This is a genomic window from Synechococcus sp. LTW-R (assembly GCF_014217875.1).
In the GTDB taxonomy this organism is placed as follows: Bacteria; Cyanobacteriota; Cyanobacteriia; order PCC-6307; family Cyanobiaceae; genus Vulcanococcus.
Map to the genome: position 1 here is coordinate 592,019 of NZ_CP059060.1, position 439,802 is coordinate 1,031,820.

General features: G+C 64.1%; 491 protein-coding genes, 7 tRNA genes, 3 rRNA genes, 1 other RNA gene and 3 pseudogenes (2 of these 505 running past the window's edge). 255 read left to right on the forward strand and 250 right to left on the reverse strand.

Annotated features, from left to right (window positions below):
• Both H0O22_RS03385 and rpaB read left to right on the forward strand, forming a co-directional pair.
• Positions 1-199, forward strand: partial view of a hypothetical protein gene (locus tag H0O22_RS03385; protein ID WP_185188470.1) — the 3' portion only. 116 nt of this gene lie to the left of the window's left edge; 199 of the gene's 315 nt are visible here — the last part of the coding sequence; its start codon lies beyond the left edge, outside the window; it ends in the stop codon at positions 197-199.
• 104 nt (positions 200-303) lie between these two features.
• Positions 304-1,068 carry a response regulator transcription factor RpaB gene (rpaB, locus tag H0O22_RS03390; RefSeq protein WP_185187618.1) on the forward strand — a complete coding sequence of 255 codons (765 nt, stop codon included), beginning with the start codon at positions 304-306 and terminating at the stop codon, positions 1,066-1,068.
• Here rpaB and H0O22_RS03395 read toward each other — a convergent pair.
• The 11 genes from H0O22_RS03395 to H0O22_RS03445 form a co-directional block, all read right to left on the reverse strand.
• Positions 1,058-1,237 (reverse strand): hypothetical protein, encoded by a 180-nt coding sequence (locus tag H0O22_RS03395; protein ID WP_185187619.1) that lies wholly within the window; start codon positions 1,235-1,237, stop codon positions 1,058-1,060. The two genes, rpaB and H0O22_RS03395, sit on opposite strands and share 11 nt — an antisense overlap.
• A 64-nt stretch (positions 1,238-1,301) precedes the next feature.
• Positions 1,302-1,952 (reverse strand): alpha/beta family hydrolase, encoded by a 651-nt coding sequence (locus tag H0O22_RS03400; protein ID WP_185187620.1) that lies wholly within the window; start codon positions 1,950-1,952, stop codon positions 1,302-1,304.
• Positions 1,949-2,494, reverse strand: coding sequence for a hypothetical protein (locus H0O22_RS03405; protein ID WP_185187621.1), 546 nt, complete (start codon positions 2,492-2,494; stop codon positions 1,949-1,951). Before H0O22_RS03405 ends, H0O22_RS03400 begins: the two co-directional genes overlap by 4 nt.
• A gap of 47 nt (positions 2,495-2,541) precedes the next feature.
• Positions 2,542-3,030 carry a DUF3828 domain-containing protein gene (locus H0O22_RS03410; RefSeq protein WP_185187622.1) on the reverse strand — a complete coding sequence of 163 codons (489 nt, stop codon included), beginning with the start codon at positions 3,028-3,030 and terminating at the stop codon, positions 2,542-2,544.
• A gap of 83 nt (positions 3,031-3,113) precedes the next feature.
• Positions 3,114-3,187 (reverse strand) — tRNA-Met (locus tag H0O22_RS03415).
• A gap of 54 nt (positions 3,188-3,241) precedes the next feature.
• Positions 3,242-4,288: a M23 family metallopeptidase gene (locus tag H0O22_RS03420; protein WP_185187623.1), complete on the reverse strand. Its 1,047-nt coding sequence runs from the start codon at positions 4,286-4,288 to the stop codon at positions 3,242-3,244.
• 155 nt (positions 4,289-4,443) lie between these two features.
• On the reverse strand, positions 4,444-4,917 hold the full coding sequence (locus tag H0O22_RS03425; protein WP_185187624.1) for a tRNA (cytidine(34)-2'-O)-methyltransferase: 474 nt from the start codon (positions 4,915-4,917) through the stop codon (positions 4,444-4,446).
• A 5-nt stretch (positions 4,918-4,922) separates the two neighbouring features.
• On the reverse strand, positions 4,923-5,501 hold the full coding sequence (gene cobU / locus H0O22_RS03430; protein WP_185187625.1) for a bifunctional adenosylcobinamide kinase/adenosylcobinamide-phosphate guanylyltransferase: 579 nt from the start codon (positions 5,499-5,501) through the stop codon (positions 4,923-4,925).
• Positions 5,491-6,636, reverse strand: a complete 1,146-nt coding sequence (pxcA, locus tag H0O22_RS03435; protein WP_185187626.1) for a proton extrusion protein PcxA — start codon at positions 6,634-6,636, stop codon at positions 5,491-5,493. Before pxcA ends, cobU begins: the two co-directional genes overlap by 11 nt.
• Before the next feature lie 7 nt (positions 6,637-6,643).
• Positions 6,644-7,288: a photosystem II repair protein Psb32 gene (psb32, locus tag H0O22_RS03440; RefSeq protein WP_185188273.1), complete on the reverse strand. Its 645-nt coding sequence runs from the start codon at positions 7,286-7,288 to the stop codon at positions 6,644-6,646.
• A gap of 72 nt (positions 7,289-7,360) precedes the next feature.
• The gene (locus H0O22_RS03445; protein WP_185187627.1) at positions 7,361-7,786 is read right to left on the reverse strand and encodes a tellurite resistance TerB family protein; all 426 of its coding nucleotides are present in this window, start codon (positions 7,784-7,786) and stop codon (positions 7,361-7,363) included.
• Positions 7,787-7,883: 97 nt separating this feature from the next.
• Here H0O22_RS03445 and H0O22_RS03450 point away from each other — a divergent pair, with 97 nt between their 5' ends.
• The gene (locus H0O22_RS03450; RefSeq protein ID WP_185187628.1) at positions 7,884-8,546 is read left to right on the forward strand and encodes a cofactor assembly of complex C subunit B; all 663 of its coding nucleotides are present in this window, start codon (positions 7,884-7,886) and stop codon (positions 8,544-8,546) included.
• Here the strand turns inward: H0O22_RS03450 and lptC are convergent.
• Together lptC and metG are read right to left on the reverse strand one after the other, a co-directional pair.
• On the reverse strand, positions 8,479-9,690 hold the full coding sequence (gene lptC, locus H0O22_RS03455) for an LPS export ABC transporter periplasmic protein LptC (RefSeq protein ID WP_185187629.1): 1,212 nt from the start codon (positions 9,688-9,690) through the stop codon (positions 8,479-8,481). The two genes, H0O22_RS03450 and lptC, sit on opposite strands and share 68 nt — an antisense overlap.
• Complete coding sequence (gene metG, locus H0O22_RS03460; RefSeq protein WP_185187630.1) at positions 9,690-11,258, reverse strand: methionine--tRNA ligase; 1,569 nt, start codon at positions 11,256-11,258, stop codon at positions 9,690-9,692. The genes lptC and metG overlap by 1 nt, the downstream gene beginning before the upstream one ends.
• Before the next feature lie 72 nt (positions 11,259-11,330).
• Here metG and H0O22_RS03465 point away from each other — a divergent pair, with 72 nt between their 5' ends.
• Positions 11,331-13,166: an FAD-dependent oxidoreductase gene (locus tag H0O22_RS03465; RefSeq protein WP_185187631.1), complete on the forward strand. Its 1,836-nt coding sequence runs from the start codon at positions 11,331-11,333 to the stop codon at positions 13,164-13,166.
• Here the strand turns inward: H0O22_RS03465 and H0O22_RS03470 are convergent.
• The 3 genes from H0O22_RS03470 to rpmG form a co-directional block, all read right to left on the reverse strand.
• The gene (locus H0O22_RS03470) at positions 13,155-15,113 is read right to left on the reverse strand and encodes a ribonuclease catalytic domain-containing protein (protein ID WP_185188274.1); all 1,959 of its coding nucleotides are present in this window, start codon (positions 15,111-15,113) and stop codon (positions 13,155-13,157) included. The genes H0O22_RS03465 and H0O22_RS03470 overlap by 12 nt on opposite strands.
• A 72-nt stretch (positions 15,114-15,185) precedes the next feature.
• Entirely contained in the window at positions 15,186-15,407 is a 222-nt protein-coding gene (gene rpsR / locus H0O22_RS03475; RefSeq protein WP_185187632.1) for a 30S ribosomal protein S18, read from the reverse strand.
• Between the two features lie 47 nt (positions 15,408-15,454).
• Complete coding sequence (gene rpmG, locus H0O22_RS03480; RefSeq protein WP_010316985.1) at positions 15,455-15,649, reverse strand: 50S ribosomal protein L33; 195 nt, start codon at positions 15,647-15,649, stop codon at positions 15,455-15,457.
• A gap of 116 nt (positions 15,650-15,765) precedes the next feature.
• Here rpmG and pheT point away from each other — a divergent pair, with 116 nt between their 5' ends.
• Positions 15,766-18,225 carry a phenylalanine--tRNA ligase subunit beta gene (gene pheT / locus H0O22_RS03485; RefSeq protein WP_185187633.1) on the forward strand — a complete coding sequence of 820 codons (2,460 nt, stop codon included), beginning with the start codon at positions 15,766-15,768 and terminating at the stop codon, positions 18,223-18,225.
• On the opposite strand, the gene rlmD is transcribed toward pheT, so the two are convergent.
• Positions 18,214-19,590 carry a 23S rRNA (uracil(1939)-C(5))-methyltransferase RlmD gene (rlmD, locus tag H0O22_RS03490; protein ID WP_185187634.1) on the reverse strand — a complete coding sequence of 459 codons (1,377 nt, stop codon included), beginning with the start codon at positions 19,588-19,590 and terminating at the stop codon, positions 18,214-18,216. The two genes, pheT and rlmD, sit on opposite strands and share 12 nt — an antisense overlap.
• A 108-nt stretch (positions 19,591-19,698) precedes the next feature.
• Between rlmD and H0O22_RS03495 the strand changes: the two genes are divergently transcribed.
• Positions 19,699-20,193, forward strand: a complete 495-nt coding sequence (locus H0O22_RS03495) for an allophycocyanin subunit alpha-B (RefSeq protein ID WP_185187635.1) — start codon at positions 19,699-19,701, stop codon at positions 20,191-20,193.
• A 666-nt stretch (positions 20,194-20,859) separates the two neighbouring features.
• Here H0O22_RS03495 and H0O22_RS03500 read toward each other — a convergent pair.
• Positions 20,860-21,921 (reverse strand): J domain-containing protein, encoded by a 1,062-nt coding sequence (locus tag H0O22_RS03500; protein WP_185187636.1) that lies wholly within the window; start codon positions 21,919-21,921, stop codon positions 20,860-20,862.
• 25 nt (positions 21,922-21,946) lie between these two features.
• Positions 21,947-23,515, reverse strand: a complete 1,569-nt coding sequence (locus H0O22_RS03505; protein WP_185187637.1) for a DUF3370 domain-containing protein — start codon at positions 23,513-23,515, stop codon at positions 21,947-21,949.
• A 175-nt stretch (positions 23,516-23,690) separates the two neighbouring features.
• Here H0O22_RS03505 and H0O22_RS03510 point away from each other — a divergent pair, with 175 nt between their 5' ends.
• On the forward strand, positions 23,691-23,873 hold the full coding sequence (locus H0O22_RS03510; protein ID WP_185187638.1) for a sigma factor SigF: 183 nt from the start codon (positions 23,691-23,693) through the stop codon (positions 23,871-23,873).
• On the opposite strand, the gene H0O22_RS03515 is transcribed toward H0O22_RS03510, so the two are convergent.
• From H0O22_RS03515 to H0O22_RS03535, 5 genes are all read right to left on the reverse strand, one after another.
• Entirely contained in the window at positions 23,830-24,441 is a 612-nt protein-coding gene (locus H0O22_RS03515; protein ID WP_255439445.1) for a sigma-70 family RNA polymerase sigma factor, read from the reverse strand. The two genes, H0O22_RS03510 and H0O22_RS03515, sit on opposite strands and share 44 nt — an antisense overlap.
• A 135-nt stretch (positions 24,442-24,576) precedes the next feature.
• Entirely contained in the window at positions 24,577-25,452 is an 876-nt protein-coding gene (locus H0O22_RS03520; protein WP_370521473.1) for an ATP adenylyltransferase, read from the reverse strand.
• Entirely contained in the window at positions 25,449-26,360 is a 912-nt protein-coding gene (locus tag H0O22_RS03525) for a PhzF family phenazine biosynthesis protein (protein WP_185187639.1), read from the reverse strand. The genes H0O22_RS03520 and H0O22_RS03525 overlap by 4 nt, the downstream gene beginning before the upstream one ends.
• A gap of 6 nt (positions 26,361-26,366) precedes the next feature.
• A complete protein-coding gene (locus H0O22_RS03530; protein ID WP_185187640.1) occupies positions 26,367-27,284 on the reverse strand; it encodes an NAD(P)H-dependent glycerol-3-phosphate dehydrogenase in 918 nt (305 codons plus the stop codon).
• Positions 27,284-27,664: a DUF2237 family protein gene (locus tag H0O22_RS03535; RefSeq protein WP_185187641.1), complete on the reverse strand. Its 381-nt coding sequence runs from the start codon at positions 27,662-27,664 to the stop codon at positions 27,284-27,286. The genes H0O22_RS03530 and H0O22_RS03535 overlap by 1 nt, the downstream gene beginning before the upstream one ends.
• Before the next feature lie 128 nt (positions 27,665-27,792).
• On the opposite strand from H0O22_RS03535, the gene H0O22_RS03540 reads away from it, so the two are divergent.
• Positions 27,793-28,020 (forward strand): hypothetical protein, encoded by a 228-nt coding sequence (locus tag H0O22_RS03540; RefSeq protein ID WP_185187642.1) that lies wholly within the window; start codon positions 27,793-27,795, stop codon positions 28,018-28,020.
• Position 28,021: 1 nt separating this feature from the next.
• Here H0O22_RS03540 and H0O22_RS03545 read toward each other — a convergent pair whose 3' ends face one another.
• From H0O22_RS03545 to H0O22_RS03555, 3 genes are read right to left on the reverse strand one after another with little or no spacing between them, the layout of a single operon-like run.
• Positions 28,022-28,297, reverse strand: a complete 276-nt coding sequence (locus H0O22_RS03545) for a DUF4090 family protein (RefSeq protein WP_185187643.1) — start codon at positions 28,295-28,297, stop codon at positions 28,022-28,024.
• A gap of 26 nt (positions 28,298-28,323) precedes the next feature.
• The gene (metH, locus tag H0O22_RS03550; RefSeq protein WP_185187644.1) at positions 28,324-31,929 is read right to left on the reverse strand and encodes a methionine synthase; all 3,606 of its coding nucleotides are present in this window, start codon (positions 31,927-31,929) and stop codon (positions 28,324-28,326) included.
• A gap of 7 nt (positions 31,930-31,936) precedes the next feature.
• A complete protein-coding gene (locus H0O22_RS03555; protein ID WP_185188277.1) occupies positions 31,937-32,854 on the reverse strand; it encodes a branched-chain amino acid transaminase in 918 nt (305 codons plus the stop codon).
• A gap of 86 nt (positions 32,855-32,940) precedes the next feature.
• Between H0O22_RS03555 and cobN the strand changes: the two genes are divergently transcribed.
• Positions 32,941-36,630: a cobaltochelatase subunit CobN gene (cobN, locus tag H0O22_RS03560; RefSeq protein ID WP_185187645.1), complete on the forward strand. Its 3,690-nt coding sequence runs from the start codon at positions 32,941-32,943 to the stop codon at positions 36,628-36,630.
• Here cobN and H0O22_RS03565 read toward each other — a convergent pair.
• From H0O22_RS03565 to H0O22_RS03595, 7 genes are read right to left on the reverse strand one after another with little or no spacing between them, the layout of a single operon-like run.
• Positions 36,627-37,157: a hypothetical protein gene (locus H0O22_RS03565; protein ID WP_185187646.1), complete on the reverse strand. Its 531-nt coding sequence runs from the start codon at positions 37,155-37,157 to the stop codon at positions 36,627-36,629. The two genes, cobN and H0O22_RS03565, sit on opposite strands and share 4 nt — an antisense overlap.
• Positions 37,158-37,184: 27 nt before the next feature.
• A complete protein-coding gene (locus H0O22_RS03570) occupies positions 37,185-37,841 on the reverse strand; it encodes a PHP domain-containing protein (RefSeq protein WP_185187647.1) in 657 nt (218 codons plus the stop codon).
• A gap of 8 nt (positions 37,842-37,849) precedes the next feature.
• Entirely contained in the window at positions 37,850-38,434 is a 585-nt protein-coding gene (gene hemJ / locus H0O22_RS03575; RefSeq protein WP_370521503.1) for a protoporphyrinogen oxidase HemJ, read from the reverse strand.
• Positions 38,435-38,463: 29 nt separating this feature from the next.
• Positions 38,464-39,987, reverse strand: coding sequence for a cryptochrome/photolyase family protein (locus H0O22_RS03580; RefSeq protein ID WP_185187649.1), 1,524 nt, complete (start codon positions 39,985-39,987; stop codon positions 38,464-38,466).
• Positions 39,984-40,280, reverse strand: a complete 297-nt coding sequence (locus H0O22_RS03585) for a hypothetical protein (protein ID WP_370521474.1) — start codon at positions 40,278-40,280, stop codon at positions 39,984-39,986. The genes H0O22_RS03580 and H0O22_RS03585 overlap by 4 nt, the downstream gene beginning before the upstream one ends.
• Positions 40,277-42,313 (reverse strand): excinuclease ABC subunit UvrC, encoded by a 2,037-nt coding sequence (gene uvrC / locus H0O22_RS03590; protein WP_185187650.1) that lies wholly within the window; start codon positions 42,311-42,313, stop codon positions 40,277-40,279. Before uvrC ends, H0O22_RS03585 begins: the two co-directional genes overlap by 4 nt.
• Positions 42,310-42,792 carry a flavin reductase family protein gene (locus H0O22_RS03595; protein WP_185187651.1) on the reverse strand — a complete coding sequence of 161 codons (483 nt, stop codon included), beginning with the start codon at positions 42,790-42,792 and terminating at the stop codon, positions 42,310-42,312. Before H0O22_RS03595 ends, uvrC begins: the two co-directional genes overlap by 4 nt.
• Before the next feature lie 84 nt (positions 42,793-42,876).
• On the opposite strand from H0O22_RS03595, the gene coaD reads away from it, so the two are divergent.
• Entirely contained in the window at positions 42,877-43,353 is a 477-nt protein-coding gene (coaD, locus tag H0O22_RS03600; protein ID WP_185187652.1) for a pantetheine-phosphate adenylyltransferase, read from the forward strand.
• 20 nt (positions 43,354-43,373) lie between these two features.
• Positions 43,374-44,312 (forward strand): hypothetical protein, encoded by a 939-nt coding sequence (locus H0O22_RS03605; protein WP_185187653.1) that lies wholly within the window; start codon positions 43,374-43,376, stop codon positions 44,310-44,312.
• Here the strand turns inward: H0O22_RS03605 and H0O22_RS03610 are convergent.
• The 5 genes from H0O22_RS03610 to dapF form a co-directional block, all read right to left on the reverse strand.
• Positions 44,309-45,568, reverse strand: coding sequence for a D-alanyl-D-alanine carboxypeptidase/D-alanyl-D-alanine-endopeptidase (locus tag H0O22_RS03610; protein WP_185187654.1), 1,260 nt, complete (start codon positions 45,566-45,568; stop codon positions 44,309-44,311). The genes H0O22_RS03605 and H0O22_RS03610 overlap by 4 nt on opposite strands.
• A gap of 2 nt (positions 45,569-45,570) precedes the next feature.
• A complete protein-coding gene (locus tag H0O22_RS03615) occupies positions 45,571-46,086 on the reverse strand; it encodes a DUF4330 domain-containing protein (RefSeq protein ID WP_185187655.1) in 516 nt (171 codons plus the stop codon).
• A 62-nt stretch (positions 46,087-46,148) separates the two neighbouring features.
• Positions 46,149-46,838 (reverse strand): DUF1995 family protein, encoded by a 690-nt coding sequence (locus H0O22_RS03620; protein ID WP_185187656.1) that lies wholly within the window; start codon positions 46,836-46,838, stop codon positions 46,149-46,151.
• Between the two features lie 24 nt (positions 46,839-46,862).
• A complete protein-coding gene (locus tag H0O22_RS03625) occupies positions 46,863-48,050 on the reverse strand; it encodes a cysteine desulfurase family protein (protein WP_185187657.1) in 1,188 nt (395 codons plus the stop codon).
• Positions 48,047-49,156 (reverse strand): diaminopimelate epimerase, encoded by a 1,110-nt coding sequence (gene dapF / locus H0O22_RS03630; protein ID WP_185187658.1) that lies wholly within the window; start codon positions 49,154-49,156, stop codon positions 48,047-48,049. Before dapF ends, H0O22_RS03625 begins: the two co-directional genes overlap by 4 nt.
• Positions 49,157-49,200: 44 nt before the next feature.
• Here dapF and H0O22_RS03635 point away from each other — a divergent pair, with 44 nt between their 5' ends.
• Positions 49,201-49,440 carry a hypothetical protein gene (locus H0O22_RS03635; RefSeq protein ID WP_185187659.1) on the forward strand — a complete coding sequence of 80 codons (240 nt, stop codon included), beginning with the start codon at positions 49,201-49,203 and terminating at the stop codon, positions 49,438-49,440.
• Positions 49,441-49,482: 42 nt separating this feature from the next.
• Positions 49,483-52,131 (forward strand): leucine--tRNA ligase, encoded by a 2,649-nt coding sequence (gene leuS / locus H0O22_RS03640; protein ID WP_185187660.1) that lies wholly within the window; start codon positions 49,483-49,485, stop codon positions 52,129-52,131.
• Between the two features lie 9 nt (positions 52,132-52,140).
• On the opposite strand, the gene H0O22_RS03645 is transcribed toward leuS, so the two are convergent.
• Positions 52,141-53,742, reverse strand: coding sequence for a glucose-6-phosphate isomerase (locus tag H0O22_RS03645; protein WP_185187661.1), 1,602 nt, complete (start codon positions 53,740-53,742; stop codon positions 52,141-52,143).
• A gap of 335 nt (positions 53,743-54,077) precedes the next feature.
• Here H0O22_RS03645 and H0O22_RS03650 point away from each other — a divergent pair, with 335 nt between their 5' ends.
• Complete coding sequence (locus H0O22_RS03650; RefSeq protein ID WP_370521475.1) at positions 54,078-54,755, forward strand: helicase DnaB; 678 nt, start codon at positions 54,078-54,080, stop codon at positions 54,753-54,755.
• 9 nt (positions 54,756-54,764) lie between these two features.
• Here H0O22_RS03650 and H0O22_RS03655 read toward each other — a convergent pair whose 3' ends face one another.
• From H0O22_RS03655 to H0O22_RS03665, 3 genes are read right to left on the reverse strand one after another with little or no spacing between them, the layout of a single operon-like run.
• A complete protein-coding gene (locus H0O22_RS03655) occupies positions 54,765-55,607 on the reverse strand; it encodes an N-acetylmuramoyl-L-alanine amidase (RefSeq protein ID WP_185187662.1) in 843 nt (280 codons plus the stop codon).
• A 2-nt stretch (positions 55,608-55,609) separates the two neighbouring features.
• On the reverse strand, positions 55,610-57,340 hold the full coding sequence (locus H0O22_RS03660) for a M61 family metallopeptidase (protein ID WP_185187663.1): 1,731 nt from the start codon (positions 57,338-57,340) through the stop codon (positions 55,610-55,612).
• Between the two features lie 11 nt (positions 57,341-57,351).
• Entirely contained in the window at positions 57,352-57,696 is a 345-nt protein-coding gene (locus tag H0O22_RS03665; protein WP_185187664.1) for a DUF1257 domain-containing protein, read from the reverse strand.
• Positions 57,697-57,753: 57 nt separating this feature from the next.
• Between H0O22_RS03665 and purN the strand changes: the two genes are divergently transcribed.
• A complete protein-coding gene (gene purN, locus H0O22_RS03670; RefSeq protein WP_185187665.1) occupies positions 57,754-58,374 on the forward strand; it encodes a phosphoribosylglycinamide formyltransferase in 621 nt (206 codons plus the stop codon).
• On the opposite strand, the gene argC is transcribed toward purN, so the two are convergent.
• Positions 58,365-59,429 carry an N-acetyl-gamma-glutamyl-phosphate reductase gene (gene argC / locus H0O22_RS03675; protein ID WP_185187666.1) on the reverse strand — a complete coding sequence of 355 codons (1,065 nt, stop codon included), beginning with the start codon at positions 59,427-59,429 and terminating at the stop codon, positions 58,365-58,367. The two genes, purN and argC, sit on opposite strands and share 10 nt — an antisense overlap.
• Before the next feature lie 119 nt (positions 59,430-59,548).
• Between argC and ribBA the strand changes: the two genes are divergently transcribed.
• Positions 59,549-61,138, forward strand: a complete 1,590-nt coding sequence (ribBA, locus tag H0O22_RS03680; RefSeq protein ID WP_255439548.1) for a bifunctional 3,4-dihydroxy-2-butanone-4-phosphate synthase/GTP cyclohydrolase II — start codon at positions 59,549-59,551, stop codon at positions 61,136-61,138.
• Positions 61,139-61,194: 56 nt separating this feature from the next.
• Here ribBA and H0O22_RS03685 read toward each other — a convergent pair whose 3' ends face one another.
• Entirely contained in the window at positions 61,195-61,635 is a 441-nt protein-coding gene (locus tag H0O22_RS03685) for a peptidylprolyl isomerase (RefSeq protein WP_010317065.1), read from the reverse strand.
• Between the two features lie 69 nt (positions 61,636-61,704).
• Here H0O22_RS03685 and H0O22_RS03690 point away from each other — a divergent pair, with 69 nt between their 5' ends.
• Positions 61,705-62,616, forward strand: coding sequence for an S-methyl-5'-thioadenosine phosphorylase (locus H0O22_RS03690; RefSeq protein WP_185187667.1), 912 nt, complete (start codon positions 61,705-61,707; stop codon positions 62,614-62,616).
• Here the strand turns inward: H0O22_RS03690 and murQ are convergent.
• Genes murQ through dnaK form a run of 4 tightly spaced genes read right to left on the reverse strand, consistent with a single transcriptional unit; the run spans position 62,613 to position 67,319 of the window.
• Positions 62,613-63,530, reverse strand: coding sequence for an N-acetylmuramic acid 6-phosphate etherase (murQ, locus tag H0O22_RS03695; RefSeq protein WP_185187668.1), 918 nt, complete (start codon positions 63,528-63,530; stop codon positions 62,613-62,615). The genes H0O22_RS03690 and murQ overlap by 4 nt on opposite strands.
• A complete protein-coding gene (locus H0O22_RS03700; protein WP_185187669.1) occupies positions 63,527-63,967 on the reverse strand; it encodes a DUF3110 domain-containing protein in 441 nt (146 codons plus the stop codon). The genes murQ and H0O22_RS03700 overlap by 4 nt, the downstream gene beginning before the upstream one ends.
• Before the next feature lie 29 nt (positions 63,968-63,996).
• Positions 63,997-64,932, reverse strand: a complete 936-nt coding sequence (locus H0O22_RS03705; RefSeq protein ID WP_185187670.1) for a DnaJ domain-containing protein — start codon at positions 64,930-64,932, stop codon at positions 63,997-63,999.
• 17 nt (positions 64,933-64,949) lie between these two features.
• Positions 64,950-67,319: a molecular chaperone DnaK gene (dnaK, locus tag H0O22_RS03710; RefSeq protein ID WP_185187671.1), complete on the reverse strand. Its 2,370-nt coding sequence runs from the start codon at positions 67,317-67,319 to the stop codon at positions 64,950-64,952.
• Positions 67,320-67,411: 92 nt separating this feature from the next.
• Here dnaK and pstC (H0O22_RS03715) point away from each other — a divergent pair, with 92 nt between their 5' ends.
• From pstC (H0O22_RS03715) to pstB (H0O22_RS03725), 3 genes are read left to right on the forward strand one after another with little or no spacing between them, the layout of a single operon-like run.
• A complete protein-coding gene (pstC, locus tag H0O22_RS03715) occupies positions 67,412-68,365 on the forward strand; it encodes a phosphate ABC transporter permease subunit PstC (protein ID WP_185187672.1) in 954 nt (317 codons plus the stop codon).
• A 3-nt stretch (positions 68,366-68,368) separates the two neighbouring features.
• Entirely contained in the window at positions 68,369-69,250 is an 882-nt protein-coding gene (gene pstA / locus H0O22_RS03720; protein WP_185187673.1) for a phosphate ABC transporter permease PstA, read from the forward strand.
• A gap of 23 nt (positions 69,251-69,273) precedes the next feature.
• Positions 69,274-70,089, forward strand: a complete 816-nt coding sequence (gene pstB, locus H0O22_RS03725) for a phosphate ABC transporter ATP-binding protein PstB (protein WP_185187674.1) — start codon at positions 69,274-69,276, stop codon at positions 70,087-70,089.
• Positions 70,090-70,143: 54 nt separating this feature from the next.
• Here pstB (H0O22_RS03725) and H0O22_RS03730 read toward each other — a convergent pair.
• Positions 70,144-70,230, reverse strand: a tRNA-Ser gene (locus H0O22_RS03730).
• 117 nt (positions 70,231-70,347) lie between these two features.
• Here H0O22_RS03730 and H0O22_RS03735 point away from each other — a divergent pair.
• The 6 genes from H0O22_RS03735 to H0O22_RS03760 all read left to right on the forward strand — a co-directional run bounded on the left by H0O22_RS03735 (position 70,348) and on the right by H0O22_RS03760 (position 73,689).
• Positions 70,348-70,713 carry a 2Fe-2S iron-sulfur cluster-binding protein gene (locus H0O22_RS03735; protein ID WP_185187675.1) on the forward strand — a complete coding sequence of 122 codons (366 nt, stop codon included), beginning with the start codon at positions 70,348-70,350 and terminating at the stop codon, positions 70,711-70,713.
• Positions 70,714-70,721: 8 nt separating this feature from the next.
• Positions 70,722-71,612, forward strand: coding sequence for an inositol monophosphatase family protein (locus tag H0O22_RS03740; protein ID WP_185187676.1), 891 nt, complete (start codon positions 70,722-70,724; stop codon positions 71,610-71,612).
• 28 nt (positions 71,613-71,640) lie between these two features.
• Positions 71,641-72,816, forward strand: coding sequence for an ATP phosphoribosyltransferase regulatory subunit (locus tag H0O22_RS03745; RefSeq protein ID WP_185187677.1), 1,176 nt, complete (start codon positions 71,641-71,643; stop codon positions 72,814-72,816).
• A 54-nt stretch (positions 72,817-72,870) separates the two neighbouring features.
• The gene (locus H0O22_RS03750) at positions 72,871-73,095 is read left to right on the forward strand and encodes a ferredoxin family protein (protein WP_185187678.1); all 225 of its coding nucleotides are present in this window, start codon (positions 72,871-72,873) and stop codon (positions 73,093-73,095) included.
• An 81-nt stretch (positions 73,096-73,176) separates the two neighbouring features.
• Positions 73,177-73,359, forward strand: a complete 183-nt coding sequence (locus H0O22_RS03755; protein WP_185187679.1) for a hypothetical protein — start codon at positions 73,177-73,179, stop codon at positions 73,357-73,359.
• 69 nt (positions 73,360-73,428) lie between these two features.
• Entirely contained in the window at positions 73,429-73,689 is a 261-nt protein-coding gene (locus tag H0O22_RS03760; RefSeq protein ID WP_185187680.1) for a hypothetical protein, read from the forward strand.
• Positions 73,690-73,695: 6 nt separating this feature from the next.
• Here the strand turns inward: H0O22_RS03760 and H0O22_RS13280 are convergent, their stop codons facing one another.
• A complete protein-coding gene (locus H0O22_RS13280) occupies positions 73,696-73,818 on the reverse strand; it encodes a hypothetical protein (protein WP_255439449.1) in 123 nt (40 codons plus the stop codon).
• 52 nt (positions 73,819-73,870) lie between these two features.
• Here H0O22_RS13280 and H0O22_RS03765 point away from each other — a divergent pair, with 52 nt between their 5' ends.
• Positions 73,871-74,182: a hypothetical protein gene (locus H0O22_RS03765; RefSeq protein WP_185187681.1), complete on the forward strand. Its 312-nt coding sequence runs from the start codon at positions 73,871-73,873 to the stop codon at positions 74,180-74,182.
• Here the strand turns inward: H0O22_RS03765 and H0O22_RS03770 are convergent.
• Positions 74,119-74,955, reverse strand: coding sequence for a DUF3598 family protein (locus H0O22_RS03770; RefSeq protein WP_185187682.1), 837 nt, complete (start codon positions 74,953-74,955; stop codon positions 74,119-74,121). The genes H0O22_RS03765 and H0O22_RS03770 overlap by 64 nt on opposite strands.
• Before the next feature lie 143 nt (positions 74,956-75,098).
• On the opposite strand from H0O22_RS03770, the gene htpG reads away from it, so the two are divergent.
• The 6 genes from htpG to H0O22_RS03800 all read left to right on the forward strand — a co-directional run bounded on the left by htpG (position 75,099) and on the right by H0O22_RS03800 (position 82,653).
• The gene (gene htpG / locus H0O22_RS03775; protein ID WP_370521504.1) at positions 75,099-77,000 is read left to right on the forward strand and encodes a molecular chaperone HtpG; all 1,902 of its coding nucleotides are present in this window, start codon (positions 75,099-75,101) and stop codon (positions 76,998-77,000) included.
• 162 nt (positions 77,001-77,162) lie between these two features.
• Positions 77,163-78,632: a glucosylglycerol-phosphate synthase gene (ggpS, locus tag H0O22_RS03780; RefSeq protein ID WP_185187683.1), complete on the forward strand. Its 1,470-nt coding sequence runs from the start codon at positions 77,163-77,165 to the stop codon at positions 78,630-78,632.
• Positions 78,632-79,888 carry an ABC transporter substrate-binding protein gene (locus tag H0O22_RS03785; protein ID WP_185188282.1) on the forward strand — a complete coding sequence of 419 codons (1,257 nt, stop codon included), beginning with the start codon at positions 78,632-78,634 and terminating at the stop codon, positions 79,886-79,888. Before ggpS ends, H0O22_RS03785 begins: the two co-directional genes overlap by 1 nt.
• On the forward strand, positions 79,889-80,779 hold the full coding sequence (locus H0O22_RS03790; protein WP_185187684.1) for a carbohydrate ABC transporter permease: 891 nt from the start codon (positions 79,889-79,891) through the stop codon (positions 80,777-80,779). It abuts the gene before it with no gap.
• Complete coding sequence (locus H0O22_RS03795; RefSeq protein WP_185187685.1) at positions 80,779-81,570, forward strand: carbohydrate ABC transporter permease; 792 nt, start codon at positions 80,779-80,781, stop codon at positions 81,568-81,570. Before H0O22_RS03790 ends, H0O22_RS03795 begins: the two co-directional genes overlap by 1 nt.
• 39 nt (positions 81,571-81,609) lie before the next feature.
• Positions 81,610-82,653, forward strand: a complete 1,044-nt coding sequence (locus tag H0O22_RS03800) for an ABC transporter ATP-binding protein (RefSeq protein ID WP_185187686.1) — start codon at positions 81,610-81,612, stop codon at positions 82,651-82,653.
• A gap of 7 nt (positions 82,654-82,660) precedes the next feature.
• Here H0O22_RS03800 and H0O22_RS03805 read toward each other — a convergent pair whose 3' ends face one another.
• Entirely contained in the window at positions 82,661-84,214 is a 1,554-nt protein-coding gene (locus H0O22_RS03805) for a hypothetical protein (protein ID WP_185187687.1), read from the reverse strand.
• A 33-nt stretch (positions 84,215-84,247) separates the two neighbouring features.
• Here H0O22_RS03805 and stpA point away from each other — a divergent pair, with 33 nt between their 5' ends.
• Both stpA and H0O22_RS03815 read left to right on the forward strand, forming a co-directional pair.
• Positions 84,248-85,453 carry a glucosylglycerol 3-phosphatase gene (gene stpA, locus H0O22_RS03810; protein WP_185187688.1) on the forward strand — a complete coding sequence of 402 codons (1,206 nt, stop codon included), beginning with the start codon at positions 84,248-84,250 and terminating at the stop codon, positions 85,451-85,453.
• A gap of 61 nt (positions 85,454-85,514) precedes the next feature.
• Positions 85,515-87,263, forward strand: a complete 1,749-nt coding sequence (locus H0O22_RS03815; RefSeq protein ID WP_185187689.1) for an alpha-amylase family glycosyl hydrolase — start codon at positions 85,515-85,517, stop codon at positions 87,261-87,263.
• Here H0O22_RS03815 and H0O22_RS03820 read toward each other — a convergent pair.
• Both H0O22_RS03820 and H0O22_RS03825 read right to left on the reverse strand, forming a co-directional pair.
• Positions 87,173-88,756 (reverse strand): FAD-dependent oxidoreductase, encoded by a 1,584-nt coding sequence (locus H0O22_RS03820; protein ID WP_370521476.1) that lies wholly within the window; start codon positions 88,754-88,756, stop codon positions 87,173-87,175. The genes H0O22_RS03815 and H0O22_RS03820 overlap by 91 nt on opposite strands.
• Positions 88,716-90,230: a glycerol kinase GlpK gene (locus tag H0O22_RS03825; protein WP_185187690.1), complete on the reverse strand. Its 1,515-nt coding sequence runs from the start codon at positions 90,228-90,230 to the stop codon at positions 88,716-88,718. The genes H0O22_RS03820 and H0O22_RS03825 overlap by 41 nt, the downstream gene beginning before the upstream one ends.
• Before the next feature lie 110 nt (positions 90,231-90,340).
• On the opposite strand from H0O22_RS03825, the gene H0O22_RS03830 reads away from it, so the two are divergent.
• From H0O22_RS03830 to H0O22_RS03840, 3 genes are all read left to right on the forward strand, one after another.
• Positions 90,341-91,363: a mechanosensitive ion channel family protein gene (locus H0O22_RS03830; RefSeq protein ID WP_185187691.1), complete on the forward strand. Its 1,023-nt coding sequence runs from the start codon at positions 90,341-90,343 to the stop codon at positions 91,361-91,363.
• A 62-nt stretch (positions 91,364-91,425) separates the two neighbouring features.
• Positions 91,426-91,662, forward strand: a complete 237-nt coding sequence (gene rpmB, locus H0O22_RS03835) for a 50S ribosomal protein L28 (protein WP_010317109.1) — start codon at positions 91,426-91,428, stop codon at positions 91,660-91,662.
• A gap of 32 nt (positions 91,663-91,694) precedes the next feature.
• Positions 91,695-92,255, forward strand: a complete 561-nt coding sequence (locus H0O22_RS03840; protein ID WP_255439450.1) for a peroxiredoxin — start codon at positions 91,695-91,697, stop codon at positions 92,253-92,255.
• A 10-nt stretch (positions 92,256-92,265) separates the two neighbouring features.
• On the opposite strand, the gene H0O22_RS03845 is transcribed toward H0O22_RS03840, so the two are convergent.
• The gene (locus H0O22_RS03845; RefSeq protein WP_185187692.1) at positions 92,266-92,445 is read right to left on the reverse strand and encodes a hypothetical protein; all 180 of its coding nucleotides are present in this window, start codon (positions 92,443-92,445) and stop codon (positions 92,266-92,268) included.
• Positions 92,446-92,643: 198 nt separating this feature from the next.
• Here H0O22_RS03845 and H0O22_RS03850 point away from each other — a divergent pair, with 198 nt between their 5' ends.
• The 3 genes from H0O22_RS03850 to H0O22_RS03860 are packed head-to-tail and all read left to right on the forward strand — an operon-like array spanning position 92,644 to position 95,971.
• Positions 92,644-94,083 (forward strand): circularly permuted type 2 ATP-grasp protein, encoded by a 1,440-nt coding sequence (locus tag H0O22_RS03850; protein WP_185187693.1) that lies wholly within the window; start codon positions 92,644-92,646, stop codon positions 94,081-94,083.
• A complete protein-coding gene (locus tag H0O22_RS03855) occupies positions 94,077-95,114 on the forward strand; it encodes an alpha-E domain-containing protein (RefSeq protein ID WP_185187694.1) in 1,038 nt (345 codons plus the stop codon). Before H0O22_RS03850 ends, H0O22_RS03855 begins: the two co-directional genes overlap by 7 nt.
• On the forward strand, positions 95,099-95,971 hold the full coding sequence (locus H0O22_RS03860) for a transglutaminase family protein (protein WP_185187695.1): 873 nt from the start codon (positions 95,099-95,101) through the stop codon (positions 95,969-95,971). The genes H0O22_RS03855 and H0O22_RS03860 overlap by 16 nt, the downstream gene beginning before the upstream one ends.
• A 5-nt stretch (positions 95,972-95,976) precedes the next feature.
• On the opposite strand, the gene H0O22_RS03865 is transcribed toward H0O22_RS03860, so the two are convergent.
• The 7 genes from H0O22_RS03865 to H0O22_RS03895 all read right to left on the reverse strand — a co-directional run bounded on the left by H0O22_RS03865 (position 95,977) and on the right by H0O22_RS03895 (position 100,701).
• Positions 95,977-96,453, reverse strand: a complete 477-nt coding sequence (locus H0O22_RS03865; protein WP_185187696.1) for a redox protein — start codon at positions 96,451-96,453, stop codon at positions 95,977-95,979.
• Between the two features lie 106 nt (positions 96,454-96,559).
• Complete coding sequence (locus H0O22_RS03870) at positions 96,560-97,762, reverse strand: glycosyltransferase family 2 protein (RefSeq protein ID WP_185187697.1); 1,203 nt, start codon at positions 97,760-97,762, stop codon at positions 96,560-96,562.
• On the reverse strand, positions 97,753-98,796 hold the full coding sequence (csaB, locus tag H0O22_RS03875; protein ID WP_185187698.1) for a polysaccharide pyruvyl transferase CsaB: 1,044 nt from the start codon (positions 98,794-98,796) through the stop codon (positions 97,753-97,755). The genes H0O22_RS03870 and csaB overlap by 10 nt, the downstream gene beginning before the upstream one ends.
• 43 nt (positions 98,797-98,839) lie before the next feature.
• Positions 98,840-99,040, reverse strand: a complete 201-nt coding sequence (locus H0O22_RS03880; protein WP_185187699.1) for a hypothetical protein — start codon at positions 99,038-99,040, stop codon at positions 98,840-98,842.
• Between the two features lie 73 nt (positions 99,041-99,113).
• Positions 99,114-99,425 (reverse strand): thioredoxin family protein, encoded by a 312-nt coding sequence (locus tag H0O22_RS03885; protein WP_185187700.1) that lies wholly within the window; start codon positions 99,423-99,425, stop codon positions 99,114-99,116.
• A 24-nt stretch (positions 99,426-99,449) separates the two neighbouring features.
• The gene (locus H0O22_RS03890) at positions 99,450-99,632 is read right to left on the reverse strand and encodes a hypothetical protein (protein ID WP_185187701.1); all 183 of its coding nucleotides are present in this window, start codon (positions 99,630-99,632) and stop codon (positions 99,450-99,452) included.
• Positions 99,633-99,876: 244 nt separating this feature from the next.
• Positions 99,877-100,701, reverse strand: coding sequence for a PAS domain-containing protein (locus H0O22_RS03895; RefSeq protein WP_185187702.1), 825 nt, complete (start codon positions 100,699-100,701; stop codon positions 99,877-99,879).
• A gap of 41 nt (positions 100,702-100,742) precedes the next feature.
• Here H0O22_RS03895 and H0O22_RS03900 point away from each other — a divergent pair, with 41 nt between their 5' ends.
• On the forward strand, positions 100,743-101,540 hold the full coding sequence (locus tag H0O22_RS03900) for an ABC transporter ATP-binding protein (protein WP_185187703.1): 798 nt from the start codon (positions 100,743-100,745) through the stop codon (positions 101,538-101,540).
• A gap of 86 nt (positions 101,541-101,626) precedes the next feature.
• Here H0O22_RS03900 and H0O22_RS03905 read toward each other — a convergent pair whose 3' ends face one another.
• Entirely contained in the window at positions 101,627-103,153 is a 1,527-nt protein-coding gene (locus tag H0O22_RS03905; protein ID WP_255439452.1) for an alpha/beta fold hydrolase, read from the reverse strand.
• A gap of 36 nt (positions 103,154-103,189) precedes the next feature.
• Here H0O22_RS03905 and H0O22_RS03910 point away from each other — a divergent pair, with 36 nt between their 5' ends.
• Positions 103,190-103,654 carry an NUDIX hydrolase gene (locus H0O22_RS03910; protein ID WP_185187704.1) on the forward strand — a complete coding sequence of 155 codons (465 nt, stop codon included), beginning with the start codon at positions 103,190-103,192 and terminating at the stop codon, positions 103,652-103,654.
• Here the strand turns inward: H0O22_RS03910 and H0O22_RS03915 are convergent.
• The 5 genes from H0O22_RS03915 to H0O22_RS03935 form a co-directional block, all read right to left on the reverse strand.
• On the reverse strand, positions 103,627-104,262 hold the full coding sequence (locus H0O22_RS03915; protein WP_185188471.1) for a hypothetical protein: 636 nt from the start codon (positions 104,260-104,262) through the stop codon (positions 103,627-103,629). The two genes, H0O22_RS03910 and H0O22_RS03915, sit on opposite strands and share 28 nt — an antisense overlap.
• Positions 104,255-104,746: a WbuC family cupin fold metalloprotein gene (locus H0O22_RS03920; RefSeq protein WP_185187705.1), complete on the reverse strand. Its 492-nt coding sequence runs from the start codon at positions 104,744-104,746 to the stop codon at positions 104,255-104,257. Before H0O22_RS03920 ends, H0O22_RS03915 begins: the two co-directional genes overlap by 8 nt.
• 170 nt (positions 104,747-104,916) lie before the next feature.
• The gene (locus tag H0O22_RS03925) at positions 104,917-105,672 is read right to left on the reverse strand and encodes a sulfite exporter TauE/SafE family protein (protein WP_185188286.1); all 756 of its coding nucleotides are present in this window, start codon (positions 105,670-105,672) and stop codon (positions 104,917-104,919) included.
• Positions 105,673-105,689: 17 nt separating this feature from the next.
• A complete protein-coding gene (locus H0O22_RS03930) occupies positions 105,690-106,724 on the reverse strand; it encodes an SDR family oxidoreductase (protein ID WP_255439453.1) in 1,035 nt (344 codons plus the stop codon).
• Positions 106,725-106,921: 197 nt separating this feature from the next.
• Positions 106,922-107,110: a hypothetical protein gene (locus H0O22_RS03935; RefSeq protein WP_185187706.1), complete on the reverse strand. Its 189-nt coding sequence runs from the start codon at positions 107,108-107,110 to the stop codon at positions 106,922-106,924.
• 115 nt (positions 107,111-107,225) lie between these two features.
• Here H0O22_RS03935 and H0O22_RS03940 point away from each other — a divergent pair, with 115 nt between their 5' ends.
• The 5 genes from H0O22_RS03940 to H0O22_RS03960 are packed head-to-tail and all read left to right on the forward strand — an operon-like array spanning position 107,226 to position 110,175.
• Positions 107,226-107,384 carry a hypothetical protein gene (locus H0O22_RS03940; protein ID WP_185187707.1) on the forward strand — a complete coding sequence of 53 codons (159 nt, stop codon included), beginning with the start codon at positions 107,226-107,228 and terminating at the stop codon, positions 107,382-107,384.
• Between the two features lie 17 nt (positions 107,385-107,401).
• Positions 107,402-107,977, forward strand: a complete 576-nt coding sequence (locus H0O22_RS03945; RefSeq protein ID WP_185187708.1) for a PCC domain-containing protein — start codon at positions 107,402-107,404, stop codon at positions 107,975-107,977.
• Complete coding sequence (locus tag H0O22_RS03950) at positions 107,952-108,542, forward strand: hypothetical protein (protein ID WP_255439454.1); 591 nt, start codon at positions 107,952-107,954, stop codon at positions 108,540-108,542. The genes H0O22_RS03945 and H0O22_RS03950 overlap by 26 nt, the downstream gene beginning before the upstream one ends.
• Positions 108,533-109,084: a rhomboid family intramembrane serine protease gene (locus tag H0O22_RS03955; RefSeq protein WP_185187709.1), complete on the forward strand. Its 552-nt coding sequence runs from the start codon at positions 108,533-108,535 to the stop codon at positions 109,082-109,084. The genes H0O22_RS03950 and H0O22_RS03955 overlap by 10 nt, the downstream gene beginning before the upstream one ends.
• Complete coding sequence (locus H0O22_RS03960) at positions 109,081-110,175, forward strand: neutral zinc metallopeptidase (protein ID WP_255439456.1); 1,095 nt, start codon at positions 109,081-109,083, stop codon at positions 110,173-110,175. Before H0O22_RS03955 ends, H0O22_RS03960 begins: the two co-directional genes overlap by 4 nt.
• 3 nt (positions 110,176-110,178) lie before the next feature.
• Here H0O22_RS03960 and H0O22_RS03965 read toward each other — a convergent pair whose 3' ends face one another.
• Entirely contained in the window at positions 110,179-110,337 is a 159-nt protein-coding gene (locus tag H0O22_RS03965) for a hypothetical protein (RefSeq protein ID WP_185187710.1), read from the reverse strand.
• Between the two features lie 80 nt (positions 110,338-110,417).
• Positions 110,418-110,618, reverse strand: a complete 201-nt coding sequence (locus H0O22_RS03970) for a Nif11 family protein (RefSeq protein ID WP_185187711.1) — start codon at positions 110,616-110,618, stop codon at positions 110,418-110,420.
• A gap of 244 nt (positions 110,619-110,862) precedes the next feature.
• On the opposite strand from H0O22_RS03970, the gene H0O22_RS03975 reads away from it, so the two are divergent.
• From H0O22_RS03975 to H0O22_RS04005, 7 genes are all read left to right on the forward strand, one after another.
• On the forward strand, positions 110,863-112,338 hold the full coding sequence (locus tag H0O22_RS03975; protein WP_185187712.1) for a bifunctional orotidine-5'-phosphate decarboxylase/orotate phosphoribosyltransferase: 1,476 nt from the start codon (positions 110,863-110,865) through the stop codon (positions 112,336-112,338).
• Between the two features lie 8 nt (positions 112,339-112,346).
• The gene (locus H0O22_RS03980) at positions 112,347-112,679 is read left to right on the forward strand and encodes a hypothetical protein (protein WP_185187713.1); all 333 of its coding nucleotides are present in this window, start codon (positions 112,347-112,349) and stop codon (positions 112,677-112,679) included.
• Positions 112,676-113,680: an ATP-binding cassette domain-containing protein gene (locus H0O22_RS03985; protein ID WP_370521477.1), complete on the forward strand. Its 1,005-nt coding sequence runs from the start codon at positions 112,676-112,678 to the stop codon at positions 113,678-113,680. Before H0O22_RS03980 ends, H0O22_RS03985 begins: the two co-directional genes overlap by 4 nt.
• A 59-nt stretch (positions 113,681-113,739) precedes the next feature.
• Complete coding sequence (locus H0O22_RS03990) at positions 113,740-114,474, forward strand: ABC-2 family transporter protein (RefSeq protein WP_185188291.1); 735 nt, start codon at positions 113,740-113,742, stop codon at positions 114,472-114,474.
• Complete coding sequence (locus H0O22_RS03995; RefSeq protein WP_185187714.1) at positions 114,471-115,265, forward strand: ABC transporter permease; 795 nt, start codon at positions 114,471-114,473, stop codon at positions 115,263-115,265. The genes H0O22_RS03990 and H0O22_RS03995 overlap by 4 nt, the downstream gene beginning before the upstream one ends.
• A gap of 64 nt (positions 115,266-115,329) precedes the next feature.
• A complete protein-coding gene (locus tag H0O22_RS04000; RefSeq protein ID WP_185187715.1) occupies positions 115,330-115,578 on the forward strand; it encodes a hypothetical protein in 249 nt (82 codons plus the stop codon).
• A gap of 23 nt (positions 115,579-115,601) precedes the next feature.
• On the forward strand, positions 115,602-116,009 hold the full coding sequence (locus H0O22_RS04005) for a hypothetical protein (RefSeq protein ID WP_185187716.1): 408 nt from the start codon (positions 115,602-115,604) through the stop codon (positions 116,007-116,009).
• Here H0O22_RS04005 and H0O22_RS04010 read toward each other — a convergent pair.
• On the reverse strand, positions 116,006-116,458 hold the full coding sequence (locus H0O22_RS04010) for a nuclear transport factor 2 family protein (protein WP_255439457.1): 453 nt from the start codon (positions 116,456-116,458) through the stop codon (positions 116,006-116,008). The two genes, H0O22_RS04005 and H0O22_RS04010, sit on opposite strands and share 4 nt — an antisense overlap.
• Positions 116,459-116,478: 20 nt before the next feature.
• The gene (locus H0O22_RS04015) at positions 116,479-117,393 is read right to left on the reverse strand and encodes a transglycosylase SLT domain-containing protein (RefSeq protein WP_185187718.1); all 915 of its coding nucleotides are present in this window, start codon (positions 117,391-117,393) and stop codon (positions 116,479-116,481) included.
• A 75-nt stretch (positions 117,394-117,468) separates the two neighbouring features.
• On the opposite strand from H0O22_RS04015, the gene H0O22_RS04020 reads away from it, so the two are divergent.
• Positions 117,469-118,119 carry a class I SAM-dependent methyltransferase gene (locus tag H0O22_RS04020; protein ID WP_185187719.1) on the forward strand — a complete coding sequence of 217 codons (651 nt, stop codon included), beginning with the start codon at positions 117,469-117,471 and terminating at the stop codon, positions 118,117-118,119.
• On the opposite strand, the gene H0O22_RS04025 is transcribed toward H0O22_RS04020, so the two are convergent.
• Entirely contained in the window at positions 118,116-118,313 is a 198-nt protein-coding gene (locus tag H0O22_RS04025; RefSeq protein ID WP_185187720.1) for a hypothetical protein, read from the reverse strand. The genes H0O22_RS04020 and H0O22_RS04025 overlap by 4 nt on opposite strands.
• A 148-nt stretch (positions 118,314-118,461) precedes the next feature.
• On the opposite strand from H0O22_RS04025, the gene H0O22_RS04030 reads away from it, so the two are divergent.
• The 7 genes from H0O22_RS04030 (at position 118,462) to psaK (ending at position 121,694) form a co-directional block, all read left to right on the forward strand.
• Positions 118,462-118,698, forward strand: coding sequence for a DUF3136 domain-containing protein (locus H0O22_RS04030; protein ID WP_185187721.1), 237 nt, complete (start codon positions 118,462-118,464; stop codon positions 118,696-118,698).
• A gap of 86 nt (positions 118,699-118,784) precedes the next feature.
• Positions 118,785-119,891 carry a phosphotransferase enzyme family protein gene (locus H0O22_RS04035; RefSeq protein ID WP_185187722.1) on the forward strand — a complete coding sequence of 369 codons (1,107 nt, stop codon included), beginning with the start codon at positions 118,785-118,787 and terminating at the stop codon, positions 119,889-119,891.
• A gap of 2 nt (positions 119,892-119,893) precedes the next feature.
• On the forward strand, positions 119,894-120,454 hold the full coding sequence (locus H0O22_RS04040) for a DOMON-like domain-containing protein (RefSeq protein ID WP_185187723.1): 561 nt from the start codon (positions 119,894-119,896) through the stop codon (positions 120,452-120,454).
• Between the two features lie 84 nt (positions 120,455-120,538).
• A complete protein-coding gene (locus tag H0O22_RS04045) occupies positions 120,539-120,724 on the forward strand; it encodes a hypothetical protein (protein WP_185187724.1) in 186 nt (61 codons plus the stop codon).
• Between the two features lie 22 nt (positions 120,725-120,746).
• Entirely contained in the window at positions 120,747-121,049 is a 303-nt protein-coding gene (locus tag H0O22_RS04050) for a DUF2499 domain-containing protein (protein ID WP_185187725.1), read from the forward strand.
• Positions 121,046-121,378 carry a DUF3593 domain-containing protein gene (locus tag H0O22_RS04055; RefSeq protein WP_185187726.1) on the forward strand — a complete coding sequence of 111 codons (333 nt, stop codon included), beginning with the start codon at positions 121,046-121,048 and terminating at the stop codon, positions 121,376-121,378. Before H0O22_RS04050 ends, H0O22_RS04055 begins: the two co-directional genes overlap by 4 nt.
• Positions 121,379-121,436: 58 nt before the next feature.
• A complete protein-coding gene (gene psaK / locus H0O22_RS04060) occupies positions 121,437-121,694 on the forward strand; it encodes a photosystem I reaction center subunit PsaK (RefSeq protein ID WP_010317232.1) in 258 nt (85 codons plus the stop codon).
• A gap of 70 nt (positions 121,695-121,764) precedes the next feature.
• Here psaK and H0O22_RS04065 read toward each other — a convergent pair whose 3' ends face one another.
• Together H0O22_RS04065 and dxs are read right to left on the reverse strand one after the other, a co-directional pair.
• Positions 121,765-122,976: an NAD(P)/FAD-dependent oxidoreductase gene (locus tag H0O22_RS04065; RefSeq protein WP_185187727.1), complete on the reverse strand. Its 1,212-nt coding sequence runs from the start codon at positions 122,974-122,976 to the stop codon at positions 121,765-121,767.
• Positions 122,969-124,876, reverse strand: coding sequence for a 1-deoxy-D-xylulose-5-phosphate synthase (gene dxs, locus H0O22_RS04070; RefSeq protein WP_185187728.1), 1,908 nt, complete (start codon positions 124,874-124,876; stop codon positions 122,969-122,971). Before dxs ends, H0O22_RS04065 begins: the two co-directional genes overlap by 8 nt.
• Before the next feature lie 118 nt (positions 124,877-124,994).
• On the opposite strand from dxs, the gene ilvA reads away from it, so the two are divergent.
• Genes ilvA through H0O22_RS04085 form a run of 3 tightly spaced genes read left to right on the forward strand, consistent with a single transcriptional unit; the run spans position 124,995 to position 127,584 of the window.
• The gene (gene ilvA / locus H0O22_RS04075) at positions 124,995-126,587 is read left to right on the forward strand and encodes a threonine ammonia-lyase, biosynthetic (RefSeq protein WP_185187729.1); all 1,593 of its coding nucleotides are present in this window, start codon (positions 124,995-124,997) and stop codon (positions 126,585-126,587) included.
• Between the two features lie 31 nt (positions 126,588-126,618).
• The gene (gene scpB, locus H0O22_RS04080) at positions 126,619-127,254 is read left to right on the forward strand and encodes an SMC-Scp complex subunit ScpB (protein WP_185187730.1); all 636 of its coding nucleotides are present in this window, start codon (positions 126,619-126,621) and stop codon (positions 127,252-127,254) included.
• Between the two features lie 42 nt (positions 127,255-127,296).
• The gene (locus H0O22_RS04085) at positions 127,297-127,584 is read left to right on the forward strand and encodes a YggT family protein (protein ID WP_185187731.1); all 288 of its coding nucleotides are present in this window, start codon (positions 127,297-127,299) and stop codon (positions 127,582-127,584) included.
• On the opposite strand, the gene H0O22_RS04090 is transcribed toward H0O22_RS04085, so the two are convergent.
• Both H0O22_RS04090 and H0O22_RS04095 read right to left on the reverse strand, forming a co-directional pair.
• Positions 127,581-128,090 (reverse strand): hypothetical protein, encoded by a 510-nt coding sequence (locus tag H0O22_RS04090; protein ID WP_370521478.1) that lies wholly within the window; start codon positions 128,088-128,090, stop codon positions 127,581-127,583. The genes H0O22_RS04085 and H0O22_RS04090 overlap by 4 nt on opposite strands.
• Positions 128,091-128,109: 19 nt before the next feature.
• Positions 128,110-128,439, reverse strand: a complete 330-nt coding sequence (locus tag H0O22_RS04095) for a nucleoside triphosphate pyrophosphohydrolase family protein (RefSeq protein ID WP_185187732.1) — start codon at positions 128,437-128,439, stop codon at positions 128,110-128,112.
• A 61-nt stretch (positions 128,440-128,500) separates the two neighbouring features.
• Between H0O22_RS04095 and pyk the strand changes: the two genes are divergently transcribed.
• The 4 genes from pyk to ftsH (H0O22_RS04115) all read left to right on the forward strand — a co-directional run bounded on the left by pyk (position 128,501) and on the right by ftsH (H0O22_RS04115) (position 133,636).
• Entirely contained in the window at positions 128,501-129,958 is a 1,458-nt protein-coding gene (pyk, locus tag H0O22_RS04100) for a pyruvate kinase (RefSeq protein WP_185187733.1), read from the forward strand.
• A 27-nt stretch (positions 129,959-129,985) separates the two neighbouring features.
• Positions 129,986-131,215 (forward strand): ABC transporter permease, encoded by a 1,230-nt coding sequence (locus H0O22_RS04105; RefSeq protein ID WP_185187734.1) that lies wholly within the window; start codon positions 129,986-129,988, stop codon positions 131,213-131,215.
• 168 nt (positions 131,216-131,383) lie between these two features.
• Positions 131,384-131,587, forward strand: coding sequence for a DUF1830 domain-containing protein (locus H0O22_RS04110; protein ID WP_255439458.1), 204 nt, complete (start codon positions 131,384-131,386; stop codon positions 131,585-131,587).
• A gap of 111 nt (positions 131,588-131,698) precedes the next feature.
• Positions 131,699-133,636, forward strand: a complete 1,938-nt coding sequence (gene ftsH / locus H0O22_RS04115; RefSeq protein WP_185187736.1) for an ATP-dependent zinc metalloprotease FtsH — start codon at positions 131,699-131,701, stop codon at positions 133,634-133,636.
• Positions 133,637-133,663: 27 nt separating this feature from the next.
• Here ftsH (H0O22_RS04115) and H0O22_RS04120 read toward each other — a convergent pair whose 3' ends face one another.
• Both H0O22_RS04120 and clpP read right to left on the reverse strand, forming a co-directional pair.
• Positions 133,664-133,864, reverse strand: a complete 201-nt coding sequence (locus H0O22_RS04120; protein ID WP_185187737.1) for a DUF2256 domain-containing protein — start codon at positions 133,862-133,864, stop codon at positions 133,664-133,666.
• A gap of 15 nt (positions 133,865-133,879) precedes the next feature.
• Positions 133,880-134,470, reverse strand: coding sequence for an ATP-dependent Clp endopeptidase proteolytic subunit ClpP (clpP, locus tag H0O22_RS04125; protein WP_185188293.1), 591 nt, complete (start codon positions 134,468-134,470; stop codon positions 133,880-133,882).
• Positions 134,471-134,572: 102 nt separating this feature from the next.
• Between clpP and psb29 the strand changes: the two genes are divergently transcribed.
• Complete coding sequence (gene psb29 / locus H0O22_RS04130; protein WP_185187738.1) at positions 134,573-135,256, forward strand: photosystem II biogenesis protein Psp29; 684 nt, start codon at positions 134,573-134,575, stop codon at positions 135,254-135,256.
• Here the strand turns inward: psb29 and H0O22_RS04135 are convergent.
• The 4 genes from H0O22_RS04135 to petN form a co-directional block, all read right to left on the reverse strand.
• Positions 135,253-136,485, reverse strand: coding sequence for a hypothetical protein (locus H0O22_RS04135; RefSeq protein WP_185187739.1), 1,233 nt, complete (start codon positions 136,483-136,485; stop codon positions 135,253-135,255). The two genes, psb29 and H0O22_RS04135, sit on opposite strands and share 4 nt — an antisense overlap.
• On the reverse strand, positions 136,485-137,591 hold the full coding sequence (locus H0O22_RS04140; protein WP_370521505.1) for a CofH family radical SAM protein: 1,107 nt from the start codon (positions 137,589-137,591) through the stop codon (positions 136,485-136,487). The genes H0O22_RS04135 and H0O22_RS04140 overlap by 1 nt, the downstream gene beginning before the upstream one ends.
• Positions 137,592-137,713: 122 nt before the next feature.
• Entirely contained in the window at positions 137,714-137,872 is a 159-nt protein-coding gene (locus tag H0O22_RS04145; RefSeq protein ID WP_185188472.1) for a hypothetical protein, read from the reverse strand.
• 24 nt (positions 137,873-137,896) lie between these two features.
• Positions 137,897-137,998 carry a cytochrome b6-f complex subunit PetN gene (gene petN / locus H0O22_RS04150; protein ID WP_185187741.1) on the reverse strand — a complete coding sequence of 34 codons (102 nt, stop codon included), beginning with the start codon at positions 137,996-137,998 and terminating at the stop codon, positions 137,897-137,899.
• Positions 137,999-138,076: 78 nt separating this feature from the next.
• On the opposite strand from petN, the gene clpS reads away from it, so the two are divergent.
• A complete protein-coding gene (gene clpS, locus H0O22_RS04155) occupies positions 138,077-138,388 on the forward strand; it encodes an ATP-dependent Clp protease adapter ClpS (protein ID WP_185187742.1) in 312 nt (103 codons plus the stop codon).
• A gap of 9 nt (positions 138,389-138,397) precedes the next feature.
• Here clpS and H0O22_RS04160 read toward each other — a convergent pair whose 3' ends face one another.
• Positions 138,398-138,622, reverse strand: coding sequence for a hypothetical protein (locus H0O22_RS04160; protein ID WP_185187743.1), 225 nt, complete (start codon positions 138,620-138,622; stop codon positions 138,398-138,400).
• 78 nt (positions 138,623-138,700) lie between these two features.
• Between H0O22_RS04160 and H0O22_RS04165 the strand changes: the two genes are divergently transcribed.
• Positions 138,701-138,979 carry a DUF2103 domain-containing protein gene (locus tag H0O22_RS04165; protein ID WP_185188294.1) on the forward strand — a complete coding sequence of 93 codons (279 nt, stop codon included), beginning with the start codon at positions 138,701-138,703 and terminating at the stop codon, positions 138,977-138,979.
• 1 nt (position 138,980) lies between these two features.
• Here H0O22_RS04165 and H0O22_RS04170 read toward each other — a convergent pair whose 3' ends face one another.
• The 3 genes from H0O22_RS04170 to H0O22_RS04180 all read right to left on the reverse strand — a co-directional run bounded on the left by H0O22_RS04170 (position 138,981) and on the right by H0O22_RS04180 (position 139,763).
• Positions 138,981-139,229, reverse strand: a complete 249-nt coding sequence (locus tag H0O22_RS04170) for a DUF1651 domain-containing protein (RefSeq protein ID WP_185187744.1) — start codon at positions 139,227-139,229, stop codon at positions 138,981-138,983.
• A 126-nt stretch (positions 139,230-139,355) separates the two neighbouring features.
• Positions 139,356-139,526, reverse strand: a complete 171-nt coding sequence (locus H0O22_RS04175) for a hypothetical protein (protein WP_185187745.1) — start codon at positions 139,524-139,526, stop codon at positions 139,356-139,358.
• A gap of 21 nt (positions 139,527-139,547) precedes the next feature.
• Positions 139,548-139,763, reverse strand: a complete 216-nt coding sequence (locus H0O22_RS04180) for a hypothetical protein (protein ID WP_185187746.1) — start codon at positions 139,761-139,763, stop codon at positions 139,548-139,550.
• Between the two features lie 355 nt (positions 139,764-140,118).
• Between H0O22_RS04180 and H0O22_RS04185 the strand changes: the two genes are divergently transcribed.
• On the forward strand, positions 140,119-140,286 hold the full coding sequence (locus tag H0O22_RS04185; protein WP_185187747.1) for a hypothetical protein: 168 nt from the start codon (positions 140,119-140,121) through the stop codon (positions 140,284-140,286).
• Here H0O22_RS04185 and H0O22_RS04190 read toward each other — a convergent pair.
• Both H0O22_RS04190 and H0O22_RS04195 read right to left on the reverse strand, forming a co-directional pair.
• Positions 140,259-140,927 carry a helix-hairpin-helix domain-containing protein gene (locus H0O22_RS04190; RefSeq protein WP_185187748.1) on the reverse strand — a complete coding sequence of 223 codons (669 nt, stop codon included), beginning with the start codon at positions 140,925-140,927 and terminating at the stop codon, positions 140,259-140,261. The two genes, H0O22_RS04185 and H0O22_RS04190, sit on opposite strands and share 28 nt — an antisense overlap.
• A 341-nt stretch (positions 140,928-141,268) precedes the next feature.
• Positions 141,269-141,685, reverse strand: a complete 417-nt coding sequence (locus H0O22_RS04195; RefSeq protein ID WP_185187749.1) for a glycine zipper 2TM domain-containing protein — start codon at positions 141,683-141,685, stop codon at positions 141,269-141,271.
• A gap of 417 nt (positions 141,686-142,102) precedes the next feature.
• Between H0O22_RS04195 and H0O22_RS04200 the strand changes: the two genes are divergently transcribed.
• The 4 genes from H0O22_RS04200 to H0O22_RS04215 all read left to right on the forward strand — a co-directional run bounded on the left by H0O22_RS04200 (position 142,103) and on the right by H0O22_RS04215 (position 145,008).
• Complete coding sequence (locus H0O22_RS04200; protein WP_185187750.1) at positions 142,103-142,243, forward strand: hypothetical protein; 141 nt, start codon at positions 142,103-142,105, stop codon at positions 142,241-142,243.
• A 998-nt stretch (positions 142,244-143,241) separates the two neighbouring features.
• Positions 143,242-143,415: a tetratricopeptide repeat protein gene (locus H0O22_RS13410; RefSeq protein WP_185187751.1), complete on the forward strand. Its 174-nt coding sequence runs from the start codon at positions 143,242-143,244 to the stop codon at positions 143,413-143,415.
• 43 nt (positions 143,416-143,458) lie between these two features.
• Positions 143,459-143,926: a tetratricopeptide repeat protein gene (locus H0O22_RS13415; RefSeq protein ID WP_370521506.1), complete on the forward strand. Its 468-nt coding sequence runs from the start codon at positions 143,459-143,461 to the stop codon at positions 143,924-143,926.
• Between the two features lie 20 nt (positions 143,927-143,946).
• Positions 143,947-145,008, forward strand: a complete 1,062-nt coding sequence (locus H0O22_RS04215; RefSeq protein ID WP_185187752.1) for a bifunctional 2-polyprenyl-6-hydroxyphenol methylase/3-demethylubiquinol 3-O-methyltransferase UbiG — start codon at positions 143,947-143,949, stop codon at positions 145,006-145,008.
• Between the two features lie 493 nt (positions 145,009-145,501).
• On the opposite strand, the gene H0O22_RS04220 is transcribed toward H0O22_RS04215, so the two are convergent.
• Positions 145,502-145,696: a hypothetical protein gene (locus tag H0O22_RS04220; protein ID WP_185187753.1), complete on the reverse strand. Its 195-nt coding sequence runs from the start codon at positions 145,694-145,696 to the stop codon at positions 145,502-145,504.
• A 1,293-nt stretch (positions 145,697-146,989) separates the two neighbouring features.
• Positions 146,990-147,406 (reverse strand): glyoxalase, encoded by a 417-nt coding sequence (locus H0O22_RS04225; protein ID WP_255439459.1) that lies wholly within the window; start codon positions 147,404-147,406, stop codon positions 146,990-146,992.
• Positions 147,407-147,654: 248 nt separating this feature from the next.
• Between H0O22_RS04225 and H0O22_RS04230 the strand changes: the two genes are divergently transcribed.
• A complete protein-coding gene (locus H0O22_RS04230) occupies positions 147,655-147,870 on the forward strand; it encodes a hypothetical protein (protein ID WP_185187754.1) in 216 nt (71 codons plus the stop codon).
• Between the two features lie 433 nt (positions 147,871-148,303).
• Here H0O22_RS04230 and ssrS read toward each other — a convergent pair.
• The 6 genes from ssrS to H0O22_RS04255 form a co-directional block, all read right to left on the reverse strand.
• Positions 148,304-148,486, reverse strand: a non-coding RNA gene (gene ssrS / locus H0O22_RS04235) — 6S RNA.
• Positions 148,487-148,501: 15 nt separating this feature from the next.
• On the reverse strand, positions 148,502-149,716 hold the full coding sequence (locus H0O22_RS04240; protein ID WP_185187755.1) for a 5-(carboxyamino)imidazole ribonucleotide synthase: 1,215 nt from the start codon (positions 149,714-149,716) through the stop codon (positions 148,502-148,504).
• A 39-nt stretch (positions 149,717-149,755) separates the two neighbouring features.
• A complete protein-coding gene (locus H0O22_RS04245; protein WP_185187756.1) occupies positions 149,756-151,000 on the reverse strand; it encodes an MFS transporter in 1,245 nt (414 codons plus the stop codon).
• The gene (locus tag H0O22_RS04250) at positions 151,000-151,992 is read right to left on the reverse strand and encodes a glutamine synthetase (RefSeq protein WP_255439460.1); all 993 of its coding nucleotides are present in this window, start codon (positions 151,990-151,992) and stop codon (positions 151,000-151,002) included. The genes H0O22_RS04245 and H0O22_RS04250 overlap by 1 nt, the downstream gene beginning before the upstream one ends.
• A gap of 69 nt (positions 151,993-152,061) precedes the next feature.
• Positions 152,062-152,352: a hypothetical protein gene (locus H0O22_RS13285; RefSeq protein ID WP_255439461.1), complete on the reverse strand. Its 291-nt coding sequence runs from the start codon at positions 152,350-152,352 to the stop codon at positions 152,062-152,064.
• 59 nt (positions 152,353-152,411) lie between these two features.
• Positions 152,412-153,308, reverse strand: a complete 897-nt coding sequence (locus tag H0O22_RS04255; protein WP_185187757.1) for a carbohydrate ABC transporter permease — start codon at positions 153,306-153,308, stop codon at positions 152,412-152,414.
• A gap of 44 nt (positions 153,309-153,352) precedes the next feature.
• On the opposite strand from H0O22_RS04255, the gene recQ reads away from it, so the two are divergent.
• A complete protein-coding gene (recQ, locus tag H0O22_RS04260; protein ID WP_185187758.1) occupies positions 153,353-155,179 on the forward strand; it encodes a DNA helicase RecQ in 1,827 nt (608 codons plus the stop codon).
• A 25-nt stretch (positions 155,180-155,204) separates the two neighbouring features.
• Positions 155,205-156,323: a 3-dehydroquinate synthase gene (gene aroB, locus H0O22_RS04265; protein WP_185187759.1), complete on the forward strand. Its 1,119-nt coding sequence runs from the start codon at positions 155,205-155,207 to the stop codon at positions 156,321-156,323.
• Here aroB and H0O22_RS04270 read toward each other — a convergent pair.
• Positions 156,320-157,441 carry a class I SAM-dependent methyltransferase gene (locus H0O22_RS04270; RefSeq protein WP_185188296.1) on the reverse strand — a complete coding sequence of 374 codons (1,122 nt, stop codon included), beginning with the start codon at positions 157,439-157,441 and terminating at the stop codon, positions 156,320-156,322. The two genes, aroB and H0O22_RS04270, sit on opposite strands and share 4 nt — an antisense overlap.
• A gap of 93 nt (positions 157,442-157,534) precedes the next feature.
• On the opposite strand from H0O22_RS04270, the gene H0O22_RS04275 reads away from it, so the two are divergent.
• Complete coding sequence (locus H0O22_RS04275) at positions 157,535-158,371, forward strand: TPM domain-containing protein (RefSeq protein WP_255439462.1); 837 nt, start codon at positions 157,535-157,537, stop codon at positions 158,369-158,371.
• 11 nt (positions 158,372-158,382) lie between these two features.
• On the opposite strand, the gene H0O22_RS04280 is transcribed toward H0O22_RS04275, so the two are convergent.
• The 3 genes from H0O22_RS04280 to H0O22_RS04290 all read right to left on the reverse strand — a co-directional run bounded on the left by H0O22_RS04280 (position 158,383) and on the right by H0O22_RS04290 (position 161,472).
• Positions 158,383-159,222, reverse strand: a complete 840-nt coding sequence (locus H0O22_RS04280) for a glycoside hydrolase family 104 protein (protein ID WP_255439463.1) — start codon at positions 159,220-159,222, stop codon at positions 158,383-158,385.
• A gap of 328 nt (positions 159,223-159,550) precedes the next feature.
• The gene (locus H0O22_RS04285; RefSeq protein ID WP_185187760.1) at positions 159,551-160,618 is read right to left on the reverse strand and encodes a hypothetical protein; all 1,068 of its coding nucleotides are present in this window, start codon (positions 160,616-160,618) and stop codon (positions 159,551-159,553) included.
• 2 nt (positions 160,619-160,620) lie between these two features.
• Positions 160,621-161,472, reverse strand: coding sequence for a TIGR04168 family protein (locus H0O22_RS04290; RefSeq protein WP_255439464.1), 852 nt, complete (start codon positions 161,470-161,472; stop codon positions 160,621-160,623).
• Positions 161,473-161,518: 46 nt separating this feature from the next.
• Here H0O22_RS04290 and nadA point away from each other — a divergent pair, with 46 nt between their 5' ends.
• The gene (gene nadA, locus H0O22_RS04295; RefSeq protein WP_185187762.1) at positions 161,519-162,487 is read left to right on the forward strand and encodes a quinolinate synthase NadA; all 969 of its coding nucleotides are present in this window, start codon (positions 161,519-161,521) and stop codon (positions 162,485-162,487) included.
• A gap of 8 nt (positions 162,488-162,495) precedes the next feature.
• On the opposite strand, the gene H0O22_RS04300 is transcribed toward nadA, so the two are convergent.
• Positions 162,496-163,578, reverse strand: coding sequence for a class I fructose-bisphosphate aldolase (locus H0O22_RS04300; RefSeq protein ID WP_185187763.1), 1,083 nt, complete (start codon positions 163,576-163,578; stop codon positions 162,496-162,498).
• A 96-nt stretch (positions 163,579-163,674) separates the two neighbouring features.
• Between H0O22_RS04300 and H0O22_RS04305 the strand changes: the two genes are divergently transcribed.
• From H0O22_RS04305 to H0O22_RS04315, 3 genes are read left to right on the forward strand one after another with little or no spacing between them, the layout of a single operon-like run.
• Positions 163,675-164,700 (forward strand): ligase-associated DNA damage response exonuclease, encoded by a 1,026-nt coding sequence (locus H0O22_RS04305; protein WP_185187764.1) that lies wholly within the window; start codon positions 163,675-163,677, stop codon positions 164,698-164,700.
• Entirely contained in the window at positions 164,697-166,331 is a 1,635-nt protein-coding gene (locus tag H0O22_RS04310) for an ATP-dependent DNA ligase (RefSeq protein WP_185187765.1), read from the forward strand. Before H0O22_RS04305 ends, H0O22_RS04310 begins: the two co-directional genes overlap by 4 nt.
• Complete coding sequence (locus H0O22_RS04315; protein WP_185187766.1) at positions 166,328-168,817, forward strand: ligase-associated DNA damage response DEXH box helicase; 2,490 nt, start codon at positions 166,328-166,330, stop codon at positions 168,815-168,817. Before H0O22_RS04310 ends, H0O22_RS04315 begins: the two co-directional genes overlap by 4 nt.
• An 8-nt stretch (positions 168,818-168,825) precedes the next feature.
• Here the strand turns inward: H0O22_RS04315 and H0O22_RS04320 are convergent, their stop codons facing one another.
• Positions 168,826-169,002, reverse strand: coding sequence for a hypothetical protein (locus H0O22_RS04320; protein ID WP_185187767.1), 177 nt, complete (start codon positions 169,000-169,002; stop codon positions 168,826-168,828).
• Between the two features lie 395 nt (positions 169,003-169,397).
• Here H0O22_RS04320 and H0O22_RS04325 point away from each other — a divergent pair, with 395 nt between their 5' ends.
• The gene (locus H0O22_RS04325) at positions 169,398-169,616 is read left to right on the forward strand and encodes a hypothetical protein (protein ID WP_185187768.1); all 219 of its coding nucleotides are present in this window, start codon (positions 169,398-169,400) and stop codon (positions 169,614-169,616) included.
• On the opposite strand, the gene H0O22_RS04330 is transcribed toward H0O22_RS04325, so the two are convergent.
• Complete coding sequence (locus H0O22_RS04330) at positions 169,617-169,883, reverse strand: DUF1651 domain-containing protein (RefSeq protein ID WP_185187769.1); 267 nt, start codon at positions 169,881-169,883, stop codon at positions 169,617-169,619. It lies immediately after the preceding gene.
• A gap of 80 nt (positions 169,884-169,963) precedes the next feature.
• Complete coding sequence (locus tag H0O22_RS04335) at positions 169,964-170,521, reverse strand: hypothetical protein (protein WP_185187770.1); 558 nt, start codon at positions 170,519-170,521, stop codon at positions 169,964-169,966.
• A gap of 206 nt (positions 170,522-170,727) precedes the next feature.
• Here H0O22_RS04335 and H0O22_RS04340 point away from each other — a divergent pair, with 206 nt between their 5' ends.
• Positions 170,728-171,120, forward strand: a complete 393-nt coding sequence (locus tag H0O22_RS04340) for a phosphoribosyltransferase (protein ID WP_185187771.1) — start codon at positions 170,728-170,730, stop codon at positions 171,118-171,120.
• Positions 171,113-171,595: a nucleoside 2-deoxyribosyltransferase gene (locus tag H0O22_RS04345; protein WP_185187772.1), complete on the forward strand. Its 483-nt coding sequence runs from the start codon at positions 171,113-171,115 to the stop codon at positions 171,593-171,595. The genes H0O22_RS04340 and H0O22_RS04345 overlap by 8 nt, the downstream gene beginning before the upstream one ends.
• Here the strand turns inward: H0O22_RS04345 and H0O22_RS04350 are convergent.
• The gene (locus H0O22_RS04350; RefSeq protein ID WP_185187773.1) at positions 171,581-171,784 is read right to left on the reverse strand and encodes a hypothetical protein; all 204 of its coding nucleotides are present in this window, start codon (positions 171,782-171,784) and stop codon (positions 171,581-171,583) included. The genes H0O22_RS04345 and H0O22_RS04350 overlap by 15 nt on opposite strands.
• A 107-nt stretch (positions 171,785-171,891) precedes the next feature.
• Here H0O22_RS04350 and H0O22_RS13290 point away from each other — a divergent pair, with 107 nt between their 5' ends.
• The 3 genes from H0O22_RS13290 (at position 171,892) to H0O22_RS04360 (ending at position 172,785) form a co-directional block, all read left to right on the forward strand.
• Positions 171,892-172,020, forward strand: coding sequence for a hypothetical protein (locus H0O22_RS13290; protein ID WP_255439465.1), 129 nt, complete (start codon positions 171,892-171,894; stop codon positions 172,018-172,020).
• Positions 172,021-172,087: 67 nt separating this feature from the next.
• Positions 172,088-172,258: a hypothetical protein gene (locus H0O22_RS04355; RefSeq protein WP_185187774.1), complete on the forward strand. Its 171-nt coding sequence runs from the start codon at positions 172,088-172,090 to the stop codon at positions 172,256-172,258.
• Between the two features lie 134 nt (positions 172,259-172,392).
• A complete protein-coding gene (locus H0O22_RS04360) occupies positions 172,393-172,785 on the forward strand; it encodes a gamma-glutamylcyclotransferase (RefSeq protein ID WP_185187775.1) in 393 nt (130 codons plus the stop codon).
• On the opposite strand, the pseudogene H0O22_RS04365 reads toward H0O22_RS04360, so the two are convergent.
• A pseudogene (locus H0O22_RS04365) lies at positions 172,732-174,807 on the reverse strand (4Fe-4S binding protein). The gene H0O22_RS04360 and the pseudogene H0O22_RS04365 sit on opposite strands and share 54 nt — an antisense overlap.
• A gap of 365 nt (positions 174,808-175,172) precedes the next feature.
• Between H0O22_RS04365 and H0O22_RS04370 the strand changes: the two are divergent.
• The 4 genes from H0O22_RS04370 to H0O22_RS04385 all read left to right on the forward strand — a co-directional run bounded on the left by H0O22_RS04370 (position 175,173) and on the right by H0O22_RS04385 (position 178,757).
• Positions 175,173-175,946 carry an alpha/beta hydrolase gene (locus H0O22_RS04370; protein WP_185187776.1) on the forward strand — a complete coding sequence of 258 codons (774 nt, stop codon included), beginning with the start codon at positions 175,173-175,175 and terminating at the stop codon, positions 175,944-175,946.
• A gap of 112 nt (positions 175,947-176,058) precedes the next feature.
• Positions 176,059-176,637 (forward strand): glutathione S-transferase family protein, encoded by a 579-nt coding sequence (locus H0O22_RS04375; protein WP_185187777.1) that lies wholly within the window; start codon positions 176,059-176,061, stop codon positions 176,635-176,637.
• Positions 176,634-177,278, forward strand: coding sequence for a ligase-associated DNA damage response endonuclease PdeM (pdeM, locus tag H0O22_RS04380; RefSeq protein ID WP_185187778.1), 645 nt, complete (start codon positions 176,634-176,636; stop codon positions 177,276-177,278). The genes H0O22_RS04375 and pdeM overlap by 4 nt, the downstream gene beginning before the upstream one ends.
• 18 nt (positions 177,279-177,296) lie before the next feature.
• Positions 177,297-178,757: a hypothetical protein gene (locus tag H0O22_RS04385; protein ID WP_370521479.1), complete on the forward strand. Its 1,461-nt coding sequence runs from the start codon at positions 177,297-177,299 to the stop codon at positions 178,755-178,757.
• Here H0O22_RS04385 and H0O22_RS04390 read toward each other — a convergent pair.
• The gene (locus tag H0O22_RS04390) at positions 178,754-179,218 is read right to left on the reverse strand and encodes a CBS domain-containing protein (RefSeq protein ID WP_185187779.1); all 465 of its coding nucleotides are present in this window, start codon (positions 179,216-179,218) and stop codon (positions 178,754-178,756) included. The two genes, H0O22_RS04385 and H0O22_RS04390, sit on opposite strands and share 4 nt — an antisense overlap.
• 76 nt (positions 179,219-179,294) lie before the next feature.
• Between H0O22_RS04390 and H0O22_RS04395 the strand changes: the two genes are divergently transcribed.
• Positions 179,295-179,831, forward strand: a complete 537-nt coding sequence (locus tag H0O22_RS04395; RefSeq protein ID WP_185187780.1) for a CDP-alcohol phosphatidyltransferase family protein — start codon at positions 179,295-179,297, stop codon at positions 179,829-179,831.
• Here the strand turns inward: H0O22_RS04395 and H0O22_RS04400 are convergent.
• On the reverse strand, positions 179,800-180,720 hold the full coding sequence (locus H0O22_RS04400) for an NAD-dependent epimerase/dehydratase family protein (protein WP_185187781.1): 921 nt from the start codon (positions 180,718-180,720) through the stop codon (positions 179,800-179,802). The genes H0O22_RS04395 and H0O22_RS04400 overlap by 32 nt on opposite strands.
• Before the next feature lie 87 nt (positions 180,721-180,807).
• Here H0O22_RS04400 and H0O22_RS04405 point away from each other — a divergent pair, with 87 nt between their 5' ends.
• From H0O22_RS04405 to fumC, 7 genes and pseudogenes are all read left to right on the forward strand, one after another.
• Positions 180,808-181,503, forward strand: coding sequence for a Coq4 family protein (locus H0O22_RS04405; RefSeq protein ID WP_185187782.1), 696 nt, complete (start codon positions 180,808-180,810; stop codon positions 181,501-181,503).
• Positions 181,500-181,640, forward strand: a pseudogene (locus H0O22_RS13295) (1-(5-phosphoribosyl)-5-((5-phosphoribosylamino)methylideneamino)imidazole-4-carboxamide isomerase); the annotation flags it as partial. The gene H0O22_RS04405 and the pseudogene H0O22_RS13295, both read left to right, overlap by 4 nt.
• Before the next feature lie 81 nt (positions 181,641-181,721).
• The gene (gene hisA, locus H0O22_RS04410) at positions 181,722-182,495 is read left to right on the forward strand and encodes a 1-(5-phosphoribosyl)-5-[(5-phosphoribosylamino)methylideneamino]imidazole-4-carboxamide isomerase (RefSeq protein ID WP_255439551.1); all 774 of its coding nucleotides are present in this window, start codon (positions 181,722-181,724) and stop codon (positions 182,493-182,495) included.
• A gap of 103 nt (positions 182,496-182,598) precedes the next feature.
• Entirely contained in the window at positions 182,599-182,964 is a 366-nt protein-coding gene (locus tag H0O22_RS04415) for a transcriptional repressor (protein WP_255439552.1), read from the forward strand.
• Between the two features lie 63 nt (positions 182,965-183,027).
• Positions 183,028-184,638, forward strand: a complete 1,611-nt coding sequence (locus tag H0O22_RS04420) for a DUF3685 domain-containing protein (RefSeq protein ID WP_185187784.1) — start codon at positions 183,028-183,030, stop codon at positions 184,636-184,638.
• Between the two features lie 32 nt (positions 184,639-184,670).
• On the forward strand, positions 184,671-185,237 hold the full coding sequence (locus H0O22_RS04425) for a thylakoid membrane photosystem I accumulation factor (RefSeq protein ID WP_185187785.1): 567 nt from the start codon (positions 184,671-184,673) through the stop codon (positions 185,235-185,237).
• Positions 185,234-186,610, forward strand: a complete 1,377-nt coding sequence (gene fumC, locus H0O22_RS04430; protein ID WP_185187786.1) for a class II fumarate hydratase — start codon at positions 185,234-185,236, stop codon at positions 186,608-186,610. The genes H0O22_RS04425 and fumC overlap by 4 nt, the downstream gene beginning before the upstream one ends.
• 4 nt (positions 186,611-186,614) lie before the next feature.
• Here fumC and H0O22_RS04435 read toward each other — a convergent pair whose 3' ends face one another.
• Positions 186,615-188,027: a PhoH family protein gene (locus H0O22_RS04435; protein WP_185187787.1), complete on the reverse strand. Its 1,413-nt coding sequence runs from the start codon at positions 188,025-188,027 to the stop codon at positions 186,615-186,617.
• A gap of 85 nt (positions 188,028-188,112) precedes the next feature.
• Between H0O22_RS04435 and H0O22_RS04440 the strand changes: the two genes are divergently transcribed.
• The 15 genes from H0O22_RS04440 (at position 188,113) to fba (ending at position 201,040) form a co-directional block, all read left to right on the forward strand.
• Positions 188,113-189,294: a F420-0:Gamma-glutamyl ligase gene (locus tag H0O22_RS04440; RefSeq protein WP_185187788.1), complete on the forward strand. Its 1,182-nt coding sequence runs from the start codon at positions 188,113-188,115 to the stop codon at positions 189,292-189,294.
• 41 nt (positions 189,295-189,335) lie between these two features.
• Positions 189,336-190,367: a hypothetical protein gene (locus H0O22_RS04445; protein ID WP_255439466.1), complete on the forward strand. Its 1,032-nt coding sequence runs from the start codon at positions 189,336-189,338 to the stop codon at positions 190,365-190,367.
• The gene (gene ruvX, locus H0O22_RS04450; RefSeq protein ID WP_185187789.1) at positions 190,367-190,846 is read left to right on the forward strand and encodes a Holliday junction resolvase RuvX; all 480 of its coding nucleotides are present in this window, start codon (positions 190,367-190,369) and stop codon (positions 190,844-190,846) included. Before H0O22_RS04445 ends, ruvX begins: the two co-directional genes overlap by 1 nt.
• Before the next feature lie 20 nt (positions 190,847-190,866).
• The gene (locus H0O22_RS04455) at positions 190,867-191,436 is read left to right on the forward strand and encodes a DUF3727 domain-containing protein (protein ID WP_185187790.1); all 570 of its coding nucleotides are present in this window, start codon (positions 190,867-190,869) and stop codon (positions 191,434-191,436) included.
• Positions 191,426-191,962 (forward strand): YqeG family HAD IIIA-type phosphatase, encoded by a 537-nt coding sequence (locus H0O22_RS04460; RefSeq protein WP_370521480.1) that lies wholly within the window; start codon positions 191,426-191,428, stop codon positions 191,960-191,962. The genes H0O22_RS04455 and H0O22_RS04460 overlap by 11 nt, the downstream gene beginning before the upstream one ends.
• Positions 191,963-191,964: 2 nt before the next feature.
• Entirely contained in the window at positions 191,965-193,038 is a 1,074-nt protein-coding gene (gene proB / locus H0O22_RS04465; protein WP_185187791.1) for a glutamate 5-kinase, read from the forward strand.
• A 47-nt stretch (positions 193,039-193,085) separates the two neighbouring features.
• Entirely contained in the window at positions 193,086-194,153 is a 1,068-nt protein-coding gene (gene lpxD / locus H0O22_RS04470) for a UDP-3-O-(3-hydroxymyristoyl)glucosamine N-acyltransferase (protein ID WP_185187792.1), read from the forward strand.
• Positions 194,154-194,180: 27 nt separating this feature from the next.
• Positions 194,181-195,263, forward strand: coding sequence for a 3-isopropylmalate dehydrogenase (gene leuB, locus H0O22_RS04475; RefSeq protein WP_185187793.1), 1,083 nt, complete (start codon positions 194,181-194,183; stop codon positions 195,261-195,263).
• A 70-nt stretch (positions 195,264-195,333) separates the two neighbouring features.
• Positions 195,334-196,236, forward strand: coding sequence for a phosphoribulokinase (locus tag H0O22_RS04480; RefSeq protein WP_185187794.1), 903 nt, complete (start codon positions 195,334-195,336; stop codon positions 196,234-196,236).
• 76 nt (positions 196,237-196,312) lie between these two features.
• The gene (locus H0O22_RS04485; protein WP_255439467.1) at positions 196,313-196,639 is read left to right on the forward strand and encodes a hypothetical protein; all 327 of its coding nucleotides are present in this window, start codon (positions 196,313-196,315) and stop codon (positions 196,637-196,639) included.
• Positions 196,639-197,472, forward strand: a complete 834-nt coding sequence (locus tag H0O22_RS04490) for an A24 family peptidase (protein ID WP_185187795.1) — start codon at positions 196,639-196,641, stop codon at positions 197,470-197,472. Before H0O22_RS04485 ends, H0O22_RS04490 begins: the two co-directional genes overlap by 1 nt.
• Positions 197,473-197,506: 34 nt before the next feature.
• A complete protein-coding gene (accD, locus tag H0O22_RS04495) occupies positions 197,507-198,382 on the forward strand; it encodes an acetyl-CoA carboxylase, carboxyltransferase subunit beta (RefSeq protein WP_185187796.1) in 876 nt (291 codons plus the stop codon).
• Positions 198,379-198,789, forward strand: a complete 411-nt coding sequence (locus H0O22_RS04500) for a hypothetical protein (RefSeq protein ID WP_370521481.1) — start codon at positions 198,379-198,381, stop codon at positions 198,787-198,789. Before accD ends, H0O22_RS04500 begins: the two co-directional genes overlap by 4 nt.
• An 18-nt stretch (positions 198,790-198,807) precedes the next feature.
• The gene (locus H0O22_RS04505; protein WP_185187797.1) at positions 198,808-199,917 is read left to right on the forward strand and encodes a Gfo/Idh/MocA family protein; all 1,110 of its coding nucleotides are present in this window, start codon (positions 198,808-198,810) and stop codon (positions 199,915-199,917) included.
• Between the two features lie 49 nt (positions 199,918-199,966).
• Positions 199,967-201,040 carry a class II fructose-bisphosphate aldolase gene (gene fba, locus H0O22_RS04510; RefSeq protein WP_010317460.1) on the forward strand — a complete coding sequence of 358 codons (1,074 nt, stop codon included), beginning with the start codon at positions 199,967-199,969 and terminating at the stop codon, positions 201,038-201,040.
• Positions 201,041-201,089: 49 nt separating this feature from the next.
• On the opposite strand, the gene H0O22_RS04515 is transcribed toward fba, so the two are convergent.
• The gene (locus H0O22_RS04515) at positions 201,090-203,942 is read right to left on the reverse strand and encodes a UPF0182 family protein (protein WP_255439469.1); all 2,853 of its coding nucleotides are present in this window, start codon (positions 203,940-203,942) and stop codon (positions 201,090-201,092) included.
• 164 nt (positions 203,943-204,106) lie between these two features.
• Here H0O22_RS04515 and thrC point away from each other — a divergent pair, with 164 nt between their 5' ends.
• The 3 genes from thrC to H0O22_RS04530 all read left to right on the forward strand — a co-directional run bounded on the left by thrC (position 204,107) and on the right by H0O22_RS04530 (position 206,790).
• Positions 204,107-205,387, forward strand: a complete 1,281-nt coding sequence (gene thrC / locus H0O22_RS04520) for a threonine synthase (RefSeq protein WP_185187798.1) — start codon at positions 204,107-204,109, stop codon at positions 205,385-205,387.
• Between the two features lie 37 nt (positions 205,388-205,424).
• On the forward strand, positions 205,425-205,700 hold the full coding sequence (locus H0O22_RS04525) for a MoaD/ThiS family protein (protein ID WP_185187799.1): 276 nt from the start codon (positions 205,425-205,427) through the stop codon (positions 205,698-205,700).
• A 106-nt stretch (positions 205,701-205,806) separates the two neighbouring features.
• Entirely contained in the window at positions 205,807-206,790 is a 984-nt protein-coding gene (locus tag H0O22_RS04530) for a cupin domain-containing protein (RefSeq protein ID WP_185187800.1), read from the forward strand.
• Here the strand turns inward: H0O22_RS04530 and ftsH (H0O22_RS04535) are convergent.
• On the reverse strand, positions 206,749-208,629 hold the full coding sequence (gene ftsH, locus H0O22_RS04535) for an ATP-dependent zinc metalloprotease FtsH (RefSeq protein ID WP_370521482.1): 1,881 nt from the start codon (positions 208,627-208,629) through the stop codon (positions 206,749-206,751). The two genes, H0O22_RS04530 and ftsH (H0O22_RS04535), sit on opposite strands and share 42 nt — an antisense overlap.
• 88 nt (positions 208,630-208,717) lie before the next feature.
• Here ftsH (H0O22_RS04535) and rpmF point away from each other — a divergent pair, with 88 nt between their 5' ends.
• Positions 208,718-208,894 (forward strand): 50S ribosomal protein L32, encoded by a 177-nt coding sequence (rpmF, locus tag H0O22_RS04540; protein WP_185187802.1) that lies wholly within the window; start codon positions 208,718-208,720, stop codon positions 208,892-208,894.
• A gap of 93 nt (positions 208,895-208,987) precedes the next feature.
• Here the strand turns inward: rpmF and H0O22_RS04545 are convergent, their stop codons facing one another.
• Complete coding sequence (locus H0O22_RS04545; RefSeq protein ID WP_370521483.1) at positions 208,988-209,323, reverse strand: DUF565 domain-containing protein; 336 nt, start codon at positions 209,321-209,323, stop codon at positions 208,988-208,990.
• A gap of 5 nt (positions 209,324-209,328) precedes the next feature.
• Entirely contained in the window at positions 209,329-210,093 is a 765-nt protein-coding gene (locus H0O22_RS04550; protein ID WP_185187804.1) for an HAD-IA family hydrolase, read from the reverse strand.
• 98 nt (positions 210,094-210,191) lie between these two features.
• Between H0O22_RS04550 and recJ the strand changes: the two genes are divergently transcribed.
• Positions 210,192-212,132: a single-stranded-DNA-specific exonuclease RecJ gene (recJ, locus tag H0O22_RS04555; protein ID WP_255439471.1), complete on the forward strand. Its 1,941-nt coding sequence runs from the start codon at positions 210,192-210,194 to the stop codon at positions 212,130-212,132.
• 65 nt (positions 212,133-212,197) lie between these two features.
• On the opposite strand, the gene psb30 is transcribed toward recJ, so the two are convergent.
• Positions 212,198-212,305 (reverse strand): photosystem II reaction center protein Ycf12/Psb30, encoded by a 108-nt coding sequence (gene psb30, locus H0O22_RS04560; RefSeq protein ID WP_010317475.1) that lies wholly within the window; start codon positions 212,303-212,305, stop codon positions 212,198-212,200.
• Positions 212,306-212,421: 116 nt separating this feature from the next.
• Here psb30 and H0O22_RS04565 point away from each other — a divergent pair, with 116 nt between their 5' ends.
• The 11 genes from H0O22_RS04565 (at position 212,422) to fmt (ending at position 222,712) form a co-directional block, all read left to right on the forward strand.
• The gene (locus H0O22_RS04565) at positions 212,422-212,802 is read left to right on the forward strand and encodes a YkgJ family cysteine cluster protein (protein ID WP_185187805.1); all 381 of its coding nucleotides are present in this window, start codon (positions 212,422-212,424) and stop codon (positions 212,800-212,802) included.
• Positions 212,802-213,155 carry a TMEM165/GDT1 family protein gene (locus H0O22_RS04570; protein WP_185187806.1) on the forward strand — a complete coding sequence of 118 codons (354 nt, stop codon included), beginning with the start codon at positions 212,802-212,804 and terminating at the stop codon, positions 213,153-213,155. The genes H0O22_RS04565 and H0O22_RS04570 overlap by 1 nt, the downstream gene beginning before the upstream one ends.
• 5 nt (positions 213,156-213,160) lie before the next feature.
• Positions 213,161-213,475: a TMEM165/GDT1 family protein gene (locus H0O22_RS04575; RefSeq protein WP_185187807.1), complete on the forward strand. Its 315-nt coding sequence runs from the start codon at positions 213,161-213,163 to the stop codon at positions 213,473-213,475.
• Positions 213,476-213,609: 134 nt separating this feature from the next.
• A complete protein-coding gene (locus H0O22_RS04580) occupies positions 213,610-215,898 on the forward strand; it encodes an RNB domain-containing ribonuclease (protein WP_185187808.1) in 2,289 nt (762 codons plus the stop codon).
• A gap of 30 nt (positions 215,899-215,928) precedes the next feature.
• Positions 215,929-216,540, forward strand: coding sequence for a flavin prenyltransferase UbiX (locus tag H0O22_RS04585; RefSeq protein WP_185188307.1), 612 nt, complete (start codon positions 215,929-215,931; stop codon positions 216,538-216,540).
• 20 nt (positions 216,541-216,560) lie between these two features.
• Positions 216,561-217,091, forward strand: a complete 531-nt coding sequence (locus H0O22_RS04590; RefSeq protein ID WP_185187809.1) for a hypothetical protein — start codon at positions 216,561-216,563, stop codon at positions 217,089-217,091.
• Positions 217,092-217,135: 44 nt separating this feature from the next.
• Positions 217,136-217,564, forward strand: coding sequence for a DUF2996 domain-containing protein (locus tag H0O22_RS04595; protein WP_185187810.1), 429 nt, complete (start codon positions 217,136-217,138; stop codon positions 217,562-217,564).
• A 78-nt stretch (positions 217,565-217,642) separates the two neighbouring features.
• On the forward strand, positions 217,643-218,740 hold the full coding sequence (acsF, locus tag H0O22_RS04600; protein ID WP_185187811.1) for a magnesium-protoporphyrin IX monomethyl ester (oxidative) cyclase: 1,098 nt from the start codon (positions 217,643-217,645) through the stop codon (positions 218,738-218,740).
• Between the two features lie 116 nt (positions 218,741-218,856).
• Positions 218,857-220,296: a TldD/PmbA family protein gene (locus tag H0O22_RS04605; RefSeq protein WP_255439474.1), complete on the forward strand. Its 1,440-nt coding sequence runs from the start codon at positions 218,857-218,859 to the stop codon at positions 220,294-220,296.
• Between the two features lies 1 nt (position 220,297).
• Positions 220,298-221,671, forward strand: a complete 1,374-nt coding sequence (locus H0O22_RS04610; RefSeq protein ID WP_185187812.1) for a TldD/PmbA family protein — start codon at positions 220,298-220,300, stop codon at positions 221,669-221,671.
• A 9-nt stretch (positions 221,672-221,680) separates the two neighbouring features.
• Entirely contained in the window at positions 221,681-222,712 is a 1,032-nt protein-coding gene (gene fmt / locus H0O22_RS04615; RefSeq protein ID WP_185187813.1) for a methionyl-tRNA formyltransferase, read from the forward strand.
• Here the strand turns inward: fmt and H0O22_RS04620 are convergent.
• From H0O22_RS04620 to H0O22_RS04640, 5 genes are all read right to left on the reverse strand, one after another.
• Entirely contained in the window at positions 222,709-223,497 is a 789-nt protein-coding gene (locus H0O22_RS04620) for a J domain-containing protein (RefSeq protein ID WP_185187814.1), read from the reverse strand. The two genes, fmt and H0O22_RS04620, sit on opposite strands and share 4 nt — an antisense overlap.
• A 6-nt stretch (positions 223,498-223,503) precedes the next feature.
• A complete protein-coding gene (locus H0O22_RS04625) occupies positions 223,504-224,769 on the reverse strand; it encodes a DEAD/DEAH box helicase (RefSeq protein ID WP_255439554.1) in 1,266 nt (421 codons plus the stop codon).
• Between the two features lie 184 nt (positions 224,770-224,953).
• The gene (locus H0O22_RS04630) at positions 224,954-225,604 is read right to left on the reverse strand and encodes a hypothetical protein (protein WP_185187815.1); all 651 of its coding nucleotides are present in this window, start codon (positions 225,602-225,604) and stop codon (positions 224,954-224,956) included.
• Positions 225,601-225,951 (reverse strand): DUF6464 family protein, encoded by a 351-nt coding sequence (locus H0O22_RS04635; RefSeq protein WP_185187816.1) that lies wholly within the window; start codon positions 225,949-225,951, stop codon positions 225,601-225,603. The genes H0O22_RS04630 and H0O22_RS04635 overlap by 4 nt, the downstream gene beginning before the upstream one ends.
• 5 nt (positions 225,952-225,956) lie before the next feature.
• The gene (locus tag H0O22_RS04640) at positions 225,957-226,682 is read right to left on the reverse strand and encodes a DUF475 domain-containing protein (protein WP_185187817.1); all 726 of its coding nucleotides are present in this window, start codon (positions 226,680-226,682) and stop codon (positions 225,957-225,959) included.
• A 62-nt stretch (positions 226,683-226,744) separates the two neighbouring features.
• Here H0O22_RS04640 and H0O22_RS04645 point away from each other — a divergent pair, with 62 nt between their 5' ends.
• Positions 226,745-227,557, forward strand: a complete 813-nt coding sequence (locus H0O22_RS04645; protein ID WP_185187818.1) for a hypothetical protein — start codon at positions 226,745-226,747, stop codon at positions 227,555-227,557.
• On the opposite strand, the gene H0O22_RS04650 is transcribed toward H0O22_RS04645, so the two are convergent.
• Positions 227,511-227,900 (reverse strand): hypothetical protein, encoded by a 390-nt coding sequence (locus H0O22_RS04650; protein WP_185187819.1) that lies wholly within the window; start codon positions 227,898-227,900, stop codon positions 227,511-227,513. The genes H0O22_RS04645 and H0O22_RS04650 overlap by 47 nt on opposite strands.
• Complete coding sequence (locus H0O22_RS04655) at positions 227,864-228,253, reverse strand: hypothetical protein (RefSeq protein WP_185187820.1); 390 nt, start codon at positions 228,251-228,253, stop codon at positions 227,864-227,866. Before H0O22_RS04655 ends, H0O22_RS04650 begins: the two co-directional genes overlap by 37 nt.
• Positions 228,254-228,318: 65 nt before the next feature.
• Between H0O22_RS04655 and mfd the strand changes: the two genes are divergently transcribed.
• A complete protein-coding gene (gene mfd / locus H0O22_RS04660; RefSeq protein ID WP_185187821.1) occupies positions 228,319-231,870 on the forward strand; it encodes a transcription-repair coupling factor in 3,552 nt (1,183 codons plus the stop codon).
• 76 nt (positions 231,871-231,946) lie between these two features.
• The gene (locus H0O22_RS04665; RefSeq protein WP_185187822.1) at positions 231,947-232,135 is read left to right on the forward strand and encodes a hypothetical protein; all 189 of its coding nucleotides are present in this window, start codon (positions 231,947-231,949) and stop codon (positions 232,133-232,135) included.
• 63 nt (positions 232,136-232,198) lie between these two features.
• Here H0O22_RS04665 and H0O22_RS04670 read toward each other — a convergent pair whose 3' ends face one another.
• From H0O22_RS04670 to H0O22_RS04685, 4 genes are all read right to left on the reverse strand, one after another.
• Positions 232,199-233,551, reverse strand: coding sequence for a S41 family peptidase (locus H0O22_RS04670; RefSeq protein ID WP_185187823.1), 1,353 nt, complete (start codon positions 233,549-233,551; stop codon positions 232,199-232,201).
• 101 nt (positions 233,552-233,652) lie between these two features.
• Positions 233,653-234,876, reverse strand: coding sequence for a (E)-4-hydroxy-3-methylbut-2-enyl-diphosphate synthase (gene ispG / locus H0O22_RS04675; protein WP_185187824.1), 1,224 nt, complete (start codon positions 234,874-234,876; stop codon positions 233,653-233,655).
• Positions 234,877-234,913: 37 nt separating this feature from the next.
• Complete coding sequence (locus H0O22_RS04680; RefSeq protein WP_185187825.1) at positions 234,914-235,513, reverse strand: uracil-DNA glycosylase family protein; 600 nt, start codon at positions 235,511-235,513, stop codon at positions 234,914-234,916.
• 10 nt (positions 235,514-235,523) lie between these two features.
• Complete coding sequence (locus H0O22_RS04685) at positions 235,524-235,913, reverse strand: VOC family protein (RefSeq protein ID WP_255439475.1); 390 nt, start codon at positions 235,911-235,913, stop codon at positions 235,524-235,526.
• Positions 235,914-235,994: 81 nt separating this feature from the next.
• Here H0O22_RS04685 and H0O22_RS04690 point away from each other — a divergent pair, with 81 nt between their 5' ends.
• The 7 genes from H0O22_RS04690 (at position 235,995) to H0O22_RS04720 (ending at position 242,320) form a co-directional block, all read left to right on the forward strand.
• On the forward strand, positions 235,995-237,176 hold the full coding sequence (locus tag H0O22_RS04690; RefSeq protein ID WP_185187827.1) for a pyridoxal phosphate-dependent aminotransferase: 1,182 nt from the start codon (positions 235,995-235,997) through the stop codon (positions 237,174-237,176).
• Between the two features lie 30 nt (positions 237,177-237,206).
• Entirely contained in the window at positions 237,207-238,157 is a 951-nt protein-coding gene (locus H0O22_RS04695; protein WP_185187828.1) for a putative selenate ABC transporter substrate-binding protein, read from the forward strand.
• A gap of 39 nt (positions 238,158-238,196) precedes the next feature.
• Entirely contained in the window at positions 238,197-238,433 is a 237-nt protein-coding gene (locus H0O22_RS04700; protein ID WP_010317515.1) for a hypothetical protein, read from the forward strand.
• Positions 238,434-238,523: 90 nt separating this feature from the next.
• Entirely contained in the window at positions 238,524-239,273 is a 750-nt protein-coding gene (locus tag H0O22_RS04705) for an ATP-binding cassette domain-containing protein (protein WP_185187829.1), read from the forward strand.
• Positions 239,270-240,805 (forward strand): phosphonate ABC transporter, encoded by a 1,536-nt coding sequence (locus H0O22_RS04710; RefSeq protein WP_185187830.1) that lies wholly within the window; start codon positions 239,270-239,272, stop codon positions 240,803-240,805. The genes H0O22_RS04705 and H0O22_RS04710 overlap by 4 nt, the downstream gene beginning before the upstream one ends.
• 6 nt (positions 240,806-240,811) lie before the next feature.
• A complete protein-coding gene (locus tag H0O22_RS04715) occupies positions 240,812-241,489 on the forward strand; it encodes a GDSL-type esterase/lipase family protein (RefSeq protein WP_185187831.1) in 678 nt (225 codons plus the stop codon).
• A 78-nt stretch (positions 241,490-241,567) separates the two neighbouring features.
• Complete coding sequence (locus tag H0O22_RS04720) at positions 241,568-242,320, forward strand: sigma-70 family RNA polymerase sigma factor (protein ID WP_185187832.1); 753 nt, start codon at positions 241,568-241,570, stop codon at positions 242,318-242,320.
• A gap of 60 nt (positions 242,321-242,380) precedes the next feature.
• Here the strand turns inward: H0O22_RS04720 and H0O22_RS13300 are convergent, their stop codons facing one another.
• From H0O22_RS13300 to H0O22_RS04730, 3 genes and pseudogenes are all read right to left on the reverse strand, one after another.
• The gene (locus tag H0O22_RS13300) at positions 242,381-242,596 is read right to left on the reverse strand and encodes a PfkB family carbohydrate kinase (RefSeq protein ID WP_370521507.1); all 216 of its coding nucleotides are present in this window, start codon (positions 242,594-242,596) and stop codon (positions 242,381-242,383) included.
• A gap of 95 nt (positions 242,597-242,691) precedes the next feature.
• Positions 242,692-243,339 (reverse strand): annotated as a pseudogene (locus H0O22_RS04725) (carbohydrate kinase family protein); the annotation flags it as partial.
• A gap of 102 nt (positions 243,340-243,441) precedes the next feature.
• Positions 243,442-244,206, reverse strand: coding sequence for a DUF92 domain-containing protein (locus H0O22_RS04730; RefSeq protein ID WP_185187833.1), 765 nt, complete (start codon positions 244,204-244,206; stop codon positions 243,442-243,444).
• A 127-nt stretch (positions 244,207-244,333) separates the two neighbouring features.
• Here H0O22_RS04730 and H0O22_RS04735 point away from each other — a divergent pair, with 127 nt between their 5' ends.
• A complete protein-coding gene (locus tag H0O22_RS04735; protein ID WP_185187834.1) occupies positions 244,334-244,732 on the forward strand; it encodes a hypothetical protein in 399 nt (132 codons plus the stop codon).
• Between the two features lie 11 nt (positions 244,733-244,743).
• Here H0O22_RS04735 and H0O22_RS04740 read toward each other — a convergent pair whose 3' ends face one another.
• Together H0O22_RS04740 and H0O22_RS04745 are read right to left on the reverse strand one after the other, a co-directional pair.
• Positions 244,744-245,490, reverse strand: a complete 747-nt coding sequence (locus H0O22_RS04740; RefSeq protein ID WP_185187835.1) for a 16S rRNA (uracil(1498)-N(3))-methyltransferase — start codon at positions 245,488-245,490, stop codon at positions 244,744-244,746.
• 5 nt (positions 245,491-245,495) lie between these two features.
• Positions 245,496-245,954, reverse strand: coding sequence for a DUF3531 family protein (locus tag H0O22_RS04745; protein WP_185188310.1), 459 nt, complete (start codon positions 245,952-245,954; stop codon positions 245,496-245,498).
• 68 nt (positions 245,955-246,022) lie between these two features.
• On the opposite strand from H0O22_RS04745, the gene H0O22_RS04750 reads away from it, so the two are divergent.
• The 3 genes from H0O22_RS04750 to H0O22_RS04760 all read left to right on the forward strand — a co-directional run bounded on the left by H0O22_RS04750 (position 246,023) and on the right by H0O22_RS04760 (position 247,860).
• Positions 246,023-246,667 carry an ABC transporter ATP-binding protein gene (locus H0O22_RS04750; protein ID WP_185187836.1) on the forward strand — a complete coding sequence of 215 codons (645 nt, stop codon included), beginning with the start codon at positions 246,023-246,025 and terminating at the stop codon, positions 246,665-246,667.
• Positions 246,668-246,704: 37 nt separating this feature from the next.
• Positions 246,705-247,622 carry an Hsp33 family molecular chaperone HslO gene (gene hslO, locus H0O22_RS04755; protein WP_185187837.1) on the forward strand — a complete coding sequence of 306 codons (918 nt, stop codon included), beginning with the start codon at positions 246,705-246,707 and terminating at the stop codon, positions 247,620-247,622.
• 79 nt (positions 247,623-247,701) lie between these two features.
• Positions 247,702-247,860, forward strand: coding sequence for a hypothetical protein (locus tag H0O22_RS04760; RefSeq protein ID WP_185187838.1), 159 nt, complete (start codon positions 247,702-247,704; stop codon positions 247,858-247,860).
• On the opposite strand, the gene H0O22_RS04765 is transcribed toward H0O22_RS04760, so the two are convergent.
• The 4 genes from H0O22_RS04765 to H0O22_RS04780 form a co-directional block, all read right to left on the reverse strand.
• Positions 247,857-248,549, reverse strand: coding sequence for a CPP1-like family protein (locus H0O22_RS04765; RefSeq protein WP_185187839.1), 693 nt, complete (start codon positions 248,547-248,549; stop codon positions 247,857-247,859). The genes H0O22_RS04760 and H0O22_RS04765 overlap by 4 nt on opposite strands.
• Before the next feature lie 37 nt (positions 248,550-248,586).
• A complete protein-coding gene (locus H0O22_RS04770; protein ID WP_185187840.1) occupies positions 248,587-248,811 on the reverse strand; it encodes a hypothetical protein in 225 nt (74 codons plus the stop codon).
• Between the two features lie 78 nt (positions 248,812-248,889).
• Positions 248,890-250,527 (reverse strand): peptide chain release factor 3, encoded by a 1,638-nt coding sequence (locus H0O22_RS04775; protein ID WP_185187841.1) that lies wholly within the window; start codon positions 250,525-250,527, stop codon positions 248,890-248,892.
• Between the two features lie 22 nt (positions 250,528-250,549).
• On the reverse strand, positions 250,550-251,212 hold the full coding sequence (locus tag H0O22_RS04780) for a class I SAM-dependent methyltransferase (protein WP_185187842.1): 663 nt from the start codon (positions 251,210-251,212) through the stop codon (positions 250,550-250,552).
• 180 nt (positions 251,213-251,392) lie between these two features.
• Between H0O22_RS04780 and nrdJ the strand changes: the two genes are divergently transcribed.
• Together nrdJ and H0O22_RS04790 are read left to right on the forward strand one after the other, a co-directional pair.
• A complete protein-coding gene (gene nrdJ / locus H0O22_RS04785) occupies positions 251,393-253,729 on the forward strand; it encodes a ribonucleoside-triphosphate reductase, adenosylcobalamin-dependent (protein WP_255439556.1) in 2,337 nt (778 codons plus the stop codon).
• Between the two features lie 113 nt (positions 253,730-253,842).
• Positions 253,843-254,040 (forward strand): hypothetical protein, encoded by a 198-nt coding sequence (locus tag H0O22_RS04790; protein ID WP_185187844.1) that lies wholly within the window; start codon positions 253,843-253,845, stop codon positions 254,038-254,040.
• A 4-nt stretch (positions 254,041-254,044) separates the two neighbouring features.
• Here the strand turns inward: H0O22_RS04790 and H0O22_RS04795 are convergent, their stop codons facing one another.
• Positions 254,045-254,215, reverse strand: coding sequence for a hypothetical protein (locus H0O22_RS04795; RefSeq protein ID WP_185187845.1), 171 nt, complete (start codon positions 254,213-254,215; stop codon positions 254,045-254,047).
• Positions 254,216-254,342: 127 nt separating this feature from the next.
• On the opposite strand from H0O22_RS04795, the gene H0O22_RS04800 reads away from it, so the two are divergent.
• From H0O22_RS04800 to H0O22_RS04810, 3 genes are all read left to right on the forward strand, one after another.
• Positions 254,343-254,427: transfer RNA gene (locus H0O22_RS04800), tRNA-Ser, on the forward strand.
• Positions 254,428-254,652: 225 nt separating this feature from the next.
• On the forward strand, positions 254,653-254,844 hold the full coding sequence (locus H0O22_RS04805; protein ID WP_185187846.1) for a hypothetical protein: 192 nt from the start codon (positions 254,653-254,655) through the stop codon (positions 254,842-254,844).
• A 42-nt stretch (positions 254,845-254,886) separates the two neighbouring features.
• On the forward strand, positions 254,887-255,234 hold the full coding sequence (locus H0O22_RS04810; protein ID WP_185187847.1) for a hypothetical protein: 348 nt from the start codon (positions 254,887-254,889) through the stop codon (positions 255,232-255,234).
• Positions 255,235-255,373: 139 nt separating this feature from the next.
• Here H0O22_RS04810 and H0O22_RS04815 read toward each other — a convergent pair whose 3' ends face one another.
• Genes H0O22_RS04815 through H0O22_RS04835 form a run of 5 tightly spaced genes read right to left on the reverse strand, consistent with a single transcriptional unit; the run spans position 255,374 to position 258,261 of the window.
• Positions 255,374-256,396, reverse strand: coding sequence for a linear amide C-N hydrolase (locus H0O22_RS04815; protein WP_185187848.1), 1,023 nt, complete (start codon positions 256,394-256,396; stop codon positions 255,374-255,376).
• Between the two features lie 46 nt (positions 256,397-256,442).
• Positions 256,443-256,838, reverse strand: a complete 396-nt coding sequence (locus H0O22_RS04820; protein ID WP_185187849.1) for a hypothetical protein — start codon at positions 256,836-256,838, stop codon at positions 256,443-256,445.
• Positions 256,835-257,083 (reverse strand): hypothetical protein, encoded by a 249-nt coding sequence (locus H0O22_RS04825; protein WP_185187850.1) that lies wholly within the window; start codon positions 257,081-257,083, stop codon positions 256,835-256,837. Before H0O22_RS04825 ends, H0O22_RS04820 begins: the two co-directional genes overlap by 4 nt.
• Positions 257,084-257,119: 36 nt before the next feature.
• Complete coding sequence (locus tag H0O22_RS04830) at positions 257,120-257,716, reverse strand: DUF4335 domain-containing protein (protein WP_185187851.1); 597 nt, start codon at positions 257,714-257,716, stop codon at positions 257,120-257,122.
• 8 nt (positions 257,717-257,724) lie between these two features.
• Positions 257,725-258,261, reverse strand: a complete 537-nt coding sequence (locus tag H0O22_RS04835) for a DUF3038 domain-containing protein (RefSeq protein ID WP_185187852.1) — start codon at positions 258,259-258,261, stop codon at positions 257,725-257,727.
• Between the two features lie 39 nt (positions 258,262-258,300).
• Between H0O22_RS04835 and H0O22_RS04840 the strand changes: the two genes are divergently transcribed.
• Entirely contained in the window at positions 258,301-258,825 is a 525-nt protein-coding gene (locus H0O22_RS04840) for an adenine phosphoribosyltransferase (protein ID WP_185187853.1), read from the forward strand.
• Between the two features lie 4 nt (positions 258,826-258,829).
• Here H0O22_RS04840 and H0O22_RS04845 read toward each other — a convergent pair whose 3' ends face one another.
• The 5 genes from H0O22_RS04845 to dapB all read right to left on the reverse strand — a co-directional run bounded on the left by H0O22_RS04845 (position 258,830) and on the right by dapB (position 262,129).
• The gene (locus tag H0O22_RS04845) at positions 258,830-259,042 is read right to left on the reverse strand and encodes a DUF2949 domain-containing protein (RefSeq protein ID WP_185187854.1); all 213 of its coding nucleotides are present in this window, start codon (positions 259,040-259,042) and stop codon (positions 258,830-258,832) included.
• A 13-nt stretch (positions 259,043-259,055) separates the two neighbouring features.
• Positions 259,056-260,216, reverse strand: a complete 1,161-nt coding sequence (locus H0O22_RS04850) for an FAD-dependent monooxygenase (protein WP_255439479.1) — start codon at positions 260,214-260,216, stop codon at positions 259,056-259,058.
• Positions 260,217-260,285: 69 nt separating this feature from the next.
• Positions 260,286-260,540: a high light inducible protein gene (locus H0O22_RS04855; protein ID WP_185187856.1), complete on the reverse strand. Its 255-nt coding sequence runs from the start codon at positions 260,538-260,540 to the stop codon at positions 260,286-260,288.
• A gap of 60 nt (positions 260,541-260,600) precedes the next feature.
• Positions 260,601-261,248: a hypothetical protein gene (locus H0O22_RS04860; RefSeq protein ID WP_185187857.1), complete on the reverse strand. Its 648-nt coding sequence runs from the start codon at positions 261,246-261,248 to the stop codon at positions 260,601-260,603.
• Between the two features lie 26 nt (positions 261,249-261,274).
• Positions 261,275-262,129 (reverse strand): 4-hydroxy-tetrahydrodipicolinate reductase, encoded by an 855-nt coding sequence (dapB, locus tag H0O22_RS04865; RefSeq protein WP_185187858.1) that lies wholly within the window; start codon positions 262,127-262,129, stop codon positions 261,275-261,277.
• Between the two features lie 156 nt (positions 262,130-262,285).
• On the opposite strand from dapB, the gene H0O22_RS04870 reads away from it, so the two are divergent.
• Positions 262,286-266,290, forward strand: coding sequence for a magnesium chelatase subunit H (locus H0O22_RS04870; protein WP_185187859.1), 4,005 nt, complete (start codon positions 262,286-262,288; stop codon positions 266,288-266,290).
• 50 nt (positions 266,291-266,340) lie between these two features.
• Here the strand turns inward: H0O22_RS04870 and folP are convergent, their stop codons facing one another.
• The 3 genes from folP to H0O22_RS04885 all read right to left on the reverse strand — a co-directional run bounded on the left by folP (position 266,341) and on the right by H0O22_RS04885 (position 268,145).
• Positions 266,341-267,174 carry a dihydropteroate synthase gene (gene folP, locus H0O22_RS04875; RefSeq protein ID WP_185187860.1) on the reverse strand — a complete coding sequence of 278 codons (834 nt, stop codon included), beginning with the start codon at positions 267,172-267,174 and terminating at the stop codon, positions 266,341-266,343.
• Entirely contained in the window at positions 267,174-267,866 is a 693-nt protein-coding gene (gene tpiA / locus H0O22_RS04880; protein ID WP_255439557.1) for a triose-phosphate isomerase, read from the reverse strand. The genes folP and tpiA overlap by 1 nt, the downstream gene beginning before the upstream one ends.
• Positions 267,867-267,950: 84 nt before the next feature.
• Complete coding sequence (locus H0O22_RS04885) at positions 267,951-268,145, reverse strand: RNA-binding S4 domain-containing protein (protein ID WP_185188312.1); 195 nt, start codon at positions 268,143-268,145, stop codon at positions 267,951-267,953.
• 54 nt (positions 268,146-268,199) lie between these two features.
• On the opposite strand from H0O22_RS04885, the gene H0O22_RS04890 reads away from it, so the two are divergent.
• Genes H0O22_RS04890 through H0O22_RS04900 form a run of 3 tightly spaced genes read left to right on the forward strand, consistent with a single transcriptional unit; the run spans position 268,200 to position 270,586 of the window.
• Positions 268,200-269,936, forward strand: coding sequence for an ABC transporter ATP-binding protein (locus H0O22_RS04890; protein ID WP_185187861.1), 1,737 nt, complete (start codon positions 268,200-268,202; stop codon positions 269,934-269,936).
• A 9-nt stretch (positions 269,937-269,945) separates the two neighbouring features.
• Entirely contained in the window at positions 269,946-270,332 is a 387-nt protein-coding gene (locus H0O22_RS04895; RefSeq protein ID WP_185187862.1) for a hypothetical protein, read from the forward strand.
• Positions 270,333-270,358: 26 nt separating this feature from the next.
• Positions 270,359-270,586, forward strand: a complete 228-nt coding sequence (locus H0O22_RS04900) for a DUF6447 family protein (RefSeq protein WP_185187863.1) — start codon at positions 270,359-270,361, stop codon at positions 270,584-270,586.
• Here the strand turns inward: H0O22_RS04900 and cysK are convergent, their stop codons facing one another.
• Entirely contained in the window at positions 270,587-271,567 is a 981-nt protein-coding gene (gene cysK, locus H0O22_RS04905) for a cysteine synthase A (protein WP_185187864.1), read from the reverse strand.
• A gap of 100 nt (positions 271,568-271,667) precedes the next feature.
• On the opposite strand from cysK, the gene H0O22_RS04910 reads away from it, so the two are divergent.
• From H0O22_RS04910 to H0O22_RS04920, 3 genes are all read left to right on the forward strand, one after another.
• Positions 271,668-272,159 carry an HdeD family acid-resistance protein gene (locus H0O22_RS04910; protein WP_185187865.1) on the forward strand — a complete coding sequence of 164 codons (492 nt, stop codon included), beginning with the start codon at positions 271,668-271,670 and terminating at the stop codon, positions 272,157-272,159.
• Entirely contained in the window at positions 272,156-273,382 is a 1,227-nt protein-coding gene (locus H0O22_RS04915; protein WP_185187866.1) for an FAD-dependent oxidoreductase, read from the forward strand. The genes H0O22_RS04910 and H0O22_RS04915 overlap by 4 nt, the downstream gene beginning before the upstream one ends.
• 81 nt (positions 273,383-273,463) lie before the next feature.
• A complete protein-coding gene (locus H0O22_RS04920; protein WP_185187867.1) occupies positions 273,464-273,670 on the forward strand; it encodes a hypothetical protein in 207 nt (68 codons plus the stop codon).
• Positions 273,671-273,878: 208 nt separating this feature from the next.
• Here H0O22_RS04920 and H0O22_RS04925 read toward each other — a convergent pair whose 3' ends face one another.
• From H0O22_RS04925 to H0O22_RS04945, 5 genes are all read right to left on the reverse strand, one after another.
• Positions 273,879-276,047, reverse strand: coding sequence for a glutamine synthetase III (locus H0O22_RS04925; protein WP_185187868.1), 2,169 nt, complete (start codon positions 276,045-276,047; stop codon positions 273,879-273,881).
• A gap of 48 nt (positions 276,048-276,095) precedes the next feature.
• Positions 276,096-276,338 (reverse strand): hypothetical protein, encoded by a 243-nt coding sequence (locus tag H0O22_RS04930; protein ID WP_255439481.1) that lies wholly within the window; start codon positions 276,336-276,338, stop codon positions 276,096-276,098.
• Positions 276,339-276,403: 65 nt separating this feature from the next.
• The gene (locus H0O22_RS04935) at positions 276,404-277,096 is read right to left on the reverse strand and encodes a pirin-like bicupin family protein (RefSeq protein WP_185187869.1); all 693 of its coding nucleotides are present in this window, start codon (positions 277,094-277,096) and stop codon (positions 276,404-276,406) included.
• Entirely contained in the window at positions 277,096-277,605 is a 510-nt protein-coding gene (locus H0O22_RS04940) for an NADPH-dependent FMN reductase (RefSeq protein WP_185187870.1), read from the reverse strand. The genes H0O22_RS04935 and H0O22_RS04940 overlap by 1 nt, the downstream gene beginning before the upstream one ends.
• Positions 277,605-278,831 carry an FAD/NAD(P)-binding oxidoreductase gene (locus tag H0O22_RS04945; RefSeq protein WP_185187871.1) on the reverse strand — a complete coding sequence of 409 codons (1,227 nt, stop codon included), beginning with the start codon at positions 278,829-278,831 and terminating at the stop codon, positions 277,605-277,607. The genes H0O22_RS04940 and H0O22_RS04945 overlap by 1 nt, the downstream gene beginning before the upstream one ends.
• A gap of 204 nt (positions 278,832-279,035) precedes the next feature.
• Here H0O22_RS04945 and H0O22_RS13385 point away from each other — a divergent pair, with 204 nt between their 5' ends.
• Positions 279,036-279,722 (forward strand): rubrerythrin family protein, encoded by a 687-nt coding sequence (locus H0O22_RS13385; protein WP_185187872.1) that lies wholly within the window; start codon positions 279,036-279,038, stop codon positions 279,720-279,722.
• Positions 279,723-279,725: 3 nt separating this feature from the next.
• Here H0O22_RS13385 and H0O22_RS04955 read toward each other — a convergent pair whose 3' ends face one another.
• Positions 279,726-279,965 (reverse strand): hypothetical protein, encoded by a 240-nt coding sequence (locus H0O22_RS04955; RefSeq protein ID WP_185187873.1) that lies wholly within the window; start codon positions 279,963-279,965, stop codon positions 279,726-279,728.
• A 618-nt stretch (positions 279,966-280,583) separates the two neighbouring features.
• On the opposite strand from H0O22_RS04955, the gene H0O22_RS13315 reads away from it, so the two are divergent.
• Both H0O22_RS13315 and H0O22_RS04960 read left to right on the forward strand, forming a co-directional pair.
• The gene (locus tag H0O22_RS13315; protein WP_255439482.1) at positions 280,584-280,718 is read left to right on the forward strand and encodes a hypothetical protein; all 135 of its coding nucleotides are present in this window, start codon (positions 280,584-280,586) and stop codon (positions 280,716-280,718) included.
• A gap of 24 nt (positions 280,719-280,742) precedes the next feature.
• Positions 280,743-282,230 (forward strand): glycosyltransferase family 39 protein, encoded by a 1,488-nt coding sequence (locus tag H0O22_RS04960; protein WP_185187874.1) that lies wholly within the window; start codon positions 280,743-280,745, stop codon positions 282,228-282,230.
• 15 nt (positions 282,231-282,245) lie between these two features.
• On the opposite strand, the gene H0O22_RS04965 is transcribed toward H0O22_RS04960, so the two are convergent.
• Positions 282,246-282,827 (reverse strand): DUF2808 domain-containing protein, encoded by a 582-nt coding sequence (locus H0O22_RS04965; protein ID WP_255439483.1) that lies wholly within the window; start codon positions 282,825-282,827, stop codon positions 282,246-282,248.
• A gap of 308 nt (positions 282,828-283,135) precedes the next feature.
• Here H0O22_RS04965 and H0O22_RS04970 point away from each other — a divergent pair, with 308 nt between their 5' ends.
• The 4 genes from H0O22_RS04970 to H0O22_RS04985 all read left to right on the forward strand — a co-directional run bounded on the left by H0O22_RS04970 (position 283,136) and on the right by H0O22_RS04985 (position 287,046).
• On the forward strand, positions 283,136-284,824 hold the full coding sequence (locus H0O22_RS04970; RefSeq protein ID WP_185187875.1) for an iron uptake porin: 1,689 nt from the start codon (positions 283,136-283,138) through the stop codon (positions 284,822-284,824).
• A gap of 139 nt (positions 284,825-284,963) precedes the next feature.
• Entirely contained in the window at positions 284,964-285,146 is a 183-nt protein-coding gene (locus H0O22_RS04975) for a hypothetical protein (RefSeq protein ID WP_185188473.1), read from the forward strand.
• Positions 285,147-285,198: 52 nt separating this feature from the next.
• Positions 285,199-285,903 (forward strand): response regulator transcription factor, encoded by a 705-nt coding sequence (locus H0O22_RS04980; RefSeq protein WP_185187876.1) that lies wholly within the window; start codon positions 285,199-285,201, stop codon positions 285,901-285,903.
• A 3-nt stretch (positions 285,904-285,906) separates the two neighbouring features.
• Complete coding sequence (locus H0O22_RS04985) at positions 285,907-287,046, forward strand: cell wall metabolism sensor histidine kinase WalK (protein WP_185187877.1); 1,140 nt, start codon at positions 285,907-285,909, stop codon at positions 287,044-287,046.
• Positions 287,047-287,049: 3 nt separating this feature from the next.
• On the opposite strand, the gene H0O22_RS04990 is transcribed toward H0O22_RS04985, so the two are convergent.
• Together H0O22_RS04990 and H0O22_RS04995 are read right to left on the reverse strand one after the other, a co-directional pair.
• Complete coding sequence (locus H0O22_RS04990) at positions 287,050-287,679, reverse strand: Crp/Fnr family transcriptional regulator (RefSeq protein ID WP_185187878.1); 630 nt, start codon at positions 287,677-287,679, stop codon at positions 287,050-287,052.
• Positions 287,680-287,756: 77 nt separating this feature from the next.
• On the reverse strand, positions 287,757-288,671 hold the full coding sequence (locus tag H0O22_RS04995) for a CHAD domain-containing protein (RefSeq protein ID WP_185187879.1): 915 nt from the start codon (positions 288,669-288,671) through the stop codon (positions 287,757-287,759).
• A gap of 618 nt (positions 288,672-289,289) precedes the next feature.
• Between H0O22_RS04995 and ppk1 the strand changes: the two genes are divergently transcribed.
• Positions 289,290-291,398 (forward strand): polyphosphate kinase 1, encoded by a 2,109-nt coding sequence (gene ppk1, locus H0O22_RS05000; protein ID WP_185187880.1) that lies wholly within the window; start codon positions 289,290-289,292, stop codon positions 291,396-291,398.
• Entirely contained in the window at positions 291,395-292,537 is a 1,143-nt protein-coding gene (chrA, locus tag H0O22_RS05005; RefSeq protein WP_185187881.1) for a chromate efflux transporter, read from the forward strand. The genes ppk1 and chrA overlap by 4 nt, the downstream gene beginning before the upstream one ends.
• Before the next feature lie 3 nt (positions 292,538-292,540).
• Here the strand turns inward: chrA and H0O22_RS05010 are convergent, their stop codons facing one another.
• The 6 genes from H0O22_RS05010 to H0O22_RS05035 all read right to left on the reverse strand — a co-directional run bounded on the left by H0O22_RS05010 (position 292,541) and on the right by H0O22_RS05035 (position 297,357).
• Positions 292,541-292,801, reverse strand: coding sequence for a hypothetical protein (locus H0O22_RS05010; protein ID WP_185187882.1), 261 nt, complete (start codon positions 292,799-292,801; stop codon positions 292,541-292,543).
• A gap of 15 nt (positions 292,802-292,816) precedes the next feature.
• Entirely contained in the window at positions 292,817-293,614 is a 798-nt protein-coding gene (gene pstB, locus H0O22_RS05015; RefSeq protein WP_185187883.1) for a phosphate ABC transporter ATP-binding protein PstB, read from the reverse strand.
• 42 nt (positions 293,615-293,656) lie between these two features.
• Positions 293,657-294,541 (reverse strand): phosphate ABC transporter permease PstA, encoded by an 885-nt coding sequence (gene pstA, locus H0O22_RS05020; RefSeq protein WP_185188315.1) that lies wholly within the window; start codon positions 294,539-294,541, stop codon positions 293,657-293,659.
• Positions 294,542-294,552: 11 nt separating this feature from the next.
• The gene (gene pstC, locus H0O22_RS05025) at positions 294,553-295,518 is read right to left on the reverse strand and encodes a phosphate ABC transporter permease subunit PstC (protein WP_185187884.1); all 966 of its coding nucleotides are present in this window, start codon (positions 295,516-295,518) and stop codon (positions 294,553-294,555) included.
• A gap of 454 nt (positions 295,519-295,972) precedes the next feature.
• Positions 295,973-296,953 (reverse strand): phosphate ABC transporter substrate-binding protein PstS, encoded by a 981-nt coding sequence (pstS, locus tag H0O22_RS05030; RefSeq protein ID WP_185187885.1) that lies wholly within the window; start codon positions 296,951-296,953, stop codon positions 295,973-295,975.
• 92 nt (positions 296,954-297,045) lie between these two features.
• Positions 297,046-297,357, reverse strand: coding sequence for a helix-turn-helix transcriptional regulator (locus H0O22_RS05035; RefSeq protein WP_185187886.1), 312 nt, complete (start codon positions 297,355-297,357; stop codon positions 297,046-297,048).
• Between the two features lie 82 nt (positions 297,358-297,439).
• On the opposite strand from H0O22_RS05035, the gene H0O22_RS05040 reads away from it, so the two are divergent.
• Positions 297,440-298,444, forward strand: coding sequence for an ArsJ-associated glyceraldehyde-3-phosphate dehydrogenase (locus H0O22_RS05040; protein ID WP_185187887.1), 1,005 nt, complete (start codon positions 297,440-297,442; stop codon positions 298,442-298,444).
• Positions 298,441-299,670 (forward strand): organoarsenical effux MFS transporter ArsJ, encoded by a 1,230-nt coding sequence (gene arsJ, locus H0O22_RS05045; RefSeq protein WP_185187888.1) that lies wholly within the window; start codon positions 298,441-298,443, stop codon positions 299,668-299,670. Before H0O22_RS05040 ends, arsJ begins: the two co-directional genes overlap by 4 nt.
• On the opposite strand, the gene H0O22_RS05050 is transcribed toward arsJ, so the two are convergent.
• Together H0O22_RS05050 and H0O22_RS05055 are read right to left on the reverse strand one after the other, a co-directional pair.
• Positions 299,661-299,993, reverse strand: coding sequence for a hypothetical protein (locus tag H0O22_RS05050; protein WP_185187889.1), 333 nt, complete (start codon positions 299,991-299,993; stop codon positions 299,661-299,663). The two genes, arsJ and H0O22_RS05050, sit on opposite strands and share 10 nt — an antisense overlap.
• Positions 299,993-300,541: a hypothetical protein gene (locus tag H0O22_RS05055; protein ID WP_185187890.1), complete on the reverse strand. Its 549-nt coding sequence runs from the start codon at positions 300,539-300,541 to the stop codon at positions 299,993-299,995. Before H0O22_RS05055 ends, H0O22_RS05050 begins: the two co-directional genes overlap by 1 nt.
• Before the next feature lie 91 nt (positions 300,542-300,632).
• Here H0O22_RS05055 and H0O22_RS05060 point away from each other — a divergent pair, with 91 nt between their 5' ends.
• The 5 genes from H0O22_RS05060 (at position 300,633) to H0O22_RS05080 (ending at position 303,113) form a co-directional block, all read left to right on the forward strand.
• The gene (locus tag H0O22_RS05060; protein ID WP_185187891.1) at positions 300,633-300,851 is read left to right on the forward strand and encodes a CP12 domain-containing protein; all 219 of its coding nucleotides are present in this window, start codon (positions 300,633-300,635) and stop codon (positions 300,849-300,851) included.
• A 4-nt stretch (positions 300,852-300,855) separates the two neighbouring features.
• Positions 300,856-301,089 (forward strand): DUF3136 domain-containing protein, encoded by a 234-nt coding sequence (locus H0O22_RS05065; protein WP_185187892.1) that lies wholly within the window; start codon positions 300,856-300,858, stop codon positions 301,087-301,089.
• Between the two features lie 196 nt (positions 301,090-301,285).
• Positions 301,286-301,972 (forward strand): response regulator transcription factor, encoded by a 687-nt coding sequence (locus H0O22_RS05070; protein ID WP_185187893.1) that lies wholly within the window; start codon positions 301,286-301,288, stop codon positions 301,970-301,972.
• Positions 301,973-302,014: 42 nt separating this feature from the next.
• Positions 302,015-302,299 (forward strand): 2Fe-2S iron-sulfur cluster-binding protein, encoded by a 285-nt coding sequence (locus H0O22_RS05075; protein WP_185187894.1) that lies wholly within the window; start codon positions 302,015-302,017, stop codon positions 302,297-302,299.
• A 7-nt stretch (positions 302,300-302,306) separates the two neighbouring features.
• Positions 302,307-303,113: a hypothetical protein gene (locus H0O22_RS05080; protein ID WP_255439485.1), complete on the forward strand. Its 807-nt coding sequence runs from the start codon at positions 302,307-302,309 to the stop codon at positions 303,111-303,113.
• Here H0O22_RS05080 and selD read toward each other — a convergent pair.
• The 7 genes from selD to H0O22_RS05115 are packed head-to-tail and all read right to left on the reverse strand — an operon-like array spanning position 303,110 to position 310,891.
• Positions 303,110-305,164: a selenide, water dikinase SelD gene (gene selD / locus H0O22_RS05085; protein ID WP_185187895.1), complete on the reverse strand. Its 2,055-nt coding sequence runs from the start codon at positions 305,162-305,164 to the stop codon at positions 303,110-303,112. The two genes, H0O22_RS05080 and selD, sit on opposite strands and share 4 nt — an antisense overlap.
• Positions 305,161-306,594, reverse strand: coding sequence for an MFS transporter (locus H0O22_RS05090; RefSeq protein ID WP_185187896.1), 1,434 nt, complete (start codon positions 306,592-306,594; stop codon positions 305,161-305,163). The genes selD and H0O22_RS05090 overlap by 4 nt, the downstream gene beginning before the upstream one ends.
• The gene (locus H0O22_RS05095) at positions 306,595-307,338 is read right to left on the reverse strand and encodes an amino acid ABC transporter ATP-binding protein (protein WP_304623029.1); all 744 of its coding nucleotides are present in this window, start codon (positions 307,336-307,338) and stop codon (positions 306,595-306,597) included.
• 8 nt (positions 307,339-307,346) lie between these two features.
• Positions 307,347-308,558: an amino acid ABC transporter permease gene (locus tag H0O22_RS05100; protein WP_185187897.1), complete on the reverse strand. Its 1,212-nt coding sequence runs from the start codon at positions 308,556-308,558 to the stop codon at positions 307,347-307,349.
• The gene (locus H0O22_RS05105) at positions 308,558-309,514 is read right to left on the reverse strand and encodes an ABC transporter permease subunit (protein WP_185187898.1); all 957 of its coding nucleotides are present in this window, start codon (positions 309,512-309,514) and stop codon (positions 308,558-308,560) included. Before H0O22_RS05105 ends, H0O22_RS05100 begins: the two co-directional genes overlap by 1 nt.
• A complete protein-coding gene (locus H0O22_RS05110; protein WP_185187899.1) occupies positions 309,514-310,587 on the reverse strand; it encodes an amino acid ABC transporter substrate-binding protein in 1,074 nt (357 codons plus the stop codon). Before H0O22_RS05110 ends, H0O22_RS05105 begins: the two co-directional genes overlap by 1 nt.
• 37 nt (positions 310,588-310,624) lie before the next feature.
• Positions 310,625-310,891 carry a DUF167 domain-containing protein gene (locus tag H0O22_RS05115; protein ID WP_255439487.1) on the reverse strand — a complete coding sequence of 89 codons (267 nt, stop codon included), beginning with the start codon at positions 310,889-310,891 and terminating at the stop codon, positions 310,625-310,627.
• A gap of 72 nt (positions 310,892-310,963) precedes the next feature.
• On the opposite strand from H0O22_RS05115, the gene H0O22_RS05120 reads away from it, so the two are divergent.
• From H0O22_RS05120 to H0O22_RS05130, 3 genes are all read left to right on the forward strand, one after another.
• On the forward strand, positions 310,964-311,533 hold the full coding sequence (locus H0O22_RS05120) for a YqhA family protein (protein WP_010317753.1): 570 nt from the start codon (positions 310,964-310,966) through the stop codon (positions 311,531-311,533).
• A gap of 27 nt (positions 311,534-311,560) precedes the next feature.
• Complete coding sequence (pyrC, locus tag H0O22_RS05125) at positions 311,561-312,649, forward strand: dihydroorotase (RefSeq protein ID WP_185187900.1); 1,089 nt, start codon at positions 311,561-311,563, stop codon at positions 312,647-312,649.
• A gap of 62 nt (positions 312,650-312,711) precedes the next feature.
• A complete protein-coding gene (locus H0O22_RS05130) occupies positions 312,712-313,953 on the forward strand; it encodes a carbohydrate porin (RefSeq protein ID WP_185187901.1) in 1,242 nt (413 codons plus the stop codon).
• Here the strand turns inward: H0O22_RS05130 and H0O22_RS05135 are convergent.
• Entirely contained in the window at positions 313,937-315,292 is a 1,356-nt protein-coding gene (locus H0O22_RS05135) for a DUF2252 domain-containing protein (RefSeq protein WP_185187902.1), read from the reverse strand. The two genes, H0O22_RS05130 and H0O22_RS05135, sit on opposite strands and share 17 nt — an antisense overlap.
• A 90-nt stretch (positions 315,293-315,382) precedes the next feature.
• On the opposite strand from H0O22_RS05135, the gene H0O22_RS05140 reads away from it, so the two are divergent.
• A complete protein-coding gene (locus H0O22_RS05140; protein ID WP_185187903.1) occupies positions 315,383-316,882 on the forward strand; it encodes a peptide ligase PGM1-related protein in 1,500 nt (499 codons plus the stop codon).
• Here the strand turns inward: H0O22_RS05140 and H0O22_RS05145 are convergent.
• Together H0O22_RS05145 and H0O22_RS05150 are read right to left on the reverse strand one after the other, a co-directional pair.
• Complete coding sequence (locus tag H0O22_RS05145) at positions 316,879-317,349, reverse strand: universal stress protein (RefSeq protein ID WP_185187904.1); 471 nt, start codon at positions 317,347-317,349, stop codon at positions 316,879-316,881. The two genes, H0O22_RS05140 and H0O22_RS05145, sit on opposite strands and share 4 nt — an antisense overlap.
• 33 nt (positions 317,350-317,382) lie before the next feature.
• Positions 317,383-318,042, reverse strand: coding sequence for a ParB-like protein (locus H0O22_RS05150; protein WP_185187905.1), 660 nt, complete (start codon positions 318,040-318,042; stop codon positions 317,383-317,385).
• Positions 318,043-318,105: 63 nt separating this feature from the next.
• On the opposite strand from H0O22_RS05150, the gene H0O22_RS05155 reads away from it, so the two are divergent.
• Positions 318,106-318,501 carry an SgcJ/EcaC family oxidoreductase gene (locus tag H0O22_RS05155; protein ID WP_255439489.1) on the forward strand — a complete coding sequence of 132 codons (396 nt, stop codon included), beginning with the start codon at positions 318,106-318,108 and terminating at the stop codon, positions 318,499-318,501.
• On the opposite strand, the gene H0O22_RS05160 is transcribed toward H0O22_RS05155, so the two are convergent.
• The 3 genes from H0O22_RS05160 to H0O22_RS05170 all read right to left on the reverse strand — a co-directional run bounded on the left by H0O22_RS05160 (position 318,498) and on the right by H0O22_RS05170 (position 319,569).
• A complete protein-coding gene (locus H0O22_RS05160; RefSeq protein ID WP_255439490.1) occupies positions 318,498-318,944 on the reverse strand; it encodes a helix-turn-helix domain-containing protein in 447 nt (148 codons plus the stop codon). The genes H0O22_RS05155 and H0O22_RS05160 overlap by 4 nt on opposite strands.
• 102 nt (positions 318,945-319,046) lie before the next feature.
• Positions 319,047-319,217, reverse strand: a complete 171-nt coding sequence (locus tag H0O22_RS05165) for a hypothetical protein (RefSeq protein WP_185187907.1) — start codon at positions 319,215-319,217, stop codon at positions 319,047-319,049.
• 73 nt (positions 319,218-319,290) lie between these two features.
• On the reverse strand, positions 319,291-319,569 hold the full coding sequence (locus tag H0O22_RS05170; protein ID WP_185187908.1) for a DUF427 domain-containing protein: 279 nt from the start codon (positions 319,567-319,569) through the stop codon (positions 319,291-319,293).
• 24 nt (positions 319,570-319,593) lie between these two features.
• On the opposite strand from H0O22_RS05170, the gene H0O22_RS05175 reads away from it, so the two are divergent.
• A complete protein-coding gene (locus H0O22_RS05175; RefSeq protein WP_185187909.1) occupies positions 319,594-321,195 on the forward strand; it encodes an NCS2 family permease in 1,602 nt (533 codons plus the stop codon).
• On the opposite strand, the gene H0O22_RS05180 is transcribed toward H0O22_RS05175, so the two are convergent.
• On the reverse strand, positions 321,176-321,742 hold the full coding sequence (locus tag H0O22_RS05180; RefSeq protein WP_185187910.1) for a DUF2808 domain-containing protein: 567 nt from the start codon (positions 321,740-321,742) through the stop codon (positions 321,176-321,178). The genes H0O22_RS05175 and H0O22_RS05180 overlap by 20 nt on opposite strands.
• A gap of 55 nt (positions 321,743-321,797) precedes the next feature.
• On the opposite strand from H0O22_RS05180, the gene H0O22_RS05185 reads away from it, so the two are divergent.
• The gene (locus H0O22_RS05185; RefSeq protein ID WP_185188474.1) at positions 321,798-321,998 is read left to right on the forward strand and encodes a hypothetical protein; all 201 of its coding nucleotides are present in this window, start codon (positions 321,798-321,800) and stop codon (positions 321,996-321,998) included.
• Here H0O22_RS05185 and H0O22_RS05190 read toward each other — a convergent pair.
• Complete coding sequence (locus tag H0O22_RS05190; RefSeq protein ID WP_255439491.1) at positions 321,995-323,251, reverse strand: glutathione S-transferase family protein; 1,257 nt, start codon at positions 323,249-323,251, stop codon at positions 321,995-321,997. The two genes, H0O22_RS05185 and H0O22_RS05190, sit on opposite strands and share 4 nt — an antisense overlap.
• 93 nt (positions 323,252-323,344) lie before the next feature.
• Between H0O22_RS05190 and gorA the strand changes: the two genes are divergently transcribed.
• Together gorA and H0O22_RS05200 are read left to right on the forward strand one after the other, a co-directional pair.
• Positions 323,345-324,706, forward strand: a complete 1,362-nt coding sequence (gene gorA, locus H0O22_RS05195; protein WP_185187911.1) for a glutathione-disulfide reductase — start codon at positions 323,345-323,347, stop codon at positions 324,704-324,706.
• A 4-nt stretch (positions 324,707-324,710) separates the two neighbouring features.
• Entirely contained in the window at positions 324,711-325,418 is a 708-nt protein-coding gene (locus H0O22_RS05200) for an SDR family NAD(P)-dependent oxidoreductase (protein WP_185187912.1), read from the forward strand.
• Here H0O22_RS05200 and H0O22_RS05205 read toward each other — a convergent pair.
• On the reverse strand, positions 325,415-326,746 hold the full coding sequence (locus H0O22_RS05205; protein ID WP_185187913.1) for a sodium:alanine symporter family protein: 1,332 nt from the start codon (positions 326,744-326,746) through the stop codon (positions 325,415-325,417). The genes H0O22_RS05200 and H0O22_RS05205 overlap by 4 nt on opposite strands.
• Before the next feature lie 49 nt (positions 326,747-326,795).
• Complete coding sequence (locus H0O22_RS05210) at positions 326,796-327,473, reverse strand: DUF3386 domain-containing protein (protein WP_185187914.1); 678 nt, start codon at positions 327,471-327,473, stop codon at positions 326,796-326,798.
• Between the two features lie 142 nt (positions 327,474-327,615).
• Here H0O22_RS05210 and H0O22_RS05215 point away from each other — a divergent pair, with 142 nt between their 5' ends.
• Complete coding sequence (locus H0O22_RS05215) at positions 327,616-327,894, forward strand: type II toxin-antitoxin system RelE/ParE family toxin (RefSeq protein ID WP_185187915.1); 279 nt, start codon at positions 327,616-327,618, stop codon at positions 327,892-327,894.
• Positions 327,894-328,196 (forward strand): HigA family addiction module antitoxin, encoded by a 303-nt coding sequence (locus H0O22_RS05220; protein ID WP_185187916.1) that lies wholly within the window; start codon positions 327,894-327,896, stop codon positions 328,194-328,196. The genes H0O22_RS05215 and H0O22_RS05220 overlap by 1 nt, the downstream gene beginning before the upstream one ends.
• A 4-nt stretch (positions 328,197-328,200) precedes the next feature.
• Here H0O22_RS05220 and carB read toward each other — a convergent pair whose 3' ends face one another.
• Positions 328,201-331,494 (reverse strand): carbamoyl-phosphate synthase large subunit, encoded by a 3,294-nt coding sequence (gene carB / locus H0O22_RS05225; protein ID WP_185187917.1) that lies wholly within the window; start codon positions 331,492-331,494, stop codon positions 328,201-328,203.
• Positions 331,495-331,621: 127 nt separating this feature from the next.
• On the opposite strand from carB, the gene H0O22_RS05230 reads away from it, so the two are divergent.
• From H0O22_RS05230 to H0O22_RS05245, 4 genes are read left to right on the forward strand one after another with little or no spacing between them, the layout of a single operon-like run.
• Positions 331,622-332,257 (forward strand): DUF3318 domain-containing protein, encoded by a 636-nt coding sequence (locus tag H0O22_RS05230; RefSeq protein WP_185187918.1) that lies wholly within the window; start codon positions 331,622-331,624, stop codon positions 332,255-332,257.
• On the forward strand, positions 332,250-332,663 hold the full coding sequence (rsfS, locus tag H0O22_RS05235) for a ribosome silencing factor (protein ID WP_185187919.1): 414 nt from the start codon (positions 332,250-332,252) through the stop codon (positions 332,661-332,663). The genes H0O22_RS05230 and rsfS overlap by 8 nt, the downstream gene beginning before the upstream one ends.
• A gap of 12 nt (positions 332,664-332,675) precedes the next feature.
• Entirely contained in the window at positions 332,676-333,188 is a 513-nt protein-coding gene (locus H0O22_RS05240; protein WP_185187920.1) for a CGLD27 family protein, read from the forward strand.
• 1 nt (position 333,189) lies between these two features.
• Entirely contained in the window at positions 333,190-334,164 is a 975-nt protein-coding gene (locus H0O22_RS05245; RefSeq protein WP_185187921.1) for an asparaginase, read from the forward strand.
• Here the strand turns inward: H0O22_RS05245 and H0O22_RS05250 are convergent.
• The gene (locus H0O22_RS05250; RefSeq protein WP_255439493.1) at positions 334,161-334,826 is read right to left on the reverse strand and encodes a transaldolase family protein; all 666 of its coding nucleotides are present in this window, start codon (positions 334,824-334,826) and stop codon (positions 334,161-334,163) included. The genes H0O22_RS05245 and H0O22_RS05250 overlap by 4 nt on opposite strands.
• Positions 334,827-334,881: 55 nt before the next feature.
• Between H0O22_RS05250 and H0O22_RS05255 the strand changes: the two genes are divergently transcribed.
• Together H0O22_RS05255 and H0O22_RS05260 are read left to right on the forward strand one after the other, a co-directional pair.
• Positions 334,882-334,958, forward strand: a tRNA-Met gene (locus H0O22_RS05255).
• A gap of 59 nt (positions 334,959-335,017) precedes the next feature.
• Positions 335,018-336,637, forward strand: coding sequence for a GMC oxidoreductase (locus H0O22_RS05260; RefSeq protein ID WP_255439494.1), 1,620 nt, complete (start codon positions 335,018-335,020; stop codon positions 336,635-336,637).
• A gap of 8 nt (positions 336,638-336,645) precedes the next feature.
• Here H0O22_RS05260 and H0O22_RS13420 read toward each other — a convergent pair whose 3' ends face one another.
• Together H0O22_RS13420 and H0O22_RS05270 are read right to left on the reverse strand one after the other, a co-directional pair.
• On the reverse strand, positions 336,646-337,041 hold the full coding sequence (locus tag H0O22_RS13420; RefSeq protein WP_370521485.1) for a DUF2811 domain-containing protein: 396 nt from the start codon (positions 337,039-337,041) through the stop codon (positions 336,646-336,648).
• A 368-nt stretch (positions 337,042-337,409) separates the two neighbouring features.
• Positions 337,410-338,552, reverse strand: coding sequence for a sirohydrochlorin chelatase (locus tag H0O22_RS05270; RefSeq protein WP_185187924.1), 1,143 nt, complete (start codon positions 338,550-338,552; stop codon positions 337,410-337,412).
• A 61-nt stretch (positions 338,553-338,613) separates the two neighbouring features.
• Here H0O22_RS05270 and H0O22_RS05275 point away from each other — a divergent pair, with 61 nt between their 5' ends.
• Positions 338,614-339,288, forward strand: coding sequence for a hypothetical protein (locus H0O22_RS05275; RefSeq protein WP_185187925.1), 675 nt, complete (start codon positions 338,614-338,616; stop codon positions 339,286-339,288).
• A gap of 80 nt (positions 339,289-339,368) precedes the next feature.
• Here H0O22_RS05275 and H0O22_RS05280 read toward each other — a convergent pair whose 3' ends face one another.
• The 5 genes from H0O22_RS05280 to H0O22_RS05300 all read right to left on the reverse strand — a co-directional run bounded on the left by H0O22_RS05280 (position 339,369) and on the right by H0O22_RS05300 (position 343,033).
• A complete protein-coding gene (locus H0O22_RS05280; RefSeq protein WP_185187926.1) occupies positions 339,369-339,512 on the reverse strand; it encodes a chlorophyll a/b-binding protein in 144 nt (47 codons plus the stop codon).
• A 99-nt stretch (positions 339,513-339,611) separates the two neighbouring features.
• The gene (locus tag H0O22_RS05285; RefSeq protein ID WP_255439495.1) at positions 339,612-341,822 is read right to left on the reverse strand and encodes a cation:dicarboxylate symporter family transporter; all 2,211 of its coding nucleotides are present in this window, start codon (positions 341,820-341,822) and stop codon (positions 339,612-339,614) included.
• 64 nt (positions 341,823-341,886) lie between these two features.
• A complete protein-coding gene (locus H0O22_RS05290) occupies positions 341,887-342,120 on the reverse strand; it encodes a hypothetical protein (RefSeq protein ID WP_185187927.1) in 234 nt (77 codons plus the stop codon).
• Between the two features lie 438 nt (positions 342,121-342,558).
• Positions 342,559-342,804 (reverse strand): DUF1651 domain-containing protein, encoded by a 246-nt coding sequence (locus H0O22_RS05295; RefSeq protein ID WP_185187928.1) that lies wholly within the window; start codon positions 342,802-342,804, stop codon positions 342,559-342,561.
• 34 nt (positions 342,805-342,838) lie between these two features.
• On the reverse strand, positions 342,839-343,033 hold the full coding sequence (locus H0O22_RS05300) for a hypothetical protein (RefSeq protein ID WP_185187929.1): 195 nt from the start codon (positions 343,031-343,033) through the stop codon (positions 342,839-342,841).
• A 90-nt stretch (positions 343,034-343,123) separates the two neighbouring features.
• Between H0O22_RS05300 and H0O22_RS05305 the strand changes: the two genes are divergently transcribed.
• Genes H0O22_RS05305 through H0O22_RS05315 form a run of 3 tightly spaced genes read left to right on the forward strand, consistent with a single transcriptional unit; the run spans position 343,124 to position 344,626 of the window.
• Positions 343,124-344,116: a lysozyme gene (locus H0O22_RS05305; RefSeq protein WP_185187930.1), complete on the forward strand. Its 993-nt coding sequence runs from the start codon at positions 343,124-343,126 to the stop codon at positions 344,114-344,116.
• The gene (locus tag H0O22_RS05310) at positions 344,113-344,298 is read left to right on the forward strand and encodes a hypothetical protein (protein ID WP_185187931.1); all 186 of its coding nucleotides are present in this window, start codon (positions 344,113-344,115) and stop codon (positions 344,296-344,298) included. The genes H0O22_RS05305 and H0O22_RS05310 overlap by 4 nt, the downstream gene beginning before the upstream one ends.
• Positions 344,299-344,353: 55 nt before the next feature.
• Positions 344,354-344,626, forward strand: coding sequence for a hypothetical protein (locus H0O22_RS05315; protein ID WP_185187932.1), 273 nt, complete (start codon positions 344,354-344,356; stop codon positions 344,624-344,626).
• Here H0O22_RS05315 and H0O22_RS05320 read toward each other — a convergent pair whose 3' ends face one another.
• Complete coding sequence (locus H0O22_RS05320; RefSeq protein ID WP_255439498.1) at positions 344,627-344,830, reverse strand: hypothetical protein; 204 nt, start codon at positions 344,828-344,830, stop codon at positions 344,627-344,629.
• Positions 344,831-344,861: 31 nt separating this feature from the next.
• A complete protein-coding gene (locus tag H0O22_RS05325) occupies positions 344,862-345,125 on the reverse strand; it encodes a hypothetical protein (RefSeq protein WP_185187933.1) in 264 nt (87 codons plus the stop codon).
• A gap of 586 nt (positions 345,126-345,711) precedes the next feature.
• Here H0O22_RS05325 and H0O22_RS05330 point away from each other — a divergent pair.
• Both H0O22_RS05330 and H0O22_RS05335 read left to right on the forward strand, forming a co-directional pair.
• Positions 345,712-345,945, forward strand: coding sequence for a hypothetical protein (locus H0O22_RS05330; RefSeq protein ID WP_185187934.1), 234 nt, complete (start codon positions 345,712-345,714; stop codon positions 345,943-345,945).
• A 36-nt stretch (positions 345,946-345,981) separates the two neighbouring features.
• On the forward strand, positions 345,982-346,242 hold the full coding sequence (locus tag H0O22_RS05335) for a hypothetical protein (protein WP_370521486.1): 261 nt from the start codon (positions 345,982-345,984) through the stop codon (positions 346,240-346,242).
• An 8-nt stretch (positions 346,243-346,250) separates the two neighbouring features.
• Here the strand turns inward: H0O22_RS05335 and H0O22_RS05340 are convergent, their stop codons facing one another.
• Positions 346,251-346,769, reverse strand: a complete 519-nt coding sequence (locus H0O22_RS05340) for a hypothetical protein (protein ID WP_185187935.1) — start codon at positions 346,767-346,769, stop codon at positions 346,251-346,253.
• A 45-nt stretch (positions 346,770-346,814) separates the two neighbouring features.
• Here H0O22_RS05340 and H0O22_RS05345 point away from each other — a divergent pair, with 45 nt between their 5' ends.
• Both H0O22_RS05345 and H0O22_RS05350 read left to right on the forward strand, forming a co-directional pair.
• Positions 346,815-347,246 (forward strand): secondary thiamine-phosphate synthase enzyme YjbQ, encoded by a 432-nt coding sequence (locus tag H0O22_RS05345; RefSeq protein ID WP_185187936.1) that lies wholly within the window; start codon positions 346,815-346,817, stop codon positions 347,244-347,246.
• Positions 347,247-347,272: 26 nt separating this feature from the next.
• Entirely contained in the window at positions 347,273-347,569 is a 297-nt protein-coding gene (locus tag H0O22_RS05350; protein ID WP_185187937.1) for a hypothetical protein, read from the forward strand.
• A 33-nt stretch (positions 347,570-347,602) separates the two neighbouring features.
• Here H0O22_RS05350 and H0O22_RS05355 read toward each other — a convergent pair whose 3' ends face one another.
• From H0O22_RS05355 to H0O22_RS05365, 3 genes are all read right to left on the reverse strand, one after another.
• Positions 347,603-347,941, reverse strand: coding sequence for a phenylpyruvate tautomerase MIF-related protein (locus H0O22_RS05355; RefSeq protein ID WP_185187938.1), 339 nt, complete (start codon positions 347,939-347,941; stop codon positions 347,603-347,605).
• Between the two features lie 20 nt (positions 347,942-347,961).
• A complete protein-coding gene (locus H0O22_RS05360) occupies positions 347,962-348,309 on the reverse strand; it encodes a hypothetical protein (protein ID WP_255439500.1) in 348 nt (115 codons plus the stop codon).
• Between the two features lie 88 nt (positions 348,310-348,397).
• Positions 348,398-349,057, reverse strand: coding sequence for a L,D-transpeptidase (locus tag H0O22_RS05365; protein ID WP_185187940.1), 660 nt, complete (start codon positions 349,055-349,057; stop codon positions 348,398-348,400).
• Positions 349,058-349,169: 112 nt separating this feature from the next.
• Between H0O22_RS05365 and H0O22_RS05370 the strand changes: the two genes are divergently transcribed.
• From H0O22_RS05370 to H0O22_RS05380, 3 genes are read left to right on the forward strand one after another with little or no spacing between them, the layout of a single operon-like run.
• Positions 349,170-349,469 (forward strand): hypothetical protein, encoded by a 300-nt coding sequence (locus H0O22_RS05370; RefSeq protein ID WP_185187941.1) that lies wholly within the window; start codon positions 349,170-349,172, stop codon positions 349,467-349,469.
• A 5-nt stretch (positions 349,470-349,474) separates the two neighbouring features.
• Positions 349,475-349,621 carry a hypothetical protein gene (locus tag H0O22_RS05375; RefSeq protein ID WP_185187942.1) on the forward strand — a complete coding sequence of 49 codons (147 nt, stop codon included), beginning with the start codon at positions 349,475-349,477 and terminating at the stop codon, positions 349,619-349,621.
• A 32-nt stretch (positions 349,622-349,653) separates the two neighbouring features.
• Positions 349,654-350,097 (forward strand): hypothetical protein, encoded by a 444-nt coding sequence (locus tag H0O22_RS05380; protein ID WP_185187943.1) that lies wholly within the window; start codon positions 349,654-349,656, stop codon positions 350,095-350,097.
• A 158-nt stretch (positions 350,098-350,255) separates the two neighbouring features.
• Here H0O22_RS05380 and H0O22_RS05385 read toward each other — a convergent pair whose 3' ends face one another.
• Positions 350,256-350,444 carry a hypothetical protein gene (locus H0O22_RS05385; protein ID WP_185187944.1) on the reverse strand — a complete coding sequence of 63 codons (189 nt, stop codon included), beginning with the start codon at positions 350,442-350,444 and terminating at the stop codon, positions 350,256-350,258.
• A gap of 338 nt (positions 350,445-350,782) precedes the next feature.
• Here H0O22_RS05385 and H0O22_RS05390 point away from each other — a divergent pair, with 338 nt between their 5' ends.
• The gene (locus H0O22_RS05390; protein WP_185187945.1) at positions 350,783-350,989 is read left to right on the forward strand and encodes a hypothetical protein; all 207 of its coding nucleotides are present in this window, start codon (positions 350,783-350,785) and stop codon (positions 350,987-350,989) included.
• 813 nt (positions 350,990-351,802) lie between these two features.
• Here H0O22_RS05390 and H0O22_RS05395 read toward each other — a convergent pair.
• The 3 genes from H0O22_RS05395 to H0O22_RS05405 all read right to left on the reverse strand — a co-directional run bounded on the left by H0O22_RS05395 (position 351,803) and on the right by H0O22_RS05405 (position 352,531).
• The gene (locus tag H0O22_RS05395) at positions 351,803-351,979 is read right to left on the reverse strand and encodes a hypothetical protein (protein ID WP_185187946.1); all 177 of its coding nucleotides are present in this window, start codon (positions 351,977-351,979) and stop codon (positions 351,803-351,805) included.
• A gap of 59 nt (positions 351,980-352,038) precedes the next feature.
• Complete coding sequence (locus H0O22_RS05400) at positions 352,039-352,314, reverse strand: hypothetical protein (RefSeq protein ID WP_185187947.1); 276 nt, start codon at positions 352,312-352,314, stop codon at positions 352,039-352,041.
• A 61-nt stretch (positions 352,315-352,375) separates the two neighbouring features.
• Positions 352,376-352,531 (reverse strand): hypothetical protein, encoded by a 156-nt coding sequence (locus tag H0O22_RS05405; RefSeq protein ID WP_185187948.1) that lies wholly within the window; start codon positions 352,529-352,531, stop codon positions 352,376-352,378.
• A gap of 442 nt (positions 352,532-352,973) precedes the next feature.
• On the opposite strand from H0O22_RS05405, the gene H0O22_RS05410 reads away from it, so the two are divergent.
• Complete coding sequence (locus H0O22_RS05410; protein ID WP_185187949.1) at positions 352,974-353,480, forward strand: MliC family protein; 507 nt, start codon at positions 352,974-352,976, stop codon at positions 353,478-353,480.
• Complete coding sequence (locus tag H0O22_RS05415) at positions 353,471-354,859, forward strand: glycosyl hydrolase family 57 (protein ID WP_185187950.1); 1,389 nt, start codon at positions 353,471-353,473, stop codon at positions 354,857-354,859. Before H0O22_RS05410 ends, H0O22_RS05415 begins: the two co-directional genes overlap by 10 nt.
• Here the strand turns inward: H0O22_RS05415 and H0O22_RS05420 are convergent.
• Positions 354,856-355,011, reverse strand: a complete 156-nt coding sequence (locus H0O22_RS05420) for a hypothetical protein (protein ID WP_185187951.1) — start codon at positions 355,009-355,011, stop codon at positions 354,856-354,858. The two genes, H0O22_RS05415 and H0O22_RS05420, sit on opposite strands and share 4 nt — an antisense overlap.
• Before the next feature lie 60 nt (positions 355,012-355,071).
• Here H0O22_RS05420 and H0O22_RS05425 point away from each other — a divergent pair, with 60 nt between their 5' ends.
• Both H0O22_RS05425 and H0O22_RS05430 read left to right on the forward strand, forming a co-directional pair.
• Positions 355,072-355,680: a sigma factor gene (locus H0O22_RS05425; RefSeq protein ID WP_185187952.1), complete on the forward strand. Its 609-nt coding sequence runs from the start codon at positions 355,072-355,074 to the stop codon at positions 355,678-355,680.
• 67 nt (positions 355,681-355,747) lie between these two features.
• A complete protein-coding gene (locus H0O22_RS05430) occupies positions 355,748-356,443 on the forward strand; it encodes a response regulator transcription factor (RefSeq protein WP_185187953.1) in 696 nt (231 codons plus the stop codon).
• Here the strand turns inward: H0O22_RS05430 and H0O22_RS05435 are convergent.
• On the reverse strand, positions 356,328-356,978 hold the full coding sequence (locus tag H0O22_RS05435) for a hypothetical protein (RefSeq protein ID WP_185187954.1): 651 nt from the start codon (positions 356,976-356,978) through the stop codon (positions 356,328-356,330). The genes H0O22_RS05430 and H0O22_RS05435 overlap by 116 nt on opposite strands.
• On the opposite strand from H0O22_RS05435, the gene H0O22_RS05440 reads away from it, so the two are divergent.
• On the forward strand, positions 356,977-357,393 hold the full coding sequence (locus tag H0O22_RS05440; RefSeq protein ID WP_185187955.1) for a sigma factor: 417 nt from the start codon (positions 356,977-356,979) through the stop codon (positions 357,391-357,393). The two genes, H0O22_RS05435 and H0O22_RS05440, sit on opposite strands and share 2 nt — an antisense overlap.
• A 10-nt stretch (positions 357,394-357,403) precedes the next feature.
• On the forward strand, positions 357,404-357,715 hold the full coding sequence (locus H0O22_RS05445; RefSeq protein ID WP_185187956.1) for a hypothetical protein: 312 nt from the start codon (positions 357,404-357,406) through the stop codon (positions 357,713-357,715).
• Here H0O22_RS05445 and H0O22_RS05450 read toward each other — a convergent pair.
• Both H0O22_RS05450 and H0O22_RS05455 read right to left on the reverse strand, forming a co-directional pair.
• The gene (locus H0O22_RS05450) at positions 357,712-357,969 is read right to left on the reverse strand and encodes a hypothetical protein (protein WP_185187957.1); all 258 of its coding nucleotides are present in this window, start codon (positions 357,967-357,969) and stop codon (positions 357,712-357,714) included. The genes H0O22_RS05445 and H0O22_RS05450 overlap by 4 nt on opposite strands.
• Positions 357,970-357,972: 3 nt before the next feature.
• Positions 357,973-359,112 (reverse strand): fatty acid desaturase, encoded by a 1,140-nt coding sequence (locus H0O22_RS05455; protein WP_255439501.1) that lies wholly within the window; start codon positions 359,110-359,112, stop codon positions 357,973-357,975.
• Positions 359,113-359,196: 84 nt separating this feature from the next.
• Here H0O22_RS05455 and H0O22_RS05460 point away from each other — a divergent pair, with 84 nt between their 5' ends.
• Complete coding sequence (locus tag H0O22_RS05460; RefSeq protein ID WP_185187959.1) at positions 359,197-359,862, forward strand: hypothetical protein; 666 nt, start codon at positions 359,197-359,199, stop codon at positions 359,860-359,862.
• The gene (locus tag H0O22_RS05465; protein ID WP_185187960.1) at positions 359,862-360,434 is read left to right on the forward strand and encodes a PAP/fibrillin family protein; all 573 of its coding nucleotides are present in this window, start codon (positions 359,862-359,864) and stop codon (positions 360,432-360,434) included. Before H0O22_RS05460 ends, H0O22_RS05465 begins: the two co-directional genes overlap by 1 nt.
• Positions 360,435-360,729: 295 nt before the next feature.
• Here the strand turns inward: H0O22_RS05465 and H0O22_RS05470 are convergent.
• Positions 360,730-360,801 (reverse strand) — tRNA-Lys (locus H0O22_RS05470).
• Positions 360,802-360,930: 129 nt separating this feature from the next.
• Here H0O22_RS05470 and H0O22_RS05475 point away from each other — a divergent pair.
• From H0O22_RS05475 to crtH, 4 genes are all read left to right on the forward strand, one after another.
• Complete coding sequence (locus tag H0O22_RS05475) at positions 360,931-361,449, forward strand: gamma carbonic anhydrase family protein (RefSeq protein WP_185187961.1); 519 nt, start codon at positions 360,931-360,933, stop codon at positions 361,447-361,449.
• 97 nt (positions 361,450-361,546) lie between these two features.
• Complete coding sequence (locus tag H0O22_RS05480; RefSeq protein ID WP_185187962.1) at positions 361,547-361,669, forward strand: photosystem II protein Y; 123 nt, start codon at positions 361,547-361,549, stop codon at positions 361,667-361,669.
• Between the two features lie 58 nt (positions 361,670-361,727).
• On the forward strand, positions 361,728-363,098 hold the full coding sequence (gene trmFO, locus H0O22_RS05485) for an FADH(2)-oxidizing methylenetetrahydrofolate--tRNA-(uracil(54)-C(5))-methyltransferase TrmFO (RefSeq protein ID WP_185187963.1): 1,371 nt from the start codon (positions 361,728-361,730) through the stop codon (positions 363,096-363,098).
• A gap of 28 nt (positions 363,099-363,126) precedes the next feature.
• Positions 363,127-364,668, forward strand: coding sequence for a carotenoid isomerase (crtH, locus tag H0O22_RS05490; RefSeq protein WP_185187964.1), 1,542 nt, complete (start codon positions 363,127-363,129; stop codon positions 364,666-364,668).
• On the opposite strand, the gene H0O22_RS05495 is transcribed toward crtH, so the two are convergent.
• Complete coding sequence (locus H0O22_RS05495) at positions 364,665-366,050, reverse strand: glycoside hydrolase family 13 protein (protein ID WP_185187965.1); 1,386 nt, start codon at positions 366,048-366,050, stop codon at positions 364,665-364,667. The two genes, crtH and H0O22_RS05495, sit on opposite strands and share 4 nt — an antisense overlap.
• Before the next feature lie 31 nt (positions 366,051-366,081).
• On the opposite strand from H0O22_RS05495, the gene H0O22_RS05500 reads away from it, so the two are divergent.
• A complete protein-coding gene (locus tag H0O22_RS05500) occupies positions 366,082-366,351 on the forward strand; it encodes a hypothetical protein (RefSeq protein ID WP_185187966.1) in 270 nt (89 codons plus the stop codon).
• Entirely contained in the window at positions 366,348-366,899 is a 552-nt protein-coding gene (locus H0O22_RS05505) for a hypothetical protein (RefSeq protein ID WP_185187967.1), read from the forward strand. The genes H0O22_RS05500 and H0O22_RS05505 overlap by 4 nt, the downstream gene beginning before the upstream one ends.
• Here H0O22_RS05505 and H0O22_RS05510 read toward each other — a convergent pair.
• Positions 366,859-367,611: a response regulator transcription factor gene (locus tag H0O22_RS05510; protein WP_185187968.1), complete on the reverse strand. Its 753-nt coding sequence runs from the start codon at positions 367,609-367,611 to the stop codon at positions 366,859-366,861. The two genes, H0O22_RS05505 and H0O22_RS05510, sit on opposite strands and share 41 nt — an antisense overlap.
• 106 nt (positions 367,612-367,717) lie before the next feature.
• Here H0O22_RS05510 and H0O22_RS05515 point away from each other — a divergent pair, with 106 nt between their 5' ends.
• Complete coding sequence (locus H0O22_RS05515; protein ID WP_185187969.1) at positions 367,718-367,984, forward strand: DUF6761 family protein; 267 nt, start codon at positions 367,718-367,720, stop codon at positions 367,982-367,984.
• A 727-nt stretch (positions 367,985-368,711) separates the two neighbouring features.
• On the opposite strand, the gene H0O22_RS05520 is transcribed toward H0O22_RS05515, so the two are convergent.
• From H0O22_RS05520 to H0O22_RS05540, 5 genes are all read right to left on the reverse strand, one after another.
• Positions 368,712-368,936 carry a hypothetical protein gene (locus tag H0O22_RS05520; RefSeq protein ID WP_185187970.1) on the reverse strand — a complete coding sequence of 75 codons (225 nt, stop codon included), beginning with the start codon at positions 368,934-368,936 and terminating at the stop codon, positions 368,712-368,714.
• Positions 368,937-369,365: 429 nt separating this feature from the next.
• On the reverse strand, positions 369,366-369,689 hold the full coding sequence (gene grxD / locus H0O22_RS05525; protein WP_185187971.1) for a Grx4 family monothiol glutaredoxin: 324 nt from the start codon (positions 369,687-369,689) through the stop codon (positions 369,366-369,368).
• 16 nt (positions 369,690-369,705) lie between these two features.
• A complete protein-coding gene (locus H0O22_RS05530) occupies positions 369,706-369,939 on the reverse strand; it encodes a BolA family protein (protein WP_010317824.1) in 234 nt (77 codons plus the stop codon).
• A gap of 46 nt (positions 369,940-369,985) precedes the next feature.
• Positions 369,986-370,513, reverse strand: a complete 528-nt coding sequence (locus H0O22_RS05535) for a hypothetical protein (protein WP_185187972.1) — start codon at positions 370,511-370,513, stop codon at positions 369,986-369,988.
• A 26-nt stretch (positions 370,514-370,539) separates the two neighbouring features.
• Positions 370,540-371,259, reverse strand: coding sequence for a 1-acyl-sn-glycerol-3-phosphate acyltransferase (locus H0O22_RS05540; protein ID WP_185187973.1), 720 nt, complete (start codon positions 371,257-371,259; stop codon positions 370,540-370,542).
• Positions 371,260-371,393: 134 nt separating this feature from the next.
• Between H0O22_RS05540 and H0O22_RS05545 the strand changes: the two genes are divergently transcribed.
• Both H0O22_RS05545 and H0O22_RS05550 read left to right on the forward strand, forming a co-directional pair.
• On the forward strand, positions 371,394-372,143 hold the full coding sequence (locus tag H0O22_RS05545) for a pyridoxine 5'-phosphate synthase (protein WP_185187974.1): 750 nt from the start codon (positions 371,394-371,396) through the stop codon (positions 372,141-372,143).
• Positions 372,140-372,460, forward strand: a complete 321-nt coding sequence (locus tag H0O22_RS05550) for an MgPME-cyclase complex family protein (RefSeq protein ID WP_185187975.1) — start codon at positions 372,140-372,142, stop codon at positions 372,458-372,460. The genes H0O22_RS05545 and H0O22_RS05550 overlap by 4 nt, the downstream gene beginning before the upstream one ends.
• A 2-nt stretch (positions 372,461-372,462) precedes the next feature.
• Here H0O22_RS05550 and H0O22_RS05555 read toward each other — a convergent pair whose 3' ends face one another.
• Positions 372,463-372,822 carry a hypothetical protein gene (locus H0O22_RS05555; RefSeq protein ID WP_185187976.1) on the reverse strand — a complete coding sequence of 120 codons (360 nt, stop codon included), beginning with the start codon at positions 372,820-372,822 and terminating at the stop codon, positions 372,463-372,465.
• Positions 372,823-372,926: 104 nt separating this feature from the next.
• On the opposite strand from H0O22_RS05555, the gene H0O22_RS05560 reads away from it, so the two are divergent.
• From H0O22_RS05560 to H0O22_RS05585, 6 genes are all read left to right on the forward strand, one after another.
• Positions 372,927-373,565: a metallophosphoesterase gene (locus H0O22_RS05560; RefSeq protein ID WP_185187977.1), complete on the forward strand. Its 639-nt coding sequence runs from the start codon at positions 372,927-372,929 to the stop codon at positions 373,563-373,565.
• 3 nt (positions 373,566-373,568) lie between these two features.
• Positions 373,569-376,808, forward strand: a complete 3,240-nt coding sequence (locus H0O22_RS05565) for an exodeoxyribonuclease V subunit gamma (RefSeq protein ID WP_185187978.1) — start codon at positions 373,569-373,571, stop codon at positions 376,806-376,808.
• Positions 376,805-380,404: a UvrD-helicase domain-containing protein gene (locus H0O22_RS13390; RefSeq protein ID WP_185187979.1), complete on the forward strand. Its 3,600-nt coding sequence runs from the start codon at positions 376,805-376,807 to the stop codon at positions 380,402-380,404. Before H0O22_RS05565 ends, H0O22_RS13390 begins: the two co-directional genes overlap by 4 nt.
• Positions 380,401-382,032, forward strand: coding sequence for an ATP-dependent RecD-like DNA helicase (locus H0O22_RS05575; RefSeq protein WP_185187980.1), 1,632 nt, complete (start codon positions 380,401-380,403; stop codon positions 382,030-382,032). Before H0O22_RS13390 ends, H0O22_RS05575 begins: the two co-directional genes overlap by 4 nt.
• 9 nt (positions 382,033-382,041) lie before the next feature.
• On the forward strand, positions 382,042-382,395 hold the full coding sequence (locus tag H0O22_RS05580) for a phosphomannose isomerase type II C-terminal cupin domain (RefSeq protein WP_185187981.1): 354 nt from the start codon (positions 382,042-382,044) through the stop codon (positions 382,393-382,395).
• 92 nt (positions 382,396-382,487) lie between these two features.
• A complete protein-coding gene (locus tag H0O22_RS05585; protein ID WP_185187982.1) occupies positions 382,488-384,305 on the forward strand; it encodes a DEAD/DEAH box helicase in 1,818 nt (605 codons plus the stop codon).
• 26 nt (positions 384,306-384,331) lie between these two features.
• On the opposite strand, the gene H0O22_RS05590 is transcribed toward H0O22_RS05585, so the two are convergent.
• Complete coding sequence (locus H0O22_RS05590) at positions 384,332-384,559, reverse strand: hypothetical protein (protein WP_185187983.1); 228 nt, start codon at positions 384,557-384,559, stop codon at positions 384,332-384,334.
• A 271-nt stretch (positions 384,560-384,830) separates the two neighbouring features.
• Here H0O22_RS05590 and H0O22_RS05595 point away from each other — a divergent pair, with 271 nt between their 5' ends.
• Positions 384,831-385,259, forward strand: a complete 429-nt coding sequence (locus H0O22_RS05595) for an RNA-binding protein (protein ID WP_185187984.1) — start codon at positions 384,831-384,833, stop codon at positions 385,257-385,259.
• Between the two features lie 127 nt (positions 385,260-385,386).
• Here the strand turns inward: H0O22_RS05595 and H0O22_RS13335 are convergent, their stop codons facing one another.
• Entirely contained in the window at positions 385,387-385,512 is a 126-nt protein-coding gene (locus tag H0O22_RS13335) for a hypothetical protein (protein ID WP_255439502.1), read from the reverse strand.
• A gap of 184 nt (positions 385,513-385,696) precedes the next feature.
• On the opposite strand from H0O22_RS13335, the gene H0O22_RS05600 reads away from it, so the two are divergent.
• Both H0O22_RS05600 and H0O22_RS05605 read left to right on the forward strand, forming a co-directional pair.
• Entirely contained in the window at positions 385,697-387,487 is a 1,791-nt protein-coding gene (locus H0O22_RS05600) for an ABC transporter ATP-binding protein (protein WP_185187985.1), read from the forward strand.
• A 111-nt stretch (positions 387,488-387,598) separates the two neighbouring features.
• Positions 387,599-388,495, forward strand: a complete 897-nt coding sequence (locus tag H0O22_RS05605) for an LCP family protein (RefSeq protein ID WP_185188325.1) — start codon at positions 387,599-387,601, stop codon at positions 388,493-388,495.
• On the opposite strand, the gene H0O22_RS05610 is transcribed toward H0O22_RS05605, so the two are convergent.
• Positions 388,492-388,710, reverse strand: coding sequence for a DUF6737 family protein (locus H0O22_RS05610; RefSeq protein ID WP_185187986.1), 219 nt, complete (start codon positions 388,708-388,710; stop codon positions 388,492-388,494). The genes H0O22_RS05605 and H0O22_RS05610 overlap by 4 nt on opposite strands.
• Before the next feature lie 67 nt (positions 388,711-388,777).
• Here H0O22_RS05610 and H0O22_RS05615 point away from each other — a divergent pair, with 67 nt between their 5' ends.
• Together H0O22_RS05615 and H0O22_RS05620 are read left to right on the forward strand one after the other, a co-directional pair.
• Positions 388,778-389,731, forward strand: coding sequence for an FUSC family protein (locus H0O22_RS05615; protein ID WP_185187987.1), 954 nt, complete (start codon positions 388,778-388,780; stop codon positions 389,729-389,731).
• Positions 389,725-390,771: an FUSC family protein gene (locus H0O22_RS05620; RefSeq protein ID WP_185187988.1), complete on the forward strand. Its 1,047-nt coding sequence runs from the start codon at positions 389,725-389,727 to the stop codon at positions 390,769-390,771. Before H0O22_RS05615 ends, H0O22_RS05620 begins: the two co-directional genes overlap by 7 nt.
• Here H0O22_RS05620 and H0O22_RS05625 read toward each other — a convergent pair.
• Positions 390,768-390,947, reverse strand: coding sequence for a hypothetical protein (locus H0O22_RS05625; RefSeq protein WP_185188326.1), 180 nt, complete (start codon positions 390,945-390,947; stop codon positions 390,768-390,770). The two genes, H0O22_RS05620 and H0O22_RS05625, sit on opposite strands and share 4 nt — an antisense overlap.
• A 17-nt stretch (positions 390,948-390,964) precedes the next feature.
• Positions 390,965-392,272: an NHLP bacteriocin system secretion protein gene (locus H0O22_RS05630; RefSeq protein ID WP_185187989.1), complete on the reverse strand. Its 1,308-nt coding sequence runs from the start codon at positions 392,270-392,272 to the stop codon at positions 390,965-390,967.
• 70 nt (positions 392,273-392,342) lie between these two features.
• Here H0O22_RS05630 and H0O22_RS05635 point away from each other — a divergent pair, with 70 nt between their 5' ends.
• Both H0O22_RS05635 and H0O22_RS05640 read left to right on the forward strand, forming a co-directional pair.
• Complete coding sequence (locus tag H0O22_RS05635; protein ID WP_185187990.1) at positions 392,343-394,103, forward strand: TolC family protein; 1,761 nt, start codon at positions 392,343-392,345, stop codon at positions 394,101-394,103.
• Between the two features lie 141 nt (positions 394,104-394,244).
• A complete protein-coding gene (locus tag H0O22_RS05640) occupies positions 394,245-395,657 on the forward strand; it encodes a nucleotide sugar dehydrogenase (protein ID WP_185187991.1) in 1,413 nt (470 codons plus the stop codon).
• A 24-nt stretch (positions 395,658-395,681) separates the two neighbouring features.
• Here the strand turns inward: H0O22_RS05640 and H0O22_RS05645 are convergent, their stop codons facing one another.
• From H0O22_RS05645 to psbP, 3 genes are all read right to left on the reverse strand, one after another.
• Complete coding sequence (locus tag H0O22_RS05645; protein ID WP_185187992.1) at positions 395,682-396,704, reverse strand: NAD-dependent epimerase; 1,023 nt, start codon at positions 396,702-396,704, stop codon at positions 395,682-395,684.
• A gap of 63 nt (positions 396,705-396,767) precedes the next feature.
• Entirely contained in the window at positions 396,768-397,781 is a 1,014-nt protein-coding gene (locus H0O22_RS05650; protein WP_255439563.1) for an FAD-binding protein, read from the reverse strand.
• A gap of 20 nt (positions 397,782-397,801) precedes the next feature.
• A complete protein-coding gene (psbP, locus tag H0O22_RS05655; RefSeq protein ID WP_185187994.1) occupies positions 397,802-398,365 on the reverse strand; it encodes a photosystem II reaction center PsbP in 564 nt (187 codons plus the stop codon).
• 116 nt (positions 398,366-398,481) lie between these two features.
• Between psbP and recR the strand changes: the two genes are divergently transcribed.
• The gene (gene recR, locus H0O22_RS05660; protein WP_247911944.1) at positions 398,482-399,051 is read left to right on the forward strand and encodes a recombination mediator RecR; all 570 of its coding nucleotides are present in this window, start codon (positions 398,482-398,484) and stop codon (positions 399,049-399,051) included.
• A 4-nt stretch (positions 399,052-399,055) separates the two neighbouring features.
• Positions 399,056-399,961 carry a lipoyl synthase gene (gene lipA / locus H0O22_RS05665; RefSeq protein WP_185187995.1) on the forward strand — a complete coding sequence of 302 codons (906 nt, stop codon included), beginning with the start codon at positions 399,056-399,058 and terminating at the stop codon, positions 399,959-399,961.
• Here lipA and H0O22_RS05670 read toward each other — a convergent pair.
• The 9 genes from H0O22_RS05670 to lysA all read right to left on the reverse strand — a co-directional run bounded on the left by H0O22_RS05670 (position 399,958) and on the right by lysA (position 407,363).
• Positions 399,958-400,329: a DUF1622 domain-containing protein gene (locus H0O22_RS05670; protein ID WP_185187996.1), complete on the reverse strand. Its 372-nt coding sequence runs from the start codon at positions 400,327-400,329 to the stop codon at positions 399,958-399,960. The genes lipA and H0O22_RS05670 overlap by 4 nt on opposite strands.
• 11 nt (positions 400,330-400,340) lie before the next feature.
• Positions 400,341-400,985: a DUF429 domain-containing protein gene (locus H0O22_RS05675; protein ID WP_185187997.1), complete on the reverse strand. Its 645-nt coding sequence runs from the start codon at positions 400,983-400,985 to the stop codon at positions 400,341-400,343.
• Positions 400,982-401,479, reverse strand: coding sequence for a hypothetical protein (locus H0O22_RS05680; protein ID WP_185187998.1), 498 nt, complete (start codon positions 401,477-401,479; stop codon positions 400,982-400,984). Before H0O22_RS05680 ends, H0O22_RS05675 begins: the two co-directional genes overlap by 4 nt.
• Before the next feature lie 2 nt (positions 401,480-401,481).
• Entirely contained in the window at positions 401,482-402,423 is a 942-nt protein-coding gene (locus H0O22_RS05685; RefSeq protein ID WP_185187999.1) for a DUF952 domain-containing protein, read from the reverse strand.
• A gap of 5 nt (positions 402,424-402,428) precedes the next feature.
• Positions 402,429-403,343, reverse strand: a complete 915-nt coding sequence (locus tag H0O22_RS05690) for a rhodanese-related sulfurtransferase (protein WP_255439503.1) — start codon at positions 403,341-403,343, stop codon at positions 402,429-402,431.
• Positions 403,340-404,242 (reverse strand): biotin synthase BioB, encoded by a 903-nt coding sequence (bioB, locus tag H0O22_RS05695; protein WP_255439564.1) that lies wholly within the window; start codon positions 404,240-404,242, stop codon positions 403,340-403,342. The genes H0O22_RS05690 and bioB overlap by 4 nt, the downstream gene beginning before the upstream one ends.
• A gap of 80 nt (positions 404,243-404,322) precedes the next feature.
• A complete protein-coding gene (locus H0O22_RS05700) occupies positions 404,323-405,117 on the reverse strand; it encodes an isoprenyl transferase (RefSeq protein ID WP_185188001.1) in 795 nt (264 codons plus the stop codon).
• Positions 405,114-405,881, reverse strand: coding sequence for a diadenylate cyclase (locus H0O22_RS05705; RefSeq protein WP_370521508.1), 768 nt, complete (start codon positions 405,879-405,881; stop codon positions 405,114-405,116). Before H0O22_RS05705 ends, H0O22_RS05700 begins: the two co-directional genes overlap by 4 nt.
• 90 nt (positions 405,882-405,971) lie before the next feature.
• Positions 405,972-407,363 (reverse strand): diaminopimelate decarboxylase, encoded by a 1,392-nt coding sequence (gene lysA / locus H0O22_RS05710; RefSeq protein WP_255439505.1) that lies wholly within the window; start codon positions 407,361-407,363, stop codon positions 405,972-405,974.
• 34 nt (positions 407,364-407,397) lie between these two features.
• Between lysA and H0O22_RS05715 the strand changes: the two genes are divergently transcribed.
• The 3 genes from H0O22_RS05715 to H0O22_RS05725 all read left to right on the forward strand — a co-directional run bounded on the left by H0O22_RS05715 (position 407,398) and on the right by H0O22_RS05725 (position 410,993).
• A complete protein-coding gene (locus H0O22_RS05715; RefSeq protein ID WP_185188002.1) occupies positions 407,398-407,862 on the forward strand; it encodes a GNAT family N-acetyltransferase in 465 nt (154 codons plus the stop codon).
• Positions 407,863-408,044: 182 nt separating this feature from the next.
• On the forward strand, positions 408,045-410,612 hold the full coding sequence (locus H0O22_RS05720) for an ATP-dependent Clp protease ATP-binding subunit (protein WP_185188003.1): 2,568 nt from the start codon (positions 408,045-408,047) through the stop codon (positions 410,610-410,612).
• A 285-nt stretch (positions 410,613-410,897) separates the two neighbouring features.
• The gene (locus H0O22_RS05725; protein ID WP_255439506.1) at positions 410,898-410,993 is read left to right on the forward strand and encodes a hypothetical protein; all 96 of its coding nucleotides are present in this window, start codon (positions 410,898-410,900) and stop codon (positions 410,991-410,993) included.
• Between the two features lie 306 nt (positions 410,994-411,299).
• Here H0O22_RS05725 and rrf read toward each other — a convergent pair.
• The 6 genes from rrf to H0O22_RS05755 all read right to left on the reverse strand — a co-directional run bounded on the left by rrf (position 411,300) and on the right by H0O22_RS05755 (position 417,585).
• Positions 411,300-411,416: ribosomal RNA gene (gene rrf, locus H0O22_RS05730) — 5S ribosomal RNA — on the reverse strand.
• Between the two features lie 147 nt (positions 411,417-411,563).
• Positions 411,564-414,439, reverse strand: a 23S ribosomal RNA gene (locus H0O22_RS05735).
• A gap of 437 nt (positions 414,440-414,876) precedes the next feature.
• Positions 414,877-414,949: transfer RNA gene (locus tag H0O22_RS05740), tRNA-Ala, on the reverse strand.
• Positions 414,950-414,975: 26 nt separating this feature from the next.
• A tRNA-Ile gene (locus H0O22_RS05745) sits at positions 414,976-415,049 on the reverse strand.
• Positions 415,050-415,223: 174 nt separating this feature from the next.
• Positions 415,224-416,708: ribosomal RNA gene (locus H0O22_RS05750) — 16S ribosomal RNA — on the reverse strand.
• The 16S, 23S and 5S rRNA genes sit together here with 2 tRNA genes alongside, the layout of an rRNA operon.
• A 568-nt stretch (positions 416,709-417,276) precedes the next feature.
• The gene (locus H0O22_RS05755; RefSeq protein ID WP_185188004.1) at positions 417,277-417,585 is read right to left on the reverse strand and encodes a hypothetical protein; all 309 of its coding nucleotides are present in this window, start codon (positions 417,583-417,585) and stop codon (positions 417,277-417,279) included.
• Between the two features lie 71 nt (positions 417,586-417,656).
• Between H0O22_RS05755 and H0O22_RS05760 the strand changes: the two genes are divergently transcribed.
• Positions 417,657-418,556, forward strand: a complete 900-nt coding sequence (locus tag H0O22_RS05760) for an AEC family transporter (RefSeq protein WP_185188005.1) — start codon at positions 417,657-417,659, stop codon at positions 418,554-418,556.
• On the opposite strand, the gene gap is transcribed toward H0O22_RS05760, so the two are convergent.
• The 3 genes from gap to H0O22_RS05775 all read right to left on the reverse strand — a co-directional run bounded on the left by gap (position 418,535) and on the right by H0O22_RS05775 (position 421,089).
• Positions 418,535-419,536 (reverse strand): type I glyceraldehyde-3-phosphate dehydrogenase, encoded by a 1,002-nt coding sequence (gene gap, locus H0O22_RS05765; RefSeq protein ID WP_185188006.1) that lies wholly within the window; start codon positions 419,534-419,536, stop codon positions 418,535-418,537. The two genes, H0O22_RS05760 and gap, sit on opposite strands and share 22 nt — an antisense overlap.
• 83 nt (positions 419,537-419,619) lie before the next feature.
• The gene (locus tag H0O22_RS05770) at positions 419,620-420,162 is read right to left on the reverse strand and encodes a hypothetical protein (RefSeq protein WP_185188007.1); all 543 of its coding nucleotides are present in this window, start codon (positions 420,160-420,162) and stop codon (positions 419,620-419,622) included.
• Between the two features lie 72 nt (positions 420,163-420,234).
• A complete protein-coding gene (locus H0O22_RS05775) occupies positions 420,235-421,089 on the reverse strand; it encodes a cation diffusion facilitator family transporter (RefSeq protein ID WP_185188008.1) in 855 nt (284 codons plus the stop codon).
• 37 nt (positions 421,090-421,126) lie between these two features.
• Between H0O22_RS05775 and H0O22_RS05780 the strand changes: the two genes are divergently transcribed.
• Genes H0O22_RS05780 through H0O22_RS05790 form a run of 3 tightly spaced genes read left to right on the forward strand, consistent with a single transcriptional unit; the run spans position 421,127 to position 423,708 of the window.
• The gene (locus H0O22_RS05780; protein WP_185188009.1) at positions 421,127-422,239 is read left to right on the forward strand and encodes an iron-containing alcohol dehydrogenase family protein; all 1,113 of its coding nucleotides are present in this window, start codon (positions 421,127-421,129) and stop codon (positions 422,237-422,239) included.
• Positions 422,232-423,116: an alpha/beta fold hydrolase gene (locus tag H0O22_RS05785; RefSeq protein ID WP_185188010.1), complete on the forward strand. Its 885-nt coding sequence runs from the start codon at positions 422,232-422,234 to the stop codon at positions 423,114-423,116. Before H0O22_RS05780 ends, H0O22_RS05785 begins: the two co-directional genes overlap by 8 nt.
• Positions 423,109-423,708, forward strand: coding sequence for a DUF2993 domain-containing protein (locus H0O22_RS05790; protein ID WP_185188011.1), 600 nt, complete (start codon positions 423,109-423,111; stop codon positions 423,706-423,708). The genes H0O22_RS05785 and H0O22_RS05790 overlap by 8 nt, the downstream gene beginning before the upstream one ends.
• Here the strand turns inward: H0O22_RS05790 and H0O22_RS05795 are convergent.
• Genes H0O22_RS05795 through H0O22_RS05805 form a run of 3 tightly spaced genes read right to left on the reverse strand, consistent with a single transcriptional unit; the run spans position 423,705 to position 426,609 of the window.
• The gene (locus H0O22_RS05795; RefSeq protein ID WP_185188012.1) at positions 423,705-424,592 is read right to left on the reverse strand and encodes a phosphatidate cytidylyltransferase; all 888 of its coding nucleotides are present in this window, start codon (positions 424,590-424,592) and stop codon (positions 423,705-423,707) included. The genes H0O22_RS05790 and H0O22_RS05795 overlap by 4 nt on opposite strands.
• On the reverse strand, positions 424,589-425,203 hold the full coding sequence (cbiT, locus tag H0O22_RS05800; protein ID WP_185188013.1) for a precorrin-6Y C5,15-methyltransferase subunit CbiT: 615 nt from the start codon (positions 425,201-425,203) through the stop codon (positions 424,589-424,591). Before cbiT ends, H0O22_RS05795 begins: the two co-directional genes overlap by 4 nt.
• A gap of 8 nt (positions 425,204-425,211) precedes the next feature.
• Positions 425,212-426,609, reverse strand: a complete 1,398-nt coding sequence (locus H0O22_RS05805; RefSeq protein ID WP_185188014.1) for an aminotransferase class I/II-fold pyridoxal phosphate-dependent enzyme — start codon at positions 426,607-426,609, stop codon at positions 425,212-425,214.
• Positions 426,610-426,648: 39 nt separating this feature from the next.
• On the opposite strand from H0O22_RS05805, the gene H0O22_RS05810 reads away from it, so the two are divergent.
• Positions 426,649-428,301, forward strand: a complete 1,653-nt coding sequence (locus H0O22_RS05810) for an AarF/ABC1/UbiB kinase family protein (RefSeq protein ID WP_185188015.1) — start codon at positions 426,649-426,651, stop codon at positions 428,299-428,301.
• A 25-nt stretch (positions 428,302-428,326) separates the two neighbouring features.
• Positions 428,327-428,794: a hypothetical protein gene (locus H0O22_RS05815; RefSeq protein ID WP_185188016.1), complete on the forward strand. Its 468-nt coding sequence runs from the start codon at positions 428,327-428,329 to the stop codon at positions 428,792-428,794.
• Here H0O22_RS05815 and H0O22_RS05820 read toward each other — a convergent pair.
• Entirely contained in the window at positions 428,791-429,783 is a 993-nt protein-coding gene (locus H0O22_RS05820) for an RpoD/SigA family RNA polymerase sigma factor (RefSeq protein WP_185188017.1), read from the reverse strand. The two genes, H0O22_RS05815 and H0O22_RS05820, sit on opposite strands and share 4 nt — an antisense overlap.
• 99 nt (positions 429,784-429,882) lie before the next feature.
• On the opposite strand from H0O22_RS05820, the gene H0O22_RS05825 reads away from it, so the two are divergent.
• Positions 429,883-430,590, forward strand: a complete 708-nt coding sequence (locus tag H0O22_RS05825) for a pseudouridine synthase (protein WP_185188018.1) — start codon at positions 429,883-429,885, stop codon at positions 430,588-430,590.
• Positions 430,591-430,607: 17 nt separating this feature from the next.
• Positions 430,608-431,510 (forward strand): RodZ family helix-turn-helix domain-containing protein, encoded by a 903-nt coding sequence (locus H0O22_RS05830; protein ID WP_185188019.1) that lies wholly within the window; start codon positions 430,608-430,610, stop codon positions 431,508-431,510.
• Here H0O22_RS05830 and malQ read toward each other — a convergent pair.
• Complete coding sequence (malQ, locus tag H0O22_RS05835) at positions 431,498-432,982, reverse strand: 4-alpha-glucanotransferase (protein ID WP_185188020.1); 1,485 nt, start codon at positions 432,980-432,982, stop codon at positions 431,498-431,500. The genes H0O22_RS05830 and malQ overlap by 13 nt on opposite strands.
• The gene (locus tag H0O22_RS05840; RefSeq protein WP_185188021.1) at positions 432,979-434,196 is read right to left on the reverse strand and encodes a Coenzyme F420 hydrogenase/dehydrogenase, beta subunit C-terminal domain; all 1,218 of its coding nucleotides are present in this window, start codon (positions 434,194-434,196) and stop codon (positions 432,979-432,981) included. The genes malQ and H0O22_RS05840 overlap by 4 nt, the downstream gene beginning before the upstream one ends.
• A gap of 105 nt (positions 434,197-434,301) precedes the next feature.
• On the opposite strand from H0O22_RS05840, the gene H0O22_RS05845 reads away from it, so the two are divergent.
• Positions 434,302-435,234, forward strand: a complete 933-nt coding sequence (locus H0O22_RS05845) for an LCP family protein (RefSeq protein WP_185188022.1) — start codon at positions 434,302-434,304, stop codon at positions 435,232-435,234.
• On the opposite strand, the gene H0O22_RS05850 is transcribed toward H0O22_RS05845, so the two are convergent.
• Complete coding sequence (locus H0O22_RS05850) at positions 435,170-435,706, reverse strand: hypothetical protein (protein WP_185188023.1); 537 nt, start codon at positions 435,704-435,706, stop codon at positions 435,170-435,172. The two genes, H0O22_RS05845 and H0O22_RS05850, sit on opposite strands and share 65 nt — an antisense overlap.
• Positions 435,707-435,783: 77 nt before the next feature.
• Here H0O22_RS05850 and H0O22_RS05855 point away from each other — a divergent pair, with 77 nt between their 5' ends.
• The 4 genes from H0O22_RS05855 to H0O22_RS05870 all read left to right on the forward strand — a co-directional run.
• A complete protein-coding gene (locus H0O22_RS05855; protein ID WP_185188024.1) occupies positions 435,784-436,779 on the forward strand; it encodes a ribose-phosphate pyrophosphokinase in 996 nt (331 codons plus the stop codon).
• A gap of 48 nt (positions 436,780-436,827) precedes the next feature.
• The gene (locus H0O22_RS05860) at positions 436,828-437,997 is read left to right on the forward strand and encodes a site-specific integrase (RefSeq protein WP_185188025.1); all 1,170 of its coding nucleotides are present in this window, start codon (positions 436,828-436,830) and stop codon (positions 437,995-437,997) included.
• A gap of 131 nt (positions 437,998-438,128) precedes the next feature.
• Positions 438,129-438,692 carry a hypothetical protein gene (locus H0O22_RS05865; protein ID WP_185188026.1) on the forward strand — a complete coding sequence of 188 codons (564 nt, stop codon included), beginning with the start codon at positions 438,129-438,131 and terminating at the stop codon, positions 438,690-438,692.
• 411 nt (positions 438,693-439,103) lie between these two features.
• Positions 439,104-439,802 carry the 5' portion of a serine protease gene (locus H0O22_RS05870; protein ID WP_185188027.1) on the forward strand. It continues 1,281 nt past the right edge of the window, so only the first 699 of its 1,980 coding nucleotides appear in the window; it begins with the start codon at positions 439,104-439,106; the stop codon falls past the right edge of the window.

Consider the following 439,802-nt stretch of genomic DNA (forward strand, 5'->3'; position numbering starts at 1 on the left):
TCGTCCTGAGCCCAGCCGGCGCAACCCGGTTCGTCGTCGCAGCGAGGCCGATCAACCGGGTGCGGCGCCCGTGCGATCCACCCCCAATCGGGTCCGTCGCCAACCGGAGCCCCAGCCTCAGCAACCCGCCATCACGAGCTTCGACCCGATCGTGACGGTCCCCGTTCTGCTGGACGCGTTTCAAGAACCAGTCAACTAAGCAGCGGGCCCGGTTCATCCGAAGCGATCGTTACAAAGCCTGTTGTTCCTTCATAAAAGGCCCCTCGCTCAATTAATCGTTAATGCAGAGCATCATCGATCCCCTTGACTGAAGCGACAACCGCGAACGCTCCCCTCAAGATCCTGGTTGCTGACGACGAAGACAACATTCGCCGCATCCTGGAAACCCGCCTCGTGATGCTGGGCCACGAGGTCACCCTGGCGGAGAACGGAGCCCAGGCCCTCGAGCACTTCCGCGCCTCGGAGCCCGACGTGGTGGTGTTGGACGTGATGATGCCCGAGCTCGACGGCTTCGCCGTGACCGAGCGGATCCGTGCCCAATCGGAGGTGCCGATCATTCTCCTGACGGCCCTTGGGGATGTGGCTGATCGGATTACGGGTCTTCAGCTGGGCGCTGACGACTACATGGTCAAGCCCTTCAGTCCCAAGGAGCTCGAGGCGCGGATCCGCTGTGTCATGCGTCGCGTCAGCTCGGTTCAAGCCAACGGTGTTGCCGGACCGGGTCGCACGGCCCATGTGGTCGTGGTCGGTGACCTGAGCATCGATTTCAACAAGCGCCAAGCCCACCGCGGTGAGGAGCGGATCCGCTTGACCGGCATGGAGTTCAACCTGCTGGAGCTGCTGATCAGCCGTTCCGGCGAACCGATCAGCCGTCTCGACATGCTCGAAAAAGTTTGGGGCTACAAGCCGGAGCGCTCCTCCGACAGTCGGGTCGTCGATGTTCACGTCTCCCGTCTGCGAGCCAAGCTCGAGGATGACCCGGAGAATCCCGAGTTGATCCTGACGGCCCGGGGTCTCGGCTACATGTTCCAGCGCATTCCCCAGGCCATGGAGGCCCTCAGCGCTTAAAGCGCACCTTGTAGGCCCCATGGCTGGGGCCGAAGTGCTCGATGAGGGCGTCCCTCGCGGCGTGATGGAGCTCTTCAAGGTTGCTGGAGCGAATCGTCAGGCTCGGTGATTCGCTTTTGGCCTGAAGGGTTGTTGGCGAGCTGGCAACGCGAAAGACGATCTCGCGCATCGGTCAATGACCGCAGTGGCCCGACCATTGTTCCCCGGCTGCTCCGTTGCGGTGGTCGCGTGGGCTACCCCTGCTGGTGACGTGTGATGAAGCGCTGACAGTGGTCGATGGCGGCGTTCAGGTTGTCGGCCTCGCTCAGCCCGGACGTTTTGGTCGGCATGAAGCTGTGGTCCCCGCTCGGCAACCAGATCAGCTCCAAGGACGGGGCAAGGGAATAGCGCTCCACCTCCTCGCGGCGACCAAAACTGTCCCGTTCCCCCTGGAGGATCAGACATGGGGACTGCATGCTTTCGAGGTGCTCGGTGCGAAGCGACTCGGGTTTGCCGGGGGGGTGAAAGGGATAGCCAAGGCAGAGGCACCCTTGGACATCGTCCAGTGACTCGATCAGGAGGCTGGCAACGCGTCCGCCGAGGGACTTCCCGCCGATGAACACGTTGGCAACGCCATGGCGGCGTTGTTCGCGCATCACCTCCTCGCGGTAGGCATCCAGAAGCTTGGGGAGGCGATCCGGTCCACAACGTCGACCCAGTTCGCGGCTTCGCTGCATGTAGGGGAACTCAAAGCGCACCACCCGGACGCCGCAGGCTCCCAACCCGCCTGCTACCGACTCCATCCAGTTGCTGTCCATGGGCGCGCCCGCACCGTGGGCCAGCAGCAGCGTGCTCGTTGCGGTCTCAGGCCCATTGATCAGCCTAGCTCCATCGTTTTGGCTCATAGGGCGACGAGTGAGCGGGCGTGCTGCGTCAGTGTCGCAAGACCTGACGGGCTGTTTTGGATCACGAGGTCAGCCTTCTGCCTTAAGGGACGAATGAAGTCACGTTCGCCGGGCAAGGTCTCCAACACGGTCTGGCGGATCACGTAGACGAGGGAATGACCGCGCTCCCGTCGATCACGCCGTTGCCGGCGCCAGAGCCGAAGCGGCATTGCAAGCTCCAGATACACCATCGATCGCAGCAGGGGCTCGCCCAGCAAGGCCTGGGGACCGAAGGCCCCCTCGAGAACAATCAGGTCATAGTTCTGCTTGAAGGGCTCCCGCCAGACCGAGTGGCTCACCATGTCGTAGCGACGCAGACTGTTCGCGTTGTTGCTGCAGAGGAGCTCCAGCTCTGCGAGCAAAGCCTCGGCGTCAATACCAGCAGGGGTGTCGTAGCCGTAGAGCGCATCCGGCGTCCAATTGGGCCAGTAGTAGTCGTCACAGGAGAGGGGCAACACCCTGATCCCATCCAGCTCGAGCGAGGTTTGCAGCGCTCGCGCCATGCTTGTTTTCCCCGCGGCTGAGGGGCCGCAGAGACAAAGCAGAGGAATCACTGCTGCAACAACCCAGAGAGCACGCTGCTCAGTTGTCCCCCCCAGGGGTAGGTGATGTCATCCACGACCCAAGTCCCGGAAGGTCCTTGCTGCATCTGGAGGGAAAGCCGTTGGGGAGCCTCAGATAGCCGTCCCCTCAAACCGGTAAACACCGCGACATCAGCACTCTCACCCGTGCAGCTCACCACCAGCACGTTGTGGGAATAGACCTGCCTTCCGCTGAAGGGATCGAAATCCAGATAGCCACGGCCATCCCCTGGGTTGAGCTGATAGGCCGCGGTCAGGTGTTGGTACAGCGTTGGGCTCAGGAGAGGCTGAATGCTCTTGAGCTGAGGACGCCCTGGTGTGTCCTGCCGTCCGATTTGCCAGCGATAGAGCTCGGTGATGGGCGCCTCCATGGCCGGCGGGCACGAGCAGGCCAGGGCGCTGGAGGGAGTCAGGGACACGCTCGCCCACAGCGCCAATGCTGGTCGGAACGCGCGCATCAGCCCCGGTGCAACTGGCCAGACCCTAGGCATGGAGTGCGCTCAGACAGCAAAAAGCCCCGCTTTCGCGGGGCTCAGCGCAATGGCTCGGGGGAGACTTGAACTCCCGACCTTGGGGTTATGAATCCCACGCTCTAACCAGCTGAGCTACCGAGCCGCGGTGGAATGATTGTAGAGGATCACCGGGCCGAAACCCTGTTCGCAGCAGCGATCAGGCCCTCGGCGGCAGCATGCCAAGCGGATTTACCGCGCCACGCCCGGCGGGGATGATCTCGAAGTGCAGGTGCGGTCCGGTACTGCGGCCCGTGCTGCCCATCAGGGAGATGACCTTGCCCTGGGGCACGAACTGGCCTGAACGCACAAGGATGCGACTGTTGTGGCCGTAACGGGTCAGGGTTCCGTCGGCGTGGCGGATCTCGACGAGGTAGCCATAGCCGCCACCGTGCCAGCCAGCGGAGAGGACTTGGCCTGATTTCGCGGCAACGATCGGGGTGCCGATGTTGTTGGCGATGTCGATGCCCCGATGCATCCGACCCCAACGCCAGCCGTAGCCGGAGGTAAAGATGCCCTTGGTGGGCCAGACCCAAGCGCGGTCATTCAGGTTTTCACCGTCGCCAAAGTCGGGCTGGTCGGGCCAGCTGAGACCACCGGATCCGACGGGTTTGAGACCCAGGACCATGCGGCTACGGCCGGCATTGGCCTGGGCCACTCGGATCGGAGTGCCGACGACGAGTTGGGCGCCGCGCAGGCCGGGATTGAGTTTGAGCAGTTTCTGAATGCTCAGGTTGTAGCGCTCAGCCACCTTGGCCAGTGTGTTGTCTCCACGCTTGATGCGGGCGGTGTCGCTGGGCTCTGGCGGGGCTTCCAACGGGGGAGTCCGGCGAAGCTCAGAGGTGTCGACAGCCGAGACCAGCTTGACCTGCTTGATGCTGCCGCTGGGCAGAACCATCCACTCGCTGCGGCCAAACACGTGATCCGCTTTGACGTCGTTGAGTTCTGAGAGGCGTGTCTCGTCTTGCTCGATTTGGCGCGCCAGGTGCTTGAGAGTGATGGCTTGGCGAGCCTTGACCCAGATCTTTTCACCACTGGGTTTGGGTGCTGCGGCTGCGATCAGGTCAGCGGTGATCGCGGGTGGTGCCGAGAGTTGGGGGAGTGAGGTTGACTTCGAATCAGCCAGAGATGGGGCGACCACAGAGCAGGCAGCCCCAAGGGCCGCGGTACTGGCTGCTGTTGTCAGTAAGAAATGAACAGGCTTCATCCAGTTTGGCCAAAGGTCAAAGCCCGGTGGAGAAGCCGACATCCTCCGGACGGCGCGAGATTAACGACTGGCGGGACCCTGCGCAAGTCGAAAGGGTCAACTTCTGAGTCGAACACATCGCAATCCCAGCTTGAGATCGACTGTGCTGCAGTTGCTTAGCCCACTTCCAGCTGTCGAATCGCTTCGAACAGAACCACGCCCACGGCTGTCGCGAGATTCAGACTTCTCACCACACCGCCGTGGTCGACCGACCCGGTCATCGGGATCAGCAGGCGTTGGTCGACCTCGCTGAGGAGCTCCGGTGGTAGGCCGCTGCTCTCCCGTCCAAACAGCAACCAGTCGTCGGGGCGGTAAGCAATGCGGTGATAGGGCTCACTGGCATGGCGGCTCAACGCGAGCAGCCGACCGCCCTGCTGATGGCGAAAGGCCTGAAACGCGTCCCAGTTGGCATGGCGCACCAATTGAACCCAGGGCCAGTAGTCGAGCCCGGCACGTTTCAAGGTCCGGTCATCGATCTGAAACCCCAGCGGTTCAATCAGATGGAGCTCCGTACAGGTCGCCACGCAGCTCCGCGCCACGTTGCCTGTATTGGGGGGGATCTCCGGCTGAAAGAGCACCACCTTGGGCATGACGATCAACCAGGGACAGGAACTCCTAGCTGATGGAGGTTGAGCGCTCGACCGTTCACCACCAGCCAGGACTCACGGCTGATGGCGTTCAACCGTTGTTGCAGCGTACCCATCCTGTCGCGGAAGAGCCCGCCAATGGCCGTTGGCGGCACCACCCCCCAGCCCACTTCCTCCATCACCAACACGACGGGTTCCCTTTGGCGGGCCAGTTGATCGAGCAGCGCTGCCGAACGGGTCTGCCACTGCTCTGGACCGTCCTCGAGGTGCTGAGCGAGCCAGGTTCCGAGGGCATCGACCAGCAGGAGGCGGGACCGCCCAGGCTCCATGGACTGGTTCAGACCGGCCAGGGCCTCGGTCAATGACGCGCCCACTTCCAGGGTCTGCCATTCCTCCGGTCGACGCGCCCGATGGTCCGCCACCCGTTGGGCCCAGCTGTTGTCCTCGCTGGGGGGTTGGCCCGTCGCGAGGTAGAGGACAGGCCCTGGGTGTTGCTCCGCCAGATATTCCGCCCAACGGCTTTTGCCGCTGCGGCTGGGCCCTGTGACCAGGATCAGGCCGGCAGCAGGGCTGGCTTCAGCCGCCACCGTTCATGTTCTTGAGAGTGGCCACCGCCGATGGAGACACGCGGTTGAGATAGCGGAAGATCCAGTACTTGAAGATCGTGGCCAAGACCACCGGGAACGTGGCAATGAACAACAGGATAAAGTTCTCCTCCGCCGGCAAGCCCAGGTGATGGGCGATCCCGTCCAAGAGCACCGTCCAACCTTCAGGGCTGTGGAAGCCGACAAAGATGTCCGTGAAGAGGATGATCGCGAAGGCCTTGGCGCTGTCGCTTAGGCCGTAGACGGCCTCATCGAGGAAGCCGCGAAGCACCTGCAGGTCGCGCCGACAAAAGAGGCAAACCAGAACAAAGCCAACCAGCGCCGCCAGGTCGGCCTGAACGTTCTTCGAGGCCTCCATGCTCTCGGCATCGGCTTCGTCCTTGAGGGCATTCGCCCGCCTGGCCAGCGCCGATTGAATCTCTTCGGGTGAAGGCGGCTGCTTCCCTTCAAGGAGCGCTTCGAACTCCAATTCCTGCTGGTAGAGCCGCAACTTGGCGACGGCTTTTTCCTGCAGGTGTGGTTTCGTGTAATTCAGAAAAGGGATCTCTGGTGCATAGCGATCCATCAAGGGGGAGATCAACAGACTCCGGCTGGTCTGCTGTATGACCAGTGGCACGAGGATCAGCAGCAGCAGCACCCGCAGGGACACCAGGGTGGAATCGCGGCGCCGGCGGAACCCTGCCACCACCGAGGCTTCCGCTTCAGGGTCCAGTTGACGGCGCACCCCGTCGAACATGCCCAGCAGGCTGCGGGGCAGCATCTCGGGCGAGCGCGACATCGAGGGTGCGCTGGATCGAGCTCGGCCGTAGCGGGAGACGACGCTCTCCACCAGTTGCAGTTGCCTCAGCTCCTGGCTGTCGAGCTCAGCCCGTTTGGGGGCCACATCCGCAAGGTTCTCCTGAGCCACCTGCAGAGCGGCCCGGAAACGCCGAAGCATCAGGGCCTTCGCGGATTTGGGAATGCTCAGCTCGAGCTCCGGTCTGACCGGACGGTCGTTGTAGTACTCGAGCTCGAGGCTCTGGATCAGCAGGGCGGCTTCATAGGCCTGCTCCAGGTTGTTGCTCAGATCGTGGGTACTGGCCCGATCAAAGCTTCCAATCCAATCGGTCAACCCCATGGATGCTTCAGCGGGAGAAGACCCACCAGGTGATCATTGGTACCAGGGTGCCAACGACAAGCAAAACGACAACCCAAAGGAAGGCGTTGCTGGAGGCGGTTTCTTCCTTGGTGGGAACGTTGGTCTCCACGGGCATCCGCTCCACCAGCTGCGGCGGACCGGGGTCCTCGCCGCCCTGAAGGACGACCTCGAGGCGACCCAAGGCATCGAGGCTGGCCTGGCGGTAACGGGAGCCCTCGCGCAGGGGCAAGCCCATCGTGCTGATCGCCGTGCTGGAGAGCAGGCTGGCCGGCAGTTGGTCCAGCAGATCGGCACTGGCCACGATCGCGGCACTGTTGTTTTGAGCCTCAATCAGCAGGAGGAGCATGCCCTCGCGGCTGCTCTCCTCATGCCACTGCTGCAGCAAGTCCTCGCCGAGGGTGTCCAAGCTGAGGCCGTAATCCAGTCGCCGAAGGGTCACCAGGCGGGCATCCACACCCAAGTCGGAGAACTGCTCGAGCCGCTGGCTCACATCGCCGCTTGCGGCCCGGCTGAGTAATTCAGCGCTATCGAGGACATGGCCGCTGGGGCTCTGGGCGGGGAAATCCGCCACCCCAGTGGCCAGGGCAGCGGAGGGTGCGATGAGCCCTGCGATCGCCAAAGCGGCAACCATGACCAGAGACCAGAGCTTGCTGCGAAGGGAATGACGCACCAGCGAACGCTTCAACCTGGGCACAGTCTGCCGTTAGCTGGCCAGGCTGTCGCGGTGCAGCAGGGAGATCACCTCCAGGATTGATGCACTCCGAATCGCATCCAGTCCAAAGACCTCCTGCAACTGAGCCAAAAAACTCAGCTCCGATTGGGTCTCGATGTGGTCGGCGTGGATCAAATGGGCTGCCACGGCCAGAGCCGTCTCGCGTTGTTCGGCAGAAAGGAGTGGGGTGGCCTGCTTCACCAGGGCCTCGCAGCTGCTGCCGCGCAATTGGGCGAGGACCCGATCCAGCAGCTCCCCCATCTGCTGGTCGCTGAAGCGACGGAAGGGTTGGCGGAACTCCAGCTGTTGGCGCAGTGCTCTGGCCTCCACCGCGCTGAGCTCACCATCGGCGGCGATCGCGGCGAGGGCAATGGCGGCAAAGGCGTCGGCGGCTGACGTGAGTTGGCTCTGGCCCATGGACGCTGCAGATCTCCGGCCCATTTGAGCGGCGGATGGACCGATGTCGAAGCCGTTGTGTGCCTGTGACAACGTGAGCAGAGCTCCTCGCGGCCCCTTGCCACTCCCAGCTCGTGTCTGCCTGGCTTTGGGTGTCCTTGGCCTCTTGCTTTGTGTGGGCAATCAACTCTCTGCCCCTGAGCTGAGTCCCGCCCTTGAGCGCGCTGGTGTCTTGGCCAGCTTCCTGTCCGTTGGCCTGATGCTCGTCTCGATCCTTTGGACTCGGGCGGTTCCCGTGGCTCCTGAACGGGTGGCCCTGGAGGGTGAACAAGGCCTGGAGCTCGCGCCCGTTCTGTCTGAACCACTGCGTCAGGAGTTGGGCTGGGGAAGCCAGATGCTTCTGACCGCCACCCCAGCAGGCTCCGTCTTACTCCTCTGGCGCGGACGGGTCCTGCTGCGACGCGGCGTGTTGGCGGACGTTGCCTTCCAACCGGGCCCCATCAGCGAGCGGGCCTGGAGCAGTCAAAAGGCGATCAACTTGGTCAACCTCGCCCTCTATCCCGGCCGCCAGGAATTCAGGGGACTGCCCGAGAACACGCCCGCCGTGATCGTTCAACCGATTGGCGAAGCGGGGTTACTGCTCGTGGCGGGTTGGTCACCCCGTTGTTTCACGCGGAGCGATGAAACCTGGATCGAAGGCTGGAGCCAGAAGCTCAGAACGCTATTGGAGCTGGAGAGCGCTTCGTTCCCGCTCCCCCCTGGCCCTTCGGCGGAAGCGTGAAGCGTGAGTTCACCCGGTCGCCGGGGGAGCTGAAGACCGCGGTGCCGTCATCGCCGATCTTGCCCTCAAGACGCTTGGCGCGAGTCACCTGTTTGTAGGTGTCGCGCTTCAGCACCACCTGATCCACCGCTTCAAAGCGACCGCTCGGCCAATTCCAGATGCAGCGGGTCGCCGTGAGCCGCTCACCGGGCTGCTCGAGCTCGCAGCCGCGGGAGACCTTCACATCACTCTTCTCCAGGTCAATCGCAAAGCGATCCCCCTTGGCCTGCAGGGCATTGAACTGCCCATTGAAGGGTTTGTCGCTGCTGAGTTGTTGGTCATTGATGGCCCAGCGCGTCTGCTGGGCATCCAGCCATCCCTTGCCATCGGTTCGGCGCAGCTTCACGGGCGCCACGAGGTCGACATAGCCCTCGCGAAGATTCCCCTTGAGCCCCTGGGCGGTCAGCACCAGGCTGGGGCTAGGTGTCTTGCTGTCTGTTGTCTTGGCCGGTTCTGTCGGCTCAAAGCGTTCCCCCCGGACAACCGCAGGGGCTTTGAGATCACCCTGTTCGGGCTTCCAATCAACCCACTGCGCTTTCACCTTGAGGGGGAGCGGTGCAGGCCCCTTGGTGTTGGCTTTGGCTTGGCGGCCGTCCTGCCAATGCTCCAGCACGGGCGCCCCCCGCAGTTCGACGAGATCGCGCTTGATGAAGTACTGCGCCGTCTCGGCGCTGATGCGCGAGCGACGGTCGAGCGCCACGGGCCGCTGGTCGATCACCATCAGCTCCTCGCGGGGCAACCAGCGGGCCGTATCGCCGGTGATTTCAACCGGATCCTTCCCCAACAGTGTGATGCGCACAGCACCCTCAAGCTGAATGGCTTGGCCATCGCCAATCACGGTGCCCCGTTGGGCCGCAATCAAGATGCTGGGTTCTCCGCGCCGAAAGACGGTCCCGCGGGGTTTGAGGGCCTGGGCGAGTTTGCGCTGGATGTCATAACGCGCCTCGGGACTCTTCAGTTCCCAGGCGGGTGCTCCCTTGGGATCTTGCTGGCGCAGGTCCAGGGCCCGGAAGGCAAATGGTTGGGCTGTTTGGCGTCCAGCGGTCGAGCAACCGGCCAGGAGTAGGCCAGCCGCCAACCAGAGTGATCGAAGCGTGCGTGCCATCAGAGCGGCGCCTCGAGCTCGAGGCGCGCCATCACCGGGGAGGGTTCAGGCAGCGGGGCACCGCAGGTGAGACCGCCCCAGTTCAGCTGCTCCATCCAGCTGGCACTGAAGGCGGCATCGGCGCCTGAGTCAGCCAGGGGTTGCCCGAGTTGCGCCAGCATTCGAGCGGAGAGATCGGGAAGCAGCGGCGCCATCAGCAAGGCCACCAGACGCGCAGCCTCGAGCACCGCATAGAGGTCCTCGGCCACTTGATCGCGAGTGCCTTCTTTTTTCATCAGGCTCCAGGGGGCCTGGTCATTGAGATAGCCGTTGGCGGCGATCGCCAGTTGAAGGGCTGCTTCTGCCGCGGTCCGGAACTCCAAGTTCTCCAGTGCGGTCAGGCTGCTGGCTTTGGCCTCTGCGGCGGCTTGGGCCAGGGGGTGGTCGCTGGCCTTCGCTTGGCTGGCGGGAGGCACGGTTTCATCGAACCAGCGGCGGGCCATCGAGCTGGTGCGATTCAGCAGGTTGCCGATGGTGTTGGCCAGGTCGTTGTTGACCAGATCGCTGAACCGCTGCTGCTGAAAGTCGCCGTCTTCGCCGAAGGGGATGTCCCGCAGCAAGTACCAACGGACCGCGTCACGGCCGCAGCGCTCGAGCAGCTCGGCGGGGTCCAGGACGTTGCCCAGGGACTTGCCCATCTTTTGGCCTTCCCGGGTCAGAAAGCCGTGGCCAAAGACCTTGGCGGGAAGGGGCAGGCCCGCTGAGAGCAGCATGGCGGGCCAGTAGACGGCATGGAAACGGAGGATGTCCTTGCCGATCACATGGACCGACGCCGGCCAGCCCCGGCTCAGGGCTGTGTCGAGGTCGGGTGCGTCACCCTCTTCGAGCAGCGCCGTGATGTAGCCGAGCAGCGCATCAAACCAGACATAAAAGGTGTGACCGTCGTGGCCGGGCACGGGGATGCCCCAGGGCAGGTTGATCCGTGAGATGGAGAAGTCCCTCAGGCCCTGCTTGACGAAGTTCTCCACCTCGCGCTTCCGGCTGGCCGGTTGGATGAAACCGGGTTGGGCGATCAGCGTTGCGATCTGCTCCTGATAACGGGAGAGGCGGAAGAAGAGGTTGACTTCATCGCGCCACTCCAGGCCCTTGCGGTGAATCGGACATTCCGGATCCTGGGCTTCATGGGGGTCGTCCTTGAACTCTTCACAGGCGACGCAATACCAACCCTGTTGGCGTCCCTCGACGATGTCGCCGTTGGCCTCAACCCGGGCAAAAAATTGCTGAACGATCTGCTCATGCCGCGGATCGGTCGTGCGGATCAGGCGGTTATTGCTGATCTGCCAGCGATCCCAGAGTTCGCGGTATTGGGCACTGACACCATCACAGTGGGCCTGGGGGCTGAGGCCAGCGGCCTCGGCCGTGCGCTGAATCTTTTGGCCGTGCTCGTCACAGCCGGTGATGAACAGGACCTCCTCACCCTTTAGCCTCTGAAACCGGGCCAGGGCGTCACAGGCCAGGGTCGTGTACGCACTCCCCAAGTGGGGCTTGTCGTTGACGTAATAGAGGGGGGTGGTGAGGGTGTAAGTCATCGGCGGGATCCTACGCAGCCCTTCCCGTTCGCGCCTTCAGTTGCGACCCTGGGCTGATTGCTCAACAACTCCATGCCGGCCCACAGCGATTCCGCCTCGGTGGTGGTCTGGGGCGGCGGAACCGGTGGTGTCGCTGCGGCGATCCAAGCGGCCCGCTCAGGGGCGAATACCGTCCTGTTGACCCCAGGACCTTGGCTGGGCGGCATGGTCAGCGCCGCGGGGGTGTGCTGCCCGGATGGCAATGAGCTCAGTCCCTGGCAGACGGGGCTTTGGGGTGCCTTTCTGAGAGGGCTGGCTGAGGCGGAGCCGGCTGGCCTTGATCAGAACTGGGTGAGCTGTTTTGGTTTTCGACCAGCGCAGGCCGAAGCACTGCTCCAGGAGTGGGTCGCATCCCTCCCCAATTTGCTCTGGCTGAGCAGCTGTCGTGCGCTGGCGGTGGAGCGCTCGGAGCGTCTGGTGCACTCCCTCACGGTTGAGCGGAACGGCCAGAGCCAGAGGTTTGCCTGCGGCGTGCTGATCGACGGCAGCGACCGAGGTGATCTGCTGCCGCTGTTGGATCTCCCCTTTCGCTGGGGTTGGGAAGCGCAGGAGGTCTGGAATGAACCCAGCGCCCCCAGTGGAGCGCGGATGGGCTCCGACTCCTTCTTTCAGGACCAACCGGTTCAGTCCCCGACCTGGGTGGTGATGGGCCAGTTGACGGCCGACGCCCCCCCGCGTCCGCTCTCCGACAAGCCTTTGCTCGCCTCGCCGTTTGAGCAGGCCTGCCGGAGCTTTAGCCTGAGCCACACCATCACCTATGGCCGTCTGCCGGGTGGCCTGGTGATGCTCAATTGGCCGCTCCACGGCAACGACTGGCATCACGGGCTCGATCGGGCGTTCACCGCTGAGGGATCAGCGGAGTCAGGGCTCTTTCTCGAGATGCGGGAGCACAGCCGCCGCTTTGCAGAGGCACTTATTGAGGTCTCCAACGGTTGGCTGTCCCTTGGCGAAGCCTTTCCAAGGGAGTCCGGCAGTCCGGGCCCGGCCTTCGCCGCCATGCCCTACTGGCGGGAGGGGCGGCGCTTGATTGGTCGCCAGACCGTCATCGAACAGGACCTGTTGCCGATTCAGTCGGGCCGCACGATGGCCCCGCTTCCTTTTGATGAAGCAGGCCGTCTGACCTCGATTGCCGTTGGCAATTACGCCAACGATCATCACTACCCAGGCGGTGACTGGCCGTTGGCGCCGAAGAGCTGTCGCTGGGGGGGGCGCTGGTCGGGGACACCGTTCTGCATCCCCTATGGCGCTCTCATCAGCGCCGATCTCGACAACGTGTTGGCTGCCGACAAGGCCTTCAGCACCTCCCACATGGCCAATGGGGCGACCCGACTGCAGCCACTGATCTTCAACGTCGGGCAGGCCGCAGGAGCTGCAGCGGCACTCTCGCTGGAGTTGGGTCAACCGCCCGCTGATCTCCCCGTTGCGCTGTTGCAGGAGCACCTGATTGCTGATCCGGTTGCTCCGGCCGGAGTGGTGCCGCTGTGGGATACAGCGTGGAATCATCCCAATTGGGCGAGCCGTCAACGAGCCGTTCTCCTGGATCCGACGCTCCTGTCTGACAGCGGTTGTTGGCTGGGAGGCTCCGCGGAGCCATTGCTGCTGACTCGCCGCTCCAGCTCACCCCTGGATCGGGCACAGCAATGCCTTCATGGGGAGCTCATTCCGCTGGAGAACGGCGACTATGCATTCGATCTTGAGCAGCCCCAGTTCGGTCAGCGGCGCTGGCCGGTCATCACCTTGGAGCCCGCTGTCGATCTGTGGCTGCAGCGCTTGGATCAGTCCAAGAGCGTGGAGCTCCTTGGTTGCTTCAACCCCTGGGGCCCCTGGCTGCGTGTCTCGTCCGTCTTGGCCTGGGTCTCAGGAGCTTGATGCGCTGAGTCTCAGTTGATCCCGCAGAGAGTCGACCGCTTGCACGCGAAGCAGGAGCGCATCGCCAGGCTCTGAGCCGCTGGGGCATTCCGCCGCCAGATCCATCGCCAGCTCATCAATGCGAACGAGGCCCAGGTTGTCCTGGGGCCGGAGCCAGCGCAGGAATTGCGCGCGCCATTGCTGACCCTTCTGGGCTTCAAACCAAACCTGCTGCCAATGACGCTGATCTTCCCTTGCAATGCCGATCCCCTCGCGGATCGCGCCGTCTATCTCATTGACGAGCTCTTGCAGTTGCTCTTCAGAGAGGGGTAACTCTGCAGCTAACTGGCGTTGCACCAACAAGTCGCCATACCGACGAATGGGGGACGTGGCTTGGACGTAGGCCGGCAGGCCCAGGCTGAAGTGGGCGGCGGGTTTTGTCCCCATCAACCCCCGGCTCAGACAGCGTTTGATCGCCCCAAAGCGGACCGCTCCATCGGGTAGGGCCTCCAGCTCGGCCTTGGGCGGAAGTTCCGCTGGCAATTGGCTGCGGAAGGGCAGGGGAAGCTCGCGTTTCTTGGCCAGCTCCGCGGTTACCGCTCCGGCCAAGATCATCGCTTCAGCCACCATCTGGCGTGAGCTGCTCGGCTCCGTCACCTCCAACTGCGCTTGACCATCACGGCAGCGGATCCGTCCCTCCGGTAGGTCCATCTGCAAGGCCCCCTGGGCCACGCGCCAGCTCCGCCGCCGACCCAAGAGTGCTTCAAGGTCGGCCAGGTCGCGGTCCTGCGGGGGGGCCAGCTCAATCAGCTCGTCGGCGTCCTCGTAGCTCAGGCGATAGATCGGTTTGACCCAACTGCGCTGCACACCAAAGGCGGCCAACGACCCGTCGTCGTTCAGCTCCGCCCAGGTGCTCCAGGCCGCCGTGCGCTGGCCGGCACGCAGGCTGAAGACGCCAGTGGAGAGGTTGTCCGGGAACATCGGCACGTTCCCTTTGGCCAAATACAGGCTGCTGCCGCGCTTGCGGGCTTCGAGGTCCAGGGGCGAACCGGCTTCAATCAGCCGCCCTGGGTCAGCGATGTGGATCCAGATGCGTGTTGTCCCTGCCGCGGTTGTCTCAATCGCGAGACCGTCATCAATGTCACGGGTGTCCGCGTCGTCGATGGTCACGCAGCGCTGACTCGTGAGATCCACGCGGCCGGCATCGCTGGGCTGATCTTGGTTGGCCTCTTGCTCGAGCCGTTCGGCTTCTTGGAGCAGGTCCTCGGAGAAGCCACTGCTCCAGACCGTTCCCTCGAGCGAGACCAGTTGGTGGGGGTCCCATTGGCCCAGATCCACCAGGAGGTGACGCAATTGACTGCGCTCCTGGCTCAGGTGCAGCTGGCTCAAGCTCTGGCGCATCCCCTCCGGGAGCTGCTCCAGCTCCAGCCGTCCGCTGGCGACCTGCTTCAGCAACTCCAACCGTTCCAGCTGTAGAGCGCTGCAGGAGCTGGTCTCGATGGGCTGACGTTGTTTGAGCAACAGGTGCCATTGGCGTTCTGCGGCTTCAGCAATCGCCTGGCGCCGGCGTTCACGCCGCAGTGGTTTCAGTTCCTCAAGGCGGCGGGCCTGAACACAGCCCTGCTTCCAACGGAACCACTGTTGCTCGCCCACCAAGGCCAGCCAGCAGGCGCTGAGCTGGATGGGTTCTGTCGACCCGTAAACGAGATCGCAGAACTCCTGCAAATCCAAGCTGTCGCCCGTTTCTTGGAGCAGAAGCCAAGCTGAGCCCCAAGCGGATGGCCTGGGTTTGGCTGCACTGAGGACTTCACGGTTCAGTGCCCACGGAAATGCCCCCAGCCGCTGCGGTGGCGAGGTACCAGCGGGCAGGGGGCAAATGAGCTCAAGTTGTCGTTGAGGGACGACTTGCTGCTTGGCATCAAAACCAACCCGGAGCCGCACTTTGCTGCCCTGGATGGATTCGACGATGGCGAATTGAGGGGTGCGGGAGTCCTGCAGACCGACGAGGTCGCCGCTGTGGAAGACCGCACCGCCCAGGGATCAGCCCTCGGGGTTCACGAAGGGAAGAAGAGCCACGATGCGAGCACGCTTCACGGCATTGGTCAGATCACGCTGCTGCTTGGCGGTGAGGCCAGTCAGACGGCGGGGCAGGATTTTGCCGCGCTCGGTGATGAACTTCTTGAGCAGATCGACATCTTTGTAGTCGATCGGTTCACCGGGCTTGATCGGTGAAAGGCGTTTCTTGAAAAAGGAAGTAGGCATGACTGAACGGGGAAGAAATGCAGAACGCGGAGATCACGCCGCCGAGATCACTTGATCTCTTTGTGGACCGTCGACTTGTTGCAATGCGGGCAGAACTTTTTGAGTTCAATCCGTTCAGTGGTGTTGCGGCGGTTCTTCTGGCTGGTGTAACGAGACACGCCAGGAGACCGCTTCGCGGGGTTGGACCGGCATTCCGTGCACTCGAGAGTGATCACGATCCGGACGCCCTTGTTCTTAGCCATAAAGGACGTTGCGCCGCTGGAGCGATGCGATTGGACAGTGGACAACCATACCTTGTCGCCTGACCAGGCCTGGCGTCTTACCTCTTTAAAGTCGACGCTCTGTTTGCACGTGTCCGATGCAGGTCTCGCTCCAATGGCTCCGGGAGCTGGTGGCCTGTGATATGGCAGCCGATGTCCTGGCTGAGAAGCTCTCGATTGCGGGCTTCGAAGTGGAAGAGATCGTCGATTTGGCCGCCCGGGCAGCCGGCGTGGTGGTCGGATATGTGGAGCAGCGGGAGCCCCATCCCGATGCCAACAAGCTGAGCGTTTGCACCGTTGCCATTTGCGCAGATGAGCCGCTGCAGATCGTCTGCGGCGCCAAGAACGTCCGCGCCGGGATCCACGTGGCGGTCGCCACCGTGGGTGCCTACCTGCCGGCTGTCGATCTGAAGATCAAACCGGCGGAGCTGCGCGGAGTTGCCAGCAGCGGCATGATCTGCTCCCTCTCTGAACTGGGACTCGCCGACAGCTCGGACGGCATCGTCATCCTCGACGACGCTCTGGACACCTTGCCCCCGGTGGGCAGTCCCGTTGGGCCCCTGTTTGGTCTCGACGATCAAGTTCTGGAATTGGCGATCACGGCGAACCGCCCCGATGGCCTTTCGATGCTCGGCATCGCCCGTGAGGTGGCCGCCCTGACCGGTGCCTCTTTGAGCCTGCCTGCAGCAGCAGCCCCTGTCGCCGCATCCCCCCTGCCCGTTGGCATTGACGTCCAAGACAGGATCGAGGATGGCGGGCTGTTCAGCCTGACGGCCCTCTCTGGCGTGCAGGTCGGCCCTTCACCCCGGTGGCTCCAGAGCCGCCTCGAGCGCGCGGGTCTTCGGCCGATCAACAACGTGGTCGACATCACCAATCTGGTGATGCTCGAACAGGGTCAGCCCCTACATGCCTTTGACGCCGACCGTCTCGCCCGACTGAGTGAAAACCAGTTGGATCCCGCTGCGATTGACCTGCGGGCTGCACGCCCTGCAGAAGCCTTCACCACCCTGGACGGCACGGAGCACAGCCTGAGCGAGGACGCCTGGGTGGTCAGCTACGCGGACCACGCAATCGCCCTGGCCGGCGTGATGGGCGGCCAAACCACTGCCGTCGATGGCGACACGACCTCGATTTGGCTGGAGGCCGCGATGTTTGCGCCTCAGACCGTGCGGAAGAGCGCCCGCAGCCTCGGACTTCGCACGGATGCCAGTAGCCGTTTTGAGAAGGGTCTTCCGGTCGAAGTCACCCTGGGCGCCGCTGATCGTGCGGTCGCGCTTTTGCAAGAGCTCTGCGGCGCGACCGTCCAATCCCGTTGGCTGCATCAACGCAGCGAAGTGTCCAAGGAACCGCTGGAGCTGCGCCGCGATGCGCTGCACAACCTGCTCGGCCCCGTTACCACAGAGGGCGCAGAGGAGGACCTGGCCGATGCGGAGATTGAACGCATCCTGCAGGCCCTCGGATGCAGCCTCGAGCAGGCGGAGGAGGGCTGGCTGGTGCACGTGCCCCCCGCCCGTGCCATGGACCTGCAGCGGGAGGTGGATCTGATTGAAGAGGTGGCTCGATTGGTGGGCTATGACCGCTTCGCGAGCCATCTGCCCGATCCCATTGCCCCCGGTGGTCTGACTCCGGTGCAGGAGGCCGAGCGTCGCCTGCGTCGCCTGCTAGCTGCTGCAGGCCTACAAGAGGTCTGCAGCCTGTCCCTGGGCCCCGCAGAGGCCGAACGCACTGGTGCGGATCCGAGTCGGCGGGTGCCTCTGGCGAACCCGTTGCTGGCGGACTACAGCCATCTGCGGGACAGCCTCGTCGATGAGTTGTTGTTTGCCGCCCAGCGGAACCTGAAGGCCGGTCGCAGTGGCTTCTGGGCCTTCGAGATCGGCAATGTCTTCGATACCACGGCCAAGGGTTCCCCCCAAAGCCAGCACCTGGCCGGTTTGATCTGCGGTTCCCGTCAGGCTGAGCTCTGGAGTCAGAGCGGCAAGCCCCAGGCCCTGGATTACTTCAGTGCTCGCGGTCTCCTTCAATCGGCCCTGGCCGGACTGAAGCTGCCCGTCGAGGACCGTCGCCTCAGTGAGCATCCGCTGCTGCACCCGGGTCGCGCCGCGCAGATCGTTGTGGAGGGACGTCCGGCCGGCTTCTTTGGCCAAGTGCACCCCGAGCTGGCCGAGCAGTACGACCTACCGCCCGCGACCTATCTGTTCCAGTTGGAGGTCACTCCGTTGCTCAGCGCAGCAACGCGCCGCAACCGCTGGCAGCCCAGCTTCGCCACCTTTGCCACGGTGCCAGCCTCTGAACGGGATCTGGCACTGGTCGTAAACGCGGAGACCGCGAGCGCCCAGCTCCTCAATGCCATCCGCAAAGCCGGTAAGCCCCTACTGGAGCAAGCCGAACTCGTGGATCGCTACGAGGGAGAACAGCTGGCGGCTGGCTCCTGCAGCCAGGCCTTCCGGCTGCGCTACCGAGATCCCAAGCGGACTTTGAAGGACAGCGAGGTGGATGAGGCCCACGCCAAGATTCGTGCAGCCCTCGAAAAGCAGTTCGGAGCCCAGCTACGCGCCTGAGCCGGACTGGGTCAGCAGCGCCAGGGTTTCCACGTGGCTGGTCTGGGGGAAGAAGTCAACGGGCTGAACCCGTTCGAGCTGGTAGCCGCCGTCTTCACCGCACAATTGCTGCAGATCCCTGGCCAGGGTTGAGGGGTTGCAGCTGATGTAGGCCAGTCGCTCGGGCTTCCCGTCCAGAATGGCGGCCAGGGCTTCAGCACTCAGCCCTTTGCGGGGCGGGTCGACGAGCAGGGATCCCGTCATTTTTAAGCGTTCGGCCAGAACCATGGCCACGTCGGCCTGCTCGAAGAAAGCCGTCCCAATTCCATTGCGTTCCGCATTGGCCGTGGCTTGGCTGACGGAGGCAGGATGGACCTCCAGACCCAACACCTTGAGGCCCGAACGCGCCAAGGGCAGGCTGTAGGTCCCGATGCCGCTGTAGGCATCAATCACCGTGGCGCTCTGACCTGTCGCAAAGAAAGCCCGCAGCGGCTCAACGAGCCGCTCGGCCTGCAGCGTATTGACCTGGAAAAAGGTGTCGGCTGCGATGCGCAGTTCGATGCCATCAAAGACCTCCAGCAACCAGAACCGTCCCGCGATCAGGTCCGTCTCTGGTCCCATGACCACATTGGAGGCCTTGGGTTGCAAGTTCAGACCAACGCCGACGACCTCCGGCCAGCGCTCCATCCAACGCTGCGCCAACGTCTCCAGCCCTTTGAGCTGGCGGTGACTGCTAACCAAGGTGATCAGGATTTCCCCAGTGGCCGAGCCCACCCGCAGGGCAAGGTGGCGCAAGCCGCCTTTGCCACTGAGATTGACGTCGACGGGCCAGCCGGTTTTCTCAAGATCGCGCTTGATGGGCTCAATCAGGCCATCGATACGGGGATCGAGAACGGGACAGTGGTTGAGGTTGACGATTTTGTGGCTGCCGCGGCGGTAGTAACCGGCCCGGAGGCGCCCGTCTTCGGCCCGTTCCAGGGGGATTAGGGCTCGATTGCGATAACCCAGGCTGTGCTTGCAGCCCCAAACCGGTTCGACCGCCACTTCCAACTTGGCCAAGCGACTCAAGCTTTGTTGGACGAGATCCCGCTTCAGATCCAGTTGCAGCGCCGCCGAGGCGTGTTGCAGGCTGCAGCCACCGCAGCGCTCAGCGAGGATGCACGGGGGCTTCTGACGCTCTGGGTGGGCTTGGGTGACCTCGATCAGGTCAGCCTCCAGATGCCGCTTGGCGCAGCGCCGCACCCGGGCCTGAACCGTTTCACCAGGCAGCGTTCCTGCGATGAAGACGGCGGTCTCATTCCAACGGCCCACCCCTTGGCCCTCATGGCCAAAGCCCGTGATCTCCACCGTGATGGATGTACCCAATTGCACCTTGTTGACACCCATCACCCACTTGCCGTCCTTCTTTGACCCTATCGGTGCGTAAACACCGGCCCAGAGCGGGGCTTTTCAGTGCTTGTCCTCGATACAGTGTCGGGGTCAATGGTGGTTTCGATGAGCGTCGTACGCGATCTGATCCTTCAGGCAGACGATGAGCTCCGCTATCCCACCGGCGGTGAGCTGCGCTCCATGGTGGATTTCCTCTCCACCGGCGCCAATCGCCTGTCTGTTGTCCGTGTTCTGACCGACAACGAGAAGAAGATTGTTGACGAGGCCTCCAAGCAGCTCTTCAGCCGTAAGCCCGAATACGTCGCCCCCGGCGGTAACGCCTATGGCGCCAAGCAGCGTGCCCAGTGCCTGCGTGACTTTGGCTGGTATCTCAGGCTCGTCACCTACGGCCTCCTGGCTGGCAGCACCGAACTGATTCAGAAAATCGGCCTCGAAGGTGCCCGTGAGATGTACAACAGCCTCGGCGTTCCTATGCCAGGCATGGTCGAGTCCATGCGCTGCATGAAGGAGGCCGCTCTGGTCCTGCTCAATGCTGATGATGCGGCCGTCGCAGCCCCCTACTTCGATTTCCTGATCCAGGGCATGCAGACCCCCTGCTGATTGGTCACTCGGATTCAACAGTTCAAAGCCGGCGAAAGCCGGCTTTTTTCATGCCTGCGTCAAGCGTTAATTCTGATCACCTAAGACACAGCCTGGGTCCCAGGTCGGGGGTGGTTTAAGACCTGCAAACCAAGTGGAAATCTTTGCGCTCATCGTTGACTCACATGTGTCGCATCCTGATGGCCAACTGAGACCGGATATTGGTCTCAGTCGCGATGACTTGGTCAGATCATTTATGGCGAGCCGTGGTCGAGTCATGTGTCGAGCGAATCGGCTCCTACAGATCTCATCCATTTGTCTCGCCTGCTGACCGGTTCTAGACCGGGACCTGGACTTGAGTGAGACGGGGTGTTCAAGTCTTTTTCTGCTGCGCAAGCCCTGAACAGAGCCACTTGAAGCTGCGTACCTGTGTCTACTGCAGGTACGCAGCTAAAAAAACAAAGCTCCAACTGCGTTCTAAAGAAGTGTCCATCTCCGTGGACAGGGCGACCACAGCCCCCAGGACAACGGAACATTGATCTTTGAAGGCAGTACAGGTATTTGAGCGTGCACGCAGCCGAAATCGAGGGCAAATCACTATGTATAAATATCTCGCCACGTACTGCTTTAATGTCTTGAGCTCATCTCGGGCCGGGACGCGTAGCGGGTCTCGCCTAAGACAGTTGCTCAGGTCGCTTCGCGGTAGCGCTCCTTGAGGAATTGGTACGCCTCATTGAGGCGGCGCATCGCATCCGCTGAACCACCGGCATCGGGGTGGTGGCTCACGGCCTGAGTGCGGTAGGCCTCGCGAATTTCCCGGAGGGTGTAAGGACGATCAGCCACGGTGGCGAGCTGCAGCATCTTCAGTGCGCTGTGCACGTTCATGCTGTTGTCGATCGCATCGAAGGACGTGCTGCGCTTGTTGCGACTCCGATGGCACTGAACAAAGCGGGTGATCAAGCTGGCGACGCGAGCGGGCAAGCTCGAACCGCCAAAGGGATCCTCAAGGATTCCGGCAGCGACGATGACCCTCTCCAGGCTGGGTTGGCCCTCGGTCCAATCGGGGGCATAGGAGTACATGACCTGCTGCACCAGGTTCCAGCCAAACGGTCTGCCGTCGCTGTCCCCGGACTGCGGCCAGATGTCGCGGGCGAGCCAGACCATCGCCGCTTCGAGGGCGGCATCCGTTGGCGCCTGGCCATAGACCTCACTCCAATGGTGGAGAGCCTGGTGGAGGGCAATGTCGAGGTCCGCCCCCCGGATGAGGGCCAAGGTCGCGTCGGGTTGACTTGAGCGTGCTGGAGCCTCCAGGGTCTGCTTGACCCGTTTGGCCTGTTTGCGCACAAAGCCGGGGAGCTGAATGCCGCTTCCGCCGGCACTCGGCGCCAACGGCTCATCGACAATCTCGGTCGCATTGCTTGAGACGTCATCCGAGTCCCGCTGTGCGACAAGTCCGGAATGGACGAGAACGATGGAAACGTCTTCGTTGAGGGGCGCCTGAGATTCTTCGGCTTCAGCCTCGTTTAATTCCTCGCCGGCGGTTGAGGAGACTCGAACCTCCAGCTGCTCTTCTGCGGACTCGCTCTCTGTGTAGGTGTCTTGACCGCCCCGGACCTCCTGGAGGAGGCGTTCGACCAGGTCGCCACGGCTTCGCAGCCCCAGTTGTCCCTTGAGGCTGTCGATCCAGGTCAACAGTTCCTCGCTGAGTTCCAGCGAGATCCGGCGTTTGTCGGTCTCTCGCTGGCTCACGCAGGCTGGGGAACTGTCCTTGAGGTTATCGACCCAAGAGGGTGTTCATCATCTTTTGTTGGGCCTCCACGGCCTGTTGATAGCGCAGCATCAGGCTCTCGCTCATCCGAATGGGGCTGATCACAGCGGCTGAGACCCCATTCAGGTTGGGCAGTGCCGGTGGCGGTTGGACCCACTGTGGAGGTGGCACGAGCGCCGGTGCGGTCGGTCGAATCGTCACGGGTTCAAAAGCCGGTGGAGCGGTGACCACGGCGACGGGTGCCGCAGCTGGGGCAACTTTCGCGGCGACCTCTGAGGCCTCCACCAGGGCTTCACGTTCTTTGAGCTGCGCCAACTGCTGATCGGGAACAACGCTCAGCAAATGGCCCGGAGTTGCATCCGCTGGATAGACCAGGCTGACTTTGACCGAATTGACTTGTCCTGGCTTGAGGTAGAGATCGGCAATGGGCAGGCTCTGACCCGATTTCATGCCGACATGCACCTCCTGGTAGCCATCGGCCGTCTCAATGCGAATTGAACCGCGGAAGGCCGTGAAGCGCCCACGACCATTGACGGTCGGATGGCTCAAGACCAATTGGTGGGGGCCTGAGCCCGTCAGGTTCATGGAGACGTCAAAGCGCACCCCATAGGTCCCCACGTTGTTCAGGGAGGAGTCGACCATTCGGGTCGCCAGAGGATTGATTTGGACCTCTCCGGTGCCGAAGTGGTGGCGGTTCGTGCTCGTCAGGGGAATGTGCAGGGCCCCTTGCTGCAGATCGTGGGAGAGGCTGGCTGTGTACTCATCGCCGATTGCAACGCCGGCCACGCGTGAAAACACGGTTCCATTCTCAATTTGCCGGATCCGGCTGAGGTAAACCCGGCCTGGAGCCAAGCGTCGTTGATCCAGTACGGCCATCAGATCGTCGTCGCTCTGCGGGTCTTCCGCGGCGACGACCGCCATCTGGAAGGGCCCGTCACTGCGACCTTTTAGGAGGCCGTTGGCGATGCCTTTCGCCGGGAGTTGGGTGCTGAACAACACCACCCTGCTGTGGGCCGGAATCGTGATCTCCTCGGCCAGTTTTCTATCGAGCTTGCCTCGTAGCATCTGCACCGCGGTCGCGTCTCCTGGGCCCGTATTCCAAGGGCGGTGCCCCAAGGGTTTGACCCCCATCAAGTTGTTCGCTTGATAGGGAGCCTCAAAGCTGTTGCGAACGGCTCCCTTCTCGAAGCGAATGTGAACCGGTTGGCTCGATGGGTTGATCAGCAGGGTGGCCAGTGTCAGTTCGCCGCGGCGGCCGCCGCCGCTGCCCATCCGACTTTTGTCGTGGGGGTAGTACTTGTGATGAACGTGAATGCCGAACTCACCGTTGAAGGTGTAGGTCGCATTGGCGAGGGGCGCCCCGGTCTCCGCTGCGATGCTCTGACCAGGCGTCGTCGTGACCAAAATCCCAGGACCGTGCACCTCCTCAGGTTGGTTCGAGTGCAGGACTGGGACGGTATTGAATCGGCCCTGCAGTGGCTTGGCTTGCTGGCCAGCCATCAAGGCCACGTCCGCGAGGGCGGGGCACGGAGCGACCATGACGCCGCCGAGGAGAGCAATCGCGAGGGGTCTCATCAGACCTATGGGACCAACTGCTCTCAACGTGCGAATGGTTGGCGGATGGGTGCGTCGCTGTCCGGAATTCTTTTATCTCCTGCTGATCGAAATCAACACAGTCCGGGGTTGGCCTGACCCCTCGTCGCGGCAAACCGCAGCTGCTGGCTAGAACGGCATCACAGCAGCATTCTCCATGATTTCGCCCTTCTTTGCCTGCGCTGACTCCGGTTCTCCTGCCCAGATGCGGCGGCGGCACCAGGAGCGCAAGCACCAGATGCTCACCTTCTGGCGCGACGGCCTCGAGCGTCAGCTGGCGGCGATCAATGCCGCCCTCAGCACCCTGGAGCGTCAGATGCAGGATTCAGCTGAGTCCTGAGTTCCGCCAGCCCCAGCTGAAGCCTGCGCCGGACCGTGGCCGCACTGATGCCGAGAGCGTGACCCGCGCGGCGCAGGCTCAATCCCTCCAACACCACCAGCTCGACGACTTGGCGGTGCCGTTGGGGGATCGATGCCAACCATTGGGAGGCCATGACCCCATCCGGGAGCGGGCGCTCTCTCTCAAGACTGCTCGGTTCGCCACAGTCTTCGTTCTCGAGCGGTCGCAGCCGCATCAACAGCTCCGCCTGTTCTAGGGCATTCAGGCTGGCGGTACTCCAGCCCGTCACCCGGCGAAGTGCATCTGGCGTCAGCCCCTTTGGTGTCCTGGCTTGCTGTTTCAGGCATCTGAGTTCCTGAAGCCGCTCCTGCGTTGAGCGTGGCAAGCGCACCAGCTTGCCCTTGTCCCTGAGGTAGCGAAGAATCGCGCCGCGGATGAAGGTTTTGGCGTAGGCCCCGAGGGGTCTCTCGCGGAGGCGTTCACTTCCCTGGTACGCCCGCAAGAAGCCGATCCAGCCCTCCTGGGTGAGGTCGTCGAGTGGTTCGTGGCAGCGTTTGGCGTAGTGCAAGGCCGTGGCTTGAACGAGGCCGCGATGGCGCTTCAGTTCGGCCTCCAGCTCGCTTCGGGATCTGTCGTCCTGTATGACAAGCGGTCTGACTGGCTCCAGCGAACTGCGTCCTGCCTAGCCCCGTCATCCGTGAATTCACGGAGCCATGGCGACCGACCGCAGTAGGGCCAAGGCGCCGTTGGAGCGCAACCAGGTTGCATCAGAACCGCCTGTCAGCAGCAGGTACCCCGCAAACCCCAGGGCGTTGACACTGAATCCAGCTGCGTGTTCCTTGACCCGAGCCACGGTCATGAACCACTCCGGACTGATCAAGACGTTGTATGGGGCCTTCGGCCGCTCAGCAGTGTTGGCATCCCCCAAGCCCAGACGGGCGGCGTGCTCCTGGTAGAGCTCCTCCAGCTCCTCCGAGGCGGCTGGGCCGTCGTACTGCGTGCGCCGGCTGAGCTGATACCGCCAGGGCCAGGGTTCCTCATCGCCCGCGAGTTGTGCTGCGATCGAGGCCTGCAGCGGACAGATCTCCTCGTTCGGTAGCCGCGGCAGCAACTGCAGGTGACGGTGCGGTTGGCTGGCCCCGGCTTCGGGGCAGCTATTGAAAAACCACAGGCCTGGGGTCTCGGCATCGACCCGCGCCAACTGCTGCCAATCGCTTGGCTCAAGCCATCCCGACTGGGGGCGCCACTGCTGCGTGATTAACAGCAGATGACAGCGCTGAACTGGAAACTTATTGAGCAACAAGAGATGCGAACTCCCAAGGCGCTCCACCTCCAGCCGCTGATCCCAAGGCAAGAAGGGATTTGGTTTGGGGCCTTCACGCCGTAGATGCTTGGGGGTGGCCGAGACCAACCGACGCAGGACGAAGGGCGCGCAGCTCTCGATTGGCTCGAGGGCCGTTTGCAGGGGGACAAGGGCGCCATTGGCCTCGGCGACGTCGCTGCAGTGCAGCGCTGCCGTCCCGTAGCGACCAAGACCGCCCATCTCGTCCCCTCCGCGCAGCTCTGATGGGAGCGTCACGCTGCGCTCACCCTGCAGACGTCCCAGCCGCCCGGATCATGGCCGGGGGCACCGGCTTCAATCTGTCCCTCCCAAAGGACATGACCCGTGCCGCTCAGTTGCACCTGCAAGCCTTGAAGGACCTCACAGCGCATGCCACCACTGCGCCGGGACGGCTGCCAACCGTGCAGCGTCGTCTTGCCAAGCTGTTGCGCCCACCAGGGCGCCACCAGGGCATGGGCTGAGCCCGTCACCGGGTCCTCATCGATTCCGAGGCCAGGGGCAAAGAAACGCAGTTTGTAATCGCAGGGCTGGCCAAGGAGCCGCTGCGGCCGGTCAGCGGGCAGGGCCTGCATGACGACCAGACCCTGACGGTCCGGGCCTTGGAGTCGTTCGCTCACCCCCGCCAGTGTCTCCAGGGATTGGTCTTCTCCAATCAGGACCACCCGGTAGCCCAATGTCGACGTCCAGTAGCCCTGGGCCTCGGCGTTCAGGATCGCAGCCAGGTAGCTCGGGCAGGGTTCGGCCACGAGGGGCTCACTGGGAAGAGTTAGCGACGCCGCTCCAGCGGTTGAGGGGTCGACACAGACCCTGAGGCCGCCACTGCGACTGGCCAGGACCAGCTCCTGCCCGGGCTTCATCAGTCCCCATCGTTGTAAGGCCAAGGTGGACGCCAAGGTGGCGTGACCGCAGAGCGGCACTTCACAGGTGGGCGTAAACCAGCGCAGGCACCACTGACCGTCAGAGTTCCGCCAGAGAAAGGCGGTTTCGGATTGCTGCAGGCTGCCGGCAAGGGCCTGCATCCACTCCGAACGGGCCGCTTGGCTGAGTTCCACGACCGCGGCTCCATTCCCCTGCATGGGTCCGGCTGCAAACGCCTCGATCAGGACCGCCCGCTGGGCCTGATCCCCTGGAGTCAGCTCGCCCATCCAGCCCTATCCCTGCTCGCCGCGAAGACTCCGTTGCATTAAGGCATGGACGGCCTCCCTTGGACCACAGCGTCCCTCCAACAGATCCACCACCTGTTGGCAGATCGGGAGAGCCAAGCCGTAACGCTCTCCGACAGCCACGACAGCCTCGGCTGTTTTTTTGCCCTCCACCGTGGCACCCACCTGAACAAGGGCTTCATCGCCGCCCTTTCCTTCGGCCAGGGCCAGGCCAAAGCGGTAATTCCGGCTCAGGGGGCTGTTGGCCGTGGCCAAGAGATCCCCCAGACCCGCCAAGCCATAAAGGCTCGCCGGGTCCCCACCGAGACGCTCCAGAACGAGCGCCATCTCGGCCATGCCCCGACAGAGGAGCGAGGCCTTCGCGTTCGCCCCGAGTTGAAGCCCATCGCAGATGCCCCCGGCGATGGCCATCACGTTTTTCAGGGCTCCAGCCAGCTCGACCCCAAGGGGATCGGCACTCGCATACAGGCGCAACTGCTGGGAACTCAGCGTCTGCTGCAGCTCCTGGACGAGGACTGAATCACGGCCCGCCAAGACACTGGCCGCTGGGCAGCCCTTGGCCAATTCATCGGCCAGGTTCGGACCGCTTAAGACCACGACCTGAAGGCTTGGCTGACTGCCCAGCCAGAGCTGACTGGCCGTGCTCTGGGTCTCCAAATCCAGGCCCTTGCTGCAGCTCACCAGTGGGACCTGCTGCGGCCAGTGCGGGCCGAGTTCCGGTGCCAGGTGCTTCACGCCCTGGAGCGCCACAGCAACTAGGACCAGATCGGCCCCCTGGATGACCTCCAACGGCGATCCGCCAGTGCGGCGACTCCAGCTGCACACCTGATGGCCTTGGCGCTCGACCAGATCCGCCAAGGTTTGTCCCCAGGCCCCAAGACCCAGGACACCGATGGCAAGTCCCATCAGCGGGTGGTGGCGTGGGCCTGGAGCAGGTCCAGGGGAATCACGGCCAGGGTTGAATCCTCACAGGCCTCAAGCCGCACCGGCGGGGCCATCCCGTCCTGGTAGGCCTCCAGCCAACGGGCCGCGCAGACGCACCAATGATCCCCCGGTTTGAGGCCAGGGAAGTTGTAGGCGGGCACTGGCGTCGTCAGATCGTTGCCCTGGGCCTTGGAGTAGCTCAGAAATTGCTCATTGACGACGCAACACACGCTGTGGCGTCCCAGGTCCGCCGCATCGGTGTGGCAGTAACTGTCACGAAACCAACCGGTCATCGGGTCACATCCGCACTCCTGCAAGGGCTCTCCAAGCACATTCAGGGCCTTGGTTTCGGCGATGCTCATGGGTGGGTTCGGACTGTTCACAGCGGAATTCGCAGCTCAATTCTGACGAAGGAGTGGCACAAAACCGCCTGGGAGGTTGACGGGATTGGGGGGGTAGGCGTTAAAGGTCATTCAGCCAACCCCCCTACATGAGCTGGGACTTCACCGAAGACGGAGCCTTCCTGGCCCTCTGCGATGCCTTCAAGGAGAGCGGCGAGAGCTCTGCCATTGAGTTCTTGGCCAACGGAGAAGGAGCATTCCACTTCCAGGAATTGGCTCAGAATGCGGCTGGTGAAGGTGTCGATCTGTCGGACTCCTCTGATCTGGAATCGTTCCAGCAAGAGGTGATCGACACCATGGAAAACCTTTGCGGCTGATTCAGCTGCCGTAGAAGAACGCCACTTCCTTGTCCTTCAGACCCTCCCAACCGGCTGCCTTGAGGCGAGCATCGAGGGTCTCCTGGTCGAAATGCTTGGACCCGGTCTTCACGACACGGTTCCTCATTGATTTTTTGACACCGCTGCGGGCCCTCTGGCTCTCCAGGTCCATCACCTCGGTGTAGAGGCTGAGCATCTCCTGGGGGATCGGGCTGCCATCGAGATCGATGCCTGAGGCGATCGCAGCATCAACGCCGCCAGGTCCAGCAATGGCCATGGGTCAGGGGGGGGAGGCCCTTGACCCTAAGCGGAGAAATAACGGGCCTGGCTGTGGAGGGCCACCAGCGCTGTGGTGCTCTGCTCGGGCTCCAATTGGTCGCTCTCGTCCATGCTCAGACCAATCCGCTCACTACCAAGCCAGCGCAGCTGCTGCCGAGAATCGGGAACGTTCGGACAGGCCGGATAGCCAAAGGAGTAGCGGCTGCCGCGGTAGCGCTGGGCCAGGACATCCCGTAGGGGCATGTCTGCTGGATCGGGATAGCCCAATTCGCGGCGGATCCGGGAGTGGACCCACTCCGCCAGGGCCTCGGCCATTTGAACGCCCAGGCCATGGAAGTAGAGGTAATCGCTGTATTGATCGCCCTTGAACAGGTCTTGGGCGAAGGCAGTCGCCTGCTCACCCATGGTTACCGCCTGCATGGGCAGCACATCCGATGCACCACTGACGGCATCGCGGTAGAAGTCAGCAATGCAGTAGCGGTTGCCCGAGCGTTGCCGCGGCAGATCAAACCGCCCCAGCTCGCTCTGCGGTTGCTCCGGGTCAAACACGACCAGCGCATTGCCCTCGCGCCCGCACGGGTAGTAGCCGTAGGCCACTCGAGGGGTGAGCAGGCCTTCATCGATGCAGCGTTGCTTCCAATGGGCGAGGACGGGCTCCGCCTTCTCGGCCAGCATCGCTTCGTAGTCCTCGCGGGACTGCCCTTGGGCCTTGCGCAACTGCCACTGGCCGGCGAAGAGGGCATTGCGATCGAGGAATCCGAAGACCTCCTCAATGTCGATCGCGTCTTCGAGCAGCACCTGACTACCCCAGAAGGGGGGAGTGATTGCAGCCTCCTCCGGCACGCTCTCGGAGCGGTCCGTCGAGACAGCGACGGCTGCTGGCTGTGCGTCGGCGGGCGCTGCGGTCTCGTCCGTGTCAGCACGCTCGTCCGTGTTAACCGCCTCGAGTCCGAGCCCGTCGGGGATCGCTCCGAGGAACCCCTTAGCGTTATCCCACTGCTCTTCAGCCTTGGCCGTCACCAGGGCATCCATGAAGCGCAGGTCAACGAAGGCGTCGCGCCCGTAAATGACCTGGCCGTTGTAGACCTCGCGGCAGTCCTTGTTCACGAACCGGGGGGTGAGGGCAGCCCCGCCCAGGATCACGGGGACATTGATCCCGGCCTCGTTGAAGGCGGCGAGGTTGTCCTTCATGAAGGCTGTTGATTTCACCAACAGTCCGCTCATGGCAATGCAATCGGCCTGGTGTTCTTGCTGCGCCTCGATGATGGCTTCAACGGGTTGTTTGATCCCCAGGTTGATCACCTCATAGCCGTTGTTCGTGAGGATGATGTCGACCAGGTTCTTGCCGATGTCATGCACATCGCCTTTGACCGTGGCAATCAGGAACTTGGCCTTGGCGGAGCTCTCACCCTCCACCTTGTCCATCAGGGGCTCGAGGAAAGCCACGGCGGATTTCATCGTCTCGGCGCTTTGCAGGACGAAGGGCAGCTGCATTTGCCCTGAGCCAAAGAGCTCACCGACCACCTTCATCCCATCCAGCAGGAAGGTGTTGATGATCTGGAGCGGTTTGTAGCTCTCAAGGGCAATCTTGAGCGCGTCTTCCAAGCCAATGCGCTCACCATCAATGATGTGTTGCTTCAGGCGTTCCTCAATAGGGAGATCAGCCAAGGACGGTCCGGAAGCCCGTGCCTCCTTCGTGGAGACGCCTTCGAACAACGTGGTGAGTTCGGTAAGGGGGTCATAGACACAGACCCCGTTGTCAAAACGCCGGCGATCGTGAATGAGGTCGCGGCAAACCTGCTGGTGCTCCTCGCTGATCTTGATCAGCGGCAGGATCTTGGCGGGGCTGACGATCGCCGCATCCATGCCTGCCTCACAGCAGTCATGGAGAAAAACGGAGTTGAGCACGATCCGCGCCGCTGGGGATAGGCCAAAGCTCACGTTGCTGACGCCCAGCACCACATGAACACCCGGAAGGTTCTCGCGGATCATGCGAATCGCATTCAGCGTCGCCAGTCCGTTTTCCCGGTCTTCTTCGATGCCCGTTGAGATGGGGAGTGCCAGGGGGTCGTAGAAGATCTCGTGGGCCGGGATGCCGAATTCCAGGGCATCGCGGTAGGCCCGTTGCGCGATCGCGAATTTGCGTTCCGCGGTGCGGGCCATACCCTCCTCATCAATGGTCCCGACGACGACACCAGCGCCGTAATCGCGCGCCAGTTCGAGCACCTTGAAGAAGCGCTCGTCGCCGTCCTCGTAGTTGGTGGAGTTGAGGATGCATTTGCCGCCAGCCACCTTGAGGCCGGCCTCCATCTTTTGCCACTCCGTGGAGTCCAGCATCAGGGGGAGGTTGACGTTGGTCACCAGACGGCTGACCAACGCGTGCATATCCGCCTCGCCATCGCGGCCGACGTAGTCGACGTTGACGTCAAGAACATGAGCGTTCTCCTTCACCTGGCCGCGGGCTACGGAGACCAGACCGTCCCAGTCTTCTTCCGCGAGCAACTCACGAACTTTCTTCGAGCCACTGGCGTTCAGGCGTTCGCCAATGATCAAGAAGGAGTTGTCCTGCAGGTAGGGGGTGACTCCGTAGATCGAGCTGGCTGAGGGCTCGTACTGCAGGGCCGGGCGTGGGGCTTCAGGGTCTGGCTCCATACCACCGCGCACCGTGCGCTGGGCTGGCTTGAGTTCCGAGGAAAGCTCAGCCAGGGAGGCGATGTGTGCTGGCGTGGTTCCGCAGCAGCCGCCAATCACCTGCACCCCCAGATCTTCCACGAAGTGCATCAGCTGCATCTTCATTTCGGTCGGGGTCAGCCGGTAGTGGGCGACGCCGCCGATGTTTTCCGGTAGACCCGCGTTCGGGATGCAGCTCACCACGAAAGGGCTGTGGGCTGAGAGGTAGCGGACGTGCTCCTTCATCTGCTCGGGGCCCGTCGCGCAGTTCAGGCCGAGCACATCGATCGGGAATGGCTCCAGAATCGAGACCACCGCCGCGATGTCTGAACCCACCAACATCGTGCCGGTGGTTTCCATGGTCACGCTGACCATCAAGGGCCTGCGCTGACCGGTTGCCGTGAAGGCCTGCTCAATTCCCTGCAACGCCGCCTTGATTTGCAGGACGTCCTGGCAGGTTTCGACGATGAAGAGGTCCACGTCTCCGGCGATCAGGCCCTCGGCCTGTTCGGCGAAGGAATCGCGCATTTCGTCGAAGCTGATGTGCCCCAACGTGGGCAGCTTCGTCGTCGGGCCCATGGATCCCGCCACGAACCGGGGCTTCTCCGGCGTCGAGTAGGCGGCGGCCATTTCGCGTGCCAGCTCCGCTGCCCGCTTGTTCAGCTCAAAGGTCTTGTCCTGGATGTCGTACTCGGCCAGGACCGTGGAGGTCGCGCCAAAGGTGTCGGTCTCAATGACATCGCATCCGGCTTCAAGAAACTGACGATGCACGGCCTGCACGGCATCCGGCCGGGTGAAGACCAGGTTCTCGTTGCACCCTTCGAGGGCCAAGCCGCCGAAATCGTCGGCGGTCAGATCCATCTGCTGCAACGAAGTTCCCGTTGCACCGTCGAACACCAACACAGGCCGCTCCGGGCTGTGCAAACGCTCCAGGAAGCCAATGCGTTGGGTGGCGAGCATCAGTCGATCAACCGTCAAGGCGCACGCGGCTGACCCAGTGCTCATAGGCGGGGTCACGCCCTTCGGTAATCGTCGTGAGGCGCTCACGGATGGCATTCATCACGGGGCGCTCGGCACTGAGTTCTGTGGTTTCCACGCGACGGATGGGCGTGACCTTGGCTGCGGTGCCGCTCAGGAAGACTTCGTCGGCGATGAACAACTCGCTCTTGTCGACGGGCCGCTCCAAGGTGGGGATGCCCATGGCCTTGGCCAGCTCCAGCACGCTCGAGCGGGTGATGCCCTCAAGGATGTCCTGGTCAACACCAGGGGTGATCAGGACACCGTCACGGACCAGGAACAGGTTCATGCCACTGGCCTCGCTCACCTTGCCGCGGCTGTTCAGGAGCAGGGCTTCATCAAAGCCACTCTTGACGGCCTCAGTCTTGGCCAGGGAGCTCGTGATGTAGGCGCCGCTGATCTTGCCGCGCAGGGGCAACGAGCGATCCTCCTGACGGGTCCAGGAGCTGATCCGGCAGCTCACACCCTCCGGGGAGAGGTAGTCACCGAGCTCAAGCCCGTAGATCAGAAAATCGGTCTCGATGTTGTGCAGACGGGGGGCAATCCCCAGATCACTCGTATAAACAAACGGACGGAGATAGACCGGACAGGTCGGCTTATTGGTACGCAGGAAGGCGTGGATCGCTGAGTGAATGGTCTCTTCGCTGAGCTCCGTCAGCAGCAGACGGGCGCTCTGGCTGAGACGGCGGGCGTGGCGGTCAGCCCGGAACAGCAGGATCTCGTTCGCATCCGCAGGATTGGGGATCGCCCGCATCCCGCCAAACGCACCGGTGCCGTAGTGCAGCGCATGGGTCGCGACCGAGAGGGTGGCCTCCGCGAAAGGCACACACTTGCCACCGAACCAGGCGTAGGGCAGGAACTGATGCATGGGGTCGGTGGGGGCGGCCACAGCTGCAGACGATCTTCTCACTGCCCGGTGCCCTAGCGCGAGTGCTGACCCAGCAAGATGGTTCGATGCACCGTCTTGCGGCTGTCCCCGGTAGCCACAGCCCTGAGGACGGGGTCGTCTATGTCGAACAGCCAGGTGCCGACCTGGTGGTTCTCTCAAGCGCGGACACCGACCTCGCGGCGTTGGCCGCAACGCTGGACCGGGAGAGCTTCCCGGCTGGTCAGGGCCGTCAGCTCCAGGGCCTGAACCTGGCGAGCCTCCAACACCCCGCGGTGCTGGATCACTACATCAGCACCAGCTTGAGCGGCACACGATTGGTGTTGATCCGTCTGCTCGGCGGCCGAGGCCATTGGAGTTACGGACTGGAGCAGTTCCGGCTCTGGGCCGAAACCGCATCGGACCGCCACCTGGTGGTGATGGCCGGTACCGCCGATGAAGACGAGGCGTTGGCCTCCCTCAGCACCGTCCCGGCACCCGTGGCTGTCGCCTGCAGCCAATGCCTGAGAGAAGGGGGCACCGACAACTGGCTGAGGGTGCTCAAGAGCCTCGGCTCATTCCTCGACAACGGCGAGGTTGTTCTTCCTGCAGCCCAGGCCGTTGAAGACCCCAAGGCCCATGACTGGCAAGGGGATTCCGGCCCACGGGTGGGCGTGATCCTGTATCGCGCGCTTCTGCAATCGGGCGACCTGGCGCTGGCGGAGGCCCTGCTCTCCGCGCTCAGGGCCCGGGGCTTAGCCCCGCGGGCGTTGTGGGTCAGCAGCCTGCGGGACCCGGTGGTGCAGCGGGGTGTGCTGGATCTCCTCCAACGGGAAGCGGTGGACGCCGTGGTCTGCACCACCTCGTTTGCTTCGGTCCAATCCGCGGAGGCTGGATTGGGGGCGCCCCTCTGGGAAGAGCTCGGTGTACCGGTCTTTCAGGTCCTGTGCAGCACCCAGTCCGCTGCGGCCTGGCAGGCCAGTCCGGTGGGGTTGGCCTCCCTCGATCTGACTCTGCAAATCGCGATGCCGGAGCTGGACGGCCGCATCACGACGCGGGTTGGGGCCTTCAAAGAGCTCGAGCAGGCCGACGCGCGTCTCGCCACCGGACTGCATCGCTATGTGCCAGCACCGGAGCGTCTCGCCTGGGTCGCCGAACTGGTTCGGCGTTGGTGTGACCTGCGGGTGACTCCCCCACAGAACCGGCGTCTGGCGCTCGTGCTGGCGAATTACCCCACCCGCAACGCCCGTCTTGCCAATGGCGTCGGACTCGACACCCCAGCCAGTGCCGCGGCGATGCTCGGGTGGTTACAGGACGCTGGCTACAGCCTCGGGGCTGAGATCCCCGGCGATGGCGACGCGCTGATTGCAGCCTTGCTCGCCGGCCGAACCAATGATCCAGAAAGCAGCCACCTCAAGGCCGCGGACCATCTGCCCCTGCAGGCCTATTTGGATTGGTATGGCGCGCTACCCAGTGCCGCCCGCCAGAGCCTCGAGGCCCAGTGGGGGGAACCGCAGCAGGACCCGTCCCTCGAGCCCCATGGATTTCCAATCCATGGACTGCGTTTCGGCAACGCGGTCGTGATGATCCAGCCGTCACGCGGCTACGAGAGGGATCCCAGCCTGAGCTACCACTCTCCAGATCTGGCTCCGACGCACCAGTACCTCGCGCATTACCTCTGGCTTGCCCAAGCCGCTCGGGTGCAGGTGGTGTGCCACGTGGGGAAGCACGGCAACCTCGAATGGCTGCCCGGGAAGGGGCTTGGACTCTCCGGCAGCTGCTTCCCAGAGTTGGCCCTGGGGCCCATGCCCCACCTCTATCCCTTCATCGTGAACGACCCAGGTGAAGGCTCCCAGGCCAAGCGGCGTGCCCAAGCGGTGATCCTCGATCACCTCACCCCACCTCTCGGTCGAGCGGGACTGCATGGGGACCTTCGAGAGCTGGAGGCGCTGATCGATGAGTACTGGGAAGCGGTGCAACTCGGGAGTGCCCGCAGTGAGGGGCTCCGGGCAGAGATCCTTCAACAGCTCAGTGCTTCGGAACTCGAGGGGGTCCTGGCGACCGGCGAGGGGGATGACCCGTTGGATGCGGCCGATGGCTATCTCTGTGAGCTCAAGGAAGCGCAGATCCGCACGGGATTGCATCGCTTTGGCTCCTTGCCTGCCCTCGATGCCCGTGCGGAATTACTGGCCTGCCTGGCGCGCCCTCCCCAGCAGAACGGCCTCGGCCTGACCCAGGCCTTGGCGCGCGATACGCAACTGGGCTTGGACCCCTGGGCTGATCCGGAAGAACAGCCGCTTGAGCCAACTGATCGAGACCGCCTGATCACCCTGGGGCTGGAGCAACCCCGCCGCTGCGGCGATGCCGTCGAGTGGCTGGAGCAACAGGTGCTTGATCTCTGCCAGGCCCTGTTGTCGGGGGCCACTGCATTCCCGGCGACGGGCCCGCAAACCTACGCGGTGCTCCACCGTCTTCAGCGGGAGTTGGTGCCGAACCTGCTGCGCTGCGGAGAGGCCGAACAGACCTCTTTCCTGCGGGGCATGGCCGGGCAGCGCATCGCCGCCGGTCCCTCGGGCGCCCCAACGCGAGGGCGCCCGGACCTTCTGCCAACGGGCCGCAATTTCTACAGCGTGGATTTGCGCGGTCTGCCAACGGAAGCCGCCTGGGACCTCGGCCGCCGCAGTGCGGAGTTGCTGGTGGAGCACCACCTCATGGAGGAGGGTGAACCCCTACGCCACCTCGCGCTTTCGGTCTGGGGCACCAGCACGATGCGCAATGGCGGGGAAGACATCGCCCAGTGCCTCGCGCTGATGGGTGTCAGACCGATCTGGGATGGGCCCAGCCGCCGACTCGTGGACATCGAATTGATTCCACTGGCTGCCTTGGGCCGCCCCAGGGTGGATGTGACCCTTCGAATCTCCGGCTTGTTCCGTGACGCCTTCCCCCAACTGGTGGGTTGGGTCAACCAGGCGACCGCCCTCGTTGCTGCAGCCGAGGAAGACGCCGATGGCAATCCCCTCGCTGAGGCCGCCAGACGTGATGGCCATGCCTGGCGCGTGTATGGCTCAGCACCGGGTGCCTATGGAGCGGGTCTTCAAGGGTTGATCGATAGCGGCGACTGGGAGAACCGGGATGACCTGGCTGAGGCCTACTTGAACTGGGGCAGCTGGCGTTACGAAGGGGATGGCGCTGGGCCCCTGCGCATCGCGGCCGATCGGGGCGGGTTTGAGCGGCGGCTGGGTTCGGTCCAGGTGGTGCTCCAGAACCAGGACAACCGCGAGCACGATCTGCTGGATTCCGACGATTACTACCAATTCCAGGGCGGGCTGAGTGCCGCGGTGGAGTCCGTGCGCGGAACCGCTCCGGCGGTCTGGTTCGCGGACCATTCCCGCCACCAACGTCCGCGGGTTCACCGACTCGAGAAGGAATTCGACAAGGTGCTGCGCTCTCGCGTGCTCAACCCCCGCTGGATCGAGGGGATGCAACAGCACGGCTACAAGGGTGGCTTTGAAATGGCCGCCAGCCTCGACTACCTGTTTGCCTACGACGCCAGTACGGGGCGGGTGCCGGATTGGAGTTACGGCTCAATCGCTGAGCAGTGGCTGGAGTCCAAAGAGGTTCTGGACTTCCTCAAGACGCACAATCCCTGGGCGCTGCGGGACATGGCGGAGCGGCTGCTGGAGGCGCACAACCGCGGTCTTTGGAGTGGGGCACAAAAAAACCAGCTCGCGCACCTGCGTGAGCTGGTCCTGGACGCTGAAGCGTTGATCGAGGGTTAGAGGTCCTTGACCCAGCCCTTGAAGGCGCCAATGTCACCGGGCTTCGACTGCGCGGTATCGGCGGGCTTGGGCTGCTGAGCAGCGGCCTCGGCTTGTTGCTCCTGCTCAGCCTTAATGGCAGCAGGGCCGCCGGGAACATTCACGCCGAAGGATGAACCGCGCTTGCGTTCATCCAACTCGGCCATGGTCATCGGCTCACAGAACGTCTTCTTGACGGTCTTGGGGATGCCACCGGTGAGGTCGGTCTGCACTTCAGCAGGCTTGGGATCGCCGAGACCCTCGGACTTGACGACGCGACGGGCCTCCATCGAAGCGACCTCATCGATGATTTCCTTGCTGCCGGGGCTGTCCACAGTCCCGGGGAAGGTGCGCCGGATCGTGTTCGATTGGCGCATGAAATCAACGTTCCCCATGCTGCTGGAGGCGTCAGCATCAAGGAAGAACGCCTCTTCTTTTTTCGCAGCTTCCCGCTTGGTCACAGGAGACTGCGGCTTGTCACTGCCCAGCAGACGATCAAACAGGCCCATCGCAAGGGATCACGATCTCCAGAAACCCTAGCGGCCACAAAGCTCTAAGCCGTGGGTATCGGTGCCGCAACTTCGCAGAAGTGCGTGTTTTTCAAGCAAGCCCACGATCGAATCGCAAACCAGGGGCGTCGGGCGCCACTGCACTTGCATCTCGTAGTCATAGAACGCTTCCGCCCCATCGAACCCCAAGTCCGCGGCCGCAGGGATCAGCCGTTGAAAGGGGAGGCGATAGCGCGCTGGATGCGCCAGCAGCGCCAACCCGCCTGCGGCATGGATTCTGCGGCGGGCCTCAGCGGCAGCGAGGACTTCCCCGACTGCCGCTTGCCCTTGGCGGTAGGGATCCAGGGCGGTGTGGTCCAGCTCAAAGCCGAGGGCCAGCACATGCACCAGGCAGCCCTCCAGCAGGCAGCTGATCTCCATCCCAGTCCAGAGCCGCGGAGGCGAAGACCCCGCCTCGGCTTGCTGCTCAAACCAGCGTTGGATCGGCAGGAAAGCCGCCGTGCTGTGGTGATCGGTCACCGCCAAATGCTCCAGGCCGATCGCGAGGGCCTGTTCAGCCAACGCTTCCGGTCGAAGACTCCCATCACTGCTGGTGGTGTGGCAGTGAAAGTTGATCCGCCCCGGACAACAGGTGGGGGTGACGGTTTCCAGAACCGCGACCAGGGGATGGTGTCTGTCCGTCATGGCCGGACCTACGCCGCTGCGGCTTCCTTCTCGGCCCGTAGCCGCCTCCAGCGGGCATAAAACTGAATCGACGCAGCCATAAAGACCACCAACGCCACGATGAACCAGGTGGCAGCTCCCGTCGGGAACTGGTTCTTGAAGACCACCAGCATCACGACGATCACCAGCAGCAGCGTTGGCAGCTCATTGAGTGCCCGCAGTTGTTTTGGACTCCAGCCGCAGGTCCCCTGCTGCAGCTGACCCATCAGGCGGTAACAGAAAAAGTGATAAGCCAGCAGGGCCAGGACGAAGGCCAACTTGGCGTGCATCCAGCCCTGCTGAAGCCAGGCGGGATTGGCGATCAAGAGACCAACGGCCATGGAGACCGCCACGACCATTCCCGGCGTCGTGATGATGTTGGCGAGGCGCTTCTCCATCAAGCCGTACTGGGCTTGGAAGGCATCCTTGAGGGTCGGCTCGAGCTCTTCGGCTTCCCGGTGATAGATGAACAGCCGCACCAGATAAAACAGGCCAGCGAACCAAACCACCACCCCGACGATGTGCAGGGTCTTGAACCAGAGGTAGGCCTCAGGGGGAAGAGCCGCCAGGGTGATCACAGGCCGAAGCCGAACTGGGCAACAAGTTAGTTGGACCCAGCAGCCGCCAACGCCCGATGGTTCGCCGCGGAGCTGCGAATCGCGGCCAGCTCCTCCTCAGGCAGCTTGCTGAGCTGCTTCATCACCAGGCCCATGCGGTGATTGCGCTTGAGCTCGGGTTCGTGGCGGGCCAGAAAGTCCCAATAGAGGCTGTTGAAGGGGCAAGCCTTCGGGCCGGTGCGTTGCTTGACGTCATAGGAGCACCCCTTGCAGTAGTTGCTCATCCGTTTGATGTAGTTGCCGCTGGCGGCGTAGGGCTTGCTGGCGAGGCGCCCCCCATCCGCGAAGACGCCCATCCCCAGGACGTTGGTGAGCATCACCCAGTCGTAGCCATCGATGAACATCCGGTGGAACCAGGCCGTCAGGGCCTGGGGATCCAGCCCCGCCAACAGGCCGTAGTTCGCCAGCACCATCAAGCGTTGAATGTGGTGGGCGTAGCCAGTGGCCTTGATTTCGCCAAAGACCGTGTCCAAGCAGCGCAGGCCACTGCCTCCCAACGCCTCAAACCAACTCGGCAACGGTGCGTTGGCCTCGAAATGGTTGACCGAGGCGTAGTCCTCACCGAACCAGTGATACAAGCCGTGGGTGTATTCCCGCCAACCGAGGATTTGGCGAATCACACCCTCGAGGCCGGCCAAGGGCACCTGTTGGGCCAGCCCCTCCGTTTCGAGGCGCTGGATGACCTCCAGAGGATGGAGCAAACCCAGATTCAGGTACGGAGACAGCAGGGCATGCCAAAGGGTGGGTTCGCCGCTCACCATCGCGTCCTGGAACGGTCCAAATCCAGGCAGACGCGTTGCGATGAAGTGATCCAAGACCGCTAGGGCCTGCTCCCGAGTCACTGCCCAGCGAAACGGCTCCGGGCTACCGGGCAAACCATGGCGCTCCTGAAGGGCGCTCACCTTCTCGATCACGGCCGCCGTTGTCGCATCGGGCTCAAACCACAGCGGCTCCGGCCCCGAGAGTCCCTTGGTGGGGGGCTTGCGGTTCTCCTGGTCGTAATTCCACTGACCGCCGAGGGGCTCACCGTCCTCATCCAGGAGCACACCAAAGCGTTTGCGCCCCTCCCGATAGAAGAGCTCCATGCGCAGCTGCTTGTACGGCGTCGCCCAGGCGGCAAACGCTTCACGGCTCCAGAGGAACGCATTGTTCGCGATCCAGTGAACGGGCAGTGGCAATGGCAGCCGCTCGATCGCAGCGCGGAAGCCGCGATCCACAGGCTCCATAACGTGCAGTTCCTGGATGCCGTGTTGTTCGACCCACTCCCCTAAGGCGCTGCTGAAGCGCTCGGTTTGCAGGTAATCCACCGTCCAGCCCTGGGCCCGGAGATCAGCGGCGAAGTGCCGCATCGCACTCCACACCAGCACAAGCTTTTGCGCGTGATAGGCGCGTCGTTCGATAACGGAGCTGCTCTCCAGGAGCAGGACGCGAGCTGTGGTGGGGTCGGCGCCGGCCAACGCCGCCTGCTGGAGATTCAGTTGATCTCCGAGAACCCAGATGCCGATGGTCATGCCGGCTCACCGGCCAGACGGCAGGCCTTGCTCGCCACGGCTCGGGCATAACCGCGTTCGACCAACCCAGCGGCCGGGGACAACTGGCCATTGCGGCAATCGATCACGACGCGTTCGCGATGGCCCCGTTGGTCACTGATCCGCATCCGCAGCTGGAAGTGATGCTTGGCACTCCGGCTGATTTCATCGGCGCAAATCGGCCCAATGCATAGGCCCGGAGCCGCCAAAGCCCCCGCGGGAAGGGCGAGCAGCAGGACGCTGATCGAAGCCAAGATCCAGCACAGCGGCTTCAACCAGCCAGCTCCAAAGGCCTCTCATTCTCGGACTCCAGCGCCTCCGCCTGCGGACCAGGGGCCGCATCAGGATGGAAATGATCCCAAATCACCTTCGCCAAGCCGGGCCCCATCCCCGGCGCGGCTGCGAGGGCCTCCGGGCTCGCCAGCTGGATCGCGTCAATCGAGCGAAAATGAGCCAAGAGTTCCTTGATCCGCTTGGGACCGAGGCCTGGAATGTCGGACAAGCGTGAACGTTTCATCCGCTCACCGCGCTGCTGACGGTGGAAGCTCACCGCAAACCGGTGGGCCTCGTCGCGCAGACGGCGCAAGAGCTGAACCCCAAGCTGCTCGGGTTCACTGTCCAGGGGCTCCTTCACGCCGGGGATAAAGACCTCCTCGCGCTGCTTCGCCAGGGAACACACGACGAGCTCCTCATCGAGATTGAGTTCGCGCAGGGCCTCCATCACGGCCGACAGCTGTCCCTTGCCACCGTCGATCATCACGACATCGGGCCAATCGTTCAGCCCGCCAGTGTGCAGAGCTGATCCGGCGGATCGGCGCAGCTCCTTCAGGTCCGCACCAGCCGCTTTGGCCTGGGCCCAACGCCGGAAGCGTCGGCGCATGATTTCCGCCATCGCCATGAAGTCATCGGAGTGGCCCGCGCGGATCGAGCTGCTCTGGATCTTGTATTTGCGGTAGTGCTGCTTGGCGGGCAGGCCATCGATAAACACCACCTGAGAGGCGACCGCGTCGCTGCCCTGGATGTGACTGATGTCGTAGCCCTCGATTCGCCTCGGGAGGGTCGTCAACTCGAGCAGTTGGGCCAGGTCCTCCGTGGCCAACAGGTTCTGTTCGCTGGCCCGGCGGGCCCGTTCCAGTTCGTAGTTGGCATTGCGCTCGACCAACTCGATCAAGTCCGCCTTTTGAGCCCGCTGGGGAACAGCGAGGCGCACCTTGCGACCGCGCAATTCGGAGAGCCAGTCCTCGATGAGCTGCTGCTGTGGCAAGGGCTCCTGGAGCAACAGCTCGGGGGGAATCTCGACACCCTCCACCTGGCTGTAGTGCTCTTCGATCACCGTTTGCAGGATCCGCCCCGTCGCAGCCCGACGGTCTGCTGATGGGGGCAGGTCTCCGCCAGCGCCTTCCTCGGCTGGAGGCATGCCAATGGCATCCGCCGTGAAACCAAGGCGGCCGACCAGTTTTCCGGCACGCATCTGGAAGAGCTGAACGGCCGCCACCCGGTCATCCGCCGCCAACGCCAAGACATCCCGGGACACCGAGCTGTCCCCGAGGCTCATTTTTTGGTCGGCCGTGAGGGTGTCGATGCCCTGGAGCTGGTCACGAACGCGGGCCGCGCTCTCGAAGTCGAGGCGCTCGGCGTAGCGCTCCATCTGCTCGTGCAGGAGCGCGAGCAGTTCCTCGTTGCGCCCCTGGAAGACCATGGCCACCTGCCGAAGGGTTTGGTGGTAGTCCTCGGAACTGATCTTTTCTTGGCAGACGCCCGGACAGCGGCCGATGTCGTAGTTCAGGCAGGTGCGGTCGCGATGGAGCGGTTGGGGGCGCTGCCGCAAGGGGAAGACGCGTTTTACGAGGCCCAGAGTTCGGCGCAGGAGCCCCACATCGACATAGGGACCGTAGAAGCGATCGAGTGGGGAGCGAAATCGCCGCCGCCGGGTGATGAAGATCCGCGGGTAGGCCTCACTCCAGGTGATGCACAAATAGGGATATTTCTTGTCGTCCTTTAGCAGCACATTGAAGTGCGGCTGATGGTTCTTGATCAGGTTGGCCTCCAGGGCCAACGCCTCCGCCTCGCTGTCGGTGACGATGAACTCGATCTCGCAGACCTGGCGCACCATCAGGGCGATGCGTGGGGAATGGCCATGGCCACTCCCGCTCTGGAAGTAGCTGCGGACCCGGTTGCGCAGCACCTTGGCTTTACCGATGTAGAGGATTCGGTCCTCCGCATCGCGCATCAAGTAGCAGCCCGGCTCAGTGGGGACCTCCTTGAGGCGGGCCTTGAGCCGAGGCGGGTCCTGCAGCAGTGCCTTCAACCGCCGTACTGCCAGCCAGTGGTGCTGAGTTCGAGCGCAGCAGCATCGCGATGGAGAACGGCGCTCTTCACCTCGCCGACAAAGACGGTGTGATCACCGTGGGCCACCTGACCGACAAGTTCACACTCGACACCGCCCAGGGAGTCATTGAGGATCGGCAGTCCAAGTTCGCCCAGGCTGAAGGGTGCGGCATCAAAGCGGCCACCAACGCCTTTTTGCGGCTTGAAAAAGACGGCGGCCAGATCCTTCTGATCCGCCGCCAGGACGTTCAATGAGAAGCGCTTCGTGCGCTGAATCATCCCGTTGCTGGTGCTGTCGGCACGGACCGCCATGACCACGAGGGGCGGCTCGAAGGAGCCCTGGGTAACCCAGCTGGCGGTGAAGCCGTTGACCTCGTCCCCTTCGGCCACGCCGCAGATGAACACCCCATGGGGAATCTTGCGCAGCAAGGTCTTCTTGGCGTCTGCGTTCAGTGCCATGGTTCGGGCCTTCAGAGCCCAAACTCTAGGAAGGGCAGTCCCTTTGCGGGTCGATGCCGAGGAGTGCGTTTCTAGGATCAAGGCATGAAAGCTCTGTATCCCGGCAGCTTTGATCCCCTCACCCTGGGGCATCTGGATGTGATCGAGCGGGGTGCCCATCTGTTTGACGGTCTCGTCGTGGCCGTCCTGCGCAATCCGAGCAAGAACCCCTGCTTCAGCGTGGAGCAGCGGATCGCGCAAATCCGGGGCGCGACCGCCCATCTCAAACAAATCGAGGTCGCGGCGTTCGATGGCTTGACCGTGGAATTCGCCGAGCGCTGCGGCGCCGGCGTGATCCTGCGGGGTCTCCGGGCACTGAGCGATTTCGAGTACGAATTGCAAATCGCCCACACCAACAAAAGCCTGGCCCCGGAACTGGAGACGCTGTTCCTTGCGACGGCAACGGCCCACAGCTTTCTCAGCAGTTCCGTCGTGAAGGAAGTGGCCCGTTTCGGCGGACCGGTTGGTCACATGGTCCCCACAGGAGTGGCGGAAGATCTACTGAGGCTTTTTAATCAGTAGTCTCTCCACGCACCCCGCTGATGTCCGAGACGCAGCTGACCTCCGTGCTCGACCAGCTGGATCAACTGGAGGAAGTCGTCCTGGACGGCACCCGCGTCCCCTTCAGCGGTGGACGTCTGGTGAACGAACAGGACGCCATCGAATTGATGGATGCCGTTCGGGATGCCCTCCCGACTCAGTTGGTGAAGGCCGACGAGCTCGTGGCAAAGAAGGACGAGTTCATCACCCAGGCTCGTCAAAAGGCTGACGACATCGTTGCTCAGGCCAAGCAACAGCGCGATCAACTGATCAATAGCCAGTCCATCCGCAGTGAGGCGGAACGGCAAGTCGCTGAATTGCGGGAACAGGCCCGCCAGCAGTGCGAGCAGATGATTGCCCAGGCACGCCAGCAGGTCGCCAAGACCGAACAGGAGCACCAATCGCGGCTGGCTCAACTGGAGCAGCAGTTCAGCCAGCGCCGCCAGCAGCTGGAGCAGGAGGGCCTGCAGCGCCGTCAACAACTGGACCAGGAGGCCATCGAACTCAAGCGTCAGCTCAGTGAGCAGCACGAACAGGCCCGCAAGCAGAGCTTGACGGAGCTGGAGAAAGTGCGCGTTGAGGCCCTACGCCTCCAACAGAGCAGCCAAGCGGAAGCCGAGCGCGTTCAGGGCGATGCCCTGCAGTTCCGTCAGCAGACTCAGCAGCAATGCGAGGCGCTGATCGCCCGCAGCCGTCAGGAAGCCAGCTCCATTCAGGAGGGGGCGAACCGTTACGCCGAGCAGGTCCTGGGTGAGCTGGAGGATCGTCTCCGGGAGATGGGCCAGGTGGTCGTGGCCGGCAAGCGTGAGCTGGTCAAGCTGCAAGGGGTGAACCCTGCCTCCCTGGTGCCAACCCCCGCTGCGGGCCAGCAGCAAGCAGTCCCCATTAACCGAGCTCGCCGCGCCGCCGATCGCATCCGCCGCGCCGCCGGAAACCGCTAGGGGCAAACCCCCTGGCGGGTTTGACGCAGCAATTGGCCCATCACGCTGTTCGGGGCCGCTGAGCCGTTGGAAATCATGCTGATGTAGCGGGGACCTTCGCTCGTGTTCAGCAGTCCGCTGACCGAGCGCACCCCTCGGATCGTGCCCGTCTTGCCAAAAAACTGGCCCTGAAGTTCGGTGTCATACCAATAGTTCCGCAGGGTCCCCCGCTCCCCCGCGATCGCCATCGAGGCGAAGTAGTGATCCGCCATCGGATGGTGCGCCATTCGCAGCATCAAGGCGACCAAGAGACGACTTGTCAGTCGGTTGCCGCGATCGAGACCACTACCGTCGACGACCTTGACGCCCGTCATCGGCAGGCCCTGGGCCGCGAGCCAGAGTTGTGTTCGCAGCTGACTGGTGCCCTGGTCCCAACTGCCGGTGGCCTGACGCAGGAGCACCTCAGCGGTGAAATTGTGGCTCTCGGTGTTGGCCAGGCTGAGCAGGCCATGCATGCCAATCGAGCGCTCTTCGTGGAGAAGCACCCCATTTGCCGCTGGCGGCCCCATGCCCACGGTGGTGATGACCGCCTGCCCACCCTGCCGCTTGATCTCGGCGGCCAGGAGTTGTTGGAGCCGGCTGGGGGGATCGCTCACGGCCATGGCCTTGGCGTTGCTGGTCACCGCCAAGCGGGTGATAGGTGCGCCATAGGCCTCGACCCGGTCTTCACCGGGCCACCCGCTGGGCCACCACCGTTGGGGCAGCTCCTCTTGGAGCTGGATCCGGACCAAGGCCGGGGCGGGAAAGCTGCTGCCGCCCTGGCCCATCGCCAACTTGGCGAAGCGCTGAAGTTGAGCCGTGTTGAAGTCCGGGTCTCCCTCTCCCGTCAGCAAGAGGCTTCCATCCGGCTTGCGCCAGAGCCGCGTGGTCAGGCTGTAGTCCGGGCCCAGTTGATCGAGGGCAATCGCCGTCGCCACCAGCTTCTGGTTGGACGCGGGAATTCGGGGTGTGAGGCCGTTGAGATCCGCCAAGAGACGGCCGGAGCCATCGGCCACGCTCACGCTCCAGACGTTGGACTCCGCCCCGAGGACTCGGCGCAGCCGGGACTGCAAAGCCGGACAACTGACCTGGCTTTGCAGCTGCGGGAGTCCGAGCGGCGGCGGGGCCGGCGGGAGGGCAATGGCTCTGGCGGTGGTCGGCGGTGCGGCCTGGAGAGCGGCGCAGGGAACCAGCGCCAGACCGAGCCCAAGGCTGATGCCGACGCGGAGCCCTGCCATCGTCAGGAATGACCGAGTTGCAGGCCAGAGACGGAGCCGTTGATACGGAACTCACGGCCCTCCAGCTCAATCGGCGCGCCAATCTTCAAGGTCTGATTGCCGAAGACGACACCACCGGCTCCCTTCCGCCCCTCACCCTTCAAGACAAAACGGGCATCCAGGTTGCCGAGCTGCTTCTGGTTGGGGTCGGGGGCGGTGACGACCTTGCCGTCGGCAAAGACAGCGGCCAGTTGCCGTTGGAGCGGAATCACGTCATCTACCGCGACGGACCCATGGGGTTGATTGCGGATGACGATGGCGACCTTGCCCTGTTCTTTAGCGCCGGCAATCAACGCGGCGGGATCGGCCACCGGCACATTGCGGACGTCCACGAAGACCGTGACGGGTTGAAGGCCACCGGTCGCTCGGGCGACGGCACCACTGAGTTTGGGACTCCAAACGACCCCACCGATCGCCAGCACTACGGCCGCCGCAGCTCCCGCGTCCACCAGCGAGAAACGACGCGACAACACAGGCATGGCAGAAAGGCAGCGTTCGAACTGTACGGAGACTGCGCCGCCGAAACAAGCGGTCAATTCGCCTAGTTCTGCAGTCCCTCAATCAGGCGATCGACGGCCTTCAAGCCGCGGGCGACACCACCGCCTTCGCCATCCAGGGCATCGGCCATCTGCTCGGCATCCGGTTTGGCCTCAAAGTCCTGAACGAAGCGGTAGCCATCAGGATCGCGGCGATAGAGCTGCCAGTCCTGGGGGAAAGCGCGCCTCAAGGCCCCATCACCCGTTGGAATGAGGGCGTAGGCCGACTGCCAACTGGAAAGGAACCCTTTGCGTCGCTCACGAGCCACGGTGCCGATCCCCACGGCGGCGTCTTCCAACTTGCCGTTCAGCAGAACCACGCTGCCGCGGTGCAAGGCGCAGACCGCCTCGACATCTTCATAGTCCGCAGGGGTTGGCGCCACGAGCACGAGCAAGCCATCGCTGCCGCCGTCGGCCTGCTGCAGACGTTTAATCCCGCTGAGTTCGGTGATGCCGCTGGCCTGCTCCGCGGCATCACGCTTCGCCAAGGCGGCGGCACCCGCATCGGGGAAGACCAGGCGGGCGTCGGCGTGGGTCGGCGTCAACGCAGCCAACAGCCGCAGGGCCACCGGCAGTATGCGCAGGCCCTCGAAACGAAATTCAGCGGTCCAGAAGCCCTTGGCCTGACTGGCCAAGGCCGCCGCTATCGCGTCCACGGCTTCGGCTTCAGCACGTCGCAGATCAGCGGGGAGCATCCAGGCCATGTCGTTCGGCCGACCTTAAGCAGCCGTCACCGCCGTGATGGCCCTACGCAACGCTTCTGGAACGTCCTGAAGATCAGCGTCGCTGTGCCAGTCGCCCAGGGTGAGGCGAATCCCACTGGCGCAGTCCTTCAAACCAAACCCCATCGCCTTCAGCACGAGACTCCCCGCAGAGCGACTGCTGCTGCACGCCGAACCACTGCTGATGGCAAAGCCCGAGCGGGCCATGGCCCGAACAATGGCGCGACCAGGTAACGGGCGGCCATCCGCGGCTCGGACGATCAGGCTGATGTGATTCGCCAGGCGCTGCTCAGGATCCAGCCGGGGGTCCGGCCCAGTCAACTGAAGACCCGGCTCTTGAAGCAGGGCCGACAGCAAGCGGTCGCGCAACTCCGTCATGGGATCCGCCTCGCCCCTGAAGCGAAGCGCATGCAATCGCTCCAGCGCTGCCGCGAAGCCAGCGATCAAAGCCACCGGCTCCGTGCCGGAACGCAGACCACGCTCCTGGCCGCCACCAGCCTGGATGGCCTGGAGTTGAACACCGTCTCGCACCAACAGGGCAGCGATGCCACGGGGACCGCTCAGCTTGTGGCTGGCGACACTCATCAGGTCGATCGGAAGTGCGTCGAAGGCAATGGGCCGCTGGGCCGCGACCTGAACGGCGTCCACGTGCAGCAGGACGCCGGCAGAACGGCACAGCGCTCCGATCTCCTGGATGGGCTGCAGCGCCCCCACTTCGCTTTGCCCCCAGATCAACGACACCAGCTGGGTTGGCCGTGTCAGGAGCGAACCCAGGGCCCCGAGATCGATCAGCCCCCCGCAATCAACAGGAATTCTCTCCACCGTCCAGCCCAGGCGTTGCAACTGCAACGCAGCCGCTTCGCTGGCGGGATGTTCCACGGCGGAGAGCAACAGCCGTGGCGGGGTGCCCTGCTGGTCAGCGATCGCGCCGATGCTTCCGAGAAGCGCGAGGTGGATGGATTCGGACCCCCCCGACGTGAACACCACCTGCCCGCTGCAACCCAGCAAGCTGGCGATCTGATCACGGCTGCGCTCCAGTTGTTCGGCCGCCGCCAGACCAAAGCCATGCAGGCTCGAGGGGTTGGCCCAAGCCTCTCGCTCGACCCGTTGGATCTCCGCCTGCACCTCTGGCGCCACCGGCGTGGTGGCTGCGCAATCGAGGTATCGGCGTAGATCCAAGCTCATGTCTCCCGCTCGAAACGCGCCCGTGTGCGCGACTCCAACGAATTGGTCGCGATCGTCACCAGGTCATCCAGCGACGTGCTGTCGAGCAGGGCCGCCACCTTGGCCCGGGCCGCTTCGCTCGGGCAATTCTCAGGCTGGATGCAGCCGTTGGCGCAAACGGTGGCGCAGTCAATGCGGCCGTCACTGGTCGGCGTGGCCTGGGGTTGCTCCTGGACTGGGGCGATGGCTTGCTGACGGGCAGCGGCGACCGCCTCGGGGGACGGGATCGATCCGTCAAAGACATGCTCCGCGGGACCATCCATAAAGACCTTGCCGCTGATGGCATCCCAATGGATCTGGAGCGGGCCGCCGGGGAGATCCAGGCGGGCCGTTCGTTCCGCGAGGCCGAGACGATGACAGGCCACCAAGGTCGCGCAGGCTCCGGTGCCGCAGGCGAGGGTCGGGCCCGCACCCCGTTCCCAGACCCGCATCACGAGATGAGAGGGCGAGAGCACCTCCACAAAATGCACGTTGGTTTTGGCGGGGAAGGCCGGGTGCACCTCCAGCTGGCTGCCGAAGCGGTCGAGGTCGATCTCATCGACGGCATCCACCGGCACCACTACATGGGGGTTCCCCATGCCAGCGGCGGCCACGGCAAAGCGCTCGCCGTCAATCTCGAGCTCACCGACCGGGAGCCCCGCCTCCCCGACCTCCAGCGTTGTGGGGATCGCGCTCGGCTCCAGGAAGGGAGCCCCCATATCCACGCGGATCGTTCCGTCGGGAAGTAGTTCAGGGACGATGCGCCCAGCCAGGGTGTCCACCTGCCAGGTGCGGCCAGGTCCATCGCCATCGCAATCCGCCAGGAAGCGTGCCAGACAGCGGATCCCATTGCCGCACATCTCGGGCTCGGTGCCATCGGCATTGAAGATGCGCATGCGCAGCTCGCCGCCGGCATTCGGCGGCAAGGCCAAGATCACGCCATCGCCACCGACACCAAAACGACGGTCGCAGAGCTGAACGACCAGCTCCGGTGTCAAACCAAACAGAAAGTCGGTCTCGCCTGATTGACGCCCGTCGAGCATCAAAAAGTCGTTACCAAGCCCTTGGTACTTGCTGAATTGGAACACGCGCGACAGCCTGTTGATGCAGGCTCACCAGTGCGTTCGATCCTATGGGGAGCAGTCCAGACAGGCGGTCAGCGGACCTCGACACGTCTCAACCCGGGGTGCGCCAAATCCAGGCCTGGATTCGAGCGGAGCTTCCCCTGTCGCTTCAACTGAGCAATGGCAGCAACTTGAGCGGCCGTCCGCTCTGGATCGACCCCTGTTTTTTGGCAGTGGAACCGGAACCGGGGGCATCGCCTGTGCTCATCAACCGGGACGCCATTGTTCTGCTGCGTTCCTTGGCTTAACAGCAGCTATGGGAGCATCACTGCTCTACTCCCGATCCGTCCGTGAGCGAGTCCAGCCGCTACCAACCCCAGGCCACGGAGGCCGGCTGGCAACGGGCCTGGAAGGCGAATGGGCTGCACAGCACCCCTGAGGTCAAGGCAGGCGATGACGCCTTCTATGCCCTCTCGATGTTCCCCTACCCCTCGGGGAACCTGCACATGGGTCACGTGCGGAACTACGTGATCACGGACGTGGTCGCCCGGGTTCAACGCCTACGCGGAAAAAAAGTCCTCCATCCAATGGGATGGGACGCCTTTGGTTTGCCCGCGGAGAACGCAGCAATCGAACGGGGTGTCGACCCAGGGGCCTGGACGGACCAAAACATCGCGTCCATGCGCGATCAGCTGGATCAACTCGGGCTCTCGATCGACTGGGAGCGCGAGCTGGCGACTTGCCACGCTGACTACTACCGCTGGACCCAGTGGCTGTTCCTTCAATTCCTTGAGGCCGGCCTGGCCTATCAGAAGGACGCCACCGTCAATTGGGACCCCATTGACCAGACCGTGCTCGCCAATGAGCAGGTGGACAGCGAAAGCCGTTCCTGGCGTTCCGGCGCGTTGGTGGAGAAGCGCAAGCTGCGTCAGTGGTTCCTGAAGATCACCGACTACGCCCAACAGTTGTTGGATGACCTCCCGAAATTGGAGGGTTGGCCCGAACGGGTCCGCACGATGCAGGCCAACTGGATCGGCCGCAGCACCGGTGCTGAGCTCCAATTCACGGTCGTCGATGCAAACGGTCAGGACACGGATGAACGGGTCACCGTGTTCACCACCCGACCGGACACCCTGTTTGGGGCGAGCTATGTCGTGCTGGCTCCAGAGCACCCCTTGGTGGCGGGTCTGACCAGCGCAGCCCACCAGACGGAAGTTGAGGCCTTCTGCGACTTGGTCTCGCGTCAGAGCGAACAGGAGCGCACCGCGGAGGACAAACCCAAGCGCGGCGTTGCGATTGGCTCTCAGGTGCGTAACCCCGCCAATGGCGAACTGCTCCCGATCTGGATTGCTGACTACGTCCTGTCGGAGTACGGCACCGGGGCCGTGATGGGTGTGCCTGCCCATGACCAGCGGGACTTCCTCTTCGCTCGTCAGTACGAACTGCCGGTCAAGCAGGTGATCATTCCTGAGGGCAGTGATGAACATGCCTTCGAAGGAGGTGCCTGGACCGAGTCCGGAGTCTTGATCCACTCCGGTGATTTCGATGGCTTAACCAACGAGGCCGCGAAAGCCGCCATCACCAAGGCCGGCGAAGCGGACGGCTGGGCGAGGGAGAAGGTGCAGTTCCGCCTCAGGGACTGGTTGATCTCCAGGCAGCGCTACTGGGGTTGTCCCATCCCGGTGATCCACTGCGACAGCTGCGGCGTCGTTCCGGTTCCCAGCGAACAGCTGCCCGTCGAGCTTCCCCGTGATGTCGCCTTCAGCGGCAAGGGTGGCTCACCGCTGGCCCAGCTTGACCAATGGGTCAATGTCGATTGCCCCTGCTGCGGCAAACCGGCCCGCCGGGAGACCGACACCATGGACACCTTCATGTGTTCCAGCTGGTATTTCCTGCGCTACAGCGACGCCAAGAACAGTCAGCTGCCCTTTGCCAAGGAGGCCGTTGATCAATGGCTGCCGGTCGACCAGTACGTCGGTGGCATTGAGCACGCGATCCTTCACCTGCTCTACTCGCGCTTCTTCACCAAAGTCCTGAGGGACCGAGGTCTCCTCGGATTCGACGAGCCCTTCCAACGGCTCCTGACCCAGGGCATGGTCCAGGGCATTACCTACAAGAACCCGAAGACCGGCAAATACATCCCACCGTCGGAGGTGGCCGATGCCACCGATCCCCGGGACCCCCTCACCGGTGATGCCCTGGATACCTTCTTCGAGAAGATGTCCAAGTCCAAGTACAACGGTGTCGATCCCGCCGTCGTCATCGACAAGTACGGCGCGGACACCGCGCGGATGTTCATCCTCTTCAAGGCTCCGCCTGAAAAGGATCTCGAGTGGGATGACGCGGATGTGGAAGGCCAATTCCGTTTCCTGCAACGGATCTGGCGTCTGGCGGATGCGGCCCTCGAACGGGGTCTGAGCCTGGCCGGGGATGCCGGCTCCACGGCAGCCGTCGCCGCGGCTCTCGGATCGGGTCCAGCGCTCTCGCCGGCCGACCAGGAGCTACGGCGCGCCGTCCACACTGCGATTCACGAGGTGACCGAAGACCTCGATGGAGACGTTCAGTTCAATACGGCGGTCTCCGAACTGATGAAGCTCAGCAATGCCATGGGCACGCACCTGGCGGGCAGTGCTGATGTTTTTGCCTGTGAGGCCCTGCGCACCCTCTTGATTTTGCTGGCTCCTTTCGCACCTCACATAGCCGAGGAGCTCTGGCTGAAGCTCGGAGGACGCAGCGAGGGCGACAGCCTGGCTGAGACCAGCATTCACACCCAGACCTGGCCGCAGAGCGACGCCTCGGCGTTGGTCCGCGACACGGTTCCCCTGGTGATCCAAATCAAGGGCAAGGTGCGCGGCAACCTCGAGGTGCCCGCGGATGCCGACAAGGCCACCCTCGAGAAGCTGACCCTTGAGAGTGAGATCGCGGCGAAATGGCTCGAGGGCAAGGCCCCCAGCCGGGTCATCGTCGTTCCAGGAAAGCTGGTGAACCTGGTCCCCTAAGGGCCCTGCTCAGTCGTGGATGAAGACCAGGGACTCGGGGTTGCCCCATTCCCCTTGCGCTGAGATGTGGCGGCGGTTGGCACAGAGGTGGCGCAGGATCCAATAGAGGGGCTCTGCCGTCTCGAGATCCAACTTGCTTTGAAGCTCCACCAGGGTGTGTTCGCGTTGGTCGGCCATAACCATCTCGAGCCTGGACTGGAGATCCAGGAGAGCCGCGGCAGCCTTCTTGCCGGCCTCGACGCCGGGCTGGTGGTAGGCGTTCACATTGACGAGCTCGCCATAGAAGCCAACGGCCCGTTCAAAGAGGGCGATCAACGCCCCCAAGCTGTGGGCATTGAGGCGCTGCATGGTGATGCTCAAGTTGAAGCGCCCTTCCTCGGTCAGGGCGGAGCGGGTGCCCTGCAGGAAGCCATCCAGGAAGTCCCCAGGGTTCTCCCCCTCGAGGGGCGGGATATCACCGGGATCCTCGAGGACCTCCACAAAGGTCACGAAGAAATTGTCCACGCCATCACGCAGCTGCTGGACATAGGCGTGTTGATCGGTTGAGCCCTTGTTGCCGTAGACGGCGATGCCTTGGTGGACGACTTGGCCATTGCGGTCGAGCTTCTTGCCGAGGCTCTCCATGACCAACTGCTGGAGATAGCGGCTGAACACCTCCAGCCGGTCGCGGTAGGGCAAGACCACCATGTCGCGCTGCCCCTTTCCGCCACAGGCGGAGTACCAAGCGGCGGCGAGGAGCGCCGCCGGGTTGTTATCGAAATCGCCAACGCGCGTGACCGCATCCATCTGGGCGGCACCGGCGAGGAACTCGCGGATGTCAGAACCGATCAGGACCCCAGGGAGCAAACCCACGGCACTGGTGATGCTCGTGCGACCACCGACCCAATCGAACATGTCGAAGCGGGCCAACCAGACGGCATCTTTGGCTTCGCGGTCGAGCTTGCTGTCGACCATGGTCACGGCCACGGCCTGCTGGGACCAGCTGCCGCCCGCGGCTTCAACGGCCCGGCGCGCCTGGAGCATGCCGATGTGGGGTTCAGGGGTGCCGCCGGATTTGCTGACGACGATCACGAGGGTGGTCTTTAGGCGCGAGCCAATGGACGCCAAGGTGCGGCGCATCCCATCGGGATCGACGTTGTCGAAGAAGTGGAACGGCAGGCCGGCACCCGGGTCCTGAAGGGCACGGATCATCAGCAAGGGACCGAGACCCGAGCCACCGATGCCAATCCATAGGACGTCGGTGAAGGCGTCACCGGACGCATTGCCAATGGCACCGCTCAGGACGTCACGGCCAAAGGATTCGATCCGATCCACCTCGGCCTGGATGTGGACACCGCTGGCGGGATCCGGAGCGAGCTGGGGTGAGCGCAGCCAATAGTGACCGACTTGCCGATGCTCATCCGCGTTGGCAATCGCACCGGACTCCAGGGCTGCCATCGCCTGGAATGCGGAATCAAAGCGGGGCTTGAGGGACGTCATTGTGGGCTCATCAAGGCCCATTCGACTGACGTCCAACCAGAAGCCGAGCTCAGGGTTGTGCCAAATCTGACGACAGAACCTCTGCCACTGGCTTGCGGGATCCAGAGCGGGGGCAGAGGGGTGAGAAGACATCAGGCCGAAGTGGGGCGCACCACAGCTCGAACCTATCCGCGAAATCCAATCAGGGATACCCTTTTTGGCCTTTTCGATGAATTACCACGAGTCCAGGCCGCGACTGTGTGGACTCACACATCAATCCGTTCGGGAAGCTGTCAGAGCCAGGAGGCGGGATTAGGTTAAAAGCAGGTTCAGTAAGGTTTCTGGCTCCCTTCAAGCGCCACGGTCAGCAGCTCCGACGGCACCGCAGTCGCCGCAATCTCTGGGCGTGGTTTGGAGCGGCGTCGACGGCCCTAGCCAGCCTGGCCGCCTACCCGTTGATTCAGTCCAGCTTGAAGCCGGGCCCGAGCGTGGCCGTCGATCGCGTCGACAGCAGCAGCCATTCGGATCCCACCAGCTTTAGCCCCGAAGAACTGCAGGAGCTCCAACGCCGTTTTGGCGTCCACGGGCCCCAGCCGCCCCTGGCGCGCCTGTTCACGAAAGGGGTCGATCAATTCACCCCCCTGCGGAACCACACGGTGACGCGGCTGCAGTCCCTCCAGCCGGTCATTCAGCAGCAGAGCCGTCGCACCGGCCTCAACCCGATGCTGCTGGCGGCCATCTTGTTTGACGAGATGCAGCACGCCAAACCCGGTGAAGACCACCCATTAGCAGCCCATTCCGGTCTGTTCAGCACCCACGGCCCTGCGCAGTTGGGCCTCAGTGAAATGGAAAAGCAGGGCCTGCTGCGGCCCAATGCCAGTGCGGAGGAAATCCAAGAGGCTCGCAATCAGTTGCTGGATCCCGATCGCAACGTTGAAATGCTCGCCGGAAAGATGATACGGCTCTTGAAGCTGCTTGAGCGCGACGTCAGTGAGACCAAAAACGTCAGCCGCTCCCATCAACACGCCAAAACAGTGGCGACTCTGGCCTATTTACACAACGGCAAACTGGACTACCCCGCCCGGATCCTGCGATACATGCAGGATCCCGAACTGCATGGCCTGGTTTATGGCCGCCAGCGCAAACCCGTCTCGCCGCTGATCTAGACGCGTTCACTAACAGAGCACGCCAAGGGCCGCGAGCCGCTGCTGCAGAGCCTGCCAATTGAAACTGCGGGGATCGGCACGCTCTGCGCCGAGATCCACATGGCGATGGGTCGTGATCCGCTCTTTGGGGATGTGATACCGCTTCATCCAGTCCGCCAGGACAACAGCCAGGGAGTCGTACTGCGCTGAGCTGTAGCCACTGTGGCTCTCTGCGTTGTTCTCACCATCCAGTGGGGTTTCCAGGCTCAGATGCAGCGCAAAATTGTTGATTGATCCAGGCAACTCGGGGTTCAAAACAGCCCACTCACCGTTAAAGGCTGAATAGCCCGCTCCGTAGGCGCGGAAGCGCGGATGCAGCGCCTCGACGACCTCACCGTTCTCGCCAATCAAGAGGTGATAACTGACCTGATCCTCATCCCTGGGGTTGTACTTGATGAAGGTATTCAGCGCGGACTGCAGCCCGAAGACCGTCTCATGCAGCACAACAAGCGTTGGAGTCGTGGCAAGTGGATTGCCAAACGCATCATGCGCATCGCGCTGGGCGTAATTGGAGGGATCAATCCGCACCCGCTTCAGGTTCGTCGCGTAGCCCTCTTGCTGGGCCTTCATTCGCGCGACGAGCGCCCGGTCAGTGACCGCGCACTGATTTGACAGTGGAGTACTCCAAGCGGCCTGGGCGGGTGGCAGCGGAGCGGGCCGGGCATTCGGCAGCGGAGCGGATACATGAACCGAACGCTGGCTGTCCCGTTGCCAAAGCGGAACCAACGCCGTAGCCGCTAACGCAACCAAGGCCAAGCCCAGGGCCCGCCGGGACGGATGCCTAAGGGGTTGCTCCGGGACGAGGCGGACCATGGCTAGCCCGCGCGCTGTTGCAACCAGGCCTCCTGGGCCGCCTGCTGTGCGGCACTCACGGTCGCCACCGGGGCGAGCACATATCGCTTCGGATGGGGCGGAGCGCTGCAGAGCGTCAGCTCCCGCAGGGCTGAGCGACGGGCCATGAGCAGAGGTTGGTTCTGCTCCGCCTGAAGCAGTGCTGGGATCTGATCGGGCTGGGTCAGCCGCTGACCCGCCAGGCCAATCAGTTCATCACCCACCATCAGGCCAGCCCGTTCAGCTGGGCTATGGCGCTGCACACGCTGCACAACCAGTCGTCCAGCGTCCTGCCGCGTGGTCATCCCCGTCCATGGATGGCTGGACATCTCCGGCTCCAACGCCAGGCCTACATCCAACAGGTAGCCAGAACAATCCGGATCGTCGACATCCGTCAACCAGCGCCCCAGAAGGGCAGCGAGACCGGGAACCTCGGCCTCGAAAGCAGCGAAGAGATCCGCTTCCTGATAGCCGCGGCGATGACGCCCGTGGCTCTGCCAAAGGCTGCGCATGACCGTGGCCAGCGAACTGTGATGGCGCCTCAGGTGCAGGTCCAGGCAAAGCGAGACCACAGCTCCCTTGAGGTAGTAGCTGATCTGACTACTGGCGGAGTAGGCATCCGCCTTGTAGAGCTTGACCCAGGCTTCCTCGCTGCTCTCACGGAGGGTCTGCACCTGACGCCCTGGACTCAGGAGGTAGCGGCTGAGATCCTCACCAAGATCCTTGAAATAGTCCCCAGCGGCGGTCAACCCGGCCTGTAGGGGCAGGAGCTGGTCGAGGTAACTGGTGACCCCTTCGGCGAACCACAGGGTGGGAATCACTGTGGCGCGCTGGTAGTCAATCGGTCGCAGCTCCGCTGGGGTTAGGCGACGGACGTTCCACTGGTGGAAGTACTCATGGGCGATCAGCTGCAGGAGCTTCCGGTAGCCGTTCTCCGCTTCTAGGTTCCGGCGGCCGTAGACGAGAACGGTGCTGTCGTCGTGCTCAAGACCGCCGTAACCCTCATCCAGCAGATGCAGGATGAAGAGATAGTCCGAACTGGCGGGAACGCTTTGCCCCATCAGTCGGCAACAGGCCCTACAGATCTGTTCGACGTCGTTGAAAAACTCCGGGTGCCGGCCGACGAACCACGCTTCGGTGGCGGGGTCGGCAAACCAGGTGACCCAACGATGGGGTACGCCGTGAACCGCGAAACGGTGCTCCTGATGGGGCCCCGCTTCGATCGGACTGTCGATGAGGTGATCCAGGTCCGAAGCCAGCCATGCCCCCGTGGGTTCCTGCGGTAGAGGAACAAAGGCACTCCAGTTCTGGGGCAGATGGCAACGCAGCTGGTGGGGGTGCCAGCGCTTCCCCTCCACCTCAAGAACAACGGCGGCCAACGCCAAAAAGCCATGGTCCTGGTCCATATGGCAGGTGCGGACCGTCAGCTCCGTGGCCATGACCGCATAGGTGATCGTTACCGGACCGCCGGCGGGATCGGCCTCCAAACACCAACTGGCCGGATCAGTCCGCGTGATCGACAGGGCTTGGCCCAGCTGGTGGGCCTTCAACCCCTCCAGCTGTTTGACGTAATCACGGATTAGGTACGAGCCCGGGGTCCAGCCCGGAAGCGAGACCCGTTGTTTCTGGTGGGGAGCCTCAAAACTGAGCTGGACGCCCACGAGATGACTCTGAGGGTTGCTCAGATCAAGTTGGACCTGAACCGTTCCAGTCATCGTTGTTGGCTTCAGCTGATCAATTCAACGGAAGCGCTGGAGAGCTCCGTGGCTGCCGCTTCCAGTGCCCGTAGGGCGGCATAGGTCCGCGTGATTTGGCCCACCAGTTGCTGGACCGAATGGGAGCGGCCGAGGCGTTGCAGATCCCCGACCAGCGCCAAGCTGCCGTCGCTGTGGCGCGTCCATCCCAACTGCTGTTCTGGAGTGACCTGAACCCACAGGGTGACGGGTTCCCGTTGATCCGCAAAGCCCTGGAGATGCCCTCCCCAATGGACCGTGTAGCCGAGCTCCTCGAGGGCCTGAGCGAGGAGCCGCTCGTCCTGGAGGACCGTTGGCAGGATGGAGAGATGGGACATGGCCAGGACTCCACTTTTTCCGACCCTAGCGGGGGTGATCTGGCAGTCCAGTGGCCGATGCCACCAGCGCAGCTCATCGTCACCGAGCGACGCCTCCGCCTGGGGGTGATGGCCTCGGGATCCGGCAGCAATTTCGAGGCCCTGGTTGAGGCCTGCCAAACGGGTCGCCTTGGCGCCGAGGTCGAGCTCTTGATCGTCAACAACCCGAACGCCGGGGCCCTGAAGCGGGCCGAGCGTCTCGGGATTCAGTCCCAGCTATTGGACCATCGGCTCTATGGGTCCAGGCAGGAGCTGGATCAGGCGCTGGTGACCCGCTTCCAAGCGGCCCAGGTCGACCTGGTGGTCATGGCCGGTTGGATGCGGATTGTGACCGAGACGTTGATTCAGGCCTACCCCGAGCGGCTGATCAACATTCACCCCTCGCTCCTACCCAGCTTTCGAGGGGCCAAGGCCATCCGCCAAGCCCTGGAGGCGGGCGTCAAGCTGACCGGCTGCACGGCCCACCTCGTGGAGTTGGAGGTGGACACAGGACCGGTGCTCGTTCAGGCGGCGGTGCCGGTGCTGCCAGGGGACAGTGAGGCGAGCCTGTCGGAGCGCATTCATCGCCAGGAGCACCGGATCCTGCCGCTGGCGGTGCAGCTCGCCGCCGAACGGATCGGCCTTCTCGATCAGGGGTAGAAGGGCAGCAGGGGAAGCCCGGTTTCTGCGGGCAAACCCGCCATCAGATTCAGGCACTGGACTCCCTGTCCGGCCTGTCCTTTGACCATGTTGTCGATCGCACTCATCACGATCAACTGCCCGGTGCGCGGGTCGACCTGGACCGAGAGCAAGGCCTTGTTGGTTTGACGCACCCACTTGGTTGAGGGATAGGTGCCGGCAGGCAGCACCTGAACGCAAGGGGCATGGCGATAGGCCGCCTCGAGGAGCGTCGTGCAGTCCTCAGCCGTCAGACCGGGATCCCGCAGCCGGCCATAGACCGTCGCCAGGAGGCCCCGGACCATCGGCGTCAGGTGCGGCGTGAACTGCAGCTGAATGTTGGTTCCGGCCGCACGACCGCAGAGCTGCTCGATCTCGCTGGTGTGGCGATGGCCGACGACGCCATAGGGCGAGATGCCTTCCGAGGCCTCGGCGAGCAGGAGATGCTCCTTCGCCGCCCGTCCGCCGCCACTGGTGCCCGTTTTGGCGTCAATGATGATCCCGCTGGTCTCGATCAGCCCCTGCTTCAAAAAGGGCGTCAACGCCAACAGGCTCGCCGTCGGGAAACAACCCGGGGCTGCCACCAAGCGCGCCTGGGCGATCTTCTCCTGCTCCCATTCCACCAAGCCATAGACGGCTTCCTGGCACAAGGCGGCGTCCTCGCGGGGGAACTCGCGGGCCTCTGAGGCGTAGACCTCCTTCCACTGCTCCAGGGAGCTGTAGCGGTAGTCGGCCGACAGATCCACCACCTTGACCCCCCGCTCAAGCAGCGCAGGCGCCAGGCGTGAGGCCAGGCCATTGGGGAGGCTCAACAGCGCAAAGTCAGCCGCCTCGGCAATGGCATCCACCTGGGGGCTCTGCACCACGGGGTCACCCGGGAGGGGCAAGAACGGTGTGAGCTGACTCCAACGCTTGCCGCTGCTGCGTTCCCCACCGAGGAAGCTGACGCTGAATTGGGGATGCCCCTGAAGCAGCCGGAGCGTCTGCAGACCGCCGTAGCCCGAGGCCCCGATCACGGCGACGCGCTGACTTGCCATGGCTTGCACAGGGGAACGACGAATCGTACCGGGCTTTATAAAAGTGTCAGTCCACCTGGCCGTAGGGCCCGCCTTCCCTGAACCAGCCCCTGACCCAGGACGCATTTCACTTCGATTCCATCGCGGACGGTCTGGCCGCGATCCGCAATGGCGAGATGGTCGTGGTGGTGGACGACGAGAACCGCGAAAACGAAGGCGATCTGATTTGCGCCGCTCAGTTCGCCACCCCTGAGCAGATCAATTTCATGGCCACCGAAGCCCGGGGCCTGATCTGCCTGGCCATGGAAGGGGAGCGGCTTGATGAGCTGGATCTGCCCTTGATGGTGGATCGCAACACCGACAGCAACCAGACGGCCTTCACGGTCAGTGTGGATGCCGGCCCCGAGAACGGGGTGTCGACGGGGATTTCCGCAGAAGACCGGGCCCGCACGATCCAAGTGGCCATCCACCCAGACACCCGCCCCAACGACCTAAGGCGTCCGGGTCACATCTTCCCGCTGCGGGCCAAGCAGGGGGGCGTCCTCAAGCGTGCCGGCCACACCGAGGCCGCCGTCGACCTGGCTCGGATGGCAGGGCTCTACCCAGCGGGCGTCATTTGCGAGATCCAGAACGCCGACGGGTCCATGGCCCGATTCCCGCAACTGGCGGAGTACGCGCAGCTCCACGGCCTGCGCTTCATCAACATCGCCGATCTGATTCGCTACCGCCTCGATACGGAGCGCTTTGTGCGCCGGCAGGCCGAAGCGATGTTGCCCAGCGCCTTCGGTCAATTCCGTGCCATCGGCTATCGCAATGAACTCGATGGCTCCGACCACGTCGCCATCGTCAAGGGCAATCCTGAACAGTCCTCGGGTCCCGTCCTGGTGCGGGTACACAGCGAATGTCTCACCGGCGATGCCTTCGGCTCCTTGCGCTGTGATTGCCGCCCGCAACTGGAGTCAGCCCTGCGGATGATCGAGGAGGCCGGCGAGGGCGTCGTTGTTTACCTGCGGCAAGAGGGCCGTGGCATCGGCCTGATCAACAAGTTGAAGGCCTATTCACTGCAGGACGGCGGCCTGGACACCGTCGAAGCCAATGAGCGCCTTGGATTCCCCGCCGATCTGCGCAACTACGGCGTGGGGGCACAGATCCTCAGTGATTTGGGCATTCACCGGCTGAAGTTGATCACCAATAACCCGCGCAAAATCGCCGGTCTCGGGGGTTACGGCCTCGAAGTGGTCGACAGGGTTCCGCTGGTCATGGATCCAGGCCAACACAACGTCAATTACCTGCAAACCAAGCAGGCCAAATTGGGGCACCTGATGGACACCGGAGCTACCCATGGCCCCGCGGCCGTCCTGGCCTGGAAGCCGAGCTCTGGCCATGACGAAGCGACGAGCGCGACCCTCTTTCAAGAACTCTCCAGCTGGGCCGATCAGCAGGGGCTCGACCTGGAGCGCGAAGAGCACTCCCGGGTGCTGGCGCTGATGGATCAACCGGAGCTCGCGGTGCTCGTCAGCGGAGGGACCGCGGAGTCACTGCAGCACATTCTCAAGAGGATGTCGGCATGGCCCCAGACGCAAAGCGTGAGCCTGCTGCTCGCTCCTGATGCCCAGCGCAGCTCACACCCCAGCAACACCCTGGAGGCGCAGCGACGTCCCCTGCAGGAATTGCAGTCGGGCCATGCGGGTGTCCCCCTCGAAAGCGGAGCCCTGCTGCGCTGGTGTTAAGCGCAACAGGGCTCTGAGGGTTGGGTTCAAGGGGCTGTCCGCCAGCCCCAGCTGAATCAGCCTTGGATGGTGACCTTGTTGATGCGGCTGCCGTTCTTGAGGGCTAGCACCACATCCATGTTTCCGGTGTGACCGAAGACGGTGTGGACGCCGTCGAGGTGGGGCTGGGCTTCGTGGCAGATGTAGAACTGCGAGCCACCGGTGTTCTTGCCGGCGTGGGCCATAGCCAGGGTGCCGGCCTGGTGCTTCTGCGCGTTGATCTCGCAGTCGATCTGATAGCCAGGACCGCCGGTTCCGGCCATGCCACGGGCGCCTTCACGGCTGTTGGGGCAACCGCCCTGGGCCATGAAGCCAGGGATCACTCGGTGAAAGGCCAGGCCGTCATAGAAGCCGTCCTTGGCCAGTTTCACGAAGTTGGCCACGGTGTTGGGCGCGTCGGCTTCGAACAGTTCCAGTTCGATCGTGCCGGCGTCGGTCTCCATCACGGCTTTGGTCACGGTGAGATCGTCAGCAAACCGCCTCAGTATGGGCGCTCCGGTAGAAGTGATGGGGTCTGATCAGTGGTGATGTCCGTCCCCCATTCCGTTGACCTCAGCCAAGCCCGCCTTGGGGTGCTCGGCGGCAGCGGGCTCTACGCGATGGAGGGTCTGGAGGACATCCAAGAACTGACGGTTGACACGCCCTTCGGCGCCCCGTCGGATCAGCTGCGGCTGGGTCGCTTGGGCGGAATGGAGGTGGTCTTCCTGGCCCGCCACGGCCGCCACCACACCTTCCTACCGACGGAAGTGCCCTACCGGGCCAATATCTGGGCGATGCGCTCCCTCGGCGTGCGCTGGATCCTCTCTCCCTCCGCGGTTGGCTCCCTGCAACAGGAGATTCCGCCCCTGGACATGGTGGTCCCCGATCAATTCATCGATCGCACCCGGGATCGCCCCAAGAGCTTCTTCGGCGAAGGCGCCGTGGCCCACGTCGCCCTGGCGGACCCCTTCTGCCCGAGCCTGAGCCGCGTCTTGGCGGATGTCGCCGACAGCCTGATGCCCGAGGGCCGGACCCTGCACCGCGGCGGCACCTACCTCTGCATGGAAGGTCCGGCCTTCTCCACCCGCGCTGAGTCGAACCTCTATCGCAGCTGGGGCTGTTCGGTGATCGGGATGACGAACCACACCGAAGCCCGGCTGGCCCGTGAGGCAGAAATCGCCTACGCCACCCTGGCGATGGCCACGGACTACGACTGTTGGTATGCCGACCACGACAGCGTGACCGTCGAGATGGTCATCGGCAATCTCAAGGCCAATGCAGCCCTGGCGACCCAGATCGTCAAAACCACCGCTGAACGGATCGCAGCCCTCAGGCCGGCCAGTGCGGCCCACCACGCCCTGCAGGATGCGCTGATGACGCCGGCCGATCAGGTTCCGGCGGCCACTCGGCGGAAGCTCAATCTGTTCACCGAGCCCTATTGGGGGGCGTTTACGGGCTAGGCGCTTAACGCCTGCCGCAGGTTGCCGCCGCAGTTCTCGAGTAATTGGCGGGCTGCGGTCAGATTGAGGGAGCGCTGGGCCATCACCAGGGCGAGCTTGACGGAGCCCCCACTGGCGTCCAGCAGGGCCCGGCCTTGGTCCCGGCTGACACCAGCGAGGTCGGCCAGGATCCTGAGGGCTCGGTCCTCGAGTTTGCTGTTGGTGACCGCCACGTCGACCATGCGGTTGCCATAGACCTTGCCAAGGCGAACCATCACGCCGGTGCTCAGGATGTTGAGCGCCATCTTCGTGGCAGTCCCGGCCTTCAGACGGGTCGAACCCGTCAGCACCTCTGGACCCGTGATCAGGCGAATGTCGATCGCGCAGGGCATGGGGACCTGTTCGGCAGGAACACAGGCCATGGCGATGGCTAAGGCACCGAGGGAGTTGGCGTAGTGCAGCGCGCCATGGACATAGGGCGTGGTCCCGCCAGCCGCGATGCCCACCAGGGCATCCTTTGGTCCGAAATTGCGTTCCTCAAGATCCGCCTGGCCGGCTTCGAACCGGTCCTCAAGGCCCTCGGAACTGCGCAGCAGCGCTGGGCTGCCTCCAGCCAAGACCCCTTGAACCAGCTCCGGCGGGCTGCAAAAGGTTGGCGGGCACTCGGCTGCATCCAACACACCGAGGCGCCCAGAGGTGCCGGCCCCCAGATAAAAGAGACGCCCTCCGGCCTGAAGGCGCTCAGCGATGGCCTCAATCGCCTCAGCTAACGCAGCGGAGGCACCTGCAACGGCTTCCTGGGGTTTGCGATCTTCCGCCACAAACACCCCGACGAGCTCCTCGGTGCTGAGGGCGTCAAAGTCCGTACTCGCGGGATTGACCTGTTCGGTCAGCAGATGCCCCCGCTGAACGTCCTCGAACGCGGAGGGACTCACAGCAATCCCTCGAGGCGGCGGCGGAAGTCCTCCAGTTCGCTGTTATCGGTGCTGATGGGCTCCTCCGCCGGTGCGGCAGGTGCTTCGGCGGTCTGAGTGGCCTCCTGACCGGGCTCGGGCTGGTCCCGCCAGGTGGTCACGTCCATATTTTTTTCGGGGGGCGCAATCAGCAGGCGTTCTTCTGCGGTCTGGGGGAGAAAACCGCTCGGAACGAAGCGAGCCTCATAGCCAGCGCTTGCGCAGAACTCCTCCATCTCGCGCCGATCGATGGCGTCCACCGTGGGCATCGGGAAGTCTTGCGCTTCCAACAGGCCGGCGTATCGCTCCGCATCATCCCGATCCTCAAAGAGGAGGACCACGGTGGAGCCATTCAGTTCCAGCGAGTGGATGCCCTCGTTCTCGCTGCCAGCGTCAAAGAGCAGAACGTGAACCGACATCACAAACGCACGGGTCAATCCGCAGTCTCTCACTGATTGACCGCGCGATCACGGCCACCATCAATTTCCTCAGCGAGCTGTTGCAGCCTGCGATACAGGGCTTCTTCGGCCTCGGTCAGCCCCTGGGGGACGACCAGACGAATCTCGACCAGCTGATCGCCCCGTTGGTCGAAGCGGCTCAAGCCACGCGCGCGCAAACGCAGCAGCCGGCCGCTTGAGGATCCAGGCGGAATGCGCAGCTGCACCGGACCATCCAGGGTGGGGACGACGGCCGTACAGCCCAAAGCCCCCTCCGCGGGGGAGAGCTCTAGTTGGTAGTGAACCCGCAAGCCATCAATGCGTAAACCGTCGTCCGTGCGGACACGCAGCTGCAAGAAATGGTCCCGGCCACCGGGGGCCACCCCAGCCAGGCGAAGCCGCCAGCCGTCACCGGCCATGGCTGGCGTCCAGACCTCGATCGCCGTCCCGTCTGGGAGTTCCAGCTCGATGCGAACTCCCTGAAGGGCCTGCTCAGGCGTGAGGTCGACCACCGATTCGAGCTCCTCGCTCGCGACCACAGGGGGCGGTGGCGGTGGCACCGGTGGGGTCACATCACCCGGCGGGTCTTCTTGGTATGGCTCCTCCTCGGAGTCGTACTGGGCAGAACGTCGAGTTTCCCGATGGAACACGTCGTCCAGATAGTCCTCGAAGTCGGGGAAACCGGTGGCGAAGGGATCTAAGCCCGCCGCTGCTGCTGCGGCTTCATCCAGTCCGGCCTCCCATTGCTGCCGCCTCTGGGGGTCACTGAGAACGGCGTAGGCCTCGTTGACCGCCTTGAACTGTTCCTCGGCATGGGGATCATCCCCATTCAGGTCGGGGTGCCAACGCCGAGCTTGTTGGCGAAAGGCGCGTTTTAACGAGGAGGCATCCGCCCCTGGATCAAGGCCGAGGACGGCCCAGTAGTTGATGCTGCCCGTCTCGGACATCACAGGACTCACCTCCGTCAGTCCTCAGCCCAGGGATCTCCCTCATAGGAGCCTTGATCGGGAGTGGTCGGGGTTACTGCCCTGGGACGGGAGGGCGCGTTCCGCTCGGCAACACGGTCGTCGCGGGGCTGATCCACAGCTGCGTCGGACCGGTCGTCGTAGCGCTCTTCGTAGTGATCGTCGTAGCGGGCTTCCTCGCGTCGTGTGTCATCAGCGCGATCGGGGTATCGATCGAAGTCCTGATAGCGGGGGGCTGGTTCGAACTGCCGTTCGCTACGGCCGTATCGATCAGACGGTTCGTCCCAGGTTTGGTTGCGGGGTTGAGGCGGTTGATCCCAGCGGGATGGGGCCTCGGTCGGCCGATCCCAACTCGGACGTGGGGCATCAAAGCGGTCCAGGCTCGGACGATCCCAGCGGTCCTCCTGCCAGCCACCACCGAGACGCGGTTCACTCCAGGGATCGCGGGAGCGGCCCGGGCGATCCCAGTCATCCCAATCGTCTTCGGCGAACAACTCGTCCTTGAGGGAGCCCAAGGTGTTTTTGATGCCCTGGATCGGATTGGAGTCCTGCTTGCGCTCACTGGCCAGACGCCGGTTCAAGCCGTAGATGGCCTCTTGCAGCTGACTGACGCTGATGTCGAGTTCGCTGAGATCTCCATCGGCCAACATCTCCTGCACGTCGCGCATGGCGATCTCAACGGCGCGTTGCTGGCGCTCAGCGCCGTAGGGACCCAATTCCAGGGCCGCATCCCGCAGCCGCCGCTCAGCCTGACCGACCAGGGTTTGAGCGCGGTTTCGGCGATCGATCTCCGCCCGCTTGCGACGGTCCTCGCTGGCCTTTTCCTCGGCCTCCGCAATCAGGGTTTTGATCTCCTCTTCACTGAGGTTGGATCCGCCCTGAATGCTGACGCTCTGCTGGCGACCCGTCGTGCGGTCCGTGGCCGACACCTGCAGGAGGCCGTTGGCGTCAATGTCAAAGGAGACCTGAACCTGAGGGACGCCCCGGGGAGCAGGGGGGATGCCCGAGAGCTTGAAACGGCCCAGGCTCTTGTTGCCATCGGCCATCTGCCGCTCCCCTTGGAGCACGTGAATTTCAACCGAGCTTTGATTCGCTTCGGAGGTGCTGAAAAGATCGCTCTTGCGCACCGGGATGGAGGTGTTGAGGGGAATCAGCACCTTCATCACCCCACCAATGGTCTCCAATCCCAGGGAGAGGGGGGTGACGTCGTTGAGCATCAGATCCCGTAATTCGCCGGTCAGGATTCCGGCCTGAACGGCGGCACCAATCGAGACGACCTCGTCGGGGTTGACCGACTGACAGGGCTCCAGGGGCACAAGGGTGCGCACCATTTGCTGCACCATCGGCATTCGGGTGGAGCCACCCACGAGGACCACATCGTCGATGTCCTCCGCCGCGAAACCGGAATCGCGGAGCGCGCGTTGCACCGGGCGAAGCAAACGATCGAGCAGATCCGGGCAGAGTCCTTCAAAGGTGCTGCGCTCGAGGCTGGTCTCGATATGCAGGGGGCCGTCCTTGCCGGTCGCGATGAAGGGCAAGGAAATCGGGGTGCTTTGCACACCACTGAGTTCAATCTTGGCCTTCTCGGCCGCCTCGGTCAGCCGCTGGAGGGCCTGGCGATCGCGGCGCAAATCAATCTCGTGCTCCTTCTGAAAGGCATCCGCCAACCAGTCGACGATCCGACGGTCCCAGTCGTTTCCGCCGAGCTGGGTGTCTCCACTGGTGGCCTTGACGTCGAAGACCCCCTGGGCAACGCGCAGGATCGAGACGTCAAAGGTGCCGCCACCCAGGTCAAAGACCAGCACGCGTTTGACCGTGCTGCGATCAAATCCGTAGGCAAGGGCCGCCGCGGTGGGCTCGTTCAGGATCCGCTCAACCGAAATCCCAGCCAGACGGCCGGCATCACGGGTGGCCTGACGCTGGGCATCGTTGAAATAGGCGGGGACCGTGATCACCGCGGCCTCGACGGGCTCACCGAGGAAGGTGCTGGCGTCGTCCACCAGCTTGCGGAGCACGCTGGCCACCAATTCTTCAGGCGCGTATTCCCGCTCAGTGGCGGGGCAGACCACACGGACATTGCCCTGATCGTTGGCGCGAACGGTGTAGGGGACGGCCAGGCTGCCGTCGTCCAACTCATCCCATTGACGGCCAACAAAACGCTTGAGATTGGCGAAGGTGTTGCGCGGGTTCAACACGAGCTGGCGCCTGGCCAGCTGACCAACAAGCAGTTCTTGGTCTTTACTGAAGCCGACCACGGAAGGAGTCGTGCGCCCGCCCTCAGCGCTGGCGATCACCTGGGGACGGCCACCCTCCAGCACCGCAACCACGGAGTTGGTGGTTCCCAGGTCGATTCCAACGATCCGTGCCAACTGCGTTCCTGCGCCCTGGGGCCATCCACGTTGTCCTCCAAAGCTAACGGCAATAGGGCAGAGGGATAGATTCCTAGGAGGTTAAGAACCCCATGGCCAGGAGTCCGCGCCTTGAGCTCTTCGCCTTGCGGCGTCGGTCTGCCTCCGAACGGGCCGCTGACCGTGGTTTTCAGCACTTGGCCGTGGCCCTCGCTGGGGCCGTGGGCTTGCTGGTCTTTGCCATCCTCCTGACCGTCTTCAGCGGTGCCTGGGAGGCGATTCAGACCTTTGGTCTGTCCTTCATCACGACATCGGACTGGAATCCGATCAGTGAGCACTACGGCGCCTTCACGGCGATCTACGGCACCCTGGTCAGCTCTGGCGTGGCCCTCTTGATCGCGGTTCCCCTCGGCGTGGGCACAGCGATCTTTCTGACGGAAAACATCATTCCCAAGGGCATCCGCGAGGTGTTGGGGGTGATGGTGGAGCTCCTAGCGGCCATTCCATCGGTGGTCCTTGGCCTGTGGGCCATCGTCGTGATGGAGCCCTTCCTGCGCCCCTTCCTGACGGATCTGCACCGTTACCTGGGCTGGATCCCGTTGTTTTCAACGGAGCCGCAGGGCCCGGGCATGGCGCCAGCCTCACTGATCCTGGTGGTGATGATCCTGCCGATCATCACTGCCATCTCCCGGGATGCCCTCAGGCAAGTACCCGACGGGCTGAGGCAGGCGGCCTACGGCATCGGGACCACGCGCTGGGGCGCCATCTTTCAGGTCATGCTCCCGGCGGCCATCTCAGGCATCACCGGTGGGGTGATGTTGGCGTTGGGCCGGGCGATGGGCGAAACCATGGCCGTGACCATGATCATCGGCAACTCCAACAACTTCAGCTTCAGCCTTTTGGCCCCGGCCAACACGATCTCCTCGATGTTGGCCAACCAATTCGGTGAAGCGGACGGCATTCAGGTGTCTGCCCTGATGTACGCGGCCTTGGTCTTGATGCTGATGACCTTGCTGGTGAACCTGCTCGCCCAGCAGGTGGTGAAGCGACTGAGCTTGAAGTACTGAGCCATGACGCTTTCTCAGCACGGTTCTCTTCGGTACCGCAACGGTCTCTCCCGGAACATCTGGAACCGGGTGTTTACGTCCATTGCGGCCCTCTTCACCGGTCTGGCGGTCCTCCCCCTGGTCTTGGTGCTGGCCTATGTCCTGATCAAGGGCGGATCCTTGATCAATTGGCAGCTGCTCACTGAGCTGCCACCTCCACCCGGCCTAGATGGAGGTGGCATCGGCAACGCCATCGTCGGCACCCTGCTGATCACGGTGCTGGCCAGCGCGATTGCCATCCCCATCGGCGTGGGTGGTGGGATTTACCTGGCGGAGTACTCCCGCTCCGGTGGCTTCGCCCAGTTCGTCCGCTTCGGGACCAACGTGCTCTCCGGTGTCCCCTCGATCATTTGTGGTGTCTTTATTTATGGCCTGATCGTCAGCACGCGGGCGATCGCCGGCCAGAGCTACAGCGCCATAGCCGGTGGCATGGCCCTGGCGGTGCTGATGATCCCGACGGTGATCAAGACCACCGATGAAGGTCTCAAGTTGGTCCCCCAGGAACTGCGATGGGGTGCCATGGGCGTTGGGGCCTCCAAGGTCGTGACGATTACCCGGGTCACCCTTCCGGCGGCCTTCGCTCCGATCGCCACGGGTGTCGTCTTGGGCATTGCCCGGGCCGCCGGAGAAACCGCACCGTTGATCTTCACCGCACTGTTCTCACCGTTCTGGGCGGATGGGGTGTTGAACCCAATCGCCTCGATGTCAGTCCTGATCTACAACTACGCGATCATGCCCTACGAGGCCCAGATCTCCCTGGCCTGGGCGGCGTCCTTTGTGTTGGTGATGATGATCCTGTTGGCCAATCTTTTGGCCCGCTGGATCGGTCGCCTCTCCCGCGCTTGATCTTCACCCCCTCACCCAGCCACGTGATCTCCACCCCCCAGGCCAGCTCTGATTCCAGCAACGGGGTTTGCCTGTCCCTGCAGGACGTCTCGATTAGCTACGGCAGCAAAGAGGCAGTTCGCGGGGTCTACATGGAGATCCCCCGGGGACAGGTCACGGCTTTCATCGGCCCCTCGGGCTGCGGCAAGAGCACGGTGCTGCGGGCCTTGAACCGCATGAACGATCTGATCGACGGCTGTTCAATCAAAGGCCGGGTCATCTTCGATCAGCAGGACCTCTACGCCCGGCATGTGGATCCGGTTGAGGTGCGCCGCCGGATTGGGATGGTGTTCCAAAAGCCCAATCCCTTCCCGAAAAGTATTTACGAAAACATCTCCTTTGGCGCCCGCGTGAATGGCTACAAGGGCGACATGGACGAGCTCGTGGAGCGCTCCCTTCGCAAAGCTGCCCTCTGGGATGAAACCAAGGACAAGCTCAAGGAAAGCGGTTACGCCCTCTCCGGCGGTCAACAGCAGCGCCTGTGCATTGCACGAACGATTGCGATTGAGCCCGAGGTGATCCTGATGGACGAACCCTGCTCAGCACTCGATCCGATCTCGACGTTGAAGATCGAGGAAATGATGCACGAGCTGAAGAAGAACTACACGATCGTGATCGTCACCCACAACATGCAACAGGCCGTTCGGGTGAGCGATTACACCGGTTTCTTCAACGTCAGCCAACGCAGCGATCGCGATAGCAAGGTGGGAACACTGGTGGAATTTGCTGAGACGGAGCGCATCTTTAACGCACCCAAAGAGCAGGCCACCCAGGACTACGTCACCGGCCGATTCGGCTAATTCGGCCATCAACAAATTGGCATGAAAAAGCCGCTCAAAGAGCGGCTTTCCAAACGGAGAGGGAGGGATTCGAACCCTCGATAGAGTTGCCCCTATACAGCATTTCCAGTGCTGCGCCTTCGACCACTCGGCCACCTCTCCGTGAGGGGCTTTTCGCAGCTCCGCCACTGATCCTGGAAGGAGCAGAGGACGTCGCGGCTGCGCGGGGGCAACGACGAGAATGTAGCAGTCACTGCTCCCCCATTGGATTGCTGCTCCATGCACAGTCACCCGATCACGGTTCATTGGCGCCAAGAGAACCGCACGATCCAGTTGAACGTGCCCGAAGGCGAGTACATCCTCAGGAGCTTTGAGCAACAGGGAGAACCCCTCCCCTTCAGCTGTCGCAATGGCTGCTGCACGGCCTGCGCCGTTCGCGTCCTCGACGGTGAGATCGACCAGCGCGAAGCCCTGGGCTTGTCCAAGGACATCCGCAGCCGTGGCTATGGGCTGCTCTGTGTGGCCCGTGCCACTGGTCCCTTGGAAGTGGAGACCCAGGACGAAGACGAGGTCTATGAGCTGCAGTTCGGCCGCCACTTCGGCCGCGGCAAGGTGCGCGCCGGCCTGCCCTTGGATGAGGAGTGAGTCCAGTCATGCAGACCCGTCTCACCGATCAAGCCGCCCAGAACTCCGGCTTAAGCCAGGCCGAGCTGGAGCGTTTCAGCACGGTAGCCCGCCAGGCGGCAACGGCCGGAGCCCTCGAGCTGAAGCGGCTCTTTGGACGCCTGGAGCGGATCCGCGAAAAGGGCCGTGCCGGTGACCTCGTCACCGAAGCCGATGTCGCCGCCGAGCAGGCCGTGCTGACGGTGCTGAGCGAAGCCACCCCCGAGTTGGGGGTGTTGGCCGAGGAGAGCGGCCGCAAGGAAGGGCAGAGCAGTGACCTGCAGTGGTGCGTTGACCCGCTCGATGGGACGACGAACTATGCCCATGGCTATCCCTTCTTCGGAACGTCCATCGGCTTGACCTGGCGCGGACAGCCCCTGCTGGGTGCCCTGGCCGTACCGGCCCTGGATCGCCTCTATTGGGCCGCCCCGGGTCTTGGGGCCTGGTGCAATGACGCCCCGATCCAGGTCAGCGGCTGCACGAGCCTGGGGGAGTCCCTGCTGGTGACGGGCTTTGCCTATGACCGCCACACCCGCCTGGACAACAACTACGCGGAGTTCGCCTACTTCACGCACCGCACCCGCGGCGTCAGGCGTGGCGGCGCCGCGGCGGTGGATCTGGCCTTCGTGGCCCAGGGGCTGCTGGATGGCTACTGGGAACGGGGGCTCTCCCCTTGGGACCTCGCCGCCGGCATGGCCCTGGTGGAGCAGGCCGGTGGTGTCGTCTCGGCCTACGACGGATCGCCGGCGGTGTTGGCCAGCGGAAAACTGATTGCCTGCACCCCTGGACTGCAGCAACCGCTCGTGGATGGTCTCGCGAACTGCAGGCCACTGACCGGGGCCAGTTTTGGCGCGCCGGAACTGGATCCGCCCACTCCATAGGATCGGGCGACTTCGACCTGGCCTTGCGATGGCTCTTCAACCGGCTGCCGGAACCAGGGATCTCAATCCCCGCGAGGTGGTCGGTAACCGCTGGCTGTCCGAGCAACTGGGCCAGGTCTACCGCCTTTGGGGGTATGTCGAGGTCAGTCCCCCCAGCGTGGAACGCCTCCAAACCCTGGAGGCCGGCGGCCGGATCAATGACAGCGACGTGCTCCGGCTCGCCACCGATGACCCCCTGGGCCTTCGCCCGGAAATGACCGCCTCCATCGCCCGGGCAGCCTGCACCCGCATGGCGGAACTGCCCAGGCCCCTGCGTCTGTGGAGCTGCGGCACGGTCTTCCGAAGCGTGCAGAGCGACACCGGTCAGCAACGCCTCGAGGAGCAGCTGCAGAGCGGTGTTGAGCTCTTTGGCCTGGCCGATGGGAACCACAGCGTCGCCGATGCCGAGCTGCTTCGCCTCCTCCTGGCCTGCCTCCAGACCATTGGCATTGGCTCCGAGCACCGTCCCAAGCTGCTCTTGGGCCATCACGGAGTCCTCTCGGCACTCCTCGACCAAGTCCCTGCAGCGCAACGCACGGCCGTCCGCCAGGCCCTCGTCAGCTTTGATCCCCTGGCTCTGGCCAAGCTGGAGCTTCCAGGCCACCAACGCCAGGCCCTCGAACAATTGATGCGCCTGCGCGGCGAGCCGGAGGCCGTGCTGGTGCAGTTGGGAGCGTTGCTAGGCCACTCCCGCCAACTGGATGAGCTTGCGGAGTGCCTCAAGGTCGTTGCACCTGCCGCAGCCGAGGCCCAGGTCGAGCTGCAGCTGGACCCGACCTTCCAGCCCCACTTCGACCTCTATGACGGTCTGGTGTTGAAGCTGGTCTGTCAGGGCCTGGATGCCCCCGTCGAAATCGCCAGCGGCGGCCGCTATGACGCCCTGGTCGAACGGTTCGGCGGGGACGCCTCGGGGCTCGGCTTCAGTTTCGACCTGGAAGCCATCCAAAGCTTGCTCGGTACCGAGAACACGGCCCCAAGCCGCCCCGAGCTCACACTGATCAGCTTCAAGGACATCACCCAGCTGCCGGCGGCCTTCTCAGTCCAAGCCGAACGGCACCAACAGGGCCACAGTTGCCTGCTTCTCCATCAGCCCTGCTCGACGGAAGCTGAAGCCCGAGCGCAAGCCGATGCAAGGGGCTGCACTGGTTTGATCTGGTTGGGCTGAGGCAGCGACTGGAACCTGGGGTCCTTAGGATCTCAGCTCCTTGAAGGGCTGCTGATGGCACACACAATCGTCACCGACGTCTGCGAAGGCGTGGCCGATTGCGTTGATGCCTGCCCGGTGGCTTGCATCAACCCTGGAAGCGGAGCCAACACCAAGGGCACCGAGTTCTATTGGATTGATTTCGACACTTGCATCGACTGCGGCATCTGCCTCCAGGTCTGCCCAGTGGCCGGGGCGATTATTCCGGAGGAGAAGCCCGAACTCCAACGCGCCTACTAAGCCCTGCGTCAGCGCTTTAGGATTTCTTTCGCTTTTGACCCTGCGCTGCGCTTGAGTGGAGTGAATTGCGGTGTTGAAGCCGTGTCTTTTCAGCCTGGCGCCCTCGTCACGCTCAGCGAAAACCCCGACTGTGTCCTGCAGTTGGTGAATTTGGATGAGGCCAGTGGTTCCGCCTGGGTGCGCCCCTGGCCCCTTGCTCAAGCCCATGCCGCGACCTTCACGGTCTGTCTGAGCGACTTGGATCAAGCGCAACCCGTTGGTTAAGACAGTGTGAGGAGTTGACCCACTCCGCCCCACTCTCCGCAAAGTGGAATTTCCTTCGGGGAGAGAAATATGAATTGGGCGCAGCTGAATCAACCCCAAATCCTGAGGCAGAAGCTGTACCGCTTAATCGATGGGCTCTGCGAACCCCATCGCCAACTGGATACGCTCTACCCCAGCCTTGAATCGGCACTGGACGATGCCATCGGCTGGTTGCAGCAGAGCAACATCAACCCGATCGAACACCCGGTTGGTGTCGAGGTCGTCACGGCGTCTGGTGATTGGCGCACCTTGCGCTCACCGGAGCCGTTGTTTTGCAGCTGGACGCGCTGAACGCCCCTAGTGCATCAAGAGGGGCAGCAGCGGAAACACCGTCGCAAACAAGGTGAGCAGGATGAAACTCCAAATCAGCAGGAGCCCGATTGATTCCTGATCGATTTGGTGCAGGGTTTTCGTGGCCATGGTCGATCACAGTGATCTGAACCAGCCTTAGCGGTGTGGCAGGGACCAACGGATGAGCAGAGATCCCTATCCAAGGCGCAAGGGCGGCGAGTATCACTGCCCTTACTGCTCACCGCTGCCCACCCGCGCGATCCAAGGCGGCAACGGAGCTCCGCACTGCGCCTATTGCGGTGATCCCTTGGTGCGGGAGCCCCATGTCCGGGGAAGCCAGCTCGCGGCCGTGCTGGTGATCAGCGGCTTCCTGGCGCCACTGATCAGCATCCTCTGGCTGGCGACTCAACCGACACCACCCAGGAGGCCTCAGCCCCCTGAGCGACTGGCGACGATCTGGGTCGCGGAGATCCAGGCCCCCGAACGGTCGTAGCGACGGATCAGACGTTGCATGGTGGTCGGAGTCGGCATCCAGCCCGCCTCCAGTTGAAAGGCCTCACGGTGGCTGACCTGAACAGGCCGCAGATTGAAGCCAGCGTCGGGCAACAGTTGTAACTGGTGTTCCTGGGCGCCGTCCACACCCCCGATGCAGCTCGAGAGCAGTGAACCGGAGAGCTCGCTCTGCTGCTGACCGATCTGTGTCCGAATCGAAAAGCCCTGGCTATCAGAGGTCGTGATCTGGAAGGCGGCCTGCTCGAGGCTCGGTTCAGGCCAATCCGCGCTGATCGTTGAGGCTTGTCCGCTCCACTCACCAGCCAACGACTCCAGGCTGGCGGGGGGCTGCTCTTGCCCCGTTCCATCGGTACGGAACTCCCGGATCAGCACCAACTGGCTGAAGCGTCCGTCCTTGGCATGCAGCTGCACCAAGCGGTGGCGACGGTCCTGATCGACAAACCCAAATTCGCCTCCGAACTCAGCACAGGGGGACACCTGCATGCTGCCCTTGCAGAAGGTGCCGTTGTCGAAGAAGACCACCTGCTTGCCGAGGTTTCGGTAGTCCTGAGCCATCTCATGGATGGGCTCACCCTCGACTCCCTCTGGCCCAAAGCGGCGCAGCCTGAAGTGCACCAACCGTTCCTCATCACCCGCTTGCAGAGTCAGGATCGAAGCAGTGGTGTCTGCGATGGAGCCATCGTCGGCGAGCCCACAAAAGGTTCCACGCCACTCCCCCAGGTTGCTCAGAAAGTTGTTCCACTGGCTCGCCATGGAGTCGGCTGAGGTCGCGTTGCGGAAACTAGGCCTTGCGTCCGGGGAGCGCGAGTGGGGGTCGGTTTCCTGCCCACCGTCCCCCCTTGGCTTCAGGCCCTGGCTGGGGAGATTCTGGTCTTCACGTTGTGATCAGAACCGTGGTGCTTCAGGCGGAACAGGGTCAAATCCAGATCCATACCGAGAACATCTTTCCGATCATCAAGAAGGCTGTCTACAGCGGCCATGAGGTGTTCCTGCGGGAACTGGTCAGCAATGGCGTGGACGCCATCAGCAAGCGCCGCATGGCCTCAATGGCTGGCGACTGCAGCGAAGGGCCCGAAGGCAAGATCAGCATTCGTATTGACCGCGAAGCCAAGATCCTCACCATTTCCGACAACGGCATCGGCATGACCGCCGATGAGGTGAAGCGCTACATCAACCAAGTCGCCTTCTCCAGCGCGGAGGACTTCCTCGAGAAGTACAAGCAGGAGTCCGACGCGATCATTGGCCACTTCGGCCTCGGCTTCTACTCGAGCTTCATGGTCGCCAAACAGGTGGAGCTGCTCACGCGCTCCGCCCGTGGCGAGGCTGAGGCCGTCCGCTGGAGCTGCGACGGTTCACCCAACTTCAGCCTCGAGGCCGCCGAGCGGTCCGAGCCTGGTACGGACGTGATCCTCCACCTGATGGAGGAAGAAGAGGAATACATCGAGCCGGCTCGCATCCGGACGCTGATCACCACCTATTGCGACTTCATGCCGGTGGAGGTCCAGATGGAGGGCGAAACCGTCAACAAGCGGGAAGCCCCCTGGCGCAAGAGTCCCCGCGAGCTCACGGATGAGGACTACATCGAGCTCTACCGCTACCTCTATCCCTTCCAGGGAGACCCGCTGCTCTGGGTTCACCTCAACACGGACTATCCCTACAACCTCCAGGGGATCCTCTATTTCCCGAAATCAACCGGCCGGGCTGACTGGGAAAAGGGCGAAATCAAGCTCTACTGCAACCAGGTCTTCGTCAGCGACTCCATCAAGGAAGTCGTTCCCCGCTATCTCCTCCCGCTGCGGGGTGTGATCGATTCCCCGGACATCCCGTTGAACGTCAGCCGCTCCGCCCTCCAGACGGACCGCCGCGTGCGCTCCATCGGCAACTTCGTCGCCAAGAAGGTCGGCGACCGGCTGAAGGAATTGCATCGGGACGAGCCCAAGCGCTACGCCGAGATCTGGGAATCCCTGGCACCGTTCATCAAGATCGGCGCCATGGAAGACGAGAAATTCGCCGACCAGGTGGCCGAACTCGTCCTCTTCGGCACCACAGCCGCTTCCGCCGAGGGCGACAACGCCGACCCGATTGCCGCTGAAGCGGGCAAGTCCTTCACGACCCTGGGGGGCTATCGCTCGCGCCTGAGCAGCGACAACGACAAGCGCATCCTCTACTGCACCGACGAGGCCGGTCAGGCGGGAGCTCTCGCGCTTTGGAAGAGCCAAGGGGCAGAGGTGCTGTTGGCGGACACCTTCATCGACACCCAATTCATCCCCTGGTTGGAATACCGCCATGAGGAGCTGAAGTTCCAGCGGGTCGATAGTGAACTGGACGATTCGCTCCAGGAGAAGGAGAGCGAACTCAGTGACGCCGAGGGCAAAGACAGCTCAGAGAAGCTGCGGGATCTCTTCAAGGCGGCACTTGCCAACGACAAGGTGACGATCCAGGTTCAAGCCCTCAAGGGCGAGAACGCACCTGCCGCACTCATCCTGCTGCCAGAGCAAATGCGCCGGATGAACGACATGGGCGCACTGATGGAACAGCGACTGCCCGGTCTGCCGGACCATCACGTCTTGTTGGTGAACCGCAAGCACCGCCTGGTCGAGGGGCTGATCAAGCTCTCTGCCGGATCGGTCCTGACGGGAACCGGCACCAGCCCCAGTCAGGAACTGGCGGACAACCTCGGCCGTCACCTCTATGAGATGGCCCGCCTGGCCGTCGGAGGCCTGGAGCCCAACGAACTCGCCGGTTTCCAGCAACGCAGCTGTGACCTGATGGGTCAACTGATGGAGCGCGGTCTCTAAGCCAGCCGCTCAGGAGCCCCCGGGTTTGACATCCCCAGGGCTCTGGGGGATGGTGGAGATTGCCTGTCTGGGCTGGCTAACCCTCAGCAGCCCAGGGCCGATCTTGCTGGACTCCACTGGTTTTGCACGGCCCTAGGGACAGGTGTTCCCTGCCGATCTCGCGTGCCCAGCTCGTTTGTCCTCGTCTACCACCGGTCTCCCTTTGATGAGGTCATCAACGCGGACGGAAGCCGGCAGTGGCAGGACCAGAAGAGCCCGAACGGCATCATTCCCACCCTGCGCAACCTCTTCCGCTCCCATCCCTCCGGCACTTGGATTGCCTGGCGGCAGAACGAGGATCCCGCAGCCGAAGACGAAACCCTGACCATCGAGGAGCCCATCGCGATTCGCTTGCGGCGGATCCCGCTCCGTCAAGAGCAGATCGGCAGCTTCTATCACGTCACCTCAAAGGAGTCGATCTGGCCGATTCTCCACAGCTTCCCGAGCTTTTTCGAGGTCAATAACGCCGACTGGCAGACCTTCAAAGACGTCAACCAGCGCTTCGCCGAGGCGGCCTGCAATGAAGCTGCCCCTGGAGCTTCAATCTGGATTCATGACTACAACCTCTGGCTAGCGCCCGGATTCATTCGAGCCCTTCGGCCCGACGTCAAGATCAGCTTCTTTCACCACACGCCCTTCCCCAGCAGTGATGTCTTCAGCATCCTGCCCTGGCGGGAAGAGATCATCGAAAGCCTGCTCTGCTGCGATGCCGTCGGCTTTCACATTCCCCGCTATGCGGAGAACTTTGCCCGGGCCGCATCCAGCTTGCTCCCCGTCAAAAAGGGACCCAAAGCGGAGATTGCCGAACACTTCCTCCCCTGCGGCAGTGCCCTCGCCCAACCGGATGCCACGCCCTGGCTGGAGCACAACGGCCATCGCGTGAAGTTGGTGGCGACACCGGTTGGCACCAGCCCAGATGTGATTCGAGGCCTCAGGGATACCCCATCGGTCCAAGAGCTCATCCAGGAGATCGAAACCAACACGAAGCGCGGCCGCACCTTTATCCTCTCGGCAAGCCGTGTGGACTACACCAAGGGCAACGAAGAACTACTGCGCACCTTTGAGCGCCTGCTCGAGCGCAATGAATCCATCCACGGCCAGGTGGTCTTGGTGTTGGCCTGTGTCGCCGCCAACACCGGCATGAAGGTCTACGAGGACACCCAGCGCGGGATCGAGGAAACCGTGGGCCGCATCAACGGTCGCTTTAGCAAGATTGATTGGGTGCCCATTCGCCTGACCACCCAACGCATTCCCTACGAGGAAATGGTCGCCTGGTTTGCCGCCTCCGACATCTGCTGGATCACCCCCCTGCGGGATGGTCTGAACCTCGTCGCTAAGGAATATGCGGCGGCCCGGAAGGGCCGTGGCGGGACCCTGGTGCTCTCCGAATTCACCGGCGCGTCGGTCGTGATGAAGGGAGCCGTCCTGACCAACCCCTACTCCCACAGGCGAATGGACGAGGCCATTGACATGGCCCTGACTCTCTCCCAAGCGGAGCAGGAGCAGCGGATGGCTTCGATGGCAGCCTCCGTGGATCAACTCAGCGTGGACCACTGGGCCAAGGAACAACTGGGGGCGATTGAGTCGCCGTGATCAGCCGCCGCGCTGGTCTCCTGACGCTGGGCTGCCTTCTGGGCAGCCTGCTGTTGAGCGTGGCGCTCTGGGCCAAGCCCGCGCCAGAGCCTGTGTCCATATTGATGCCCGCTCCCTTCGCCGATGCCACCGCTGAGCTGGTGGAGACGTTCAACCGTGAGCACCCCGGCATTGCCCTGAGCGTGACGCGAGGACCCTTGGAAACGGAGGCGGTGTCGGACTTGGCGATTAGCAGCCTGCTGCTTGGCAACAGTCCCTACGACGTTCTCTTGATGGACGTCACCTGGACTCCGAAATACGCCAAGGCGGGTTGGCTGGAGCCGCTAGAAGCCTGGCTCGGAGCCGATGCCCTGGAGGACCTCGCCCCCGGTGCGGAACTCGGTAATGCCTTTGATGGCCACCTCTGGCGCTTCCCTCTGGTGGCCGACATGGGCCTGCTGTTCTGGCGGACGGACCTGATGGAGGCTCCCCCCAGAACACCCTCTGAGCTGGAAGCCATCAGCCAGTCCCTGCAGCAAGAGGGGCGGGTCCGCTGGGGCTACGTCTGGGAGGGCCGTCAATACGAGGGACTCAGCTGCACCTATCTCGAGGTCCTACGGGGCTTCGGGGGACGTTGGCTGCGGGATGGTTCGCCGGATCTCAACAGCAACGCGGCGATCGCGGCCAGTCAATGGCTCCGTCACCTCGTCGATGTGGGCATCACGCCTCCAGCGGTGGCCAACATGGCCGAACCGGAAGCCCTGCAAACCTTCGAAACGGGTGATGCGGCGTTCATGCGCAACTGGCCCTATGCCTGGGCCGAACTGAACAAGAACGGCTCGCTCTTGGCGGGAAAAGTCGGCATCACCACGATGGTCAGTGAACCCCAGGAGCCGCATGTCGCCACCCAAGGCAGTTGGGGACTGTCCGTGCTCTCCAGTTCCCAACACAAGCAGGCTGCCGTTGAGGCTCTGCAGTTCCTGACCAGTAACGCGGCGCAGAAGCAACTGAACCTGAACTGGGGCTACACGCCAACGCGCCTCAGCGTCTTCGAGGACCCGGAACTGATCCGTGCCAATCCGGTCCTTCCGGAGTTGCAAGCCGCGCTGGCGGCGGCTGTGCTCAGGCCGGTGACACCGATCTACGCCCAACTCAGTGACCTGCTTTACCGGGAGGTGAACACGGTGATCACCGGTGAGGTCGCCGCCGCTCCAGCCATGGAGACGTTGCAGCGCAACAGCATCCAGCTGGAGCGCTCCACGGGAGGGATCTCCTAGATGCTCCGTTGGCGCCAACAGCTCTGGCTTCTGCTCCCAGCCCTGGGATTGCTCACCCTGGTCTTCCTGGTGCCGATCGCGCATTACCTCTGGTTGAGCACCCAGACCCAGACCGTCCTGACGGAACTCCGGCCTGTTCCCGCGGGCGCTGCCCAATGGATTCGGCTCTGGAATGACAGCCGGTTCTGGCAGGACGCTTGGCAAACCCTGCGCTTTGCAGGCCTGTCCGTCACCACGGAGATGGTGCTGGGTCTGGCGATCGCGCTGCTGTTGAACGAGCCCCTGCGCGGACGAAGCAGTTTGCGCATGATCAGCCTGCTGCCCTGGGCCCTACCGACGACGGTCATGGCCTTGGGCTGGCGCTGGATCTTCAACGATCCCTATGGCCCGATTAACCTAGCCCTGGGCTGGATCGGAGTCACACCGATTCCCTTTTTGGCTAACCCATTGATCACCTGGGTCGCCACGGTTTGGGCCGACACCTGGAAGACGACCCCGTTTGTTGCCCTGCTCCTGCTGGCGGGTTTGCAGAACATTCCCCGAGACCTCTACGAGGCCGCCCAGTTGGAGGGTGCCTCACCCTGGCAGTCGCTGCGGCACATCACGATTCCGCTGCTCACGCCCTATCTCTTGATCGCCCTGGTCTTTCGCCTGGCCCAAGCGCTAGGGGTCTTCGACCTTGTCCAGGTGCTCACTGGCGGTGGTCCAGCGGGCAGCACCGAAAGCTTGGCCCTCTACGCCTACCTCAACGCGATGCGCTTCCTGGACTTTGGCTACAGCGCCACCGTCATGCTCGGTGCCTTTGCGGGATTACTGGTCTTGTGTGGAGCTTTAGCAACCCTCTGGTGGTGGAGCAGTGGCCGTCAAGACCTCGCCGGAGGTGAGCGGTAATGGCTCGCCTTCTCCTCTTGATCTGGAGCCTCGGACCGATGCTCTGGCAGCTCTACACCTCCTTTCGACCCAGCGCCGTTCTCACCGGCGGCGCGCGCGGCGGCTGGACCCTGGAGCACTACCAGCAACTCCTCAACGGTGAACCGCCGTTTCTGACGTATCTCCTCAACAGCGGAATCGTCGGTCTGAGCAGCACGGTCGTCACCCTGCTGCTCGCGATTCCCTGTGCCTATGCCCTCAGCCGGATGCAGGCCCATCGCGCCCGAAGCATCAGCGTGGCGGTGGCTGCAGCAGCGGCCTTCCCAGCCGTCCTGCTCTTCCTGGCGTTGCTCGAGGTCGCCCGCGACTTCCATCTCGCCAACAACCTGCTTGCCCTGAGCCTTCCCTACGCCGGCCTCTGCTTGCCCCTGGCCATCCTCTTGCTGCAGGCCGCCTTCCGCGACATCCCCATCGAATTGGAGGAGGCCGCCCTGATGGAGGGCATGTCCCTCTGGCAACGCCTCCGCTGGGTGTTGCTTCCCTTGATGGCCCCGGCCATCTCCAGCGCGGCCCTGCTGATCTTCATCTTCTGCTGGAACGAATATCCGATTGCCCTCACCTGGTTGAGCCAGGCCGACCTTCTCACCCTGGCGCCCGCCATCGCGCGCATTGCCGGCTCCTCGATCTTCACTGTTCCGTATGGAGCCTTTGCCGCCGCCACCGTCCTGGGCAGCGCACCCCTGCTGCTGATCATGTTGCTCTTCCAGCGTCAGATCATCAGCGGCCTCACCCAAGGGGCCATTAAGGGATAACCCCAAGGACCACTTCAACCGATTCGCTTTTCCCGCTTGATGACCTCCTCCAGCCCTGCTCGCACCGGTCTGGTTCTTAGCCAGCTCTGCCGCAGGGTTGGGCAGCAAACCTTACTCAAGGACCTCAGCCTGGAGGTCGCGCCGGGAGAAATCCTGGCGCTGCTGGGCCCGAGTGGCTGCGGGAAAAGCACCACACTCCGCTGTGTCGCCGGTCTCGATAGGGCTAGCAGTGGCTCCATCGAACTGGCCGGAGAGGAGATCACTGCGCGACCGCCGGCCGAACGGAACGTGGCCATGGTCTTCCAGAGTTACGCCCTCTATCCCCACCTGAGCGTCCGCAAGAACCTCAGCCTTGGTCTGGAACTGCGGCGCGTGCCCCAGGCCGAGGTCGAGGACGACGTCGAGCGGGTCCTCGCACTGCTCCAACTGGAAGCCTGCCGCGAGCGCAAACCCGCCGAACTCTCGGGGGGCCAGCGCCAGCGGGTGGCCCTCGCTCGGGCACTGCTGCGCAAGCCCGCCCTGTTTTTGCTGGATGAGCCGATGAGCAACCTGGATGCCCAGCTCCGGGAGGACCTGCGCGGGGAGTTGCGGGGAATCCTGCGGAGTACCGGAGCACCCGTGGTCTACGTGACCCATGACCAACATGAAGCCATGGGCCTCGCCGATCGCATTGCCGTGCTGAAGACCGGAGAGCTGCAACAGCTGGGCTCAGCCGCTGAGCTCTACCAAGATCCGCAGAACCAGTTTGTCGCCAGTTTCCTGGGGAGTCCCTCGATCAACCTGCTTCCCCTTCACCCCGGTGAATTGGTGGGATTACGGCCGGAACATCTGGAAGTGGTGGAGGCCAGCAGCCCACTGACGCCCGAGCTGGCAGCCCTGGATGCGCAGCGGGAGCACCTCGAATGGCTCGGGGACCGCGTCATCAGCCATTGGCGGGTGCGTGGCAGCAGCGTGAAGGTGCTCTCCGATGCCCAAAGCCAGAGCGCTGCTCTCGCGCAAAGCCATAACGGCACGCTGCAGTTGCGCTGGAAGCGTGAGCATGAGCTGCACTTCGAGCAGGCCAGCGGACGGCGGATTCGCTGAGGGAGCTTTAGTCCCAGACCGTTTCGATGACGTTCATCGCTTGCAAATACGCCGGAACTTCATCGCTCGTCGCCGACTCGTCGTCAACAAAACTGTCACCGCTAACGGACCGGCGCGCCAAGTCCGCCACAACGGCACTCACCACGAGATCAACCGCGGCAGGGTTATCCAGGTTCTGCAGGGCCTCGGCATAACGGCGGCTATGGGTTGGCCTGACGGACTCTTGGCAGTAGTTGCTCAACTCGCGACTCTCCGTCATCACCGAGAAGGCGGATTGCTTGGAGTTCTGACGGCCAAAGATGGCCATGTAGAGCAAATTGATCAAGGAGGCGTCATGGAGAGGGATGCCGTACTGACGCACGATCTGGGGCCAGTAACGCAACGACCGCAGTCCCTCTAGTCCCCCCTTCGATAGGCCTGCGTCATCACACCAGGTCTCAAATTCCTCAACGTTGGCCGGACAACGACCGCACTCGCGCATCCGATTCGCCAGCACTGCTCCCGCCTGGAAGTTGCGGGTCGGACTGCCCGCAGTGGGCAGCATCATGCTGCCGCGCACATCGGCGACCATCGCTGTCAACTGCGAGAAGGTGTGGTCTCGCACTTTCTCCATGTCGCCATCGCGAACGAGTGCGGCCTCAATGCGCTGGACGCCGTAGCCCAATTCGGTCAGGGCAATCGGCTGACGGTGATAAAGCCGTTGGCGATCCGTTCGCGCCATCGACACCGTGGCCGCCTGGTCCAAACACTGCTCGAGCAGCAACGTCAACAGAGTTGGCAGAACACCCGGGTTTTCCCGGTGGAAGGTGTAGCCAAACCCAGCAAAGATCGAGGCCATGTTTTTAGCGGCCTTGATGTATTGCCCTTCGATGTTGTGAACACCGGCTGAAACCTGGAGGTTGGGGGAGAGGCGATCCAGCAGCCGTGCCCCCAGCAAGGCCGTCAGAGCATTGGGATGGCAGAAATTCGCCGTGAAGCTGTCAAGGGGGTTGCGGAGGGCGCCATGGCGGTGAAATCCCGTGAAGAAGCCCAGGTTCGGTGCCTTTTGACAGAGGACATAGGCCTCATTGGAAATCGGATCGTGGGTGAAGGACCCCGCCAAACAAGCGAGCACAACGTGCTCGCGGCCGAGGTCCTCCCGAAGCCGTAGGGCCTCCTGCAGGTCCTCTTCAATGTGGTTGCTGTTCGCACTCAGCACCACCAGCTCACAGTGCTGAATCAGATACCCAAGGTCATTGGGCACCGGCTTGCCCGCCTCGGAGTGGGCACCCATGCGCTCCATCGTGGCGCGGTGCTCGGGGTCCATCCCCGAGAGCTCCTCGCTTTTAAAGGCCCCCAGAATTTTTCGGCCGGGGCGAGCCGCTAAGAGCAACCGAGAGCCATCGGTTTGCATCGCGCAGTTGTAGGCCAGCGACGCCGGATACAGACCAACGCTGTAGAAGCCGACCTTGCCCTCTTCCAGCGCGATCAGGCGCCTTCGGATCCGCTCAGCGTCAAGGTTGGATTCGAAAAAACCGTTCTGCAAGATAAAAACTGGGCCTACACCATCCTTACGGACCATGGGAGGGTGGACGGAAGATCAGTGGCGAACCCCATGGCGCGTCTCTCCCTCGAGAAGCTGCAGGAGGAGATCAGCGCCAGCTCCAACGTCCTCTTGATCCAGGACCTCGATGGGGTCTGCATGCCCCTGGTGCGTGACCCCCTGACACGGGCGCTGCCAGCTGACTACATCGAAGCGGTCCGACGGCTTGGCCACCGCTTCCGTGTCCTTACCAATGGGGAGCACAGCGGCAGCCGCGGGGTGAACCGGCTGGTGGAGAGAGCCCTGGGGCCGGAGCGTGATCCTGCCGGGGAAGGGCTCTATCTCCCGGGACTCGCGGCGGGCGGCGTTCAATCCCAAAGCCAGCACGGTGCCATCAGCCACCCCGGTGTCAGTGAATCTGAGTTGGCGTTTCTTGCGGCCGTCCCCGGCCAACTCAAGGCAGGGGTGCAGGCCATGGCGGAACGACTCCGTCCCAGCTCTAGCGCCGCTGTGCTCGAGCCCCTCAGCCAGGCGGCGGTGCTGGACAACCAACTCTCACCAACCCTGAATCTGAACGTGCTCTTCGCCGGTCTCCAGCTGGAGCCAGCGGAACAACGCCGACTGCAGGAGGCGAGTCAAGAACTGCTCGAAGGCCTGGAGGAGCAAGCCAAAGAGCAGGGGCTGGGGGATTCCTTTTTCCTGCACTTGGCCCCCAACCTCGGCAGCCAGGACGGCAAAGAACAGCTCAAGTGGGCCAGCCCCGAGCACTGCGGCACCAGCGACTTTCAATTCATGCTCCGCGGAGCCGTCAAAGAGGCAGGGCTCTTGGTGCTGCTCAATCAGCACATCGCCAGACAGACCGGCCACGCGCCCCTTGGGGATGACTTCAATGTGCGCACGGCTCCTCGCAACGCCGAGGGGCTACTGGCCCTGGCCCAAGAGGCGATTGCGCCCGATCAGGTGCCGACCCTGATTGGGATTGCCGACACCATAACCTCCGAGCCTCGCGTGGAAGGCACCCAGGTGCGTTGGAGCCGTGGCGGCAGTGACCGGGGCTTTTTGACCCTCCTCCAAGAGATCGGCCGGGCCTTTGGGACGCCAAATCGGGTGGTCTTGGTGGACAGCAGCGACGGCGAATTGGATCGACCGAGCCTCCTGGACCCCGAGCTCAAGGGCCTGAGCGACCCGGAGGATCCCCTGCAGCTCGATGTCCTGGTTCCCGGGGGGCCAGCGACCTACGTCGAGTGGTTCAACGGCATGGCACGCAACGTCTTTTAAAAACCTGGGCTGACAGTCGCCGCAGAACGGCCTATGCCAGGGGTAGTCACCGTTCGTTCTGATGCCAGAGGGGGCCAGCAGGACTCAACCCTGGCCCCCAGCCCCGGGACAGCATCCCTGGTGGGATGGAGCGGTCATCTATGAGCTCATCCCGCGCTGCTACAGCGATTCCGATGGCGATGGAATTGGTGATTTCGGTGGTCTCACCAAACGGCTCAGCTACCTGCGTTGGCTCGGGGTCGATGCCATCTGGATGACCCCGATCTATCCGTCTCCCCTTCGGGATGGCGGATATGACATCACGGACTTCACCGACATCCATCCGGAACTCGGGGACCTCGACGCCTTCCATCGGTTCGTCGAAGCGGCCCACGCCCATGGCATCCGGGTGGTGATCGACCTGGTGTTGAACCACACCAGCCAGCTCCATCCGTGGTTTCAACGGGCTCGTTTCGCCGAACGGGGGAGCCCGGAGCGGGATTACTACGTCTGGAGAGACGACCCGGACGGCTACAGCGAAGCACCCGTCCTCTTCCGCCACTTTGAGGACTCCAACTGGTCCTGGGATCCGATTGCACAGCAGTACTACCTGCACCGCTTCCTGCATCACCAACCCGACCTCAACTACGACAATCCCGCCGTCCAAGAGGCGGTGCTCCAGGTCGTCGACTTCTGGTTGGCCCGAGGCATCGACGGCTTTCGACTCGATGCCATTCCGTTTCTGTTCGAACGGGAAGGTACCCGCTGTGAGGGTCTACCGGAAACCCACGCCTTCCTGAAAACCCTGCGCCAACGGGTTGACGCCTTCAGTGCAGACCATCCTGGTCGCGACATCCTGCTGTTGGCGGAAGCGATTCAGCCGGTGGAGGAGGCCATGCCTTACCTCGAAGACGGGGAACTGCATGCGGCCTTTAATTTCGCCCTCACGGCCCATCTCTTCGCCTCCGTCGCCCACGGGGAGACCAAGAGCCTCAATCGCTTCCTCAAGGAGATCAGCAACCTGGACTGCGGCCGCGGTTGGGCGCTGCCGCTGCGAAACCACGATGAACTCTGGCTCGGCGATGGTCATCTCGTCCCCGAGGAGGTCATTCATTGGGTCCGCCATGGCCTGCCGGCTGCCCATGGCCATTGGCTCAATTGGGGCATCAACCGCCGTCTGGCACCGCTGCTGAACGGCGACCCGCGGCCCAACATGGCCCTGCATGCCCTGCTTTACAGCTTGCCGGGCATGCCTTGCCTCTATTACGGCGATGAGCTGGGCATGGGTGACTGGCCTGGTCTGCGGGACCGTGACCCCAATCGCACACCGATGGCCTGGACCCCCGACCGCAACGGCGGCTTCTCAGCGGCCCCCGATCCGTTGCTGGTGCTCCCGCCGATCACGGCACCGGGATACGACTACCGGGTGATCAACGTCGAGGTCCAGAAATCGCTGAAGGGTTCGCTGTTGAATTGGCATCGCCACATGTTGGTGAGCCGCAAGCTGCTGCCGGCCCTCCGGCACGGGGACTTTGAACTGCTGCCGAGCCATCACCCGAGCGTGGTCAGCTTCATTCGCCGCTGCGAGGCCATGACCGTTCTGGTCGCGGTCAACCTCAGCGGCACCGGTGCTTCAACCGAAATCGACCTGAGCCGCTGGGAAGGGGAACGCATTCGCGAGTTGCTTTGGGGTTGTGAATTCCCCGAAGCGACGCGCGACTGGTTCGTGTACCTGCAGGCCTATGGCTTTGGCTGGTGGTTAATCGGCGATATGGAACTCGCCAACAACAGCGATTCCGCCTCGGGCGTGAGCCGTTCGGCTTCAGCCTGATCCAGAAACGCGATCCGACTGCGCCGCTCCAGAAGATCCGTGCTGGTCTTGGCCCACTCGAAGCGGATGTTGTAGCGCCACTCCGCCAAGCAGACCGGCACCACCGCGCTCAGCGGAATGGCCTCGGATGAATCCATGGCCTGCTCAAGCACCTGCTCAGCTTGCAAGCCGTAGTTGGCGATCAGGTGGTCGATCTGTCGGCGTTGCAGAGGACCCGTCGGTGTCAACGGCTCGAGCCGCGCCCGCAGCGCTGCCAGTGACGCCAGGGACTGCGCCGGACTCGAGTCGGCCCCAAGCAAGGGCAACGGCACGGGAGCTGGCAGTGTCTGGTTGAGCTCGCCTGCGATCGCCTTCAGGGCATCCAGGGCCAAGACCCGGCAGGTAGTCCACTTGCCACCCAGCAGGCTGATCAGGCCGCAGTCCAAGCGCTCGACCTCGTGTTCGCGCACGACCTTGCTGCTGCCGCGATCGGAGTCCGGCTGGATCAGTGGCCTGCCGCCCGCCCACCGACTCGAGACCGTCAACGTGGGCTGCCCCGGGAACCAGCGCCGTAGATGGTCCATCAGGAAGGTCTCCTCAGCAGCGGAGACCGTGGTGGCCTCCCCGACCGCACAGGGGGAGTCGGTGGTGCCCACGAGGGTCCTGCCCTGGAAGGGCAAGACGAACATCACGCGGCCATCACTGGTCTTGGGAATTAAGAGTCCGGTGCCGGCTGGACATAACTGCTGTTCAAGAACAAGATGCACACCGCGGCTCACCAGGAGCCGTTCCCGGCAGTTGGGCTGGGCCAGGGCCCGAAGGTGGTCCGCCTGAATGCCCGTGGCGTTCACGATGCAACGGGCCGGCCAGCAGGTTGTGGATCCATCGCCGCCGCGCGTGACCGCGGCCACCACCTGGCCCCCCTCATGCTCAAAATCAACGACAGGACAGTCCCGCTGGACGACGGTGCCGGCGGACTCGGCCGTGAGCAACAGCAGCAGGTTCAGCCGGGCATCGTCGAATTGACCGTCGCTGTAGAGCACCGCCCCATGGCGCTCACGGTCCAAACCCGGTAGGGCCGCTTGCAACTGCTGGCGGTTCATGCCGCAACTGGGCTCCAGGCCAGCGGAACCCGCCAGGAGGTCGTACATGCCCAAGCCCATTCGGTAATAGGCCTGCTCGATGGGCCCCTGGGTAGGCAGGGCAATGCGAAGGGGCTGGGCCAGGAACGGAGCCTGATCAATCCAGTACTGCCGTTCAGAGAGGGCCTCCCGAACCAACTTCAGCTGGGCCGCGTCGAGTTGTTTGAAAGCGAGCTCGAGGTAGCGAACACCGCCATGCAACAACTTCGTGCTGCGCGAACTGGTGCCCTGGCCGGGATCACCCGCCTCGAGCAGCGCCACCCGCAATCCACGACGCACCGCTTCGTAGGCAAGAGCGGCACCACTGCTGCCGCCGCCAACGATCAGCAGATCAAAGCGGTCCATCACCATGCCAGTGCAAACAACGGTCAACGGCCTGATCCCAGCGGCGGCACCAACGCTCCCGTTCAGACGCGTCGCGCTGGGGACTGACCTGGGTTGAGGAGGCACGGATGGCCGTGGCAATCGGCCCCAGATCGCTCAGCACCCCGGCGCCCTCACCGGCCATCAAGGCCACTCCGAGGGCCGTTGATTCAAGATTTGCTGGCCTGACAACCTGCACGCCGGCACTGTCGGCTTGCGCCTGGAGCAGGACCGCCGACGCGGCCGCTCCGCCATCAACGGCAATGGTGTTCAAGGGAGCACCGAGCGCTTCAGCGGCACCGCGCAACAGGCCGGTCACCGCCAGGGCGATGCCCTCCAGGGCTGCCCGGGCGATCTGCGGGGCGGCGGTGTCACGGGTCATGCCAATCAGCAGGCCCCGGGCGTTGGGATCCCAGTGGGGGGATCCCCAGCCGGTGAAGGCCGGCACGAGCATCAATTCACCCGCGCTCTCCACCCTGGAGGCCAGGGCATCCACCTCGGAGGACTCGCGGATGATCCCCAGGCCATCACGCAGCCACTGGATCACCGTCCCAGCATTGAAGAGGCTGCCCTCAATGCAATAGGTGGTGCTGCCGTCGGTGTTGCTCCAACCGACCGTGCTCAACAGCCCCCCTGCAGCTCGTTGCGGGCGAAGGCCACCGTTCACTACCAGGAAAGCGCCCGTGCCGTAGGTGCACTTCGCCTGGCCCGGTTCAAAGCAGAACTGGCCATAACTGGCCGCCTGCTGGTCACCCAGCATCGCCGTGATGGGGGTGCCAGCGAAGGGAAGCCCCTCGGCGATCACGGCAAAAGCACTGCGGGTCGGCAGCAGTTCCGGGAGGGCAGCAGCCGTCAATCCGACGCGCTCAATCACGTCCGGCAACCAGCACAACTTCTCCAGGTCCAGTAACAACGTTCGGCTGGCATTGCTGATGTCGGTGGCATGGCGTGTTCTGCCGCTGAGGTGCCACAGCAACCAGCTGTCGATGGTGCCAAAGCAGAGGTCATCGGCGGCCAGGGCCTGCCGGGCCTCGGGATGGGCCTCGAGCATCCAAGCGATCTTGCTGGCGCTGAAATAGGGATCCAGCACCAATCCGGTTTGGCGCTGCCAGGACTCCGCATCGGGCTCGCTCCTCCAACCCGCGCAAATCGACGCCGTCCGCCGGTCCTGCCACACCAGGGATGGGCCGAAGGCTTCGCCGGTGCTGCGGCGCCAGAGGGTGGTCGTTTCCCTTTGGTTGGTGATCCCGCAGGCACGCACCGCTTGGCGCTGCTCTGGGCTTAAGCGCTGCTCCAGCAACGCCATGGCCTCCAGTTGGCTTTGCCAGATCGCGGCGGCGTCCTGTTCGACCCAGCCATCACTGGGGTACTGAATCGCGAGGGAGACCTGGGCGGAGGTAACCGGCACACCGCGGACGTCGAAGAGAACCGCGCGGGAGCTGCTGGTGCCCTGATCGAGGGCTAAGAGATAGGACTCGGACACAGGCAAAAGGGTTTCCCCACTCTTACGGGTATCCCCTGGATCTGTCAGGGCCTTGACGCAGCACGAGACAGTGGAGGCCTCTGAGGCAATTTCGGCTGGTCATGGTCTCGATGTCAACGCTCCTGCCGGCCCTGTTGGCCTTGATCGGTGGGGGGTTGCTTTCGCTTCTCGTCGCGCGGGTGTTTGGGGTTGTCTTTGGTCGCCTGACCCGGAGGACCAGGAGTGATACCGACGACTTCATCGTTCAGGTCATCGTCGAGACGATCCCGATCCTGGGTTGGGTGGTCAGCGCGAGCTGGGCCTGGTGGCTCGTCCCAACGCCGCCTGAGTTGGATCGGGTGGTCTTCACCATCGCCAAGCTGATCCTGGTGGTCTTCCTGGTGCGGCTCGTGAACCGCATCAGCCTGCGTCTGTTGCAACGCTCCGCGGTCCACAGCGGTGACCCCGCCGTGGGGAGCATGCTGCGGGCCCTCGCCCCGATGTTGCGCGCCCTGGTCTGGTCTGTGGGCGCGGTTCTCTATCTCCAGAACATCGGCGTCCAGATGGCGGCGATCTGGGCCCTCCTTAGCGCCGGTGGAATTGGCGCGGGCTTGGCGTTGAAACAGCCGGTCTCTGAATTTTTTGAATACATCACGATCCTGCTGGACAAGCCCTTCCAAACCGGGCAATTCATCAACGTCGGCGAGGTCTGGGGCACGGTGGAACGGGTCGGCGTGCGCACCACCCGTCTACGCAGCGTCAACGGTGAGGCGATCGTGATGAGCAACAGCGCCCTCACCAGCTCCGTGGTGGCGAATTACGGAGAAATGCAAGAAAGGCGGCTGATCTACCGCTTGGGGGTGACCTATGACACCAGCCACGCCGTGCTGGAGCGGATACCGGGGCTGCTGAAGGCGATCGTTGAACGGGGCGGGGACACCCGCTTTGACCGGGCCCATTTCGTGGCCTTCAACAGCAGCAGCCTCGACTTTGAGCTGGTCTATTTCGTTCCCTCCAACAACTACATCCAAGCCATGGAGGCCCAGCAACGGATCAATCTCGACATCGTTCAACGCTTCGCGCAGGAGGGGATTGAGTTCGCCTTCCCAACCCAGACCCTGCACGTGCACAACGCCTTGGAGACTGGGGTCTAACACCACTTGCTATGGTGGGCACTTGGGCGAAATGCCCAATGTTGTGTTTTTAGAAGACGGTCATGTCCCGGGTCTGCCAACTCACCGGCAAGCGCGCCAACAACGGCATGGCCGTCTCGCACTCCCACATCCGCACCAAGAAGCTCCAGCAGGTCAACCTGCAAGAGCGCCGTCTGTGGTGGGCTGAGGGCAACCGCTACGTCAAGCTGCGCGTCTCCACCCGCGCCCTGAAGACCATCCAGAAGAAGGGTCTGGGCGCCTACGCCAAGCAACTCGGCATCAACCTGGCCAAGATCTGAGCTTCAATCCTGGGAGTACCTCAGGATTCCTTTTGAACCGCCGCGATCTGCTCCTCTCTGTTGGCGCTGCGGCCCTCGGCCTGCTGGGACTTCCCCGGCAGGCTTTTTCAATGGGCGGCACCCTGCCCGAGCTCAACCTGCCTGCACCGCCATTCACGCTCCCGGGCGTTGTTCCCAGCCCCGATGGCGCCATCGAAGCCGAGCGCAGCCTGAGTGACTTTCAAGGGCAGTGGCTGGTCCTCTATTTCTATCCGCGCGATTTCACCGAAGGCTGCACGATCGAGGCCAAGGGCTTTCAACGGGACCTGGAGCGCTTCCATGCCCTCAATGCCGAGGTCGTAGGGATCAGCGCCGACGACACGGACTCCCACAAAGAGTTCTGCGGCAGTGAAGCGCTCAGCTACCCACTGCTCTCGGATCCTGGCGGGCAAACAAGCAAGCTCTACGGCAGCTGGATCCCCCCCTTCTCCCAACGGCACACCTTCCTCATTGACCCAGAGGGGGTGCTCCGAGAGACCTGGCTCGGCGTCCGGCCGTTAGGCCACAGCCAGGAGATCCTCAAGCGTCTGGGGGAACTCCAGGCCGCGGGCTAACCGATCAGCCTCAGCCGAGCCGTTGGCGAAGCCGCTGTTCCATGAGACGCAGGTGGGCCTCTCCAGCCGGAAGGCTGTCGCAGAACAGGCAGCTGCCTTCAAAGCACACCTGGAACAATTCGCCCTCACTGGAGCGCAGTTGGTAGATGGCTCCACCTTGGGGATCAACCAACACAGGGGACTGGGCCATGGGTGTGCGGGAGGAACGAGCAGAGGCTGGCGCGGCGAGACAGCCGTTGCCATAGGTGCTTCGACTCACGTCCATAACTGGATGAAAACTGGCCCGTAGCAAGCGCTACCGGCCGTCTTCAGGCTGATTTGTTCGGTAGCAATCACAACCCGGAGGGGCCAGACAGCTCTGCATGATCGGCCCAACTCTGGTCCGGCAATGTTTACCGAGTACAGGCCAAAGAAGGGGTACGACGAATACTTCAACGCCGCCGATGGACCGCGTTCGGCACTCAAGCCACTGGTCCATTCCTTGGGAGCCCTGGGGCTGGATCATCTCAACCGCAACCATGCGGCCGCTGGAGTTCTGCTGAAGCGCTTGGGTGCAACCTTCCGCTTGAACGATTCCGGTGGACAGGTAGGTGAACGGATCCTTCCGTTTGACCCCCTGCCGCGCCTGATTCCGGCAGGGGAGTGGGAGCAGCTGGAACGGGGCCTGGCCCAACGCTTGGAGGCGATCGATCTGTTCTTGGCCGATGTCTATGGCCCGCAGCGGATCATCCAGGACGGAATCATCCCTCGGGAGGATGTCGAGAGCTCGCAGGGCTGGAGACCGGTCCTGCAGGGGTTCAAACCCCCTCTTGATAAGTGGTGCCAGATCTCGGGCCTGGACCTGATCCGGGACGGAGAAGGCACCTGGCGCGTGCTCGAAGACAACCTGCGCTGCCCGTCCGGAGTCGCCTACTTCCTTGAGAACAGGCGGGTGATGAAGCGGATGTTCCCGAGTCTGTTCAGCGGGCGGGTCGTGCAGCCGATCGATCGCTATCCATCACAACTCCTGAAAACCCTGCGGGAATTGGCGCCCTGGACGGAGACACCGCGGGTGGTCCTGCTCACCCCAGGGGTTCTCAACAGTGCCTATTTCGAGCACAGCTATCTCGCCCAACAGATGGGCATTCCGCTGGTGGAAGGACGGGATCTGGCCTGTGAAGACGGCAGGGTCTGGATGCGGACAACGCGTGGATTGGAAGCGGTCGATGTGATCTATCGGCGCATCGATGACGACTTCCTCGATCCCGCGGTCTTCCGTAGCGATTCGATGTTGGGCGTTCGCGGCTTGATGGAGGTTTACGCCCAGGGACGTGTCGCCATTGCCAATGCCCCCGGCACCGGTATTGCGGACGACAAGTTGATCTACGCCTATGTCCCCGACATGGTGCGCTACTACCTCGGCGAAGAGCCGATCATTGAGAACGTCCCCACCTATCTCTGCTCCAGGCCCCAGGATCAGGCTTATGTCCTGGCCCATCTCCGGGAACTCGTGGTCAAGGCCGTCTCTGAAGCCGGAGGCTATGGAATGCTGATCGGACCCCACGCCAGCAGCGACGAGATCGAGGCGTTCGCCGCCAAGATCCAGGCCAACCCCCGGAACTTCATCGCCCAACCGACGCTGGAGCTCTCGACAGTCCCCTCGCTGAGTGACGGGGAGTTGTATCCCTGCCACGTGGATCTCAGGCCCTACATCCTCCGTGGCAAAAGCAGCTGGGTCACACCCGGTGGCTTGACCCGCGTCGCCCTCAAGCGCGGATCACTGGTGGTGAACTCCTCCCAGGGGGGTGGATGCAAGGACACCTGGATCGTGGAGGACGGCCAATGCTGAGCCGTGTTGCCGACTCCCTGTATTGGATTAACCGCTATATCGAGCGGGCGGAGAACATCTCCCGCTTTGTCGAGGTCAGTGAGGCGATGGCCCTGGACTGTCCTCCGGGGAGTGCAGAACCTTGGCAACCCCTGATCGATGCCAGTGGAGATCGCACCCTCTTTGATGCGGTGTACCCCGGTGGTGGGGCTCGGGAGGTGGTCGAGTTCCTGGTGCGGGCGGAGGCCAACCCGAGCAGCATCGTCAACTGCATCGCCATGGCCCGGGAGAACGCCCGGCAGATCAGGGATGTGATCACCAGCGAGATGTGGGAGCACCTCAACGGTCTCTACTGGACCCTGGTGGAAAACGAGGAGTTCTGGGAGGAACCAACCCAGGAGCAGCTGCGGGAGATTCGACGTGGTTGTCAGCTCTTCTATGGCATCACGGATGCCACGTTGAGCCGGGACCTTTCCTGGCAATTCAGCCGACTTGGCCGTCTGATTGAGCGGGCGGACAAGACGACACGCATCCTCGATGTGAAGTACTTCCTACTGCTTCCCAGTCCCGATGACGTCGGTGGCGTGCTCGACGAACTGCAGTGGATGTCTCTGTTGCGCAGTGCCGGCGCCTATCAGATGTTCCGCCAATCCAATGTCGGTGACATCTCGCCAGAGGGGGTGGCAGCGTTTCTGCTGCTGAACCCGCTCTTCCCGCGCTCGGTTCGCTACTGCCTGGAGCGAATCCACGAGACCCTCCAGCTGATCGGCCGCGAATCCGCTCCGGGAACCCCCGATGACCTGGAGTGCAGGGTGGGACTGACCCAGGCCCGCTGGAGTTACACCAAAATCGACAAGCTGATCGCCGGAGGGCTGCATGAAGCCATTGACGGGTTGCAGCAGGACTTGAACGAGCTGCACAACCTGATTCACGACCGCTACTTCGTTCTCCCCGGAGGCCTCAGCCCGGAGGATGACACGGTGATCCCGATGAATCAGAGCGCTTTACCCACCACGGCTTCCGATCAAGATCTGGCATGCACGCCCGCTTAATCCACCGCTTCAACTACAGCTACAGCCAACCCGTCCTGCTGGGCCCCCATCGCTTTTGCCTGCGGCCCAGGCCCCACGGCTTCCAGCGCCTGATTGATTTCAAGTTGGAGATCAGCCCCGAACCCAGTCAGCTCTACGAGCTCATGGCTGCAGGGGGGGACACGATTACGCGGGCGCGCTTCCTTCAGGAAACAGAGGCCTTTCAGGTGGTCGCCACCAGTGAGGTGGAAACCTTCACGCCACCACTGATTGAGGCGTGCTTGGACGAGAGCATGCTGCAGTTGCCACTCGCCATCGGCAGGCTCAATCCCGATTTGATGAGCAACCTCCAAGGCTGGTTGCCCAATGGCCAACACGATGCCGCCGCCGTCGATCTCGCCCAGGAAGCGCTCACGGGAAGCGACGGGAGTTGCCTGAGCTTTCTGCAACAACTCATCGAAATCATTCAGGACCGGGTGAAGTACACCCAACGGCATCAAGGACCCGCTTGGCCGGCAGGTCGCACCCTCAAGGAGCGCATCGGCTCCTGCCGTGATCTGGCGATGCTGATGATCGAGTGCTGCCGCAGTCTCGGGCTGCCCGCTCGTTTCGTCAGCGGCTATCACCTGGTGGAGCCCAAGCCGGACCGCTACGACCTCCATGCCTGGACGGAGGTCTACCTGCAGGGAGCCGGTTGGCGTGGATTTGATGCCAGCGGACAAGGGGCGGTGGATGACCGCTACATCCCCGTGGTGACCTCCTCCAAATCAGACTTGACTGCGGCAGTGAGCGGAACCTTCTCCGGCCCGACCGGGGTGCAGAGCAGCTTGAGCTGGGAGATCGAGGCCGAACTGCTCAGTCCAGCCGCTCGCCATTAGCGGCTCTACCAGCTGACGCCGTGCAGCTTGGGTAGGGGAGCCGTGCGATGGGTTGTCGCGAACAGCCGAGGAATCAGCCTGCTGTTGTACACACGGAATTCACGGGCCACGCAGGCGCCAGGCTCACGAATGGCCTGGTTGAGGACGACCGAACCCTCCTCATCGGAGATCGAACGATGAAACGTTCCCGGTGGAATCCGCAGGATGTCGCCACCGGTGTCCAGACGAACAATGTGATACGGATAACTCCAAGCGAAATTGACCAGATAAAAAACGCGCCCGCCCGTGAGGGCCAGCAGGTTGTCCTCCTGGTGCGGGTGCAAATAAAACTGCCAGGCCCCCGTGTTGGCCTCATCGGGTGGGCTCACGGCTGGCCCGCTGTGGATGACCAAATCGCGGGCGTTGGACTCAGCGACCGTGATGTCGAAGAAACGAACAGCCGGCGTATCGCGGAATTTCTCGTAGGGAATCAGCTCAAACATTTGAGCTTGGGATGACGCCATTGGGCTGCCGAGCTATGCCCTAATGAACCGCACACCGTGATCGACGAGCCGTGTGCTGGGCTACCCAATGGCGAATTTCTGGAGATCAGCCCTCGAGCTGCCTGCCCCGCCAGGTCCAGCCACGGCCCGTGGTCGTCTTCCAGATGCTGGCTGGAACAATCGCGGCGATGAGCAGTGCACCAAGCCAGCTCAACCACCAATACCGAATCGGTGTGCCAAAGCGCCAGGCACTCCAAAGACGGATGGCCAGGACAAGGACCAACGACGCCAGTACAGCGGCCAGGGTGGGCCTCAGTACAGAACCCAGCAGCAACCACTGCAGCAGCACAACCGCTGCGGAGAGCCAAGGTGCCGCAAAGAGCAGGAGGACAACACCAACACTCCCAACCGCTTTGAACCCGTTGCGATCCACCCCAAGAAACCAATTTTTGGTCCAGCCTTCCCAGAGGGCGGCGAGGCTGCGATACATCTGCAGATCGACCAAATCTATGCCAAGCAGGTAACGCAATCGCAACTGGGATTGCTTGATCTTGCGCGCCAAGGCGAGATCTTCGACGACCTCCGAAGCGACGCCGCGGTGACCGCCGATGGCTAAATAACTGGAGTAGCGAAACAGCATGAACGGCCCCGCCGCAAACGCCGTTGGGTCATCCGGATCGTTGCTGCGGCGAATTGGGAAACCAAGGCCAAGCAACGTGGCCACAATCGGTTGCACCAACCACTCCGCCAGACAGCTGCACTCCAGGCGGGGAGCCAGGGTCAACAGATCACTCTGCTGCGCGCACGCCTCCTGCAGGGCCGCTTCAATCACCCCTGGCCGCAGACGCACATCGGCATCCAAGAAGAGCAGCCACTGACATGCGGGATCAGCCTCGGGCCAGGACAGGGCAGCGCCGACGCTGGCGGGCCAGTTCTTGCCTGACCAACGCTCGCCATGCGGACGGGGACCGGCCTGCAGGATTCTCCAACGCACATCCGTGCGCGGGCAGGCTTCGCGCATGGCCTCGGCCAGGGCTTGGGTGTCGTCGCTGGAGGCATCGTCGATCACCACGAGCTCAATCGGCCAGTCCGTCGGTGCCGCAGCGACGATGGCCTGGAGACAGTCCGCGATGTTGTCGTGTTCGTTGTAGGCCGGCACGAGGATCCGCAGCCAGCTGCAACCCTCGGGCCGTTCGCGCGAGTCACTCGCCCGCAGCCGCGGCGCACGCCCCAGCTGCAGCTCAAGGGCCAACAACAACAGCAGCAAACAGGCACTGCTGGCGCTGGCCAGCCAGAGGATCAGCGGCATAGGGCGCTGGTCAAGACCCGACGGTGCAGTTCCAAGGTCGAGCGAATCGAGGCGATCACCGCGCTCTGCGGTGGCTGGTCCAGGCTTCGGCTCCACTGCTGCAAGCAGTCGGATGCCGCCGAGCGAGAGGCGAGATCCAAGGCATCACAGCGCAACTGATCGGCGCAGGCCTTGACCTTCGGGTCATAACTCAAGGCCGAGACCGGCGCACCAGACAGTGCCGCCAGGATCAGGGCGTGCAGACGCATCGCCAGGACCAGCCCAGAGGAACGGAAGACCGCCATCGCCTCCCTGGGGTTCTCTGCCTGGAGTTGACGGCTACGGCGGGATAAAGCCTCAGGGATCAGGCCCTCGTTGCGGAACTGCTCGAGAAGGGAACGGTCCTGCTCACGGTGGAAGGGAAGCCAGAGCACCTCGCGATCGGTCTGGGCTGCCAATTGATCGAGCGCTTCGAGGTAGGGGCTCCAATCGGACCCTTGGAGCAACGGCGTCGGACGCCAGCAGACCACAATCGGGCCTCCACGGCCCAGCCACTGCTGTTGGGGCAGGAGCCAGACCGCATCACCGGCATCCTCGCCATCACAGCCCAGACGCCGAGCCAAGGTTGCCGATTCCGGGTCACGCCAACTGACGGCCGTGGTCAACGACAACAGGAGACGGACGAAGGCACGGCTGCGCCGGCGTTGCAACGGGCCCAAGCCCTGAGCCCAAAGCACGACCGGTTTGCCCTGCAGGCGCGCCGCCGTGATCAGAGCGCCGTAATAGAGCAGGCTCTTGAAACTCGTGCTGTCCTGCAACAGGCTGCCGCCACCCAGCACCAAGGCCTGACAGGAGCGCAGGCGAGCGAGAACCGCCTTCAGGTCCCGCCGTTGCACCGTCTCAACGCCATGCAGCCGTTGCACTTGGCTCTCGTCAAAGGCCGTCACCACAGGGGTGAGGGACTGGGGGAGTTCCCCAAGAAACGCCTGCAGCAGGGCGTCATCCCCGAGGTTGTGTTCGCCGTAGTAGCCGCAGAGCAGAACGGACTGGGGCACAGCACGGCCACACGCGAACCCCAGTTTCGCATCGATGCCAGGGCTAGGCAGCGGCCACCAGGCGCTGCCTCAGCAGCGGCAATTCCTCATCGATCCGCTCCCGGGCTGAATCAAGGGAGGAACAGGTGCCAAGGGAGAGACCACTGCGGTGGCGAATCTCAAAACAGTGACGCTGATCGGGGTGATCCAACAGCGCAATGCGGCAACCGCGATGAATCCAGGCCGGAGGCTGCTGTGATGTCACGGATGAATCCAGTGGATCGAATCCACTAGAGCGTTCTCAGGACCAGTGATCAAGTTAAGGCCCGGAAGAAATCTCAAAGATTGGGAAGCAGTGCCGAGAGTTTGGTCCTGAAATCGCCCTTCGGCATGCCGCCTTTGATCTCCCCCTTAATGCTGAACTCGCCTTCTGGGTCTTCGACAACTAGGTAGGTCGGCCAGCCCATTCCTTCTTTATTGGGGTACTGCGCCAAGAGAACTTTGCGGTATTTCCGGTAGGCCTCCGTGTCCTGCAGCATCACACTGACAAAGGTGCACCCCAGCTCTTCGGCGACCTTGCTGTCGTAATGACTCATCCGATGGCAGGTGCCGCAATCCTCGGAGCTGAACTTGAGGACCGTGAGTGTCATGCCAGGAGATGCAGCAGGCGCAACCTAGTGGCACTGATCCAGGCTGATGTCACCTAAGAAACAAACATCGAGAAGACGTTGCAAAGCCGCAGCACGGGAGGGCAAGCCCCACTGCTCTTTGAGGGCATCCAAACGAGCTAGATGAACGCGGCGGATGTCGCAGGTGACCTTGACGCGCTCGTCACCCAAAAAAGGAAGGCTGTGCATCTCCCTCGCGAATCGCTGCCGCAACAATGGCCGCGATCAGGGGGATGTCAACGCCGGCAGGTAGGCAGGCGCGAAGCTGCAGGCGAGGACGAGCTGCCTGAGGGGCACACCAAAGACGGTGCTCACAACATCGATGGCAACGCGGGACAGCAACCGATCAAGCCCAGTGCGTCAATTGTAAAGAGACGTAAAGCAGCGCTCAGGTTGCGGGTGTCAGGTCCGCAATCGGTCCAACGGGCGCGGCCTAGGGCGAAGACGCAACGTTGAAGCCGGTGACCTCCTGCTTGCTGTCCAATCGGTCGGCCAGGGACCTCGCTTCTTGGGCGAGCTGGCGTTTGAGTAGAACCCGGTCGGTGACATCCCGTTGGACGGACACCCAATGGGTGAACCAGCCCGAGGAATCGGACAGGGGTGACACCTTGAGCTCAATCCAACAGGTGGATTGATCACGCCGGTAGTTGATGACCTGCATCGTCGCGGGCTTCCACTGGTCCATCGCCGCCCGCAGCGCGGCCGTGCTCTCCTTTGAGGTTTCAGGCCCTTGGAACAAACGCGGACTGCGGCCCAACACCTCATGCAGGGCGTAGCCGGTCTGCTCCAACAGGGATTTGTTGGCGTAAACAATGATTGGACCAGGGGCGTCCAAGGGTTCAGCCAGGGTCACCAGAACAGCGTCCTGGGCGGTATCCAGCACCCCTTCCAGCAGGCGCCGATAGGCGTCTTCGTTGGTTTCCTCCGGCGCAGCATCCAGGCGCTGGGCCCGGCGCCGCAACACACCGACCCCAAAGCCAGAGTCCGAGGCAAAGAGCCGGATGCGCGTGGCCAACTCCACACCAGTGGGGTGAGGAAGGGGCAGGACATGGTCCCTGGCCCCTTCGGCGAGGCGCCGGTGCTCTTGAACAATCAGGTCCGCCAGCTCGGGCCAGCAGTCGCGGATGGGTTGCCCGCACCACTCCTGGGCATGGTGGCCCAACCGCTGCTGGGCGCTTCGATCCACATGGGTGATCTGACCGCTCGCACCGCAGAGCACCAAACCATCACCGGGCTCCAGCAGGAAGAACGGGTGCACCCCATCAACCTATCCGCCTTGAAAACGCCGATGCTGGTGGGATGAGCGCGACCCCCTATTTCGAAGCCATAGCCGTTGAGGCCTGGCTCGGCTCAAGGCCCGTCTTCCAGGACTTAAGCCTGACGTTGCGGCTCGGTGAACCCACGGTGCTGCTGGGTCCCAACGGCGCCGGCAAAAGCGCCTTGATCCACTTGATCAGTCGCAGCCTCTACCCGGTTGTGAAACCAGACTCAGCCCTCCGGCTCTTCGGGAACAGCACCGTCAACCTCTGGGATCTACGTCAACGGATTGGCTTTGTCTCGAGCGCGCTTCAAGCCAGCTACATCCCAAGCGTCCCTGCGGAAGACGTGGTTCTCTCGGGAGTCTTTGGCTCAGTCGGCCTAGGGCGTCCCCAACAGCCCACAGGCCAACAGCGCGCTCAAGCCCTTGAGCAACTCGAGCAATTCGGACTGACCCATCTGCAAGGACGCCCGTTTGGCGAATGTTCCGATGGACAACGCCGGCGGTTGCTGCTCGGTCGTGCCCTGATTCACCAGCCGGAGGTTCTCGTTCTCGACGAACCGATCAACGGCCTGGACTTCAAGGCCAAACACGAACTGCTCGCCAGCCTGCGGCAGCTCAGCCAGCAGGGGACCACGGTGCTGCTGGTGACCCACCAATTGGATGCGGTAATTCCCGAGATCGAACGCGCCGTTCTGATCAAAGAGGGGAGCATCGTGGGCGACGGCTCCGTCGCGGACGTGCTCACCAGCGACACGCTGAGTGCCTGCTTTGAGACCCCCATGGCCGTGCTGGAGCAGGGGGGCTGGCGGCAGGCCATACCGCTGCTGAAGCCATAAAAACAGCCCGGGTCGGGCTGTGTGAGGAGGCTTCGACGCCATCCAACCGAAGCCGGCGGGAGGACGCGATAGGTCAATCGACTCAATCAGCGCAGCGTGGGGCTCACATCCTTGAGCGGGATCAAGGCATTGCCCCAAGGGCCAACCGCCAGGAGCGGCTCGGCGCCTTGACGCGGCGGAAGTGCGTCCCCCGCGCCATAGGCCGCATCGACCCAGGCCAACAGCAACGGACCAAGAACACCGCCGTTGCTCTGGCCACCGGGGCGCAGATTGAAGTGGTCACCGCCCTTCGCCAGGACGAGCTGGTGACCAAAGGGAATGGCCTGACGCATGGGGTTGATCGCCTCAGGATCGGGTGGCACCACCCAGTCATGGGTGCCACTGACCACGAGCAAGCGAGCACTGCTGGCCTGGAGTTCCGGCAGTGCGAACAGCAGCGAAATCGGCGGTGAGATGGCTGCTGCGGCCACCACCCGCTGATCGTGGAGAGCGGCCTGCTTGACACCCTCCAACCAGCTGCACTGGAGGGTCCAGCTCACGTTGCGCTGGGGGTTGTCGATTTGGGGGCAACGGCTCTTCAAGGTTGCGGACTGGGGAACCAAGCCGGCCTGCTGCAGCGCTGTCGTCGCCCCCCAGGAGTGGCCGATGACGACGACGGCATCCGCATTGACGCCGGACACCCCAGCGAGTTGGCCGTTTTGAACCGCGTCGGTGACCGCGCTGAGATCACGAAAACGCAGGGCCAGCTCGACGGGCTTCGGGGGCGGCACCGCACCGGTCAACATCTTCATCTGCTCCCGGTTGTCGCTGCCGGGATGGCGCGGCAACGCGACCGTGTAACCACGGGAGGCCAGCAGCGTTGCCCAGGAGACAAAGTTTTTGGGGCTGTCCCACAGCCCGTGGGAGATCAGGACCAACCGCCCATTGCCGCCGTGAGCCGGTTGCAGCAGAACCACCTCCAGGGGGGAGGAGCGATGGCGGACCGACAGACGCGCCTGGCGTTGATGGGTGGGCAGGGCTTGCGTCGCCGGAACTGGCGCGACGGGGAGCACCTCAGGGGACGCCTCGGCAAAGAGGCGGTTGGCCTGGGTGCGCTGGGCCAGCATGCGGCCGAGGATCGTGCGCACCTGGCCGAAGTTGAAGCGAACCCGTCGACCGGGGAGAGCTTCGATCAGTTCCACCAGGGTGGGGGCACCGGTTGTGGAGTGGGCCATCGCCTGATGCAAGGCAGCCCGAAAGGTCTGACCGGATAGATCCGGACTCCGCCCCTCGATCGTGCCCAGGGAGGAGACCACCAGCAGGGCCTGCTCCAACAACGGTGACCCCACCGAACCATCCGCCAGACGGTTCAGGGACATCGGGATGGGCCGCTGCAGCAGCTGAAGCAGGACCTGACTGACGGCCCCATTGGAGGCACGATCCAGTTCAGCGAGGTCACTCCGGCCCGCCATCAGGGCCTGGGGACTCTTCAGCTCACTCACCCGAACACTGAAGCTCGAGTCCAAGAGCGGCAGCTCGATCAGAACCTCTTCAATGGCCCGCGCAGGGAACGCCGTAGCAGCGGCCACGAGGCACCCCAGTCCGAGCCGCTGAAACCACTGGAGACTCGGCACAGGCACAGCCGCAACGATTTCATCATCATCAGGGGCATGACGCAGACCCAGGGCTCAACCCAGTCCCCCGCTCCAGTGGAGGTGGCCTTGGCGGTTCTTGAGCACGAAGGGCGCTGGTTACTGCAGTTGCGTGATGACATCGCTGGAATCGTTGCCCCTGGCTGCTGGGGCCTCTTTGGGGGCCACCTCGAACCCGGGGAGTCGCCGGAGGAGGCCCTACGCCGCGAACTCTGGGAGGAAATTCGACTGCAGCTGGGCGCCGTTGAGCCCTGGTACGTCTCGCGCAGTCCCGAGAAGATTCGCCATGTGTTCCGAGCCCAACTCCAGACACCGCTCCACGCGCTTGAACTGATGGAAGGGCAAGACCTGGCGCTCTTCCCAGCCAACGCGCTGGCCTCTGGCCAGGGGTTCAGCTCAGCACTACAGCAGTTCAGACCCCTGGCGGAATCAACGCTGGAAGCACTTCACCGGCATCAGGCGGACTGCTCGACGATGCGGTAGTAGCTGCGCTCATCCGAGCAGCAGAGATCGGCGTAGTAACGCTCCAAGACGTCGTAGGCCGCGTCATAACTCTCGAATTCCTGGCCGACCATCGGATCCGTGGACTTCGCCGTCGCCTCCTCCTCGTCGAGGACGATCCGAAACACCGGTCTTTGCGGTTGCAGTTGCTCCAGCAGGTCGCCAAAGCTGAGTCCCTCTCCAAAGGCGCGGATCAATGGGTTCAAACCAATCGACTGGCGGTCGGGATGCAACTTGGCCATGGGAACCAGCCAGAACCACCACTGCTGCGGATCCAGGGGATGGGCCGGTGCAGCCGTGCTCTCTCCCAACAAGCCAAACAACAGGGTGTTGGCCTCGCCGCGGGGGATCCGGAACTGCACGCTGTTCGGCGTGGCCTGGTCCGCGGCGCTGTAGAACCCGGCCGTACTGATCGAGAGCTGCCAATCCCTGATGGGCAGCACCAGGGACTGAAGATCAGCGCAGGGTTTGGACGGACCCGCCTCCAGACCGAGACCGTTTAAGAGCAACCAATGGCAACTGGCTTCGCGGACTTCATCAGCCAGCAGATTCGGCGTGTTCCATTGCAAGAAGTCCGCGAGCTCAGACATCAAACAAGCTCCTCCACTGCGCTTCTTGATGCACCGATTCAAGCTCCCCTTCCAGGGGAAAACCACTGAGGAAATCTTTATCCGCCAAGGGTTGGTAGGGACCTTGCTTGAGTTCAAAGATCACGGAGTCGTCCGCCAAGGCGACCAGTGAATGGAAGGCGCCTTCAGCGAGTTGCAAACCGCGAACGGGTCCCGCCGCATCCAGTCGCTGCCGCTGAATGCAGAGGCCGTTCTGGTCAAAGAGCAGAACGCCGATCGAGCCCTGCAGGACCACAAAGCATTCGAATCCCTCGCCGGTGCCCTGACGGCAGTGGCGATGGGGCCTGACGTAGGTCCCTGGCTGCATGACATTCAAGAAACGCTGCACCAAGTCACTCTCCTGATGCAGGTTGAAATTCATCCGTTGTCGTTCACTCTCGCGAGCCCGACCCGCCACCTGATCGAACAGGTCTTGATCAATCAGCTGCAGCACAGAAGCAGTCATCGACAGGAGCGAGACATCAGCAACGGGTGGTAGCGACACGCACCGACAACCCAGACAAGCTCAGCGACTCTGGTTTCAACAAGAGGAGCAACCATGCCCGATTGGATCCGCCCCCTGATCGCCGTCAGCTTGACCAGCTGCAGTGTTGGCCTGTTCACGGCCCTCGCCGGCTAGGCCGCCAAGGCCTTCACGAGCAACGACACCCCCATCAATAAACAGAGCACTTCGAAGGCCCGCTTGACCAGCTGAGATCCCTGCTTCAGCGCCAGGTGGGCCCCCAGGTAGCCACCGGCCAAGGAGCCCAGCAAGAGCATGGGCAACCAACTCCAGGCGATTTGCCCCTGCACCCCGAGTGTGAGTGCGCCGGTCCCGTTCCAGAACAACCCCACCAAAATCAAGGTGTGGGCCACGGCTTTGCCGTAGTCCAAACCAAACCAGCGGACGAGCCAGAGGGTGACAAAGAGCCCCGTCCCCGAGGTCAGCGAGCCGTTGAGGAAGCCAATGGACCACAGCACAACGGTTCCGAGCAGTGCGCGTCTGGGCGTCCAAGGGCACTCGCGAGCAGAGGCACCGAGCTGCGGTCGGCAGGCGGAATAGGCCCCCAGCGCGATGGTCAACAGGCCAAGCAGAAGCGTCGAGAGCTGGGCGGGCAATGCGAGGACCGTTCGAGCCCCGAGCCAGACCCCGGGTAAACCGCTCAGGAGAATCAGGGCCGAGAGGCGCGCATTGAGGCTGCTCTCACGGGCATGACGCAGGCTGGCGCCAACCCCGAGGGAGACACTCGCCACCTTGTGGGTGGTCAAGGCCACCGGGAAAGGGAGTCCCAACAGGATCAAGGCCGGCAACTGGACCAAGCCGGCACCCCCTCCAGCGAGGGCCGAAAGGGCATTGGCGACCAGGGCCACCGCCAACAGCCCCAGCTGCATCCAAACCACAGCGAGGCTCAAGGCCGACTCCGAAAGCGCCTTGAGAATGCCGCACTCAGGGCATTCGCCCAGCGCAGAGGCAGGTACTGCGCGAGGGCCGCGATCACACGATTGACCCGCCCTGGCACGAGAACAACACGGGACCCCTTGAGACCGCGCTCGGTCCACTGCACGAGTTGATCCACCGTCAACCAAAAGAGGCCAGGTAGCCGCTGCATGCGCTCTTCCACCCCAAGCACCGCATGAAATTCCGTATGGACATAGCCGGGACAGAGGGCCATGACCCGGATCCCAGAGCCGGCATTCTCGGCCGCCAGCGATTGGGAGAAACGGATCAAATAGGCCTTAACCGCGCTGTAGAGAGTGCTCCCGGGCAGCCCTGGGATCAGTCCCGCCAAGGACGCCACATTCAAGATGCAGCCTTGGCCGCGCCGCTGCATTTCAGGCAGCAGTTGCCGGGTCAGCTGCGTGGGAACGCGAACCATCAGTTGAAGCATCCCGTCCTGTTGATCCCAGGAGGAGGCTTCAAAGGTCCCGCGCAGGCCAAAGCCGGCGTTGTTCACCAAGGTCTCCACCCAGAGACCCTGAGCCGCAAGACGGGCCAACAACTGATCGACGGCTTGCGGGGCATTGAGATCCAGGGCCATGGGTACGACCCGCAGGCCAAAACGCTCCTGCAAGGCCAAGGCCTGCGACTCCAAGCGGTCGCCGCGGCGAGCCACGAGCACCAGCACCTCACTGCGCTGGGCAAAGGAGGTGGCCAAGGCGGCACCGATGCCACTGGACGCCCCGGTGATCAACGTGCAGGGGCGGGCCGCCGGATCCGAAAGACGGTCCAGCGCGGGCTGGCGGGTTGGGCTGGCGGAGAGCTGATCGGCCAGCTGCAAACAGGCATCCATTTCCTGCCAGAGCAACTCCCGCCGATCGGAACTCACCGAAAAGGAGCGGTGGTGAAGATCGCGGCCGACGTAGCGCAGGGCGTCAATCACCCGGCGCCGGTCCTCGGGGGTGAGGGCCTCAACCGACCAGGAGTCATCGCTCGGTGAAGTCACACCCATTGCATCTCGAGGACCTGTGCCACAGGACACGGTGCCGAACGGGGGACCCCTGTTCAACTAGGGGGATGACGCGCAAACAGCCGTGATCCCCACCGGTTTGGTCATCTTGGCCCAGGCCTGGCGGCAGCTGGCCTGGGTCAGCGGCGCCGCCCTGGTCCTCGCCCTTGGGGGAGAACTGTTGGCCTGATCCCCTACTCGTACATCCAGTCGAAGGATTCGGGGCTGGCGGACGGGGCCTGGGGCTGAGATCCACCAGATCGCTGAAGGCTCAAGCGGGCCAGCAGGCTCAGCTCAATGCTCAAGGCCACAGCCAAGACCAGCAGGCCACCCGCCGCCGCAAAAGCCTGGGGATGCGCCACAACAGAAAAGGCTTCTTCCATCTCCACGGGGCTCCTTTCGATAGGTCCACCCCATCACTAGCCACATCCGTCTCAAGGGGGACTAGCGCATCTCGCTCGAGACCCTTAAGATTGACTTTAGGTTTGAGTTCCTGGAGTGAACGAGAACAACCCCGTCCTGCAGTCCATGCGTCAGGAGCTGGACGAACTCAAGCTGCGCTACGGCAGCTCACCCACGGATTTCAACCGTTATCAGCTCGTTCGCCACGAGCAGCGGCTGGCCCAATGGGTCCCCAATGAAAAGATTGGCGCCTGAGCGCAGTCTTCGACGGCATGGAACCCAAAGCGATCCACCTGGGTCCAGGTGCCGACCTGCGCAAGAGCCTCGAGCAACTGGCCCAAGAGGAGCAGGCCGAGGGGTTTGTCCTGAGCGTTGTTGGCAACCTCAGCCAAGCCGCCTTTGCTTGCCCCGGCAAGGATCAACCGACCCTGCTCAGCGGTGAGCTGGAGATCATCACCTTGCAGGGAACGGTTTCGCCCAAGGGCGTGCACCTCCACCTGAGCTTCTCCGATGCTGAATGCCAGGTTTGGGGAGGGCACCTCGAGCACGGCAGCACGGTGCTGAAAGGCGCAGATGTGCTGGTGGGGCTCCTGCATCACTCCAGCAGGGCGAGCCGCCCCATCGCGGACCATCAACCCCGCGTACGGCTCGCGGTGGCTGAAGGCTGTCCCTGGTCCAGCCGGGCCATGCGCATGCTGCGCAGTCTTGGGATTCCCTTCGAGCAGGCCACACCCGAAGCCGGTTCGCTGCCCCAAATCTGGATTGAGGGGACGATGATCGGCGGATACGAGGACCTGGCCGACTGGCACGGCCAAGGAAAACTTGAGCGCTTCCGCACTGGCTTCTGACACCGGCACCTGGCAGCTCCGTACGGGAGCCGGCTGCCAACTCGTGATCGGGTGCTTTCCCCCCTTTGCCTACGACGCCTCCAGGGGCGGGGGGCCTGTTGTCCACGCCCCAACGAACGGACAGGGGTTGGTCCCGCTGAAGGTTCCCTGTGACAGGCTCACGATTCCCCCCCTCGATGGGCAAACCGCCCGTCTCTTCGGCCTGCCCCTACCCCCAGGGATCAGCGTCCAGATCGAGCCGGACTTGTTGGAGGGGTGCCTCAACCCCAGCAGTGGCGAGCTGCAGTTGAGCTTCCGCTCACGCTTTCGCTTCACCTTGGGAGCGGCCAAGGCACCCCTCTACCAAGCATCCGATCTGGTCGTCGAGACGGCCTTGACCAGCGGCCGTGTTCAGGGCCAACGGCACCGTGGACAGGGCCAAGCCCTCAATGGTGAGGGCCGCGGACGTCTGGTGGGGGTCGCCACGATTGCGCCCTGCCAGGACAGCTGGCTGAATGTCTTTCTGGGCCTCCCCGATGAAGCCCTGGCCGTCATGGACGTCCACCTGATTGGACCATGGTCCTGAAATCAGAGCTCAAGGCGACCCTGCTGATCCCGGTCGTCGTCCTGGGAATCGCCTGGCTGCAGGAGGGGATCGATCAGCTCCTGTTCCGGGGGCAGTGGAATCTGCCGATGGTTCCCGGGGGGTCCGCGCTGGGAATCCTGACGGCTCCCTTCAGCCACGGCGGCTGGGGCCATTTGCTGGCCAACAGCACCCTGTTTCTGCCGCTGTCTTGGATGGTTTGCTTCAAAAGCAAACGGGACTACCTCGCGATCTGGCTGGGGGTCTTCATCACCGCCATTCCCGTCTGGCTCTGGTGGCCGAACGGCAGCCACGGCCTCTCGGGTGTGGTCTACGGCTTGCTCGGTTATCTCCTTCTGATTGGCTGGCTCGAGCGCCGGCCCTTCAGTCTGGTCCTCTCCCTGAGCGCCCTGCTGCTCTATGGCGGAGTCCTGCCGAGCTTGCTGCCGGTCTTCACCCCGGCGGGGGTGAGCTGGATCGGCCACGCCAGCGGCTTTGCCGGTGGCCTGCTCGCCGCTGCTGCGGTCTCACGATCACGACCATGACGGGATCCAAACACCAACGCTCCTGGCTCAAGACTCTGGGCCTCGCCACCCTGCTGAGCGGGTTCGGCCTGGCCGCAGCAGCAGAACCCTGGGCGCCGGGAATGGAGCCACCACCGGTGCTGGAAGCCTCCAGTGCAAAAGAAGCCCAGGCCCTGGATGGCCTGCGCGCTCCCGGCCAGCGCAAGCCCTATCTCAACGCGGCCCACGATCTGCTGCATCGCCACTGGGGCACCCAGGTCAAGCCACAGCTGCTCTTTGCCGGAGACACCGCCAACGGCTGCGGGGTCAAGCGGGTGCAACATCCGATGGCCTTCTATTGCCCGCCCAGCAAACAGATCGCCATGGCCCTGGACCTGCGCAAGAGCGTCAGGGCCGCCAAAGGGCTCAGTGATCGCTCGCTGCTCCTGCTTGACCTCGCCGTCCTCGCCCACGAATGGGGGCATCACGTCAATCGAGAGAAGGGGCTCGGTCCCTTCAGTGGAGGGATGGGTCTAACCGTCAAACAAGAGGAGTTGGCCGCCGACTGGCGGACGGGGGTCTTTCTCGGCTGGTTGATGCGTGTTGGCGCCCTCAAGGTTGACGACTTCTCGCAGACGGCGAATCTCCTGTTTGAGATGGGCGATTACGAACGGATCTCCCGTCAACACCACGGTTATCCCAAGGACCGCTTCCAAGCATTAACCCGCGGCTTGAGCTCCCAGCTGGAACCCGGGCAAACCATTGGCGACTGGACGGTCGACACCGCGGAGACCTTCAGCCGGCGCCTCCCCGAGGAGCCGAGAGATGCCTTGCTCGGTGCCCGCCGCTACGAAGTCCGGCGCTTTGAGATCGAACGGGGCCAACAGATCGCAACCAACCTGATCGGCGGGCTGCTGGGGGCCGCGAGTTGCGTCTGGGGAACGCAGGACCAGTGCGTCGGGATGGCGATGCAGCAGGGGAAAGGACGGGCCTTGGGGAGTTACACCGAGCGTCAGCTGACCCTCTGGTGCAACAGCCGAACCTTTGATGTCAGCGCCGATGACTTCGATCCCCAACCGATCGAGCGCGACGGCAAAGGTCAGGCGCGCATCTTGGCCTCGAGGGACTGCTGAGGGTTAGTTAGATAGCCAGAGGAGCTCTAAGGCGAGCTTGTCGGCCAAGGCGGAGTCGATGGCTCGCAGATGGTGAAGCGCCAAGGCCCGGTGCTGGCTGGGCAAATGTCTGAGGTCGGCAACCGCCAGTTCCAGACAGCGTTGATCGAGCTCGAGATTCACGCAGGTTGAGCAGCGATCGGATCGAACCGTGGGGCGCCACCGGCTTCCAGCGGGGGAGGCCAGATCCGCAGCTAGCCCCCTCAGCCTTGCAGCGCGTTCAGCTCTTCGTCTTGGCGGTGCTGCAGCCAGGCCTGCTGCAGATCGACACGGGTGATGCGATAGCCCAAGAGTCGAGCCTGGAGCAGCAGCGCGTTGTCATCGCTGCAGCGGCGCAGGAGTCGCCGCAGGTGCGGACGGTCTTCGGCGTCAACGACCAAGCGCTCGAGTTCGTTCCAGCTCATGGGGCTTGACCGGGTTCCAAACCATCGCAAAGGCGAAGGGGTGAAGCCAGGGCTTAGCGACGAGTCTCGCGAGCCTCCTGAGGCTCAATCGCGTGACCGCTGTCGGTGGAGGACCTTTGCCGTCCAGGGCGGGCAACGCCCCTGTTGGGGACATGAGACTGCCGCGCGTTTGCAACGAGCTGTGTCATGCCCTTTCCCTGGACGCCACTGATCCTTTAACAACGTCTCAAGCCGCCAGCGGGCGATGGGCTTCTTCGTTCAACTCACTGAAGCCATCGCAGAGCGCCAGTCCCTGCTGATGACGGGACTGGACCCCAACCCGGAGATGCTGCAGAGCTGGGCTCAGCGCCGCGGGATGGGAAACCGGTCGTTCCTCAGTCAGGCCCGCCATTGGATCAAGGCCGTCGTCGAGGAAACCAGTCCCCACGTCTGCGCCATCAAAGCGAGCCTGGGCTTCTATCAAGCCCTCGGCCCCCTCGGTCTGGAGCTGCTGCTGGAGGTGCGGGATCTGGTGCCGCGGGACCTCCCTTTGATCATTGATGCCAAGCACGGTGATCTGAATTCCTCCACGGCCCTCGCCCATTACCTGTTCAAGGACCTCGGCGTCGATGCGGTCACCCTCTCGCCGATGGCGGGACAGGACATCGCCGCTCCGTTCCTGCTCTACCGGGATAAGGCCGTGGTGATCACCTGCCGCAGCTCCAACCCGGCGGCGAAACGCATCCAGTACCACCCCAACGCGGACGACCCGCTGTTCCTGCAGATCGTTCGCGAGAGCCAGCTCTGGGGCACTCCGGATCAGGTCTTGCTCGAGGTCGGCACCAGCGACCCCAAGGTGCTCTCCCTGGTCAGGCAGGCTGCACCCGAGCGGGTCTTGATGTTGCGCTCGATCTGGAGTGAAGAAGAGCGGGTGGACGGGCTGCTGGAGGCCGGCCTGAGCCATTCAGCAGACGGGCTCCTGATCCCGATGCCGCAGAACCTGCTGGTTGAAGACGATCTCGCCGAGCAAGCCGCGGCGTTAAAGGAACGCATCAACCGCAGACGGACCAGCTGGATGGAGCAGCACCGCTCCGAGGAAGCCGAGACCTGTGACCTCTGGTTGGCGGATCAGACGGACAGACCGAGCACGGCGGATCCGATGGCGGCCCTGATCGTTGAACTCTTCGACATCGGATGCCTGCTCTTTGGCGAGTACGTCCAAGCGTCAGGAGCCGTTTTCAACTACTACATCGACCTGCGGCAGATCATCTCGGATCCCAACCTCTTCCACCGGGTCCTGCATGGCTACGCCCAACGAATGGAGGGGCTGGAGTTTGACCGAATCGCGGGTATTCCATACGGAGCGCTGCCCACGGCGACCGGTCTGGCCCTGCAGCTGCACAAACCACTGATCTACCCCCGCAAGGAAGTCAAAGCCCATGGGGCCCGTCGCCTGATCGAAGGGGACTTCCAGGAGGCTGATCGCGTCGTCGTGGTCGATGACATCTTGATCAGCGGCGGCAGCGTGCTCGAGGGGATCGCCAAGCTGGAGCGCTCTGGACTAGAGGTCAACGATGTCGTCGTCTTCATCGACCATGGCGGCAACCGCGACCAAAGTGCGCGGGAGCGACTCAAGGCCAAGGGCTACGACTTCCACGCCGTGATGGACATCGAGCAGATCACGAAGGCGTTGCTGGCAGCCGGACGCCTCACGGCGGAGCAAGCCAAGGTGTTGGGATAGGTGCAGTCATGACGACTTCGGTGGGCAAGCTCCTGAGCACAGCCCTTGGGCTCATCGCTCTCGGTGTCCTGGTCGTGAGCTGCGCTCCAGCCAACAGACCGAGCCGTCCCAACGGGGAGCCATCACCGACCGAATCCAACGCGCGCAAAGAAGAGCGGTTGGAGAAGGAGCGCCAACTGCAGGCCCTAAGCGCGGACGCTGAAGATTTGTTCAACCGCGGTGAAAACGACCTGGCCTGTGATCGCGTTCGCCAGGCTCAGGAGCTCCAGACGGAGCTCGGCATTGCGCCTAGCGATCAAGGCCTCGAGCAAGCCCAAGCCTGCATCAGCGACGCACCTTGAGCGCGCAGTCCACACCCATCGTCCTGGCCCAAGGCCTGAGCAAGACCTACCGGATCGCTGAAAAACAACCGGGTCTGAAGGGCACGTTCCGGCATCTGCTGCGCCGGCGCTACCGCGATCTGGAGGCGGTCAAAGGAATCCACTTCGCCATCGAAGAAGGGGAAATGGTCGGCTTCCTTGGTCCCAACGGTGCCGGGAAAACCACCACTTTGAAAATGCTGAGCGGGCTCATTCACCCGAGCGGCGGTGAGCTCTTGGTTGCCGGGGCCAAGCCCCAACGCCGTCAGGCACGGTTCCTGCAAGACATCACCCTGGTGATGGGGAACAAGCAGCAGTTGATCTGGGATCTGCCGCCGTGGGACTCCATCCGGGTAAACGCTGCGGTGTATGGGATTCCCGAGGGAGTGATGCAGCGTCGGGTCCGCGAGCTTGCTGACCTCTTGGAACTTGGCGAAGAGCTGCATCGCCCGGTCCGCAAGCTTTCGCTGGGCCAACGGATGAAAGCGGAACTGCTGACCTCGTTGCTGCACGAGCCGCGCGTGCTGTTTCTGGATGAACCCACCCTGGGCCTCGATGTCACCGCCCAGGGACGGGTTCGCGATTTCCTCGCCACCTACAACCGGCGCACAGGCGCAACGATCCTGCTGACGAGCCATTACATGGGCGACATCACGGCCCTCTGCGAGCGCGTCCTGCTGATCCACGAGGGCGCCCTCTTTCACGACGGTCCTTTGGGCGAGCTCACCAGCCGATTGGCCCCCCATCGCCAGGTGCGACTCGAACTCCAGCAGCCCCAGCCCCGGCAGGTATTTGAGGCCTTTGGCACCGTTGAATCCCATCAAGAGCATCAGGTGCAGCTGCTCGTGCCCAGGGAGCAGTTGACCGAGACCGTCGCGGCGCTCCTCGGGCGCTTTGACGTATTGGACCTGGAGGTCAGCGATCCACCGATCGAGGACCTGATGCGCAGCCTCTTTCAACAGGCGGGAGAGAACGAAGCGTGACCTCCGCCCGAGCTGCGATCCGGATCGCCCGAACCTTGCTGAGTACGCAGTACGCGTACATGCTCGAGTACCGCGCCGAAATTGCCCTGTGGGCCCTCTCCGGTGTCTTGCCCCTGATCATGCTCGGGGTCTGGCAAAACAGTGGGGCCGCCAGCCAGGCCGGATGGAACCCTGGGCAGCTGCGTCACTACTTTGTGGCGGCCTTTCTGGTGCGGCAATTCAGCGTGGTCTGGCTGATCCATGTCTTCGAGGAGGACGTGGTCAGCGGCAAGTTGTCGCCGTTCCTGCTGCAACCGCTCCAACCCCTGTGGCGTTACTTCGCAGCGCACCTCGCTGAACAGGCCACGCGCATTCCTTTCGTTGCCCTGATGCTCTTGGCCTTGGCCTGGGTGAACCCGGCCCTGCTTTGGGTGCCCACTCCCGAAAACCTGGCGCTGGGGATCGCCGCCATTTGGGGCGCGTTCCTGCTCCGCTTTCTGCTGCAGACCCTCAGCAGCATGCTGTGTTTTTGGAGCGAGCGCGCCGCGGCGCTGGATCGACTCCTGGTGATCCCCTATCTGTTTCTCTCGGGTTTGGTGGCGCCGCTCGACACCTTCCCGCCGGCCATCAAAACCGTCGCCCTGGCCACACCCTTTCCGGCCATGGTGGATTTCCCCGCCCGGCTCTTGGCGGGATTGCCCGTGGATATCGGCGCTGGCTTTCTCAGCTTGATGCTCTGGTGTGGGCTGCTGAGCCCCCTCTGCTGGCTGAGCTGGCGACGCGGACTCCGCCGCTACGGCGCGATGGGGGCATGAGACGCTCCCGCACCCTCAGCACCGTGCTGCAGTTCTGGCGCAGTTCGCTGGAGGCGGAGAGCGAATATCAGCTCAACCTGGTGCTGGAGTGTCTGGCCGTCAGCGGGAATCTGGCGGGAAGCCTCTTTGTGCTCTCGTTGCTCTACACCGGGCAATCCACCCTGGGGGGATGGGGCTGGAATGAGGCCCTGATCGTCCTCGGGCTGTACACCCTCCTGGATGGGTTCACGAGCTGCCTGCTGCAACCCAACCTCAGCAAGATCGTCAACCATGTGCAGCAAGGCACCCTCGATTTCGTGCTGCTGAAGCCGGTGGACAGCCAGCTCTGGCTCTCCCTCCGTTGTTTTTCGCCCTGGGGCATCCCCGCCCTGCTGGCCGGCGTCGTTTTGGTGGGGCTGGGTCTCCAACGGAGTGGGACGGGCCTCCAAGGGGAGGCGCTGGTCTTGGGCTCCGTCCTGTTGTTGAGTGGCGCCGCGATCCTCTACAGCCTCTGGTTCTCGCTGGCGGCCCTCTCGATTTGGTTCGTGAAGGTCTGGAATGCAACCGAGGTGCTCCGCTACACCCTCGTCGCAGGGCGCTACCCGGTGAGCGCCTATCCGCCAGCGCTGCGGTTGGTGTTCGTCTTTGTTCTGCCGGTGGCCTTCATGACCACCGTTCCCTCCCAGGCCCTACTGGGCCAAGGATCCTGGCCCTGGGCCGCGGGCTCCTTGCTGATGGCGGTCGGGAGTCTGCTGGCGAGCCGCTGGTTCTGGCGCTTTGCCCTGCGGCACTACACATCGGCGAGTAGCTAGTCACGCAAATCCTCGCGATAACTACACAGTCTGGGTAGGATTGCGAGTAGGGTCTCGGCGCAGATTGGCCAGCGAACGCCACCAGGTCATCCTTAGCGAGAGCGCGGCGGCCTGGGTGCGCACGTTCTCCAAGGAGAAGCGGCACTCCATCTCCAAAGCGATCTCCATCCTTGTCGAGGAGGCGATTCGGCAACGGAGCCTTCCAGCGATGGACGCCGCAGCCGAGGGGATGTCTCAGGCCGATTTTTCCCTGTTCCTTCGCGAGAAGTTCTCGATGGACTTCGAGATCTGGCTGCGCAGCAAGCGCGGGTAGGACCTACACAGATGTTCGATCCAATGACTCCCTCCTTCTGCTCTGACGTCAGCCTGGAAGCCTGCATCCAGCTCGGGCTATGGCTGGATCAACGCTTCGGGCCACCCCCCAGCCAGGAGAGTCCCCCCAGTGATCGGCTCGGGATCGAGGCCGGCCGCCTGGTGGCCCACGACCTGGTCGCCACAACCGAACGCGACCAGGTCATGGTCGATGTCTTCGCCGCGATGCACAGCTGTATCGACGACTGGCTGGAAACGTCTCCAGTGCCCTGGTCCCAGCGCCGCCTGATCAAGCGTCGTGCGGTGCGAGCTGGCGTGATCCAGTGCTGGCGCACCGCCGCTGAGCTCCGGCCCGATGACCCCAGCTACCAGGACTTGATGGAGCGCACCTGCCAAGCGGTCATCGCAGCCGAGCTGGCCGAGGAGCGCTAGTCCACAAAGAGCTTGTAGAGCCAGCGCACGAAGCCGCCGATCAAAGGAACTGGAGCAAAGGTCGGACCGACGAAATCGAAATAATCACGGTGATCAACGATCAAGCCGTCGCCATTGAGGAGCAGACGCGTCGCTCCGGGGTAGACGAACTCGATGCCCTTGATCTTGAGGCCCATCGTCCATTCCACGAAGGCGGTTTGGCCGTTGATGACGACGGCATGGGGCGCCAGGTAGACGTCATCGCATCGCTTCACCAGCCCGTCTTGGGCCTCGAGGTAGGCCTGGAGCCCATCGCGCGATTGGGTCGGATCCTCAAAATGAACATCCGCTGCGTAGACCGCCTTCCACTGCTCATGGCTGGGGGCCGGTGCGCCGTAGGGCTTCGTGAAGAGGTCTCGCAGGGACTGCTCCGTTAAGGGCAGCTGGAATCCGGAGGCGGAGGCAGTCACAACGCGGGGCTCAAGCCCGGTCATCCTGGCGTCCGAGGCGGAGCGCTGCGTGGGTTCAACTGCAGGTAGCGCTCAACGGGCAGGGGCTGGAGTTGCTCATAGCCAACGGGAAGCCAGAGATCGCCCTGCTGGGCGTTGTAGTGAATTTCCCAGTGGTACAGACCGACGATCGCCTGGGGATCGTCCTTGAGCAGGGAGACATAGAGCAGGACCGCCTCGCCATAGAGGTCGCTGTTGTTGTATCCCCAGAGGCCGCGGCGAATGCTCTTGAGACCGCCCCGGCGAACCAGGTAGCGGGCCGCGGCTTGGATGGCGTCATGGGGATTGCGAATGTCGCCCTTGCCGATCCCCGCCTCAGCCCAGGTGGTCGGCAAGAACTGCATCGGCCCTTGGGCATTGGCAACCGAGACACCATCAATGCGGCCCATCCCGGTTTCCACCAGGTTGACCGCCGCCAACACTTCCCAGTCAATGCCGGTGGCCGCCTCCGCTTTGCGGTAGTGGGATAGGAGCTGGGGAAGGGGTTCAGGCGGAATAATCCGCCAGGCAGGGACCCGCGTGGGGCGGCGCTTGCTCATGGCGAGAAACGCCCGCCTCGCGGCCAAATGCCGCTCCGCGACGGAACGCCAACGGGAGGGGAGCTGTTGGATCACCGCTGCGCTGCGCTGCCGATCAGCAGACAACACCCGATAGATCACCTGCTGCTGGTGCCCCAAATCCGGTAAGTCAGCCGCCGGTGTTACCGGATCCCGCAACAACGTCTCCAGCTCAACCAAGCGACGGGCGATGGCGCTCGCATCCCCAGGGACCCGCGGGTAACTCCGCGGCGCGGGCTGCGCGATCGGTGCGCTCAGGGGGGAGCAGGCCACACCACCAGCAGCGACGCTGAATCCAGCCAACGCAACGGCAAGAACCAGGCCGGCGGGTCGGGTCACGGAGGCAAGTCAGCTGCGCCCATGCCTACAGCATTCGGACTGAAGTTGCAGACTGCACGCACCAATCAACGAGCCATGACCGTTCTGGTGCTGGAGGAGTCCCAGAGACGCAAGTGGGATGGTTCCGATGATGTCCTCTTTTATGCCGAACCGCGGCTCGTCCACCACCTCGATCCAGCCTTTCGGACGCGACTGACCGCCCTGTACGCCGAGCGCATTCCGAAGAACGCCGTCGTCCTGGATCTGATGTCCAGCTGGGTCTCCCACCTCCCCGAGGACAAGCCCCTCGAGCGGGTGATCGGGCACGGCCTCAACGAAAAGGAGCTCGCGACCAACCCTCGCCTCGATAGCTACTGGCTGCAGAACCTCAACCAGAACCAAGAGCTACCGCTGCCGGACGCGAGCGTTGACGCCACCTTGATCGTCGCCGGCTGGCAGTACCTCCAATACCCCGAAGCCATCGCCAGCGAGCTCCTGCGGGTGACCCGACCCGGCGGCCAGGTGATCGTGGCCTTCTCCAATCGGATGTTTTTCACCAAGGCACCGCTGATCTGGACCGACAGCAGCGACCAAGACCACCTGGACTATGTCGCCAGTGTTCTGGAGGCCCAAGGCTGGTCGTCAGCCGAGCGAATCGCTGAAACGACAAAAGCCTCTGGCGTGATGGGGCTGCTCGGTCAGGCCGGAGACCCCTTCTTTGCTGTCATCAGCACCAAGCCGACCTAAGCGACGAGATCCCGGTCGCGGTCCTGGCGAAGGGGCTGATCGGCTCGCTCACCAACGGTGTAGGCCAATTCCAGAACGAGTCGTTTGGCCTTCTGGCGCAGGCGACGCCGATGGCTGATGAACGCCCGCACCATCTGAAGTCCGACGACTCCATAGAGCAAGAGCAGCGCGGCGTTGGCAACGGCAGCAAGCATGCGGCAGCCCCAAAGTTGGGTCCATGAGAACCGCCCCCAGACGGTTCCACCAGAAATCCGCCAAAAACTTCCTGATTTGGCTCTGCAACGTTGTCGCCCGGAGCACCCAGGCATTCGCGTAGGTTGAAAGCTGGTACAGAGCCTTCAGATGACAGCAAGTTCAGAAGGTCTCACCATCGGCGAACTGGAGTCCAAGTACTTCCTCTACCGCAAGGCACTCAAACAGCTGCTGCTGGAAGGCCGCTCAAAGGCTGGGATTGAAAAGACCCTTGTTTGGAGCCGGCTGGAAACCCTGCACAACTGTCTGCCCCGGCAGTACAAGGCACCGGATCAGATTCGCTATCAGCTGCAGCGCGAAATCCAGCGCGAGCGCACCGCGAGCTGAGCGCAACCTCTCGAGCAGCTGACCCTGACTCCCGTCTGTTGGTCCATTCCCGTGACAGCTTGATTTGAAGGCTGCTTGGGAGGGAGATGGATCACGCCCCCTTGGCAGCGGCGGAAGCCTTTCATCCCCCAGGTGCGGTGCTGCGGGTCAGCCCCCTGGGGAGCGGGAATGTCAATGACACCTTCCTGGTGGAGACCCAAGCGGGGAGCGTTGTCCTGCAGCGGCTCAACACAGCCGTGTTCCCCTGCCCTGAGCAGGTGATGCGGAACCTCCAGACCGTGGAGGCCCACATTCAGCGCAAAGAACCCAGCCCCGGAGACAGCCGCTGGGAGCACCCACGCCTAGTCACCCCAGCGGACGGCCGGGACGAGCCTTGGTACTGCTGCGCAGAGGGTGGGGTCTGGCGCTGCATGAGCTTCATCGAGAACACCCGAAGCGTGGATCGGATCGAAGACGCAGCGCAGGCCTACCAACTCGGTCTGGGGCTCGGTCGGTTTCACCACCTCATCAGCGATCTTCCGCCAGGGGAGCTCCACGACACCCTCGAGGGGTTCCACATCACCCCGCACTATTTGGATCAATACCGCCAGGCCCTGGTGCGCACGGAAGTCCAGCCAACAGCGGAGACGAGTGACTGCATCGCCTTCATTCGAGACCGGGAGTCCTTCTGCTCCGTGCTCGAGCAGGCCAAGGCCCGCGGCGAGCTGCAGGAACGCCCCATCCATGGCGACCCGAAAATCAACAACGTGATGCTCGACAGGGTCACTGGCGAAGCCGTCGCCCTAATTGACCTGGACACGGTGAAACCCGGGCTGGTGCACTACGACATCGGCGACTGCCTGCGCTCCTGCTGCAACCGGGCGGGTGAGGAGGCCACTGATTTGCGGGGCGTGCAGTTTGATCTAGAGCTGGCCGAGGCGATCTTGAGGGGGTATCTGGAAGCGGCTGGATCAATGCTGACCGCAATGGATTTGCGCTTCATCCCCGAGTCGGCACGCTTGATCAGTTTCGAGCTCGGTCTGCGCTTCTTCACCGATCACCTCAACGGTGATCGCTATTTCAAGGTCAGCGAAGACGGCCAGAACCTCAGGCGCGCCCAAGTGCAATTTGCCCTGACCCAGAGCATCGAAGAGCAGTTGGAGCCGCTCCAAGCGCTGGTGCATCGCCTCACCTCCAGCGTGGAAGCCGCCTAACGGTGCTGCGACTGCACCCCTTCCAACAGGATGCACGCCTCCAAGGGATTGTCCTGGAGGGCCATCTCCGCTGGGTCGGCGATCAGCTCCTGCTCCAATTCAGGCTCCAGGGCCCCCAAGAGGAGCTGGTCTGTCCGAGCCAAACGGCCACGCCCCAACGGCTCGATGGCCTCTGGCAATCCACCTGTTTGGAGGCCTTTTTTGCCGTCCCGGGTGAACCCCACTATTGGGAGTTCAACCTCAGTCCAAGTGGCGATTGGAATCTCTATCGCTTGGAGGAATACCGCCGGGGACTGCGGCAGGAGCAAGGGATGGGGATCAGCGCAATGAGCCTTGAGAGGGAGGTTTTGGGGAGCGCAGTCCAGCTGAAGGCAGAGGTCGCTCTGGATCTTGGGGAGACCTTGCGTGCCGAGAAGACGCTCGAAGGATCACTGACCGCGGTGATCGAACAGAAGGGCGTCGGTTGCAGTTTTTGGGCCCTCCAACACTGCGGCGAAGAAGCCGATTTTCACCGCCGTGAAAGCTTCACCCTTGGCCTTCAAAAAGAAGCACCATCGGCGTAACAAATCCGAAGAAATACTCGCGCTTTTCAGGGACAGTGAATACATCTGTAGCCTGCGCTACAGACACTTAGTAGGGCAGCAAGCTTGAACGTCACCCACTGCGGGGAAGAGCATCTGATCAGCCTGACGACGGATGAAGCGTCTCAGCTGGTGGATGCCTGCGCGTTGCTGCTGCTGGCCTCCAAGACAACCCCCGATTGCCAGCTCAAGCCGGAGATGGCCCAGGTGTTGCATACGGTTTTCGAGCATCTGAGCACCCACGTCGTCTAACGGGCGCCGCTAGAACCAGCGGATGCACGCGCTCTCCCTACCCACCTGGTGGATCCACTTGGCTTCCGTCCTGGAGTGGGGGCTCGCCATGCTGGCGATCCAACGCTGGGGGCTTCGGCGCGGCGAACCGGAATGGAGCTGGCTCGCCCTCGCCATGGTGCCAGCGCTCATCAGCGCCATGGCGGCCTGCACTTGGCATCTCTTTGATAACGCCGAGGAGCTCTACGGACTCGTGGTCCTGCAGGCGGGATGCACCGTCTTGGGCAACGGGACGATGGCTTGGGCGGCCTGGAATCTGCAGCGCAAACGGAGTGAGCTCGGATGAGCGGGCTGGTTCCGGCCATCAGTGAGTGGCTGCGCGCTCTCGGCAACGTGGATCCCGCGCCACTGTTTGCGGCATCCCTCTTCCCCTACCTGGCCTTTCTCTGGTGGGCCTGGAGGTCCAAGCGCTTTCCCCGCTTGGCCCTTTGGGGCTTTGGCTTCACCTTGGTCTTCGTCCTGATCACGATTGCGGCCGCCATCGCTGCTGAGGGCATTTATGGCCGCCAGCTCGCGGATGTGGACCCGCTCCATGGCGGAGCGGAGCTGTTTTTGACCATCAGCAACGTGATGATCCTGCTCGGTTTTATGCAGAAGGGGGTGAACAAGTCTTAAGCGGAGGGCGCCATTGGCGAGAGGCCCTCTGACAATTAGATGTCACCCCAAGATTTCGATGCTCGCTCCTCTGCTGGCTATCGCCCCCGCCTCCGTGGCCTGGTCTCCCAAGGTGGGCCTGGTGATGATCATCGCCAACGTGATCGCCATCGGCATCGGCAAGGCCACCATTAAGTACCCCAACGAGGGGGCCCAACTGCCCAACGCAGCGATGTTCGGTGGCATGAGCCACGCCGCGCTGCTGGCCACCACTTCCTTCGGTCACATCCTCGGCATGGGCGCCATCCTCGGCCTGGCCGCTCGCGGCGTGGTCTGATCCCTTCCTCACGGAACCGCTTGAGCCCCCCTGCTTCAGGGGGGCTTTTCGCTGCCTGGAAACCAACTCCTCAGCGCAGTCCGATCAAATAAGGAAGGGCCCGCAGGCCGTAGCGCTCAAAGCGGTACTCAAACAACAGCTGCGACAAGGCTTCGGCGCTGGCGGTGGCCTCGAGGCCAGCCAGCAACCGGTCGATTCGGCCATCGGCCCGCTCATCCGAGAGTCCCAACCAGGTGCGCTTGGCGAGGCGACCGCTTAAGGACCAACGCCACCCCAGGCGACGACGCAAACGCTTCGGGTAGGACGCCAGCGCCCTGGGCCGGCCCGCCAAGGCGTCCATCAGCAGAGGCGCCAACACATCCGCACTGGCCAGGGCATGACGAATCCCCTCGCCACCCAGCAGGTTTCCCGTGCTGACCGCGTCCCCCAGGCCCAACAGCGCGCCCCGTTGATGGGATTCACGCCGCCGGATCGTGCTGCGAATCAGACCGCCATGGCGGTCAAGAACCGCCTTGGGCTTGAGTTGGAGGCGCTCAAGCAGGGCTTGCTGCAGCTGATGCAGGGGCGGCTGAAGGCGCGTGCCGTCCTGCAACCGGCAAACGCCCAGCTTTAAAAGACCGGATTGCATAGGGAAGACCCAGCCATAGCCCTGGGGAACCCAGCGACTGCCCAACATGAAACTCAGTCGGCCCGCCCAGTCCTGCCACTGACCGGGGGAGACCCTGATCAACCACTCCACACCGGCACCGCTGATCAAGGCACCCTGGGCCGGGTCCGGATCGCCCAACAAGACGCGCTTTTCGCCGGTGGCATCCACCACAAACCGGCTGGTCACGCTGGCCGTTTGTCCGCCGCTCCCGCGCAGTTCGGTTTGAGCCAACCCTGTGGGCAGCGTCTGGGAGGAGCAAACCCGCCAGCCCAACCGCAAGGCTGCACCAGAGGAGCAGGCTTCCTCGGCCAACCAGCGACGCAACGCCGCAAAGTCCAAGACCACCCCGAGGGGGGACGCGGCGGCCCAGTGCCGTTGGCGCTCTCCTGGTCCCAAGAGCTGCCACTGGTCCCAACGGGCCGCAATCACCCGCTCGGGCAACCGCCAGTGCTGGACGGCACTCAGGGGAAGGGCCGCACTGCTGAACGCGTTGACTGAGAAATCTGCGAGGGCTTCAACAACAAGAACGGAAGCCCCTGCTTCAGCAAGCTGCTGCGCCAAGCGAGACCCCGAGGGACCAGCCCCCGCGATCAGCACATCCCAGACTGTTTGAGCGGGGATCGACTCAGACACCCACGGCCTGACGCTTCAAGGTGCCGAAGCGATTCAGGATGGACTCGCTCATTTGAGCCGGGGTGAGCCCCAGGGCCTCCTTGCTTTGGGCCGGAGTGGCGTGGTCGACGAGAACGTCGGGAATGCCAATCCGATGCACCGGCACAAGGACGTCCTGGTCGTTGAGGATCTCCACAACGGCGGCACCAAAACCACCGGCGAGACAGCCTTCTTCCATGGTGACGACCTTGCCGATTCGGCGGGCCATGGGAAGGATCAGCGCCTCATCCAGGGGACGCAGGAAGCGGGCGTTGATCACGGCGGCGCGGACGCCTTGCTCCTGCAGCAAGCCAGCGGTGGCCATCGCCGGTGCCACCATCGATCCGTAGGCCACGATCAGCAGGTCGTCGCCATCGGTCAGCAGTTCTCCGCGACCGATTTCAAGGGGTTCCCAACCCTCCTCCATCAGGGGAGCGCCTTCCCCTTCACCGCGGGGGATGCGAAGGGCGGTTGGACCGTCGTGGTTGAGGCAGGTCACCATCATCCGCTGGAGCTCCGCTTCATCCTTGGGTGCCATCACCGTGAAGTTCGGCACACAGCGCAGATAGCTGATGTCGTACTGGCCTTGGTGGGTCGGACCATCAGCGCCGACGATGCCAGCGCGATCCAAGACGAAGGTGACGGGCAGGTTCTGAATGCCGACGTCGTGGATCAGTTGGTCGTAGGCGCGCTGCAGGAAGGTGCTGTAGATCGCGCAGACCGGACGGAGACCTTCACAGGCCATGCCCGCGGCCATCGTCACCGCGTGCTGTTCGGCGATGCCGACGTCGAAATACTGCTGGGGACGCGCCTTCTCGAGCAAGTCCAGACCGGTACCAGTGGCCATGGCCGCCGTAATACCCACCACCCGGGGGTCCTGTTCGCAGAGCTTGACCAGGGTCTGGCCAAACACCTTGCTGTAACTGGGGGGCTTCGGCTTGCTCGAGGGGTAGGCCTTGCCGGTGGCCAGATCGAAGGCGCTCTGGGCGTGGTAGCCCACTTGGTCTTCCTCGGCGAAGGCATAGCCCTTGCCCTTGGTCGTGGCCACATGGACCAGAACCGGGCCCTCATGGGCGTGGGCCTGCTGGAAGACCTCGATCAACCCGCCGATGTCATGGCCATCGACCGGCCCCATATAGGTGAAGCCCAGCTCTTCAAAGACCGCACCCAACTTGGGAACGGCAAGCCGCTTCATGCTCTCTTTGAGGTTCTTGAGCTCGGGCGGGAGCTCGCCGTGCATGAACGGCAGATGCTTGATCGCCTCCTCGGCGTTGTCCTGAAGGAACTGGAGCGGGCGGCTGTGCCGCATCCGATTCAGGTGGGTGGATAGGGCTCCGACCGGGGGGCTGATCGACATGTCGTTGTCGTTCAGAACCACCAACAGGCGGGTCTTGGGCAGATGGCCGGCGTGGTTGATGGCCTCCAGCGCCATGCCGCCGGTGAGGGAGCCATCGCCAATGACAGCAACACTCTTGAAGTCTTCGCCGCGCTGATCCCGGGCCAGGGCCATGCCGAGGGCCGCCGAGATCGAGGTGCTGGCGTGGCCCGCACCGAAGTGGTCGAAGGGGCTCTCGCAGCGCTTCAGATAACCCGCAACACCGTCCTTCTGGCGCAGGGTGTGGAAGTCGTTGTAACGACCGGTGATCAGCTTGTGGGGATAGGCCTGGTGGCCCACATCCCAAACGACCCGATCCTTGTCGAGGTCAAGGGTTTGATAGAGGGCCAGGGTGAGTTCCACAACCCCCAGGCCTGGGCCGAGGTGGCCACCGCTCGTGCTCACCACGTCCAGGTGACGCTCGCGGATTTGGCGGGCAATGCCTTCGAGCTCAGCAACGCTGAGGCCATGCAGCTGATTGGGATGCGTCAGCTCGCTGAGATGCATGCCTGCGGCCAAGATTGGGGTTCAGCCTACGCGCAGCAGGACGTCATCTGGGTCGAATTCGATACCCCCCTGGACCGATGTCAGGGGCTTGCGACACTGGTGTGATCTTCCAATCGCGATGACAGCCACCGGCTCTGCCCTGAACCCGAGCTCCGGCATGGAGATGCTGCAGCGAATCCTGCGGGCCAGGGTCTACGACGTGGCCATTGAATCGCCGCTCGATGCCGCACCGAACCTCTCGCGGCGGCTGAAGAACAACGTGCTCCTGAAGCGCGAGGACCTGCAGCCGGTCTTCAGCTTCAAGCTGCGGGGCGCTTACAACAAGATGGTGAGCCTCAGCCCGTCGGAGCTGGAACGGGGCGTCATCGCCGCCAGCGCCGGTAACCACGCCCAAGGGGTGGCTCTCGGCGCCCAGCGACTCGGTTGCCGGGCGGTCATCGTCATGCCGGTGACCACGCCGGAGATGAAAGTCAGAGCCGTGGCGGCCCGCGGGGCGGAAGTGGTGCTGGAAGGCGACACCTACGACGCCGCCTGTGCTGAGGCCTATCGACTGGCCGATGAACGCGGTCTGACCTTTATCCACCCCTTCGATGACCCGGAGGTGATCGCCGGCCAGGGGACCATCGGCCTCGAGATCCTCAGGCAGTGCTCGGAACCCCCTGACGCGATCTACATCGCCGTGGGTGGCGGCGGCCTCATCGCCGGTGTGGGCGCCTACGTCAAGAGCCTCTGGCCCAACGTCGAAGTGATCGGTGTTGAACCGGTCGATGCGGATGCCATGACCCGCTCGCTCGCCCTGGGGGAACGGGTGAAGCTCGAGCAGGTGGGGCTCTTTGCCGACGGTGTCGCGGTGCGCGAAGTCGGTGTGCAGACCTTTGCGCTGGCCCGCGAGGTCGTTGACGCCATGGTCACCGTCGACAACGACGCCATCTGCGCCGCCATCAAGGATGTCTTTGAAGACACCCGCTCCATCCTTGAGCCGGCAGGCGCTCTCGCGGTGGCGGGCATGAAAGCGGACATCGCTCGCCGGAAGCTCGAGGGGAAGACCTTGGTGGCCGTGGCCTGCGGCGCCAACATGAACTTCGATCGCCTGCGCTTCGTCGCCGAACGCACCGAGATCAGCGAGGACCGCGAAGCGATGTTGGCGGTGGAGATTCCCGAGCAAGCCGGCAGCCTGCGCCAGTTCTGCACCCTGCTAGGGCAGCGCAGCTTGACTGAATTCAGTTATCGGCTCGCCGACCCCAGCCGCGCTCACATCTTCGTGGGGGTTCAAACCAGTGGCAGCTTCGACGAGGAAGCGCTGATCCACAGCCTGCGGGATGCCGGGTTCCCCTGCCTGGACCTCTCCAACGACGAGCTCTCCAAGCTGCACCTGCGTCACATGGTCGGCGGACGGCTTCCGGGTCGCATCGGTGAGGCCGCCGGCCATGGCCGGGAACTGCTCTATCGCTTCGAGTTCCCCGAGCGGCCAGGGGCACTCATGCGCTTCCTGACCAGCCTGCACCCGAACTGGAACATCAGCATCTTCCACTACCGGAACCATGGGGCGGATGTCGGCCGGATCGTCGTGGGCGTTCAGGTGCCCGAGGCAGAACTGAGCGAATGGCAGGGCTTCCTGGATGGCCTCGGTTACCAATACGCCGATGAGACCAACAACCCGGCCTACCGCCTCTTCCTGGGAGAGCTGGCCGGCAGCCTGAGCGTGGGATAACTTGCCAGCGACGCGCTTTTCGGCACGGGGTATGACAGGCGAAACCCAGGAGCCGACCCCCACGGATGCCGAAGCAATCGCGCTTCAACCGGTCAGCAGCTCCCTCTCTCTGCCCGCCCGGCTGGAGGCGATTCTTTATCTGAAGGGTCGAGCCATGACCCAAGGGGAGCTGGCGGAGATTGCGGGAGCCAGCCGCGATGAAGTCGAGGTGGGGCTGATCACCTTGATGGCCGACTACGCCCACCGGGAAACGGCCCTCGAGATCCGTCAGGAGGGCAAGCGCTACAGCCTGCAACTGCGGGATGGGCTCGGGGACCTCGTTCAAAACCTGTTGCCGGTGGATCTCTCCACGGCGGCCCTTCGCACCCTGGCGACAATCGCGATCAAAAAACGGATCTTGCAGTCCGATCTGGTCGATCTACGCGGTTCAGGGGCCTACGACCACATCAAGGAACTGCTCGCCCAGAACTTCATTGAGCGCAAACGCCAGAGCGAGGGCCGGTCGTTCTGGTTGAGCCTCAGCGAGAAGTTTCATCGCACCTTCTCGGTGAAAACCGACGAGCTAGTGGCCCAGCGCAAAACGGTCAAACCGGTGACGAGCGCTGAGCCCGTTGAGGTCACTGGGGCGCCCGATGTCAGTGATGAGGAATGGGAGCAGGCCGCCTAGACCGCTCCAACTCCATAGAGTGACCTCAGCGCAGCTGTAGCCATGTCCATCCTCGGCGACCTGATCGGCGTCCTGATCCAAACGCTCTCGATCTACACGCTGGTGTTGTTCGTGCGGGTGCTGCTCAGCTGGTTCCCCAATCTGGATTGGGGTAACCCGGTGCTCTCCACCGTGAGCGCCATCACCGACCCATACCTGAATGTCTTCCGGGGACTGATCCCCCCCCTGGGAGGCCTGGACCTCTCCGCGATCGTCGCCTTCCTGGCCCTGCAACTGATCCAGGGTCTGCTCGAGCAGAGCCGCGGCTACTTCTATCCCGCGTTCTTCTAAGCCGGATCGGCTTCGGCGACGGCCTGCTCCAAGGGGAGCAGATCATCGAATTCACCCGCCCGGGTGCGCACGGGGGCACTAAACCCTCGCGCTTTCACGTTGGAGAAGGTGAATGGACCCGGGGTGCCCGCGGGGACCGCCAGGCGCAACGCGAACGTTGAGCGGCCCTGTTCCACGTCACCAATCGATCCGACCCGCGCCCGGTTCTGCAGCACCGGCTCGCCACTGGCATCAAGAATTTGGGCGAAGACGTCCGTGTCGAAGACCGTCTTGCGTCCAGGGTTCTCAACACTGCCCCGCAGCACAAAGCAGCTGGCCCCACTGGGGCGCTTGAGCTGGGGTTGTGCGCCAATGTCCTCTGCTGGACAGGGGTCGAGGCTGACGTCATGAACCGTCAGACCAGCGGCCCACGCACCTGGTGCAGAGCCCAAGAGAACAAGCAGCGCTAGGGCCATGCCAGCCAGGGCAAGGCCAAAGCCGCTTGAAACCGCTCTACGCGTCTGCATCAGGCCCTGCTCCAGCTCTTTAGCGGTGGTCGCCGCTGCCAGCGATCACGTTACGGGCGGCGCGACTAGCCAACTTGTCCAGATTGGCCTGGGCGACCTCATCCAGGCTGAAGTCCAACTCGCTGGCCAGCTGGGCGACATACCAAAGGACATCCCCGAGCTCCAGCTTCAAGCTCGCGCGCACCTCAGCGGAGAATTCACCGCCGGAATCGCGGAGCACCTTCTTGACCTTGTCCGCCACTTCGCCGGACTCACCACAGAGCCCCAGGGTCGGGTAGATCGGGTTCTCGCCGACATTGGGATAGCGCGCTGTCTGCCTAGCGCCCTGCTGATAGGCGTTGAGATCCATTGGTACAACAGCGCTGGAGGGCCTCGATGATAGTGTCGTTCCTCCCCTTTGGCGCCCCCGAATGGCCCTGCCCGATCTCACGCGTCGCACCAAGATCGTGGCAACCATCGGTCCCGCGACCGAATCCCCGGAACAGCTCAGACGTCTGATCGAGGCGGGTGCCTCCACGTTCCGCCTGAACTTCTCCCACGGTGACCACAGCGAGCATGCGGCTCGCATCACCACCATCCGCCAAGTGGCGGCCGACATGGGTGTTCACATCGGAATCCTGCAGGACCTCCAGGGACCCAAGATTCGCCTCGGTCGCTTCAAGGACGGTCCGATCACGGTCGCCAAGGGGGACCCCTTCACCCTGACGTCCAGGGACGTCGAGTGCTGCCAAACGATCGCCACCGTCACCTACGACAAGCTTGCGGATGAAGTGGTGTCCGGGAGCCGAATCCTGCTGGATGACGGCCGCGTCGAAATGGTCGTCGACCGGGTTGAACAGTCCTCGCAAACCCTGCATTGCACAGTCACCGTTGGCGGTGTCCTCTCCAACAACAAGGGCGTCAACTTCCCGGACGTGCAGCTCTCGGTCCGGGCCCTGACCGACAAAGACCGGGAAGACCTCGCCTTTGGCCTGAGCCAAGGCGTCGATTGGGTGGCCCTGAGCTTCGTGCGCAATCCCTCCGACATGGAGGAGATCAAGGCCCTGATTCGATCCCACGGCCACACCACTCCCGTGGTCGCCAAGATCGAAAAGTTTGAAGCCATCGACCAGATGGATGCGCTGCTGCCGATGTGCGACGGCGTCATGGTGGCCCGCGGCGACCTGGGTGTGGAGATGCCCGCCGAGGAAGTTCCCCTGCTGCAAAAGGAACTCATCCGCAAGTGCAACACCCTGGGCATCCCCGTGATCACGGCCACCCAGATGCTCGACTCGATGGTGAGCTGCCCAAGGCCCACCCGCGCAGAGGTGAGCGACGTCGCCAACGCCATTCTCGATGGCACCGACGCCGTGATGCTCTCCAACGAGAGTGCCGTGGGCGATTACCCGGTTGAGGCCGTCGCGACGATGAGCCAAATCGCCCGGCGGATTGAGCGGGATTACCCCAGCCGCAGCAGCGATGGTCAACTGGCCTCAACGGTGCCGAACGCCATCTCCCACGCGGTCAGCTCCATTGCCAGCCAGCTGGAGGCGGCCGCGATCCTGCCGCTGACGAAGAGCGGATCCACCGCCCGCAACGTCAGCAAGTTCCGCCCCAGCACACCGATCCTGGCCATCACCAGCGACACCAAGGTGGCCTCTCAGCTGCAACTGGTCTGGGGTGTCACCCCCCTGCTGGTCTCCGACATGGACAACGCAGCAGCAACCTTCAACCGGGCCATGGAAGTGGCGGCTGAGGCGAATCTGCTGAAGGAGGGGGATCTGGTGATCCAAACCGCGGGCACCTTTGCCGACGTCAGTGGCTCAACCGACCTGGTCAAGGTCAGCGTCGTGGGCAAGGGCACCGTGCTGAACCCGAGCATCGTCTAAAACAGGCCAACGCTGGCCGACCCGGCAATGCCCGCCAAGCTGCCCATGCGCGAGACCGTCGGGATGGCCTTGGCCACCCTGAAGGCGAATCGCCTGCGCTCAATGTTGACGATGCTGGGCATCGTCATCGGCAATGCGTCCGTCATCACCCTGGTGGGTGTGGGTCGCGGAGCCCAAAACCTCGCCGAAGGTCAGCTGAACACCCTGGGGGCCAATGTCCTCTTTGTCGTTCCGGGGAATAACGACAGCCGTCGCCGCGGGATCGACTTCCCCAAAACCTTGGTGCTCGAAGACGCGGAGGCCATCGCTGAGCAGGTCCCCAGTGTCCGCCAGGTCGTTCCCCAGATCACGCTGAGCGCCGTTCTTCAGGCTGGCGCCAAAAGCGCCAGTGCCACCGTCTCCGGCATCAACCCCGCCTTCCTGACGGTCCGGCGTTTTGAAGTCGCCCGCGGTCGCTTCATCGACCAGCGGGACATGGACGGCGCCCGCAATGTCGTCGTCATTGGCCCTGACCTCAAGCAGAAACTGCTGCCCTCAGGGTCCGCCATCGGGCAGCGGATCCGCATTCGCAACCAGGGCTTTGAAGTGATCGGTGTGATGGCGCCGAAGGGAGCCGTCTTCGGGCAGAACCAGGACGAGGCCGCCTACATCCCGTTGACCACGATGGTCAGCAAGCTCTCCGGGCGAGATCCCACCTATGGGGTCAGCCTGAATTTCATCAGCGTGGAGGCTGTCGATGAAGCCAGCACCGGCGCTGCCAAATTCCAGATCACGAACCTGCTGCGCCAGCGGCACAACATTCTTCGGGAGGACGACTTTGCGGTTCGCTCCCAAAAAGATGCCCTGTCCATCGTGGGCACGATTACCGGCGGCCTGACCTTGATGCTGGCGGCCATTGGAGCGATCTCGCTGCTCGTCGGCGGCATCGGGATCATGAACATCATGTTGGTCTCGGTCAGTGAGCGCACCTCAGAAATCGGACTGCGCAAGGCGATTGGGGCCCGCAGCAGTGACGTCCTCAGTCAATTTCTCGTTGAAGCCCTGGTGCTCTCCACCCTTGGCGGACTGATTGGCAGTGGCTTGGGACTCTCCGCGATTGCGATCGTGGCGGCCGTCACGCCCCTGCCCGCCGCGATTGGTGGCAGCAGCGTGCTGGTCACCATGGGCCTGTCGGGCAGTATCGGCCTGGTGTTTGGTGTCTTGCCAGCCCGCAGGGCTGCACGGTTGGATCCGATCACGGCCCTGAGGAGCCTCTAGGGCCCTGGCGTCCCGAACAATCCAAAGAGAATCGAAAGAAGAATCCTCAATCGCGTCGAAGGTCTCATCGACAACACATCCCAGTGACGAAAGGGGCGTGAATGTTGATTCGAATATTTCGAAGCTTTGGATCAGCTCCAGTGTGGGTACCAGAATCGCAGCGATCGGATGGTGATCCTGCGCTGCATCGGACCCGACCAATTTTTCATGGAGCGGGTGGTGTTCCCGGTAGAAATCCTTGGTTTTGAAGCACCGGCAGCCTCGGAAGTGCAGATCTGGAGTCACTCCCTGGGCGGTCCCGAACTGATCGAGCGCTTCCAAGCGGAGCAACTCACCACCTCTCTCGAGGTGGAGTGGCCCCAATCCGCCTGAAATCCACCCTCGAATGAGAAGAAAAAAGCGCTGCACCGCAAAAGATCTGCTCAGAACAGGTCTCGCTCGCTTTACACTTGTTAAACATTCAGATCTGCACCTGAGGCGGCCATGAATCAACGCTGGCGCACGATTGCCCTGTGGGTTCTCCCCATTGGCGTCGCCGTCTTCCTCGGCTGGCAAGTGCTGGGCGGCGGTTTCGGTGGCGTAAGCCCCTCCTCCAGCACCACCGTTGCCCCCCGTAACGCTGCGGTGGCCCGTATGAGCTACGGCCGGTTCATCGATTACGTCGATGCCGGCCGCGTGACCGCCGTTGACATTTTTGACGGCGGCCGCACGGCTGTCGTGGAAGCCGTTGATCCCGACCTCGACAACCGCGTTCAGCGCCTGCGGGTTGATCTCCCCGGCCTGGCTCCGGAACTGGTCAACAACCTCAAGGAGCAGGGCATCAGCTTTGACATCCACCCCCCGCGCACGGCACCTCCGGCCCTCGGACTGCTGGGCAACCTGCTCTTCCCGCTCCTGCTGATCGGTGGCCTGGTGCTGCTCTCCCGCCGTGGCGGTGGCGGCATGCCCGGCGGCCCCGGTCAGGCCATGCAGTTCGGTAAGACCAAGGCACGCTTCTTGATGGAAGCGGAGACCGGCGTGATGTTCGACGACGTCGCCGGCGTTGAAGAAGCCAAACAGGACCTGCAAGAGGTCGTCACCTTCCTGAAGACCCCCGAGCGCTTCACCTCGGTGGGCGCCAAGATCCCCAAGGGCGTGCTGCTGGTTGGCCCTCCTGGCACCGGTAAAACCCTGCTCGCCAAAGCCATCGCGGGTGAAGCAGGTGTTCCCTTCTTCTCCCTCTCCGGTTCAGAGTTCGTCGAGATGTTCGTCGGCGTCGGCGCCAGCCGTGTCCGCGACCTCTTCAAACGCGCCAAGGAGAACAGCCCCTGCCTGATCTTCATTGACGAGATCGATGCCGTCGGCCGTCAACGCGGTGCCGGCGTCGGTGGCGGCAATGACGAGCGGGAGCAGACCCTCAACCAGCTGCTCACCGAAATGGACGGTTTTGAGGGCAACAGCGGGATCATCATCATCGCGGCCACGAACCGCGCCGATGTGCTCGATTCCGCCCTGCTGCGCCCCGGTCGCTTCGACCGCCAGGTGCAGGTCGATGTGCCCGACATCAAGGGCCGTCTGGCTGTGCTCAAAGTGCACTGCCGCGACAAAAAACTCGCGGATGACGTCAGCCTTGAAGCCATTGCCCGCCGCACTCCTGGTTTCTCCGGAGCTGACCTGGCAAACCTGCTGAACGAAGCGGCCATCCTCACCGCCCGTCGCCGCAAGGAGGCCACCAGCCTGGCCGAAATCGATGACGCGGTGGATCGCATCATCGCGGGCATGGAGGGCAAGCCCCTCACCGACGGCCGCAGCAAGCGCCTGATCGCATACCACGAAGTGGGCCATGCCCTGGTGGGCACCCTCGTCAAGGCGCATGACCCCGTCCAGAAGGTCACCCTGATTCCCCGCGGTCAAGCCCAAGGCCTGACCTGGTTCTCCCCCGACGAGGAACAGATGCTCGTCAGCCGCGCCCAACTGCGCGCTCGGATCATGGGTGCCCTGGGTGGTCGCGCTGCTGAGGATGTGGTCTTCGGTTATGCCGAAGTCACCACAGGTGCCGGCGGTGACATCCAACAGGTGGCCTCCATCGCCCGTCAGATGGTCACCCGCTTCGGCATGAGTGATCTCGGCCAGTGTTCCCTCGAAGCCGGCAACCAGGAGGTCTTCCTAGGCCGCGACCTGATGACCCGCAGCGATGGTTCTGATGCGACTGCAGCCCGCGTGGACGCAGCGGTGCGCAAGATAGTTCAGACCTGCTACGAAGACACCGTCAAACTGGTCGCCGAACACCGGGCCTGCATGGATCGTGTTGTCGAACTCCTGATTGAAAAGGAGAGCCTTGATGGCGATGAGTTCCGCGCCATCGTCAGTGAATTCACGACGGTCCCGGAGAAGGAGCGCTTCTCTCCTCTGCTGAGCACTCCGGAAGCCGCCTCAGCCTGAGGCTGAGCCTTACAACAAAGCCCGCGGTCAACCCGCGGGCTTTTTGCTGTCTGGACCCTGGTTTCGACAACGATCTGAGCAGTAGATCACCTGCTCCCAAACCGTTGCCCACTTCTTACGCCACTGAAAGGGGCGCTGACAGACCGGGCAAAGTTTGCTGGGACGCTCACTCGGTGGGCGGCCTCGACCACCCACCGCACCGCTGCGTTGACCGCGACCGCGGGCCATGGAGTGATGAACCGATCAGACGGGGCGAACGGGGCGCTTGTCGATCACCTTGTCGATCAGGCCGTACTCGACAGCTTCGGCGGGGGACATGAAGAAGTCACGGTCCGTGTCGTCCTCGATCCGGCTCAGGGGTTGGCCGGTGCGGTCGGCGAGCTCCTGGTTGAGCTTCTTCTTGAGGTAGAGGATTTCGTCGGCCTGGATTCGGATGTCGCTGGCCTGACCCTGGGCACCGCCCAACGGCTGGTGGATCATGATCCGCGAGTGGGTCAGGCTGCTGCGCTTGCCTTTGGCCCCGGCACAGAGCAGAAAGGCACCCATCGAGGCCGCAAGACCAACGCAGACGGTCTGCACATCCGGCTTGATGTGCTGCATCGTATCGAAGATGCCAAGGCCGTCGTAGACGGAACCACCGGGAGAGTTGATGTAGAGGAAGATGTCCTTCTCGGGGTCTTCGGCTTCCAGGAAGAGCAGCTGGGCGACGATCCGGTTGGCTGACTCGGCGGTCACAGGCTCACCCAGGAAGACGATGCGCTCGCGCAGAAGACGCGAATAGATATCGAACGCCCGCTCACCACGGCCCGACTCTTCGATCACGATCGGGATCATGGTCACTTGGAGCTTCTGCAGGTGGGCGGATCCTACTGAGCTTCAGCCAAATTCAGCGTTCTCAGCGAGCTAGGGTCGCGGGATCTTGATGGATGTTTCAGCGTGAGTGCGAGCCTCACCGTTGCCGATAGCAAGCGGGCGTTTCACCAGGCCTTTCCCCATGTCATCGCGCCGCTCTACCGCCGCCTGGTGGATGAGTTGCTGGTGGAGCTGCACTTGCTGAGCCACCAGAAGGGCTTCCAGGCCGATCAACTATTCGCCGTTGGTCTGACCCAGGTCTTCGACAGTTTCTCCAGCGGCTACAAGCCGGAGAACCAGCGCGAACAGCTCTTCCTGGCCCTGTGCAGCGCTAATGGTTTTGACGGTGCCGCCTTCCGCCAGATGGCAGCCGACGCGGCCACCCAAGTGGGTCACCACAGCCTCGATGAGGTCAAAGGCTGGTTGAGCAACCGCGGCGAGGGTGCCCCCGCACCGATCGCCAGCCTGCTCCACGGCGTCCAGCGCGACGACTTCCACTACTCACGCTTGGTGGCCGTCGGACTGCTCAGCCTGCTGCAACGCGCCCAGGGCGCTGATGCCATCGATCCCCTGGCCCTGCGCAGTGCGGCCCACGAGATCGGTGAGTCCATGGGCCTGATCAAGTCCCGCGTCGACAAGGACCTCAGCCTCTACGCCGGAAACATCGAAAAGATGACCCAGGCCGTGGAACTGATGGAAGAAACCGTGGCCGCCGAGCGTCGGCGCCGCGAACGGGCTGCCGCCGAGCACGAAGCCAACAAGAGCTAGAGCATCAGCTCACCGCTCAGGGCGGTCTGGCCTCCCCGGCTCGGCACCCCTCGTAGCACCAGCTCCCGGGCACGGCAAACAACGACAGGCATCAGCGGCGGAAGCAAGCCCTGGGCCTTGAGCTTTTTGGGCTGGAGCCTCAGACTCCACGGTGACTCTTGCTCGAGGCGAGCGGGTTTGAGTGGTCCTGGCGCGGGCCCCAGGAAGAGCAGAAGTTGATCCTTGGATAACCAACGCCAGCCGCCCTGGGCAATGCCATCGCGGCTCCAGAGCGATTGCTGCCCTGTCCCTCTGGAGTCGGCCAAGCCTTGATCAAGGAGGGGTTGCTCGAGGGCTTTGAGGCGTGGTGCCCAAAAGGCCTGGCCATCCCGCAGACGCAGCTGCAACTGCAAGCCCGCCAAGAATGCCCCCTGGTTCAGGACGGACAGGCGCAGCACAAACGGGCTCTGGGAGAGTCGCTTGAGGGCATCAGGCTTGATGCCATAGCGATCGGCCAGGGCCTGCTTCAAGGCAGCGCTACTGAGCAGCCCGCGAAGCACGAGCTCCAGCCGGGGGCCCTGGAGTTCCAGCAACGTCGGGGCGACGAGGGGCTCAGGATCAGGGGCTGCGGCGGAGCGCGGAGCGGCGGCATGACTGCCGCGGGCCACATCGGCTTCTCCGCTCCAGAGCAGCCGTGATCCCTCACTGCTGAGGGACAGACAACCCTGCTGCAAGCTGCTCGCCAATGGAGCTAAGGGGCCGAGCAACGAAGAGAGGCCGGCGGCGCTCCAATAGACCGCGTCACCCCGTTGGAGCTGCAGCGCGCAACGCCGCTCCAAGCCACGCAGGGAGGGGCGCTCGAGCTGCAATTGCTGCTCGAGCTGCTGACGCACCAGAGGATTGGGGGCCACCAGAGTGAACTGGTCCAGGCGGAACGCATTGGCAGGAAGGGGAGCCGAGGCCGGCGTCTCCAAGACCAGCACCGCACCCGCTGAGGCGTGGGAGCTCCAGAGTTGCCACCAGAGCTGCTGACGCGAAGACCAGAGCGGGGCCGCTTGGGAGCCAAGACGGTCCCTCCAAATGGACGGGGGCGGATCCGCTGGGCGCGAGCGATGGGTCTGGAGCAGGGCCGACTCCAGCAGAAGTCGGTCCACGCCGCGAGCCGATCCGCGAGGGAAGAGCCAGAGGGCGAGGACCGGCAAGGCCACCAGAAGGGCGACCAGTCCAGCGCTGCTGCGCAGGCCGCGCATCAGGCCACAGCTCCGTAGAGGGTGGTGCGTTCACGCACGGGCCGGCCCAGGGTCAGGGCTGCTGAGCGCAGGGCCTGCACCGATTGCGATGTGCCTCCCTGGGCGCCGGCCATACTCGTGATGCTCTCCTCCATCAGGGTGCCGCCCAAGTCATTGCAGCCCCAACGCAGGGCCTCGCTGGCGCCGGCCAGGGTGAGCTTGACCCAACTTGGCTGGTGATTGGTGAACCACTCCCCAAGGAGCAATCGAGCCTGGGCCGTCAAGCGCAACATCGCCTCTCGATCCGGTTGGTCGCGTCCCACGCGATGACGCAGGGCCGCGGGTGCTTGCGCACCAATAAAAGGAAGCAGGACAAACTCGGAAAAGCCAGCCTGAGCGGAGCGCTGAGCCTCTTGCTGGAGGGCCACCAGGGTGAGGAGATGCAGGGCCCGATCCCGGTTTGACTCGATGTGACCCGCCATCAGCGTGGCGGTGCTTGGGAGGCCCGTGCGATGGGCCTGAAGGATCACCGCGCACCACTGCCGGGCCGTGATCTTCTCGGGGCAGAGCTGACGGCGGACGTCCTCACTGAGCACTTCAGCCGCCGTGCCCGGGATCGAGGCCAGACCCGCCTGCTGCAGACGCTCGAGCACCCGCTGCAGCGGGATTCCATCCTGCTCAGCGATGAAGAGCAACTCCTGGGGTGAAAAGGCATGGAGGTGCAGGCCCGGGGCCGCCTCCGTGAGGGCCTCGAGGAGTTCCGCGTAGTAGGCGAGGGCCGAGCCCTGGCTTTTCGCCTCGGGATTCAGTCCCCCTTGAATGCACAGCTCGCTCGCCCCGAGGGAGGCCGCTTCTGCAGCTTTGCTCTGCAGCAGCTCAAAGCCGTGCCAATAGGCGCCCGCCGCTCCTGCATCACGGCGGAACGCACAAAAACTGCAGTGCTGAAGGCAGTGGTTCGTGAAATTCAGATTGCGGTTCACCACGTAGCTGACCGTCTCGCCAGCAAGAGACCGGCGCAGCGCATCGGCCTGCGCCTGGAGACTGGATGCGTCCGTGCAGTCCAGGAGGGACTCGGCCGCGCGGATGGAGTCGGGACTGCCTGGGTTCAAGCGAACGGCAGCCTGCAGATGCTGCTGCCGCTCAGGAGTCCAGGCCGGTGAAACGCGCGAGCCGGAAGAGTCCGGAGCTGACAGCAACAACTCCGCGGATCGGTTCCAGGCCCAAGGTTCAAAAACCCCCGGCTCGCGCGTCACTTACGGGCGCGAGCAGAGGGTTGAACCGGTTGTTGGCGTCGACGACGGTCGCGCCACTCAATGGTGGAGAGATACAAGACTCCACCGCTGACAAAAACCAATAGTGCGGCGGTGGTCACCGCCAGCATACTGTTGAGGTTGATCGACTCAATCACGGTTGAGCAAACCGAGGCTCAAGCTCAGAAGTTGAGGGTGCCGTCGCCGTTACGACCCCACACCACCATGGCGATCGAGAAGGTGAAAGTGGCAGCAAGAGCGGCCCAGCCCACGGTGATCAGCATCGTTGTGCGGTAAGCGTTTCGGTGAGTTTAACCAGGGCCATGGCCCAAACTGAGCACAGACCTGCTGGCTGTTTCGAGATGCAACCCATCCGCTCCATCAGCTCCTCTCCCGGCGGACAGGCCGTCATGGAGCGACAACAGGTCCGAGCGCCCTATCCAACGGGTCGCGTGATCGTGCTGAACGACGACCACAACACCTTTCAGCATGTCGTGGAGGTCCTGGTCAAATACATCCCCGACATGGTCTCCGATCGCGCCTGGGAGTTGGCCCATCAGATCGATTCCCAGGGTTCAGCCGTCGTCTGGAGCGGGCCGCTGGAGCAGGCCGAGCTCTACCACCAGCTCCTGGCCGCCGAGGGCTTGACGATGGCGCCCGTCGAGCGGGGCTGAGCCAGGGGCTCAGGCGAAGCGCCGCTGCAGCAGCTCAAACATCGGCAGGGTGCGCAGGCGCTCCTGCTCGGCGTCGAGGACAAAGCTCAAGATGCGACCGGAGCAGACCGCCACACCCTTCACGCTCTGGTCCGCACTGCGCTCCACACTCACCAACTGGGCGGCGCCACCGAGCTCGCTACTGAGCCGTTGACGCAACTGCTCGCGCAACTCGGGAGCCTGCTGGCCTGCCATGCGGCAAAACGAGGGGACAGCATCTTTAGCAGCGGCGGCAGCATCCGGCTACGGGCTCGCGTTTCTAGGATGCCCGCCATGGGTCGGCTGGTCATCACCCACAGCACCTATCTCGAGGGTCTGATTCCCTGCCTGAAGAAGTTGTCGCGGGTGCCCGAGATCGACACGATCACGCCGGCGGTGATTTCCCGGGTCAAGGGACGGGCCCCGGAGCTGCGCCTGAAGGTCTCGATTCCGATTCGCGGCGGATGGAAGCTCGTCGCGCGCAGGGGCAGCAGCGCCCAGGAGGTGTTTGTCGTGACCGGCCTGAGCGCACTCGAACTGGAAGAGCAGATTCAGAGCGTCCTCACGCGCTGACTCAGACCTCAAGCTCAAGACCCCACTGGGGCCTGACTTCGGTCCAGCCGCGGATTAGAAGAGTCCGCCAAAGCTCAATTGCCTGGTCTCGGTGGAGGTGATCACGGGACTGGAGCAAAGGGGGCTGCCCTGGAAGAGGTCGCCCTGAATCGACGAAGACCATCGGGTCTTGCGCCCAACTTTTTTCGTCGCAGTGGAAGCGCTTGGTCGCGTGCGTGGCGGGATCTTGGAGCCAACCGTGGCCTGACATGACGGCGATGGAGAGGACGCAGCCGGCCAGACCCAGTCGGAAGCCCGAAACGTGGCGTATGGGGAAGCAACAGGAGCCATCAGTCCGGCACAAGTACACCTGTACTAACAGCGGATTGTGGGCTTGTCAATCGGCCCGATCCCTCAGTGCGGCCATGACTTGTCTGCGCACGCGATTCATCTGCGTGCGTTCGGTCTCGTAGCGGGTCGTACGCGTGAAGCCGTAAAAGAGCACGACCCAGGTGGCACTGAGCCCAAGCGCGATCAGCGCCACGGACACGCCACTGACATCCACCACCCGAGATCCCCGATGCAGGGGTTAACGGTAGGAGCGGCTGCAAAGACCCAGGCGCCAGTCACTGATGCAGCGTCTCGCCTCCATCCGCTTGCGCTGTTGGCGTTCCAACTCCCTTCGCTGCCAATCCGTGAGCTGCTCCTGTGAATCAGCAGACGTGGACTGGCTGAATTGGGCGAAGACCGGGGACAGGAATAAACCAAGGTCAAAGATCAGGGCCAAAACCAGTCGCTGTGTCATCCATCGACCTCGATTGCGCCCCCTTCAATCTGCAAACAGCCCAGACCCTTGTCAGCTGATCTGGATCTGGCAGCCTTCGAAGAACCCTGGGATTCAACGATGACCCCAGATCACAGGCACCACAACAAACCATCCCGGACTCCGCTCAAGCTCAAAGAGCTGAAGAAACCAACGAACCGAAAGCGCAGTGCCAAGGGGGCCCACTGCACGAGACCGGCCGCCCAACCGCGAACCGATCGACCGATCGCCAGTTGAATTGCAGAGGCCGTAGCAATCACAACGTCAGCTCGATCTGAGCTGCGGGACAACACCGGCGACGCGTCATTTCTGCGTGAAGTCCTGGGGCTTGCTGGCCATGATCAGCCTGCGGGTCGCCATGAACGATGAGATGTTCATCGAGCAAAGGCGCATGCCGATTCGCCAACCCTCGAGGGAACTGCGCGCCGCCATCATTCGGCCCTGGAAGCGAGGGAGTCGGCCGGTGATCCCTGGTCGTCAGGCCACGGCCTGGGAACGAAGCTGAGCGATCAACTTGGGGCCGATGCCGCGAATTCCACGCAGTTCGGCATCGGAAGCCGCTTGAACCATGGCCGGTGTCCGAAGGCCCGCATTCCAAAGAAGGTGAGCTTTTTGCAGACCAATCCCCCGCAGCTTGGTCAGCTCAGCAATAAAGACGTCATCTGGAAAGTGCTCACCCATCAGGCTGGAGGCGACCGCGCGAAAGCCGTCCTGATCCACCAGGGCATAGATCTGCATGAGTTTCTGATCCACGTGCAGGACCTTGCTCTCGAAGATCTCGCGGAAGCGAATCAAAAGCCTGAGCTTGGGCTCACGTTGGATGCCTGACTCGGCGGTCCAGGACTCCATCTGAGTGGAGCTGAGTTCAGCCACCGCGACAAAGCCATCGGATCGATAGGGAATCCAATCGCCGCATCCCTTGCCACTGCGCTGCATCGGTTGGAACTCGGGCGGATGCTGTCTTCTGACCTCACCGTCTCGCTTCAGGCAGGTCAGGGGCGTCTGAAAACTGAGCCGGGCGTGATAACGCCAATAGGCAATGGTCTGCAACGACGTGACGGTTGTCTCGTCACTGGGCAACGGCGGCGCGTCGCGCTCCAGCCGGGGCGACGACGACAGAAGAGAGCGGATCCGCTGCCAAACCATGGCAGGAACCTAGGCAGACTTTCGCTCCCGCGCTGTAGCGCAGGACATCAAGAGAACGCAGAGGGGCTCCCTGAGCCAAGAAAAAACCCCTGGTGTTCGACGCCCAGAGGTTCAGCGGTCCCCGTCCCAGAGACGCCCCATTGGTCTATGCGGTCCTCCCCATCCGCAAAAGGTGGAGAACCGCCTCAATCCGTTCGGTTCAGCGAACGCTGCCCCGAGGAATGGAAGGCGTGGTGCTGATGACTATTGTTCGGAAGTGAGGGGGAGACCCGTTCTTGCGTGGTTGCTTGAACGGGTGGGTGGGGTCACGCTCACTGCCTCTCTCACACCTCATTTAGCCGTCAGCCGCCATCCACTTGGCAGCCGACCAGGGCACCAGCCGCAGCTCCGACGGGAACGCCGATCCAGCGGCCATTGCCACGGGAGAGGGCCGCTCCAGCACCGGCACCCAGGAGGCCACCGATGACGGAGCCCTCAATGCAGCTGTTGTCGTCCACCTTTTTGGATGACGTCGGGTCTTGAATGGTGCCCTCGACTGCGGTCGGGGCGTCGCAGGGGATCTCGACCTTCTCGCTCCACTTCTTGAGGTAGCCCGGGGAGTCCTTAGTTCCAGGGACGTACTCCTCCCGGTATTCGTCCTTGAAACACTGGCTGGTCTTGGAATAACCAGGCTGCGAGACCTGCTGAGCCATGGCAGGGAACACCTGGGCTGAGCTCATCGCCAGCGAGAGCCCAACGACAGCGGAGAAGCGGTTCATGAGGCCTTAGGGCTGCACCAATCCAATGATCCCGCGTAAGCACGGGATGAACAGGGCGTGGGCCCGTTGGAGTTGCGACAGAGCGTGACCGGATCCGAGGTCACGCTCGATGCAAAGAGGGTGAACCGCTGTGCCGTTCTGCCCCAGATTCCGACCTGGAAAGACGAAAAACAACACAGAAGCCAGCAATAGCAAATACAACTTACTCTGACTGGGTCTTATGAGTCGATAATACAGTCAGATTGTCAGTTAACAAACGGAGGAATCAGGTGAATTGAAGTCGGCAGAACTAGCGAAACAATTCATTCAGCCGCCTCAAACCAGTAACTGGTCATCCATTCAGAGCGGCGACGAAGCAATGGAATCCCTTAACACAATAGTGATCACCATCAGCGACATGCCCGAGCCTTTTGATCAATGGAAGAACGCATCACAGTCATAAGCATGAATAAAAAGAGCCAAGATGCACACCAGCTTCCACGCATCCTCTATTGGGAGCACGGGCAAATCTCAGGCTCAATCGAAGAAGGAATCGGCATTCCACTGATGCGCCAATAGGGAAACAAAACAAGGTCGATGGCACCCGGATTAATCAAAAACATTGAGAAGCAGACCAGAAAAAAAAGAAAACGAAACAACCGTTGCAATCAACACTAATCCTTGAGACCAAGAATGAATCCATCCACGGTGAATAGTTCGTGTCGAATGCAACCAGCCTCACCAATCTCAACACATCGAATTCAACTTGAACCCGACGCCAAGCAATCAATAACCAACATAAAGCATAAAACGACATATAGCCAATAAATAGCATTACCCGCACGAATGAGCATCTAGCAGCCGAAGGAAGTACAACGGGAACTAATCATTGAAGAAAAGGATTTCAGCGATGCTAGGTAAAGTTCACGGTGCCAGGCCACAGGACTAATAACGCTGGTAAGCCTAGCGCCAATAGTGACCATCAAATGGTGCAGTGACGCTCACGATCTGCTTAGCGCAGGCCGCCATCCCTCAGAGCCCGTAAGAAGGACCACTTTTCGCAAAGTGTCGAGCTGGTGATCTCCGATGGAAGGCGGCACAAGCTGGAACGCAAGAGACAGCTCTGAAGCAGTGAAATATCAGGGATCAGAGATCGGATCATATGCGTATTAAAGTAGGTTCATCTTCAAGCATCTGGTGAGCGGGTTCGGACAGCAAAGAAACGAGAAGAATAAATCGGCCAACAAAAGCCTGATCAAGAAAAAGAGCCTACTTGAATCCGGCATAAGAAACCATACAAAAGGAGACCTGCGAAAGCTGAGGAGCTATACAGACAGGCCAGACTCATAGGGTGTAAAGATGACTCTCTTTTCATAAACCTGGGAATAATTTACACAAGCAGCCGGCGCTTCACCGAGGCAGCATCTCTACAACAAGATTAGATTAATGCAAACCCAAACAATCCCAATGCACACATAAGCCTAGGCAATAGATGCTTAATACAAGGCAACCTTGACCAGAGCTTAACCTCCACCCTTGAGTCACTGCGATTAAAAGCGGAAAACCCAGATGCTCATATGAACCTAGGCAATATCTGCCAACAGCTCGACGAAACCAAGAAAGCTCTTGAGCATACTCTTAAATCGCTCGAGTTAAAACCTAAGAACCCAAATGCTCTTTTAAATCTGGGTATCATCTTCCAGCACCTCGAGGAGCCCGGGAAAGCACTAGATTCAACTCGAAATCGCTAGCATTAAACCTGACAACCCCAACGCCCTGCTTCATCTGGGGATCATATACAAGCAACTCGGCAACCCGGATCAAGCACTGGATTCAACGCTTAGATCACTCGAACTTAAACCTGATAATCCTGACGCATATCTGAACCTCGGAATTATTTACCAAGATCTTAATGATAATGACAAAGCTCTTGCCGTAACACTTCATTCCTTGGATCTAAGACAGAACTGGAAGAGTGGGATAACTAATTTAAAATCGATAATAGAGAAGCTGAACATTCAGCCATCAAACATAAAGAATGCAGTGAAAGCATATGAATTGCCATTAAATCGCACAGATGTCTCGCATCAAGGTCTATCGGATGTATTCTTGAAGGCATATCTACACATAATACGAGAAGCACTCATTCCAACCGAGATAGTCGCTGAAGGCAATGAACCTCTTTACAGGTCATCGATTGGAGATTCCGAAAATCTCTCACACTATCAATCCCTACGGACTCAGATGTCGAAAGATTCCTGACTCACTTAAGAAAAGAAATATTGAAATCAACATTTCGACAAGGATTTATCCCGCCAAGACTTAAATCCCTAACAGAGGCTCTAGCTGTTCAATGTTGTTTAAATGAATACGTATATTCGACGTCGGAAGAAGAGGACCACTTAATAGCGCTGCTGACAAGCAAGATTACTGAGAGTCCTGAGGAGATAAATGAGTATCTTGCAGTGGTGGGCTGCTACAAACCATTACAGTTAGTCAATCTAGACTCGGCTAAAATTAGCCACGACGTCCTTTCCGGGGCTGAAAGCAAAGATTTCGTTGCGACGCACCTTACAGAACCATTCAAAGAAAAAGAAATAAAAAGACTAATGCAACCAAGTGAAGTGATTAATGACATAGTCTCAAAGAGCGTACAAGAAATGTACGAAGAGAATCCATATCCAAGATATCATTACTCAGACTATACTACTTCTACACTTTCAAAGTTAGCATCAGAGGTGATAAGACGAGAATCGACAAAGATGAGACTTTCCTTTAACCATGAACTACTTTCTCTGCAGGAAAGCCCAAAGATACTGATAGCCGAATGCGGTACGGGTGATCAAGTTATCAAGACAAGTCGTTATAAGAATGCCAAGGTGACAGCTATTGACCTAAGTGGTAGGAGCATCGCCTACTCAATAAGGAAAACCGAAGAGTACAATATGACAAATGTATCGTTCAAAAGATTAGACATACTAAATGCAGAGATCCTTAATGAGACTTTTGATTTAAAACAGTGTAGTGGCGTCCTGCTCCATATGGAAAAGCCCGCAAATGGACTGTCTGCACTAGTGCAACAGCTGCAGCCAGGTGGATACATAAAACTAGGATTGTATAGTACTGCCGCACGTAAGACTATTTCAAGGGCACAGGAAACAATCAAGAGATTAGAGATAGAAAGTACTGCGAAGGGTATACGAGAGTTGAGAAGTAAAGTCATGCGAGGCGAGATTAATGAGTTGATAGATTTACCTAGGTGCGTAAGAGACTTTTCTCGCTGTCCGAATGCCGTGACTTGTGCTTCCATGTCCAAGAGCATTGTTTTACAACAATGGAACTAGATTCTCTTCTGGACAGCCAAAACCTAGTGTTTTGTGGTTTCATGCTCTCAGACAATATTGAAAGTCTCTACCGTGAGCGATATCCCGACGATGAGGGACTAATCTGCTTGAGAAATTGGGCTGATTTTGAAAAAGAATACCCTTCAACATTCATAGGCATGTACCAGTTCTGGGCAAAGAAGCCTTACTAATCTCTGCCTGGTTGAACCTCTACGGCTATCCTCAAGCTATAAGAACACAGAGTTGATAGCAGGACTTAGTTCTCACCCTGGACGGTGCTTTGTGGGGTAAGCTTCCTAGACGGTTATGGCATAGTTGTACCGTCGTCTACAAGACCGTTTGCAAAAGAGTACTGCATAGCTTAGCGCCGATAGACGACCGCATTGACACATCGGATCATATCTAGTCCAAGCGAATCAAAGGTCTTCAGGTAGATATCGGCCGCGGTCCTGCAATAGCGGTCAATGTTGAGACGGCGAATCAAGAACTCCTTTCAGACCACCCTTTCGCAGAAATAGTTGTGATCAACCTTGGCCGGCACGACCTCAGCCTTGCTGCCACTCAGCTCCGGAGTATCGATACAAGCCAGCCGAATGCTCTCCCCTTCAGTCGTGCTGCATGTGTCACCGTTGTAGCATGACGCAAACACCACGCTGAGTAGTGCGTTGGCCTGACCGGAGCTGCCCACTTAACAGGATGATGAACCTTGCCATAGGGATCAGCTACTTAATGTTCGACTAATCATTGCGAGCGCAGCTCAAGGCCTTGAGTTACACAACTAGGTCTCCAGCCACATAGGCCAAAACTTCCCGATCCTAATCACCAAAGCTACCTCATAGAGTCAAAAAAACTAGATTGATCTTTATCTGTCTCAGAGGCTTCGGACAGTCCACTAGAAAACACAGAACACGTTGCGACATGCGTACCCTAAAAACCAGACAAGCCAGGTAGAATTGTGGTAATGGGTCTCAAAGCGAATGGTATCTTTAATTTCTTTTACCCTTAGCCTTGTACTCGCTTATATCTTAGCTCGAAATATCAGTCGCCTAGTTCGACGATGGACCGTAAAGCCAGAATCCCAAACGATCGACCTAACGACAGATCAAAAAACTCAGCCACGGTTAAGTGCTGAAGAGATAAAGCAACGCAATCTTGCGCATGCCGCCAAAATGCTCTCTCTCAAACAAAGAGAAAAGGAATATGAACGAGACCCCAAAAAGTTACGTAGAGGCCCACGCGGTTCCGATACAAGGTTGAGAGTTTCTGCCTGGGAGTCATGGCGAAGGTATTTTTTTTAGTGTCGCCACGTTCTAAACATACTATCTCCTCAAGAACTTTAACTCCATACTTAAGACTAAACTAAGCTTGATCCAATTGGCTTGGACAAACAGATGCATAACTTGGTTTAAAGAAATCAATACTGAGCCATGCGTACATGGCACAAAGAAAGTGATTCAGTAACAACCTTGTACTGCTCCATGGCTGTTGCCATCACAAAGATGAAGCCTTCTACTCTTGCCAGAGTCAAAGATAGAGGTCAATACGTTTCCTGTTGAAGTCAAAAGAGAATTGTACAGAGAGAGTTACTCCGAAGATTTTGAGTCATAACTAGAAGTTATTAGACTCTGAATGGCTGGGCCCATCATGAGTGTAATTTTAGCAGAAAACATCAGAAGGGAAATAATTGCAAAGCTCTTAACAAGCAAGTCCCTAGCAGAAAGTTTTTTCACGCAAGCAAACTCAAATCTATAGGATTCTACAACCAGCTTCGCGTCAGTCATGTCAGAGCTTGGATTAAATAGCGGCAGCCCACTTAGTACAATCCAAGGAAGGACCTGAAGCGTATCTGTATTTAATCACTTTTCTTAATTCCCGCAAAACAGGATTGCTGTTTCTTGCCAGTTAACACAAGGGAATCTAGCTGGCCGTAGCTGAACACTTAAATGGTGCGATACCACTCCCTGCCCTTCAAACTACCTCTTCAGATGGAACGATTCATGCGTTGCTGAAACTCTTGGTGCCAAACCAGCAAGGACTTTGAACCGGGTATTTGATTTACCATCAGTGCTGTTTGTTGACGGATCAGCTCCTCTGATTGATTCAAATCGTGACTTGTCGTGGCATGGGGTGGCACATACCAATCCGTTCTAACAAACAACTCAATTGTGCTGTCTTTGGGGTCTGGGATGTACAGGGACCAACTTCCACCATGCTTCATCGAGCGCATGCCAGATATGTCAAGTTCACTTAAGACACGAAACGTATCGATTAGACCATAGAGTGTCTGTATTTCAAATGAGATCTGGTTAAGCGTCGATGCGCTCCCCTGCGCACGACCAGGGGCCAGTACGATTTGATCATGTTCCAGCAGAGAGCGGGATAGAGATACCAAGAACATCGCAATAAAAGTGCTCCATCTCTTTCATACTTTTCACATACAGCCCAAGATAAGAAAATGTCGGCTGGAAAGGCAACAAGGCAGAATTGACTTCGAAACTATGAGCAACTTTGAAAACAGCTTGGCACGATCATCTCGTTGTCACCGACCACCGAGGCACGCATCGGCGGCATCAGGTAAGGGGATCCTTAAGGCTTGCCAGCGCCGTCGCCTTGGCAGCTACCCACAAAGTGGGCTTGCTGAGTTGGATGGAGAAAGGCCTGCCTCCAGTCTTTGAAACAGAGACTGTTTTCACAGTTGAGATTACTGGCGAAGACTGGTTTCGAGTTTGCGATCCGGAGCGAGTCTGCGTGGAGGTAAATGGGCTGGGCCGCGCCTATCAAGCGATCAAAGAGCGTGAATTGGAGCTGTTGCTGCTTCGGACCGCACAGTGTGATGACAAGTTTTCAGGCTTGGGCCAATGACGGCAACTGGTAGGGCGATCCGATTCATCGTTCTGATCGTATTCATCGGCTGTTTGTCGCAGTGACTCGAAATGAACCGCGGGTTAGGCGCACCGTTCCATCTGCAAGTGGGGGACTCCCGGCGTCCGGGATAAGTAGCCCGAGACCCGGCATGAGATGCCTTGGTTTTTAGAGGGCTTAAAGAAAGGCCCCCTTGGGGGGCACTCGCTCTCTGTTCTCTGTCGAAAATTTCCGAACCCCTATCTCGTCCGCCCAAGGACTCCAGACTCCCCCATGGCCCCTTCTGCGTTGAACGTCTCTGCTGGAAGAACTAAGGACCCACATGAGAGCCTCTGCAGCCCCTTGAGACGGCGCTCAGCTGTCAGTCAATGTGTCAGTGAGCTTGTCAGTCAATCGGATTCAATAAAACCCGAGATCAAATGTGCTGCAAAGAGGGTGAACCGCTGTGCCGTTCTGCCCCAGATTCCGACCTGGATAAACCAGAAGGGGAGTCAAAGCGCAGATTCGTTTCCGGCTACGAGGCCGGTCTACGGCACTGTCGCGACAGACGCCCCAAGTCGAAAAGGGAGTCAGATCAGAAAACTGTAAAAGGCAGTGACCAACACAGCAGTCCGCCCAAATCCTAGGCCCACTAGGCCGCCGCCGTCCCGCCTGGCAGAGGCCAAATCGAGCGCACCTCTTGCAGCCGCTCCATGGCCTCGTGCCGGCGCTCCTGAGCGTCGGTCGAGCGAAGCAGGACGGTCAAATGACCCAATTTCCGGCCATGGGAAGAACCCCGTTTGCCGTACCAATGGAGATGGGCATCAGCCAGGGCCGCCAAGGCCTGACGCTTATCGCCGTAGTCCGCTTCAGGATCATCCGCGGAGCGCTGCTCAAAGCCCAACAGATTCACCATCAGGGCACCGGGAACCACCAAGGAGGGCTCAACCGCAGCCTGACCACTCACGCAAAGGAGTTGGAGGTCGAACTGACTGCAGCTGCTGGCCTCAATCGAGTAGTGACCGGAATTGTGTGTCCGCGGGGCAAGCTCGTTGATCATCAGACCGCGGCGCCCATAGAAGAACTCCAGGGACAAGACGCCGACGTAGTCCAGGGATGTCAGAAGAGAAGCCGCGATGTTGCGGGCGGCCTGCTGCAGAGCGTGGCTGGCTTCTACCGGGGCCAACACCCAATCACAAACTTGCTCGTGTTGGTGTGTTTGAACCAACGGCAGGCAGACCACCTCGCCAAAGCGATCGCGAGCCGCCACCAGAGCCAGCTCCTGCTCGAACTCGACGAACTCCTCCACGATCCAATTGGCCGGATCAACCTGTGCGATCAATGCCACGAGATCCTCTGGGCCACGCAACACGGCGGTGCCCTTGCCGTCGTAACCGCCCGTGGCCGCCTTGGCCATCAGCGGGAACTGAAACCCATCGGGGAGGGCAGGTTGGCCCGCGCTCGGCGGCGTGGTCTTGGACGGGGTCGGGCAGGCCGCCGTCAGGGGGAACCAACGGGGCGACGGCAGATTCAACCGCTGCAGCAACTCCCGCTGGTTGCGCTTGCAGACCAGAGGTTGCAGGGCCTTCAGGCTGGGGACGAACTGGACCCCTTGGGCCGCCAAGGGCGCCAAGCCCTCCAGATCAATCCACTCGTTCTCAAAGCTGATGGCAGAGCAACGTGTCGCCAGCTCAGCCGTGCCCGCCACGTCGCGGACGGAGGCCTCCACCACTCCAGCGGCCAAGCCAACGGCCGGATCCTCAGGGGAGGGGGTCTGGACCTGCAGCGCGATCTGCCGGCGTTGGGCAGCTTCGGCAAGCATCCAGGCCAACTGGCCGCCGCCGACGATGCCGATCGCAGGGCCCATGCGTCTTGAGCTCCAATCGTTCAATTTCGCATGCAAGGCCTAGCTCGGTCGAGGGTCCAGATAGGGCGGTTGGCGAGACCACGCCCACCAGGCCAACGCGGCCAGCAGCACCAGATACAGCAGCGGACCCGAGCTCCAGTGCACCGCATTGACCATCCAGCCCACCAGAAGAGGAGCGGATCCGCCAAAGAGGGCCACCGACAGGCTGTAGGAGAACGAGAAGGCACCGCAACGGGCTCCCCCAGGGAAGAACGAGGCGTGCAGGTAAGGGGTAATGCCGGAATAGAAGAAGGTCGGCAATAGCAACAGGGCCTGACCCCAAACAAATCCAGCGATGGAGCCAGATCCGAGCAAGAGGAAACCCGGCACCAGCGCCAGCATCAGGACGGCCAAGGAACAGCGAAGGAGGGGCAACGGTGCCCAGCGGTCGGCCAGGTAGCCCCCCAACAGGGAGAGCAGAAGGCTGAACACCTGAATGAGTGAGGTCAGGCCGTTCAGGAGAGCCGCCTGCTCGGGGTGGGCTGCCACCATCACATCGACGTAATAGACCGCCGCCAGATAAAAAATCGCGGTCCCCAGAGCGACGCTGGCCACCAGGCGAACCATGGCTGGCCATTGCTGAAACAGCAATTGGAACTGCGCGCGCCATCCGCTCGCCGCATCGCCCGGCCGGCTGTCCTCCAGGCTGCGGCGCAACAGAAGAACAACGAACGACAGCAGGGCCCCGAACGCAAAGGGCAAGCGCCAGGCTCCGGCCTCAATCGCCTCCGCTGAGAAAGCCAGGCTGACCAGCGCCGCAGCAGCGGAACCAGCAATGAAGCCCACCGTGGCGCCGCTCGCGGTGATGCTGGAGAAGAACGCCCGCCGATGACCGGGTGCCGTTTCAACGCTCCAGGAAATCGCTCCGGAATATTCCGCCCCAACGGAGAGGCCCTGAAGCATCCGCAGCAGCACCAACAGCACGGCCGCACTGGGTCCGATCTGGGCCGTGGTTGGCAACAGGGCAATGGCCAAGCTGCAGCAGCCCATCACCAACACGCTGATCAACAAAAGGACGCGGCGCCCCCATTGATCGCCGATGGGCCCGAGCAGCAGGCCACCGACGGGTCGCATCAAGTAGCCGACGGCAAACACCCCGAAGGCGCTCACCATCTGCAGCGAGGGTCGATCCGTGGGGAAGAACGCCGCGCCAATGGCGTGGGCGAAGTAGCCATAGACAGCAAAATCAAACCACTCGACCGTGTTCCCAAGCGCCGCAGCGATGGGGAGGGCTGGGCGTCGCATCAGGCCAAGCCTCCGACCAACGGCCACCAGCAACAGCCGCTGACCTGATCCTCCACTTGGAGCTGCTGCACCCTCTGAATTTCAGCGGCCAGGCTGTCCAACAGGGACCCATGCAGCAGTGGGCCCATGGCAGCCTCGAGCACGTGATCAGCCGCCAAGGCGTCACGGGCCTCGAGCAGGCTCGACGGCAGACGTCGCGCCGAGGATCCCGGAGCAGCAGCCGGATCACCGATCTGCGCTGGCGGCAGAACGCGAGGCCGCTCGAGGGCCGCCTTCACTTGGGCTTGCAGGGCCCCCAGCAGGAGATAGGGATTCGTCGTGGGATCGACCGCCTTGATCTCGAGATGCGCGTCACAACCGTCGGCAGCGCTCGGGACAAGACGGAGGGCGGCTTCTCTGTTTTCCACACCCCAGACCTGAAAGGGAGCCGACCAACTGCTCGGGACCAAACGCAAATAGGACACCGGAGAAGGACTGGCCAGGGCCATCAGCGAGGGCAACTGCTCAAGCAAACCCGCGATTAACGCTTCACCCTCGGGTTTCAGGCCATGGATGCCCTGTCCCCCTTGAAGGATGGGGCCCTGGTCATGGAGAACGCTGAGGTGCAGGTGACCGCCGTTACCCACCCAATCCAGACGGGGTTTGGCACTGAAACTGCTGTACCAACCAAATCGCCTTGTCACCCGTTGGATCACCAAGCGAGCGCGAATCAGATGGTCGGCAACGGTGAGGGAGCGATCGGGCGCAAACGACAACTCGAATTGGGAAGGGCCGTATTCGGGATGGAACTGCAGCCAAGGAACTTCCGCTTCATCGAGGGCCTTCAGCAGAGCTGAGGCGTAATCCAAGCCCTCGATCAACCGATCGGCGCCGTAGGGCCCACCCGGAAGAACGGCTTGGGGAGTTCCGTCTGCCCCGGGGACGACGACGACCCACTCGAGTTCAAAGCCGGCGCGAAGCCGCCAGCCGGAATCCGCGAGCGCCGCTTCCATCCGTCGGCAGAAGTGACGTTGATCCGCGGCATAGGGACCGCTCTTTCGATCCCAGCGCTCTCCCGCGGCTCAAGCCCAGCCGAACTGCGGTTCCAGCATCGCTAAGGTCTCCAGATCAGTCCGAAGCCGGAGGTCACCATCCGGACGCGCCAGGCGATGGGCCCCATCGATCACACCATCGGAGCGAAAGGCATCCGAGACCGGTGAGAAGCCGACACCCTTGGCGATGGCCTCCGGCAGGTGGCGCAACGGCACCACTTTCACCAAGGTCTCTCCAGCATGGTTATCCCAGGTCACGTCGACCTGCCGAACACCAGCCGCGCTCAGACGTTCCAGAACCGAGTCGACCGCAGCAACCATGGCCCGCTCCGAACGCTCTCCAAGGATGTGTTCGATTGCGGCATTCGTCTGCGTCGCCCCTAGGTGAAGCCGCGGTCCCCTGCGAACAGGAAGCGAACGAGCGACAGCAGCAACACGATCACGAAAAGCGCCAAGCCGACCGTGCAGGCGTAGCTGAGCTCCAGCTCGGCAAAGGCCTGGTCGTAGACGTAATAGACCAGGGTCTTCGTGCTGTTCGCGGGTCCCCCCTGGGTCATCAGATAGACCTCCTCGAAGACCTTGGTGGCCGCAATCGCTGAGATCACCGCGACCAAGGTGACGTAGGGACGCAGCAGGGGCAGGGTGATGTCGAGGTGCTTACGCCAACCCTCACTGCCATCGAGCTCTGCCGCTTCGTAGAGGTCAGCCGGGATCCCCTGGAGACCGGCCAAAAAAATCACCATGTAGTATCCCAGGCCCTTCCACAGAGTCACGACCATCACGGCCGGAAGCGCCAGCAAGGGATTGGTGATGAAACCAATCGGCTCAAAACCGGGACCCAAGAGCGTGCCGAGCCATCCGTTGATCAAGCCGTTCTCGGCGTAGAGCCAACGAAAGGCAATCGCCGCCACAACGATCGAGACCAGCACCGGCGTGTAGAAAGCGGCCCGAAACCAGTGGATCCCCGGCAGCTGACGATTCACGATGACCGCCAGCGCCAGCGCCCCCAGAACCACCGGCGGCACCACTCCAAAGAGATACGCCAAGGTCGTCCCCAGGACCTTAAAGAACATCGGATCCGCCAGCAGGCGCCGCACATTCGCCAGGCCCACAAAGCGCAGGGGCTCCGACACATCCAAGCCGGTCTGGGTGAAGCTCATCACCAGGGCCATCGCCGCCGGGATGAGCACCGACAGGGAAATCAGCACCAGCGCCGGGGACAGGAAAGCCCAGGCGGTGGCAGAGGAGGCACCGGTGCGGAGGGAACGCTCAGCCATATCGCGCCATTGTGGTGGATCTTTTCTGATCAGCCAGTCGCCCCATGCTGAGTAGCCCGGCCCAGCCCAACAGCGATCCGCTGGAGGTGCTGCAACGGGTCTTTGGCTACGCCTCCTTCCGCGGACCGCAGGAGGCGATCGTGCGCCATGTCATCGGCGGCGGTTCGGGGCTGGTGCTGATGCCGACCGGCGGCGGTAAATCGCTCTGCTATCAGGTCCCGGCCCTCTGCACACCAGGGCTGGCCGTGGTGATTTCACCGCTGATCGCCCTGATGCAGGACCAGGTGGAAGCGCTGCAGCAACTTGGTGTTGCGGCCGCCGCCCTGCATTCCGGCCTGGAGGTCGGCGCCAGCCAAACCATCTGGCGTCAGCTCAGCAACGACGAACTGGATCTCCTCTACGTCTCACCCGAGCGGCTCTTCAGCGCGGATGTGCTGGAGCGGCTGGGCGCCATGCCACTGGCCCTCTTCGCCATCGATGAAGCCCATTGCGTCTCGCAGTGGGGGCATGACTTCAGGCCGGAGTACCGGCAACTCGATCAGCTCGCGACGCGCTTTTCCGCGGTGCCGCGGCTAGCCCTCACCGCGACCGCCGATCCGCGCACCCAGCGGGATATCCGCGCCTGCCTGCAGTTGGAGCAGGACGAGGTCTTCCTGGCCAGCTTTGATCGGCCCAACATCCGCTATCTACTGCGCCACAAACAGGGTGGTGTTACGCAGCTGCTGGAGTTCCTGGCACAACACCGCGGTGAATCAGGGATCGTCTACGCCCGCTCCCGCAACCGGGTGGACCGGGTGGCCGCTGAACTCAAGGCCGCCGGCATCGATGCGATCGCGTATCACGCTGGCATGGACGCCGAATCGCGGCGGGAGGCCCTGAAGCGCTTCCGCCTGGGCAGCGGCGTGGTCGTGGTGGCCACGATCGCCTTTGGCATGGGGATCGATAAACCCGATGTGCGCTTCGTGGCCCACGTCGACCTGCCCAAAAGCCTCGAGGCTTACTACCAAGAAACCGGTCGGGCGGGTCGCGATGGCCTACCTGCGGTGGCCTGGATGGCCCACGGCGCCGGCGACATCCCCCAGCTGCGCCGGTTCATCGATGACTCCGGAGCCAGTGAGGAGCAGAAACGCATCGAACGCGACAAGCTCGAGGCCCTGATCGCCTACAGCGAAGCCAGCGGCTGCCGGCGTCAGGTGCTGCTCAGCCATTTCGGTGAGGAGCTGGCCGAGCCCTGCAACAACTGCGATGGCTGCCTTGAACCCAAACAGCGCAGCGACTGCCGGGTCGCGGCGCAGAAGGGGCTGTCGGCTGTCTACCGGACCGGCCAACGCTTTGGCGCAGGCCATGTCGTCGACGTGCTGTTGGGCGCGAACACCGAGCGCATCCGATCGCTCGGGCACGAGCAGCTGAGTGTCTACGGCATCGGCAAGGAGCTGGATCGAGGCCAATGGCGGGCCCTCCTGCGCCAGCTGGTCAGCCTCGGGGCCCTGGATTCCCCAGACGACGCCAAGGGCGGGTTGTGTTTTGGTCCAGCCAAGCTGGTGCAGCCGCTGCTGCGGGGCGAGCGGGAGCTCCATCTGGTGCTGCCACCACCGGCGAAGGAGCAGCGGCGACGCAGCCAGAGCCCTGCTGCGGCCTTGCCGGACGACGATCCAGTGCTGGCGGCCTTGAAAAACTGGCGGAGGGAGCAGGCCCGGCAGCAGGGCGTCCCGCCCTATGTGGTCTTCCACGACCGAACCCTGGTGGAGTTAGCGGCGCGTCGTCCCGGATCCCTCAGCGAACTCGCCGGCGTCAGCGGCATCGGCACGGCCAAGCAGGAGCGCTACGGCGCGGCACTGCTCGAGGTGCTGACGGCAACAGGGGACCGATAGCCTCAAGCGACTGCAGCGTTAGTCCATGAGCGCCACGGCCGCCGCGATCCGCACCATCGAGGTGGCACTCAGTGCGAATCCCTATCCCGTCGTGATCGGACGGGGAGCGCTCTCAAGCCTCGGTCAGCAGATCCTGGGCCGGGGCATCAAAGCGGGCACCAAGGTCCTGATCGTGACTAACCCCGTCGTGCATCAGCACTACGGCGCCCAGGCCTTGGGCAGCCTCCAGGCCGCGGGCTTTGAGGCGGAGCTCCTCGTGATTGAGGCCGGGGAAGAACAGAAAACCCCAGCCACCGTGGCTCAAATCCACGACGCGGCTTTCGCCCAAAAACTGGAGCGGGGATCGTTGATCGTCGCCCTCGGCGGCGGCGTCGTGGGGGACATGGCCGGCTTCGCCGCCGCGAGCTGGCTGCGGGGCATCGCCGTCGTCCAGGTGCCAACGACCCTGCTGGCCATGGTCGATGCCTCAATCGGCGGCAAAACCGGCGTGAATCACCCCGGTGGCAAGAACCTGATCGGGGCCTTCCACCAGCCCAAGCTGGTCCTGATTGATCCCGCCACCCTGTCCACCCTGCCGGAGCGGGAATTCCGGGCCGGCATGGCCGAGGTAATCAAGTACGGGGTCATCGGAGATCCGGACCTCTTCGCCGAACTGGAAGCCGCAGCGGGCGGTCTGCGGTCGATGGCGACCCTGCCCGCTTCGCTCCTGGAGAGCATCCTGGAGCGCTCCGCCGCCGCCAAGGCGAAGGTCGTCGCGGCGGATGAACGGGAAGGGGGGCTGCGGGCGATCCTCAATTACGGCCACACCCTCGGCCACGTGGTGGAAGCCCTCTGCGGGTACGGCACCTATCTCCATGGCGAAGCCGTGGGCATCGGCATGGTGGCCGCCGGCGAGCTCAGCCTGGAGCTGGGGCTCTGGAGCGCCGATGACCAACGCCGGCAACGGGCCGTCATCGAAGCGGCAGGTCTGCCGATGCGCTGGCCCGAGCTTGATCCCCAGGCCGTTCTGCGCTGCTTGCAGGGGGATAAGAAGGTGCGCGACGGCCGCGTGCGCTTCGTGCTCCCCACCAGCCTTGGCAGGGTGGAGATCCGCAGTGATGTCCAACCCGAGCAGGTCTTGGCGGCCCTCTCCCGCTGCGCCTAGGCCAGGGGCGGATCCTGCAGGAACAACGGCTGGGCGCCCACAGCGCCGGAGCGCTGCAGGGCAATCCAGCGGAAATCCCCGAGGGCCGACGGGTCGACGTAGCGCAGCAGCGCTTCACGGCGACTGAGCAGATCGGCCAACTCCGCCGGAGATCCCTGCTGCAGGGCGTGCAGGCGCTGGGCTAGCCCCAAGGCCAGCAGAGCCTCACCCTGGCGCCGCTGCCCCAGCAGGCTCCAGCCACTGGCGGCGGCGGCCCGCTCCAGCGACTCCAAACAGAGGTGGGCCGTCAGGTCCCAGTGGCCCGGCTCCAGCAGCGGGTCATCGCTGGCCCGTTGACCGCGGTAGGCCATCAAGGTGCCATTGCTGCGCTGCGGGGCGTAGTAACGCCAGGCCTCATGGGCGTAGTCGATCACGAGCAATTGGCCCTGGCTGAGGGCCGCAGCCGCCTGGGCCAGCCAGGGGGTTAGACCCACATGCCACTCCGTGCACCAGCCCTCTGGCCGCGAAGGCCCAGGGATCAAGGCGTCCAACTCCAGCCGCAGGGCCTCACTCAGCGGGGGGCCAGCCGCGAGCTCCAGCGCAGCGTCGCCCACCAGCGAGACCCCCTGAAGCCGCCAGTCCTGGCCATCCCAAAGCACCCGCTCAACCGCCAGGGCGTCCAGGACTTCATGGGCGAGCATCACCCCGGTGAGGGGCGACTCCTGGAGCTGGGCGAAGGACTGCCACCGGCAGCGCAGGGGAGCATCAGCCAAGAGCGCCCGCTGACGCTCCGCCATGCCCGGGTTCGGTTCCACCAGCACCAGTTCCAGGCGCTCGCGCAGCTCTGGTGCATCCCGCGCAATGGCCTCAGAGAGCTGGAGGGCGAGCTGGCCTTCCCCTGGGCCGGTCTCGATCAAGGCCAGGGGGCCGTCGCCTGGCTGCTGCTGGAACCACTGCAGAAGCTGAGGCAGCAGGAGCTCGGCGAAGTCCGGTCCCAGGGACGGGGAGGTGGCGAAGTCACCCGAAGGCCCCACCTGCAGGCGTCCCGCCCCATAGGCCCCATGGCTGGAATCGTGCAACGCCCAGTCCATGTAGGTGCTGAAGGGCACCCAGCCACCGGCGGCCTGCAACCGCTCCATCAGCCAGGCGGGGGCCGCGTGCAGAGGAGATGAAGCAGAACTCACGGCGCTGCGGAGGACTCAGGGAGAATGCTCGCCACTGAAGCAGGTGCCATGACCGAGCCGCGTGCAGCCCACAGCGCCTCCGCCCTCCGCGGCTGGCTGCTGGGTCTAGCCCTCAGCCTGGCGCTCCTGCTGGGTTGGGGGGCTGCACCGGCCTGGGCCTATGACAACCCGGACCTATTGCCCGATCACCCAACCCCGGTGATCGACCTGGCAAAGATCCTCACGGACAACCAGCGCGCCGCTCTGGAAGCCGAGATCAACGACTTCGAAGCCGTCAGCGGCTGGAAGCTGCGCGTCCTCACCCAGTACGACCGCACACCCGGGCTCGCCGTTAAAGACTTCTGGGGCCTCGATGAGCGCAGCCTGCTGCTGATCGCCGACGAGCGCGGCGGGAACCTGCTCAACTTCAACGTGGGCGACGCGCTATTCGCGTTGATGCCCCGCACCTACTGGGTGGAGCTGCAAACCCGCTTCGGCAACCAGTACTACGTGCGCGACCACGGCCAGGATGCGGCGCTGCTCGACTCACTCCACACCGTCAAGGGCTGCCTTGAGATCGGCGGCTGCCAGGTCGTGCCCGGCCTGCCCCAGGAGCAATGGCTGCTCACCCTCGCCACCTCGATCCTGGGTGGTCTGATCGTGGGATTTGCCGCCTATCCCCGCAAGCCGGAGCACACCGTGGAGTGGGCCTGGGTGCTGCTGCTCTCCCCCCTCTGGGTGATTCTCTTTGGGGTCTTCGGTGTGGCGCCGATCATCACCCGCACCTCCGACCTGCTGCCGCTGGTGCGGAACGCTCTGGGCTTCATCGGAGCGATTGCCGTCGCCTATCTGATCGCCCAAAACACGATCGGGAAGACCCGCCTCAAGGAAGGCGATCAGGGCTAAGGGGCTCTGATCTAGATGCCCAGGCTCTTCGGCTTGGGTCCAATCCGATCCAGGGCCTCGAGACGGCAACGCAGGGACTGGACCGGCTCGCAAGTCGGGAGCTCGACCACCGGCTCCTGGGGGGGGTCCGCCAGGGTCTTCAACTGGGCCAGGCTCTGCTCATAGAAGGCCTTCAGGGCCGCGTAGCGCTTGACCGGCTGGCCGTAATAGCTGTAGCCAGCCAGGGTCGGGAACGAGGCCCATTCGGGAGCGAGCTTGGCGGCAAGCTCCGGGGTGAACTCTCCGCGATCAGCCAGAGCGAGGGCACCGCGGCGCTGAATCAAAAAGATGGCGGCCTGGTCTTGAACATGGGGGCCAAACCCAGCCAGGCCCAGTTTTTGGCTGGCCATGGTCCAAGTGAAGGGCATGAACTGGTAAGCCCCGGCGGCGGCGCTGGCATAGCGACCGGAATAGATCACCCGGTTCGGATGGCGATCCATTCCGCCCATCAGGCCACCGCCAAACATCACGCGGTAGCCCAGATCCTCACCGCGGGCCCAGGTGCCTTCGGCGAAGCGAATCGTGTTCAGCAGGGCGCGGCGCTCAGGCGTGATCGCGTAGCGGAAGGGCCCGCCTGGAGTGATCTGACCATCGCTGGCATCCAGCATCGCCAGGCGAGAACGGGGCGCGGCGGGCTGGCGAGGGACAGGAGGAAGCGCCGGCAGCAGGCTGAGGGTCTCAGCATTGGCGGCCTGAGGCTTGGACTGACCGGCATCGGCCAGGGCGGGCACGGGGGCCAGCAGAGCCGAGACACCCAGCAGGGATGCAACCGGGAGGGAGAAGAGAGAACGCGCAGCGCTCGAAGGAGCCATCGACTTCGAGGAGATCTGAGCGGTCAAACCATCAAAAGCAGAGAACAGCGCACGTCAAGGGGGCCCTAAATAAAGGGTGACCAGGGGTCGGGCGCACCGAATCAAAAAGCCGTCAACAGAAGCGCAGGTATAACTCTGCGTGAGTATGGCAACTAATCAATTGGATGCGGAGAGCTTGCCTAACTAACCGTCAGCGACGCAAGTAATTCATGACAGTGCAATAACCGTCCACAAGCATCAAGAATTCAAAAGAGTGATTTAAATCACTCTTGGACTGGAGTTTTGAGTCGCAAAAAGAACAAAATTCGAAAGCTTGCCTGCCTCGTCCTCAGCCGAGCGCCAAGCCGCTGAAGAAACGGGCCGCCTGCTGCGGGCCATCGGGGCTCAATCCAGCGCCCGAAGCCGGTACGAGGGGGCGATCCAACTGCCAGTCCCCCTGCTCCAGCTGCGCGCGACTCAATAAGCGATGGGGAGCATGGCGCTGCAGGGCTACCTCCAAAACCTGAGCCTCGGCAAAGCCGTCCCGATGCACCAGGTGCACCCCCAATCCCATGGTCATCGCCTCACAGAAAGTGCTGTAACCGGGCTTCGTGATCACCCGGCTGCAGAGCGGCATGCACTCGAGGGGGCGGAGCTCCTTGGGAATGACGCTGACATTCACCGCCTCGCAGTGGAGCCCGGGATCACTGACCAAAAAGTGATGCCCAGGCCAGCGTTCAAAGAGCCTGGAGTCCAGCTGCAGGCCGAGGCCGCCAAAGCCCATCAGCACCGTCCGCTCGGGCGCTGAGGTCAGACCCAGTTGATCACGGACCCGCTCGGGATCCAGGCGCGGCTGCCCGGCGGTCAAACCGATCTCCTCGCTCGGCAGTCCCCAGTCCATCTCCATCGCGAACGGACAACGCAGCAGGGCCGTGCCTTGGCGGTACTGCTCCAGGGCGCGGTCCGCCCAAGCCGTCAAGGCACCACCCATGGGCCCGTAGATGGCATCCCAGCCGAAATTGCCCATCCAGACCAGCGGTGCCTCCAAGGCCAAGGCCAAGCGGGCGGCCGCCGGAGGAACATCAGCAAGCACCAGGACCGAGTCCCCTTGCTGCTGCAACCAAGCCAGCTCCTGCTCGATCTGCTGCGGCATCTGCTGCTCAACAGCCTCCAAAGCCGCCAAGGTGGCGTCCGGATCAGCGCCGAGGGCATCGGCCTGAATCACCCCCACGTCCCAGCGCAGGTCGCGCTGTTCAAAAGGAATCTCGGCAAAGGCCAGCGCGAGAAACGACGCGGGCAAGGGCGTCGAGAGCACGATGCGCCAGCTCGGCTGCAGGCGGTGGACGGCGTTCAAGACCGCGGCGACCCGTGATCCATGGCCAAACCCGTGGCCACTGATGCAGACATACAGCAGCATCGCTAGGCCACCTCCGCCCGAAAGAGGGTCTGGCGGTAAGGGAGCGTCCCCCCGTGGCTGAACCAGCGGTGGGACACCTCCTGGAGGACGCCGTCCTCAAACTCAACCCAGCTGAAGTGCCGCAGCGCTCGGCCCTGGGGGTCCTCCCCGTGACGGGGAACAAAGGCGGTATTGAGATAGGTGGTTCCGGAACGGTCCCGGCTGAAGCTCTGCCGCTCCCCCTGGCCACGCTTCAGGCGGTGATGCATGTGGCCAAAGACCACCAAGGGGACGGGACGGCTGCGGCGAATCCGATCGATCGCGAGTGCCAAGTCCTGATCACCCCAATCGCAGGCGGGCGCCTTCCAATCCCGCCCACAGGGATCGGCGGCCCCACTCCCCAAACCGCTCGGTCCGGAATGGGCCAGCACCACCAGGGGCAGGTGCGGATCGGCCGAGAGGGCCGCCGCATGGATGCGTTCAGCGGACTCCTCCAAGCCGACCGGTCCAAAGACCGCTTCGGCAGCGCGGTTGAGGTAGTGACCGCCACCGGCACTGGCGGGCCGAGCGCCGACGACGGCCAGCCCCGGTGGGTGCAACTCCCGCAGACCCCAGCCGCAATGGAGGTCACCCAACAGGTCCAATTGACGTTGCAGGGTGCGACCGCTGGCATCGCGACCGGTGTCGTGGTTCCCGAGGATGCAGGCCATCGGCAGGCTCAGGCGCGTCAGCCGCTTGGGGATCAGCTGCTGACCGTCGCTCAGGTCACCGACCAACAAGAGGGCGTCGGGCGCAAGTGCCGCCAAGACCTCTTCATCCAGACCATCCCACTGGCCATGCAGATCACCGGCGATGACAATGCGGAGGGTGGCCAAGCGGTGCCTAGGCTTCCGCCATCCTGCACCACTTAGGGCCAGAGCCTTGGTTTTCGCGGCAGCCCAGAACACCTCCTTCGGTTGCCCTGCTCACCGGGATCTCCCGGAGGCAATCGCCGCGTTGAAACGGCAGCGCAATGCCGTGATCCTGGCCCACTACTACCAAGAGCCTGAGATCCAGGACGTCGCTGATTTCATCGGCGACTCGCTGGAACTCTCCCGGAAGGCGGCCGCCACCGATGCGGACGTCATCGTCTTCTGTGGGGTGCACTTCATGGCCGAGGTCGCCAAGATCCTCAGCCCGCGGAAGACCGTGTTGCTGCCGGACCTGGAGGCTGGCTGCACCCTGGCGGACGCCTGCCCCGCGGATGGCTTCGCCCAGTTCCGGGCCGAGCACCCCGACCACCTCGTGGTCAGCTACATCAACTGCTCGGCCGCGGTGAAAGCGCAGAGCGATCTGATCTGCACCAGCAGCAATGCCGTTGATCTGGTCCGACAGCTGCCGGCCGATCGACCGATCCTGTTTGCACCGGATCAAAACCTCGGACGTTGGGTGCAAAGCCAAAGCGGGCGAGAACTCACCCTCTGGCCTGGCAGCTGCATCGTCCACGAGACCTTCAGCGAGCAGGCCCTACTGCAACTGAAGCTCGATCACCCCGGTGCCGAAGTGCTGGCCCACCCCGAATGCCAGCAGCACCTGCTCGACCACGCTGATTTCATCGGCTCCACCAGTGCTCTGCTGCGCCGCTCGGAAGCCAGCCCAGCCGAGGCCTTCATCGTGCTGACCGAGCCCGGGATCCTGCACCAGATGCGCAAGGCGGTCCCAGGCAAGTCCTTCTTTGAGGTGCCCGGCGCCGATGGCTGCAGCTGCAACGCCTGTCCCTACATGCGCCTCAACACGCTCGAGAAGCTCTGGCAGTGCCTGAGCGACCTCAGCCCCGCCATCGAGATGGATGAGGCGATGCGCCTGCGGGCCCTCGCGCCAATCCAAAAAATGCTGGAGATGAGCCGCTGAGTTCAGGCTCAGTAGCTGTAGTTCGCGACAAACAAGCTGCTGTCATCGGAGGGTTCCGAGCCGGGGACATAGCTGCCCAGGCTGGCGGCCCCATTGGCCCGCGCCCGCGCCAAGAGGGCTGCCTGGCCAGCCTTGAGGTCCTTGCCCGCCCAGTTCTTGATGCAGGAGTGCTGGAGCGCCCGGCCGTAGGAGAAACCCAAGTGCCAGGGGGCACCACAGCGAGCCGCCACCTGGTTGATGGCGTTCAAGCAGAGGCTGGCGTCTTCTTCGCTGAGGCCGCCACTGAGAAACAGGATCGAGGGAACGGCCGAAGGAACCGTGCGCCTCAGGGTTCGAACCGTGAACTCCCCGACCTCCTCGGCACTGGGCTGCTGGGAGCAGCTCGCCCCAGCGCAGGTCATCGATGGCTTGAGGAGGCTGCCTTCAAGGAAGACGCCGTTGACCGCAAGTGCCTCGTAGGTGGTGCGCAACACCCACTCCTGAACGGCCGCGGTGGTGGTGATGTCGTGGTCACCATCCATCAGGATTTCCGGCTCCACGATGGGCACCAACCCCTGCTCCTGCACGGTCCGGGCATAGCGAGCCAGGCCCCAGGCGTTCTCGCGCACCGAGAGCTCGGAGGGGGAGCCGCTGGCGCTGATCTGGAGGACGGCGCGCCACTTGGCAAAGCGCGCGCCCCGTTCGTAGTAGCGGGCTGCCCGCTCCGCGAGGCCCTTCAAGCCGGTGCACCAGGTCTCGCCGCTCAAACCGCCGGCGAGGGGCTCCACCCCCTCATCGACCTTGATCCCGGGGACGATGCCCTGGGCTTGAAAGAGCTCCGTGATCGGCGTTCCGCCCGCCTCCTTGGTGCTGTCCTGGAAGAGGGTTTCTTCGAAGAGGATCACACCGGAGATGTGATCGCTGAGGCCCGGGGTCGTGGCCAGAAGACTGCGGTAGGCGCGCCGGTTCTCTTCGCTGTTCTCGAGGTCGATCGCGTCGAAGCGTTTGCCGATGGTCCCGGTGGATTCATCGGCCGCCAAGAGTCCCGTCCCCGGGGCGGCCAAGGCCGCTGCGGTGCTGGCCAACTCATCGCGGAACGCTTGCAGGGCCATCGCACGGGCAGCAGGGGCTTCCCCCTAGCTAGCGCCAAAACGCAGTCCTGGAAGGTCCGTGGTCATGATTCAGGCCGATCACGCCGCCCAGCGCCCATGCCCCTCGCCCCAGGCGGCCTGTTGGAGCTCACCCCGGAGGGTCTCTACTGCGCGGCGGCTGGCGCCTGGATCGATCCCTGGCGGCCGGTCCCCAGGGCCCTGATCACCCACGCCCACGCGGACCATGCCCGGCCTGGCTGCGGCGAGTATTGGGCGGTGGCCTCCAGCGAAGGAATCCTGCGGGAGCGGCTGGGGGCAGAGATCAACCTGCTGCCAGTGGGCTACGGCGAACTCAACCGCATTGGCGAGGCGAGGGTCTCCTTTCATTCCGCCGGCCATGTCCTCGGATCGGCCCAGATCCGCCTGGAAGCCGGTGGGGAGAGCTGGTTGGTCAGTGGCGATTACAAGCGCTGCCACGACCCCAGTTGCACGCCCTTCGAACCCGTCCAGGCGGACGTCTTCATCAGCGAAGCCACCTTCGGCCTCCCGATCTACCGCTGGGAAACCGGAGCGGCGGTCGCCCGCCAAATCCAGAGCTGGTGGCAGACCGAGCCGGAGAAGCCATCAGTGCTCTTCTGTTACGCCTTTGGCAAGGCACAGCGCGTGCTCGCGGAGCTGCATCAACTGGGAGTGGAGGACACGGTCCTGCTCCACGGCGCCGTCGATCGACTGATGGGGCCCTATCGCGAGGCGGGCGTCGCTATGCCGCCGACAATGCCTCTCTCCCAGGTGCCGAAGGGGGAGTCCTTGGCGGGGCGTCTCGTCATTGCACCACCGGCCGCCCACCGCAGCAGCGGCATGGCTCGGCTGGCCAAGGCACAGAACGGTTTCGTCAGCGGCTGGATGGCGGTCCGCGGTGCCCGCCGGCGACGGGGCTATGGCCGCGGTTTTGTCATGAGCGATCACGCCGACTGGGCGGGATTGGTGCGCAGTGTGCAGGAGAGCCGAGCGCAGCAGGTCTATGTGACCCACGGTCAAAGCACGGTCCTCTCCAGATATCTACGGGAGCTCGAGGGGATTAACGCGGAACCCCTCGAAGGGGCCTTTGAAGCCGAACGCTTTGACGAGGAGGAGACGCCATGAAGGCCTTCTCCCAGCTGTTTGCCGAGCTGGATGGCACCAGCAGCACCACGGCCAAGTTGGGGGCCCTCGAGGCCTACTTCCGCAGTGCCCCTCCTGGAGATGCCGCCTGGGCCCTCGCCCTCCTGATGGGGAAACGGCGCAAACGGCTGATCAGTGGACGACGCCTCAGGGAGATCTGCCTGCATGCGGTCGGCCTACCGGATTGGTTGTTCGAGGCCTGTAGCAATCAAGTGGGTGATTCCGCAGAAACGGTCTCACTGCTGTGGAGCCAACAGCAAGCCGGTCCAACGGCGCCGAGTGGCGAGCGCAGCCTGAGCGAGTGGATGGTGCAGGTCTTGCCCACGCTGGCGGAAGCGGAGGGGGAGGCGCAGGAGGCCGCGGTGGTGCGCACCTGGCAAAGCCTCCCGACTGGGGAGCTGCTGCTGATCAACAAGTTGCTGAGCGGTGGCTTTCGCGTGGGCGTCTCCACCGGTCTGGTGACCCGGGGCGTCGCCCGCAGCGCTGGACTCGATGAGGCCCTGATTGCCCATCGCCTGATGGGAGGGTTCAACCCATCGGCCGAGAGCTATGGGGCCCTGACCGCAGAGGCCAGTGATGCGGATGCGCTCGCCGCCCGTCCCTTCCCGTTTTTCCTGGCCAGCCCGATCGAACGCGAGCAGATCGAGCAGACCCCCGCCGATCAGTGGCAGGTGGAGTGGAAGTGGGACGGCATCCGCGGGCAGCTGATCCACCGCAGTGGTGGCTGCAGCCTCTGGAGCCGCGGTGAAGACTTGATCAATGAGGCCTTCCCTGAGCTGATCGACCTGGCGGAGTCCTTACCCCAGGGGACGGTGCTCGATGGCGAGGTCTTGATTTGGCACGCGGACTCGGGCACCCCGGAACCCTTTGCCACCCTGCAACGGCGCCTGGGGCGCAAGGCCCCAAGCCGGGCGCTGCAAAAGGACTGTCCAGCGGCCTTCATGGCCTATGACCTGCTGGAACTGGACGGGATGGACCAGCGTCAGACCCCGCTCGAGCAACGCCGCCGGCGGTTGGGAGCGCTCGTTCAGAGCTGGAGCGAGACCGAGCGGGATGGGACCTCACGGCTGCGCCTCTCGGAGACACCACCCCTGAGGGGTTGGGGTGAGCTCGAGGGCTTGCGGGAGCAGGCGCGCCAGAAGGGGGCGGAGGGCTTGATGCTCAAGGCCAAGTCCTCGCCGTATCTGGTGGGGCGCAAACGGGGCCACTGGTGGAAACACAAGCTGGAGCCGTTTCACCTTGATGCGGTGCTGCTGTACGCCCAGTCCGGTAGCGGTCGACGGGCCAACCTCTACACGGATTACAGCTTTGGACTCTGGAATGACGAGGGCGAGTTGGTGACCTTCGCCAAGGCCTACTCCGGACTCGACGACGGGGAAATTCGCCAGGTGGATCGGTGGATCCGGGCCCACACCACCGAACGCTTTGGGCCGGTGCGTGCCGTGGAGCCAACCCTGGTGTTCGAATTGGCCTTTGAAGGTCTGCAACCCTCGAAACGCCACAAGTGCGGTCTCGCGGTGCGCTTCCCGCGGATCAGCCGCTGGCGGCAGGACAAACCCGCCGCAGAAGCCGACAGCGTCGCCACGGCCCTGGCCCTGATGGAGGGCCGATGAGCGCAACGCTGCAGCCGATTCAGGACTGGTTCCGCAGCCAAGGCTGGACGCCGATGGCCTTTCAAGAAGAGGTCTGGCGGGCCTACCTGGAGGGGCAGAGCGGACTGCTGCAGGTGCCCACCGGCTCGGGCAAGACCTACGGGGCCGTGATGGGTCCCATGGCCGAGATGCTCGAGCGCGGCGGGAAGGGGCTGCGGTTGCTCGTGATCACCCCCCTGCGCGCCCTCTCACGGGACTTGGCCCTGGCGATCGAGCAACCGATCGAGGCGATGGGCTGGCCGCTGCGAGTCGGGATTCGCAATGGCGACACGAGCACCTACGAACGCAGCAAGCAGCTGCGCACTCCCCCTGAAATCCTGATTACGACACCGGAATCCCTGAGCGTTCTGTTGGCCAACCCGAAGGCCCCGCAGCTGTTTGAGGGGCTGCAGGCGGTGGTGATCGACGAGTGGCACGAGCTCATGGGCAGCAAACGGGGGAGCCAGTGCGAGCTCTGCCTGAGCTGGCTCAGGCAGCTGCGGCCCACGCTGCGCACCTGGGCGATCAGCGCGACGATCGGCAACCTCGAGGAGGCGGCCCGGGCAGCCCTGGGTTCAACGGCAGCCAAGCCCCTGATCGTGACGGCCCAACTGCAACGGGAGACCGCGATCCGCAGCCTCTTACCCGAACAGATCGATGGCTTCCCGTGGGGCGGTCACCTCGGCCTGCGGATGTACGAGGAGTTGGTCGCCGGACTGGATCCGGCCATCAGCACCCTGCTCTTCACCAACACCCGCAACCAGGCGGAGCGCTGGCACCAATGCCTGCGCTTCGCCTGCCCGGAGATGGAAGACGCCCTGGCGCTGCACCACAGCGCCATCGACCGGACGGAGCGCGAGGCGATTGAGGCGGCGGTCAAGGCGGGGGATCTGCGCTGGGTGGTCTGTACGAGCTCCCTAGACCTCGGTGTGGACTTCCAGCCGGTGGAGCGGGTCGTGCAAATCGGCAGTGCCAAAAATCTGGCCCGACTGTTGCAGCGTGCGGGCCGCAGCGCCCACTGCCCAGGCGGCACCTCGCAGGTGCTCTTCATGCCAACGAACGCCCTGGAGTTACTCGAGGTCTCGGCGATGCGGCGGGGACTGGCCGATGGCTTGGTGGAACACCGCAAACCACCGGAACTCCCCCTAGATGTCCTGCTCCAGCATCTGGTGACCCTGGCCTGCGGCCCTGGGTTTGAACCGTCCCAAGAGCTGGAGACGGTCCGCAGGAGCTGGAGCTTCCGCGGCCTCAGCGAGAGCCAATGGCAGTGGTGCCTGGATTTTCTGGAGCACGGAGGGCAATGCCTGGGGGCCTACCCCCGCTACTGCAAATTGGTGCGCTGCCAGCCCGGCAGCGACGAACCCGCCGAGGAGGGCCAGCCCTATCGCTACAGGGTGCTCGACAAGACGATTGCGCGGCACCATCGCTTCAACATCGGCACGATCACCGCAGACCGCTCCGTCACGGTGCGCTTTGTACGTGGGGCCGTTCTTGGCCATGTGGAAGAGGCCTTCATCGGGCGGCTGAAACCCGGTGATGTTTTCTTTTTTGCCGGCCGCCAGCTGGAGTTCGTGCGGCTGCGGGAGATGACGGCCCAGGTCAAGGCCACCACCCGCAAGAGCTCCACCGTGCCGGCCTGGGCGGGGGGACAGATGGCGCTCTCGGACCTGCTGAGCAGCCATCTGCGGGAGGAGGTCGATCGCTGCGCCCAAGGCCTCAGCGATGACGCGGAGCTGGACACACCTGAACTGCGCGCCCTGCGGCCCTTGCTGCAGCGCCAAGCGGATCTCTCACGCATCCCCAGGCGCGAGCAGATTTTGCTGGAGGTCTGCTCAAGCCGCGAAGGCAGTCACCTGTTCGTCTTTCCCTTTGAAGGGCGGTTTGTCCATGAGGGCATCGGATTCCTCTGGGCCTGGCGCCTGGCGCGCTACCGGCCCAGCACGATCACGGTCTCGATCAACGACTACGGCTTTGAGCTCCTCGCCCCGAAGCGCTACCCCTTCGATGAACTGATCGAGCTCCATGGCGACGAACTGCTCGACGTCGCCAACCTCGATGACGACCTTGAGCAGGCGTTGAACTTCTCAGAGCTGTGCCGGCGTCGCTTTCGCTCGATCGCCCAGGTCAGCGGCTTGGTCACCCAGTCCATGCCCGGACAGAACAAAACGGGGGGGCAACTGCAGATCAGTGCGGCCCTGCTCTTTGACGTCTTCCAAAAACACGAGCCCAACCACCTCTTGCTCGAGCAGGCACGCCGGGAAGTGCTCGAGGAGCAACTGGAAACGCAACGCCTCCGCACGGTCCTGGAGCGCATGGCGTCCAGTGAATGGCTGATGGAGCGAACCCAACGGCCCGGTCCCCTGGCCTTCCCCCTTCTCGTGGAGCGACTCAACAACCGACTCAGCAATGAGTCCGTTCTCGATCGCGTGCAGCGCCTAATCGCGGAAGCGACGAAAGCCGAACGCTGAGGACGCGTTCAGTAGCCGTAGCGCAGACGCCGGACTTCAACCTCAAGGCGAACCATCTCACGCCGCGCCTTCGAGGCCACGGTCGGGCCTTGTTCGAGGGCCTCGTTGTAGCGGTACATCGCCTGGATGTAGTGCTGCTCCAACTCCTGGAGCTGGCCATTACCAATCCACCGTTTGCGCACCATCGCCGTCTAAGCGAACACCAAAGGCGAGTCCCCGTGGACCCACCCTCCGGCTCTAGCAAGAGCTGGGAAAAGCGGCTGCAGCAGGCCATAACCGAAGCAGAGGCCTTGGAGTTGGCCCTGGGGTTGTTCCACTCACGTTTTGCGGTGCCCGCTCACCAGGACGGTAATGCCCTCCACTGGGGCAGCCTTCTCACCTGATGCGGGCAATGCCCTTACTTCCGTTCAGAGAACAGCTACTGCCGCGCTTGGCACACCGTGATCACACCCAGCTCCCTCTGCTGGAAAGGCTGCCCCTACCGCGACAACGGCGTTCAGCCGGACGCGGATTAGGCATCAGAACTCATTGCTGAGCAGCGACGCCGCAGCAATAACAAGGCTGGTACGCGAGGTCGCCCATGTCTGTGTCACGGAATCGCTCCGCTGCCCGCCACAGGCTCGAGCAGCAGGTCCACGCGGAGGCCCTCTCGTTTGTGGATGGCTTTCGACCGCTCAGCCCCAGGCCCTGCGAAGCCGCCATGGCACGGCCGAAGACGAGCCAACACGGGGTGAAGCACTGGTGGTCGGTGCTGGTGCGCTGGTGGCAGAGCCTCAAGGCCCGCTTCGCTTCAGCTTGATCACCACTGGGGGGGCACCTGACTCCAGCCCTGTCGCAGCAGGTTCTGCCAGAGGCGGACCGCGTTGTAGCGGAGCATTCGGCTGTTGTGGAAGGCCTGGATCGCTCCGTCACTCGCCAGATCGGCGTTGACCACTTCGCACCACTGGGCGTGGGCCGTCGGATCAATCGTGGTGATGCGCACCACCTTGGTACCGCAGGCCGAGCGCAGCCATCCGGAACCGGGCCGGCCCAGACGCTTTTGCTCGCGTTTCTCCTGGGCTGCCATGCCGGCTATTCAACCCGCTGATTTCACGCTTTGATGCCAGCACGCAGAGACAAGACCCAAGCCCCCGTCCGGGGGCTTTTTTATGGCGAGGTCTGGGAGCCAAGGACCGGGAAGTTGGCATAGCGGCGGCACAACTTGGCCACCAACACCTCCCTGGGGTCCGAGGAATTCAACGCCCCTTGGCTGATCTTGAAGCGCGCCAGATTCTGCGCCACGCCGGGCAGGTCCTCCCGGACGCAGTAGGCCGTGACCCGAGGAAGCCGTTGGCGTTCTCCCTTCGGGCCTTCGACGACTGGAGCGAAGCGGGCCACGCGATAGAGAACACCATGCTCGCGCTCACTCTCCAGTAAGGCCTCAGCGGCGGCCAGACGGGCCTGATCCCCCTCGAGATCCTTCTGCCAGAAGTCAACGGGAATGCCGTCGCGCTCGATGAAGTCCACGTTCTTTTTCGCCCAGGCGATCTCGGCTTTGAGGGAGTCGAGATTCACCCGCTGGGCAATGCGACGGTCCTCCAGTTGCACCGAGTCCTCCTCCACCAGGAGGCGTTGACCGGAGCTGGTCTTCACAACTACCTCCTGACTGTCCTCGCTGCCCTGACAGCCGGCCAACAGCAGCGCCAAGACCAGCAGCAGGCGCATCGGGCCCCATCCATCGCCCTCCCCTTGTAGCCGCTCCCATGAAGATTCAGCGGGAATCCGAACGGACGGTCGCAAAGCCTGCATGCTGAGCGGATGAGCCCCCTGCACTGTCCCCTCTGCATCGGCTTGGCCGTTCTCTCGATTGGCCGCGCCGCAGCCCATCTCAGTGGGCTATGGCTCATGCTCTGGGGACCGGAACCAGGCGCATGCGCACCCTCAGCTGGGCTGACTTTGACCGGGCCCTAGACAGCGCCATCGCGCGGCTCGCATCGTGCTCCTTGTCCGGGGTCTACGGCGTTCCCCGCGGCGGTCTCGTCCTGGCGGTCTGCCTGAGCCATCGCCTCGGCATCCCCCTGCTGGAGCAGCCGCAGGCCGGATGTCTCGTCGTCGATGACATCTACGAGACCGGGCGCACCGTTGCGCCCTACCGCGAGCGCTCCGACCTGACGACCCTCGTCTGGATCAGCAAGGTGCCGCCGCTCTGGTGGCAGGCCCTCGAGGTTCAAGCCGACCCCGAGTGGATCCTCTTCCCCTGGGAGAACGCCGAAGCCGCCCTCGCCGATAAAGAGCAGTACCGCGCTTCCCGCTCCCATGACTAAACCTCGGCTCTACCTGGCCTCTCCCTACGGCTTCTCCGCCCACTGGCGGACCCGCCTGCTGCCGGATTTTGTTAGCGCCCTCGAACAGCTCGGCCTGGAGGTCTGGGAACCCTTCTCGCGCAACGACCAAGTGGACCTCGCGGAACCAGGCTGGGCCTGGCGTGTGGCCCAGGCGGATCTGCAGGACGTCCGGGACGCCGATGCCCTCCTCGCCATCGTCAACGGCACGCCTCCCGACGAGGGGGTCATGCTCGAACTGGGCGCCGCGATTGCCCTCGGCAAGCCCGTCTTCCTCTACCGCGATGACTTCCGCCGCTGCAGCGATTCCGAGGACTATCCGCTCAACCTGATGGTCTTCAGCGGCCTACCGCAGGAGGGCTGGCAGGACTGGCTCTACGGCTCGATCGAGGAACTCCAGAGCAGCGAGAAAGCCCTCGTGCGATGGCTGAAGGACTTCCAATCAAGCGGGACCTAGGGACTCTCCGGAGGCCTTCGCGATCTGGGCAGCGCGCATGGCCACCTCAACGGGGACGGTCCCGTCGCTCGTGTTTTTGGCGGCCAGCTGTTGAACCATCTGACGGCGCTGTTCGGGAGTCAGCTTCAACAGATCGGCCAACACCTCAGGGTTGATCCGTCCCAGCCGCTCCCGAGCCAGCCCATCCATCGGCGCCGTTCCATCCAAGGCCTGCCCTCCTAAGCGGAAAAGCCGCCAGAACGATGCTTTTTTTGGCACGCGTCAGCTCACCCAAACAGAGCGCGACAATGCGGCCCATGAACAACCACCGCCCCCTCTCCATCCTGTTCTTGGCGCTCGTGCTCGCCGTGGTGCCGCTCTCGGCGGCCCTGCTCATCCACGGCCATGCCAACGTCCAGGCGGTCTTCCAGAACGCTTTCGGTTGAATCCAGGGGGGATTCACACCAAAACGACAATCTCTCGCTACCAACCGGATAGAGCTGGTGGCCGCGGATGTTCTTCTACGAGCTGAGCGTCAACCTGCCCCACCGCACCCTGACCATTCCTCTCCAGGCGGAAAGCATGGAGCAGGCCTGGCATCTCGGCCGAGATCTCTTCCCTGATCACGAGATCGACCTGGCCCCCAGGCACAGGGACTGCGATCAAGAGTTCTGGGCCATCTAGGGCCGCCAAACGATCAGGACTTCTTCTCCAGACGGCGAACGATCCACGCCATTGCCCCCAAGGAACCGGCCAGAGCAATCAGCAACGCAATCGTCATAGGTGGGCCCGGCGGAAGACCTGATTATGTCGGCCTGGTGTTCGTCTACGGCAGCCTGAAACGCGGGGAGCGCTTTCACCATCAGCTGGCCGGCGCAACGTTTGAGGGAACCGCGGAGCTCCAGGGCCTCGAGCTCTACGACCTCGGACCCTTCCCGATGGCCATCGCCAACGCGCAAGCCGAGACACCCGTCAATGGCGAGCTCTATCGACTGAACGCGCAGCAGCTTCAGGCCCTGGATCACTTCGAAGGAGCACCCCGGCTCTACCAACGCACGTTGCACGTGCTTGCCGATTGTCGCGAGGCCTGGGTGTATCTCGGAACCCGCCAGCAGGTGAGGTTTGTCCGGGCCATACCCAGTGGGTGCTGGCGGGGATCAGACCGCCACCAACCAGCGGCCCGCGAAGGCCAGGGCAACGGCCAGACCTGAGGCCCCCAGCCAGACGGCCCGATGGGTCGCCAACTGACGCCGCAGCAGCACCACGCTGGAGGCCCAGCCGAGCAAGACGACCAGGCTCTGGCAAAACGCGATCACATGGGCATCCGCCTGCCAAGACGGCATGGACTGGATCCAAGTCCCCGCGAATGGCGAGAGGCTGACAGGCAGCAGCTGTCCGGCTTCGCCCATGCCCAAGGGCAGATGCCGGGCTAACAACAGCGCCCAAATCAGGGGCAGGAGTCCATACAGCGTGCGGCGGAGACGTTGACGGCTGAAGACCAACCAGGCCAGCCCGTAGAGCAGCGCCGGGATCGAGAGAGCCAGCAGAGCCAGGAGCAATCGGGGCAGCAGTGGCCCCTCCACCAGGCTCAACGGAGCACCAGGAATCCACCCCAGCAGGCGAGGGGCCTGGTGCAAACAGAAGTCGCCGGCCAGCACCAGCAGCAGGCTGGGCTCTCCAGGGGGCACGTCCATCTTCCGCTGGATGTCGGCGGCAGGTGGCCGCAAGGCGAGCTGCACCGAGCGATGGGGGCAGGCCTGGGCGCAGGTCAGACACAGAACACAGTTCCGGTTGTCGTTGAGGTGGGCCGGATGGGTGCCCAGAGGGCAACCCGCAGTGGCCAGCCCCTCGCCATCGGCCGGTCCGCCTTTGAAGCAGGCATAGCTGCTGCAACTGCCGCTGCAGGTGCCGACCTGGGCGCGGAGCTCGAGCACTGACAACTTCGCGAAGAGCCCGTTCATCCCGCCAACGGGGCAGAGATAGCGGCACCAAAAGCGCTTCTCAAAGCGCAATGAGCCAATCACCGCGCCAGCCGTGATCAACAACAGCAAACAGCTGCTCAACCAGGCCGTGTTCTGGAGGTTCCAGACCTCCTCCCAGAGCAGGATCAGGGCAAAGCCGGCCGCCAGCAGGGGGGAGGCCCACTGGTCACTCTCCCCGCGGGGCCAGCGGGCGGGTTACCAACCCAGGGCTCGCGCCAACCGTTGGCTGATCTCACCCCAGACCATGAATGGGCAAAAGGAACACCAGAGACGGCCAACCAGGGGGAAGCCCAGCAGGATCAACGGCCACCACCAGGCCCAGAAGAGGTTCAGGGCGCCGTTGTGGGCCCGGTCCTGCGGCCCCAGCCAGAGCCAGAGATTCACCAGAACGAACAGCCAGCTGACCAGGCCAAAGAGGAGGGTGTTCCAGAGCCGTGGGGCCCGCATCCACTCCCTGAGTTGAGGCTTCCAGCGCCAGATGTCGAAGCGATAGCGCTGTTGGCGAGGCGGCGTCCAAAAGACGTCCTCCGGAATCAGTGCCTGCACCGTGCTGCCCTCCTGGCGCCGGATCTGCTGCAGGGCCCGGTAGACCAGGGTCTCGAGCTCGCGAATGTTGTTCGGGAAGTCGTAGGCCTGGAGGCGTTTAATCACCGCCTCGGACACCTCAAGGGACTGGGGCCAGCCGAGTTTGCGGCTGCGCAATCGGATCCCGTAGCGCAGCCATTCCCCAAGGTACTGCCGGCGCACCCGCAGCGGCGGCACTCGAATCAGGCTGCAGCGCCGCTCCACGTCGGGGCAGACCGTCTCTGAGGTGAAGAACAGGCGTCCCCGGAAGCCGTGCCGCCCCTCAAGCAGCTCCAGGAGGAACGGTTTGAGGCCCTCTGGGGCACGGTCGAGCTGATCGATCAGGAGTGAGCCCTCGCCAACGAGCTCAAGGAGGGAGCGGCCATCCGAGGCCTCGAGGGGCTCGAGCAGGTCGCTCCCATCGGCCTTCAGCAAGGCTGCGTCCAGGCGCAGCATCAACTCCTTGCGCTGGGGGGATCCGAAGTGGATCAACGCCGCCAGGTTGTCCTTCTCCAGCCCCGGTTCTCCGAGGATGAAGACCGCGCGCCGCTGACCATCCGCGGCGGCCTGACGCACGGACTCCCGCAGCGTCTTGGCGTAACGACTGCTGCCCACGACACCGCGTCGGGCACGGCCCACCAGCAGGGGCGCCAAGCTCAGCAGAACAGGGGGTGCGGCCAAGGCCAAGCCAGTGCCAACGTCTTCAGTCTGGAAACAATTGGCCAAGCTGACCGCGGCTGAGCGGGACGGATACGCTCAGGCCGATCTCCTCCTGATCGATGGCCCTCACCCTGTTCGGAGACGCCCGCAGCCGTGCCTACATCACATGATTGGATGACTACAGGTGCGACTTCTTTTAGTGCTTGTCGACATAATTATCTGCTCCAGTACGCCGGAAAGCATCAATTGACAAAACGACATCCACACAACGAAGCCAATCAGAACAAACCAGCGGGAATACATAAAGACTGACATCCACCCACGAGACAAAAAGGTGTCATCGAGTACAATCGCAATATGCACCGGAATTTTGCGCTACTTCCCGCTGAGCGATGAGAGACTCCGAAGGCAGACGTATAGCAATCGTTATACATGGGGCCTTTCAGTCCCATGGAAATATTGCAGGTGCAGCCTTGGTCCTAAAGGACTCAGGCGTCAAGGAAGTTCACATGCCCGACCTTGCAGGTCACGGCGCCGAGAAAGACATAGAGAGATCAGAACAAAATCTGACAGAGAGACTTGCCGAGGAGCTACTGTCCAGGAGGGAAATAAACCAATCACTTAAAGAAGGCATTGCAGATAGCGTGACAGTTATTGGACACTCACTTGGAGCATCTGTAGCGCTCACTGTTGCCACACAGGCAATGGTACATTCAAAAAGCCTTAACCTGATCCTAGTTGAACCAATCTTTTGGCTAGGTAGCGAATGCGAAGGCCAAGACCATTTGTCGCAAAATCTAGATATCCATACACCACACAATAAAACTCATATTGAAATCACCGAGTACCTCAGGGCGCTTCTAAAAGGCGACAAGCAGCAATCTAGCGACTTCAGCTTACTGACCAATCTTGCGAACTTAGACAAAGCCACAATCACACTCATTAGAGGCGGAGTGAGAACTATTCAATCAAAAGAAGAATTCAAGATTGAGACCTCAGAGAAAGTCATTACTTACAGCGTCAGCGGGCAAGAGATTGGATCGCTAGTTCCGGACAATTACTGCAATAGGGAACTATTTGACAACCAGCTCACAATTAGAGATGCAGGTCACAACCCGTTTGCTAGTTCAAGTTTTTACAGGTGGTTGAGGCTTTTAATAAGCTAAGCCTACATGAGTGCCAATGTCATAACCTTTGCGCGTGATGCACACAAGCGGGCGGTTTGCACTTGCTGGCCACTACAACATCAGCAATTTATTGAGAACTATTGAGAACCCAATGACAATAACGCTTTACGGTGGATTGAGAAGCCGAGCAACAATTCCACATTGGTACATGGAGGAGCGAGGTATCCCCTACACCTGGCAGTTCGTCGATATGGAAGCTGGGGAACACCGCCGGGATCCCTACCTCGCCATCAACCCGTTCGGGAAAGTGCCGGCGTTGGTGGATGAGGATCCCGCTCTCCCCGGCGGTCGGGTCCAGCTGTTTGAGAGCGGCGCGATCCTGCTCTATTTGGCGGAGCGCTTCGGTGGGGAATGTCAGACCGCCGCTGAGCGGGGGCTGGCGCAGCAGTGGGTGCTCTTCGCGAACGCGACCCTGGCCACCGCACTCTTTGTTCCCTCCAACCGAGAACGGGAATTCCCCCGCCTAATGGAGGTGCTGGATCGCAAGCTCGTGGACGGTCCCCTGATGGGTGGCGACTGGGGCGTCGCCGATTGCGCCGTCAACGCCTACCTGGCCTACCTGCCGATCTTCTTCCCGCAGATCGACCTCAGTCCCTATCCCCAGGTTCAGGCAACCATTGCCGCCACCCAACAGCGGGCCGCCTACCAACGGGTGATGGGCCAGCGTTGAGCAGCCGCGCAAACCTCAGCTGGGGCTCGAGCACCCTCGAACTGCTGCCCGAGCGGGCCGCCTGGGATCCCCAACGACGGGCCCTCCTCGTGGCCGATCTGCACCTCGGTAAAGCCGAGAGCTTTCAGGCCCAGGGCATTTCCCTTCCAAGCGATGGCGACCAGGGGAACCTCAATCGCCTGCTCGCGCTCTGCACCCGCCTGGGCCCCGAGCAGGTGCTAGTGCTCGGTGACCTGATCCACAGCCGACTCGGCCTGACGGGCGAGCTGCAGGAGAAGCTCGCCGCCCTCCCCGACTTAATGGGCTGCGAGCTCGTTCTGGTCGGCGGCAACCATGACCGCGGCGCCGTCTTTCCCTCCCTGCGCGCGCAACCCTCGCTGCAACTGGGGGACTGGTGGCTCAGCCATGAACCCGAGCGACCGCCGCAAGCCGGCCTGCTGAACATCTGCGGCCATCTCCATCCGGTCGCGCAGCTCGGGCAGGGCGCCGATCGTCTGCGGCTGCCCTGCTTTGGCCTGGATCAAGTCCAACAACGGCTGCTGCTGCCGGCCTTCGGTGACCTCACCGGCGGACACCCCGCCCCGGCTGGACTGGAGCGTTGGGTGATCGCCGAGGACCAGGTCCTCAAACTGCCGGCCTAGGTCCGCGCTCTTCGTAGATTGCAGATCTCTGGTCCCTTCATCTGGACTCCGCCGCAGCGCCACCGTCCAAACCGAAGCGCCCCCCATTGGCGACGCAAACGCTGGATCCCGATCTGGCTCCCAGCGGGTCTCTTTGCGTTCTTCGTCGCCATCGCTCCCCCCTTGCCGGAGGGGGAACCCGCGAAGACGGGCTCGTCGCGGCTGATCCCGGTCAACGGCCAAGCGGAGCCCTTCCGCTATCTCCCCGACCAGGACGTCTACGCCCTCGATTTCGATCCGCGCAAGGTCCGCATTGACCTGCTCGAGGGTTGGGATCGGGAACAGGACGCCTTCAACGACAGCGCTGCCCTGGCCTATGTGTCCGGGCCGATGTACGAGCGGCACGTCAACGGCCTGGGCCGGGAAATCACCGTTCCCCTCGGTGACCTCAAGTTGGGCGATCAGGTCTGGAGGGGCCGCAACCGGACCGCGGCACGCCAACGGGCCTTTGTCGGGATTCGCCACGACGGCGGCGCCAATTTTGGGTTTGGCGAACTCACCCCAGAGCGGGCGGCTCGTTACGACACCTTTATCGGCGGACTGCACAGCCTCTACAACGACCTGCTGGATCCGCCGCCGGAGTACCGCGGCGCCTACAGCGTCTCGATGGGGCAGCAGATCCGCTACTACCTGCCCCGGATCCGCATGATGATCGGCCTCCGGGGCGATGGACGGCTCGAGGTGCTGATGAGCCGTGACGGCCTCACCCTTGAGCAAACCAAAAGCCTGGCGCGCCAGCGCGGCTTTAAGGCCGCCTACCTGCCCGATCACGCCTCCAAAAGCCGCCTGATCATCCCCGGGGTCAAGGGCTTCACCGAGGCCGATGCCAACTGGATCAGCGGCGGCGCCACCAGCATTGTCCACGTCCCCTACCTGCTGCGTCTCAGCCCCCGAGCCATCCCCCTGCGGGGCAACCTGCTGGCCAGCCTCACGCCCCGATTAGGGCAGCGGGATTGCAGCAATCCGCTGCAGTGCGGCCAGAGCTTTGGTGCACAGCTCGCCGATCGAGCCCTCGCGGGACTGAACCGCCTGATGGAGCAGGGGGTCGAGCCGGTCGCCCGCCTGATCTGGTCACCGGCGCCCGTGGCGCAGCCTCACGGGGACGGCAAGCGTGCACCGCTGCGGGAACCGCCGATCACCGCCGACCCCCTGGCCCTGCGCGAACTGCAGGAGAACGCCGCCAACAGCCAGCTGGACAACGAACTCACCCCCGACGCCCCGGACCTGCCGCCACCCCTCGTGCTGCTCGATGGTCAGTCCCTACCGCCGTCACCCGAGTTTGTGGACGGGGACTTCGATGCCCTCGCCCCAGCCGAAGCCCCGCCACCGGGGGAGAGGCCCCTGGGTGCTCCGCCACCGCCGCCCCTGCTGCCCCCGCGGCCGCTGCCGCCGATTAATGGCGCCAGCATGGTTCCCTTGACCGCGCCGCCGCCGCTCTAGGCCGAAGCCAGCGCCCGCACCACATCGCCGCGGGTGAGCACCCCCAGCGGACGCTTCTGCGCATCCAGGACAAACAACCGTTGGGTGCCCTGCTCATGCAAGAGCCGTGCAGCCTCCGGCAGCAAGGTCTCCGCGCTGCAGGTGTGGGGGCTCTGGCTCATCACCTCGCCCACGCTGTTGCCCAGCACTTGATGCACCTGCTTGTCCCACTGCAGCGGGTTGCGCAGGTAGATCACCGCGTCCAACAGCATCACGTAGGGGCCCGCATCAAAGCCGCTTTCGCGCACCATCAAGTCCTGCTCGGTCAGCTCGCCAATCAGGGTGCCGTTGCCATCAAGAACAGGCAGGCCGCTGATGTGGTGATCGCTCATCAACTGCACCGCGTCCTGGAGCGGCGTCTCGTTGCTGACGCTGCGAACGGGCGTGGTCATGACTTCCGAGACCCGGCGTTCAACGACCATGACTGCGCTGCGGCTGCCGTCATTGTGGCCGCTCCGTCAGGCGAAAGAATGAATCGCAACGCTTGGTCGGAAAGCCATGCCGAACCCATCCCTTAGCCGGCGGCTCGCTGATGGCCTCACCATCGCTCGCGCCGTCGTCGGTTTGCCCTTGATCGTGGCGTTGAGCCTCGGTCAGGCCTGGCTGGCCTGGTGGCTCCTGCTCCTGGGGGGCTTCAGTGATGCCGCCGATGGCTGGCTGGCGCGGCGGGCCGGCGGGGGATCGGTCTGGGGGGCACGCTTGGATCCCTTGACCGACAAGATCTTGATCCTGGCGCCCCTGCTCTGGCTGGGGGCTGCCGGCGCCCTACCGCTCTGGGCGATCTGGCTGCTGCTGGCCCGTGAGCTCCTCATCTCCGGCTGGCGGGCCGGTCAAGGCAGCGGTGGCCCGGCCTCCTCGGGCGGCAAGGCCAAGACGATCCTGCAGTTCGCCGCGTTGCTGCTCCTGCTCTGGCCCGGCGGCGGCGCCGCCCTGCTGAACAGCCTGGGGTTCTGGCTGTTCTGGCCGTCGCTGGTGCTCGCCCTGAGCTCAGCCTGGGGCTACATCAAAGCGCCAGCAACTGATCGTCGGAACTGAAATCCGGGCTCGTCGGCATCCGCTTGGCGTAGTCGTTGCTGTAGCTATCGACGAGGGAGCGCTCGACGTCGTAGTGCGGCGTCCAGGCCAGCTCGCGCTGCACGCGATGAATGTCCGTGAGGAAGTGGGCCATCCGCAACGGGAAGGCCTTGCGGGCTTTCTTGTCCAAGCTGCTGGGATCAAAACTGCGGATCTCGACCGAGGCCGGGTCCTTCCCACAGGCCCGGGCGGCGGCGGCCACCAGGCCACGGAAGCTGATGCCCTGGACGCTCGAGCAGTTGTAGATCCGATTGGTGGCCGCATCGACGCCGATGCTCAGGGCCATCGCCGTCGCCAGGTCATTGACATGGCCCAACTGGGTGATCGTGCTTCCATCGCCGGGCAGGGGGACGGGGCGACCGTGCACGATCCGGTCGAAGAACCAGCTCTCGACGGGGTTGTAGTTGCCGGCGCCAACGATGTAGGTCGGGCGGAAGCTGGTGAAGGGGATTTTTTCCGCCGTCAGCCAGGCCTCGGTGTCGAGCTTGCCGCTGTGGCGACTCTCGGGATCAGTCGGGGAGGTTTCACTCAGCGGCCACAACTCGCTGTCGGCGTAGACACCGGCGGAGCTCACGTAGACGAAGCGATGGCTCGGAGCCCCGGTCACCTCAACAACGGAGCGGCTGTCGGCAACCGTGCGCCCCGAGCTGTCGACGATCACATCAAATTGACGACCCGCCAGAGCTGAGAGCCCCTCGGCCGTGCTGCGGTCACCACAGAGGTGCTCAACGCCGGCTGGAACCGGGTTTTTGCCGCGGGTGAACAGGGTTAAGGCGTGGCCGGCGTCCTGCAGCTGCTGCACGAGGGGGCGTCCCACGAAGCGGGTCCCGCCCATCACCAGGATTTTCATCACAGCCATCCGATGCTGCGCCCATTCAAAACGCTGGGCACTCCCGCCAGAACGGGAGCACACTGAGGGTTCTCAGCGGTGGGCGCCATGGGGCGATTCAGCGAGGTTCTGCGCTCCCTCAACAACCTCAAATTGCTGGCGGCCGTCGGCCGCAGCGGAGGTGAACTGGGCACCATCGCTGACCTGGTGGACAACTTTCTGGGCAGCCCCCAGATGGAGGACTGCATTCGCCGCTTCCGCGCCCTCCCGGGCGGTGCAGAACTGATGGACGGGCGCTACCCACCCCTGGAGCCGCCCATCGCGCAACTCCAGACGCTCCCCGCTGGAACCCTGGGACGGGAGTACGCCCGCCTGATCCTCCAGCTCGGCTACGACCCCGAGTTCTTTCGTCCGCGGCCGATCGAGAGCGACGGGCAATGGCTAACCCAACGGATCGCCACCACCCATGACATCCATCACGTCATCAGCGGTTTAGGCACCGAACGGGCCGGCGAGACCGGCGTCCTGGCCATCACCGCCGCCCAGATCGGCTTCCCGGCCTACGTCCTGCTGACCAGCGCCAGCCAGCTGGCGAACTTCCGACTGAAGCTCGAGGAGTTTGAAGGCATCAGCCGCGCCGCCGCCCATGGCTCTGCGATCGCCCGCCAGGCCCAGTGCCTGGCCATCGCCCGCTGGGAGGAGGGCTGGGAGAAACCCATTCAGCAATGGCGCCAGGAGTTGGGCCTTATCGATCCGGCTGACCATGAGCCCTACGGCCTGGCCCAGCAGCTCGCCGACGCATGAAGTGGCCCCAGCAGTGGACAGCCCAGCCCCCTGTCCTGGGGCTGACCCGGGGCTATCGCCACTTCCGCGTCCTCGGGGAGATCGGTAAGGCCAAGGCACGACGCCTCGAACTCGAGGCCGTGCTGGAGAGGGGTTTCCGCCTGGTGGTTCCGCTGCAGGAGTTGCGGGATCGCAGCCTCTGGCAGCCTGGCTGGCAGTCCTTGAGCCGACCGGCCTCCATGCAGATCATCCCCGCCATCGACCTGCTGGACGGCCATTGCGTACGGCTGCACCAGGGTGACTACGGCCAGGTCACGCGCTTTAACGATGACCCGGTGGCCCAGGCCCTCGATTGGCAACGCCAGGGGGCCGAGCGGCTGCACTTGGTGGACCTCGATGGCGCCAAAACCGGGCAACCGGTGAATGACCAGGCGGTCAAGGCAATCACCTCGGCCCTCTCCATCCCGGTGCAGTTGGGCGGCGGGGTCCGCAGCGCCGAACGGGCTGAAGAGCTGCTGCAATGCGGCCTCGACCGCGTCATCCTCGGCACGGTCGCCATCGAGAAGCCCGAGCTCGTCAAGGAGCTCGCCGGCCGTCACCAGGGCAAGGTCGTGGTCGGAATCGACGCCAAGGATGGGCTGGTGGCCACCCGGGGTTGGGTCGAGACCAGCACCGTGCAGGCCACGGAGCTGGCCAAGAGCTTTGAAGGCACGGGCGTCGCCGCGATCATCAGCACCGACATCGCCACCGACGGCACACTGGCTGGCCCCAACATCGACGCCCTGCGGGCCATGGCGGAGGCCAGCAGCATCCCCGTGATCGCCTCCGGCGGCATCGGCACCCTCGAAGACATCCTTTCGCTGCTCTCCATTGCTCCGCTTGGGGTCAGCGGCGTGATCGTCGGCCGGGCCCTCTACGACGGCACGGTGGACCTGGCGGAAGCACTCCAGGCCATTGGGCCTGAGCGACTCCAAGACGCACTCAATCCGCCTACGGGTTCTATAACGGTGTAAGAGACCTGTTTGGGTCGTGGCTGCTCACCCGGCACCCAACACCGCAACGAATGGCGAGACCCACGGGGTGGATCTCGCTTATTCGCGCTGCAAAGACCTGGGGATGCGGCTCTCGCGCCAGCGGCGCATGGTCCTTGAGCTGCTCTGGGATGAGCGGGATCACCTGAGCGCCCGCGACATCTTTGAGCGGCTCAACGCCAAGGGCCGCAACATCGGTCATACCTCCGTCTACCAAAACCTCGAAGCCCTCCAAAGCGCCGGGGTGATCGAGTGCCTGGACCGGGCCAACGGCCGTCTCTACGGCTACCGCAGCGATCCCCACAGCCACATCACCTGCCTGGATTCCGGCGCGATTCAGGACCTGGATGTGGAACTGCCCGCGGATCTGCTCGATCGGATCGAGAAGGAAACCGGCTATCGCATCGAGAACTACACCCTGAGCCTCAGCGGCCGCCGGTTAAAGCCTTGAGCAGGACTGGAAAGTCCGGCAATCCCCGTTAACTTGAGCTCCAACAAGGCTTGACGCTGATCCGTGCCTGAGGCGAAGGACGCCCCTCCAATACTGATCCTTGCCGAGCCCTTGATTCAGGCTGGGCTGGAGCGGTTGCTGGAGGACGACTTCCAGCTCAAGACGAGCGCCGCAGCCGAGACCGGGCGCGTCGACCTGGTGATCTGGAGCGTCAGCTCCGGCATGCCCGCGGCCACCTTGGAGCGGGAACTGCTCCAACTGCGGGAGCGCTGGCAGCCCGCACCGCTGCTGCTGCTCCTGCCGGCCGAATCCGATCTGCCCAGCAGTTGGTTGCTGCAACTCGGGGCTGAGGGTCTGCTGCAACAGGCAGAACCGCAGGAGATCCGCACAGCCATCGACACCCTGCTGACGGGGGGTCGCGTCGTCGAACTGCGCCCGCTCCACGCCGTCCAGCACCCTGAAACCAGCCGCGAAGCCCTGGGCCTCGGGCAATGGCTGCTTCGCAGCGGCCTGGCGCAGATCGAAGCCGAGATGCTGCGCTGCCAGCGTTGGCTGGACCTGCAACCCGTGGGCTTAAACGCCATCCTGCTGGCGGGTCGCCTGCGGGAACTGAACCTCGCGAAGCGCCTGCTGCTCTGGCTCTGGGGTCCGATCAGCATGGCCTTCCCCGCCGAAGCCCCCGCGCAACCGCCTGCAGCGCAAACGGTGGTGGGCATCACCCTGCGGGAGCGCACCGCGATCGGCGTCTGGGACGCCATCCAAGAGCGACTGATCACGGCGGCCTCCGCCGGTGTGAGCAACAAGAGCGGTCAGCTGATGGCCCTGGAGGGGCTCAATGCGGATCACCGCCGCGACCTGCTGCTGGCCCTGTTGGCCCAGTTCGACCTGCTGATTACCCGCTTCCGCCACGAGCAATTGCGCGGCGAAGCCCTCGAGAGCCGCTGGCTCGGCCAGCAACCCGAGCTGCGGCGCCTCTCCCTGCGCTCCATGGCCGGCGAATACGTCCAGTTGCCGCTCGAGGGGGGCCTGCTGCCCGTGGCCCAGAGCCTGAGCGACGCCAGTGATCTGACCGCGGTCGATCCCGAACTGCCCGCCGCCCTGCCTATGCTGGCAGCCCTGGTCAGCGCCCAACCGATCCTCGTGGACGGTCGCCTACTGGCGCCCGATGAGCCCCAAGCCCTGCTGCACCTGGAAGCCCTGATCAGCAACTGGCTGATCCGCAGCGCAGAACTGATCAGCGCCGAAATCCTGGCCAGCTGCAGCACCTGGCCGGACCTGCGCCGCTACCTGCTGCGCAGCGACCTGCTGCCCACCCGCAACCTGGAGCGTCTGCGCAACCAGCTCAACTCCCAACAGCGTTGGGATGCCCTGTTTGAGCGGCCGGTCCAGCTCTACGAGAGCCGCCGTCTTCTCTATGGCCTCCAGCAGGGAGCGATCGTTCCGATCGAGCAGATGGAACCCCGCGACCGCGAACTGCAGCAACTCAGCTGGGGACAGCAGCTGATCACCCTGGTGCTGGAGGGCCGTGATGCCCTGGCCCCGCAGGTCCAGTCCCTGTTCAAGCGGCTCGGCGATCTGCTCGTGGTGGTGCTCACCCAGGTGATTGGCCGCGCCATCGGCCTGGTGGGTCGCGGGATTGTGCAGGGCATGGGCCGCAGCGTCGGCCGCGGCTGAAGGCCACAATGGCCTGAGCTTTCCCTGCATTGATGCCCCGCACCTTGGCCCGGCTGCTGAAGCCCCTCGCAGCGCTGGCCCTCAGCTTGGTCCTGGTGCTTGGCCTCGCCGCACCGAGCCAGGCCGCCCGGGACACCAACAGCTACGACGGGAACATCTACGCGCTTTATGCCGGCAACGGCTCCCTGGTGCCGCCGCGCACCACGCTCTCCCAGGCCCTCGATGAGCACCGGGCGATCGTGCTGGGCTTCTTCCTTGATGACAGCGCCGCGAGCAAGCAGTACGCGGTCGTCTTTAACGAGCTGCAGCGACTCTGGGGCCGCAGCGCTGAGCTGATCCTGCTGCAGACCGATCCGCTGCAAAACCGAGAGACCCACGGGCCCAGCGATCCGGCCAGCTACTGGAGCGGCGTCATCCCCCAGGTGGTGGTGATCAACAACGACGGCAAGGTCGTGCTGGACGAGAGCGGCCCGGTGAGCATCGATGCCATCAACGAGGCCCTCAGCCAAGTCACCGGCCTCCGGCCCCAGGGTGATGTGAAGCTCAGCCTCAACCGCGAGGTGAACGAACTCAACAGCGAAATCGTCCCGGCCCCATGAGTCAGCGCCAAGAGACCGACAGCCTCGGTGCCATCGGAGTCCCCGCTGAGCACTACTGGGGAGCGCAGACCCAGCGCTCCATTGGCAACTTCCCCTTCGGCCAGCGGATGCCCCTGGCGATCGTGCATGCCTTCGGTCAGCTGAAGGCGGCCTGCGCAGAAGCCAACCGGGATCTCGGCAAACTCGATGCGGGCCTCTGCAGCGCCATCGTGGCTGCCGCCGAGCAAGTGGCCGCGGGCGAATTGGACCAGGAGTTTCCGCTGAAGGTCTGGCAGACCGGCTCGGGCACCCAGAGCAACATGAACGCCAATGAGGTGATCGCCAACAAGGCGATTGAGGCCCTCGGCGGCGAGCTAGGCAGCAAGAGCCCAGTGCACCCCAACGACCACGTCAACCTCAGCCAATCCAGCAACGACACCTTCCCGGCGGCGATGCACATCGCCGTGGTGATTGAGCTGGAGCAACGGCTACTCCCGGCCGTCGAAAACCTGGCCACCGCGCTCCAGGCCAAGGCCACGGCCCATGCCGACCTGGTGAAAATCGGCCGGACGCACCTACAGGATGCGGTGCCCCTGAGCCTGGGCCAGGAGTTCAGCGGTTATGTCGCCCAGCTGCAGTTGGCGATCGAGGCGATCCGCCAGAGCCTGCCGCGGGTGCGGGAGTTGGCCATTGGCGGCACCGCGGTGGGCACCGGACTGAACGCCCCGAAGGGCTTTGGAGAGGCCGTCGCAGCGCGACTGAGTGAGCGGCTGGGCACCGGCTTCAGCAGCGCCCCGAACAAGTTCCAGGCCCTCGCCGGCCATGAGGCGCTGGCCTCCGCCCATGGCGCCCTGACGGTGCTGGCGGGTTCGCTGATGAAGATCGCCAATGACATCCGTTGGCTCGGCAGCGGTCCGCGCTGCGGCCTTGGGGAGTTGGTCCTTCCGGAGAACGAGCCGGGCTCCTCGATCATGCCGGGCAAGGTGAACCCCACCCAGTGCGAGAGCCTGACGATGGTGGCGGCCCAGGTGATGGGCAACAACACCGCGGTTCAGATCGGCGCGAGCCAGGGGAACTTCGAGCTGAACGTCTTCAAGCCGCTCATCGCCCACAACGTGCTCGAGAGCATCGAGCTCCTGGCGGGTGGCTGCAGCAGCTTCCGTGAGCACTGCATCGAGGGCCTCAAGGCCAACGAGACGCGGATCGAGCGGCTGCTGAACCAGAGCTTGATGCTCGTCACCGCCCTGACCCCCGCCATTGGCTACGACCGCGCCAGTGGCATCGCTAAACATGCCCACAAACATGGGCTGAGCCTCAAGGAAGCCGCCCTGGTGCTCGGTGAAATCAGCGCCGAGGAGTTTGACCAGTGGGTGCGCCCGGAGGCGATGGTCTGAGGCGCTAGAGCAGGTTCGCCGCCAGCTCCGCCAGTTCGCTGCGCTCACCCCGGATCAAGGTGATGTGGCCCGCCAGTGGCTGGCCCTTGAAGCGCTCGACGAGCCAGGTCAAGCCGTTGCTCTCTGCATCCACGTAGGGGTTATCGATCTGATAGGGATCGCCCGTGAAGACGATCTTGGTGCCCTCGCCCACCCGGGTCACGATCGTCTTGACCTCATGGGGGGTGAGGTTTTGGGCCTCGTCCACGACCATGTATTGCCGCGGGATGGAGCGACCGCGGATGTAGCTGATCGCCTCCACCTCCAGCAGACCCATACCTTTGAGGTCCGTCCAGTTGCTGCGGGGAGCGCGGTTGGTCCCCGCACGGTTCGCCGGACCCGATGCCCCTTTCGATCCCGAGCGACCCTCCTCCTCGGGGCTGTTGCCGAGCAGGAAATCAAGGTTGTCGATGATTGGCTGCATCCAGGGGCCCATCTTTTCCTCGAGGCTCCCCGGCAGAAAACCGATCTCTTTGCCCAAGGAGATCACCGGCCGGGTCACAAGCAGCCGCTCATAGAGCTGCTCATCCGCCACCTGGTGCAAGCCGGCCGCCAGGGCCAGCAGGGTTTTGCCGGTACCGGCCTTCCCCACCAAGGTCAGCAATTGAACCGAGGGATCCAGCAGCAGATCCAAGGCAAAGGTCTGCTCACGGTTTCGGGCAGCGACCTTGCCCAGTCGGGCGCGCGTGCTGCGCTGCAAGGGCACCAGCCGTTGACCCTGGGCCTCAAACCGCGCCAGGAGCGTGTGGTTCGGCTGCGCCTCATCCACCAGGGTCACCCCCTCGTTGGCTTGGAGCTCAGAACCCGATGCGGAGGGAAGCGCAGCCAGCGCTAAGCCCCCCTCCTGCTTGAGGGTTTCCATCGCCGTGGCACTGGCCGATAGCTCACTCACCCCGGCGTAGAGGTCCGCAATATCGACCTTGTCGGTGGTGTAGTCCTGGGCCGTCAGACCGACCGCATCGGCCTTGATCCGCAGGTTGGTGTCCTTGGTGACCAGCACCACGGGGGGTTGATCGGCAATCAAGCCGGAGCGGAGCTGCTCGAGCGCCACCGCCAGGATGTTGTTGTCTCCGCTGCCCCCTTTGAGCTCGGGTGGCAGCTGCGCCAGGGTTTCGCTGCGGCAGAAGACCACCTGAAGGGTGCCGCCACTGCTCCCATCAATCGGCACCCCATCCGCCAGGTTTCCCTTCTCCCGCAGGGCATCCAGCAGGCGCGAGATCTGACGTGCATTGCGGCCCTTCTCGGAGGGGTCCTTCTTGAAGCGATCGATCTCCTCGACCACCTCGATGGGGATCACCACCGCGTTGTCTTCAAAGCGGGTGAGGGCCTGGGGGTCATGCAGCAACACATTCGTATCGAGAACGAAGGTCTTGCGCATCGGGGTTCACCACCGCGTTACCGAAACGCTAAGCGGGTTTTTCGGCTGCACCACCTACGCTCCCGCAGAACGCAAAGCTCTGCCGTTGGCCGCCCTGTTTGCCGTCGTCTTGATCGCCGCCCTGGTCTTCGGCCTGGTGCTGCTCTGGCTGGAGCTGCGCCATCGCCTACGGCCGGCCTCCCCCCTGCGTCTCAGAAGCAGCGGCTGGAAGGTTCAACGCAGCAGCGTCAACCAGTGGCAGGTCAAGGGAACCATCAGCATTCGCAACCCCCATCCGCGGATGGAGGTCTTTGTCCCTGAAATTGAGCTCAAGCCGACCCTGTTGGGGCGCTCCGATCTCTCCAACGTCAACGTCCGCTGCAGCCTGACCCCGCAGCACCCCGATGAGGAGGCCCGCAGCGATGGCTACTGGTTCGCCTACATCGTTAAAGGACGCAAGACGACCCAGGCTGAGGCGCTGATCACCCTGGAAGCCAGCGACGGAACCGAGCTGCGCCAACTGCTCGACACCCTCTGGCTGGAGATCCTCTGGATCAACTACGGCCCCTTCGGTCGCCTCCAGCAACGCGATGGGGTGCTCATTCCCCTGCGCCGTCCCGCCCCCGCCCAGAGCTCGAGCAGCAACTGGCGCCAGGGTGATCGCTGCAGCGTGTTGCCCATCCGCACCCATCTGCTCGGAACCCTCGACGATCCCGCCGACGTGCTCCGCCACTACGCCGGTGCGGTGCTCCAACCCGGTGATGTCCTGACCATCGGTGAGACCCCCCTGGCGGTGATGCAGGGCCGCTACAACCACCCGGCCAACCTCCAGCCCTCGAGACTGGCCCGGCTGCTCTGCCGCGTCTTCCACCCCACCAGCTCCCTGGCGACCGCCTGCGGCCTGCAGACCCTGATCGACAACGTCGGTCCCGCCCGGGTGCTCTGCGCTTGGCTCGCAGGCACCGCCCTCAAGCTGGTGGGCTCCAAGGGTTGGTTCTACCGACTGGCCGGCGAACAGGCCCGCCTCATCGATGACGTCACCGGCACCACGCCGCCCTACGACCAGACCATCGTCTTGGGCCCCGTCCAGAGCAGCGAGGTCTGCCGGCAGCTCGCTGCCGAATTGGGCGTCGCCGTTGCGGTTGTCGATGTCAACGACCTGGGCCGGGTGAAGGTGCTGGCCTCCAGTCCCGGTTGCGATGAAGCGCTGCTGGCCCGCGCCCTCAAGCCGAATCCTGCGGGCAACGCCAACGAACGCACCCCCTTGGTGCTCGTTCGCCCGAACTAGCGATCGCCCATAACATTGATAGAGGCCCCCTCGGCGCCGCCGTGTCCTCAGCCGCTCAACCCAGTCTTCAGGTGAAGCCGCTGCGGGGATGGCAGCTGCCCTTTCTGCAGGATCCCTGCTTCACCGACCTCCTGCCCCTGCTGCAGCGCTCCCTGCTGCTGCAGGGACCGGAGCGGCTGCTGCAACGCCTCGCCCCCCGTCCGTCGTTGGCCTCGGAAACCTTCGTGGCCTTCCGGGACCCCCAGGCTCCGCTGGGGTTGGTGGTCAGCCAACGGCTCAACCGCAGCGGGAGCTGCTGGCAGATCCAACACCTGCGCAGCGGTGAGGCCAGCCTTGAAGCGGGGGAAGCGGGTCGGATGGCCATCGAGGCCGCCCTGGTGCGGGCCGCGATCCAGGGGAGCCCGAATGCCGCCAGTTGGATCGCCACCAGCCCCGGCACCGACAGCACTCGCCTCGGTTTGCTGCGGCAACAGGGCTTCCAACAGCTCCGCCACGAAACCCTCTGGCGCTGGGAACCGCCCCAGCAGCCCCTCGATTTGGCCCTGCCTGCGGAGCTGGAACTGCTGCCGCTCAATCGCCGAACCGCCCTGGCGATGTGGCAACTCGAGCAGGCCGCCCTGCCGGCCCAACTGCGGCAGCTGCTCGACCGACGTGTCGATGACCTCTTGGATCAAAGCGAGCAACCGAGCTTGATGCTGCTGGACACCAACCGCCAACAGGCCGTGGCGGGGGTGCGCAGGTTGCGGCCCGGACACCGCGAGATCCCCGAACTGGAGCTCAGCCTTCACCCCGGCTGGCAGCACCTGCTCGGACAACCCCTCCAGCTGCTCCTCGAGCAATGCGCCAGCGGCCTCGGGGAGGTGCTCATCCGCAGCGATGTCCTCCAACACGATCACAACCAATGGCTGCAAAGCCTGGGCATGGCCCCTGAGGGCGAAGAGGTGGTGATGGCCCGCAGTGTCTGGCGCCGCCATGCCCCCCAAACCAGCCAGGTAGTCAGCCGCAAGCTCGAGGCCGTCCTGGGGCAGCTGCAACCCGGGCAAAAGCCCATCCCCACCCCACTGGGGCGCTAGTGGCGGCGCCTGCTCCGCGATCGGTCCTTTCTCTGGACGTGGGCCGCAAACGCATCGGCCTCGCCGGCTGTGATGCCCTGGGCCTCACCGTCAAAGCACTGCCCGCTCTGCACCGCGGCCGCTACCCGGCCGACCTGGAGTGGCTGAAGACGCTCGTCCACGAGCGCCGGATCCTGGCGCTCGTGGTGGGGCTCCCCCTCGATGCCCAGCAGCAGCCCACCGCCCAAGCCGAGCACTGCCGCCGTTATGGCGAGCGTCTCGCCAGGGATCTGGATCTGCCGCTGGCCTTCGTCAATGAATACGCCAGCAGCTGGGATGCCGCCGAGCGCTTTGGCCTGCGCGGTGATCGCAGCGGCGCCCTCGACAGCGCCGCCGCCGCTCTGCTCTTGGAACAGTGGCTCCAGGAAGGACCCGAACCGGCAGCGGTCAGCAAGGCGACCCCGTCCCTTGGCCGCGGGCCCGATGCCCAGGCATCCTGAGTACATCTCCCCCACGCGCCATGAGCACTGACGGCCCCAGCATCAACGGCACCGGTGATGTCCCCACCGTGCTGGTGCGGGACCAGAGCGGGCGCCAACTGCTCTGCTTCCTTGAGCAACTCATTCCCCTCGAGGGCAAGGACTACGCCCTGCTGACCCCCGTCGACACCCCGGTCTGCCTCGTGCAGATCGCCGAGAACGAGAACGGCGAAGACGAGGTCATCGAAGAGCTCAGCAATGCCGAGCCGATCCTCTCGATCGCGGATGTCGTCCTGCAGGAGCACGACCTGACACTCGTGCGCTCCGCCGTCACCCTCACCGTCAGTGGTGATCTGGAGGAGCCCGACCCCGAGGAGTACGACGACGACGAGCTGGACGGGGACGACGAGGACGAGACCGACCTCTACGAAATGCTGATCCAGTTCCGGGCTGAGGAGAAGGAATACGGCCTCTTCATCCCCCTGGATCCTTTCTTTGTGGTCGCCCGCATGGAGAACGGCGAGGGCGTCCTGGTGGAAGGCGAGGAGTTCGAGCGCGTCCAGCCCCTGATCGAAGCTGAACTCGATGAGCGGGAGCTCGGTGACGACTGATTCGGTGACCCGTCGCTCCGTCTCGGATCTGCTGCAACCCAACCTGGTGGCCGCCGGCACCCTGGTGGATCTTCCCCTGGATGGCCTGCTGGCCCAGGGGATCAGGGCTCTCGTGCTCGATGTGGACCGGACCCTGCTGCCCCACCGGGGCTCCACGCTGCCGGAGCCGATGGAGGCCTGGCTGAAGCGTGCCCAGGCGACCATGCCCCTGCACCTCTTCAGCAACAACCCCTCCCGATCCCGCATCGGCGGTGTCGCCGAGCAGTTGGGCGTGGACTTCACCACCAGTGCCGGCAAGCCGCGCCGCTCTCCCCTGCGGCGGGTCCTGCAGCAACTCGATCTCCCCGCCGCCGAGGTGGCCATGGTGGGGGACCGGGTCTTTACCGACGTGCTGGCGGGCAACCGCCTAGGGATGTACACCGTGCTGGTGAAACCGATTGATCCCAGCGGGCAACCCTGCCGCCATGACCACTGGCAGCGCTTTGAGGTGAAGCTGGCCCAGCTCGCCGGAGCGGAACTTCCCTAAAGATGGGCACGCGCCGAGTCATTAAAGTCGGCACCAGCGTTCTGCGGGGCAGCGGTGCCCGCGGAACCGAAGCGGTCATCGCTGATCTGGCCTCCAGCCTCTGCGGCCTCTGGCGGCGGGAGGAGCCGGTGGTGCTCGTCACCAGTGGCGCCGTCGGTCTTGGCTGCAATGCCCTCCAATTGGGGGAGCGGCCCACGGAGCTCGAAGCACTCCAGGCTTCAGCCGCAGTTGGCCAGGGCCGGCTGATGACGCTCTATGACCAGGCCTTTGCCGCCCACGGCCGTTGTGTCGCCCAGGTGCTCCTGACCCGCGCCGATCTGGCCTCGCGGCGCCGCTACCAAAACGCCTGCCGCACCCTCGAGCAGTTGCTCAGCTGGGGGGTGACGCCGGTGATCAACGAAAACGACACCCTGGCGACCGATGAACTGCGCTTTGGCGATAACGACACCCTCTCGGCGCTCGCCGCGGTAGCGATACAGGCGGACGAGCTGGTGTTGCTGACCGACATCGACAGCCTCTACTCGGGGGATCCCCGCAGTGATGCCGATGCCAAACCGATCCCCGAGGTCCATTCCCTCGCCGAGATCGAAGCCTTAGCGGGCGTGGCCAAGGGCAACGGCCGCTGGGGAACCGGCGGGATGACCACCAAGCTCTCCGCGGCCCGCATCGCGACGGCCAGCGGCATTCCGGTGCGCCTGGCCGATGGCCGCGACCCCGCCGTGCTGGAGGCGCTCTTAGCGGGAGAACAGCTGGGCACCCTCTTCCGCCCCAGCGAGACCCCCCTGAGTAGCCGCAAGGGTTGGCTCGCCCATGCCCTGCTGCCCAAGGGCAGCATCACGGTGGATGCCGGCGCCGAACAGGCACTGCTCGAGCAGGGAGCCTCACTCCTGGCCGTGGGGGTCTGCAGCGTGGAGGGATCCTTTGGCCGCCGGGAAGCCGTCCGGGTGATCAGCGAGGACGGCCGGGAACTGGCCCGGGGCCTCAGCGCCCTTGCCAGCGAGGAGTTGGAGGGGAACCCGAGCCAGCGCGGTGTGGTCATTCATCGGGATCACCTCGTCGTCATCGCCGCCAGCTGAGACCTGCGGAATCGGCCTACCATCCGCTGCACATCCCCCTGCCGCCAATGCGCTTCAGCCAACTGCTCAGCCAACTGAGCGAGGTGAAGGCCGCAGGTGGGATCGAGTCCCTTCAGCACCACCTCGGGGAGGATCCCGAGCTGGGGGCGGCGGCGGCCCTCGATCAAGCCCTCAGTGGGCAGGTGAGTTTCCTGGAGGCCGGCAACGCCCTTGCGGCCGCCCTCAACGCCAGTGGTGCCAGCGCCGTCCTGCTGCCGGCCAAGGGCAACGAATGCGAGGCCGCCCAAGCGGAGGCCACCGCCAAGGGCATGGCTTGGATCGCCCTGGCTGATCCGCGCCTGGGCTTTGCAGAAACCCTCGACGCCCTCTATCCCCGGAAGCCCAAGGCTCCCGGCGTTCACCCCAGCGCCGTCATTGCCCCGGAGGCCGTGGTGGGCATGGGCAGCCACGTGGGCGCCCATGTCGTTGTCGGCGGCGACGTGCAGATCGGGGCCTCCTGCACGATTCACCCCAACGTCGTCATCTATGACGACGTGCAGATCGGCGATGGCTGTGAACTCCACGCCGGTGCCGTGTTGCACCCCGGCTCCCGCCTCGGCCGGGGCTGCGTGGTCCACTCCAATGCCGTCGTCGGCAGTGAAGGCTTCGGCTTCGTTCCCACCGCGAGCGGCTGGCGCAAGATGCCGCAGACCGGCCTGGTGGTGCTCGAGGACGGTGTTGAGGTGGGCTGCGGCAGCACCATCGATCGCCCCTCCGTCGGCGAGACCCGGATCGGAGCCGGCAGCAAGATCGACAACCTGGTCCACATCGGCCACGGCGTCACCACCGGCAAGGGTTGCGCCCTGGCCGCCCAGGTCGGCATCGCCGGTGGAGCCCGGCTGGGCAACGGCGTGATCCTGGCCGGCCAGGTGGGCCTGGCCAACAAGGCCGTCATGGGCGATCGCTCCATCGCCTCCTCCAAATCCGGGGTCCACGGAGAGGTGGCCGCCGGTGAGGTCGTCAGTGGCTATCCCGCCATCCCGAACCGCCTCTGGCTGCGCTGTTCAGCGGCCTTCAACAAACTTCCCGAGCTGGGCAAGGCGCTGCGCCAGCTGGAGAAACAAGTCAAGCCGTAGCCTCCCCGGAAGCCCAGGCGGACGTCGATGACCAGCTTCCGGATCACCCTGCTCCCCGGTGACGGGATCGGTCCTGAAATCACGGCGGTGGCCCGCCAGATGCTGGATGCGGTCAGCCGCAGCAACGGCTTCGAGCTGATCTACAACGAGCAGCCCATGGGGGGCTGCGCCATCGACGCCACCGGCGAACCCCTTCCCGCCAGCACCCTCGAGGCCTGCAAGGCCGCCGACGCCGTGCTGCTGGCCGCCATCGGCTCCCCGCAATACGACAGCCTTCCCCGCGAGAAGCGTCCCGAGACCGGCCTGCTGGGCCTGCGTTCCGGCATGGGACTCTTCGCGAATCTGCGCCCGGTGAAGATCATCCCGGCCCTGATCGATGCCTCGACCCTGAAGCGCGAGGTCATTGAAGGGGTCGACCTGATGGTGGTCCGCGAACTCACCGGTGGCGTCTACTTCGGCACGCCCAAGGGCCGCGTCGAGGCCGAGGGCCGCGTGCGCGGCTTCAACACGATGGCCTACTTCGACGACGAGATCGATCGGATCGCCAAGGTGGGCTTTGACATCGCCCAACAGCGCAGCAGCCGCCTCTGCAGCGTCGATAAGGCCAACGTCCTCGACGTGAGTCAGCTCTGGCGCGATCGCGTTGAGGCTCTTCACGCCAGCAGCTACGCGGGCGTGGAACTCAGCCACATGTACGTGGACAACGCCGCGATGCAGCTGGTGCGCAATCCCCGCCAGTTCGACGTGTTATTGACCAGCAACCTCTTCGGCGACATCCTCAGCGATGAGGCGGCGATGCTCAGCGGCTCGATCGGCATGCTGCCGTCGGCCTCCCTCGGCGAAAGCGGCCCGGGCCTGTTCGAGCCCATCCACGGCTCCGCACCCGACATCGCCCGCCAGGACAAGGCCAATCCCATGGCCATGGTCCTCAGCGCCGCGATGATGCTGCGGGTCGGCCTCAAGCAGGACGCCGCCGCCGCCGCCCTCGAGCAGGCCGTCGACCGCGTGCTGGCCCAGGGCTATCGCACCGGCGATCTGATGGCCGACGGTTGCACCCAACTGGGTTGTAAGGCGATGGGCGATCAACTGCTGGCAGCCCTCGAAGACTGATCCGCAACGGATTGGTGGGATTGGCACCGCGACCTGCCAAACTCGCCGTCAGTTCCACTGATCCCTGCGCATGTCGAAGCGTCACCCGGTTGTGGCTGTCACCGGTTCCTCCGGCGCAGGCACCAGCACCGTGAAGCGTGCCTTTGAGCACATCTTCAAGCGCGAGGGCATCACCCCGGCCGTGGTGGAAGGCGACAGCTACCACCGCTATGAGCGGGCCGCCATGAAGGAAGCCATGGCGGGCGCCCTGGCCAAAGGCGAGAACTTCTCCCACTTCGGCCCTGAGGCCAACCTCTTCGACAAGCTCGAAGAACTCTTCCGCAGCTACGGCGAATCCGGTGGTGGCCAGAAGCGCTACTACCTGCACTCCGTCGAAGAGGCCGCTGACCACAACGCCCGCCTCGGCACCAACCTCGAGCCCGGTCAGTTCACCCCCTGGGAGAACATCCCCGCCGGCACCGACCTGCTTTTCTACGAAGGCCTGCACGGCGGCGTGAAGGGTGAGGGCTACGACGTGGCCGGCCTGGCTGACCTGCTGGTGGGCGTGGTGCCCATCGTCAACCTGGAGTGGATCCAGAAGATCTCCCGTGACAACGCTGAGCGCGGCTATTCCGCCGAGGCCACCGTTGACACGATCCTGCGCCGGATGCCGGATTACATCAACCACATCTGCCCGCAGTTCAGCCAGACCGACATCAACTTCCAGCGTGTCCCCACCGTGGACACCTCGAACCCCTTCATGATCCGGAACATCCCCACCCCGGATGAGTCCTTCGTGATCATTCACTTCCGCAAGGGTGCTCGCGAGAAGTGGGGGATCGACTTCACCTACCTGCTCGACATGATCCACGATTCGTTCATGTCCAGCCCCACCTCGATCGTGGTGAACGGCGGCAAGATGGGCTTCGCGATGGAGCTGATCCTGACCCCGATCATTCACCGCATGATCGAAGAGAAAAAGAAGCTGGCCTGAGCCTGCTTCCCGCCTAATCTGGGGCGCAACTGGCGGACACGGTCCTCCCACCTCGGTTGCTCCTCAGACCAGTTCCATGGAGCGCCCCCGGCGCTCGAACCCACCAGCTCCTCTCTCGTTTGAGATTCGAGGGGCGGTGGGTTCTTCTGTATCCGCGCAACCCCGTTGGGACCGCATCAACAGCGCTGCCGTGATCGCTCAGGCGCGGCGGATCTACTTCCAGTTCCTGGAGCGCTCACCCTCAGCGCTGGAACCTCAGGGGATCGTCCTGGGTCCAGGCCAGGGCCGGGTGGTCTTTGAACTGCCGGTGCTCCTGCCCGACGAGCAGTTCATCCCCCTGGATTGGGTGCGAGCCCGTCCGTCCCGCTCCCGCACCTCCCGCTCGCCCTACCGCGGCCTCTAATGCCTCCCGCCACGCTGCTGCTGTCGATCACCGCCCTCGGGCTCTGCGTGGGCAGCTTCCTGAACGTGGTCGCCTGGCGCTACCCCCGCCAGGAGTCCGTGGTGCGCCCCGGCAGCCACTGCCCCCATTGCGGCACGCCACTGGCCTGGAGCGAGAACATCCCCGTTCTGAGCTGGCTGCTGCTGCGGGGCCGCTGTCGCCATTGCCAGAGCCCCATCAGCCTGCGCTACCCCGCCGTGGAACTGCTCTGCGGAGGCCTCTTCCTGGCAGCAGCCCTGGGCTGTCCCGAGGCCCTCGGCCAGGCACCAGGCGCTCTCACCGTGGTGGCGGGCTGGTGTCTGGTAACCCTGCTGCTGCCGCTGCTGCTGATTGATCTGGACCAGCTCTGGTTGCCCGAGCCCCTCTGCCGCACCGGCGTCCTGCTAGGCCTGGTCTTCACGCTGCTGGCGGTCTTCAGCCAAAGCGGTGGACCCGAGCCCCAGCTCCTGCTCTGGCACCTGCTCGCCGCCAGTGCTGGCCTGCTGGGCTTCGAAGCCACCAGCGCCGCTGGCCAGTCGATCCTAGGCAAACCGGCCCTGGGCTTAGGCGATGCCAAGTTGGCCGCCCTCCTGGGGGCCTGGCTCGGGCTGACGGGCCTGGGGCTGAGCGTGGCCCTGGCTGTCTTCTCGGGTGCGGTCTTTGGCGTCCTCGGTCTGCTGAGTGGCCGGCTCAAGCACGGGCAACCCTTCCCGTTTGGCCCCTTCCTGGCGGCCGCTGGACTGGCGGTCTGGATGGCGGGAAACAGCTTCTGGCTGCAACAGCTCAGCAGGCACTTGGGCTGGAGCGCCCTTTAATGGTCTGATCTGACCACCGGAGACCGCTTTCACCATGTCGCTATTCGACTGGTTTGCCGATCGCCGCAAGACCGCTCCTGCCGTGCGCAATGCCCAGGAGGTCAACGAAGACGACGGCCTCTGGAGCAAATGCCCCGAGTGCGGCCTGGTGGTCTACCGCAAGGACCTCGCCGCCAACGCCAGTGTCTGCAGCGGCTGCGGCTATCACCACCGGATCTTCAGCGAAGAGCGCATTCGCCTGATCGTCGACGAGGGCAGCTTTGAGGCGCTCGACACCGAGCTCTGCCCGACGGATCCCCTCGCCTTCAAGGATCGCCGCAGTTACGCCGATCGCATTCGCGACACCCAACGTTCCACCGGCCTGAAGGACAGCGTCATCACTGGGATGTGCACGGTTGAGGGCATCCCGATGGCCCTGGGCGTGATGGATTTCCGCTTCATGGGCGGCTCGATGGGCTCGGTGGTGGGCGAGAAGCTGGCCCGGCTGATCGAGACGGCCACCGCCAAGCGCGCTCCGGTGCTGATCGTCTGTGCCTCCGGCGGCGCCCGCATGCAAGAGGGGATGCTCTCGCTGATGCAGATGGCGAAGATCTCCGGCGCCCTCGAGCGCCATCGCCAGGCGGAACTCCTCTATCTACCGCTTCTCACCCACCCCACCACCGGGGGGGTGACCGCGAGCTTCGCCATGCTCGGCGACCTGATCCTGGCGGAACCCAAGGCCCTGATTGGCTTCGCCGGTCGTCGTGTGATCGAGCAGACCCTGCGGGAGAAGCTCCCCGATGACTTCCAAACCGCGGAATACCTCCAGGACCACGGCTTCGTGGACCACATCGTGCCCCGCACCAAGCTGCGCAGCACCCTGGCCAGCCTGTTGACGATGCACGGCTACAGCAAAGCCGTCGCCGCGTGAGCAGGATCCTGCGCGCCTGCTGCGCACTCCTGCTCGGACTGCTCCTGCTGGGCGGCCCTGCCCAGGCGGGTCCGGTGGACTGGCAGGAGGTGCCCGCCACCAGCGAAGGGCAGCAGTGGTGGGATCAAGGCAGCCTGCGCCTGAATAAAAGCGGCAACCTGACGGTCCTGAGTCGCTTCCAGCCACCGACCCCGGAGGCGGATGCCGATGGAAAGGAGCCCCGTCCGCCCGCCAGCAGCCTCTACGTGATGGAGCTGGACTGCGGCCAGCGGCTCTACCGGGACACCTCCATCAATGGACTGCCCCAATGGGGAAGCCAATGGCAGGCCTCCGCCAATGACGGATTGATCGAAGCCACCATCGAAGCGGTCTGCACCGCCGGGGGAGAGCTCCTGGCAGGCTCCTAAGACCACTGCCAGACCGCCGTGACCGGATCCAGCACCCACCAGCGTCCCTTGGGGGTCGCCCTTGTTGGTTTGGGGTTCGGCGAGAAGGTGCACCTACCCGCCCTGCGGGATTGCCACCTGACCGAGCCGGTCGCCCTCTGGCATCACCGCAACGAACGGCTCGACCAGGCCTGCAACGCCCACGGGCTACCGGGCTTCACTGATTTCGACGCCCTCCTGGCGGATCCACGGGTGGATGCGCTGGTGATTGCCACCCCCCCGGAACCCCGTTTCGCCCTCGCCCAGGCCGCCATCGCCGCCGGCAAACACCTGCTGCTGGAGAAACCCGTCGCCCTGGAGGCCGCCCAGGTCGAGGCCCTGCAGCGCCAAGCCCTCCAGGCGGGAGTGAGCGTGGCCGTGGACTTCGAGTACCGCGGCGTCCCGGAATTCCAGCAATTCGCGGCGCTCCTGCAGGACGGAGCCGTAGGCACCCCCTGGCTGGTGAAACTCGATTGGCTGATGGGCAGCCGCGCCGATGCCAGCCGCCCCTGGAACTGGTATTCCCAGCGGGCCGCCGGTGGGGGCGTGCTCGGATCCCTCGGCACCCATGCCTTCGACACGCTGCATTGGTTGGTGGGACCCACCCGCAACCTCAGTGCCCAGCGCAGCATGGCCATCCCCCAGCGTCCCTTGGCCGACGGCCGCGGACGCATGGCCGCCGTGGATGCTGAGGACATCGCCCTCTTGCTACTCGAGTTGGAGGATCGCCAGGGGCGTTGCATCCCGGCCCAAGTCGCCCTGGCCTCCGTGACCAAGCCGGGTCGCGGCTACTGGATTGAGGTCTACGGCAGCGAAGGCAGCCTGGTGCTGGGCTCGAGCAACCAAAGCGATTACGTCCATGGCTTCAAGCTCTGGCGCTCCGGTCCCTCCGGTGCCCTCGAGGAGATCAGCCCGGATCCGAGCTTGGCCTTCCCCCAGACCTGGCCGGACGGTCGCCTGGCCGCCGTGCGCCGCATCACCCAGTGGTGGGCCGAGGCCGCGATGGACGGCAGGCCCATGGTTCCCGGCCTGTCAGAGGCGGTCTTGAGCCAGCGGGTTTGCGATTTGGCACTGGAATCCGCCGACAGCGGGCTCAGGGCCCGGCTTTAACGGAAAAGGCGCCGGTTAGGATCCCCGCCATTCCCTTATTGGTGTCCCCATGGCGCTCGTTCCGCTTCGGCTGCTGCTCGACCACGCCGCTGAAAACGGCTACGGCATCCCTGCTTTCAACGTCAACAACCTGGAGCAGGTGCAGTCGATCATGGAGGCTGCCTACGAGACCGATAGCCCCGTCATCCTGCAGGCCTCCCGCGGTGCCCGTCAGTACGCCGGTGAGAACTTCCTGCGTCACCTGATCCTGGCTGCTGTTGAGACCTATCCCGACATCCCCGTCGTGATGCACCAGGACCACGGCAACAGCCCCGCCACCTGCTTCGGTGCTGCTGCCAACGGCTTCACCTCCGTGATGATGGACGGCTCCCTGGAAGCCGACGCCAAGACCCCTGCCAGCTACGACTACAACGTGGCTGTCACCAAGGAAGTCGTGGACGTGGCCCACGCCATTGGCGTCAGCGTCGAGGGTGAGCTGGGTTGCCTGGGCTCCCTGGAGACCGGCATGGGCGAAGCCGAGGACGGCCACGGTTTCGAGGGCAAGCTCGACCACAGCCAGCTGCTGACCGACCCCGCTGAGGCTGCCGACTTCGTCGCCAAGACCAAGGTGGATGCCCTGGCCATCGCCATCGGCACCAGCCACGGCGCCTACAAGTTCACCCGGAAGCCCACCGGTGAAGTGCTGGCCATCAGCCGCATCGCTGAAATCCACAAGGCCATCCCCAACACCCACCTGGTGATGCACGGTTCCTCCTCCGTGCCCCAGGAATGGCTGGAGATGATCAACAAGTTCGGTGGCGCCATCCCCGAGACCTACGGCGTGCCCGTCGAGGAAATCCAGGAAGGCATCCGCAACGGTGTCCGCAAGGTCAACATCGACACCGACAACCGCCTGGCCTTCACCGCCGCTGTGCGTGAAGCCGCGATGAAGGATCCCGCCAACTTCGACCCCCGTCACTTCAACAAGCCCGCCCGGGCCTACATGAAGCAGGTCTGCCTCGATCGCTACCAACAGTTCTGGTGTGCCGGCAACGCCAGCAAGATCAAGCAGCGCGACATCAACTACTACGCCGGCCTCTACGCCAAGGGCGAACTGGACCCCAAGTCCGCCGTGGCTGCCTGATCCAGGCGCACTGATGTCATCCGGGGCCCGCAAGGGCCCTTTTTTTTGCCTATGGCAGGAGCGGCTGGGGCAGGGTCAAGGCCCGCATACCGGTGCTGGGCTGAGCGGCCACCAGCTTGGCGAGGGCCTCATCAAAGGTGGGCTCCATCACGAAGCGCCGGCCATCGGTCACGACCACCCGCACCAAGGTCGGCAGGGCGTTGCTGTTGCTCTGGAGGTAGATGGGCTCCACGTAGAGCAGGCCCTGGCCCACGGGCATCGCCAGGAGGTTGCCCCGCAGGAGGCGGGAGCCCACCCGGTTCCAAAGACCGAACTGATAGCTAATCGCCGGGTCCTGCTCGATCAGCGCCGAGATCTGCTGGGGTCCCAACAGCAGCCGCTGCTGCGGGAAGCGCACCAGGAACAACTCGCCGTAGTTCGGAGTGTCGTTGCGGGCCGCCAACCAACCGACCATGTTGGGCCGCTTCAGCGGAGTGAACGGGAGCAGCAGGACGAATTCAGGACGCTGCTGCCCGGGAAGCTGCATGGTCACGTGGTACGGACGGACCGGCACCGGAGCCTCGGCGTCGCCGTAGATCTCCACGGGCAACGCCCAGACGTCATCACCGTTGTAAAAGGTGCGCACGTCCGTGACGTGGTAGCGCAGCAGGCGTTCGGCCTGAATGTTGAACTGACTCTTGGGAACCTGGATGTGGGCCAGCAGGGCCTTCGGCATCGCTGAGAGCGGGAGGAAGAGATCCGGGAAGACCTTCCGCCAGGTGCGCAGTACCGGATCGCTCGGGTCGTTCACATAGAGCCAGACGTCGCCGTTGTAGGCATTGACGACCGCCTTGACCGGGTTGCGGAAGTAGCGAATCCCATCGGGATTGACATCGGAATAGGGGTAGCTGCGGCTCTCCGTGAAGCCGTCGAGCATCCAGTACTGGTGATGCTCGGGCCGGTAGTCGGGGTCATCGTCCACCCGGGCCGTGACCAGATAGGGCTTGCTCTCAAAGCGCAGGAACGGGGCCAGGGCCTGGAGACGGTCGTTGACCTGCCGGCGCACGAGCAGGCGCGACGAGGGGGTCAAGGACCCGGTGAACAGCAAGCGGGCCTCATTGAGATAGATCGCCGCCATCAGGCGATCCAGGGGGCCATGGATCGGAACCCCGGCCTTCCCGTCGTAGTGGGAATAGACGTTGAGGTCACCCTCGGGGTAGTCGAACTCCCGCACCTGGGAGGGGGCGATCGCGTAGGGCGCCGGGGCTGAGGCGAAATAGAGCCGCGGGCGACCCACCGGCAGATAGCGCTCCACGCGCTTCTGGCTCTGGCCGAGCTGGGGCAGGGCCTGAACACGGCCGCTGCGGCCCAGGTCTTTGACGAAGTACAGCGGCAGCCCGTCGCTGCCCGAGACGTTCACCGGGGACACCGTGAAGCCGTAGCCATGGGTGAAGACCAGGTGGCGGTTCAGCCAGGTGCGCGATCCCTTGGCCAAGGCCGAGGAGTCCAGTTCACGGGCTGCGATCAAGACCTGCTGGGAGCCCAACGCGCTGGCGTCGGCATTCAGGGGATAGCGATCGACGGCGGCGGAGGGGAAGTTGTAGTAGAGCCGCAATTGCTGCAGCTGACGGTTGGCCTCCAGCAAGGGGGTGCTGTCCCAGAGCCGCACGTTGGCCAGGGTCCCCTCAGCGCTCTTGAGATCCGCCGCGCTGAGTTGCTGCTTGGGCTCGAGATCGAGCTCGCGCACCGCCTCCAGACCAAAGGCCCGGCGGGTGGCCGCGATGGCCCGCCGCAGATAGGGGGTTTCCAGTTCCAGCTCCCGGGGCTGCACCCAGACCCGCTGCACAAGCGGTGCCAGTCCCCACTCCACGATCGGCAGCAGGCAGGCCGCCGCCAGCAAGGGGAGCATCGCCGCCCGGCGAAACCAGGCGCGGGGAACGGGAACCAACAGCCCGAGGCCACTCATCAGGAGCAAGAGGGCCAAGAGCAGGCGCAGCGGCAGGCGGATGTGCAGGTCGACGAAGCCGGCCCCTGAGGCGACCCCACTCCCTTCCACCATCAGGTCAAAGGGACTCAGGCCATAGCTGAGGGCGGCCATCAGGGCCAGAACGGCCAGCTGGGGTTGCAGCACCCGCTGCTGCTCGCGGCTCAAGCCCGGGAAGCGCAGGTCGCTCAAGACCGTGCCTTCGCTGAAGGTCAACCAGAGGCAGCCCACAAAGCCGATCAACACCTGGGCGATCACCAGGCTCACCAGCAGGTGCAGAGCCGGCAGGCGCAGCACCGTGAAGCTCAGGTCAAAGCCGGTGAGGGGATCAGCCTCGCCAAAGGGAACCGCCAAGAGGCCCGGGAGCCACAGGCTCCACCCCCGGGCACAGGCGGTGGCCGATCCGGCCAGGGCAGCCGCCAGGCTGATGCGCAAGGTCGTGTACGGCCAACGCAGGAGGCAGGGGAGCAGCACCACCGCCAGGCCAAACACCAGGGCCGGCGGCAACTCAGCCAGGACCGAGAGGCCGGTGATCACCTCACCGCCGAAGGGATCCAGGATCAGCCCTCGGGCCTGCAAAAAGAGATAGCTCAGGCCCATCACCAGCAGGAGCAACAGACCCACGAGCACGGCTACGAGCGGCCCGCTGGAGAGGGGGGCCAGGGGGCGCTCCCGCAGTTGCTTACGCGCTGCCTCCTGCCTGAGGCGCCAACAACGGCGCAACTGCTGAAGCTGCAGCGGTAAGCCAAGGCCAAGCACCAGGGCAAAGGCCAGGCATTGGAAGAGCCAGCGCCGCAAGACCACCGTCACGGCATCGAATTGGGCGAACCACTGCGCCTCGATCACCAGGCGCGGCAGGAGCACCAGCAAACCCAGCACCAGGGCGGCGCCTGCGGCCCAACGCAAGAGCCGCCTGAGGCCTTGAACCGATACCTGCACAAACTGAGCCGATCCCTGGCCGAGACTAGGCAGCACAACCGCTGGGTCAAGCCACAGACCAGGGATCAACACGACTTTCAGCCAATACCCGACCTCCAGGATCGGGTTTAAACAAGTCGGTGAATTGCCGCTGCTAGTTTCAATCGAACGTTCAGGGTCTGAACTTGACGGCAACCCTTTCCCGCTCCAGCGTGGGACCGACCTTCACCGGACTGCGCTGCAAGGAATGCGGCCAGGCCTACGACCCTGGTGCCCGCCACGTCTGTGAGGACGTCTGCTTCGGTCCCCTCGAGGTGGTCTACGACTACGAGGCGATCAAGAACCGCGTCAGCCGCGCCACGATCGAAGCCGGCCCCGCCTCCATCTGGCGTTACCGCGATTTTCTGCCGATCGAGGGTGACCCGATCGATGTCGGCACCGGCTTCACCCCCCTGCTCAAGGCGGACAACCTCGCCAAGCGCCTGGGCCTGAAGAGCCTCTACATCAAGAACGACGGCGTCAACATGCCGACCCTGTCCTTTAAGGACCGGGTCGTTTCTGTTGCCCTGACCCGAGCCCGCGAACTGGGCTTCAAGACCGTCAGCTGCGCCTCCACCGGCAACCTCGCGAACTCCACCGCCGCCATCGCCGCCCACGCGGGCCTCGATTGCTGTGTCTTCATCCCCAGCGACCTGGAGCTGGGCAAGGTGCTCGGCACCTTGATCTACAACCCCACCCTGATGGCGGTGAAGGGCAACTACGACCAGGTCAACCGCCTGTGCTCGGAAGTCGCCAACACCTACGGCTGGGGCTTCGTCAACATCAACCTGCGCCCCTACTACTCCGAGGGCTCCAAGACCCTCGGCTATGAGGTGATCGAGCAGCTGGGCTGGGAACTCCCCGACCACGTCGTCGCCCCCCTGGCCTCCGGCTCCCTCTTCACCAAGATCCGCAAGGGCTTCGACGAATTCATCAAGTGCGGCTTGGTGGACGAGAAGGCCGTGCGCTTCAGCGGCGCCCAAGCCGAGGGCTGCAACCCCATCGCCGAGGCCTTCCGCGAAGGCCGTGACTTCATCACCCCGGTAAAGCCCAACACGATCGCCAAATCGATCGCCATCGGCAACCCCGCCGATGGTCCCTACGCCATCGACATCGCCAACCGCACCGGCGGCAACATCACCGACGTCAACGACACCGAGATCGTTGAGGGCATCAAGCTCCTGGCCGAGACCGAAGGCGTGTTCACCGAAACCGCTGGCGGCACCACGATTGCCGTCCTCAAGAAGCTGGTGGAACAGGGCAAGATCAACCCCGAAGAGCGCACCGTGGCTTACATCACGGGCAACGGCCTCAAGACCACCGAAGCCGTGGTCGACGCCATCGGCAAGCCCTACACGATCGAAGCGCAACTCGACAGCTTCAACAGCGCCTGGAAGCAAGCCCAAGCCGATCAAGCACAGGCCTGATCTCCACGACCTCCGTCCGACCCATCCCCCCCCTGCCATGCCCGTTCAGGTCCTGATCCCCACCCCCCTGCAGAAGTTCACCAACGACGAGGCCAGCGTCGCCCTGGACGCCACCAGCGTGGACGGACTGATCGACGCCCTCGATGGCCGCTACCCCGGTCTCAAGGGTCGCCTCTGTGACGAGGCCGGCAAGCTGCGCCGCTTCCTGAACGTCTACGTGAACAGCGAGGATATTCGCTTCCTCGAGAACCAAACCACCCCCCTCAAGGATGGGGACGAAGTCAGCATCGTCCCCGCCGTTGCTGGGGGCTGATCCTCCGCTGTAGCGATTCCTGCAGCAGCCCAGCGCCAAAGCTGACTGAATCAAGACTCTGCAGGTTCGCCCTGGAGCCGCCTCTCTCTGGACCTGGTGTCATCCGATGACTCAAACCCCGAATCGTCCATCAACGGACCTTGGGCTCAACGTCCAGGGCGAGGCCGCTCAGCAGACCCCCGTGGCCGACAAGGCCCAACTGTTTGATTACCGGCAAGCCGCGAACCCGATCCGTAGCGGCCTGACCGAACCGATTCCCTACCGCTGCTGGGGTGCCGATCTCCACAGCAGCGGGCCCAGCGGCATTCTTCCGTTGGACCTCAGCAGCGAGCTCGGCACCAGTGGCCCCGCCACCAGCCCCGGTCTCGCCGCCCACTTCATTCGCATCGAAGCGGGAGAAGGGGTGCGCGCCGCAGCCAGCGCCACCAGCTCCCTCTTCTTTGTCCTCTCCGGTGAGGGGGTCTGCCGCGTCCGCGAGACCGACCAAGACACCACCATCCACTGGGGCGAAGGGGACCTCTTTGTCCTGCCCTGTGGCGGGACCCCGTTGCTCGAGGCGACCTCCACGAGCGTCCTCTACTGGGTGCACGACGGCCCCCTGCTCCACTACCTGGGCGTCCTCCCCAGCGAGCCCCGCTTCGACGCCACCCATTACCGGGGGGATTGGCTGCGCTCCGAGCTGCTCAAGCTCGTCGAGCAGCCCGGCAGCGCCAGCAGCAATCGCATCAGCCTGCTGCTGGCCAACCGGGATTTGCCCAGCACCCGCACGGTCACCCACGTCCTTTGGGCGATGTATGGCATCGTCCCGCCCGGCGCGACCCAGGCGCCCCACCGTCACCAATCGGTCGCCCTGGACCTGATCATTGATTGCCAGCCCGGGGTCTACACCCTGGTGGGCAGCGAACTCAACGCCGATGGCAGCATCCACAACCCGAAGCGGATCGACTGGGAAGCGGGTGGCGCCTTCATCACGCCTCCCGGCCATTGGCACTCCCACGTCAACGAGAGCGGCGAACCGGCCTATTTGCTGCCGGTTCAGGACGCCGGGTTACAGACCCACCTGCGCAGCCTCGACATCCGCTTTGCCTAGGTCGCCGGCGCGTTCGACCACGGCCCGGAAATCAGGCCCCTCGATGGTTTCGCGTTCGATCAACAGGTTGACCAGCTCATCCATCAGATCCCGGCGGGGCTCAAGCAGCGAGACCGCCTGATCGAGGGCGTGGCGCGCCAACTGCTGCACCTCGGCATCGATGCGGTTGCTCGTCTTCTGGGAGTGGTGCGGTTCGGAACGCAACCAATCGCGGCCTAGGAACACCTCAGAGCCCTCGCCCTCCAGGGAGAGCGGCCCCATTGATGAGAAGCCGTAGCGGGTCACCATCTCCCGGGCGATCCGGCTCACCATCTCCAGGTCACTGGAGGCCCCCTGGGTGATCTCACTGGGGCCGAAGACAACCAATTCAGCGGCTCGGCCGCCCATCGCCATCACCATCCGGGCTTCGAGATAGGCCTTGCTAATCAAGCCCGAATCGAGGACCTCCTCATCGGGCATCGTGCGGGCAAATCCACCGACGCCCCCGGCCCGGGGCAGCAGGGTGACTTTGTCGAGTTCATCCGACTTGGGCAGCAGGGTGGCCAAAAGGGCATGGCCAATTTCGTGATACGCGATCAGGCGTTTCTTCGCGTTGTCCTGAAGCGGCGCCGCCGTCAGGCCCATCGTGATCCGCTCCAGGGCATCGCTGATGGCCTGGTCGTTGATGCTTTGGCGCTCACGACGGGCCGTCAGGATGGCCGCCTCATTGAGCAGGTTGGAGAGATCAGCGCCCGAGAAGCCGGGCGTTCGGCTCGCCCAATCCGCCAGGGAGACCTCCGGTTCCAGTGGCCTGGAGCGGGCATGGACCGCCAGGATCGCCTCGCGGCCCCGGCGGTCGGGCAGATCCACATGGATCCGCCGGTCGAATCGACCGGGACGCATCAGGGCAGCATCCAAGACATCGGGGCGGTTCGTCGCCGCCAGCAGGATCACCCCGGAGTTTTCCGCAAAGCCATCCATCTCCGTCAGGAGTTGGTTCAGGGTCTGCTCGCGCTCATCGTTGCCGCCTCCGATCCCCGCGCCGCGCTGGCGGCCGACGGCATCGATCTCGTCGATAAAGATGATGCAGGGAGCCTTCTCCTTGGCCTGGCGGAAGAGATCACGGACGCGGCTCGCACCAACACCCACAAAGAGCTCCACAAATTCGGAGGCGGCCATCGAGAAGAAGGGCACACCCGCCTCACCGGCAATCGCCTTGGCCAAGAGGGTCTTACCCGTCCCTGGAGGCCCTACCAGGAGGACGCCCTTCGGGATGCGCGCGCCAACGGCCGTGAAGCGTTCGGGCTCCTTCAAGAAAGCCACCACTTCCTGGAGTTCTTCCTTGGCTTCGTTGATGCCGGCGACATCTTCAAAACGAACTGCCACCGCCGATTCTGGTTCGGCCATGCGGGCCTTGCTTCGGCCAAAACCCATCGCGCGATTGGCCACCTGACTGGAGCGGCGAATCAAGAGGGCCAAGCCCGCGAAGAGCAACAGCAGCAGCAAGCCGTTGGAGACCAGGCTGGCCGTCGCGCGGTCCTGCCGGTCATCGCGGACCGTGAGTGGGACCTGCGCCTCCTGGGCCGTGCGCAGCAGGACCTGATCGTTACTGAAGACCGGCACCTGGGTGCGGCGGCCATCGGTGTATGTCACCTGCACCTCGCGGCGGCCCGGTGAGAGAACGAGTTCTTTGACGCTCCCGCCCTTGAGCTGCGTCAGCAACTGGCTGTAGCTGGGTGGTGCCGGACGGTTGATGCCGAGATCACTCCAGAGTTCCGCGCGCCTGGAGGCAGGGGCGGGCGAGGCTTGTGAGGAGGGCACCTGCTGCGCTTGCTGATCCGGAGACGCGCCGCTGCTCACATCGATCTGTCGTTGGTCGGAGCTTAGCGATTTGACGAAAGGAAAGACGGCAAGGGAAGATCTTGGTTTGGCTGACTAGGTAAGCGGGATGGCTGTTCCCAAGAAGAAAACGTCCAAGGGCAAGCGGAACCAGCGCCACGCCACCTGGAAGGGCAAGGCTGCCGTGGCAGCACAGAAAGCACTCTCCATCGGCAAGGCCGTGCTGAGCGGCCGCGCTCAGGGCTTCGTCTACCCCGTGGCTGAAGAGGACGGCGACGAGGCCTGATCGCCCGTCTCCATCGTCCGCTCTCCTCTGCGGAGGAGGGCAGAAGCATCGAAGCGCTGCTCAACCGGGTGGCGCTTTTTTGCTGCCAAGCACTCAGGAGCCGAGCTTGAAGGCCTCCAGGACGACGGCATAGACCAAGCCGATCCTGAGGTTGTCGAGCACAAGCCATCCCAAAGCCGGACGGCACTGAACGACCCGGGTGCGGATGCGCACGACCAGCTCGAGCAGCAGAACCACGGAGAGCACCACCAAGGGGCGCTGGCCGATCGTCTGCAACCACCAGCTGGTGACGTTCTGGCCCGCATAGAAGCCGAAGAGCAGGGCGAGCACCCCGACGCTGCGGCGACGCCAACTGCCCTGGAACGATCCCGAGAGCACCTGGGCACCCTGGCGTTGCAGACGGTCAAAGCGGGTGGCCTGAATGGGCATCCGGGTCATCCGCCTGGAAAGAGCTGCTGGAGATAGGACAGCGTGATCTGCCCCTCAGGGCAAGCCGGTCCGCGCAAGACCTGACAGGGCATTGCGGGATCCCCCAGACCATCGACCAAGGCAGCGGCACCGGTGAAGTGGGCGTCAGGTTCCTGGAAGCTCGAGGCACTGCGGGTGGCCAAAACCGTCAGCCCCGCTCCGCAGGCCGCCGTCACCCCATGGCCGGAGTCCTCCACGGCCAAAACCCGATCAGCGCTGCAGGCCAATCGCTCGAGGGCACGGCCATAGCCCTGGGGATCGGGCTTTTTGGCCGTGACGTCTTCCCCGCAGACCCAAAACTCCAACCAGTCCCGGTGCTGCTGCAGCTGGCGCGAGAGCAGGGCCTCCACGGCGGAGCGCCCACTGGTGGTGACGATGGCCTGCCGCACTCCCGCGGCTGCGGCGGCCCCCATCAGGCGCATGACACCCGGCCTGAGACGGATCTCGCCCGCCGCCACCAGCTCGCCGTAGTGGCGCTGCTTGGAGCGCTGCAGGGCATCCAAACGATCCTCACTCGGGCGCTGGCCCTCCGCTTGCTCGAGAAAGACCGCCATCCGCTCGCGGCCGCCAGTCACCCGGAGCAACGTGAGATAGAGGGAGGGGTCCCATTGCCAGGGCAGGCCTGCCTCGGTCATGGCGCGGTTGAAGGCCAGACGGTGCCCATCGAGCTCCGTCTCAGCCAGGGTGCCGTCCACATCCCACAGGAGCGCCTCGGGGGCCAATCGCGACACGGAGCGGCGGACTGCTGGGGTGAGGCTAAGGGAGCTGGACGGTGGGGCCTCGACAGAGTCTTTCCACGGCACACAATGGAGTCCGACGAACCGCAGGCGTGCTCCTCGAGTCTCCAGAGCAACGCCTGTTGGAGCAGCGTCTCCAGCAGAACTGGCAACTCCCCGCCGCGGTGGACCTGGAGGCTCTCCCCAGCGGGATGCAGCGGTTGGGGCTCTCGGAACCCATTCTGGCCCTGCTGAACCGGCGCGGCTTCGGCAGCGCCGAGGCGATCGAAGCGCTGCTGGATCCCGCCGAAGCCCCCGACCCAAAAGAGCATTTCCCCGACTTAGGCCTGGCGGTCAAGCGCCTCAAGCAGGCCTGCAAAACCAACGAACGCCTGGCGATCTGCGGCGACTACGACGCCGATGGCATGACCAGCACGGCGCTCCTGATCGGCGTTCTGCAGCAGTTGGGGGCCCAACCCCAAGCGGCCATCCCCAGCCGCCAGGCCGATGGCTATGGCCTGAATGTCTCCATGGTGGAGGAGCTCGCTGAGGACGGAATCCGGCTGATGGTCACCGTCGACAACGGAGTGTCGGCCCGGGAGGCCCTCGAGCGCGCCCAGGAGCTCGGTTTGGAGGTGATCGTCACCGATCACCACACCATCCCGGAGCAACGGCCACCCCTTAGCGCCCTGCTCCACCCCCACTGCACCCCCGAGGGTTCGCCCTACCGGGGGCTGGCCGGCGTCGGCATCGCCTATGTCCTGGCCGGGGCCCTCGCCAAGGCCAGTCGCTCCGCGAAGGCCCTGGCCATGGCGCTGGACCTCTTCTGCATCGGCACCATCGCGGACATGGCTCCGCTTCAGGGGGTCAACCGCCGCTGGTTGATGGACGGTTTGCCGCGGCTCAAGGACAGCCCCCTCCCAGGTCTCCAGGCCCTGCAGCAGGTCGCTGGTTTGGACGACGCCCCCATCGATGCCGGGGCCGTTGGCTTCCAACTGGCACCGCGCATCAATGCCGTCGGACGGCTCGGTGATCCGCGCCTGGTGGTGGATCTACTGACCACGGATGACACGGAGCAGGCCCTCGAGCTCGCCCGGGAATGCGAAAGCCTGAATCGCCAGCGCCGGGAACTCTGTGATGCGATCGAGGCGGAGGCACGGGCCCTGGCCGAGGCCGATGGGGAGCAGCGCAGCCCCTTCCTGCTGCTCGCCCAGAGCCACTGGCACCACGGGGTGATCGGCATCGTGGCGGCGCGGCTAGTGGAGCATTTCGGCGCCCCCGTCGCCCTACTGGCCGCCGAGGGGGATGGGCGGATGCGCGCGTCCGTGCGGGCCCCCAAAGGCTTTGCCGTGGATGCCGCCCTCCAGGCCTGCGGCGATCTGCTGGAGCGCTTCGGCGGTCACCCGGCCGCGGGGGGCTTCACCGTCAAAGCGGAGCGAGTCACAGCCCTGCATGAACGCTTGAATGACCTGGCGCAGGCCTGGCGGGAACGGGAAGGCCTGCAGTTGGTTACGCCGGAAGCCCTGCTGCAGCTCGAGGAGATCAACCGGCCCCTCTGGCGTGAACTGCAGCGGCTCGAACCATTCGGCATCGGCAACCCCACCCCACTGTTCTGGAGCTGCGGCTGCACCATCAGCCAACAGCGGGAACTGCGGGGCGGGCACCTGCAACTGACCCTGCGCCAAGGGGAGGCCCGGGTGCGGGCCATGGCCTGGCGCTGGGGAGCCATCGGCCACCTCCTGCCCAAGCAGGTGGATGTGGCCTATCACCTGCGACTGAACCGCTGGAACAGCCAAGAAACGCTGCAGCTCGAACTGGTGGGCATCCGCCCCAGCAGCGGAGACGCCCTGGTGCTGCAGCATCAGCTGCGCAGCTATTGGGTGCGGCGGGACGGCAACGCGGTCGTCATCCGCAACGCCGACGGTGAGGAATTACGCGGCGAAGCCCAGCGGGGCGGTCCGGACAGCCTCCAGATCGATCACCCCAAGGCGGACCATCCCTACGTCAAGGCTCTCGTGCAGGACGCGGCTCGCGCGATGGGGCTGGCGGCCTAGTCAAAACAAAGCCCCCAGGACGGCCATCGTCCTGGGGGCTTTGAACGCTTGCAGACCTCAGGGGATCAGAGGGCGCCGCGGCGGTAGAAGAGGATGAAGATCACGGCTGGACCCACCAGGGTGATCAGGAACAGAGCAGCGAAGTTGGCGATCAGGTGGAAGTCGATTCCCATGGGAGAACGGCTCAGGAGCTGCACGTGGTTGATGCAGCCTAAAAGCAGAGGGGCCCAACCCGATCGAGCGGGGATCGCTCCTGTGACGGGTTGTCACAGCACCAGGAGGTTGAACGATGGCTGAGACCCTGCAATGGCGCTGCATCAGCGGCTGCGGCTCCTGCTGCCGCCTGGATCCGGGGGAGCGCAACGAGGCCCTCGAAGCCCTCGATGAAGAGCAACAACAGCTCTATCTGTCGATGGTGGGGCCCGATGGCTGGTGCATCCACTTCGACACCGGCTCCAGTTCCTGCCGGATCTACGAGGAGCGGCCCGTCTTCTGCCGTGTGGAGAACCTGGCCCAGTTGTTTGAGGTCCCAGCGGAGGAGGCCAACGACTTCGCGATTGCCTGTTGCCGGCAGCAGATCCGCTGCGAACACGGTGGTCGTGGCATGGTGATGAAGCGTTTCGAGCAGGCGATCCGCCGGCCCGCTGAAGACACCGATCGCCAGCCCTGATGCCTGAGTCCGCCACGAGCAGCGACAGTCCCAAACCCAAAAAAGAGGACCAAGCTGCCAGCTTTGGCGCGGTCTTCCTGACGACCTTCACCACCGTCTTCCTGGCGGAACTGGGCGACAAGACCCAGCTGGCCGCCCTGCTGCTCTCGGCTGAATCCGGTCGACCGGTGCTGGTCTTTATCGGAGCCTCCCTGGCCCTGATCAGCTCCAGCCTGGTGGGAGTGGTGCTCGGCCGCTGGTTGTCCCGGGTCCTGCCCCCCGGTCAACTCGAGCGCCTGGCCGGCATCTTGATGATTGGCCTCGGCCTCTGGCTGGGCCGGCAAGCCGCCGTCAGCATGTTCCCCCTGGCCTGATCGTCATGCAGCTCCCCCTTCTGGCCTCCACCTTTCTGACGGTCTTCCTCGCTGAACTCGGGGACAAAACCCAACTGGCGATCGTCACCATCAGCGGCACCTCCAACCGCAGCGGAGCGGTCTTTGCTGGCAGTGCCTCGGCCCTCGTCCTCGCCAGCCTGCTCGGCGCGGGAGCGGGCGGATCCCTCTCGGCCGTCATCCCAACGGACGCCCTCCAATTGGCCGCTTCGGTTGGCTTCCTCGTGATTGGAGGCCGGCTCCTGCTGAAGGCCGGTCAAGAGGACGACGAGGCTGCCGCAGAAGTCACAGAGGACGCCTAGCCAAACAGCTCAGTAGGATGGAGCTGTTGCAACCCTGCTGGAAGGCGTTGGCCGTCTTCGAGTGATCGCTGCAGCAAGCAGAACCTCCATCCCCCTGGGGCTTGTCCGCTCCGCAGAAGCCCTCCCCAACAGCCATGAAGTTCACGGTCGCGGACCTCATCGAGCAGCTCCCCCACCAGGAGCCCCTCAGCCTCAGCAAGCTTGAAAAAGGGCTCGGCCTGAGCACCAAGGCCGATAAAGAGCAGCTCCGCATCGCCCTCACGGCCCTCACCCGGGTCGGCGTGCTCGAAGAAGCCGATGACGGCATTAGCCGCGTCGAAGACGAAGGCCTGATCGAAGCCCGACTCCGTTGCAGCAGCAAAGGCTTCTGCTTTGCCCTGCGCGAGGACGGCGGCGAGGACATCTACATCCGCGACAACCAGCTCAACCACGCCTGGAACGGTGACCGCGTGCTGGTGCGGGTCACCCGGGAGGGCGGGCGCCGCCGCTCGCCCGAAGGGGGCGTGCAGTGCATCCTGCAGCGCAACACCACCAGCCTGCTGGCGCAGGTGGAGCAGCAGAACGACACCCTCGTCGCGGTCCCACTGGACGATCGCCTGCTGACCGCCATCAACCTGCCGGCCGGCGACAGCGAACACCTCAAACCCGCCACGGAAGCCGTGGTTGAGGTCAAGTTGGACCGCTACCCCGTCGGCCAACTTCCCCCTGAAGGCCATGTGGCCCGCAGCCTGGCGGTCAACGCCGGCCCCAAGGCCGACCTGGACCTCTTGCTGACCAAGCACGGCCTGCGGGAGTTGCCGGCGGCGCCCAAGGCCAGTGCCAAGGCCCCCGACCTCAAAACCCGGGATGACCTAACCGCCCTCCCCACCCTGCTACTGCAGCTGTGGGGTAGCGCCGATGCACCGCTCCTTCCGGCGGTCTCCTTGGAGCCCCTGGAGAACGGTCAGCGCCTCTGGGTGCACGCCCCGGCCATCGCCGAGCGCGTCAGCTTTGGTAGCGCCCTCGATCTCTTCCTGCGGGACCGCAGCGAAGCCCTCTGCGTGGGGGACAGCTGGCTGCCGTTGCTCCCCAGCGCCACCACCAAGGCGGCGGCCTTTAAGGCTGGGACCCCGGCGGCGGCCCTCTCGGTCGCCCTCGACCTGAACGCCGAGGGGCAGCTGGAGCACTTCCGCTTCTGCCGCAGCACCATCTCGGCCGATGGACTGGTCGATGCCAAGGCGCTCCAGGCCCTGGCCGATCGCAAGCCCAAGGCGCGCACCACCCCTGCGGCCCTGAAAGGACTGAAGGATCAGCTCCCCCTGCTGGAGCAACTGATCGCCCTGGCCCAGACCCTCAGGCAAAACCGCCTCGACCAAGGATCCATCGATCTCGACCTCGGCATCCCGAACCTGGAGGGACTGGCTGAACTCGCGATTCCTGAACCGGATGAGCGTCGCCAGGGCTGGATGGTTCAACTCGACCCCGCCCTCTCCACCGCGGGGCTCTTGCGGGAGATGGTCCTGCAGGCCCACCGGGCCTTTGGCCGCCACATGGCCGCCCTCGAGCTACCGGCCATCTACGCAGTCAATGCCGCCCCGGAAGCCGAGGCCCTCAACGACGTGGCCAAGGCGGCCCTCGCCCTCGAGATTCCCCTTGAACTGTCCGCCGATGGCAACGCCAGCGCCCAAGAACTGGCTGTGGCCTTTGCGGCGAGCGATCGCTCCCGGGTGCTCCTGCAGCAATTGCGGGATCCGCTCAAACCGGTGAGCCTCAGCACCGAGGCCGGCGGCAACACCCTGGCGGGCGAAGAGCAGGCCTATGCCCCCTGGTGCTGCGCGGCCCTGCACTACGCCGACCTCTGGAACCAACACCTCCTGGTGCTGCTGCTGAGCGAAGGCAAGGATCGCCCCTCCGTTCGGCACAAAACCCGGGTCGACATCGCCTCGGATGCCAGCCATGGGGTGATCGACTGGCCCCTGCTGACCGCCAGTCAGCTCTCCCCCGTTGAAGAGGGGCTGAGCGGAACCCTCCTGAACCGCCTGAATGAGCGCAGCCGCTTCGTCAGCGAGCTCCAGGGGGATGCCCTGGCCATGGCCCAGGCACGCCAGGCCGAGCCCCTGGTTGGTCAAACCCTGAATGGGGTGATCAGCGGGGTCCAGAGCTACGGCTTCTTCGTCGAGGTGCCCCCCTCCCATGTGGAGGGGCTGGTGCACGTGAGCTCCCTGAAGGACGACTGGTACGAGTACCGCTCCCGTCAGAACAAGCTGGTGGGGCGCAAGAACCGCCGCGCCTACATGCTCGGCGACCAGGTCGAGGTCACCATCCAGAAGGTGGATGTGCTGCGCCATCAAATCGATCTCGCCGTGGTGCTGCCGGAGGGCTACGAAGAGTTCTCCCCCGATGACGCCGATGCGGGCGACGGCGACGCCAGCAGCGAGGACTGAACGTTGAGCGACAACACCGCCCAGGCAGCGCTGCTGCCGATTGTTCTGGCGGTGTCCGGGGCCAGCGCCCAACCGCTCGCGGAGCGGGCGTTGCAACTGCTGCTCCAGGCCGGTGAATCCGTCGATCTCATCGTCAGCCGCGGTGCCATTGGCGTCTGGCAGGCGGAATTGGGGGTGCGGGTCCCGACGGACCCCTCAGCCCAGGAGCGCTTTTGGCGGGAGCGCTGCGCATGCGACACCGGCGAACTACGCTGCCACCGCTGGAACGATCAATCCGTGTCGATTGCCAGTGGCAGTCACCGCACCCGCGGCATGGTGATCCTGCCCTGTTCGATGGGAACCGTCGGCCGGATCGCTTCGGGGGTAGCCACGGACCTGATGGAACGCTGCGCGGACGTCCATCTCAAGGAGGGACGGCCCCTGGTGATCTGTCCGCGGGAAACCCCCTGGAACCTGATCCACCTGCGCAACCTGACCGCCCTCGCTGAGGCCGGCGCACGGATCGCGCCCCCGGCCCCGGCTTGGTATCACCAGCCCCAGTCCCTTGAGGAGATGGTGGACTTTTTGGTGATCCGCGTGTTCGATTGCCTCGGTTATGAGCTTGGCCAGCTGCAGCGCTGGACCGGGCCGATCCAGCCCTGAGGCCTCCCACCGCCCCTGTGTTGAAACGAGTCCTGCTGCTGCCGCTGCTCTCGCCCGTCCTGGCGATGCTCGTGGTCGGGGCCATCAACCCGAAGCCGCCGGTCACGGTGCGCGTGCTCACCTGGACATCACCAGCACTGCCACTGGGTCTCTGGCTCGCCGGGGCCTCCTGCCTGGGCGCAGGCCTGAGTGCGGCCGGTGCGGCGCTGACGCTGCAGGGGGGCGCCCCTGAAATCCTGCCCCGGCGCTCGGTGCGGCGACGGGCTGAACGGGAGGTTTGGGACGAAGAACCGACTCCCAGGCCACGTCGAACGGCCGAACCCAGGGAGGACTGGGACGCCGGGGCGGCCCCCGAAGCCGCAGCACCCTGGGCTGGCCCCAGCCGAGGGGCGGCCGAACCGGCTCCAACCGTCTCGGTGCCCTTCCGCGTGATTCGGAAGGGCCAACAAAGCGCCAGCAATGAACCCGCAAGGGCGACCGCCACCACGACTGCTGCTGTGAGCACGGCTGATCCTGACGATTGGGGCAGCAGCGGCGCTGAGGAGTGGTGAGCACTCCCTAGAGTCAGCGAACGTCTGGATTGAGGCCTTCGCCGGTGACCGATTCCGCCCAACCCGCAGCGAAGGCCGCAGACGCCAAACCCGCCAAGCCGGCGAAGCCCCCCGCCCCGGAGGACAAGCCCTTCGCCGAATTCGTCCCGAATCTGCTGATTCCGGCGCTGGCCAAGGAGATCGAGGCCTATGGCGGCCCGAACTGCGAGCTCAGCTTTGAGCAGGGTCCGATGCCCGTGGTGGGCAGCAGCTGCTGGCAGGTCAAGGGCACCCTCCCCAGTGGTCGTCGCTTCTGGCTGTGCTTTACCAGCGACTCCATTAGCTCAGCCAAAACCATTGCCCTCGCGGAATCCGGAAGCGAGCCGAGCCTGCTGGAGTCGTTTTTGATTGACGAGAAAAAAATGACCCAGGCGCTCCTGGTCTCCCGTTTGGTGCAGCGCCTCAACGGCCAGAAGTGGCTGGGGGCGAACTAAGTCTGCGAGTGATGAAGGCGGTCAACGGGCTGGCACCAAAGCCGCTTACGATGGTCTTTGCTCCGCTCAAGCTGCCCGATGGTGCCTCCCACCGCCGTTGCCTCACCTGACGCCGCAACAGCCATCGGCACGCCCAATGCACCGGCCACCAAGGATCCGGTCAAAGACACAATCCTGACTCCGCGGTTCTACACCACGGATTTCGAGGCCATGGCGGCCATGGACCTCAGCCCCAACGCCGATGAGCTGGAAGCCATTTGCGAGGAGTTCCGCAAGGACTACAACCGCCACCACTTCGTTCGCAACGAGGAGTTCGAAGGCGCGGCCGACAAACTCGATCCCGAGACCCGCAAGGTCTTCATCGAGTTCCTCGAGCAGAGCTGCACCTCCGAGTTTTCTGGTTTCCTGCTCTACAAGGAACTGAGCCGTCGGATCAAAGAGCGCAACCCGCTGCTCGCCGAGTGCTTTGCCCACATGGCCCGCGATGAAGCCCGCCATGCCGGCTTCCTGAACAAGTCGATGAGCGACTTCGGACTGCAGCTCGACCTGGGCTTCTTGACCGCCAATAAGGCGTACACCTACTTCAAGCCCGAATACATCTTCTACGCCACTTATCTGAGCGAGAAGATCGGCTACTGGCGCTACATCGCGATCTTCCGCCACCTCGAGAAGAATCCCGACTGCAAGATCTTCCCGATCTTCAACTTCTTCGAGAACTGGTGCCAAGACGAGAACCGCCACGGCGACTTCTTTGACGCCCTGATGAAGGCTCAGCCCAAGAGCGTGACCGGCCTGCGTGCCCGCCTCTGGTGCCGCTTCTTCCTGCTGGCCGTCTTCGCCACCATGTATGTGCGTGACGTGGCCCGCAAGGAGTTCTATGAAGCCCTTGGCCTCGATGCCCGCGAATACGACAAGTACGTGATCGCCAAGACCAACGAGACCACCGCTAGGGTCTTCCCGGTGGTCCTCAACGTGGACCATCCGAAGTTCTACACGCGTCTTGAGCGCCTGGTGCGCAACAACGACAAGTTGAGCGCGGCCGATGAAGGCAACGCGCCGGCCCCCCTCAAGGCCCTGCGCAAGCTGCCCTACTGGGTCGCCAACGGTGCCGAGATGGCCAAGCTCTTCTTCACGAACCCGATCCGCAGCGAGAACTACCAAGCCGCCGTGCGCTGAAGCCGTCCCTGCTTCGGCATGCCCTTCAGGGAGAGGCCCTGGTCGCTTCGGCCAGGGCCTTTTTGCTAGGACCGTGATGGCCGGCTGCCGTCCATGCCCAACCGTCGATAACCCGCGTGATTGCCTCCGTTCCCTCCCACGCAGAGCTGCTGCTCGGCCCCTTTGATCAGCGTTGGAGTCCCCGCCTGGAGGCCCTCTTGGCCCTGGGCAAAGCCGCCGGCGCTGACCTGGTTGAAATCTTTCTGGAACGCACCGATCACCTCGGGGTCCTCGCTGAGCAGGACACGATCACGAGCGTGACCCCCGCCTTTGGCATGGGCGCCGGCATCCGGGTCTTCCGAGACCAACAGGATGGCTTCGTCAGCACCAATGACCTCAGCGAGGCCGGACTGACCACGGCGCTGACCCAGGCCCTGGGAATGTTGGGACTGGATGTCAGTGGGGCAGGTCGCAGTGGGTTTGACGGCCTGCCGGCGATCCGGGACTTCGCGCTGGACAAGGGGCTCTGGCTGAGCAGCTGCCCGGAGCTGACCGAGACCACCCAGAAACTGCTCGACGGCACCGCGCAGCTAGAGCAGAAGGGCAAGCATCTGCAGGCCCGCCGCGGCAGCTACGCCCGGGACTGGCAGGAGGTGATGGTGGCCGCCAGTGACGGCACCTTCGGACGGGACATCCGTCTGCACCAATCAGTCGGCCTCAATGTCCTGGCTGCCGATGGTGATCACCGCGCGGGGGTGGGCCGGCGCTACGGCACCTCGGACCGCCCGGATGATTTGCGTCAGTGGGACGTGGCCCAGGCCGCTGACGAGGTCTGCACGAGCGCCGGGAACATGCTCTACGCGGACTACGTCGAAGCCGGTCAGATGCCAGCGGTGCTCGCCAACCGCTTCGGCGGTGTGATCTTCCACGAGGCCTGCGGCCACCTGCTGGAGACGACCCAGGTGGAGCGCGGCACCACCCCCTTCGCCGAGAAGGTCGGCGAACCGATCGCCCACGAGGCTGTGACCGCCATCGATGAAGGGCTGACGGGGGGCGCCTTTGGCTCCCTCTCTATGGATGACGAGGGTCAGGAGGCCCAGCGCACGGTCCTGATCGAGAACGGCGTCCTCAAGCGCTTCCTGAGCGACCGGGCCGGCGAGCTGCGCACGGGCCACGCGCGCACCGGCAGCGGCCGCCGCCAGAGCCACACCTTTGCGGCCGCGAGCCGCATGCGGAACACCTACATCGCGGCAGGTCCCCATCAACCGGAGGACCTGATCGCCTCAGTGGACCGCGGCCTCTACTGCAAATCCATGGGCGGCGGCAGCGTCGGCCCCACCGGTCAGTTCAACTTCGCCGTGGAGGAGGGCTACCTGATCGAGGACGGCAAGCTCACCAAGCCGGTGAAGGGGGCCACCTTGATCGGCGAAGCCAAGGAGGTGATGCCACGCATCTCCATGTGCGCCAATGACCTGGAACTGGCCGCAGGCTTCTGCGGCTCGGTGAGCGGCAGCATCTTCGTGACCGTCGGACAACCCCACATCAAGGTCGACTCCATCACCGTGGGGGGCCGCTGACATGAGCAACACCAACGCAACCCTCAGCGCCGAACACCTGCGCAGCCAACTGGCAGGCATCGCCAGCCAACACGGCATCCGCCAGTGGGACCTGGGGGCGGCCTGCAGCACGGACACCTCCGTCCAGGTCGACCGCGGCGAACCCAAGCAACTGAAAGGAGCCCAGCGCAGTTCGATCACGATCCGCGTCTGGAACAGCGACGGTCTGGTGGGCACCACCAGCACCTCCGACCTCTCCCCGAGCGGACTGGAGCGGGCCCTCTCCGGCGCCCGGGATGCCGCAGCATTCGGCAACGCCCTGGAGACCCCGGCCTTCTCGCCCCTGGCGACAGCGCCGCTGACCGCCCTGGATCAACCGCTGCATCAACCCCAGGGCATTCTCAAATTGCTCGAGCAGCTCAAGGCCGCTGAGCAGGACCTGCTCGGTCGCCACCAGGCCATCAGCACCGTGCCCTACAACGGCCTGGCGGAGCGCAGCAGCGAGCGCATCTACCTCAACAGCGAGGGGGCCTGCCGCCAGCAGCAGCTGACCACCGCCAGCATCTACCTCTACGCACGAGCCGAGGACACTGGCCGTAAACCGCGCAGCTCCGGTGCTGTTCGCCTGGCCTACGGCGCCTCGGACCTCGACATTGCCGGCTGCATCGACGAGGCTGCCGAGCGCACCATCAGCCACCTGGACTACGCCCCGGTGGAGACCGGCCGCTACACCTGCGTCCTCAGTCCCGAGGCCTTTCTGGACCTGATCGGCGCCTTCAGCAACCTCTTCAACGCCCGCTCGGTGCTCGATGGGGTCAGCCTCAGCCAGAAGGACTCCATCGGCCAGAGCCTGGCGGTGCCCTTCCTCTCCATCCACGACAACGGCTTGCACCCGGGCAACATCGGCGCCTCCAACTTCGACGGCGAGGGGACCCCGACCCGCAAGTTGGCCCTGCTTGAGGGGGGCGTTCTGAAGAACTTCCTCCACTCCGAAGCCACCGCACGCGCCTTCGGCGTGGAGCCCACCGGCCATGCGGGCCTCGGCGCCAAGGTCTCGGTCGGACCGGATTGGTTTGAGATTGGGCCCACCCCCGGCAGCACTGGCGGCCAGAGCGGCCTGGATCGCTTCAAGGCCGACCAACCGATCATCTGGATCGACTCCCTCTCGGCCCTGCACGCGGGGGTCAAGGCCAGCCAGGGCTCCTTCTCGCTGCCCTTCGATGGCTGGCTGATCCAAGGCGGCGAAACCCGCTCGATTGAGGCCGCCACCGTGGCCGGCGACATCCGCCAGGTGTTGAGCGCCATCGTCGGCTTTGAGGGCGACGCCAAGGTCACCCCCGATGGGCTCTGTCCGATGGTCTGGGTGGAGGGGCTATCGATTACCGGCGAGGGCTAACGAGCAGTGATGCGGATCCTCTTCTGGGGTACCCCGGCCTACGCCGTGAGCAGCCTTGATGCGCTGGTTGATGCCCGCCACGAACTGGTCGGTGTGGTCACCCAACCGGACCGGCGGCGGGGGCGCGGAAAGGCACTGGTGCCTTCCCCAGTCAAGGCTCGGGCCGTGGAGCTGGGTCTGCCCGTCTTCACGCCCGAGCGGATCCGCAAGGAACCCGACTGCCAGCAGCAGCTCGCCGCGCTCGGGGCTGATGTCTACGTCGTCGTCGCCTTTGGCCAGATCCTGCCGAAGGAGGTCCTCCAGCAACCGCCCCTGGGCTGCTGGAACGGCCACGGCTCGCTGCTGCCCCGCTGGCGCGGCGCCGGTCCAATCCAATGGAGCCTGATCGAAGGCGACGCCGAGACCGGCGTCGGGATCATGGCGATGGAGGAGGGTCTCGACACCGGCCCGGTGCTGCTGGAGCGTGCAATCTCGATCGCCCTACGCGAGAACGCCCACCAGCTGGCCGAGCGTCTGGCACGCCTCACCGGTGAGCTCCTGGTGGAGGCCCTGCCCTTGATCGAAGCCGCGGGCCCCGGTCCTGAAGCGGAGCGCCTCGCACGGCTGGGGGTCCGGACACAGCCGGACGAGGGCATGACCTACGCCCGCATGCTCACGAAGGAAGACGCCCAGATCGATTGGTCGGCGTCCGCCCTTGCGATCCACCGCCAGATCATGGGGCTCTACCCCGCGGCCACGAGCAGCTGGAAGGGGAAGCGGCTGAAGGTGCTCTCCTCTGAACCCCTGATCAAACGCCTGAAGCAGGACCTCAGCCCAGAGGCCCAGGCCCTGGCGGAGCGGTGGGGACTCAACGCGGGGGAGAGCTCCAGCCATACACCCGGGACCGTGCTGGAGTGCGTTGATTCCACGGGGTTCGTGGTGGCCAGCTCGGGCTGTCCCCTCTTGATCCGCGCGGCGCAGCTGGAAGGGAAAAGTGCCAGCCAGGGCACCCAGCTGCTGCAGCAACTCGCTGCAGTCGCCGGCGACCGACTGGGGGACTAGGCCACCAGGAACTGATAGGCGTCGTTCACGCGCCGAAAGGCCTCCGCCGTCCCGCCCACATCGGGATGGTGCTGTTTCACCAAGCGTCGATGGGCCTGCTTGATCGCCTGCTTGGAGGCCCCCCACTCCAACCCCAGCACGGATAGAGCCGCCACCCGTTGCGGGTCCCGTCCGCGGTCGCCAGTGCTGCCGTTGCTGGACTGCTGCTGGCGGTCCGTGCGGCGCTGATCGCTGCGCGTCCTGCGGTTGTTGCTCTGACGCGAGCCCTGCCGCTGGCGCAGCTCCAAAACCACCCGCTGGGGGTCGTCATCGAGCCATTCGATCGCGCTCACGCCGTAAAGGGCAAAGGCCGCCAAGACGGCACAGCGCTTTTTGTTGAACGGGGTGGCCATCGCCCCATAGAGATCACGGCCCAAACCGGGCACCAGGTGATCGAGGCGCTGCTGCAGGTTCAACTGCGGCAGAAAGCTGCTGCGGTTCAGCTGCTCGATCAACTGCTCAAGACCGCTCTGCCGCAGCACGGTCCAGCCCTTCTGCTCCGCCAGGGCCGCCCCCCAACGCTCCACCTGGGCGGAGGTCACCAGCGCTTGCGGTGGCGGAGGGTCCTGCCGCCACCAATGCTGGCGGCTCGGTTCCGGCCGCTGGCGCAGCAACTCGAGCTGCCGCCGCAGCTGGCGCACCTCGCGTCTGAGGGCTTCGTTCTCTTGGAGCAGCGCGTCCACGTTGCTCGTGACCCGCTGCTGCGGGCGCGGCTCTGCGGACCAGCGCCTGGGATCAAACCCCACGCCGGCTCAAGGGCGGCGCGAGGAGGAGCGTGCCGCGGGACGCCCACCGCGGCTGGCACCTGCCCGTAGTCCACGGCTCGGACCACCACCACGGTTGCCGCCGCCACCACGGCTGGAGCGCCCGCGGCCGCCGCTGAGATCCAGGGGAGGAGCGGAGAGCACCGTGGGCTCAAAGCCCGGAATCTCCTGCTTGGGGAGCTTCTTGCCGGTGAGCCGCTCAATCGCCCGCAGCAGCTCGTGCTCTTCTGCGGCCACCAGGGAGACGGCGTGGCCGCTGTGGCCAGCCCGACCGGTGCGACCGATGCGATGGACGTAATCCTCGGCCTGGTTCGGCAGGTCCAGGTTCACCACATGGGGCAACTGGTGAATGTCGATGCCGCGGGCGGCGATGTCGGTGGCCACCAAGACCCGGAGCTCACCGCTCTTGAACCCCGCCAAGGCACGGGTACGCGCTCCCTGGCTCTTGTTGCCGTGGATCGCCGCCGCCGCCATGCCCTCAGCCGTGAGGCGATCGGCGACGCGATTGGCCCCGTGCTTGGTGCGCGAGAAGACGAGCACCTGCTGCCAGTCATTGCTGGCGATCAGATGGCAGAGCAAATCCGCCTTACGCCCCATGTCACAGGGGTGAAGGATGTGCTCGACCGTGGTCGCCGTGCGGTTCTCAGGGGTGACCTGGAGCTGAACGGGGTCGTGGAGCAACCCCGTCGCCAAGCGACGGATTGAGGCTTCGAAGGTGGCCGAGAAGAGCAGGTTCTGGCGCTTGGCGGGCAGCAGGCGCAGGATTTTTTGGATGTCGCGGATGAAGCCCATGTCGAGCATCCGGTCAGCCTCATCGAGCACCAGGATTTCGACGCGATCCAGGCTGATCGCCCCCTGCTGCACCAGGTCCATCAGGCGACCCGGCGTCGCCACCAGCACATCGGCGCCGGCCTGCAGGCGGGTGATTTGGGGGTTGATCTTGACCCCGCCGAACACGACGTCGGAACGCAGGTCCAGATGGCGGGAGTAGGCCTTGACGTTGTCGGCCACCTGGGCCGCCAGCTCCCGAGTCGGGGTCAGCACCAGCGAGCGCACAATCCGGGCGCGGGCATGGGGGCCGTGGCGGAGCCGCTCCAGCATCGGCAGGGTGAAGCCAGCGGTCTTACCCGTGCCGGTCTGGGCGGCCGCCATCACGTCGCGGCCGGCCAGCACCGCTGGAATGCACTGCTGCTGAATCGAGGACGGCTGGCTGTAGCCCTTCTGCAGCACCGCCTCGACGATCGGTCGCCCCAGACCAAGGGCGGTGAAGGGAGACTCCGCGAGCTGCTCCTCATCCACAGGGGGCAAAGCCACGGGGGCCTCGGCCGCCGCCTGGGCAGTGGTCGGCAGCCGCTTCACCGGAGCGGGCCGGCGCCGACGCCGGGGGGAACGATCGGGGGAGGAGATAAGCAAACCTCGCGAAGCTTCACCCTACGGCTCAGGACTCGGTGTACAGCTGCCGGGCCCGATCCAGGGTGAGCTGCACCTCGGCATCGCTGAGCACCGAGGCTTCCGGCCAGGACTCTTCCAGCCAAGCCCGCAGCCGCGGTAGCTCTTCGAGAAAGAAGGTCTCCTGGGCGGCAAGAACCCGAAACTTCAGAAACTCCAGCAGCCGTGCGCGCAAGCGGGCGACGGGAACGAGCTGGCAGCGGAGCGGATCCACCGCCAGCTCCAGCGCGGCTCCAAGCTTGAGCTCGGGCAAGGGGGGTGCCAGCAACTCCAGGCGGCCGTCCCGCTGGAAATGGCGCACCTTGGTCTCGGGGTGGGGGTAATAGATCCAGCCCTGCCGCGGCTGCTCCTCGCCATGGCGCAACAGAACCCGCCAAAACGAGAAGGTCTCAGGGGGGTGGAGCGGCGTCCAATCCAACTGCTCAAAGCACCATTCGGGCTGGCTCAGGGCCCAGCGACAACCCGGGAAATCCAAGTTGATCGTCCCCGCAAAGCAATCGCTGAGGTCCAAGCCGCGCTGCAAAAACAACGGGGACTGCAGGGCAATCGTTCCAGCCGGATAGGGGCTCTCACGCGCTGAGCCCGAGGCCACCCCATGGCCTTGGGCCACGGTGCCGCGATGCCAGATCCACTCCGTCACGGCACGTCGCTGCGGGCACTGTGGTGGGCACAGCGCTCACAGGGGCCAGCGGGCAGCACCGCGCAGCGCAGCAGCGGCGAGCGGGCATTGAAGCTGCAACTGGGATCACCAATCACCCAACGGCCCTCCCACCAGCGAGCATCCGCAGGACGGCGTTGCGCTTTGACCTGCAGGGCGATCGAGCTCAGCTCGTAGCGCCCGCCGCGTAATTGATAGCGGTGGTGGCGCTGCATCACCAGGTAGCTCCGATCGGGGAGTTCCAACCAACGGCCGGGGTGGGGCACCTCCTCCAGCTCGAGCCGATCAATCAGTTGGTTGCTGCCGGCCTGCCGCAATTCGACGCGCATCGCTCCTAGCCCTCGGCCTCCGCGTCGCTCACGCGGTTGGAGAAACCCCAGGCGAAGAGCAGCGCCACGATGCCCAAGAGCGCCCATTCCGGCGGAACAACCTGCGGGGCCGCCAGACGCAACAGCAGGCGGATCCCCACCAAGCCGACCGCCAAATACCCCGCCGCTTCCAGACGGGTGTAGACCTCAAGCCAGCGGATAAAGAGCCCGGAGGTGAGCCGCAGAGCCACCACGCCAAGAACCCCGCCGGTCATCACCAACAGCAGGTTGTCGCTGACGGCCACCGCCGCCGCGACGCTGTCGAGGGAAAAGGCCAGATCGGTGAGCGCCAGGGTGACCACCACGCCGGACAGGCCCGTCTGGGCCGCCTCAGCGCTGGAGTCATCGGCTGGCTCGTCGTCCTCCGCGTCCGCCTGACGCAAATTGGTGACGCAGAGCCACAGCAGGTAGCCCGCCGCGAGCAGCTGGAGCGGCCAAAAGTCCAACACCCACTGGGCCGCCGCGATCAAGACCAGGCGGAAGACCAGAGCCAAACCCAAGCCCAAATTCAGGGCCTGCCCTTGGAGCTTCGGATCATGCAGCCGGCGAGAGATCGCCGCCAAGGCGATCGCATTGTCGGCGGAGAGGACCGCCTCCAGGGCCACCAGGAGCGGGAGCAGCACCAACAGCTCACCCCATTGATCCGCCGCCTGGATCAGGGGTGAAAGGGATGGAATTGACTCCGCTTCCATTCAGTTGCTGCAGAGGATTCCAAGGCCCGCCAGTCTAGAAACGCCGCACCGAGGTCCCGAGCATGGAGAGCAGCCTGTCCTTCCGGGCACGTCTGGTGCATGCCGAGGCCGGCAAGCGTGTGGTCCAGCTCAGTGCCTGGCGGGGATCCAGTTGCCTCGGGAGCGCGCTTGGCGAAGCGGAGAACGCCGAGCTCGCTGAGGACAGGGCCCTCGAAAAACTGCAAACCCGGCTCGGCCATCAACCCTCAGCCGAGGCGGCCGCACCGAGTCCGCAGGAGGTTGAAGCGCCACCGGTGCGCCACCCCGTGGTGCGCCGTTCTCCGGCCGACGAGCCGGTTGCTCCAGCCGCGGAGGCAAGACCGACGCCGGATGCGCCTCCGGCAGCACCCGCAGAAACCGTTCAGCCAAGTCTCTCGACGCCACCGGCGGTGGAGCCGCAGGAACCCGTGGCAGACCCCGAGGACTGGAGTGATGAGCTCGCCGAGATCGAGGTGCAGCTCAAACGCCTGGGCTGGGACCGGACCCAAGAGGGGACTTACCTGCAGCGGGCTTTTGGCCACCCCAGCCGCAACCGGATCACCAGCTACGCCGACCTGGCGTCCTACGTCCGCAGCCTGAGGGTTCTCGAACCGGGCAACGACCCAGCGTCCGCGGCCATTCCTCTGCGGCGCCGTGATCTGCTCGAGCAGAGCGACAGCCTTCTGGCAGCCCTGCAATGGGATGCCAACCGCGGCCGCCAAGCCCTCGAGCAGCAGTTCAAACTCAGCAGCCGTCAGCAACTCAGTGACGAGCAGCTCTTGGCGTTCAACATGCAGCTCGAGACCACCCTCATCGGCTCCGGCAATGCCGCGCCAGCAGCTCCCATCCCAGGTTGAGCTGCTCCTGGTTGGCGTAGGCCTCCTCCTCCAGCAGTCGCTGTTCCCGGGAGACCTTCGCGTAGAGGGGCTGCTGAAGACTGCGGCGGCCTGAGGCGCTCAAGCTGCGGCTGAGGCCCAGCAGCCGCGGGCGGGCGTAGAGCGAGCCCCCCTTGCAGCTCTGGGCGACGTGAATCGCCTCATGGTTCAAGACCCGCGCGAAGTTCACCGTTCCTTTGGAGGCCACGTCCGGACGAAGCCGCAGCTCACCCCGACGCGGGTTCCACTCACCGGCCGCCCCCCTTTGTTTGGGCTGACGCACCACGATCACCACGCCGCTGCGCTCGAGCTGCTGCAGCAACACCCCAATCGCATCCCGCTCACTCCGGTAGCTGGGGGGTTGGCGATCAGCTGACGCAATTGCGCTATGGACAGGGGCTTCTCGCCAGCCCGGCGCCGATAGGTGATGCGCTGCCCGCCACCCGGTAGACGCTCCAATCGGGGGCGCCAAAGTCTATCGGCCTGATCCAGCCGCTGAAACAAGGCCCGCTCAGTGGAGGTCGTCAGCTGCCAGTTGAGCGGCAGGGTCAGCTCCGCCGCCGTTTCCCCGCCACTGGCCTCCTCTTGGGGGGCATCACCATCGCGCTGCAGCCAACTCAGACCCGCACCGGCGAGGAGCAGCACCGCCAGGGAGAGCCAGAGGGGACGTCCTCGCATCGCTGGAGCCGGCCTCAGCTGCTCACCATTCTCTTGCCAAGATGGGCAGCTGTGCTTTGAGCCCCATGCCCCTCTCCGCCCTGGTGCGCCAACTGCAGCAGGTGCCCCTCAGTGGAGAGGTGCTGCAGCGGTGCGCCCGGGACGAGCGGCTGCGGCTCTCCGGGGCAGGACGCGGAGCCCGCGCCTTGATCAGCAGTGTCCTGGCGGGCTGCGCCGAAGCCCCGCTGCTGGTCGTGGTGCCCACCCTGGAGGAGGCCGGCCGCTGGGCAGCGCTACTGGAACTGATGGGCTGGAGCAGCGCCCAGCTTTATCCCACGAGCGAGGGCAGCCCCTACGAGCCCTTTGATCCCACCAGTGAGATCATCTGGGGACAACTCCAGGTCCTCAGCGAACTTCTGGATGCCGGCAGCCGCTGCGCGATCGTCGCCACCGAACGCTCCCTGCAACCGCACCTGCCGCCGCCGGCGGCCCTGCAGGCCCAGTGCCTCAGCCTGCGCAAGGGGGATGAATTTGACCTCGAGGCCCTCGGCGAAACCCTGACCCGTCTGGGTTACGAGCGGGTCACGAGCATCGAACAGGAGGGCAGCTGGAGCCGTCGCGGCGACATCGTCGACGTCTTCCCGGTCAGCTCCGAACTTCCCGTCCGTCTGGAATTCTTCGGCGAGGAACTTGAGAAGCTGCGGGAATTCGACCCCGCGAGCCAGCGTTCCCTCGATCCGCTCGAGGTGGTGCGTCTCACCCCGAGCGGCTACGGCCCCCTGATCGCGGATGCCCTGCGCGAGGGCATGCCGGAGGGCCTTGACCAACTGCTCAGCCCCGAAGCCAGCGAGCAACTGCTGGAAGGGGGCACCCCGGAGGGGATGCGGCGGCTGATGGGCCTGGCCTGGAGTGAGCCGGCTTCGCTGCTCGACTACCTGCCCGAAGGAACCCTGATTGCCATCGATGAGCGGCGCCATTGCCTCTCCCACGGCCAGCAGTGGTTTGATCACGCGGTCGAGCACCACGCCGAGGTCTGCGCTGAGCTCGGTTTCGAGCTGCCGGCCGTCCTGCACCGCAGCCCCGAAGACGCCCTGGCGGCGGCCGAGGGCTTCCAAGGCTTTGACCTGGCCGAGCTGCAGGAAAGCGACAACCACCCCAACAACTTCGATCTCTCCAGCCGGCCAGTGCCGGCCTACCCCAACCAATTCGGCAAGCTCGCCGAGCTGATCAAAGGCTTCCAGAAGGAGAAGGCCCGGGTCTGGCTGCTCTCCGCCCAGCCCAGCCGCGCTGTGGCCCTGCTGGAGGAGCACGACTGCATCAGCCGCTTTGTCCCCAACCCGGCCGATCACCCGGCCATCGATCGGCTGATCGAACAGAACACCCCCGTCGCGCTCAAGACGAAGGGCACCGCCGAACTCGAGGGCCTGCAATTGCCGGCCTGGAAGTTGGCGTTGATCACCGACCGGGAATTCTTCGGTCAGCACTCCCTGGCCGCCAGCGGCTACGTGCGGCGCCGGCGCAAGGCCGCGAGCCGAACGGTCGATCCCAACAAGATGCGCCCAGGGGATTTCGTGGTGCACCGCAACCACGGCATCGGCAAGTTCCTGAAGCTCGAGAAGCTTGCGATTGGCAGCGAGGCCCGCGATTACCTCGTCGTCCAGTACGCCGATGGCCTCCTGCGGGTCGCCGCCGACCAGCTGGGCAGCCTCGGCCGCTACCGCGCCACCAGCGATAGCCCGCCGGACCTCAACCGCATGGGTGGCACCGCCTGGAACAAGGCCAAAGAACGCGCCCGCAAGGCCGTGCGCAAGGTCGCCCTCGACCTGGTCAAGCTCTACGCCGAACGGCACAAGGCCCCCGGCTTCGCCTTCCCCGTGGATGGCCCCTGGCAGAACGAACTCGAGGATTCCTTCCCGTACGAGCCCACACCGGATCAGGTCAAGGCGATTGCCGATGTCAAGCGGGACATGGAGCAACCCCAGCCGATGGACCGCCTCGTGTGCGGTGATGTCGGCTTCGGCAAAACCGAGGTGGCGATCCGGGCGATCTTCAAGGCCGTGACCGCCGGCAAGCAGGTGGCGATGCTCGCCCCGACAACCGTTCTGGCGCAGCAGCACTGGCGTTCACTCTCCGAGCGCTTTGCCCCCTATCCGATCAAGGTCAGCCTGCTCAACCGCTTCCGCACCACCACTGAGCGCAAGGTGATCCAAGAGGGGCTCGGTGAAGGCACCGTGGACGTCGTCGTCGGCACCCACCAATTGCTCGGCAAGGGCACCCAGTTCAAGGAGCTTGGGTTGCTCGTCGTTGACGAGGAGCAGCGCTTTGGCGTCAACCAGAAGGAAAAGATCAAGGCCCTGCGCAAGGACGTCGACGTCCTGACCCTCTCCGCAACCCCGATCCCGCGGACGCTCTACATGAGCCTCTCGGGGGTCCGCGAGATGAGCCTGATCACGACGCCACCGCCGTTGCGTCGGCCGATCAAAACCCACCTAGCCGCCCTCGACGAAGAGGCCGTGCGCAGTGCGATCCGTCAGGAGCTCGATCGCGGCGGTCAGATCTTTTACGTCGTCCCCCGGGTGGAGGGCATCGAACAGGTCGCCGAAGGGCTGCGCCAGATGATCCCCGGCCTACGGCTCCTGGTCGCCCACGGTCAGATGGCGGAAGGCGAACTGGAGAGCGCCATGGTGGCCTTCAACGCCGGCGAGGCGGACCTGATGCTCTGCACCACGATCGTGGAGAGCGGCCTGGACATCCCTCGGGTGAACACGATCCTGATTGAGGACGCCCATAAGTTCGGCCTCGCCCAGCTGTATCAGCTGCGCGGTCGCGTCGGCCGCAGCGGCATCCAGGCTCACGCCTGGCTCTTCTATCCAGGGGACGCCTCCTTGAGCGATGCGGCCCGGCAACGCCTGCGGGCCATTCAGGAGTTCGCCCAGCTGGGCAGCGGCTACCAGCTGGCCATGCGCGACATGGAGATTCGCGGCGTCGGCAACCTGCTGGGGGTCGAGCAGAGCGGCCAGATGGAGACGATCGGTTTTGACCTCTATATGGAGATGCTCCAGGAATCCCTCGCGGAAATACAGGGCCAGGACATCCCCGCGGTAGATGACACCCAGATCGATCTGCAGCTCACCGCCTTCATCCCCGGCGACTGGATCAGCGACAACGACGAGAAGATGGCGGCCTACCGGGCCGCGGCCGACTGCACGAGCCCCGATGGCCTCATCCAGCTGGCGGCCGACTGGGTGGATCGCTACGGCGCCATCCCCGCACCGGTCATCTCCCTGCTGCAGCTCATGGAGCTGAAACTGCTGGCGAAGCGCTGCGGCTTCTCCCGAATCAAACCGGAGAAGCCCAACATCGCCCTCGAGACGCCTATGGAGGAGCCGGCCTTCCGCCTGTTGCGCCAGGGCCTCCCCCAACACCTGCACGGCAGGCTCGTCTATCAGGCCAGTTCCGGCAGCACCGCCAAGGTGCTGGCCCGGGGCCTGGGGGTCCTGCCGATGGAGAAGCAGGTCGAGGAACTGATGAACTGGCTCAAGCAAATGGTCGAGCAGATCCCCGGGGCCGATGGGCTGACCGACGCCCAACGGGCCGAGCAGCTCAAGGCCAAAAACGAAGCCGTGCTGGCGGTTTAGGCCTGCCGCGGCCCAAAGATGAGCGAGCGGCGCAAAAGTCCGTTACAATCTTAATGAAGCAACGTAACGTACGCTCATGGGTCCCGGCCTCGGCGAAGTCATTGATCTCGGAACCGGCTTCGGCGGTGGTCTGAGCCTGATCTCCGGGCTCATCAGCCTCGTGGCTCTCGGGGTGTTTGCAGTGCTCCAGTCGGACACCGGCAATGACGATGACGACTCCACCCCGGGCGGTGGTCTGATGCAACCAGTGGGCAGCGCCGCCTGACTCCAGTCAGCACTGTTTTCTTCGGCCTGCGGCCTAAGCCGCGGGCTTTTTTATGGCTGGCCCCTACTGAACCGGTGCCGCTAAGGCGGCGGGGACGTTGGCACTGGCGGGGTTGTAGGGACGTGACTTGGTCAGGCTGCCGTCGGCCTTCACCTGCTTGAGCAGGGTGGACTCCGCCACGCGGTACTGGCTGTCCTTCTGGGTGCCCAGGTCCTCCAAGCGCAGGCTTTGGATCTCGCGGGCGCTGAGCTTGGCGCGCACATCGGGATCAATGCCGTGCTTGTGGATATCCCGGCCGCTGGGGGTGAGGTACTTGGCGATCGTGACCGTCATCCCCGATCCATCGATCAGGCCGCGCACCGATTGGACGAGGCCCTTGCCGAAGGTGGTCTCGCCGACAAGGACCGCGCGGTGGTTGTCCTGCAGGGCGCCGGAGAGAATTTCGCTGGCGCTGGCTGAACCCTCATTGACCAGCACCACGAGGGGAAGCCCGGTCAGGGCGCGACCCACCGCCCGCTTGGTGTCCTGGATGCCATCGCGTGTCTTCGTCGAGACAATGACGCCCTCGTTGAGCCATTGACGCGCAATCGCGATGCTGGCCACCAGCAAACCGCCAGGGTTACTGCGCAGGTCGAGCACGTAGCCCTGGACCTGCTGCTTCTCGAGATCCTTCAACGCCTCCGCCATGTCCTTGGCGGCATTGGCGTTGAACTGCTTCAGGCGGATGTAGCCGATCTTGGTGCCATCGGCACTGGTGTTGACCTGAGTATCGACCGCATGCAGCTCAATCCGAGCCCGCACCAGAGGGGTATCGAGCAGCTTGCCGTTGCGGCGCAGCTGCAGGGTTACCGTGCTGCCGGGCTTCCCTCGGATCAGCTTGACGGCATCCTCGGTGGTCATCCCCTTGGTGCTCTTGCCATCGATCGCCGTGATGACGTCCTTCGGCATCACCCCAGCACGGGATGCGGGAGACCCTTCGATGGGACTGACGACGGTGAGCTCTTTGGTGTCCTTATCGAGGCTCAGCTGAATACCGACCCCGGAGAGTTCCCCCGAGGTGTCGATCTGCATCTCCTTGAACTCACGCGGATCGAGGAAACGCGTGTAGGGATCGTCCAGGGTCGCCAACATGCCCCGGATCGCCTCATAGCTCTCCTTAGTGCTGCCGTAACTCTTGGAGAGCACCTGGCGACGCAGGTCTTTCCACTTGTCCGTGGTGTATTTGCCGTTGGTATCGAGATAGTCCCGGAAGACGATCTGCCAGGTCTGATCAATAACTTCCTTCGGGCTGTCGCTCACCAGCGAGGCCGAACCCGGAAGCAGCAGCGGCGGCAGACAGATGGCCCCAACCGCTCCGGCGCCGGCGAGAACAATCAAGGCGCGATGACGGGAGCGGCTGCCGCGGGGCTGAGTCATCAAGGCGCTCCTGACACCGGGAGATGGCTTCAACGTAGCTCCAGTTCTCCAACCGCAGTTGGCGTGAAAACCGGAGAAATCTGCGGGTTAACCGAGGGGCCTCAGGGGTCCACCCAACGGCCGTCTTCCTTGATCAAGGCAATCAAGGCCTCCACGCCTTCGGCCTCGGGAACACGACGGATCTCGTCGCGGCCGCGGTAGAGAGAAATCACGCCGGGGGTTTTACCGACGTAGCCATAGTCCGCATCGGCCATCTCGCCGGGGCCATTGACGATGCAGCCCATCACGGCGATGTCCAGACCGGTGAGGTGGGCGGTGGCGTTGCGCACCTTGTTGAGGACGTCCTCCAGGTTGAACAGGGTGCGCCCACAGCTGGGGCAGCTGACGTACTCGACCATGGTCTTGCGCAGACCCAGGGACTGAAGGATCGAGTAACAGACAGGGATTTCCTTCTCCGGTGCCTCGGTCAGGGACACCCGAATCGTGTCGCCAAGACCATCGGCCAAGAGGGTCGCAATGCCCGCGGTGCTCTTGATGCGGCCGTAGTCCCCATCCCCGGCCTCCGTTACACCCAGGTGCAGGGGGTAGTTGAACCCTTCGGCGTCCATGCGGTCCGCCATCATCCGGTAGGCGGCCAGCATCACGGGAGCCCGTGAGGCCTTCATCGACACCACGATGTTGTGGAAGTCGAGGCGATCACAGATCCGGATGAATTCCAGGGCGCTCTCCACCATCCCGAGGGGGGTGTCGCCATAGGTGAACAGCATCCGCTCCGCCAAGGAGCCATGGTTCACGCCAATGCGCAGCGCCTTGTCCTGGTCCTTCAGCAGGCTGACCAGCGGTTCGAAGGTCTCGGTGATGCGCTCACCGATCTGAGCGATCTCCTCGGGGGTGAATTCGGTGCGGTTCGGATCAGGCTTGTCGAAGACGAAAAGACCCGGGTTGATCCGGACCTTGTCGACATGGTTCGCCACTTCCAGGGCGATCTTCATCCCGTTGTGGTGGACATCCGCCACCAGCGGCACGGGCTGGTAGGTGTCTTCCAGGCGTTTGCGGATCTCGCCCATCGCCTTGGCGTGGGCCAGGGACGGCACCGTGACGCGCACGATTTCGCAACCCGCTTCATGCAGGCGGCGGATCCCCGCGGTGGCCCCCTCGATGTCGAGGGTGTCCTCATTGATCATCGACTGCACCACAACGGGGTGCTCGCTGCCGATCCAGAGGTCGCCGACGCGAACACTGCGGGTCTGGCGACGGCGAATGACCGTGTCGTAACGGGAGGACAGCTGCCCCGCCTCGGGCGTTGCGGTTAAGGAGGCAGTCATGGCAGCAGCGTTGGGCAGGCCGGTTGGGGCAAGCCTGTCACAACGGAGCGTCCAATTGGGCCAAGCGGCGCTGCACATCCTGCAGGTCCTGCCAGGTGAGCCACTTGGGTGCCCCCCGCTCCTTGGAGGGGTTGCGCAAGAGATAGGAGGGATGAAAGACCGGCATCAGCCAGCGGCCCTCCCACTGGCGCCACTGGCCGCGGATCTTGGTCATCCCACCCTTGATTCCGAGCAACCCCTCCACGGCCGTTGCCCCAGCCAAAAGGATCACCGCCGGATCCACCAGGGCGATCTGGCGATCCAACCAGGGCTTGCAGGACGCCATCTCCAGGGCCGTGGGCTTGCGGTTCTCCGGCGGACGGCACTTCACGATGTTGCAGACATAGGCATCGCGGTTGCTGTCGATGCCGACGCTCTCGAGCATCCGATCCAGCAGCTGCCCCGAGCGCCCCACGAAGGGCTGTCCCTGCTCGTCCTCTTGGGCACCGGGCCCCTCGCCGATCACCATCAGTCGAGCCTTCGGGTTGCCGCGGCTCACGACGACTTGGCTGCGGCTGCTGCCCAACTTGCAGAGGCGGCAGGCATCGCAACTCTCCTCCAAGGCCGCCAGATCCTGTTCAAGGGAGGTGGCCGTCATCGCCCTGCAGTCACTCGCGCGCCTCTCTAGCAATCAGCAGCAGCGCATTGCCTTCGGGATCGTTCAGCCAGGCCTCCCAACCAAAGGACTCCTGGCGCGCAGGCTCCAGCAGCTGAGCCCCGTGCTCCTGGGCCCTGATGATCGCGGCCCCCAGTCCCGTCTCACCGCCAATGAGCTGGAGGGCCACGGCCAGACGCCCCCGCTGCCGGGGCAGGGGCCGAGAGCGACTGGGGGCATAGACCTCGAGCCAGAGGGATCCCGGCAAGGGCACCCTCCAATGGGACGCGCTCAATCCCGGCGCCGCGGCGGCGCCACAGACGTGGCCGTAGAAGCGGGCCAAGGCCGCGGGGTCATCGGCCGCCAACACGAGGCCAACCGTCGGAGATGGTGCAGCTGACATCGAAAGGGGGCCTGGCATGCGGCAGGATGCACAACATCACCGGTAAGCCGCAAGGCACTACCCCCTGACGTCGCTGCTCGAATGCCGCGCCCGTTGAAACTCTCCGCCCGGGCCCAAGCGCTGCAGCCCTCGTTGACGCTGGCGATCACAGCCCGCGCCAAGGCCCTAAAGGCCGACGGGCGGGACATCTGCAGCCTGGGCGCCGGCGAACCGGATTTCGATACCCCGGCATTCATCCGCCAAGCCGCGGCCCAGGCCCTTGAGAGCGGTCTGACCCGCTACGGCCCCGCCGCCGGCGAACCGGCCCTGCGGGAGGCCATCGCCCAAAAACTGACCCAGGAGAACCAGGTCCCCACGAGCGCCGACCAGGTCCTGGTGACCAATGGGGGCAAGCAGGCTCTCTACAACCTCTTTCAGGTGTTGCTCGAGCCCGGCGATGAGCTGCTGCTCCCCGCTCCTTACTGGTTGAGCTACCCGGAGATGGCGCGGCTGGCTGGGGCCTCGGTTCGCCTGATCCCGAGCTCCGCCGGCGAAGGCTTCCGGCTGGATCCCGAGCGACTGGAAGCGGCGATCACGCCGGCTAGCAAGTTGCTAGTCCTCAACAGCCCCGGCAACCCCACCGGCACGGTGCTCAGCCGCAGCGACCTCGAAGCGATCGCCGAGGTGCTCCGCCGCCATCCCCAGGTGGCCGTGGTCTGCGACGAGATCTACGAATTCCTGCTGGCTCCAGGCCACAGCCACCACAGCTTCGCGGCCGTTGCCCCCGACCTGGCCCATCGAGTCTTCACAGTGAATGGCTTCGCCAAGGGCTGGGCGATGACGGGCTGGCGGATCGGCTGGTTGGCCGGCAACAGCCCTGCACTCAAGGCCGCGAGTGCCCTGCAGAGCCAGAGCACCAGCAATGTCTGCACCTTCGCCCAATACGGGGCCCTGGCGGCGGTGACCGGCTCCCGCGAGTGCGTGCAGACCATGGCTGCCCAATTCAGCCATCGGCGTCAGCTGCTCAGCGATGGCCTCCAGGCCATCAACGGCGTCCAACTCTTGCCGCCCCAGGGGGCCTTCTACGCCTTCCCCAACATCAGCAGCAGCGGCCTGGACTCGATGGTCTTCTGCGAACGCCTGCTCGAAGAGCAGGGTTTGGCGGTGGTGCCCGGTGGCGCCTTCGGCGACAACGACTGCATTCGCCTGTCCTGCGCCGCCTCCGACGCCACGATCGAGGACGGCCTGGCCCGGCTGCGGCGCTTCATCGAAAGCCTCTCGTAGCAAAATCGTGGATTGCTCTGCAATCCATCGATGACCATCCGTTTCAACGGCCGAGAACGTTGGGCCGCCGCGGCCGTGGGCGTCTCGCTTGCGCTGTTGCCGGTGGCCGCCCCTCTGCCCTTGAGCAGTGCCGTCACCCCCGCAGCCGTCGCACAGACGAGCAAACCCGTGCTGCGGATCGGTGCCATTCCCGATCAGAAGCCCGAGAAGCTGAACCGGCTCTACGGATTGGTCGCCAATGAACTCAGCAAGCAGCTGGGTGTGGACGTCAAATATGTCCCCGTCACGAACTACGCCGCGGCGGTCAGTGCCTTCCGCACCGGCAATTTGGATCTGGTCTGGTTTGGCGGCCTGACCGGCGTCCAGGCCAGGTTGCAGAAACCCGGCTCCCAGGTGATCGCCCAACGCGACATCGACGCGAAATTCCAATCGGTCTTCATCGCGAACAGCAAGAGCCAGCTGAAACCGATCAGCAGCATCAATGGCCTGAAGGAGCTCAAGGGCAAGCGCGTCACCTTCGGTTCCCAGAGCTCCACCTCAGGACGCCTGATGCCCCAGTACTTCCTGGCGCAGGCCGGGGTGAAACCGAGCCAGTTCGCCGGTGGAGCGCCTGGCTTCAGCGGCAGCCATGACGCCACCGTGGCCCTGGTGCAGAGCGGCGCCTATGACGCCGGCGCCCTGAACAAACAGGTCTGGGAAGCGAACCTGGCCAGCGGCAAAGCCAACAAGGCGAAGGTCTACGCGATCTGGACCACCCCCGGCTACCCCGACTACCACTTGATCGCCCAGTCCGACCTGAACCAGCGCTTCGGCGCCGGCTTCACGGGCAACCTGCGTCAGGCGATCTTGAGCTGGCGCACTAGCAACCCTGAGCAAAAGGCGATCCTCGAGCTCTTCGGGGCCCAGCGCTTCATCGGGGCGAAGGCCAGCGATTACGCCAAGATCGAGCAGGTGGGCCGGCAGATCGGCAAGATCCGCTGAATCCAGGAGCAGAATGCGGGGATCGGCGTGATCACCGCGTTGTCCACAACCCTGCTGACTGACCTGCTGCTGCTGGTGGCTGGCCTGCTGCTTTGGCAGCGCAGCTGCAGCGATGGGGATGAGGTCTGGGTGCTCTTTCTGCGCTCGATCGCGGCCATCGATCTGGCGGTGATCCTCTTGAGCAATGGGGTTCTCTGGCTGGAGATCCCCTTGCTCGTTTTGGTCTTTGGCCTGCCGTCGGTGGCCAAACTAGAAAAACGGGAGGGTCGCGGATGAACCCGCGCGGCCCCGACGTCATTGAACTCACCCTGGTGGGCCTGATCCTGGCCCTGATGGTGTTCCGCTTCACCCAGACCTAACGGCCCCATGCCTGCACCCGTCCTGGAGTTGAGGGGTGTCCGCGTCAACGGACGCCAGCAGCCCAGGCTCGATCGGATTGACCTGAGCGTTCAGCCCGGGGAGCGGATTGCCCTATTGGGTCCAAGCGGTGCGGGCAAGAGCACACTGCTCGCGGTCGCCAACGGGCTCCAAGCGATGGATCAAGGGCAGGTGCTCTGGTCCGGTGAGCCCATCGCGAAGCGCGCCCGGCTGAGGCGACGGCAACAGCGGCAGATCGGAACGCTCTGGCAGGACCTGCGCCTGATCGACGAACTCAGCGTGCAACAGAACCTGAACTGCGGCCGCCTCGCCCAGTGGGGCTGGCCCCGGGCCCTCCTCAACTTGCTCCTGCCCCTGGAGACCGAGGCCTGCAGCGCGTCCCTGCGGCAACTCGATCTGGATCCAAGCCTGCTGAACCAGTCGGTGGCGGACCTGTCAGGCGGCCAACGGCAACGGGTCGCCATCGCACGGCTGCTACGGCAGGACCCCGTGCTCTGGCTCGCCGATGAACCCCTCTCCAGCCTGGATCCACGGCTGGCCAAGGAGCTGCTCACCCTGCTGCTTCAGCAGACCGAGGCACCGAGGGCGCTGGTGATGAGCCTGCACCGCCCCGATCTCTTGGCGGGCTTCAGCCGCGTGATTGGTCTACGGGAGGGGCACATTCTCTTCGATGTCCCCAGCAGCGCCCTCGAAGACGAGGCCCTGCAGCGCCTCTACGCCGGCACACCCGCCCCTTGAAAGTCTCGGCGCCCCTACAGGTTCTGATCCCCGCCGCGGTGATCCTGCCCCTGGCCCTCGTGCTGCCCGGTCTGTGTCATGGCGGGGGCTGGGAGCTGATCGGGGCCTTCGCCGCGGCGGCCCTGCAGCCCTCACTGGATCCAGTCGTCCTCGACTCCCTATTCAGGGGGCTGGGGATCACGGTCGGGGTGGCCCTGGTGGGTTGGGCCCTGAGCCTGCTGCTGGGGCTGGTGTTGGGACTGGCGAGCTCACGCCTGGTCTGGACGACGCTGCTGGGAGGCGCATGGCCCGCGGAGCTGCTGCGCCGGCTGCTGGCCCTACCTCGCTCGATCCATGAACTGATCTGGGGCCTGCTGCTACTGCAGGTGCTCGGACTGCAGCCGGCGGTAGCCGTGCTGGCGATCGTGATCCCCTATGGGGCCCTGGTGGCCCGGGTGATCAGCGATCAACTCGATGCCCTGCCGGATCAACCCCTGCACGCGCTCCTGGCCTCGGGCAGCAATGGCCCGGCGGCCTTGATCAGTGCGATCGCGCCTCCGCTGTTGCCGGGGGTGATCAGCTACGGCGGTTACCGGCTGGAGTGCGCCCTGCGCAGCGCCACCCTGCTCGGGGTCTTTGGCCTAGGAGGCCTCGGCAATGAACTCCTTCTGACGCTCCAGTCCCTGGAATTCCGCGAGCTCTGGAGTGGCCTCTGGCTCCTGCTGGCGGTGATGCTCGGCCTGGAGGGCCTGATTCGGGCCCTACGCCAACGCTGGGGCATGGCCAACCGTTTTGGCCGCAGCCCGGCGGGGGTCGGCCGTCGGGGCCAAGAACTCCTGCTGCTCCTGCTGGCGCTGGTGCCCCTCTTGATCGTCATCGGCCGCAGCCTGGGCATCGATCCCGCGGCCCTGCTCCAGTGGCAAGCACTGCCCCCCATGGACCTCAGCCACTGGCGGGAGGCCTTGGCCCTGCCCTGGGGACGCTTAATCAGCAACACCCTGGGCCTAACCCTGCTGGCGGCCTGCCTGGCGGTGGGGGGCGCGCCCCTGCTGCTCCTGCTGGTGGCCCCCTGGCGGATTGGGCAGTTGCTGCTGAGGCTGCTCTGGGCGCTGGGGCGGCTGTGGCCACCCCCGCTCACGGCGCTCTTGTTGCTCTTTGTTTTCAAGCCCGGCATCTGGACGGCCGCGCTCGCCTTGGGCTTCCACAACCTGGGAATCCTGGGTCGGCTGTTGCTGGAGGGGGCGGAGTCCTGCAGCGACGCTCCGGAGGCGTCCCTTCTCGGCCAGGGCGTGGGGCCACGGGTCGCCTTGCTCTACGGACGCTTCAGCGGCCTGGCCCGCTCCTACCTGTCCTACGGGGCCTACCGCAGCGATGTGATCCTGCGGGAGACGGTCGTGGTTGGCCTGATGGCGGGCACCGGCCTGGGGTCACAACTGCAGGAAAGCCTGAGTTCCTTTGCCTGGGATCAGATCGCCCTCTTGCTGGTGGTCTATGCGGCCTTGACCCTGGTGGGAGAAGATCTGAGCGATCGCGCCCGGCGGCGCCTGCTCTAGCCCTCCATGGTCTTGGCCGTTCCCCGCAAGTTGATCGTGCTCGGGGACAGCGGCGTCTACGGCTGGGGGGATCCCGAAGAAGGGGGCTGGTGCGAGCGGCTGCGGCGCCACTGGATGGGCCTGCCGGGCGGACCGGTGCTCTACCCCCTCGGCGTCCGCGGCGATGGACTGGAGCGGGTGGCCGCGCGCTGGACCAGTGAATTCGCCTGCCGGGGGGAACTGCGGCGGCAGCAGCCCCAAGGGATCCTGCTCTCGGTCGGCTTAAACGACACCGCCCGGGTCGGGCGCCGGGACGGGCGCCCCCAACTGGACCCTGAAGCCTTTCTCTTTGGCCTGCAGCAGCTTCTCAAACAACTGCAAACGGCAGCACCGCTGCTGGTGCTGGGGCTGACCCCGGTGGATGAGCACGTGATGCCCTATGCCGATCTGCTCTGGTACGGGAACGAGCAGATCCTTCAGTACGAGGGGCTGTTGGAGGAGGCCTGTATGGAGGCCGACGTTCCCTACCTGCCGCTGTTGGAGTCCTTGATGGCGGATCCGGCCTGGCTGCAGTGGCTCTCCCCCGATGGAATCCACCTCAACAGCGAAGGGCACCGTGAGATCTACGAACGGGTACACCGCTGGGGCCCGCTCTTGAGCTGGGCGGACCTGCAGCCCACCAGCGCCCCAACCCCCCTCGTCTGAGGGAAATCAGACCCCCTCAAGGGTGAGCCAGCCAGCGGCCCAAGCCGTTGAGGCTGAGGACAGAGCAATGGATCCGCCATGGCCGTCCAAGACCAACAGCAGTGGCTCTTGAGCCGTTATCTCAAGGACCCCAACCCCGAACATCGCAACGCCGTCGCCGCCGCCAACCTGCCCCTGGTCTGGAAGGTGGCCCGCCGTGAAAGCGAACGCAGTGGGCACAGTTTTGAGGACCTGGTGCAAGAGGGCGTCAGCGGCCTGATCAAGGCGATCGAACGCTTCGATCCCAGCCTGGGTAACACCTTGAGCACGGCCGCCGTGCCCTGGATTCGCGGAGCGATGCGCCACTACCTGCGGGATCGCTGCCGCGTCATCGGTGGAGCCCGAAGTGTGATCGAACTGCTCCAACGGGGAGCGACCCTGCAACGTCGCCGCGAGCTGCAGGGGCTCGAGATCTTGGATGACAGGGCTATGGCCGAGGCCCTGGGCTGCTCGCTGCAGCGCTGGCAAGAGGCTCAGGCCCTGCAGGCCTGTTTACGGATCGCGAGCCTGGATCAACCCGGAGCGGGCCCGGAGCCAGACCTGCCGCTGGTGGAGCAGCTGAGCGACCAGCAGGCGCCCGCTCCCTACGGCTGGCTGGAGCGCTGTGAGCTGCGCCGCCGACTCTGGAGAGGGCTGAAGACCTTGAGTGCCCGCCAACGCAGGCTGGTGCTGGCCCGGGTGCTGCAGCAACGCAGCTGGCAGGAGCTCGGGGCCAGGGCCGGACTGAGTGCCCGAGCCGCCCAACGGCATTACCAGCAGGCCTGCGCCCAAGTCCGCCAGCAGCTGGCGTAAAGCGCAGACGTTGGCGGTACAGACGGTATGGGCGGATGAACCGATTCGCTGATCGCCGCCTCAGTCCAGCTCCTCGATGTGCAGCGCATGGCTGGCCATGAACGCCAGAGCTTCCGCTCTGTCGAAGACGCTGCCCGTCGCTGAGGTGCTGCGCACGCAGCTGGCCCCCATCGCACTGCCCCAGCGAAGACAGCCCCGGAGATCCTGGCCATTGAGATGGCCGGCGATGAACCCAGCATCAAACGCGTCGCCGGCACCGGTCCCCCCCCCCTGAATGTCGTGGGGTAGGCGTCACTGCGTAGACGCAAACCGTGCTGCATGACATGCACGCCTTGTTCGCCGCCCGTGATCACGACGGTGCTGACTCCTGCATCAAGGAACGTCCGTGCCTGATCCCAAGGGTCCGTGGATCCGGTCAGCAGAGCCGCTTCATCCGTGTTGGGGAGAACGACATCGGTGTAGGGCAAAAACCGAGTCACCCTCTCCATGGCCGCCGGATCGTTCACCTCAATCACATCCAGCACAACCAGGGCGCCATTGGCGCGTGCCCGGCGCAATCGGTGCAGGGTCTCCTCGGTTTCCAACGCATCCAGCATCAGAAAACCACCGATGTAGATGACCCGGGAGGATTCGATCAGTTCTGCCGGCACCATGGCCTGGCTGAACAAGCGGTTGGCACCAACGGCTGCGATAAAGCATCGGTCATCACCGTCCACGTTGATCACCGCTGTTGTGGCTGTTGCTGCATCAGCGGTGCAGTGGATGCCGTTTGTGTTGACGCCAGCGTGATCCAGGGTGTGGATCAGATAGCGGCCGAAAACATCGTCCCCAAGACAACCTCCGACGCCAACCGTGATGCCGAGGTGGGCGAGGTCGTAGGCCGCATTCGACGCACATCCCCCGAGACTGAGATCCATCCTCCTGGTCTCCACCAACTGACCGGGTTTCGGCAGCGTCTCGATCGGATCGCAGACCAAATCCGCACACAGCAGACCAAGGCAGAGGCAATCAAGCGTCATGGGCTGGTTTCAAGGCGCGGGAAGTGGTCGATGCCCGGCGGGGGAGCTGCCGTTGATCGCGAGGCTGGCCACTCGCGAGCTGGCCAATGCCTTGAAGCGCGCTTAGGCCAGTGCCAGGCGCACGGCCAAGCCCATGGCCAGCAGGGCGGCGATCAGGGTCTGGAGCGCATTGACCAGTTCATTGCTCAGCCAGGGGAGACGGTCCTGGACCGTCGCGCCAATCAGGCTCTCGATCAAGGTCGCCGCCAGACCCACCAGGGTCACCAGCAACCAGGTGGCGCCGCCCTGGATCAGACCCAACTGCAGCATCAGCATCGCCATCAGGGCACTGCCACCAGCACTCGCCAGCGTCCCCTCCAGGCTGATCGCCCCTTCGGTGCCAGGGGGGACCGGTTGGAAGCGCGTGATGGAGACCGTGCGGCGGCCCCAGCGCTTGCCGATCTCACTGCCGCAGGTGTCGCCCAACTTGGCGGCGAAGCTGGCCGCAAAGCCGATCTTCAACAGGATCACCGGCGTCATCGGCCAGACACTGAGGACCGCGAGGGCCGCGCCCGTGGCCGCCGATCCCCAAACGTTCTCAGGACCGCGCCGGCCGCCGCGTCCCTCCGCGAGGCCCTGCTCCTGCTTGCGCCGGTAGCCCAATCGGGTCACCAAAGACCCCAAGGCCAAGTAGAAGGCGACCGCCAGCCAACCCGGCCAATCCAAGCTGCCGAGCAGGAGGGTGCCCAAGATCCCGGCATGGACCCAACCGGAGCGGGTGAGCAGCGGCAGGCGCTGGGCCGCGGCGATCAGCACCCCGTTGATCAACAGGGCCGCCAGCCAATGCTGCAACCGCTCGGGGCCCAGCAAGATCTGCAGATCGAGCATCCCTGGGATCAGCCACTCCCTCCAGAAGAACACAACTGCTGGAACTTCTGTTGCACTGCCCTACGGGCGCTGTTCAGATGCACCGCCTACAGCGGATAATCCTTCAAACGGTCACTTAACCGGCGCCATGGTGTTCAACCGCAAGGGCAGCTTCTTCCTGCAGCTCGATGAGAAGGCTGCTGAAACGCCTGCGGTTGTGGCCCCCGTCACCGAAGCCCCAGCCAAGGCCAAGACGGCGAGCAACACGGAAGCCAAGGTTGAGGTGAAGGCGGCCGCGGCTCCTGCAGCTGCTGCTGTCAAGAGTGAGTCCGCCGCGGCTCCTCAAGCTGCTGCCATGCAAACCACCGCGGAAGCCATCGCCGCTGAACTCGCTGCCGAGCAGGCCGCCCGTCCCATCCAAACCGACTCCACCTTTGCCCCCGAGTGCGTGACCGCTGGGGGGGCGCTGCCCATGCGCCGCCGCCGCGCAGGAGCCAACATTGCGGGCTTCCGCGACATGGCCAGCGGCATGTTTGGGAAGAAGTGATCTAAGGATCGCTAGACCCCGCAGCGCTCCGCGCGGGCGCTCGCTAAAGTAGATAATCCACTGACGCAGGCCGTTGAGCTGCGCAGGATGCGAGGCCCCAGATCCACGGGCTTCCATCCCGCCGCCTCAGCAGCCTCCTCTTCGTTGGGGGACCAGCCCCCCTCCGGACCACAGGCCAACCAAAGGCTGGGGAGGCTCTCGAGCGGCAGTCCCGCAAGAACCGGCCCCAACAGCGGGAGCTCCGTCTGCCGCGTGGTCATCCAGAGCCCCTGGGCCCCGGGACCCTTCAGGGCAAGGAGCTGAGCGAGCTCCATTGGCTCCTCAATGACCGGGGACCAAAGACGCTCGCACTGCTCAGCCGCCTCAGCGGCAATGCTGCGCCAACGCTCAGCGCGCAGGTTCCCTTTAACCGCCGTTCGCTCGCAGAGCAGCGGGATGAAGCGATCCACCCCCAGCTCAACGGCCATCCGGACCACCAGCTCAAAATCCCGCTTCACCACCGCCGCCGCCAGCACCAAGGAGGGGACCGGCGGTTGGTGCTGCTCGAGCGGCGCGGTCAGGTCCTGCTCCAGCTGGGCAGAACCGTCTTCCTGCAGCACGGCAGTCCAGAGGCCCCCCTGTCCGTTGATGACCGCAAAGCGATCCCCGGACCCAAAGCGCAACACCCGGGTGAGGTAACGCTCCTCCTCACGGGTCAACGCGACCAGCGGAGCCAGACGCTCCGGTGCGATCAGCAGCCGGCGCAGCTCCCGGGCCATCGGCGCTACGCGTCCGGAACGCCGACGGGGAAGAGGCTCTCGGGATGCTCCTCCACGGGCCAGTCCTCATTGGCGCCACCAATGAGCAATTCCTCGATCTGGACGACATCCGAATCGATCTGACGCAGGGTATTGATCAGGACATCGATCGCAAAGCCGTCGCTGGTACCCAGGTCCATCCAGCAGCGGGCCCAGGCGCCCTGGTATTCGATTTCGCCCATGTTGTGCATCAGTGCTGGCATGGCGCGCTCGGCCGTGTCGGCGTCGTAGCCCATCCAGCTGACCTCGGCGCCCTCCTCATGGACCTGGAGGTTCTCAGCGTTGAAGCCGCCCAACTTGCCCAGAAAGAACCAGCTGTCCAGGGTGGTTTCGATGTATCCCCGCTCCCCCTGGCCCGGGGGATTGCTGAAGCGCAACCAGATCCAGCAATTGAAGGGGTCAAATTCTCGAAAACGAATCTCCATCGCAGCGACCGCAGCAGGGCTTGCTCCCATCAAACATGCTGGGGGCACCTCACGGCCATGGGCCAGCAATGCTTGAGCTCGACGCGCTCCGCTACCACGCGGCAACGGCACCCGAGCCCGTCCTGCGGGGGGCCAGCCTGCGGATCGAGCCCGGGCAGATCGCGCTGGTGGCGGGCCGCAGCGGCTCCGGCAAGTCGACCCTGCTGGAGCTGATCTGCGGCTTGGCGGACCCCAGCCAAGGGGTGATTCGCTGGCATGGCAAAGCAATCAACGCCCGCCAGCGCCGCTGGCTCTGCGGCCTCGTCTTTCAGTTCCCCGAACGCCACTTCCTGGGGCTGACCGTCGGCCAGGAACTGCGCCTGGGCCAGCGCCGCCTGCCGAGCGAAAAAGCAGAGGCCGTCCTGCAGCAGGTGGACCTTAGTGGCCTGTCCTTCCAGCAGGCGCCCGAGGAGCTCAGCGGCGGCCAGCAACGGCGCCTGGCGATGGCCGTCCAACTGCTGCGGGACCCCAAGGTGCTGCTGATGGATGAACCCACCGCTGGGCTGGACTGGTCGGTGCGCTCAGAAATCATCGAGCTCATCGGCGAACTCAGCCGCGATCGCATCGTGCTGATCGTGACCCACGAACCCGAACTGTTCGAGTCCCTGACCCAGCCAGACCAGCGCTGGACCCTGCGCGATGGGCAACTCCAACCCGCCCTCATCCCCTGCTGAAGCGGCTGCATACAGTGCCCCGAGCAATGGCCTCGGTATGGCAGATCGGTTGGTGCGCGCAACAGCGGCAGGTGGAGGCATCCGCCTGGTGGCTGTCAGCACCAGCACGACGGTTCGCTACGCCCGCCGCCGCCACAACCTCTCCTTCCTGACCACCGCGCTGCTGGGCCGGGCCATGACGGCTGGCCTACTGCTGGCCAGTTCCATGAAGGTCAGCCATGGGCGCGTGAACCTGCGGATCTCCTCCGATGGCCCCCTGAAGGGCTTGATGGTGGATGCCGGACGGGATGGGACCGTGCGCGGCTATGTCGGGGCCCCGGACCTGGAACTCGATCTGGTGGACAGCGCCGATGGTGCCCATCAGTTCGACTTCAAGCAGGCCACCGGGACGGGCTATCTCCACATCGTCCGAGACCTCGGGGAAGGGGAGCCCTTCAGCTCGACCGTCGAACTCGTCAGTGGAGGCATTGGTGATGACGTCGCCTCCTACCTGCTGCACTCTGAGCAGACCCCATCGGCGGTCTTTGTCGGCGAGCGCATCGACAGCACGGGTGTAAAGCACGCCGGTGGCGTCCTGGTGCAGGTGCTGCCCAAGGCCGCCCGCGAACCGGCGCTGGTGGCGCTGCTCGAGGAACGCTGCCGAGAGATCGAGCACTTCAGTGACCGCCTCGCCGCCTGCGAGGGCAACCTTGAAGCCCTGCTCCAGGACATCTTCCCGGACCTCGATCCCAAGCTCCTCGAGGACGCCGAGGCCAGCCAAGACATCACCTTCCACTGCCCCTGCAGCCGCAAGCGCAGCGTCAATGCCCTCAAACTCCTGGGCCGCGACGAGCTTTCGCAGATGCTCAGCGAAGACGGCAGGGCGGAACTGACCTGCCATTTCTGCAACGAGGTCTACGACATCCAAGGCGCAGAGCTGCAGGAGCTCATCGACGAGCTCTCCCCCGCCGCCTAACGGCTGAAGAAGTGTCCTCAGGCCAGCACTAGAGCCGCCCGACCGGAGCTGTAACAGGGTTGTGCTGCAGGTGCTGGCGATGACCTGGTTTCCCCACTGCCTGAACTGCAGTCACTTCCGGCTCAGCAGCTCCAACCAGAGCGGTTGCTGCCGCCTCTGGGCTATCACGATTCCGGCGGGATCCGCACGGACCCTGCGCTGCCACGGCTGGATCCGCCTGGGGGAGAAGGCGAACTAGGCGATCAGCAGGGCGCCCAGGAGCAACAGCAGCAACGCCGGCAGGCTCTGCACCTGATGGGCATCCAGGGGAAGTCCCAGGGGCAGGCTCGGATCCAACACCTGCAGCAGCAGAGCACCGAGACCAAGGCCCAAGCTGAGCAGCAGCACGCTGAAGCCCACGGCCTGCAGGAACCGACGGTTGCGCCGCTGCAGCAGCACCACGCTGAACAGGGTGGCGAGGGCGAGGACCAGCTCAGCCGATGAGGCCGGGGTGAATAGCAGCAGCAGGGTCAAGGCCGCAAAGCCACCCAGCGGCAGCCAGCGCTGTTGCCCCTCCGCCAGCTCCAGGCTCGGCAGCGAGAACGAACTGGAGGGAAGGGACGCCTTCGGCAGAGCAGGGAGCTTGGGCAGGGAAGGCAGGGAGGGACGCGCGGCAGCCGCGGCGGCCGGCGCCTTGGCCTCGCGCGCGGAGGCATTCAAGGCTGCGGTGCTGACCTTGCCCTGCTGCCGCTCCTTGAGGCGGTCCATCAGCACGGCGTCGTAGGCCGCCTCCAACTGAGCCCTGGCCTGGGGGTTCTCACCCACTTCCTCCAGCCGCGCCTGCTTGGCAGCCTGAACCGCCTCGAAGCTGGCGCCGGTCTCAATGCCCAGGCGCTCGTAGGGACTGGGCTGGGAACCGGTCGAGGAGGAGTCAGGACCCTGGTTCATGCCACCGAGCGCCGCAGGAAATCACTCCCGAGCGTAGTCAGAACAGGGGCTCGCTGGACTGAAACCCCTGCTGGCCGAGCAGCAGGGAGCGCTGGTATTCAGCCTCATCGAGCTGGAGCCAGCAGCGGCGCTTCAGCAGGGGCATCTGCGGCGGCAGATGGCTGCCTTCACGCATCTCGATGCCCATGCCGCCACGGACAAAATTCACGTAATCGTTGCCCCCATCTGTCCTGGGGCGAACCAACCAGAGAGAACCAGGCATCAGCCAATCAGCCTGTGATATTTCGTTGCGCCGGATTCTGGCGCCCCATGAGAAGCAACCGCGAGCGCTCTCCGTGGCTCACAGGGCAATGGGCTCCACACCGCTCACCACAGGGGCCACGGCGCTGAGTTCGAGGTCGGGATGGTCCTCCGCCAGCTGGTTGAGGTTCCAGTCGTTCTTAAACAGCAGCACCGGGCGATCCCAGGCATCCCGCACGGTCTTGCAATTGAAGATCCGACCGACCTTCTCCAGCTCACTCCAGCCGCCAACGACCCAGCGGGCCACCGAGAACCCGAGCGGCTCAAGCCGGGTCTGCACGCCGTACTCGCTCTCGAGGCGGTACTGAACGACCTCCAATTGCAGTTGGCCAACGGCCGCCAGGATCGGATCGCGCTTGCTCTGGTCGGTGTCGTAGAGGATCTGCACCGCACCCTCTTCCCGCAGCTCGTTGACGCCCTTGCGGAAGCTCTTGAAAGCGGACGGATTCGGGTTGCGCAGCCAGGCAAAGATCTCCGGGCTGAAGCAGGGGATGCCCTCGTACTCCACCTTGGCCCCGAGGTACAGGGTGTCGCCGATGGAGAACATCCCGGGGTTGTTCAGGCCGATGACGTCACCGGGGTAGGCGTCCTCCACCACGGCCCGGTCCTGACCGAAGAGTTTCTGGGGACGGGACAGACGAATGGTCTTGCCGGTGCGGGCGTGCTGCACCGTCATGTCCTTTTCGAACTTGCCGCTGCAGACCCGCACAAACGCCACGCGGTCGCGGTGACGGGGGTCCATGTTGGCCTGCAGTTTGAAGACGAAGCCGCTGAAGCCCGGTCTCACCGGTTCGATCTCGCCGGCGCTGCTGGAGCGGGGGGTGGGTTTTTGGGCCAGCTCCAAGAAGGCATCCAGGAACGGCCGCACCCCGAAGTTGGTCATGGCCGAACCAAAGAAGACCGGGCTGAGCTCCCCGGCGTGAACCAGCTCCAGATCGAGCTCGTTGCCGGCAGCCTCCAGCAGTTCCAGTTCCTCGAGGGCCGCCTCGAGCAGCTCCTCCTCAACCGAACCACGGGCTTCATCGACGCTGAGCACCTTCTCTTCCGAGGCCCGGCCACGCTCGGCCCGTTGAAAGAGGATCACCTCCTTCGTGCGGCGATCGATCACACCCCGGAAGCGATCCCCGCTACCGATCGGCCAATTCACCGGCCAGCAGGCCAGACCCAAATCCTGTTCGATCTCATCGAGCAGCTCCAGCGGTTCGCGCCCGGGCCGATCCATCTTGTTGATGAAGGTGAAGATCGGGATGCTTCGCATCCGGCAGACCTCGAACAACTTGCGGGTCTGAGGCTCAAGGCCCTTTGCGGCGTCCTCAAGCATCACCGCGTTGTCCGCAGCCGCGAGGGTCCGGTAGGTGTCCTCGGAGAAATCCTGGTGACCGGGGGTATCCAGCAGGTTGACCGTGCTGCCGCTGTAGTCGAACTGCAGCACCGTTGAGGTAATCGAGATCCCCCGCTGCTTCTCCAGCTCCATCCAGTCGGAGGTCACCTTGCGTTGCTCGCCCTTGGCCTTCACGGCGCCGGCTTGCTGAATCGCACCCCCGTAGAGCAGCAGCTTCTCGGTGAGGGTGGTTTTACCCGCGTCGGGGTGGGAAATGATCGCGAAATTGCGGCGGCGGGAGACGGCCTCCGCCAAGGCCTCGAGCTCAGGGGTGGTGCTCACGCTGCTGCTGGTCATGGCGCCAGCCTGACAGGTGAACTCACGGCAATTCCCCCCAGACCTCTAAGTAACGGTCATCCACCTCGGCGACCTGCAACATCTCCAAGCCCGAGCGCTGCAGCTGCTCCGTCACCTCAGCGGCCGTAAAGGCGGCATGCAAGGAGGCCAGGTAGTCGTGTTGCAGCACCGGCGGTGCCTCGGCCAGATAACGCTCCCGCAACGCCTCCGCGGCCTCGGGACTAGGGGGGCGGCGCAGGTCCTTCAGGTAGACACGCGCCCCTGGAGCAGCCGCTTGGGCGATGGCCAGCCAGAGCATCAGCGGATCGTGCAAGTGGTGCAGGGTGCTGTTGCTCACCACGGCACTGCAACCCGCAGGCAGATCCGGCGATGGCAGGCAACGCTCCACAAAGGAGAGACGCCCAACCAGGTCTCCTTCCTGGTGCAGGCGGCGCTCAGCCAACTGGAGCATCGCCGCAGCACCGTCCAGGCCGATCACCACAGTGTCCGAATAGGCCCGGGCCAGACGAAAGCTGATGTTGCCTGGGCCGCAGCCCAGATCCAAGATTCGCCCCCCCAAACCACCGGGGAAGAGCTCGGCGATGCGCTCCACCAACGCCTGGTCACCTGCACTGAAGTCAGCCGCGGCATAGGCGGACGCCTGCTCAGGGGCATCCATCAATTCCGGTTCAGGGGTGCGCTGCATCCACGAGCCGACCAAGTCAGATTCAGTCTGACGAAAATTCCAGATTTTCCACATCCCAGTCCCCCACAGGCAGAAGGACGGCGAAACCCATTGCGCACCGCCACTAGTGGCAACGGCAACTTGCAGACCCCACCAGTGGCGTTAAGGTGCCGGCACGCTTAGAGATCGACGCCCGTGACCGTGTCAGTTCCTGGAGCCAGTGCCGCGAGCAGCACCAGCGCCCTGAACAGCCCCAGACCTGACTTTCCTGCGACTGCCCCTGCCGCGAATCCGGTCTTCTACCGGACCTACAGCCGCAAAACCCCGAACGGCCGCGAAAGCTGGAACGAGGTCGCCGAGCGCAACCTCTCGGGCCTGCGCAAACTCGGCAATCTGAACGAGGCAGAAGTGACCCTGCTGCGCCGGATGCAGCAGGAACAAAAAGCGCTGCCCTCGGGCCGTTGGCTCTGGATTGGTGGCACCCCCTGGATCGAGCAGGAGGCGAACTTCTCCGGTTCCTACAACTGCACCTCCACCAACCTGGTGGATTGGGAAGCCTTCGGTCTGATGATGGACCTGGCGATGATGGGCTGCGGCACCGGCGCCATCATTGAGCCGCACCTGATCGAGCGGCTCCCCGCGGTCCGCAACACCCTCAAGGTCACCGGCGTCAGCGACATCGGCGTCACCCCTGCCGGCCAGCGCCAAGAGACCACAACTCACGAGATCAACGGCCAAACCGTCACAGTGAAGGTGGGCGACACCCGACGCGGCTGGGTGGACAGCTATCAGCTGCTGCTCAAACTCTGCAGCGACGAGCGCTTCGACGCGAGCACCCCGATTGAGGTCAGCGTGGACCTCTCCGATGTCCGCCCCGTTGGCGAGACACTGAAGGGCTTCGGCGGCATGGCCAATCCGGTCAAGCTCAAGGACCTCTACGGCCGCGTCGCCCAAATCCTGAACAAAGCCCAAGGTCGACAGCTGACCTCGGTGGAGTGCTGCCTGCTCATCGATGAAGCCGCCGTCACGATCGTGGCCGGCAACATCCGCCGCAGCGCCGGCATGCGCCAGTTCGCCGCGGACGACAGCGCCGCCTCCACCGCCAAGGACAACCTCTGGCAACAGGACAGCGACGGCAACTGGCGCATTGACCCCGAGCGCGATGCCCTGCGCATGGCGAACCACACCCGGGTCTTCCACAGCCGTCCCGACCGTCAGACCGTCCTCGAGGCCGTCACCAAGCAGTTCCACTCCGGCGAAGGCGCGATTCAGTTCGCCCCTGAAGCCATCGCCCGCTCCAACGCCGACCTGCTCTCCACCCCTGAGCTGCGCAAGGAGTTCATGGACGTCTACTGCGAGCAGGGACGGGAGGAAGCCGGCCGCTGGCTCACCACCAACCACCCCGACCTGAGCCCCGAGGAGCTCGAGCATCGCCTCGGCCGCTATGGCCTGAACCCCTGCGGCGAAATCCTGGGGGCGGACTTCCACTGCAACCTCGCCGAGATCCACCTCAACCGGATCGATCCCGATGACCTGGTGGCCCAAGAGGAGGCCTTCACCGCCGGCGGCCTGGCCGTGGCCTGCCTGCTCAACCACCGTTTCGAAGTGGAGCGCTACCGCCAAAGCCGCGCCTGGGACCCCATCGTCGGCGTGAGCTTCACCGGCTTGTTCGACTTCTTTGTCCATGCCTTTGGCACCCCCTGGCTGACCTGGTGGGAAGCCGGCCGCCCCGACAGCGAAGATGGCCGCGCCTTCAAGGCGAAGGAAGCTGAGTACCTCAGCCGCTGGAAGGAGATCGTCAACAAGGCGGTTTGGGACTACTGCGATCGCCACGGCCTGCGCCGTCCCAACCGCTGCACGACCGTTCAGCCCGCCGGCACCAAGAGCCTGCTCACCGGCGCATCCCCCGGCTGGCACCCCCCCAAGGCCCAGCGCTTCATCCGCCGGATCACCTTCCGCAAGAACGATCCTGTTGCTCTGGCCTGCATGGACTACGGCTACTCGATCGTGCCGTCCCAGTCCGACAAGGATGAAGAAGGTCGCCTTCTGGATGACGCCTTTGATCCCCGCTGCACCGAGTGGCTGGTGGAAATCCCCACCGAGGTGAGCTGGGCGAACATCCCTGGCGCCGATGCCGTTGAGATCAACAACTTCTCAGCGATGGCCCAGTTCGACTTCTACATGCAGGTGCAGCAGCACTACACCGCCCACAACACCTCGGCGACGGTGGAGTTCCGCGAGCACGAGATCGAACCGCTGACCGATGCGATCCACGCCGCGATCGACAACGGCCAGGGGTACATCTCCGCAGCCCTGCTGGCTCGCTTCGACGCCAACGCGACCTTCCCGCGCCTGCCCTTCGAGCCCATCAACCAGGCCACCTACGAAGAACTCCAAGCCGCCGTGGTCAGCCGCCGACGCACCAACGATTTCTTCGAAGCCCTGCAGCGCTACGACGGCGGTGAATTGATGGAGGCCGGCCCCGCGGGCTGCGACTCCGACAAGTGCCTGCTGCCCCTGGCCAAGCCCGAGAACTGACGCACTCCTACCTCGGTAGCCGCCCCCGGATCCCTCTGGCGGGCGGCTTTTTCATGGGCGCCCACACCCCAATCCTCAGCCACTTAACATTCGTTTACACGGGCTTTCGACTGATGACGGCGCCGACCTCCTTGTCCTTGGAATCCAACTTCGAGCTCGAGCGCATCAAACGCTCCATCGATGCCATGGACGACCTCGAGCTGCTCAAGCACCTGGCCAAGCAAATGGCCGAGATGATGCACGCTCAGAAGCACGTCACCAATCAGCTCATCGGCGGACGCAAGCGCCAAAGCTTCGGCTTCGACGCCTGAACCTCTACCCGGGCGCAGTCGACGAGAGCAGGTCTAACGAAATAGCGACCTGCTCCAACAACTCGCAGCAACGCTCGTACTGATGGTCCGGGCTGAGACTGATCGGCAGAGTCTCGATCATGTCGGCCAGCTCCCGAGTACGCACAGCCAGCAGGTTGGTGGAAAGAACGGCCATCCATCAGGCGACCACGCGGTCGCTGCGCTCTAAACCAACCATGTCAACTCGTCTCAATGATCTCGCACTTGAGACGAGTTGATTTTGCGGGCCCATGGAACAATGAGAAAGACCAAAGGTCGTCCCTGGAGGGGTGGTCGAGTGGTTGATGGCTCCGGTCTTGAAAACCGGCGAAGTGAAAGCTTCCGTGGGTTCGAATCCCACCCCCTCCGCTTTTCCCAACCGACTCAGCCCCAGGCAGCCTGAGCCTTCGCTGGCGCCGAAACTACGCATTTTGCCGAGCTTGAGGGCCTGCGCAAGTGAGACAAGGGAATCTCAAGATTTCAGTGACAGTGCACGGCAGCACGAGCGAAGAGCCGAACCTGGTAAACGGCAATATTCGCAACACTTTTGGACCCGCAGGCTCGCTTCGATGGTGTCCCAGCGAACACTCTCCCGTGCGCTACGAACCTGGCACCAGCGAATGCCGCGTCCTGATCAACAGCAAGGAGCAGATCGAAACGATGCTCCTGACCTTGAGCAAGTTGGAGAACACCGAAGCCATTCGTGAGCAATTGCGCTCCGTCCACGCCCAGCTCGAGGCACTGCACGATCAGGTGCGCGAACAACGCAGTTCCGTTCCTGCCTGAGCGTTGCTCTAATCGAAGTAGGCCTTCGATTCGGCCGCTTCCATGGCAGCCGCTCCATTCCCCAGTCGCGTGCTCGTCCTGCTGGCTCTGCTCAGTGGGACGACGGGGGTCAGCGCGGCCCAGGAGGTAACCCTGGTGCCGCAGCAGCCGATCGAGCAGGCCGACGCCAGCCTGCGCACCCAGGGCTGGGAACCCGCCAAGGACCTGGCTCCGGAGCCCATGGATCGGCAGTTGGCCGGAAATCGCCTTCAAAGCCTGAGTGCCTGCTCTGGCACCGGTCAGGGCTTTTGCCGCTACGACTACCAGCGGGGAGTCGAGACCCTAGCCGTCATTACCGTTCCTGGCCCTGCGGCCCACGGCTTAGTGCTGCAGTGGATTCAGGGGCGATGATGCCCCGAGGCGCCACGAGCAACCGTGTTTGAAAACGACAAGCGTCCGCCTTGGTTGAACTGGCTGTTCCTCGGGATCTTCCTCTGGAGCTCCTGGCAGCTGGCCGGCTTCTGGTTCCAGCAGCTCCACGGCGGCTAGATCAAGAGCGATTCAGCAGATCCGAGACGTCGCCGGTCAGCGCCGGGGACTGAACGTCAAGGCGGCGCATCGGCCCACCGCCGCTGAAGCGCAAGCGGCTCAGCTCCACCCAGATCGGATAGGGATTGCGGGCCAGCTGAAAGGCGTAGCTGCCCTGATCGAGGTTCGCGATCACGGTCCACAGGGTCTGCCAGCTGTCCTCCGCCTGACCGCCGGAATAATCCTCGGCGCCCGCCGGTACGGCGACGTTTTTCATCACCCCGTAGAGATTCGCCTCCGCCTCGTCGGGCGTTGAGGCCTTGGGCAGGGTGCTGAGGAAGGTCGAGGCGCGCACAAAACGGGAGGCGGGATCGACATCACCGGGGAGCGGCAGCGTTCCACCAAAGGGCCGGTAGCGCTTGAGGTTCTGCAGCTGCCAGGCCAGCGGTGGCTCGTTCGTCATCACCCGGGTCTGATTCCCCTGATGCACCACCATCCGGCCGCCGATGAACTCGACCACCGCAGAGCGTCCACGGCGATCCGCCATCGAAAGATGCAAGCCCCAATTGCGATCCAGGATTTGATCGGAGACGATCTGAACCTGTGCCAAGCCGGCAATCGCCTCCTCAACCGTCGCGAAGTTGTCGAGCACAAACTCCGCCATCCGCAGGTTGGAGAGGACCGGCTTACCGCTGCTGGCGGAGCCGTAGTCACTGCCGGAGAGGTAGAGCAGGTTGACGTTCAGGCCCCGTTCATTCAGGCCATCGGCGAGGACGGTTCCCACACTCATCACCCCGACGCTGCCGTGCTTGACGCGCCAGCGCCTGGCATTCGGAACGCTCGTGCTCACCAGACCACCGGCCTCCAGGCCGCGGGGCCGCAGCACCAGAGCCGCCCGGTCATCGAGATAGAGATCCATCGTGCGCCCGACAACAGCCGACTGACCGTTGCTGTTGGAGAGCACACGGCTACAGGCCAGGGCCGCCGCTGGCGTGAAGGCCCCAAGCAGGAGCAACGCGATGGGCCACAACCGACGGGTCGCCATGGAGAAGCGCGGTGGAACGCTTCCCACAGGATGCTGAGAACGCCGACTAGCGGCGACGTTTTGCCTTGACTGATTTGGGGGCTGGGGCCACCACGGCGCGCACGAAACGCACCAGTCCCCCCAACAAACAGAGCAGTGCCAACAGGGCGAGACCACCAAGAAGCAGCACCCCCAGCAACTGGAGGATCCCCATCAACAGTTGGGAGAGCCCGCCGATCAGATGCGCCAAGGCGGTGCTCACCAGGAGCAGGCTGTCGAGATCAATCAGCTGAGGCAGCTGGAGCAGCAGCACCAGCAGGCCGACCCCGCCGGCCATCATCAAAACCGCCTCCAAGATCAGCCGAGGGCGGCGCTTGGCTTTGCGCTTGCGGAAGACAGGACGCTGGCGCTCAGCCGCTCCCGAGGCGCTCCCCACCACCCGCAGACGCCGCTGCCGTGTCATGACTCCAACTGGTGTCCAGCGCCGAGCATCCAGCGCTCAAATTCGATCAAAACCAGCTCATTGGGGCAATCCACCAGGCTGAGGTCGCCCACGGTGCAATCCCCCTGACCGCCGTGGTGCAACGAGAGATGGAAGTCAGGACCGCTCAGACCGCACACTTCCGGATCGCTGCGAACGACCACATCCAGGCAGGCGCCCAGACGGGTGACACGACGACGCAATTCCGACCAGCTCAATGCGCTCATCGCAATACAGCAAGTGTGGGGTGATTCAAACGGACGTCAACCGTCCTTCGCCGGGGGCGCCAGCTCGGGGGCAGTCTGGGCTGCCGGCTTCGGCGTCGGCAGCATCGCAATCAAGGCGGCACTGATCGCAAGAGCCGCCACGCCGGCCACCGGAGCCGCAAGCCGGCGGAGCAAGGGCTGACGGTGGCGCAGCTCCTTGCGCGCCAAGGGCTGCAGCGACGGCGTCTCAAACGGAAGCGCCAGGCGGGGGTCCAAGCGCAGCTGATCGAGGCAACGCACCAAGTCCGAAAGCTCGGCGTCATCCAGACGCAAGGTCAAGGGCGGCGTATTCGGCTGGCTGCTGCGCAACTCCAGCTGGTGGCCTGCCTCACCTGGGGCAATCGCCACCGGCGCATCCGCAGCACCAAAGGACTTGGGCACACCACTCAGAAGATGGCGGGCATAGGGAATGACAGCGCTCAGCAGCGCCTGGAGGTGTTCCCGCTTGCCCTCGAGTTCGGTCTGACCGGCCAGCCCCATCGTGAAGCCGGTCAAGATGCCGATCGTGCTCGCGTCCTGCCCGGCGGAGAGATCCGGCAGACCCTCGACGATCAAGCGGCAGCTGGTTTGTTCGTAGCGCGTGGTGAGTTTCATCTCAGTGATCAAACAGCCGCATCAAGAAGACTGGCCCGCAGGCGCTCGAAGCCGCCCTCACCGGCGCAGAGCGCCATCGCCTGCACCAGCTCGCGGCTCAGGGCAGGTCCCTGCTCGGGATCCAGCAGACGCTGGACGCCACCGCGCCGGGGGTTGAGGCGCTCCAGCACCAGCTCCCGCAGGCGCGAGCGAAACAACTCCCAGCGCTGCGCATTCAGATCAGGGGGCTCGGCTGAGGAGAGCAGCGTGCGCAACATCGGATAGAGGCGCTCCGAGAGTGCCGTCAGGATGCGAATCAACGCATCCGTCTCCTCAGGCTTGAGGGACGCCCGGCGGGTGTTGCGGCGCAGGGGGTTGCTGCAGCGGCGCTTCCAGAGCTCCACCCGGTTCGGGAAGAGATCGGTAAAGCCCATCTCCTCGCTCAGCCAAACCATCGCCTCCCCGCCGTTGAGGTCCAGGGCCTCGGCGCAGAGGAGCATCAAATCCAGGCGCTCAATGCCGCGGCGGGACAAGGGGGTTTGCACGCTCGCTGGGGCTTCGGCCATGGCTGCGATACTGCCAGCACTGGCGCTGATTCGTCGACCATGACCTCTATCAACCTGCGTCAGCTGGTCCGGGAAATCCCCGATTTCCCGCAACCCGGGATCCTCTTTCGCGACATCATTCCGCTGATGCGCCAACCGGATGCCTGGCAGGAGGTCATGCATCAGCTCGGAGAGGTCTGTGATCGGTTGAAGCCCGACCTGATCGTCGGCATCGAATCACGGGGCTTCATCGTTGGCACCGCCCTGGCCACCGCCAAAACGATCGGCTTCAGCCCGGTGCGCAAACCCGGCAAGTTGCCCGGCGAAGTCATCGGCGTCGACTACAGCCTTGAGTACGGCACCGACCGACTCGAGATCGTGCCCGATGGCTTCGAGAACAATCCCCGGGTGCTGGTCGTCGACGACCTGCTGGCCACCGGCGGCACCGCCGCGGCGTGCGCCCAGCTGGTTCAGCAGGTAGGCGGCGAGCTGGTGGGATTTGCCTTCGTCGTGGAACTGGCGGATCTGGGCGGAAAGAGCAAGCTCCCCGCCGGGGTCCCCGTGGACTCCTTGATCGTCTACTGAGGCACTACAGGTGCAGGTCCTGCCACTGCAGGACCTGATCAAGCTGATCGAGGCTGATCAGGCCAAAGCGCCAGAGCACCACCGGAAGGGGGGCCTGCTCGAGTTGGGACTGCTTAAGGCCCAAGCCCAATGCGTTCTCGCTCAGCCCAAGCGTGCTGCGGAGGAAGCGCAGCAGCTCGGGATGGGGAGGGGGTTGCGGCGAGGTGCAAATCACCATGCCGCCATCCTGCTTAGCTCCGCCAGAGGCGGCAAGGTCCGTCGCTCATCGCCCGCAGACTGAGCTGACGCATCCAGCCCCAACGCCCCAGGGCCTGCAGGGCCAAGCGTCGCACCAGCAGGAGTGGGGCGAAACGGTTGGAGAAGAGGCGCACCAGAGCATCGGTGGCCAGCAGCACCAACGCGATATCGAGCACACGGGCACGCCCGTAGGCCCTCGCTAAGGATCGAGGCCGCAGACGCCCGTCACCGCACCGCCGGGCCAGACGGTGGAGCTGATCGACGTCGCGCCAGCAGAGGTTCAGGCCTTGGCCGCCAACGGGATGGCAGCGGTGGGCCACCTCACCGACGACGATCGTGCCACGACGGGCCAGGGGCCAAGCCCACTCCAGGGCCACCGGAAAGGCCCGGGGCTGATCCAGGAGCACTTCCGCCTGGAGCTCTTCGGGCAAGGCGGCGCTGAGGGCATCAAGGAAAGCGACACCATCGAGCTGCTCCAACTGGCGCAGGCGCTGCAGCGGCGCACTCCAGACCAATTGGAAGGCATCACCCCCCAGGGGCAGGACCGCAAAGGGGCCTTCTGGGCGAAACAGCTCCCAGGCCTGGTCCGGGGCCGAGCCCCGCAGGCGCACCTGCACCGTCAGACAACCCTGGCGGTAGGGCCAGCCCCATTGCCGTATGCGGGCCGCCTGGCGGGTAGCCGAACGGTGACCATCGGCCGCTACCACGAGATCAACGCCGGCGGAGGGGGGCAGCGGCGGGGTGCCCAGGCTCTCCGCAATGGCTCCCTGCTGGCGGACGGCCTCAAGCAGAACGCGCATCAATTCCCGGTGCTGCAGGATCCACCCCACCGGTTGATCGCCCTCCCCCAGCCAGGCCAGGTCGGCGCTCGTAAAGGGCACCTGCAGGTGGGTGGCCCGGTCGCAGAGCTCCAGCCGCCGAAACGGGGCGAGGGCTGGAGTGAGGGCCTGCCAAAGCCCCAGCCGCAGCAACAGCTCCCGGCTGGAATGGGTCAAGGCATAGGCCCGGTTGCGCGCCTGCAGGGCAGCGGCATCGAGGGGATCGCAGAGCTCCACCTGCCAGCCGGCTTCCACCAGCGCCAAAGCCGAGAGCGCTCCGGTGGGTCCGGCGCCATTCACCCGAGCGCGCAGGCTGGAGGGCTGTCTCAGGGGCACGGAACGAACGGCACAAAAAAACCGCAACACGATTCTGTGCTGCGGCCTTCGTCAAACGAGAGAGGGAATTCAGCCGAGACCCAGCAGGCCGTGGGTGAAGGACTCACCGCCCAGTGCCAGCTCGGTGGCGAGCAGGGCTATGAAGCCGAGCATGGCCATGCGGCCGTTCAGCTTTTCAGCGCGGTCATGGAAACCCCAGCCGCTCTCGGCGTCCACCACTTCCATGCGGGGCTCGGTGGCGAAGGCGTTGAGGCGGCCGCCGTCCTCTTCGGTGACGGTGGCGCCGCGGATCACTGCAGGGGCGGAAGGATTGGCTTGGGTCATCACGCGTCGCTACGGAACTTGACGCAATTGTAACGCAATATTGCGCGATGTAACAAGCCCTTAGCGAAGCCGCTTGAGGCAGAGCTCCTCGAAGGCCGGGCGGAGCAAGAACGGGTACTCACCCACCCACAGCTTCATCTGGGGCAACCAAGCATCACTGAGGGCCCCGACCCGGGAGAAGTCCTTGCGCTCACTCAGCACCAGGCAACGCACGACCGCACCCCGGCGGATCTGCTTGTGCTTTTTGTTGTAGGGAAACCGAACACTGCCGAGGTAGCCGTCTTCGTCCTCTAGCTCCAAGCAGAGCCAGGTGCGGCGGTTCTCGACGGTCTCCAGGCGCCCCTGCTTGTCGGTGGTCTCCTGGCGACCCTCCACCAGTTCCTTCGTGTAGAGGTCGGCCACTTCCCCCTCAAAGATCGCGGCCGCGGGGTAACGGCGAAGGGTCGCATTCTTGCGGCTGGCCTCGACGATCGGCCCCCAGAGCACATACAGAAGGAACACCACCCCGACCATCAGCAGGATGGGGGAGGCCTGGCTGTTGATGGCCACCCCCTGGCTGATCAACAGGCTGATCACGCCGCCGATGACCGAGATGAAAACCCGCTGCAGCACCTTCTGGGGGTTGCCGCTGCAGAAGTTGAACTGAGGGCCAGTGGCCACCGCGGGGATCAGACGCGGCAGCTCTCCGGGGCGAAGCGGGATGAGCATGGCGCCAGTGTCTGCTGCAGAGGGGATTAGAGCAAGCGCTCCAGGCCGTAAACCAGGCCCTCCAACTGACGCACCTTGCGGGCCGTCAGCAACACGCCGGGCATGTAGGCCGAGCGATCGATCGTGTCGTGGCGAAGGGTATAGGTCTCGCCCGGGGCACCAAACATCACCTCTTGATGGGCCACCAGACCGGGAAGGCGGATGGAGTGCAGCCGCAGACCGCTCTCCCGCTGTCCGCCCCGGCAACCCGCCAGGGTTTCGTGCTCCTCCACCTGCAGCGGATTGAACGACTTGCCCAGGTCCTCCATCAACTCGGCCGTCTTGATGCAAGTGCCGCTCGGGGCATCGGCCTTGCGGTTGTGGTGCAGCTCGCTCAGCTCGGCGAAGTCATAGAAGCGGGCCGCCGCCGCAGCGGCCTGCTGCAGGAGAACCATCCCAACGGAGAAGTTCGGAATCACGGCACCGCCCACGGACGCCTTGGCAGCAAATGCGGCTAGCTCACTGAGTTGTTCGGGGCTCAGGCCAGTGGTGCCGATCACCGGATGGACCCCGTAGGCGATGGCGGCACGGGTGTGCTCGTAGACCACCGACGGATGGGTGAAATCCACGAGAACCGCGCCCTGGCCTGGTCCGTCATTGCGCACAGCCTGGCTGGCCTGGCAGAGGGTGCCCTCGAAGTCAGCGGTGATCGCCACCTCCAACTCCCCAAGGCCGAGCTCCAGACCCACATCCGCGCCTTCCTTATCGGGGGTGGTGTCGACCGCGCCCACCAGCTGGCAATCGGCGGCGGCGACAACGGTTTTGATCACCTCGGCACCCATCCGGCCCAAGGCGCCAGCCACCACAACGGAGAGGGGCTTGCTGGCGGGGGCCTGAGTCATCGGGAGAAGGGGACGGTGGCTCGAGCCTATGTCGCGCCAATACCACGCCTTCCGGGGTCGAGGAACCCCCCGAGAGCTCCTGTTACAGCAACGAAAGACCCTCGCGCAGCCAGCGCAGTCCTTCGTAGGCTCCTTCACATTGCTCAATCAGCGCGAATGTTCACGCAGGTCCGCTCAGCTTCCCGCCGCGTCAGCCCCGCGGAGGTGAATGGCCGGGCCGTGATGAAAGCGGTCTATGTGGTTCTAGAGCCCCAGTACCAGAACGCGCTGACCCAAGCAGCCACCGCCCTCAACGACGCCAATGGCTCGATCGCCATTGATCTGAGCGGGTATCTGATCGAAGAGCTTCGAGACCCTGATAACTACGCCGACTTCTGCGCCGATGTCGCTGAGGCCGATGTCTTCGTCGCCTCGCTGATTTTCATCGAAGACCTGGCCCAGAAGGTCGTCGATGCGGTGGCTCCCCACCGCGACCGACTGAAGGCGGCTGTGGTCTTCCCCTCCATGCCGGAGGTGATGCGCCTGAACAAGCTGGGCAGCTTCTCGATGGCCCAGCTCGGTCAGAGCAAGTCGGCCATCGCCGGCTTCATGAAAAAGCGCAAGGAGGCCGGCGGCGCCGGGTTCCAGGACGCCATGTTGAAGCTGCTCAACACCCTCCCGACGGTGTTGAAGTACCTGCCGGTGGAGAAGGCGCAGGACGCCCGCTCCTTCATGCTCAGCTTCCAGTACTGGCTGGGCGGTACCCCGGACAACCTCCGGAACTTCCTGCTGATGCTGGCGGACAAGTACGTCTTCCCCCGCAACAGCGAGGACCGTCCCGAGATCCAAGTGGCTGATCCCGAGGTCTTCCCCGACCTGGGCATCTGGCACCCCCTGGCTCCCTCGATGTTCGAGGACCTCAAGGAGTACCTCAACTGGAACGCCAGTCGCCAAGACCTGAGCGACAAAGCACGCAAGGGCCCCGTGATCGGCCTGGTGCTTCAGCGCAGCCACATCGTCACCGGCGATGAGGCCCACTACGTTGCCGTCATCCAGGAACTGGAGTTCCGGGGCGCCACAGTCATCCCCGTCTTCTGCGGCGGCCTGGACTTCACCAAGCCGGTCAATGCCTTCTTCTATGACCCGCTGAACCCCGACCAGCCCCTCGTGGATGGCGTGGTCTCCTTGACCGGCTTCGCCCTGGTCGGCGGCCCCGCTCGCCAGGACCACCCCAAGGCAATTGAGGTCCTCAAGAAGCTCAATCGCCCCTACATGGTGGCGCTGCCCCTGGTCTTCCAAACCACCCAGGAGTGGGAAGAGAGCGACCTGGGTCTGCACCCGGTTCAGGTGGCCCTTCAGATCGCCATCCCCGAGCTCGACGGCGCAATCGAGCCGATCGTGCTGTCCGGCCGCGATGACGCCACCGGTAAAGCCCACACCCTGCAGGACCGGGTGGATGCCATTGCGGAACGGGCCATCCGTTGGGCCTCCCTGCGAATCAAGCCTCGCAGCGATAAGAAGCTGGCGATCACCGTCTTCAGCTTCCCCCCCGACAAGGGCAACGTCGGCACCGCGGCCTACCTGGACGTCTTCGGCTCCATCCACCGCTTGATGGAAGAGATGCGCGCCAAGGGCTACGACGTCAGCGGTCTGCCCCGCAACTCCAAGGAGCTGATGGAGGCGGTCCTCCAGGACCCAGAGGCCCTCGAGGGTGCACCGGAACTGGCCATCGCCCACCGGATGAGCGTTGAGGAATACGAACGCCTCACGCCCTACTCGGAGCGCCTCGAGGAGAACTGGGGCAAGCCCCCCGGCAACTTGAACAGCGACGGCACCAACCTGCTGATCTTCGGTCGCCACTTCGGCAACGTCTTCGTCGGCGTTCAGCCCACCTTTGGCTACGAGGGTGACCCGATGCGGCTGCTGTACTCCCGCAGTGCCAGCCCCCACCACGGCTTCGCCGCCTACTACACCTATCTCGAGAAGGTCTGGGGTACAGACGCGGTGCTGCACTTCGGCACCCACGGCTCCCTGGAGTTCATGCCCGGTAAGCAGATGGGCATGAGCGAGACCTGCTACCCCGACTCGCTGATCGGCGCCCTGCCGAACCTCTACTACTACGCCGCCAACAACCCATCGGAAGCCACCATCGCCAAGCGGCGGGGCTACGCCGAAACCATCAGCTACCTGACCCCTCCGGCTGAGAACGCCGGTCTCTACAAGGGCCTAAAGGAGCTGGGCGAACTGGTGGGCTCCTACCAGCAACTGCGTGAGAGCTCCCGCGGCGTCCAAATCGTCAATGCCGTGGTCGAAACCGCACGCCAGTGCAACCTCGACAAGGACGTTGAGCTGCCCGAGATCGATGCCAGCGAGCTGGACCTCGACGGCCGCGATGGCGTCGTCGGTGCGGTCTATCGCCAACTGATGGAGATCGAGAGCCGCCTGCTGCCCTGCGGTCTGCACACCATCGGCAAGCCCCCCACGGCTGAAGAGGCGATTGCCACGTTGGTCAACATCGCTGCTCTTGAGCGCGAGGAAGAGGGCATCCGCTCCCTGCCTGCCCTGCTGGCGGAAAGCAAAGGACGCACGATCGCCGACGTCTACCAGGGCAACGACGAGGGCGTGCTCGCCGATGTGGAGCTCAACCGCGTCATCACCGAAACCTCCCGCGCCGCCATCGGCGCCATGGTCAAGGCCGTCACCGGCAGCGATGGCCGGGTGACCCTGCGCCGCAACTTCGGTTGGTTCTACGACCTGCTCGAGCGCTTCGGCTTCAAGCTGCCCAGCCCCTGGCTGAGTGCCTGCAACGCCGCTGGCTTCCCCGACGTCGATCAAGCCGAGCTGGAGACGCTCTTTGGCTACCTGCAGTTCTGCCTTGAGCAGGTTTGCGCGGATTTGGAGATGGAGAGCCTGTTGAAGGCCCTCGATGGCGAGTACGTCCTCCCCGGCCCCGGCGGTGATCCGATCCGGAACCCCAACGTGCTGCCCAGCGGCAAAAACCTCCACGCCCTCGACCCCCAGGCCATTCCGACCCGGGCCGCCGTGGCCGCCGCCAAGGTGGTGGTGGACCGTCTGATTGAACGTCAGCGCGAGGAACAGGGCACCTGGCCCGAGACCATCGCCTGCGTGCTCTGGGGCACCGACAACATCAAGACCTACGGCGAATCGCTGGCCCAGATCCTCTGGTTCATCGGTGCCCGTCCGGTGCCCGACTCCCTGGGCCGGGTGAACAAGCTGGAGTTGATCCCCCTCGAAGAGCTGGGCCGTCCCCGCGTCGATGTTGTGGTGAACTGCAGCGGCGTCTTCCGCGACCTGTTCATCAACCAGATGGCCCTGATTGACCAGGGCGTGAAGATGGCCGCCGAGGCCGATGAGCCCCTGGAGATGAACTTCGTGCGCAAGCACGCCCAGGAGCAGTCCGAGAAGGAAGGCGTTTCCCTTCGGGATGCGGCGACCAGGGTGTTCTCGAACGCCAGTGGCAGCTACAGCTCCAACGTCAACCTGGCGGTTGAGAACAGCACCTGGGAAGAGGAGAACGAGCTGCAGGAGATGTACCTCTCCCGCAAGACCTTCGCCTTCAACGCCGACAACCCCGGCGAGATGAACCAGAAGCGCGAGATGTTCGAGTCGGTCATGAAGACCGCCGATGTCACCTTCCAGAACCTGGATTCAGCGGAGATCTCCCTCACCGACGTGAGCCACTACTTCGACAGTGACCCCACCAAGCTGATCCAAGGGCTGCGGGATGACGGCAAGGCTCCCTCAAGCTACATCGCCGACACCACCACGGCAAACGCCCAGGTCCGCTCCTTGAGCGAGACGATCCGCCTGGATTCACGCACCAAGCTGCTCAATCCGAAGTGGTACGAGGGCATGCTCGATTCCGGCTACGAGGGTGTGCGTGAAGTCGCCAAGCGCCTGAACTTCACCCTGGGCTGGAGTGCGACCAGTGGTTCCGTGGACAACTTCGTCTACGAAGAAGCCAACGAGACCTTCATCAACGATCCCGAGATGCGCAAGCGTCTAATGGATCTCAACCCCCACAGCTTCCGCCGCATCGTCGGCACGCTGCTGGAGGTGAATGGCCGGGGCTACTGGGAGACCTCCGACGAGAACATCGAACAACTCCAGGAGATCTACCAGGAGATCGAAGACCGGATCGAAGGCGTCAGCGAGGGCTGAGTTTCAACAAGACATCCACTCATGCCCCTTCGGGGGCCTTTTTTATTGGTCTAACGCCAGAGCGCATCCGCCATCCGTGTGACCTGGGCGATGGCCGCCCCGTCATGAACGCGCACCACGTCGACACCAGCCGCGACGCAGCGCGCCACCACCGCCGCGGTTCCCCAGAGACGTGCCTTCGGCCGGGGCTCATTCAGAAGAGCACCGATGAATCGTTTCCGGGACGGCCCCACCAACAGCGGGATGCCGTCGACCTTGAGCCGTTCGAGTCCCCGCAGGAGCTCAAGGTTTTGCTCGGTGGTCTTCGCAAAGCCCAGCCCCGGATCCCAGATCAGCTGGTCCTGGCGGATGCCGGCCGCCAAGGCCGTTTCCGTGGACAGGCGCAACTCCCGCAGCACCCCCGCAACGACACCAGCTGCGCCGTAATCAACGAGGCCATCCATCGTCTGGCTATCGCCGCGGGAGTGCATCAAGACGTAGGGGCAGCCGACATCCGCCACCACCTTGAGGATCTCGGGATCTCGGCAACCGCCGCTGATGTCATTGATCCAATCCGCACCGGCTTCGAGGGCTGCTGCCGCGACGGAGGCGCGATAGGTGTCGACCGAGATCAGGGCCGGAAGCGACTCGGCGTCGATGGCCGCACGAATGAGACGCAGGCTGGGGAGCAGACGTCGCAGCTCTTCCGCTGATCCGACATCCTCTGCATTGGGTCGCGTGCTCTGGGCGCCCAGATCAAGTACGGACACGCCAGCGGTGGCGAATCGCAGGGCCTGTTTCAGCGCTTGATCGGGATGATCGAACCTCCCCCCATCGCTGAAAGAATCGGGGGTGAGATTGATCACCCCCATCACCTGGGTGCGCTGGCCCCAGGAGCCCCCCATCAGACGGGCTGGAAGTTCGCGATCCGAGCGAATCCTTCTGGATCCAGGGAAGCGCCACCGACGAGGACCCCGTCGATATCGCTTTGGGCCATCAGTTGATCGATGGTGGCGGGGTTCACGGAACCGCCGTACTGAACGACAACCTCGGGGTAGCCGACCCACTCGCGGATCAGGCCGCAGATGCGGTTGGCCTCACTGGCTTCACAGGTCTTGCCGGTACCAATCGCCCAGATCGGCTCGTAGGCCACGATCAGTTTGGAGTGATCGAGACCATCCACCCCCTGCTGGACCTGGCGGCGGATCACCTTCTCGGCCTCACCGGCTTCCCGCTGGGAGTCACTCTCACCCACACACAGGATCGGGATGATCCCGTGCTTCTGGGCGCTGCGGGCCCGCAGGTTGATCTGCTCGTCGGTCTCGCTGTAGTACTTGCGGGGCTCGCTATGGCCAACGATGGCGTGGCTGACGCCGTGCTCGAGCAGCATCCCGGCGGAGACCATCCCGGTGAAGGCGCCCTTCTCCTGCCAGTGGATGTTCTGAGCAGAAATCTGAATACCGCTGCCGGCCAGGGCACTGCTCAGGGTCGCGATGGCGGTGAAGGGCGGAGCCAGCACCACCTCGCGATCGCTGGGCAGGTTGGCCACCAGGGGCTTGAAGGCTTCCGCAAAGGCCTGCGCTTCAGCGCAGGTCATGTGCATCTTCCAATTGCCCGCGATGACAGCCTTGCCCACTGGGTTCTTCGGTTGATCAGCCACCCAACCTAAAGCCTTGCGAGATCAGGATTCTTCCGGGGGCTTCTCCACGACATGGGTCTGTCCATCCAGCTCCACCCTGTCACCGGGCTTGAGCTTGCGGCCGCGCTGGGTCTCCTGAAAGCCATTAACCCGAACTTCTCCCCCCTGGATGCGCTGCTTGGCCTCACCACCGGTGAACACCAGGCCTTGCCACTTGAGGAATTGATCAAGGCGAATCGCTTCTGCCGCCGAAGGGGTACCGCTCAAAAAAAGCGCTGATAGCTTGCCCCGATGCTCGCACCCTCATCGGCCGGCTTCCGGCGTCTGCTGCCGCTGCTGAAGCCCCACCGCCCCGCACTGATCGCGGGTGGGGCTTGCATGCTCGTCTTTGTGGGCTGTTGGCCCCTGCTGGCCTGGCTGGCCGGTCAATTGATCCCCGCCATCGGTGCCGGGGAGTTCAACCGGGTGCTCCAGGTCATCGGCCTGGCTCTGGCGGTCTTCATGCTCCAGAAGGTGGCCCAATTCGGCCAGGACACCCTTTTGGCCGGGCCAGCCCTGCAGGTCAGCCAGGAACTGCGGCGTCGGCTCTTTGCCCGGCTGCAGCGGCTCGATTTCGGAGTGCTTGAAAAACTCTCCGCCGGAGATCTGACCTACCGCCTCACCGAGGACGCCGACCGGGTTGGCGAGGTCATCTACAAGACGATCCAGGACACCACTCCGTCGGTCCTCCAGCTGGTAGTGGTCTTCGGCTACATGGTCTGGCTGGACTGGAAGCTCTCGATCGGGACCCTGCTGCTGGCCCCCTTAGTGGCCGTGCTGGTCAGCCTGTTTGGCGCCAAGGTCATGGGCGCCGCCGAAAAGAGCCAAAAACAGGTCAGCGAACTCGCAGCCCTCTTGGGGGAGGCCATCTCCGGACTGCCGCTCGTGCGGGCCTTTGCCGCTGAGCCCTGGTTGCAGCAGCGCTTTGAGGTCGAGATCGACCTGCACCGCAGGGCCCGCTACCGCACCCAGAAACTCCTAGCCCTGCAGTACCCGGTCGTGGGCTTTCTGGAAGCCGCGGGCATCCTCGCGGTACTGCTCATGGGTGCCGCCCGGATCCAAAGCGGTGACCTCGATGGCCAGGGCTTCAGCAGCTATGTCGCCGCCCTGCTGATGCTGATCGACCCGATCAGCCACCTCACGACCAACTTCAACGAGTTCCAGCAGGGCCAGGCCTCGCTGAAGCGCCTGCGGGAAATCGAACGGGAAGCGGTCGAGCAACCCGATCGCCCCGACGCCCAACCCCTGGGACGGGTCGCCGGTGAACTGCTGCTGGAGCAGGTCAGCTTTTGCTACGACCCCCAGCAACCGGTGCTGAAGGACCTCTCGCTCCAGGTCAAACCCGGCCAGGTCGTTGCCTTGGTGGGTCCCTCCGGAGCCGGCAAGAGCACCCTCTTCTCGCTGCTGCTGCGCTTCAACACCGCCCAGGGCGGCCAGGTGCTGCTGGACGGACGCAACCTGGCGGACCTCAAGGCCGCGGAATTGCGCACAGCCGTCGCCCTGGTGCCCCAACAAAGCGCTGTTTTCTCCGGCACGGTCGCCGAGGCGATCGCCTTCGGCCGCCCCGCCAGCCGCGAGCAGATCCAGGCGGCGGCACGCCTGGCCAATGCCGACGGTTTCATCGAAGCTCTGCCCGGCGGCTACGACGCCCGGGTCGAGGAGCGGGGCAGCAACTTCTCCGGCGGCCAGCTCCAGCGTCTCGCCATTGCGAGGGCAGTGCTGGGCAACCCGGCCGTCCTGCTGCTGGATGAAGCCACCAGCGCCCTGGATGCCGAAGCCGAGGAAGCCGTCCAGCGGGGCCTGGATCAGGCCATGAAGGGCCGCACGGTGCTCGTCATCGCCCACCGCCTCTCCACCGTCCAGGAGGCTGACTCGATCCTGGTGCTCGAGAACGGCCAGATCGTCGACCAGGGCAACCACGATTTGCTGATCAGCCGGCCCGGCCGCTACCGGGACCTCTGCGAGCGCCAGCTGATTCGCGGTGCTTAACCTGGGTTCATGACGGACCCGGGCCCCACCGCGAAGCCACTCGGTGAGATGCCCGTCTGGGAGTACCGGGTCATCCACATCAATGTGGATAACAACAACCCGCCGGCCCCACCGGACCCGAAGGTGGCCAGCGAGCGGATGGGCGGCAAGCTCAGCCCGGAATTCATCAGCCGGGAATTTCCGCAGCAGTACGGCCCCGAGCAACAGGCCAAGGCGAAGGCCGCCCCGAAGCATCCCGCCGAGCAGCTGCAGCACTTCCTGAACCTGCTGGGCAAGGAGGGCTGGGAGCTCACGACCACCACCCAGGTGGGTCAGTTGCTGATGTTCTTTTTCAAGCGACCGCTGCGGCCCCTGCCCAAGCAAATCCCACCGGCAGAGACCAAGAAAGACCCGTAAGGTGACCCGGTCTACCGCCTTGTGTCGTGACCGACTCCGCCGCCCAGATCCCCCCCGTTCTGACCTTTGAGGGGAAGCGCTACGACCTCAACGCCCTGCCTGAGGAAGTCAAAGAGTTGGTGCGCGGCATGCAGGTTGCCGATGCCCAGCTGCGCATGCACGAAGACACCTTGAAGGTTCTCGCCGTCGGCCGTCAGTCCATGGCGATGCAGCTCAACGACAAGCTGCAGGGCGTCACCCCGATGGCCGACTGATCAACCGACCGGCAGGCCGCTCTCGTTGAAGATCCCCGCGAAGAGGACCGAGCTGAGATAACGCTCGCCAGAGTCGGGGAGGACCACAACGATCGTCTTGCCGGCATTGGCTGGATCCTTGGCCAGGCGCAGGGCTGCCACGGTGGCGGCCCCGCAGCTGATGCCGGCCAGGATCCCCTCCTCTTTGGCGAGGCGGCGGGCCATCTCGACGGCCTCGTCATCCCCAACCTGCTCGACGGAATCGACCATGGCCAGGTCGAGGTTGCCGGGCACGAAGCCCGCGCCGATCCCCTGGATCTTGTGGGGACCGGGCTGCAGTGCTTGACCACCTTTGGTCTGGCTGATCACCGGGCTGTTGATCGGCTCGACGGCGACCGTGTGCAGCGGCTTATTCAGGGTGTTCTTGATGTAGCGGCTCACGCCGGTCAAGGTGCCGCCGGTGCCGACGCCAGAAACAAAGACGTCGACGTTGCCGTCGGTATCGCTCCAGATCTCAGGGCCCGTGGTGTCGTGGTGCACCTGGGGGTTCGCGGGGTTCACGAACTGCTGCAGCAGCACGTAGCGATCGGGGTCGCTCGCCGCGATTTCCTTGGCCCGGTTCACGGCCCCGGTCATCCCCAGACGACCTTCGGTGAGCTCGAGATGGGCACCAAAGGCCGTCAGCAGCTTGCGCCGCTCCAGGCTCATCGTTTCCGGCATGGTCAAGGTGAGCTTGATCCCCTTGCTCGCAGCCACGAAGGCCAAGGCAATGCCGGTGTTGCCACTGGTGGGCTCGATCAGCTCCTTACCGGGACCCAGCAGACCGTCGCGCTCCGCTGCCGCCACCATCGCCGCACCGATTCGGCACTTCACCGAATAGGCCGGGTTGCGCCCCTCGATCTTGGCCAGCACCCGCGCACCACAGCCCTCGGTGATGCGGTTGAGCTGGACCAGTGGGGTGCGGCCGATCGTGAGGCTGTTATCGCTGAAGATCGCGGCCATGGGGCTTTGGGCTGCACACACATCTGTTGCCGCACCCTAAGAACTGAGCAGGCAAATAGGGAAACCGTTTCTAAGGTTCGGTTGATTTTGTGATCGGGCCGTGCCCCCCAAAACCCTGCATCGCATCGCGGCCGTTCTGCTCTTTATGGCGGGGGTCACCTCGATCGCGCTGCCCTTCATTTCCGCGACCGCACTGACCCTGAGCATTGGCGTGATCGCCGCGGTGGCCGGCGTCACCCAACTGCTCCGCCTCGGGCAGGCTGAGGACAGCAAAGGCAAGGTCTTCCGCCGCCTCTCTGGCCTGTTCTATGTGGTGGCGGGGATCTGGGTGGTGGCGTATCCCGTCGAGAGCGAAATCAGCCTGACCCTCTTCGTCGGTCTGCTTCTGATCTTCGAGGGAGTCATGGAGCTGGCTGCCGCCGCCGCCAGCCAGGCAGAAGCGCGGGGCCTGGTGCTGGCTGATGGTCTGGTGACCGCACTCCTGGGTGGCCTGCTGGTGGCCGAGTGGCCCAGCGACAGCCTCTGGGCCGTCGGCACCCTCTTTGGGATCTCCCTGTTCTTCACTGGGTTCAGGCTGCTGACGGCTGAGTGAGCCCACCACCCCGTTTCATCGTTGTCGGAGCGGGGCCCGCTGGCTTGAGCCTGGCCCTGCAGCTGGCCGAAGGGGGAGCCGAGGTCGCGCTGATCGAAGCCAGCGAGCGCTTCAAGCGGCAATTTCGCGGCGAAGCCCTGATGCCCAGCGGCCAACAGGCCCTGGCCCAGATGGGACTCCTGCCGCTACTGAAGGAGCTGCCGCAGCGCCCCTTGGAGGGATGGAGCGTCTGGCTGGAGCGGCGGCGTTTGTTTCGTGTCGCCGAACCCCTGGGCTCCCTGCAGCCCTGCACCCTGGTGCCCCAAGAGGCCCTCCTTGAGGCACTGCTCGAGCGGGCGCGACGCTGCCCGCGCCTGCAGTGGCGACCCGGTCAAGCCGTTCGGCAGCTGCTGAAGCGGGGATCACGCATCAGCGGCGTCGAACTCAGCAACGGCGAACAACTAGAGGCAGACCTGGTCATCGGCTGCGATGGACGCGGATCCCTACTGCGTCAACAGGCCGGAATCCAGCTCAAGTGCTTGGGAAAGCCGCTGGAGCTGCTCTGGTTTGAACTGCCCGGACCGATCCCCAAGGACTGCATCTGGGGGTTTCAAACCCTAGTGGCGGGCGGGCGGATCGGCAGTGCCTGCCTGAATGCCTCAGGGCATCTGCAACTGGCCTGGCTACTCAAGCCAGGGGAAGAGCGGGACAACCTCGCGTCTGAGGAGTGGGCGCAGCGGCTAGCCAACCTGGCGCCCGCCCCCCTGGCGCCGTTGCTCATCGAGCGTGGCGCAAGCCTGCGTGCCCCCGTGCGCTTCAAAGTGCAGGTCGGCATGGCCGAGCGCTGGCAGCAACCTGGCCTGCTTCTGCTTGGCGACGCCGCCCACCCGATGAGTCCGATTCGCGCCCAGGGGATCAACCTGGCCCTGCGGGACAGCGTGGTTGCAGCCGAGGCACTCCTTGCCGGCGATGATCTCGACGCGGCTTCAGCAGCGATCGAGCAACAACGCCGAACCGAGGTGAAGCGTTTGCAGCAGCTGCAAGAGGCTGAGGCCCGCCAAGGCCATCTCATCGGGTACAGCAGCCCGCTGCGCCATGGGCTGACACTGGCCCGCGGATTGATGGGGCCAGTTGCCCAACGGGTCTGGATGGCCCGGCAGCGGCCGCTCAGGGATGGCCTGCCTGAACAGCTACCCAAACCAAAACTCGCAGTGCCGCGGACTGGCAAAACCAACCGGAACTAGCATTGATGCAGTGGTGCCACACCGGTCGGACAGAAGCCGAACGACACGATCACGTCGACGCCTAAGGAACACTGCAAGTCCATGGAAAAGCGCCTGCTCAACCTCCGGGAGTCCCGCGATGTCCTGCAACAACAGCGCCGGAAGATTCGCAAGGAGAGTCTTGCCAACAAACAAGCAAAACCCGCTCAGTTGAGCTCACTCTTCCAACCACCCAGTTCTTCTAAGGAACCCTCGACCATCGTTCACGTCTTGAACCGACTGGTGTCCAAGGTCAAAGAACGCCTCTAGAGAGAGACACCCACATTGGGTTGAGACAAAGAAAAAAGGCCAAGCACCGGCCCGGCCTTTCCTCCCCAGAACCGAAGTCCCGCGCGGAACGTAGAGAGAGCGCGTTCAGTTCGCTACAGAGAGAACCTAGAGATCACGGTCCACTCAGGTCGAGTTTGGGCGATCAAGCAGGAGCGCAGAGCGACTGCACTCCTGCAGCTGTCGTGCCTCAACGGACGAACAGCATCTCCTGGTAGGTGGGCAGGGGCCAGGCGGTGTCATCCACCAGTCCCTCGAGGGCATCGGCGGCTTCCCGCAGCTCGCCCATGCGCACCATCAGCTGATCGGCGCAATGGCGCATGTGGGCCTCGGCGCCGTGGGGCGCGTTGCCCAGGGCGGTCTCCAGAGCGGCGGCGCGGTCCAGCAGCTGCTGGTTCAGAGCAGAGATCTGCTGCGCGATCGTCTTCGAGGGATTCAGACCGATGGCCTCCTGCTCCTGCAGGGAACCAGCCAGCTCGCCCAGGTAGGCGCTGACGGCGGGGTAGAGCTGGGTGCGGGCGATCCGCACGGCCAGGCGGGCCTCCACCTCGATCGCCAGGCAGTACTGCTCGGAGTAGACCTCGAAACGGCTCTCCAGCTCAACGGGGCTGAGGACGTTGTGGCGGGAGAAAAGGTCGCGGATGGCGGGACGCTGCAGCACCGGCAGAGCATCCGCGGTGGTGCGCAGGTTCTCCAGACCGCGCTCCTTGACGGCCATTTCATGCCACTCGCTGGAGTAGCCGTCGCCGCCAAAGATCACGTTGCCGTTCTCCTTGGTGATCTGCTGCAGCACGGCCATGCTCGCCTGCTCGACGCTCTCGCCCTTGGCGGTGCGCGCCTCCAGCTGATCGGCGATCCAGGCCAGGGAATCGGCAAGAACCGTGTTCAGCACCACCAGGGGGCCAGCCACGGATTGGCCGGAGCCGACGGCGCGGAACTCGAACCGGTTGCCGGTGAAGGCGAAGGGGGAGGTGCGGTTGCGGTCGCCGGCGTCCTTGGGGAACTCCGGCAGGCTGTCAATGCCCAGACGCATCATTCCGCCGGTGGCCGAGCTCTTGAGCTGACCGGCCTTGATCTGGTTGAAGACGTCCTCGAGCTGGCTACCGAGGTAGACCGAGATGATCGCCGGAGGCGCCTCGTTGGCACCGAGGCGGTGGTCATTGCTGGCGGTCGCAATCGCGGCGCGCATCAGCGGGCCGTACTGGTGAACGCCGCGGATGACAGCGCCGCAGAACAGCAGGAACTGCATGTTCTCGTGGGGGGTACTGCCGGGGTCCAGCAGGTTGCCCTGGGTGCTGTTGCCGATCGACCAGTTGACGTGCTTGCCGCTGCCGTTGACGCCGGCGAAGGGCTTCTCGTGCAGCAGGCAGGTGAAGCCGTGCTTTTTAGCCGTGCTCTTGAGCACGGTCATGATCAGCTGCTGGTGATCGGTCGCAACGTTGGCGGCCTCGTGCACCGGAGCGATCTCGAACTGGCCCGGGGCCACCTCGTTGTGGCGAGTCTTCGCGGGAACACCCAGGCGGTAAAGCTGATCTTCGACGTCCTGCATGAACACCTGAACCCGCTCGGGGATGGCGCCGAAGTAGTGGTCGTCGAACTGCTGCCCCTTGGCCGGAGGCGCGCCAAACAGACTGCGACCGGAGAGCTGCAGGTCAGGGCGGAGCGCCATCAGGGCGTTGTCCACCAGGAAGTACTCCTGCTCCGCCCCGCAGCTGGAGTTGATCGGGGCGATCTCGGTCTCACCGAGCAGTTGCAGCACCCGGCGGGCCTGGCGGTTCACGGCTGCGTTCGAGCGCAGCAGTGGGGTCTTCTTGTCGAGGGCTTCCCCGGTCCAGGAGACGAAGACTGTGGGGATGCAGAGGGTCACCCCGTTGGGGGTGCGCATTAGCCAAGCCGGGCTGGTGGCGTCCCAGGCGGTGTAGCCGCGGGCCTCGAAGGTGGAGCGCAGGCCACCGTTCGGGAAGGAGGAGCCGTCGGGCTCACCCTGCACCAGCAACTTGCCGGTGAAAGCGCTGATGGCACGGCCATCACTCTTCGGGGTGATGAAACCGTCGTGCTTCTCCGCGGTCAGGTTGGTGAGCGGATAGAAGACGTGGGAGTAGTAGAGGGCGCCGCGGCTGGTCGCCCAGTCCTTCATCGCGTTCGCCACGGAGTCGGCGATGGAGGGGTCGATCGCACCACCTTCACGGATGGTTTTCTGGAGCGACTTGAACACCTGGCGAGGCAGGGCCTCCTTCATCCGAGCCAGGGTGAAGACGTCATCAGCCCAGATCTCATGCAGGGCTGAAGGCTTGGTCACCGCAGCGGGCTTGCGCCGCTGAATGGTCTGCAGGGCAGCAAAACGCTCAGCGCTTGGCATGGCCACTTTGGTATCAGAGTGACACCATCATCGGGGACGGCCTGCCAGCTAGCGCAGGGTGCGCCAGTCGCCACTGGGGGTGCGGCGCTCAAGGCCCACGAACTGGGTCATCAATTGCTCCTGCAGCTCCGCAGGGAAGGCCGGATCAATCAGACCCTGATGGACCAGCCAAGCCAGTGCGGTGCTCTGGGCCAGCTCAACGCTCTCAAACAGGTCATCAAGCACCGGATGGGGCTCGCCGCCTCGATCCGTCAGCCGGAATTCCACGGGGAGGGGACGCAAGAGGGACATCGCCCCAACACTGGCGGCAACAGCTGATCCGTGCAGCAACGCAGAACACAGCCGCGCGTGTCCGGCTAACTCAGTTCAAAGAGCAGCAGATCCACCCCCGCCGCTCCAGCCTCAAGGGACGGCGGGGCCTCACCGGCCGCCAGGCCCAGGCCATCGCCGCGGCACAGGGGCTGGGGGGCCGCCAAGCCGCCGTTGATGATCTGAATCCAACTGGCGCAGCTGCCGCTAGCGGGCCAAGGCAGTTGGGTTCCGGCGTCCACCTGGGCCCGCCAGAGCCGAACGGGCCGATGGATCGCCATCGCCTCACCAGCGGCTTCCGGATCGATCAAGGCGGTCCAGCCCTGCTGCAGGGCGAAGGGTTTCTGTTCGTAGGCCGGGGCGATGCCGGCCGTGGCCGGTTCGATCCAGATCTGCAGCAGGCGGCAGGGGGCCTGCCCACCGTTGACCTCGCTATGGACCACGCCGGTGCCGGCGCTCATGCGCTGCACCTCGCCGGCGCGCAGCACCTCGGCATGGCCCATGGAATCGCGGTGGTGCAACTCCCCCTCGACCATCACCGTGATGATCTCCATGTCCCGGTGCGGGTGCATACCAAATCCTTGGCCCGCGGCGATCACGTCATCGTTGATGACGCGCAGGGGACCAAAGCCCATCCAGGCCGGGTCGTAGTGGCTGGAAAAGGAGAAGCTGTGCCAGCTGTCGAGCCAATCGAGCTGGCTGTGAAAACGCTCAGCTGCGGAGCGCAACAGCGGGGGCATCACTCAGGGGCTTGAAGCGTCTGCAGTCTGGCGAGCAGGTCCGCAATGCTGTCGTCTTGAGCTGGCTGGTTCTTGTTGCTGACCAGCTGACGACCAACGACGTGGGCTCCTAAGTGCGCCAGCTGGAGGCGCAGGGCGGTCATGACCGTGGTGCCACCGCCGCCGGAGTGGGTGGCGATCACCACCGGCCGGCCATTGAAGAGGGCACGGAAGTCGCTGCCCTGGACCGAGAGCCAAGCAATGGCGCTGGTGAGCACCGGCGGTATCGAACCGTTGTATTCCGGGGCGCAGATCACCCAGCGCGGGGTCTCCATCAGCGTATGCTGCAGCGCCGCAAGGGCAGCCGGAGTGCCCTGCTCCTGGGCCCGCGGGGTGAACAGCGGCAGAGCAACGGCGGTGAGATCCAGCACCTCAGCGCTGCGGCCTTGGCTGCGGGCGGTCGCCGCAAAGCGCTCCGCCAGCTTGAGGTTTTCCCCGTTGCTGGCGGCCAGGACGAGAACGTCAGCCACTACTTCACCCCGGGGATGAAGCGGCGCTCGTGGTCACCACCCTTCAGCATCCGGTTCCAATAGACCCAGGGCAACACCGCGGTCTTCATGACCCACATGCTCCAGCGCTCCTTGGTGGGATCCAGGGGGAAGGAGGGAACGGGCTGCTGCTCGTAGTTGAACTCGGCCATGATCGTCTTGCCGTAGCCGGTGATCAGCGGGCAGCAGCTGTAGCCGTCGTAGGAGCCCTGACCTTGGCCGCCTTCGAGCTGGGCCAGCAGGTTGGTCACCAGCACCGGGGCCTGACCGCGAACCGCGGCTGCGGTCTTGGAGTTGGGCATCCCGCTGACATCGCCAATGGCGAAGACGTTCGGGAAACGAACGTGCTGGAGGTTGTGCTTGCCCACCTCGACAAAACCACTGGCGGCAGCCAAGGAGCTTTGGGCAACGACATCGGGGGCCGCCATCGGCGGGGTGACGTGCAGGAGCTCGTAGTTGATGACCTCCTCGCGGGGCTCCTCACCCTCTTTGCTGACCTTGAAGACCGCCTCTTTGCTGGCCGGACGGACTTCGATCAGGGTGTGGGAGTAGCGGGCATCGATGCCCTTCCGCGCGACCACCTCCCGCAGGGGGGCGGCATAGGTCGGAACGCCAAAAATGCCAGGGGTGGCCGTCGCGTAGATGACCTTGCTCTTGGCGGCGATAGCCGGATCACGCTTGATGGCGTCGTCGGCCAGATAGGCGATCTTCTGGGGCGCACCGGGGCACTTGATCGGCATCGGCGCGCAGGTGAAGACCGCGTTGCCGCCCTTGAAGTTCTGAATGCACTCCCAGGTGTAGGCCGCGAAATCCTTGGAGTAGTTGCTGCAGACGCCGCCTTTGCCCAGGGCGTCCGGGAGGCCCTTGATGGCGTCCCAGTTGAGCTTCATGCCGGTGGCCACCACGAGCGCGTCGTAGCTGATGGTTTGGCCGCCGCTCGTGCTGACGCTGTTGCTCTCAGGAGCGAAGCCCGCGACGGACTCGCGGATCCAGCTGACGCCAGCGGGGATCAGGCTGGCCTCATTGCGGCGGGTCTGCTCGAGGCTGAAGACCCCGCCACCCACCAGGGTCCAACCCGGTTGGTAGTAGTGATCGCTCGAAGGCTCAAGGATGGCGATATCCAAGGCCGGGCGGGCTTTCTTGAGGCGAGCCGCCACGGTGATTCCGGCGGCACCGCCGCCCACGATCAATACCTGGTGATGGCCCATGGCCCCTGAAAGAAGACGCGCTTATCCCAGATCTAACCAGAGGGGGGCGAACTCGGCAGCCCTGCTTCGGGATTCAAAGCCGCAATAGATAAATAAGTAAGGACTCCAAGCGCCCGAACCCTAGGTAGAAATACTCAACAACCATCACGTAGTCATAACGACTTCGACCTAGCGGCTAGACTTGGTGCAGTCGATGCAAGACCGATGGACCACGGCACCCTGCAGAACCTCGAAGCGGCCTTTGGCGGCGAGAGCATGGCCAACCGCAAATACTTGTTTTTCGCCGATCTGGCCAAGCAGTTCGGCCACGGCGACCTGGCGCGGCTGTTCCGCGAGACCGCCCAACAGGAAACCGAACACGCCTTTGCCCACTTCCGGCTGCTGCACCCCGAGCTGGTGGTGGAGAACCCAGACGCCCTGGACCAAGAAGCCAAGAACGCCCTCTTGGCGCGCTGCCTGGAACTGGCGATCGAAGGTGAGACCTACGAATACGAGGTGATGTACCCCTCATTCGCTGCCCAAGCCCAGCGGGACCGCGATGCCCAGGCCGTGGCGGAATTCAACGAGCAGATGGACGAATCCAAGGAACACGCCGGGATCTTCAAAACCGCCGCCCGCAATTTCGGCCTGCTCGCCCCCGTGGAGCAACACCACGCCGGGCGCTACGGCCAAGTCCTGGCCACCCTCACCGGGGCAGGCGAAGAACCCCAAGGCGCAGACATTTCAAGCGGCCGCTGGATCTGCAAGGTCTGCGGCGTGATCTACGACCCGGCCCAAGGGGATCCCGATTCCGGCATCGCCGCGGGCACACCGTTTGAGGCCATCCCCGACGACTGGAGCTGCCCAATCTGCGGCACCCGCAAGGCGAACTTCATCCCCTACGCGGGTTAAGCGTCAGTTCGAGGCACCCATGGACATCGCGCGGTTCAAGACCAAAGTTTTGATCACCGCGCGATCCCGCTCCACATACATCTCTTCCCAGTGGGAAGGCTTGGACTTACCGAGCAAGACCTGGACATCATCGTCGATCTCTGCAAACAGTTCGTCCACAAATGCATCGGGATGGGACCCAAAGGTTTTGTAATCAGCGAGTGCTTTATCAAGACGCTTGATCAAGCGAGTCGTACGCGACATGACCTTTCCCGAACCCGATCCAGGCTAATCAAGCCGAGCGTATCGAGGTATACAACTGCTGCAGGTCACCGCCAGAGAGGCGGAAGCAGCGGGGAACCCGGCTGATCACAACGAATCAACGCGGATTGCCCTGTGTCCAAGTTCTCTAACCGCTGCAGCTCAGTGCCTGTCTCCGTCGCCCAAAGACAGGCTTCTCGCGCTGCTGTCTCGAGATCATCGAACGCAAGCTCCATCAGAACTGGCGCTCCGTCGCAATCAACGCGATAGACAGGCAAAAGAACGCTCCAGCCTGGAATCAGGCTGGCAGCAAACCAACGGTCATCGCCTTAAACGCTTGTTAATCACCTGCGGCAAAGGAGCGATGACAAGTAGCCACCCATTCGCGCCATGGGCGGCTACTTGTCATCGCAGTCCTCTCTGCAAACCAGCGGTGCTCCTATCTTGGTCAGACCTCCAGATGCGTGATGCAACAAGCATCACATTGAGGGGTTTTCGACAACACAACAGTCATAAGTAGGCGGACACGATCTCGAGCCACGACCGTGCTGGAGATGACAACGAGCTGTGCTTGCTTGAGCACCCAGGACTCCAAAGAATAAAGAGATCAAGACTTGATCGATGTCTGATCGCAAGTTGATTGTCCTGTCATTCGCCATCGCAATCCTGGCGGCACAGGGCCTCACCCGCCTGGGAGTCCCGGTTGGCCCTGCCTTGTCCGGTCAAACAGGATTGGTGATCTCGGAATCCAAGTAAGTCGCCTGGCACAGAAGAGAGCAGATGGTTTGGTTTGTCCTGGGACTGGGGTTCTGTCTTCGCCTTCTGCTGGCTGCACTGCTCCCACCGGGATACGACGAGGCCTACTACGTCTTCTACGGCAGACAACTTGATCTCAGCTACTTCGACCACCCCGTTGCCGTTGGGATCTGGTCCTGGGCTGGACAACAGATCGGCGGAAACACCTTGGCCCTGCGGCTGCCCTCGCTGCTGAGCTACACCGCGGCCTTGGTCCTTCTCGCCGATGCAACGAAGCGCTGGTACGGCAAGTCGGCTCACTTCTGGCTGGTGCTGCTCGGAAGCAGCTGCCCGCTGCTCTTTCTCTGCGGAGGCGTTTTCCTGCTGCCAGATAGCCCCCTGCTACTCGGCCTGGCCCTGCTGCTCTGGTGGCTGTCCCGGCACCCGCAGCTGACACCGACGACGGCCCGTGAAGCGCTTGAGCTTGGCGCGATTGCCGCAGCAATCACACTCTCGAAATATCACGCCTTCATCGTCCTTGGCTCGCTGCTTCTGGCCTCATTCAGCAACCCAAGGTCAAGGCAGCATTGGCGGCAACCCTGGCCTTACCTCAGTCTTCTGATCTGGGCCACTCTGGCTGCGCCCCTCTGGCTTTGGAATAGCCAGAACGACTGGATTTCATTCGCCTTCCAATCGGGCAGAACGGGAGCAAGCAACAGCTTCGTGCTCGGCCACTCAGTCCTCTTTCTGCTGACACAGCTCGGGCTGCTGTTCCCCACCGCCGGGATCACACTGCTTTCGGTGCTGTGGCCGAGGCATCGCGGTGACTGGAACGACAAACCGGCCACACCTCTCCTGCGGATGCTCGCGATACCGCAGCTCTTGGTCTTTGCCGTTCTGGCTGGACGCATGCAGGTGATGGCCAGCTGGCTGGTGCCCGCCTGGTGGGTCGCTCTGCCGATGGCCTCTGCCTGGATCGCATCCAAGGGTTGGGCGTCCCGCAGGGTGCGCGGCGGCGCCCTCTTCACGGGCTGCACCCTGCCGCCTCTTTTGTTGGTGGCAGGGCTGCAAATGCGATGGGGAATCCTTCAGAGCTGGCTACCAACTCGGGAGGATCCATCCGCCCAGTTGATGCAGCCCGCCGAAGTGCGAAAGGCGTTGCAGTCCAACCCGGAGATCTGGTCCGCCGTACAGGCGGCGGAGGTCATCGCCTCCCACCGCTATGAGATCCCGGGCTTTCTGGCCCTGGCGCTTGGGGAGGAGGGCCCGGGGCGTTTCACGACCTTGAGCAACGACCCGCGCGGCTTTGCCTACTGGCCCTCCCTCAACCCAAGTAGTCCAAGCCAAGGGGTTTTGATTGCACCGGTAGAAGTGGGTTCACCACTCTCCAAACGAGAATTTCCTGCTCCCATCCAAGCGGTGAAATCCCTCGGCAGTATCACCGTGCAACGCGCCGGCCGAGATGCGCTTGAGCTTGAGGTCGCCAGCTTTAAGGCGGGCCCCGGCGTCTACCCGTGGCCCTATCGGCGATAAGCGTCGTGATGCCGGCTACTCGCCGGTACGATTGATTTCGATCACCCAGCTGCCGAGGTAGCCAGAGATCGGAACCGCACCCGGAGCCTGGCCGAGGGCGTTGAACTGATACATGCCTGCGCTCGGGTTGAAGATCTGCATGTAAACGCCGATGGTGGTCCCGGTCGGCACAGGCCGATCGGGGAAAATCTCAATCGCGGTGCCATCGGGGGCGACCTCCACCGTCGCCGGGATGGTCTCAAGACAACGGGTCTTTGAGGCAATGCCGCCCTGCTTGATCGTGCAAAGACTCACGTCAGAAGCATTGATCTTGGCGTCGAAATAGGACGGGACTGAAATCGCGAGCTTGAGCAGGGCGGTTTTGCGGTCTTTCGGACCCAGCACCAAGTAGTAATCCGAGCGAGCTTCCGCATCCGCCAGGGTCAAGAAGTAGTAGAGCTTTCGGAAGTCGCGAGAGTTATCCCAGCGAAACTCGAAGCCGGAACTGGAGCCTGCCTGCGCGTAGGCGACTGGTGCTGACAAGGGAGCTGCAAGTGCCAAGCAAGAGGCCGAGAGCGGCAGCAGTCGTTTGATCAACTGGGTGGATCTTTTACGCATGGCCAAACTTTATCGAGCGAAGCCCCATCTCAATCCTGGACAGCCCATCAAGTGACTAGAGACGGGAGTCGATCGCCTTCAACAACAAGGGAGGCGTCCAAGAAATTCAAGGGGAGACTTGGCTCCAGTTAAGAAGCGGTTAAGGATGAACAAAGATACATTTAAGAGATGCAATATTCAACGCCAGCTTGTATGCAGGCACACAATCTATTTGCAGCCGTAATTACCGAATGGTAATTTTTCGCTAGCTAATTTTTAGCTGACCCATTTTTTTGGGTCGTCTCAATTCCTCTATTGGTGTGAGGACCATGAAACTGTTCCAGAAGCTTCTTCTGGCGCCTGCAGCTCTGGGCCTTCTGGCTCCTGTCGCTGCAAACGCCGCTGACGTCAACCTCTCCGGCTTCAGTGCTTACGGCACCGAAGAGCAGGTGACTTCGATCACCCAGTTCTCCGACGTGCAGCCCACCGACTGGGCTTATCAGGCACTGAGCAACCTGATCGAGCGCTACGGCTGCGTCGCTGGCTACCCCAACGGCACCTTCCGCGGCAACCGTGCGATGACCCGCTACGAGGCGGCCGCACTGCTGAATGCTTGCCTCGATCGGATCACTGAAGTGACCGACGAGCTCAAGCGTCTGATGAAGGAATTCGAGCGCGAGCTCGCCATCCTCAAGGGCCGCGTTGACGGCCTCGAGGCCCGCGTGGGCGAACTGGAAGCAACCCAGTTCTCCACCACCACCAAGCTCGAAGGCGACTACTACTGGGCCCTGGGCGGCGTCACCGCCACCGGCGGCAAGAGCAACAGCGCTGGTACCGGCAGCCGCGACTGGTACAACAAGAACTACGGCGCCCTGCACATGGTGTACGACGCTCGCTTGAACCTCAAGACGAGCTTCACCGGCAAGGACCTGCTCTACACCCGCCTGCGCGCTGGCAACTTCGACAACAGCCCCTTCGACGGCAAAGGCTTCAAGCTGACCAAGTTTGACAAGGCCGAAGCCACCGATAACGCCATCAAGGTCAGCCGCCTCTACTACCGCTTCCCCGTCGGTAAAGAGTTCAAGTTCGCTGTTGGCCCCGTTGCTCGTAACACCGAGTTCCTGGGCACCAAGCCCTTCTATTACAAGGGTTGGTCCGGTCTGGACTTCTTCCAGCTCTTCGGTGCTCCTGGCACCTACAACAAAGCCACCGGCTCCCTGGTTGGCGCGATCTGGAAGCAGAAAGTGAAGAAGGGCCAGCCCTACTTCACCGTTTCCAGCAGCTATGTCACCTCAGAAGGCAACGACGGTGACAAAGGCATCATGACGGCCAAGAGTGAGGCCTCGACCCTGACTCAGCTGGCCTACAACGCCAATCAGTGGAAGGCCAGCTTCGGCTGGAACTACACCCAGTGCGGTGACGACACCACCCGTGAGGGCACGGAAGCCACCATGGTTGACATCCCTTGCAATGGCATCGATGGAAACATCGTTGATGCCAAAACCAAGGGCAACCGCAACGGCTTCGCCGCGACTCTTGCCTGGCGTCCGAAGAACACCGGCCTGATCCCCTCGATCAGCACCGGCTGGGGTTACAACGCTTACTCCTACAGCACCCCTTACACCGGCAGCAAGCCTGCTCAAACAGGTGCTGCTCTGAAGAGCAGCGGTAAGCCCAACGTCGCTGGCAACCTGAATGTCATGAACATTCAGTCCACCCAGTCCTGGACTGTGGGTCTGCAGTGGGATGACGCCTTCGCCAAGGGCAACACTGGTGGCTTTGCTATCGGTCAGCCCACCTTCGTGACCAGCACCCGCAACGGCACCACCCCGTTCGATGCTGGCTACGTGATGGAAGGCTTCTACAAGTTCCAGGTCAGCGACAACATCGCTGTGACCCCGGTGCTCTTCTACATGAGCAACCCCAGCTCTGCTGGTGCCGGCTACGCCCAGACCTCCGACCAAGGCTCCAACCTCGGCGTCTTCGGTGGCGCTCTGACCACCCGCATCAAGTTCTGATTCTCAGAACCACTCCTCACGCACAACTCACACACCAAACCCATCAGCCTCCTGCTTCGGCAGGGGGCTTTTTTCTGCGCTTACCAATCGCCACGCGAGGGGCGCCGCTTTAGTGTGGGATTCAGGACAAAGCAACGGCATGGGGCCCGACAGCATCAGCCAACAGCCAAGCCAGGACGCCAAGCAACGCTCGGCCTCCAGCACCAGCCTCAAATGGGGAAGCGATGGCGAGCTCTCCCCTGTAGATCTGCAGAAGGTCCTCGAGCGGCTGACCAATCCCGATCTCATCCAGTGCGAACTGGATGAAGACAAAAAGGCCTGAGCACAGCCCTGTTGTGTCCTGCGCGACAGGCACAACTCGACAAAATGCAGGGATGATCAACGTCACCGCTGCCACCAACACAGCGCGCCTGTTGGTGGTCGAAGACGACGACACCATCCGTGAGACGGTCTGCGAGGCGCTGGAGCTCGAAGGCTTTAGCGTCACTCCGGCGACCAACGGCCAGAGCGCCTGGGATCGCCTGAAGAAAGAACCGTTTGAGCTGATCGTTCTCGATGTGATGCTCCCGGGCATCAACGGCCTTGATCTCTGCCGCAAATTGATCGAACTGCCGCAGCGGCCCCTCGTGCTGATGGTCAGCGCCCGGGACACCGAAACCGATCGCGTGCTCGGGCTCGAGCTGGGGGCCGATGACTACCTAGTCAAACCCTTCGGCATCCGGGAACTGGTGGCCCGCTGCCGCGCCCTGCTCCGGCGCCATCAACCGAGTGAGCAACAGGCGAGCGAACTGAAGACGGAGAACCTGAGCCTGTTCCCGGCGGAATGCCGCGTCTGCCTGGACGGGCTCGAGCTCAAGCTCTCCCCCAAGGAGTTCAAGTTGCTCGAGCTCTTCATGCAGCACCCCAAACGGGTCTGGAGCCGCGAGCAATTGATTGAGCAGGTCTGGGGGTTCGACTACATCGGTGACAACAAAACCGTGGACGTCCACATCCGCTGGTTGCGCGAAAAGATCGAAGAGGACCCCTCCAAACCCACGAAGCTGGTGACGGTGCGGGGCTTTGGCTATCGCTTCGGATAGGCGATGAGTGCGGAAACAGCCCTGCAGCTGGCGCTCGGCTTTGGCCTCGGCGCCCTCAGCGTTGGACTCTGGCGGGGCGTGACGCGCAAGCGCGTGTCCGTGCCGACGCAGCTGCGTCGCCGGCAACCGATCCCTGACCTTCAGTTGCGCGAATGGATCAGCGCCGCGCCCCAGGGCTGGCTGGTCCTCGATGGCGCGAACCGGATCGAGATCATGAATGAGCGGGCTGAATCACTCCTGGTTCGCGGGGGCTCCCTGGCCCCGCAGATTCAACACCTCAATGACCTCGAGCCCAGTGCCGAGCTCCTGCACCTGCTGGAGCTGTGCCGCAACACCGGTCTGGCCCAACGCGGCGAATGGAGCATCGGCCGCAACGATCTCTCCGTCCGGGTCATGCCCGGAGAACGGAGCTGGCTGGCGCTGCAGATCGAAGGCAGCAACCCGCTCAAGCTGCAACTGCAGCAACAGGAGCAGTGGGTCAGCGATGTGGCCCATGAGCTCAAGACACCGATCACCGCACTGCGGCTGGTCAGCGAAAGCCTCTCGCTCAAGGCCGAAGGTCGCCAAGCGGTGCTCGTGGAGCGCCTGGAGAAAGAGCTCGAGCGACTGCAGAAATTGGTGGGCGACCTGTTGGATCTCTCGCGATTGGACAACGCCCTGGCCAGCCGCAGCCGGCCACCGGCCGCCATCGACCCCAGGGACGTCATTGGTCAGGCCTGGGCGACCCTGCAGGAACTCGCGATCCCGCGGGGCATCGAACTACAGATCGAGCCCAAGCGGGACCAGGCCAGACAGGTCTGCGTTGAACCGGCTCGGTTGCACCAGGCAGTCTTCAACCTGATCGACAACGCCCTGCGCTACAGCCCCGACGGCAAGAGCATTGACCTGAGCATCGAAGAACGGGACCGCTGGTGCCTCATCGCCGTTCGTGACCACGGACCGGGCTTCAGCGCAACCGATCTCGATCGCATGTTCGAGCGGTTTTACCGAGGGGACCCTGCCCGGGCCCGGGGCCCCAGGAATGGCAGCGGCCTTGGCCTCGCGATCGTGCGTCAGATCGCCCTCAGCCAAGGGGGCCTGGTGCGGGCCCGCAACCATCCAGGGGGAGGAGCCGTCGTGGAACTGCTCCTCCCAAGGGCCTGAGGATCAGGCCGCTTCGCTGAGGGGCAGGTTGCTGATCACCAGCTGGCGCTGACCGTTGAGCTTGAGCCAGCCCTCTTCCCGCAGCAACCCCAAGACCCGGGTCACGGTGACGCGGGTGGTGCTCAAGGCACCGGCAATGTCCTGATGGGTCAGGCGCAGGTTGAGGCGCAGGCCCTCCTCACAGGGCTGGCCGTACTCCTCGGCGAGCAACTCGAGGAAGCCGCGCACCCGATCTTCCACCCGGCGCAGTCCGAGCAAGGCGATCAAGGCTTCGGACTGACGGGTGCGGCTGATCAAGGCCAACATCAAGGTGCTGACCAGATGCGGGGTCTGCTGGATCTCCTCCATCGGCAGGCAGAGCAGATCGCAATCGCTCAGGGTCGTGGCCTCGTAGAGGTCCAGGTTGCTGAGGGGCTCGCCGAAGGGTTCATTCGGACCGGCAAGAGCCAGGAGAACATCTTCCCCCTGCTCGTTCATCGAGCTCAGCTTGACCATGCCGCGCGCCACCAACCAGACGTGGTTGCGCAGCATCGGCACGCGGCTACCGGCGGTCAGGGTGACCAGATCGCGGCGCTGAAAGGTCTCTTCGAGCATTCCGCGAAGGCTCGAGGAACGGCTAGGCGTGAAAACCATGGAGCGGTGTGCTCAGGCGTCCAGTGAAATGTATGGAGGCCAACCGGAGGCGCCACAAAGGCTGGGTAGCCATTTGGTTAAGCGTCGGTTAGCCCCAGCAGCCGTTGATACAGGCGCAAGCGATCCCCCTTGGTGCGCCAGGCCTGGGAGAGCTCCAACCAACGCAGCCAGGCCTGATCGTGCGCGGCATCGAGGAGTTCCGTGAACCGCGGCAGCGCCTTCTTGGGATTGAGATCGAGGCTGCTACGCAGGGCTCCCCGCAACACAACCAGGTCATTGAGGTCCCCCAGACAATCCTGCAGCGCCTTGAGCTGGGCCAGCAGGGAGCCGTGGTCCACGACGGCGGCCTGATGGAAATGGGCCAGGCCGTAGCGGAGCGTTTTCAGGCGCTTGCGCAACTGATGCAGAACGGCAGCCGACCCCGGCTCACGCGCCTCAGGAGCCGTCCAACCCGGCAGCAGAAAGAGATCGCCAATGAGCTGCCCCTGGAGCTCGGGCAGCCAATCGCGCACCGGCTCCGCCGCTTGAGCCGTACCCGTGGGGCTCTTAATCCAGACCTGCAAGCGAGAGAGCAACTTCAGGTAGCGCTGGCTAGGGAGGGTTTCGCTGAGCTCAGCAAACGCCAGTCGACGCTCCCGCTTGAGCTGCTTGCGAAACGGTTTGATCGCCACCACTTCGGCCTCGGGCAGGAGCGGCAACCAGGACACCTCAATCCGCTGACGCAGGACATCCAGATCGCGGGTGAGTCCAAGCCGACGGCCCAGTTTGGCGATGCGGGGGGCACTGAGCTCCTCAGGCCAGACCCCGAGCGCCGAGAACTGAAGCCGAAGGGTTTTCAGTTGCCGCAGGTTGACCCTGAGCTGATGCAAAGGTTCTGGATCCTGATCCGCCAGAACATCGGACTGAAGGGCGACGATCCGCCTGAGGTTGTCGTGCATGGCCCCCTGCACGTAGGCCAAGCAGGTGACATCATTCGCAGGTCTGAATTTCACCACGGCCTGAGCAGCGGCATGCTCCAGAGCTAACGCCGCTGACGGGCCGATGGATTAACGGCGAATTAATGCCAAGCGATCAAAAAAAGAGGCGCGCGGGTGTTGATCCACGCTCCAGGAGTTGCTCGCGCCAGCGGACGTCGCAATCCTGCGGGTCTGCAGCGCCAGGGACTGATTGCTCAGACGCGTCCACGCGAAGCGGTTCAGAGACGCCAGGGACGTGCGACTGAGAGCCGGGGGAATGGTCTTTGGAATGGCTCACGGATGTGATCCAAAACCCAGTTCTAACGTCGCAAGAACGCGCCGTCCGTTAACAGCCAAGAAGAAAGATTAAAGAGCGCGTAACACTGGCGCGGAATCTGGTGATGACGAGGCAGCCACACGCTGAATCTGAGTCACCGCGACAAGGCAAAGACCCTGAATCAAGAGGCAGGAGAGTGAAGACCGGAGCCAGCTCACGCCCATCCAAAAGCAAGTGCTGTATTGCAACAGAAGAGTCACTCGCGCAGCCGTGATCAGGGCTACAGACAAGAGAATGGTGAGCCACAAAGCAAGGCCAGGGCGCCTTAACCGGTCCATAACCTTGGCCGGTTAAAGGAGTGCTGGGCATCCAGCACGATGGACGGAGACGCGGTAAAAGCGAAGCGGTATATCAATCGTGAGTTGAGCTGGATTGCCTTCAATCAACGGGTTCTTAGTCTTGCCTTGCAGAGCAAGTCACCGCTGCTTGAGCAAGCCAAGTTCAGCGCAATTTTCAGCAATAATCTCGATGAGTTCTTTATGGTCAGGGTGGCCTCCCTGATCGCGCAACTGGAATCCAATTCCAGCCGACTCAGCATTGATGGACGCTCGGCGGCTGAACAATTACAAGCGATCCACCAACAGCTAGGTCCCCTCCTCAATCAGCAGCACCACCATCTCCAGCATCGGCTTCTGCCCCAACTGGAGCAGCGAGGCATTGGCATCCTGGACTACCCACAACTGTCCAGACGTCAAAAGGATTGGCTGACGAGTTATTTCCAGGCCCAGATTCAGCCGGTCCTTACGGCGACACGACTGAATACACCAGGAAAACCATTTCCCTTCATCAGCAGCCTGAGCCTCAACCTCGCCGTTGAGATTCAAGGTTCGGACCTAGGCGGGAACGAACTGATTCGCCTGAAGCTTCCCACAAAGAACATTCCGCGCTGGATCACCCTTCCGGTGGCCTTGCACGGAGAACGCGCTGGTGCCCTTCACCTCTGCGTCCCGCTCGAGCAGGTGATCCGCCACAACCTCAGGGCCCTCCTTCCAGGACGCCGGATCAGCAGCATCAGTCTCTTCCGGGTCACCCGTGACGCCGATCTCGCCCTCCAAGAAGAGGAGGCCGAGGATCTGATGGAGGCGATGCAAAGCAGTCTCCGGCGCAGAAAAGCCGGTGGCGACGTCGTGCGCCTGGAACTCAGCGGCGACACCCCCCGCAGGGTTCAACAGCAACTGATCGCTGGCATGGGGGTGGACAGCAATTGGGTGCAACGGGTGGACGGATTCCTCGGTCTCGAGGACCTGATGGCGCTGCAGGGCGTCCATGCACCAGACCTCAAGGACCGCCCCTTCCATGGCTCAACCCCCGCCCCCCTCAGGGACTGCCAGTCTCCAGAAGAGGGACGACACGCTCGCGAGAGCATCTTTACGGCGATTCGACGGGGTGATGTCCTCCTGCACCATCCCTTTGATCGCTTTACATCCACGGTGGAGGAATTCATCCACCAAGCCGCCTGCGACCCGGACGTTCAAGCGATCAAGATCACGCTGTATCGCGTCTCCAAGGATTCCCCGATCATCGCCAGCCTGATCGCTGCGGCGGAACGCGGCAAACAGGTGTTGGCACTCGTCGAACTCAAGGCACGCTTCGACGAAGACAACAACATCCGCTGGGCACGGCAACTGGAGCGCTCAGGGGTGCATGTGGTGTATGGGGTGATCGGCCTCAAGACCCACACCAAAATTGCGCTGGTGATCCGACGTGAGCGTGAGAAAGGAGCGCTTCGGACCTATAGCCACGTCGGCACCGGGAACTACAACTCCAAAACAGCCGCGCTCTACACCGATCTGGGCTTGCTCTCAGCGGATGCCGACTTGGGGCAAGACCTGATCAGCCTCTTCAACTACCTGACCGGCTTCTCCAAACAGAGTGCCTACCGGAAATTGCTCGTGGCGCCGACAACCCTCAGGGAACGGATGCTGGAGCTGATCGAGCGAGAAATCGAGCACGCCCGTGCCGGGCGCCGCTGCGGGATCAAAGCCAAGATGAATGCATTGGTGGATCAACGCCTCATCGACAAGCTCTATGAGGCCTCAACGGCAGGGGTTCCGGTCGAGCTGATTGTGAGGGGGGCCTGCAGCTGCACCAGCGGAGTCGCTGGGCTGAGTGAGCAGATCAGGATTCGCAGTGTGGTGGGCCGCTTTCTTGAACACTCACGCGTCTTCTGGTTCGAGAACGACAACGCGCCCCAGGTCTGGCTGGGAAGCGCCGATTGGATGCCTCGCAACCTGGACCGCAGGGTGGAGGCCGTCGTACCGATTGAGCAGCCCGACCTGGTGGAACGGCTACGGGAACTACTGACGCTCTACATCGAGGACAGCTCCGCGGGCTGGCTGCTTCAGGCCGACGGCCGCTACAGCCCACCCGGGCAGGAAAAGCCAGGTAGCAGCGCCCAGGAGCAGCTGATGCAGAGCAAGCGATGATCAGCCTCATGGAGCTGGGACTGAGCTGCCTGCGCTTAGGGGCTGTGGCGTTTGGAGGTCCCCAGGCCCATATGGCGCTGTTGCGGGAGACGTTTGTTGAACAACGCCTCTGGGTCAAAGCGGAAGACTTTGAAGAGGGCCTCGCCCTCTGCGAAGCCTTGCCGGGACCGGCTTCAAGCCAGATGGCGATCTTTCTGGGCTGGCGCTGCCGCGGTGTGGCCGGGGGATTGGTGAGCGGCCTTGGATTTCTGCTGCCTGGGTTACTCGTGGTCCTCGCCTTGAGTGCCCTATGGCGCTCCAGCAGCGACCTCGCGGCACTCCGGGGAATCTCCTCGGCGATCCAACCGGTGGTGGCCGCTGCCATCTGGGCCTTCGCCACACAACTCATCCAGCGCAAGCGCCCGACCTGGGAGCGCTGGAGTGCAGGCCTGGTCTTTGTGCTGTTGGCCGCCTGTCAACTGTGGGACGTCAACGCGCCGCTTGGCCTCGTGCTGCTGGCGAGCGGCCTGCTGCGCATGGCATGGCAGCAGAGGACGCGTTCTCTATCCCTGGCTCCATGGCTGGGGTTGGAACTGCTCGTGGCGACCCAGCCCAAGCTCCACCTCCTCGCTGAATTGTTCGACGTCTTCCTGCGGGCAGGTCTGCTCATTTTTGGAGGCGGCTTTGTGATCATCCCGCTGCTGGAGGGGCCGGTTCTCGATCACGGCTGGATGAGCAGCGGTGCCTTTCTCGATGGCATCGCCATAGGTCAACTCTCCCCAGGACCAGTGGTGCTCACCAGCGCCTTCGTGGGATTTCAAGCCGGGGCCAACCTGGCAGGGGGCTGGTTCGCGAGCGCGGCAGCCCTAGTCGCCACAACGGCCATCTTCCTGCCGAGTTTTGCCTTCATCCTGGCGGCAGCACCACTGATCGAGAGGATTCGAACCCGGCCCATGGTTCAGGCGTTTCGAGACGGCGTCATCGCGGCTGTTCCAGCCGTGGTTGCCATAGCGGCCCTACGCCTGAGCCAGGAGAGCTTGCATGGGCTTGGCCAGTGGTCGGTCCTACTCGTCGCCTTCGTGCTGCGACTGCACTGGAAGGTCCCACCGGCGGCACTGCTGCTGGGGGCAGCGGGGTTTGGACTGCTGGTGGCCCGCTAAGACTCAGGCTTCAAACAAGTGGGAGCGGCTCAAGCCCAACTCACTCCAGAGTTTTTTGATCTCGTCGTAGGCCGCATCCTGGGTGATCTTTCCATTGCCCTGCAAGCCAACGATCAGGCCAACGCGGTCTGCAAAGCGTTCAAGGTTTTGATGAAAGAGCAACCGCTCCGGTGACCAGTCCGGTCCCCTGTAGTGGCTGAAGGCCTCGAGCGGACTGTGGCCTTCGTCCGAGCGGTCAGGCTCATTGGGCTGAAAGGAGTGCATGGCGTTAGCTCGCAATCAACCAAAGCGCCCTGAGACATAGTCCTGGGTGGCCTGTTGACGCGGTGCTTTAAAGATCGTTTCGGTATCCGCAAATTCCTCCAGACAGCCCACCTTGCTATCGGTGTCCTCAAAGGTGTTGACATTGAAGAAGCCCGTCATGTCACTCACACGGACGGCCTGTTGCATGTTGTGGGTGACGATGACGATCGTGTAGCTGTTCTTGAGCTCATGGATCATCTCTTCGATCTTCAAGGTGGAGATGGGGTCCAAGGCGGAGCAGGGTTCATCCATGAGGATCACCTCCGGCTCAACAGCAATGGTGCGGGCAATGCAGAGGCGCTGTTGTTGACCACCGGAGAGGGCATAGCCACTTTCGGCCAGCTTGTCCTTGGTCTCGTCCCAAAGTGCGGCCTTGCGCAGCGAGCGCTCAACAAGCTCATCCATGTCGCCGGAATAGCCATTGATGCGCGCACCAAAAGCAATGTTCTCGTAGATGCTCTTGGGGAAGGGATTGGGCTTTTGGAACACCATGCCGATGCGCCGCCGCACCTCGACCGGGTCAACGGCAGACGAATACATGTCGTGGCCATCGAAGATCACCCGCCCCTGCAGCGAACAACCATCGATCAGATCATTCATGCGGTTCAGCGCACGCAGCACCGTGCTCTTGCCGCAACCAGAGGGTCCAATAAAGGCCGTGACCTGGTGCCGAGGGATCTGCATGTGCACCCCGCGGACGGCCACGTTGGAGAAGTAGCTAATGCTGACGTTCTCCAGTTCGAGGCAAGGGGAGGAGGCAACGGCTTGGTTCATGGCAACTCGGGGAATCAGGACAGGAGGGTGTAAAGGGAGGGACTAGTTGGATGTGACCCGCGAGATCCAGCGCGCCAGGAGATTGGAGAGCAAGATCATGACCACCAACACAAATGAAGCGGCCCAAGCCAAGTTGTTCTGGAATTCCAGCGGCATGATCGCGAAGTTGTAGATCAGCACCGACATCGAGGCGATCGGGCCGAGAATGCCTTCGGGCCAGAAGGGAGAGAAGAGCGCGGTAAAGATCAAGGGAGCTGTTTCACCCGCGGCGCGAGCAATGCCCAACACAACACCCGTCGCGATCGAGGTCAATGAAGCCGGCAGGGTGACCTGCGTGACCGTGACAAACTGCGAGGCCCCCAACCCAAGGGCGCCCCAGCGCAATTCATTCGGCACCAATTTCAGCGCTTCATCAGTGGTCTTGATCACCGTCGGCAACATCAAGACCGCCAGTGCAATTCCTCCAGCAAGGGCGCTGTAGCTCTGGCCGAAGAGCAACCGGGTACTCACGATCAAGCCATAGACAAAGACGCCGCAGATGATCGAGGGCACCCCAGCCAGGACGTTGGTTCCGAAGCGAACAAAGGAGGCGAAGGAACCGGAACGGGAGAATTCCGCGAGATAGATGCCGCCGCCAATGCCAACGGGAATGGCAATGACGCTGGCAATCAAGGTGACGATGATGGTGCCGACGATGGCGTTGCCGATTCCGCCCTCCTCAAGACCTGGAGGAGGGGGCAATTCGGTCAACAGCGAGACAGACAGGAAGGATCCGCCCTTCAGAAGCACGTAGCCCAGCACCAGCACGAGCGGAAGAACCGCGATGCAGGAAAACGCAACAGCAACAGCTGTCAACGCAAAATTCCAGCGATTGCGGGGCAGGTTCGGGTTGAAATAAAGCGTGCGATTCGGCCTAGAAGTCGACATGGTTCTTCCTCCTAGGCGTACTTCAAACTGAGCCGACGCACAATCCACTGCGCCAACATGTTGACGATCAGCGTCATAATCATCAAGACAAACGCTGCATACATCAGAGCGGAGATCTGAATACCGTCTGCTTCACCAAACTGGTTGGCCAGCATGGCTGAGATGGTGTTCGCAGGAGCCAAGAGGCTCAAGCTGAAGTTGTTGGAATTACCGATGATCATGGTGACCGCCATGGTTTCCCCCATCGCCCGCCCCAAGGCCAACATCACACCACCGGTGATCCCCGAGACAGCAGCGGGCAAGATCACCTGAACAATGGCCTGCCAACGGGTCGTGCCGACTCCGTAGGCCGCTTGGCGGAGTTCATTCGGCACTTGCTGCAGTGAATCCCTGGCAATCGCGGTAATGATGGGCAAGATCATCACCACAAGGATCAACACAGCAGGAGCCATCCCAGGCCCCAAGGGTTCGGTCGCGAAGAAGGGCATCCAGCCCAATCGGTCGTGCAAGACCTGAAGAATGGGCCGAAGGAACGGCTCCATCACAAAAATGGCCCAGAGGCCGAGCACAACCGAAGGAATCGCCGCGAGCAGCTCGACCATCAAGCCGATCACCTGCCGGTAGCCGGAAGGAATCAAGTTCTCGGTAATAAAGATGGCCGTTCCCACACCCAACGGCACCGCAATCAGGATGGCCAACACGGACGACACCAACGTGCCGTAGATCGCCGTGAGTGCGCCATAGCTATTGAGGCCAGGGTCCCAATCGGAGACAACCAAAAAGGACAAACCGAATTCGGCCATCGCCTCCCTTGATCCCCACAGAACGGTGATCAAAATCCCAATTAGTACCAAGCCCACGATCGAGGCCAAAGCGACAACAAGTCGCCTGAACCCCTCATCAACCAACTTCTCGGAAGTAGGCCGTTGTCGCAGCGTGTAAACCGGAGGAGCCCCCTGCTCACGGGAGGGAGGCACGGTCTGATCCACAACGAGAAAGTCGCTTCGTATAAGCTGTCACAACATAGGCAAAACTTCCTTAAGAGCCGCTTAACAACAGCGCCCCTTACCCACAAACAGAAGGTTGACAATCTTCCCTTCTTCGTATCAAGGAATACTCCGCGCAAGAACGAAAGCCAGTATTTTCAACAACATCTGCATCACTTCATTGCTGGTCAGCACCCCATTTGGATCCATCAGCTTCGTGCCCGGGTGCGGATGGGTGAACAGTGCCAGCCAGAACGGTCAGACTGGGAGGAGCAAGAGGCGGAACAAAGAAAAAGATGAACAGCCACAAACAATCGACAAGAAATAATCCTCACACAAAAAAGCCACCCCCAAAGAGGGTGGCTTTTTTGTGACTCGACTCAGCTTGCAAGAAAAAAGGGCAGGGGATGAACCCTGCCCTTCATGAATCAGTCATCCCGAAGGATCACTTGCCGATCTTGTTCACAGCAGCGCGGGCTTTCGAGAGGATCGCGCCCTTGAGGGGAACGAAACCGAGGTCGTCTGCCTTGGCCTGAGCCTGGTCGCTCAGCATGTAGTTGAAGGTCTTCTTGATGGTGTCGGCGTTGGCACCATTGCCCTTGGCATAGGCCAGAGCCCAGGTCAGGGTCGCGATGGGATAGGCGCCCTTGGCGGTCGGGTTGGGGTTCGTGCCAGCCAGGTTCTGATCGAGCTTGATGCCGTTCAGAGCTTTCGCACCGGAGCTGTAGCTGGGCTTGATGAACTCACCCGATTTGTTCTGCAGAGCAGCAGCCTTGACAGCACCACGGATGTAGGACTGGTTGACGTAACCAATGGCGCCTTGCTTGTTAGCGATCACGCCAGCAACGCCGGAGTTGCCCTTGGCACCCACGGCGTTCGCACCAGGCCACTTCACGGACTTACCAGCGCCGAGCTTCCACTCAGGGGAGAAAGCGGAGAGGGAGTTGGTGAAGGCCTTGGTGGTTCCGGAACCATCCGAGCGGTGCACCCAGGTGATGGCGCCGGCGGAGCAGCCCAGGTCCTTCCAATCGGTGATCTTGCCGATCGCCACTTGGACGGCTTGCTTCTGGGTCAGCTTGAGGTCACAGCCGGGCTTGTTGTAACCGAAGGCGATGGTGCCGCCCACCATGGGGATCTGCACCAGACCACGGGTCACCTTGGCGATGTCCTTGGCCTTCATCGGATCGTCAGAGGCCGCGAAGTTCACGGTCTGGTCGATGAAAGCCTTACGGCCGGAGCCGGAGCCAACGGCTTGGTAGTTGACCTGGGGGCCACCAGCCTTCGCCAGGTCAGCGAACCAGCGCTGATAGATCTTGGCGGGGAAGGTTGCGCCAGCAGCACTGAGGCGGTCTGCGGCCGAGGCGGACATGCCGGTGCCGACGGCCAGCAGGGAGCCGATCAGAAGGGCCTTCTTCGCGAAGGTCATGGATAAAAACCTTGGGGGTTCCTCTCCATGTACGCAACACACGATCCGGCCCGCGTTAGGAGCGGGTTAAGGCTGCGTGAACATTGCGTGAATCAGCAGCAGGACTGGGCTTTTGACGGCGCAGTTGTCTGCAAACGCTCAAGCCAATCGCCCAACTCCGCGATCGCCTCTGGCCGCAGGCGGTAGTAGATCCAGCGTCCTTGCACTCGGGAGTCCAGCAGGCCCGCCTCTCGCATCACCTTGAGGTGAAAGGAGAGCTTGGACTGGGCCACACCCATCTGCTCGGTGAGCTCACAGACGCAGCGCTCTCCAGCCGCCAGCGCCAGCACCACCTCCAGGCGCCGGGGGTCGGCCAAGGCCTTGAACAGGGGGCAGAGCTCCTGGGCAGTCGTGACTGGGGTCATGGCTCGGGCCGCGCCTAACCGGACCTTAACCAATCAAGAAACCTTGATGCATCAAGATTGATTGATTGATCGGGTGCGACGCATGCGGATTGGCATCAACGGCTTCGGGCGGATCGGACGGCTGGTCTGCCGCGCCCTCTGGGGACGACCCGGCATCGAGATCGTTCTGATCAACGACAACCAGGCCACCGCTGAATCCGCTGCGCACCTGCTCTGCTTCGATTCCGTCCATGGACGCTGGGATCGTCAGGCGGAGGCGACCAGCGCATCCGAACTGCTGATCGACGGACAACGCCTGGGCTTCAGCCGCTGCGCCGCCCCCGCCGAGGTGGCCTGGGCGGCCGCCGGGGTGGAACTGGTGCTCGAGTGCAGTGGGCGCTTCAAGACCACGGAGACCCTCGAGCCCTACTTCAGCCAGGCCGGGATCAAGCGTGTGGTGGTGGGCTGCCCGGTGAAGGGAGCCTTGAACGTCGTCTACGGGATCAACCATGCTCTCTTTAACCCAAGCGAACACCGGCTGCTGACGGCGGCGTCCTGCACCACCAACTGCCTGGCTCCGATCGTGAAGGTCGTCCACGAGCAGTTCGGCATTCGGCACGGCTCGATCACGACCCTGCACGACGTCACCAACACCCAGGTCGTCGTTGATGCCTTCAAGAGCGACCTGCGGCGCTCACGCTCCTGCCTGCAATCGCTGATCCCGACAACCACCGGTTCAGCCAAGGCGATCGCGATGATCTTCCCGGAACTCGAGGGCAAGCTCAACGGCCATGCCGTCCGCATTCCCCTGCTGAACGCCTCCTTGACCGACGCGGTCTTTGAGCTGGAGCGACCCACCAGCACAGAAGCGGTCAATCAAGCCTTCCAAGAGGCCTCCCAAGGGGCGCTCCAAGGCATCCTCGGCTACGAAACCAGACCTCTGGTCTCGGTCGATTACGTCAACGACAACCGCAGCGTGGTGGTCGATGCCCTCTCGACGATGGTGGTCGACGGCACCCAGCTCAAGGTCTACGGCTGGTACGACAACGAGTGGGGCTACAGCTGCCGGATGGCCGATCTGGTCTGCCACGTGATCGAGCAGGGATGAGCAGCCTCACCGCCCTGGAGCAGTACCAGCGGGTCACCGCGAACTACTGGGCCTTCACCCTGACGGATGGGGCCCTGCGGATGCTGGTGGTCTTCCACTTCCACCAGCTGGGCTACACCAGCTTGGAGATCGCCTTTCTTTTTCTCTTCTACGAATTCTTCGGGATCCTCACGAACCTCTATGGCGGCTGGCTCGGGGCTCGTTTTGGCCTGCGCCTGACCCTCTGGCTGGGCACCTGGCTGCAGATCGGCGCCCTGCTGATGCTCATTCCCGTGGCGGACTCCTGGCCGAAGTGGTGGAGCGTCGCCTATGTGATGGCCGCCCAGGCCCTGAGCGGGATCGCCAAGGACCTCAACAAGATGAGCGCCAAAAGCGCGATCAAGACCGTCGTCAAGAGCAACGACGGCGATCAGCAACTCTTCCGCTGGGTCGCACTCTTGACCGGCTCGAAGAACGCCCTGAAAGGAGTGGGCTTCTTCCTCGGTGGCGTCCTGCTGACGGGCCTGGGCTTCAACGCCTCAGTGGGCGTAATGGCCGCGGGATTAATGCTGGCCTTTCTCGTCACCCTGGGGCTGCCCGCGGACATGGGGCAGATGAAACGCAAGCCCAAGGTCCTCTCCCTGCTCTCCAAACGCGAAGGCATCAACGTCCTCTCCCTGGCGCGGCTGTTCCTGTTTGGCGCCCGCGATGTCTGGTTCGTGGTCGCCCTGCCGGTCTTCCTGGAGACGGCCTTGGGCTGGCGCTTCTGGGAAGTCGGCAGCTTCATGGGTCTCTGGGTGATCGGCTACGGCATCGTCCAGGGGTCCGCGCCAGCCCTGCGCCGCAGCTGGGGGCAGACCAGCAGCCCGGGCGTCAGCGCCGTCCAGTTTTGGAGCGCACTCCTCACCGCCATTCCCGCGTTGATCGCCATCGCCCTCTGGCGGCAGGTGGCGGATCCAGGGCTGGCGATCGTCGCTGGACTCGCCGCCTTTGGCGTGGTCTTTGCCATGAATTCCTCGATTCACAGCTACATGGTTCTGGCCTACTCCGACAGCGAGTCGGTGAGCCTCGATGTCGGCTTTTACTACATGGCCAATGCCGCAGGACGCCTACTCGGAACGCTGCTCTCCGGGGCGGTCTTCCTGATCGGCGGGCTTCAGGCCTGCCTTTGGTGCTCCTCGGCGATGGTTGCTCTGGCCTGGCTCTTCAGCCTGCACCTGCCGCCGCCGCATGCGGTTCAAAGCTGAAAGAGGGTTCGAATTTTGGGGCTGCGCTCCTGGCAGAGCATCGGCGTGTAGTAGCGAACCGCCGCGGTTTCCACCTCATCCACGCTGATCCCTTCAAAGGCAATGCCCTCCCGCTCAAAGTCCTCCGCCAAGCGCGCCTGCTGAGCCAGGAGCAGCGCCGGTTGGTCAAAGGACTCGCAGAGCAGCTGGGCGTAGAGACGGGCCGCACAACCGGTGTGACCAAAGCGGCGGACGCAATGGGCGACGGGCTCTTGGGGCTGCGCGTTGGCCCCAGCCGCCCACATCAGCACGGTCCACGCGGCGGAGAACAGACGGAGCCGCATTAACGCAGCTGCTCCGTTGAGCAGGCCAAAAAGCGCTTGAGTTCTGCCGCATCCAGGCTGGGGGGCTTCGCTTGGCTCAAGAGGGCCGGGTGAATCGTGCGCAGCTGATCGGCGAGCTGATCCCGTTCGGTGATCGCCGCCTCCTGCCGCTGCTGCTGGGCGTCCCGCCAGACCAGACGACGCTTGGCTTCGCTGCGCCGCCAGTCGGCCACGGCTTGCTCGTACTGCTCCTGCTCGGTCTGCTGGTCGTAGATCGTCAGCAGGCGCTGCTCCTCAGGATCAAGGGGAAGCGGCGCCAGGGCAGGGGTAAAGGACTCCTCCTCAATAGCCTTGAGACGCGACTCGGTTTCGCGATAGCGCTCCACCAAAGGCGGCAGGCTCTCGCGGTAACGGCGGCACTGCACCAGGGCTTGGCGCTTCGCCTCTGTGTCCTGCTTTGGCGCCTCCTTCTGCTGGCGACCTGAACAACTCGCCAAGAGCAACAGCGCCAGCACCACGGCCCCAAGCCGAGGAAGAGCCATCCCATCCATCCGGGAGAGTGCGCCCATGCTCGCAGGCTTTGGGCGGCATCGACCCCATATGGGGGTATCGAGGGAACGGCGTGCAGATCTAGCTGTACTGCGCAGCAAAGATGAGCTCTTGGACAGCATCGACGCCCACATCGCCCAGGACCGCAGCGAGCTGGAACAGGCCCGCAACACGGGCGACAAATCCAAGGCCGCTCACCTGGAAGCCGAGCTTAAGGATCTGGAGGCCTACAAGGCCCACCACCCCGAGGAGAGCAAGGACCCCACCCCCATGGAGGTCTACTGCGATCTGAATCCCGACGCTCCCGGCTGCCTTGTCTACGACGACTAGTCCAATGACCGCCCCCCAAGCCCCGAGCATCACCATTGGTGAGTTAGAGGCGAACTATCAGCTGTACTGCAAGGCACTCAAGATGCTGATCGCAGAACAGCGCACCCTCAACAAGATCAAAAAGACGGTGTGCTGGGGGAAATTGGAGACCCTCCATCACTGCCTCCCCAGGCAGTACAAATCCCCGGATTATCTCTACGCCCAACTGGTGAAAGCCGTGTCCAAGCCAGCTGAGTGAGCCGACGCCCGGACTGGGGATCGCGTCAACTAAAGATTAACCAAGCCCGCACATGTGACTCATCATGCGCGGGCTTTTTATTGAGCCCATTTTTTAAACGAAATACGTCGGTTTAAGGCAAAGACTCCGCCGCGGCAGGCGCCAACCCATGATGGATGTAGCCCCGACGGGCCAGCCCTCCGCTCAGGAGTGAGCGATGGATCTCACCCCCTATCTCCAGACGCTCCAGGGGAGCAACCTTGACGAGGTCCTGCTCTCGGTTGCGGTCAGCGGCAAGGTCGCCCTGGCCATGAAGGGGCGCTTCTTCCTGCGTTGCCTCTGCGAGAGCTTCCGCGAGACCGAGCTGATTGGCTGCGCCGTCACCGATGAAAAGAGCTGCCTGGGCTACCTCGCCAAGGAGCCCTATGAGCTGCTGATCTGCACCGACTTCCTTGAGAGCGGCAGTGGCTTTGACCTCGCCAAGAAAGCCAAAGCGCTGCAGCCCCAGCTGAAGGTGGTGATGCTCTCCCTGGGGGATGCCATTCCGGTGGAACACGCCGACGCGCCCTGGCTGGAGGCCGTGGTGGCCGAGGCGGACTTCATCGAAGACCAAAAACCCCTGGAGGCCGCCGTCTTGGCGGTGATGGGGCACCACTCCTACCGGAGCCCCTCACTGCGGTCCGGACAGCTGCCGTATCTGAGCTGCCCCCGGCTGACCCCTAGGGAGTACGAAGTGCTCGACCTGCTCGCCAGCGGGCTGACGGACAGGGAAATCTCCGAACAGCTGGTCGTCAGCGAGGAGACAGCACGCACCTACACCAAACGTCTGCTGAAGACCCTGGAGGTCAACAACAGAGTCCAGGCGGTGCTCAAAGGCATGCGTTGCGGGATGGTGAAGATCTAGACCCAAACGTGGCTAGAAACGAGATATCTGCCCCCGCCTGCCATGGCCAGCCACACCATCAAGCTTGAAGCGGGTGGCTCCTTCCCATGCAATAGCGAGCAGTACATCCTGGATGCGGCTGAAGCCGCCGGACTAGAACTCCCCTTCTCCTGCCGGGCGGGGGCCTGCAGCAGTTGCGCCGCGAAAGTGCTGCAGGGAAGCGTGGACCAGGCCGACCAGAGCTTTCTCGATGAAGCACAAATCCAGCAGGGCTATGCACTGCTGTGCGTCAGCTATCCCCGCAGCGACTGCCTGATCAAACCCGACGTAGCCGCCGAGCTGAATTAAGCCCAAGATGCGCGCACCCCTGCCTGGAGCCGCCGCGATGGGCCTCGCTCGCGTTGTTCTGCCTGCTGCCCTCCTCTTGGCAGCTTTTCCGGTGCCCGCCAGCCAAGCGGCTTCCGCCAAGTGCCCGAGCAGCACCGGACGCTTCGCGGTCTGGGGGGCCGGTGTCATCGCCAACCGCAAGACCCCAACCGCCCGGCTCATGGAGGAGCGCTGGCTCCCGGATGGGCGCGTCGAAGGACTGATCGTGGAGCGCCGCGGCCAGGGCGAACGCCGCAGTGCCTACACCGGTCAGCGGACGATCGGCAGCAACTGTGTCGCCGTCATCCAGCGCACATTGCCCTGGGGCGTCGACCGCAGCGAGGTCGTGCTCGATGGGCGCGGCCGCCCCGTCTACGGCTTGATCCGCAACACAGGACAGGTGCTCAGTGAAAGCTGGCTCCCGATGGCGACGGACCGCTGCAACAGCGCCAACCTCAATGGGCTGGCGGTCAGCCGGCAGGTGGGCCTCAGCCAAGTCAATGGCGGCTGGAGCCCCAATGCCGTGGTGCAACGGGAACGCTGGACCAACGGCAGCGTGGAGGGCATCGCCCTCTCCAGCTACGGCGGAGACAACGAAAGCGTCAGCTACAGCGGCGCCCTCAGCCTGAGCCCCAAGAGCTGCTGGGGAACGATCCAGGAAACCGACCAGAGCGGACGGACCTACAACTACAGCGCCCTGATCGTGAACGGCCGCCGCAGCAAGGGCGCCCGCGGCTACCTCTACCTGCAGCGCGATCCGGCTGATCTGACCGTGGGCTGGCTGGTGCGTGACTAGGCCTTCAACACCCGAGCGATCACGGCCGCCTGGGCAAACCCCATTGCGTGCAGGCCAGCCAGGGCCGCCTCCGCCCGGGACGCCGGCAGGGCCGCCAGCAGCGGTCCGCAGGTCTGGGGATCGATCCACAACTGCTGATCGACGGCCGTGGCGGGCGTCAAACAACGCATGCCCGAGCCGGGATCGAGATGGGCCAAGGCCCGGGCGTTGGAGGGGGCCAGGGTGCTGGCCAGCCCCTGCGCAAGCAGTTCCCGCGCTCCAGGCAGGGCCGCAACGGCGCCGGGGTCCAGCTCCACCACTTGGCCCGTGCCGAGCATTTCAGCGAGGTGACCGAGCAGGCCAAACCCCGTGATGTCCGTGCAGGCACGGCAACCGTGCTCCTGCAACAGCTCCACCAGGGGAGCTTGGTTCTGCTGCATCGTCTCCAAGGCGGAGTCGATCCACTCGGGCTTGGCGAGCCCGGCCATCGCCGCCGCAAACAGCACCCCGGTGCCAATCGGCCGGGTCAAGAGCAAAACCTGGCCGTCCTGCAGGGGGCCCTTGGGCCAGTGGCGCTCAGGGGCGACCGATCCATTGACGCTCAAGCTCAGTCCCAGGCCGGCGCCATCGCGTCCCTCCAGGGTGTGACCGCCCAGCAACGGCACCCCGAGCGGATCGAGCACTGAGCGCACGCCGGCCAGGGTTTGAAAGAGCAGCTCCTGCTGCAGGGACGCGGACGCCTCCGGCAGGGTGACCAGGGCCTGCACACTCTGCAGCTGGGCACCACAGGCCCAGAGGTCGCTGCTGGCATGCAAGGTCGTCAACCGTGCATTCAGCCAGGGGTCATCCACCAGGGCCGGAAAGCCATCAAGGCTCTGCAGCAACAGCGCACCACTGGAGCTGGACGCCAGCACCGCCGCATCCTCCGGCGGCGGACAACCGGCCTCCGGCTCCAGCCGGGCCAGGGCGCGCTGGAGGGGATCCGCGGCGACCTTGGCGGCACAGCCCCGGCAGGCCATCGCCTCCCCGCCCGCCATGACCGCGCCGCGCGCAAACCCCTCCATGAAGCGCCGATCAATGCGCTGCTTCCAGCGCCAGAGCAGCAGGGAGGGTCCGAAGGCCCTGGCGCCGTAGAAGGCGACGGCACGCGCTCCCCCGTCACCGAGCAATTGGAGTGCGCGGGCCTGGGGACGCCAGGACGTCAAGCGCCGCTGGGGCTCCTCGATGCTGCGCTTGAGGTTGCGGGCCAGCAGCGGTGCGGCCCGCACCGCCCAGACCCCCGAGGCGGGCCGGGGATCGCGGCGAATCAAGCCGCAGTCACCCGAGGCAAACAGCTGGGGATGGCCCTCCACCGCCAGGCTCGGCTCCGTCCAAACCCGGCCGCTCAGGGGATCGCAGGGCAGGCCACTGGCCGCCAACCAGGGCGGAGCCTCCGAGCCCGTGCAGGCCAAATCCGCCGGTGTGTCCGGGCCCACATGGCGGCTCAGGGGAATCCCCGCCTCGGCCAGCAGGCGCTCCCCGGCGCGGTTGGCCGCCGGCGAACCCAGGTGCAGCTGCTCAGACCGCAGCAGCAAGCGGGGCTGATGGCCGCGGGCGACCAACGCGAGAGCCAGCTCCACCGCCGCTGCCCCGCCACCGCGGATCGTGATCGCGCGCGGTGCCTGCTGCAGCCACGCCAGGAAGGGCTCCAGCGGTTTAACCCCGAGCTGCCCGGCGGCCTCCCGGGTCTGGCAGCCCAGATCCAGGCTGAGGCGATCAAAGGCCAGCGGTGGCCGCCCGGCCAGCAGCAGCTGCGCGCCCGGCAGATCCAAGCCCGTGATCTCGGCTCGCACAAAGGTCACACCGACTCGCGCGCAGAGATCGCGCAGATCAATCGAGCACTCACTCAGGCCGTAAAGCCCCGCCACCAAGCCCGGCACCATCCCCGAATACAGGGCCGTGCTGCCGCGATTCACCAGCACCACCTGGGTGTCCTTGGGCTTGAGCTGCGGCCGCATCAACCAACGCCGCAGCAGCAGGGCGTGGCTGTGGCCACCACCCGCCAGAAGCAGCAGCTGGCGGGGACGGGTCATGGCCGTTCGTGGGCCGCATCACCCAGATCCATGCCCTTCGTCTCGATGCGATAGATCCAGGTCACCGCCGCACCGACGAGCGAGGAGAGCACCAGCAGCGGCAGCAGCCGTTGCGTGCCCCATTGCGCCAACAGGACCGGAAACAGAAAGGCCGTGAGCACCGCACCGACCTTTCCCGCCGCGGCCGCCACACCAGCCCCCAAGCCCCGCAGGTGGGTCGGGAAGAGTTCACCAGCCAACAGATAGGTCTGGGCATTGGGCCCGACGTTGGTCATGAACTGGAAGACCACAAAACCGGCCAGAATTAAGGGCAGGCTTTGGCCCCAGGGGCCATCACCGGAGCCCAGGGCCGCCAAGGTCAAGCCCACGGCACAGCCGATGAAACCCAGCACCTGCAAAGGGATGCGGCCCCAGCGATCCGCCAGGGCAATCGCCACCGCGATCCCGGCGACGAAGGCCAGGTCGACAAAGGCCGCGCCCTTGGCTCCGAGCAGGTCGTCATAGATGACCGCGCTCACGCTGTGACCGCCCATCTCCGTGCCAAAGAAGGCGCCGATGATCACCGGAGTGAAGATCCCGATGCCGTAGGTCGAGATGTCCTGGAGGAACCAGGGCACCGAGGAGAGCACCGTGGCCCGCAGCAGTCGCCCCTGGAACAGCTCCCGCCAGGAACCGTGGGCGGCGGCGGTGCTCTCCATGGGATGGAGCTCCACGTCGGAGCGGTTCAAGAGCAGACCCAACTGCTGCGCGGCGCCGCGCAGGTCACCGCGCGAAGCCAACCAGTGGCTGCTCTCCGGCAGCAGCAATCGGCCCCAGGCCACCAGGGCCACGGGGAGGACCGGATAGAGATAGAAGCTGCGCCAGGCCTGCAGTTCAGGGCGCAAGAGCAACACGCCGATGCCCAAGGCGGTGGCCGCCAGGGCCCCCAGGGCCTGAAAACTGAAGGCCCCCAGCACCAAGCGACCCCGGATCGCTGAGGGGATCGATTCAGAAATCACAAGATGGGCCGTGGGGTAGTCCGCCCCGAGGGCCACCCCCACCAGGAGCAGACAGCCCAGCAGCAGAGCAAAACTCGGACTGAAGGCCGCACCGATCAAGCCCAGCAACAGCAGGAGCATCTCGGCGATAAAGACCGGTTTGCGCCCCCAGCGATCCGCCAAGCCGCCCAACACCAGGGCACCCAGCAGGATTCCGAACAGGGGAGCCGCCGTCAGCAGGCCAAGTTCCGCCGCATTCAGGGCGAATTCCTCGTGGACCAGCGGCAGGGCAATGCCACCGATGAAGACGATGAAGCCTTCAAAAAATTTGCCCGCCGAGGCCAGCACCCAGACCAGCCACTGCATCGAGGAGAGGGGCGGGCCGGCCAGACCTTCCCCGCTGGACCAGCGGGGCACCTCTTCGATGTAGGCCTGAACGTGGCGCCGCTCCATTTAGGCAATCTGGCTCAGGAATTGCCGCGTGCGCTCGTGTTGGGGCGCGCTGAAGAACTGCTCGGGCGGCGCAATCTCCACCACTTCCCCCTCCGCCATCAGCACCACCCGGCTCGCCACCTGACGGGCAAAGCGCACCTCGTGGGTGACCACCACCATCGTCATGCCCTCGCGGGCCAGTTCCTGCATCACCTCCAGCACCTCCTGCACCATCTCCGGGTCCAGGGCACTGGTGGGTTCATCGAAGAGCATCACCCGCGGCTCCATGCAGAGGGAGCGGGCAATCGCCACCCGTTGCTGCTGACCGCCGGAGAGCTGGCCGGGGTATTTGTGCGCCTGCTCGCGGATGTTGACCCGCGCCAGCAGCTCCAGGGCCTCGCGCTCCACCTCCGCCTTCTCCCGCTTGCGCACCAGCACGGGCGCCAGGCAGAGGTTCTCGAGCACCGTCAGGTGCGGGAACAGGTTGAACTGTTGAAAGACCATCCCCACCTCCCGGCGGATGGCATCGATGTTGCGCACGTCATCGGAGAGCGCCATCCCATCGACGACGATCTCCCCTCCTTGAAAATCCTCGAGGGCATTGAAGGTGCGAATGAAGGTGCTCTTGCCGGAGCCGGAGGGCCCCATGATCACGACCACCTCACCGCGGTAGACGTTCAGGTCCACACCGCGCAGGGCGTGGTAGCCGTTGGGATACCACTTCTCGACCCCGCGGGCCTCGATCATCAGGTCGCGATCCGTCATGGCAAACCTCAGGCGGGTTGGGGGTTGGTGTTCAGGCGGGTTTCCAGGGCGCGGCTCCCCAAACCCAAGGCAGCGCAGCAGCACCAAAACAGCACCGCCAGCACCAGATAGACCTCGGCGTCTTTACCGATGAAGGCCGGATTGGCCATCACCGCCCGGGCCGTCCCCAGCAGCTCAAACAGGCCGATCAGCGAAAGCAAGGTGGTGTCCTGCAGCAGGTTGATGAACTGCCCGACCATGGCCGGCAAGGCCACCCGCAGGGCCTGGGGCAAGACCACCTGGAGCATGGCCTGATGGACCGGCAAGCCCAGGGCGCGGGCCGCCTCCATCTGACCGGGGGGCAGGGCCACCAGTCCGGAGCGGACCGCTTCGGCGACATAGGCCGCCGCAAAGAAGGTCAGCACCCAGGCCGCCCGCCAGACCCGATCCGGGGTGAAGCCGCCCGGCAGCAGCAGGCCCAGGATGTTCTGCCCCAAAAAGAGCAGGGTGATCAACGGCGCACCGCGGATGAACTCGATGTAGAGAACCGAGAGCCAACGCAACAGCGGCAGGCTGCTGCGCCGGCCCAGGGCGAGCAGCACCCCCAGGGGGAAGCAGAGCAGGATCGCGAAGCAGGCCTCAATCAAGGTCAAGAGCAATCCACCCCAGCGGTAGGGGGAGACCGCGGGCACGCCGAATCCACCGGCAATCAAGGTCATGCCGAGCAGATAGAGCAGCGGCCAGATCAACGGCCAGCCGCGGCGGGCGATGGCGGGCAGGGCCGTACCCCAACGCCCGGCCAACCAACGGCTGGCCATCAGGAGGGCCGTGATCAACCACCAGCGCAGGGCGATGGCAGCGCTCAATTGCAAGACGAGCGGAACGAGCACGCCCAAACCGCTCAGCAGGGCCACCGCGAACCGGTCATTGGTGGGCCAGAGCACCGCACGGCGATCGGGGCGGGGCAAGGCGCGCAGCAGCCCCCAACTCAAACCCGTGGCCACCGCCAGCAGCGTGGTGAGCAACCAGAGACGCCACTGCTGATCCAATGGGTAGCGGCCGACGGCGAACAGGGTGCTGTTGACCTGGATGACCGCCCACTGGGCCTTGAAGACGAGCCAGTGGAGCAGGGCGTGGCCACCGGCGAGCAAGGCCGCCAGCAGCACAACCGTGATCAGCCCATCGAGGGGAGAGGCGAACAGGGCGGCCCGCAGCCGCTGCAGCGCAGAGGGACGTTCCATCAACGGCTCCTCAGCTGGACGGCCCGGTTCAGCCCGTTCATCAAGGCGGAGATCACCAGGTCAATCGCCAGGTACGCCCCCAGCAGGATCACCATCACCTCCACGGCCCTGCCGGTTTGGTTCAAGGTCGTCTCCGCCACCGAGTAGAGGTCCGCGTAGCCGCAGGCGATGGCCAGAGACGAGCTCTTCGCCAAGGAGATGTACTGGTTGTTGAGGCCCGGAACAATCACCGGCAGGGCCTGGGGCAGCACCACCCGCCGCAGAGTTTGCAGGGGCGTGAAACCCAAGGAACGGGCCGCCTCCCATTGCCCCTTGGGCACCGAGGCAATCCCGCCGCGCACCACCTCGGAGATGAAAGCGGAGATGTAGACGATCAATCCCGTCAACAGGGCGGCGAATTCAACACTCAGGCGAATCGGCGCCTGCCAGACCCCGTTCACCAATTCGGGCATGCCCAGGTAGAGGCCCGACTGGGCCAACACCAACCCGGGCCACTGGATCGCGTTGGCCCCACCGGGTAGGGCCAGGAAGACCACGAAATACCAAAACACCAACTGCAGCAGCAGCGGGATGTTGCGGATCAACTCGACGTAGACCCGCGCCAGCCCCCGCAGCAGGGCATTGCCGCTGAAGGAGGCCACCCCGACGGCGGTGCCGACGATCGAAGCGCCAATCAGACCGATGACGACAACCCGCAGGGTGTTGACCAGTCCGGCAAGCAGCGCCCACCAGTAGGGCTGCTCCGCACTGAAGGGCAACCAACTGCCGGCGATGTCAAAGCCGGCGGGGTTGCCGATCCAGCGCCAGGTCAGCAACAACCCAGCGGCCGCCAGGTTGCGCACCAAGTTCCCCACGAGGAAGGCCACCAGGACCAGCACCACCACACCGACGGCGGCCTGAACAAGCCACGGGATCAGGCGGCGGTTGCGCCACCACGGGGTGACCGGCGGCGCCATTAGCGGAAGGGAGGCGAGTAGATCAGACCGCCATCGGTCAACTGACGGTTGGTGCCCCGCTCGAGGTTGATGCGGGTGTTCACGCCCAGGTTGCGATCAAAGATCTCGCCGTAGTTGCCGGTGGCCTTGATCACCTGAACGACGAAGTCAGCCGGCAAACCCAGCTGCTGGCCCAGCTGACCATCCACCCCCAGGAAGCGACGCAGATCGGCCTGGTTGGGATCGGCCTTTGCTTCGGCGAGCTTCGCCTCGACATTGGCCTGGGTGATGCCGGACTCCTCGGCCTGCATCAAGGCGTAGGTGATCCAGCGCACCGCGTCGGCCCAGACCGGATCGCCATTCACCGTGGCCGTCGCCAGGGGCTCTTTGCTCAGGTCGCCGGCCAACAGCACGTGGGCCTTGGGGTCGGGAAAGCTGCTGCGCTTGGCCGCGAGCAGGGCCCGATCGCTGGTGACCGCCACGCAGCGTCCCTGGAGGTAGGCCGCGTAGGTCTGGCCGTCGTTCTGGAACTTCAGCGGCATGTAGGCGGCGTTGAGCTCGCGCATCCGATCGGCGAGGTTCAACTCCGTCGTGGTGCCCGTGGTGACGCAGATCGGTTTGCCGGCCAACTGCTTCAGCGTGGTGATGCCGCTGCCGGCGTTCACCATCACGGCCTGGCCGCCATAGAAGTGAATCGGGCCAAAACTCAGGGCATTGCCCCCCGCCGCATCGCGGCTCAGGGTCATCGTGGTGCTGCGGGAGAGCAGATCCACCTCACCGCTGTTCACCGCCGCAAAGCGCTCACTGGCGCTGAGGTCGCGGAACTGCACCCGTCCAGGATCACTGAGCACACCCGCGGCCACGGCCCGGCAGAGGTCCACCTCGAAGCCCTGGTAGCGGCCATCCGGGGCGACAAAGCTGAAGCCCGGCAACTTGCCATCAACGCCGCAGACCAATTCGCCCCGCGCCTTCACCGCGGCCAGCTTTTGGCTTTGCAGCCCGGAGCCCTCCACCGCACAACCGGTCAGGGCCAGGCCAGCGAGCAGGGGAAATGCTCGAAGCACCTTGCCGATGAGCGAGGGGGGATGGGGCATCAATCGGGGCTCATTTCGCGAATTGTGCCATCGGTTTTTAGGGCTGGGGCGAAGCCAGCAACTGCTCCTGCACCGCTTGGGCCGTGAGGCCCTCCACCTGAATCCACTTCATCCGACTGGTCTGGCCGCGGACGAGCACGACGCTGCGGGGCCGCACACCCAGGGCGCGAGCGACAAAGCGCAGCAGGGCCGCATTGGCCTCCCCATCCACCGGGGGAGCCTTGAGCTGAATCGCAATCGCCCCATCCCGCAGACCCTGCACCTGATCGCGGCTGGCGCGGGGCTGCACTCGGATCGCGACCAACTCCGCCGTCAAACAAATCCAAGGACTGGCCTGCCTAGGGTCACCCCATCTATCGCTGCATGCAACGCGTCGATGAGCTCCATCAAGCGTCTGAGCTGGGCCATTGAGAACGTCTTTGAGCGTTGGCTCTGGAAATTCCGCTTGATCGCGATCGTTCCCGTGGTGATGAGCCTGCTGGGGAGCGGCGCCACCTTCATCAGCGGGACCTCTGAGATCTGGCACTCGATGGGGTTGTTGCTCGATGCCTCCCCCGACGACAGCCGCACCGTGGCCCTGCTGCTAGGGGAACTGGTGGGCGGCGTCGATCTCTATCTGATTGGGATCGCGCTGATGATTTTTGGCTACGGCGTCTACGAGCTGCTGATCTCCGACATCGAAGCGGCCCGCAGCCCGGGCGCCGGCGGCAACGGCCTCCTGGACATCCGCAGCCTGGATGTCCTCAAGGAGAAGTTGGTCAAGGTGATCCTGGTGGCCTTGATCGTGGCTGCCTTCAAATCGATGTTGATCTTCCCGATCGACAACACCACCAACCTGCTCGTCTTCTCCGGCTCGGTGCTGCTGCTGGCCCTCTCGGCCTACCTCGTCTCCGGCGGCCCCAACCGCTCCACCTGGAACCAGCCGCGGGAGACGCCCTTCGAGTAGGGCCAGCGCGTTGTGTAAAACAAAGGCATGAGCAGCACCCTCACGATCCGCACCCCGGACGACTGGCATCTCCACCTGCGGGATGGGGAGATGTTGCAGGCCGTGGTCGGCCACACCGCACGGCAATTCGCCCGGGCGATCGTGATGCCCAACCTCAAGCCGCCGATCACGACGGTGGAGCAAGCCCAGGCCTACCGCGATCGGATCACGGCCGCCCTCCGCGCCAGCCAAGGGCCTGATGCCGCAGCGGGCTTCACGCCACTGATGACCGCCTATCTGACGGAGACGATCAACCCCGCCGAACTGGAGCGGGGCCATGGCGAAGGGGTCTTCACCGCCGCCAAGCTCTACCCCGCCGGCGCGACCACCAACTCCGATGCCGGGGTGCGCGATCTCGCCAACATCCAATCCGTGCTGGAGACGATGGAGCGGATTGGCATGCCGTTGCTGATCCACGGCGAGGTCACCGATCCAACCGTCGACATCTTTGATCGCGAGGCGGTCTTCATCGAGCAGCAGCTCATCCCCCTGCTCCAGCGCCATCCGGGCTTGAAGGTGGTGCTCGAGCACATCACCACCGCCGACGCGGCGGACTTCGTTGCCACCGGACCGGACAACCTGGCGGCGACGATCACCCCGCATCACCTGCACATCAACCGCAACGCCCTCTTCCAAGGGGGCCTGCGGCCGGACTTCTACTGCCTGCCGATCGCCAAACGGGAACGGCATCGCCTCGCCCTGCGGGCGGCGGCAACCGGCGGCAGCAGCAAGTTCTTTCTGGGCACCGATTCAGCGCCCCACCCGAGGGGATCGAAGGAATCGGCCTGCGGCTGCGCCGGGATCTACAACGCACCGTTTGCCATCGAGAGTTACGCCCAGGTCTTCGAGGAGGAGGGGGTGCTCGATCGCCTCGAGGCCTTTGCCAGCGTGCATGGCCCGACCTTCTACGGGCTTCCGCTCAACACCGGCACGGTGCAGCTGGAACGCAACGACAAGAGCGAGGCGGTTTCTGGCTTGATGGAACTCGAGAACGGCAGCACGACGCCAACCACCCTGGTGCCGTTCCACGCCGGTGAACCACTGAATTGGCGGCTCAATCGGGCCCAATGGCACTGAGGAACGCGCAGGCGTAACGCCCTCAACCTCGCCAAGATGGGATCGCCTTTTCGAACGCCACGGTGATCCCGCGCGGCCTCGCCACTGGATCCCTGGGCTGCCTGCTGGGACTGCTGCTTGGGGCGGGCGCCTGGGCAGGCGAAGTCGACACGCCCAGCGCGGAAGCCTCGGCAGATCAGTCCTTCAGCCTGCAGCAGGCACTGAAGCTGCCGGATTGGCTGCGCGTCTCGATCAGTTACACCGCCGAGCCCATGGCCAACCCCATCGGCGGGTCGGCGCAGACATCGGCCTGGATCCAAGACACCGCACTTGATCTCCAGGTCGGAGCTGGCCTGGGCAAGGCCTCCACGGACTGGGTCGAGCTGGACCACTGGAGCCTGAACCTCAACGTCAACCACGTCGCCGGCGATAACAGCTACGCCGGCCGGATTGGCGCCTTTCTCACCCCACAAACCCTGGCCTACCCCGCCGGGTTCTACCCAACGGAACTTTCGCTGGAGCGTGACGCAGGAACCGGCTGGCTTGGAGTACGCGCTGGTGTCATCCCGATCAATAGCGATTTCGACGGGACCTTAATGACGGCCCCGATCCTCGATAGCTATGTGCACTCGGCGCTGAACAACACCTACAACATCTATGCGGGGAACATTCCGATTACGCCCTTCTCTGCCCTCGCGGCACGGCTGGATCTGCATCCCCACGAGACCCTCGCCGTCTACTACGGCTGGTTTGACCTGAAAACAGCGATCCCTGTGATCACCTCCCTGGGGGCGCCGGTGAACCTCACACCCACCAAGGTCGGCGATGCCCACATCCTGCAGCTGAACTACACGCCAAAGGGTTCCGTTGCCGCCACCCCCACCTTGCCTGCTGCGCTGTTGTCGGTGGGGGGCTTCACCACGGACTTCCAGGGCGAAGGCGTCTATGGAAGCGCGACGTGGAAGAGCGGATTACGCCTGGGACTCGATGATCGGGTCTGGATCAGCGCGGCCTACTCGCCGGACTTCAGCCTGAACCAGGCCCCCAGCTTCATCGGCGGTGGCGTGGTGATCCAAGGCATCGTCCCCAACCGCCCACAGGACCTGCTGATCCTGGGGGGCAGCCACGCCGGCCTGAGCGCCAGTGCACCACCGGCCTATCCCAACCGCCCCTATGAGGGCGTCCTGGAACTGGGCTACCGGCTGCAGCTCAATCCCAACCTGAATCTGCAACCCACCCTGCAGTGGATCTTCGATCCAAGCGGGCGCGAGCAACCCACCCCAGGGATCCTGACCACCAGCGTCCAGATCAGTCTGAGCTTGTGAGACGACCTGAGGCCATCGCCTGCAGCAGGGCGCGGTGGTCCTCTTCCACCTGATCGCTGTAGGCCACGGCAAAGCTGGCCATGGCCCGATCAAACGCTTTGTCATCCCCCAGGGCCCCATGGAGCGCTTGGCGCTGTCCGCTTCTGGCGTGGGCCCGGGCGAGGACCGACGCGCAGAGCTTGGCGTAGGCCTTCAAGGAGGAGGGCTTCATCGCCTCCAGGGACACCGACGCTTTCCAATCCCGGAGCTGCCGCCAAACCATCGGGATCCCCTTCGGCGTTGATGTCCAGCCCAGAAAGGGATCCGAGACGCACTGAATCAGGCGCTGACCTTCAACAATCCGCTGACCGTCATGCCCTGAGCCGCCTCCCAACTGCTGGTTGACGCAGGAGGGGAGAGCCTGCTTGCTTTGCAGCAGCAGCCAATCCTCGGGGTGCGGCCCCTTCATCAAACCAATCGCACAGCGGGTCCCCACGGAACCGACACCGACGGCCTTCAGGGCGGTGTCGATCAAGGCGAAGTCCTGCAGTTGATGGCGGCGATGGGGCGGCAGGCTCTCGCGATAGCCCGCCAGAAGGAAGGCGATCGCTTTGCTGTGGCTTGGAATGGAGGCCGGGTCCAAGTCCGGTTCTGAGGTCCAGAGCAGTCGGGGATCCAGCAGGGCATGGCGCCAAATCAGCGGGGGCTGATGGCGGATCTGCGCGGTCCCATCCGGCAGAAACTCACAGTGTTTCTGGATGGCGTGGCGGCCGGAGCGCCGCAGGGCATTGGCGACGGCCGCCTCGAGGTGGGAGCGAAAGGCCGTCTGCGGGAGGGCCTCAACAAAGCGCTCGACATGCAGCAGACAGTTCCAGAGCTTCAATGTGGGGAGCTCGGCGTACTCCGCCATCGCCTTGCGGTAGGCCCCCGCCACCTTGCGGGCCAAGCGGGCTTGCTCCTCGCCATCGAGCTGCCATTGCCGCGCCACCAAGACGACACTGACGAGGAGACGTTTGACATCCCACTCAAACGGTCCAGGAGACGTCTCATCAAAGTCGTTGATGTCGAAGACCAAGCTGCGCTCGGGGGAGGCATAGAAGCCGAAGTTCAGCAGGTGGGCATCGCCGCAGAGTTGGACCCGGTGGGCACTGCGGGGCAGCGGAGCCAGGTCTGCCGCCATCTGGGCGGCCGTCCCTCGAAACCAAGCAAAGGGGCTCTCGGCCATGCGCCGATGGCGCTCCGGGATCAACCAGGGCAGGCGGGTGCTGTTCTGCTCCTCAATCCGCTCGATCGGGTCCAGCCGATCGATCAGCGGTTGCCAGAGCGCCAGGTCCTCCCATCCAGGATTGCTCGAGCTCACCGACCTGCAGACCTGCACCTACTACCGACTTAGCTGTGGCGCGGGCAAAACGGAAGAACCTCGCAAAGATGGAGAGGCGCGCCCTGCCCCATGGCCCTCTCGTTTCGGGAACTCCAAGCGCAACTGCAGCCGGGCTGGGGCTGTGAGCACAGCGGCAAGAGCGGTCAATTCGATGTGCTCGTGGTGCCCTCCCTGACGATGGACAAGGCCCTGATGGCCTTGGTCACCGGAGCGCACCACTACGAGGAACGGCAGCTCTTCTCCTTGATTCGGCTCCGGGACCCCGGGGTGCGGGCGATCTACGTCACGAGCAAGTTGCTGCCGGAGCTCGTCGTCGATGCGGTGCTGGAACTCCTGCCCGGTGTCCCCACCTCCCATGCCCGCCGGCGGCTGCAGCTCTTTGACACCGATGACGCCTCCAACCGTCCCCTGACCGAAAAGCTGCTGGAGCGCCCCGCCCTGCTGGCCCGGATCAAGGAGCAATTGCGCCCAGGCCGCAGCTTCATCAGCTGCTTCGTGGTGACCGAGCTGGAAAAACGCCTCTCGGAAGCCCTGCAGATTCCCCTGCTGGGCACCGACCCCGCCCATGGCCACTGGGGCAGCAAGGCCGGCAGCCGTGAGCTCTTTGCCCGTTGCGCCGTGCCCCATCCGCAGGGGAGCGATCTGGTGCACAACCTCGACGACCTGAGCGAGGTCACGGCCACGCTCTGGGAGGAGCACCCCGAGCTCAAGCGCTGTGTGGTCAAGCTCAACGAGGGGATCAGCGGTGAGGGCAACGCCGCCCTCGATCTCCTGCCGCTGGACCTCGACGCGTGCTCGGCGGCCGGCCGGCGCCAGCGGCTGCGCCAGGAACTGGAGCGCCTACCGATGCCCGCCCAAGGCTGGCTCACCCTGCTGGCGGAGCAGGGGGCGTTGGTGGAGGCCTGGCTGGAGGGGGGCGATCAACTCAGCTCCCCGAGCGTGCAAGGAACGATTCACCCCGGGGGGCGCGTCGAGGTGCTCTCCACCCACGAACAGATCCTGGGGGGAGCCAACGGCCAGACCTACCAGGGCTGCCGCTTCCCCGCAGATCAGGCCTATCGCCTCGCCTTGATGCGCCATGGCCAAGCGGTCGGCGAAGCCCTCGCCGCCGAAGGGGCCCTGGAGCGCTACGCGGTCGATTTCATCGCCCGCCTGATCGATGGGCAGTGGGACCTGCAGGCGATCGAGGTCAACCTGCGGCAAGGAGGCACCACCCATCCCTACATGGCCCTGCGGGCGATCACCACGGGCAAGCTCCATCCGGAGTCCGGGGAATTTCTCTCTCCCACCGGCCAGGCCTTGCACTACATGGCCACCGACAACCTGACCCATCCCAACCTGCGGGGATTGCTGCCGGCGGACCTGATCGACATCGTCGCGGAAGCGGATCTGCACTACGACCCCGCCCGCCTCAGGGGCAGCGTCTTCCACCTCCTCGGCTGCCTCTCGGAGTACGGCAAGTTGGGCATGACCTGCGTGGGCCGCAGCGCCGAGGAGGCGGAGCAGGTCTACGCGGCGACCGCCGGTCAGCTCATCCAGCAGGCCACCAGCGTTCAGGGCGGGGCCTAGTCCTGGCCGCGGCCGGGGTAGACCAGCACCGGCAGATCGGCGTGGGTGAGCACCCGTTGGGTTTCACTCCCCAGAACCAGACCCGCCAACCCGCGGCGGCCATGGGAGGCCATGAAGATCAGATCGCAGCCGTTCTCACTGGCCGCCTCCAGGATCGCCTCGTAGATCACGGCATTGACCGAGGTGGCACCAGCGGCCGAGACCCCCTTGGCGCTGGCCTTGGCCTTGGCCTGCGCCAAGACCGATTCGGCGTACTCCGCGTTGGCCTTGTTGAACTGCTCGCTCAAGAGCGGATCGAGCACCAACCCTTCGCCATAGAGGGCCACATCGGGGCGCCCATAGAAGCTGGGTTGCACGTGGAAGAAGGTGACCTTGGCGCCGATTTCACTAGCCATCTCCAGCGCCTGATCCACCGCCAACTGGGAGAGCTCCGAGCCGTCCGTGGGCACCAGGAAATGACGAAACATCGGCCGCAATCCTTCGCGCTACCCGCAAGCTAGTCAGCCTGGACCAATCCAACCGGCCAGCTGTGAGGGCGCCTGGGAGCGGGCCAGGGCCCGGGCGGCGGGTAGAGCCGGCTCGAGTTTGGCGGAGCTGAAGGGCGGCAATTGACGACTGCGCAGCCAGGCACCCCAGCGGAACTCGTGGAAGGGAATCAGCGGCGCCGACGCGATCACCTTCTCGCGCTTCAACTTCCAGACCAAGCTGCGGTAGGGATCGTCCTGGGTTCCAAGAAGGGTCGGGGGCAGGACGGAGGGGTGCTGCGGCCCCAAGCCGCGGCCGTCATAGAGGTAGAGCCAGCCGCGGCGATGCAGCTCAGCGAGCACAACGGCGGGGTCCGCGCTGGGCACCTCGAGGGCGACATAGCCAAAGGCCGTGGCCTTGGGGTCCAGCTCCAGCAGAGCCCGCAGACGGTGGTGGCGATCCACCATCCAGAGCTCACCGGCGGCACTGCGGACCAGCGGCGTGGGTTTGCGCTTTAAGTACTGCCGCTGCTCTTTCGGGTCATCCTCAGCAAAATCCCCTTGGCGGCTCACGATCTCCGCCATGCCCACACAGAGCTGAGTCGGATGCAGATCCTGAATAGGGACCTCGAACAGCGCCTGTTTGCCCTCCGTCGGGGGCGGCAGGGGATGAAACGGAGGCAGACGCAAAGCCATCGTCCGAACTTAAACCGGTTTTTTCAGCTGCTGCTGTCGCTCTTCGCCGTTTTCTGTGTCGGTGTGAACAGTGCGCTGGCTGCGACCTGCCACTCCCTCTCGGACACCCAGGTCGCAGCCCTGTTCGACCGCTGGAACGAGGCCTTGGCCACAGGGGATCCAGCCCAGGTCAGCGCCCTCTACCAAGCCGATGCCCTGCTCCTGCCCACCCTCTCGGATCAGGCCCGCACCACGACAGCCGGGATCGAGGACTACTTCAAGGGCTTTTTGAGCAAACACCCCACCGGTCGCATTGATGAGCGGGTGATCCAGAGCGACTGCAACGTCGCCATCGATGCAGGCAACTACAGCTTTGAACTCGATGGCCAGGGCTGGGTGCAGGCCCGCTACACCTTTGTCTATGCCTACCGGGATGGGGAGTGGCGCATTGAGCACCACCACTCCTCGCTGCTGCCCTAGGCCGCCAGCTGGAGCATGTAGCGCAGCTCCCCCTTGGGCAGCTCCGTCAACACCGACGGCACGGCGGGAGACGCCGTTTTCACCCGGGAGCCCTCCTGGTGCTCACGGATGGTCAGGCCGTAGATCTCGAGGAAAAAATCGCGATCGGCGACCGAGCCGGTCAAACCGGATTGGCGATAGAGCTCCCGCAGGGGGGTCCAGGGACGGTCCATGACGAGTCCGTGGAGCTGATGCAAGCGGAAACGTCTCAGGGCCTTGAGCGGTGGTTCACCGCAATGGCTATGGAAGAGGTTCTGCAGGGTGCGCACACTGACATGCACATGGGCCGCGAGGTCCGGCATGCGCAGATCACTCGCGTAGTTCTCCGCGACATAAGCCGCCAAGGCCTGCATCACCGCAGCGTCCGCTGGATCGATGGCTCGGTTTGGAGCAGAACGATCCAAGGGGAGAGGCGCGCTGATGGCTGCGGAAACTTAGAGCCCACGCCAAGGCCAAAAAGCCTTATGTCACGGAATCCAGCGCACCATGCAAAACCTGCATAACGCTCAGCACGAACGGCCCGCTGCGGTAGGCCTTGATGGTGCAAGCAAACAGTGGGGCGCACTGCGCCAGCGGCGCTGACGGCGGCGCTGCAACCAGGTGAGCGCCAGCCGCAGGGCGATGAAGCCGTAGAGGGCCAGCAAGACCAAGCTCGCGGCGTCTTTCGAACTCGGCATCGCCAGGCTCAGCGCGCAACCGCTTCATCCAAGCGACGCCCCAAAGGGCGTCAATCGGCATTTGTGCCGAGTCTCAGCTGACCTTGACCCCCTTCCAAAAGGCCACCCGTTCCGTGATTTCAGCCGCAGCGGGCTTGGGGGTCTCGTAGCTCCAGGCGCAGTTGGCATTGACCTCACCGTTGACCACCACATCCCAGTAGCGACAGGTGCCTTTCCAACCGCAGCTGCTGGTGTGGCTGCTGTCGCGGAAGAACTCCTGCTTGAGGGCCGCGCGGGGGAAATAGGGATTGCCCTCCACCACAACGATGTCGTCGCTCTCGGCGATGACAGTTCCATTCCAGCTGGCTTGCATGCTTGAGATGATGCAACTGCCGCCATGATCGTGCCTGACTCGAGCAAGCCGGGACCGCGCTGGTGGGTCAGCGGCGACCTGGATGGCTTTCTGGGCTTGAGCCTGGACAACCTGATCCAGATCCTCTTGATCCTTGGGCTCTGCCGGGGGGTTCTGGGCTACCCCGATGCCCTGGTCTTTGGCACGATCCTGCCCGCCACGGGCATCAGCCTGCTGATCGGCAATGGCGCCTACGCCCTGCAGGCCTATCGGCTGGCGCAGCGGGAGGGGCGCGATGACCGCACGGCCCTGCCCTATGGCATCAACACGGTCAGCCTCTTCGCCTACATCTTTTTGGTGATGCTGCCGGTGAAACTCACCGCCTTGAGCCAGGGCCTCGATGAGGCCTCCGCCGTGGAGCTCTCCTGGCAGGCGGGTCTGGTGGCCTGCCTGGGCTCGGGCCTGATCGAAGCCTGCGGAGCCTTCTGCGCCGATTGGCTCCGGCGCTGGCTGCCGCGGGCGGCCCTGCTCTCCACCCTGGCCGGCATCGCGCTGGGCTACATCGCCTTGGGCTTCCTGCTGCGCACCTACGCCCAACCCCTGGTGGGGCTGGCGGTCTTGGGGGTGATCCTGGCCACCTACTACGGCAAGGTCCGCTTCCCGATCCCCGGCGGGCTGCTCGCGGTGCTGGTGGGCAGTGTCCTGGCCTGGAGCAGTGGCTTGATCGACGCTGATCCCCAGCGCTGGGCCCAGGAGGCGACCCAGATCGGCTGGCGCTGGCCCCACCTGGAGCTCGGCAGCCTCTGGGCGGCGCGCGGACAACTGCTGCCCTGGCTAGGGGTGATCGTGCCGATGGGCCTCTTCAACGTGCTGGGTTCCCTGCAGAACATCGAGAGCGCCGAGGCCGCCGGGGACCGCTACCCCGAGCGCAGCTCCCTCTTGATCAATGGCCTGGGCACCGTGGTCGCGGCGGGGATGGGGTCCTGCTTTCCGACCACGATCTACATCGGACATCCCGGCTGGAAAGGGATGGGGGCCCGCATCGGCTACTCCTGGTTGAACGGCCTCTTGATGGGGGCGGCCTGCCTGCTGGGGCTCTTTGGCGTCGTGGGCCAGATCGTGCCGATCGAAGCCGGAATGGCGATCGTCCTCTACATCGGTCTGGTGATCACCGCCCAGGCCTTTGAAGCCACCCCCCGCGCCCATGCCGCCGCGGTCGCCCTTGGGCTGATGCCCGGTCTGGCCGGGTGGGGGGCGCTGCTGATTAAGGCGGGGCTGCGGGCCGGCGGAGCCGGCGGTCCAGGCACCCCCTTCGGCCCAGCGCTGCTGGAGGGACTGCAGCAGTCCGATGTCTGGGCCGCCGGCGCCTTTGCCTTGGAGCAGGGGCAGATCATCACGGCGATGCTCCTGGCCGCGATGGTCGTCTACGCGATCGAACAACGCTTTAAAGCCGCCTGCCTGACGGCCCTGGTGGCCGCCGCCTGCTCCTGGTTCGGCGTGATCCATGCCTGGCAGTTCAGCGCCAGCGACACGAGCCTGCAGTTGGGCTGGGGCACAGGGGCGGCCTGGGCCCAGGGCTATCTGGCGATGGCCGTGGTCTTCGCCGCCGCCAGCTGGCGGAGCGGGATCACCAAAAACGGCTCATGATTTCAAGCCGGGCGACCCCCAAGGGAGCCGGCACCGGATTCGGCCCCGCCGGCAGGGCCTGCACGGCAAAGACATAGGTATCGGCCCAGGTGGGATTGAGGGGGGGCAGGAGCGCCAGGGTCACCACCTGCCCCGGCTGGGGAGGCTCGGGGAAGACCGCCCGCAGGGTCCGGGTCGCCTGATCAAAGGTTGCCTCCACGGGTACGGCGGCCCCTTCCCGGCGGGGGCGGCCGATGAAGGCCCGGGCCCGCTTGGGCGCCAGCGAGAAGCTGCGATCCACGCCGCGGATCTGCGTGATCACCAGCCCCCCCAAACCAGCTCCCGCGTTCTCAGCGAGGGTGACCGTGAAGTAGTACTCCCCCTGGGCCTGGTTGACGTACCAGTAGTAGTTGGTGAAATCCACCTTCCAGGGCGGATTCGTGAAGTAGGTCTGCCCCCGGAGCTCAAGGGCCGACACGGCCTCAGGCCGGAGGCCATCCGCCACCCCGGAGAGAAGCAAACCCAGCGCCGTACAAGCGGCAGCCGATGACGCTCTCCAAGCGGCCATAGCAGCGTTGATGTGGATGGTTGAACGCTAGCCAGCGTTTCTAAGAGCAGTTGATATGTTCAAAGGACTGCAGCGCACCTCGATGAACCGGGCTGAACTCGATGCCATCGAACTGATGCTGCGTGATCTGAACACCCGCCACGAAGAGATTCGTCACCGGGCGGCCTTCCGCGGCTGCACCCGCGAGCTGGTGGTGCTCCAACAGGAACTCGTGCAGTACCTGACGGACAAGAAAGCCCAAATCAGCGGCCGTTAGGCCTCGGCGAGAAAGGGAACCGGGTTCTGGTCGCGGCGGTGCTGCACCGGCAGGGGCGCGGGCTGCTCCGGACTATCCAGGGCGGCCGTGGCCTCCAGGGCAGTGCGCAGGAGGCGAGCGGCATGCAGTGACATATCCCGCGGCACCGAGATGCGATCGCGCAGGTACCGCAGTCCCACCGCCGTACCCGCCGGAGGTGTGATCACTCCGTTGTTGGGCTTGAGCAGCAGGGTCAAGGCCGAGCGCAGGGCTTGATCCAGGGCGGGCCCCGCCGCAGGATTCACCGCCATCAGCCGCTCACGGTGACGCAACACCCGCGCGACCGCCTCGAGCTGGGCGCCCTCGGGCTGCTCCTGGCGTGTTTCGATCACCGCCGGATCGGCCAAGGGCCAAGGCCCCTGATCGATCAGCTGGGCAACGCGCCGTTGCTCGGCGCCACCGCTGGCCAAACAACAACCCATCTGCGGCGGCAGGTCATGGGCGTGGGTGTGGAAATCGCTTTGGGTCCCCAGGTAGGTGCGGCGCTGCTCGAGGGCCGTGAACCAACGGTCGATGGCGGGGTGCTGCTGACGAATTCCGTAACCCTTGTAGTAGGCGAGGGAGGCGTTCATCCGCTCGAGGTAGGGGATGAAGATCACATCGGCGCTGCTGAAGCGCTCCAGGAAGAACGGACCGGGTGTGGCCTCGAGGGCCTCCTCCACCAAGCCTGCGATTCGTGCGAAGTGCTGCTCCGCGGGGGCGCTGTGGGGGCCCTCGCCATCGCAGTAGCAAAGCCACTGACACCAGGCTCGAAAGAGACGACGCTCGAGCTGCCGCAGGGGGAAGACATCGGGATCACTCAGCCCGGCCTCGAGGGGCCCGAAAGCATTTTCAAGGGCCTGCAGGATCACATCGCTCTCGGTGTGCACCCGGCCATCGAGCTCCAGGGCGGGGAGCATCCCGGAGGGCACAACCTGCTTGTACCAGCGCTCCTTCTCGCCGTAACAGAACATCGTGACCTTGCGGATCCGGTAGGGGATCCGCTTCTCCTCGAGCCAAAGCCAGACCTTCTGGCAGTAGGGGCACCAGGCGTGGTGATCGCGGTAGAGGGTGACGCGCACCTCGGACTCCGGCCGGCCAAACAACCGCAGGCGCGCCTGGGCATTGGTGGGCCCCTCCTGGCGCAGCTGCAGCAGTTGCTCGTCGCTCTGCAGGGGCAGGAGTTCAGCGAGGTCGTCCCAGCTCAGTGCTTGCGGGCCCGGGGAGCTGAACATCAACGGGAGGGCGGGACGGGTCTCTGTTTTAGGGAATCCAGGCGGCAGCTCGGGCCCCTCTAGGCAACACTTGGGGCAGGCAAGGGCGATGGCATGAGCGAGCACTTCGATCTGATCGTGATCGGGGCCGGATCTGGCGGACTGGCCGCCGCCAAGCGCGCCGCGTCCTATGGAGCCCGGGTGGCCATCGTCGAAGGGGACCGGGTGGGCGGCACCTGCGTGATCCGCGGTTGCGTCCCCAAAAAACTGATGGTCTATGGCTCGGCTGTCCGCCATCAATTGAGCGATGCCGCGAGCTACGGCTGGAGCATCGGCGTGATCAGCCACGACAGCAGCGTCCTGCTCAGCAAGGTGCGCGCGGAGGTGGATCGCCTCAACCAACTGCACATCGGCTTCCTCGAGAAGGCGGGGGTGGAGTTGGTACGGGGCTGGGGGCGCTTGGCCGATGACCGCACGGTCAGCGTGCAGGACAGCACTGGCAGCGAAACGCGGCGGCTGACGGCCGAGCGGATCTTGATCGCGGTCGGAGGCCGGCCCCATCGCCCCGAGATTCCAGGGGCCGAGCTGGGCTGGGTCAGTGATGACCTGTTCGAACTGCCGCAGTTCCCCAAGGAGGTCGTCGTCGTCGGCGCCGGCTTCATCGCCTGTGAGTTCGCCTGCATCCTCAATGGCTTGGGCGTGAAGGTCACCCAACTGGTGCGCGGCGATCACCTGCTGCGGGGCTTCGATCGGGAATGCGGCCTGGCGGTGCAGGAGGCGATGGAGGCCGAAGGCATCACGGTCCGCCTGGCCCACAGCCCGGCCGCCATCGAAGGCGAACCGGGGGCACTGACGGTGGTCACCCAGAGCGGCGAGCGCATCGCCTGCAACGGCGTACTGCTGGCCACAGGCCGCCGCCCCTTCCTGGCGGGGCTCAACCTCGAAGCCGCCGGCGTCGCGGTGGAAGGCCATCGCATTCCGGTCGATGCGGATCAGCGCACCAACGTGCCCCACATCTACGCCGTGGGAGACGTCACGGACCGGATCAACCTGACCCCGGTTGCCATTGATGAGGGACGGGCCCTCGCGGACACGATCTGGGGCAACAAACCCCGCCAGGTGGACCATGACCTGGTGGCCGCTGCCGTCTTCTCCCAGCCGGAGCTCTCCAGCGTGGGCCTCAGCGAAGAGGCCGCGATGGCGCGCTTTGGTCCAGACGGCGTCAAGGTGCACCGGGCGCGCTTCCGGCCGATGAGCCAAGCCTTACCGGCCCGTGATCCGAAGGTGCTGCTGAAGCTCGTGCTCGAGGCCGCCAGCGGCAAGGTGGTGGGCTGCCACATGGTCGGCGAGCACGCCGCCGAGATCATTCAGATGGCAGCGATCGCGATCGGCATGGGGGCCACCAAGGCCGATTTCGACCGCACGATGGCGCTGCATCCGACGATCTCGGAAGAGTTCGTCACCCTGCCCAACTAAGGCGATGCGCACACTCCTGATCAGCGGCGCCAGCCGCGGCATCGGCCGGGCCATGGCGGAGCGGCTCTTACGCGATGGCCATCGCTTGAGCCTGGGCCTGCGCAACCCAGACGACCTCAAGGGGAGTCCCCTCGACCCGGAGCGGGCCGGGGCCGATCGCGTCCTGCTGCATCCCTATGACGCGGCGGTACCCAGCGATGCCGACGCCTGGGTGCAGGCGACGCTGGAGCACTTCGGGCGATTCGACAGCGTGATCCACTGCGCGGGGATCTTCTCGCGGGTGCCCGTTGTCTTTGAGAACGGCCAAGAGGAGGAGATCCAGTGCCTCTTCGACATCAATGTGATGGGGCCCTGGTGGCTGACCCGTGCCGCCTGGCCGCAGCTGGCCGCCCATGGCTCCGGCCGCATCGTCGTGCTGGTGTCGATGAGTGGCAAACGCACCAAGGGGCGCCTGGCGGCCTACAGCACCAGCAAGTTCGCCTTGATGGGGCTCTGCCAGACGATGCGCAATGAGGGTTGGGAGAGCGGCATCCGCGTGACGGCGATCTGCCCGAGTTGGGTCAACACCGACATGGCTGCCGCCGTGAAAGCGTTGCCGCCCGAGCAGATGACCCAAAGCGAAGACCTCGCCGCCCTCACCAGCCAGCTGCTCGAGCAACCCAACAGTTGCGTGCCCTTTGAGCTGGCGGTGAACTGCAATCTCGAGGCCTAGCGCTCGAACTGGTACTCACGGGTCAGCTTGAAGACCGTGCCACTGAGCAGCAGGAGCGCAATCAGGTTGGGGATGGCCATCAGTCCATTGAGGATGTCAGCCACGGTCCAGATCAGATCAAAACTGGCCACTGAGCCCAAGACGACAACGGCAACCCAGACCAAGCGAAACGGCTTAATCCCCTTCACGCCAACGAGAAACTCCAGGCAGCGCTCGCTGTAGTAACCCCAACCCAGGATCGTGGTCGCGGTGAAGAAGACCGTGCCGAAGGTCACCAACCAAGCACCACCGGGCAGCCCCCAATCAAAGGCTGCCATCGTGAGGGCGACGCCCTGAGGTGCAGTCGCACCTTCCATTGGCAGCCAGGCGCCACTGATCACGATCACCAGCGCAGTCATCGTGCAAACGATGATCGTGTCGATAAAGGTGCCCAGCATGGCGACAGAGCCCTGCAGCACCGGATCACCAGGCTTGGCGGCCGCTTGGGCGATAGGGGCCGTACCCAAACCAGCCTCGTTGGAGAAGACACCTCGGGCAATCCCCTTCTGAATCATGACGCCGATCGCACCACCAGCGAGGGCTTGAGCCGTGAAGGCGTCCTGGACGATCAAGGACAGAGCAGCAGGTATTTCGCCCAGGTGAGCCAACAGGATCGTGAGCGCACCACCCACGTAGACGATGGCCATGAACGGCACTACCGCGGAGGCGACACGGCCGATCCGTTCGATACCACCGATGATCACCGCAAAGGTGATGGCGGCAAACACCACCCCGGTTACGAGCGGGGTTATCCCAAGACTCACGTTCAACGCCTTGGCCAGCTCATGGGCCTGAACACCATTGCCAATCCCAAAGCCCGCCAGGGTGCCAAACACCGCAAACAGAACCGCCAGCCAACCCCATCCCTTTCCGAGGCCGTTACGGATGACGTACATCGGTCCGCCGACATGCTCGCCAAGCTCATCCACCTCGCGGTGGTGAACAGCCAAGAGGGACTCGGCGTACTTGGTGGCCATGCCCACCAGAGCAATCAGCCACATCCAGAACACGGCTCCTGGACCACCCACCCCAATGGCCCCAGCCACACCGGCGACGTTTCCCGTGCCGATCGTCGCTGCGAGGGCGGTCATCAACGACTCGAACGCCGTCACATCACCTTCGCCATTGGAGTGACGAATGGAGGCCCAGGTCTGCCGGACGGCATAACCGATGCGGCGGAGGGGCATCAAGCGAAGCCCCACCATCAAGTAGAGCCCCGTTAGTCCGATCAACCAGAGGGTGTAGGGCCCCCACACCACTGAATTGATCTGATTGAGCAGATCCTGCATCCGATCCCGTCAGTACAAGCTGGCGGGATCGTGTCACATCTGGCGGGGTTCAGCTATTGGCGTTGAGGGCTTCGAAACGGAAGACCTGACGACCGGCAGGGGTGTCCCCAAAGGCCTCGGTTTCCACCACCCGCTCGCTCAGCACCCAGGGGCCTTCACCGGCCAGGGGCACGAAGGTGTCGGTGAAGGTGCTCTTGCCGCCGCGGGCAGCGCCGCTGGCTGGATCGGCGTATTGGCTGGTGTAGGTGTGGCTCAGGTAACCGCTACCAGTGTCGGTGGTGCTCTCGGTGAAGATCGTCACCACGGTGCCGTGGATGTGGCGGTGCACCATCGTCACCACGTCGTCCTTGATCCGGTAGCGGTCGCCGGCGTTCTTGCCGCCCACAATCACCTCGGTGCCCACTGCATCGGTCTCGCCGGCGGTGAAGGTGTTCTCGCCGTGGGTCTGCTCGAAGCTGCGGCGGACCCGGTGGATGCAGACCTCCCAGAGCTGGGAGGCGATCGCCTTGTGGATCTCCTCGTTCTCGATGCCCTCCACCTGGGCCTTGAGGTCAGCGCCCACCTTGAAGCTGCTTTCCACACGCTGGTCGTCCTGTTCCCAGACGCAACGACCGCTGTAGCCGCCGAAGCCAGGGGCCCAGGTGTAGCGGTTTTCATAGGCCGCCCGGAAGGCAGCCGTGCAGTCGGAGCCAGAGCTAACCGGAGCAGAGCTAGAGGCGACGGTCACGGATACGCATTCAGCAAGCGATCAGCGTAGGGGGATGGAGCGATCCGTGAATTCACGGACGCCTTAGCTCCACGCAGCCCATAGCGTGGAAGCCATGGGAGCAGGAACCAATACTTCTGCGAAACAGAACTAAAATGAACGGGTGATCCGCTCGTTTCGATGCGCAGACACCGAGCGACTAGCTCACGGATGGGCGATCCCCCGCTTTCAGGCCTTCGAACGGGTGGCCCGGCGCAAGCTTCGCCAGCTGGACATTGCCTCGCGCCTGGAGGATCTGCGCATTCCCCCCGGCAATCGACTGGAGGCACTGCGCGGCGACCGAGCTGGAGAACACAGCATCCGGATCAACGACCAATTCCGCCTTTGCTTTATTTGGTCAGATTCCGGCCCTGAAGCCGTTGAGATCGTTGATTACCACTGATGACTGCCACACATCGCCTAAGCCCTATTACCCCAGGTGAACTGCTCGTTGAGGAGTTTCTGGTTCCGCTTGGGGTCAGCCAGTACCGACTGTCGAAGGCCATCAAGGTGCCGGCATCCAGGATCAGCGAAATCGTCTCCGGTCAGCGATCGATCACTGCGGATACCGACCTGCGACTCTGCCGCTTCCTGGGCCTCAGTCCTGGGTACTGGCTTCGTGCTCAAGCCGCCTACGACACAGAGATTGCTGGAGCGGAGCTCGCTGAGGAGATCGCCAAGATTCAGCCCTTGGTGAACAGCTGAGTCCCTAGCCGTGGATGTCCTGCAGGGCGCGCACCTGCATCTCCTGGGCCTGGAGGGCGGCGATCCCTTCCACCGCAGCGCGGGCACCGGCCAGGGTCGTGACGGTCGTCACGGCGTAGTCGATCGCGGCGCGGCGCAGGTACTTGTCGTCGTGGGCCGCCTGACGGCCGACGGGGGTGTTGATCACCAGCTGGATCTCGCCGGAGCGGATCGCGTCTTCGATGTTCGGGCGACCCTCGTGCACCTTCAGCACGGTCTCCACCTGGAGCCCCGCCGCCGCGAGGGCGCGGGCGGTGCCTTCGGTGGCCACCAGGCGGAAGCCCATCTGATCGAGGCGCTGGGCGACAGGCAGCAGGGCTGACTTATCGCGGTCATGGGTCGAGAGGAAGACCGTGCCGCTGGTGGGCAGGGCCTCACTCGCCCCCAGTTCCGCCTTGGCGTAGGCCAGGCCAAAGCTGGTGGCGGTGCCCATCACCTCACCGGTGCTGCGCATCTCAGGACCCAGGATCGAGTCAGCCCCGGGGAAGCGCTTGAAGGGGAGCACCGCCTCCTTCACCGCCTGCAGCGGGGGCTTGGGCTCGCTGGTCAGACCGATCTGCTCGAGGGTTTTGCCGGACATGATCCGGCTGGCGATCTTGGCCAGGGGGGCGCCGGTGGCCTTGGCCACGAAGGGCACCGTGCGGGAGGCGCGGGGGTTCGCCTCAATGATGTAGACGAGGCCGTCCTTGATCGCGAACTGCAGGTTGATCAGTCCGTTGACCTGAAGGGCCAAGGCCAGGGCTTCACTCCACTGGCGGATCGTCGCGAGGGCCTCCTGCTCCAGGCTCACCGAGGGCAGGGCACAGGCGGAGTCACCGGAGTGGACGCCGGCCGGTTCGATGTGCTCCATCAGACCGCCGATGACCACCTTGCCGGTGCCATCGCAGAGGGCATCGACATCCACCTCGGTGGCGTTCTCGAGGTACTGGTCAATCAGGACCGGATGATCCGGCTCGACGTTCACCGCTTCGTTCATGTAGCGGTTGAGCTCGTCCTCGCCGTAGACCACCTCCATGGCCCGGCCCCCCAGGACATAGCTGGGGCGCACCACCACGGGATAGCCGACGCGATCAGCCACCACCCGGGCCTCGGCCTCACTGCGGGCCAGGCCATTGCGGGGCTGACGGATGTCGAGGCGCCGCAGGATCGCTTCGAACTGCTCGCGGTCCTCCGCGGTGTCGATCGATTCCGGCGAGGTGCCCCAGATGCGGGTGCCCGTGGCCTGACCGGCGGGGGACTGCAGCCAATGCAGCAACGGAATCGCCAACTTCAGCGGGGTCTGGCCGCCGAACTGAACGATCACGCCCTCGGGCTTCTCCGCCTCGATGACGTTCAGCACATCCTCAAAGGTGAGGGGCTCGAAATAGAGGCGATCCGAGGTGTCGTAGTCGGTTGAGACCGTCTCCGGGTTGGAGTTCACCATCACCGTGGCGAACCCTTCCTCCTGCAATGCAAAGGAGGCGTGGACGCAGCAGTAGTCGAACTCGATGCCCTGGCCGATTCGGTTCGGGCCGCCGCCGAGGATCATCACCTTGCGGCGGGACTCCGGCTGAACCTCGGATTCGGGGGGCACCAGCTCCAGGCTGCCGTCGGCCCGCAGCCGCTCCATCGGCCGCTCGTAGGTCGCGTAGTGATACGGCGTACTGGAGGCAAACTCCGCCGCGCAGGTGTCCACGGTCTTGAAGACCGCGTTGACGCCCAGCCCCTGGCGATGGGCGCGCACCTCGAGCTCCTTGCTGCCGGTGGGCCAGGCGATCTGGCGATCGGAGAACCCGAGTTGCTTGAGCTCCAGCAGCGCCGCAGCATCCAACGAAGCCAGGCTCTGGCCCTTCAGCAGACGCTCCTCGGCCGTGATGATCCGGCGCAACTTGGCCAAGAACCAGGGGTCGATCGCGGAGATGCGATGGATGTCGGCATCGCTGTAGCCGTTCACCATCGCGGTGCGCACCGCAAAGATTCGATCGGGCGCCGGAGTGCGCAGCTCGCGATCGAGTTCGGAGCGCTCCGGGCTGGGGTCCGGACGGTCGCCGCCCCAACCGGCGTGGCCGGTCTCCAGGGAGCGCAGGGCTTTCTGGAAGGACTCCTCGAAGTTGCGGCCAATGGCCATGGCCTCGCCCACGGACTTCATCGCCGTGGTCAGCACCGCCGGGCTGCCCCTGAATTTCTCGAAGGCAAAGCGGGGCACCTTCGTGACCACGTAATCAATCGTGGGCTCGAAGCACGCCGGGGTCTTGCCGGTGATGTCGTTGAGGATCTCGTCGAGGGTGTAACCCACCGCGAGGCGGGCGGCGATCTTGGCGATCGGGAAACCCGTGGCCTTCGAGGCGAGCGCCGAACTCCGCGAAACGCGCGGGTTCATCTCAATGACGATCACGTCCCCGTTGGCGGGGTTGATCGCGAACTGGATGTTGCTGCCGCCGGTGTCCACACCGATCTCGCGGATGATCGCGATCGACTGGTCCCGCAGGCGCTGGTATTCGCGGTCCGTCAGGGTCTGAGCCGGCGCCACGGTGATCGAGTCACCGGTGTGCACACCCATCGGATCGAGGTTTTCGATCGAGCAGACGATCACCACGTTGTCGGCGGTGTCGCGCATCACCTCCAGCTCAAATTCCTTCCAGCCGAGCAGGGACTTCTCGATCAGGATCTGGCTGACCGGACTGGCGTCGAGGCCGCTTAGGCAGATGGCTCGGAACTCTTCAGGGTTGTAGGCAATGCCGCCGCCGCTGCCGCCCAGGGTGAACGCGGGGCGAATGATGCGGGGGTAACTGCCGATCTGGTCGCCAACGGCTTCGGCCTCCTCCAGGGTCGTGGCGATGCCGGACGGGCAAACATCCACGCCAATGCGGCCCATGGCCCGCTTGAACAGGTCCCGGTCTTCCGCCTTCTCGATCGCCTCCAGGTTGGCGCCGATCAACTCAACGCCGTACTTCTCCAGGGTGCCGTCCTTGGAGAGGGCAACCGCCAGGTTCAAGGCGGTCTGCCCGCCCATCGTGGGCAGCAGGGCGTCGGGACGCTCCTGCTCGATCACCCGGCGCACCACATCCGGGGTCAGGGGCTCGATATAAGTGCGATCCGCCATGTCCGGATCGGTCATGATCGAGGCGGGGTTGCTGTTCACCAGCACCACCTCAAATCCCTCGGCCCGCAAGGCTTTACACGCCTGGGTCCCCGAGTAATCAAATTCGCAGGCCTGTCCGATCACGATCGGACCTGACCCCAGCAGCAGGATGCGACGCAGATCCGTGCGACGGGGCATAGGAGGGGGCCGGCAGCCAAACCCATCCAGCCTCTCACGCGGTCGAAACGCCTCGCTGTTAAGCCAGACCCAGCCAACGATCCAGCCGTGGCTAGTGTTGTCGGCAACACGCCTGTTGCATCCCCCCATGAGCGAACTCCAGCGCCTGAAGGGGTTGCTGCCTCCCGAGATGCAGAGCTGGGTGTTTGTGGAAGCCGCGGCCTCAGCGGATCCGCCGTTGATCACCATCGAGGAGATCGGCCGCGATGAGGTGGAGGTCCAGCTCGACCTTCAGAAGTGGGACGCCCTGGCGATCGATCACCGCAACCTCCTCTTCTGGCACGAGGTGGGGCGGATTCAGAACGACTCTGTGCCCCGCGACGGCTGGGAGATGGCCGCGCTCGCCATCGGCCTGGGTGGCGCCATCGGTGAGCTCTGGGTCCAAGACGGCCTGCTGCTGCTCATGGCCCTGGGCTTGTCCGGTTTTGCCGGCTATCGCCTCTATCTGAAGAACAACTCCGAGAAGCGCCTGCAGGACGCCATCGCCGCCGATGAGCGGGCGATCGATCTGGCCTGCCGCTTCGGCTACACCCTGCCCAACGCTTACAAGAGCCTCGGCGGCGCCCTCAAGGAACTGGTGGAGCAGACCCGCAAGAAGAAGAAGCGGGGCTTCTATGAAGACCGGCTGGAGGCGCTGCGCAAGAGTGCAGGGAAAGCCCGGGCCGAGATGGCCCAGCAACAGGGCTCCCGTCACTCCGTGAGCAGCGAGAACGTTTATGGCTGAGGCCCAAGCCACCAAGCCCAGTCCCGACCCCAACCGACCCCGGCTCGACCTCGACGACAGCAAAGCCCTGGCCATGCTGGCCGCCGATGCCTGCGACGACCGCAAGGCGACCGACATCGTCCTGATCCGCGTCGAGGAGATCTCCTCGATTGCCGATTGGTTCGTCATTGCCAGTGGCTTCACCGATGTCCAGGTGCGCGCCATGGCCCGCTCCGTTGAGGACAAGTTGGAGGAACACACCGGCCGCCTGCCCCTCCGAAAGGAAGGACAAAACGAGGGCCGCTGGGTGCTGCTCGATTACGGCGAGGTCATCGTTCATTGCCTGACCCCCGATGAGCGCAGCTACTACGACCTGGAGTCCTTCTGGGGCCACGGTGAGAAGGAGAGCTTCGTAAGCTCGGCCTGAGCAGAACACGCCATGGCTGGCAGCGATCCATCGCAGGGGCTCAGCAGCAACACGCCCTGTCCGGTCCCCCCTGAACAGCGTCCCCTCGAGCAATACAAGGAGCTGCAGAACTCCCTGTTCTTTGCCTGGGCCCAAAAGAACATCGCCCAGCCGCTGATCCAGAGCTGGCTGATCGCGATGCCGCTCACCCTCTATCTGGCCACGGGGAGCTTTCAGTTGCGCCATGACCCCGCCGCCCTGACCGCCGCCGGTGCAGCTGGGGCCTGCGTGGTGCCGCTGCTGATGCTCACCCGTCAATGGCTGGGCTGGCGAACCGTGCTGCGGCGCCTGACCTCGACCCAGGTGGAGTACGAGGAATCCGGTTGGTACGACGGTCAAGTCTGGGAAAAACCACTGGCTTGGCGGCAACAGGACCTGCTGGTGGCCACCCATGAGGTGAAACCGGTGCTGCGCCAGATCCAGCTGGCCCTGGCCACCACAGTTGGACTGCTCCTGCTCGCCACCGGCCTCTGTCAGGCTCTCTGACATGACCTTCTCCAGCAGCTTCGGCAGCCGCCCTGGGGTGCCTCCCCTTGAGGTGCGCCTGACCCGCAATGGGATCGGTGAATCGCTGCACCGCGTCCATGCCGTGGTCTGCGACCAGCGCGGCCGGATCCTGATGCGCGCTGGAGATCCGCAACAGCTGAGCTTCATCCGCTCGGCCCTCAAACCCTTCCAAGCCCAGGTGTTCGTCAGCAGTGGTGCCGCTGACCTGGGCGAGCACGACGACCGCGCCCTGGCCATCGCCTGCGCCTCCCATGCCGGCGAGGCCGGCCAGGCCCGCGAAGCCTTCAAGATCCTCTGGAAGGCCGACCTGGAGAGCGAGCAACTGCAATGCCCGACCCCGGCGGGCCGCCAGAGTCCGCTCGAGCACAACTGCTCCGGCAAGCACGCCGCCTTCCTGGCCACTTGCCGCAAGATGCAGTGGCCCCTGGAGACCTATCTCCAGATCGAACATCCACTGCAGCAGCAGGTGCTCAAGCGCGTCGGCGAACTGCTCGGGATGCCCGCCGCCGAACTGATCACCGCCCGCGATGATTGCGGCGCGCCGACCCTGCAGCTGCAGCTGGCGCAGATGGCCCTGCTCTTTGCCCACCTCGGCGCCGGTCAACACGCGGAGCTGGAGCGCCTCTGCCGCTCGATGCTGGCCCACCCCGACCTGGTGGCGGGCGAAGGCCGTTTTGACACGGCCGTGATGCGCAGCAGCCACGGTCAGGTGCTGAGCAAGGGCGGAGCCGAAGGCATCCAATGCCTCAGCCGCGTCGGCGAAGGGCTGGGCTTGGCGATCAAGGTCGAGGACGGCGCCCGGCGGGCCAAGCAGGCCGTCGCCCTGCACCTGATGCAACAGCTCGAGTGGCTCACCCCGATGACCCTGGAGGAGCTCAGCGCTCAGTTCCTTGTGCCGAACACCGCGGTCAAGCTCGAGGTCAGCGGCGAACTGCGCTTCGACAACGGCAACTAGAGCGCATCCCGCTCGAATTGGGCCGCCGCCGCCTCGGTGGCCTCGACGCTGAAGAGGCCCTCGGCAATGGCTGGGCTGATCGTGAACGTGTTCAATCCCTCGGCCGCCAGGCGCGGCAGGTCGGAGGGGCCGCGCAGGCTTGCCACGAGCAGGCGCAGGGTGGAGCCCAGCGCATCGATGCAGCGCTGCATCTGGATCAGCTCGGCGTGGCCGTCGCGGCCGAGGTCGCTGATGCGCCCGAGATAGGGCGCGATGTAATCAACACCCAGGGCCGCCGCCAAGAGCACCTGCTGGGGCTCATAGCAGGCCGTCAAGGTGATCCGGCAACCCTCCTGCTGCAGGGTCCGGGCCGCGTCCAGGCCGTGGCGGGTGATCGGCAGCTTCACCCAGATCCGCTCCGGGGCGATCGCGGCGAGGGCGCGGCCGCAGCCCACCAGGTCGCTGCCCCAGGCCTGTAGGTGCAGCTCCTGGACGCCATGGGCCAGGGCCCGGTCAGCCAAGCCATGGAGGTGCTCCAGCCGGCAGGGCTGAGCGGCGCGCTTCAGCAGGGTCGGGTTGGTCGTCACCCCAGCAAAGAGGCCCGTCGGCAACCACGCATCCCAGGCGTTGACGTCGGCCGAATCCAGCAGCAGGTGCAGCGCCATGGGAGCAATCGGCTCCATCCATCCTGGCTCCATTGCCGGAGGGATCCGCTGTGCTGTAAGTTTCTGGGGTCGCCGCGGGGTAGAGCAGTCTGGTAGCTCGTCGGGCTCATAACCCGAAGGTCGGTGGTTCAAATCCGCCCCCCGCCACCAACTCCAAAAGCCCCGGCCTTCTCTGAAGCGCCGGGGCTTTTTTGATGGCTGAAACCCTGATGGCTGCAAGCAACCCTGACGCGATCGTCGTCGGCTCCGGGGCCACCGGAGGGGTGGCAGCCATGGCCCTCGCCCAAGCGGGGATGCGGGTTCTCGTCCTAGAGGCGGGCCCAGAGCTCAGCGCCAAGCGGGCCTTTGGCAGCGAGCCGCTCAACAGCCTGAAACGCCTCAGCAACATCAGCAGCGGCCGGCAGCGCATCGCCGCGAATCACCCCGGCTACTGGAAAGCCAACCCGGAGCTGTTCGTCGATGAGCAGCGCAACCCCTACTCCACCCCCGGCGATCGCCCCTTCCTCTGGACCCGGGGGAGACAAGTGGGGGGCAAAAGTCTCACCTGGGGAGGCATCACCCTGCGGCTCTCCGACTACGAGTTCAAGGGGGCCAGCCGGGATGGCCATGGGATGGATTGGCCGATCGGCCACAGCGACCTCGCCCCCTGGTACGCCCGGCTCGAAACCCTCCTGGCGATCAAGGGCCAGCGCGACGGCCTGCCCCAACTGCCCGACGGGGAGTTCCAGGCGCCGATGCCCCTGACGCCGGCGGAGGAGCACCTGGGCCGCTCCATCCAGCGGGACCTGGAGCTGCCCTTGATCCACTCCCGCGGCTTTGAGCTGCACCGCAGCCCCCAGACCCGCTGGCCGCGCTCCTGCTCCCAGGGCGGCGCCCTGGCGATCGCCCTGGCCACAGGACGGGTGGAGCTGCGCAGCAACAGCGTCGTCAGCCATGTCTTGATCGATCGCGCCAGCGGCCGCGCCGAAGGCGTCGAAGCCATCGATGGCGCCAGCGGCGAGCACTTCTGCGCCAAGGCCCCGCTGGTGGTGCTCTGCGCCAGCACCATCGAAAGCCTGCGCTTGCTGCTGCACTCCCAGCAGCAGAGCGGCCTGGAGGACGTCAGCGGCCAGCTCGGGCGGGGGCTGATGGATCACATCTCCCGCAGCTGCTTCTTCTCCATCCCCGATCAGCCGGCCCCGAGCCACAGCGAACTCTCGGGGGCGGGCAGTTGCTTTATCCCGAACACCCTGGAGTCCCGCTCGTTCAAACGGGGCTACGGACTCTGGTGCGGCATTCAACGCTTTGACCCTCCCCAACTGCTGATGCGCGAGCGGGGTAGCGCCGTGGGCTTCCTGATCGGCCATGGCGAGGTCCTCAACCAGGGCCACAACCAGGTCAGCCTTCACCCGGAGCGCCGGGATGCCTGGGGCCTTCCCATCGCCCACATCGATTGCCGCTGGGGGGCGAATGAGGAGGCGATGGTGGCCCACATGGGCGAGCGCATGGAGGCGGTCGTTGGCTCCGCCGGGGGCCGGATCAAGCCCCTCTCGGATCTGTTCGTGATGCCCCTGATCGAGCCCCTCGTGCAGGGGAGCCTGGCCCTCTCACCGGGGGCGGCCCCTCCGGGCTACTACATCCATGAACTCGGGGGAGCGCCGATGGCCGCGCGGGAGGACCAGGGCGTACTCAACCCCTGGAACCAGCTCTGGCGAACCCCCAACCTGCTGGTGACCGACGGCAGCTGCTGGCCGAGTGCGGGCTGGCAGAGCCCAACGCTCACAGAAATGGCCCTCACCTGGAGGGCCTGTGACCACGCTGCAGCGGCGCTGAAGCGCGGGGAACTCTGAGGCGGCGCTCAGGACTCAGCAGCGCTGACGAAGAGACCGTTCAGGTAGTGCTGGGTGACGGACTGGTCGCTGCAGCCGTTCTGGAAGAGGAAGCCGGCCAGTGCCGAGGTGATCACCCGGTATTGATCCCAGTCGGGGCGATTGCTCAAGAAGGCCTTCATGCCATCGAAGAGGGCTTCAGGCACCTCAGCCTCCAGGCTGATCCGGGGGGCCCCCTGGGGCTGCTCTGACTCCGGTTCGAGCTCGGGCTCGGGCTCGGGCTGTTTCAGGCAACGGCTCAGGTGAGCTCGCTCAAGGTCGTCACCAAACAAGGGGTGACCGGACGCCTTTCGCTCGGGCTTGTGGTGCGCATCAACGGCCTGCAGGCCTTCAACACCCTGATGATCCAAGCGGCTGCGCTCCAACAATTCACTCCTGCGACGTTGCCCATCAATCCACACAGCGACAGCCCCCGTCAAAGCGTGTTGCAAAGCCAACAACGACGCCCGAGACACACTGAGACTGCAGTCACAGCCAAGGGTCTCGAGCTGATTCCCAGGCCGCTCAACCCGTCGGCTAATCAGGTCCACAGAGCTGTCAAGCGCGCAGTGAACGAAACCACGCATTCCCCAGGATTGGCACTACCGCAAGCAAGCAGGTCGCGCAAGCTGTGGAAAACGCAATTTTTTCCTGGGGAAAAGCCCGGATACCTGGGGAAAGCAAAAAACGATCAGCAGGGCTTATGCAGGCCAGTCTCGTGGGACGCGCTTGGATTCGAGACGGCTGAGCGGGCTTAATCCGAGGGGTTTTCTTCCGATTTCGGACGCGGCTTGTAAAGGGTCTTCGGACCCAGGGGGTGCTCCGCGTGGGGATAGGGGGTGTGGGTGTGGGTGTGCCCGTGATCGTGGCTGTGATCGTGGGAATGGTCGTGGTCGTGATGGTGGTGATGCCCCAGGGGGATGGGGATGCCGTCGGGTTGGCAGGCACCGGTGCACTCGAGCTCACAGAGGGTGCAGCCCTCAATCAGCCCCTCGACATGGTGGTGGTGGCTCTGCTGCGGGGCACCCACCTCGGTCTCAAACCCGAGCACCTGGGCGCGGTACTTACAGAGCGAGCAGTTCATCTGGGTCTCGCCGCGCACGACCTCCTCGACCCGCTCTTTGAAGGTGTCGATCACCAAGGGGTGATCCCCTAAATACGAGGCATCCACGAACTCCACCTCGGGGTGGTCGGCCGCCACCAGCTGGGTGTGCTGGCGGATGCGGCTCACCAGCACCCCGGAGAAGAGGAAATAGGGGAAGACGATCACCCGCTTGAAGCCCAGGCGCACCACGTGGCGCAGGCCGGGCTCCACCAGGGGGAAGGTGACCCCCGAGTAGACGGTCTCGCCCCAGCCAAAGCCAAAGCCCTCGACCAGCATCCGCGTCACCTTGGAGACGTTGGAGTTGGCATCGGGGTCCGAGGAGCCGCGGCCGACCACCACCAGCAGGGTCTCCGCCAGGGGCACCTCGGCCTGGGCGTTGACCCCATCAAGGGCTTCGCGGATCCGGGCGCCGGCGGCCTGGATCATCTTGAGATCCACCCCCAGCTCCCGGCCGTAATCAATGCGGAGGCCGGTCTCAGCCGCGTAGCTATTGAGAACAGAGGGAATGTCGTTCTTGGCGTGCCCCGCGGCAAAGAGCATTCCGGGCACCGCCAGGACGCGCTTGACCCCTTGGGCCCGCAGGCTGTCAAGCCCGTCCCGCAGGATCGGGCGGGCAAATTCCAGATAGCCGTATTCAACCGGAACGTCCGGCAGCTGGCGGCGCAGCCCCTCGGCCAATTGGGCGAATTCGGTGACGGCCTGTTTGTTGCGGCTGCCGTGGCCGCAGATCATGACCCCGATCGGACCACCGTCGACCGCCTGAAGATCCAGTTGCTGCGTGGGGTCTGTCATGGGAAGGCCTGCCTGCCTTGACCCTATCGGCCTAGGGTGACCCAAAGCCAAGCGTCAAAGCGTGCAGACGAGCGAGAACCACCGGTCCGGCGAGCTGAAGGAACTGGGCTGGAGCCCCGAAGACTGCCGTAAATACGAAGAGCTCTGGGAATACCGCCACCGTTGGGGCGCCATCAACCTCGAGCGCGAGGACCGGATCTTCCTGCGCAAGGCCGAAGCCGCCCTGCCGAAGATCGTCACCGGCAAGGCCGAGAAGAAGAAGCTCCAGGACAAGTCCTATTACCGCTGGCTCGCCTTCTACCGCGATGCCATGGCGACAAGCGATAGCGCCGCTGGCCTGGGTGAGAGCGAAGTGGCCGCCTGGCCGATCCTCCTGCAGGAAGAGCTGCGGGCCATCGATTACTACCAGCCGGTCCTGGGTCTGCCTGACACCCTGAAGGCCAAGGAACTGATCGCCGTTCGCGAGCAGCTCGCCGGCAAGGCGGCCGCCGCGGGCCGCGTCGCCCAGTTCGGCTTCGTGGATGTCCTCGAAGAGCTCAAGCGCAACGAGAAGACCAGCTGGAAACCCCTGCGCGGGGATGGCAACAGCGAGACCAGCTATCCGGTGCTGCCCGCCGATGCCGCTGAGTCCTTCCGACAGGAAGCCCGCTCAACCCTGACGTCGGCCATCCGCGAGCTGTTCCCGTCCTTGAAGGAGAGCGACAAGGAACCCCCGGCTGCCGACTGGCAGCCCTGAGCGGGCGCTCCACGCTCCAGACAGTAAAAAGCCCCCGGCGCTGAACGCCGGGGGCTTTGTTGTGCCGATGGCTGCGGCGATCAGCCGAGGCCGATTTGGGTCAGGATGCCCTGGCCGGTCAGCAGTTCGGTGGCCAGGCCGATCACGAAGCCCATCATGGCCAGGCGGCCATTCCAGGTCTCAGCGAAGTTGACGAAGCCGAAACGGGTGTTGGAGTCAGCCATTGGAGGCGTCGTTACGAAACGTGTGGAGACTGTAAAGCCTTGTGAAGCTGGTTGGGTGTGACCGGGGCGACGGTTTCCCGTGCTTGGCAAGCGGCCGACTCAATCTTTGTTTTTACGTAGCTCGACCCCTTCCACCCAATGGCGATACACGGTCTGCCGGGTGCCATCCATGTCCTGGAAGCGCAACCAGGAATTCCAGACGCCGGCTAAGGCCGCGCTGTCCCAGGGCAGCTGCCGCGCCGCCGGCAGGCTCTTGAGCGGCTGGGGCACCAGCAAGGTCAGGTTGGGTTGCAGCACATTCCAGGAGGCCCCCTGCTGCGCGGTGACCAAAACCGCATCGAGCCGTCCCGCCTGAAGTGCCTTCAGCAGTTCAGCGGTGCCCTGGTCACTGATGAATTTGGCCTGGGGCAACCAACCACTCACCAGCCGCAGCAGGAAGGGGGCGTCAAAGCCCAGGCCCACCCGCAGGCCCTTGACCTCCACGAGGTCGCTCCATTCGCGCTTGCTGCTCAGGGCTTGGCCGCGGATGAGCAGGGCCACGCCATAGGTCAGGTGTGAGTTGGTGTAGCGGGTGCGGGCCGCCTGCATTGGCGCCATCACATCACTAGAGAGCTTCATGTCGCAGTAGCCCCGCTCCAGGGCCTCAACACCATCGGGGCGGGGGTCGTTCTCTTTGCCGATGCGATTGATCAAGACGAAGCTGGGCTTGAGCTTCATCTGCTTGGCGAAAAGCAGTCCCATCTCGACATCGGCTCCCACCAAGGCGCCATCGGCGTTGCGATAGGCCATCGGGTAGTCCTGCTCATGGACGCAGTAGCGGATCGCGTTGGCTCGGCGAATCGCCTGCCAGTTGCCCGGCTGATTCACCGCTCTCCAGCCCGGCACCACTGGCGCAGGGCCCTTGGCCAGGGCAAAGTCCTGGTGCATCAGCTGATCGCGATCGCTGTTGCCTGGTTTGGGCAGCAGCTGAAAGCCGGCGCGGCTCAAGAGCACAAAACCAGGAAAAACCGCCAGGGCGGTGGCCGCCGGCACGAGACGGGCGAAACGCTTGGGGAAGCCCTCGAGCGAGACCCACGTGCCGATGATCACCAAGGCGATCACGCTCATGCAGGCGAGGAGCGTGCCGAGGCGGGCCACCGCCAATTGGTCGATGGCGATGTAGAGCTGCACCAGATCGCTGGGTAGCCCCATGCGATCGAGCAGAAAGGTCATCGCCAAGATCCCCTCCAAAAAGGAGCTGGCCAGACCCGTGATCAAAAAGCCCGGCATCTCCTGGAGGCTGATGCCGTTGCCGGTCAGCCAGCCTGCGAAGGGCACAAAGGCCAACGACAGCAGTCGGCCCATGTCCGGAAAGACCAGGGCGAGCGGCGCGAGCACCTCTACGGGCAGATCCACCTGATCCTTGAGCTCCTGCTCACTCACCCCAGGAGCAACGTGGGCGGCGCGGGCGTCGTAGAGGAGCTTTTTGGAGAGCTCCACCAACAGGGGCAACACCACGAGCATGTTCGCGGTGGCAAAGGCAATCGTGAGCGGGGTGCGGAAGCTGCGCAGCAGTTGGCGCACGGGGATCGGTGTCACCCCCGCGATCACCAGGGGCAAGAACAAACCCGTCAGCAAGAGCGCGATGCCCCCCTGGAGCACGACATAGACCGCCAGGCGCGGCAACTGGGAACTCTCGATCGAGGCCGTCGCCGTCCCCAGGATCGCGAAGACCCCCAGCGGGGTGAAACGGGCCACAAAGGCTGAGATGCCGAGCAGGGCCTCGGCGATCCGGTCAAAGACGTCGATCAACGGTTGACGTCTCGGGACCGCAATCAGGGCGATCCCGAGGGCCAAGGAAAAGAGCACGACCGCCGGGATCTGGGTCTCGGCGAAGGCCGCGAAGGGATTCACCGGGATGAAGAGTTCGGTGAGATCCAGGGGCTTCGGGGCCTGGAGCAAGCTCGGCTTGAAGAAGGAGGCGTCATGCCAGCTGGGGAAGCCCAAGGGCACCAGCAGCACCGCCAGCAGCACCACCAACCAAAAACAGAGCAGCACCAGGGCCGAGCGGCCGAGCAGGCGACTGGCCTGCCCGAGCTGCAGGCGCCCCACACCGGCGATCAAGGAAATGCTCAAAAAGGGCAAGACCGGCATCTGGAAGAGCCGAATGAAGCCATCGCCTAAGTCGCTCAACGGCGCCAAGGCCGTAGCGGGCAGCAAGCGGCCCACCAGGATTCCGGCCACGAGGCCCTCGAGGATCTGAACGGCGAGGTTCTGCCGCAGAAACCAGCGCAACGGAGCGAGCCATGCGGCCCGTCGATTGATCCCCACCACAAGCCCAAGCCGTGCCCTGTTTGCAGGATGCGCAGGGTCCTGGCGATCGCCAACCTCTTCGTTATGGAGCCGGTTTGGCCTGACTGCCCAAGGCCAACCCCGCGAGCACACTCAGCCCGTGGTTAACCGCCGCATCAATGCGGCCATTGGGCCGTTTGCATGGCTCGAGGGGAATCGAGCGATGCAACTGCACCCAGGTCAAGGCCGTGCAATTGAAGAGATCAAAGGCCAGGGCAAAGCCCTGGAAGCCCAAGATCCCAGCGGAGATCCAAACGACTAAACGACGAGAGTCCATCGGTGTTCCGTGACTGAACACCGGAGGGTTCCGGGCCTAGAGGTCAGCCAGCACCAAACCCATGGCCGCCAGGCCAAAGACCAACAGGGACACGAGGCGGATCAATCCCATGGCTTCCGTCTACAGGTGAATCAGCAGCTTCCTAGATGCGCGTCGATGGCGCATCGGTACTTCGGCTCATCGCACTGACGAGCAGACCTGAGCCATGACAAAGGGGCACAGGGAGAACAAAGCCGGACTGGTGACCGGCTTTTTTCATGGCCCATCCCCAGGGGGTGTCAGTCACATCTCCGCACACCTGCATCTGGCGCAGAGCCGCCTAAGCGGGATATTTGTTTCGTGTGAGGAGTGAGGAACTCCATCCGGAGTCGAAACGAGGACAGACGCCCGGATCGTTCCTGACCCCTAGCCCCGCCTTCCGGCGGGGCTTTTTCTTGCCTAGGGCTCGGCGTAGACACCCCAGGCCGGCCGGGTCTTGAGCCAGCCTTGGGCCATCAGCCCTTCCCAGAGCACACGGGCATCGGCGCGGCGCAGGTGATAGCGCTCCTTGAGCAGCGGCAGATGATCGGGCATGGCTTTGCCCGTGTCCACAAACACCCAGGTCTCGCGCCCCCAGGTGCGCTGGTCCTTGTGGAACCGCACCTGCCAACCGGCCCTGGGATCCTTCAGCCAGGCCTCCTCCATCACCGCACCGCATCCGCAGTACAGGTGTACTAGGTTAGCTGGTCTTTGGCAAGTTTCCCGTCATCAGCCGAGCGAAGCGTTGCCGCAACCGCTGGCGAAAGGAAGGCCGCCCCACCGCCTGGGCATCAAGGCAGGTCGAGCAGAGAACCTGCCCTTGGACGCGGCGGTAGTGCTGGGTGGAACGCTCGATGAAGGTTCCGCACCCCCGGCAGGGAAAGATCGGGCTCATCGCTCCATGATCCAGGGCGCCCTGGGGCCCCGTCTGCAACATCGATAGCCATCGGGGCGGAACCCTTCAGGGTCTTTTCACCCCTTCGCCATGGAGATCAGCGCGGCCGGATTGGATCTGCTCAAACGCTTCGAGGGCTGCCGGCTGGAGGCCTACCCCGATCCCGGCAGCGGCGACGCACCCTGGACGATTGGCTATGGCCACACCGGAGCGGAGGTCGTCCCCGACCTGGTGATCACGCAGGCGCAGGCCGAAGCATGGCTGCGGGCGGACCTGGCCCACAGCCAGCGCGCCCTCGAGACCCTGCTGGAGGACGTGCCCCTGACCCAAGGGCAATGGGAGGCAATGCTGAGCTTCTGCTTCAACGTCGGTGCGGGGGCCCTGGGGCGATCGACGCTCCGCCGGCGGTTGCTCGCTGGGGAGTCCGCCGCGCGGGTGATCCGCGAGGAACTGCCCCGCTGGATTCATCCCCTGCCAGGCTTGATCGAGCGCCGAGCGGCCGAGATCCGACACGCAGAACGCCTGACTCCGACGGTCCTGGCGGTGCCCTACTGCTGCCAGAACAACAGCGCCCCGGCCCATAGCCCGCGGATGTGCTTCAGCTCGAGCTGCGCCATGGCCGTGGAATTCCTGCGGCCGGGCAGCTTCAGGGCCGGCGGCCAGATCGACGACCAATACCTCGCGATCGTGCAGCGCTATGGCGAGAGCACGGAGGCCTCCGCCCAACTCCAGGCGATTGAGACCTGCGGACTGACGGCCGAGTTCCGCCAAGACGGAACCATCGACGACCTCATTGCTCAACTGGAGCACGGCATCCCAGCCCCGGTCGGCTGGCTGCACCAGGGGCCGGTCGAAGAACCCACGGGTGTCGGGCACTGGAGTGTCGCCATTGGTTGGGATCCAAGCGAGTGGACTGTCTTGATGCATGACCCGAACGGGGAACCCGATCTGGTCGGCGGTGGCTATGTCACAACCACCATCGGCAGCGGAAAAGCCCAGCGCTATTCGGAGCGCAACTGGGGACGGCGCTGGATGGTGGAGGGGCCCGGCAGCGGCTGGTGGATGGCCTTCAGCCAGCCATGAACTGCGATTTCTGTCAGCAAGCCGGGGAGCTCCAGTACAGGATTCGAACGCAAGCCGACACCAATTGGCGCTTCGCCTGCCCGAGCTGTTGGCAACGCCAAAGCCAAGAGCCCGGCTACCAATACGGCGGCACCCGCAAGGCCAACCGGCGGGAGCGGGACAAGCGCAAACGGCGCGGTTGAAGCGGACCAGCCATTCCTCAGCAGACTGGAGCGGTTCCACGAAGGACTTTTGGCGATGGGTACGTCCGGCAACCAACGCGATGTGCGCGAGATGGTCAACGCCCATCTCTTCCCGGTGCTTGGACTGGTCGGCACCGTCTGCGCCGTCTCCGCCGCGATCTCCCTGGCCTCCATCGGCGGTCAGGCCGCCCGCTGGAATCGCTGCTACGACACCAGCGTGACCTACCTGCTGGAGAGCCGTCCGCAGCTCAAGCAGCACGCCAACGCCATCGCAGCGAATTTCTGCAATGGCGGCGCCCCCGTCAGCAAAAAATCCGGCGCCTCCTGACTAACGCTGGCCGTCTGGGCCCTCGTAGGTGAATTCCATCAGGATCGCCGAGAAGAGATTCTTCAACTTCTGAAGCTGCTCCTGCTCCCTTGGATCAGGAGCACCGGCCCAACGTTCGAGATGGAAGCTGACCGACTTCTGCAGCAGTCGAGCCGTATTGATATCGATCGACAGGTCAATCGTTTGGTCGTTCTCTGCTTCCACTGGTCACCGGGAATCAGGTCGTCAACGTTGCTCAGCCCTTGGTCGATTGAGCCTTGAGGGTTTCAAGAAAGGCCGCGGGCCCACTGGCCACAGGGGGCAGTTCCATCTTGGCCTCGCGTCCTTCCATGGCGGCCTTAAGGGACTCGATCATCATCGTGTTCCCAGAGTTCTCCACGGCCTTAAGAGCTGCCTTCAGACGCGCTTCCCGGGAGGCGCCGGCATCAGCGGAGACCACAGGGGCGGCGGCCCGGACGCTCTCGAGCTGCTTGGCCAGGTTCTCCCAAAGCAATCCCACGGTTCATCGCTCAATTGGGGCCAACCTCCCACGGGAGTTCAACCCTCTGGATGACTGTTTAAGGAAACGATGCAGCGCGACCCAGACAAGACGGAGGCCGCCCCTTCCGGATGGAAGAGACGGCCTAACGCGCTCGTTCATGCATGGGGAGCACCCGTTTCGTAAGGGAACGAAAGAGGGGGCGGAGCTGCTGAGGGAGGTCACCTGGGGCCAGGTGTCCAGGTGTGGAGCAGGGGTGACTCCTTGGGGCACCTGTGGCGGTGCAGATGGAGTGCCGACAGCTCAAACGCTCACGTTTGTTTGATCTGACGGCCCGCTCACGGTTTGAGAAGACTGTTGGAGCAGGCGCCTTCAGTCAGCTCGCTCCTGACATCTGGTTGGGTGGAGTGTCGGCCATCAGAGGCGTCTCCGATCTCGATGGCCATAGCGTCGGGCGGACCGAGGGGGAAGGCAATCGGGCTTAATGCCCATTGCCCCGGAGACCAAATCATCCAAGAGTGGTCAGTTGGCGTCGCCGTGGGTCGGCTATCCGCGTCGCACCGGCCGGGCTGGTCTCCATAGCGTTGAGGGCCATCCAGGCAAGCCAATGGCCGACGAGAACGCCACGAACACCCAGTGCGGCGGCAAGAAGAAAGCGATGCTGGCCTACGGGATCGTTCAGATCTCCGCCACCGTCGTCTCCGCGATCTCCCTGGCGGCGATTGCCGTGGGCCTCTGCTCGATCAAGCAAGAGAGCAAAGCCTTTAACGGTTGCGTTGAAGAGATCGTCAGCAGCGGCAAGAGCACCGCAGAGGCCGTTCGCTACTGCAACGGCGGCTGAGAACTCGCGCTCAGAAGCCCCCCGCAGCAGCATGGGGTGAGTGACGCTCCAACGATGCTGATCAATCCGTTCTGCCCCATCACGGGAGCCAAGATCCTCGGCTTGAAGGCAACGGTGGTTCTGCTGCTCACCCTGCTGATCAAGGCCAAGATCCGGATCACGGCCTTCTCCGCCCTCGGCACGCTCCTCTTGCTGCTGCAGACCCTGGTCTTCCTGGCGGTCAGCGGTGGCTTGACCCTGGTCGCGGCCGGTGCGGCCGTTTACGCCAACCAGCAGCGCAAAGCTGTGGCGGCCTGACGACGGCTCTAGCTGCGGTAGGCGTCGATAAAACTGGCGCGCACCGCAGCGACCAACGTCTCAGGAACGGCTAGGCCGGTGCCCTGCAGGTACTGATCAAGGGCAGGCCCCAGCTCATCCTGCAGGGCCAGGCACTGGGCCGCCGAGAGAGCCAGGGCTTGTTGATAGAGCTCCTGGTTCGTCTTGCCGAGATGGAACAAACGGCAGCCCTCATCGATGACCGCCGTCAGTTGCGGATCCCTCAGGCAGTCGCTCTCGCTGCCGGCATAGGGAAGGCTGCGGTTGCGAATCACAGCGCGCACCAGAGCAAAGGAGCGCTGAGCCAATTCCGGGCCGACCCGATCCTCAGCCTCCCGCCGCTCCTTGATCTGAATCAAGGCATTCACCAATTCCGCGGCTTTAAAGAGCGCCAGACAGCGGCGCTGCTGCTCCGAGAGTGCATCGAGCTGGGCGAGGTAATCCGCGACCGCAGTCAGAAACGCCTCGTCTTTCTCGGCGAGGGCTGGGCAGGACCGCCAACGCTCCATCGCCCCTTCCACAGCTCATGCTGACCGTAGCCAGAGGGTGCCGTGATGACCGTTGAACGCCTGCAGATCCCCACGCAACACCCCTTTCAGTGCATCGCCCTCACCGAGGCGGTGACGCGCTTCATCGCCCAGCAAGGCACCCAGGACGGAACGGTGCTGATCAGCGGGCAGCACACGACGACGGCCGTGATCGTCAACGAGATGGAGGAGCGCTTGATCTGGGACCTGGAGGCCTGGCTCGCGGAGATCGCCCCAGCCCAGCGTCCCTGGAAACACAACGACCTCGAGCTTCGGCCGAACATCCCGGCCGATGAGCCGCGCAATGCCCACGCCCACCCGCAGGGACTGCTGCTGGGCAACCAGGTGATGGTCGCGGTCCAAGACGGCAAGCCCGTGCTGGGCACCTATCAAGACGTGATCCTGGTGGAACTGGACGGACCGCGTCAGCGAACGGTGGCTCTGCAGTGGATTGCCTAGGGTCTGCGCCCCAACGTCATCCCGTCATGCCCAGCCGCGAACAAATCCTGGCCGCCTCCGCTGGCTGGGTGGCGGTGCTCTTGAACGTGGTACCGGGCCTGGGGGCGGGCTACCTCTACCAGCGCCGGTGGAAGGCCTACTGGATCACCTCGGCCCTGGCCACCGCCTGGTTCGTCGCCGGAGCCGTGCTCGGTCAGGACACCGAACCCGCCGCCGAAGCCCAGAACCAACTGGTGGGTCTGATCGGCCTGCTGCTGCTGGCCGGGGGCACCGCCACCGAAGCCGGCCTCGCGGTCAAGAAGGTGCGGGCGGCGTTGGACTGATCCGCGTTAGCTGGGTTCGATCAACGCAACGCACTAGCCAAAGGTGTTGCCATTCCAGCCCCAGCTGCTCGCCTTGACGTCTTCAAAGGCCACGTAGATCCGCTTGGCGGGGATGCCGGTGCGCGCCTCGATCAGCTCACAGAAGGCGGCGGTCATCGCGGGGGGCTTGAGGGCACCGATGGACTTGATCTCGATGTAGGCGCACGGCTCGGTGCTGCCCGCGAAGGTCATCGGCACCGCGGTCTCGAGCAGCGTCATCACATAGGACTCCGGCTTACCGGTCTGCTGGGCCAAGGCCGCGGAGAGTTCCTGGAGCAGCCCAGCGGCATCGGCCACCTCAGGCAACGACGTGCGGACGTTGATCAGGGGCATCGCAGCTCAGGGGCACTGCCTCAAATGTGCCACGACGATTTGGAGCGGCACCAGCGCCAGCTCTCGGCATTGATCAACAATCCGAGGAGCAACATCACCGCCATCAACAGCACCTGATCCGAGCGGGAATCAAGAATCAGGATGTCGACGAGGAAATGGGCAACGTTGGTGAGGGTGTAGACCACGCTCAGGCCGAACTGAAAACAACGCCAGCGCCGCCAGCCGGGTGCACTGGATGCATAGCTCGTCAGGACATAGGCCCCAAGCGGAACGAGGAAGTAGACCAACATCGCCCTGAACACCAGAGGCAGACGTTCAGGGGCGACATGGCTCTCGATCTCCGGGGAGAGGCCATGAAACAGAGGCATCAATCCCAGATCGGTGTGAAACAGCAGGCAAAGGAACCAGGCTGTCCAAAGGCTGCGCAAGCGCTGTGAGTGATCGATAGGCAGCGGCCTAAGGGGTGCAGGGTCCATCGGTCTTCACCTCGACTTCATCACCGAGCTGCACCGAGGTGAGCATCACCTTCAAGGTGGGCTCCGCGACGTTCAGGCAACCGCCGGTGACCTGCTCACCGATCCGCTTCTCGTTATTACTGCCGTGGATCGCGAAGCTGTACCAGCGAAATTTGCCGTCGTAGGTGTTGAAGGCAAAGGGCTGCTTGACGCTGTCGATCGGCTCCAGGCTGATGTAGCCAATCCCGTATTCAGCGACCTCGCCATCGCCTTTGAAGTCGATGGAATTCATGTTCTTGAAGAGGGTCTCCTCAAGCTCGGCCTTGCTCTTGCCGGATTGGGCGATCAGCTTGGGATCCATCTCAAAGCGGTCCTTGCTCAGGATCGCGTTCACCTTGAAGCGGCCGAGGGGGGTATAGCCCTCTTCAAAGCGGGTCTTGGCGCAGGTCACACCCAGGCGCCCGAAGCCCACCTGAAAGGTCGTGCGCTCATCGCCGCGCACCATCACCCCCTTGCTCTTGGCGGGGATGGCCTGGTCGATCTCGATCGTGATCGGAGCGGTGACCCGCGGTGCGCCCGTGGCCGTGGTCTTGGGGGAGCCACCGCAACCGCTTAAGGCGAGAGCCAGGGCGATCCCGGCCAGCGAGGTGAGACGTCGCATCCGGGAGCCAGAGCACTGCCTCCATGTTGGCGAGGGCGCCTGGATTTGCATCCAAAAAACCCTGGACGGCCGGCGCTCCGGGATTCACCATGAAGGCAGGCACCTTGACGCGATGGACGACGCACTGCTGGCCCTAGTGGAGGATCTGGGATCGGGGAATGTGCTCGATGCCGAAACCCTGGAGGGCTGCACGGTCGAGCCCCATGAGCTCGATGAGATGGATGAGGACCAGGCGGCGATCGTCGCGGCCCATGTCTTCGAGCAGCTCTTTGACCACGACGTCTCCCAACAGCACGGCGAATCCGCCGACCCCGATGGAGGGGTCTGGAGCGGCACGGTGGATTCCTTCAAGTTCACGATCGAGCGCGATGACCTCGGCGATCTGGTGTTGAACTTCAGCGGCGGGGACTGAGGGCCATGGCCCAAGCCACCTGGGCGGTGAAGCTGATCGACAAAGGGCGGACCCTGCAGGTGCACGTGCAGGCCCACACCCAAGCCGAAGCGCGGACCATCGCTGAACATCAGTACCCGGGCTACAAGGCCATGAGTGCCCAGCGGGCCTAGATCAAGATGCTTCAGATGCGCACGGGCCTGTGATGAACACCCCCGCCCCCGACTGGATCCCGGATGCCGTGAAAGGCACCTACCCGGGCTGGGTGCAGCGCAAGGCGGTGACGCTGGCCAAGCGCGATCAGAAACGCGGTGGCGTGGGCAACGTGCAGCAGTACCGCCTGGCAATCCATGAGGCGGTGCTGGCCTCAGAGGGCCGCGACCACTGGACCGGGGAAGGACTCGCCTGGGAGCTGATCGGCACCTACGACAACCGAGACCCCGCCACGGGCAAAGGCGAAAGCAAAAAGCGCTACGCGATGCTCCCCACCATTGATCAGCGCAGCAACCAAGGAGAGGCCGACTTCGTGATCTGCGCCTGGCGCACCAATGACGCCAAGCACGACATGACGCCCCAGGAGCTGTTGCAGTTCTGCTCTGCTGTGATCAAACACAGCCCCGATTGGATGGGCTCAGGCACACCGGAATAAGGCGGTGCCGCTCAAACACGCTTGGCCAGATGAGAACCACGGTTGCTCCAAGGAGTCGCTCCGAGTGATCGAGAGATCCATGGGACGTTCTGGCTCTTTCCCCGGCGTTGCTCATCATTGAGGCGGGGCTTGGGTGCCAATGGCCCAAGTCAAGCGCTTCAGCCACGAGAAGGGTGCTTCTCAATCTGCTCAAGCACTGCTCCATCAAGATCAACAAGGCGATAGATCCGACCCGTGACCCGTGCCTTCGCCAGTGCGGTCAAGTAGGCCTTGAAATGATTGCGTTTACTGCCTTCAAGGTGCCAAGACTCTTCATTTGGAGCTCGGCTCTGGATCACAACAGCCATGACAGTGCAGAACGTTGGTGACTGAACCAACTCTCACTTCGCTCAATGATTTGACCAACAATTAGTGGATTCACTTTGGGATCAACCCGTCCCATTCGCTCTCTCAGACAGCACGAGATGCGCTTTTGAACGCAAGGCGCTCAGTGAGAAGCCAATCAACATCACGGTGACGCGTCACGCGCGACTGGAGAAAGCAAGCTCCAGCGCTAGCAGTAGCGGCCGCTACCGAGCGAGCCCCTTTTAGTCCCCCACCTGTGGCGTGATCCCAAGGAGTTTCTGTCGTTTTCACCCAACTAGCTCGCAATGGCCGACCTTGTGGCCCCACCTCAGAGACAGCCGTGTTCATCATCGAAAGACTCACCAGCAAGGGCTGGAGGCAAACCGAGGAACATCCAGACCACGACCTTGCTCACCTCCACGCAAGGCTGAAGAACTTTGCAGACGGATCGACCTACAGGGTCATTGACCCGGACATGACCATGGTGTGCCTGTTTTCAGGCGGAGCGACGGAGTGCTGGGCCATGGATCAGGCCACCGTTGCCTAATCGTGCCCAAAGACAGTGCAACGGCTTATGCGCCAATCACCCTCTCTCCGCTGACGAGATCCTGGTAGCTCACTTCAGTCGTGCCGGATTGAACTGAAACCGTCTTCGGACCAAGGCGGTAATAGCGCTTGGCTTGAGCCGACCAAAGATCGTCGTGAGATGGATCAGAGTGAATGCTGGGTTTGAGGCGTGGGATGTGCATACATCACGAACTGGAGGGTATAGAACACAGATGCCAATGAGATTGTCGTGCCATTTGTTCTCGGATTGAGAGGAACAACGGTTCGATATTCAAACGCTCAGTCGAGCCGATGCCCGTCAAGGCTCATCACAGCAGCCCTAACAAGGGGGACGGCCCTTACAAGAAGATCCTGAAAAACGTATCGCTCTAACGGGAGGGATACGTCACGAAGGAAGGATGGTCTCAGCTATCGCGTTATCCGGTTGAGGAGCTGGATCGTTGCGGACCAGCACTCAACGTTCTCTTGTGTTCAACTCAACCCTATCACCGGATCAAGCGCCACCTGCAGGCCACTGATGCGAGCAGAGAACCGTTAGGGCCAATCGAGCGGTAAGGCCCCGCCCCACCGGCAACTGTGCTCAACACAGTTGTGCCGGCCTCGATGCACTCCATCGTGCCAAAGGCTTCACCAGAAGACCTGGAGCCATCGTCTTGCCAATAAAAAACCGCCGGTACTCCTACCGGCGGTGGAACATCCCGTACCCATGGCTTGCGTTCCACAAGTTCTGGCTACGGCACCAACCTAAGGACGATGACGTGTTCGTCAGAAGGCCTTAGCAGTTCTTAGGAACCTATTGAGGAGAGTCAAGCGCAAGCTTGCGCTTGAGGTCCTCGTTCTCGTCCTCCAACTCCTGAATGCGTGCTTTGAGTTGATCCACCTCGGACGCTTTTGCACTCAAGGTTGTGATCGTGGCGTGATACGTCGAGGGAATCTCCTGAATCCAGGAATCCAGATCGCTGTGTTGCATGGTTCAACGCCCTTGCTGGTCGCAAGCTACTGCTGCCATCGGCTCCCAGCCAGAGCCTCTTAAACCGCGCTGGCCACCAACTGATGGCGGCTGCTCACCAACTCACCGATGCACTTCACCGGCAGCAGCTTGGAGTGACCACCGCTGTACCAAAGCTCCACCAGAGCTGAAGATTTGATCTCGGGGTTAGCCCCAGCCAGCAACCAGAGCTCGTCATGCAGCACCTGGGTCTGATCCGGCGTTCCCACGTACCAAGGGGCCTCCGGGTCAGCCGAAAGCTCTTCGTGGAGAAGCAAGAGCGCCTCCAGAACGTCAGCAGCCAATTCAGGCGTCATGCATCCATCCAGGCACAGCACCTAGCCCTGAATCAAGCAGCAGAAGTACCGAGCGCTGGCTTCAGCGCCGCGGCATGCCCTCAGCGGGATTGAGGTTGCGCTGCAACTCCGCCGGATGGCAATGGGGCTGACGCATCACCTCCTCACGCCAGCTCCAAACCGCCTGCTGCACAGCAGGGCGGACGTATTGAGAGCTAGGGCTGGACGTCGATTGCATGGCCAATAGACGGGGGGGGGGGATGTCTCCAGGGTTGGGAGACCAACAGAAGTGAACTGTCCGCTCTGAACACCTTCAAAGGAATAGGTATTGATGCGCGCTCCCGTCAGGAAGAGACGCATTCGCGAAGCAATTTCCCCATCAGTAGCAACGGAAACCAGATTCTGTGAACTGGGTTCAGATTGAACAAACACCAAGGTCCTACGCAGGAGAAATTGCACTCACCCAACACATCTCCCAACCATGGAAATCCTTGCCGTCATCGCCATCGTCAGTGCAGCCTTCGGCGGTGCCGCTGCCATGACTAAGAACTGAGCTTCAACACGCAGAGGAAACCTGAACCCCCGGGCCTCACCCGGGGGTTTTTCTTTGTCCGGTTGATTTGTGGGCAGAACCGCCAGGCCTCTGCACAGTTGGACGGCAAGCCCATACCGCAGGAGCCATGCCCCGCTCGCGCTTGATCCTGCTGGCGCTCCTCGGCCTGGGGCCTGTGCTCCCCGCCCGGGCCGACAGCACCCTCGCCTACTGCCAGCTCAGCCGCCATGACCACACCATTGCGGTGGAGTCCGGCCCCTGTCAGTTCTCCCAACGCCACGGCAACGTCAACGTCCTGATGGGCCAGCGCTGGGCCTTTCGCTTCCCGGCCGATCAGCAGGGGCAGAGCTATCAACGCAGCGCCAGCGCCCAGGGCCTGCGCTTCAACCGCGAGGGCGACTACACCTTGAGCGTCTTCTGGCGCAAAGCGCTGCAGTGCCGCGGCAGCAAGGACGCCATTTCGGTGGCCTATACGCCAAGCGGCGCTGATCTCGCCGTCGGCGATCAACACGTCGCGCTCGAGCGCGCCCGCTCCGCCAGCGGCGCCCGCTACACCGCCCGCGGTGTGGAGCTCTGGCAACACCAGGGCTCCACACGGATCGACTGGTTCGGGACGGTCCTGCAATGCCGATAACCCCCCACCTCTGCGGCCGCGAAACCGAGATCCGCTCCGCCATGGCCGCCGGCGGCCCCTACTGGTCTGGGCAGTCGCCGTTGCAGCTCGATCAGCTGCGCTCGGGGTTTGCCTGCGCGCTGCACATGCATCAGCCGACGATCCCGGCCGGCCCCGATGGAGCGCTGATCTCCCACCTGCAGTACATGCTGGAGCACCCCGGCGAGGGGGATAACCACAACGCCGAGCCCTTCGCGCAGTGCTACCGGCGCCTGGCTGATCTGATCCCACAGCTCATCGAGCAGGGCTGCAGCCCGCGGATCATGCTCGACATCTCCGGCAATCTGCTCTGGGGGGCCGAGCAGATGGGCCGCCGCGACATCACCGAGGCCTGGCGTTACCTGGCCTGTGATCCCCAGATGCAACGGCACGTCGAGTGGCTCGGCACCTTCTGGGGCCACGCCGTCGCCCCCTCGACGCCGATCCCGGATCTCCGGCTGCAGATCGAAGCCTGGCAGCACCAGTTCGCCGCGGCCTTCGGCCTGGAGGCCCTGCAGCGGGTGCGCGGTTTCTCCCTGCCGGAGATGGCCCTGCCCAATCACCCCGACACCCTCTTTGCTCTGGTGGAGGCCCTGCAGCAGACCGGCTACCGCTGGCTTCTGCTCCAGGAGCACAGCGTCGAGACCCTCAGCGGCGAACCCCTGAGCGAGGCCCAGAAGTACGTCCCAAATCGCCTCATCGCCCGCAACGGACGGGGGGAGCGCCGCGAGATCACCGCCTTGATCAAGACCCAGGGCTCCGACACCAAGTTGGTCGGCCAGATGCAGCCCTATTACGAGGCGATCAACCGCGATCGGCTCCCCTTGGGAGCGATCAGCGTGCCGTCCCTCGTCTCCCAGATCGCCGATGGCGAAAACGGCGGCGTAATGATGAACGAATTCCCGGAGGCCTTCATCCAGGCCCACCAACGCTGCGCCAACCAAGCCGGCACCGCCGCCATCAACGGCAGCGAATACCTCGAGCTCCTGGGCGACACCGCTGACCTCCCCGCCATTCAGGCCGCCGGTCAGCAGCAACTCCTCGATGGACTCGACGAATACTGGAGCAGCGAGGAGCTCCAAGCGCGAATCGACGCCGGCTGCAACGTCGAAGGGGCCTCCTGGACCAACGACCTCAGTTGGGTGAAGGGCTACGAGAGCGTCCTTGAACCGATGGCCCAACTCAGCGCCGCTTTCCACCGGCGCTATCCCACACCCCAAAGCCGCGACCCCGACTACCAGGAGGCGCTGCTGCACCTTCTGCTGCTTGAGACCAGCTGCTTTCGCTACTGGGGCCAGGGCACCTGGACGGAGTACGCCCAGGCGATTCACCGCCGCGGCCGGGCGCTGCTGGAGCGCTAAAGCCAGAGCGCCCCGATCAACAGCCCCATCAAGAAACCAACGCCCCAGGCCAGCCAGGCCCCTTGGTATTCGCTCTTGAGCCCAAGCTTTCTCTTGAGCCAGACATAGGAGCGCTCATCGGCCCGCAGCAACTGGCGAAAGGGATTGTCCATACCCGAGCTGTAGCTACGGAGAAACCAGTGGGAACACTCCAGCTAGCGAAGGGAGCGGGCATGCATCCATCCGTGCGCGACTGGCTGAGGCTGAGCCGCCTGCACCTGCCCCTGCCGGAGCGCAGCGTGCTGGAGTTGGCCCGCCTGATTCAACGCTGGCAGCACCATCCCGGTGGCCCAGGTCAAGCGCCGCGGGCCATTCGCAAACGGGGCCAACGCGCCCGCGATCAGCTGGTCCGCCACAACCTCGCCCTGGTGGCCTTCAGCTGGAGACAACACCACAGCCAGCTCAGCGCGGATGATGCCGCCACGACCGATGCCCTGCAGGAAGGGGCACTCAATTTGCTGCGGGCTGCGGAGAAATTTGATCCGGCCCGGGGCTATCGCTTCTCCACCTACGCCAGCTTCTGGATCCACCGCGGATTACGGCGTTCTTGCGAGCGCGATCGCCGCAACATTGCCTTCCCCCGTGATCAAGCAGCCCTGGTGCTCAAGGCCCAACGGCTCAACGAAGAAGTCCTGCGGTACATGGGAAGACAGCCCAGTCTGCGCTGGCTGGCCGCCCAGCTGAGCACGGCCAAGAGGGTGATTCAGCCGGAGCACTTAGAAGCCCTCCTGCGCAGCTGGCATGACACCCAGACCTGCGCAATTGGGGCTTTCGCTTCTTAAGTCAAAACCAAAGAATCGACCTCGTCTCAGGCTCCGCCGCTAAAGAGCGGATGGCAAACCAGGGGCCGTGAATCCTGAGGACCTCCGCCAACAGATCCATCAGCTGCAGCGGGCCGTGGCCGAACTGCAGCAGGACTGGTGCATTGCGGTCTGCTCTGCCGATGAACGCCTGATTGGGATCGTCTCGCTCCTCCTCGAGGACTGCGATTGGGCGGCACGGTCCATCGCTGAACTGCTCGCCCTGCCGCTACCTCAGCAGCAAAAACTGCTGCTGATTTGTGATGACGAGCTCGCCGATGGCGGAGCCCTGGAGTTAATCGAACGCCTACCCGGCGCGACCGTCCTGGTCTGCCTGGATGCGGCGATTCCCCAGGAGCGACTCGCTCAGCTCTGGCGCAGTGGCGCCGACGGCCTCTGCTGCCGCCAACACTGCGGCGAAGGCCGCCTGCTCCAGGCGGTGCTGATGCTGATGCGCGGCCTGCAGTCCCTCGATCCCCTGCTGGGGGAGCGGCTACGGGAGCAACCGGCGCGGCTGATCCCCCTGCAGCACAGCGAGCAGCACCTGCTGGAGCTGCTCGCCCGCGGCTTCAACAGCCGGGAGATCGCCGCGCTCGAACAACGGCGCAGCGACACCATCCGCCGTCAACTCAGTGCGCTCTACCGCAAAGTCGGCGTGCGCGATCAACGCGCCTTGCTCGCCTGGGGGCTCGGCCAGGGCCTCGTGCGCCCCCGCGACCTGGCTTGCCGCACACCAGATCACTGAGCCGCGGGGACTCCAGCAGCGGCAGCAGATCCAGCAAGCGGAACTGATCACTCCGGCTAGGGAGCCACCCCGTGAGGGCGTCGCGATCGCCTAGCGGCACCGGACGGGGCAGGGGCAACAGCCGCCCGAGCATCGGCAGCCAGAGCTCTCCACACCAGGGCTCAAACCAGCGGATCTCGGCGAGTGCGGTGATCGCCTCCGCCGCTGGAGCCAGCGCCGCCAAATAGAAGAGCGAGGGCAGCTTCTCGGCGGGCAAGGGCAAAGGCAGCCACATCCCCCGCTCACAGGCGATGGCCATCACCTGGTGGTGGTGGGCGGTCAACAGCAATTGGGTGGCCATGGGTTTCGGGCGTTCTGGAGCGGTTCTGGCCGCTGCCCCTGCCCCGGCGCTGCCCACAGCCGTGGCCGGTTGCTGCACAGCTGTGGCCCGCGAACCAACGCCACTGGAGTCTTTACGCCTCGAACGGCTCCTTTCTTTCGCCGTTCTTTGGCCTTGACCGGCGCGGGTAGCCTCCCGCACCTGTTTGAACGCCATGCCAACGCGCCTCAGCTCTGAGCAACGCCGTTTTGCCTGCCAGCACCTGGGCCTAGCCCATCAACAAGCCCAGCGCTACGCCCGCCGCTGGGGCATGCCGCTGGAGGACTTGCTCAGCCCGGCCTACGAGGGTCTCTGCAAAGGAGCCGCCCAGTTCGATCCCCGCAGGGGCTACCGCCCCTCTAGCTACCTGGTCAGCAAGGTCAAAGGGGAACTGCTGCACCACCTGCGCGACACCGGCTTCGCCGTGCGCATCAGCCACCGCTACCGCGAGCTCTGGGTCAAGGCGCGCCGCTGGCTGGAACTGGACCTCAGCGATGCGGAGATCGCCATCCGCCTAGGGGTTCCCCTGGCCCAATGGCTCGATTGCCGCCAGGCCTGCGGCTTGCGCCCCGGAACCCTTGAGGGCCTTTGAAAAACGAACCTTGCGACTTCAAGACCTCACCCAACTGCTGGGTGGACTGCTGCCCCTCTTCAGCCAGCGGCGCCTAGCCCCCAGTCCCCGGCGCCGCTCCTTTGAGCAGGGGGACTGGCTCGCCGAGCTCGAGCTGCTGCAACTGGCCCAAGAGCTCAAAGCCCTCGCCGATCAACGGGGCGGCTTTGAAGCCGAGCTCTTCGATCTGATGGTCTCCATCGCCGATGTGCTCGAGCTCGACCACGGCTGGCCCCGCAGCCAATCCAACCAATGGCTGATGCGGATGGGGCTCTGGGAGGAGGACCTCCCTTCAGAGGCTTAGAGCCCTTCGCAGTGCTGCACTGCTTTCAAGTCGATGAGCTTGCCTGGCCCCTGCTGCCCCTCGAGGTTGCTGGTGCTGCGCAGGCTCACCTGGGCATCGATGCAGCGGTTGTAGCGGTGGGTCTTCACCGCCTGGGGGATCTGCAGCAGCGCCAGGGCCAGCAGGCTGAAGCTGGCGATCGCCCCCAGCACCGGGTAGGTGTGTGCCCGCACCATCTCGCGGGCACTGAGCTGCTGTCCGTTGTGATCAGCCATGGTTCAGAAGTAGAAGGCCCCATCCAGCGGCGATTGCCGCACCGCCTTGCAACGCGTCGCCACACGCCAGAGGGCCTTGTGGATCGGCGTGGGGTCGTAGCGCACCAGCTCGGGGTAGCGCTGCCGCAGCAGGGCCGTCCCGCGCCAGGCGTTGTAGTGGGGGATGGCCGAGTTCACGTGGTGGCAGACGTGGGTTGAGCCAATGCCGTGGTGCAGCAGGTTGATCAGCGGGCCGTAGGGACGGTCCACGGTCTGCAGCGCCCCCTTCACCCAGGTCCAGCGCTGGGAGTCGTAGTGCGGGATCTCCACATCGGTGTGCTGCAGCCAGGTGTAGATGACCAGCCAGCCATTCACCACCAGATAAGGAAGGCCGTAGACCGCCAGCACCCGCAGTGGCGAGAACTGAATCGCCGCCAGGACAAGGGCCGCCAGCACCACCACCAGGCCAATGTTGGAGCGAACCATCCAGCGGCGGAAGGCGCGGGGGAAGAGGGGACGCTGCAGGGGAACGCCGGGCTTCGGCATCCGGAAGTGGGAGACCGAACGGCCATAGGCCTCACCGCCAGTGACACCGAGCAGCAGGTAGAGCGGCCAGCCGATCACGAGGTGATTGAACAAGGCCACGAGGCCCGCCAGGGGGCGACCGAGCTTGTGGACCAGTCCCTCGGTGAATTGCCCCATGGGCGAGCTCGCCCGCGGGGGCACATGGGTCTGCCCCCGCTCCAGCTCGTTGCAGTAGGCGTGGTGGACCGCATGGCTGCGGGCCCAGCAGTAGTAGGGAACTAGCAGCAGGCTGTGCAGCACGAAGCCCACCACCCCCTCAACCCGGCGGTTGGGATGGAAAGCGTTGTGGCCGCACTCATGGGCCAGGACCCAACAACCCATGGCCACCGTGCCGGTGACCACCCCGTAGAGAAGCCAGAGCGGCAGGGCCGCCCAGCTCAGGGGAATCAGGGTCCCCAGGCCATAGGCGAAGAGGGAGAGACCCAAGGAGAGGGCGAGGCTGCCCCAGGACTTGAGCGGGTCATGGCGCAGGAGCTCCTCGGGCAGGGCGCCAAGCAGCTCGGCCTTGCTGGGGAAGTCCTGATCGGCGGTGCTGATCGGCCGCAGGGAGGGAGACGAAACGGCCGCGGTCAAAGGCACCACCGGGTCAAACAGGACACAACGCTTTTCAGATTTGCTTAAGAATCTATGAAGTGGCCCTCTGGCCTCGCCAGAATCAGCTCCATGGCCCATCCCTTGGTGTTTCGGATCGCCCCGCTGGCCCAGCTGCCCGAGGGGGAGACCAGCTGGACGGCGCTCCGTGCCCTGCAGGGTCCGAGCACAGGCTTTTCCCTGCGCCTCTTCAGCGCCGCTGAAACCGAGACCAGCGACCTTGCCGGGCTGCCCTGGGACGGCCAGCTGGACCCCGGCAGCGGCAGCGCCATGCGCCGCTTGATCTGCGATGCAGTCGTCCCGCACTTTGATCCCCAGGCCAACGCCATCGGCGTCTATCAGCGCGGCCCTGATCCCGAGGTGCTCCGCTGCGTGGATCGCTTCCCGCTGCAGGAGGCGGTGAACGAGACCTGCTGGTTCTATCCCACCCACGACGGCCGCTTCCTGAGCTGGGAGCGGCAGGAAGCCCTGAGCCTCGAACCCGGGGTGGTCGCCAGCGAAGCCGAAGCCGCCTTGCCCGAGAGCTATGAGCGCAGCCAGCTCGCCCTGCTCTGGAGCCTGCTCGCCGATGACGAGAGCCTGACCTGCGTCGGCCTCACCTACGGCGGCCAACGGATTGAGTGGGACCAGCGCCTGGGGCAGCCGGCCCCCGAGGCCCGCTGGAGCCTCTTCAGCGTCGACACCGAGGCCGAGGTGAGCCTGACGGTCAACGCCCGCCAAGCGGTCCAGGCATCCTGATGGGCAAGACCAGCCCCCCGGAGCGGCGGGAACTCCTCACGCTGCTGCGGCAACAGCCTCGGGGCCGGGCCAACCAAGAGCGCGAGCAGGTCGAAACTCTGATCCAGGCCATCGAGCGCAACCAACCGGCGGACCTCTCTGACCCCACCACCCAGGAGCTGCTGGAGGGGGTCTGGGAGTTGCGCTGGAGCAGCAGCAAACAGCCCTACCTCACGGTTGCCCCTTGGCTGGAGAACCTCCAGGGCCTGGCCCCCTCCCAGGGCAAGGGCGTGAATCTGCTACGCCTACCCGGCCCCCTGGGGGCCGTGGCGGGGATCGCCGTGGAAGCCGAACTCGCCCTCGATCCCGACCGAGCCCAGCGGGTGCAGGTGCGCTTTCGCCGCGGCGGCTGGGTGGGGCCCAGCCTGGGGGGCCGGCGGTTGCAATGGCTCCAGAGCGTCCAGCAGTCGTTCCCGGCCTGGCTGGACATCACCGTCGTGGACCGGGAGCTGCGGATCTGCCGCGGCAATGCCGGCACCCTCTTCGCGCTGCTGCGGCGACCGGAACTCGAGATCGATCAGCTGATCGGCTAAAGCCGTCTCACGGCGGTCTCAAAAGACCCTTTACACTTCGTAAAGAGGTTTCTCGAGGCGGGCTGCGGCTCGCTTTTTTTGTGCTCTGTGCCTTTCGTAGCCAAGGCCGGACCTCCGCTCCTGTAGAGCGGGTACAGGTGAATTTGGCCCAGCCCTTTGGCACCAACTCTGTCCCTACTGGCTGGCTTCTGTCTGCTGGGCTTTGGCTTGCTGCAGCTGATCTTCAGCTGGCTGAACTGAGCCGAAGACACAAAAAAGCTCGACCGCCGGAAGGGACGATCGAGCGATTGAAAAATGGGTCGTCTCAGATTCGAACTGAGGACCAATCGGTTAAAAGCCGAGTGCTCTACCGCTGAGCTAACGACCCGCCCGAACTCAGGTTAAACACCGTCGTTTGGGGGCGCCCACAACTGGGCACCGAGTGAACGTATCACCCGGAGGTGCCCGCTTCAAACCCCCCGAGAATGCGGGCCAAGTCGTCGTTTGCAGCACGCCCATGGCCAGCGCTCCGTGGCCCACACCGTCCGTCCATCCCGAAGCCTGGGTCGCGGAAAGCGCCGTGCTGATCGGCGACGTTCAACTGGCCGCTGGCTCGAGCCTCTGGCCCACCGCGGTGGCCCGCGCTGATGTCTGCCCGATCGTCATCGGCGAAGGCAGCAACGTCCAAGACGGGGCCGTGCTCCATGGCGACCCCGGTCAACCGGTCCTGATCGGAGCGGACGTGACCATCGGCCATCGTGCCGTCGTCCATGGCGCCACCCTAGGCGACGGCTGCCTGATCGGCATCGGCGCGATCGTCCTCAACGGCGTCAGCGTGGGCGAAGGGGCCCTGGTGGCCGCCGGAGCCGTCGTCACCAAGGACGTGCCGCCGCGGGCCCTGGTGATGGGCGCCCCAGCCCAGGTCAAGCGCGAACTCTCGGAAGAGCAGGCCGCCGAGCAGCGCGAGCACGCCCGCCGCTACCGACAACTGGCCATGGCCCATGCGGGCCGCTCCACCGACCTGGGCTTCCACTGAGGCGGTCAATTGCTGCGAATTCGATCAGCCCTTCAACGCATCGACGTGCGAGGGAGCGGATGTTCGTAAGATCTCGGCACTTCTTTTGCCCCCAGTCATGGACGCACGGCTCCTGCTTGTTGTGACCCCGATCCTTCTGGCCGCCAGCTGGGCTGTGTTCAACATCGGCCGCGCCGCCGTTGGCCAACTGCAGATGATGCTCAAGCGCGCCAACGGCTGAAGCCAAGCGCCCACCCGCCGGCTCCTAGCCTGATCAATTCAGGCGGAGCCGGTTTCTCGTGTCTCAATCCAGCCCCCAATCCGTCCTGGTGATCGGAGCAGGCCTGGCCGGAACCGAGGCCGCCTGGCAGATCGCCCGAGCTGGCATACCGGTGCGGCTTGTAGAAATGAGGCCGGTGCGCCGCTCCCCCGCCCACCACAGCAGCGAGTTCGCCGAGCTGGTCTGCAGCAATAGCTTTGGCGCCCTCAGCAGTGATCGGGCCGCTGGCTTGCTGCAGGAGGAACTGCGCCGCCTCGGCTCCCTCGTGATCGGGACCGCAGACCAGCATTCCGTTCCCGCCGGCGGTGCCTTGGCGGTGGACCGCGGCCGCTACAGCGCCGCCCTGACGGAAACCCTTGAGCAGCACCCCCTGGTGACGGTGGTGCGCGATGAGCAACAGGCGCTGCCCGAACCTGAGCAGATCACGGTGCTCGCCACCGGTCCCCTCACCAGCGAACCCCTCGCCGAGGATCTGCGCGCCTTCACCGGCCGGGGGGACTGCCACTTCTTTGACGCGGCCAGCCCGATCGTCGAAGGCGAGAGCGTCGACCTCTCCATTGCCTTCCGCGCCTCCCGCTACGACAAGGGCGACGCCGACTACATCAACTGTCCGATGGACAAAGAGCAGTTCCTCGCCTTCCGCGAGGCCCTGCTGGCCGCCGAGCAGGCCGAGCTCAAGGACTTCGAGAAGGAGAACGCCTCCTTCTTCGAGGGCTGCCTGCCGATCGAGGAACTCGCCCGCCGCGGCGAGGACACCATGCGCTACGGCCCCCTCAAGCCCATCGGCCTCTGGGATCCGCGCTGGGGCGATGTCAACGACCGGGACGTGCGCCGCGCCAAGCGCGCCTACGCCGTGGTCCAACTGCGCCAAGAGGACAAGGACGGCCGCCTCTGGAACCTGGTGGGCTTCCAGACCAACCTCAAGTGGGGCGAGCAGAAGCGGGTGCTGCGGATGATCCCCGGCCTGGAGAACGCGGAGTTCGTGCGTTTCGGGGTGATGCACCGCAACACCTTCCTGGAGGCGCCCCAGCTGCTCGATCCCACCCTGCAGTTCCGCACGCGCCCCACCCTGCTGGCCGCCGGGCAGATCACCGGCACCGAGGGCTACGCCGCGGCCGTGGCCGGCGGCTGGCTGGCCGGCACCAACGCCGCCCGCCTCGCCCAGGGCCTCGCGCCGATCAACCTGCCACACACCACGATGTGCGGTGCCCTGACCCACTTCATCGCCGAGGCCCCCAGCGAGAAGTTCCAGCCGATGCCCCCCAACTTCGGCCTATTGCCGGAGCTTCCCGAGCGCATCCGCGACAAGCGCCGCCGCTATGGCGCCTACCGGGACCGGGCCCTGAGCGACCTGGCCCCCTTCTGCGAGCAAAGCCTGGTCGCCGCCTAGGGTCCAGGCTGCTTCCGCCGCCCCCGCCGTGACCAAGCCCTCCTGGGACGTGATCGTGATCGGCTCGGGCATCGGCGGCCTGGTCACCGCCTCCCAACTGGCCGCCAAGGGGGCCAAGACCCTGGTGCTGGAGCGCTACTTGATCCCGGGAGGATCGGGGGGCAGCTTCCGCCGCGAGGGCTACACGTTTGACGTGGGCGCCTCGATGATCTTTGGCTTCGGGGAGAAGGGCCACACGAACCTGCTCACCCGGGCCCTGGGCGATGTGGGCCAGCACTGCGAGACGGTGCCGGATCCCGCCCAACTCGAATACCACCTGCCCGGCGGCCTGAACGTGGCCGTCGACCGGGACTACGAAGCCTTCATCGCCCGCCTGACGGGACTCTTCCCCCACGAAGCCAAGGGCATCCGCGCCTTCTACGACACCTGCTGGCAGGTGTTCAACTGCCTCGATGCGATGCCGCTGCTGTCGCTCGAGGACCCGGCCTACCTGGCCAAGGTCTTCTTCAAGGCGCCCCTGGCCTGCCTGGGGCTGGCCCGCTGGCTGCCCTTCAACGTCGGCGATGTGGCCCGCAAACACATCCAGGACGAGCAGCTGCTGAAGCTGATCGACATGGAGTGCTTCTGCTGGAGCGTGATGCCGGCGGACCTCACGCCGATGATCAACGCCGGGATGGTCTTCTCGGATCGCCATGCCGGCGGCATCAACTACCCCAAGGGAGGCGTTGGGGTGATCGCCGAGAAATTGGTGGCGGGCCTCGAGAGCCACGGCGGCGAGATCCGCTACGAGGCCCGCGTCACCGAGGTGCTGATCGAGAACGGCCAGGCCACCGGCGTGAAGCTCGCGGATGGCGAAACGATCCACGCCCGCCGCGTGGTGAGCAACGCGACCCGCTGGGACACCTTTGCGGGCCAGGGTTCGGTGCGCCAACCGCTCGTGGATGCCGCCCACACCCCCAAGGCCGAAACCACCTGGCGCCGCCGCTACAAGCCCTCCCCCTCCTTCCTCTCGTTGCACCTGGGGGTGGAGGCCTCGGTGATCCCGGAGGGCTTCCACTGCCACCACCTGGTGCTGGAGGACTGGGCGGCGATGGAGGACGAGCAGGGGGTGATCTTCGTCTCGATCCCGACCCTGCTGGATCCCTCCCTCGCCCCAGAAGGGCACCACATCGTCCACACCTTCACCCCGAGCGACATCGCGGCCTGGACGTCCCTCAGCCCCAGCGCCTACAAGGCGAAGAAGACCGCTGATGCCGCCCGCCTGGTGCAGCGCCTCGAGGCCATCCTCCCGGGCCTGGGCGGTGCGATCCGCCACCAGGAGATCGGCACGCCCCGCACCCACCGCCGCTTCCTGGGACGCATGGGCGGCAGCTACGGCCCGATCCCGGCCCTGCGCCTGCCGGGCCTGCTGCCGATGCCCTTCAACCGCACGGGACTGCAGAACCTCTACTGCGTGGGTGATTCCTGCTTCCCGGGTCAGGGCCTGAACGCGGTGGCCTTCAGCGGGTTCGCCTGCGCCCACCGCATCGGTGCGGACCTCGGCCTGAACCCCTGGGCCCTGCCGGACTAGGCCAAGAGCCGCCAGTCCTGGGGCCCCAGCTGGTCGCCATCGGGCAAGGCCAAGGCAGAGTCGCGGCTGCGGTTGAGCACGAGCCACCGCTGCGCGCTGCCGCTGCCGCGGATCAGCAAGAGGCCGTCCTCCCCAAGCGGCTCCAGCTCGAGCTCCGCCGAACGCAGGGCCGGGTGCGCCCGCCGCAGCTGGGCGAGTGAGCCGATGAAGCCGCTGAGGTCCGCGGGCGGGTCCCGCCAGGGGAAGGCTTCACGGCAGGCGGGCTCCTCCCCACCCGAGAGGCCGGCCTCGGTGCCGTAATAGATCGAGGGGGCACCGGGCAGGGCAAAGAGCAGAACGAGCGCGAGCTTCAGGGCCGCCAGGTCCCCCTGAAGCATGTGCAGGGCCCGGGGCACGTCGTGGCTATCGAGCAGGTTGAGCTGGGCGCAGTTGACCTCGGGCCGGTACCAACCCAGGGTCTCGAGCAGCAGCGCGCGATAGCGATCGGTGCTGAGGCATTGGTAGGGAATCGACTCGCGGTGGTGGCCCTCAGCGAGCGCCCCGGCACTGACCCAGCCGAGGCTGCCCCAGGCGATCCGGTAGTTCATCACCCCATCGAAGTGCGGCCCGCCGAGCCAGGGGCGCGCGTCCCCCCAGATCTCACCGACGATCCAGGCCTCGGGATTGACCGCGCGCACCTCCCGCCGAAAGGCCTCCCAGAACGCAGGCTCCACCTCATCGGGCACATCGAGGCGCCAGCCATCAATGCCGCGCTCGATCCAGTGGCGCCCCACAGCGAGCAGGTGCTCTTGGACCTGGGGGTTGGCGTGGTTGAACTTGGGCAGGGCCGGATCGCTCCACCAGGCGTAGTACCCGCAGGTCTCGCCAGAGCCCGGATAGGCGTTCAGCGGCCAGTGCTCGGTGATGAACCAATCGCGGTAGGGCGACGCCGGGCCGTTCTCGAGCAGGTGATGGAAGGCCCAAAAGCCGCGGCCGCAGTGGTTGAAGACCCCATCGAGCAGCAGGCGCAGACCCCGGCGCTTGAGCTCGGCGAGCAGGGCCTCAAAGGCGGGCTCACCGCCGAGGAGCGGATCGACCTGGAAGTAGTCGTAGGCGTGATAGCGGTGATTGGCGGCCGAACTGAAGATCGGATTGAGGTAGAGGCAGCTGACCCCCATCCCTTGGAGGTGATCCAGCTGATCGAGCACGCCCCAGAGGTCCCCCCCTTGGAACGCATGCGGATCCGGAGCACTGCCCCAAGGCGCCAGGGCCAGGCCGTTTTGCTGGGGCGAGCGCCCGCTGCGGCAGAAGCGATCGGGAAAGATCTGATAGACGACGGCCTCCGCGGCCCAGCGGGGGGGCCGCGCAAACGCCACACTCGCAGAAGCGGAGACCATCTCCATAGGGTGGCCGCTCTTGACGCCCGCCGCCGCGATGCCGAATTCCGAGGAGCTGGCCCGCTACCTCGAGCAGCGGGGCGAACTCTCCAAACCTTGGATGCTGCAGCTGCTGCGGCTGACCAAGCTGAAGGAGGCGAAGGACACAATGAACCCGGTGGAATTCGAAGCCAAACTGCGCGAAGCCCACGCCGATCTGATGCGCTTGGGTGAGTTCTGGAAGGGCCGCGAGCAGGAGGTCTTCGGCGGGCGCTACCAACCCTCGAGCGTGGTCGAACCCCTCCCCGGTTCACCGGAGGACCGATGAGCGAGCAGCGCTACCCGATGGCGCCGCTGATCCGCTTCACGCTGGTCAGCCTCTATCTCGCCCTGGTCTTTCCCCTGCCCTGGCTGGCGCCAAGCAACATGCAGCCCTGGTTGATCGGCGCCCTGCCCGTGGGCTTTCTCCTGGTCTGGGCTCTGGTCAGCGAAGAGGTGAGCCTGAACGAGGCCGGTCTGCAGGTGGGCTACCCCCGCTGGTGCTCCTGGCTGCTGCGCCGCGGTTGGTCCCTGAACTGGGATCAGGTGACGGGGCTCACGCCGGTGGCCACAAGCCAGGGAGGCCGCGTCTTCTACGTCAGGACAGAGGACGGCTCGGCCTATCTGCTCCCCCAACGGGTGCAAGCCTTCGAAGGATTCCTGGCCCAGTTCAGCCAGAAGACAGGCCTGGACACGCGCTCCATCGGCCGGATCAGCCCCCCTTGGACCTACCAGCTCCTGGCCGGGCTCTGCCTGGCGATGCTGGTCTTTGAAGCGATGGTCGGCTGGGCTCTACTCAGCGGGCGATGGGAGCTCCCGGCAGCGTCGCTGGGCTGAGGCCATCGGCAGGGATGGTGTCGAGGCTGAAGCGGTAACCCTGCTGCCGCACGGTCTCGATGCCGCCGCCTTCGCCGAGGCCGGCCTGCTCCAACTTGCGCCGGAGGGTGAGCACCTGGGTGTCCACCGAGCGCGGGCCGCCGCTGAAGGGGGGCCAGGCCATGCGCAGCAGCTCGCTGCGGCTGCGAATGATGCCAGGGGGCATCAGCAGAGCGCAGAGCAGGGCGAACTCCCGCGGGCTGAGTTCGACGGGTTGATCCCGGAGGGTGACCTGACGCAGCAGGACGTGCACCTCGAGCGGACCGACGCAGACCCGTTCCTGCAGGCCGGTTCCGCTTCGGCGCAGCAGCAGGCGGCAGCGGGCCGCGAGTTCTTCGAGACCAAAAGGTTTGCGCAGGACGTCGTCGGCGCCGGCATCCAAGAGGGAGACGACGGGCTCAGAACCGGAGCGGGCCGTGAGCACCATGACGGGACAGCGCAGCTGACCAGCCAACTTCAGAGCTGTGGTTTCCTCGAGCAGTTCAGCGGCGACGAGCAGGTCGGGGGTGAGGTCCTCACAGAGGGTGACCGCTTCTGAAGCGGTGGAGACAGCGGCGGTGAGGTGACCGTCTTGGCGCAAACGCTGAGCCAGAACCGTACGCAAGGTGGGGTGAGGATCCACCACCAGAACCCGTTTCAGATTCGATTCAGGACTGGGAGGTGTGGAGGACACGCCCTTCTCCTTGATTCTCACTACGCTATCGGTAATTTCATAGGCATATCGGTATCAGGCGCTGCCTTGATATCTGGCCACCGGGTCGAGGCCCTCTTCTCGAACCATGACCGCACTGCAGAACCCCGAAGCCATCCGCCATTTCCAGTCCCTCTGCGATGCCTGCCAGGCCCTGGCGGATCGCTATCACGGGCCTTCGGAACTCCGGCTGTATGCCGACGGCTACCTGCACGCCCTGCGCCGCACGGCGGTCCTCGACCCCATCGCCCAGCGCCGCCTCGAGGAACTGGTGGACCGCTGGATCATGGACCCTTCCAGCTTCATCGGCCCCAACGGCGACCTGAGCACCCTCTACGAGACCGGCCGGAACTAGGACCGGCGTGGGCAAGCCGCGTTCTCACAACCATTGTTCACGGGCTTCCACTCCAGCCAGCCGCTAGCGCCTAACGTCAAAACGGAGGTCTGTCTGACGGGGACTTTTCCCTACAACCTGTTGGCACACCACCTGGCTGCGCCTTCACGATCCCGTACCAAACAGTCTCAAAAGAGCGCCCCAATCGTGAGCTCAATCAAAGGCGCTCCCAACACATTGCCGTCTTCGATACGGCCGCTTCAGCGATGACTTCCAGAGGGTGAAGTCAACAAAACCTGCATGATTTGCGTCTGAGTCACGACTCATCACGACCTGATGAGCCTCACGACTGAGGCATCACCGACGGCTTTTGCGCATCACGAATATCTGTCCAATCCCACAAGAAGAGCCGAGAAATGCCTGAACCAACAACAGAAGAACGCCTCAAGAGCATTGATGCCTTGATCAAGCAATACGAAAGTGATCGAAGCATCTACCCCGCGACACTCAAAAGCTTGATCAGTCTTCGTGCCCGCCTGGCAAAAGATTTAGCTCAGGACTAAGCCTCGCCAAGCAACATCCATCGCCATGTCGGGGACATCTCTCAAAGATGTCTAAACAGTTCGTCTCTTGTAAGGCTTAAAAAAAAGCCGGTGACCTCCCCGGCTCCCCTCAACGTGCCTGCATGGCACCCATTGGTTATGGCTCAGATGGAGTCCCAAAAGCCAGAGCTGCTGCTCGAGGCCCCTCAGGCTGCTGCTTGACCTGTTGTGTCGCGAAGGGCCTTTTCCTGTAGTCGTTGTACGGCATCCAGAGCTTCGTGGGCTGGCCAACCGTGTTCGTCCATCAGCTCCTTCACCAAAGCATCAGGCCCGTTCGTGATGCCTTGATTCAAATCAGAAACGACCTGGTGGTCACGGGCAAGCGCATCCAGCCGAAGCGATCTCAATTGATGCGTGCTGAGTTGGTCCATACCTCACTCAACAGTGGCGACGTCCCATTGGGATAGCCCCCAAATAGGGAGGGTCACCGCACTGGCGTTGTGTCGTCAATGCTTTTGGCTATCCCAGCGCACCCGCCGATGAGCTGTGCAGAGGGCACAGCGGCAGGCTGTTGTTTCGACGATCCAGCAGGCGTAAGGGGTCTGAGGCCAGAGAAGCGCAAGGTCGTCGTCGCTTGGTGTGCTGTTGAGGCTGTTCGGGGTTACTGCCATGAACCAAGCGTGGACACAGATCGGAAAACGCGCCGTTAGGGACAACGACACCACGGCAACGCGGGCCGTCAGCCAGCATTGATCGTGGGTGCCCTGGAACTGATTCAGACGATCTGCTCAGCTGTTTTCAGACACAAAAAAGGGGCCCAACAGAGCCCCTGAAGCCTTCTACTAGAGAAAACGATTCGCTCAGCTGGCAAGCGCGATTGCGAGCTTTTCCTTGAGTTCGCCGGAGTTGTACATCTCGATCAGGATGTCGGAGCCGCCGATGAATTCCCCGTTGACATACACCTGGGGAATGGTGGGCCACTCGGAGTACTCCTTGATCCCCTGACGGATCTCCATGTCGGAGAGGACGTCAAAGGTCTCGAAGGGGACAGCCATGGCGTTGAGGATCTGCACCACGTTGTTGCTGAAGCCGCACTGGGGCATCAACTTGCTGCCCTTCATGAAGACGAAGATCGGGCTGTTGCCGACGAGCTGATCGAGGCGCTGCTTAAGGGCGGAATCCATGGGACGTGTCGAGAAATCAGGAGGGGGTGGAGGTCTGCAGGGCGAGGGCGTGAATCGCTTCGCTGGCCAGCTCGGAGCGCAGCGCGCCGTAGACCAACTGGTGCTGCTTGATCCGGCTGAGACCCTCAAAGGCGGAGGAGACCACCTTCACCTGCAGGTGATCACCGCCGCCGGTGAGATCTTCCACCTCAACGCAGGCATCGGGAAGGGCGACGCCAATGGCGGCCTTCACCTGGTCGGGATGAACCATGACCTCAGATCCGTGAGCTTGGGACTGTAAGAAGACGGGGCTGAGCTCAGTTGCCCGCAGCCGAACCACCGGCAAAGGGGGTGGTGACGAAGCCCAGCTCGATCAGGCTCTGGTAGGCCTTCTGGCCCATGGGGTTCGCCGGAGTGGTGATCTGGACGACCTCCACCAGCAGGGGCACCGCGGCGGCGGGCTGGTTCATCCGGCGCAGCAGGGCGGCCAGGCGCAGGTCGATCTTGGCCTGCAGTTCCAGGGCGGCACGGCCCTTCTGGTCCATCTCGCGGGGGATGCGGGCATCGAGGCCGCGGAAGGAACCGCTGAGGCTGCGGTAGAAGCGCGTCAGGTTCTGAGCGCCTTCCCGGGCGGAGTCGTAGTCGGCCTTGGCCTGCTCCAGGTTCCCGGCCGCAGCGGCGGCGTCACCGGCAGCCACCTTGGCCTCGATGGCACTCAGGTTCAGCCCCGAGCTGGGGGAAGCCAGAACCTTTTGGGCGTCCTGGGCCAGGGCGGATTGGGAGACCAGGCCAGGGACAACCGCCGCCAGGGCGGAGAGGCTGAAGGCGGCGAGCTGCCGGCGCACGGGACCACTTGCGAATTGGGTGAACTCTACGGGCGTTGCAAAGGGCGCCCCACCGCCTGCCGTGCCCGCTGCTCGGCGACCTGCAGCTGTTCGCTGAGCTCGGCGGTCAAGGCCTTGATCTGCTCACGCTCGGGACCAGCCAGCCGCAGCGAGGGTCCAAAGCAGAGGGCGGCCTGATCACCCAGGCGGGGTTTGGCATGGCCATAGGCAATTCCCACGGGCACCACCTGAACCGCGACCCCTTGGCCTTCCGCCAGGGCGGTCAAGCGCGCCAGGCCGGGCATCAGGCGCATGGCGGGATCGTTTTGGTTGATCTTCCCCTCGGGGAACATCACCAGCTGATTGCCCCCCTCCAGCAGATCCACGGCAAAGCGCAGCGAGGCGGCCGCGGGCTTGCGGGGGTTCACCGGGAAGCAGCCCAGGCGATGCAGGAACCAACCCTGCAGGCCGGTCATCTCATCGCTGGTGACCATGAAGCGGCAGTCCCGGCCGGTGACCCGGCGGCCGGCCGCATGGGGAAGCATCAGCGCATCCCAGCGGGAGCGGTGGGTCGGCGCAAGCAGGACCGGACCGTCGTCAGGCAGGTTCTCCCGGCCCAAGACCGTCAGACCGCCGCCAAAGAAGCCCTTCAGGGCGACGTCCTGGGTGAGCACCATCGCCACGGGCGCCAACCAGGGGTTGATGCCATTGCAGAGACTCTTCTCACGCGCTGTGAGGGCCACCGATGCCGTGCCTGACGCCGTCATCGGACTGGGAAACCTCGCAAAAACTGTCGAGGCAAACTAGGGGCGAACCCCAGGCGATAGCCCGTGGGGCAGGCAGTTAATCGAGCGGGCCCGGCGGCGCCATCCATAGGATCCGCCTAGAAGCAGCGGTTGCCATGGCGAGCCTTGGCGTCAACATCGATCACATCGCCAATGTGCGCCAGGCCCGCCGCACGGTCGAACCCGACCCGGTGAGCTATGCCCTGCTGGCCGAACTGGGCGGCGCCGACGGCATCACGGTGCACCTGCGCGAAGACCGGCGCCACATCCAGGACCGGGATGTGGAGTTGCTGCGTCAGGTGGTCCGCAGCCGCCTGAACCTCGAGATGGCGGCGACCGCCGAGATGGAGGCAATCGCCCTGCGGATCAAGCCGGACTTGGTCACCCTGGTGCCTGAGAAGCGCGAGGAGGTCACCACCGAAGGCGGCCTGGATGTGGCCGGGCAACTCAGCAGCATCAAGGGAATCTCCGGCCGTCTGCAGGACGCCGGCATCGGCGTGAGCCTGTTCGTGGACGCCGAGCCCGCCCAGCTGGAGGCCTGCCAGGCCAGCGGTGCCCGCTGGGTGGAGCTGCACACCGGCACCTACGCCGAAGCCAACTGGCAGCAGCAAGCCAAGGAATTGGCGCGGATCACGGAGGGCACCTTCATCGCCCGCAGCCTGGGCCTGCGGGTCAACGCCGGCCATGGCCTCACCTATCAAAACGTTGAGCCGATCGCCGCCATCGAAGGGATGGAGGAGCTCAACATCGGCCACACCATCGTGGCTCGGGCCCTGGCGGTGGGCCTGGAGGAGGCCGTGCGGCAGATGAAGGCTTTGGTCCAGAATCCCTGCCGGGAACCCCTCTTCGGCAGCACCAGTTCATGACCCAGTACCACTTCGTGGCCGCCAGTGAGGCCTTCCTCACCGTGGAAGAGCCCCTCGATGAGGTGCTGCGCGAGCGTGTCCGCAATTACGGCGAACAGGGCAAGGCGATCGACTTCTGGCTCGTGAAGCGCCCCGCATTCCTGCAAGCCCCCGAGCTCAAGGCGATCGCCGATCAGGTCCCCCAGCCGGCCGCCGCCGTGGTCTCCACCGATCCGAAGTTCATCGACTTCATGAAGCTCCGCCTGGAGTTCGTCGCCAAGGGCAGCTTCGAAGCTCCCTCCAGCGCGATCCCCGACGCCCTGGCCAGCGCCGCCTGAACTCAGAAGAGGCCCAGGAACTTCTTGCGGGGCTCGTCCCCTGTGGGCCGGCCCTGGGCTCCGTCCTGTTGATAGCGGGGCTTGGCGTCACCAATGGTGAGCACGGCCTCTTTGTTCTTCCACCAGACCCAATCGCGGATCGGAGGCGTGCGGGTCAGGTCCGCCTGGGTCAACCCCAGACCCAATTTGGAGGAGGCGTTCAGCAGCACCTCCACCATTTCGTCGCCGTTCGCGCACTTGGCGAGAGCTTCGTTCGTGCGCTTGGCCCCATCGAGGGCCTTCACCAAAATCGCCACCCGCTGACTGACCGAGAGGCTGCGCGGGTCGACCGGCTGGGGGCTCTGGGGGGTCTCGCTTTCCATCCAGAGGGGCGTGGTTACGGGGACGTTATCCCGTTTTCAGCGCCTGAGAGGGGATGCCCACAAGGGGCTGACAGATCGTCAAGGCTCCGGCCAAAGTGGTGGATATGACGAGCGTCAGTCGCAAAGCCCGCCACTGGGTGATCGGTGATGTGCACGGCTGCTCGGGCTCCCTCGAGCAGCTCCTCGCCCAGCTGCCCGCAGGCGACCGTCTGATTTTTTGCGGCGACGCCATCAACCGCGGCCCCGACACCCCGGCCACGATGGAGCGGATCTGGGGCCTGGTGGACAGCGGCCGCGCGATCTGGCTGCGGGGCAACCATGAGCAGGATCTGATCGACGCCCTGCGCAGCGCCCCCGGCAGCAGCGGTGGCGCTGGCGCCGAGACCCGCCGCCAACTCGGTCCAGAAGGATGCGCCCTCTGGCTGAAGCGCCTCGAGCAGCTGCCCCTGGCCTACTGGGGGGAGAGCTGGGTCGCCACCCACGCCGGCTTCAACCCCAGCACCTGGCAGCCGGACCTGCGGGTGCGCATGGGCTTCTGGGAGCAGTACGACGGTCGCTTCGGTGATGTCGTGATCGGCCACACCCCCGGCCCCAACGTGCGCCGTCTTCCGAACATCGTCATGGTGGACACCGGCGCCTGCTACGGCGGTGACCTCAGCGCCTACTGCCCCGAAAGTCGCGAGGTGGTGTCAGTACCGGGTCTTGCCCATAACCTGCAGTCGCCAAGCCTGAGCCCCGTCTGAGCCTTGCTCACGGTTTATCGCAGCAACCGCGCTGAGCTGCTGGCTCGCGTCCTGGCCACGAACCTGCAATTGCATCCGCCGGGACTACTCGAGGAGGCCCAGGTGGTGGTGAACACCTGGCCGACGAGCCGCTGGCTCGGGGAGCAACTGGCCCTGGCCAATCCGGCCGGCATCGCCGCGAACCTGCGCTTCCCCTTCCCGAGCAGCCTGCTGCGGCAGCTGGTGAACAGCTGGCTCGGCGAGGAGAGCACCGGTCCCGATCCCTGGCGGGCCCAAAACCTGGTTTGGCCCCTGCTGGAGCTGCTGCCGGAGCTCTTACAGAGTCCAACGGCGCAGCCCCTTCGCCAATGGCTCGCGGTTCGCTCCTCCGGTCTGGAGACCCTAGATCCAGCCCTCTGGCAACTGGCCCGGGCAATCGCCGATGCCATCGATGACTACGGGCTCTACCGGCCGGCCCTGCTGGAGGCCTGGCTCAGCGACAAGCCCCAGACCCTGCCGGAGGGGTTGCAGTGGCAGCCGGAACTGCTGCGGCGCCTGGTAGACCGTCTCGGGAGCCTGCCCTTTGGCGTGCGGGCGCGGGAGCTCATCCACAGGCTCCAGGGCGGCTGGAGGCCGGAACTCTCCAGCGCGCAACCGCTCCGTCTGTTTGGCCTGAGCAGCCTGGCTCCCGTTCAGGTCGAACTGCTGCAGACCCTCTCGGCGGTGCGGGACGTGGAGCTCTACATGCTCACCCCCTGCCGCGATCTCTGGCAGCGCAGCAGCCCGGCCGCCCTGAGCGATCCCCTGGCCGCTGACTGGCTGCTGAGCGTGCCCGGCCTCGAGGCTCGCTTTGGCCGGCTCGGGGCGGAATTTCAGCAGTTGCTCGAAGGCACCGGCGAGAGCCAACTGGGCCAGTGGCAGGAGGGGGATCTGTTTTTTGCCCCTGCGACGGCCGCCCGCCACGACGGCCGGGAGCCCTCCCTGCTGGAGCAACTGCAGGAGCAACTGGTCTGCGGCGAACCCGAGGCGGAGCAGCCCCTGACGCGGGAGCCGCGGGATCGCTCCCTGGAGTTCCACGCCTGCCCGGGGCGGCTGCGCCAACTGCAGGTGGTGCGTGATCAGATCCTCCAGCTGCTGGCGGCGGACCCCAGCCTGGAGCCGCGGGACATCCTCGTGATGACGCCCCAGGTGGAGGCCTTCGCGCCCCTGGTGGCGGCCGTCTTTGGCGACACGGAGGCCACCGGAGTGCGGCTGCCCTGGCGTCTGACGGACCGCAGCCAACAGAGCGAGGCGGGCATCGCCCAGGGCCTGTTGGCCCTGCTGCAACTCGGCGGAGAACGGCTCACGGCGACCGCCCTGGAGGGCGTGCTCAATTGCAGTCCCCTGCTGGCGGCCCAGCAGCTCGACGCCAGTGAGTCCGGCGAGCTCACGGCCCTCCTGCAACGGGCGGGCTTCCGCTGGGGGCTCGATGGACGCGACCGCGGCGGCGACCCCAGCCACAGCCTGCGTTGGGCGATCGATCGCCTCGTACTCGGGCTGGTGCTCCCCGACATCCCTGGCCTGGCCCCAGGCGAGACCGCTCCGCTGGCCCTGGCCGGCAGCCTCGAGCAGCAGGGCCGTTGGATCGCCCTGCTGCGGCAACTGCTCAGCAGCTTGCAGTGGTTCGCCCAACCCCGCCGCGTGCCGGAGTGGGTGCAGGGCCTGCGGGAGCAACTACCGCTGCTCTTTGGCGACGGCGGCAGCTGGGACTGGGAGCTGCAGACGATCCATGCCGCGCTGGCGGACTGGCAGGCGGTGGCCGGCGAGAGTCCCCTCAAGCTGGCGGCACCGGTGGTGGCGGATGTCCTGACAGAGCGGCTCAGCGAGGGCAGCGGCCGCTTTGGTCACCGCTCGGGAGCCCTGACCATCAGTGCCCTGGAGCCGATGCGAGCGATCCCCCACCGGGTGGTGGTGCTGATGGGACTGGACGCCGGGGTCTTCCCGCGCCAACGCCAGCGGCCGGGCTTCCACCTGATGGAGCAACGCCGCGAGCTGGGCGATCCCAACAGCGGCGATCAGGACCGCTATGTCCTGCTGGAGGCGCTGCTCTCGGCGCGGCAGCACCTGCTGCTCAGTTGGAGCTGCCGCGATGAACGCACCGGCGAGCCTCTCGAGGCCTCGACCCCGGTGCGCCAGTGGCTCGAGCTGCTGACGCAACAACTCGGCAGCGGAGCCGTTCCCCTGCGGGAGCACGCCGCGAATGCCCTCGAGCGCAGCAACTTTCTGGAGATGGCGCCCTGGCCCGCGGCGAGTTGCGACCAACGGCTCCTGCAGGTGCGCCAACAGCTCGAGCAAGGAGAGCTGAGCAGCCAGCAGGGGCTGGCCTTCAGCGCCCCACCCGCAGCCGCTGAGACCACACTGGACAAGAGCTGGAGCGATCTGCAGCAGTGGCTCCAGGCCCCGCAACGGCTCTGGCTGGAGGAGCTGGGGCTGCGTCCCAAGGAATTCGATCAGCCGGTGCTGGACCTCGAAGCCCTGGAGCTCGGGGAGCGGGAGCGCTCGGCCCTGCTGCGCCGCGAATGGGAGGTCGAGGACCCAGAAGCGGACGCCCCCAATTGGCGGGAACTCGAGCGGGGCCGAGGAGTACTGCCCCCCTTGGCCGCTGGTGTTCTGGAGGTGGCGCAACTGGAGCAGCGCTGGGGGAGCCTGCGCGACTGCCTGGAGTTACTCGGGGAGCCGGAGCAGCACGCGCTGGCCTGGCAGCACTACGAGACCGAGCTCAGCAGCCGAGGCGGCCAACTGGTGCTGATCCACACCGCGAAACCGCGCACGCCCCAACGGCTGCAGCTCTGGCTGGAGTGCCTGCTCGCCGCGGCCGCCGGCCTGAACCTGCGGGGGGCCGCCCTGGTGGGCCGCGATCGCCACCGCTTCCGGGTGTTGGAGCGCTACGAGCTCCCCGCACCCGCGCTCGCCGCAGAGCTGCTGGAGCAACTGCAGGGCTGGCGCGACGCCCACCGCACGGACTGCTGGGGCCTGCCACCGGAAACCGGCTGGGCCTTCGCGAGCGCGGAGAGCAGCAAACCGGGGCAGGGGCGCGGCTGGGCCAAGGCCAAGGACGCCTGGGAGGGGGGCTTTCAACAGCGGGCCGAGCGCGAGGACCCCGTGCAACGGGTCTGCTTCGGTTCAGACCTCCCCCTAGGGGACCTGCTCACCCCCGAGCTCCAGAGCCTGGCGTTGAGCCTGCACGGGCCCTTGTTGGAGCGCCGTAAGGAGGTCAAGGCATGAGCCTGGCCCCCTTTGATGCCAACGCCTTCAGCCTCGCCCCGGGGATTCGCCTGCTGGAGGCGAGCGCCGGCACCGGCAAGACCTTCGCCCTGGCCCATCTGGTGCTGCGGCTCCTCAGCGAGGGGCCTCGGCCCCTGGAGGTCGAGGAGCTGCTGGTGGTCACCTTCACGGATGCCGCCGCCGCGGAATTGCGGGACCGCATCGCCCGCCGCCTGCAGGACGCCCTGGTCCTGCTCGATGCTCAAGACATCGAGGCCGATGAACCGCTGCAGCTGTGGCGCTCGGCCCTGGAACCCGAGCAGGTGCAACGCATCAAGGGACGGCTGCTACTGGCCCTGGAGCTGCTGGATCGCGCCGACATCACGACCATCCACGGCTTCTGCCGCCGGACCCTGCAGCGCCATGCCCTCGAAGCCGGCCTCGGCCCCGACGTGGCCTTGGAGAGCCAGGGACGGGAGCGGAGACAACAGCTCGTCCATGACTACTGGCAGCAGCAGGTCCTGCCCTTGGCACCCCATCTGGTGGCGGGACTGCAGAGCCAGCAGGTCAACCCGGAGCAGCTGGTGAACCTACTGGGCAGCCTCGATGGCGACCCGGCCCTGCAGCTCGCCCCCCTACCGGAGGGATGGAGCAGCAGCGTGAGCCTGGCGGAGCAACTGCCGGCGTTCTGGAGCGCGAGCTGGGCAGCGTTCAGCGCCGAATGGCCAAGCCGCTGTGAGGCGCTGGAGGAGGAGTTCGCGGCGGCCGCCGTGGAACTCAAGAGCTTGGGGGTCGACTACAAGCCCTATCGCCTCAAGGCCAAGCCGGATCGCGTGAACCGCGTTCAGACCTGGTTCGGCCAGCTGGAGGGACCGGCCGGCTACGACGCGGTGCTGCAGCAGGAGGACCTCAAGAAATACTTTCACCCCGGCCCCTTCACGAAGGCCGCGGCCCCCGCCCATGGCGATCAGGTCTCCCTGCCCCAGGCCCCGCTGCTGGAGGCCATCGCCGCCCTGGTGGAGGGACCCGCGGAACGCGCGCTGCTGCACTTCTGCCACTGGGGCCGAGCGGAGCTGCAGCGGCGGCGCAAGCGCAGCGGTGAGATCAGCTTTGGCCAACTGCTCGAGCAACTCGACCCGGGTCCGGAGGCGACGGCGGCCTCGGCCCTGCTGCAGGCGGTGGCGAATCGCTACCGGGCGGCGCTGATTGACGAGTTCCAGGACACCGATCCGATCCAGTGGCGCATCCTGAAGCGGGCCTTTGCCGCGGAACCCGGCCGCCATCTGCTCGTGATGGTGGGCGATCCCAAGCAGGCGATCTACCGCTTCCGCGGCGGGGAGCTGCAGACCTACCGCCAGGCGGCCGAAGAAGCCGATGGCCGCTTTGGCCTCTTCGAGAACCGCCGCTCCAACAGCGACCTGGTGGCGGGACTGAACGCCTTGATGCGGCCCGGGCTGATCCAGAGCGGACTCGAGGTGCCCGAGGTGCTGGCGAAGGCCAACAAGGGACACCTGAAGCTCCCCGGCGACTCGAAGCCGTTGCAGCTGCTGGAGCTCGACCCCAGCGAAAGCCTCGAAGCCCAGGTGGCGGGCCTCTGCCAGGAGCTCTTGAGCCAGGGGCTGGAGCTGGACGGCCGGCCGATCGACCCGGGTGACATCTGCATGTTGGTCAGCCGCCACGACCAGGCCGAAGCCCTGCGGGCCGCCCTGGAACGCCGGCAGATCCCCAGCCGCCTGGTGAGCCGCGGTGATGTCTTTGAAAGCCTCGGGGCCAGTGCCCTGCAGCGCTTCCTTGATGCCCTCGCCCAACCCGGTCAGCTGGGACGCCTGAAGTTGTTGGCGGCCTCGGCCCTGCTGGGCTGGTCCGCCGCCGAGATCGAGACCAGCAGCTCGAGTCAGTGGGATCAGTTGGCCGCGGAGTTGAGTTCCCTGGCGGAACGGCTCCCCAAACTCGGCTTGACGGCGGCCTTGGCGCATCTGCAGGGGACGACGGGGCTGGCGCGACTCTCCCTGCGGGGCCGGGCCCTGGCCGATCTCCAGCAGGCCGCAGAGCTGGTGCAGGAGCAGATGCACCGCCAAGGCCTTGGGGCCCAGGCGGCCGCGGATTGGCTCAGGCGTCTGCGCCTGGAGGAGAACCGCGACAGCCCCGAGGCCCATCTCTGCCGCAGCGATGCCGCCGAAGCCGCCATCGCCGTGGTGACGGTTCACCGCAGCAAAGGGCTCGAGTACCCCCTGGTGATCTGCCCCTACCTCTGGAAGGCCCCCAAAGCGGCGAAGCGCCTCGGCCGCCGCTGGACGACGGGCGGTCAACCGCAACTGGACCTGCACCTGCAGACCCACTGGGGCATGGGCCGGCTCGCCGCCCAACATGACCAGCAAGCCCAGGTCGCTGAAGCGGAGCGCCTGGCCTACGTGGCCTGCACGCGTGCCCAACACCTGCTGGTGCTCGGCTGGCCCGGAGCGGACCTGGCCGACGCGGGGAACCCCCTCAGCAGCTGGCTACAGGAGCGGGAGGAGGACGTGCCGCTCGCACGCATCCAGGCCAGAGGCGAGATCAGCCAGCCCTGGCGGCCCGCCCCTGCCATAGGGCAGCTGAGCCTGGGACCCCGGCCGAAGCGCTCCCTCGACAGCAGTTGGGGCCGAGCCAGCTATTCCGCCTGGGCCCACTCCCAAGTGAGCCTGCCGCCGGAGCTGCAGGAGGAGGGCCGCGACACCGATGCCTTGGGCGATGGGTTCGACGAGGCCCTGCTTAAAGACAGCGGCAACGGCAACGGCGAGGCGGCGGTTTGGCCAGACCTGGGGCCAATGGCCCAGTTCCCCCGGGGGGCCGGCCCTGGCGACGCCCTGCACCGAATCCTCGAGCGCCTCGACTACGGCGCGGTAGCCCGCGGGGAACGGGAGGAAGCCGACGCGGTCATCGCTCAAGAACTGGAGCGCGCGGGTCTGGAGGGGAAGGCCTGCGCGGGTCTTTTCGAGGCCCTGGAGCAATTGATGTGCACACCGCTTGGCGGCGTTCTCGGCGGCTGCCGCTTGGGGGACCTCCTGCCTGGCTCCTGGCTGAATGAGATGAACTTCGATCTGCCCCTGGCAACCGAAGGGGAGGAGCTGCGCCTGGTGCGCAGCAGCGGACTGGCCCAGGCCTTCGCCCAACACCCGGGCGGCCGCTTTGGTCCGGCCTACGCCAAGACGTTGCAGGGACTGGATGTGGCCAGCCGCGGCTTCCTGACGGGATCGATTGACCTGCTCTTCTGCTGGCAGGGGCGGTGGTGGGTGGCGGACTGGAAGAGCAACTGGCTCGGCCAGCGGGATCGTCTCGGCCAAGTGAGCCGTTGCGGACCCAACGACTACTCAGAAGCGGCGATGGAGACCCTGATGGCGAGCAGCCATTACCCCCTGCAGGCCCACCTGTACCTGGTGGCCCTGCATCGCTATCTGCTCTGGCGACTGCCCGACTACGACCCCAGAGAGCACCTGGGGGGCTACGCCTACGTCTTCCTGCGGGGCGTTCCCGGACCGACCCCGGATCCCACGTCACCGACCCCGGGGGTGCTGGTGGATCAACCCAGCCTGGAGCGGGTGCTGGCCATCGACGCCCTGCTGCGGGAGGGGCAACCATGAGCGCCCTGGCTTCCGCGGTCCTCGACAGCCTGCAGCGGCTGCTGCCCCCCAAACAGAGCAGCGCCCTGTTGCCGGCCGTGGTGCAGGCCCTCATCCAGGCCTTGGAGGAGGGCGAATTGGGCCTGGATTGCCGGGGCCCTGCCCCGGATGGGATCAGCCCCGAGGACTGGCCCGCCGCCGCCCTCTCCGCCCTCAATGGGGCGGGCTGGCTGGTGGACGCCGCGGAAGCCGCGACGGCACCGGAGGCACCGATCGTTCAGGACGGCCTCGTGCTGCGCTGGCGGCGCTGGCAGACCCAACTGCAGCAGTGCCTGGCTGCGATCGAGGAGCGGGCCCAACGCCAACGGGCCTGCCGCGAGGCGGACCACCAAGCGTCGATGGCCGCCGCCGCCAAAGCGGGCCTGGACACCCAGCAATGCCAGGCCGTCTCCGCCGCCCTGCGTCAGGGCCTGGTGTTGCTCACCGGCGGCCCGGGAACCGGCAAGACCTCGACAGTCGTGCAGATGTTGGCGGCTTGCCTGCGCCAGAGGCCGGGGCTGCGCATCCAACTGGCGGCCCCCACCGGCAAGGCCGCAGCCCGCCTGGCGAGCGCGGTCAACCGGGACAACACCCAGCTCCCCAGCAGCACCCTGCACCGACTGTTGGAAGCCCAGGGGGAACTGCGCTTTGGCCGCAACCGCCGCCATCCGCTCGAACTGGATCTGCTGGTGGTCGATGAGCTCTCGATGGTGGATCTACCGCTGATGGCGGCCCTGCTCGAGGCGCTGCCGGCGGACGCACAACTGCTGCTGATCGGGGATGCCAACCAACTGCCTCCGGTGGGCACCGGAGCGGTCCTCGAGGAGCTCTGCCGGCCGGAACGCCGCCCCCTCCTGGGGGACGCCGCGGTGGAACTGCGCACCACGTATCGCAATAACGGAGCGATCGCCGCCCTGGCCGAGGCACTGCGGCAACGGCCGAGCGGTCCCCAAGGAGAACTGCTGCAGGAGCTGCAACCGAGCCTCCAGCCCCTCACGCCCAAGGACAACGTCACCTGGATCGAAGCCCCCAGTCGCAGCCTGCCGCCTGCCTTGCTGGAGGCGGTGCAAGGGCAAGCGGCGGCCCTGCGCGACAGCTGCCAAGCACTGGTGTGGCGGGAGGGACGCCCCGACCCCGACCAGAGCGCAGCCCTGCTCGCCCAACTGGAGGAGCTGGTGGTGCTCAGCCCGATCCGTCAGGGGCCCTGGGGGGTGGAGGCGGTGCATCGCGCGCTCCTCGGTGATCTCGCCAAGAGCGCTCCACTGCACTGGCCGCCAGGGACCCCGGTGCTCAACCGCCTGAACCGCCCCGACCAGGGCCTGGCGAATGGCGATATCGGGGTTGTGGTGCAACAGGGCTCGGAACGCCGCGTCCTGATGCCCGGCCAACGGCTCCTGCACCCTGCTCAACTCAATGGCGCCGAGCCGGCCTTCGCCTTAACGGTGCACAAGTCCCAAGGGAGCCAGTACAAAACCGTGCAGTTCCTGCTGCCGGCGAATCGGCCGTTGGATCCCCGCTTGATCTACACGGGCCTGACACGGGCCCAACGGCAGGCCTACCTCTTCACCCCGCTGGGGATCAGCAGCAGACAAAACCAGAACGCTCCCTAGCCTGAGCCCATGAGCGAGACCGGCATCGTTCACCGGCCCTGGGGTTGGTTTGAAACCATCGGTGCCGGCGAGGGGTACCTGGTCAAACGGCTCTGCATTAAGGCCGGCCACCGGCTCAGCCTCCAACGCCATCGCCACCGTCTGGAGCACTGGGTGGTCGTGAGTGGCTCCGGGCAACTGGAATGCGACGGATCAACGATTCAGGCGAAGGCCGGCACCACCCTGCTGGTGCCCTGCGGCGCCGTGCACCGAGCCGCCGCAACAAGCGAGAACCTGCTCATCGTTGAAGTGCAGCGCGGCGAACACCTGAGCGAGGACGACATCGAGCGCCTGGCGGACGACTACGCAAGGGTGAAGTGTTAAATTAATTCTTCACCCTTTGTGAAGGGCAAGGCAGTTTCTTCAACGGGTGTCTGCCGGCCTGTCGACGAAGGATTCAGGCCCAGACCAACCACGTGACCAATACCCCCTGCGAGAGCGCAACCAGCTCTGTGGATCTCAGCGCGCTCGATTTGGCCAGCAGCCAAGACAGCGCACCGAGCGAAAGCATCGAAATCACCAAGACAGAACCCAGTCAGAAGCACGGGTTTGCCGCCTTCGGCTTCTCCAACGAAATCCTCGAAGCCCTCGCGGAGATCGGCTACAGCGAGCCCTCCCCGATCCAGGCGGCTGCCATTCCTGAGCTGATGCTCGGCCGCGACCTGGTGGGTCAAGCCCAGACCGGTACCGGCAAAACGGCGGCCTTCGCCCTGCCGATGCTGGCGGCCCTCGATGAGACCCAACGCACCCCCCAGGTGCTGGTGCTCACCCCCACCCGTGAGCTCGCCATCCAGGTGGCCGACTCCTTTAAGAGCTACGCCACCAAACTTCCCCACCTACGGGTCCTGGCCCTCTACGGCGGCTCGGACTTCCGCGATCAGATCCACAAGCTCAAGCGCGGGGTTCAGATCGTGGTCGGCACCCCCGGCCGGGTGATGGACCACATGCGTCAGGGCACCCTCGATGTCTCCGGGCTGCGCAGCCTGGTGCTCGACGAAGCCGACGAGATGCTGCGCATGGGCTTCATCGACGACGTCGAGTGGGTCCTGAGCCAACTGCCTGAGAAGCGTCAGGTGGTGCTCTTCTCGGCAACAATGCCCAGCGAGATCCGCCGGATCTCCCACCAGTACCTGAACAGCCCCGCTGAGATCACGATCAAGACCAAGGGGTCTGATTCCAGCCGGATCCAGCAGCGCTTCATCACGGTCAATGGTCCGATGAAGCTCGAGGCTCTAAGCCGCGTGCTCGAGGCCGAGACCAAAGAAGGCGTGATCATCTTCGCCCGCACCAAGGCGATCACGGTGACCGTGGCCGAAGCCTTGGAAGCCAAGGGCTATGGAGTCGCGGTCCTCAACGGTGACGTGGCCCAGAACCAGCGGGAGCGCACGATTGAGCGCCTCAAGAACGGCACCGTGGACGTGCTGGTGGCCACCGATGTCGCCGCCCGCGGCCTGGATGTGGACCGGATCAGCCTGGTCATCAACTACGACATCCCCTTCGACTCCGAGGCCTACGTCCACCGCATTGGCCGCACCGGCCGTGCTGGCCGCACCGGCAACGCGATCCTGTTCGTGACGCCGCGCGAGCGCCGCTTCATCACAGGTCTTGAGCGTGCCGTTGGTCGCTCCATCGATCCGATGGAGATCCCCTCCAACGCGAGCATCAACCAGAGCCGCCTGGATCGCCTGCGCGAGCGCCTGAGCGAAACCGTGACCGGGCTCAAGACCGAGGAGACCAGCAACCTCAGCGAACAGCAGGCGCTGCTTTCAGAAATCATCAAGCGCGTTGGCCAGGAAAGTGAGGTCAGCCCTGAGCAGCTGGCCCTGGCCGCCCTTCAGATGGCCGTGGGCGACCAGCCCCTGCTGGTCCATGACGATGAGAAGTGGATCCGCCAACAACCCCAGTCCCGCGATGGCCGCCGCAACGATCGCTTTGGCGATCGCGATCGCGGTCCCCGCGGAGGCAACCGCGGACCCCGCGAGCAAGCCGGTCCTCCGGAAGATCACATGGATCGCTTCCGCATCGAGGTGGGCTGGCGCGACCGGATCAAGCCCGGAAACATCGTGGGCGCCATTGCCAATGAGTCGGGTCTGAACGGCCGCAGCATCGGTCGCATTCAAATCTTCGACAGCCACAGCCTCGTGGACCTGCCCAAGGGCATGCCCGACGACGTCTTCCAAAACCTGAAGCGCCTAAAGGTGTTGAATCGCGAACTTCAGATCTCTCGCATCTAAGGCTGGTCTGAGCCAGCCGGCGGGCCTCAAGCGCAGAGGCCCGTCACCGATTCACTGGACAAAGCAGTGAGCTCAGCCACGCTCATGCTCTCGACAGCCATGACCAAAGCGGGCTGCACCTCTTCGGTTTCGATCGCAACAAGGGTCTGAAGCAGATCGAAGCGATCCTGGGGTGCAAGCTCCCCGCTCTTGCTCCAAGCCAAACTCCAGGGGACTGGTGCCGTCATCAGGGGCTCCCGATAGCGGGTGTTCATTTGCTGACAATGGGACAATAAATGGGGATCAAGCCCTTTCTTCGGATTCCCTTCGGTCTTGCTTCAAGGCCCGTTACCGCGCCCATGGCTGAAGACACCGACCTCGAAGACGGCCGATTCAGCCCTGCAGCGCAGCCCCCCGAGATTCGCTAAAAGGCTTTCTGAGTTCAGGGGGGTCGGCGCTGTACGCTGACTCTGATTCCAAAAGCTTCCAGGCTCCACACGGAACCCCACAGCATCAACGAATCAGTTTTCAGGTTCCGTCTAAGGAATGACCATTTACGTTGGAAACCTCTCGTTCCAAGCCGAACAAGAGGATCTGCTCGACCTGTTCAGCCAGTACGGCGAGGTGAGCAAGTGCAGCCTTCCCCTCGATCGTGAGACCGGCCGCAAGCGCGGTTTCGCGTTCGTCGAGATGGCGAACGACGCTGACGAGCAGAAAGCCATCGACGATCTGCAGAACGTCGAGTGGATGGGTCGCATGATCCGTGTCAACAAAGCAACCCCCCGTGAAGGCGGCGGCGGCGGCGGTCGTGGCGGCTACGGCGGCGGCGGCGGCAACCGTGGCGGTGGCTACGGCGGCGGCGGCGGCGGCCGTGGTGGCTACGGCGGTGGCGGCTACGGCGGCGGCGGCGGTGGCGGCTACGGCGGCGGCGGCGGTGGCGGCTACGGCGGCGGCGGCGGCGACAACCGCTGGTGATCGAGCGGTGCCCTCGGGCATCACTCCTCCCCAACCCACAAGAAAAATCCCTGGCCGGGCTCCATTGGGGCCCGCGTCCAGGGATTTTTTGATGGATTGACGGGATCGACCTGGGGCCGGACTGGTGTCAGACGATGACTTCGAGCTCTTCGTTCTCGATCAGATCCTGCAGTTGATCGCGTTGCCACTCCTTGCAACGCATCTCAGAGACGGAATGGATCGGCTGCAGTTCGCCTTCATGGGGTTCTGGCAAGGCACTGCGGAGCGAGCGCCTTCTCAGCTTCGCGGTCCAGCGATGAAAGCGATGAAACGATCTCGAACGGGTCATAAACACCTCCTGTTGGAGACACCACGGTTCTAACGCTGGTGAAACCAAGAAATCAGTTCCCAGTGAGCAGCTTCATATTGAATTCAACCCGGCGCCTTTGAATGGCGCCATGACCCCAGCCCAACCCCCACTGCGCCGCCTGTTGCGCACCCTGAGGCCCCATCGCCGCTTGGTGCGGTTGGCCGCGCTCTGCTCGGTGCTGAACAAGTTGTTCGACCTGGCGCCACCCGTCTTGATCGCCCTAGCGGTCAACGTGGTGGTGCAGCAGGACACCTCCTGGCTGGCCAGCTGGGGGGTGACGTCGATCCCGGGGCAACTCGGGGTCCTGGCGGGACTCTCCTTTGTGATCTGGAGCGCGGAATCGCTGTTCGAATACCTCTATGCCCTGCTCTGGCGCAACTTGGCCCAGACGGTGCAGCACGAGCTCAGGCTGGAGGCCTACGCCCATCTCCAACGCCTGGAGATGGGCTTTTTCGAATCCAGCTCCAGTGGCCGCCTGCTGGCGATCCTGAATGACGACATCAACCAGCTCGAGCGCTTCCTCGACCATGGAGCGAACGAGGTTCTGCAGCTGATCACGACCGTCCTGGCGGTGGGCGGTGCGATGGTCTGGCTCTCACCGGCGGTGGCTGGGGTTTCGTTTTTGCCCATTCCCCTGATCCTCTGGGGCTCACTGCACTTCCAGAAGCGGCTGCAACCGCGCTACCGCGAGGTGCGGGAGCGCTCCGGCGATCTGGCGAGCCGCCTCGCCAACAATCTGGGCGGGATGCTGACGATCAAGAGCTACGCGGCGGAGCAGTGGGAGAGCGAACGTCTCTGCGAACAGAGCCGTGCGTACCAAAGGAGTAACAGGAAGGCGATTCGCCTCTCGGCGGCCTTCATCCCCCTGATTCGCTTCGCGATCCTCTTTGCCTTCCTGGCGATCTTGGTGATTGGCGGCCTGCAGGCCTGGCGCGGCGCGATCGACGTCGGCACCTATTCCTTCTTGGTCTTCATCACCCAACGGCTGCTCTGGCCGCTGACGAGCCTTGGCCGCACCCTGGATGACTACCAGCGGGCCATGGCCTCCACCCAGCGCGTGCTGGATCTGGTCGACACCCCGATCGCGATCCCCAGCGGCGATCGCCCCCTGCCCCGGCAGAGCGTTCGCGGTCAGATCCGTTTTGAGGGGGTCAACTTTGGCTACAGCGGCAGGGACCTTCTGCTACGGGACTTTGATCTGGAGATCCCCGCCGGCAGCACGCTTGGGATCGTCGGCGCGACGGGTTCCGGCAAGAGCACGATCGTCAAATTGCTGCTGCGCCTCTATGAGCTGCAGAGCGGCACGATCCGCCTCGATGGTCAACCGGTCCAGACGTTGGAGCTGGGGGACCTGCGCAAGGCCATCGGCCTGGTCAGCCAGGAGGTCTTCCTCTTCCACGGGACCGTGGCCGAAAACATTGCCTACGGCAGCTTTGAAGCCTCACGCTCCGCGATCGAGCGGGCGGCGCAGCTGGCGGAGGCCTCCCGCTTCATCGAAGCCCTGCCCCAGGGGTACGACACGGTGGTGGGGGAGCGGGGCCAACGGCTCTCCGGGGGACAGCGCCAACGGATTGCCCTGGCCCGGGCGATCCTCAAAAACCCGCCCGTGCTGATCCTCGATGAGGCCACGGCGGCGGTGGACAACGAAACCGAGGCGGCCATCCAGCGCTCCCTGGATCGCATCACCTCCGAGCGCACGACCCTGGTGATCGCCCACCGCCTCTCCACCGTGCGCCATGCCGATCGGATCGTGGTCATGGACCAGGGACGGATCGTCGAAAGCGGGAGCCACGAGGAGCTGATCGCCGCCGGCGGTGCCTACGTCAATCTCTGGCGGGTTCAGGCGGGACTGCGCCAGGACGAGGCACTAGCCCTCTAACCAGCCAAAGAAGTGGCACCAATGCAGGGGGCGCCACAAGATGGGCGGCAGAAAAAGAAATAAATTGTGAGAATGAAGAGTCCCACCCTGAAAACAGCCCCAGCCAGCACGATGCCCCACCGCCGCGACGAACGCGGCGCGATGCTGACCGCGATTGGCTTTGGGCTGGGTGGCGGACTCCTGCTGGCCTCGCCCGTGGCGGACTACCTCAGTAGCCCCCAGGTGAGCGAGCGCCATCAGCTCGTCAATCCCTTCAGCAGCTGGAACAGCCTGAGCGACGCCGATGTGGTGATCCTCGGCACCGACGTCGGCGGCGGGAACACCGACGTGATGTACACGATGCGTGTGCAGAACGGGGAAACCAAGCTGCTGCAGGTGCCCCGCGACACCTACATCAACTCCAGCAGCTTTGGCCCCGTGAAGGCCAATGCCCTTTACGCCTATGGCGGCCCCGAGGCCGTCAAAGCGGAGCTCTCCAAGCACCTGGGCCGCCCCGTGCGGCACCACATCCTGGTGAACCTGGCCGTGATCCGGCGCCTCGGGGATGCCCTGGGCGGCCTTGAGGTGAACGTGCCCAAGCGCATGTGGTATCACGACAACACCCAAGGCCTGCACATCGATCTGCAGCCCGGCCGCCAGGTCCTCAAGGGCAGAGACCTCGAAGGCTTCCTGCGCTTCCGCCACGACGAGATGGGTGACATCGGTCGCCTGGATCGCCAACGCCTGGTGCTGAAGGCCCTCTTCAAACAAATCACCCGACCGGAGAGCCTGGTGCGCCTTCCCGCGCTCCTGGCCGTGGCCGGCAAGGACCTGCGCACTGACCTCGGCCCGATGGAGATCGGCGGCCTGATCAGCGCGATGGGGAGCACCGACCTCAACGCCGAGCGCCTGAGGGGCCGTCCCTTTATGCACGAAGGCATCAGCTACTGGAAGGCCGAGTGGCCAGAAGCCACCGCCGCGGGCGCTGCAGCCTCCGGCAGCAGCGAGCGCTTCAAGTTCCTCTTCTAGGGCTCCTCAAGCATCCCGGAGCGGTAGGCCGCAGGAACGGCAACCAGAAACAGTCCCCACCAGGCCAACACGGCCACGGCCACCGGTGCGCTGATCCACCAGCGGTGCAGCAGGAACCAGCTGCCGGCGATCGCCAGAACACCGGTCAACAGGATGGACCAGGGCTGACACCACCAGGGTTTCAGGCTCCAGAAGGCGGGTTGACTCTCAGGCATGAATCAAGAACGAGCTCATCACAAGAGTTCTCCATAAGCTCCCAGCAGAACCACGACGCCGCGGCCTGTGGACGCCCTGCTGGTGCGCAACAGCCTGAAGATGTTCACAGCGGTGTTCATCACGGCGGCGATTGCGCTGTGGTTTGAGCGGATTGAGTTTGTTTGGTATCCGCTGATGGCGGTGGTGATTGTTGTTGATGACAACGATGACCACACCGTCAAAGCGGCGACCGCACGGGTGATGGGAACGGTGGTGGGCGGCCTGGTGACCTTTGTCGTCCACACCATCCTCAGCGGCTGGGTTGGTGTGCTGGTCTCGATCCTGTTGATGATTCCGGTTCTACGCCTCTTCGGCTGGCAATCGGGCCTGAGTACGGCCGCCACCTTGAGCGTGATGTTCCTGATGATTCCGCGCTACGAGGCGCTGGATTGGCACTACGTCTTCAACCGGGGCCTCGACACCGTCGTGGGCTGCCTGGTCGCCTTGGGGGTCGGTCTGTTGTTCTGGCCGCGCAACAGCTACCGGGAGTTGCAGAGCCTCGACCATCGACTCCTCTCGGATCTCCAGGCTCAACTGGCGCGGTACGAGGCCTGGCTGGCGGGCCAGCGCGAGCGGCCGACGCCCCTGAACACCGCCCCCCTGACGGGCGATCTGATGCGGATGACGGACCTGGTGGAGCGGGAACGCCGCGGCCCACGTCAGAAGCTCCTGCGCTCCAGCCGCTGGCAACAACGGTTGCGGCTCTGGCAGATCGTGCAATTCCACTGGATCGCCTGGGAGCGCTTGATCGAGGGGATGGCCCCGCTCGACATCCAACGCGCCGAGCCGCTGCAGGACAGCATTCGCGGGTTGCATCAGCAGCTGCATGGCGCAGGACAAACCACGCCACGCCGCGCACCCCAGCGCTGGCAAGCGCTCGCCCTCGCCCAACGGCTTCCCCTGCTGCAGTTGCTGGCCTTTGAAGAAGAGACCCGCCCCCTGCACGCCGGCCTCGGAACCCTGGCACGACAGCCATGCTGATCAACCGCGCCGAATTGCGGCTGGCCTTGGCCGCTGGTCTCTGCAATGGCTTCGCCACGATGAGCGGCTTGGCCTATGGCTTTTATTCCCCACTGGCCGTGGTGTCAGTCGGGACTGGCAGTTACGGCGGCGCGATCGAGTTGGGCCGTCAACGGCTCCTCGGAACCGTGCTCGGCTCGATCCTGCTGCTGGTGGGCTACTGGGGCTTGCGGGATCTGCCGATGCCGATCGCCATCGCGATCACCCTGGCGGCACTACGGCTCCTCGGTGGATGGCTGAAGCTCTTGGTGGGCTACAAGGTGGGCGGCCTGATCGTGGTGATGGGTTGGCTCTCCCACTCCACCAACCTGGGCACCTGGATTCCCCTTCGCTTCTTCTGGACGGCCTTTGGCGTCCTCGTGGGTCTGCTCAGCCTGCGGCTGTTCTGGCCGGCGCGAAGCTTCGACACCGTCCTCAAGCAGTACGGCGACCTCTTCCGCGACCTGCGCTTGACGTACCAGGACCTGGCCCAGCGGCTGGTGCAGGACAGCGCGGCGGGGCCTGAATTGGCGGACTACAGGCGCCTGCGCGCGCGGCTGATCAGCCTGCGGGGCCTGCGCCCCTCGCTCACACTTGAACTCGGTGAGGGCGCCAGTCGCCATCCCAGCGTTCAGCTGGTGCAGTGCCTGGATGACGCCTGCTCGCGCCTGATCCTGATGGTTGGAGGCATGGTGCGCCGGGCACCGACCCTGAACGACAGCGCCCTGATCGAGCAGCTCCATGCCGGCGAGGCCGCCTTGCTGCGGGCGCTGAGCACACGGCTGGAGCAGTGGGAAGTGCAACTCGCCGCGCGGCGCCGCAGCCTGCCGTCACCGCCGAGCGCTGCCCTGGCCCTGCCCCAGGCCTGGCTCGATCTAAACCGCGAACTGGCGGACCCCAGCTTGAACCGGATCCCGCTAGAGCGGCTGGAGCGCATCGCCGCCAGGCTGCTGCTCTGCCGCCAGGCCGAGCAAGCCATGCAGGATGCCGAACGGACCTGGGGCGCCCTCTTGCCCCGCTAGGCCTGCGGCCTGGAGGCCCACCAACGCTCAACCCGATAGCCCAGGACCACCAGCAGGACGACGAGCCAGAACCAGAGCTCCGGGGCGTTGGCGTTGAAGAGGATCAACAGCAAGACCACCTCGGCGACCAACCAGGGCAACTCCTTGCGCAGCAGGGCGTTGCGGATGGGAGGCAAACGCAACGCCTTGAGCTTCACTCCAAGGTTCCGGGCTGCCTGAGGAAGGGACGGTTCCATAGCGCGTCAATTCTGAGGGTGCGGTAGCCGCCGGTGAGCGAACGCAGCCCCGGAAGCACATAACTCAAGGGGGAGCGCCACTCCACGTAGCCGTAGGCGTTCAGAGTCAAGCCATCGCGGACGGGGAAGACCCCACTGCCCCCGGAGAGGGTCCAGCGGTAGCCGTCATTGCTCCAACTGTCGCGCCCAAGCTCGATCTCCGCACGCATAACCGGACCCTCCTTGGTGAGCTCCTTGGCCAACTGGGGGTTGCCCGTCGTGGTGGAGACATCGTCCTCGGTGGCCGGCAGGGTGAGGACCTGGCTGACCTGACCGACGATGCCGCCGAAGCGCCCGCGCTGTTTCCACTGCGGCACGAGCTCCATCCGCAACCCCAGCGGCAAGCGACGGGCATCGGCGGGAGAGAAGTAGGCGACGGCCCGCAACGGAGGAGCCTTGGCACCGGGCTTCTGCGGACGACCGATCGTCCCCAGTCGCTGCCCGGTGGACACCGTTTGACCGGAGATCACCTGGATGTCGAGCAGGTTGCCGTCACGGCCGGCCACCACCTCCCCGTCGTAGGCGATCTGGGCTTCCGTGACGCGGATCTGTAGCTTGAGGTCGTCGATCTGGTAGCGGCGGTTCAGGGCCTCGGTCTCGATCATGAGCTTCACCTGCTCGTAATCGGTCAGCACCTTCTTGCGCTGGATCTTCACGGCATCCAGGTCGACGCTGGTGTTGGTGAACCCCTGCTGCACCGCCACCACCTCGCGGGAGAGGGGCGCCACGACCTCGCGGCGCGCCAGCCAATCGAGGTTGCTGAGTTTGGAGCTGTAGGTGGACTGAAGCTGGGCGTAGCGGGTGCTGTCGTCGCTCAATTTCGCCAGGGCCACCTCCACGGCCCGCTGTTCGGTCTCCAGCCGACGCAGATCGCGCTGGTCGAGATCGGTGTTAATCCGCTCCAACTGGGCCAAGTTGCCCCGCTGCTGCGCCAGCTGTTTCTCCAGCACGGGCAAATACAAGGTCATCAAGACCTGGCCTTTGCGCACGGGCTCACCGACCTTGACGCCGACATCCAGCACCTGACCGCCGGAGCGGGCGTTAAGCACCCCGGCGCTGTCCGGGTAGAGGAAGACCCCTTGACCACTCACCTCGGTCGGCACGGGCCAAAACACCGCCCAGAGCGCCAGCACACCACCGACCCCCGCCAGGCAAACACCCACCTGGTTGTGGTCACTCAACCCCAGCCAACGCTGCTGGAGTTCCTGCCGCCGTTGCTGCCACATAGCGACAGGATGCTGGGCTCCAGCGATTCTGGCCAGAGTCGGCAGACTGCATCACAACTTCTCGGGGACGTTGCACGTCGCTGCAACACGGCGAATCGCGAGCCTGGCCTGCAGCCTGGCGCTGCTGAGCCTTGGCAGCCAGGCGGCGTTCGGGCAACCCGGCCTTGAAGCCAGCTCCGCCGAGGTGCAGAAGCTGGAACGCAGCTGGAAAGCGCTCGATGAGCAACTGCGGGTACTGGATGCCCTGATCCCCCCCGATCCCCAAGGGATTCCGCCGCGCGAAGCCGTCACCGCACCGATTCCCGGCAGCCTGCTCGAGCCGAATCGCGCCCCGAGCCAACCGCTGCAGCCAAACCAAGCCGCAGCCCCAGCGCCCTTGAGCCTTCCCAGCCCCCAACAGCTCCAAGAGGGAGTCGTTGAGGGCCTCAGCCTGCTCGAGGCCCTCGCCATTGGCTTCAAGAACAACCCCGAGCTGCAGGCCCAACGCGAACTCGTGGCGGCCTCACTCGATGACCTGCAGGCGGCCCTCGGCACCTACTGGCCAAGGATCAGCGCGGTCGCCGGCGGCAGCACCGGCCAGCTCAGCTCCAACAACACCGCTTCCGTTGGCAACGGCACCCTGAACCTGGGTCCCCTGTTTCAACCGGGGGGCGCCTTCTATGTCCCCACGGACGGGGGCGCCTATCTCAACCAATCCAGCAGCGTTGGGGCGGCCGGGCTGCAGCTCGATTACGCCCTCCTGGACTTCGCCCGCACGCCCAGGGTGCAGGCGGCCCGGGCGGTCCTCGAGCGGGAGCGGCAGATCTACGGCAACCAGCTGCGGCTGCTGCAGCTGAGCATCAGCGAGGCCTACTACCAGCTGCAGCAGGCCGATCAGAACGTGCGCATCCAGGATGCCGCGGTCCGCGATGACCTGCTGATCCTGCAGGACTCCCTCGACCTGAAATTGGCGGGCCTCGTGCCCCGGGTGGACGTGCTGCGCCGCCGCGCCATTGAGGCCAGTGACCAAGAGGCCCTGATCCAGGCCCTCGCCGATCGGGCCATCGCGCGGCGGCGCTTGGCCCTGGTGCTGAACCTGCCGGCCACGGTCACGCCGAGCGCCAGCGACCCGATCGCGGTGATGCCCCAATGGCCCCTGAACCTCGAGCAGAGCCTGCTGGCCGCCTACCGCGGCAACCCCGAGCTCGAAGCAATCCTCGCCACCCGAACGGCCCTGGCCCGGCAGAAGGACGCGACCGCGGCCCAACTCCTGCCGCGGCTCGCCCTGTTTGCCGGCGGCGGCAGCTACGGCCAGAACGTCAACCAGTTCAACATCACCACGAGCGGCGGGGGCTGTTGCGGCTCCACCGTCATCCCCACCCTGAACACCAGTGGGTACGACTGGTCCTTCGGTCTGAGCGTCCGCTGGTTGCTCTTTGACGCCGGCACCACCAGCGGTGAGACCCGAGCCCTGCAACGGCGCGTGGAAGCGGCTGGACAGAACTACGCCGCCCGCCGCAACGCGATTCGGCTGCGGCTCGAGGCGGCCTTCTTCAACCACGAGGCCAGCCTGGCGAAGTTGGCCTCAGCCCGGCGCGGCGTCGCCGCGGCCCTGGAGGCCTTCCGCGATGTGCGCCTCCGCTACCAAATGGGCCTCTCGAGCGAGGTGGATCTCTCGATCACCCAGGAGCGCCTGATCGCAAGCCTGGTGCAGCGGCTGAACGCCACCGTCGGGGTCAACATCACCTACGCGCAGCTACTGCGCGAACTGCTGCCGGTGCCGCGGGATCCCGCCGCCCTGCTCACCCCGGAGCTCACCTGGAGGGCGGCCACACCTGCTCCCAGCGAGTAGCCCGTCGGACAAATGTTTGCGCGCTCCTTGCTTGAGGCCGGATTTCAAATAACGCCCGAGGCGAAATTCAGCGGCTTCTTCATCAGCTCCTGGTTCCCCCAGCCCGTTTGCCCATAGGCTTGCGCGAGGTTTTCTGAGCGCATGATCCGCACCATTTGCTGCATTGGCGCCGGCTACGTGGGTGGCCCGACCATGGCGGTAATCGCGGATCGCTGTCCCGAGATCCAGGTCACGGTGGTGGACCTCAACCAGGCGCGGATTGATGCCTGGAACAACCCGGATCTCTCCAAGCTGCCGGTGTACGAGCCGGGGCTAGATGCCGTCGTTGGTCGTTGCCGTGGACGAAATCTCCACTTCACAACCGCAGTCGACGCTGCAATTGCGGCGGCTGACATGGTCTTCTTGTCGGTGAACACCCCCACAAAGACGAAGGGTGTCGGCGCCGGGCAGGCGAGTGACTTGCGCTGGATTGAAGCCTCCGCACGCCAAGTGGCGGCCTGCGCTCAGGGTCACACGATCGTGGTCGAGAAGAGCACCCTGCCGGTGCGCACGGCCGAGACAGTGAAGGCCATCCTTAATGCCGCCCAAGGGGAGGTTGCGGGAGCGGGTACTCCCAAAACCTTCTCGGTGCTGTCCAACCCAGAATTCTTGGCTGAGGGCACCGCGATCCCCGATTTGGAGGCCCCTGATCGCGTCTTGATTGGCGGGGAAGACCCCGCCTCGATTGATGCGCTCGCCAGCGTCTATGGCCACTGGGTTCCTCAGGAGCGCATCCTGCGCACCAACCTCTGGAGCTCTGAGCTCTCCAAACTCACCGCCAACGCGTTCTTGGCGCAGCGCATCAGCTCGATCAACTCCATTGCCGCCCTCTGCGAGGCCACCGGCGCTGACGTCAATGAGGTAGCCCATGCCATTGGCGCTGATAGCCGCATCGGCGCCAAGTTCCTCAAAGCTGGCCCTGGTTTTGGCGGCAGCTGCTTCCAGAAGGACATCCTCAACCTGGTGTACCTCTGCGGTCACTACGGCCTCCACGACGTTGCGGCCTATTGGCAGAGCGTGGTGGAGCTCAACAGCTGGCAGCAGCACCGCATCGCTCAGCTGGTGGTGCAGAAGTTGTTCGGAACCGTGACCGGTAAGCGCATCGCTGTTCTTGGTTTTGCCTTCAAAGCGGACACCAACGACACCCGTGAAGCGCCTGCAATTCGCATCTGCCAAGACCTCCTGGAAGAAGGTGCCCAACTGGCCATCTACGACCCCAAGGTCCCCGAAACCCAGATCGCGTCTGACCTTGGTTGCCAGCCTCTGACCGCTCCCCTAGGCAGTCCCCTCAGCGGAGATGGCGTGTGGCACCGCGTGACCACACCTGCGGAGGCGGTGGCTCAGGCCGACGCGGTCCTGATCCTCACGGAGTGGACGAGTTTCGCGGAGCTCAACTGGCAGGACTTAGCTGGGCGGATGCGCAAGCCGGCTTGGCTGTTTGATGCTCGCTCCATCGCTGATCTGGCGGCTGCTCAAGCTGCTGGGCTGCAGGTTTGGCGCGTCGGTTGCGGCTGAATTCGCGGGCTCAAAGGCTTGGACTTAAGCAAGGCCAAGCAACTCCGGATGCGCTTTGACCCAAGCCGCAAAGTGCTCCAAGCCTTGATCCAACGGCGTGTTGGGTTGGAAGCTGACCCAGGCCTCAAGGGCTGAGGTGTCAGCGGCAGTGGCGATCACGTCACCCGGTTGCATCGGTTGAAAGCTCTTGATCGCTTCAACACCCAAAGCCTGCTCCAGTAGCTCGATGAAGTGCAGCAGCGGCGTGGGCTGGGAGTTGCCGATGTTGAACAGCCGATGGGGCACTGCGGCGGTGGCGGGATTGGGATCGAGCGGATCGAAGCCTGGATCAGCCGTGGCGGGTTTCTTCAGGCATCGGATCACACCTTCGACAATGTCATCGATGTAGGTGAAGTCCCGCTGCATCTGGCCCTGGTTGAACACCTTGATGGGCTGCCCATTGAGAATTGCCTTGGCGAACAGGATTGGAGCCATGTCCGGCCGGCCCCAGGGGCCGTAAACCGTGAAAAAGCGCAAGCCCGTGGCCGGCAGGCCATAGAGATGGCTGTAGGTATGGGCCATCAGCTCATTGGCCTTTTTGGTTGCTGCGTAAAGGCTCACCGGGTGGTTGACCGGGTGTTGCTCAGAAAAAGGCATCTGCCGGTTGCCGCCATACACCGAGCTGCTGGAGGCATAAACCAGGTGTTGGACGCCCTGGTGCCGGCATCCCTCGAGAACATTCCCGAAGCCATCCAGGTTGCTCTGGATATAGGCCGCCGGGTTTTCGATGGAATAGCGCACCCCAGCCTGGGCGGCCAAATGAACGACGGCCTTTGGTTTCTGGGCTTCAAATAAATCAGCGATCGCTGCGCCGTTTTCCAGATCCAGTTGATGGAACGACCAGTTGCCACCGGCAGCCTCTAGTCGCGCGAGGCGTGCTCGCTTCAGAGCCGGGTCGTAATAGGCATTGAGGTTATCGAGACCGATCACCCGCTCACCGCTCTCAAGCAGGCGCAGGGCCACAGCCGCCCCGATGAATCCAGCTGCCCCGGTGACCAGCACCGTCATTGGCTCTCCACGCGGTGCTTAAGATCGATCATCTAACACCTGCGCTTTATTTCCTGCTGCCCGTCATGAAAAGGAGGGCGGCCACACCTGCAACTGCTCCAGCTGCCGCCGCGCCGTAGCGCTGCCCGTCGCCAAGACATCCGCCAACAGCGGTGCCAGCAGGGGGATCTGGGCAAAGCCCCCGCTGAAGCCACTGAAGCCAAACAGACCCGGGGCCTCCGGCAGAGGGCCGGCCCAGGGTATCCCGGTTGTGGAGAAGGCCACGGGCACCTGATGCCAAACCCCCTCGGCCTCGGCCAGGCCCTTCGGCAGGGGGGAAGCGGCGATGGCCTTCCGCAACGCCTGATCCATCCCCGGCGGGGGGGCGGAGAAGGCCAACCCGGGGGCAAAGCAGCTGATCTGACCTAGCAGCGCCCCAGCGCCGCGGGGCACCAAACCGGCATCGACGACCGAGCAGGGTTGGTTGAGCTCCCCACTCCGCCGTTCAACCGCCGGGCGCTGGAACTGGGACGGAAGCTGCAGGCGCGCTGCCGGGCAGTGGGGCAGCTCGAGAACCCCTGCCCAGTTGCCGCGCAGGACCTCCGGCCAGGCGGGCCAGAGGCTGCGGCAGGCCGCCCCGGCCGCCAGCACGAGTTGCCCGCTGCGCTGGACGCTGCCATCGCGGCAGGGCACCAGCCACTGCCCTTGATCCCACTGAACCCGCAGCGCCTCTGTCGCCAGTAGACGCACGCCGGCCTGACGCAACACCTCCGGCAGGCGGGCGTGAAAGCGGGCGGTGTCGACCTGCGCGGCAGGCAGGGGAACCAAAGGCGCCCAGGGTTTACCGCCATGGAGCGCAAGGCGTGCCTTGCCCCAACCCAGCTCGCCGTAACGCGCCTGCAGCTCAGTCCAGAGGGTGGAGGCCTTCGCGGCTTGAAGCGCCAGTGCTGAGGTGCCCAGGGGCAAGCCCGGGATCACCCCATAGCTCCATTGCGTGGCGGATGGCGCTTGATCGGCGATCAAAGAGACCTCGACCCCGCGTTCCCGCAGGGCCAGGGCCAGCATACCGCCGGCTAGCCCGCCGCCAACGATCAACACCGCCTTCAACGGAGCCGCGATCAGATGCGCAGGGTGAAGGAGGTGATCACCTGATGGAAGAGGCCTTGAACCTTGGGCCAGCGCAGTTCGTTGGTGCTGGCGGCGAAGGTGTAGAGCCGGCCGCGGTCCACAACAACGGTCGCCAGCTCATGGCGATCGCGATCGGGCAGATGGACGGCGTACTCCAGGTCATAGAAGGTGCGACCGCCGTCTTCCCGCTCGCGAGCCTCCACCAGTTCCGCCTCACGGCCGCTGCCTTCTGGGGCAATGACGACGCGGCGCAGCTTCTCACCGACGGCCACGGCACTGCCGAGGTTCTGGAGGTCGTTGGTCTCGTTCACATCGGAGACCACCAGGCTCAAGGTCTCATCGGCGTTGATCAGGTCGTGGAAGACCACCTGGGGCCCTTCGGTGACCTGCACCCGGGTCCAGCCGGTGGGGTAGAGGAAGGCGTAGCGCCCGTCGGGGCTCTGGAAGGAGTTCAGGCCTGCCGCGGCCGCACTGCAGCTCACCAACACCAGGACCAGACCGAGGGCCAGGAGAGAACGCACTCCTCGGGAGATCCAGCGGGTCAGCACGGCCATTGATCGACGCTTTAGCGCGGCTATTCTCACGCGCCGGCGCATCGCTTGCGATGCCTCTTAGATTCTCGCCAGTTGCCCAAAGGGATCTGAGCGGCTTCACCAGACCCCTGGCACGGCTGATCGATCAGTTCGAGCGGCTCCCCGGCATCGGGCCTCGCACGGCCCAGCGGCTGGCGCTGCACCTGTTGAACCAGCCCAGCGAGCAGATCCAAGCCTTCGCAGACGCCCTGCTCGCGGCCCGCAGCCAGGTGGGCCAATGCCAACGCTGCTTCCACCTCTCCGCGGATCCCCTCTGCGAGATCTGCCGCAATGAAACACGCAGCACCGGCGTGATCTGTGTGGTCGCTGATTCCCGTGATCTGCTGGCCCTAGAGCGCACCCGCGAATTCAAGGGGAGCTATCACGTCCTTGGCGGGCTGATCTCACCGATGGATGGGATCGGTCCGGAGCTCCTGCACATCCAGCCGCTCGTGGAACGGGTGGATCGGGATGGCATCAACGAGGTCATCCTGGCCCTCACCCCCAGCGTCGAGGGGGACACCACCAGCCTTTACCTCGCCCGCCTACTGAAACCCTTCACCCAGGTCAGCCGCATCGCCTACGGGCTGCCGGTGGGTAGCGAACTGGAGTACGCCGATGAGGTGACCCTGGCGCGGGCCCTCGAGGGCCGGCGGCGGATGGAGTGACCCGATGAGCCGCTACAGCCAGGTCCCTCCAAAAGAACGGCTACCGGAATGGATCCGCACGCCGATCGGCAATGCCACCGAACTGGAGTCGGTGCAGGCCGTGGTGAAGCAGCAGCGGCTGCATACCATCTGCGAGGAGGGGCGCTGCCCAAACCGCGGTGAGTGCTACGCCTCCGGAACGGCCACGTTTTTGCTGGGGGGATCGATCTGCACCCGCAGCTGCGCCTTCTGCCAGGTGGACAAGGGACTTGCCCCCGAGCCCCTTGATGACCAGGAAGCCGAGCGCGTCGCCGAGGCCGTCACCACCCTGGGGTTGCGCTATGTCGTGCTCACCTCGGTCGCCCGGGACGATCAAAGCGACCACGGGGCCTACCTCTTCACCCGGGCCATGGCCGCCATCCGGGCAAGGAATCCACTGATCGCGATCGAGGTACTCACCCCAGACTTCTGGGGGGGCTACCGCGACGAAGCCGAGGGGATCGCCGCCCAACGGCAACGGCTGCAAACGGTGCTCGCAGCCCAGCCGGTCTGCTTCAACCACAACCTCGAAACCGTGGAGCGCCTGCAGGGCGAGGTCCGCCGCGGGGCCACCTACCGCCCCTCTCTCGGACTGCTGGCCGCCGCCCGCGAGCTGGCGCCGGGGATTCCCACCAAGAGCGGTCTGATGCTCGGCCTGGGTGAAACCGCCAACGAGGTGGTCGCGGCGATGCGCGATCTACGGGCCGTGGACTGCCAGAGGCTCACGATCGGCCAGTACCTGAGGCCCTCCTTGGCCCACATCCCTGTGGAGCGCTACTGGACTCCCGAGGAGTTCGACGAGCTCGGACAGATCGCAAGAGACCTTGGCTTCAGGGATGTCCGCTCCGGCCCCCTGGTGCGCAGCAGTTATCACGCGGCAAACCCCAGCTAGCTGCCGGGATGCCGATCCTCTTGGCGTAATTCCAGGGCCAAGAAGAAGTTCAGGAAGGTCCGAATCAAGGCCACCGCACCCAACTGGATCAGGGCATTGGGCTCGCGGCTGATGGTCGTCAAGACCACATCGGCTCCCAACTGAAACTCCAGCGCCAGGGCAACCCAGGAGCCGAAGGTGACCCGGGCCATCGTCACCGGCCCCCGTTGCACCAGATGGGGCGGGATCTCCCGCAGCCGCAACTTGCGGGCGCCGCTCAGCACAGCCACCAAGCCGATCGCCACGGAGATCAGCGAGAGGAACTCCAGCAGCTGCCGAAGCGCTTGGGCGGAATGGTTGAGCAGTAGCTCCGTCCCATGGAGATTCATCGCCCGAGTGTTCAGCCACTGCCCGCAGTGTGGCGCGCGCAAACGGGCAACACCAACAGCCCGCCACCCGGCTCGCCGTAGACGTCGACTGGGGATCCCTCGGCCAACAGCTCTGCGAAGAGCGCGCAGACGGCCGCATCAATCCAGTCAATGCTGCTCAAGCCACTCCGCGAAACACCAAAGCGCTCCAGCAGTGCTGAGCGCTGCTCGAGCTTCAGGGCGGCCTTCACCTCCAGCTGCGGGGAGAGGGCGATGGTGATGCCGTGGGGAAAGCTCTCAAAGCAGCAGCGAGCCTGCAGGGCTTGCACCTCACGGGCGATTGGCACCCCGTGCCCTTGCAGCGCCGCATAGAGCGCTTCACCGCGGAGCATCCAGCCGTAGAAATTGCTGCGGCTGGCCAGCGCCGCATCCCGGGTGGGCGTCGCGAAGCAATGAACGCCGGCGGCCAAAAGCTGACGCTCACAGAGGCGCGAGCGCTGCCCCGCCAGGGCCCAGCCGCAGGGGGCATCGATCGCGATCCGCTCCGCCCGGAGACACCAATGCGCCAACGCCTCCGCATCGGAGGTGTTGCGCTGATCCACCACGCGGCGGCCCTCCAGCAACACCGCGTGGAAACCCTTGCGGGCGCCACCCACATCGATGCCAGCGACGATCACAGCCGGCGGCTGACGCGCTCGAGCCCTTCGGTGATGTCCCCGCGCATCAGCAAGCCCGCACCACCCCAGACCAGGCGCAGGGGGAGATCCAGCGCCGCGGCCGCCACCTCACGGGTAGGCTCAAAGCCGAGCTGACGGAAATAACGGACCAAACGACGGTGCTGCTGCTCGTTGTCGCGGATCGCCAGCAACCGAGCGCTTCGGCAGGGGGTGGACTCCAGGGCCCAGGCAAAGGTGGCGGCCCAGATCAGGGGACTAACCCCCTGGGTGTCCTGCCCCTGAACGCGCATCGTGTCGAGCTGCAGGCCATCGGGCAGGGGCAATGCCCAGCCCTTGAGTTCGCCGAGCAACAGGGGTGGCTGTCCCTGCCGCGGTCGCGCCACCACCACCCGCAGGATCGTGACCGCCAAGAGCTGCTTGACCTGCAACCGCAGCAGCAGCCCCCGCGCCGTGGCCCGTTGCTCAATCTCCGTGAGTGACAAGCGTTCAGCCACGACTACCAGCGCTCCACCAAACAGACCGCATCCAAGGGCAAGGGCCCATACAGATGGGGGAAAAGCTCACCGCTGCCGGGTGCGGCCTCCGGTCGCACCGCGATGCCATGGGCCGCCAAGCGGGTCGGATCGATCACCAGCAAGCGCAGATCGCTGACATCGGCGTAGAAGCGCTGGTGAGTCCCCTCCAATTGATCCGCGTAGCTGGCATGGATGAAACCCACTTGCTCCAGGCTCTGGCCGCGGGTGGAGATTCGGTACTCCCCGAGCTGACGCGCCTGCTGCCAATCGGCGGCCAGGGCCAGGTGATACAGCCAACGCGGTGAACGCCAGCAGCGGCGCTCCGCCCAAGGGGAGTCCATCACTCGCGCCAACAGCTCGGAGCGCTCAAACCGCGTCAACCAGTCTTTGATGCCATCAAGAGCGGGCTCCGACGCGAAGCCATCCGGGTCCGCCAGGCGGAACTGGCGCACAAAGGGCAGCAGGGACCAATCCGCCAGGGTGGCCTGGGCACCGAGCAACCAACCCCCAACGGCGAGCCGCTGCTCCCACTCCCGCAGGATCACCAGCGCCGCCGCTCGATGCTCCATGGGCTCCACCTCGCCGTAGCGGTCGGGGTACTTGAAGCGATCGAGGTGCCGCTTGAAGGGCCCGTCGTTCTGCGCGATCAGAGCTGCGGTTGCAGCCTGATCGGCCTGCAACCAGCCCAGCGGATCGGCCTGCTCGAGCGCCCAGCGCATGATCTCGAGGCTCTCCTCGAGCACCGCCCCATCGGTTTGCACGAGCACCGGCACGGTGCCCTTCGCGGAAGCCTCCAGGAGCTCGGGCGCCTTGGCTTTTAAGGCCACCTCCCGCAACTCCACGACCTGCCCCGCCGCCGCCAGAGCCAGGCGCGCCCGCATCGCATAGGGACAGCGGCGGAAGCTGTAGAGAACGGGCCCCATCAGCCCTAACCGAGGTGCTGCTGACCGCGCTCGCGGGCCAAATGCATCTGGCGCTGGCGCTCGGCAAAACGCTCACGATCCGCGTCACTAAAGCGGTCGATGCAATGGGGACAGCTGATGCCTTCGCGATAGCTCGGCTCCAAACGCTGGGCCGGGGACACCGGCAAACCGCAGGCATGGCAGAGGCTGTAGCTGCCGGGCTGCAGCTGGTGATTGACGCTCACCCGCTGATCGAAGACGTAGCACTCCCCCTGCCAGCTGCTGCGCGCCTCTGGGATCTCCTCGAGGTACCTCAGGATTCCGCCCTGCAGGTGGTGGACGTTCTCAAAGCCCTGCTGGAGCAAATAGGCCGTACTCTTCTCGCAACGGATGCCGCCGGTGCAGAACATCGCAATCGCCTTGGGTTGTGTCTCTTCCACCAGCGGCCGCAGCGTCTGCTCGACCCAGGCGGGGAATTCCCGAAAGCTCTCCGTCCCGGGATCAATCGCCCCGGCGAAGCTGCCCACTTCGACCTCGTAGCGGTTGCGCGTGTCCACCACCAAGGTGTCCGGATCGGCGATCAGGGCGTTCCACTGCTCGGGTGGGACATAGGTCCCCACCTGCTCGGCCGGCTTCACCGTGGGGCAGCCCATGGTGACGATCTCGCGCTTCAGCCGCACCTTGAGCCGATGGAAGGTCTGCTGCTCCGCGCGGCTGAACTTGGCCTCAAGCCCCTCCAGGCCGGGCAGCTGCCGCAGCCGATCCAGGACCGCCGTCACACCGGCATCGGGGCCACTGATGGTGCCGTTCACCCCTTCTTCGGCCAGCAGGATCGTGCCCCGCACGCACCCCTGCTCCGCCAGGGCCTTGAGCTCCTGCTGCAGCGCCGGCAGTCCCTCCATGGCGGTGAAGCCGTAGAAGGCCATCACCAGGCTGCTCACGCCAGCACCTGCTCCTGCCAGGGGGTAACGCCCGCCAGGGCCATCAGCTGTTGATCGGCCTCCACATCGGGGTTTCCGGTGGTCAGCAGGGTCTCGCCATAGAAGATCGAATCCGCACCCGCCAACAGGCAGAGCACCTGACCCTCGCGGCTCATGGTTTCCCGGCCCGCACTCAGGCGAACGCGGCTGTGGGGCATCAGGATCCGAGCGACGGCCACCATGCGCACCAGATCAAGGGGATCAACGGCGGGTTGCTCCTCCAGCGGGGTGCCTTCCACAGCCACTAGGGCGTTGATCGGAACGCTCTCGGGATGGGGGTTCATCGAGGCGAGCACCTGCAGCAGCGAAGCCCGGTCGGTCAGGCTCTCGCCCATGCCGATGATCCCGCCGCAGCACATCGAGATCCCGGCCTTGCGCACCCGGGCCAGGGTCTCGAGGCGCTCCTCATAGGTACGCGTCGTGATGATCCGGTCGTAGTGCTCCGGGCTCGTGTCGAGGTTGTGGTTGTAAGAGGTCAACCCCGCCTCGGCCAAACGGGCGGCCTGACTGTCAGTCAGCATCCCGGCGGTGACACAGGCCTCCATGCCCAGCTCACGGACGCCGCGCACCATCGACAACATCGCCTCAAAGGGGGCGCCATCACGGATGTCGCGCCAGGCCCAACCCATGCAGAAACGATGGGCGCCGGCCTCCTTGGCGGCTCGTGCCCGGGCCAAGACAGGCTCCACCTCGAGCTCGGGCTGTCCGGCCACATCGCTGCTGTTGTGCATCGACTGCGGGCAATAGGCGCAGTCCTCCTCGCAGCCGCCGGTTTTGACACTCAACAGGGAGGCCAACTGAACCCGATACCCGGGATTGGCCTGGCGGTGCACCTCCTGGGCCTGCCAGAGCAGATCCATCAGCGGCAGCTCAAGAAGCGCCTGGATCTCAGCGGTGCTCCAATCGTGGCGCACCGAAAGGGAGGAGGAGGTCACGGGAGTCAGGAGGAGACGGATTCAACGCCGCCGAAGCGGCGTTGGCGGTTCTGGAAATCCATCAAGGCCGTCACCAGAGCCGTTTCATCGAAATCAGGCCAGAGGACGTCGGTGATGTGCAGCTCGGCGTAGGCCAATTGCCAGAGCAGAAAATTGCTAATGCGCTGCTCACCGCTGGTGCGAATCAACAGATCAGGATCCGGTTCACCGGCGGTGAGGAGCTTTGAGGCAAAGGCCTGCTCATCGATGGCCCCTGGCTCGAGCTCACCCCGGGCCACCTGCTCGGCCAACAACCTGGCGGCGCGGACCAGCTCGCGGCGACCGCCGTAGTTGGTGCAGACGTTGAAGCGAATGCCCGTGTTGGACGCGGTGCGATCCGTGGCGTCCTGAATCAGCTGCTGGAGTCCCTCGGGAAGTTGCTCGAGATCGCCCAGAAAGCGGATGCGCACCTGCTCCTGCTCCAGAGCCTTCAGCTCCTTGGCGAGGACCCGCTCGAACAGGGTCATCAGGAAGCTGACTTCTTCTCCGGGTCGGTTCCAGTTCTCCGTGGAGAAGGCGTAGGCCGTGAGCGAGCCAATCCCCCAGTCGCTGCAGAGGCGCAGGGTGCGCTTGAGCGCTTCAACACCCTCACGGTGCCCCATCACCCGGGGCAACTTGCGCTGACCAGCCCAGCGGCCATTGCCGTCCATGATCACGGCGACATGGGCTGGCAGGCGACCTGGGTCCAGCCCAGGCGGGAGGGCGCAGCGCGAGGGCCTGTTCCCTTCGACAGTGGGTGCAGTCGTCAGGGAACGACTCATGCGAGAGGCTCCGACGAATCTACGGACACGCTACGACCAGCACTTTTTGTTGCTGATTTGGGAGCCTGGGCGAGGGCCTCACTCAACAAGTCCTGCAGGCGAGAGCTGGTAATCGGTCGTTCCAGCCGGCCCTGCTTGGCCAACGAGAGGGTGCCCGTTTCCTCGGACACGACGATGCAGAGGCAGCGGTCAAACCGTTCGGTGATCCCCAACGCCGCCAGGTGGCGGGTGCCATAGCGGTTCAGCCCCTGGCGGGAGAGCGGCAGGATCACGCCGGCCGAAAGGATCCGATTGCCCTTGACCAGCACCGCGCCGTCATGGAGCGGTGTGTCTATCGCAAACAGGTTGAGCAGCAAATCAACCGAGAGCTGGGCATCGAGGGCAATGCCGGGGTTCAGGAAGTCCTCCGGACGCAGGTCGCTGCCGAGATCGAGGACGATCAAGCCACCGCGGCGGATCTGGGAGAGGCGGCCAGCGGCCTCACTGAGGACACCGACGGAGCTCGAGGCGAGCTTGTTGGCCCGTTGGCTGCCAAAGAGAACATCGAGGCGACCGGTTCCCAGCAGCTCCATCAGGCGCCGCAATTCCCCTTGCCAGAGGATGGCCAGGGCCAAGCTGCAGGCCATGACCAGGGCGTCCACCAGCTTGCTGGTGAGGGGCAAATTCGCGTAGCGCTGAACCACCCAGGCCAGGGCCACGAGCGTCAGGTACCCCCGCAACAGCCATAGTGTGCGCGGCTCGTTCACACGAGCCAGCACGACCATGCCAAGGGCGGTGGCCAACAGGAGATCCAGCACGAAGCCCAGCTGGATTCCCCCGATCAACCCGAGCACCCTTGCTCTATTCGCTGATTATCAGAGTACTGGCCGAAGGCGTTCGGGCAGAACGTCGTAGCGCAGCAATTCCTCTGGCAACTCACGGCGTTGCACCAACTCCGCCATCCCGTCATGCACCATCACCGCCGCGGGGTGGGGAATGCGGTTGTAGTTGGAGGCCATCGAGGAGTTGTAGGCGCCGGTGGCAAAGACTGCCAAAACATCGCCCGCCTGCGAAGGAGGCAGGGCCAGGTCCTTCAGCAAGACATCGCCGGACTCGCAGTGCTTGCCGGCCAGGGTGACGGTGTCGCTGGCCTCGGCCTCGGGGCGATCAGCCAGAACGGCGGTGTACAGCGATTGATACGTAATCGGCCGGGGGTTGTCGCTCATCCCGCCATCGACGGAGAGGTAGGTACGAATCCCGGGGATCTCCTTGCGGCTGCCCACGCTGTAAAGGGTCACCCCCGCGGTGGCCACCAGGGAGCGGCCGGGCTCACAGAGCAGACGCGGCAAGTCCAGCCCACGATCGTGGCAAGCAGCCGCGACGGCTTCGGCGACGGTGCGCACCCATTCATCAATGGACGGGGGGTCATCGGATTCGACGTAACGAATCCCCAAACCGCCACCGATGTTCAGATCGGAAACGGGATGACCGAGCTCACGGGCCAGCTTGAGCGCATCCGCCATCACCACCGCCAGGTCGCGGTGGGGTTGGAGCTCGAAAATCTGGGAACCGATGTGGGCGTGCAGGCCGGTCACCAGGGCCCAGCTGCAGCCCTTGAGGTGCTGAAGCACCGGCTCGAGTTGATCGGGGTCAAAGCCGAACTTGCTGTCCAGGTGCCCGGTGCGGATGTACTCGTGCGTGTGACACTCGATCCCGGGGGTGAAGCGCAGCATCAGCCGCACGGGCTGGCTCAAGCCGAGTTCAGCGAGCAGCTCGAGGTCGGACCAGTTATCGGCCACCACGGTGACGCCGAGGTCGGCGGCCAGCTGGAGCTCGTCGCGGCTCTTGTTGTTGCCGTGGAAGACGATGCGCTCCGGAGGCATACCCCCCTGGACCGCCGTCAGGAGCTCACCGGCGGAGACCGCATCGAGGCCAAGGCCTTCCGAAGCAACGACGGCGGTGATTGCCAGGCTGCTGTTGGCCTTGGAGGCATAGAGCGCCAAGGCCGAGCCGGGGTAGTGCGAGGCCAGAGCCTTGCGGTAGGCCTGGGCCGTGCCGCGCAGGGTGGCCTCGTCGAGCACATACAAGGGCGTGCCGTAGCGGCGAGCCAGATCGCTCAGGCCGCAGCCGCCCACTTCCAGCGCACCGGTGGGACCGACGGATGTGGTGACCGGAGTCAGGTTGCGGTTGGGGCTGCTGGTATCGCGATTGCTCTCAAAGGGCCGGTTGCTCACTTGGAGATCGGCTGTCGCCATCGAAGAAGTCATCGAGCGATCCTAAAGAGGACGCATCGAGGCCACCGTGGCGCCCAACACAGCCGATCCCTTGATCCGGCTCGCGCCCCTGCTGCCCGAGCACCTCGCCCCTTGCCTCGCCCTCGATCAAGCCGCCCTGGGGGGCCTCTGGAGCGAAGCGCAATGGTGCAGCGAACTCGCTGACTTGAAGCGACCAGGACGGGGGCTCTGGCGAGCCGACCAGCTCGTCGCCCTGGCCTGCGGCCTGCTGGTGCTCGACGAACTGCAAATCACCACCGTGGCCGTTGCCCCAGGACTGCGGCGTCAAGGCCTGGGACGGCAGGTCCTTCAGGCCCTACTCAGTGAGGCACGCAGCCAGGGCGCCTGCCAGGCAACCCTCGAAGTGGCCTCCGACAACGCGGCGGCCCTGGCGCTCTATGGACAACTGGGCTTCAGCACAGCCGGAATCCGTCGCGGCTACTACCGCAACGGAAGCGATGCCCTGATCCAATGGGTCGAAATACGCGACTGAGAGGCGGTACGGATTGCCGCCCTTTCCTGATAGCGAGAACCGGAAACTTTTGGCGGCTTCAGTGTGACGATCATGCGGGGGGATCGCTGTCGTGGAGCTGATTTCTGGACATTTGAAATCCATCCCACACACCCCCAAGCAACCCTGATAAATTGGGGGTAAATGCAGCCAGGCCCCGCCCCATGTTCGAGCGGTTTACCGAGAAGGCCATCAAGGTGATCATGCTGGCCCAAGAAGAGGCCCGCCGCCTGGGTCACAACTTCGTGGGCACCGAGCAGATCCTCCTGGGCTTGATCGGAGAAGGCACCGGCGTCGCCGCGAAGGTCCTGAAGTCCATGGGGGTCAACCTCAAGGACGCTCGCGTCGAGGTCGAGAAAATCATCGGCCGCGGTTCCGGCTTCGTCGCGGTTGAGATTCCGTTCACGCCCAGAGCGAAACGGGTGCTGGAGCTCTCCCTCGAGGAAGCCCGTCAGCTCGGCCACAACTACATCGGTACGGAACACCTGCTCCTGGGCCTGATCCGCGAAGGCGAAGGCGTCGCAGCCCGTGTTCTCGAGAACCTCGGCGTCGACCTGGCCAAGGTCCGCACCCAGGTCATTCGCATGCTGGGCGAGACCGCTGAAGTGGCCAGCGGTGGCGGTGGCGGTGGCGGCGGAAAGGGTTCCACGAAGACCCCGACCCTGGACGAATTCGGTAGCAACCTGACCCAGCAAGCCTGCGACGGCAAGCTCGACCCCGTCGTCGGTCGTCAGCACGAAATTGAACGGGTCATCCAGATCCTGGGTCGCCGCACCAAGAACAACCCGGTGCTGATCGGCGAGCCCGGCGTGGGCAAAACCGCCATCGCCGAGGGCCTGGCCCAGCGCATCAACTCCGGTGATGTTCCCGACATCCTCGAAGACAAGCGTGTCCTCACTCTGGACATCGGCCTGCTGGTCGCTGGCACGAAGTACCGAGGCGAATTTGAGGAACGCCTTAAAAAGATCATGGAGGAGATCCGTGGCGCCGGGAACGTGATCCTGGTGATCGACGAAGTCCACACCCTGATCGGTGCCGGCGCCGCCGAGGGCGCCATCGATGCCGCCAACATCCTCAAGCCGGCCCTGGCCCGCGGTGAACTGCAGTGCATCGGCGCAACGACCCTCGACGAGTACCGCAAACACATCGAGCGGGATGCCGCTCTTGAGCGTCGCTTCCAGCCGGTGCAGGTGGGCGAGCCCTCGGTCGAGGACACTATTGAGATCCTGCGGGGCCTGAAGGAGCGCTACGAATCGCACCACCGCCTCAAGATTGCCGATGAGGCCCTGGTGGCAGCCGCGACCCTGGGTGACCGCTACATCTCCGATCGCTTCCTGCCCGACAAGGCCATCGACTTGATCGATGAAGCCGGCAGCCGCGTGCGCCTGATGAATTCCAAGCTGCCCCCGGCGGCCAAGGAAGTCGACAAGCAGCTGCGCGACATCGAGAAGCAAAAGGATGAAGCCGTGCGCGAGCAGGACTTCGCCAAAGCTGGAGAACTGCGCGACAAAGAAGTGGAACTGCGCGAGCAGATCCGCTCAATCCTTCAGAACCGCAACGAAGAGAAGCCGGCTGAGTCCCCCGAAGCTTCAGCCGAAGCCACCACCACAGAGACGCCCGTCGCGGTTGTCGAGGCACCAATTACTGCCGCTGCCGAATCCGGTCCGATGGTGACCGAAGAGGACATCGCTCAGATCGTTGCCTCCTGGACCGGAGTTCCTGTCCAAAAGCTGACCGAGAGCGAGTCGGCCAAGCTGCTGAACATGGAGGAAACCCTCCACCAGCGCCTGATCGGGCAGGACGAAGCCGTGAAGGCCGTGTCCCGCGCCATTCGCCGTGCCCGGGTTGGCCTGAAGAACCCCAACCGTCCGATCGCCAGCTTCATCTTCTCCGGCCCCACCGGTGTTGGTAAGACCGAGCTGACGAAGTCCCTGGCGGCGTACTTCTTCGGCAGCGAAGAAGCGATGATCCGCCTCGACATGTCGGAGTTCATGGAGCGCCACACGGTCAGCAAGCTGATTGGTTCGCCTCCGGGTTATGTGGGCTTCAACGAAGGCGGTCAGCTCACCGAAGCGGTCCGTCGTCGTCCCTACACCGTGGTGCTGTTCGACGAGATCGAGAAGGCCCACCCCGATGTGTTCAACCTGCTGCTGCAACTCCTGGAAGACGGTCGCCTGACCGATTCCAAGGGCCGCACGGTGGACTTCAAGAACACCTTGATCATCATGACCTCGAACATCGGTTCGAAGGTCATCGAGAAAGGTGGCGGTGGCCTCGGTTTCGAGTTCTCGGGTGGCGATGCCGAAGAGACGAACTACAACCGCATCCGTTCCTTGGTGAACGAAGAGCTGAAGCAGTACTTCCGCCCTGAGTTCCTCAACCGTCTCGACGAAATCATCGTCTTCCGTCAGCTCAGCCGCGACGAGGTCAAGGAAATCTCCGAGATCATGCTCAAGGAGGTCTTTGCTCGGATGCAGGAGAAGGGCATCACCCTGACGGTGACCGAAGCCTTCAAGGAACGCCTGGTAGATGAGGGCTACAACCCCAGCTACGGAGCCCGCCCGCTTCGCCGCGCGGTGATGCGTCTACTGGAAGATTCCCTCGCCGAAGAGTTCCTCTCCGGCAGGATCGGCGAAGGCGACACCGCCCTGGTGGATGTCGACGACGACAAGCAGGTGGTTATCCGCAAGGACTCCACTACCCCTTCGATCCCTGAGTTTGCTTCGGTATAAGCAAGACTTTCTGCATCAAAAAGATCATCAAGCCCGGTCAATGACCGGGCTTTTTCATGCACGGGCCTGAAACATCAAAGCAGCGACAAGGGAAGATTGATCAGAGCCAGATAATGCAGGAGCAATGTCAAATAAGAGACAGATGAGCCATCGGAGAAGCCAGAAGTGCGCTCTCGGAGTCACTACAAATGAAGAAGACGGACAAGAAATCAAGCTATTCCTCCCACCAATTGGAACAGACGATCAAAGTACCTGGAGTTAAGTAGACAAATCACACCGGAACTGGTGAACGGTGATCCCATTACAGGCCGCTGCTGCGAAACACGCATCTGGCAAAAGCTGTATGGCAACTGGAAGCAGGTGCACGTGCATCGCTCCTGATTACGCGGCAATCTGAATGTCCTGATTGGAGTCAAAAAGCCGCTGGGTCCCGTGCTCCAGCGGCTTTCTCTTTCTTGGTGGATGCGCCGAGGTTGAGATCTTGGGGTGAGCGGCTCTTCCTCGAGCCGCACAACCGCAGCACTAAGGGATCAAAGTCTTGAGGCGAGGGGGCTCAGCTTGGATACTCACCTGGTTATTTCAAGCCAACAAAAAAGCCACCCTTAAGGGGTGGCTTTCTCGCCTCAACCCATGGCTCTCATCTTCAGAAGAGAGCGGCATGGATTGAGTTAGTGGAGCGAATGTTTTACCTGGCATCGACCTATTTTCTCAGGGGGCTACCCCCCAAATATCGTCGGCGCTACAGCGTTTCACAGCCGAGTTCGAGATGGATCGGAGTGGTTCCACTGCGCCATGGACACCAGGATAGATATTCGCTCTCAGGTGAACCCTGAGAACTGCATAGGTTACGAACAACTCTCATGCTTGCTTTCGCTTGCTTGAGGTTGTCGCTCTGTAATTCAAAAGCTCTCCACATTGACCTTGCGATCATTGTGTTTTGAGAGATGAGATTTGGTCAAGCCCTCGGTCTATTAGTACTCCTCTGCTTCACGCATTACTGCGCTTCCACATAGAGCCTATCAACGGGTGTTCTGCCCGTGACCTTACTGGCTTAAGCCATGGGAATACTCATCTTGAGGTGGGCTTCCCACTTAGATGCTTTCAGCGGTTATCCACTCCGCACATGGCTACCCAGCGTTTACCGTTGGCACGATAACTGGTACACCAGAGGTGCGTTCCTCCCGGTCCTCTCGTACTAGGGAGAAATCCTCTCAATATTCCTGCGCATGCACCGGATATGGACCGAACTGTCTCACGACGTTCTGAACCCAGCTCGCGTACCGCTTTAATGGGCGAACAGCCCAACCCTTGGGACCGACTTCAGCCCCAGGTTGCGATGAGCCGACATCGAGGTGCCAAACCTCCCCGTCGATGTGAACTCTTGGGGGAGATCAGCCTGTTATCCCTAGAGTAACTTTTATCCGTTGAGCGACGGCCCTTCCACTCAGAACCGTCGGATCACTAAAGCCTACTTTCGTACCTGTTCGACTTGTAGGTCTCACAGTCAAGCTCCCTTCTGCTTTTGCACTCGTCGGCTGATTTCCAACCAGCCTGAGGGAACCTTTGCGCGCCTCCGTTACCTTTTAGGAGGCGACCGCCCCAGTCAAACTGCCCACCAGATACTGTCCGGTTCCCGGATAACGGGTAACCGTTAGAACCCTAGCTCGCAAAGAGTGGTATCTCACCAGTGGCTCACCATCACCCACAAGCAATGGATCAAAGCCTCCCACCTATCCTGCGCATTGCGAGCCCGAGCACAATACCAAGCTACAGTAAAGCTTCATAGGGTCTTTCTGTCCGGGTGCACGTAGTCCGCATCTTCACAGACAATTCTATTTCGCCGAGCCTCTCTCCGAGACAGCGCCCAGATCGTTACGCCTTTCGTGCGGGTCGGAACTTACCCGACAAGGAATTTCGCTACCTTAGGACCGTTATAGTTACGGCCGCCGTTCACCGGGGCTTCAGTCGTTAGCTTCGCTTGCGCTGACCAACTTCTTTAACCTTCCGGCACTGGGCAGGCGTCAGCCCCCATACATCGTCTTGCGACTTAGCGGAGACCTGTGTTTTTGGTAAACAGTCGCCTGGGCCTATTCACTGCGACCAGCTCGCGCTGGCACCCCTTCTCCCGAAGTTACGGGGTCATTTTGCCGAGTTCCTTAGAGAGAGTTACCTCGCGCCCCTCGGTATTCTCTACCACCCCACCTGTGTCGGTTTCGGGTACAGGTAATCATGCCTTAACGGGTATAGGGCTTTTCTTGGAAGCTTGACGTCACCAACTTCGCTGCCGTAGCAGCTCGCACTCACGCCTCAGCTCAAGCTGTTTTCGCCAGCTCTCAACGCCTCGAACGCTTGGACCGGTAACCAACATCCGGATTGGCTAGCCTTCTCCGTCCTCCTTCCCAAAACATGATCAGTACAGGAATGTTGACCTGTTATCCATCGACTACGCCTTTCGGCCTCGCCTTAGGTCCTGACTAACCCTCCGCGGACGAGCCTGCCGGAGGAACCCTTAGGGTTTCGGGGAATGGGATTCTCACCCATTTTTTCGCTACTCAAGCCGACATTCTCACTTCTATGCAGTCCACGCCCGCTTACGCTAACGCTTCACCCCACATAGAACGCTCCCCTACCATTAAACAAGTTTAATCCGCAGCTTCGGTACAACACTTAGCCCCGTTCATTTTCGGCGCAGGATCGCTCGACCAGTGAGCTATTACGCACTCCTTTGAGGATGGCTGCTTCTAGGCAAACCTCCTGGTTGTCTCGGCAATCCCACCTCCTTTATCACTTAGTGTTGATTTGGGGACCTTAGCTGGCGGTCTGGGCTGTTTCCCTTTCGACCATGGAGCTTATCCCCCACAGTCTGACTGCCTAGTTACACACAGGGTATTCAGAGTTCGTCTCGATTTGGTACCGCTCTCGCAGCCCGCACCGAAACGGTGGCTTTACCCCCCTGCTGGAGCACTAGACGCTACGCCTCAACGTATTTCGGGGAGAACCAGCTAGCTCCGGGTTCGATTGGCATTTCACCCCTAACCACAGCTCATCCGCTGATTTTTCAACATCAGTCGGTTCGGACCTCCACTTGGTATCACCCAAGCTTCATCCTGGCCATGGTTAGATCACCCGGGTTCGGGTCTATAAACACCGACAATCGCCCTATTCAGACTCGCTTTCGCTATGGCTCCACCATTTCCGGTTTAACCTGCCAGTGCCTATAAGTCGCCGGCTCATTCTTCAACAGGCACACGGTCACCCTATGAGTAGGGCTCCCATTGCTTGTAAGCTCACGGTTTCATGTTCTATTTCACTCCCCTCCCGGGGTTCTTTTCACCTTTCCCTCGCGGTACTGTTGCGCTATCGGTCACACAGGAGTACTTAGCCTTACGAGGTGGTCCTCGCTGATTCACACGGAATTCCACGTGCTCCGTGCTACTCGGGATACAGCTAGCTCAGTTCAGTTTTCGAATACGGGGCTTTCACCCTCTGTGGCGCGCCATTCAAACGCTTCTTCTAACCTCCCTGATACACGTTGCTGTCCCACAACCCCGATAGTCGAAACTATCGGTTTAGGCTCTTCCCCGTTCGCTCGCCGCTACTTAGGGAGTCGTTTTTACTTTCCTTTCCTCCAGCTACTAAGATGTTTCAGTTCGCTGGGTTGGCTCGCGCCAGCCTATAGATTCAGCTGGCCGTTCTAGGGGTTGCCCCATTCGGAAATTCCCGGATCAAAGCGTTTTTCCAGCTCCCCGAGACTTATCGCAGGTAAACACGTCCTTCATCGCCTCTGTGTGCCAAGGTATCCACCGTGAGCCCTTTGTAGCTTGACCAATTAATCCTCCTAACGCTTCAGGCTGTTGAGGCCCATTCTCTCAGTTTTCTCTTAACCAAAGATCAGATTGCTCTGCTTCTCGATCAGTTAGAAAAAAGGATCAAACTCCCCGCTCCTCGGCGGATTGGGAAGAACGCTAGAAGGTCTCGGCTCTCAAAAATAGAATTATCAGGTCACCATTCACCTTGCGGTGAACAATGCTCTGATCTCTATGAGATGCTTTTGTCTTTCCAGACTCACCTATGCAGTTGTCAAGGTTCTGCTAAATCCTCTCTCTTTCGAGAGTGAATTCAGCATCAGCTCAATCTTGACTCAATCATGAATCAGCAATGAGCTGAGGCTGAATACATCTGGTTCAACCAGTGGATTCTCTGCGAACAACGTCTAGTCACCAACTCAGAAGCTCTTCCTGGCTTAGGAGTTCAGATATGTTAGTGGAGGTTAGCGGACTCGAACCGCTGACATCCTGCTTGCAAAGCAGGCGCTCTACCAACTGAGCTAAACCCCCAAATGATCCAAAACTGGATTTTGGAATGGGCCATCCTGGACTTGAACCAGGGACCTCACCCTTATCAGGGGTGCGCTCTAACCACCTGAGCTAATGGCCCAGGAAGTGAACCCTCTATGGGGTGACCTAGACAACGTTTAGGAACTAAAAATCAATCGTTGTGCAGCCTTACGACTCACAGGATTGAAGTTGAGGTACCGATCGACCTAAGGTGACAGGATTTCGGCCTAAGAATAAAAGTACTCAGGCATCAAAATCGTTGTTTGTCTCCCTGTTAGGAGGTGATCCAGCCGCACCTTCCGGTACGGCTACCTTGTTACGACTTCACCCCAGTCATCAGCCCCACCTTCGACGTCCTCCTCCACAAGGGTTGGAGTAACGGCTTCGGGCGTGGCCAACTTCCATGGTGTGACGGGCGGTGTGTACAAGGCCCGGGAACGTATTCACCGCAGTATGCTGACCTGCGATTACTAGCGATTCCTCCTTCACGTAGGCGAGTTGCAGCCTACGATCTGAACTGAGCCACGGTTTATGGGATTTGCTAGCTCTCGCGAGTTTGCTGCCCTTTGTCCGTAGCATTGTAGTACGTGTGTAGCCCAGGATGTAAGGGGCATGATGACTTGACGTCATCCACACCTTCCTCCGGTTTATCACCGGCGGTCTCGCTAGAGTGCCCAACTAAATGCTGGCAACTAACGACGTGGGTTGCGCTCGTTGCGGGACTTAACCCAACATCTCACGACACGAGCTGACGACAGCCATGCACCACCTGTCACTGCGTTCCCGAAGGCACTCTCTCGTTTCCAAGAGATTCGCAGGATGTCAAACCCTGGTAAGGTTCTTCGCGTTGCATCGAATTAAACCACATACTCCACCGCTTGTGCGGGCCCCCGTCAATTCCTTTGAGTTTCACACTTGCGTGCGTACTCCCCAGGCGGAACACTTAACGCGTTGGCTACGACACCGAGGGGGTCGATTCCCCCGACACCTAGTGTTCATCGTTTACGGCCAGGACTACAGGGGTATCTAATCCCTTTCGCTCCCCTGGCTTTCGTCCATGAGCGTCAGTTATGGCCCAGCAGAGCGCCTTCGCCACTGGTGTTCTTCCCGATATCTACGCATTTCACCGCTACACCGGGAATTCCCTCTGCCCCTACCACACTCTAGTCTGTCAGTTTCCACTGCCGAAATGGAGTTAAGCTCCACGCTTTAACAGCAGACTTGACAGACCGCCTGCGGACGCTTTACGCCCAATAATTCCGGATAACGCTTGCCACTCCCGTATTACCGCGGCTGCTGGCACGGAATTAGCCGTGGCTTATTCATCAAGTACCGTCAGATCTTCTTCCTTGATAAAAGAGGTTTACAGCCCAGAGGCCTTCATCCCTCACGCGGCGTTGCTCCGTCAGGCTTTCGCCCATTGCGGAAAATTCCCCACTGCTGCCTCCCGTAGGAGTCTGGGCCGTGTCTCAGTCCCAGTGTGGCTGATCATCCTCTCAGACCAGCTACTGATCGATGTCTTGGTAGGCCATTACCCCACCAACTAACTAATCAGACGCGAGCTCATCCTCAGGCGAAATTCATTTCACCTCTCGGCATATGGGGTATTAGCGGTCGTTTCCAACCGTTATCCCCCTCCTGAGGGCAGATTCTCACGCGTTACTCACCCGTCCGCCACTAACCCGAAGGTTCGTTCGACTTGCATGTGTTAAGCACGCCGCCAGCGTTCATCCTGAGCCAGGATCAAACTCTCCGTTGTAGATCAAATCCTATTGATCACTTTCGTGATCTCAATTTGACTTGCCTCACCCACAACTCGCGCTGGCGCACGGTCGCAGTTGATGCCACTTCCTCTGACAGAAGCGTTCAAAGAGTGCAAAACAAAATCTCTTTCGTTCAGACTTTCCAGGATCTCAGATCCGGTCGTTGCTCCACTTGCTGCACACCGACACAACCGTCAACCGTGAGAGTCGACAGATCGTGCAAGCAACAAGCTTCCACAACTAAAAAACTTTTGACGGGACCTCACACCCTCACTGCATCTTCGTTAACCACTCACCTCAGCCTCTCAGCCTCAGCTCGCGACTAACGCAGTGAAAGCGTCAGTTCCTAAACGTTCAGTTGTCCAGGTGCTCCGATCGCCACACGCTTCTCAGCTCGACCCTCTCAGGTCTTTCGGGCTCTCGGTCCGCGGCCTCGCGACCGCTTGTTGAACTTACATCACCGAGTTCCCTCGGCTTTCAGTTCACCGCCCGTGATCTCGCGATCGCTGAGCGCTACGGAAACATACCAGAGCCGCTGTCGCCTCCGCTACCGATCGGCGTCGTTCAGATGTCCTCGCCAGACTCCGGATCGGAGAGGAAGGTCTCCAAGGTCGTCAGCAGGAGGGCCAAGGCTGAATGACGCTCCAGATCCGCTCCAATGACATGGTCCAGCCACTGCCCTGAGAGCTGTTCGATCTGGGAGAACAGGGCCTGTCCCTCCCGAAGCCGTTCCATCACCCGATCAACGTTCGCCTCATCGGTTTCCGGCAGGGGACCCACGACATATCGGCGTCCGTCATCCCCCACATAGGTGAGGTTGCCGTCCGAATCAAAGATCGGAACCGCATGGGGTGTGATCGGTCTGTCGTCCACAGCTCCCCCAGCACCGGCTAACCCCTGGTTAGCTCTGCCCAGGAGCTGCGGCAACCTGCCAGGCTGCGGCCATGGTGCGTCTGCTGCTGGAACTCGCCCCATGCCTTCTGGCTGGGGTCTGGCTGGGCCGACGTTTTCCAGGACTTCCGGGCCAACTTGCCCCCGCTCTCCTGCGGTGGGGCATGCCCTTGAGCCTGACCGGACTACTGCTGAAAAGCGGTATGCCCCTCAGCAGCATCCCCATGGCTGGGCTGATTGCAGCGATCACCAGCGGCGGCCTACTCCTCTGCCTCCAGCTCCCGTCGCTCCTGCCGAGCCGCAGCCTCCAGCTGGGGGCCATCGTCGGCAACACCGGTTACTTCGGTCTGCCGTTGGCCATCGCCCTCCTGCCCAGCGAGGCCCTCGGCTTCAGCGTCATCTATGACCTCATCGGCACCTTGATCACCTGGAGCGCAGGCCCCCTCCTGCTCTCGCCTGATCAGAGCAGGCCCAGTGCTCTCTCCTTACTCAAGACGCCGGTCGTCCAGGCCCTGCTGCTAGCGCTCCCGCTGGGGCTCACCCCTTGGGGAACCGTCCTTGGGCAGTGGCTCTGGCTTCCGGCCAGGCTGGTGCTCTGGCTGCTCCTGTTGTTGGTGGGCATGCGTCTAGGGCTTGTCCTCCAGCGGATCCATCGGGACGACGACAGACAGCGCCTGTCGCTCCACGCCGCCCTCGCCATCAAGATCTTGGCACTACCGGCAGTGATGGCCCTGGCAACCAGCCTGCTGCACCTGCCCGAGCTGATGCGGCAAGCCCTGGTACTACAAGCCGCCGCCCCGACGGCCATGTCCGTGCTGCTGCTCGCCGAAGCCGCTGACGCCCAAAACAACAGTGATAAGGAGACCCTGCCCGCCGCCCGATTGGTGCTCTGGAGCAGCGGGCTCTCGCTGATCAGCCTGCCGCTCTGGTTTCAGCTCACCGCGGCCATGTGACGGATCAGGTCAATGCACTTGCAGCTGTAGGCCCACTCGTTGTCGTACCAGGACACCAACTTCATAAAGGTGTCGCTCAGGGCCATGCCCGCGCCGGCATCGAAGACCGAGGTGCAGCTTTCCCCAAGGAAATCGTTGGAGACCACGTGGTCCTCCGTATATCCGAGGACGCCCTTCAGTTCCCCCTCTGAAGCGGACTTCATGGCGGCCTTGACCTCCTCGTAGCTGGCGGACTTGGCCAGGTTCACGGTGAGGTCCACCACCGAGACATCCGGGGTGGGCACCCGGAAGGCCATCCCGGTGAGCTTGCCGTTGAGTTCGGGGATGACCCGGCCGACAGCCCTCGCGGCACCGGTGGAGCTGGGGATGATGCTCTGGCCAGCCCCGCGGCCGCCGCGCCAGTCCTTCAGCGAGGGGCTATCCACCGGTTTTTGGGTGGCCGTCGTGGCATGGACGGTGCTCATCAGGCCACTGACAATGCCGAAGTTGTCGTGGACGACCTTGGCCAGGGGCGCAAGGCAGTTGGTCGTGCAGCTGGCGTTGGAGACAATGTCCTGGCCGCTGTAGGTGCTGTGGTTGACCCCCATCACGAACATCGGGGTCTCGTCCTTGGAGGGGGCGCTCATCACCACCCGCTTCGCGCCAGCCTGAAGGTGGGTGCGCGCCAGGGGATCCGTCAGGAAGAAACCCGTGCTCTCCAGCACCGTGTCGACACCAATGGCATCCCACTTCAAATTGCTTGGATCGCGCTCCGCCGTGATCCGGATGACCTGTCCATCCACCACCAACTGGCCGTTCTCGACCTTGACCTCGCCCTTGAAGCGGCCGTGGGTGGAGTCGTAGCGAAGCAGATAGGCCAGGTAATCGACATCAATCAGGTCATTGATGCCGGCGACCTCAACTCCGGGCGTCGCCATCGCCCGCCGGAAGGCCAGGCGACCAATGCGACCAAAACCATTGATGCCAATCCGGATGGTCAAGGAAACAGGCCCGAATGCCGGTCCCTAATACAGCCAGTGCTCCGGATCTGTCTATGAAAAGACAGCAGACCTAGATCAAACGCTCAGCCCTCCTTGGGCCCCGCTTCAAATTGATCTGTCAGCAAACGCCGCTGGTATTCCGCCGTCAGGGCATTGAGGTGCTCAACCGCTGCCGCTTCCATCTCCTCATCGATCTGATCAAAAGCCGAGCCCTCCGGGACCGTGATCCCGAGCACCAGTGCCAACGCGTCGAACAAACGCACCTGGTCGTTCTGCCAGGCCTGGTAGTCACCGGCGACCTCGATCAAGGCGTCCTGCTCGACCGTTCCGCGATCCACCTCCGTGCGGATCGTCTGGATCTGGGCCAGCCGCGCAGAACTAACCACCGCGTGAGCGGCACCCAGGGCCGCCAAGGCATCGCTGGCTTCACGCTTCAGGACGCTCAGGTCCCGGTTGCGCACGGCCTTATCAATCGTCAGGGGGGAACGCAGGCCCGGCATCTGACTGACCGCAGAGCGCTTCTGGGGCGTCGGGGCCGGACGAATCGCTGCGGTCGCGGGTTTCAAGGCTTGCCCCCAACGAATCAGGGCATTCCCCAAGCGCCGTCTCCAACCCCGTCTTGCCATTCGACGCCGACTCGACCTGCATCCAATCTGACGGGACAGGGGCGAAATGGGTAGCGGGAAACCGAATGGGTCCTACGGGATGGGCTCGATTTGCAGGGTGCTGTGCTCAATGCCCAGCTCCCGCAAGCGCTCCTCCCCAAGCCGCAGCAGATCGGCGGCCGGGACGCCCTGCACCTGGAGATGGGCTGTCAGGGCAACCCGGCGTCCACCCAACCCCCAGACGTGCAGTTCACTGACCGCCATCACTCCGGGCAACCCGCGCAGGGCTGCCTCGATCAGCTGGAGATCCTGGCCCTCGGGAACCGCATCCAGGCTGGCCGCCAAGGCTTGCTTGAGCAGTCCGTAGGCACTGACCATGACGGCCGCACCGACCGCGATGGCCGTGATCGCGTCCAGCTCGGTTCGGCCGGTCAGCGCCACCAAGATCGCGCTGAGCAGCACCGCCGCAGAGACCGCCGCATCGCTCAGCAGGTGCAGCACCGCCGCCCGGCGATTGAGATCCAGGTGGGAGTCCGTGCCAAAGAGTCGAGCCGAAAGCAAGTTGATCGCAATGCCCGCGGCGGCCGCCACCGCCACGGGGCCGGCCACCAGGGGTTCAGGCTGCTGCAGGCGGTCCAGCCCCTCCACCACCACCAGCAGCCCCGCACCAAAAACCAACAAGCCATTGATCAAGGCCGCCAGGTGGGTGCTGCGTCCATAGCCATAGGTGAAGCGACCGCGGGCAGGACGCAGGCTCAGCCGCTCAGCGCCCCAGGCCAGCAGCAGACCCACCACATCCCCCAGGTTGTGGATCGCATCGCCGATCAGGGCCAGCGAGCCAAAGCCGAAGCCAATCGCCAACTGGGCCCCGGTCAGCAGGGCATTGAGCAGAACGCTCCAGCGAAACGCTGCGGCTGCGCCTCCGTGATGGTGGTGATGCGCTCCCATCGATCAGCGGCAACCACACCACTTTTAGAGTGATTTCATGGCCGCATCCTCCCTGCAGCAACACGCCATTGCCCCAGCCACCGTGCTGCGGGGCGAAGGAGCTTGGGCTGAAGCCCTGCCCCTCATCGCTGGCCTGAGCCAAGCGCCGTTGCTGCTCGGCCGCAGCGCTGCCACCCAAGCCCTGCGCGAAGGGCTGAAGAGCGATCTGGAGCAGAACGGTCTGCGGGTGACCAGCGCGGAACTGGAGTTCGACTGCTGCGAAGCCGACCTCGCGCGCCTCGCCGAGCTGACCCAAGCCAACGGCTGCGACGGGGTGCTGGCCTGCGGCGGCGGCAAGGTCCTCGATGCCGGCAAGTTGCTGGCCCACCGCGTCGGCCTCCCCTGCATCACCGTCCCCAGCAGCGCGGCCACCTGCGCGGGCTGGACGGCCCTGGCCAACCTCTACAGCCCCCAAGGTGCCTTCGAGGGGGATGTCGCCCTCGATCACTGCCCCGAGCTGCTGGTCTTTGACCACTCCCTGGTGGCCTCGGCCCCCCAGCGCACCCTGGCCAGCGGCATCGCTGATGCGATGGCCAAGTGGTACGAGGCCTCCGTCAGCAGCGGCGCCAGCCGCGATGGCCTCGTGCAACAGGCCGTGCAGCAGGCCCGCGTCCTGCGGGATCAACTGCTACTGGAAGCCGAGCAGGCCCTCACGGAGGTGGGCGGCGAAGCCTGGGTCCGCGTCGCGGAAGCCAGCGGCCTCACCGCCGGCCTGATCGGCGGCATTGGCGGCGCCCGCTGCCGCACCGTGGCCGCCCACGCGGTGCACAACGGCCTGACCCAGCTGGAGGCCAGCCACGGCCAACTCCATGGGGAGAAGGTGGGCTTTGGAATCCTGGTGCAGCTGCGCCTGGAGGAAAGCATCGGCGGCAACCAACTGGCGGCCCAAGCCCGGCGCCAACTGCTGCCCTTCTTCCAACACCTGAACCTGCCGGTCAGCCTGACGGACCTCGGACTGGCCCAGGCCAGCCTCGCGGAGCTGCAGGCGGTGGCGGAGTTTGCCTGCCGCCCGGGATCGGATCTGCATCACCTGCCCTTCGCCGTCGGCCCGGCCGATGTGCTGGCGGCCCTCGTCAGCACCACCGCGGCCCTGAGCACGGTTGATGCCTGAGGCCCTGGATCAGCGGCAGCTGCTGGAGCGCGCCGCCAAAACCCTGCTGGATCCCCAAGGACAGGCCATCGCTCGGGCGGTGCAGTGGTGGGACCTGCCCAATGCCTGCGGCCAAACCAACGAGCCCTGGCCTGTAGCGGTTCTCGGCTCCGGTCCTCCGGTGCTGCTCCTGCATGGCTTCGACAGCTCCCACCAGGAATTCCGGCGGCTGAGCCCGCTGCTGTCGGCCCACGCCCAACTGTTCATCCCCGATCTCTACGGCTTTGGCTTCTGCCCACGGCCCGAGGGCGGCAACTACAGCCCCGTAGGCGTGCTGCGCCATCTGGAGGCCGTGCTCGACGCGGTACTTGAGCGCAGTGGCGCCAAGCGCGTCGGCCTGATTGGGGCGTCGATGGGGGGATCGGCGGCCGTGGAATTGGCCCGCCGACGCCCCGAGCAGATTGAGCGCCTGCTGCTGCTGGCCCCCGCCGGCCTTACCGGCAAACCAATGCCGGTACCTCCGCTCTTGAATCAGCTGGGCGCGCGCTTTTTGGCACTGCCGGCGATTCGCCGCGGGCTCTGCCGCAGTGCCTTTGCCCAACCCGACCGTGATGTCGGTCCCGCAGAACTGGAGATCGCCTCGATCCACCTGCGCTGCCCGAACTGGGCGCCGGCCTTGGCGGCCTTTGCCGGCAGTGGCGGTTTTGGGGGCTGCGGGCTGCCGCTGCCCAGCCAACCGCTCGAGGTGCTCTGGGGGGCCAACGACCGGATCCTGCAGGGCAAACCGAAAGCCGACGCGGCAGTTCTGTTAGGAGAGCGGATCACCGAGCTCAGCGATTGCGGGCACCTGCCCCACATCGATCTGCCCGGCACCGTGGTGCGCACCTGGCATGGCTGATCCCGTTCTGCAACTGCTGGCCAGTGGCCTGCAGTTCTGGATTCGCCAGCAATGCGAGTCCGTCGAGCAGCTCGAGCTGCAGCTGCACGGCTCCACCCTGGCGCTGCTGCGGGGCCGGCTGGAGGGGGTGAGCCTGGTGGCCCGCAAGGCGGTCTTCAGTGCCCTGGAGATCGAGCGGGTGGAGCTGCGCAGCGGGGCGATCAGCGTCCAGATGGGCAAGCTGATGAAGGGCCAGTCGCTGCAGCTCGAGCAGCCTTTTCCGGTGCAGGGGAGCGCAGAATTCAGTGGTCCAGGCCTCAGCCGTTCCTTCAGTGGCGCCCACTGGCGCGGGCTGGGGGACCAGATCAGCGAAGCGCTGCTGGGGCTGACGCCACTGCAGGAGCTGACGATCGAGAACGAGCAGCTTCTGGTGCGGGCCCAGGGGCGGGAGATGGCCACCCAGCCCCTCGCCGAGGCGGGCTGTGTGGTGCTGCAGCAATGCGATGGTCCCCAGCGCTACGCCCTGCCGGGGGACCCCAACATCACGATCGAGCAGGCGGAGTTGCAGTCCGGGCGGCTGCTAGTGAGCGGCACCGCGATGGTGCAGCCCTAGGCCAGGAAGGTCACCAGGGTGAAAAACACCGCTGGGATGAACAGATAGCTGTCGATGCGATCGAGGATGCCGCCATGGCCGGGCAGGAAATCGCCCGAATCCTTCACCCCGGCATCGCGCTTCATCATCGATTCGGTCAGGTCCCCCACCAGGGCAAAGACCGTGACCATCACCCCGAGCAGGGCGCCGATGGCCCAGCCCCAGCTCCAGCCCAGCAGCACCCCAAACAGGGCACCCAGCAGCATCGAGCAGACCAGACCCCCCAGAGCTCCCTCGACGGTTTTCCCCGGTGAGGTGGGAGAGAGCGGCGTGCGGCCGTAGCGGCGGCCAATCATGTAGCTGCCGATGTCCGTGGCCACGATCTGCAGGCAGGCCATCAGCATCAAGACCATCCCCGAGGTCAGCGGCCAAGGCCAGTGCTGCAGGTTGGGGGCCAAGAGCGGATCGGTGAGATCCCGCAGCCGAATCCAGTAGCTCGGCAAATAGCCCAAATAGAAGAGGGCAAAGATCGAGGAGGCGATATCCGCGATCGTCCCGGTGACGGGCTGCAGCAACAGCCAACCGCAGATGATCGCCCCAGCCACCGGCAGGACCGCGGCCGAGAGTTCCGCGGCAAAACCGACACCCGCCACATCACCGCCGTGGGCCCACTGGGTGGTGATCAACAGCAGCTGCACCAGCACCAAGGTGGTCTTGCTGGCCGGGCGGATCCCCTTGGCACGGGCGAGGTCGAAGTACTCGAGCAGCCCCAGGTGCACCATCACCCCAAGGGCGATCGTGAACCACCAGCCCCCCAGACCCACCACCAGCAGGCCAAAGGCACCGGCGGCGTAGCCGCTCAGCAGGCGCTGGGGGGAGGTTCGAGTGCGCGGGGGAGGAATCAAGGGCGTTCTGCCGCAATCAAGAAGAGCGGTTCGGCGGCCGCCAAACGGGCCTGGCTGCCGCGGCGCTGCATCCGGTGAACCGTGGCTTGCACCACCTGCAGATCAACCGCGGCCAGTTGTCCCAAGGTATCGGTGGCGTCCACCAACCCCTCCAGGCTGGCGGTACTGATCACGAGGCGACCGGCTGGGACCAGGGCCTCCCAGACCTGATGGAGGACATCCCGCAGCGGACGCCCCACCTCCAGCAGGACCCGATCGGGGCGCGGCGGCAACTGGGCCAACCCCTCGGGTGCTTCTCCCTGGTGGATGTGGAGGTTCTCGATGCCAAAGCGGCGGCGGTTGCGCTCCAGCAGCTCAATGCCGTCGGGATCCCGCTCCAGGGTGTGCACCGCTCCGGCGGGCATCAGCCGGGCGATCTCCAGGGCCAGGGCACCGGTGCCACCACCCACATCCCAGACCAGGGAGTCACTCTTGGGCCGCAGGTGCGAGAGCAGCATCACCCGCTGCTCCATCGGCGTAGGGCTAAAGCCCGGGGCATCGGCAAAGGCCGCATCCGGCAGCCCCGGGGTGACGAAGTCCCATTGGAAGGAGCCCTGGCCTGCCGCGGGCATGCTCCGCCTCACGCGATCACCACCTTCACCGTATCAGCGATCTGCTGGGGCCAAAGCCGGCGCTGCTCCTGCAACCAGGCGGCCCGCGGCCCATCGATGCGCTCGCCGGAAATCAACAGGGGAATCCCCGGGGGGTACGGGCAGAGCGGTTCCGCCGCCAGGCGCCCGGCGGCCTGATCCAAGGGAACGGCTTCACTCTTCGCCCGCCAGGCCTCGCCGAGGGGCAGCTCGGGGCTGGCGACCAGGGGCAATGGCGGCCGGCTGAAGGACCGTGCGCCAGCCCCACCCAGCTCCTGGCGCAACTGCTCAAGCACCGCCGGCAACAGCCGCAACAGCCGGCGCGGCGGCCGGAGACCCAAACAAAAGGTCAAACAGCCCGGTTCCGGCAGCTCCGCAATCACCCCCCGCTCCATCAACCACGCGTCCGCCTCCAGGCCATTGATCCCGTCGGCCGCGCAGATCCAGCTCAGGCGCAAGGGGTCCTGGGTCTCTAGTAGCTGAAAACCACAGGCCACCAGGCGCTGCCGCAGCCGCTCGCCGCACGTCAGGGCCCGGGCGAGTTGCCGGCGCCCCTTGGCGCTGTGGAGATGCTGCAAAGACGCTTCCGCGGACGCCAGCAGCAGGGCGCTGGGGCTGGAGGTCTGCAGCCAAAGCAATGCCCGCTCAATCCGCGCTGGATCGACGCCACTGCCGCTGCCCTGGAGCAGAACAGCGCTCTGGGCCAAACCGCCGGCGGCCTTTTGCAGGGACTGCACCACAAGATCAGCTCCGGTGCTCAGGCCCGAAGGCGGCAGGCGCGGATCCAGCCCCAGATGGGCGCCGTGGGCTTCATCGAGCAGGACCGGCACTCCCTGCCGCTGGGCCAGCGCCACCAGCGCCACGAGATCACCCACGCAGCCCTGGTAGCTCGGTGACACCAGCACCACGGCCGCCAGGGGGGCCTGGGCGAGGGCGGCGCGCAGGACCGCGTCCAAGTGCTCTGGACTGGGCGGCAACCAGAGCCCCGAGACCGGATCAAAGGGCAAATCAAAGAGCACGGGCTCAAGCTGCCCGAGCAAGCAGCCGTGCAGCAGCGAGCGGTGCAGGTTGCGTGGCAGCAGCACCCGCTCACCCGGCTGAGCGAGGGCCAGCAGACCGGCCTGGAGCAACCCACTGGCGCCATTGACGCCATACCAGCAGCGCTGGGCCCCGAGCAGCTGGGCGATGGCCGCTTGGCTCTCGGCCACGGCCCCCTCGGATTCCAGCGGCCCGCCGATCTCGGGCAGCTCCGGCAAATCCCAGCTCCCTGGGATTTGGCGCAGCAGTTGCGCCAGGGCAGGCGCCAGGGCACGTCCTCGGCCGTGGGCGGGGAGATGCAGCGGCAGACGCGGCCGGCGCCCCTGAAGCAACTGCTTGAGCAACACCATTCCTAGAGTTTGCTGCCAGCTGCCCCTCCCCCCGGTTCCATGGCCACCTACAACCCGGGGCGAGATCTGCGTTGGCTGCTGTTGCGGCCCTGGCTGTTGATCGGCCGCCTGGTGGTGGTGCTGAGCAGCCTGCTGAGCCTGGCGCTGGTGCTGGTCTTCCAGGCCAACATCCCCGATCCCAAGGTGCAACAGCGCCTGGGGCAACGCATTTTCTCCACCCTGACGGGCCTGGGACCCTGCTTCATCAAGGTCGGCCAGGCCCTCTCAACGCGACCGGATCTGGTGCGGCGCGATTGGCTGGATCAGCTGACCCAACTGCAGGACAACCTGCCGGCCTTCCCCCACGCCATCGCCCTGCAGACGATTGAGGCGGACCTGGGGGCTCCGGTCCAACAACTCTTTGAGGAGTTCCCGGACTACCCCGTGGCGGCGGCGAGCCTGGGCCAGGTGTACCGGGCCAAACCCGTCGGCGGCCACTGGGTGGCGGTGAAGGTGCAGCGCCCCCAGCTCGAGCGGCAACTGCGCCGGGATCTGGTGCTGATTCGCCTGCTCGGCGTGATGGCCGCTCCTTTTCTCCCTCTGAACCTGGGCTTTGGCCTGGGGGAAATCATTGATGAATTCGGTCGCTCCCTATTTGAGGAGATCGACTACCGCAAGGAGGCCGACAACGCCGAGCGCTTCGCGCGGATGTTCGAAAAGAACCCAGCGGTGATCGTGCCGCGGGTGGACCGCAGTCTCTCTGGGGAGCGGGTGCTGACGACGACCTGGATCAACGGCACGAAGCTCCAGCAGCGCCAGGAGCTGGAGGCCCAGCAGCTCGATCCAGCCGCATTGATCCGCACGGGGGTGATCTCGGGGCTGCAGCAACTGCTGGAGTTCGGCTACTTCCACGCCGACCCCCACCCCGGCAACCTGTTTGCCCTGCCGGGCAAAACTGGAGCGATGGGCCATGTGGCCTACGTGGACTTCGGGATGATGGATTCGATCAGCAACAGCGATCGCCTGACCCTGACCGGGGCGGTCGTGCACCTGATCAACCGCGACTTCGAAGGCCTGGCCCAGGACTTCGTCGATCTGGGCTTCCTGAATGCCAAGACCGATCTGACGCCAATCATTCCCGCCCTCGAGGAGGTGCTGGGCGGCGCCCTGGGGGAGAACGTGGGCTCGTTCAACTTCAAGGCGATCACGGATCGCTTCTCGGAGCTGATGTACGCCTATCCCTTCCGGGTGCCGGCGCGCTTCGCCCTGATCATCCGCGCCGTGGTCAGCCAGGAGGGCCTGGCGATGCGTCTGGACCCGAGCTTCCGGATCATCAACGTGGCCTACCCCTACGTGGCCCGGCGCCTGCTGGCGGGGGACACCGCGGAGATGCGCGAGAAATTGCTGGAGGTGCTCTTCGATCAGGAGGGCCGACTGCAGCTGGAGCACCTGGAGAACCTGCTGCAGGTGGTCGAAAACGACGACGGCGGTGGCGGCGCCACGGACCTGCTGCCGGTGGCAGGCGCCGGCCTGAAGTTGCTGGTGGGCGAAGAGGGCAAGAGCCTGCGCCAGCGGCTGCTGCTGACCCTGGTGCGCGACAACCGCCTCAACACGGATGACCTGCGCGGTCTGATGGACCTGATGCGGCGCACCTTCTCCCCGCGGCGCGTGGCAGGCCGACTGCTCACCCGGCTGAACCCGCTGGCCGCTTAGGGTCAGCGCGATTTGCAGACCACCAATGTCCCTGGCCCCGATCAACCTGAGCGAAGCCACCCAGGACTTCGCGACAGGGGACTTCGGTGACCTGGAGCCGGGCGACATCCTGCTGGAATTCGCCCCGATGTTCCAGCCGCCCTACGTGCTGGCGGGAATCGGCCTGGCCATGGGCATCCTCTGCGGCCTGACCTTCGCCAAGCTCGTGCAGAACAAGTTGGACGGCTGGAAGCAGGACCGCCTGGCCTTGCTGCCCCTGGGGAACTTCGAGACCAACCTCCCCTACACGGGGATCATCGTCGGCATCACCCTGTTCATCGGCGGCAGCCTGCAGATCTTCGGCTTCGCCTCGGGTGCAGCGCTGCTGGTGGCCTTCGTGCTGTCCATGGCGACGGCTGGCGCGCTGTGGGTGCAGCTGGAGCGGCTGATGACCCAAGTCGAGAACGGCACCTTCAGCGCCGTCGACTTCGACAACTTCGACGAGTTCTTCTAAGCCGCCAGATAGGCGTGCATCGCCTCGGAGCGGCGGCGCAGCTCCTCGTGGGCCTTGCGCTCCAGGCTGCGGGCGCGGTCGCGGCTCATTTCCAGGGAGCGAGCGATGGAGCTCAGGCTCATCGGCTCCTCGCAGTCGATGCCGTAGCGCATCTTCAGGACGCGGCCCTGCAGGTCCGGCAGTTGGTCCAGCAGCCCCCGCATGTCCATCCGCAAGCACTCGCCATCCACAAGCTCGGAAGGCTGGGTGCCGTCGGCCGCCAGCAGGTCCAGCAGCTCCGTGTCATCCCCGTCGCCCACCTTGGTCTCCAGGCTCACCGGCTGACGCGCGCGGCAGAGCAGGTCCTTCACCTCCTCCTCCGGCAGGTCAACAAACTCAGCCAGCTCCGTCACGGTTGGCGTCCTGCCGAGCTCTTGGCTCAGTTCCCGCTGGCCCTTCTTGAGCTTGTTCAGGGTCTCCGTGATGTGGATCGGCAAGCGGATCGTTCGGCTCTTCTCTGCAATGGCCCGTGTGATCCCCTGGCGGATCCACCAATACGCATAGGTACTGAACTTGTAGCCGCGGGTCGGGTCGAACTTCTCAACACCCCGGACCAGGCCAATGGTTCCCTCCTGGATCAGATCCAGGAGCTCCATGTTCCGCTTGGTGTACTTCTTGGCCACGCTCACCACCAACCTCAAGTTGGCGGCCACCATCCGCTCCTTGGCCCGCTGACCACTGCGCAGCCGCTTCTTGAGTTGAACCTGCGTCAGACCCGCTTCTTTAGCGAGCACCGCAGGCGAAGGCTTCTCGACGCCCTCACGGCTCGCCAGTTCCTGCTCCAGCACCTCAAGTGCCACCAGCTCTTGGACCTGACGGCCCAGCGTGATCTCCTGCTCGTGGGTCAGCAGCGGCACCCGGCCGATGTCCCGCAGGTACGAGCGCACCAAATCCGTTCCGCCGGCCAGCGCGGTCTCGCGGTCAGCTCGCAGGATCGGAACGGAAGGCATCGCGGAAACGAATTACGAAACCCAGGGGTTTCGTAAGGCAGATGCGGAACCGTATCACTTTTTTCTGGTGAGCAAAATGCTTTTGGGCACAGCGCTGAGATGGCCGCCGAACGACTGCAAAAGCTGATCGCCCAGGCGGGGGTCTGCTCCAGGCGCCGTGCCGAGGAGCTCCTCAGGGACGGCCGCGTCACGGTCAATGGCCAGCGGGCCCAGCTCGGGGACAAGGCCGATCTCAACAGTGATTCGATTGCCCTCGATGGCGAACCGCTCGGAGCAGCGGCCGAGCCGATGGTGCTGCTGCTCAACAAGCCCGCCGGGGTCCTCAGCAGCTGCTTTGACCCAGAAGGCCGGCCGATCGTGCTCGACTTCCTTCCCCCCGAGCTCGCCCGGGGCCAGGGGCTCCACCCGGTCGGGCGCCTGGACTTTGAAAGCCGTGGGGCCCTACTGCTGAGCAATGACGGCGCCCTCACCCTGGAACTGACCCACCCCCGCTTTGCCCACCGCAAGACCTACCGGGTCTGGGTCCAAGGCCGGCCCAGCCAACGGGTGCTGGATCAATGGGCCCGCGGGGTGAGCCTCGATGGGGCCCCCTCCCAGCCGGTACAGGTCAGCGTCGCCGACAGCGAGCCTGATCACACCCTGCTTGAGCTGGTCATGGGTGAGGGAAAAAACCGCCAGATCCGTCGCACCGCCGAGCTTCTCGGCCACCGTGTCGTCGATCTCCAGCGCGTCGCCATCGGCCCGATTCATCTCGGAGCACTGCCAGAGGGTCGCTGGAGACGAATCAACGACCAAGAATGGAATTAACCAGCTGATCGGCCGGAATGCCTCGGTTCGCCCTCTCCATCCCAGGTTTCTCGCGTCTGCTGGGCCGGGGTAACGGCGGAGAGGGCTCCGCTTCGGAGATCCCCGAACCGGAAGATCCCTTACTGGAAGTGGGCCGGCGGCTCAAAAGCGAGCGGGAAGCCCGGGGCCTGAACCTGCGGCAGATGGCCCTCGAGACCAAGATCAGCACCCCCGTGCTCGAAGCGCTCGAGCGGGGCTGGCGCGATCGACTTCCAGAGGGCGCCTACCTCAAATCCATGCTCCCGCTGCTGGAGGAGTACCTGAACCTGCCAGGCGGCAGTCTCTCGGCCGCCCTGCCTGCGGAAAGCGAAAGCGCCACAACGCCCGGCATGGTGCAGCGCTTTACCCCGGGGTCGATCGATGTCTTCAGCAGCTGGCAAGGCACCGTCCTCTACGGCGCGATCACCCTCGGCCTGATCTACGGCCTGAACCTGCAGCAGCGCCAACTCGCCGCGGCCAACCTGCTGAGCTACCAGCCGATTCCAGCCCTCAAACCGAGCGAGCAGGCCAAACCGGTCCAAGCCGGCAACAGCCTCTTGGCCGCCTACCCCGACCTCAAGCCACTCGAGCGCGCCAAGCAAGGCAGTGGCGCCGCCGCCCTGCGCCAACAACTCCAAGACCCCAAACAACAAGGACAGGGCGTGCTCGAACTCAACCTGAGCCAGGCCAGTGCCCTGGACCTCAGCAGTGAGGGGGGCCAACGCACCCGCCTCAGCGGCAGCAAGGGACAGGTGGTGCTGCAGCTGCAACCGCCCCTGACGCTCTCGATCGCACCGGCACCGAAAACCGGTGAGGTGCTCTGGAACGGCAAGCCCCTGGCCGCCCTAGCCAAGCAGCCGGGACGGTTCCAAGTGCCGGCGCCCCAGGCTCAGCGTCCGTAGCGGCGGGCCAATTCCCCATAGCCCAGGAGGGGGCCGGCCACTGAGGCAATGGACTGGGGCAGGCGCCAGGTCCAGTTGCCCTCCGTTGTCCCAGGGGTGTTGAAGCGGGCCTCATCCCCCAAGTGCAAGAGGTCCTGCAGCGGCACCAGGGCCAATCCGGCATTGGTCTGGAGGGCCAACTCCAGCAGCTGCCAGCCCGGGGCATGAACGGGACCGGTCAGGGCCTCCACCTGAGCGCGCTGTTCCTGGCTGAGCTGCTGCCACCACCCAATCGAAGTGGCGTTGTCATGGGTGCCCGTGTAGACGACCCAGTTCTCCCCCTTGATGTTGGCCGGGAGGTAGGGATTGGCTGGATTGCCGTCAAAGGCGAACTGCAGGATCTTCATCCCGGGCAAGCCGAAGCGATCCCGCAGGGCTTCCACCTCAGGGGTGATCACGCCCAAGTCTTCGGCGATCAATGGCAGCGGTGAGGGCAGCCGTGTCTGCAATTGGCGCAACAGGCTGGTACCCGGCGTCCGCACCCACACCCCACGCTCGGCGGTGCGGTCCGCACCAGGAACGATCCAAGCGGCTTCCAGAGCGCGGAAGTGATCGATCCGCAGCAGGTCAAAGACCTCCAGCTGACGGCGCAGGCGGCGCTTCCACCAGCGGAAACGGCTCAAGCGATGCAGCGCCCAGCGGTAGACGGGCGTGCCCCAGAGCTGACCGGTCTCTGAGAAGTAATCCGGCGGCACACCGCTCTGCAAACGGAGACGTCCGGAGCGCTCCACCGAGAAGAGGCGGCGATGGCTCCAGACGTCGGCGCTGTCATGGGCGACGTAGAAGGGGATGTCGCCGATCACCTGCACGCCGACGCGGCGAGCATGCTCAAGCAGCTGCTGCCACTGCACCTGCAGCTGCCACTGGAGCAGGGCTTCCCGCAACAGCGGCTGCGCGTGGGACTGGTCAAAGGCCTGAAGGGCCGAGCGTCGCCGGCGGGCCAGGGGAGCCGGCCAAGACCACCAGGGCTGACCACCCTGGTGTTGTTTCAGGACGACAAAGCGGCAGTGGTCCTTGAGCCAGTGGCCTTCCTGCCCTCGCCACTGCTCAAAGGCCTGCCGGACACTGGCATCCCAGTTCGGGTAACGCTGCAGCAACGCATCCGCCAAAGCCGCTGAGCGGCGCTGGGCCAGATCGAAGTCCAGCCGGGTTTGCGGCTCGGCCGTGGGGAGTCCGCGCAGGTCTTCAGCGCTGAGGAGACCAGCGGTCAGCAACGCCTCCGCGTCCAGGAACCAGGGATTCAGAGCGAACGCACTCGGGGCGCTGTAGGGGGAGCCCAAACCATCGGTGGGCGCCAGCGGTAGGACCTGCCAGGCCTGAATACCCTGACTGGCAAGCGCCTCCACCCACTGGTGGGCAGCTGCCCCAAACGTCCCGCAGGCCGGCGTCCCCGGGAGGGCCGTGACGTGCAGCAGGACCCCGGCGCGTCTCATGGGTTGGGGAGCTTGTAGCGGCTGATGATCCGCTTAGCGAAGGCCGGAATGTGGGCGTCGACCTTCTCGGGGTGATTCCGCCGCAGCCAGAGGGCATTACGGGTGAAGTGGGAGTCGATGGAAAAACGGCCGTACTCCAACCCCTGGGGTCCAAAGCGACCGACAAAGCAGCCAATGATGTTGGCTAGCCAGATCGGCAGCTTGACCGCCTTGTCGTAGGCATCGATCCCCTGCTGCACCGCCGCCTGGCGCTGCCCGCGACTGGTCACCGGTGCGACATCCAGTTCAGCCTCCACGAGATCCAGTAGTTGCTGACCGCGGGGGTTGCGGACCGTGAGCCATTGGCAGCCAAACGTCGCCCCCATGTAGCCGACCACCAGGTCGGCGCCGGCATTGGTGTAGTCAAAGCAGCTCAGACAGCTCGGTGCGAAGACGTTCTTGAGCTTGGGAGTATCCAAGCCAAAGAAGGGCACCGTCTCCTCACGGCCATCGCTGTGGCGGAAGTGGATCCGGAAGTCCTGCATGAACTCGTAGTGCACCACGGTCTCCGGGGAGCTGACCGTGGTCTCCAGGAAGGTCTGCAGACCCTCCCGCGAGACGTTGTCGGTGCAGGGCAGACCCAGCACGTAGAGCTGATCGAGGGGCAGGGTGGACTCCACCGCCCGCAGGGCCTGGATCTGGCAGCCTACGCCGATGGCCAGGAGGTTGCGGATGCCGCTGCCCGGCAGCTGCTCCAGCACCTCCAGGTTGGGGGAGAGGGTCGGCTTGTTCACCCGTGCACTGAGCACCTCCTCCGGGGTGCGGGCCAAGCGGGGAACCGGAGTGAAGCGATCGTCCTCGCTTTGACCGACGCAGAGCACGGCATCCACCAGGCCACTCTCCAGGGCCAGGACGCCAATGCGGCTGGCGATCCCCGTCCACTGGGCTCCGGCGATGGGCTGCTGGAGGCGGGCGGTAAGCATCCGCTGCTGCACGCCGAAGTAGAGCTCGTTCTCGTTCTCGAGATCACGGCTGCGGCCATGGGCCGCGGTCTCCATCGCCTCAAAGCGCTGGTTCAAGAAGGCGCAGCTGTCTTTGACGTAGGCGACCCAACGACTGTCGCAGAGGCCGCACTGGCTGCAGAGGTCCTTGGCCGGATAGGTGCTGCCCTTGGCCAGGGGCTTGGCCCGCTCATGGGGCAGCGGTGAGCCTGGGGAGGAGGCGGCGACAGACAAGGACTTGGCCGGGCGAGGCCACAACCTATCTGGCATGCCTGCAATAACGGCGTCAGAACCGGCTGACCTAAGTCAAAGTGGGGCGTCCTTGTCCGCCGCCCGTCCATGGCGAATCGCCCGCAGCGCAGTGCTCGCCAACGGGCCTCAATCCGTCTCTTGGCCGCTGGGGCGGGAATCGTGGCGGGCCTAGGGACCCTGAGCCGGGTCTGGCCCCTTCAAGACCACTCCGCCAAAGAGGACGGTCCGCCCAGCGCCGATGCCCTGGCGGAGCGGCCAAACCGGGCCTTGAACGTGCTGCTGATCGGCAGTGACGCGGACCATCAAGGCGCCATCAGCAACGGGGCCGCCCCCGCCGGACCCGCCAACAGCGACGCGCTGCTGCTGGTCCACATCGACCCCGATGGCCCCGTGCAGGTCATGAATCTGCCGGTCGAAGGGGCCGTGCGCCTGCCTGGGGATGCAACGCCGGTCCCCCTCGGAAGCCTTTACCGGCGCGGCGGCACGGCCCTGGTGGCCAGCGCCAGCGCCGAGCTGCTCGGGCTCCCGGAGGGAGAACCAGAGCGATACGTCGTGCTGCCCAGAACCGCCCTGCGGGAGCTGGTGGATGGAATGGGTCGTCTGGAGCTGGCCCCTGACCGGACCATGGCCTACACCGATCAAAGCCAGAAGCTGACCATCGCCCTGCAGGGGGGCCTGCAACAGCTCAATGGCGCCCAAGTGGAGCAGTACCTGCGCTTCAAGGACCCCCTGAACGGGCAGGAGCGCCGCCGGGACCGCCAGGAGCTGGCGATTACGACCCTGCTGCGTCAGATGCGCCAGGGAACCCAGCTCCAGCGCCTGCCGTCCCTGGTCAGCGAGCTGCGGCCCCAGGTGGACAGCAACCTCAGCCCCCAGGAGGTGCTGAGCCTGATGGCGGTGGCCCTTGAGCCCGGCCAGACCGTCCAGTTCCAGACCCTGAGCCTGCGGCCGGCCCTCAATGGGAAGGCATCGATGCGGGAGCTGGAGGAGCGGCGGCTGCAGCCCCGCTGGCCGCAATAAGGCGCCAGCGCAGATCCGCTGAAGCCTCCTGATCGCCCAGGTGGCCCAGCCAAGGCAGTCCCTCAGTGCGGCGATCGGCGGGGCTCCAGTCCCCACCCGCCTGAATCAGCCCCAGGAGGGGCACGCGGTAGTGGCGCAGCAGCGCCCAATGGCTCCGGGCGAATCCCGCTACGCGGTCGGCGTCGCTGCAGACCAGACAGGTCGGGATGCGCCAGGCCCCCAAGGCTTCAGCCCAGCACTCCCATCCTGAAACGGTCTGCCCCGGGTCGAACGCCAAGGGTTGAAGCCAGCCTGGCGACGCCGCCGTGAGCGCTTGGAACGCGCGATTGCAATCGGCGAGATCGCCCGGCCAGTCAGGCAGGAGCCGCCACTGACAGAGCTGAGCGAGCTGGGCAGCCGCCGAGCCGATGCGCCCACCAGGGGCCACCAAACACACCCCGGAATTGGTGCTGAATTCGGGGGAATTCGTCAACGGATGGGGCTCCAGAGTGCTGACCGCGAACCGAGCGGCTTCTACGATCGGAGTTCTACCGTCCAGCCAGCGGCCCCGTGACCAGTTTCCTGACCGCAGAACGGGTCGATCAGGCAAGCATGGGCCACGACACCAAGCGCCTGCGCCTGTTCAGCGGCACCTCGAACCAGGCCCTGGCCCGCGAAATCGGCGCCTACCTGGGGGTCCCTGATGGCCCGCGGGTGATCAAACGCTTTGCGGACGGCGAGCTCTACATCCAGATCCAGGAATCGATCCGGGGCTGTGACGTCTTCCTGATCCAACCCACCTGCGCCCCGGTGAACGATCACCTGATGGAGCTGCTCGTGATGGTGGATGCCTGCAAACGGGCCTCGGCCCGGCAGATCACGGCGGTGATTCCCTACTACGGCTATGCCCGGGCCGACCGCAAGACGGCTGGACGCGAGTCCATCACCGCCAAGCTGGTGGCCAACCTGCTCGCCAAGTCGGGGGTGGACCGGGTCCTGGCCATGGACCTGCACTCCGCCCAGATCCAGGGCTATTTCGATATCCCCTGCGACCACATCTACGGCTCACCGGTGCTGGTGGATTACCTCTCCGGCCGTGACCTCGGTGATGTCGTGGTGGTCTCCCCGGACGTCGGTGGTGTGGCCCGGGCCCGCGCCTTCGCCAAGCAACTCGGCGACGCCCCGCTGGCGATCATCGACAAGCGCCGCTCGGGCCACAACGTGGCCGAGAGCCTCACGGTGATCGGCGATGTGGCCGGCAAGACCGCGATCGTGATCGACGACATGATCGACACCGGCGGCACCATCTGCGCCGGCGCCCGCCTGCTGCGGCAAAACGGCGCCACCCAGGTGCTGGCCTGTGCCACCCACGCCGTCTTCTCCCCGCCTGCGGTCGAGCGCCTCTCTGAGCCGGGACTCTTCGAGGAGGTGATCGTCACCAACTCCATCCCCCTCAGCGAAGACCGCCACTTCCCGCAGCTCCAAGTGCTCTCAGTCGCCAACATGCTCGGTGAGGCGATCTGGCGCATCCACGACGAGAGCTCCGTGAGCTCGATGTTCCGTTGAGGCAAAACTCCTTCTAGGAGCCAGGTTTACCCAGGAACACTGGGCCTGTTGCTAAAAGGTGTTGCAGAACTGCTGCTTTACCCAGCAATGGGGAGACCGCAAAAGGTCATTCAGCAACGCGCCAACGGCACCTACTACGTCCGCCTCCACAAGGACGGCAGGAGGCTCACAAGGAGCCTTGGCACCAAGGACCCGCTCGTAGCGGCTTCAAGGGCCTCAGAGGCCATCAGAAGCCTTCAGGAGGACGAGCGCGGGCTTGAGGCGGAGCGCTGGCCCGGAGACGAACCGGCCGTCATCGGTGAAATGCAGCCCGACGGGACGTGGGTAGAGCGGGAAACAACCTGGCGGGAAATCGCTGAGCCAGAAGAGCTTTTGAGAACGGACTGGAAGGACCTCCTCAGGGAAGCCGTGGCAGTCAGGAAGCGCTCTGAAGGCAAAGACTTCTCAGACAGCTGGTACACGAACAACGAGCTCGCCATTCGCGACTGCCCTTTCACGCTCGATGAAGCCTCTCCGAAGGCCATCCGTAAATGGATCGAGTCAATGGGGCCAAGCGGCAAGGGCTACAAGGGCCGCACTGTGGAAATGCGATGCGGCGCACTGAGCAACCTGATCAATGTCTCGATCAAGTCAGGTCTGCTCGAGGAGTTCTCGAACCCGTTTGAAAAGGTCAGCTTCACGAACAAGAGCACGAAGCACATCTACACAGCATCAGAAGAGGACTACGAACGGATGAAAGCTGTCCTGGAGACAGCCCCAACCGGAACACGACTGCTGCTTCTGATCCAGATGTATGGGGGGACGCGAGTCAGCGAGGTGCAAAAGCGCGAGCCAAAGGATTTCGACCTCGAAGCAGGGACGATGACGATTCCGATAGGTACAGGCAAAAACAAGTCGTCAGAGCGCACCATTCCGCTTCCCTCGTGGTTGTGCGAAGAGATAAAAGCCTGGGGCTTTCAGAGAAGCTGGCCTGTGACGACGGGCGTGAATCAAAGACTGAGCCTGGCCAAGAAAGAGCTAACGACTCACTCGTTTCGGCATGGCTTTATTCGGCTGAGCCGCGAACTGGGCTGCGAGCCGATGGCCATCGAAGCCTTCATCGGTCACCGCCTACCGGGAATGCAGGCCACATATGGATCGGGATTCTCAGTGAACGCTCTTGCAAAAGCAGCTGCACCAATCTGGAAAAGAATCGACGAGCTGACTAGTCGCGCATAGTCCAGGAACTAACGCATTAAAGGGAAGCCATTGGGACCAGTTAAAAGCCCCTACCGACTACGAGACCAAACGAACAGGCTCAGCCGCAAACGGGGCTCAAACACTCATTCAACAGATTTTAGTCGACTAAAATGGGCCTATTTGAGATAGAAAGGATTAGACACGAAGCCAACGAGCAACAACTTCACTACCTAAGGACCAACCTTGAACCAGAAGATCTAGCAGGCGTAGACCGGCTCATACAAGAAAGCCAAAAGGCATTCAGAACATACTCACATCACCTGGAAGCCATCTTCTCAGTTTTGACATGTGCGCCAAATGAACTACACATGAAGAGCATCGAGGAATCGGTCATTGCTCACCTAAAAGAACAAGGAATAAGCGCAACCTGGATTTCAATGGTGAAAGGCGCATTAAGGCTTAGAAAGCTAATAAGCAGCCATCGGGAGTGGTATAGCGATGACGAGGCCAAAGTGTTACTCGGCCTTGAATCAGAAAAGGCATACCTGGCAAGCCGAATGACCATCGAGGGTCAGAAAAGACTCTGCAAGATCCACCAAGAGCGTGGAGGGATATCGGTCAGAGAGACACGCAAACACCTCAAGGATTTTCAATTTGACCCGTCATCCCTATGGAAAGGCACGTCACAAGCCAAAAAGAAGACGCAAGAGAGAAGCATCGGGGCCGCAAACTAGCTTGAGCCACAAAGAGCTGTCTCTCAGGAGGTGTTAGACCTTGTCAATCAACTAAGTATAATCATAGAGAGCCTTTCAGAGCTTCATCAAGCCTGGGAAAAGGATCCAAGGGTTCATGCAATGGTCGACAGAGCTCTACTAACCAGACTCACGAGAGCTTTCTGCATCGATTGGCGCGAAGAGCAGAATGAATATGATTTCTAAACTGAAGCCCTTGGCATAAGTAGAGTAACAAGCAGATACTAATGGAATAAAGGAGTCTTGGCCAAGCCAGAGAGCAAGCGAGCTCGAGCAGGCTCCACCCAAGACTCCAAGCTAGCGTAGACTCAAGAAAGCACTGTCAAGAACGCAAAACGACCAAAGGGGACTAGCAAAACTATGCGATCAAAAGTTATAGTCTTTTTGTCTATAGTGACTCTCGGAACATTTGGCTGCTCGCCCGATGCTGGAAAAACAGAGAATATTGATTTAAAGCCGAAACGACTTGAGTTACTCAGTAAATCAAGCAAGACACTTAGCGAAAAGGAAGTTCAGAAGATTGCAGAAGACATTGTGGTTATGATTGAAGGCCCCGCTGATCCTGGCAGTGGATTTCTTTTATCACACAGTGATGGCGAATACACCGTAGCGACGGCATGGCACGTCCTAAGGAGTGCACAAGCAGGCGATGAATTATGGATACACACGTCTGACAACAAGAAACACAGATCATCCATGGACACTATAACTAGAGTGCCCGGCGTTGACCTGGGCATCGTAACATTCAAGTCAGAGGCTAGATATAGTGTTGCTCAAATCGAAAGGAACGACTTCGTAGATTCTGGCGATGTAATATATGTCTCTGGGTACCCCAAGCCGACTACCTCTATACCAGTGCAGCTTCTGAGAACACTCTCAGGCAAGATTGTTGGAATTAGCTCAAAGAAAATACCTGACGGATATCAGCTTCTTTATACCAACAAAACTCTGCCCGGCATGAGTGGAGGACCTGTCCTAAGCGCCAGAGGAGGCGTCATCGGAGTGCACGGAAGAGCAGAAACGGATATTGCACTAACCGAGCAGGCGCAGGTAGCGGTTAAGACTGGCACCAATCAAGGAGTGCCCGTCGAA

Coding starts and splice junctions, on each gene's coding strand:
- pstA (WP_185187673.1), top strand. CDS start 68,369: ATGACGCTTTCTCAGCACGGTTCTCTTCGGTACCGCAACGGTCTCTCC.
- lipA (WP_185187995.1), top strand. CDS start 399,056: ATGAGCCGCTACAGCCAGGTCCCTCCAAAAGAACGGCTACCGGAATGG.
- H0O22_RS04335 (WP_185187770.1), bottom strand. CDS start 170,521: ATGCGCCTGCTGCTGGTCTTGGCGCTGCTGTTGGCCGGCTGTCAGGGC.
- H0O22_RS05790 (WP_185188011.1), top strand. CDS start 423,109: ATGGCTGATCCCGTTCTGCAACTGCTGGCCAGTGGCCTGCAGTTCTGG.
- H0O22_RS05200 (WP_185187912.1), top strand. CDS start 324,711: ATGCGCACACTCCTGATCAGCGGCGCCAGCCGCGGCATCGGCCGGGCC.
- chrA (WP_185187881.1), top strand. CDS start 291,395: ATGATCAGCCTCATGGAGCTGGGACTGAGCTGCCTGCGCTTAGGGGCT.
- rlmD (WP_185187634.1), bottom strand. CDS start 19,590: ATGGGTGTCAACAAGGTGCAATTGGGTACATCCATCACGGTGGAGATC.
- coaD (WP_185187652.1), top strand. CDS start 42,877: ATGAAAGCTCTGTATCCCGGCAGCTTTGATCCCCTCACCCTGGGGCAT.
- H0O22_RS03900 (WP_185187703.1), top strand. CDS start 100,743: ATGAGCGCGACCCCCTATTTCGAAGCCATAGCCGTTGAGGCCTGGCTC.
- H0O22_RS05685 (WP_185187999.1), bottom strand. CDS start 402,423: ATGGGGCCCGTTCTCTACAGCTTCCGCCGCTGTCCCTATGCGATGCGG.
- H0O22_RS04330 (WP_185187769.1), bottom strand. CDS start 169,883: ATGGCAGCCCAGGAGAAACGCGAGCAAAAGCGTCTGGGCCGGCCCGGT.
- H0O22_RS03660 (WP_185187663.1), bottom strand. CDS start 57,340: ATGACTGGAACGGTTCAGGTCCAACTTGATCTGAGCAACCCTCAGAGT.
- rpsR (WP_185187632.1), bottom strand. CDS start 15,407: ATGCCTACTTCCTTTTTCAAGAAACGCCTTTCACCGATCAAGCCCGGT.
- H0O22_RS05310 (WP_185187931.1), top strand. CDS start 344,113: ATGAACTGCGATTTCTGTCAGCAAGCCGGGGAGCTCCAGTACAGGATT.
- H0O22_RS05035 (WP_185187886.1), bottom strand. CDS start 297,357: ATGACCCCAGTCACGACTGCCCAGGAGCTCTGCCCCCTGTTCAAGGCC.
- H0O22_RS04425 (WP_185187785.1), top strand. CDS start 184,671: ATGCCCCGCACCTTGGCCCGGCTGCTGAAGCCCCTCGCAGCGCTGGCC.
- H0O22_RS04025 (WP_185187720.1), bottom strand. CDS start 118,313: ATGCTTGCTGCCGTTGCCAACGCCGCGCTGCTCTTGCTCTATGGAGTC.
- H0O22_RS04325 (WP_185187768.1), top strand. CDS start 169,398: ATGTCTGTGTCACGGAATCGCTCCGCTGCCCGCCACAGGCTCGAGCAG.
- H0O22_RS04715 (WP_185187831.1), top strand. CDS start 240,812: ATGGTCTTGGCCGTTCCCCGCAAGTTGATCGTGCTCGGGGACAGCGGC.
- H0O22_RS04285 (WP_185187760.1), bottom strand. CDS start 160,618: ATGCTGCTGTATGTCTGCATCAGTGGCCACGGGTTTGGCCATGGATCA.
- pheT (WP_185187633.1), top strand. CDS start 15,766: ATGCAGGTCTCGCTCCAATGGCTCCGGGAGCTGGTGGCCTGTGATATG.
- H0O22_RS04720 (WP_185187832.1), top strand. CDS start 241,568: ATGGCCGTCCAAGACCAACAGCAGTGGCTCTTGAGCCGTTATCTCAAG.
- H0O22_RS04490 (WP_185187795.1), top strand. CDS start 196,639: ATGCCTCCCGCCACGCTGCTGCTGTCGATCACCGCCCTCGGGCTCTGC.
- H0O22_RS05580 (WP_185187981.1), top strand. CDS start 382,042: ATGAGCGAGACCGGCATCGTTCACCGGCCCTGGGGTTGGTTTGAAACC.
- H0O22_RS03805 (WP_185187687.1), bottom strand. CDS start 84,214: ATGGTCCGTAAGGATGGTGTAGGCCCAGTTTTTATCTTGCAGAACGGT.
- H0O22_RS05720 (WP_185188003.1), top strand. CDS start 408,045: ATGTTCGAGCGGTTTACCGAGAAGGCCATCAAGGTGATCATGCTGGCC.
- lysA (WP_255439505.1), bottom strand. CDS start 407,363: ATGACTTCTTCGATGGCGACAGCCGATCTCCAAGTGAGCAACCGGCCC.
- H0O22_RS03530 (WP_185187640.1), bottom strand. CDS start 27,284: ATGGGACTTGCCATCGGTGTCCTGGGTCTTGGGGCCTGGGGACAAACC.
- H0O22_RS04990 (WP_185187878.1), bottom strand. CDS start 287,679: ATGGTTTTCACGCCTAGCCGTTCCTCGAGCCTTCGCGGAATGCTCGAA.
- H0O22_RS05815 (WP_185188016.1), top strand. CDS start 428,327: ATGTCCCTGGCCCCGATCAACCTGAGCGAAGCCACCCAGGACTTCGCG.
- H0O22_RS05595 (WP_185187984.1), top strand. CDS start 384,831: ATGACCATTTACGTTGGAAACCTCTCGTTCCAAGCCGAACAAGAGGAT.
- H0O22_RS03625 (WP_185187657.1), bottom strand. CDS start 48,050: ATGAGCTTGGATCTACGCCGATACCTCGATTGCGCAGCCACCACGCCG.
- H0O22_RS03505 (WP_185187637.1), bottom strand. CDS start 23,515: ATGAGACCCCTCGCGATTGCTCTCCTCGGCGGCGTCATGGTCGCTCCG.
- rsfS (WP_185187919.1), top strand. CDS start 332,250: ATGGCTGAGGCCCAAGCCACCAAGCCCAGTCCCGACCCCAACCGACCC.
- H0O22_RS05820 (WP_185188017.1), bottom strand. CDS start 429,783: ATGCCTTCCGTTCCGATCCTGCGAGCTGACCGCGAGACCGCGCTGGCC.
- H0O22_RS05105 (WP_185187898.1), bottom strand. CDS start 309,514: ATGGCGCCGCCGGTCACCCCGTGGTGGCGCAACCGCCGCCTGATCCCG.
- H0O22_RS03595 (WP_185187651.1), bottom strand. CDS start 42,792: ATGGCACTGAACGCAGACGCCAAGAAGACCTTGCTGCGCAAGATTCCC.
- H0O22_RS04085 (WP_185187731.1), top strand. CDS start 127,297: ATGTCCATCCTCGGCGACCTGATCGGCGTCCTGATCCAAACGCTCTCG.
- H0O22_RS04890 (WP_185187861.1), top strand. CDS start 268,200: ATGCTCGCACCCTCATCGGCCGGCTTCCGGCGTCTGCTGCCGCTGCTG.
- H0O22_RS04485 (WP_255439467.1), top strand. CDS start 196,313: ATGGAGCGCCCCCGGCGCTCGAACCCACCAGCTCCTCTCTCGTTTGAG.
- H0O22_RS05145 (WP_185187904.1), bottom strand. CDS start 317,349: ATGTTTCGTCATTTCCTGGTGCCCACGGACGGCTCGGAGCTCTCCCAG.
- lpxD (WP_185187792.1), top strand. CDS start 193,086: ATGCGCTTCAGCCAACTGCTCAGCCAACTGAGCGAGGTGAAGGCCGCA.
- selD (WP_185187895.1), bottom strand. CDS start 305,164: ATGACCCGTCCCCGCCAGCTGCTGCTTCTGGCGGGTGGTGGCCACAGC.
- H0O22_RS05495 (WP_185187965.1), bottom strand. CDS start 366,050: ATGGAGATGGTCTCCGCTTCTGCGAGTGTGGCGTTTGCGCGGCCCCCC.
- H0O22_RS04565 (WP_185187805.1), top strand. CDS start 212,422: ATGGCTGAGACCCTGCAATGGCGCTGCATCAGCGGCTGCGGCTCCTGC.
- H0O22_RS05670 (WP_185187996.1), bottom strand. CDS start 400,329: ATGAATCTCCATGGGACGGAGCTACTGCTCAACCATTCCGCCCAAGCG.
- H0O22_RS13390 (WP_185187979.1), top strand. CDS start 376,805: ATGAGCCTGGCCCCCTTTGATGCCAACGCCTTCAGCCTCGCCCCGGGG.
- acsF (WP_185187811.1), top strand. CDS start 217,643: ATGGTGCCTCCCACCGCCGTTGCCTCACCTGACGCCGCAACAGCCATC.
- H0O22_RS03860 (WP_185187695.1), top strand. CDS start 95,099: ATGCACGCCCGCTTAATCCACCGCTTCAACTACAGCTACAGCCAACCC.
- H0O22_RS03870 (WP_185187697.1), bottom strand. CDS start 97,762: ATGCCGCTGATCCTCTGGCTGGCCAGCGCCAGCAGTGCCTGTTTGCTG.
- H0O22_RS03945 (WP_185187708.1), top strand. CDS start 107,402: ATGGAACCCAAAGCGATCCACCTGGGTCCAGGTGCCGACCTGCGCAAG.
- H0O22_RS04745 (WP_185188310.1), bottom strand. CDS start 245,954: ATGGAGATTCGTTTTCGAGAATTTGACCCCTTCAATTGCTGGATCTGG.
- H0O22_RS05345 (WP_185187936.1), top strand. CDS start 346,815: ATGACCGTTGAACGCCTGCAGATCCCCACGCAACACCCCTTTCAGTGC.
- H0O22_RS04960 (WP_185187874.1), top strand. CDS start 280,743: ATGGTTTGGTTTGTCCTGGGACTGGGGTTCTGTCTTCGCCTTCTGCTG.
- H0O22_RS03425 (WP_185187624.1), bottom strand. CDS start 4,917: ATGCCCAAGGTGGTGCTCTTTCAGCCGGAGATCCCCCCCAATACAGGC.
- H0O22_RS05175 (WP_185187909.1), top strand. CDS start 319,594: ATGATCGTGCCTGACTCGAGCAAGCCGGGACCGCGCTGGTGGGTCAGC.
- pstS (WP_185187885.1), bottom strand. CDS start 296,953: ATGACCTTCGCGAAGAAGGCCCTTCTGATCGGCTCCCTGCTGGCCGTC.
- proB (WP_185187791.1), top strand. CDS start 191,965: ATGGGCACGCGCCGAGTCATTAAAGTCGGCACCAGCGTTCTGCGGGGC.
- H0O22_RS03615 (WP_185187655.1), bottom strand. CDS start 46,086: ATGCCTGTGTTGTCGCGTCGTTTCTCGCTGGTGGACGCGGGAGCTGCG.
- psb30 (WP_010317475.1), bottom strand. CDS start 212,305: ATGGGAATCGACTTCCACCTGATCGCCAACTTCGCTGCTCTGTTCCTG.
- gorA (WP_185187911.1), top strand. CDS start 323,345: ATGAGCGAGCACTTCGATCTGATCGTGATCGGGGCCGGATCTGGCGGA.
- H0O22_RS04370 (WP_185187776.1), top strand. CDS start 175,173: ATGAGAGACTCCGAAGGCAGACGTATAGCAATCGTTATACATGGGGCC.
- H0O22_RS03420 (WP_185187623.1), bottom strand. CDS start 4,288: ATGAAGCCTGTTCATTTCTTACTGACAACAGCAGCCAGTACCGCGGCC.
- H0O22_RS05360 (WP_255439500.1), bottom strand. CDS start 348,309: ATGCCTCTGTTTCATGGCCTCTCCCCGGAGATCGAGAGCCATGTCGCC.
- metG (WP_185187630.1), bottom strand. CDS start 11,258: ATGACTTACACCCTCACCACCCCCCTCTATTACGTCAACGACAAGCCC.
- H0O22_RS05620 (WP_185187988.1), top strand. CDS start 389,725: ATGCTGATCAACCGCGCCGAATTGCGGCTGGCCTTGGCCGCTGGTCTC.
- H0O22_RS04225 (WP_255439459.1), bottom strand. CDS start 147,406: ATGTTCTTGGTATCTCTATCCCGCTCTCTGCTGGAACATGATCAAATC.
- H0O22_RS05205 (WP_185187913.1), bottom strand. CDS start 326,746: ATGCAGGATCTGCTCAATCAGATCAATTCAGTGGTGTGGGGGCCCTAC.
- H0O22_RS04655 (WP_185187820.1), bottom strand. CDS start 228,253: ATGCGAGGACGTCCCCTCTGGCTCTCCCTGGCGGTGCTGCTCCTCGCC.
- H0O22_RS05100 (WP_185187897.1), bottom strand. CDS start 308,558: ATGGAACGTCCCTCTGCGCTGCAGCGGCTGCGGGCCGCCCTGTTCGCC.
- rpmF (WP_185187802.1), top strand. CDS start 208,718: ATGGCTGTTCCCAAGAAGAAAACGTCCAAGGGCAAGCGGAACCAGCGC.
- H0O22_RS05425 (WP_185187952.1), top strand. CDS start 355,072: ATGCATCCATCCGTGCGCGACTGGCTGAGGCTGAGCCGCCTGCACCTG.
- H0O22_RS05555 (WP_185187976.1), bottom strand. CDS start 372,822: ATGGAAAGCGAGACCCCCCAGAGCCCCCAGCCGGTCGACCCGCGCAGC.
- H0O22_RS03830 (WP_185187691.1), top strand. CDS start 90,341: ATGTCAACGCTCCTGCCGGCCCTGTTGGCCTTGATCGGTGGGGGGTTG.
- H0O22_RS04955 (WP_185187873.1), bottom strand. CDS start 279,965: ATGTCGCGTACGACTCGCTTGATCAAGCGTCTTGATAAAGCACTCGCT.
- H0O22_RS05355 (WP_185187938.1), bottom strand. CDS start 347,941: ATGCCCCTGATCAACGTCCGCACGTCGTTGCCTGAGGTGGCCGATGCC.
- H0O22_RS04105 (WP_185187734.1), top strand. CDS start 129,986: ATGCCCGCCAAGCTGCCCATGCGCGAGACCGTCGGGATGGCCTTGGCC.
- H0O22_RS04270 (WP_185188296.1), bottom strand. CDS start 157,441: ATGGAGCGGTTGCAGGCCGCCGGTGGCTGGGTGCCCTTCAGCACCTAC.
- H0O22_RS04315 (WP_185187766.1), top strand. CDS start 166,328: ATGAGCGCAACGCTGCAGCCGATTCAGGACTGGTTCCGCAGCCAAGGC.
- pyrC (WP_185187900.1), top strand. CDS start 311,561: ATGAGCAGCACCCTCACGATCCGCACCCCGGACGACTGGCATCTCCAC.
- H0O22_RS03790 (WP_185187684.1), top strand. CDS start 79,889: ATGCTCCGTTGGCGCCAACAGCTCTGGCTTCTGCTCCCAGCCCTGGGA.
- H0O22_RS04405 (WP_185187782.1), top strand. CDS start 180,808: ATGGGGCGATTCAGCGAGGTTCTGCGCTCCCTCAACAACCTCAAATTG.
- H0O22_RS05505 (WP_185187967.1), top strand. CDS start 366,348: ATGAGCGAGCAGCGCTACCCGATGGCGCCGCTGATCCGCTTCACGCTG.
- H0O22_RS03395 (WP_185187619.1), bottom strand. CDS start 1,237: ATGCGCGAGATCGTCTTTCGCGTTGCCAGCTCGCCAACAACCCTTCAG.
- malQ (WP_185188020.1), bottom strand. CDS start 432,982: ATGAGACGCGCCGGGGTCCTGCTGCACGTCACGGCCCTCCCGGGGACG.
- H0O22_RS03920 (WP_185187705.1), bottom strand. CDS start 104,746: ATGACTGCTTCTGTGCTGCAGCTGATTGATCAAGACCTGTTCGATCAG.
- mfd (WP_185187821.1), top strand. CDS start 228,319: ATGCCCCTCTCCGCCCTGGTGCGCCAACTGCAGCAGGTGCCCCTCAGT.
- H0O22_RS05150 (WP_185187905.1), bottom strand. CDS start 318,042: ATGGCTTTGCGTCTGCCTCCGTTTCATCCCCTGCCGCCCCCGACGGAG.
- H0O22_RS03770 (WP_185187682.1), bottom strand. CDS start 74,955: ATGGCGAGCCAGTGGAACAACTTTCTGAGCAACCTGGGGGAGTGGCGT.
- lptC (WP_185187629.1), bottom strand. CDS start 9,690: ATGGCACGCACGCTTCGATCACTCTGGTTGGCGGCTGGCCTACTCCTG.
- H0O22_RS04575 (WP_185187807.1), top strand. CDS start 213,161: ATGCAGCTCCCCCTTCTGGCCTCCACCTTTCTGACGGTCTTCCTCGCT.
- H0O22_RS04730 (WP_185187833.1), bottom strand. CDS start 244,206: ATGCTCGATCTGCAGATCTTGCTGGGCCCCGAGCGGTTGCAGCATTGG.
- H0O22_RS04240 (WP_185187755.1), bottom strand. CDS start 149,716: ATGGGCCCTGCGATCGGCATCGTCGGCGGCGGCCAGTTGGCCTGGATG.
- H0O22_RS04245 (WP_185187756.1), bottom strand. CDS start 151,000: ATGCGACGCCCAGCCCTCCCCATCGCTGCGGCGCTTGGGAACACGGTC.
- H0O22_RS05395 (WP_185187946.1), bottom strand. CDS start 351,979: ATGCAACACAGCGATCTGGATTCCTGGATTCAGGAGATTCCCTCGACG.
- H0O22_RS03410 (WP_185187622.1), bottom strand. CDS start 3,030: ATGCGCGCGTTCCGACCAGCATTGGCGCTGTGGGCGAGCGTGTCCCTG.
- psb32 (WP_185188273.1), bottom strand. CDS start 7,288: ATGGTTGCCGCTTTGGCGATCGCAGGGCTCATCGCACCCTCCGCTGCC.
- H0O22_RS03620 (WP_185187656.1), bottom strand. CDS start 46,838: ATGCTCCCCGCTGATCTGCGACGTGCTGAAGCCGAAGCCGTGGACGCG.
- H0O22_RS04050 (WP_185187725.1), top strand. CDS start 120,747: ATGCACGCGCTCTCCCTACCCACCTGGTGGATCCACTTGGCTTCCGTC.
- H0O22_RS03540 (WP_185187642.1), top strand. CDS start 27,793: ATGAGCTGGGACTTCACCGAAGACGGAGCCTTCCTGGCCCTCTGCGAT.
- H0O22_RS04415 (WP_255439552.1), top strand. CDS start 182,599: ATGCGGCTCTCGCGCCAGCGGCGCATGGTCCTTGAGCTGCTCTGGGAT.
- H0O22_RS04165 (WP_185188294.1), top strand. CDS start 138,701: ATGGGTCGGCTGGTCATCACCCACAGCACCTATCTCGAGGGTCTGATT.
- stpA (WP_185187688.1), top strand. CDS start 84,248: ATGGCGCGTCTCTCCCTCGAGAAGCTGCAGGAGGAGATCAGCGCCAGC.
- H0O22_RS04570 (WP_185187806.1), top strand. CDS start 212,802: ATGCCTGAGTCCGCCACGAGCAGCGACAGTCCCAAACCCAAAAAAGAG.
- fmt (WP_185187813.1), top strand. CDS start 221,681: ATGCGGATCCTCTTCTGGGGTACCCCGGCCTACGCCGTGAGCAGCCTT.
- H0O22_RS04840 (WP_185187853.1), top strand. CDS start 258,301: ATGACCTCTATCAACCTGCGTCAGCTGGTCCGGGAAATCCCCGATTTC.
- H0O22_RS03555 (WP_185188277.1), bottom strand. CDS start 32,854: ATGCATCAGTTCCTGCCCTACGCCTGGTTCGGTGGCAAGTGTGTGCCT.
- H0O22_RS04455 (WP_185187790.1), top strand. CDS start 190,867: ATGAGCACTGACGGCCCCAGCATCAACGGCACCGGTGATGTCCCCACC.
- H0O22_RS05440 (WP_185187955.1), top strand. CDS start 356,977: ATGCCAACGCGCCTCAGCTCTGAGCAACGCCGTTTTGCCTGCCAGCAC.
- H0O22_RS05515 (WP_185187969.1), top strand. CDS start 367,718: ATGACCGCACTGCAGAACCCCGAAGCCATCCGCCATTTCCAGTCCCTC.
- H0O22_RS04740 (WP_185187835.1), bottom strand. CDS start 245,490: ATGGCCCGGGAGCTGCGCCGGCTGCTGATCGCACCGGAGCGTCTGGCT.
- H0O22_RS04170 (WP_185187744.1), bottom strand. CDS start 139,229: ATGTCAGGCCACGGTTGGCTCCAAGATCCCGCCACGCACGCGACCAAG.
- H0O22_RS04005 (WP_185187716.1), top strand. CDS start 115,602: ATGACTCCCTCCTTCTGCTCTGACGTCAGCCTGGAAGCCTGCATCCAG.
- H0O22_RS04760 (WP_185187838.1), top strand. CDS start 247,702: ATGACCTGGTTTCCCCACTGCCTGAACTGCAGTCACTTCCGGCTCAGC.
- H0O22_RS05375 (WP_185187942.1), top strand. CDS start 349,475: ATGGCCCAAGCCACCTGGGCGGTGAAGCTGATCGACAAAGGGCGGACC.
- H0O22_RS04705 (WP_185187829.1), top strand. CDS start 238,524: ATGCCTGCACCCGTCCTGGAGTTGAGGGGTGTCCGCGTCAACGGACGC.
- H0O22_RS04580 (WP_185187808.1), top strand. CDS start 213,610: ATGAAGTTCACGGTCGCGGACCTCATCGAGCAGCTCCCCCACCAGGAG.
- H0O22_RS04870 (WP_185187859.1), top strand. CDS start 262,286: ATGTTCACGCAGGTCCGCTCAGCTTCCCGCCGCGTCAGCCCCGCGGAG.
- H0O22_RS05460 (WP_185187959.1), top strand. CDS start 359,197: ATGGCCCATCCCTTGGTGTTTCGGATCGCCCCGCTGGCCCAGCTGCCC.
- H0O22_RS05095 (WP_304623029.1), bottom strand. CDS start 307,338: ATGACGGATCGCGACCTGATGATCGAGGCCCGCGGGGTCGAGAAGTGG.
- H0O22_RS05480 (WP_185187962.1), top strand. CDS start 361,547: ATGGACGCACGGCTCCTGCTTGTTGTGACCCCGATCCTTCTGGCCGCC.
- fumC (WP_185187786.1), top strand. CDS start 185,234: ATGAGTCAGCGCCAAGAGACCGACAGCCTCGGTGCCATCGGAGTCCCC.
- H0O22_RS04945 (WP_185187871.1), bottom strand. CDS start 278,831: ATGGGCCATCACCAGGTATTGATCGTGGGCGGCGGTGCCGCCGGAATC.
- pxcA (WP_185187626.1), bottom strand. CDS start 6,636: ATGGGGTTGACCGATTGGATTGGAAGCTTTGATCGGGCCAGTACCCAC.
- H0O22_RS03815 (WP_185187689.1), top strand. CDS start 85,515: ATGCCAGAGGGGGCCAGCAGGACTCAACCCTGGCCCCCAGCCCCGGGA.
- accD (WP_185187796.1), top strand. CDS start 197,507: ATGTCGCTATTCGACTGGTTTGCCGATCGCCGCAAGACCGCTCCTGCC.
- H0O22_RS04310 (WP_185187765.1), top strand. CDS start 164,697: ATGAAGGCCTTCTCCCAGCTGTTTGCCGAGCTGGATGGCACCAGCAGC.
- H0O22_RS04860 (WP_185187857.1), bottom strand. CDS start 261,248: ATGCTCATCCCGCTTCGCCCCGGAGAGCTGCCGCGTCTGATCCCCGCG.
- H0O22_RS05540 (WP_185187973.1), bottom strand. CDS start 371,259: ATGACGGCGTCAGGCACGGCATCGGTGGCCCTCACAGCGCGTGAGAAG.
- H0O22_RS05500 (WP_185187966.1), top strand. CDS start 366,082: ATGCCGAATTCCGAGGAGCTGGCCCGCTACCTCGAGCAGCGGGGCGAA.
- H0O22_RS05190 (WP_255439491.1), bottom strand. CDS start 323,251: ATGTTCAGCTCCCCGGGCCCGCAAGCACTGAGCTGGGACGACCTCGCT.
- H0O22_RS05180 (WP_185187910.1), bottom strand. CDS start 321,742: ATGGCCGCTTGGAGAGCGTCATCGGCTGCCGCTTGTACGGCGCTGGGT.
- H0O22_RS04980 (WP_185187876.1), top strand. CDS start 285,199: ATGATCAACGTCACCGCTGCCACCAACACAGCGCGCCTGTTGGTGGTC.
- H0O22_RS05810 (WP_185188015.1), top strand. CDS start 426,649: ATGGCCACCTACAACCCGGGGCGAGATCTGCGTTGGCTGCTGTTGCGG.
- H0O22_RS04925 (WP_185187868.1), bottom strand. CDS start 276,047: ATGCCAAGCGCTGAGCGTTTTGCTGCCCTGCAGACCATTCAGCGGCGC.
- petN (WP_185187741.1), bottom strand. CDS start 137,998: ATGCTGATCACCGTGGGCTGGGCCGCTCTTGCTGCCACTTTCACCTTC.
- psbP (WP_185187994.1), bottom strand. CDS start 398,365: ATGGCCGTGCTGACCCGCTGGATCTCCCGAGGAGTGCGTTCTCTCCTG.
- fba (WP_010317460.1), top strand. CDS start 199,967: ATGGCGCTCGTTCCGCTTCGGCTGCTGCTCGACCACGCCGCTGAAAAC.
- H0O22_RS03465 (WP_185187631.1), top strand. CDS start 11,331: ATGCCGGCCCACAGCGATTCCGCCTCGGTGGTGGTCTGGGGCGGCGGA.
- H0O22_RS03495 (WP_185187635.1), top strand. CDS start 19,699: ATGAGCGTCGTACGCGATCTGATCCTTCAGGCAGACGATGAGCTCCGC.
- H0O22_RS05055 (WP_185187890.1), bottom strand. CDS start 300,541: ATGGGCGCACTCTCCCGGATGGATGGGATGGCTCTTCCTCGGCTTGGG.
- H0O22_RS05785 (WP_185188010.1), top strand. CDS start 422,232: ATGCCTGAGGCCCTGGATCAGCGGCAGCTGCTGGAGCGCGCCGCCAAA.
- H0O22_RS04855 (WP_185187856.1), bottom strand. CDS start 260,540: ATGACCCAAGCCAATCCTTCCGCCCCTGCAGTGATCCGCGGCGCCACC.
- H0O22_RS04810 (WP_185187847.1), top strand. CDS start 254,887: ATGGCAGCCGCTCCATTCCCCAGTCGCGTGCTCGTCCTGCTGGCTCTG.
- H0O22_RS03885 (WP_185187700.1), bottom strand. CDS start 99,425: ATGACACTCACGGTCCTCAAGTTCAGCTCCGAGGATTGCGGCACCTGC.
- H0O22_RS04375 (WP_185187777.1), top strand. CDS start 176,059: ATGACAATAACGCTTTACGGTGGATTGAGAAGCCGAGCAACAATTCCA.
- H0O22_RS04195 (WP_185187749.1), bottom strand. CDS start 141,685: ATGAACCGCTTCTCCGCTGTCGTTGGGCTCTCGCTGGCGATGAGCTCA.
- H0O22_RS04780 (WP_185187842.1), bottom strand. CDS start 251,212: ATGCAGCGCACCCCTGAACCGGAATTGATGGATGCCCCTGAGCAGGCG.
- H0O22_RS05075 (WP_185187894.1), top strand. CDS start 302,015: ATGGCCAGCCACACCATCAAGCTTGAAGCGGGTGGCTCCTTCCCATGC.
- H0O22_RS04390 (WP_185187779.1), bottom strand. CDS start 179,218: ATGGTCGTTGAACGCCGGGTCTCGGAAGTCATGACCACGCCCGTTCGC.
- H0O22_RS04230 (WP_185187754.1), top strand. CDS start 147,655: ATGGAGAAAGGCCTGCCTCCAGTCTTTGAAACAGAGACTGTTTTCACA.
- H0O22_RS04180 (WP_185187746.1), bottom strand. CDS start 139,763: ATGACACAGCGACTGGTTTTGGCCCTGATCTTTGACCTTGGTTTATTC.
- H0O22_RS05465 (WP_185187960.1), top strand. CDS start 359,862: ATGGGCAAGACCAGCCCCCCGGAGCGGCGGGAACTCCTCACGCTGCTG.
- H0O22_RS04190 (WP_185187748.1), bottom strand. CDS start 140,927: ATGGTTTGGCAGCGGATCCGCTCTCTTCTGTCGTCGTCGCCCCGGCTG.
- H0O22_RS05010 (WP_185187882.1), bottom strand. CDS start 292,801: ATGCACTCCTTTCAGCCCAATGAGCCTGACCGCTCGGACGAAGGCCAC.
- H0O22_RS05290 (WP_185187927.1), bottom strand. CDS start 342,120: ATGGACTCTCGTCGTTTAGTCGTTTGGATCTCCGCTGGGATCTTGGGC.
- H0O22_RS04975 (WP_185188473.1), top strand. CDS start 284,964: ATGGGGCCCGACAGCATCAGCCAACAGCCAAGCCAGGACGCCAAGCAA.
- H0O22_RS04680 (WP_185187825.1), bottom strand. CDS start 235,513: ATGACGGCCACCTCCCTTGAACAGGATCTGGCGGCCTTGGAGGAGAGT.
- H0O22_RS04320 (WP_185187767.1), bottom strand. CDS start 169,002: ATGGTGCGCAAACGGTGGATTGGTAATGGCCAGCTCCAGGAGTTGGAG.
- H0O22_RS03865 (WP_185187696.1), bottom strand. CDS start 96,453: ATGTTTGAGCTGATTCCCTACGAGAAATTCCGCGATACGCCGGCTGTT.
- H0O22_RS05165 (WP_185187907.1), bottom strand. CDS start 319,217: ATGCCGAGTTCGAAAGACGCCGCGAGCTTGGTCTTGCTGGCCCTCTAC.
- H0O22_RS04970 (WP_185187875.1), top strand. CDS start 283,136: ATGAAACTGTTCCAGAAGCTTCTTCTGGCGCCTGCAGCTCTGGGCCTT.
- H0O22_RS05065 (WP_185187892.1), top strand. CDS start 300,856: ATGACCGCCCCCCAAGCCCCGAGCATCACCATTGGTGAGTTAGAGGCG.
- H0O22_RS03525 (WP_185187639.1), bottom strand. CDS start 26,360: ATGGGCGAGCTGACTCCAGGGGATCAGGCCCAGCGGGCGGTCCTGATC.
- H0O22_RS04895 (WP_185187862.1), top strand. CDS start 269,946: ATGACGGACCCGGGCCCCACCGCGAAGCCACTCGGTGAGATGCCCGTC.
- H0O22_RS04255 (WP_185187757.1), bottom strand. CDS start 153,308: ATGGCTGAGCGTTCCCTCCGCACCGGTGCCTCCTCTGCCACCGCCTGG.
- H0O22_RS04635 (WP_185187816.1), bottom strand. CDS start 225,951: ATGCGCGTCGAATTGCGGCAGGCCGGCAGCAACCAACTGATTGATCGG.
- H0O22_RS05645 (WP_185187992.1), bottom strand. CDS start 396,704: ATGACGGTGCTGGTCACCGGGGCAGCTGGATTCATCGGGGCGGCTGTG.
- H0O22_RS03765 (WP_185187681.1), top strand. CDS start 73,871: ATGAGCAGAGATCCCTATCCAAGGCGCAAGGGCGGCGAGTATCACTGC.
- H0O22_RS05545 (WP_185187974.1), top strand. CDS start 371,394: ATGGCGAGCCTTGGCGTCAACATCGATCACATCGCCAATGTGCGCCAG.
- H0O22_RS05610 (WP_185187986.1), bottom strand. CDS start 388,710: ATGCCTGAGAGTCAACCCGCCTTCTGGAGCCTGAAACCCTGGTGGTGT.
- H0O22_RS04090 (WP_370521478.1), bottom strand. CDS start 128,090: ATGCAGACGCGTAGAGCGGTTTCAAGCGGCTTTGGCCTTGCCCTGGCT.
- H0O22_RS04350 (WP_185187773.1), bottom strand. CDS start 171,784: ATGGATGGGCTGGCTCGGGAGCGGCTGGGACGGATCAACCCTGAGGTG.
- H0O22_RS04035 (WP_185187722.1), top strand. CDS start 118,785: ATGGATCACGCCCCCTTGGCAGCGGCGGAAGCCTTTCATCCCCCAGGT.
- H0O22_RS04965 (WP_255439483.1), bottom strand. CDS start 282,827: ATGCGTAAAAGATCCACCCAGTTGATCAAACGACTGCTGCCGCTCTCG.
- rpmB (WP_010317109.1), top strand. CDS start 91,426: ATGTCCCGGGTCTGCCAACTCACCGGCAAGCGCGCCAACAACGGCATG.
- H0O22_RS04670 (WP_185187823.1), bottom strand. CDS start 233,551: ATGACTCAGCCCCGCGGCAGCCGCTCCCGTCATCGCGCCTTGATTGTT.
- arsJ (WP_185187888.1), top strand. CDS start 298,441: ATGAGCAGCCTCACCGCCCTGGAGCAGTACCAGCGGGTCACCGCGAAC.
- H0O22_RS05370 (WP_185187941.1), top strand. CDS start 349,170: ATGGACGACGCACTGCTGGCCCTAGTGGAGGATCTGGGATCGGGGAAT.
- H0O22_RS04340 (WP_185187771.1), top strand. CDS start 170,728: ATGCGCACCCTCAGCTGGGCTGACTTTGACCGGGCCCTAGACAGCGCC.
- H0O22_RS04695 (WP_185187828.1), top strand. CDS start 237,207: ATGACCATCCGTTTCAACGGCCGAGAACGTTGGGCCGCCGCGGCCGTG.
- H0O22_RS04275 (WP_255439462.1), top strand. CDS start 157,535: ATGACCGAGCCGCGTGCAGCCCACAGCGCCTCCGCCCTCCGCGGCTGG.
- H0O22_RS04825 (WP_185187850.1), bottom strand. CDS start 257,083: ATGAGCGCATTGAGCTGGTCGGAATTGCGTCGTCGTGTCACCCGTCTG.
- H0O22_RS05600 (WP_185187985.1), top strand. CDS start 385,697: ATGACCCCAGCCCAACCCCCACTGCGCCGCCTGTTGCGCACCCTGAGG.
- H0O22_RS04685 (WP_255439475.1), bottom strand. CDS start 235,913: ATGTCAGCTGCACCATCTCCGACGGTTGGCCTCGTGTTGGCGGCCGAT.
- H0O22_RS04345 (WP_185187772.1), top strand. CDS start 171,113: ATGACTAAACCTCGGCTCTACCTGGCCTCTCCCTACGGCTTCTCCGCC.
- H0O22_RS04935 (WP_185187869.1), bottom strand. CDS start 277,096: ATGCCCCCGCTGTTGCGCTCCGCAGCTGAGCGTTTTCACAGCCAGCTC.
- pyk (WP_185187733.1), top strand. CDS start 128,501: ATGGCCCTGCCCGATCTCACGCGTCGCACCAAGATCGTGGCAACCATC.
- H0O22_RS05070 (WP_185187893.1), top strand. CDS start 301,286: ATGGATCTCACCCCCTATCTCCAGACGCTCCAGGGGAGCAACCTTGAC.
- H0O22_RS04480 (WP_185187794.1), top strand. CDS start 195,334: ATGTCGAAGCGTCACCCGGTTGTGGCTGTCACCGGTTCCTCCGGCGCA.
- H0O22_RS05760 (WP_185188005.1), top strand. CDS start 417,657: ATGGTGCGTCTGCTGCTGGAACTCGCCCCATGCCTTCTGGCTGGGGTC.
- dxs (WP_185187728.1), bottom strand. CDS start 124,876: ATGCATCTCAGCGAGCTGACGCATCCCAATCAGCTGCATGGCCTCAGC.
- H0O22_RS03510 (WP_185187638.1), top strand. CDS start 23,691: ATGATTTCGCCCTTCTTTGCCTGCGCTGACTCCGGTTCTCCTGCCCAG.
- bioB (WP_255439564.1), bottom strand. CDS start 404,242: ATGGATCTGCTCTGGCAGGCCCAGGAGGTGCACCGCCAGGCCAATCCC.
- ispG (WP_185187824.1), bottom strand. CDS start 234,876: ATGACTGCCTCCTTAACCGCAACGCCCGAGGCGGGGCAGCTGTCCTCC.
- clpS (WP_185187742.1), top strand. CDS start 138,077: ATGCAACCCATCCGCTCCATCAGCTCCTCTCCCGGCGGACAGGCCGTC.
- H0O22_RS05305 (WP_185187930.1), top strand. CDS start 343,124: ATGGAGATCAGCGCGGCCGGATTGGATCTGCTCAAACGCTTCGAGGGC.
- H0O22_RS03795 (WP_185187685.1), top strand. CDS start 80,779: ATGGCTCGCCTTCTCCTCTTGATCTGGAGCCTCGGACCGATGCTCTGG.
- H0O22_RS13385 (WP_185187872.1), top strand. CDS start 279,036: ATGGACCACGGCACCCTGCAGAACCTCGAAGCGGCCTTTGGCGGCGAG.
- H0O22_RS05605 (WP_185188325.1), top strand. CDS start 387,599: ATGCCCCACCGCCGCGACGAACGCGGCGCGATGCTGACCGCGATTGGC.
- H0O22_RS03655 (WP_185187662.1), bottom strand. CDS start 55,607: ATGGTCCGCCTCGTCCCGGAGCAACCCCTTAGGCATCCGTCCCGGCGG.
- H0O22_RS04835 (WP_185187852.1), bottom strand. CDS start 258,261: ATGGCCGAAGCCCCAGCGAGCGTGCAAACCCCCTTGTCCCGCCGCGGC.
- H0O22_RS03545 (WP_185187643.1), bottom strand. CDS start 28,297: ATGGCCATTGCTGGACCTGGCGGCGTTGATGCTGCGATCGCCTCAGGC.
- H0O22_RS05170 (WP_185187908.1), bottom strand. CDS start 319,569: ATGCAAGCCAGCTGGAATGGAACTGTCATCGCCGAGAGCGACGACATC.
- psaK (WP_010317232.1), top strand. CDS start 121,437: ATGCTCGCTCCTCTGCTGGCTATCGCCCCCGCCTCCGTGGCCTGGTCT.
- H0O22_RS05640 (WP_185187991.1), top strand. CDS start 394,245: ATGATCCGCACCATTTGCTGCATTGGCGCCGGCTACGTGGGTGGCCCG.
- H0O22_RS05110 (WP_185187899.1), bottom strand. CDS start 310,587: ATGCCCCATCCCCCCTCGCTCATCGGCAAGGTGCTTCGAGCATTTCCC.
- H0O22_RS05080 (WP_255439485.1), top strand. CDS start 302,307: ATGCGCGCACCCCTGCCTGGAGCCGCCGCGATGGGCCTCGCTCGCGTT.
- hisA (WP_255439551.1), top strand. CDS start 181,722: ATGCAGATCATCCCCGCCATCGACCTGCTGGACGGCCATTGCGTACGG.
- H0O22_RS05280 (WP_185187926.1), bottom strand. CDS start 339,512: ATGGCTGACTCCAACACCCGTTTCGGCTTCGTCAACTTCGCTGAGACC.
- H0O22_RS03855 (WP_185187694.1), top strand. CDS start 94,077: ATGCTGAGCCGTGTTGCCGACTCCCTGTATTGGATTAACCGCTATATC.
- H0O22_RS04815 (WP_185187848.1), bottom strand. CDS start 256,396: ATGGCGACCCGTCGGTTGTGGCCCATCGCGTTGCTCCTGCTTGGGGCC.
- H0O22_RS04735 (WP_185187834.1), top strand. CDS start 244,334: ATGGTGTTCAACCGCAAGGGCAGCTTCTTCCTGCAGCTCGATGAGAAG.
- H0O22_RS05240 (WP_185187920.1), top strand. CDS start 332,676: ATGGCTGGCAGCGATCCATCGCAGGGGCTCAGCAGCAACACGCCCTGT.
- H0O22_RS03910 (WP_185187704.1), top strand. CDS start 103,190: ATGACGCAGACCCAGGGCTCAACCCAGTCCCCCGCTCCAGTGGAGGTG.
- H0O22_RS03915 (WP_185188471.1), bottom strand. CDS start 104,262: ATGTCTGAGCTCGCGGACTTCTTGCAATGGAACACGCCGAATCTGCTG.
- H0O22_RS04110 (WP_255439458.1), top strand. CDS start 131,384: ATGGTGATCCTGCGCTGCATCGGACCCGACCAATTTTTCATGGAGCGG.
- H0O22_RS03845 (WP_185187692.1), bottom strand. CDS start 92,445: ATGGCCCAGTCCCCTGTGTTGGTTGATCCCCAAGGTGGAGCCATCTAC.
- H0O22_RS05245 (WP_185187921.1), top strand. CDS start 333,190: ATGACCTTCTCCAGCAGCTTCGGCAGCCGCCCTGGGGTGCCTCCCCTT.
- H0O22_RS05185 (WP_185188474.1), top strand. CDS start 321,798: ATGTTCAAAGGACTGCAGCGCACCTCGATGAACCGGGCTGAACTCGAT.
- H0O22_RS04160 (WP_185187743.1), bottom strand. CDS start 138,622: ATGGCAGGCCAGCAGGCTCCCGAGTTGCGCGAGCAGTTGCGTCAACGG.
- H0O22_RS04665 (WP_185187822.1), top strand. CDS start 231,947: ATGGGTCCCGGCCTCGGCGAAGTCATTGATCTCGGAACCGGCTTCGGC.
- H0O22_RS05405 (WP_185187948.1), bottom strand. CDS start 352,531: ATGCAATCGACGTCCAGCCCTAGCTCTCAATACGTCCGCCCTGCTGTG.
- H0O22_RS13410 (WP_185187751.1), top strand. CDS start 143,242: ATGAACCTAGGCAATATCTGCCAACAGCTCGACGAAACCAAGAAAGCT.
- scpB (WP_185187730.1), top strand. CDS start 126,619: ATGACAGGCGAAACCCAGGAGCCGACCCCCACGGATGCCGAAGCAATC.
- H0O22_RS03700 (WP_185187669.1), bottom strand. CDS start 63,967: ATGTCGGTTCACGTTCTGCTCTTTGACGCTGGCAGCGAGAACGAGGGC.
- H0O22_RS04055 (WP_185187726.1), top strand. CDS start 121,046: ATGAGCGGGCTGGTTCCGGCCATCAGTGAGTGGCTGCGCGCTCTCGGC.
- recQ (WP_185187758.1), top strand. CDS start 153,353: ATGCTGAGTAGCCCGGCCCAGCCCAACAGCGATCCGCTGGAGGTGCTG.
- H0O22_RS04135 (WP_185187739.1), bottom strand. CDS start 136,485: ATGCGCGGCCTGCGCAGCAGCGCTGGACTGGTCGCCCTTCTGGTGGCC.
- H0O22_RS03705 (WP_185187670.1), bottom strand. CDS start 64,932: ATGTCCGAGACGGGCAGCATCAACTACTGGGCCGTCCTCGGCCTTGAT.
- H0O22_RS05295 (WP_185187928.1), bottom strand. CDS start 342,804: ATGGAGGAGGCCTGGCTGAAGGATCCCAGGGCCGGTTGGCAGGTGCGG.
- H0O22_RS05805 (WP_185188014.1), bottom strand. CDS start 426,609: ATGGTGTTGCTCAAGCAGTTGCTTCAGGGGCGCCGGCCGCGTCTGCCG.
- ppk1 (WP_185187880.1), top strand. CDS start 289,290: ATGGACGGAGACGCGGTAAAAGCGAAGCGGTATATCAATCGTGAGTTG.
- H0O22_RS04250 (WP_255439460.1), bottom strand. CDS start 151,992: ATGGAAGCGGCGCTCGCGGATTCCGGCTGGCGGCTTCGCGCCGGCTTT.
- H0O22_RS04300 (WP_185187763.1), bottom strand. CDS start 163,578: ATGGCCCTGCAAGCGTTCCGCGATGAGTTGGCCAGCACCGCAGCGGCC.
- H0O22_RS05120 (WP_010317753.1), top strand. CDS start 310,964: ATGAGCTCCATCAAGCGTCTGAGCTGGGCCATTGAGAACGTCTTTGAG.
- H0O22_RS05435 (WP_185187954.1), bottom strand. CDS start 356,978: ATGGCGTTCAAACAGGTGCGGGAGGCTACCCGCGCCGGTCAAGGCCAA.
- H0O22_RS03980 (WP_185187713.1), top strand. CDS start 112,347: ATGACGACTTCGGTGGGCAAGCTCCTGAGCACAGCCCTTGGGCTCATC.
- H0O22_RS04750 (WP_185187836.1), top strand. CDS start 246,023: ATGCTTGAGCTCGACGCGCTCCGCTACCACGCGGCAACGGCACCCGAG.
- H0O22_RS05140 (WP_185187903.1), top strand. CDS start 315,383: ATGGCCCTCTCGTTTCGGGAACTCCAAGCGCAACTGCAGCCGGGCTGG.
- metH (WP_185187644.1), bottom strand. CDS start 31,929: ATGCTCGCCACCCAACGCATTGGCTTCCTGGAGCGTTTGCACAGCCCG.
- H0O22_RS03800 (WP_185187686.1), top strand. CDS start 81,610: ATGACCTCCTCCAGCCCTGCTCGCACCGGTCTGGTTCTTAGCCAGCTC.
- H0O22_RS04355 (WP_185187774.1), top strand. CDS start 172,088: ATGTTCTTCTACGAGCTGAGCGTCAACCTGCCCCACCGCACCCTGACC.
- cbiT (WP_185188013.1), bottom strand. CDS start 425,203: ATGCCCGCGGCAGGCCAGGGCTCCTTCCAATGGGACTTCGTCACCCCG.
- H0O22_RS05220 (WP_185187916.1), top strand. CDS start 327,894: ATGACTGCCACACATCGCCTAAGCCCTATTACCCCAGGTGAACTGCTC.
- leuB (WP_185187793.1), top strand. CDS start 194,181: ATGACCAGCTTCCGGATCACCCTGCTCCCCGGTGACGGGATCGGTCCT.
- H0O22_RS03605 (WP_185187653.1), top strand. CDS start 43,374: ATGTCCGAGACGCAGCTGACCTCCGTGCTCGACCAGCTGGATCAACTG.
- hslO (WP_185187837.1), top strand. CDS start 246,705: ATGGCAGATCGGTTGGTGCGCGCAACAGCGGCAGGTGGAGGCATCCGC.
- H0O22_RS03925 (WP_185188286.1), bottom strand. CDS start 105,672: ATGCAGCTGGGGCTGTTGGCGGTGGCCCTGGTCGCCAATGCCCTTTCG.
- H0O22_RS05410 (WP_185187949.1), top strand. CDS start 352,974: ATGCCCCGCTCGCGCTTGATCCTGCTGGCGCTCCTCGGCCTGGGGCCT.
- H0O22_RS05560 (WP_185187977.1), top strand. CDS start 372,927: ATGACGAGCGTCAGTCGCAAAGCCCGCCACTGGGTGATCGGTGATGTG.
- H0O22_RS04185 (WP_185187747.1), top strand. CDS start 140,119: ATGATCAGCCTGCGGGTCGCCATGAACGATGAGATGTTCATCGAGCAA.
- H0O22_RS04765 (WP_185187839.1), bottom strand. CDS start 248,549: ATGAACCAGGGTCCTGACTCCTCCTCGACCGGTTCCCAGCCCAGTCCC.
- H0O22_RS04020 (WP_185187719.1), top strand. CDS start 117,469: ATGACCGTTCTGGTGCTGGAGGAGTCCCAGAGACGCAAGTGGGATGGT.
- H0O22_RS05040 (WP_185187887.1), top strand. CDS start 297,440: ATGCGGATTGGCATCAACGGCTTCGGGCGGATCGGACGGCTGGTCTGC.
- H0O22_RS03690 (WP_185187667.1), top strand. CDS start 61,705: ATGTCCGTCCCCCATTCCGTTGACCTCAGCCAAGCCCGCCTTGGGGTG.
- H0O22_RS05380 (WP_185187943.1), top strand. CDS start 349,654: ATGAACACCCCCGCCCCCGACTGGATCCCGGATGCCGTGAAAGGCACC.
- H0O22_RS05385 (WP_185187944.1), bottom strand. CDS start 350,444: ATGGCTGTTGTGATCCAGAGCCGAGCTCCAAATGAAGAGTCTTGGCAC.
- H0O22_RS03745 (WP_185187677.1), top strand. CDS start 71,641: ATGGCTCTTCAACCGGCTGCCGGAACCAGGGATCTCAATCCCCGCGAG.
- rpmG (WP_010316985.1), bottom strand. CDS start 15,649: ATGGCTAAGAACAAGGGCGTCCGGATCGTGATCACTCTCGAGTGCACG.
- grxD (WP_185187971.1), bottom strand. CDS start 369,689: ATGGATTCCGCCCTTAAGCAGCGCCTCGATCAGCTCGTCGGCAACAGC.
- H0O22_RS04820 (WP_185187849.1), bottom strand. CDS start 256,838: ATGACACGGCAGCGGCGTCTGCGGGTGGTGGGGAGCGCCTCGGGAGCG.
- H0O22_RS03960 (WP_255439456.1), top strand. CDS start 109,081: ATGACGGGATCCAAACACCAACGCTCCTGGCTCAAGACTCTGGGCCTC.
- H0O22_RS05590 (WP_185187983.1), bottom strand. CDS start 384,559: ATGAACACCCGCTATCGGGAGCCCCTGATGACGGCACCAGTCCCCTGG.
- H0O22_RS04845 (WP_185187854.1), bottom strand. CDS start 259,042: ATGGTGATTTGCACCTCGCCGCAACCCCCTCCCCATCCCGAGCTGCTG.
- H0O22_RS05315 (WP_185187932.1), top strand. CDS start 344,354: ATGGGTACGTCCGGCAACCAACGCGATGTGCGCGAGATGGTCAACGCC.
- aroB (WP_185187759.1), top strand. CDS start 155,205: ATGAGCGCCACGGCCGCCGCGATCCGCACCATCGAGGTGGCACTCAGT.
- H0O22_RS04545 (WP_370521483.1), bottom strand. CDS start 209,323: ATGCCCATTCAGGCCACCCGCTTTGACCGTCTGCAACGCCAGGGTGCC.
- H0O22_RS05830 (WP_185188019.1), top strand. CDS start 430,608: ATGCCTCGGTTCGCCCTCTCCATCCCAGGTTTCTCGCGTCTGCTGGGC.
- H0O22_RS05705 (WP_370521508.1), bottom strand. CDS start 405,881: ATGGTCGTGCTGGCTCGTGTGAACGAGCCGCGCACACTATGGCTGTTG.
- tpiA (WP_255439557.1), bottom strand. CDS start 267,866: ATGACCTGCGCTGAAGCGCAGGCCTTTGCGGAAGCCTTCAAGCCCCTG.
- carB (WP_185187917.1), bottom strand. CDS start 331,494: ATGCCCCGTCGCACGGATCTGCGTCGCATCCTGCTGCTGGGGTCAGGT.
- H0O22_RS05250 (WP_255439493.1), bottom strand. CDS start 334,826: ATGGAGCCGATTGCTCCCATGGCGCTGCACCTGCTGCTGGATTCGGCC.
- H0O22_RS03995 (WP_185187714.1), top strand. CDS start 114,471: ATGAGACGCTCCCGCACCCTCAGCACCGTGCTGCAGTTCTGGCGCAGT.
- H0O22_RS03955 (WP_185187709.1), top strand. CDS start 108,533: ATGGTCCTGAAATCAGAGCTCAAGGCGACCCTGCTGATCCCGGTCGTC.
- pstA (WP_185188315.1), bottom strand. CDS start 294,541: ATGTCGACTTCTAGGCCGAATCGCACGCTTTATTTCAACCCGAACCTG.
- H0O22_RS05700 (WP_185188001.1), bottom strand. CDS start 405,117: ATGAGTCGTTCCCTGACGACTGCACCCACTGTCGAAGGGAACAGGCCC.
- H0O22_RS05415 (WP_185187950.1), top strand. CDS start 353,471: ATGCCGATAACCCCCCACCTCTGCGGCCGCGAAACCGAGATCCGCTCC.
- H0O22_RS04305 (WP_185187764.1), top strand. CDS start 163,675: ATGCCCCTCGCCCCAGGCGGCCTGTTGGAGCTCACCCCGGAGGGTCTC.
- H0O22_RS05550 (WP_185187975.1), top strand. CDS start 372,140: ATGACCCAGTACCACTTCGTGGCCGCCAGTGAGGCCTTCCTCACCGTG.
- H0O22_RS04645 (WP_185187818.1), top strand. CDS start 226,745: ATGGAGAGCAGCCTGTCCTTCCGGGCACGTCTGGTGCATGCCGAGGCC.
- folP (WP_185187860.1), bottom strand. CDS start 267,174: ATGGGGGGCTCCTGGGGCCAGCGCACCCAGGTGATGGGGGTGATCAAT.
- H0O22_RS04200 (WP_185187750.1), top strand. CDS start 142,103: ATGGAAGAACGCATCACAGTCATAAGCATGAATAAAAAGAGCCAAGAT.
- ilvA (WP_185187729.1), top strand. CDS start 124,995: ATGACAGCCACCGGCTCTGCCCTGAACCCGAGCTCCGGCATGGAGATG.
- H0O22_RS03760 (WP_185187680.1), top strand. CDS start 73,429: ATGAATTGGGCGCAGCTGAATCAACCCCAAATCCTGAGGCAGAAGCTG.
- H0O22_RS03990 (WP_185188291.1), top strand. CDS start 113,740: ATGCTCGAGTACCGCGCCGAAATTGCCCTGTGGGCCCTCTCCGGTGTC.
- H0O22_RS05090 (WP_185187896.1), bottom strand. CDS start 306,594: ATGGAGCGGCGCCACGTTCAGGCCTACATCGAAGAGGTGCCCCGCTGG.
- pstC (WP_185187672.1), top strand. CDS start 67,412: ATGGCCAGGAGTCCGCGCCTTGAGCTCTTCGCCTTGCGGCGTCGGTCT.
- H0O22_RS05630 (WP_185187989.1), bottom strand. CDS start 392,272: ATGTGGCAGCAACGGCGGCAGGAACTCCAGCAGCGTTGGCTGGGGTTG.
- H0O22_RS05300 (WP_185187929.1), bottom strand. CDS start 343,033: ATGAGCCCGATCTTTCCCTGCCGGGGGTGCGGAACCTTCATCGAGCGT.
- cobN (WP_185187645.1), top strand. CDS start 32,941: ATGCACCGTCTTGCGGCTGTCCCCGGTAGCCACAGCCCTGAGGACGGG.
- H0O22_RS03890 (WP_185187701.1), bottom strand. CDS start 99,632: ATGCACAGCCTTCCTTTTTTGGGTGACGAGCGCGTCAAGGTCACCTGC.
- H0O22_RS04530 (WP_185187800.1), top strand. CDS start 205,807: ATGACTCAAACCCCGAATCGTCCATCAACGGACCTTGGGCTCAACGTC.
- H0O22_RS05365 (WP_185187940.1), bottom strand. CDS start 349,057: ATGCGACGTCTCACCTCGCTGGCCGGGATCGCCCTGGCTCTCGCCTTA.
- H0O22_RS04400 (WP_185187781.1), bottom strand. CDS start 180,720: ATGAAAATCCTGGTGATGGGCGGGACCCGCTTCGTGGGACGCCCCCTC.
- H0O22_RS04435 (WP_185187787.1), bottom strand. CDS start 188,027: ATGCGCAAGACCTTCGTTCTCGATACGAATGTGTTGCTGCATGACCCC.
- H0O22_RS05350 (WP_185187937.1), top strand. CDS start 347,273: ATGCCCAGCCGCGAACAAATCCTGGCCGCCTCCGCTGGCTGGGTGGCG.
- H0O22_RS05845 (WP_185188022.1), top strand. CDS start 434,302: ATGGCGAATCGCCCGCAGCGCAGTGCTCGCCAACGGGCCTCAATCCGT.
- H0O22_RS03445 (WP_185187627.1), bottom strand. CDS start 7,786: ATGGGCCAGAGCCAACTCACGTCAGCCGCCGACGCCTTTGCCGCCATT.
- H0O22_RS03565 (WP_185187646.1), bottom strand. CDS start 37,157: ATGGGCCTGTTTGATCGTCTGCTGGGCAGTGACAAGCCGCAGTCTCCT.
- H0O22_RS05775 (WP_185188008.1), bottom strand. CDS start 421,089: ATGGGAGCGCATCACCACCATCACGGAGGCGCAGCCGCAGCGTTTCGC.
- H0O22_RS05330 (WP_185187934.1), top strand. CDS start 345,712: ATGGCCGACGAGAACGCCACGAACACCCAGTGCGGCGGCAAGAAGAAA.
- H0O22_RS03400 (WP_185187620.1), bottom strand. CDS start 1,952: ATGAGCCAAAACGATGGAGCTAGGCTGATCAATGGGCCTGAGACCGCA.
- H0O22_RS03935 (WP_185187706.1), bottom strand. CDS start 107,110: ATGGAAGAAGCCTTTTCTGTTGTGGCGCATCCCCAGGCTTTTGCGGCG.
- H0O22_RS05865 (WP_185188026.1), top strand. CDS start 438,129: ATGGGCCTATTTGAGATAGAAAGGATTAGACACGAAGCCAACGAGCAA.
- H0O22_RS03850 (WP_185187693.1), top strand. CDS start 92,644: ATGTTTACCGAGTACAGGCCAAAGAAGGGGTACGACGAATACTTCAAC.
- H0O22_RS04790 (WP_185187844.1), top strand. CDS start 253,843: ATGACGGCGCCGACCTCCTTGTCCTTGGAATCCAACTTCGAGCTCGAG.
- H0O22_RS05530 (WP_010317824.1), bottom strand. CDS start 369,939: ATGGTTCATCCCGACCAGGTGAAGGCCGCCATTGGCGTCGCCCTTCCC.
- H0O22_RS13315 (WP_255439482.1), top strand. CDS start 280,584: ATGTCTGATCGCAAGTTGATTGTCCTGTCATTCGCCATCGCAATCCTG.
- H0O22_RS03405 (WP_185187621.1), bottom strand. CDS start 2,494: ATGGCGCGAGCGCTGCAAACCTCGCTCGAGCTGGATGGGATCAGGGTG.
- H0O22_RS04610 (WP_185187812.1), top strand. CDS start 220,298: ATGAGCAACACCAACGCAACCCTCAGCGCCGAACACCTGCGCAGCCAA.
- H0O22_RS04280 (WP_255439463.1), bottom strand. CDS start 159,222: ATGGCTCCTTCGAGCGCTGCGCGTTCTCTCTTCTCCCTCCCGGTTGCA.
- H0O22_RS13290 (WP_255439465.1), top strand. CDS start 171,892: ATGAACAACCACCGCCCCCTCTCCATCCTGTTCTTGGCGCTCGTGCTC.
- H0O22_RS04930 (WP_255439481.1), bottom strand. CDS start 276,338: ATGTCCCTCTTGCGTCCCCTCCCCGTGGAATTCCGGCTGACGGATCGA.
- purN (WP_185187665.1), top strand. CDS start 57,754: ATGCCACCAGCGCAGCTCATCGTCACCGAGCGACGCCTCCGCCTGGGG.
- H0O22_RS03970 (WP_185187711.1), bottom strand. CDS start 110,618: ATGAGCTGGAACGAACTCGAGCGCTTGGTCGTTGACGCCGAAGACCGT.
- H0O22_RS03635 (WP_185187659.1), top strand. CDS start 49,201: ATGGGGAGCAGTCCAGACAGGCGGTCAGCGGACCTCGACACGTCTCAA.
- H0O22_RS04095 (WP_185187732.1), bottom strand. CDS start 128,439: ATGGATCTCAACGCCTATCAGCAGGGCGCTAGGCAGACAGCGCGCTAT.
- ftsH (WP_185187736.1), top strand. CDS start 131,699: ATGAATCAACGCTGGCGCACGATTGCCCTGTGGGTTCTCCCCATTGGC.
- H0O22_RS05230 (WP_185187918.1), top strand. CDS start 331,622: ATGAGCGAACTCCAGCGCCTGAAGGGGTTGCTGCCTCCCGAGATGCAG.
- H0O22_RS05450 (WP_185187957.1), bottom strand. CDS start 357,969: ATGGCTGATCACAACGGACAGCAGCTCAGTGCCCGCGAGATGGTGCGG.
- H0O22_RS04690 (WP_185187827.1), top strand. CDS start 235,995: ATGCCGCGCCCGTTGAAACTCTCCGCCCGGGCCCAAGCGCTGCAGCCC.
- H0O22_RS04795 (WP_185187845.1), bottom strand. CDS start 254,215: ATGGCCGTTCTTTCCACCAACCTGCTGGCTGTGCGTACTCGGGAGCTG.
- H0O22_RS04120 (WP_185187737.1), bottom strand. CDS start 133,864: ATGGCCCGCGGTCGCGGTCAACGCAGCGGTGCGGTGGGTGGTCGAGGC.
- H0O22_RS04775 (WP_185187841.1), bottom strand. CDS start 250,527: ATGACCAGCAGCAGCGTGAGCACCACCCCTGAGCTCGAGGCCTTGGCG.
- H0O22_RS04920 (WP_185187867.1), top strand. CDS start 273,464: ATGGAAAAGCGCCTGCTCAACCTCCGGGAGTCCCGCGATGTCCTGCAA.
- pstB (WP_185187883.1), bottom strand. CDS start 293,614: ATGAACCAAGCCGTTGCCTCCTCCCCTTGCCTCGAACTGGAGAACGTC.
- H0O22_RS04030 (WP_185187721.1), top strand. CDS start 118,462: ATGACAGCAAGTTCAGAAGGTCTCACCATCGGCGAACTGGAGTCCAAG.
- H0O22_RS05420 (WP_185187951.1), bottom strand. CDS start 355,011: ATGGACAATCCCTTTCGCCAGTTGCTGCGGGCCGATGAGCGCTCCTAT.
- H0O22_RS04640 (WP_185187817.1), bottom strand. CDS start 226,682: ATGGAAGCGGAGTCAATTCCATCCCTTTCACCCCTGATCCAGGCGGCG.
- H0O22_RS05400 (WP_185187947.1), bottom strand. CDS start 352,314: ATGACGCCTGAATTGGCTGCTGACGTTCTGGAGGCGCTCTTGCTTCTC.
- H0O22_RS05340 (WP_185187935.1), bottom strand. CDS start 346,769: ATGGAGCGTTGGCGGTCCTGCCCAGCCCTCGCCGAGAAAGACGAGGCG.
- H0O22_RS03535 (WP_185187641.1), bottom strand. CDS start 27,664: ATGAGCATCGCCGAAACCAAGGCCCTGAATGTGCTTGGAGAGCCCTTG.
- H0O22_RS04770 (WP_185187840.1), bottom strand. CDS start 248,811: ATGCCTGGTTCTCTCTGGTTGGTTCGCCCCAGGACAGATGGGGGCAAC.
- H0O22_RS13285 (WP_255439461.1), bottom strand. CDS start 152,352: ATGGTTGCTGCGGTCGACTCGGTTCTGGAACGTCTGAGCGCGGCTGGT.
- H0O22_RS03665 (WP_185187664.1), bottom strand. CDS start 57,696: ATGTCCCATCTCTCCATCCTGCCAACGGTCCTCCAGGACGAGCGGCTC.
- cysK (WP_185187864.1), bottom strand. CDS start 271,567: ATGGCCGCGATCTTCAGCGATAACAGCCTCACGATCGGCCGCACCCCA.
- H0O22_RS03750 (WP_185187678.1), top strand. CDS start 72,871: ATGGCACACACAATCGTCACCGACGTCTGCGAAGGCGTGGCCGATTGC.
- H0O22_RS05575 (WP_185187980.1), top strand. CDS start 380,401: ATGAGCGCCCTGGCTTCCGCGGTCCTCGACAGCCTGCAGCGGCTGCTG.
- H0O22_RS03570 (WP_185187647.1), bottom strand. CDS start 37,841: ATGACGGACAGACACCATCCCCTGGTCGCGGTTCTGGAAACCGTCACC.
- H0O22_RS05770 (WP_185188007.1), bottom strand. CDS start 420,162: ATGGCAAGACGGGGTTGGAGACGGCGCTTGGGGAATGCCCTGATTCGT.
- H0O22_RS03580 (WP_185187649.1), bottom strand. CDS start 39,987: ATGACCATCGGCATCTGGGTTCTCGGAGATCAACTGAATCTCCAGCAG.
- H0O22_RS03975 (WP_185187712.1), top strand. CDS start 110,863: ATGGGCTTCTTCGTTCAACTCACTGAAGCCATCGCAGAGCGCCAGTCC.
- H0O22_RS05825 (WP_185188018.1), top strand. CDS start 429,883: ATGGCCGCCGAACGACTGCAAAAGCTGATCGCCCAGGCGGGGGTCTGC.
- H0O22_RS05475 (WP_185187961.1), top strand. CDS start 360,931: ATGGCCAGCGCTCCGTGGCCCACACCGTCCGTCCATCCCGAAGCCTGG.
- H0O22_RS04525 (WP_185187799.1), top strand. CDS start 205,425: ATGCCCGTTCAGGTCCTGATCCCCACCCCCCTGCAGAAGTTCACCAAC.
- H0O22_RS03610 (WP_185187654.1), bottom strand. CDS start 45,568: ATGGCAGGGCTCCGCGTCGGCATCAGCCTTGGGCTCGGTCTGGCGCTG.
- H0O22_RS05270 (WP_185187924.1), bottom strand. CDS start 338,552: ATGACAGACCCCACGCAGCAACTGGATCTTCAGGCGGTCGACGGTGGT.
- dapB (WP_185187858.1), bottom strand. CDS start 262,129: ATGACTCAGGCCCCCGCCAGCAAGCCCCTCTCCGTTGTGGTGGCTGGC.
- argC (WP_185187666.1), bottom strand. CDS start 59,429: ATGGCAAGTCAGCGCGTCGCCGTGATCGGGGCCTCGGGCTACGGCGGT.
- H0O22_RS04985 (WP_185187877.1), top strand. CDS start 285,907: ATGAGTGCGGAAACAGCCCTGCAGCTGGCGCTCGGCTTTGGCCTCGGC.
- H0O22_RS04830 (WP_185187851.1), bottom strand. CDS start 257,716: ATGAAACTCACCACGCGCTACGAACAAACCAGCTGCCGCTTGATCGTC.
- H0O22_RS03645 (WP_185187661.1), bottom strand. CDS start 53,742: ATGTCTTCTCACCCCTCTGCCCCCGCTCTGGATCCCGCAAGCCAGTGG.
- H0O22_RS05050 (WP_185187889.1), bottom strand. CDS start 299,993: ATGCGGCTCCGTCTGTTCTCCGCCGCGTGGACCGTGCTGATGTGGGCG.
- H0O22_RS04395 (WP_185187780.1), top strand. CDS start 179,295: ATGCCGAACCCATCCCTTAGCCGGCGGCTCGCTGATGGCCTCACCATC.
- H0O22_RS03735 (WP_185187675.1), top strand. CDS start 70,348: ATGCACAGTCACCCGATCACGGTTCATTGGCGCCAAGAGAACCGCACG.
- H0O22_RS05780 (WP_185188009.1), top strand. CDS start 421,127: ATGGCCGCATCCTCCCTGCAGCAACACGCCATTGCCCCAGCCACCGTG.
- H0O22_RS05520 (WP_185187970.1), bottom strand. CDS start 368,936: ATGGACCAACTCAGCACGCATCAATTGAGATCGCTTCGGCTGGATGCG.
- H0O22_RS03740 (WP_185187676.1), top strand. CDS start 70,722: ATGCAGACCCGTCTCACCGATCAAGCCGCCCAGAACTCCGGCTTAAGC.
- H0O22_RS13280 (WP_255439449.1), bottom strand. CDS start 73,818: ATGGCCACGAAAACCCTGCACCAAATCGATCAGGAATCAATCGGGCTC.
- H0O22_RS05260 (WP_255439494.1), top strand. CDS start 335,018: ATGGCTGCAAGCAACCCTGACGCGATCGTCGTCGGCTCCGGGGCCACC.
- clpP (WP_185188293.1), bottom strand. CDS start 134,470: ATGATCCCGATCGTGATCGAAGAGTCGGGCCGTGGTGAGCGGGCGTTC.